The organism is Burkholderia sp. IDO3 (assembly GCF_003366075.1).
Taxonomy (GTDB): domain Bacteria; phylum Pseudomonadota; class Gammaproteobacteria; order Burkholderiales; family Burkholderiaceae; genus Burkholderia; species Burkholderia anthina.
The window spans coordinates 228,822-683,873 of record NZ_CP028963.1; the positions used below are offsets into that span (position 1 = coordinate 228,822).

A 455,052-nucleotide genomic window follows, 5' to 3' on the forward strand; every position below is an offset into this window, starting at 1 on the left:
AACCGCCCGCGCCGATCTCGAATTCGTCGAGCGTGCACCCGGGCAACCCGAAGGCGACGCCGCAATGAAGCTGATGCAGATCAAACACTGGATGGTGCAGGGCGCCGCGGCTGGGGCGCTCGCGGCCGGTGTGCTCGGCACCGCGCATGCCGATGTCGCCGATGGCCTGAGGGTCGCGCGCGGCAATGCCTGCATGGGCTGCCACGCAGTGGACCGCAAGCTCGTCGGCCCGTCGTTCAAGGACATCGCCGCACGCTACAAGTCCGATCCGCAGGCTGTCGCGAAGCTGTCGAAGAAAGTGAAGGACGGCGGCTCGGGGGTGTGGGGTGCGATTCCGATGCCGGCGCACCCGCGCATGAGCGATGCGGATCTGCGTTCCGTGGTCGAATGGGTGCTGGCGGGCGCGCCGTCGAAGTGACGCATTTGGGTAGCGAACCCCTATTGCCAAGCGCAGAAATGCATGTGTATGATGGTTGTCTGTTGGGGCGGTAGCTCAGCTGGGAGAGCGTCGCGTTCGCAATGCGAAGGTCGGGAGTTCGATCCTCCTCCGCTCCACCAAGAATTCCAGTAAAAACAACGCACTACGTCTTGCGATGTAGTGCGTTGTTTTGCATTTGGGAGCAGGATTTGCCATGCGCTGAAGACTGACAGCATGGCTGAAGCCCGGTCGTAACGGTTGGACACAAACTGACCGGCGCGTCCATTACACGTTCGTCGTGCCTCTTCCCGCGCAACGGCGCTGCAACTTCTTGCTCGATCCATACCGCACTCATATCTGACGGGCCTCGGCTGCAAGCGCGTTGCACCGGTACGGCAACCTGCACGACCTGTTTTATTCGTTGATAGAAATCGTACGCCGCACCTGGATTCCCGTGCCCGATGCTGCTCATACCGCCGTCCGTCACAAATTGACTGGACGCTATTCCGTGTTGCTCAATTAATCAGACAATAATTTGAGAGCATCGCGGCATGGCGTCGGTGATGATCGATATGGGGTTCGGGAAGCGCGCGACGCTGTCTGGCGGCCGCGGGTCGCGACAGTCGCTTGAACAGCGCGCCGCTGTCTCGGAACTGATGCTGCATTGGCCGAGGTATGCCGGGTTGATGACCGGGGCCATTGGCTATCTTCGAGAATTGGGGCTCGCTGGAACATCGGCGGGTGATCCGGTGGCCGCGCTCAGGTCTGCCATCGAGGACGGGAGGGTGTCCGTATCTATCGACCGCCCCGTGGCCCGTGGCGGCGTTGCTGGGCGCGCGCCCTCTACACCGCCTTTCCCAAGAGCAAGTAGGCTCGCCAGCGTGCCGGGAGTGGCCGCGCTGCCCGTAGACAAACCTCTCCCCGGTTGGGCAGTGCCCAACGACGTGTCGGCGGATGAACTGATTGGCTATTTGCAGAGCGTGGTTGCAGGGACTGCTGGAGCGGCCCCTCAATTGGCGAACTCGCTTGACCCAGGTACTCCAGGTACTCCGTTAGGCAGTGCGGACGTGTTTGACTATGCGGATGGCCCTTTGAGTGGTGACGTAGAACAGTTAGCAGCATCCACTACCAACCCGAACTATGCGGCCAAAATGCTAGGGTACGCTCGGGATATCTTTGGCGGGATGGTCCATTCGATGAAGGACGACCTTGGCCTTGGCGGTGCTGACAATGTCACTTGGCACGACAATGGCAACGTTGAATTTCAAGGCGAAGTCATCGGCAACATGCACGATTACAAATGAGGTTGAGATTGGGTTCACATCAACTCGCAAACGCGTCATTCACAATCTCAGGTGATAACGTCGCTCCGGAGTTCTGGACTGGCTATTTCGGCGTTACGCCTGATATAGCCGTCACCAAGGGGCAGCATTTTGTCACGCCGACCGGCCGAACCAGCAGCTGTCCGGGCCGAACGGGCGTATGGGGGATACGCAGCAGCGAGTCTGTCCAGGGCGATCAATTGGAACCGCATCTACGTTATCTCATCAGGCATCTGGGCCTGCCCCGCCAAGACCTACGCGAACTTATCGAGGGCGCGGGCGCGCGGGTCCGTTTCTTCTGCTACTGGGCGAACTACAGCGGCGACCGTGTACCGGATGTGCCGGACGACGTGCGATCCCTCATGGAGTCGCTTGGGGGCGTGGTAGATATCGATGAATACCGATAACGCGCGGTTGGCGCAGGGGGCACTCAGCACAAGCCCGCTTGACGGTCGCCGCGCTCACGCCGAAATGTTCCGCCGTCTGTGCGATGGTCGCCCTCCCAGCCGCCAGCCCTTAATCTCGGCGTAGTCGGCCGCGCGTTGGCGGCCGACGTATTTTCCCCTCTACCCTGGCGATGGCGACGCCTCGGCACTGCATTTCAGCGCGGCTTTCGTAATCGGCTTCACCCTGCGTTGCCTGAATGCCGGTACGGCATCGCGCGTAGTTTTCGCAATCGGGGCTGCGTGAAATGATGGCGTCTCTCGGCGGGACAGTAGAGATTGACGAGTACAGATAACCCCGAAGCGCTCCGCCACATCGCGGCCTAGCTCAGCAGGCCCTGAATCGTCTGGAATGTCGGCACCGACAACGCCGCGAACGCTGCCGCGACAATCGCGAGCAGCGCGAGCTTTTTCCGCAGCAGCACGCAGATGCCGATACCTGCCGCATAGAACGCGCAACTGAGCAGGATCGTCAGCCACATCCATCCATAACCGGCGCCGCCTTCGAAGTGCGACGTGTTCGCCGTCAGCCTCAGCGCGACATAGCCTGCGACGGTCGTGCTGGCCGGCAGGCACAGGATCGAGCAAGGCACGATGACGAGGAGCAGGCGCAGGGTCGGGTCGAGTGGCTTCATCGCGAGGCGGTTCCTTCTTGCTGGGCGGCCGCGTCGATCCGTTCGCGATGCCGGCGCGGCGACGGATCGGGCAGCCGGCAGGATGCAATCGTTTGCACGGTTTGGCAATCGTGGATCGCATTGCCTGCCGCCCCGCCATCACCCCCGCCCGAAACTCGGCCGCTTCGGATCGTACGTCCACCCCGGTGCCAGATAACGCATCGCGACCGCATCGTCGCGCGCGGTACCGCCCACTTCCCGGTACAACGCATGCGCGGCCTCGACCTGCGCCATGTCGAGCTCGATCCCGAGCCCCGGCCGCTCCGGCACGGCCACCTGGCCGCCGACGATCTCCAGCGGCTCGCGCGTGAGCCGCGCATCGCCTTCCTGCCAGATCCAGTGCGTATCGATCGCGGTGATCGTGCCGGGCGCCGCCGCGGCCGCATGCGTGAACATCGCGAGCGACACGTCGAAGTGGTTGTTCGAATGCGAGCCCCACGTGAGCCCCCAGTCGCGGCACAGTTGCGCGAGCCGCACCGAGCCCTGCATCGTCCAGAAGTGCGGATCGGCGAGCGGGATGTCCACCGCCTGCAGTCGTACCGCATGATCCATCTGCCGCCAGTCGGTCGCGATCATGTTGGTCGCGGTCGGGATGCCGGTTGCGCGGCGGAATTCGGCCATCACTTCGCGGCCGGAATAACCGCCTTCCGGCCCGCATGGATCTTCCGCATACGCGAGCAGGTGGCCTTGCCCGCGACACAGCGCGACCGCTTCGTCGAGCGACCACGCGCCGTTCGGATCGAGCGTCGCGCGCGCGTCGGGAAAGCGCGCCTTGATCGCGGCGATCGCTTCCATCTCGTCCGCGCCGGCCATCACGCCGCCCTTCAGCTTGAAATCGGCGAAGCCGTAGCGCTCGACCGCGGCCTCGGCCTGCTGCGCGATCGCGGCCGGCGTGAGCGCCGCTTCGTTGCGCAGCCGGAACCACGGGTCTGCCGCGCGCGTCTCGTCGCGATACGGCAGGTCGGTGCGGCGCCGCTCGCCGATATAGAACAGGTACGCGAGCATCGGCACCGCGTCGCGCTGCTGGCCTTCGCCGAGCAGTGCCGCGACCGGCACGTCGAGATGCTGGCCCAGCAGGTCGAGCAGCGCGGCCTCGATCGCGGTGATCACGTTGTCGAGCCGCAGGTTGATCTCGTGCGGCTGGCGCAGCACGGCCGCCTCGCCGGCCGACGTCACCTCGTGCTGGATGGTGCGGCCGGCGCCCGCACCGGCGCCGGACAGCGCCGCGCGCACCGCGTTGAGCGTCGCCTGGTAGCGTCCGATCGACTGGCCGACGACGAGATCGGTCATCCGTTCGAGCGCGTGGCGGATACCTTCGCCGCCCGGCACTTCGCCGACGCCCGTATGCCCGCTGCTGTCGTCGAGGATCACGAGGTTGCGTGTGAAATACGGTGCGTGCGCACCACACAGGTTCAGCAGCATGCTGTCGCGGCCGGCGACGGGGATCACCTGCATGCGCGTGACGCGCGGCGTGCCGGCACGGCGGGATTCGGACATCGGTTCGCTCCTGGTTCCGTAATGCGCGGGCCCGCCGGACGCACCGGCGCGGCCCGCGCCGTTCATGTCAGCTCGACGCGGTGGATCTCGCCGACGACGAACAGGTAGCAGATCACAGCGACGAGCGCGTGCGCGACGACGTAGACGAGCGCGCCGTTGAACGAGCCGCTGCGGTCGACGATATAGCCGATCGCGATCGGCGTCGTGATGCTGGAAAGGTTGCCGCACGTGTTGAGCAGCGCGCCGCTCAGGCCCGCGATCTGACGCGGCGCGGTATCGGCGTTGACGGCCCAGCCGAGCGCGCCGAGCCCCTTGCCGAAGAACGACAGCGCCATGAACAGCACGACGAGCACGTGCGAGTCGGTGTAGTTGCAGACGATCATCGACATCGACAGCAGCATGCCGATCACGATCGGCACCTTGCGGGCGACCGACAGCGACCGGCCCTGCTTGAGCAGCGCGTCGGACACGACGCCGCCGAGTATCCCGCCGAGGAACCCGCATACGGCCGGGATCGACGCGACGAGCCCCGCGTTGAGGATCGACATCCCGCGCGCCTGCACGAGATAGACGGGAAACCACGTGATGAAGAAATAGGTGAGTGCGTTGATGCAGTACTGCGCGACGTACACGCCGACCAGCATCCGGTTTCTCAGCAGCGCCTTCACGTGATGCAGCGACGGGCCGCCGTCGCGCGCGCCGGTCGCCTGGTCGATGTTGACGAGCGCGCCGCCTTCGGTGAGGTAGTCGAGCTCCGCGCGGTTGATGCGCGGATGCACCTTCGGGTCGTACATCGTGCGGTTCCACACGAGCACGAACGCGAAGCCGAGCACGCCCATCACCGCGAACACCGATTGCCAGCCGAACGCATGCACGAGCCAGCCCATCAGCGGCGCGAACACGACGGTCGCCGCGTACTGCGCGGCATTGAAGATCGCCGACGCGGTGCCGCGCTCGGGCGCCGGGAACCAGGTGGACACGATCCGGCTGTTGGCGGGGAACGACGGCGCCTCGGCCGCGCCGACCAGGAAGCGCAGCCCGAACAGCAGCGCGAACGCGGCGGCGCCGCCGAAGAAGCCGATCGTTCCCTGCAACAGCGTGAACAGCGACCAGAAGAAGATGCTGCAGGCATAGACGATGCGCGACCCGAAGCGGTCGAGCAGCCAGCCGCCCGGCAGTTGCGCGACCACGTACGACCAGCCGAACGCCGAGAAGATGAAGCCGATCTGCACATGGTTCAGGTGCAGCGAACGGGCGAGGGCGGGCCCCGCGATCGCGATCGCCGCGCGATCCGCGTAGTTGATGGTCGTGACTGCGAACAGCACGGCCAGCACGAGCCAGCGCACGCGGGTGCGCCGGGCCGTTGCCGACGCGGACGCCGGCAGCGCTTGAAGCGGATTCATGACTGTCTCCTCCGAAGGGCGGAAGGTGCCGTCGTGCGGCAGGCGCGTCGGGTGCGCGCGTTTTTCGCGGGGGCGCTGCCGGCCGGAATCCGGACGCCGGACTGGCGGGCAGCGCGTCCGGATCATTCTGTCATGGCGATATTTGCGTTTTCATGCCAATTAATGACTTGATCGATTCAACATTTGAATCGATTGGTCGTGACAGTGAACAAAAATTTTACCCGGGTGATATTGACATCCAATTTATACCCGGATAAAAATATCGTCATTCCGATTCCTGCCCACGGGCAACCATGATGACCACTTCCACGCTGCTTCCTTCCTGCACGGCTTTCGACGGCCATCGGCGCATTGCGTCCGGCCCGCCCGCGACGGTGGCGCTCGCGGTCCGGCAGGCGGCCGGCGAGGCGATGTCCGGCGCGATCGTGATTTTCGACGACGCGACCGGCCGCTCGATCGACCTCGACCTGCGCGGGTCGGACGACGAAGTACGGGCGCGCTACGCGCTGCCGCCGGCCGATGCGTCTGCCGGCGCCAATCCCTCTGCGTCGACCGGCGAGCCGGCCGGCGCGGGCGAACAGCGGGGTCGCGGCCGTCCGAAGCTGGGCGTCGTATCGCGCGAAGTCACGTTGCTGCCGCGTCACTGGGACTGGCTCGCCGCGCAGCCAGGCGGCGCGTCGGTCGCGCTGCGCAAGCTCGTCGAGGACGCGCGGCGCACGCATGCGGCGGCCGACCGGCGCCGCGACGCGCAGGCGCGCGCGTACCACTTCATGTCGGCGATCGCGGGCGACTTGCCCGGTTTCGAGGAAGCCGCGCGTGCGCTGTACGCGAACGACCTCGCGCGGATGGCCGAGCTGATCGCCGGCTGGCCGGACGACGTGCGCGACCATGCGCTCGCCCTGGCGCGCGGCGATCTGCCGCCGTCGACCGAAGGCTGCTGACGGAGGGCGCGACGCGATGACGACCTTCGATCTGAACCGCGGTGCGATCGCGCCGGTCGCCGACGAAGCCGACCTCGTCGACCTGCGGGTGAGCGGCACGATCCCGCCTGACCTCGACGGCACGCTGCTGCGCAACGGCCCGAACCCGCCGGGCGGCCGCTTCGAAGGCAACGACATGCTGTCGTGGTGGCCGGAGGCCGCGATGCTGCACGCGATCGCGTTCGAAAACGGCCGCGCGGCCGGCTACCGGAACCGCTGGGCGCGCACGCAACGCTGGGCCGCCGTGCATGCGCCCGCACAGGGGCCGCATCTGCCCGACACGAATCCGAACGTGAGCGTGCTGCGGCATGCGGGCGAATTGCTCGCGCTGTCGGAGGGCGGCGCGCCGTTCGCGATCACCGCCGCGCTCGATTCGCTCGGCGTGAGCGCGCGGCACGCGGGCTTCGGCGGCGGGATGACCGCGCATCCGAAGGTCGATCCGGTGACGGGCGAACTGATCGCGTTTCGCGCGGACTGGCGCGCGCCGTGGCTGCGCTACGGTGTCGCGGACGCGCAGGGCGTGCAGCGCGTCGACATCGAGGTCGACGTGAGCGCGCCGTCGATGATGCACGATCTCGCGATCACCGAAACCCGCAGCCTGCTGCTCGACCTGAACGTGGGCTACGACTTTTCGATGCTCGAGCGGGGCCACCGGATGCCGCTGCGCTGGCACGACGACCGCGCCGCGCGGATCGGCGTGATCCCGCGCCACGGTGGCGACGTGCAGTGGTTCGGCATCGAGCCGTGCTTCATCATGCACGTCGTGAACGCATACGACTGCGACGCGTCGTGCATCGTGCTCGATGCGGTGCGTTATCCGTGGTTCCTGCGGCTCGATGCGCGCACGGGCCGCTTTGCCGAGAATCCGCTCGGCGAGCTGTGGCGCTACGTGATCGATACCGCGAACGGGCTGGTCGACGAAGGGCCGCTCGCCGACGGCGGCATCGAGTTGCCGCGCATCAACGAAAGCCGGACGGGGCGCCGCTACCGCTACCTGTATGCGGTCGAGCAGCCGAACAACGCGGAAATGCGCGGCGTGATGCGCTTCGACCACGCGCGCGGCACGAGCACGCATTACACGGTACCGGCCGGCGACCAGAACGGCGAGCCGGTGTTCGTGCCGCGTCCGGGCGGCACCGACGAGGACGACGGCTGGCTGCTGGTGGTGGTCTACCGCGCGGCGACGGATACGAGCGACGTCGTGATCCTCGATGCGCGCGCGATCGAGGCAGGGCCGGTCGCGACCGTGCACCTGCCGCGCCGCGTGCCGGCCGGGTTCCACGGCGCATGGGTGCCGCGCGAGCGTTGAGCGTGAGCGGCTGCGTGCGTCACTGCGCGCGCAGCGCGTCGACGATGTTCAGCCGCGCGGCGCGCATCGCCGGCAGGAACCCGCCGACGAGCCCCATCACCAGCGAGAACAGCAGCGTCTTCACGATGATCGCCGGGGTCAGCACGAAACGGAACGACAGGTCCGAGAACGTCTGGAAGTTGGTCGTCGAGAACGATGCGAACCCCATCAGCGATGCGCACGCGAGCCCCATCACCCCACCGACGAAGCCGAGCAGCAGCGCTTCCAGCAGGAACGCCGCGAGCACGTTCATGCGCTTGAAGCCGAGCGCGCGCAGCGTGCCGATCTCGGCGGTGCGGTTCGCGACCGATGCGTACATCGTGATCATCGCGCCGATCATCGCGGCGATCGAGAAGATCGTCGACAGCGTGATGCCGAGGATGTTGATGAAGGTCGACAGCGCCTTCGACTGGTCGCCGTAGAAGGTTTGCTCGCGTTTCGCTTCGTCGGTCAGGCGCGGATCGACGTCGATGTCGGCCTTGAAGCGCGCGAAGCCGTCGGCGCTCGGGATGCGCAGCACCATCGACGAATAGCTGGTGCGCCGGAACGACTGCATCAACTGATCGACGTCGCCCCAGATCTCCGAATCGAAGCCGCTGCCGCCCGCGTCGAACACGCCGACGACCGTCCAGTCGCGCTGCGCGAAATGCAGGCTGTCGCCGAGCTGCGTGCCGCTGAAACCTTTCGCGATCGCGCTGCCGACGATGATCTCCGACGAGCCCGGCGCGAACGGGCGGCCGGCCACGAGCTTCACGCGCGAACGCAGCGCGAGGCCGGCCGGCGACACGCCGCGGATCACGACGTTCGACGGCTTGCCGGTCGACGTCTTCACGAGCGAGATCAGCACGACGGCTTCCTTCGACACGAGCGGCCGGCCGTCGGGGCCGAGCGCGACGGCCGGATGCATCTCGAGCGCGTTCGCCTGCTGATGGTCGATCGAGCTTTGAATCTCGGTTTCCGCGCCTTTGCGGATCACCACGACGTTGTCCGGTTCGCCGGTCGACACGAGCGTCTGCGTGAGCCCCGCATCGAGCATCTGCACCGTCGCGAACACGAAGATGACGAGCGCCATCCCGCCCGCGGTGAGCGCGGTGGTGAGCCGCCGGGTCCACAGGTTGCGCGCGATGTAGGTGAGGGGAATCGCCATTGCAGTCTGTCCCGGCCTACCCGATCGCCCGCAGGCCTTCGACCACGCGCACGCGCGCGGCCTGCCACGCCGGCACGAGCGCGGCCGCGATGCCGACCGCGACCGAGCACGCGGCCTGCAGCGCCATCGTTTCGGTCGACACCCTGAACACCGGGAAGATGCCGCCCGCCGCCTGCTTGAAGAGGCTCGCGGCCGGCGGCGTCGCGAGCATCCCGAGGCCGCCGCCGGCCACCGCGATCACGACCGATTCGCCGAACACGATCAGCGCGAGAAAGCCGGGACCGAAGCCGAGCGCCTTCAGCGTCGCGTACTCGGCGGTGCGCTCGCGCGCGCTCATCGCCATCGCGTTGGCCATCACGGCCATGATGATCAGGATCACGACATACGACACGACACGGATCGCCGCGATGATCTGGTTCGACATCGCGACGAAACCGAGCTGGAACGCCTGCTCGGTCTCGGTCAGCGTTTCGGCGAGCGAGTTCTTGAAGACGGCATCGACGTTGCGCGCGATGGTGGCGCCGTCGTCCGGGTTCGCGACGCCGACCACGAACACGCCGACCTGGTCGGCTTGTTTCGGCGTGCGCTTGCGCACCGTCTCGTTCAGGTAGTCCCAGTGGAACACCAGCTGGCGCGTGATCGTCGAATCGTCGCGGCCGTCGAGGATCCCGCGCACGACGAAGTCCCACGTGCCGGGGTAGATCGTCCCTTTCAGCGGAATCACGTCGCCGACCTTGAAGCCGAACTGCGTCGCGAGCTGGCGCCCGACGAGGCAGCCGCGGCGATCGCGGTCGTAGTCGGCGCGCTGCTGCGCGGGAAGAATGAATTCGGGGTAAAGGTCGAGGTAGTTGTCCGACACCGCGAAGCTCGCGAAGAAGTTCTTCGGATCGCGATACACGCCGCCGAACCAGTTCGAGCGAACCACCGTCGTCACGCCGTCCACGCCGCGAATCCGGTTCTCGTAGCTGACCGGCAGCGGGAACACGAGCGAGATCGCGTTGCGCGTGACGAGCCGTCCGCTCGACGCGGCGGCCGCGCCCGCGTACCACGCGTCGACGACGGTATGCAGCAGCCCGAACGCCAGCACCGCGATGGTCAGCCCGAGCACGGTCAGCAGCGTGCGCAGCCGGTGCCGCAGCGCATTGCGTGCGATCAGCTTCAGCACGTACATCGTGCGCGCTCCCGTCGGTCAGACGGCGTGCCCATCGATGAGCTCCCCTTTTTCCAGATGCACGAGCGATTGCGCGGCGCCGGCCGCATGCGCGTCGTGGGTCACCATGATGATGGTCTTGCCGAGCTCGGCGTTCATCCGCTGCAGCATCGCGAGCACGTCGGTGGCCGATGCGCGGTCGAGGTCGCCGGTCGGCTCGTCCGCGACGATCAGCACGGGATCGGTGATCAGCGCGCGCGCGATCGCGACGCGCTGCTGCTGGCCGCCCGACAGCTCGGACGGGTAATGGCTCGTCCGGTCGCCCAGGTTCACCATGTCGAGCACCAGCTCGACGCGCTCGCGCCGTTCGCGGCGCGACAGATGCGTGAGCATCAGCGGCAGCTCGACGTTCTCGAACGCGGTCAGCACCGGCATCAGGTTGTAGAACTGGAAGATGAAGCCGACGTTTGCCGCGCGCCATTCGGCCAGTTGCGCCTCCTCGAGCCGCGAGATGTCGAGGCCGCCCACGCGCAGCTCGCCGCTGTCGGGCCGGTCGATGCCGGCGACGAGATTGAGCAGCGTGCTCTTGCCGGAGCCGGACGGCCCCATCAGCGCGACGAAGTCGCCTTCGCCGATGTCGAGCGTGATGTCGGTCAGCACCGGCACGACCTGGTTGCCGCGCCGGTACGACTTCGCGACGTGGCTGATCTCGACGAGGGGCGGCGATGCGTCGTTCACGCGCGGCACGCTATTTCTTCGCGACGGTCACTTTCGCGCCGTCCTTCAGTTTTGCGCCCGGCGCGAGCACGACCGTGTCGCCGGGCTTCACGCCGCGGACCGCGACCAGCTCGCCGATCCGCGTGCCGGCCGTCACCGTCGCCGCGTGCACGGTGTCGCCCTTCACGACGAACACGACCGGCCGGCCGTCGCGCTCGACCACCGCGCTCGCCTGCACGGCCGTCACCGGCTGCCGGTCCTGCGGCGTCGCCGGCTTCGACAGGAACGCGATCTTCGCGCTCATGTCGGGCAGCACGCGCTCGTCGCGGTCGACGAAACGCACTTTCACGAGCACGGTCGCCTTCGAGCGATCGACGGTCGGAACGATGCGCGACACGCGGCCTGCGAAGCGCATGTCCGGCAGCGCGTCGAGCTGGATTTCGCACGGCTGCTCGGCACGGATGGTCGCGATGTTCGATTCGGCGACGTCGGCTTCGACCTCGAGCGTGTCCATGTCGGCGATCGTCACGACCGCGCCCTTGCTGTCCGAGGCGGACGAGAACGGCGTGATGTTGTCGCCGACGTTCGCGTGCTTCGCGAGCACGATCCCGTCGAACGGCGCGCGGATCACCGTCTGGTCGACCGCGACCTGCGCGGCCTGCGCGTTGGCTTCGGCGGACGCGATCGCGGCCTGGTCGCTGTTGACCGATGCGCGGGCCTTGTTCACGCGGGCCGTGTCGATGTCGAGCTGCGCGGCCGGCACCGCGCCCTTCGGCGCGAGCACCGCGGTGCGGCGCAGCGCGATCTCGGCATCCTTCAGTTCGGCCTGCTCGACGCCGAGGTTTGCGTGGGCGACCTTCACCTGTGCAAGCGCCTGCGCGAGCGATGCCTCGACGTCGCTGCTTTCGAGCCGCGCGATGATCTCGTCCTTCTTCACGCGCGTGCCTTCGAGCACGCCGAGCCATTCGACGCGCCCCTGGCCCTTCGACGCGACCGCGGCCTTGCGCTGCGGCACGACATAGCCGGTCGCATTGAGCTGCGTGTCGTTCTGGTAAGGGTAGGCGGACGTGACGGACGTCGTGTCGACCGTCGGCCGGCCGGTGAGGAGAAGTGCGGCGATGATCGCGGCGATCAGGATTGCGGCCGCGACCGCGTAGCGGACCCACCGGCGCCGGCGTGGCGCGGGCGCGATCGGACGCCGGTCGATTTTCAGTTTGTCCAGATTGTGATCGGGCAATTTGGGCGCCTCGCGACGGCGGCGGTCTCATGACCGGCCGCGATCCGTTGGAACGGAAGGAGGCCAGTATAGCGTTGCCGCAACGGGCGCGAGAGCCGGTTTGTCGGACGATTGGCAGACGCCCGGGCGGCATGTCGCGCGGGCCCGCGGCCTGCGCCTCCGGGGAAACCCGAAGATTGCAAGGAACGTGTCAACTGGCCGCGCGGGCGGTGCGTTATGGAGCCAGTGCGTCAGTATTTGTCGAGGCGAAAAGGCGAGAGCCGAGCCGCCCGGCGGCGACCGGAAACCCGGCGCGACTGACGTTCCGATGCGGATGCCTCGCATCTTTACCGGTACGTTTGACTTTTTCTCCGCTAAAGGAAGAACAATGAAGAAGACGCTCGCTTCGATCATGACCGCAGCATTCGCTCTCGCATCGGTTTCGGCATTCGCACAGGCGTCCGCGCCGGCAGCCGACACGTCGGCCGCAGCACCGGCACCGGCCAAGAAGGATCACAGCAAGCCGAAGCACGCGCTGAAGCACCACGGTTCGGCGAAGGGCAAGGCGAAGGCCGCCGCCGCTTCGGCAGCCGGCACGAACGACGCAGGCGCAGCAAACTAAGCGCGTCTCGCCGGGGCCGGCACTGCCGGCCGCCCGTCGCGAAACCCCGCACGCTTCCGGCATGCGGGGTTTTGTTTTTTTCAGGCGTCTGGAAGGTCCGGCGTGCCGGCCGGCGGCGCGCGCATCGCGTCGACCACCGCGCGCATGCGCCGCCAGTGCGAGCCTTCCCAGAACACGCGTCCGCACACGTCGCACGCGGCAAAGCGCCGGTGCCGCTGGCGCACGCCGGCCGGCACCCGCGGCGCGGCGGCTGCCGCATCGAGCGGGTGCAGCGGCGCGTTGCAGCGCAGGCACAGCCGGAACGGGCGCATGTACGGCGCGAGGTCGAGCCGCGCGAACAGCTCGCGCAACTGCTCGGCCGGCTGCTGCGCATGCAGGTAGCAGCCGCGCACGACCGCCCGGCGCTTGAGCAGCTCGCGGTCGCGGGTCAGCACGGCGCGGTCTTCGCGCACGGCGAGCGCGACGAGCGCGTCGTCGCGGTAGTGGTTGTCGTAGCAGGTGTCGAAGCCGGCGAGCCGCAGTAACTGCGCGAGGCCGCCGAGATGCGCGTCGGCGACGAAGCGCCAGCGCTCCGGTTGCGGCGCGGGCGCGCCGTTCCCGGCCGGTCGGGCGTGCTGCGGGTGGATGTCGACGCGCTCGCCGCCGCCGAGCGGCCGGTCGAGGTCGGCCGGCGCGCCGTTTACGCAAAGCTCGCCGATTTCCGTATGCGGGACGCCGAGCGCCTCGATCGCATGCTTGAGCGTCGCGTCGCGCGCAAACGCATGCGTGAACGCGCATTCGCGCCGTGCCCGCGCGAGAAACGCGTTCAGTTCGCCGTGGAAGCGGAAGGTCGCGGTCGCCATTCGCCCAGTATCGCACCGCGCACGGCCGGCGGCGGCCGCTGCAAGCCGCCGTCATCTGTGTTTAACTCGCGGCTTCATGGATCGAAGGAGCGGGCAATGGATCTCGGATTTATCGGGCTGGGCGAAATGGGGCAGGCGATCGCGGCGAACCTGCTGAAGGCGGGGCACACCGTGCGCGTCTGGAACCGGTCGCGCGAGCGCGCCGAGCCGCTCGCCGCACTCGGTGCGCAGATCGTTGCGTCGCCAGCCGATGCGTTTCGCGGCGACGCCGTGTTCTCGATGCTCGCCGACGATGCCGCCGCGCGCGCAGTGTTCGACGACGCGCTGCTCGCGCAGGCGCCGCGCGGCCTGATCCACGTGAACATGGCGACGGTCTCCGTCGCGCTGGCCGAATCGCTCGCGCACGCGCATGCGTCGCGCGGACTCGACTACGTCGCCGCGCCGGTGATGGGGCGCCCGGACGTCGCGGCCGCCGCGCGCCTGACGATCATGGCCGCCGGCCCGGCCGAGGCGATCGACCGCGTGCAGCCGCTGTTCGACGCGATCGGCCAGAAGACCTGGCGATTCGGTTCGCTGCCGCAGCACGCGAACGTCGCGAAGATCGCGGCGAACTTCACGCTCGCGTCGGCGATCGAGACGCTCGGCGAGGCGTCCGCGCTGCTCGGCGCGCACGGCGTCGCGATGCGCGATTTCCTCGACGTGATCACCAGCAGCGTGTTTCCCGGGCCGGTCTACCAGGGCTACGGCGGGATGATCGCCGAGCGCAGCTACGAACCCGCGCGCTTCAAGGCCCGGCTCGGCCTGAAGGACGTCCGGCTCGCGCTGGAAGCCGGCGACGCGGCATCGGTGCCGCTGCCGGTGGCGAGCGTCGTGCGCGACAGCCTGCTCGATGCGCTCGCGCACGGCGGCGGCGACCAGGACTTCGCGGTGCTCGGCGAAGTCGCGTTGCGCCGCGCGGGCCGCTGAGCCGGCGCGCGACAGAAGCGCGGCACACACGGCATAATCGACGTTTCGTTTTTCTTTCGGTTGAGGCGGTCATGAACCTGCATACGTGGTGGCTTTTCGTGGCGACGGTGTTCGTCGTGTCGGCGATTCCGGGCCCGAACATGCTGCTCGTGATGACGCACGGCGCGCGGCACGGGCTGCGCCGCTCGTCGTCGACGATGGCAGGCTGCCTGACCGCGCTGGTGCTGATGCTCGCGGTGTCCGCGGCGGGGCTCGGGGCGGTTCTCGAGGCATGGCCGGCGATGTTCAATGCGTTGCGCTTCGCGGGCGCCGCCTATCTGATCTATCTCGGCGTCAAGGCGTGGCGCGCGCGTGTCGACGACGCGCCGGCCGCCGACGTCGATGCGGTGTCGCCGGGCGCGTCGGCATCGCGTCTGGCGCTGTTCCGCAATGGCTTCCTGGTCGCGGGCAGCAACCCGAAGGCGATCCTGTTCGCAGCCGCGCTGCTGCCGCAGTTCATCAACGCGTCGGCGCCCACGCTGCCGCAGTTCGGCATCCTTGTCGTCACGTTCGCGGTGATCGAGGTGAGCTGGTATCTGGTCTACGCGTCGTTCGGCACGCGGATCGGCGCGACGTTGAAGAGCCAGAGCGTCGCGAAGATCTTCAACCGGCTGACGGGCGGCATCTTCGTCGGTTTCGGCGCGATGATGGCGCTGGTCCGTCACTGATTCCGGGCCCCGCGGCCCGCGCAACGCCCCGCGCCTCGTCAGAGGGCGGGGCGTTTGCATATCCGGGCCCGGCCTACGCGCGCGGCAACGCGGCTGCGCCGGTCCGGCGCGCGGCCGACAGGCCGAACCCGGCGGCCGCGCCGGCGAACGCGAAGCCGACGCCGCACACGGCGCTCCATCCGCCCCACGCCCACGCGCTACCCGCGAGCGCCGCGCCCAGTGCGCCGCCGACGAAAAACAGCCCGACGAACAAGCCGTTCAGGCGCCCGCGCGCGGCCGGGTTCAGCAGGTTGATGGCACGCCGGCCGATCGTCTGGTCGACGATCACGCCCGCGTCGAGCAGCGCCGCGCCGCCGGCCAGCAGCGCCAGCGCGACGCCGCGGTGCGCGTGCACGTCGAAGCCGAACCAGCCGGCGCCGGCGACGCCGAGCACGGCGAGCGCCGCGAGCATCGTCACGTGCGCGATGCGCTGCGCGGCCGGGCCGTGGCCGCGATCGCCGGCGCGGCCGGCGAGCGGCGTGACGATCGCACCGCTCGCGCCGGCGAACGCGAACAGTGCGATTCCGTGCAGGTCGAGGCCGAACGGCGGCTGCGCAAGCCGCAGCCCGATGGCCGTCCAGAACGCGCTGAACGCCGCCATCGCGAGTGCGGCCGACAGCGCATGCCGGCGCAGCACCGGTTCGTCGGCGAGCAGCCGTCCCATCGACGCGAGCAGCGTGCGATAGCCGGCCGTCACCGCCGGCTGGCGCGCCGGCAGCCGCAGCGCCAGCACGACGGCGATCGCCGCATTCGCGAGCGCGGCCAGCGCGTAGAACGCACGCCAGCCCGCCGTGCCCGCGATCAGGCTGGCGAGCGGCCGCGACAGCAGGATGCCGAGCATCAGTCCGCTCATCACGTTGCCGACCGCGCGGCCGCGCTGCGCTTCGGGCGCCATCGACGCGGCCATCGGCACCAGCATCTGGATCACGCTCGACGCGGCGCCGGCGATCAGCGTCGCGACCAGGAACACGGCGCCCGAGCGCGTGAACGCGGGCAGCGCGAGCGCCGCCGCGCACGCGACGAGCGTCGCGACGATCAGCCGGCGGTTTTCGCGCAGATCGACGAGCGGCACCAGCAGCACGAGGCCGGCCGCGTAGCCGAGCTGCGGCAGCATCGCGACGAGGCCGGTGAGGCCGGGCGGCAGGTGCAGGTCGGCACTGATCGGGCCCGTCAGCGGTTGTGCGGCGAACAGGCCCATCACGATCACGCCGACCGTCGCGGCGAAGAAGAGCGTCATGCCCGTGCTGAGCGCGGGCGGGGCGCCGCGCGCGGGGCGCATGGCGGCAGGGCGGGAATCGGCGGGGCAGTTCATCGGAAGCCTGGGAAGAGGAGCGAAGGAATCCCCATCGTAGGTGGCTGATGTTTATGCGACAATTGAAATATGTCTAACATGATTATGCGAGTTTGTTTTGAATACGCGTGATCTCCAGGCGTTCGTCGCGGTAGTCGACAGCGGGTCGATGGTCGCCGCCGCCGCGAAGCTCCATCTGACCCAGCCGGGTCTCACCCGCCGCGTGCAGAATCTCGAAACGCTGCTGGGCGTGCCGCTGCTCGAACGGCAGAGCAAGCCGCTGAAGCCGACTGCCGCCGGGCGCGACGTCTACGCGCTTGCACGCAACGTGCTGCGTGCGGTCGACGAGCTGATGGCCGCGGGGGCGCCGGACAGCGAGCCGTCGGGCGAGCTGCGCATCGGCGTGCCGCCATTCCTGTCCGAGCTCGCGCTCGAGCGGCCGATCGACCGGTTGCGCGATGCGTTTCCGCGGCTGACGTTGCGCGTGACGGCCGGCTGGTCGCCGGCGCTCGTGCAGGGCATCGAGCGCGGCACGCTCGATGTCGCGACGGTGATGGTGCCGGCCAGCGCGGCGCTGCCCGACACGCTGACGGCGACCCTGCTCGGCACGCAGCCGACGGTGCTCGTCGCCGCGCGCGATTTCCCGTTGCCGGACGGTCCGCTATCGCTCGACGTGCTGTCGGGTTTTCCGTGGGTGTTGAGCCAGGACGGCTGCGGGATGCGCTCGGCGCTGAGCCGCGCGCTCGGTTCCGCCGGGCTGCCGTTCGATGTCGCGGTCGAGGCGTTCGGCTCGGAGCTGCAGTTGTCGCTCGTCGCGCGTGGCGCGGGTATCGGCATCGCGCCGCCGAACGCGCTGGCGCGCAGCGCGCATCGCGATGCGCTGAGGGTGGTGGAAACGACGGGGCTGGAAACGCGGATCAACGTGTGGATCGTGCATGCCGCGCTGCCGGGCCGCCTGACGCGGCCCGTCGCGCTGCTGCGCGATGCGCTCGGAGACGTGCTCGAGCGGGAAAGCATGAAGGGGTCGGATACAGACTAGCGATCTAGAGTACGCATTCGAGGGAAAATCCTTATTTTCTCTACGGAAATGTTGCAATGCGGAAATCGATTCGCTATAGTTATACCTGTCTCCTCCATGTCTCCTCTGATATGGATTCAGCCCGCCTCTTAGGCGGGCTTTTTTTTGCCCGCGTTTTTGGCGCGGGTCATCCATCTTTCCTCGTTTCGTTCTCCGTCGCCGGCCTTAGAATTTGTACGTCATCCCGACGTAGCTGATGATCGGGTCCGCCTTCAGGTCCGATTTCGACTCGGCGAGTGTCGTGCCGTCGGCCGCCTTGATCGTCACCGTCGATGTCGTCTTCAGCGGGATGTACGTCACCGACGCCACCAGCCCGAAATGCTCGGTCATGTTGTATTGCAGGCCCGCGTTGAACACCGGCTGCCACGACGACGACGCCTTTGCCTCCACCGATGTCGTACCCGGCTTGCCCGCGCCCGCCGCGAGAATCGCGCCGAGGTTGTCCTGCGTCTGCTTGATGAAGTTCGTATTGAGCTGCAGGTCGCTGAACCAGTTGTACGACACGCCGAGGCCGAGGAACGGCCGGAACTTCGCGGTCGCCTGTCCGAAGTAGTACTGCAGGATCACCGCCGGGCTCCACTGCCGCACGCTCTTCACGATCGGGTTGACCGACGCGAGCCCGATGTTCTGCGTGCCCAGCGCGCCGGCAGGGCCGGGCGGCTTGATCGTGCCCTGGCCCGATACCTTGAACACCGGCGGCACGCCGGCCACCGACGTGACCGCGATGTGATCGGTCAGGAAGTGGCTGACCGTCAGGCCGACGGTATCGGCGCCGCTGGTGCGCAGCCCGGTGCCCGGCGACGTGAACGACGGCGGCAGCCGCAGCGGCGTGTTGATCGGCGTCGGCGCGACGTTGGTCGTCATCGGCGTGCTGCTCTGCTGCGGCATCACGTGGAACCAGCCCAGCGTGACGACGTTGCTGCCGGCGCTCTGCGCGTGCGCCGCGAGCGGCGCCAGGGCGGCGGCGCCGGCCGCCGCGCAGAGAAGGGTCTTCTTCATCACGGCTTGCCTCCTCTTACTGGACGAACGCGCCGATCGTGAAATACGGCGTCGAACCCGCGTTGTCGAGGAAACCGAACACGCCACCCGTGAAGATGAACTTGCCGGTCGGCGCCGTGCTGCTTGCACTCACGTGGGTCGTCGTGACCGTGCCCGGCACCGCCTGCGTGTAGTCGAGGTTCAGCGCGGTCGCAAGCGATGCCTGCGATGCCTGGAACGGATCGAGCAGCGTGGCCTGCGTGTCGGCCAGCGCGGTGGTGCGGTAGTCGAACTGGCTGTCGACGCCGATGTACTCGCCGTTCTGCGAGCCGAGCGCGATGGTCGTTTGCGGCGCGAGGATCGAGATGCTCGATTCGTCGTCGGCGGTCAGGCCCGGCACGCCGTTGCTGTCCGGCGTCGGGTTCGGGTTCGCGACACCCGTGCGCACGAGGATCGGCACGAGCTGGTTGCGCAGCTTGCCGACGATCATGAAGCCCTTGCCCTGCGGCGTCGCCGACAGCGTCGGCTTCAGCTGGCTCTGGTAGTTGTTGCTCTGGAACGCGCCGCTGCCGTCGGCCGACTGCGCGAAGTTCGTGCCCTGCTGCGTGCACGCGCCGCCGGCGAACTGGCCGGTCGTGTCGCATTTGGTCCACGAACCGTCGGCGTTGATCGTCACCTTCGCATCGATCGACGCCGGCGCGAAGTTCTGCGACGGCACTTCGCCGAAGCCGACGTGGCTGTACGTGCCCGCGACCTTCGTGATGTCCGTTTCGATCGACGAGAAGCCGATGAACGGGTAGTACGGGAATTTCGTATCGGGCACCGCGGCCTGGCCGAGCACGCCGTTGAACTGGATTTCCTTGCCCGGAATCGTGCCGCCCGCGACGCCTTCGCCGACGAAGATGCGCGCCGGGCGCGACGGATCGAGGCTCGCGCCGTTCAGGCGGAATGCGCACTGGTTCAGCTTGTTGGTCGGCAGCAGCGTTTCCTGCGTGAGCGTGCCGCTGTCGACCGTGCCCGCGCGGGTCGGCGTGACGGTGCCGGTCGTTGCCGGAACCGGCGATTCGACATAGGTGACCTGCCAGGTCATCTTGGTCGTGTCGAGCTGGACCTTCGCGAGTTCGCCGCTGCCCGCACCGCCCGTGAATACGGTGCTGTAGTCGAGCGATGCGGGGCAGAGCCGGTCTTCGACGAGCGGGGGCGGATTGTCGTCGCCACCGCCGCAGCCGGAAAGAAGGGGGGCGGCAAGGGCCGCCGCCAGAATGAGGTTGCGCTTCATGTTGCTCCTCCAGATTTGTCTTGTACGGCGGTCGGCTCCCTGTCGACCGCTTCTGTTTGCTTGTGCGCGTTGCGCCTGCGTCGTGCCGGACGCCGTCGTGTCGTGCCTTCCTCTTCCTGCCATACGCGGCGGCGCACCGGCCGCCGCCGCGTCCCCGATCGCTACTTGCTGATCTGCGCACCCACGCCGAAGTACGGTGTCGACGATGTCGTCGAATTCGCCGACGTCTGCGTGACGCCGCCGTTCACCGTGCCCTGGATCAGCGCCGCATACAGCCCGCCCGTCGCGATCACCACGCCCGATGCGGACGGGTAGCTCGCGCCGCTCGGCGGCGTAGTCGTTGCGTTCAGCAGGCCCGCCGTCGTCTGGCCGTAGTCGAGCGTGAAGCCGTCTTCTTCGGCCTGCGTGGTCGGATTGATGAACGACGCGTTGCTGCCGCGGATCAGTGCGGCCGTGTACTTGAAGTTCGAATCCGCGCCTGCGTAGCCGCCGTCGATCGCACCCGACTGGATCGCGCTCGCCGCGGCGAGTACCGCGATGCCCGATTCGTCGTCGACCTTTGCGTCGGTGTGCAGCGCCGCATCGGTGCCGAGATACACGTAGCCGGTGCGCACGACCACCGGCACCGTCGCGCCGTTGAGCTGGCCGATCACCATGTGCGCGGTGCCCGATTTGCCCGTCGTGCCGACCACCGGGAGCGACGTTTGCGGCAGGATCTGCGGGGCCTGCGTGCTGTCGAGGTAGCTGCCGTTCGCGTTCACCGTCCACGGATTGCCGGTCGTCTCGCAACTGCCGGAGGTCGACGTGCATGCGCCGTTCGCGTCGAACGTCTCGCTCGAGTTGATGCCCTTCGTCGCATAGTTGCCCGACGGCACGAGGTGGTAGAGCAGTGCGTTGTACGTGCCCGGCAGCTTCGTGAGATCGGTCGTCGTGTTCGAGAAGCCGAGGAACGGATAGAAATCGAAGTGGCGGTTCGGCACCTGGCCGACGTTCTTGTAGAGCGGGATACCGGCGAGGCTGATCGTCAGCCCGTCGTACTGGACCGTCGCCCCCGGGATGCCGCCGCCCGCGACACCCATGCCGACCAGCAGCATCGGCGGGTTCGCCTGGTTGAAGTCGGCGGCCGTCGAATAGGTCGAGCCGTTCGGCGCGGTACCGGTGCCCGGCGTGAGGACGAACGCGCAGCGCGTCTGCTCGGCCGTCGGCAGCGTGCCGGTCGGCGGGTGGATGACCTTGCCCGTGATGGTCGTGCCGGCGCGGCTCGGCGTGACCGTGCCGGTCGCGAGCGGAATCGGCGATTCGAGCCACTTGAGCGTGTAGGTCATCGCGACCGCGTCGATGTTGACGCTGACGATCTCGCCGCTACCGGCGCCGCCGAGATACGTGCTCTTCACGATGTCGGCATCGGCCGGGCACAGCGTGCCGTTGACGGGCTGCGACGGCGGCGGCCCTTGCGTGCCGCAACTCGATCCGGAACATTGGGGTGTGTTGATCGGCGCGGGCGAGCCGCCGTCTCCTCCACCACAGGCAATCAGAAAAGGGGTGATGGCAAAGGCCGTTGCCACCCCCTTCGATAAGGCGTGCGACATGCCGCTGTCTCCAATCGTTTAATTGTGCGAGCTAATGTCGCTGCCTGGGTTTTTGCTGTCAATTGATGAACTCGTCTAAAAAAGGCGATTGAAACGGCTTTGGCGTTTCAATTCCTTTCTGGATGGGGTTTTACGTAAGAATTAAAACGCGACGAGGCTGGCGAGGCGCTGCCGAAGTGGGGGATCTGCCACGCGCGGCCGGCTTTCCAATGGCCTTCCCGCGTATAACGGCAGCGTTTAAAGTGGCGGTATCCGGTTTATCCCTATTCGGGATTGACTGGATAAAAAGGAGGGGGAATTAATTCACTGGTAATCGCGCAACGGAAAGCTTGTAAATATTTGTAAATGCGCGAGCGTGGTTTTATATATTGCCTGGCACGAGTAAATAAAAAGCCGGCCAGCGGCCGGCTTTGCATCGCGTGCAAGGAGGATCAGCGCTTCAGGCCGCTATCCTCGGCGGCGCCGATGTTGAGGTTCATGCACTGGATCGCGGCGCCCGACGCACCCTTGCCGAGGTTGTCGAGTCGTGCGACCGTGACGAAGCGCTCTTCGTTGCCGAACACGAACAGATCGACGCGGTTCGTGTCGTTGTTCGCCTGTACGTCGAAGAAGCCGCTGTCGAGATTCGCGTCCGCGTTGAACGGCGCGACGCGCACGAACGGCTCGTCCGCGTAGTACTCGGCGAACACGCGCTGCACGTCCTGCGGCGTCGCGCGCTTCGCGAGCTGCTCGGGCGAGAAGTAGGTCGTCACGGCGAGACCCTTCAGGAACGGCCCGACGATCGGCGTGAAGATCGGCGCATGTGCGAGACCCGTGTGCGCGGCCATTTCCGGCAGGTGCTTGTGCGCAAGCGCCAGTGCGTACGGACGCGGGCTCGCGAGCTTGCCGCCCGGCGCCGCGCTTTCGTACTCGGCGATCATCGACTTGCCGCCGCCGCTGTAACCGGTGATCGAATAGCTGTGTGCGGCGAACGTCGGCGCGACGATGCCCGCGTCGACGAGCGGACGCATCGCGAGCACGAAGGCCGATGCATGGCAGCCCGGCACCGCGATGCGCTTCGACGTGCGGATCTTCTCGCGCTGCGCGCGGGTCAGTTCCGGCAGGCCGTACGCCCAGTCGGCGCTCGTGCGGAACGCGGTGCTCGCGTCGATCAGCGTCGTGTTCGGGTTCTCGACCAGCGATGCCGATTCGCGCGACGCGACGTCGGGCAGGCACAGGAACGTGATGTCCGACGCGTTGATCAGGCGGCGGCGCTCGTCGACGTCCTTGCGCTTCGCTTCATCGATGCGCAGGATCTCGATGTCGTTGCGTGCCGACAGGTATTCGAAGATCTTGAGGCCGGTCGTGCCTTCCTGGCCGTCGACAAAAACTTTGGTGCTCATTTCGCTCTCACTGAATGAAACGGGAGCCGCGGCGCCCTGAAACCAATATTTTAAGACGTCATCCGGCGGGCCTGCACCGCACGGGGCGAAAAAAAGACGGCCCGCGGGCCGTCTTGTGTCCCTTTGACGCGCGCCGGCATTGCTCCGCCGGCGGCGCGGGCGCGCTCAGCGGCCGCCGGCCACCCAGCGGGCCGTCGCTTCGGCGACGCGCCGGCCGAACGCCTTCGCGGTCTCGAGGTCGCCCGGCAGCGGGCCCTCGTCGGGCGTCGCATCCGCCGGGGACTGCGCGAGCAGGCCCGTGAAGCCGCCGACGTAGTTGATGTCGTTACGCGTGGCCGCCTTCGAGTTGGCCGGCATCATGCCCGTGCCGACCCACACCATCCCATGTTGCATCGCCAGCGTGACGAAATACTGAATCGTCGAGAACTTGTCGCCGTTCATCGTCGCCGAGTTCGTGAAGCCGGCGGCGATCTTGTCCTTCCACTTCTGCGTGAACCACGGTTTCGACGTTGCGTCGGCAAACTGCTTGAACTGCGCGGACGGCCCGCCCATGTAAGTCGGCGCGCCGAACACGATGGCATCCGCCGCGTCGAGCGCGGCCCAGCTCGCGTCGTCGAGCTCGCCGACGGCGATCAGGCGTGCGGTGGCGCCGGCGTCCTGCGCGCCCGCGTGAACGGCATCGGCCAGTTTCTGCGTGTGACCGTAGCCGCTGTGATAGACGATAACGATGTTCGACATGAAGCGTTCTCCGGAAAAGGACGACAACGGCAGGCGCCGCGGCCTGCCGCGTCACGCGTCGCGGTCAGGCGGCGCGGCGGATGCGCGGCGGGATGCCGCGACCGGTGCAGCCGAGTCTAGCAAGCCGGAATGACGGGAAAAACGCGCCCCGCGCACGCACAGAAATTCGTCGCTGCGGGGAATCGGCCTGGCGGCCGGCGCGGCGCGGTGCGGTGCGGCTCACGTGATGTGCATGGCTATTGCCCGTAAGTGACCGTGAGTCGCGCGGTGCCGATCGTCAGCGTGCCGATTTCGTGCTCGAACATCGGCGCGGGGCGACCTTGCGCGACGCGCAGGTCCGTGCCCTTCAGCGCGTAGACGGTGATCACGTAGCGGTGCGGTTTGCCCGGCGGCGGGCACGGGCCGCCGTAGCCGTCGGTGCCGAAGTCGTTGCGCGCTTCGCTCGCGCCGATGCGTTGCAGGAAGCCGGACGCGCTCGCATCGGCGGGCAGGCTCGTGACGGTCGCGGGAATGCCGGCGACGGCCCAGTGCCACCAGCCGTGGCCGGGTGCGTCGGGATCGAAGATCGTGACCGCGTAGCCGCGCGTGCCGGCGGGCGGGTTGCGCCACGTGAGCTGCGGCGAGCGGTTTTCGCCCTTGCAGTCGCCGCGATCGAACACGTTCGCGAGGCCGACGCGCCCGCCCGGTTTCAGGTCGTCGCTCGACACGGTGAACGGGCCTTCGGCGCGCGCGGGCCGAATGGCGAATGCGCCGCAGACGGCGATGCAGAGAAGGGCGGCGATGAACGCAGGCGGACGACCCGAAGGCACAGGCGAAGTGATCCGGCGATCCACACGCATATGGCGCTTCTCCCGTCACGTGGGCCGGCCCGACGAGCCCGGCGTTTGTTGGCGTTGTGCGTAGCTCGCGCAGCTGATGGCGGCGATGGATCAAGTCTAGCATTAGGGTTCGATGAGCGACGCACGTCGCGGCGCGCGACTTCGATCGTTCCTGATGCGGATCCGACGGACGAAAAAAAGCCGCTCGCGGTGAAGCGAGCGGCTTTTTCAGCCAGGATGCCGGCCTGCATGCCGGCGCGGCGTCATTCCTTCGGGGCCGTCGCGCCGCCGTGTGCAGCCGACCATTCGGCCGGCGCGTGCAGGAATTTCTCGACTTCGTCGAGCGTCTTCGTCTCGAAGTAGCCCGATGCCTTCGCGACGCGCAGCACGTCCCACCACGTCGCGAGCGCGTGCAGGTCGACGTCGATGTCCTTCAGGACCGACACGCTTTCCTTGAAGATGTTGTAGTGGAACAGCACGAAGCAGTGGTTCACCGTCGCGCCCGCGGTGCGCAGCGCGTTGACGAAGTTGATCTTGCTGCGGCTGTCGGTCGTCAGGTCTTCCACCAGCAGCACGCGCGAGCCTTCTTCCAGATGACCTTCGATCTGCGCGTTGCGGCCGAAACCCTTCGGCTTTTTGCGCACGTACTGCATCGGCACCATCATGCGGTCCGCGAGCCATGCCGCGAACGGGATGCCGGCCGTCTCGCCGCCCGCCACCGAGTCGATCTGCTCGAAGCCGACGTCGCGCATGATCGTCGTTTCCGCCATTTCCATCAGCGCACGGCGCACGCGCGGATATGAAATCAGCTTGCGGCAGTCGATATAGACGGGGCTTGCCCAGCCGGACGTGAAGATGAACGGTTTTTCGGCGTTGAAGTGCACCGCCTGCACTTCGAGCAGGATTTTGGCGGTCGTATCCGAGATCGACTGACGATCGTAGCCTGTCATGGGCATTCCTTGGGTGATGAGCGAAGAGCGGGCGCGGGCCCGGTGGCGCAGCAAGGGGAACCTGCCCGAGGGGCCGGGGCGCGATCGGAGGGCCAATCGCATCGCTGCGCGCGTAGCCCGCTATTTTACCCGATTCAGGCCGGTTTTCGGCGGAATTCGCGCAGGTTCGGCGCGCCGCTCACCACCGGCGAAACAAACGGGGCGCGACCGGCCGGATGCTGATACGGAGGATGCGGCGCTGCACCAACGTGCGTCATTTAGGGGGTGTACACTAGGCGACCCTTAGAAATCGTTCAGTACTTTGTACTTTCTTCTTGCCACTACCCGCCAAGGTTCGATGGCGTGCCGACCCGGCGCGTCGCGTGCCGTCTCGCAGTCGACCATCCCCTCGATTCAAGCAGACGCGGCTGAAGGTGCTGTGTACTGAACCGTCAAAATTTCGCATGTCTCTCGCAGGTCAATCATGGACGAACAACTGAAGCAGGCAGCTCTCGCGTATCACCTGAACCCGAAACCCGGCAAGATTTCGGTCACCCCGACCAAGCCGCTGTCGAACCAGCTCGATCTGTCGCTCGCGTATTCGCCGGGCGTCGCCGCTGCGTGCGACGCGATTTACGCCGATCCGCTCGACGCGCAGAAGTACACGTCGCGCGGCAACCTCGTCGGCGTCATCACCAACGGCACGGCCGTGCTCGGCCTGGGCAACATCGGCCCGCTCGCCGCGAAGCCGGTGATGGAAGGCAAGGGCTGCCTGTTCAAGAAGTTCGCGGGCATCGATGTGTTCGACATCGAGCTGGCGGAATCCGACCCCGACAAGCTCGTCGAGGCGATCGCGATGCTCGAGCCGACGCTCGGCGGCATCAACCTCGAGGACATCAAGGCGCCGGAGTGCTTCTACATCGAGCAGAAGCTGCGCGAGCGCATGAAGATCCCCGTCTTCCACGACGACCAGCACGGCACCGCGATCATCGCGTCGGCCGCGATCCTGAACGGCCTGAAGGTCGTCGGCAAGAAGCTGTCGGAAGTGAAGCTCGTGTGTTCGGGCGCGGGCGCGGCAGCGATCGCGTGTCTGGACCTGCTGGTGAACCTCGGCCTCACGAAGTCGAACATCCTCGTCGCCGATTCGAAGGGCGTGATCTACGAAGGGCGCGGCAACCTCGATCCGTCGAAGCAGCGCTATGCGGCGACCACCGACGCACGCACGCTCGCCGATGCGATCGTCGGCGCGGACGTGTTCCTCGGCTGCTCGAGCGCGGGCGTGCTGAAGCAGGACATGGTCAAGACGATGGGCGAGCGCCCGCTGATCCTGGCGCTCGCGAACCCGGAACCGGAAATCCGCCCGGAAGACGCGAAGGCCGTGCGTCCGGACGCGATCGTCGCGACCGGCCGTTCGGACTACCCGAACCAGGTCAACAACGTGCTGTGCTTCCCGTTCATCTTCCGCGGCGCGCTCGACGTCGGCGCGACGACGATCACGGAAGAAATGAAGCTCGCATGCGTGCGCGCGATCGCCGAGCTGGCCGAGGAAACCGACCAGAGCGAGGAAGTCGCGAAGGCGTATGAAGGCCACTCGCTCGAGTTCGGGCCGGACTACCTGATTCCGAAGCCGTTCGACCCGCGCCTGATCATCAAGATCGCGCCGGCCGTCGCGCAGGCCGCGATGGATTCGGGCGTCGCCACGCGCCCGATCGAGGACATGGACGCGTACCGCGAACAGCTCGGCGCGACCGTCTACCGCACGGGCATGGTGATGCGCCCGGTGTTCGCGACCGCGAAGAAGAAGCAGGCGCGCATCGTGTTCGCCGAAGGCGAAGACGAGCGCGTGCTGCGTGCCGCGCAGTTCGTGCTGCAGGAGAAGATCGCGAAGCCGATCATCGTCGGCCGTCCGTCGGTCGTCGAGATGCGTCTGCAGAAGATCGGCTCGAAGCTGAGGGCCGGCGTCGATTTCGAGATCGTGAATCCGGAAGACGACACGCGCTACCACCGCTACTGGCAGGCCTATCACGACATCGGCGCGCGCGACGGCGTGACGCCGGAAGTCGCGAAGGCCGCGCTGCGCAAGTTCAACACGCTGATTGGCGCGATGCTCGTGCACCTGGGCGATGCGGACGGGATGATCTGCGGGATGATCGACACGTACCACACGCACCTGAAGTTCATCGAGCAGGTGCTGGGCCGTGCGAAGGGCGCCGAGCACTACGCGGCGATGAACCTGCTGATGCTGCCGGGCCGCAACCTGTTCCTGTGCGACACGTACGTGAACGAGCTGCCGAGCGCGGAACAGCTCGCCGACATGACGATCCAGGCGGCGGCCGAGATCGAGCGCTTCGGCATCGCGCCGAAGGCCGCGCTGCTGTCGAACTCGAACTTCGGCAGCGCACCGTCGGCGTCGTCGCGCCGCATGGCGGAAGCCCGCAAGCTGATCAGCGAGCGTGCACCGAACCTCGAAGTCGACGGCGAAATGCACGGCGACGCGGCCCTGTCCGAAGCGGTCCGCAAGGCTGCCTTCCCGGGCACGACGCTGTCGGGCGAAGCGAACCTGCTGATCATGCCGAACGTCGAAGCGGCGAACATCGCGTACAACCTGCTGAAGATGGTCGGCGGCGAAGGCGTGACGGTCGGCCCGTTCCTGCTCGGCGCAGCGAAGCCGGTCCATATCCTGACACCGGCCGCGACCGTGCGCCGGATCATCAACATGACGGCGGTGGCCGCCGCGAACGCGAACACGAAGTAAGTTCGCGCCCGCGTGTGCCGCGCGTCGTGCGCGGCGCAATGAAAAACGCCACGGAACCCGCGTTCCGTGGCGTTTTTTTATGGGCTTTCCGGTGAGCCACGACAGTGCGGGCGGGCCTCCTGACCGCGAACGCCCGCCGTCCGCCGTTACGCGACCTGCTGGCGCGAATGGCCGCCCGTCGGCGAACGCCACTGCGTGAGCAGCGTGTTCCACTTCTGGCGTACCGCGCGCAGGTTGTTCTCCTTGACGTGGCCGTAGCCGCGAATGCCGTCCGGCAGCGCCGCGAGCTCGAGTGCGAGCGGGCGGTTGGCTGCGCTCAGCGTGGCCGTCACTTCGCCGATCAGCGCTTCGTACTCGCCGATCAGCGCGCGCTCGGTGCGGCGCTCCGCGGTGCGGCCGAACGGGTCGAGCCCGGTGCCGCGCAGAAACTTCGCTTTCGCGAGCAGCCGGAACGCCGACATCATCCACGGGCCGTACGCCTTCTTCACGAGATGGCCGTGTGCATCCGTCTTCGCGAACAGCGGCGGCGCGAGGTGGAATTTCAGCTTCCAGTCGCCTTCGAATTGCGACGACAGGCGTGCGAGGAACGCGGGATCGGACTGCAGCCGCGCGACCTCGTATTCGTCCTTGTACGCCATCAGCTTGAACAGGTTGCGCGCGACCGCTTCGGTCAGCGGCTCCTGCACGGCGTCGCCGTCGGCCAGCGCGCGTTCGGCCGCCCGCACCTTGTCGACGAAGGCCGCGTAGCGCGAGGCATACGCGGCGTTCTGGTACGCGGTGAGGAACGTCACACGCTTCGCGATCAGTGCGTCGACCGCCTTCTTCGTGTGCAGCGCGATCACCGTGGCGCCCTGCGCCGGACGTGCATCGCCGGCCGCGGCCTGCTTCACGCTCGCGAGGTCGTGCGCGGCGCGCCGGCCCCAGTCGAACGCCGCGCGGTTCTTTTCGACCGACACCGCGTTCAGCTCGATCGCGCGTTCGAGCGACGCGAGCGTGAGCGGCAGCCAGCCCTTCTGCCATGCGTAGCCGAGCACGAACGGGTTCGTGTAGATCGCGTCGCCGAGCAGCGCGAGTGCGAAGCGGTTCGCGTCGATGAAATCGACGGCCTCGCCGGCTGCCGCGCGGATGTCGTTCTCCGCGGACAGGCCCGGGAACGCCCAGTTCGGATTCTTGATGAACTCGGCGGTCGGCGTCTGCGCGCTGTTGACAACCACGCGGGTCGTGTCGTGGCGCATCCGCGACGTGCATTCGTCGCCGGCCGTGACGATCGCGTCGCAGCCGATCACGAGGTCCGCTTCGCCCATCGCGATCCGCGTTGCGTGGATGTCGGTCGGCGCGTGCGAGATCTGCACGTGGCTCATCACGGCGCCGCCCTTCTGCGCGAGGCCCGTGACGTCGAGCACGGTCACGCCCTTGTTCTCCAGGTGCGCGGCCATCCCGAGCAGCGCGCCGATCGTGACGACGCCCGTGCCGCCGACGCCCGTGACGAGCACGCCGTACGCACGCTCGATTGCCGGCAGCGTCGGTTCGGGAATCGGCGGCAGCGCACCGCCGTCGACCGCCACGGCCTTCGGCTTTTTCAACTGGCCGCCCTCGACCGTGACGAAGCTCGGGCAGAAGCCCTTCACGCACGAGAAGTCCTTGTTGCAGCTCGACTGGTTGATCTGGCGCTTCGTACCGAACTCGGTTTCGAGCGGCTCGACCGACAGGCAGTTCGACTGCACCGAGCAGTCGCCGCAGCCTTCGCACACCGCATCGTTGATCACGACGCGCTTGGCCGGATCCGGATACGTGCCGCGTTTGCGGCGGCGGCGCTTCTCGGTCGCGCAGGTCTGGTCGTAGATCAGGATCGTCGTGCCTTCGATCTCGCGCAGCTCGCGCTGCACGTCGTCGAGCTGGTCGCGGTGATGGATCGTCACGCCCGGCGCGAGCAGCGCTTTCTGGCTGTCGTACTTTTCCGGCTCGTCGGTGACGATCACGATCTTCTTCGCGCCTTCGGACGCGAGCTGGTGCGTGATCTGCGGCACCGTCAGCACGCCGTCGACCGGCTGGCCGCCCGTCATCGCGACAGCGTCGTTGTAGAGGATCTTGTAGGTGATGTTCGCCTTCGACGAGATCGCCGCGCGCACCGCCAGCAGGCCGGAGTGGAAATAGGTGCCGTCGCCGAGGTTCGCGAACACGTGTTTTTCGTCGGTGAACGGCGCCTGGCCGATCCACGGCACGCCTTCGCCGCCCATCTGGCTGAAGGTGCTCGTGTTGCGGTCCATCCACACGGTCATGTAGTGGCAGCCGATGCCGGCGATCGCGCGCGAGCCTTCCGGCACGTTGGTCGACGTGTTGTGCGGGCAGCCCGAGCAGAACCACGGCTTGCGCTCGGTCTGCACGTGCGGCTTCGCGAGCGCCATTTCCTTCGCGTTGATCACCGCGAGCCGCGCGGCGATGCGTGCGCGCACGTCGGACGGCAGTTCGAACTTGTCGAGACGCGTCGCGATCGCCTTCGCGATGATCGCGGGCGACAGTTCGTAGTGCGCGGGCAGCAGCCAGTTGCCCATCGGCACCGACCATTCGCCGCCGGCGCCGTCCTTCTCGTCGAACTTGCCGAACACGCGCGGCCGTTGCGCATCGGGCCAGTTGTACAGCTCTTCCTTGATCGCGTATTCGAGGATCTGGCGCTTTTCCTCGACGACGAGGATTTCGTCGAGGCCGCGCGCGAATGCCTGCGCACCCTGCGCTTCGAGCGGCCACACGCAGCCGACCTTGTAGAGCCGGATGCCGATCCGCGCGCAGGTTTCGTCGTCGAGGCCGAGGTCGGTCAGCGCCTGGCGCACGTCGAGATACGCCTTGCCGCCCGTCACGATGCCGAAGCGCGCCTGCGGCGAATCGATCTCGATCCGGTCGATCTTGTTCGCGCGCACATACGCGAGCGCCGCGTACCACTTGTAGTCGAGCAGCCGCGCTTCCTGCACGAGCGGCGGATCCGGCCAGCGGATGTTCAGGCCGCCGTCCGGCATGATGAAGTCGGTCGGCAGCACGATCTCGGTGCGATGCGGGTCGATGTCGACCGATGCCGACGATTCGACCACGTCGGTCACGCACTTGAGCGCGACCCACAGGCCCGAGTAGCGGCTCATCGCCCAGCCATGCAGGCCGAAGTCGAGATATTCCTGCACGTTCGACGGGAACAGTACCGGCAGCCCGCACGCCTTGAAGATGTGTTCGGACTGGTGCGCGAGCGTCGACGATTTCGCCGCGTGGTCGTCGCCGGCGAGCACGAGCACGCCGCCGTGCCGCGACGAGCCGGCCGAATTCGCATGCTTGAATACGTCGCCGGTGCGGTCGACGCCCGGACCCTTGCCGTACCACATGCCGAACACGCCGTCGTGCTTCGCGCCGGGATACAGGTTCACCTGCTGCGAGCCCCACACGGCGGTGGCGGCGAGGTCTTCGTTGAGACCGGGCTGGAATACGATCTGGTGGGCGGCGAGATGCTGCTTGGCCTTCCACAGCGACAGGTCGAGGCCGCCGAGCGGCGAGCCGCGATAGCCGGAGATGAAGCCGGCCGTATTGAGGCCGGCGGCGCGGTCGCGTTCCTGCTGGAGCATCGGCAGGCGCACCAGCGCCTGGATGCCGCTCATGTACGCGCGGCCGCGTTCGAGCGTGTATTTGTCGTCAAGCGTGACGGACTTCAGCGCGGCTTCGAGCGACGCGCGTTGGCCTGCGTCTAGCGGGGCATTCATTGAACTGTCTCCTCCACCCAGTTTGGGATCACCAAAACTTCAGTTGCTTCGACGTCTTGTGAACGTGTCGGCAGTGGCCGGCATATTGGCCGGTTTTAAGTGATGGTAGCACTGGGATAAACCCGCCGCCCACCGGCCGGCGTGCCGCGACGCGTCACTGAAATCGCGCGAGGCGCTGAGTTACATCATGTAAAAGCATGTAAAGCCGCCCCCTTCTTCGTACAAATGCCGTTAATCTTGTCGGCCTGCCGGAGGTGCCCGGCCGCGTCGGCCCGATTCGACGCAACCGGGGAGGCGCCGGTAGTTTTAAAGGAGGTGCAATGAACACACGTCATATCCAGAGTTTCCTGATCGTGTCCGCCGCGTTTTTCGCGATGACCGGCCCGGTGCACGCGCAAGGCGCGAGCGCGCTGGCGGCAGCCGGCGTACAGATGCGTCAGATCGTGCCGGCGCAGGACGCCGACGCGCAGCCGGCGGCCGAGCGCGCCGTCGCGCCGAAGGCGAGCGTGCGTTGATCCGTTTGCGCGGCCGTCGGGCCGCGCCGGAACGACAAAGGGCGGGAATCTTGCGATTCCCGCCCTTTTTCTTTGCGCCGCCGGTTCGCGCGGACGCCCAGGCTACCCCGGGCACCGCATCGCGCGATGGGTCAGGCCTTGTCCTGCACCACACCGCGGCGGATCTGGTCGAGCTCGATCGATTCGAACAGCGCCTTGAAGTTGCCTTCGCCGAAGCCCTGGTTGCCCTTGCGCTGGATGATCTCGAAGAAGATCGGCCCGATCTGGTTCTCGGTGAAGATCTGCAGCAGCAGGTCGTCGCGCGCGCCGTCGATCAGGATCTTGCGCTTCTTCAGTTCGTCCAGCGATTCGCCGTGGTTCGGCACGCGGCGGTCGACCAGCTCGTAATACGTGTCGATCGTGTCGAGCAGCTTCACTTCCTTGCCGCGCAGGCCGTCGACCGCGCCGTAGATGTCGTTCGTGCCGAGCGCGATGTGCTGGATGCCTTCGCCGTGGTACGCATCGAGGTATTCCTGGATCTGGCCGGCCGTGTCCGAGCCTTCCTCGTTGATCGGGATCCGGATCTTGCCGCACGGCGACGTCATCGCCTTCGACTTCACGCCCGTCACCTTGCCTTCGATGTCGAAGTAGCGCACTTCGCGGAAGTTGAACAGGCGCTCGTAGAATTCCGCCCATTCCTGCATGCGGCCACGATGCACGTTGTGCGTCAGGTGGTCGATGTAGGTGAGGCCGTGGCCGGCCGGATTCGGGTTCGCGCCGGCGATCGGCTCGAAATCGACGTCATAGATGCTGATGTCGCCGATCGCGCCCGGCTGCGCGCCGTTCTTGCCGCGCCAGCGGTCGACGAAGTAGATCAGCGAATCGCCGATGCCCTTGATCGCCGGAATGTTCAGCTCCATCGGGCCCGTCTTGTTGTCGAAGCCCCATGCGCCGAGTTCGAGCGCGCGCTTGTACGCCTTCGCGGCGTCCTGCACGCGGAACGCGATCGCGCAGATCGACGGGCCGTGCAGGCGCGCGAAGCGCTGCGCGAACGAATCGGGTTCGGCGTTGATGATGAAGTTGATGTCGCCCTGACGGTAGACCGTCACGTCCTTGTGGCGGTGGCGTGCGATCGCGGTGAAACCCATCCGTTCGAACAGTTGTCCGAGTGCTTTCGGATCCGGTGCGGTGTATTCGATGAATTCGAAGCCGTCGGTGCCGACGGGGTTTTCCCAGTTGGGGATCTGCATGCCGTGTCTCCAGTGTGCTTTGCGATTCGCCCGGGCGCGACGGGGCTCGGGCCGGTTTCGTGTCGAAGGTGGCGCGCGCCACGAATCGGTTCATGCGACAAAGTGTAGCGGGCGGGGCGGAGCGTAAACTTGCGAACTTGATCGTCCGTGCCTACGATGGCGCAATTTCCAGTCTCGAAATAATCGATGGAGGGTAGAAAATGGCGCAGGTCGAATTGGATGCGATCGACCGGCGGATTCTCGCGATTCTTCAGCAGAACGGCCGGCTGTCGAATCAGGAGATCGCCGAGCGTGTGAACCTGTCGCCGAGCCCGTGTCTGCGGCGAATCCGGCGGCTCGAGGAGATCGGCGTGATCACCGGCTACGTTGCGCTGCTGGATCCGCAGAAGCTCGGGCTCGATCTGCTCGCGTACGTGAGCGTGCGGCTCGAGAAGCGCGGCGGCCTGGCGCCGGTCCGGGCCGACGAGACGTCCGCGCGCGCGGGCGCGACCCACGCGGAACTGTTCCGCGCGGCCGTGCAGACCTGGCCGGAGGTGGTCGCGTGCCACGCGATGACGGGCGACATGGATTACCTGCTGCGCGTACAGGTCGAGGACATGGCGCATTTCTCCCGCTTCGTGCAGGAGCATCTGCTGCATCATCCGTCGGTGATCGACGTGAAGACGAGCTTTTCACTCGAATGCTTCAAGGAGACGACGGCGTTGCCGATCCGCTCGGTGCGCTAGCGTGCGGCGCCGCGAAGGAGGGAAAGGGAGAAGACCGGGCGCCGTGCGGCAGCCCGGTCGGCCGATGTCACGCCGTCAGCGCGGCGGGCATCAGCGATTCGATGAACTTCGACGTGCGGTGTGCCTGGCGCTTGAGTGCGTAGTCGAACACCGCGGCCTGCTCCTGCAGCATCTCGGCGATGATCGTCGAGTGGTCTGCCGGCGGCAGCGACAGATACGCGTCGGCTTCGCCGTACGCATACTCGATGCGCATCCCGGACTTCTTCGCGATGTGCATCATCGTTGCATTGCGCGACAGGCAGTGCATGTACAGCATCGTCACGCGCGTGTTGCGGCTGCGGATGGCCGCGCGCTCGAACAGCTTCGAGCCGACGCCGCGGCCGCGCGCGCTTTCGAGCACCGACACGCCGAATTCGGCCGTGCGCGTGTCGCCGTCGACCGGCAGGTAGGCCAGATGGCCGACGCCGATCAGCTCGAGCGCGTGGTCGAACACGCCGAATACGGTGTCGCGACCGAAGTCGATCGTACGGACATAGTTCTCGATCACGTGGTCGGGGACCATCTGGCCGAAGCGCAGCAGGCGGTCCTCTTCGTCGAGCGAGAGAAAGTGGGTGAGCATTCGCTCACGATCTTTGGAAGCCAGTTCCCTGACGAGAACCGGCGCACTACCGGCGTTGCCGACTGCATCGGCGCGACCGTTGACTTGCGTGTTCATCGTGGGTTCCTCAGTGCGTGGCAGCACAGTGATTTGTGCATTGCAACAGCATTTTACCCGAGCAGAGTTGGGGAAAACCCGTATTTGACGTTATTTATGAAGAGGGTGAATTCTAAATCCGCTTAGTTAATTTTGTATCTCTTTGATTTTTAACGGATTAAAAATTTATCACATGAAACGCGCGGCGAGCGGTCGCAGTGTGCCCGTCACGCAACGCATGCTGCTGCGCGGCAATCACGCGCCTGGGGCCAGCCCTCGCTCCATCAGGTCGATGACCTGTTCGGCGAAGTCGCGGTAGCCGAGCCGGCCGCCCGGCTTCAGCCACGTGAACGTCCAGTTGATCATCCCGAACACCATCATCGTGACCGACGTCTGGTTTTCCTTCGAGATCCGGTCCGGATAGGCGCGCGCGAGCTGACGCGAGAAAGCCGCGACGATGTCGCGCTGGCGGTCGAGCACGATTTCGCGCTGCGCGTCCTCCAGATACTTCACGTCGTTGAGCAGCGCGACATGGCGGCTGTGCGACGTCTCGTACTCGGAGAGGAAGGCGCGCACGAGTTCGGCGAACGCGTCGCGCTCGCTGAGCCCGCGCCGCTGGCTCGCGCCCTCGACCTCCGCGATGATCAGCATCAACCGCTTCGTGTAGCGATCGAGCAGGTCGAACAGGATCGCTTCCTTGCTCTCGTAATAGTGATAAAGACGCGCCTTCGACGTGCCGCTCGCGGTCGCGAGATCGGACATCGACGTGCTCGGGTAGCTCGTCTGCGCGAATTTCTCGGCGGCGAGATCGAGGATCTGCTCGCGCTGGGATTCGTGGTCGGGCGCTCGGGTACGGGCCATGGTCGAATGCTGAAGAGTAGCGTTAGCGATGCGCGGCTGCCGCGCGCACCTGCGTGGAAGAGAGGGCGGTCGGCGCATCGTCCTGCAGCTCGAGCCGTCCGGCCGCCGCGAGTTCGCGACAGCGCCACCAGGCGATCGCGTCGCTGACGAACAGCCCGCCGCGGTCGGCGTCGGCCATGATGCCGCCCACGAGCTGTCGCGCGGGCAGCCAGCCGGGTTGCGCATGCGTGACGATCAGCGCGTCGAGGTCGGCGTACTGGCCGCTCTTGATCGTGTTGCTGACCCAGTAGCGCAGTTCGGCATTCAGGTGTTTCGCTTCCTGCCATTCGAGCGCGAGGCGACCGATGCGCAGCACCGAGATCGGCGCGGCCACCGGCCGTTTGCGGGCCAGCGCCGCGGGCGAGAACATCCCGGTCGAGCATGCCTGGTCGCGGCGGCCCAGCGCCGCGCGTTCGGGCGCGTCGAGGTCGGCCGCGGACAGCCGGACTTCGTTCAGGCGCTGCGGCACGTTGCGCAGATGATAGGCGACGCGCCGCAGCAGCAGCTTGTCGCCGACGCTCGGCGCGTGCCAGACGACCACCTGGCCCGTGTCCATCGCGAGCTGGTCGAGGCGTGCGAATTCGTGTTCGACTTCCGCGTTCCAGTCGGGAACCCGGTCGCCGAGCACGCGCTGCCAGAAGGCGGCGCGCGTGTCGGGCGTCTCGTCGGCGCCCTTCAGCGGCCCGACGGCGAGATCGTCGAGCAATCCGACGACGAGCTCGTCGCGTCCAGCCTGTGCGAGGGCCTCGCGCAGCGACGCGGCAGCGGTGCCGCCCTGAATCACGTGAATGGTACTCATCGGCCTGTCATCAACAAAAGAAAACCGCCGGCCGGGCGGACGTTGCAACGTCCAGCCGGCCGGCGGCCCCTAGTGTAAGCGAGATGTGTGACGACGAGAAACCGGTGCGGCGCGCCGATGCGACGCCGCTCAACGCTCGTCGAAGCTCACGACGACCTTGTCGCTGATCGGGTGGCACTGGCACGTGAGCACGAAGCCGTCCTTCACTTCCTGTTCCTCGAGCGTGTAGTTCTTCTCCATCCGGACTTCGCCTTCGACCACCTTCGCGCGGCACGTGCAGCACACGCCGCCCTTGCACGCGTACGGCAGTGCGAGGCCCGCGCGCAGGCCGACGTCGAGCAGGCTCACGCCTTCGTACGGCAGGCGCAGCTTGCGCCTCTTGCCGTCGAGCACGATTTCGAGGTCCGCCGCGGGCGTCTGGTCGGTGATCTCGACGACGGGCGCGCCGGCCTGCGGCAGCGGCGTGCCGAAGCGCTCGACGTGCACCTTCGCCTGCGGCACGCCGGCCGTCTTCAGCGCGGCTTCGGCCGCGTCCATCATCGGCGCGGGGCCGCAGATGAACGCTTCGTCGATTGCGTCGGCCGGCGTCAGCGTGTCGAGGAATTCCGCGCATTTCGCCTGGTCGAGCACGCCGTTGAACAGCTCGACGTCCTGCTGATCGTCCGACAGCACGTGGTACAGGACGAAGCGGTTCATGTAGCGGTTCTTCAGGTCCTCGAGTTCCTCCGCGAACATGATCGCGTCGACGCTGCGGTTGCCGTAGATCAGCGTGAACGTGCTGCGCGGTTCGAGTTCGAGCGTCGTCTTCACGATCGCGAGCACCGGCGTGATGCCCGACCCGCCGGAAAACGCGACGTACTGCTTGCCGAGGTCGGCATTCAGGTGCGTGAAGAAGCGGCCGTCCGGTGTCATCACGTCGATCGTGTGGCCCGGCTTCAGCGTGTCGAACGCGAAGTTCGAGAAGCGGCCGCCGCGCACGCGCTTGATGCCGATGCGCAGTTCGCCGTCGCGGTCGTAGTCGGTCGTGCCGACGCAGATCGAATACGAGCGGCGCGTTTCCTCGCCGTCGATGTGGGTCTTCAGCGTGACGAACTGGCCTTGCGTGAAGCGGTAAGCGTCGCGCAGCTCGGGCGGCACGTCGAACGAGACGGTAACGGCGTCGGCGGTCTCGGGCCGCACGTCGCGGATACGCAGCGGATGAAATTGCGGGGTCGCCATGATCAATAGGGTTTGAAGTAGTCGAAGGGTTCGCGGCAGTCGACGCAGCGATACAGCGCCTTGCAGGCCGTGGACGCAAATTGCGCGAGACGCTCGGTGTTGGCGGAGCCGCAGCGCGGGCAAACGGGCGCCGCGACCGGCCGCGGCACGAAGCGCACGACGTTTTCCCGCGGCGCGGTGCTGCCGCACTGGCCGACGGGCGGCGCGATGCCGTACTCGCGCAGCTTGTCGCGCGCTTCCTGCGTGATCCAGTCGGTCGTCCACGCGGGCGCGAGCACCGTCTCGATCCGGTGCGGCGGCAGGTCGGCGGCGTGCAGCGCGGCGGCGATGTCCTCGGCGATCTGCGACATGGCCGGGCAGCCGGAGTAGGTCGGCGTGATCACGACTTCGAGCAGGCCGTCGTCCGCACGACGGACGTCGCGCAGGATGCCGAGCTCGCGGATCGACACGACCGGGATTTCGGGATCGGGCACCGCTTCGAGCACGTCCCACGCGCGCGCGAGCAACGGATCGTTGCGATGCGCGGCGGGTGCGGCGTTGGCGGGGGCGGCGGTCTGGACGGACATCGTCGGGCTCTCCGTTGGGTCGGTCGATTACCAGGTCGCGCCGGGATGCTGGCGTGCGAGGCTCTGCATTTCCGCGAGCAGGTAACCCATGTGTTCCGAGTGCTCGCCCTGCTTGCCGGTCGTTACGTGCTGCACGGGCGCCGGCAGGGTCAGCGTCGCTTCCGCGAGCGCATCGTCGACATCCGCGCGCCATGCCGCTTCGAGCGCGGCCGGTGCCGGGGCGATGCCCGGCGCGGCGACGGCGTCGTCGATTGCGTCGGCTGCGAAGAATTCGCGCGTGTACGGCATCAGATAGTCGAGCGCGGCCTGCGCGCGGCGATGCGATTCGTCGGTGCCGTCACCAAGGCGCACCAGCCATTCGCGCGCATGTTGCACGTGATAGCGGGTTTCCTTCACCGACTTCGCGGCGATCGCGGCGAGTTGCGCGTCCGTCGACGTTTCGAGCGCGGTCCACACGTGCAGCATCAGCGTCGCGTAGAGGAAGTTGCGCACGATCGTCACCGCGTAGTCCTTGTCGGCGTGCGCGGTGCCGGCGAGCGGGCCGTAGTGCGGCAGCTCGGCGAGCGTGAAGTTCGCGAACTCGCGCTCGGTGCGAAAGTATGCGTAATCGTCTTCCGTCTTTGCCGCGCCGTTGAGCTGGCGCTCGAGTTCGGCCGCGTGCGTATACAGCATGCGCGCCTGGCCGATGAGGTCGAGGCTCATGTTGGTGAGCGCGATGTCTTCCTCGAGGACGGGGCCGTGGCCGCACCATTCGGCGTTGCGCTGACCGAGGATCAGTGCGTTGTCCGCGAGGCGCAGCACGTAGGAGAGGTGTTCGGGCGTGATCGTCATGGCGCGGCGTTACATGTGGTTGACTTCGTCGGGCAGCGTATAGAACGTCGGGTGACGGTAGATCTTGTCGCCCGCCGGCTCGAACAGCTCGGCCTTCTCGGCCGGATCCGACGCGGTGATCGCCGACGACGGCACCACCCAGATGCTCACGCCTTCCTGGCGGCGCGTGTAGACGTCGCGCGCCATGCGCAGCGCCATCGACGCGTCGGCCGCGTGCAGGCTGCCGCAATGCTTGTGGTCGAGGCCCTGCTTGCTGCGCACGAACACTTCCCAGATCGGCCATTCCTTGTTCATCACTCTCTCCTGAATCCTGTATTCGATGGTTGCCGCTCAGGCGGCGTGCTGTTCGGCGCGGGCGCGGCGCTTCGCTTCGTGCGCGAGCGCGGCTTCTCGCACCCATGCGCCGTCGTCGTGCGCCTTCACGCGGGTCGCGAGGCGCTCCTTGTTGCACGGGCCGTCGCCGTTGACGACGCGCCAGAATTCATCCCAGTCGATCGTGCCGTAGTCGTGGCGGCCGCGCGCTTCGTTCCATTTCAGGTCCGGGTCGGGCAGCGTTACGCCGAGCACCTTCGCCTGGTCGACCGTCGCGTCGACGAACTTCTGCCGCAGATCGTCGTTCGAGATCCGCTTGATGCCCCATTTCGACGACTGGCTGCTGTGGACCGAATCGGCGTCGCTCGGGCCGAACATCATCAGCACCGGCCACCACCAGCGGTTCACCGCCTGCTGGACCATCGCGCGTTGCGCGTCGGTGCCCTTCATCATCGACAGCAGCGCGTCGAAACCCTGGCGCTGGTGGAACGACTCTTCCTTGCACACGCGGATCATCGCGCGTGCGTACGGCCCGTACGTGCAGCGGCACAGCGGGATCTGGTTCATGATCGCGGCGCCGTCGACGAGCCAGCCGATCACGCCGACGTCGGCCCAGGTCGGCGTCGGGTAGTTGAAGATGCTCGAATATTTCGCCTTGCCGGCGTGCAGCGCATCGATCAGCGAATCGCGCGATACGCCGAGCGTTTCGGCTGCGCTATAAAGATAGAGGCCGTGGCCGGCTTCGTCCTGGACTTTCGCGAGCAGGATCGCCTTGCGCTTCAGGCTCGGCGCGCGCGAGATCCAGTTGCCTTCCGGCAGCATGCCGACGACTTCCGAGTGCGCGTGCTGCGAGATCTGGCGCACCAGCGTCTTGCGATAGGCGTCGGGCATCCAGTCCTGCGGTTCGATCTTGCCGTCCGCGGCCATGATCGCGTCGAACCGCGCTTGCTCGGGCGACTCGGCTGCGGCGTCGAGTGGCGCGACGTTGCCGGGGATGTCGAGGGATTGCGTGTACATGGCGGAGGTTCTCGTCCGGTTGAATGTGTGCGAAGTATAAACCAACCGACCGGTCGGTTAATAAATTTCTTACGGATTTCCGGCGAGACTCGGGTAAACGTGGGGCGTCGGGGCGCGATCGTCGTGTGAGAAGGCAATCCGTCGCGTGAGGCGGGCGGCTTCTGCGGCACAATGCCCGCTTTCCGATGAGGATTTCGCCGATGTCATTTCGAAGCAGTTTCGTCGCGACCGTACTGGGCGCGTCCGTTTTCCTGTCGCCGCTCGCGGCCTCGGCCGCGCCCGCCGGGTGGGTCGCTGCGTGGGCGACTGCGTTGCAACCGATTCCCGACCTGGCTGCGCCGCCGCCGCTCTATCGCGCGCCCGATGTGGCCGGGCGGACCGTCCGGCAGATCGTCTACCCGACGGTATCGGGGCGTGCCGCGCGGATTCGCGTCAGCAATGCATACGGCCGCGCGCCGCTGGTGATCGAGGATGCCGGCCTTGCGCGTGCGGGCGACGGCGCCGCACTGGCGGAACGCTCGGTTGCGCCGGTGCGCTTCGGCGGCAAAGCGTCGGTGACGCTCGCACCGGGCCAGGAACTCGAAAGCGATCCGGTGGCGATCGACGTGACTGCCGGGCGACCGTATGCGATCAGTCTCCGGATGGGGGCGAACCAGCGGATGACCGTCTGGCACCGTGTGTCGAACCAGTTCAATTACGTGTCGGCGCCGGGCGATCATGCGGATGATCCGGGCGCCGGCGCCTTCCGTACCCGCTTTACTCAATATGCATGGGTGACGGAGCTGGCGGTCGAGGCAGGTTCCGCGCGGGCGAGTGTCGCGGCGATCGGCGACTCGATCACCGATGGACTGCGTTCGAGCTTGAACCGGAACCAGCGCTGGCCGGACGCGCTGACGCGTCGGCTGACTGCGTCGGGTGAGGATTCGCTTGGCGTGGTGAACCTCGGCATCAGCGGGAACCGGCTGCTGAGCGACTCGGCGTGCTACGGCACGTCGCTGGCGTCGCGGTTCGGGCGCGATGCGCTGTCGCGCTCGGGTGTGAAGGCCGTGATCGTGCTGATCGGTATCAACGACATCAACTTCGCGGCGATGCCGCCGCGCGCGGGGCTCGATTGCGACAGCCCGCATACGCAGGTCACGGCTGCGTCGTTGATCGATGGCTATCGCCGATTGATCGAGGCCGCGCACCGCCAGGGCGTGAAGGCGTTCGGTGCGACGCTCACGCCGGCGGCGTTGCCGGCCGGACGCGAAGCGATCCGGCTCGAGGTGAACCGGTGGATTCGGAATGGCGGCGGGTTCGACGGCGTGGTCGACTTCGACGCGATATTGCGTGATCCGGCTCGCCCGAGTGTGCTGCAGCGCCGGTATGACAGCGGCGATGGCATTCACCCGAGCGATGCCGGCTACGCGGCGATGGCCGAAGCGGTGCCGGTGGAGCAACTGCAGGCCGCGGCCGGCGGCAAGTGACGGCGTCTTATATATAGAGTGATGAGCGGTGGGTAAGGTCGGATTCGCAGCCCGCACGTTGCTCGTTGCTCCCAAAGCCTCCGTGCGCGGCAGCGCACGGAGGCTTTTTCAAAATATTTTCACAAAGGGGCTTGCGGAGATGGGGGCGGGTGCTTAGAATCACGCCTCTTTCGCGCTAACGGAAACGCAGCGCGGGAGAGGAAGGAAGGGAAGCGGTGCGGTCGAGGTTGCTGTCGAGCCTTGGCGCACACGGAGTGGAACCCCAGCCGTCGCGACGAAGCAGTTAAAAATGTTGTTGACGATCTGGAAAAAGCGGTTCATAATCTCGCTTCTCTGCTGCTGAAAACGCAGCGCTGCTGAGAAACACGAAGTTCCTCGCAGAAATGCTCTTTAAAAATTAACAGCCGATAAGTGTGGGCGCTTGATGGACGCGAACTGATCCTCGGATCAGATAGCGAAAGTATCAAGAGTCTCACACTAAAGTAAGTCAGGTTTATGAAGCAATTCATATTCCTGTCAGCTTTGAGTGAGCGACCGGTTCGAAAGAACCGAAAACAGTAACAGGTTTGAACTGAAGAGTTTGATCCTGGCTCAGATTGAACGCTGGCGGCATGCCTTACACATGCAAGTCGAACGGCAGCACGGGTGCTTGCACCTGGTGGCGAGTGGCGAACGGGTGAGTAATACATCGGAACATGTCCTGTAGTGGGGGATAGCCCGGCGAAAGCCGGATTAATACCGCATACGATCTCTGGATGAAAGCGGGGGACCTTCGGGCCTCGCGCTATAGGGTTGGCCGATGGCTGATTAGCTAGTTGGTGGGGTAAAGGCCTACCAAGGCGACGATCAGTAGCTGGTCTGAGAGGACGACCAGCCACACTGGGACTGAGACACGGCCCAGACTCCTACGGGAGGCAGCAGTGGGGAATTTTGGACAATGGGCGAAAGCCTGATCCAGCAATGCCGCGTGTGTGAAGAAGGCCTTCGGGTTGTAAAGCACTTTTGTCCGGAAAGAAATCCTTGACCCTAATATGGTCGGGGGATGACGGTACCGGAAGAATAAGCACCGGCTAACTACGTGCCAGCAGCCGCGGTAATACGTAGGGTGCAAGCGTTAATCGGAATTACTGGGCGTAAAGCGTGCGCAGGCGGTTTGCTAAGACCGATGTGAAATCCCCGGGCTCAACCTGGGAACTGCATTGGTGACTGGCAGGCTAGAGTATGGCAGAGGGGGGTAGAATTCCACGTGTAGCAGTGAAATGCGTAGAGATGTGGAGGAATACCGATGGCGAAGGCAGCCCCCTGGGCCAATACTGACGCTCATGCACGAAAGCGTGGGGAGCAAACAGGATTAGATACCCTGGTAGTCCACGCCCTAAACGATGTCAACTAGTTGTTGGGGATTCATTTCCTTAGTAACGTAGCTAACGCGTGAAGTTGACCGCCTGGGGAGTACGGTCGCAAGATTAAAACTCAAAGGAATTGACGGGGACCCGCACAAGCGGTGGATGATGTGGATTAATTCGATGCAACGCGAAAAACCTTACCTACCCTTGACATGGTCGGAATCCTGCTGAGAGGTGGGAGTGCTCGAAAGAGAACCGGCGCACAGGTGCTGCATGGCTGTCGTCAGCTCGTGTCGTGAGATGTTGGGTTAAGTCCCGCAACGAGCGCAACCCTTGTCCTTAGTTGCTACGCAAGAGCACTCTAAGGAGACTGCCGGTGACAAACCGGAGGAAGGTGGGGATGACGTCAAGTCCTCATGGCCCTTATGGGTAGGGCTTCACACGTCATACAATGGTCGGAACAGAGGGTTGCCAACCCGCGAGGGGGAGCTAATCCCAGAAAACCGATCGTAGTCCGGATTGCACTCTGCAACTCGAGTGCATGAAGCTGGAATCGCTAGTAATCGCGGATCAGCATGCCGCGGTGAATACGTTCCCGGGTCTTGTACACACCGCCCGTCACACCATGGGAGTGGGTTTTACCAGAAGTGGCTAGTCTAACCGCAAGGAGGACGGTCACCACGGTAGGATTCATGACTGGGGTGAAGTCGTAACAAGGTAGCCGTATCGGAAGGTGCGGCTGGATCACCTCCTTTCCAGAGCTTCTCGCCAAGTTGAGCGCTCACGCTTATCGGCTGTAAATTAAAGACAGACTCAGGGGTCTGTAGCTCAGTCGGTTAGAGCACCGTCTTGATAAGGCGGGGGTCGTTGGTTCGAATCCAACCAGACCCACCACCGTCTTAGCCGACGGTACACCCTGAGGCAATCTGTACATGGGGGCATAGCTCAGCTGGGAGAGCACCTGCTTTGCAAGCAGGGGGTCGTCGGTTCGATCCCGTCTGCCTCCACCAATCTTCAATGACAAGCGTTCGAACGAAGCGTTGTTCGAGTCTTTGTCATTGGCGATTGAGCCAGTCAGAGCGGTACGAAAGTATCGGCTGTCGTTCTTTAACAATCTGGAAGAAGCAAGTAATTTGGATAGCGGAAGCGTCTCGAGATGGACGTGGAAGTTATCCGGGTTGTGATTGTATCGATGTATCTCAAGATGATTCGAACTCTATGTTTGACTCAATTTGGAATACGGCACAACGCGAGAACTCAACCTGTAACGAGACAGACTCGTTATAGGGTCAAGCGAACAAGTGCATGTGGTGGATGCCTTGGCGATCACAGGCGATGAAGGACGCGGTAGCCTGCGAAAAGCTACGGGGAGCTGGCAAACGAGCTTTGATCCGTAGATGTCCGAATGGGGAAACCCACTCCTTTTGGAGTATCCATGGCTGAATACATAGGCCATGTGAAGCGAACGCGGTGAACTGAAACATCTAAGTAACCGCAGGAAAAGAAATCAACCGAGATTCCCAAAGTAGTGGCGAGCGAAATGGGATGAGCCTTGCACTCTTTATTTGTATTGTTAGCCGAACGCTCTGGAAAGTGCGGCCATAGCAGGTGATAGCCCTGTAGGCGAAAACAGTACGAAAGAACTAGGTGTGCGACAAGTAGGGCGGGACACGTGAAATCCTGTCTGAAGATGGGGGGACCATCCTCCAAGGCTAAATACTCGTGATCGACCGATAGTGAACCAGTACCGTGAGGGAAAGGCGAAAAGAACCCCGGGAGGGGAGTGAAATAGATCCTGAAACCGCATGCATACAAACAGTCGGAGCCTCGCAAGGGGTGACGGCGTACCTTTTGTATAATGGGTCAGCGACTTACGTTCAGTAGCAAGCTTAACCGTATAGGGCAGGCGTAGCGAAAGCGAGTCCGAATAGGGCGTTCAGTTGCTGGGCGTAGACCCGAAACCAAGTGATCTATCCATGGCCAGGATGAAGGTGCGGTAACACGTACTGGAGGTCCGAACCCACTAACGTTGAAAAGTTAGGGGATGAGCTGTGGATAGGGGTGAAAGGCTAAACAAACTTGGAAATAGCTGGTTCTCTCCGAAAACTATTTAGGTAGTGCCTCGTGTCTCACCTTCGGGGGTAGAGCACTGTCATGGTTGGGGGGTCTATTGCAGATTACCCCGCCATAGCAAACTCCGAATACCGAAGAGTGCAATCACGGGAGACAGACATCGGGTGCTAACGTCCGGTGTCAAGAGGGAAACAACCCAGACCGCCAGCTAAGGTCCCCAAATATAGCTAAGTGGGAAACGAAGTGGGAAGGCTAAAACAGTCAGGAGGTTGGCTTAGAAGCAGCCACCCTTTAAAGAAAGCGTAATAGCTCACTGATCGAGTCGTCCTGCGCGGAAGATGTAACGGGGCTAAGCTATATACCGAAGCTGCGGATGCGAGCTAGTCTCGCATGGTAGGAGAGCGTTCTGTAAGCCTGCGAAGGTGTCTCGGAAGGGATGCTGGAGGTATCAGAAGTGCGAATGCTGACATGAGTAGCGATAAAGGGGGTGAAAGGCCCCCTCGCCGTAAGCCCAAGGTTTCCTACGCAACGTTCATCGGCGTAGGGTGAGTCGGCCCCTAAGGCGAGGCAGAAATGCGTAGCTGATGGGAAGCAGGTCAATATTCCTGCACCATTGTTAGATGCGATGGGGGGACGGATCGCGGAAGGTTGTCCGGGTGTTGGAAGTCCCGGTCGCTGCATTGGAGAAGGCGCTTAGGCAAATCCGGGCGCAGGATTCAAGGGTGTGGCGCGAGCTCCTTAGGGAGCGAAGCAATTGGAAGTGGTTCCAAGAAAAGCCTCTAAGCTTCAGTCTAACGATGACCGTACCGCAAACCGACACAGGTGGGCGAGATGAGTATTCTAAGGCGCTTGAGAGAACTCGGGAGAAGGAACTCGGCAAATTGGTACCGTAACTTCGGGATAAGGTACGCCCTTGTAGCTTGATGCGCCTGCGCGCAGAGGGTGAAGGGGTTGCAATAAACTGGTGGCTGCGACTGTTTAATAAAAACACAGCACTCTGCAAACACGAAAGTGGACGTATAGGGTGTGACGCCTGCCCGGTGCCGGAAGATTAAATGATGGGGTGCAAGCTCTTGATTGAAGTCCCGGTAAACGGCGGCCGTAACTATAACGGTCCTAAGGTAGCGAAATTCCTTGTCGGGTAAGTTCCGACCTGCACGAATGGCGTAACGATGGCCACACTGTCTCCTCCCGAGACTCAGCGAAGTTGAAGTGTTTGTGATGATGCAATCTACCCGCGGCTAGACGGAAAGACCCCATGAACCTTTACTGTAGCTTTGCATTGGACTTTGAACCGATCTGTGTAGGATAGGTGGGAGGCTATGAAACCGGAACGCTAGTTTCGGTGGAGCCGTCCTTGAAATACCACCCTGGTTTGTTTGAGGTTCTAACCTTGGCCCGTGATCCGGGTCGGGGACAGTGCATGGTAGGCAGTTTGACTGGGGCGGTCTCCTCCCAAAGCGTAACGGAGGAGTACGAAGGTACGCTAGGTACGGTCGGAAATCGTGCTGATAGTGCAATGGCATAAGCGTGCTTAACTGCGAGACCGACAAGTCGAGCAGGTGCGAAAGCAGGTCATAGTGATCCGGTGGTTCTGTATGGAAGGGCCATCGCTCAACGGATAAAAGGTACTCTGGGGATAACAGGCTGATACCGCCCAAGAGTTCATATCGACGGCGGTGTTTGGCACCTCGATGTCGGCTCATCTCATCCTGGGGCTGTAGCCGGTCCCAAGGGTATGGCTGTTCGCCATTTAAAGAGGTACGTGAGCTGGGTTTAAAACGTCGTGAGACAGTTTGGTCCCTATCTGCCGTGGGCGTTGGATATTTGAAGGGGGCTGCTCCTAGTACGAGAGGACCGGAGTGGACGAACCTCTGGTGTACCGGTTGTCACGCCAGTGGCATCGCCGGGTAGCTATGTTCGGAAGAGATAACCGCTGAAAGCATCTAAGCGGGAAACTCGCCTTAAGATGAGATATCCCTGGGGACTAGATCCCCTTGAAGGGTCGTTCGAGACCAGGACGTTGATAGGTCAGGTGTGTAAGCGCAGTAATGCGTTCAGCTAACTGATACTAATTGCCCGTAAGGCTTGATCCTATAACAAGTCTGCCTTGTAGATCGGCGCGGTGCGAAGGCACTGAGCAGGATCCAGGCGACAGGTTGGATTCTCGTGTGTGATACACACAACCAAGATTACTGCTTCTTCCCGGATTGGTCGCGTTGCGAAGCAGCGTGACAACCCTCTTTGCCTGATGACCATAGCGAGTCGGTCCCACCCCTTCCCATCCCGAACAGGACCGTGAAACGACTCTACGCCGATGATAGTGCGGATACCCGTGTGAAAGTAGGTAATCGTCAGGCTCCCTAAGCCGAGAACCCCCGCCCGAAAGGCGGGGGTTTTTGCATTGGTGCGACCGGAAATGCATGCCGACGGTGCGGAGGCGATTCGGCCTTCAAATGCCGCCCAAGCGCGTGAATTGGCCAGACGCGACAGACGCTCCCTGGCGACACATCGATCTCCAGCATCACGATCGCGCGGGGCAAGCAACAACCCCGACTCCACTGGAACTGATGAGCCATGGCACGGCCATGACGATGCGCTTCGCGCTGCTCAAGCCATCAAGGCGAGCACCCGAATCAACAGTTCATCGGTTATCTTTGGGTATTCGTGCCCATATCGACTTAATCCCCTGTCAAACGTTGAGGTCGAATGCTGGTCCTCGCCAGTGCATGCCGCTACATCTCCCTGCTCATAGCTGAGGCCAGCCATGTCGTCCTGGGTGCATCCCGCTCGGCGCTGCCCGAGCCGCTGTTTGCAACTGCCAATGGATCTCGATCCGCCTCATCGGCGATAGCTCCAACCCTGCGCGGCAGACTCCGCGGCTACCATTAGCGCCATGCAATTTCCGTCCTCTCGGACGAGTCGCCCTGCGGATTTGCACGGTCGACAGACCGCGAAGCGTTTCGCCGTTCGCCTCACGTCTCTCCGTAGCCGATGCGCGCCCCCTGGATGAGCTCGTCCCTCACGCTTATCCCTTCGCGTGCGTTGCAAGTTGGAGCAAGGAAGTCGCTACATCGCCGATTCGCGATCTTTTCCTATTTACGTGAGTATTTTTATCATCTTCGCCTAACGCCGCCAATTTTGCTTAGTGCGTCGCGACTGAGAATGGCCCATGTCGAGATGGCCTGCGAACTCCCGCAGCGGCAGAGCGGACTTGCAAGTCCATGGGGCGGCTGCTCGAACGGTGCTTGGGGCATGTGAGGCGTGCTGCCGGCGTTGTGGCGGCAAGTCGCAGAACACGCTTGCGCCAGATTCCGTTAGAAGTCCTCGCTGTTGCTTTTGACCAGCACGGGTTGGCCCCGTCGGAGAAGGTAGATTTCTTCGATGAACGAATAGGCGGTGCCGCCGAAACAGTCTCGCCCTTCGCCCAGCAACGCGAAGCGCGTGCCGTCCGTGTCGACGCCGGTTGACCGAATCGCGCATGCGGTACTCGGATCGCTCAGCGCAGAGTGTTCAGCTGGCGGGAATCGGCGAATCGTACTTTTGCCCTGATCCCGGGTCAGCACGAGAATCGCCGGGCAGCGGGTTGCGGATGTCGACGAGCGGGCGTCGCATGTCAGCTTGCCAGCATCCTCGTCCGTATGGGCCGTGCCATATGCGCCTCCATCGAAGCCGACGCAGGTATCCGCGTTCAGTTGAACGAGGTGTGCATCGTACGCACATGCCGGGTGTCGTGCGTACCGCTCGGCCTCGCTGCGATAGGCAGACCAGACATTCATGTTCGTGGGCCTGCACGACGGCTCGACGCAATGTGAGCTGCACTGCTGAACGTTGGCGGCGACCGCGGCGCCCAGGCGGCTCGGCAGCCACGCATGCGGGCGCATATCGTCGCCGATCAGCGGGTGCAGGATATCGAGACAGGTCTCGCTGCCTGTATCGCTCAGGAGGTCGCTATCGCTGCTGCCTGCGGCTGTCAGGTAAACGGATGCATCGTTGAGCAGCCATGCGTATGCAATCGCATCCGAGGTCATCGCGTGCGTCGACGCCCCGCTGCTGGCTGAAGAAGGGAGGCAGTTGGCATCGATGGCCGGTTTCAGCGTGTCGTATGCTGCGCGCGCCGCCGCGCTTTTCGTGCGATCTGCCGTGCGACTCTCGGAAAGAGCCTGCTGTCGAACCATCGAGATCCTCTCCGTACGACACCAGGTATTTGTGGCGTCGTGTGCTTGCGCCCCGGCAGCGACGAAGGTCAATGCAAAGGCCGACAGGCGGAAGAGATTCTGCATGGATTGATAGCGAAGCATTGGAGGAGGCCACTCGAGCGAGCGAATCGAGATGGTATCGCGCCGTCTTTGGGTTCGTGGGCAATGGCGGGGCACTCGACTGGCTTTAGAGTCACTCCGGGGCGTTCGACGATGGGTGGGGCGGCGAAACGGACCGAGGGCTGCGCTCCCGTCGGATCCGGCTTCGGTATCGGGTGTGCTGGCGAAGTCGGCGGAACGATGTCCCCTGCCGGGCGCCGCTTCGATGCGACACCACCCCCGACTTCGGCCGAGTGCATACCGGATCCAGGCGCTACAAACGCTTCCGGCATGGAAATTGCAATTTTTTTGCTTCTACCCGCTTGGCATTCTGCTCTGGAGGCCGTATGATGGCGGTCTTTCGTTTTCAGCAAAGATGAAAATCAGTGCTGAAAACGTCAGTGCTGAAAACGGGATCTGACGAGGATGTGGACGCCAGTCGGCGATCCTCTCGTGCTTGCCTTAGCCGGGCGAGTGCGGGTGTCGGGTGAGTCGAGTCGGTGCGGTGGAAGAGAATGAAAATAATCTTCCGGATGTGCTTGACAGAAGTTCGATGCACCCCCATAATCGTCAGTTCTCTACGGAGGGGTGCCCGAGTGGCTAAAGGGGGCAGACTGTAAATCTGTTGGCTTACGCCTACGTTGGTTCGAATCCAACCTCCTCCACCAAGAACATCAGCGCAGAGAGCAGTAGGGAATCGTTAGTGGCCCGTGCGGGTGTAGCTCAATGGTAGAGCAGAAGCCTTCCAAGCTTACGACGAGGGTTCGATTCCCTTCACCCGCTCCAGTCCGTGTAGTTGAAGCGTAATACCGCCCATGTGGCTCAGTGGTAGAGCACTCCCTTGGTAAGGGAGAGGTCGGCAGTTCGATCCTGCCCATGGGCACCAGCAGTACAAAGTCAGTGTCTGTTTGCGCGCGGCGCAACCTGTGAATTCCTTTTGGGAGTCGAAAATGGCCAAGGGTAAATTTGAGCGGACCAAGCCGCACGTCAACGTTGGTACGATTGGTCACGTTGACCACGGCAAGACGACGCTGACGGCAGCGATCACGACGGTTCTGACGAAGAAGTTCGGCGGCGAAGCGAAGGCTTACGACCAGATCGACGCGGCACCGGAAGAAAAGGCGCGCGGTATCACGATCAACACGGCACACGTCGAGTACGAAACGGCTAACCGCCACTACGCACACGTCGACTGCCCGGGCCACGCTGACTATGTGAAGAACATGATCACGGGCGCAGCGCAGATGGACGGCGCGATCCTGGTTTGCTCGGCAGCAGACGGCCCGATGCCGCAAACGCGTGAGCACATCCTGCTGGCGCGTCAGGTTGGCGTTCCGTACATCATCGTGTTCCTGAACAAGTGCGACATGGTGGACGACGCTGAACTGCTCGAGCTGGTCGAGATGGAAGTTCGCGAACTCCTGTCGAAGTACGACTTCCCGGGCGACGACACGCCGATCGTGAAGGGTTCGGCCAAGCTGGCGCTGGAAGGCGACACGGGCGAGCTGGGCGAAGTGGCGATCATGAGCCTGGCAGACGCACTGGACACGTACATCCCGACGCCGGAGCGTGCGGTTGACGGCGCGTTCCTGATGCCGGTGGAAGACGTGTTCTCGATCTCGGGCCGTGGTACGGTTGTGACGGGTCGTGTCGAGCGCGGTATCGTGAAGGTCGGCGAAGAAATCGAAATCGTCGGTATCAAGCCGACGGTGAAGACGACCTGCACGGGCGTTGAAATGTTCCGCAAGCTGCTGGACCAAGGTCAAGCGGGCGACAACGTTGGTATCCTGCTGCGCGGCACGAAGCGTGAAGACGTGGAGCGTGGCCAGGTTCTGGCGAAGCCGGGTTCGATCACGCCGCACACGCACTTCACGGCTGAAGTGTACGTGCTGAGCAAGGACGAAGGCGGCCGCCACACGCCGTTCTTCAACAACTACCGTCCGCAGTTCTACTTCCGTACGACGGACGTGACGGGCTCGATCGAGCTGCCGAAGGACAAGGAAATGGTGATGCCGGGCGACAACGTGTCGATCACGGTGAAGCTGATCGCTCCGATCGCGATGGAAGAAGGTCTGCGCTTCGCAATCCGCGAAGGTGGCCGTACCGTCGGCGCCGGCGTCGTCGCCAAGATCATCGAGTAAGCCAGTTATTCGTTGATCGACAGTTTTGGGGCTGGCAACAGCCAGTCCCAACATGGTTTAGGGGTATAGCTCAACTGGCAGAGCGTCGGTCTCCAAAACCGAAGGTTGGGGGTTCGATTCCCTCTGCCCCTGCCAAAAATCGCCACGTGCTACACGTGGCATTTGTTTTAAGGTGTTATGGCGAATCCATCCGTCGAAACTGTAAATACCTCCGGCGATAAGCTGATGCTGGCCCTGGGCGTATTGCTGGTCTTGGCCGGATTCGTGGGCTTCTTCTGGCTGGCCAACCAGCAGTGGTATGTCCGCGGTGCCGCGTTGGCGGTAGGTATCATCGCTGGCGTGGCCGTCGGACTGATGTCCGCACCTGGCAAGAGCCTCATCGCGTTTGCCAAGGATTCGTACAAGGAAGTCCGCAAGGTCGTTTGGCCCACCCGCAAGGAAGCAACGCAAACCACACTCGTCGTGTTCGGTTTCGTGCTCGTGATGGCGATTTTCCTCTGGTTGAGTGACAAATCGATCGAATGGGTGATTTTCTCGGCGATTCTGGGTTGGAAATGATATGAGCGATACTCCGGCATCCCCGAGCGGAAAGCGTTGGTACGTCGTGCACGCCTACTCCGGTATGGAGAAGAGCGTGCAACGTGCGCTTCAGGAGCGCATCGAACGTGCTGGCATGCAGGACAAATTCGGCCAGATCCTGGTTCCGACCGAAGAAGTGGTCGAAGTAAAGGGCGGTCACAAGGCTGTGACCGAGCGTCGTTTCTTCCCCGGCTACGTGCTGGTGGAAATGGAAATGACGGACGAAACGTGGCACCTCGTGAAGAACACGGCAAAGGTCACCGGTTTCGTCGGCGGTGCGCGTAACCGCCCGACCCCGATTTCCCCGAAGGAAGTCGAAAAGATCATGTCGCAGATGCAGGAAGGCGTTGAGAAGCCGCGCCCGAAGACCCTGTTCGAAGTTGGCGAGATGGTGCGTGTCAAGGAAGGTCCTTTCACGGACTTCAATGGCACGGTCGAAGAAGTCAACTACGAAAAATCGCGCGTGCGTGTGTCGGTCACCATCTTTGGCCGCTCCACCCCGGTCGAACTCGAGTTCGGCCAGGTCGAAAAAGTTTGATCCCGATTCGGTGGGCAGCCTCGGCTGCCCACCTTCGCGCTTACGGTCCGCGTTATGGCCGTTGAGGAGCGTCAGTAGCCAGCGGCGAAAGCGCGTTATCACTCACCAGAACGCCGTCTGGCGTTCCAACGAGGTTTTCAAATGGCAAAGAAGATTGTCGGCTTTGTTAAGCTGCAGATCCCTGCAGGTAAAGCCAACCCGTCGCCGCCGGTCGGTCCGGCACTGGGCCAGCGCGGCCTGAACATCATGGAGTTCTGCAAGGCGTTCAACGCGCAGACTCAAGGCATGGAGCCGGGTCTGCCGGTGCCGGTGGTCATTACGGCATACGCTGACAAGAGCTTCACGTTCGTGATGAAGACGCCGCCGGCAACCGTCCTGATCAAGAAGGCGGCGAAGGTGGACAAGGGCTCGAGCAAGCCGCACACCGACAAGGTCGGTTCGATCACGCGCGCTCAAGCCGAAGAAATCGCGAAGACCAAGATGCCGGACCTTACGGCAGCTGATCTGGACGCAGCCGTTCGCACCATCGCTGGTAGCGCACGCTCGATGGGCATCACTGTGGAGGGCGTGTAAATGGCTAAGATCTCCAAGCGCCGTCAGGCATTTGCCGCCAAGGTCGACCGTCAGAAGCTGTACGCGATCGAAGACGCACTGGCACTCGTGAAGGAATGCGCGAGCGCGAAGTTCAACGAATCGATCGACGTCGCAGTTCAGCTCGGCATCGATGCAAAGAAGTCGGACCAGGTCGTTCGCGGTTCGGTCGTTCTGCCGGCAGGTACGGGCAAGTCGGTTCGCGTTGCTGTGTTCGCGCAAGGCGAGAAGGCCGAGCAGGCTCGTGCAGCAGGCGCGGAAATCGTCGGTATGGAAGACCTGGCTGAGCAGATCAAGGCTGGCCAGATGGACTTCGACATCGTGATCGCTTCGCCGGACACGATGCGTATCGTCGGTACGCTCGGTCAGATCCTCGGCCCGCGCGGCCTGATGCCGAACCCGAAGGTCGGTACGGTCACGCCGGACGTCGCGACTGCAGTCAAGAACGCGAAGGCTGGTCAGGTGCAATTCCGTGTCGACAAGGCCGGTATCATCCATGCGACCATCGGCCGTGCATCGTTCGAATCGACCGCACTGCGTTCGAACCTGTCGGCGCTGATCGAAGCGCTGCAGAAGGCGAAGCCGGCAACGAGCAAGGGCGTCTACCTGCGCAAGATCGCACTGTCGAGCACGATGGGCGTCGGCGTGCGTGTCGACCACGCTACGCTGGCAGCACAGTAAGCAAGTATTCGGGCCGCTTCGTTCGCGAAGCGGCCTACATGGGCTTTGGGCGGTTGTTCGTGCAGTAGGGCGGGCAACCGGTTATCAAAGACCGTTGGTGGGACGCAGCAGGCAGGCGATCCCTTAATTCAAGCCAACGCAGATGGCGAACCCGAAAAAGTTTTGCAGTGGTGAAGCCGCAGGTCGTGAAGCGATTCACGGCGTGAGGTGGAAATACTCCTAACGAGGTCGGACGCCGTTGTTGAACGAGGTACGTAAGGTTGTGCCATACCGGCAAGCCGAACGTATCGTTTCTGGAGGCTAACCGTGCCGCTTAATAGAGAAGACAAGCAAGCCGTCGTCGCTGAGGTTTCCGCGCAAGTCGCGAAGGCTCAGACCGTTGTGCTGGCTGAGTATCGTGGAATTGCGGTTGGCGATCTGACCAAGCTGCGCGCGAAAGCGCGTGAGCAACAGGTTTACCTGCGCGTGTTGAAGAACACGCTGGCGCGTCGCGCCGTTGAAGGTACGCCGTTTGCTCCGCTGGCAGAGCAGATGACTGGTCCGCTGATCTACGGCATCTCGGAAGATGCAATTGCTGCTGCTAAGGTCGTCAACGACTTCAGCAAGAGCAATGACAAGTTGGTCATCAAGGCTGGTTCGTTCGATGGCAAGGTGATGGACAAGGCTGGCGTGCAAGCGCTGGCAAGCATCCCGAGCCGCGAAGAACTGCTCTCGAAGCTGCTGTTCGTTATGCAATCGCCTGTTTCGGGCTTCGCGCGTGCTCTGGCCGCGCTCGCCGAGAAGAAGCAAGCGGAAGCTGCGTAAGCGAACGTGCATCAGCGTTACTGATCGCTGGCTGTATCCGAATTCAATTTAGGAGTATTTCAAATGGCAATCGCAAAAGAAGACATCCTGGCAGCAGTCGAAGGGATGACCGTTCTGGAACTGAACGAACTGGTCAAGGCGTTCGAAGAGAAGTTTGGCGTGTCGGCAGCTGCAGTTGCAGTCGCTGGCCCGGCAGGCGGCGGCGCAGCTGCAGCAGCAGAAGAGAAGACCGAATTCACGGTCGTCCTGGCTGAAGCAGGCAGCAACAAGGTTGCAGTCATCAAGGCAGTTCGCGAACTGACGGGCCTGGGCCTGAAGGAAGCGAAGGACGTCGTTGACGGCGCACCGAAGGCTGTCAAGGAAGGCGTCGACAAGGCTGCTGCTGAAGAAGCCAAGAAGAAGCTGGAAGAAGCAGGCGCGAAGGTCGAAGTCAAGTAAGTTTCGACGCGCTGTGCGAAGGCTGGCGGTATTTTCACCGCCAGCCTTTTTGTGCTTTGTGGGGACGTTATTCTGGCACTCTTTTGGGAGCCCGAATAATTGGCCCCAGAGGCCAAAGAAAACCGCCAAATCGTTGTCAATGATCTCGATTGGCGTTTCTCTTTGTCTTCTGAAGCGACTGCAGAAGGCAAGTTTGGTCGGGTAGCGGGCAACACAGGCATCCGCTGCCGTCAGCCAGCGGTTGGTAGCGGCCAACCACCAAGCTTCTCGGCTCGTTCAAGCCATCGGGCGGCCATCGGGTCTCAGTCGGTGAACACTCGGGTTTGAAACGTCCAGGTATCCCGCCTCGACAGCACCCGCCGTGATTCGGAGATCGTATGCAATATTCCTTCACCGAGAAGAAGCGCATTCGCAAGAGTTTCGCGAAGCGCCCCATCGTTCACCAAGTTCCGTTCTTGCTGGCTACCCAGCTTGAATCATTCAGCACGTTTCTGCAAGCTGATGTGCCGGCCACGCAACGCAAGCCTGAAGGTTTGCAGGCCGCATTCACATCGGTATTTCCCATTGTTTCGCACAACGGTTTCGCGCGCCTCGAGTTCGTGAGCTATGCGTTGTCCGCGCCGGCATTCAACATCAAGGAATGCCAGCAGCGCGGCCTGACGTACTGCTCCGCACTGCGCGCGAAGGTCCGCCTCGTCATTCTCGACAAGGAATCGCCGAACAAGCCGGTCGTCAAGGAAGTGAAAGAGCAGGAAGTGTACATGGGCGAAATGCCGCTCATGACGCCGACGGGCTCGTTCGTCATCAACGGCACCGAGCGTGTCATCGTCTCGCAGCTGCACCGTTCGCCGGGCGTGTTCTTCGAACACGACAAGGGCAAGACGCACAGCTCGGGCAAGCTGCTGTTCTCGGCACGGATCATTCCGTACCGCGGCTCGTGGCTCGACTTCGAATTCGATCCGAAGGACATCCTGTACTTCCGCGTCGACCGCCGCCGCAAGATGCCGGTCACGATCCTGCTGAAGGCCATCGGCCTCACGCCGGAACAGATCCTCGCGAACTTCTTCGTGTTCGACAACTTCACGCTGATGGACGAAGGCGCGCAACTCGAGTTCGTGCCCGAGCGCCTGCGTGGTGAAGTCGCGCGTTTCGACATCACGGATCGTGATGGCAAGGTCATTGTCCAGAAGGACAAGCGGATCAACGCGAAGCACATTCGCGACCTCGAAGCCGCGAAGACCAAGTTCATCTCGGTGCCGGAAGACTATCTGCTCGGCCGCGTGCTGGCGAAGAACGTCGTCGACGGCGATACCGGCGAAGTGATCGCGAGCGCGAACGACGAAGTCACGGAAAGCGTGCTCGAGAAGCTGCGCGAAGCGGGCATCAAGGATATCCAGACGCTCTACACGAACGATCTGGACCAGGGTCCGTACATCTCGTCGACGCTGCGTGTCGACGAAACGACCGACAAGACGGCCGCGCGCATCGCGATCTACCGCATGATGCGCCCGGGCGAGCCGCCGACCGAAGAAGCGGTCGAGGCGCTGTTCAACCGTCTGTTCTACAGCGAAGAAGCGTACGACCTGTCGAAGGTCGGCCGTATGAAGTTCAACCGTCGCGTCAGCCGTGACGAGATCATCGGCCCGATGACGCTGCAGGACGACGACATCCTCGCGACGATCAAGATCCTGGTCGAGCTGCGCAACGGCAAGGGCGAAGTGGACGATATCGACCACCTCGGCAACCGTCGTGTGCGTTGCGTCGGCGAACTGGCGGAAAACCAGTTCCGCGCGGGTCTCGTGCGTGTCGAGCGCGCGGTCAAGGAACGCCTCGGCCAGGCCGAAAGCGAAAACCTGATGCCGCACGACCTGATCAACTCGAAGCCGATTTCGTCGGCCATCCGCGAGTTCTTCGGTTCGTCGCAGCTGTCGCAGTTCATGGACCAGACCAACCCGCTGTCGGAAATCACGCACAAGCGTCGCGTTTCCGCACTGGGCCCGGGCGGTCTGACGCGCGAACGCGCAGGCTTCGAAGTTCGTGACGTGCACCCGACCCACTACGGCCGCGTGTGCCCGATCGAAACGCCGGAAGGTCCGAACATCGGCCTGATCAACTCGCTCGCACTGTACGCGCACCTGAACGAGTACGGCTTCCTCGAGACGCCGTACCGCAAGGTCGTGGACAGCAAGGTGACCGACCAGATCGACTACCTGTCGGCGATCGAAGAAGGCCGCTACATGATCGCGCAGGCGAACGCCGCGATCGACGAGAACGGCCAGCTGATCGACGAACTCGTGTCGTCGCGTGAAGCCGGCGAAACGATGATGGTCACGCCGGACCGTATCCAGTACATGGACGTCGCGCCGTCGCAGATCGTGTCGGTTGCAGCTTCGCTGATTCCGTTCCTCGAGCACGACGACGCGAACCGTGCACTGATGGGTTCGAACATGCAGCGTCAGGCCGTGCCGTGTCTGCGTCCGGAAAAGCCGGTCGTCGGTACGGGCATCGAGCGTACCTGCGCGGTCGACTCGGGCACGACGGTTCAGGCGTTCCGCGGCGGTGTCGTCGACTACGTCGATGCAGGCCGTATCGTGATTCGCGTGAACGACGACGAAGCAGTCGCAGGTGAAGTCGGTGTCGACATCTACAACCTGATCAAGTACACGCGTTCGAACCAGAACACGAACATCAACCAGCGTCCGATCGTGAAGATGGGCGACAAGGTCTCGCGCGGCGACGTGCTGGCCGACGGCGCCTCGACGGACCTGGGCGAGCTCGCGCTCGGCCAGAACATGCTGATCGCGTTCATGCCGTGGAACGGCTACAACTTCGAGGATTCGATCCTGATCTCGGAGAAGGTCGTGGCCGACGATCGTTACACGTCGATCCACATCGAAGAGCTGAACGTCGTTGCACGCGACACGAAGCTCGGGCCGGAAGAAATCACGCGCGACATCTCGAACCTGGCGGAAGTCCAGCTCGGCCGTCTCGACGAATCGGGCATCGTGTACATCGGTGCTGAAGTCGAAGCGGGCGATGTGCTGGTCGGCAAGGTCACGCCGAAGGGCGAAACCCAGCTGACGCCGGAAGAGAAGCTGCTGCGCGCGATCTTCGGCGAGAAGGCTTCGGACGTGAAGGACACGTCGCTGCGCGTGCCGTCGGGCATGAACGGCACCGTGATCGACGTCCAGGTGTTCACGCGTGAAGGCATCCAGCGCGACAAGCGTGCGCAACAGATCATCGACGACGAACTGAAGCGCTACCGTCTCGACCTGAACGACCAGTTGCGCATCGTGGAAGGCGACGCGTTCCAGCGTCTCGCACGCATGCTGGTGGGCAAGGTCGCGAACGGCGGTCCGAAGAAGCTCGCGAAGGGCACGAAGATCGACCAGGCTTACCTGGAAGACCTCGACCACTACCACTGGTTCGACATCCGCCTGGCGGAAGACGAAGCAGCGGCACAGCTCGAAGCGATCAAGAACTCGATCGAAGAGAAGCGTCACCAGTTCGACCTCGCGTTCGAAGAGAAGCGCAAGAAGCTCACGCAAGGCGACGAACTGCCGCCGGGCGTGCTGAAGATGGTCAAGGTGTACCTCGCGGTGAAGCGTCGTCTGCAGCCTGGCGACAAGATGGCAGGCCGTCACGGTAACAAGGGCGTCGTGTCGAAGATCGTTCCGATCGAAGACATGCCGTACATGGCCGATGGCCGTCCGGCAGACGTCGTGCTGAACCCGCTCGGCGTTCCGTCGCGGATGAACGTGGGTCAGGTTCTGGAAGTGCACCTCGGCTGGGCCGCGAAGGGCCTCGGCTGGCGTATCGGCGAAATGCTGCAGCGTCAGGCGAAGATCGAGGAACTGCGCGTGTTCCTGACGAAGATCTACAACGATTCGGGCCGCCAGGAAGATCTGGAAAGCTTCACCGACGACGAGATCCTCGAACTCGCGAAGAACCTGCGCGAAGGCGTGCCGTTCGCGACGCCGGTGTTCGACGGTGCGACCGAGGAAGAAATGGGCAAGATGCTCGACCTCGCGTTCCCGGACGAGATCGCCGAACAGCTCGGCATGAACCCGTCGAAGAACCAGGTCCGCCTGTACGACGGCCGCACGGGTGAAATGTTCGAACGTCGCGTGACGCTTGGCTACATGCACTACCTGAAGCTGCACCACTTGGTCGACGACAAGATGCACGCGCGTTCGACCGGCCCGTACTCGCTCGTCACGCAGCAGCCGCTGGGTGGTAAGGCGCAGTTCGGTGGCCAGCGTTTCGGTGAAATGGAAGTGTGGGCACTCGAAGCGTATGGCGCGTCCTACGTGCTGCAGGAAATGCTGACGGTGAAGTCGGACGACGTGAATGGCCGGACCAAGGTTTATGAAAACCTCGTCAAGGGCGATCACGTGATCGATGCAGGCATGCCGGAATCCTTCAACGTGCTCGTGAAGGAAATCCGCTCGCTCGGTATCGACATCGATCTCGACCGCAATTAATCGGACTACGGAGAGAAGGCAATGAAAGCTCTGCTCGATCTATTCAAGCAAGTCCAACAGGAAGAAGTTTTCGACGCGATCAAGATCGGTCTGGCCTCGCCGGACAAGATCCGTTCGTGGTCGTTCGGTGAAGTGAAGAAGCCGGAGACCATCAACTACCGTACGTTCAAACCGGAACGCGATGGTCTGTTCTGCGCGAAGATCTTCGGGCCGATCAAGGACTACGAGTGCCTGTGCGGCAAGTACAAGCGCCTGAAGCACCGCGGCGTGATCTGCGAGAAGTGCGGCGTCGAAGTGACGCTGGCGAAGGTGCGTCGCGAACGCATGGGCCACATCGAACTGGCCTCGCCGGTCGCGCACATCTGGTTCCTGAAGTCGCTGCCGTCGCGTCTGGGCATGGTGCTCGACATGACGCTGCGTGACATCGAACGCGTGCTGTACTTCGAAGCATACGTGGTGATCGAACCGGGCATGACGCCGCTGAAGGCGCGGCAGATCATGACCGAAGAGGATTACTACAACAAGGTCGAGGAATACGGCGACGAATTCCGTGCCGAGATGGGCGCGGAAGGCGTGCGTGAACTGCTGCGCGCGATCAACATCGACGAGCAGGTCGAGACGCTGCGCACCGAGCTGAAGAACACCGGCTCGGAAGCGAAGATCAAGAAGTACGCGAAGCGCCTGAAGGTCCTCGAGGCATTCCAGCGCTCGGGCATCAAGCCCGAGTGGATGATCCTCGAAGTGCTGCCGGTGCTGCCGCCGGAACTGCGTCCGCTCGTGCCGCTGGACGGCGGCCGTTTCGCGACGTCGGACCTGAACGACCTGTATCGCCGCGTGATCAACCGTAACAACCGGTTGAAGCGTCTGCTCGAGCTGAAGGCGCCTGAAATCATCGTCCGCAACGAAAAGCGGATGCTGCAGGAAGCCGTCGACTCGCTGCTCGACAACGGTCGTCGTGGCAAGGCGATGACGGGCGCGAACAAGCGTCCGCTGAAGTCGCTCGCCGACATGATCAAGGGCAAGGGCGGTCGTTTCCGTCAGAACCTGCTGGGCAAGCGCGTCGACTACTCGGGCCGTTCGGTCATCGTGGTCGGCCCGACGCTGAAGCTGCACCAGTGCGGTCTGCCGAAGCTGATGGCACTCGAACTGTTCAAGCCGTTCATCTTCAACAAGCTGGAAGTGATGGGCGTCGCGACGACCATCAAGGCTGCGAAGAAGGAAGTCGAGAACCAGACGCCGGTGGTGTGGGACATCCTCGAAGAGGTGATCCGCGAGCACCCGGTGATGCTGAACCGTGCGCCGACGCTGCACCGTCTCGGTATCCAGGCGTTCGAGCCGGTGCTGATCGAAGGCAAGGCGATTCAGCTGCACCCGCTCGTCTGCGCGGCGTTCAACGCCGACTTCGACGGTGACCAGATGGCCGTTCACGTGCCGCTGTCGCTCGAAGCGCAGATGGAAGCGCGCACGCTGATGCTCGCGTCGAACAACGTGCTGTTCCCGGCCAACGGCGATCCGTCGATCGTGCCGTCGCAGGATATCGTGCTGGGTCTGTACTACGCGACCCGCGAAGCGATCAACGGCAAGGGCGAAGGCCTGTCGTTCACCGGCGTGTCGGAAGCGATCCGCGCGTACGAGAACAAGGAAGTCGAGCTGGCATCGCGCGTCAACGTGCGGATCACCGAAATGGTCCGCAACGAAGACACGTCGGAAGGCGCGCCGGAATTCGTGCCGAAGATCTCGCTGTACGCGACGACCGTCGGTCGCGCGATCCTGTCGGAGATCCTGCCGCACGGCTTGCCGTTCTCGGTGCTGAACAAGCCGCTGAAGAAGAAGGAAATCTCGCGCCTGATCAACACCGCATTCCGCAAGTGCGGTCTGCGTGCGACGGTCGTGTTCGCCGACCAGCTGATGCAGTCGGGTTTCCGTCTCGCGACGCGTGCCGGTATTTCGATCTGCGTGGACGACATGCTCGTGCCGCCGCAGAAGGAAACGATCGTCGGCGACGCCGCGAAGAAGGTGAAGGAGTACGACCGCCAGTACATGTCGGGTCTCGTCACCGCGCAGGAACGCTACAACAACGTGGTCGACATCTGGTCGGCAACGTCGGAAGCGGTCGGCAAGGCGATGATGGAGCAGCTGTCGACGGAGCCGGTAACGGACCGCGACGGCAACGAGACGCGCCAGGAGTCGTTCAACTCGATCTACATGATGGCCGACTCGGGCGCCCGGGGTTCGGCGGTGCAGATTCGTCAGCTGGCCGGTATGCGAGGTCTGATGGCGAAGCCGGACGGCTCGATTATCGAGACGCCGATTACCGCGAACTTCCGCGAAGGCCTGAACGTGTTGCAGTACTTCATCTCGACCCACGGTGCACGTAAGGGTCTGGCTGATACGGCACTGAAGACCGCGAACTCGGGTTACCTGACGCGTCGTCTCGTCGACGTCACGCAAGATCTGGTGGTGGTCGAGGACGATTGCGGCACGTCGAACGGCGTCGCGATGAAGGCGCTGGTCGAAGGCGGTGAAGTCGTCGAAGCGCTGCGCGACCGTATCCTCGGCCGCGTTGCGGTCGCGGACGTCGTGAACCCGGAAACGCAGGAAACGCTGTACGAATCGGGCACGCTGCTCGACGAAACGGCGGTCGAGGAAATCGAACGCCTCGGCATCGACGAAGTGCGCGTGCGCACGCCGCTGACCTGCGAAACGCGTTACGGTCTGTGCGCGGCCTGCTACGGCCGTGACCTCGGCCGCGGCTCGCTCGTGAACGTCGGCGAAGCAGTCGGCGTGATCGCGGCACAGTCGATCGGTGAACCGGGCACGCAGCTGACGATGCGTACGTTCCACATCGGTGGTGCGGCATCGCGTGCGGCAGTGGCGTCGTCGGTCGAAGCGAAGAGCAACGGTATCGTGCGTTTCACGGCGACGATGCGTTACGTCACCAACGCGAAGGGCGAGCAGATCGTCATTTCGCGTTCGGGCGAGGCGCTGATCACCGACGATATCGGCCGCGAGCGCGAACGTCACAAAATCCCGTACGGCGCGACGCTGCTGCAGCTTGACGGCGCAACGATCAAGGCCGGTACGCAGCTGGCGACGTGGGATCCGATGACGCGTCCGATCATCACCGAGTACGGTGGTACGGTGAAGTTCGAGAACGTCGAGGAAGGCGTGACCGTCGCGAAGCAGATCGACGACGTGACCGGCCTGTCGACGCTGGTCGTGATCGACGTGAAGCGTCGTGGTTCGCAAGCTTCGAAGAGCGTGCGTCCGCAGGTGAAACTGCTCGACGCGAATGGCGACGAAGTGAAGATCCCGGGCACCGAGCACGCAGTGCAGATCGGCTTCCAGGTCGGCGCACTGATCACCGTGAAGGACGGCCAGCAGGTGCAGGTGGGTGAAGTGCTTGCACGTATCCCGACCGAAGCGCAGAAGACGCGTGACATTACCGGCGGTCTGCCGCGGGTGGCGGAGCTGTTCGAAGCGCGTTCGCCGAAGGATGCCGGCATTCTCGCGGAAGTCACCGGTACGACGTCGTTCGGCAAGGACACGAAGGGCAAGCAGCGTCTCGTCATCACGGACCTCGAAGGCAATCAGCACGAGTTCCTGATCGCGAAGGAAAAGCAGGTTCTGGTCCACGATGCCCAGGTCGTCAACAAGGGCGAAATGATCGTGGACGGTCCGGCCGATCCGCACGACATCCTGCGTCTGCAGGGTATCGAGGCGCTGTCGCGCTACATCGTCGACGAAGTGCAGGACGTGTACCGTCTGCAGGGCGTGAAGATCAACGACAAGCACATCGAGGTGATCGTTCGCCAGATGCTGCGTCGTGTGCAGATCACCGACAACGGTGATACGCGCTTCATCCCGGGCGAACAGGTCGAGCGTTCCGACATGCTGGACGAGAACGATCGCATGATCGCCGACGGCAAGCGCCCGGCTTCGTACGACAACGTGCTGCTCGGTATCACGAAGGCGTCGCTGTCGACCGACTCGTTCATCTCCGCGGCATCGTTCCAGGAAACGACCCGCGTGCTGACCGAAGCGGCGATCATGGGCAAGCGCGACGATCTGCGTGGCCTGAAGGAAAACGTGATCGTCGGCCGTCTGATTCCGGCCGGTACGGGTCTCGCGTTCCACAAGGCACGCAAGGCGAAGGAAATGTCCGACCGCGAGCGTTTCGACCAGATCGCAGCGGAAGAAGCATTCGACTTCGGTACGCCGAGCGCGCCGGCAGAAGAGCCGCAACACCCGGCAGCCGAGTAAGCACGGGCGGCGCGAGCCGCCTTGCTATCTCGCTGTCACCGAAACCGCCCGGTTCCGCCGGGCGGTTTTTTTTATCCGTCGTTCACGCGCATGACGGGCTTGTCGCACGGTTGCTGCAGGACCGTCATGCGCGCGCACGAACCCTGTCCGATCGGCCAACATCGCACGATTCGCCGCGCGCCGCGCGAGCGGGTTGTTAAAATTGCGGTCATCGTTCCGCCGTCCTCGTTCTCATTCATGTCCCGCGCCCTCGAAATTCTCGACGAAGTCTTTGGTTATTCCGCATTTCGCGGCCAGCAGGGGGAGATCGTCGAGCACGTCGCCGGCGGCGGCGATTGCCTCGTGCTGATGCCGACGGGCGGCGGCAAGTCGCTGTGCTATCAGATTCCGGCGCTGCTGCGCCGCGAGGCCGGGCAGGGCGCCGGCATCGTCGTGTCGCCGCTGATCGCGCTGATGCAGGACCAGGTCGCCGCGCTCAGCGAAGTCGGCGTGCGCGCGGCTTACCTGAATTCGACGCTGTCGGGCGCCGAGGCCGCGGCAACCGAGCGGGCGCTGCGCGAAGGCGAGATCGACCTGCTGTACGTCGCGCCCGAGCGACTGATGACCGGGCGCTTTCTCGAGCTGCTCGAGCGCGCGAAGATCGGCCTGTTCGCGATCGACGAGGCGCACTGCGTGTCGCAGTGGGGGCATGACTTCCGTCCCGAATACATCCAGCTGTCGGTGCTGCACGAGCGCTTCCCGTCGGTGCCGCGGATCGCGTTGACCGCCACCGCGGACGCGATCACGCGCGACGAGATCATCCATCGTCTCGCGCTCGACGACGCGCGCGTGTTCGTATCGAGTTTCGACCGGCCGAACATCCGTTACCGGATCGTCGAAAAGGACAACGCGCGGTCGCAACTGCTCGATTTCATCCGGGCGGAGCACACGAACGCGGACGGCACCACCGACGCGGGCGTCGTGTACTGCCTATCGCGCCGCAAGGTCGAGGAAACGGCCGAATGGCTGAAGGCGCAGGGCGTGCGCGCGCTGCCGTATCACGCGGGAATGGAGTTCGAGGTGCGGCAGAAGCACCAGGAAATGTTCCAGCGCGAGGAGGGCATCGTGATGTGCGCGACGATTGCGTTCGGCATGGGCATCGACAAGCCCGACGTGCGTTTCGTTGCACACCTCGATTTGCCGAAGAGCGTCGAGGGCTATTACCAGGAAACCGGACGTGCGGGCCGCGACGGGATGCCGGCGAACGCGTGGATGGCATATGGCCTCGGCGACGTCGTCCAGCAGCGCAAGATGATCGACGAGTCCGATGCGGACGACGCGCACAAGCGCGTGCAGACGTCGAAGCTCGATGCGCTGCTCGGGCTGTGCGAGACGATTTCGTGCCGGCGTGTGCGGCTGCTGAACTATTTCGGCGAGGCGAGCCAGCCGTGCGGCAACTGCGACACGTGCATCGAGCCGCCCGATTCCTGGGACGCGACGCGCGAGGCGCAGATGGCGCTGTCGTGCGTGTTCCGCGCGCAGCGCGCGAGCGGCTTCAATTTCGGCTCGAGCCATCTGATCGAGATCCTGCGCGGCGGCCGCACCGAGAAGGTGCTGCAGCGCGGCCACGACCAGCTCAGCACGTTCGGGATCGGCGCGTCGCTGTCCGAGCCCGAATGGCGCGCGATTTTCCGGCAGCTCGTCGCGTACGGCTATCTGGCGGTCGACCACGGCGGTTTCGGCGCGCTGATGCTGACCGAGGCCGCGAAGCCGGTGCTGAAGAACGAGGAAAAGGTGACGCTGCGCCGCTACGTGAAGCCGCAGCGCACGCGCCAGTCGTCGAGCCGCAGCGGCACGCGCGTCGACCCGACGGCCGGCATGGGCACGCGCGAGCGCGCCCGCTGGGACGCGCTGCGCGCGTGGCGTGCGGAAACCGCGAAGTCCGACGGCGTGCCGGCCTACGTGATCTTCCACGACGCGACGCTCGCCGAAATCGCGCGCAACGCGCCCGAGACCATCGACGACCTGCGGCATATCCCCGGCATGGGCGTCCGCAAGCTCGAACGCTTCGGCGACGAGATCATCGACGTCGTCGAATCGGCATGACACAGGTGTTCCGACCCTTCCGGTAAACCGCCCGTGCGGCCGGAGAATCACGCAAGCCGTTGACTTAGTTGGCATTTCCGGAATATGATGCTGGGTTCCGGTATTCGGCGGGCCGAGTCGCGTTCGAAGGTTCGTGTCCGTGTCGCCGGTTCGGAAGTCAACTGTGCGCCGATTCTCGCTTTGCCCGAAATCGATGTGCAGATTTTGTTCAATTTCAGGAATAAACAATGCCAACCATCAACCAACTGGTTCGCAAAGGCCGTCAGTCGGAAACGACGAAGAGCAAGAGCCCGGCCCTGCAGGACTGCCCCCAGCGTCGCGGCGTGTGCACCCGTGTGTACACGACGACGCCGAAGAAGCCTAACTCGGCACTCCGTAAGGTTGCCAAGGTTCGTCTGACGAACGGCTTCGAAGTGATTTCGTACATCGGCGGTGAAGGCCACAACCTGCAGGAACACTCGGTTGTGCTGATCCGCGGCGGCCGTGTGAAGGACTTGCCGGGTGTGCGTTACCACATGGTTCGCGGCTCGCTGGATACCCAGGGCGTCAAGGATCGTAAGCAAGCGCGCTCGAAGTACGGCGCGAAGCGTGCAAAGGCTGCCAAGTAAGCAGTTTTTGATCAGGGATCGCCGTAGGGCGGTCAAGGCGGGAGTGCCGGATTGCCGGTGCTGTCGAGTAAGTGGTCACCCGGCCAAGCTGGTTAGTCGTGAAGATGTGATCGGGTTTGTTGGTGGCCGCGGAGCTGGATTCAGCTCCAACTGAACAAGTAAAGGAAGAATCATGCCGCGTCGTCGCGAAGTCCCCAAGCGGGAAGTGTTGCCGGATCCGAAGTTCGGTAACGTTGATGTTGCCAAGTTCATGAACATGCTGATGCTGTCCGGCAAGAAGTCGGTCGCAGAGCGCATCGTTTATGGCGCATTCGAACAAATCCAGACCAAGGGTGGCAAGGACCCGCTGGAAGTGTTCACCGTTGCGCTCAACAACGTGAAGCCGGTGGTCGAAGTGAAGAGCCGCCGCGTTGGTGGTGCCAACTATCAAGTTCCGGTCGAAGTGCGCCCGTCGCGTCGTATGGCATTGGCGATGCGCTGGCTGCGTGAGGCTGCGAAGAAGCGCAGCGAGAAGTCGATGGCTCTGCGTCTGGCAGGCGAACTCTCCGAAGCGGCCGAAGGCCGTGGCGGCGCAATGAAGAAGCGCGACGAAGTTCACCGCATGGCAGAAGCCAACCGCGCGTTCTCGCATTTCCGTTTCTAAGCGCCTGGCTGGGCTGTTTGCGGAAATAAATTCCGGGCGGGTGCGCTTTTCAGGCGCCTCGCCCGTTTGTGTTGAAGCACGATGCAGCCGCGCTGCATCGTGCCATCCCAGTAGAGGATCAAAGTGGCTCGCAAGACTCCTATCGAGCGCTACCGCAATATCGGTATTAGCGCTCACATCGACGCCGGCAAAACGACGACGACCGAGCGTATTCTGTTTTACACCGGTGTGAACCACAAGATCGGTGAAGTCCACGACGGCGCAGCAACGATGGACTGGATGGAGCAGGAGCAGGAGCGTGGCATCACGATCACGTCCGCTGCTACCACGGCCTTCTGGAAGGGCATGGGCGGCAACTATCCGGAACACCGCATCAACATCATCGACACCCCGGGTCACGTCGACTTCACGATCGAAGTGGAGCGTTCGATGCGCGTGCTCGACGGCGCGTGCATGGTGTACTGCGCAGTGGGCGGCGTGCAGCCGCAGTCGGAAACGGTGTGGCGCCAGGCTAACAAGTACAAGGTGCCCCGTCTCGCGTTCGTCAACAAGATGGACCGTACCGGCGCGAACTTCTTCAAGGTCTACGATCAGCTCCGTCTGCGCCTGAAGGCGAACCCGGTTCCGGTCGTGGTGCCGATCGGCGCGGAAGAAAACTTCAAGGGCGTCGTCGACCTGATCAAGATGAAGGCGATCATTTGGGACGAAGCGTCGCAAGGCACGAAGTTCGACTACGTCGACATCCCGGCCGAGCTCGCGGAGACCTGCAAGGAATGGCGCGAAAAGATGGTCGAAGTGGCTGCTGAAGCCAGCGAAGACCTGATGAACAAGTACCTGGAAGAAGGCGATCTGCCGGAAGCCGACATCGTCAAGGCGCTGCGCGACCGTACGATCGCGTGCGAAATCCAGCCGATGCTGTGCGGTACCGCGTTCAAGAACAAGGGCGTGCAGCGTATGCTCGACGCCGTGATCGACTTCCTGCCGTCGCCGGTCGACATCCCGCCGGTCAAGGGCGAACTCGAAAACGGTGAAGCAGCGGAGCGCAAGGCATCGGACGAAGAGAAGTTCTCGTCGCTCGCGTTCAAGATCATGACCGACCCGTTCGTCGGCCAGCTGATCTTCTTCCGTGTGTACTCGGGCGTCGTCAACTCGGGCGACACGCTGCTGAACTCGACCAAGGGCAAGAAGGAACGCCTCGGCCGTATTCTGCAGATGCACGCGAACCAGCGTGAAGAAATCAAGGAAGTCCGTGCGGGCGACATCGCTGCTGCGGTCGGCCTGAAGGAAGCAACCACGGGCGACACGCTGTGCGACCCGGCGAACCCGATCGTTCTCGAACGCATGGTGTTCCCGGAGCCGGTGATTTCGCAGGCTGTCGAGCCGAAGACCAAGGCTGACCAGGAAAAGATGGGCCTCGCGCTGAACCGTCTGGCGCAAGAAGACCCGTCGTTCCGCGTGCAGACCGACGAAGAGTCGGGCCAGACCATCATTTCGGGCATGGGCGAGCTCCACCTCGAAATTCTGGTCGACCGGATGAAGCGTGAATTCGGCGTGGAAGCGACCGTCGGCAAGCCGCAGGTTGCATACCGCGAAACGATCCGTTCGACGGCGAAGGACGTCGACGGCAAGTTCGTCAAGCAGTCGGGTGGTCGCGGCCAGTACGGTCACGCGGTCATCACGCTCGAGCCGAACGAACAAGGCAAGGGCTACGAGTTCTTCGACGAGATCAAGGGTGGTGTGATTCCGCGTGAATACATCCCGGCGGTCGACAAGGGTATCCAGGACACGCTGAAGTCGGGCGTGCTGGCCGGCTTCCCGGTCGTCGACGTGAAGGTTCACCTGACGTTCGGTTCGTACCACGACGTTGACTCGAACGAAAACGCGTTCCGCATGGCCGGTTCGATGGCGTTCAAGGAAGCGATGCGCAAGGCGAACCCGGTCGTCCTCGAGCCGATGATGGCTGTCGAAGTCGAGACGCCGGAAGACTACATGGGCAACGTGATGGGCGACCTGTCGGGCCGTCGCGGCATCGTCCAGGGCATGGAAGACATGGTTGGCGGCGGCAAGATCGTTCGCGCCGAAGTGCCGCTGTCGGAAATGTTCGGTTATTCGACGTCGCTGCGTTCGCTGACGCAAGGTCGTGCAACGTACACGATGGAGTTCAAGCACTACGCTGAAGCTCCGCGCAACGTTGCAGAAGCGATCATCAGCGCGAAGTCGAAGTAAATCTGTAGCTACCAACCGATATTTTTTGAAAGAAGAGAATCATGGCAAAAGGTAAATTTGAGCGGACCAAGCCGCACGTCAACGTTGGTACGATTGGTCACGTTGACCACGGCAAGACGACGCTGACGGCAGCGATCACGACGGTTCTGACGAAGAAGTTCGGCGGCGAAGCGAAGGCTTACGACCAGATCGACGCGGCACCGGAAGAAAAGGCGCGCGGTATCACGATCAACACGGCACACGTCGAGTACGAAACGGCTAACCGCCACTACGCACACGTCGACTGCCCGGGCCACGCTGACTATGTGAAGAACATGATCACGGGCGCAGCGCAGATGGACGGCGCGATCCTGGTTTGCTCGGCAGCAGACGGCCCGATGCCGCAAACGCGTGAGCACATCCTGCTGGCGCGTCAGGTTGGCGTTCCGTACATCATCGTGTTCCTGAACAAGTGCGACATGGTGGACGACGCTGAACTGCTCGAGCTGGTCGAGATGGAAGTTCGCGAACTCCTGTCGAAGTACGACTTCCCGGGCGACGACACGCCGATCGTGAAGGGTTCGGCCAAGCTGGCGCTGGAAGGCGACACGGGCGAGCTGGGCGAAGTGGCGATCATGAGCCTGGCAGACGCACTGGACACGTACATCCCGACGCCGGAGCGTGCGGTTGACGGCGCGTTCCTGATGCCGGTGGAAGACGTGTTCTCGATCTCGGGCCGTGGTACGGTTGTGACGGGTCGTGTCGAGCGCGGTATCGTGAAGGTCGGCGAAGAAATCGAAATCGTCGGTATCAAGCCGACGGTGAAGACGACCTGCACGGGCGTTGAAATGTTCCGCAAGCTGCTGGACCAAGGTCAAGCGGGCGACAACGTTGGTATCCTGCTGCGCGGCACGAAGCGTGAAGACGTGGAGCGTGGCCAGGTTCTGGCGAAGCCGGGTTCGATCACGCCGCACACGCACTTCACGGCTGAAGTGTACGTGCTGAGCAAGGACGAAGGCGGCCGCCACACGCCGTTCTTCAACAACTACCGTCCGCAGTTCTACTTCCGTACGACGGACGTGACGGGCTCGATCGAGCTGCCGAAGGACAAGGAAATGGTGATGCCGGGCGACAACGTGTCGATCACGGTGAAGCTGATCGCTCCGATCGCGATGGAAGAAGGTCTGCGCTTCGCAATCCGCGAAGGTGGCCGTACCGTCGGCGCCGGCGTCGTCGCCAAGATCATCGAGTAAGATCGACGATCCGTGGTCCCTCCGGGGTCCGCGATTCCACGGTAGGCAGTTGTACCGTCGAAACCGGGTGTCCAGTTTGATCTGGCACCCGGTTTTGTCTTTGGGGCGTGCCGTGTTCACCTCGAGAAACCTGCACCACCAATCCGGATTTTCGTGTAGAATCGCGGGCTTAGCAGTGGAAGTGCCGTTCGGAACCTGATGCCTCGCTCCCCGCAGGCAACCTGTTTCGCGTTCTTTTAGTGTCCGGCGATGCAACATCGCCTCGCTCTTTTCAAGGAATCGTCATGCAGCAACAGAAAATCCGCATTCGCCTGAAGGCTTTCGACTATCGTCTGATTGATCAATCGGCTGCCGAGATCGTCGATACCGCGAAGCGGACTGGTGCAATCGTCCGTGGCCCGGTGCCGCTGCCGACGCGCATTCAGCGTTTTGACATCCTGCGTTCGCCGCACGTCAACAAGACGTCGCGCGATCAGCTCGAAATCCGTACCCACCAGCGCCTGATGGACATCGTCGATCCGACCGACAAGACGGTTGACGCGCTGATGAAGCTCGATCTGCCGGCTGGCGTCGACGTGGAAATCAAGCTGCAGTAAGGCTTTCGGCGCCAGCCGGCTTGCCGGGTGGTGCTAAGTCTTTGTATTGCTTGCGGAAATCGAGAAGTCGGGCTATACTGTTTGGCTTTTCGTGTATTCGCGAAAAAAAGTTGGGCCTTGCGTGCCCGGCATTTTGTAAATCAGCCCCGACCAATCGCAGTCGGGAATGGAGAAAATGATGAGCCTTGGACTCGTAGGTCGCAAGGTTGGCATGACCCGTATCTTCACGGCTGAAGGGGATTCGATTCCCGTCACCGTGCTGGACGTGTCGGACAACCGCGTGACGCAGATCAAGACTGTTGAAACCGACGGCTACACGGCCGTGCAGGTTGCATTCGGCTCCCGCCGCGCATCGCGCGTGACGAAGCCGCTGGCAGGTCATCTCGCCAAAGCCGGTGTCGAAGCCGGTGAAATCCTCAAGGAATTCCGCATTGACGCGGCCAAGGCAGCTGAGCTGTCGAATGGCGCCGTGGTCGGTGCTGATCTTTTCGAAGTGGGCCAGAAGGTCGACGTGCAAGGCGTGTCGATCGGTAAGGGCTACGCCGGTACGATCAAGCGTTACAACTTCTCCTCCGGCCGTGCTACCCACGGTAACTCGCGCTCGCACAACGTGCCGGGCTCGATCGGTATGGCGCAGGATCCGGGTCGCGTTTTCCCGGGTAAGCGCATGACGGGTCACCTCGGTGACGTTACGGTGACGGTGCAGAACCTCGAAATCGCTCGTATCGACGCAGAGCGCAAGCTGCTGCTCGTCAAGGGCGCGATTCCGGGCGCGAAGGGCGGCAAGGTTTTCGTGACGCCGGCCGTCAAGACCAAGGGGGCGAAATAATGGAACTCAAGCTCCTGAACGAAAATGGTCAGGAAGGTGCAGTGGTCAACGCGTCGGACGTCGTGTTCGGTCGTGACTACAACGAAGCGCTGATCCACCAGGTCGTCGTCGCGTACCAGGCGAATGCTCGCCAGGGTAACCGCGCACAGAAGGACCGTGAGCAAGTCAAGCACACCACCAAGAAGCCGTGGCGTCAGAAGGGTACGGGCCGCGCTCGTGCCGGTATGTCGTCGAGCCCGTTGTGGCGTGGCGGTGGTCGCATCTTCCCGAACTCGCCGGAAGAAAACTTCTCGCACAAGGTCAACAAGAAGATGCATCGCGCAGGTCTCTGCTCGATCTTCTCGCAGCTGGCCCGTGAAGGCCGTCTGTCGGTCGTCGAGGACATCATCCTCGAAGCGCCGAAGACCAAGCTGCTGGCCGACAAATTCAAGACCATGGGTCTCGACTCCGTTCTGATCATCACGGATACGGTCGACGAGAACCTGTACCTGGCTTCGCGCAACCTGCCGCACGTGGCGATTGTCGAGCCGCGCTACGCTGACCCGCTGTCGCTGATCTACTTCAAGAAAGTGCTGGTCACGAAGGCTGCGGTCGCCCAGATCGAGGAGTTGCTGTCATGAGCGAGATTCGCAAGAACGATCATCGTTTGATGCAGGTCCTGCTCGCGCCGGTGATCTCGGAAAAGGCGACGCTGGTTGCCGACAAGAACGAGCAAGTCGTGTTCGAAGTCGCACCGGACGCCACGAAGCAGGAAGTGAAGGCGGCTGTCGAGCTGCTGTTCAAGGTTGAAGTTGATTCGGTCAACGTGCTGGTTCAGAAGGGCAAGCAAAAGCGCTTCGGCCGTTCGATGGGCCGCCGTAAGGACGTGAAGAAGGCGTACGTTTGCCTGAAGCCCGGCCAGGAAATCAACTTTGAAGCGGAGGCCAAGTAATCATGGCAATCGTTAAAGTTAAGCCGACATCGCCGGGTCGCCGCGCGATGGTCAAGGTGGTCAACAAGAACCTGCACCAGGGCAAGCCGTTCGCGGCACTGCTCGACTCGCAGAGCTCGACCGCCGGCCGTAACAACAACGGCCGTATCACCACGCGTCACAAGGGTGGTGGTCACAAGCAGCACTATCGTATCGTCGATTTCCGTCGCACGAAGGATGGCATCCCGGCAAAGGTCGAACGTCTCGAGTACGACCCGAACCGTAGCGCGAACATCGCGCTGGTGCTCTACGCAGACGGCGAGCGTCGCTACATCATCGCCCCGAAGGGTCTGACGGTCGGCCAACAGCTGATGTCGGGTTCGGAAGCGCCGATCCGTGCAGGCAACACGCTGCCGATCCGCAACATTCCGGTCGGTACGACGATCCACTGCATCGAGATGCTGCCGGGCAAGGGCGCGCAAATGGCGCGTTCGGCTGGCACGTCGGCCATGCTGCTGGCACGTGAAGGCGTCTACGCGCAGGTTCGTCTGCGTTCGGGCGAAATCCGCCGCGTGCACATCGAGTGCCGTGCAACGATCGGTGAAGTTGGCAACGAAGAGCATAGCCTGCGCCAAATCGGCAAGGCTGGCGCGAACCGCTGGCGCGGTATCCGCCCGACGGTGCGTGGCGTTGCGATGAACCCGGTTGATCACCCGCACGGTGGTGGTGAGGGCAAGACGGCTGCAGGTCGCGACCCGGTGAGCCCGTGGGGTACGCCGGCTAAGGGTTACCGCACCCGCAGCAACAAGCGCACGACGACGATGATCGTCCAGCGCCGTCACAAGCGTTAAGGAGTAGGCAATGGCACGTTCTGTTAAAAAAGGTCCGTTCTGCGACGCCCATTTGCTGAAGAAAGTTGAGGCGGCTGCAGCTTCGCGCGACAAAAAGCCGATCAAGACCTGGTCGCGTCGCTCGACGATTCTGCCGGATTTCATCGGCCTGACGATCGCTGTTCACAACGGCCGTCAACACGTTCCGGTGTACATCTCGGAAAACATGGTCGGCCACAAGCTTGGCGAGTTCGCACTGACCCGTACGTTCAAGGGTCACGCAGCCGACAAGAAGGCCAAGAAATAAGGGGCAATCAAGATGGAAGTGAAAGCAATTCATCGCGGTGCCCGCATCTCGGCGCAAAAAACGCGCCTTGTGGCTGACCAGATCCGCGGTTTGCCGGTCGACAAGGCGCTGAACGTTCTGACGTTCTCGCCGAAGAAGGCGGCTGGCATCGTGAAGAAGGTTGTGCTGTCGGCAATCGCGAATGCGGAGCACAACGAAGGCGCTGATATCGACGAGCTCAAGATCAAGAGCATCTACGTCGACAAGGCGGCATCGCTCAAGCGTTTCACCGCGCGCGCCAAGGGCCGCGGTAACCGCATCGAGAAGCAATCCTGTCACATCACTGTGACGGTCGGGAATTAAGGAGCCATACGATGGGACAGAAAATTCATCCGACTGGCTTCCGCCTGGCTGTCAGCCGCAATTGGGCTTCGCGTTGGTACGCGAACAACAACAATTTCGCGGCGATGCTGCAGGAAGACATCGGTGTTCGTGAATACCTGAAGAAGAAGCTGAAGAACGCTTCGGTCGGTCGGGTCGTCATCGAGCGTCCGGCGAAGAACGCGCGCATCACGATTTACAGCTCGCGTCCGGGCGTGGTCATCGGCAAGAAGGGCGAGGATATCGAACAGCTGAAGACGGAACTGCAACGCCGCATGGGCGTGCCGGTTCACGTCAACATCGAAGAAATCCGCAAGCCGGAAACCGATGCTCAACTGATCGCCGACTCGATCACGCAACAGCTCGAGCGCCGGATCATGTTCCGTCGCGCGATGAAGCGTGCGATGCAGAACGCGATGCGTCTGGGTGCCCAGGGCATCAAGATCATGAGCGCAGGCCGTCTGAACGGTATCGAAATCGCTCGTACGGAGTGGTATCGCGAAGGTCGCGTGCCCCTTCATACGCTGCGTGCCGACATCGACTACGCAACTTCGGAAGCGAAGACGACCTACGGCATCATCGGCGTCAAGGTGTGGGTATACAAGGGCGACACGCTCGGCCGCAATGACGCGCCGGTGGTCGAAGAAGTAGCCGAAGACAAGCGTCCGCGTCGCAATGCGCGTCCGGGCGACCGTCGTCCGCGCCGTGATGGCGAAGGCGGCGCTCCGGGTGCTCGTCGTGGCGCACCGCGCCGCGGCGCCGGCAAGCCGGAAGACGGCAAGACTGGAGAATAACGATGCTGCAACCGAAACGCAGGAAGTATCGCAAAGAGCAGAAGGGTCGTAACACCGGCAAGGCGACGCGCGGCAACGCAGTGTCGTTCGGTGAATTCGGCCTGAAGGCGATCGGTCGCGGCCGTTTGACCGCGCGTCAAATTGAAGCAGCGCGTCGTGCAATGACGCGTCACATCAAGCGTGGCGGCCGCATCTGGATCCGGATCTTCCCGGACAAGCCGATTTCGCAAAAGCCGGCAGAAGTGCGTATGGGTAACGGTAAGGGTAACCCGGAGTACTACGTCGCTGAGATCCAGCCGGGCAAGATGCTCTATGAAATGGACGGCGTAACCGAAGAACTGGCACGCGAAGCGTTCCGTCTGGCTGCAGCCAAGCTGCCGCTGAAGACGGCATTCATCGTGCGCCAGCTCGGCGCCTAAGGAGAAAACATGAAGGCTTCCGAACTTCTCCAGAAAGACCAGGCCGCGCTCAACAAGGAGCTGGCGGACCTGCTGAAGGCGCAATTCGGCCTGCGCATGCAACTCGCGACCCAGCAACTCACGAACACGAGCCAGCTGAAGAAGGTTCGTCGCGACATCGCACGTGTGCGGACCGTCATGACTCAGAAGGCGAACCAGAAATGAACGATAGCGTGAAAACCTCGCTGAAGCGGACGCTGGTCGGTCGGGTCGTCAGCAACAAGATGGACAAGACCGTCACCGTGCTGATCGAGCACCGCGTCAAGCACCCGATCTACGGCAAGTATGTCGTGCGCTCGAAGAAGTACCACGCGCATGATGAAGCGAACACCTACAACGAGGGTGACCTCGTTGAAATCCAGGAAACTCGTCCTCTTTCGAAGACGAAGGCCTGGACGGTGTCGCGCCTCGTCGAAGCAGCTCGCGTCATCTAAGCGGGCAGCGCAGTAGGCAGTAACAGGCACTTCGCCATGAAGTGCTTGAAATCGCAAAGTTTTTGCTTGCGTGACCAGGGTTATTTGTTATAATCCTGGTCTTCCCTCTTTATGGGAGCCCCGTCGCGGGCGAAGTTGGTGGGGGAAGCGGACTGGCGCCAGCCTGTCTGAAAGATTCACCGAATTGCGATGGCGGGTTTCGTTTGCCGTCGCTGCTGTTCCAACCCAAGCAGCCGATTGGCTGACGGGACCAAGACTGACCGAATGCATCATGGTGGTGCATCCGGATTAAGTTGGGAAAGACAAACCATGATCCAGACCGAATCTCGGCTCGAAGTAGCCGACAACACGGGTGCACGTGAAGTCATGTGCATCAAGGTGCTCGGCGGCTCGAAGCGTCGTTATGCCGGCATTGGCGACATCATCAAGGTGACCGTCAAAGAAGCAACGCCGCGCGGGCGCGTGAAGAAAGGCGAAATTTACAACGCCGTGGTGGTCCGCACCGCCAAGGGCGTTCGCCGTCAAGACGGCTCGCTGATCAAGTTCGACGGCAACGCCGCTGTGCTTTTGAATAACAAGCTCGAGCCGATCGGCACCCGTATCTTCGGGCCGGTGACGCGTGAGCTGCGTAGCGAACGATTCATGAAGATCGTTTCGCTGGCGCCGGAAGTGCTGTAAGGAGTCGCGATGAACAAGATTCGCAAGGGTGACGAAGTCATCGTCGTCACTGGCAAAGACAAGGGCAAGCGCGGCGTCGTGCTGGCTGTCGGTGCAGAACATGTGACGGTTGAAGGTATCAACCTCGTCAAGAAGCATGTGAAGCCGAACCCGATGAAGGGTACGACGGGCGGCGTGGAAGCGAAGACGATGCCCCTGCATATTTCGAACGTCGCACTGGTCGACGCGAATGGCAAGGCGTCGCGTGTTGGCATCAAGGTCGAGGAAGGCAAGAAGGTTCGCTTTCTGAAGACGACCGGTGCCGTACTGAGCGCCTGACGCAGCGGAGTAAAAAATGGCTCGTTTTCAAGAGTTTTACAAAGAAAAGGTTGTGCCCGGCCTGATCGAGAAGTTCGGTTACAAGTCGGTCATGGAAGTGCCGCGCATCACCAAGATCACGCTGAACATGGGTCTTGGCGAAGCGATCGCTGACAAGAAGATCATCGAGAACGCCGTTGGCGACCTCACGAAGATCGCTGGTCAGAAGCCGGTCGTCACGAAGGCGCGCAAGGCAATCGCAGGCTTCAAGATCCGTCAGGGTTACCCCATCGGCGCGATGGTGACGCTGCGCGGTCAAGCGATGTACGAATTCCTCGACCGTTTCGTGACCGTTGCCCTGCCCCGCGTGCGTGACTTCCGCGGCGTGTCGGGTCGTGCCTTCGATGGCCGTGGCAACTACAACATCGGTGTGAAAGAGCAGATCATTTTCCCCGAAATCGACTACGACAAGATCGACGCACTGCGTGGGCTGAACATCAGCATCACGACGACTGCGAAGACCGACGACGAAGCAAAGGCTCTGCTCGCCAGCTTCAAGTTCCCGTTCAGAAACTGAGGTTACCGTGGCTAAACTGGCACTGATCGAACGTGAAAAGAAGCGCGCCCGCCTGGTCGCGAAGTTCGCAGCAAAGCGCGAAGCGCTGAAGGCGATCGTCGAAGACCAAAGCAAGTCGGAAGAAGAGCGCTACGAAGCACGCCTGGAGCTGCAGCAACTGCCCCGCAACGCAAACCCGACCCGCCAGCGTAACCGCTGCGCGATCACGGGCCGTCCGCGTGGCACGTTCCGTAAATTCGGCCTCGCGCGTAACAAGATTCGTGAAATCGCATTCCGTGGCGAGATTCCTGGCCTGACCAAGGCGAGCTGGTAATAGGAGAAACGTAAATGAGCATGAGTGATCCTATCGCCGATATGCTGACTCGCATCCGCAACGCGCAGATGGTCGAGAAGGTATCGGTTGCGATGCCCTCGTCGAAGGTCAAGGTTGCAATCGCGCAAGTCCTGAAGGACGAAGGTTATATCGACGATTTCGCCGTCAAGGCGGAAGGTGCGAAGTCCGAACTGAATATCGCGCTGAAGTACTACGCAGGCCGCCCGGTCATCGAACGCCTCGAGCGCGTGTCGAAGCCTGGTCTGCGCGTGTACCGCGGCCGTAACGACATTCCGCAGGTCATGAACGGCCTGGGTGTGGCAATCGTGTCGACGCCGAAGGGCGTGATGACCGACCGCAAGGCGCGCGCTACCGGCGTCGGCGGCGAAGTCATCTGCTACGTTGCTTAAAGCCGAGGAGAGAGAAACATGTCTCGAGTAGGTAAAAGCCCGATCGCGCTGCAAGGCGCGGAAGTCAAGCTGGCCGACGGTGCAATCACCGTCAAGGGGCCGCTGGGCACCATCACGCAAGCGATCAATCCGCTCGTGAACGTGGCGAACAACGACGGCACGCTGAATCTGTCGCCGGTCGACGAAAGCCGCGAAGCAAATGCACTGTCGGGCACGATGCGCGCGATCATCGCGAATGCCGTGCACGGCGTGACCAAGGGTTTCGAGCGCAAGCTGACGCTGGTTGGCGTCGGTTATCGTGCGCAAGCGCAAGGCGACAAGCTGAACCTGTCGCTGGGTTTCTCGCACCCGGTGGTGCACCAGATGCCGGAAGGCGTCAAGGCTGAAACCCCGACGCAAACCGAAATCGTGATCAAGGGGATCAACAAGCAACAAGTCGGTCAAGTAGCTGCGGAAGTTCGCGGTTACCGTCCGCCGGAGCCGTACAAGGGCAAGGGCGTGCGCTATTCCGACGAGGTTGTGATCCTCAAAGAAACGAAGAAGAAGTAAGGGTGCGCAATCATGGATAAGACTCAATCTCGCCTGCGCCGCGCTCGCCAGACGCGTATCAAGATCGCTGAGCTGCAGGTCGCGCGTCTCGCCGTGCATCGCACGAACACGCACATCTACGCTCAAGTGTTCTCGCCCTGCGGCACCAAGGTGCTCGCCAGCGCGTCGACGCTCGAAGCAGAAGTGCGCGCCGAACTGGCCGACAAGTCGGGCAAGGGCGGCAACGTTAATGCCGCGACGCTGATCGGCAAGCGTATTGCCGAGAAGGCAAAGGCTGCCGGCATCGAATCCGTCGCCTTCGACCGCTCGGGCTTCCGCTACCATGGCCGCGTCAAGGCGCTGGCTGAGGCAGCTCGCGAAGCTGGGCTCAAGTTCTAAGGAAGGAATTCGTCATGGCAAAGATGCAAGCGAAAGTTCAGGCTGACGAGCGCGACGACGGCCTTCGCGAAAAGATGATTTCGGTCAATCGCGTGACCAAGGTCGTGAAGGGTGGCCGTATTCTCGGCTTCGCCGCACTGACCGTGGTTGGCGATGGTGATGGCCGCATCGGTATGGGCAAGGGCAAGGCGAAGGAAGTGCCGGTCGCTGTCCAGAAGGCAATGGAACAAGCTCGCCGCAACATGTTCAAGGTGCCGCTCAAGAACGGCACGCTGCAGCACGAAGTGCACGGCAAGCATGGCGCATCCGCTGTCCTCCTCGCTCCGGCGAAGGCAGGTACGGGCGTGATCGCCGGCGGCCCGATGCGCGCAGTGTTCGACGTGATGGGCGTTCAGAACGTCGTGGCGAAGAGCCACGGTTCGACGAACCCGTACAACCTCGTTCGCGCCACGCTGGACGGTCTGCGCAAGCAGTCCACCCCGGCAGACATCGCGGCGAAGCGCGGCAAGTCCGTCGAAGATATTTTGGGCTAAGCCCGGGTGGTCACCATGTCTGAAAAAACTGTCAAGGTTCAGCTCGTGAAGAGCCTGATCGGGACCCGCGAATCGCACCGCGCTACCGTGCGTGGCCTGGGCCTGCGCCGACTCAATTCGGTTAGCGAGCTGCAGGACACGCCGGCGGTCCGCGGCATGATCAACAAGGTCTCGTACCTCGTTAAGGTCATCGCGTAAGCGGCCCTACGGATCAAGGAGTTGATATGGAATTGAATAACCTGAAGCCGGCCGCTGGTGCAAAGCACGCCAAGCGTCGCGTCGGCCGCGGCATCGGTTCGGGCCTCGGCAAGACGGCTGGCCGTGGTCACAAGGGTCAGAAATCGCGTTCGGGCGGCTTCCACAAAGTCGGTTTCGAAGGCGGTCAGATGCCGCTGCAACGTCGTCTGCCGAAGCGCGGCTTCACGTCGCTGACGAAGGAATTCGTCGGTGAAGTGCGCCTCTCCGACCTCGAGAAGCTGCCGGTCGACGAGATCGATCTGCTCGCACTGAAGCAAGCCGGCCTGGTCGGCGAGCTGACGAAGAGCGCAAAGATCATCGCGACGGGCGAACTGAAGCGCAAGATCGTCGTGAAGGGTCTCGGCGCCACCAAGGGTGCGCGCGCTGCGATCGAAGCGGCTGGCGGTTCGTTCGCCGAGTGACACGCGTAGCGCGTCGTTACTTGCATTCATCGGAGAAGGTACTTGGCTAACAGCCCGAGTCTTGCAAAACCCGGTCGAAGCACGGCGAAATTCGGCGATCTGCGCCGGCGAGCGATGTTCCTGCTCCTGGCGCTGATCGTCTATCGCATCGGCGCGCACATCCCCGTGCCGGGCATCGATCCGGATCAACTGGCGAAGCTGTTCCAGAGCCAGGCGGGCGGCATCCTGGGCATGTTCAACATGTTCTCGGGTGGCGCGCTTTCCCGCTTCACGATCTTTGCGCTGGGGATCATGCCGTACATCTCGGCGTCGATCATCATGCAGCTGTTGGCGATCGTCTCGCCGCAGCTCGAGGCGCTGAAGAAGGAAGGGCAGGCAGGGCAACGGAAGATCACGCAGTACACGCGGTATTTCACCGTGGTGCTCGCGACCTTCCAGGCGTTCGGTATCGCGGCTGCGCTGGAAAACCAGCCGGGCCTCGTCATCGACCCCGGCATGCTGTTCCGTCTGACGACGGTCGTGACGCTGGTGACCGGTACGATGTTCCTGATGTGGCTGGGTGAGCAGATCACCGAGCGCGGTCTGGGCAACGGTATCTCGATCATCATCTTCGGCGGGATCGCAGCAGGGTTCCCGAATGCCGTGGGTGGGTTGCTCGAACTGGTGAAAACGGGTTCGATGGGGCCGTTCTCGGCGATCATCATCGTCGTTCTGATTGCCGCGGTGACTTACCTGGTCGTGTTCATCGAACGCGGTCAGCGCAAGATCCTCGTGAACTACGCGAAGCGTCAGGTTGGCAACAAGATCTACGGTGGGCAGTCGTCGCACTTGCCGCTGAAGCTGAACATGTCGGGCGTGATTCCGCCGATCTTCGCGTCGTCGATCATCCTGTTTCCGGCCACGATTCTTGGCTGGTTCAGCACGGGTCAACCGACGGGAGGCTGGCTCTCCAACACGTTGCATGACGTCGCGGAGGCACTGAAGCCGGGTCAGCCGGTCTATGTGCTGCTGTACACGCTGGCAATCGTGTTTTTCTGCTTCTTCTACACCGCGCTGGTGTTCAACAGCAGGGAAACCGCAGACAACCTGAAGAAGAGCGGCGCGTTTGTTCCGGGCATCCGTCCGGGCGACCAGACCGCACGATATATCGACCGCATCCTCACGCGTCTGACGCTGGCCGGTGCGATCTACATCGTCTTCGTGTGTCTGCTGCCGGAATTCCTGGTGCTGCGCTGGAACGTGCCGTTTTATTTTGGTGGAACGTCGCTGCTGATCATTGTCGTCGTCACGATGGACTTCATGGCGCAGGTGCAGTCGTACGTTATGTCGCAACAGTATGAGTCGCTGCTCAAGAAGGCAAACTTCAAGGGTGGCAACATCCCAATGCGTTAATTCAGGACTATGGCCAAAGACGATGTAATCCAGATGCAGGGTGAGGTGATCGAAAACCTCCCGAATGCGACCTTCCGCGTGAAGCTGGAAAACGGCCATGTCGTGTTGGGGCATATCTCCGGGAAGATGCGGATGCACTACATCCGCATCCTGCCGGGCGACAAGGTGACGGTTGAATTGACGCCTTACGATCTGTCTCGTGCGCGGATCGTGTTCCGGGCGAAGTGATTTGAAAAAAGGGTATTATCATGAAAGTGATGGCATCGGTTAAGCGCATTTGCCGCAATTGCAAGATCATCAAGCGCAAAGGCGTCGTTCGCGTGATCTGCAGCTCGGATCCGCGCCACAAGCAGCGCCAAGGCTGACCGCGCGTTTGTTTGCGCTTTTTGTTTGAGGAAAAACAATGGCTCGTATCGCAGGGGTTAACATCCCGAATCACCAGCATACCGAGATCGGCCTGACGGCAATCTTCGGTATCGGCCGCACGCGCTCGCGCAGCATCTGCGTGGCGTCTGGCGTGGAATTCTCGAAGAAGGTCAAGGACCTGACCGACGCAGACCTCGAAAAGCTGCGTGAGGAAGTGGGCAAGTTCATCGTCGAAGGCGATCTGCGCCGTGAAGTGACGATGAACATCAAGCGCCTGATGGACCTCGGTTGCTACCGTGGCGTTCGTCATCGCAAGGGCCTGCCGATGCGCGGTCAGCGTACGCGTACGAACGCACGTACCCGCAAGGGTCCGCGTCGTGCAGCGCAAGCGCTGAAGAAGTAAGCGGAACTGACAGTTACAGGAAAACGTAATGGCTAAGGCTTCGAACACCGCGGCGCAACGCGTTCGCAAGAAGGTTAAGAAGAACGTCGCTGAAGGCGTGGTTCACGTTCACGCGTCGTTCAACAACACGATCATCACGATCACCGATCGCCAGGGCAATGCGCTGGCATGGGCGACGTCGGGCGGCCAGGGCTTCAAGGGCTCGCGCAAGTCGACGCCGTTCGCTGCTCAGGTTGCTGCTGAGTCGGCCGGTCGCGTCGCGATGGAATATGGCGTGAAGAATCTGGAAGTGCGGATCAAGGGCCCGGGCCCGGGTCGTGAGTCGGCGGTGCGTGCACTGCATGGCCTCGGCATCAAGATCACCGCGATTTCGGACGTCACCCCGATTCCGCACAACGGCTGCCGTCCGCCGAAGCGTCGTCGTATCTAAGAATGCTGCTGGCACGTTCGTGCTGGCACATTTGCCTGTCGCCGCGTAGCGTCGACGGGCGTTGCTTTTTTGATTGACTAAGCCCACCGTTCGCCCCAAAGGGCGCGAACTAGCGCGGATTTTGCTCCGCGTGACTGATTGATAAAGGAATGCAAAGTGGCACGTTATATCGGCCCCAAGGCCAAGCTGTCCCGCCGTGAAGGCACCGACCTGTTCCTGAAGAGCGCGCGCCGCTCGCTCGCCGACAAGTGCAAGCTCGACAGCAAGCCGGGCCAGCACGGCCGTACCTCGGGCGCACGTACGTCCGACTATGGTACGCAGCTGCGCGAAAAGCAGAAGGTCAAGCGTATTTACGGCGTCCTGGAACGTCAGTTCCGCCGTTACTTCGCTGAAGCCGACCGCCGCAAGGGCAACACGGGTGAAAACCTGCTGCAACTGCTCGAGTCGCGTCTCGACAACGTCGTGTATCGCATGGGCTTCGGCTCGACCCGCGCTGAAGCGCGTCAGCTCGTGAGCCACAAGTCGATCACCGTGAACGGCGTCGTCGCGAACGTGCCGTCGCAGCAAGTGAAGGCTGGTGACGTCGTCGCGATCCGCGAAAAGGCGAAGAAGCAGGCGCGTATCGTCGAAGCGCTGTCGCTGGCCGAGCAAGGCGGCATGCCGAGCTGGGTTGCAGTCGATGCGAAGAAGTTCGAAGGCACGTTCAAGCAAATGCCGGAACGCGCTGACATCGCAGGCGACATCAACGAAAGCCTGATCGTCGAATTGTATTCGCGTTAATCCGATTGACGGCCGAGGTACCCCGATTGCGTTGCGCAAGGAGGGGCCTCGGCTGTTTATTTTCTGGTTGTTACCGGTCAGCCTTATCGGTGTAACGAGCCGAGGGTATTGAAAAGGAAAGCCCATGCAAACCAGTTTGCTGAAACCCAAGATCATCGCCGTGGAATCGCTTGGCGAGAACCACGCGAGGGTGGTCATGGAACCGTTTGAACGCGGTTACGGCCACACCTTGGGCAACGCGCTTCGCCGCGTGCTGCTGTCGTCGATGGTTGGCTACGCGCCGACCGAAGTGACGATCGCAGGCGTGGTGCACGAGTACTCGACGCTTGATGGCGTGCAAGAGGACGTCGTCAACCTGCTGCTGAACCTGAAGGGTGTGGTATTCAAGCTGCACAACCGTGACGAAGTGACGGTGACCCTGCGCAAGGAAGGCGAAGGTGTCGTCACCGCCGGCGATATCGAGCTGGCTCACGATTGCGAAGTCATCAACCCGAATCACGTGATCGCACACCTGTCGAAGGGCGGCAAGCTCGACGTTCAGATCAAGATCGAAAAGGGTCGCGGCTATGTGCCCGGCAACGTCCGTCGCTACGGCGAAGACACGGCCAAGATCATCGGCCGCATCGTCCTCGACGCATCGTTCTCGCCGGTTCGCCGCGTGAGCTATGCCGTTGAAAGCGCGCGTGTCGAGCAGCGTACCGACCTCGACAAGCTCGTGATGAACATCGAGACGAGCGGCGTGATCACCCCGGAAGAGGCGATCCGTCAATCGGCGCGCATCCTGGTCGACCAGCTGTCCGTGTTCGCGGCGCTGGAAGGCACGGAAACGGCCGCCGAAGCACCGTCGCGCGCACCGCAGATCGATCCGATCCTGCTGCGTCCGGTGGACGATCTCGAGCTGACGGTTCGTTCGGCGAACTGCCTGAAGGCCGAGAACATCTACTACATCGGCGACCTGATCCAGCGCACGGAAAACGAGCTGCTGAAGACGCCGAACCTCGGTCGCAAGTCGCTGAACGAGATCAAGGAAGTGCTCGCTTCGCGCGGTCTCACGCTGGGCATGAAGCTCGAAAACTGGCCGCCGGCTGGTCTCGACAAGTAAGCCCGCTTGTAGCCTGGCTATCGCTGTAGTTGGCAAAGATGCGGATTTTCCTTTAAAATCCGCATCTTGCTTTTTTCGCTACCGGCCCGTGCACCCATCGAGGTGCGATAGAAGAGCTGGATCAAAACTTTGAATCAAGGAAACTGAAATGCGCCATCGTCATGGTCTGCGGAAACTGAACCGCACGAGCAGCCACCGTCTGGCTATGCTCCGTAACATGTCCAACTCGCTGATCGAGCACGAAGTCATCAAGACGACGCTGCCGAAGGCGAAGGAACTCCGTAAAGTCGTCGAGCCGCTGATCACGCTCGGCAAGAAGCCGTCGCTGGCAAACCGTCGTCTGGCATTCAACCGCCTGCGCGATCGTGACTCGGTGGCGAAGCTGTTCGACGTGCTCGGTCCGCGTTTCGCGAACCGTCCGGGCGGCTACCTGCGCGTGCTGAAGTTCGGCTTCCGCGTCGGCGACAACGCACCGATGGCACTGGTCGAGCTGCTCGATCGTCCGGAAGTCGACGAAACGGAAAACGTGCAAGAAGCTGAGTAAGCTTCCGGTACGCAGCAGTATCTGAAAGGGGCCGAGCGATTGCTTGGCCCTTTTTGTTTTTGACGCGCGCCTGCGATCGATTGTCGCAGGCCGGTGCCGGCAGCGTTGCGCGGGCTGCGCTACGATACGGGACTGCCGATGCGGGCCCTGGACGGAAGATCCGTCCCGCAGGCCGGTCAACTAGCCTGGAGGGCGCGTATGGTGGTGGTGTTGATGCTGACGACGGTGCCCGATGCGGCGACGGCTGCAGCGCTTGCCGACGGCGCACTCGGCGCGCGGCTGGCCGCGTGCGTGTCCGAGCTCGGCACGATCAAGTCACGCTATCACTGGCAGGGCAAGGTCGAAACGGCCGACGAGATCCAGTTGCTGTTCAAGACGAGCCCGGTGCGCTCGCTCGAACTGGAGCGGTTTATTCTCGCGCATCATCCATACGAGACGCCCGAAATCGTTTCGTGGCAGGCGACGGCTTCGGCCGGGTACGGCCAGTGGGTGACCAGCGAAACTCAACGTCTATTTCATGTTTAACGGTATGGCGCTTTCCGTGCGCGTGCGCGCGCTGCGGTTCCTTGCAGTCCTGTTGCCGCTCGTATTCGTGTTGGGCGGCCTGTCGGTCGCGCGCGCGGCCGACGATTTCCTCGATCCGTCGGTCGCGTTCAAGTTCAGTGCGAGCGAATCGCCGGGGCAGGTGGACGTCAGCTTCAAGGTCGCCAAAGGCTATTACCTGTACCGGGAGCGGTTCGCGTTCGCCGTGAAGAGCGGGCAGGCGACGCTCGGCGAGCCGCAATTCCCGGCCGGTCACGTGAAGTTCGACCAGACGTTCCAGAAGGAAGTCGAGACGTATCGCGACGAGGTCGTGATTCACGTGCCCGTCAAGCAGGCGACGGGGCCGTTCGAGCTCGCGGTGACGTCCCAGGGGTGCGCCGACGAGGGCATCTGCTACCCGCCCGCCGAGCACGTCGTGAAAGTCGATGGAGCCGCGCTGGGCGCGGCGGCGCCGGCCGACGGCGCAACGGCTTCGGGCAGCTGGTTCGACAAGGTGACGAGCGCCGATTTCGCGCAGTCGCTGCTCGAGGGGCACGGCTTCTTCACGATCGTCGCACTGTATTTCGTCGCGGGCGTCGTGCTGAGCCTGCTGCCGTGTTCGTACCCGATGATTCCGATCGTGTCCGCGATCATCATCGGGCAGGGCACGCGCGCGACGCACGCACGCGGTTTTGCGCTGTCGCTGACCTACGTGGTCGGCATGGCGCTCGTCTATACCGTGCTCGGCATTGCAGCGGCGCTGGTCGGCCAGAGCCTTGGCGCGTGGTTGCAGAACCCGTGGGTGCTCGGCACGTTCGGCCTCTTGCTCACCGCGTTTGCCGTGTCGCTGATTTCAGGCAAGGACATCGCGCTGCCCGCGCGTTGGCAGAATGGCGCGGCGGAGGCATCGAGCGCGCGCCGGGGTGGTCATTTTGCCGCGGTGGCTGCGATGGGCGCGTTGTCGGCGCTGGTTGTCGGCGCCTGCATGACGGCACCGCTGTTTGCGGTGCTCGCCTTCATCGCGCATACCGGCAACGCGCTGCTCGGCGGCGCCGCGCTTTTCGCGATGGGGCTGGGGCTCGGCGTGCCGCTGCTCATCGTCGGCATCGGCGCCGGGACGGTGCTGCCGCGCGCCGGTGCATGGATGGACGGCGTGAAGGTGTTCTTCGGCATCGTCCTGCTCGCAGCCGCGCTGTGGATCGTGTGGCCCGTGCTGGCAGGCGGCCTGAAGATGGTGCTCTCGGCATTGTGGCTGCTTGTCGCTGCCGCGGCGCTTGGCCTGTTCACGCCGAATCTGGGGGCGGCATCGATCTGGCGCCGTCTCGGCCGCGGGCTCGGCGCGGCGCTCGCGATCTGGGCGGCGACGCTGCTCGTCGGTCTTGCTGCCGGGTCGAACGATCCCGTGAAGCCGCTGGCCGTGCTGGCGTCGCGCACCGTCGCATCGGGCGACGCGTCGGCGGCCGGTGCGGCCTCCGGACAGGCTGGCCCGGCATTCGCATCGGTGCGCTCCAGCGCGGAGCTCGACGCGCTGCTGAAGACGTCGAACCGGCCCGTGATGCTCGATTTTTACGCCGATTGGTGCGTGAGCTGCAAGGAGATGGAGCATCTGACGTTCACCGATGCGCGTGTGCAGGCGCGACTCGGACAGCTGCACCTGGTGCGCGCCGACGTCACGGCGAACAATCCGGACGACCAGGCGCTGCTCAAGCGCTTCAACCTGTTCGGGCCGCCGGGGATCATCTTCTTCGATCGCAGCGGCAATGAAATCGGTCGCGTGGTCGGCTATCAGGCTGCCGAGACATTCCTGCGCAGCCTCGATCGGGCGGCGGTGCCGACGGCGTGACGCGCGCTCGCCGGCACGCACCGGCGGCCTGTGTTCCGTCGATTGATCGATACGAATAAAAAACGGCGGAACACCGAAGTGTTCCGCCGTTTTTCTTTGCGCTGGTACGACGTGCGGCTTAGCGCTGCGCTTTCAGCAGACGCGCGGCGTCGAGCGCGAAGTACGTGAGCACGCCATCGGCGCCCGCGCGCTTGAATGCGAGCAGCGATTCGAGCACGACCTTGTCGTGGTCGAGCCAGCCGTTCATCGCGGCGGCCTTCAGCATCGCGTATTCGCCGCTTACCTGGTACACGTACGTCGGGAAGCGGAACTCGTCCTTCACGCGACGCACGATGTCGAGATACGGCATGCCGGGCTTGACCATCACCATGTCGGCGCCTTCGTCGATGTCGAGGCGCACTTCGCGCAGCGCTTCGTCGCTGTTCGCCGGATCCATCTGGTAGGTCATCTTGTTGCCCTTGCCCAGATTGGATGCCGAGCCGACCGCATCGCGGAACGGACCGTAGAACGCCGACGCGAACTTGGCCGAATAGGCCATGATCCGCGTATGGATATGGCCGTCGCTTTCCAGCATTTCGCGCACCGCGCCGATCCGGCCGTCCATCATGTCCGACGGCGCGACGATGTCGACGCCGGCCTCGGCCTGCGCACGCGCCTGGTCGACCAGGATCTCGATCGTCTCGTCGTTGATCACGTAGCCGTTTTCGTCGAGCACGCCGTCCTGGCCGTGGCTCGTGTACGGGTCGAGCGCAACGTCGGTCAGCACGCCGAGCTCGGGGAAGCGCTTTTTCAGCTCGCGCACGGCGCGCGGGATCAGGCCTTCCGGATTGGCTGCCTCGCGGCCGTCAGGCGTCTTCAGCGACGCCTCGATGGCCGGGAACAACGACAGCACGGGCACGCCGAGTTCGACGCACTGCTCGGCGACGTGCATCAGCAGATCGACCGACACGCGCTCGACGCCGGGCATCGACGGCACGGGCTGCCGTTCGTTGGTGCCTTCGACGACGAACACCGGGTAGATCAGGTCGTCGGTGGTCAGGCGGTTTTCGCGCATCAGGCGCCGGGAGAAGTCGTCGCGGCGCATCCGGCGCGGACGATGAAGCGGATGGAAGCTCATGGCGATTTGGCAGAAATCAGGGCAAGAAGAACCTTACGGAACCCTTAGGTCATTTTTGAGACCGTTGGTATATGATAGCGATCGAGCGGCACGCGTCGCGCGCTGCTCCCCGCTTCTCCTCCCTGAGCGGGTGCCTGTCGTTATTCGATTAGGCTGTTTGACCCGCCGTTCAACGGCGGGTTTTTTTATGGGCCGACCGAATTCGCAGGCACCGTCAGGTGCGCACGGCCGAACCCGGCCGCGCGTTGTCCGATCATTGTGCTACAGGCTCGCTTTTTTCGTCGGCGACGGACGGCCGCACCCAGCTTTCGATCAGTTCGTGCGCCTCGTCGAGCCCGACGCGCTTCATCGCCGAGAACAGCTGGACGGTCAGCTTGCCCTTCACGCCCTGGTCGCGATACGCGTCGAGCCCCTTCTGCGTGGTTCGCAGCGCGTTGATGCTCTCCTGCCGCGTCAATTTGTCGCACTTCGTCAGCAGCGTGTGGATCGGCTTGCCGGTCGGCGTGAACCACTCGATCATCCGGCGATCGAGATCGGTCAGCGGACGGCGCGAATCCATCATCAGGATCAGGCCGCAGAGTTGCGAACGGGTCGCGAGATAAGACGACAGCAGCATTTCCCAGTGGGCCTTCGCGGCCCCCGGTACTTCCGCGTAGCCGTAGCCGGGCAGGTCGACGAGGTTTGCGACGGGTTCGTCGGCCGGGCCGACGGAGAAGTAGTTGATGTGCTGCGTACGGCCGGGCGTCTTCGACGCGAACGCGAGCCGCTTCTGGTTGCACAGCACGTTGATCGCCGTCGATTTGCCGGCATTCGAGCGGCCGGCGAATGCGATTTCCGGTTGCACCGTCGGCGGCAGATCGCGCAGATGGTTGACGGTCGTGTAGAAGCGGGCTTGATGGAGCAAAAAGGCCATGGGGAACCGGTGGGACGGGCGGCGCGAGCCGCTTGGTGGAGGCGGGGTAGCCCCGATAGGCGCGGGAGCTTTCAGCGCGATATTGTACAATACGCCGGTTTTGCCGAAGGGCTGCGGGCGCCTGCCTCGCGCTTTTATGCAGCTTCTGCGGTAGACTGGTCGACGTCGTTTTTTGCAGAACCTCTAATTCCCACAAGACGAAACAGGGTGTGCGAATGAATCGACTGTGCAAGTCTCTGATGGTGCTTCAGGTTGCAGCAGGGTTCGTAGGTTTCGTGGCGGAGGCAAAAGCGGCGGATGCGGCAAAGCCGGATCTGGACCGCGGCAAGGCGATTGCCGGGCAGGTCTGTGCGTCGTGTCACGGCGCCGACGGCAATAGCGCGTCGGGCAGTTTCCCGAAGCTCGCCGGCCAGCATCCCGAATATCTGGTCAAGCAGCTGAACGACTTCAAGACCCAGCCGGGCGCGAAGGGGCCGGCGCGGACCAACGCGGTGATGGTCGGGTTCGCGAGCGCATTGAGCGCGGCCGACATGCGCAACGTTGCCGCGTATTACGGGTCGCAGACGATGAAGGTCGGTGCCGCACGCGATGCGGCGACCGTGCCGATCGGCCAGAAGATTTACCGCGGCGGCATCGCGGAAAAGGGCGTGCCCGCCTGCGCGAGCTGCCACGGGCCGACGGGGCAGGGGATTCCGGTCCAGTACCCGCGTCTGTCGGGGCAATGGGCGGATTACACCGTTGCCCAGTTGACCGCGTTCCAGCAGGGTGCCGGCGCGCGCAACAACAACGAAGCGATGCACCAGATCACGTCGCGTCTGTCGGACACCGAGATCAAGGCCGTTGCGGATTACATCGCCGGCCTGCATTGAACGGACCGTCGCGAATGGAATGACCGGGTGCCCGTAGGGCGGCCGGAGTCAGAACAAGAAAAGGGTGGGGCGCCGCGGGCTTGCGGCTGCCTTGCCCTTTTTTGTTGTCGGCACTCGCCGGGCCGCCCCAAGAGTGCTGACCGCCCCCTCGGGGGCAGTGAACATAGTGAGCGTTGGGGGCTGTTTCCCCTTAGTCGGAGTTTGAATGAGCGTTACCACGTCGGGGTTGCAGTCGAAGTCGGGGCAGGGTGCGTCCAAGCGCGCGGTCGAGCTGGTGAGCTCGATGCGTTTCGCGATCGCGTTGCTGGTTGTGTTGTCGATTGCCAGCATCATCGGCACGGTCCTGACCCAGGACGACCCGTATCCGAACTACGTGAACCAGTTCGGACCATTCTGGGCGGACATCTTCCGCTCGCTGGGCCTGTACAACGTGTACAGCGCGTGGTGGTTCATGCTGATCCTGATCTTCCTCGTCACGTCGATCTCGCTGTGCGTGATCCGCAACGCGCCGAAGATGCTCGCCGACGCGAAGAGCTGGAAGGACAAGGTCCGTGAAGGCAGCCTGCGCGTGTTCCATCACAAGGCCGAATACACCACGTCCGGCACGCGTGCGACCGTGGCGGCCACGCTCGCCGCGTTCGTCACCAAGGCCGGCTACAAGCACGTCGTGCGCGAAACCGACGGCGCGACGCTGATCTCCGCGAAGCGCGGCGCGCTGACGAAATGGGGCTACATCTCCGCGCACCTGGCAATCATCGTGATCTGTATCGGTGGCCTGCTCGACAGCAACCTGCCGATCAAATTCCAGATGTGGATGTTCGGCAAGAGCCCCGTCAACACCAGCGCGACGATCAGCGATATCTCGGCCGACCATCGTCTGTCCACGTCGAACCCGACGTTCCGCGGTTACGCGTGGGTGCCCGAAGGGCAGTTCGTGTCGACCGCGATCCTGAACCAGCCGAACGGATCGCTGATCCAGGACCTGCCGTTCTCGATCCAGCTCAACAAGTTCATCGTCGACTACTACACGACCGGGATGCCGAAGCTCTTCGCGAGCGATATCGTCGTGATCGATCGCGAGACGGGCAAGAAGATCCCGGCGCGCGTGGAGGTCAACAAGCCGTTCACGTACAAGGGCGTGTCGATCTACCAGTCGAGCTTCCAGGACGGCGGCTCGCAGATGCAGATGACGGCCTACCCGATGACGGGCGACAACGCGAAGACGTTCGCGGTGAAGGGCACGATCGGTAGTTCGGCCCCGCTGCAGATGCCGGGCAACGACGGCGACACGATCGAGTTCTCCGACTTCCGCGCGATCAACGTCGAGAACATGGCCGACGCGAGCGGCAAGCCGGACGTGCGCGGCGTCGCGAAGACGGAGACGCTGAAGGAAGTGTTCGACGACCGGCTCGGCTCGGGCGCGAAGACGTCGAAACCGATGCAGCTCCACAACATCGGCCCGTCGGTGCAGTACAAGATTCGCGGCAAGGACGGCCAGGCGCGCGAGTTCAACAACTACATGCTGCCCGTCGACATGGGCGGCGCGCGCGTGTTCCTCGCCGGTGTGCGCGCGAGCCCGAACGATCCGTTCCGTTACATGCGCATTCCGGCCGACAGCGAGGATTCGATCGGCGAGTGGATGCGCCTGCGCGCCGCGCTCGAGGATCCGGCCGTGCGCGCCGAAGCCGCCGCGCGCTTCGCGCAGCGTTCGCTGCCGGGCACCGACGCATCGCTGCGCACCCGCCTGCAGGACAGCGCATCGAAGGTGCTGACCCTTTTTGCTGCAAGCGACGACAGCGTCGGCCGCGGCGCCGACGGCCAGCCGATCGGCGGCTTCCAGGCGGTCGCCACGTTCATCGACCGTTCGGTGCCGAAGGCCGAGCAGGAAAAGGCCGCGAGCCTGCTGTTGCGCATGCTCGAGGGCTCGATGTGGGAAGTCTGGCAGATCGCCCGCGAGCGTGCCGGCGAGCCGCCCGCGCAGCAGGGCAACGACACGGTGCGCTTCGTGCAGAACGCGATCAATGCGCTATCCGACAGCTTTTTGTATGGATCGCCGGTCTATTTGCAGCTTGACTCATTCAAGCAGGTGCAAGCTTCGGTATTTCAGTTGACGCGCGCACCGGGCAAGAATCTGGTGTATCTTGGCAGCCTGCTGTTGGTCGTCGGCATCTTCTCGATGTTCTACGTGCGCGAGCGGCGCCTCTGGTTCTGGCTCAAGGATGGCGGCTCCGGCGTCGATGTGGTGATGGCGATGTCGACGGCCCGCAAGACCTTCGATTTCGAGAAAGAATTCGTGCAGACGCGCGACGCGGCCGGTGTCGCCTTGCGCGCCGCACCCCGCGACGCCGCGCCCGCCGGTGCGGCCGCGACTGCCCGTCCGCCCGCCGGCGACGGTTCCGCTTCCGAGAATTCCACCCGGTAACATCATGGATCTCACTCAAGTCTCCGCTTCCCGTTCGGGGCCCGCCCAGGCCTCGATTTCGGCGCCGTTGTTCGACGACCGCCCGTTTCTCGCCCGCCTGTCGCTGGTCGACTGGCTGTTCGCTCTGGCACTCGTGGTGGGCGCGGGCTATGCGTTCGTGCACTACAACGAGCACATGAATTACTACGACAAGGCGGTGATGATCGGCACCGTGCCGGCGCTCGTCGTGCTCGGCTGGCGCTGGAAGCCCGCGCGGCTGCTGATGGCGTCGATCGCCGTGCTGTCGCTGCTGTCGATCCAGATCTACCAGGGCGACCTCACGCGCGCCGATTCGGCGTTCTTCCTCAAGTACTTCCTGTCGAGCCAGTCCGCGATCCTGTGGATGAGCGCGCTGTTCGTGCTCGCGACGATCTTCTACTGGATCGGCTTGCTCGCGCGCTCGGAGTCGGGTTCGGCGATCGGCCAGAAGCTCACGTGGGTCGCGGTGCTGATGGGCTTCACCGGGCTGATGGTGCGCTGGTACGAGTCCTACCTGATCGGCGCCGACGTCGGGCACATCCCGGTGTCGAACCTGTATGAAGTGTTCGTGCTGTTCAGCCTGATCACCGCGCTGCTGTATCTGTACTACGAAGGCCACTACGGCACGCGTGCGCTGGGTGCGTTCGTGCTGCTGGTCATCAGCGCCGCCGTCGGCTTCCTGATGTGGTACTCGGTCGCGCGCGACGCGCAGCAGATCCAGCCGCTCGTGCCGGCGCTGCAGAGCTGGTGGATGAAGATCCACGTGCCGGCGAACTTCATCGGCTACGGCAGCTTCGCGCTGTCGGCGATGGTGTCGGTCGCGTACCTGATGAAGGAGCGTGGCGTGCTCGCCGATCGTCTGCCGACGCTCGAGGTGCTCGACGACGTGATGTACAAGTCGATCGCAGTCGGTTTCGCGTTCTTCACGATCGCGACGATCCTCGGCGCGCTGTGGGCCGCCGAAGCATGGGGCGGCTACTGGAGCTGGGATCCGAAGGAAACCTGGGCGCTGATCGTGTGGCTCAATTACGCGGCATGGCTGCACATGCGCCTGATGAAGGGCCTGCGTGGCACGGTCGCCGCATGGTGGGCGCTCACGGGCCTGCTCGTGACGACGTTCGCGTTCCTCGGCGTCAACATGTTCCTGTCCGGGCTGCACAGCTACGGCAAGCTGTAAGATTTCCGACGCTGGTCCGACAAAAGACCGCCGGCGCACTGCGTGCCCGGCGGTTTTCTTTTGTAACGGGCGGGCGGCCCACGCGTCGAACGGCGCAGGATGGGTCGGGTCGAACGCTCATGAAGCATGCGTGCCGCGCATGCACGAGGAGCCGTACGATGTGGATCAAACACCCTTTGCGCACCCTGCTGACCGGCAGCGATATCGCGCAAAGCGACATTACGCCGCGCGCGATATTCGAGAACCGGCGGCGCGTCCTGCAGGCCGCCGGCGTGGCAGCCGCGGGCGGATTGCTCGGCGGCAGCGGTGCGGCGTTCGCCGCCTATGCGTCGCCCGATGCCCGGGCGACGAAGCTCGCGGCGAAAACCAACGCGAAGTTCGTCGCGGCGGACAAGGTGACACCGTTCAAGGACATCACGTCCTACAACAACTTCTATGAATTCGGCACCGACAAGGGCGACCCGGCGCAGAACGCGGGCACGCTCAGGCCGCGTCCGTGGCGCGTGAGCGTCGAGGGCGAGGTGCTGCACCCGAAGGTGTTCGATCTCGACGAACTGCTGAAGCTCGCGCCGCTCGAGGAGCGCGTGTACCGGCTGCGCTGTGTCGAGGGCTGGTCGATGGTGATTCCGTGGATCGGCGTGCCGCTGTCCGAGCTGATCAAGCGCGTGCAGCCGACCGGCAGCGCGAAATACGTACAGTTCGTCACGCTGGCCGACCCGTCGCAGATGCCGGGCCTGTCGACGCCGGTGCTCGACTGGCCGTACTCGGAAGGGCTGCGGATGGACGAGGCGATGAATCCGCTGACGCTGCTGACGATGGGCGTCTATGGCCAGGTGTTGCCGAACCAGAACGGTGCGCCGGTGCGGATCGTCGTGCCGTGGAAGTACGGCTTCAAGAGCGCGAAGTCGCTCGTGAAGATCCGCTTCGTCGACAAGCAGCCGAAGACGAGCTGGAACACGTATGCGTCGAACGAATACGGCTTTTATTCGAACGTGAATCCGAACGTCGATCACCCGCGCTGGAGCCAGGCGACCGAGCGGCGGATCGGCGAGGACGGCTTCTTCACGCCGAAGCGCAAGACGCTGATGTTCAATGGCTACGGCGACCTCGTCGCGTCGATGTATCAGGGCATGGACCTGAAGAAGAACTTCTGAGCGCAATGGCGAGAAACGACATGCCTCCTTCGACGCTGACGCCGGCGCGCGCAGCCGGTACGCGCGCGGCCGCCGCAGGCACTTCCCGGGCGGGCGCGGCGGGTCCGGCGCGCACGACCGGGCCGCGCTGGCTCGTGCCGGCCAAGGTGCTGGTATTCGCCGCCGGCCTCTATCCGCTCGCGCGTCTCGTGCTGTTCGGGCTGACCGACCGGCTCGGCGCGAACCCGATCGAATTCATCACGCGCTCGACGGGCCTGTGGACGCTGGTCATGCTGTGCATCACGCTCGCCGTCACACCGCTTCGCCGCGTGACGGGCGTTCCCGCGTTGCTGCGCTTTCGCCGGATGATCGGCCTGTTCGCGTTCTTCTACGCGGTACTGCATTTCACGACGTATCTGTGGTTCGACAAGTGGTTCGACGTCGTCGCGATCCTGAAGGACGTCGGCAAGCGCCCGTTCATCACGGTCGGCTTTGCCGCGTTCGTGCTGCTGATTCCGCTCGCGGCGACGTCGCCGCGAGCGATGGTGCGTCGGCTCGGCCGCCACTGGGCGACGCTGCATCGCGCGATCTATGCGATCGCGCTGTTCGGCGTGCTGCACTTCTGGTGGATGAGGGCCGGCAAGCACGATCTCGCGCAGCCGAAGCTCTACGCGACGATCGTCGCGGCACTGCTCGGCTGGCGGTTGCTCGCGTGGGGATGGCGGCGCATCCGCGTGTGACGATGCCGGCCTGAAAAAACGAAAGGCGATGACCGGGAAGTCATCGCCTTCGCGTCGCGAAGCCGCGTGAGCGGCGGCGCGGGATTATTGCGTGGCGGCCGGGCCGGATGCCGGCGCGGCGGCTTTCGATGCGCCGCTCGACAGCTCGGGCGACAGCGTGAGCGGCGTGCCCGAAGAATCGGGAATACTGTCGGACGACGCGTTTTCATCGGTCGGGGTGACATCCGACGGCGGCGTATCCTGCTGCTGGATGGGCTTTGCCGGCAACGGAGGCACGGTGGGCAGATAGAGCGCGCCGCTTTGACCGCAGCCGGCAAGAATCGCCAAAGCCGCTACAATCGCGCTCATCCGGAAAACGACTCGCATGATCGTCCCTGAACAATTGAACCGATAGAGTTTAGCATGTCCGATACTGATTACCTGACCCGTGCCGAGGCCGTGCTGGCGGCCGTCGAGCGTACCGTCGACGCCGCGAACGACGGCGACCACGACATCGATCTCGAGCGCAACGGCAGCGTCCTGACGCTGACGTTCGAGAACGGCTCGAAGATCATCATCAACCTGCAGCCGCCGATGAAGGAAGTGTGGATCGCCGCGAAGGCGGGCGGTTTCCATTACCGCTTCCTGGACGGCGAATGGCGCGATACGCGCACCAGCACCGAGTTCTTCTCGGCGCTCACCGAATACGCGACGCAGCAGGCCGGCCTGCCGATCACGTTCAGCGCGTAACGATCGACGGCCATCGGTGTCCGCAAGTCGGGCCCGAAACGTCGTACCAAAGAAAAAGCGCCCCTCGGGGCGCTTTTTTCATGCGCGGGCCGCTGCGTCAGTGGCCGCGGAACAGGTTCATGATGTCCTGCTTTTCCTGTTCGTCGACGTGCGGCACCGAATCGTCGGTGTTCTGCGCCGCCGGCGCTTGCGGCACGCCGACCGTCGATACGAAGCCGTGCCCCGGCGTGAACTCGGTGAAGTACAACTCGCCGCCGAGCGACTGGACGTCGTCCGGCATCGTCGGCTTGAACTCCGGCACGCCCTTGAGCGCGGCGCCCATGTAGTCGATCCAGACCGGCAGCGACAGGCCGCCGCCGGTTTCGCGATCGCCGAGGCTGCGCGGATTGTCGTAGCCGATCCACGCGATCGCGGCGAGCGTGTGCTGGTAGCCGGCGAACCACGCGTCGTGCGAGTCGTTCGTCGTGCCGGTCTTGCCCGCGAGGTCGCCGCGCTTCAGCACGTTGGTCCGCGCGCCCGTGCCGCGCTGCGCGACGCTCTGCAGCAGGCTGTTCATCACGTACGCGTTGCGCGCGTCGATCGCGCGCGGCGCGTTTTCCTCGGCGACGAGCGGCTGCGCGCGCACGACGATCGCGCCGTTCGGATCGGTGACTTCGGCGATCAGGTACGGATTGACGCGATAGCCGCCGTTCGCGAACACCGAGTACGCGCCGGCCATCTGCAGCGGCGTGACCTGGCCCGCGCCGAGCGCCATCGGCAGGTAGGCCGGATGGCGATCGGCATCGAAGCCGAAGCGCGTGATGTACTGCTGCGCGTACTTCGTGCCGATGTGGTTCAGGATCCGGATCGACACGAGGTTGCGCGAGCGCTGCAGCGCGGTGCGCATCGACATCGGGCCCTCGAAGCCGCCGCCGTAGTTCTTCGGTTCCCACGGCTGGCCGCCGGTTTCCGCGGCGCTGAAGTACAGCGGGCCGTCGTTGATGATCGTTGCCGGCCCGAGACCCTTGTCGAGCGACGCCGAGTAGATGAACGGCTTGAACGACGAACCCGGCTGCCGCCACGCCTGCGTGACGTGGTTGAACTTGTTCTTGTTGTAGTCGAAGCCGCCGACGAGCGAGCGGATCGCGCCGTCCTGCGGCACGATCGAGATGAATGCGCCTTCGACCTGCGGCAACTGCGTGATCGACCACTTGCCGGCATCGTTCTTCACGACACGGACGATCGCGCCCGGGCGGATGCGGCGGTTCGGCTGCGCATTGGCCGACAGCGCGCTCGATGCGAAGCGCAGGTTGTCGCCTTCGACCGTCGCGCTGCTGCCGTCGATGAAGGCGACCGTGATCTGGCGCGGGGTTGCCGCGGTCACGACCGCCGCGATCAGTTCGCCGTTGTCGGGGTGTTCGAGCAGCGCATCGTCGATCGCCTGCTCGCGGTCGTCCGCGTCGGCCGGCAGCTGGATGAAGCCTTCCGGCCCGCGATAGCCGTGGCGGCGCTCGTAATCCATGATGCCCTTGCGCAGCGCGGTGTACGCCACCTGCTGGTCGGCCGAATCGATCGTCGTGACGACGTTGAAGCCGCGCGTGTAGGTTTCCTCGCGGTACTGCGCGTACATCATCTGCCGGACCATTTCCGCGACGTACTCCGCGTGCACGCTGAATTCGCGGCCCGCGCCCTTGACGACCAGCGGCTGCGCGACGGCTTCGTCGTACTGCTCGCGCGTGATGAAGTTCAGCTCGAGCATGCGCTGCAGGATGTACTCCTGGCGCACCTTCGCACGCTTCGGATTGACGACCGGGTTATACGCGGACGGCGCCTTCGGCAGCCCGGCGAGCATTGCGGCTTCCGCGAGCGTGATGTCCTTCAGGTCCTTGCCGAAGTAGACCCGCGCGGCGCTCGCGAAGCCGTACGCGCGCTGGCCGAGATAGATCTGATTCATGTAGACCTCGAGAATCTGATCCTTCGTCAGCGCACGCTCGATCCGGTACGCGAGCAGCATCTCGTAGATCTTGCGCGTGTAGGTCTTTTCGCTCGACAGGAAGAAGTTGCGCGCGACCTGCATCGTGATCGTGCTCGCGCCCTGCGACGCGTGGCCGTTCGTCAGCGCGACGACACCGGCGCGGACGATCCCGGTGAGGTCGACGCCGCCGTGATCGTAGAAGCGCGCGTCCTCGATCGCGAGGATCGCCTTCTTGAGCGAGTCGGGCACGTCCTTGAAATGGACGATGTCGCGGCGTTCTTCGCCGAATTCGCCGATCAGCACGTGATCGGACGTATAGATGCGCAGCGGAACCTTCGGACGATAGTCGGTCAGCGCGTCGAGCGACGGCATGTTCGGCCATGCGACGACGAGCGCATAGCCGAGCACGAGGCCGCCGGCCACGACGAGCGCCACGCACATTGCGACGAGGCCGAGCAGAGCCTTCTGCCACCAGGGCCGTTTCTTCGGCTCCGGGGCGGGAGGCGGGGACGTAGGAGACGTGGATTGCATAGGCATACCGGAAAACAGTCCCGCGATTATAGCTGCCCGGTATGACCGGCCCTGACGCGGGGGGCTCCCGACGGAAAGCCGCGGGTCGCCGTGCGGACAGTATGGCGTCTGCGCGGCCGCTCCGAGCCGGGGCTGGCCATCCGGCCGACTGTCCGGGCAGCGCGCCGCTTTGCAGAATCAGGCCTCGGAAACGCGGCATGGGCCGCAACGATCGCGGGAGGCTGGGATGGCGGGACGATGGGTGGCGCGTTACGCGCCGGGCAGACACCGTTCGACGGGAATCGACGTCGGGGCGGACGAGGTGAGGGTGGCCGTGCTGAGCCGGCTCGGCCGGGTCGCGAATGTGCGTGTCGAAGGGCTCGAACGGGAGCCGGTGGGGTTGGCGGGTGGGCCGGACGATGCGCGCTGGGCCGCGGTGTCGCGCGCGTTGGCCGCGGCCGTGGCGCGACTGTCGGCGGCCGGTGTGCGCTGCGATACGCGCGGCGTGATGGCGCTGCGCGACGACGAGATGCGGACCGTGACGCTCGACCTGGCCGGGCGCGACGACGTCGCGGACGCCGCGCGGCAGGCGGCCGAACGCATCTCGGGGCTGGCACCGGACAGCTTCGCATTCGACTGGCGGCAGGACGGCGGCGCGCACGCCGGCGAGATCGCGGTCGCCGTCGCTCCGCAGGCGTTGCTGGAGCGGCGCATCGATGTGGCCGCGCAGGCCGGCGTCGACCTGACGGCCGTCGACGCAGAGTCGGCCGCGGCATTGCGCGGGTTGCGCTATGCCGCGCAGTTCGAGCTCGATGCGCACGGCCCTTATGCGGCGTTCTGGTTCTGCGACACGGGTGTGCATGGCTGGCGGGTCGACGGCGAGCTCGCCGCGCCGGTGCTCGCGGTGTCCGGCGAAGGGCGCAGGGCGTTCTTCGATGCATTGCGCCAATGCGCGCTCGAGCCGGTGCGCGGCGTGCTCGTGGCCGGCGACGAGCGGTGTATCGCCCGTTTTCAGACGTCCGTGGCGGACATCGGCGATGCGCTCGGCGCGGCCGCCGTGCCGTTCGATTGCACCGGCTGGGGCGGGCTGCCGGCCGAACCCGCCGGCGCGTCGGGCGGTCCGGCGTTTGCCGTTGCGGTGGGGCTGGCGCTGCGCGGGGTGTGGGAATGATCGCCGATCCGGTATTCGGGCGGCCCGTGGCCGGCCCTGCCGCGCTCGGCGGCTTCAATCTGCTGCCGTACCGTGAGCGGCTGGCGCAGGCGCTGCGCCGTCGCCGGGCCGCGCAGTGCGGGGCGGCGATCGTGCTCGGCATACTCGGGGCCGTGCTGTGGACGGGGGCGGCAGCAGCGTGGCGATCGCGCGTCGATGCCGAGCGCGCGAGCGTGGACGCGCGCGCGCGGCAATGGCAGCCGCAGGTGGATGCCGCAAAGCGCGCCGCCGGGGCGGCCGCCGAACTCGCGCAACGCGATGCGCAGGCGGCCGTGCTAGCGGCGCCTTACCGGCGTGTTGCCGGGCTGCTCGCGACGCTCGCGCAGGTTCGCGACGATACCGTCCGGCTCGACGCGGTGCGCACGACCTCGTCCGGCGCCGTGCTCGATGCGCGCGCCGTAAGTTACCGGGCGGCCGCGCGATGGCTCGCCCGGATCGCAACCGACGAGCGCAACGGGCGAATCGACATCGGCGAACTGACCTCGGCTTCGGCCGTGCCGGCCGCGGCTGCCGGCATGCCGTTCCGGTTCTCCGTGCAGGTGCGCTGGCAGGACGGCGAGCCTCGGCGGAAAGCAGCGGGAGGCGGCGCATGACGGCGATCGCGCATCGGTGCAGGCCGGGAGGCGCCGGCTGGTTCGGGCATACGCGGCGCGTGCGGCCGGGCACGGCGCACGCCGTGGGCTGCGTGCTTGCTTGCGCGGCTGTGATGGCGGGCGGCATTCGTCTTGCCGATACCGCCGACTGGAGCGGGCTCGCGCACAGTCGCGCGTTGCTGGCAGCCGCGCAGACGCGCGCCGCCGATGCGCAGCGCGTGCTCGCGGCCGCGGCGCAGCCGGGCGATGCCCGTCCGGCGGCCGGGCGGAACGCTCGCGTCACGCGCACGCCTGCGTGGCCCGTACTGATGCTGGAACTTGCCGATCTCGCCGGCGCGAGCGGGTTGCGGGTCGTGTCGATCGAGCCGCGGCGCACGGACGGCGCGGCGCCGGATGGGCGGCGCGCGGTGCGCATCGTCGCGGACGGCGGTTTCCCGGCGCTGCTGCGCATGGTCGGCGGGCTGGCGAGCTTCTCTGCGCTGGCAGTGCCGTCGGTGCTGCAGATCGAGCGAAAACCGCCGGGCCTGAGGATCGACATGTCCGTCGACGTGTTTCCGGCGCTGGCCGGGGGCGGTGCCGGGGACGAGGCGGCGCACGTTCTTGCCGCCGGTGGGCCGGGCGACGATCCGTTCGGCGGTGCCGGCCAGTCCACGGCGGTTGACGATCAAGAGCCGCGCCTGGCCGGCACGATTCGCGACATGCGGGCCGGTCTCGCGCTGTTCGACGCCGGCGACGGCGCGTTCGTGGCCGTCGCGCCGGGTGAAGCGCTCGGGGCGTCCCGTGTGATGCGTGTCGATGCCGGTGCCGTGACGCTTGCGACGGCCGATGGCGCGCGCCGGTTCGTCGTCGGCGACGGAGGCCGCCCATGACGAAATACCGATGGTGGTCGATCGTATTCTGGATCGGGGCGAGCGCGACGGCGGCGCGTGCGGCGTTGCCGCCTCTGCCGCCGCCCGGGTGGCCGCTTGCATCGATGCATGCGCAGGCCGAGGGCGCGCCGCTGCCGGCAGGCGGTGTGCCCGGCGGCGAGGCCGACGCCGCTTCCGTGCAGGCTGACCGGCCGCCGTTCAGCGACGCGGTGCGCGCGGCGGCTCAGGCAGAACCCGTCGTGCCGGCACCGCTGCTGGAGGGGCCGCCGATTCCATTGCCGCCGCCTGTGCGCATGAGCGATGCCGCGGCACGGCATCCCGGCGATGCCGACGATGCGCGCCGGATCTCGCTGAACCTGCAGGGTGCCGGGCTCGCGGCCGCATTCGATGCGCTCGCGCGGTTCACCGGACTGAACATCATCGTCGGCGAGCAGGTGCGCGGTAGCGTGACGTTACGTCTGAACAATGTCCGCTGGCGCGATGCATTCGATACGTTGCTCGACACGCACGGCCTCGCGATGTCCCGGCGCGGCAACGTGATCTGGGTCACGCCGGCGGCCGAGCTGGCCGCGCGGGAGCGCGAGCGCTTCGAAATGCACGCGCGGGCGGCCGAACTGGAGCCGCTCGCGAGCCGGACCTTCGCATTGCACTATCCGCGTGCGCAGGACGTACAGCGGCTGCTCGCCGGTGCGACCGGCCAGCGCCTGCTGTCGAAACGCGGCGCGGCGGCGGCCGATCCGCGCACGAACCTGCTGTTCGTCACCGATCTCGCGCCGCGCATCGCGCAGATCGCGGGCCTGATCGACGCGATCGACCGGCCGTCGCGGCAGGTCCGGATCGAGGCGCGTATCGTCGAGGGCGAGCAGGGCTTCTCGCGCAACCTCGGCGCACGCGTCGCATTGCGCGCGCAGGGGCGGTCGCCCGCGGCCGACGGTGCAGCGTTCGCGGCGGATGCGCGCAATGCATTCGATCTTGCCGCGCGGCCGCTGGGCGGCTTCGAGGCGGCGACGGCCGGTTTCACGCTGTTCGCCGCGCCGCTCAGCCGTGTACTCGACGTCGAGTTGAGCGCGCTCGAGGCGCAAGGGCGGGGCCAGATCGTCTCCAGGCCGCGCGTGGTCACGGCCGACCGCGTGAAGGCGATCGTCGAGCAGGGCTCGGAGCTGCCGTATCAGGCCAAGGTGGGCAACGGCGTGAGCGGCGTGCAGTTCCGCCGCGCGACGCTGAAGCTCGAGGTCGAGCCGCAGATCACGCCGGACGGGCGCGTCGTGCTCGATCTGGACGTGACGAAGGACAGCATCGGCGAGCCGACGGCGGCCGGGCCGGCCATTCATACCAAGCACGTGCAGACGCGCGTCGAGGTCGAGGACGGCGGGACGGTCGCGATCGGCGGGATTTACGAGCAGTTGAACCGGGACGATGTGACGAGCGTGCCGCTCTTGGGCAAAATACCGGTACTGGGCGCGCTTTTCCGGCATCGCGCACGGCGCGACCAGCGCAACGAACTGGTCGTCTTCATCACGCCGACGGTCGTGGGCGCGCGTTGCGAGACGGCCGGCGCAGGTGGCGCGGATGCGGAAAAATCGGGGCCGGAAGGCGGCGGAGCAGGCTCGACAAGGCAGCCGCTTTGCCAGTAAGCTGCGCCACACACCAGCAAGATTCAAGCAGAGGAAGCCGTTGCAAGCGCGGGACCCACATGCAAACGTATTTTTCGTCGGCCTTATGGGAGCGGGTAAGACCACCGTGGGCCGTGCGGTCGCGCGCCGGCTCGACAGGACGTTCTTCGACTCCGACCACGAAATCGAAGCCCGCACGGGTGCGCGCATTCCGGTGATCTTCGAGATGGAGGGCGAGGCCGGGTTTCGCGACCGCGAATCGCAGGTGATCGCCGATCTCACGCAGCGCGAGAACATCGTGCTTGCGACGGGCGGCGGCGCGGTGCTGCGGCCCGAAAATCGCGATTGCCTGAAAAGCAGCGGCATCGTCATCTATCTGCGCGCCAATCCGCACGATCTCTGGCTGCGCACGCGCAAGGACAAGAACCGCCCGCTGTTGCAGACCGAAGATCCGAAGGCGCGTCTCGAGGCACTCTACGAAGTGCGCGACCAGCTGTACCGCGAATGCGCGGACTTCGTCATCGAGACCGGCCGTCCGTCGGTCAACGGTCTCGTCAACATGGTGCTGATGCAACTCGAACTGGCAGGCGTCATCGCCAAGCCGCTACAAGCATGATTACCGTCAACGTCGATCTGGGCGAGCGCGCCTACCCGATTCACATTGGTGCCGGCCTGATCGGCCGCACCGAGCTGTTCGCCCCTCACATCACCGGTTCGTCGGTCACGATCGTCACGAACACGACTGTCGATCCGCTGTACGGCGACGCGCTGCGCGCGGCGCTCGCGCCGCTCGGCAAGCGTGTGTCGACGGTCGTGCTGCCGGACGGCGAGGCATACAAGAACTGGGAAACGCTGAACCTGATCTTCGACGGCCTGCTGACCGATCGCGCGGATCGCAAGACGACGCTCGTCGCGCTCGGCGGCGGCGTGATCGGCGACATGACGGGCTTTGCCGCCGCATGCTACATGCGCGGCGTGCCGTTCATCCAGGTGCCGACGACGCTGCTGTCGCAAGTCGATTCGTCGGTCGGCGGCAAGACGGGCATCAACCACCCGCTCGGCAAGAACATGATCGGCGCGTTCTACCAGCCGCAGGCCGTGATCGCCGATATCGGCGCGTTGACGACGCTGCCCGATCGCGAACTGGCGGCGGGCGTCGCCGAAGTCATCAAGACGGGCGCGATCGCCGATGCCGAATTCTTCGACTGGATCGAGGCGAACGTCGACGCGCTGAACCGACGCGAGCCGGCCGCGCTCGCGCATGCAGTGAAGCGCTCGTGCGAAATCAAGGCGAGCGTGGTCGCGGCCGACGAACGCGAAGGCGGCTTGCGCGCGATCCTGAACTTCGGCCATACGTTCGGCCATGCGATCGAGGCCGGGCTCGGCTACGGCGAATGGCTGCACGGCGAAGCGGTCGGCTGCGGGATGGTGATGGCAGGCGACCTGTCGGTGCGGCTCGGCCTCTTCGACGAAGCGTCGCGGCAGCGGCTCGATGCGGTGATTGCCGCCGCGCACCTGCCGACTCGCGGGCCGGCGCTCGGCGACGCGCGCTACATGGATCTCATGCGCGTCGACAAGAAAGCCGAAGCCGGCGCGATCAAGTTCATCCTGCTGAAGCGATTCGGCGATACGCTGATCACGCAGGCGCCCGACGAAGCCGTGTTCGCCACACTGGCGCAGACGACCCGGTAACGGCGGCCCGGATGCCCCGGCGCCCCTGACATGGAGGAGACGTGAGCGAGACATCCAGCAGCACACTGCCCGAGTCCGGCCGCGCATCCGTCGCGGTGCTGGCCGAGCCGCCGACGCTGGCGGCGCTGGAAGCCCATCTCGCTCCGTATGCCGCGCACGCGTCGCAGTCGCGCGGCCGCCGCCATCCGGAAACGCCGCCGGCCGCGCGCACCGAATTCCAGCGCGACCGCGACCGCATCGTTCATTCGACCGCGTTCCGCCGGCTCGAATACAAGACGCAGGTCTTCGTCAATCACGAAGGCGACCTGTTCCGCACCCGCCTCACGCACAGCCTCGAAGTCGCGCAGATCGCGCGTTCGATCGCACGCAACCTGCGGCTCAACGAGGATCTCGTCGAGGCGATTTCGCTCGCGCACGATCTCGGCCATACGCCGTTCGGCCATGCCGGGCAGGATGCGCTGAACGCATGCATGCGCGAGCACGGCGGCTTCGAGCACAACCTGCAGAGCCTGGCCGTCGTCGACGAGCTCGAGGAGCACTACGGCGCGTTCAACGGCCTGAACCTGTGCTTCGAGACGCGAGAAGGGATCCTCAAGCACTGCTCGCGCGAGAACGCGCGCAAGCTCGGCGCGCTCGGCGAGCGCTTCCTGCAGGGCCGCCAGCCGTCGCTCGAAGCGCAGCTCGCGAACATCGCGGACGAAATCGCGTACAACAACCATGACGTCGACGACGGGCTGCGCTCCGGCCTGATCACGATCGAGCAGCTCGCCGAAGTCGAGCTGTGGCAACGCCACTACGACGCGGCGCTCGCCGAGTTTCCGCATCTCGAAGGCCGCCGCCTCGTGCACGAGACGGTGCGCCGCATCATCAACACGCTGATCGTCGACCTGATCGACGAGACCACGCGCAATCTCGCGCGCGTCGCACCCGCGTCGCTCGACGACGTGCGCGCCGCGCCGCCGCTCGTGGCACACAGCGCGACGGTCGCCGCGCAGGCGGCCGCGCTCAAGCGCTTCCTGTTCAAGAACCTGTACCGCCACTACAAGGTGATGCGCATGGCGAACAAGGCGCAGCGCGTCGTCACGGGGCTGTTCGACGCGTTCATCGACGATCCGCGCCTCTTGCCGCCGCCATACCAGTCGGACGACGCAGCGCAGCAGCCGCGCCTCGTCGCGCACTACATCGCCGGCATGACCGACCGCTTCGCGCTGAAGGAATACCAGCGCCTGTTCGTCATCAACGACAACTGACTGTCACAAACGATCACTAGACTTCGCCGGTTCAATGGCGACGGGAATGTTGCACACGCTGTTGGTAACGTTTTCATAGGAGAAAGGTCGATGAAGAAGAAGCCTGCGGGGACCCTGGTTCGTTCGATCGCGCTCGGCGGCGCGCTGATGTTCGGTGTGCAGCACGCGGCGTTCGCCGTGACGGAGATCCAGTTCTGGCATGCGATGGAGTCGGCGCTTGGCGACCGCGTTAACGAGATCGCCGCGCAGTTCAACGCATCGCAGAGCGACTACAAGATCGTGCCGGTCTTCAAGGGCACTTACGACCAGGCGCTCGCGGCGGGCATCGCCGCGTATCGCAGCGGCAACGCGCCGGCGATCCTGCAGGTCTATGAAGTCGGCACCGCGACGATGATGCAGGCGAAGAAGGCCGTCGTGCCCGTCTACGACGTGTTCAAGCAGGCCGGCGTGCCGCTCGACGAAAAGGCGTTCGTGCCGACCATCGCGAGCTACTACAGCGATGCGAAGACGGGCCATCTGGTATCGATGCCGTTCAACAGCTCGACGCCGGTGCTGTACTACAACAAGGATGCCTTCAAGAAGGCCGGGCTCGACCCGAACCAGCCGCCGAAGACGTGGGCCGACGTGAAGGCCGACGCGGAGAAGCTGCGCAAGTCCGGGATGGCCTGCGGCTTCACGACCGGCTGGCAGGGCTGGATCCAGCTCGAGAACTACAGCGCGTGGCATGCGCTGCCGTTCGCGAGCCGCAACAACGGCTTCGACGGCACCGACGCGGTGCTCGAATTCAACAAGCCGCAGCAGATCGCGCACATCGCGTTCCTGCAGCAGATGGTGAAGGACGGCACGTTCACGTACGCGGGCCGCAAGGATGAGGCGTCGGCGAAGTTCTACAGCGGCGATTGCGGGATCCTGACGACGTCGTCGGGCGCACTCGCCAACGTGCAGAAGTTCGCGAAGTTCAGCTACGGCACCGGGATGATGCCGTACGACGCGAACGTGAAGGGCGCACCGCAGAACGCGATCATCGGCGGCGCGAGCCTGTGGGTGCTGGCGGGCAAGGATCCGGCTACCTACAAGGGTGTCGCGAAATTCCTCGCGTTCCTGGCCTCGCCGGCCGTGGCCGCGAAGTGGCACCAGGACACGGGCTACCTGCCGGTCACGACGGCCGCGTACGACCTCACGCGCCAGCAGGGCTTCTACGCGAAGAACCCGAGCGCGGAAACCGCGATCAAGCAGATGATGAACAAGCCGCCGCTGCCTTATACGAAGGGGCTGCGTCTGGGCAACATGCCGCAGATCCGCACGGTGGTCGACGAAGAGCTGGAGCAGGTCTGGGCGCAGAAGAAGTCGCCGAAGGACGCGCTCGATTCGGCCGCGTCGCGCGGCAACGAACTGCTGCGCCGCTTCGAGAAGTCGGGTAGCTGAGCGCACATCGCGTTCGTGCCGCCGGCCGCCGCGTCGCACATGCGGGCGGGCCGGCGGCGCGGTTCCCTTTCCGTTTCGCCTGACCGGATGCCCGCGATGCAATCCCGTTCCCGTTTCGGCGCGAGCCTGCTGCCGTACCTGCTGATCGCGCCGCAGCTCGCGATCACCGCCGTGTTCTTCCTGTGGCCGGCCGGCGTCGCGCTGTGGCAGTCGACGCAGATGCAGGACGCGTTCGGCACGTCGAGCGAATTCGTCGGCCTCGCGAACTTCACGCACCTGTTCGCCGATCCGCTGTATCTCGACTCGTTCCGCACGACGCTGGTGTTCAGTTCGCTCGTCACGGTGAGCGGGCTCGTCGTGTCGCTGCTGCTCGCCGCGTGCGCCGATCGCGTGATCCGCGGGGCGCGCGCGTATCGCACGCTGCTGATCTGGCCGTACGCGGTCGCGCCGACGATCGCGGCCGTGCTGTGGGCGTTCCTGTTCAATCCGAGCATTGGTCTGGTCACCTATGCGCTCGCGAAGAGCGGCATCGTGTGGAACCACGCGCTGAACGGCGGCCAGGCGATGTTCCTCGTCGTGCTCGCGTCGGTGTGGAAGCAGGTGAGCTACAACTTCCTGTTCTTCTACGCGGGCCTGCAGGCGATTCCGCGCTCGCTGATCGAAGCGGCGGCGATCGACGGTGCGGGCCCGGTGCGGCGCTTCTTCAACATCGTGCTGCCGCTGCTGTCGCCGACGAGCTTCTTCCTGCTGGTCGTGAACCTCGTGTACGCGTTCTTCGACACGTTCCCTGTGATCGACGCGGCCACCGCGGGCGGCCCCGCGCAAAGCACCAAGACGCTGATCTACAAGATCTTCACGGAAGGCTTCCAGGGGCTCGACATCGGCAGTTCGGGCGCACAGTCGGTCGTCCTGATGATCATCGTCGTCGGGCTCACGGTGATCCAGTTCCGCTTCGTCGAACGCAGGGTGCAATACGCATGATCGAAAATCGCAAGGGCTTCGACCTGTTCTGCCACGCGGTGCTGATCGCGGGCGTCGTGGTGATCGTGTTCCCGGTCTACGTCGCGTTCTGCGCGGCGACGATGAACGCGCAGGAAGTGTTCACGATCCCGCTGTCGCTGGTGCCGAGCACGCACCTGCTGGAGAACATCGCGTACATCTGGGGGCACGGCAGCGGCGGCACGACGGCGCCGTTCGGCCGGCTGCTCGTCAACAGCTTCGTGATGGCGCTCGGTATCGCGGTCGGCAAGATCGCGATGTCGATCCTGTCCGCGTACGCGATCGTCTACTTCCGCTTCCCGTTCCGCAACACGGCGTTCTGGCTGATCTTCATCACGCTGATGCTGCCGGTCGAGGTGCGGATCTTCCCGACGGTGCAGGTCGTGTCGACGCTGCACCTGACGAACACCTACGCAGGGCTCACGCTGCCGCTGATCGCGTCGGCGACCGCGACGTTCCTGTTCCGCCAGTTCTTCATGACGCTGCCCGACGAGCTGATGGATGCCGCGCGCATCGACGGCGCGGGGCCGCTGCGCTTCTTCTGGGACGTCGTGCTGCCGCTGTCGAAGACGAGCATCGCGGCGCTGTTCGTGATCACGTTCATCTACGGCTGGAACCAGTATCTGTGGCCGATCCTGATCACGACGGAAGCGTCGCTGTCGACGGCGGTGGTGGGCATCAAGACGATGATCGCGAGCGGCGACGCCGCGACCGAATGGCAATACGTGATGGCGGCGACGCTGCTGGCGATGATTCCGCCGCTCGTCGTCGTGCTGGCGATGCAGCGCTGGTTCGTGCGCGGCCTCGTCGATTCCGAGAAATAGGCAACGGACGGCAACCGGGAGAAGGGACCAAGTATGGCTGCGCTGAGCTTGAAGGGCGTCAGGAAATCCTACGACGGCAAGCAGCACGTGCTGCACGGCATCGACGTGGAGATCGCCGACGGTGAATTCATCGTGCTGGTCGGCCCGTCGGGCTGCGGCAAGTCGACGTTGCTGCGGATGATCGCGGGGCTGGAGACGGTGACGGACGGCGAGATCGCGATCGGCGATCGCGTGGTCAACGCGCTGGAGCCGAAGGATCGCGACATCGCGATGGTGTTCCAGAACTACGCGCTGTATCCGCACATGACGGTCGCGCAGAACATGGGCTACGGCCTGAAGATCCGGGGCCTCGAGCGCGCGACGATCGACGCGCGGGTGGCCGCGGCCGCGAAGATCCTCGAGCTGGAGCCGCTGCTCGCGCGGCGGCCGCGCGAGCTGTCGGGCGGTCAGCGGCAGCGCGTCGCGATGGGGCGCGCGATCGTGCGCGAGCCGTCGGTGTTCCTGTTCGACGAACCGTTGTCGAACCTCGACGCGAAGCTGCGCGTGCAGATGCGGCTCGAGATCCAGCGGCTGCATGCGCGGCTCGCGACGACGAGCGTGTACGTGACGCACGACCAGATCGAGGCGATGACGCTCGCGCAGCGCGTGATCGTGATGAACCGCGGCTATGCCGAGCAGATCGGCGCGCCGGTGGACGTGTACGAGAAGCCGGCGACGGTGTTCGTCGCGGGCTTCATCGGATCGCCGGCGATGAACCTGATGCACGGCCGGCTGTCCGAGGATGGCGCGACGTTCACGGTCGCGGGCGGCGGCCCGGCGCTGCCGGTCGCCGGCGCGCCCGGCATCGGCGCCGAGATCGCCACCGGGCGCGACTGGGTGCTCGGCGTGCGGCCCGAGCACATGACGCCGCAGCCGGGCGTTGCGCAGGCGGCGCTGCCGGTCGATTCCTGCGAACTGCTCGGCGCGGACAATCTCGCGCACGGCCGCTGGGGCAATCACGATATCGCGGTGCGGCTGCCGCATGCGGATCGTCCCGCGCGCGGCACGGCGCTGGCTGCCGCGCTGCCGGCGCACCGGCTGCATTTCTTCGATCCCGAGACCGGCCGGCGTGCCGGCTGACCCGACGAACCTGTTGCGAGGCTGACGATGACTTCCCGTACCGACTGGCCCTATCCGCGCGTCGTCGCCCATCGCGGCGGCGGCACGCTCGCGCCGGAGAACACGCTCGCCGCGTTCGACGAGGGCGCGCGGCGCGGTCACCGGATGGTCGAGTTCGACGCGAAACTGTCGGCCGACGGCGTGACGTTCCTGCTGCACGACGACACGGTCGACCGCACGTCGAACGGTAGCGGAGCCGCGGCGGGCATGCGTTATGCGGCGCTCGCCGCGCTCGATGCGGGCGCGTGGCGGGATGCGCGCTTTGCCGGCGAGCGGATGCCGACGCTCGAGGCGGCGGCGGCGCGCTGCCTCGCGCACGGGCTGGCCGCGAACGTCGAGATCAAGCCGTGCCCGGGACGCGAGCGCGAGACGGGGCAGCGGGTGGCCGCCGATGCGGCCGCGTACTGGCGCGACGCGGCGGTGCCGCCGCTGCTGTCGTCGTTCTCGTTCGATGCGCTGCAGCAGGCGCGCGCGAGCGCGCCGCAGCTGCCGCGCGGAATGTTGTACGAGGCGGTGCCGGACGATTGGCACGCGCAGGTCGTCGGCGCGCTCGGTTGCGTATCGTTGCATGCAGACCACAATCGGCTGAACGAACCGCTCGTGCACGCGATCAAGGCGGCCGGGCTGCGCATCCTCGTCTACACGGTCAACGACCTCGAACGGGCGCGCGAACTGGTGCGCTGGGGCGTGGATGCGGTCTGCACCGACCGGATCGACCTGATCGGCCCCACGGCGCTCGACGACATCGTGTAACGCCGCAGGCTCGCCAAAACCCGGCACGGGAACGTGCCTGACGCGAAAAAACGACGCCCCGGCGGGATTCCGACCGGGGCGTTTCGCATGGCGGGGCCGTTACGCAAGGAAAATTCCGCTACAAATTGCAGCAGGATTAACCATTCCCCAAATATTCGACTACGCTTAGAAGCGGTAACCGACGTTCAGGTACGTGACGATCGGGTTGAGCGAGATGTGCGCCTTCGACGTCTCGGTCAGCGTGCCGACCTGGGTGCGCTTGGCCGTCGTGAAGGTCGCGGTGACGCTGACCGGGATGTACGACAGCGACAGGCCGGCGAACCAGTGCTTGTCGAAGTTGTACGTGAAGCCGGCGTTGAAGACAGGCGCCCACTGGTTGCTGGTGGTCGCGCTGGTCGGTCCGCCGAGCACGCCGTTCTCGAACGCGCTGTTGGTGATCTTCGCGCCGGTAAACCAGACATACGTCGCGCCGACGCCCAGGTACGGACGGAATTTCGCGTTCGCGTCGTTGAAGTAATACTTGAGGAGCAGCGCAGGGCTCCACTGGTATGCACGACCGAGCGTGCCGAAACTTGAGAACTGGCCTTTGCCTGTGATGTCGAACTTCGGCGGAATGCCTGCGATGAACTCGGTGGCGATATGGTCGGTCACGAAGTAACCGGTCGCCAGTGCGAGCGTGTCGGCATCGCTGATGCCGGCGCCCGTGTTGGGAACCGACTGGTTGATGGGCGTGCCGCCGACGCCGTACAGAAACAACGGGTCGCTGCTGTCTTGCGGCGAAAGGTGCAGCCAGCCGGTGCTGACGTAAAAGCTACCTGCGGATTGTGCGTGTGCCGTACCGCCCGCGAATGCGAATGCGAGCGCTGCGGCCCCCGTAATGGCCAGTTTTCGTTTCATTGTGTCTCCTCCGATCAAAGGCGTGCTCATTATGACGACTGCGTTTAAAACCAAACAAGCTCGCAAGTTAGAGCTTTTTCACTAGGATTCGCACGACCGTACGCTTCCGCGCCCCGTAGGGACAGGCATTCTACGCAGGTGCGCACTTTCGGACCTCCGGGTATTTCCTAACGCGTTCAAACGGACATTCAGCATGGCACGGTTAGCACGACTCTACGTTCCCGACCAGCCGCAGCACGTGATACTGCGCGGCCTGGATCAGCAACCCGCGTTCGTCGACGACCAGGACTACGAACTCTTCATCGATTGTCTGAAGGCCGCGGCACGCGATCACCATCTTTCGGTGCATGCCTATGTGCTGCTCCCGCGTCAGGTGCAGCTCCTGGTGACGCCGAGCGACGAGGCGAGCCTGCCGAAGGCGATGCAGGCGGTCGGCCGCCGCTACGTCGCGCATTTCAACCGGCGTTATTCCCGGCGCGGCACCCTGTGGGAAGGCCGCTATCGCGCGACGGTGATCGAAGGCGAGCGCTATTTCCTGCTCGCGAGCCGGGTGGTCGAGATGAGCCCGGTGCGCTCGCAGCTCGTCGCGACGCCCGAGGCGTATCGCTGGTCGAGCTACCGGCATCACGTCGGGCTCACCGTCGACAGCCTGATCACCGACCATCCGCTCTACTGGGCGCTCGGCAACACGCCGTTCGACCGGCAGCGCGCGTACAAGGAGCTCTGCGAGCAGCCGCTCGACGAACGGCAGGCCGATCAGCTCCAGCAGGCGACGTTGAAGGGCTGGGTGCTCGGCGGCGAGCACTACCGCGAGTGGGCGGCGCGCACGGCGAACCGGCGCGTGTCGCCGCTGCCGCGCGGACGCCCCAGAAAGGTGCGTGAAAACACGCCGCCGATCCAGCAGTAGCACGGGAAAGGCGGGCCACGAGGCGGCGCTGCGGGCGCCGCTTCTTTTTGCACCAAAATGATACGACCCCAGTAAATCAGCACCACATCGGGGCGCGCCTTTAATTGGGGTTCGATCAAGCGGTTTTTGTTGCTATTCCTTTGATTCGTCGCGTATATTCCGAATTCCGGTGGCCCGGGCAGAGCTTGCCCAACCACTGTCGGCCGTGCCGTCTCCCGTCGGGAGCGGGAGCGACGGCAACAAAAAAATGGTTCAACGGCCCTCCAGGCCCCCTTTACGACGGTGTCCCCATGAACGACCACCAGCAGCCGCTCGCCGCGGTGCCCGCCGCACAAGGTCTGTACGACCCGCAAAACGAACACGACGCCTGTGGCGTCGGCTTCGTCGCTCACATCAAGGGCAAGAAGAGCCACGAGATCATCCAGCAGGGTCTGAAGATCCTCGAAAACCTCGATCACCGCGGCGCGGTCGGTGCCGATCCGCTGATGGGCGACGGCGCGGGCATCCTGATCCAGATTCCGGACGCGTTCTATCGCGAGGAAATGGCGAAGCAGGGCGTGAATCTGCCGCCCGCCGGCGAATACGGGGTCGGGATGATCTTCCTGCCGAAGGAAAACGCGTCGCGTCTCGCGTGCGAGCAGGAGCTCGAGCGCACGGTGAAGGCCGAGGGTCAGGTCGTGCTCGGCTGGCGCGACGTGCCGGTCGATCATGCAATGCCGATTTCGCCGACCGTGAAGGCGAGCGAGCCGCTGATCCGCCAGATCTTCATCGGCCGCGGCAAGGACATCATGGTGACGGACGCGCTCGAGCGGAAGCTGTACGTGATCCGCAAGACGGCGAGCCACCGCATCCAGGCGCTCAAGCTCAAGCACGGCAAGGAATACTTCGTGCCGTCGATGTCGGCGCGCACGGTCGTCTACAAGGGGCTGCTGCTGGCGGGCCAGGTTGGCGTGTACTACCGCGACCTGCAGGACTCGCGCGTCGTGTCGGCGCTCGCGCTCGTGCACCAGCGCTTCTCGACCAACACGTTCCCGGCCTGGGAACTGGCTCACCCGTACCGGATGATCGCGCACAACGGCGAGATCAACACCGTGAAGGGCAACGTGAACTGGCTGAACGCGCGTACCGGCGCGATCGCGTCGCACGTGCTCGCCGACGACCTGCCGAAGCTGTGGCCGCTGATCTACCCGGGCCAGTCCGACACCGCATCGTTCGACAACTGTCTCGAACTGCTGGTGATGGCCGGCTATCCGCTCGTGCACGCGGTGATGATGATGATCCCGGAAGCGTGGGAACAGCACACGCTGATGGACGAGAACCGCCGCGCGTTCTACGAATACCACGCTGCCATGATGGAGCCGTGGGACGGCCCGGCCGCGATCGCGTTCACCGACGGCCGCCAGATCGGCGCGACGCTCGACCGTAACGGCCTGCGTCCGGCGCGCTACCTCGTGACCGACGACGACCTCGTCATCATGGCGTCGGAGGCCGGCACGCTGCCGATCCCCGAATCGAAGATCGTCAAGAAGTGGCGCCTGCAGCCGGGCAAGATGTTCCTGATCGACATGGAACACGGCCGCATCATCGACGACAAGGAACTCAAGGACAACCTCGCGAACGCGAAGCCGTACAAGAGCTGGATCGACGCCGTGCGCATCAAGCTCGACGAGATCGAGCCGAAGGCCGAGCAAGTCGCGGCCGGCCGCACGGCGGGCGCCGCGCTGCTCGACCGCCAGCAGGCGTTCGGCTATACGCAGGAAGACCTGAAGTTCCTGATGGCGCCGATGGCGCAGCAGGGCGAAGAGGCCGTCGGTTCGATGGGCAACGACTCGCCGCTCGCGGTGATGTCGAACAAGAACAAGACGCTCTATCACTACTTCAAGCAGCTGTTCGCGCAGGTCACGAACCCGCCGATCGACCCGATCCGCGAGAACATGGTGATGTCGCTCGTGTCGTTCATCGGCCCGAAGCCGAACCTGCTCGACACGAACAACATCAACCCGCCGATGCGTCTCGAAGTGTCGCAGCCGGTGCTCGACTTCAAGGACATCGCGAAGATCCGCGCGATCGACCAGTACACGGGCGGCAAGTTCAGCGCATACGAGCTGAACATCTGCTATCCGGTCGCATGGGGCAAGGAAGGCATCGAGGCACGCCTCGCGTCGCTGTGCGCGGAAGCCGTCGACGCGGTGAAGTCCGGCTACAACATGCTGATCGTGTCGGACCGCAAGACGGACGCCGAGCACGTCGCGATTCCGGCGCTGCTCGCCACGTCGGCGATCCACACGCACCTCGTCCAGCAAGGGCTGCGCACGAGCACGGGCCTCGTCGTCGAGACGGGCTCCGCGCGTGAGACGCACCACTTCGCGCTGCTCGCGGGCTACGGCGCGGAAGCCGTGCACCCGTACCTCGCGATGGAAACGCTCGCGAAGATGGCCGAAGGCCTGTCGGGCGACCTGTCGCCGGAGAAGGCCGTCTACAACTTCACGAAGGCGGTCGGCAAGGGCCTGCAGAAGGTGATGTCGAAGATGGGCATCTCGACGTACATGTCGTACACGGGCGCGCAGATCTTCGAAGCGCTCGGCCTGTCGAGCGACCTCGTCGAGAAGTATTTCAAGGGCACGGCATCGAAGGTCGGCGGCATCGGCCTGTTCGAAGTCGCTGAAGAAGCGATCCGCCTGCACCGCGACGCATTCGGCGACAACCCGGTCCTGCGCGACATGCTCGACGCGGGCGGCGAGTACGCGTACCGCGTGCGTGGCGAAGACCACATGTGGACGCCGGATTCGATCGCGAAGCTCCAGCACGCGACGCGCAGCAACTCGTACCAGACGTACAAGGAATACGCGCACCTGATCAACGACCAGACCAAGCGTCACATGACGTTCCGCGGCCTGTTCGAGTTCAAGGTCGAGCCGACCAAGGCGATCCCGATCGACGACGTCGAATCGGCGAAGGACATCGTGAAGCGCTTTGCGACGGGCGCGATGTCGCTCGGCTCGATCAGCACCGAAGCGCACGCGACGCTCGCGGTCGCGATGAACCGGATCGGCGGCAAGTCGAACACCGGCGAAGGCGGCGAGGACCAGAAGCGTTATCGCAACGAGCTGCGCGGCATTCCGATCAAGGCGGGCGAGACGCTGAAGTCGGTGATCGGCGACGAGATCGTCACCGACATTCCGCTGAAGGACGGCGATTCGCTGCGCTCGAAGATCAAGCAGGTCGCGTCGGGCCGCTTCGGCGTCACCGCCGAGTACCTGGCATCGGCCGACCAGATCCAGATCAAGATGGCGCAGGGCGCGAAGCCGGGCGAAGGCGGCCAGCTGCCGGGCCACAAGGTGTCCGAATACATCGGCAAGCTGCGTTACTCGGTGCCGGGCGTCGGCCTGATCTCGCCGCCGCCGCACCACGACATCTACTCGATCGAGGATCTGGCGCAGCTGATCCACGACCTGAAGAACGTGAACCCGAGCTCGAGCATCTCGGTGAAGCTGGTGTCGGAAGTGGGCGTCGGCACGGTCGCGGCCGGTGTCGCGAAGGCGAAGGCCGATCACGTCGTGATCGCGGGCCACGATGGCGGCACGGGCGCTTCGCCGCTGTCGTCGGTCAAGCATGCGGGCACGCCGTGGGAGCTCGGCCTTGCCGAAACGCAGCAGACGCTGGTGCTGAACCGCCTGCGCGGCCGGATCCGCGTGCAGGCCGACGGCCAGATGAAGACGGGCCGCGACGTCGTGATCGGCGCGCTGCTCGGCGCGGACGAATTCGGCTTTGCGACGGCGCCGCTCGTCGTCGAGGGCTGCATCATGATGCGCAAGTGCCATCTGAACACGTGCCCGGTCGGCGTCGCGACGCAGGATCCGGTGCTGCGTGCGAAGTTCAAGGGCCAGCCCGAGCACGTCGTGAACTACTTCTTCTTCGTCGCCGAGGAAGTGCGTGAAATCATGGCGCAGCTCGGCATCGCGAAGTTCGACGACCTGATCGGCCGCGCCGACCTGCTCGACACGCGCAAGGGCGTCGAGCACTGGAAGGCGAAGGGCCTCGACTTCTCGCGCGTGTTCTACCAGCCGGAAGAGTGCGAGGACGTCGCGCCGCGTCACGTCGACGTGCAGGATCACGGCCTCGAGCGTGCGCTCGACCACGTGCTGATCGAGAAGGCGAAGGCCGCGATCGACAGCGGCGAGCATGTGTCGTTCATCCAGCCGGTGCGCAACGTGAACCGTACCGTCGGCGCGATGCTGTCGGGCGTGATCGCGAAGAAGCACGGTCACGACGGCCTGGCCGACGACGCGGTGCACATCCAGCTGAAGGGCACGGCCGGCCAGAGCTTCGGCGCGTTCCTCGCGAAGGGCGTGACGCTCGACCTCGTCGGCGACGGCAACGACTACGTCGGCAAGGGCCTGTCGGGCGGCCGGATCATCATCCGTCCGACCAACGACTTCCGCGGCAAGTCCGAGGAAAACATCATCTGCGGCAACACGGTGATGTACGGCGCGATCGAAGGCGAAGCCTTCTTCCGCGGCGTGGCGGGCGAGCGCTTCTGCGTGCGCAACTCGGGTGCGACGGCGGTCGTCGAAGGCACGGGCGACCACGGTTGCGAATACATGACGGGCGGCACGGTCGTCGTGCTCGGCGAAACCGGGCGCAACTTCGCGGCCGGCATGTCGGGCGGTCTCGCGTACATCTACGATCCGGAAGGCACGTTCGCGGCGAAGTGCAACAAGTCGATGGTCGCGCTGGATCCGGTGCTGCAGCAGGCCGAGCAGGAGCGCACGGTCGATCGCGCACTCTGGCACGCGGGCACGACGGACGAAGCGCTGCTCAAGGGGCTCGTCGAGCGTCATTTCCAGTTCACGGGTTCGCCGCGCGCGAAGTCGCTGCTGGAAAACTGGGACGCGGCGCGCCGCCAGTTCGTGAAGGTGTTCCCGAACGAATACAAGCGCGCGCTGGGCGAGATCGGTGCGAAGAAGGCGGCGAAGGAAGTGCTGGCCGCCTGAGCGACGAACGACATAGCGACTGCCGCGCGCGCATGATTGCCGCGCGCGGCTCCCCCACCCGATACACCGAACAGAAGAGCACCTTATGGGCAAGGCAACCGGTTTTCTGGAGTTCGAACGCCGCCACGAGGCGTACGAAGCACCGCTCACGCGCGTGAAGCATTACAAGGAATTCGTCGCGGCACTGGCCGACGCGGACGCGAAGGTCCAGGGCGCCCGCTGCATGGATTGCGGCATCCCGTTCTGCAACAACGGCTGCCCGGTCAACAACGTCATTCCGGACTTCAACGATCTCGTCTACCGCCAGGACTGGCAGCAGGCGATCGAAGTCCTGCATTCGACCAACAACTTCCCCGAGTTCACGGGCCGCATCTGCCCGGCGCCGTGCGAGGCGGCGTGCACGCTCGGGATCAACGACGATCCGGTCGGCATCAAGTCGATCGAGCACGCGATCATCGACAAGGCGTGGGCGGAGGGCTGGGTGAAGCCGCTGCCGGCCGAGCACAAGACCGGCAAGAAGGTCGCCGTGGTCGGTTCGGGCCCCGCGGGGCTCGCCGTCGCGCAGCAACTCGCGCGCGCCGGTCACGACGTGACGGTGTTCGAGAAGAACGATCGCGTCGGCGGCCTGCTGCGTTACGGGATCCCCGACTTCAAGCTCGAGAAGTGGCTGATCGATCGCCGCATGCGCCAGATGGAAGCGGAAGGCGTGACGTTCCGCACCAGCGTGTTCATCGGCAAGGATCCGCTGCCCGAGTCGATCGGCAACCTCGCGAAGGAAACCATTTCGCCGGAGAAGCTGAAGGAAGCGTTCGACGCGGTCGTGATCGCGGGCGGCTCGGAAACGCCGCGCGATCTGCCGGTGCCGGGCCGCGAGCTCGCCGGCGTGCATTTCGCGATGGACTTCCTGCCGCAGCAGAACCGCGTGAACGCGGGCGACAAGCTGGTCGACCAGCTCGTCGCGAAGGGCAAGCACGTGATCGTGATCGGCGGCGGCGATACGGGTTCGGACTGCGTCGGCACGTCCAATCGCCACGGCGCGAAGCACGTCACGCAGTTCGAGCTGCTGCCGCAGCCGCCGGAAGAGGAAAACAAGGCGCTCGTGTGGCCGTACTGGCCGATCAAGCTGCGCACGTCGTCGTCGCACGAAGAAGGCTGCGAGCGCGACTGGGCGGTCGCGACGAAGCGTCTCGAAGGCAAGAACGGCAAGGTCGAGAAGCTGATCGCCGTGCGCGTCGAGTGGAAGGACGGCAAGATGCAGGAAGTGCCGGGCTCCGAATTCGAGCTGAAGGCCGACCTCGTGCTGCTCGCGATGGGCTTCACGCAACCGGCCGCCACCGTGCTCGAGGCATTCGGCGTCGCGAAGGATGCGCGCGGCAATGCGCGTGCGGCGACCGAAGGCGATCGCTCGTACTACACGTCGGTGGACAAGGTGTTCGCCGCAGGCGACATGCGTCGCGGCCAGTCGCTCGTCGTCTGGGCGATCCGCGAAGGCCGCCAGTGCGCGCGTTCGGTCGATGCATACCTGATGGGGCATTCGGAACTGCCGCGCTAAGCTGCATCGCGCGAGCGGGTTTCGACGAAAGCCGGGCGTCCGAAAGGGCGCCCGGTTTTTTTATGCCAGGGGCTGCCGCCTGCTGCCGCAGACCCTCGTCATTTCCGCAGAGCGTCGCCTAACCTGATCACATCAGGTGTTGATTTTCCGTGATCCCGTTTCCTTTCGTTTTGTAATAATTCTTGGAAACTGTCATATCATGTCACCCCTCCGGCCGCGTTCGCGCGGCGGCTGCATATGACTGACCCCACTACAAGGACTCTGGATGGAAGCATTCGTGCATGGGCTGATCGACACCGTCAACGGCGTGCTGTGGAACTACGTGCTGATCGCGCTGCTGCTCGGCGCCGGCGCGTGGTTCACGTTGCGGTTCCGGATGATCCAGCTGAAGGCGCTGTTCCTCAGCATCAAACTGGTCGGCAGCAAGGGCGAGCCGGGCAGCATCTCGTCGTTCCAGGCGTTCGCGACGGGTCTCGCGAGCCGCGTCGGCACCGGCAACATCGCCGGCGTCGCGGTCGCGCTGACGGTCGGCGGCCCGGGCGCGATCTTCTGGATGTGGATGACGGCGCTCGTCGGAATGTCGTCCGCATTCGTCGAGGCGACGCTCGCGCAGATCTTCAAGGTGTCGCACCCGGACGGCAGCTATCGCGGCGGCCCCGCGTACTACATCCAGACGGGCCTGCGTTCGCGCGCGTTCGGCGTGCTGTTCTCGCTGTCGCTGATCCTCGCGTTCGGCTTCGTGTTCAACGCGGTGCAGGCCAATGCGATCGCCGACGCGTTCCACACGTCGTTCGGCTGGCGCCGCGAGATGGTCGGCCTCGGGCTCGTGCTGCTGAGCGCGCCGATCATCTTCGGCGGCATCCGCCGGATCGCGACGGTCGCGCAGGTGATCGTGCCGCTGATGGCGATCGGCTATCTCGCGCTTGCGGTCTATGCGGTCGCGACGCACATCGCACTGGTGCCGGACGTGATCGCGCTGATCGTGAAGAGCGCGTTCGGCGTCGAGCAGGCGGCCGGCGGCCTGACAGGCTATGCGGTCAGCCAGGCGATCGCGATCGGCGTGAAGCGCGGGCTGTTCTCGAACGAAGCGGGGATGGGCAGCGCGCCGAACGCGGCCGCGACCGCGAGCACGCGGCACCCGGTTACGCAGGGGCTGATCCAGATGCTCGGCGTGTTCGTCGACACGATCGTGATCTGCAGCGCGACCGCGTTCGTGATCCTGCTGTCGGGCCAGTACGAACTCGGCACCGGCATGGAAGGCGCGGCGCTCACGCAGCGCGCGATCTCGAGCCACGTCGGCGACTGGGGCGGCATCTACATGGCCGTCGCGATCTTCTTCCTCGCGTTTTCGTCGGTGATCGGCAACTACGCGTATGCGGAAGGCAACGTCGAGTTCATCACGAAGCGGCGCGGCGTGCTGCCGCTGTTCCGTATCGCGGTGCTCGGCATGGTGATGTTCGGCAGCGTCGGGCAACTGCCGCTCGTGTGGGCGATGGCCGATACGAGCATGGGGCTGATGGCGATCATCAACCTGATCGCGATCCTCGCGCTCGGCAAGTATGCGCATGCGGCGTGGCGCGACTATCGCCGTCAGCGCGCGCAAGGCATTGCCGATCCGGTATTCACGCGCAACACAATTCCCGAGCTTGCCCGCGTGCTGCCTGCCGACGTGTGGGGCGAGCACGGTCCGCTGCCGCGGCGTCCGGTGCCTGCCGAGGCCGTGCGCGCAACACCCGTGGCGGTGCGCGGGTCATGAACGGCGACCGGCTCCGTGCGTTCGTCGCGTTGATGCCGGACACGGCATCGCGCGACGCGCTGCACGCGTTGCCGGTCACCCGCGGCGCGCGGCGCACGCTGCCCGCCCAGTTGCACGTGACGCTCGCGTTCATCGGCGCGATCGAACGCGCACGGTGCGATGCGCTGGCCGGGCGGCTGCCGGCGCTCGCGGCCGGGCACGCGCTGCCGTTGCAGCCGGTCGAGCGGATCGCGTGGTGGCCGAGCCTGCCGCGCGCGAGGCTGATCGTCGCGGAGCTCGCGGCCGATCCGGCCTGTGCGGCGTTGAATGCCGATATGTGCGCGCTGCTGCGCGAACTGGGCGTGCCGGCCGACCGCCGGCCGTTCCGGCCGCACGTGACGCTCGCGCGGTTGCCGCGCGATGCGCACGGGCAGCCCGCGCACGGCGGCGCGACGGGCCGGCCCGTCGCGTTGCGTTTCGTCGCGCTGACGCTGTTCGAAAGCCGGTTGTCGCGCGAAGGCGTGTCACACCTGCCGATCGTATCGGTGCCGGTCGTGCCGGCGCCGGGTGACGTCGGCGCCTAGCGGCCGTAGCGCGCGAGCGTCAGGCCCGACAGGTCGATCTCCGGCGCGCGCCCCGTGACGAGATCGGCCAGCACCTTTCCCGAACCCATCGACATCGCCCATCCCGTCGAGCCGTGCCCGACGTTCAGCCACAAGCCGTCGATCCCGCTCGCGCCGAGGAGCGGCGGCCCGTCGGGCGTCATCGGCCGGCGGCCGACCCAGAAGCGCGCGGATGCGCGATCGGCCGCGTGCGGGAACCAGTCGTCGAGCACCTTCATCAGCGTATCGAGCGCCTGCTGGCGCAGCGCCGCATGCCGGTTGCCGAGCTCGGCGGTGCCCGCGACGCGCAGCGTCGGGCCGAAGCGCGTGATCGCCGTCTTCAGCGATTCGTCCATCAGCGCCGCGCGGGGCGCCTTTTCATCGTCGACGACGGCGAGCGTCGCCGAATAGCCCTTCACCGGATACAGCGGCACGCCGATGCCGTGCGGCTGAAGCAGGCCGGCACTGTCGACGCCGAGTGCGACGACGATCGCGTCGGCGGCGAGCGCCGTATTGCGTGCGGTGCCGTCGCTTCCGGCTCGCTCGTTCGTCGCGGCAATCCGCACGCCATGTACCTTGCCGCCCGCGATTTCGAGTGCGCGAACCTCGGTGCGAAAGCGGAACGTCACGCCGTTCGCTTCGCACAGTGCCCGCAATTCGCGCGTGAAGCGTGCGCAGTCGCCGGCTTCGTCGTCGGGCAGATAGATGCCGCCGACGGGCGCCTGCCGTGCCCAGCGCAGGCCCGGTTCGATCGCGGTGCAGCCGGCCGCGTCGAGTTCGCGGAACGCGATGCCGGCATCGCGCAGCACCTTCAGCGCGGGCTGCACCATCTCGACGTCGAACGCGCCGCGCAGCAACTGCAGATAGCCGCGGCTCGCGCCATAGTCGAACGGATGGCGCTCGCGAAACGCATGCAGGCACGCGCGGCTGTAGTACGCGATGCGCTGCATCCGCTGCTTGTTCACGCGGAACCGTTCGAACTCGCATTCGCGCAGCCAGCGCGCGATCCAGCGCCACTGCGCGGCATCGAGCGTCGGCCGGAAAATCAGCGGCGACGCGGGCTTGAACAGGTACTTGAGGATCTTGCCGGGCATCCCGGGCGCGGCCCACGGCGTCACGTAGCCGGGTGCGATCACGCCGGCGTTGCCGAGGCTCGTCGCCTGCGCGACATCGGCCTCGCGTTCGATCACGGTGACGTCGCAGCCTGCTTCGCGCAGGTGCCAGGCAGTGGCGACGCCGATCACGCCGGCGCCGAGAACGATCGCATGCATGCGGTGTCCGTGCGAGTGCGTTTACGACGCGACGGCCGGATCGTCGGCGAGCGACTTGCCGCGCGTTTCCGGCAGCACGAGCGCGGCGACGATCACAAGCAGATAGCCGGCGCCCGCGACGAGGCCGATCGCCTTCACGAGCGACATCGTCTGCGACAGCGAGCCGACGAGGATCGGGAAGAACGACCCGAGCCCGCGGCCGAGGTTGTAGCAGAAGCCCTGGCCCGAGCCGCGGATCGCGCCCGGATACAGCTCGGACAGGTACGCGCCGACGCCCGCGAAGATGCCTTGCACGACGATGCCGAGCGGGAAGCCGAGGATCAGCATCGCGGTGTCGGTGATCGGCAGCATCGTGTACGCCATGCCGAGCGCGAACGAGCCGACCGCGAACAGGACGAACGACGCGCGGCGGCCGAGCCGGTCGGACAGGATCGCACCGACCACGTAGCCGACGAACGAGCCGACGATCAGCACGACCAGATAGCCGCTCGTATTGAACACGGACAGGTGGCGGACGGTTTTCAGGTAGGTGGGCAGCCACGTCGTGATCGCGTAGTAGCCGCCGAGCATGCCGGTGCACAGCACGCTGCCGAACAGCGTCGCGCGCAGGTGGGGCGGCGAGAAGATCTCGAGGAAGTGGCCCGTTACGCGGCCTTCGTCGCGGGCGCGGCGCGTGGCCGTATAGATGTCGGGATCGCTCACGTTGCGGCGGATGTAGAGGATCCACAGCGCGGGCACGATGCCGATCCAGAAGCACGCGCGCCACGCGAGCTGCTCGGGCAGCAGCGCGAAGAACGCCCAGTAGAGGATGGCGGCCGCGGCCCAGCCGAACGACCAGCTGCTCTGCACGGTGCCGACCGCCTTCGCGCGGTGCTCGGGCGAGCGGATCGTCTCGGCCATCATGATCGTCACGACCGACCACTCGCCGCCGAAGCCGAAGCCCTGCAAGGTGCGCGTCGCGAGCAACTGCCAGAACGAATGCGTGAAGCCGGACAGGCACGTGAACAGCGCGAACGTCGCGATCGTCCACTGCAGCACGCGCACGCGGCCGTAGCGATCGGCGAGGATGCCGGCGACCCAGCCGCCGATCGCCGACGAGATCAGCGAGCTCGTCGCGATCATCCCGGCCTCGCTCTTCGTCATCCCCCACGACGCGATCAGCGTGGGGATCAGGAACGAGTAGATCATGAAGTCGAACGCATCGACCGCATAGCCGCCGAAGCCCGCATACAGCGTCCTGCGCTCGCGCGTCGACAGTTCGTGAAACCACTGGATTGCCTGCATCTCGTCGTTTCCGTGTCGATTCGTGGCGTGCTGCCTGTCGTGCCGCCCGTTGTGCGGCAGTGTGGCGGCTATTTTACGGGCGCGATACGGGATGCCAAAAAGGTCGACGCGGGCTCGGGCGGCGGAGGGCGGTGCTCGACGACGGCGGTGCGTCGCGATGTGGGCGGCGGTGCCGCCGCGGGAAGGGCGTGTTGCCGCGTCAGAGCGTCAGGCCGCCGTCGACATGCACGACCTGGCCGGTGATCTGCCGCGCCGCGTCCGACAGCAGGAACGCGATCAGCGCGGCGACGTCGTCGGGTTCGGCGATCCGGCCGAGCGGCGTCGCCTGTTCGGCCCGCGCCCACGCGGCGGCATTGCCCGCGCTCGGGCCGTGGTCCTTGCGCGTGAAGCCCGGCGCGACCGCGTTGACGGTGATGCCGTGCGCGGCGAATTCGGCCGCGGCGGTGCGCACGAGCGATTCGAGCGCGGCCTTCGCGGCGGCGGTTGCCGCGAACGGCGCATCGGCGCGGTAACGGTGCGCGACGAACGAGCTGACTGCGACGATGCGCGGCGCGGCCGACGCCTCGAGCAGCGGCCGCGCGCGACCCGCGAGCGCGGAGAACGCGCCGGGCATCGCCGCGAAGGCGGCCGCGAGCGCGTCCGGCGAGAGATCGGAAAATGCCTGCCGCGCGGCGAAACCGGCGTTCGCGACCAGCTGATCGAGCCCGCCGAAACGCGCGACGGTCGCATCGACGAGCGCCGTTGCGACGCCCGGCTCGGCGAGATCGCCGGTGAGCGTCGCGCATTCGGCGCCCGCCGCGGTGCAGCCTGCAGCGACTTCGGCAAGCCGTGCACGCGCTGCTTCGTCGGCGCCGCGCGCATGCAGCGCGAGCGCGATGCCCGGTGCCGCGAGCCGCCGCGCCAGTGCCGCGCCGATCCCCGAACCGGCGCCGGTGATCAGCGCGATCCGGGCGAGGTGCGCGGCGCGTGCGCTCATGCAGCGACCTTGTCGTCGTCGTTCAGGCGCTCGACGTTGATCGTGCCGGCGTGGAACGCGGCCAGCGACTCGCGGTGCGCGATGCTGACGATCGCGGCCTTCGGCAACTGCTCGGCGAACAGGTGATAGAGCCGCGCTTCGTTGTCGGCGTCGAGCGCGCTCGTGGCTTCGTCGAGGAACAGGAAGTCCGGCTTGTGCAGCAGCACGCGCGCGCCGGCCAGACGCTGCTGTTCGCCCGGCGACAGCACGCGCGTCCAGTGCCCGCTTTCGTCGAGGCGCTCGGCGTAGTCTTCCAGGCGGCACGCGCGCAGCGCGTCGCGGCATGCGTCGTCGGTGAACGCGTCGGGCGCGGACGGATACGTGAGCGCGGCCTTCAGCGTGCCGATCGGCAGGTAGCTGGTTTGCGGCACGAACATCATTCGCGCGCCGACCGGCGCGTCGATCGCGCCGTCGCCGAACGGCCACAGGCCCGCGATCGCGCGCATGAACGTGCTCTTGCCGGAACCCGACTTGCCGATCACGAGCCAGCGCGAGCCGGGCTCGATCGTCACGTTGCCGATGTTCGCGAGCGCGTTGCCGTTCGGCAGCGCGAGCTTCAGCGACGACGTCGACAGCTTCGCGGCATCGACGTAGTGCAGGTTGATGCCGCCGTGTTCGGTCGCGGGCGACAGGCTTTCCTTCAGGTGCGACGTGCCCATCACGCGCTTGAATTCACGCAGACGGTTGACGGTGGCACGCCATTCGACGAGGGTCGAGTAACTGTTGATGAACCACGAGAACGAATCGCTGACGGTGCCGAACGCGGACGAGATCTGCATCAGCACGCCGAACGAGAACGCGCCCGCGAAATAGCGCGGCGCGGCGACGACGAGCGGGAAGATGATCGCGATCTGCCCGTAGAAGCTCAGCACGAACGTGAGGCGCTTCGTGTACTTCATCACGCGCCACCAGTTGTCTCGGATGCGCATGAAGAGGCTTTGCGCATTGCTCGTCTCGGTTTTCTCGCCGTCGTAGAACGCGATCTGCTCGGCGTTTTCGCGCACGCGAATCAGCCCGAAGCGGAAGTCGGCTTCGACGCGCTGCTGCTGGTAGTTGATCGACACGAGCGGATGGCCGACCTTCTGGATGATCAGCGAACCGATCACCGCGTACAGCGCGGCCGCCCACACCATGTAGCCGGGAATCGTGATCGGCGTCGCGCCGAGCGAGAGCGTCAGCGCGCCGGCGAGCGACCACAGGATCGTGATGAACGACACCAGCGTGACGACAGTCGACAGCAGGTCGAGCGACAGCGCGAGCGTCGTCGTCGCGAACGACTGGAGGTCGTCGGTGATCCGCTGGTCGGGGTTGTCGGCGAGGCGGTCGCGTTCGATCCGGTAGAACGCGCGATCGCCGAGCCACTGGCCGAGGAAGCGATCGGTGAGCCACTGGCGCCAGCGGAAGCCCAGCATCTGCCGCAGGTAGCGGCCGTACACCGCGAGGATGATGAAGCCGAACGCGAGCGCCGAGAACTGCATCAGCAGGCTCGGGAAGTCGTGGACGTCCTTCGACTGCAGCGCGTTGTAGAACTGCGCGTTCCACTTGTTCAGCTTGACGTTGATCCAGACCACGCAGAGGTTGATCGCGATGATCGTGATCAGCAAGCCCCACGCGATTTTCCATTCGGATGACACCCAGTAGGGCTTGATGAGGCTCCACGCGGATATCGGGCGCTCGTCCTGCGGCGCGTCGGAGGCGGAGCGGACGGGATCGATCGATTGGGTCATGTGCTTCCTGATGAGTAGCCGGCGCGCGGGCCGGGCGAAGCCGGGCGCGCGCCGCGATACGGCATGCCGGACGAGATGCCGACTGACGGCGGGCGCCCGGATGTTCGCCCGCGCGTCTTAAACGGCACTTAAGGCCGGCGGTGACGCGGCAACCGGCCGCTTGCGCGGCCGGCCTGCAGGCATTGTGCCAGAGCGGCCCGGCACGACGGCGAATTTGCCGCAAGGGGGACAGTTTGCGGCGCTTTCCGCTTTTATGGTCTAATGACCGACGACGAAACAGGGGTGCTTCGAGCGCGGCCGACGGGTAGTTCCGGGCAACGCGGCGAGGCTGAGAAAGACCCTTCGCACCCGATCCGGGTAATACCGGCGAGGGAAGTTTCTGATCCCGCCGGGCCGCGCTGGCCGCCATCCCACATGGTCAGCGCCCGAGTCCCGCCCGGCCGGCCTTTGCTGCCGGTTTCGTCCTTTTGGGTACGCGCATCGCGCGTTACGGAAGGAATGATGACCGCTCAATCTTCAGTCTTTTGCGCTGTTCCTGATTCACCGTCGTGTGCGTTGGCACGGGACGGTGCGTGTGCATTGGCGCTCGTTTCGCGCACCCGCGCGGAGGGCGCACGATGAACACCGGCGCTTCGAACGTTCACGATCGCCGGCCGGATTTCGCCGTGCTCGGCGGCGGCCTGGTCGGCCGCCTGATCGCATGGCGGCTCGCGGGCGACGGGCATCGCGTCGCGCTGTACGAGCGCGGCGGCCCGGACGGCGAGCAGTCGGCCGCGTGGATCGCGGCCGCGATGCTTGCGCCACTCGCCGAGGCGGCGAGCGCCGAACTGCTGATCACCGAGCTCGGCGCCGCGTCGCTCGCCCGCTGGCCGCGGTGGCTCGCGGAACTGCCCGAACCCGTGTTCTTCCAGCATCACGGCACGCTCGTCGTCTGGCACCACGCGGATCGCGCGGAGGCGCCGCTGTTCGAACGGCGCGTGCGCGCGAATGCGCCGGCCGAACTGTTCGACGGCGGCTTCGTCGCGCTGGCGGGGGCGCAGGTGGACGCGGCCGAACCCGCGCTGGCGGGCCGCTTCGCGCGCGGGCTGATGCTGCCGCGCGAAGGGCAGCTCGACAACCGGCAGGCGCTGCGCGCGCTGGCGGGGGGCCTCGCGCAGCGCGGCGTCGAGCTGCACTGGCACGCCGCGATTGACGACGCGAACCGGCCCGACGCGCATTTCACGATCGATTGCCGCGGGCTCGGCGCGAAGCCGGTGCTGCCCGCGCTGCGCGGCATCCGCGGCGAAGTCGCGCGCGTGCGTGCGCCCGGCATCGGGCTCACGCGGCCGGTGCGGCTGCTGCATCCGCGCTATCCGCTGTACATCGCGCCGAAGCAGGACGACCTGTACGTGATCGGCGCGACCGAAGTGGAGGGCGAGGACATGTCGCCCGTCAGCGTGCGCTCCGCGCTCGAACTGCTGAGCGCGGCATTCTCCGTGCACCCGGCGTTCGGCGAGGCGCGCATCCTCGAACTGAATGCGCAATGCCGTCCGACGCTGCCCGATCACCGCCCGGCGGTGATCTGGGACGGCGCGACGACGCTCGCCGTCAACGGCCTGTACCGGCACGGCTTCATGATCGCGCCGGAAGTCGCGCACGCGGCCGCCGGGTTCGCGCAAGCCGCGCTGGGCGGCGCGTTCGGCGGTGCCGACGCGTTTGCCGCGTGGCGCGACGCCGCGCGCTGGCCGACGCTCCTTCATCACCGCGACGACGTGCGCCAGCCGGCCTGACGCGCATCGTTCACCGAATTCGACCCGAGTCTCATGGATATCCAGATCAACCAACAGACGCTGACGCTGCCCGACGGCGCGACGGTGGCCGACGCGCTCGCCGCATTCGGCGCACGTCCGCCGTACGCGGTCGCGCTGAACGGCAATTTCGTCGCGCGCACGCAGCATGCGGCGCGTGCGCTCGCGGCGGGCGACAAGCTCGACGTGGTGCATCCCGTCGCGGGCGGCTGAGCGCCGCCGGTCCGTCCCCGCTCTTCCAGGAAAACGACATGACGTCCCACACTTCCGCCGACGCGCTGACGCTGTACGGCGAAACCTTCGCAAGCCGCGTGCTGCTCGGCACGTCGCGCTATCCGTCGCTGCAGTCGCTGTCCGATTCGATCGCCGCGTCGCGGCCCGGGATGGTGACGGTCGCGCTGCGCCGCCAGATGACGGGCGGTACGGCCGAGGCCGGCTTCTTCGACCTGCTCAAGCGCCACGCGGTGCCGCTGCTGCCGAACACGGCCGGCTGCCAGACCGTTGCCGAGGCGGTGACGACCGCGCACATGGCGCGCGAGGTGTTCGACACCGACTGGATCAAGCTCGAGCTGATCGGCGACGACTACACGCTGCAGCCCGACCCGGTCGGGCTGATCGAGGCGGCCGCGCAACTGGTCAAGGACGGTTTCAAGGTGCTGCCGTACTGTACCGAGGATCTCGTGATCGGCCGGCGCCTGCTCGACGTCGGCTGCGAGGCGCTGATGCCGTGGGGCGCGCCGATCGGCACGGGCAAGGGCGTCGTGAACCCGTACGGGCTGCGCGTGCTGCGCGAGCGGCTGCCTGACGTGCCGCTGATCGTCGACGCCGGGCTCGGCGTGCCGTCGCACGCGTGCCAGGTGATGGAGTGGGGCTTCGACGGCGTGCTGCTGAACACGGCCGTGTCGCAGGCCACGCACCCGGAAATCATGGCGCGCGCGTTCGCGCAGGGCGTCGAGGCCGGCCGTGCCGCTTACCTGGCCGGCCCGATGGATGCGCGCGAGACCGCGCACGCGAGCACGCCGGTCGTCGGGATGCCGTTCTGGCACCAGGACGGAGGCGGCGCATGAGCGCGCGATTCGCCGATGCGTTCTGGCCGCCGGCCGACGAGCTGGCCGAAGCGGCCGAACGGATTCGCGCCCGGCTCGGCGAGTGGCCGGGCGCCGCGGCGCCGTGGCGGCTTTGCATGGCGATGCCCGACGTGCCGGCCGATGGCGACGTGCTGATCGTGTCGGCCGGCGATCGTACCGCGCAGTCGCGCGCGTCGGCCGCGTCGCGCCCGGCGTCGCCGGACGCGGTTGCGATCGAATTCGACGAACGCGGCGCGGCGCTGCATGCCGCGGGTGTGCGCCACGCGCTCGACGCCGCGCATCCGCTCGCGGACGACTGGATCGCGGCGCTCGCCGCCTTCCTCGATTGCGGTTTCGCGCCGATCGACGCGCTGGTGCTCGCGCTGGCGTGGCGCGACGGCGACGAGGCGCGCGGCGCGGACGCGTGGCCGGTCGACACCGCGCGGTTCCCGCGCGTCGCCGGTCTGGCCGCCGCGCCGGCGCCGGCGTTCCCGCCATGCCCGCCGCAACTCGGCCTCTATCCGGTCGTACCGGATGCAGAATGGGTCGAGCGCGTGCTCGATTGCGGCGCGCGGACCGTGCAACTGCGCGTGAAAGACGCGAACCCCGATGCGTTGCGCCGGGAGATCGCGCGGGCGGTCGCCGCGGGGCGCCATTACCCCGATGCGCGCGTGTTCATCAACGATCACTGGCAGATCGCGGTAGAAGAGGGGGCGTACGGCGTACATCTGGGTCAGGAAGACCTCGAGACGGCCGATCTCGCCGCGATCGCGCGCGCCGGCCTGCGGCTCGGGCTGTCGAGTCACGGGTACTACGAAATGTTGCGGGCATTGCACGAGCGCCCGAGCTATCTCGCGCTCGGCCCGGTGTACGCGACCGCGACCAAGGCGGTCGCCGCACCGCCGCAGGGCCTGGCGCGGATTGCCCGCTACGCGCGCTTCGCGGGCGCGCGGGCGCCGCTCGTCGCGATCGGCGGCGTGGGGCTCGACACGTTGCCGGACGTACTCGCGACGGGCGTCGGCAGCGTGGCGGTGGTCAGTGCGGTGACGGGCGCGATCGATTATCGGGCAGCGATTGTTGCGTTGCAGCAATGTTTTGCCCGACAATTTGACAATCATTGACCGCGGGGCTTGGAGCGGCTTCACGACATCATTCCGAGGCAGGCCCTATAATTCGGCGTTCTGCGTAAAAGGACTGTCAGCTCCGTGAGCCCCACTCCTACCGAGACACTGCTGGAACTTCGCGACGTCGACTTTGGCTACGGCGACCGCCTCGTCCTGTCGAACCTGAACATGCGCTTCGGGCGCGGCCGGGTCGTCGCTGTCATGGGCGGGTCGGGTTGCGGCAAGACGACCGTGCTGCGCCTGATCGGCGGCCTGGTGCGCGCGCGCCGCGGCCAGGTGCTGTTCGGCGGCGCCGACGTCGGCGCGCAGACCCGCGAGGGTCTGTATGCGCTGCGCCGCAAGATGGGCATGCTGTTCCAGTTCGGTGCACTGTTTACCGACATGTCGGTGTTCGAGAACGTCGCGTTCGCGCTGCGCGAACACACCGATCTTCCCGAAGACCTGATCCGCGACCTCGTGCTGATGAAGCTGAACGCGGTCGGCCTGCGCGGCGCGCGCGACCTGATGCCGTCCGAGGTATCGGGCGGGATGGCGCGCCGCATCGCGCTCGCCCGCGCGATCGCGCTGGACCCGCAGCTCATCATGTACGACGAGCCGTTCGCCGGCCTCGACCCGATTTCGCTCGGCATCACCGCGAACCTGATCCGCACGCTGAACCAGGCGCTCGGCGCGACGTCGATCCTCGTCACGCACGACGTGCCGGAGTCGTTCGCGATCGCCGATTACGTGTACTTTCTCGCCAACGGCGGTGTGCTCGCGCAGGGCACGCCTGACGAGCTGCGCGCATCGACCGATCCGAGCGTGCGCCAGTTCATCGACGGCGCGCCGGACGGCCCGTACAAATTTCACTACACGAGCCCGCCGCTGGCAGCGGATTTCGGGCTCGGCGGAGGGCGCGCATGATCAGCGCGATCGGACGTTACGTCATCGGCGGCCTCGAGCGCGCGGGCTACGGCACGCGCCTGTTCGTGCGCCTCGTGCTGGAATTCTTCCCGCTGCTGCGCCGGCCGCGGCTCGTCACGAAGCAGATCCACTTTCTCGGCAACTATTCGTTCGTGATCATCGCCGTGTCGGGCCTGTTCGTCGGCTTCGTGCTCGGCCTGCAGGGCTACTACACGCTGAACCGCTACGGATCCGAGCAGGCGCTCGGGCTGCTGGTCGCGCTGTCGCTCGTGCGCGAGCTCGGCCCGGTCGTCACGGCGCTGCTGTTCGCGGGGCGCGCGGGCACGTCGCTCACCGCCGAGATCGGCCTGATGAAGGCCGGCGAGCAACTCACCGCGCTCGAGATGATGGCGGTGGACCCGATCAAGACGGTGATCGCGCCGCGCATGTGGGCCGGGATCATCGCGATGCCGCTGCTCGCGGCGATCTTCAACGCGGTCGGCGTGCTCGGCGGCTATTTCGTCGGGGTCGTGCTGATCGGCGTCGATCCGGGCGCGTTCTGGTCGCAGATGCAGGGCGGGGTCCAGGTCTGGGCCGACGTCGGCAACGGCGTGCTCAAGAGCATCGTGTTCGGGTTCGCCGTGACCTTCGTTGCGCTGTATCAAGGGTATGAAGCGAAGCCCACGCCCGAAGGCGTGTCGCGCGCGACGACCAAGACGGTCGTGTTCGCGTCGCTCGCCGTACTCGGCCTCGATTTCCTGCTGACCGCGCTGATGTTCAGCTAAGCCTCAGCCAAGCCAAATTTTGGGATGACGATGAAAAAGACTGCTCTCGACTTCTGGGTCGGCCTGTTCGTGGTGGTGGGCTTCCTTGCGGTGCTGTTCCTGGCGCTGAAGGTCGGCAACATGAGCTCGCTGTCGTTTCAGCCGACCTATTCGGTGAAGATGAAATTCGACAATATCGGCGGGCTGAAGCCGCGCGCGGCCGTGAAGAGCGCGGGCGTCGTGGTCGGCCGCGTGAAGACGATCGGCTTCGACACCAATACCTATCAGGCGCTGGTGACGATCGATATCGACGGCCAGTATCCGTTCCCGAAGGATTCGTCGGCGAAGATCCTGACGTCGGGCCTGCTCGGCGAGCAGTACATCGGCCTCGAGCCGGGCGGCGACACCGAAATGCTGAAGGCGGGCGATACGATCACGATGACGCAGTCGGCGATCGTGCTCGAGAACCTGATCGGCCAGTTCCTGTACAGCAAGGCAGCCGACGCGGGCGGCGCGAAGCCGGCGGCCGGCGCATCGGCCGCTCCGGCCGAGCCCGCACCGGTGGCGGTGCCGGCGTCCGCGGTGTCCGCTTCGGGCGCTCAATAACCACACGAGAGAAAGACAAGAGGGTAATGACCATGCAGACGATCCGCATCAGGCACGCCGCGCTTGCGGTTGCGGCAGTCGCCGCGTTGAGCGGCTGCGCGACCGTGCAGACGCCGACCAAGGGCGATCCGCTCGAAGGCTTCAACCGGACGATGTACAAGTTCAACGATACGGTCGACACGTACGCGTTGAAGCCGGTCGCGAAGGGCTATCAATACGTGGTGCCGCAGCCGGTGCGCGAGAGCGTGACGAACTTCTTCTCGAACATCGGCGACGTCTACATCGCGGCGAACAACATCGTGCAGCTGCGGATCGCGGACGGCGTCGGCGACATCATGCGCGTCGTGATCAATACGGTGTTCGGCGTCGGCGGCCTGTTCGACGTCGCGACGATCGCGAAGCTGCCGAAGCACACGGCCGACTTCGGGATCACGATGGGCCGCTACGGCATGCCGTCGGGTCCGTATCTCGTGCTGCCGCTGCTCGGCCCGAGCACGCTGCGCGACACGGCGGGCCTCGGCGTCGACTACGTCGGCAACCCGCTGACCTACGTGAAGCCGGACGGCCTGAGCTGGGGCCTGTTCGGCGTGAACCTCGTCAACGCGCGCGCGAACCTGCTCGGTGCGGGCGATGTGCTGGATGCCGCGGCGCTCGACAAGTATTCGTTCGTGCGCAACGCGTACCTGCAGCGCCGCCAGATGCTGATCGACAACGCGCGCGGCGAGGCCGCCACGACGTCGGGCAACGATGCGCTGCCGAAGTACGACCTGCCGGACGACGGCGCGGCACCGGCGGCCGGTACCGCGGGCGCGGCGGCAGTGAGCGGCGCGACCGCGCCGGCCGGCGCATCGGGCGCGGCGGTTGCGGCACCGGCTTCGGGTCCGGCCGTAGCGCCGAACCCGGCCAGCGCGACGACCGTGCCGCCGATGCAGGTGGCGCCGCCGTCGCCGGGCGGCCTGCATCTGCCGAACATCCGGTTCTGAGCGGATACATTCGTTACAGCCGGAAACGATTCAGTCGGTGGCGCGCGCGAACTTGCGCGTAAGCTACCGGCTCCAACCTCCGCATCGACTCATTCATGCAGGTCACTATGATGAAAAAACTGTTCCTGATCCCCGTTTTCGCGGCGCTGTTCTCGTTCGGCAGCGCAGCTCACGCGCAAGTCGACCAGTCGAACCCGCAGGCGCTGATCAAGACGGCGACGCAGCAAGTGCTCGACGAAGTCAAGCAGCAGACGATCAAGCAGGGCGATACGAACCGCATCATCACGATCGTCAACAAGGACATCCTGCCGTACACCGATTTCCGCCGCACCACGCAGCTCGCGATGGGCCGCAACTGGCGCACGGCGTCGGCCGAACAGCAGCAGCAGATTCAGGAGCAGTTCAAGCTGCTGCTGATCCGCACGTATTCGGGCGCGCTCGCGCAGCTGAAGCCGGACCAGCAGATCCAGTACCCGCCGTTCCGTGCCGATCCGGCCGATACCGACGTCGTGGTGAAGACGGTCGCGATGAACAACGGTCAGCCGGTGCAGATCGACTACCGCCTGTACAAGTCGGCCAACGGCTGGAAGGTCTATGACCTGAACGTGCTCGGCGCGTGGCTGATCCAGACGTACCAGCAGCAGTTCAACGAGAAGATCCAGCAAAGCGGCGTGGACGGCCTGATCAAGTTCCTGACGCAGCGCAACCAGGAACTTGCCGCCGGCAAGCAGGCGTCGTGAGCGGCTTCGCAGCCGGCTCCTCGCTGACCGTCGCGAGCGCGAAGTCCGCGCTCGCGGACGGTCTCGCGCGCATCGGCGCGGGCGCAACCGCCGTCGATTGCGCGGCGCTGACGCAGTTCGATTCGTCCGCGCTCGCCGTGCTGCTCGCATGGCAACGCGCCGCCAAAGCGCGCGGCGCGACCCTCGACATCCTCAATCTCCCCCCGACGCTCGCCAGCCTCGCGCGCGCCTACGGCGTCGACGCGCTCATCGAAGGCACCGGGCGACATTGACCCTGTCCGACCGAAGCCTGCCGCGCCGCCCGGCGCGCAAGCTTCAGGCCGCGTGCCGCCGGCACCGGCTCCGCTAGCCGGTTTGCCCTATAATCAAGCGTTTTGCGGGGCAGCCAATCGGCGTCCGGCCCCCATTTTCTTTCGCAGCAAGCACCAGAATAGGCGTCGCGGCCATTGCGCCGCGCACAGTCATGTCAGCCATAGAAATCCGTCACGTCAAGAAGCGCTACAAATCGCTTCAGGCGCTCAAGGGCGTCAGTCTGTCGGTCGAGGAAGGCGAGTTTTTCGGCCTGCTCGGCCCGAACGGCGCAGGCAAGACCACGCTCATCAGTATCCTCGCCGGGCTCGCCCGGGCCGATGAAGGCAGCATCTCGGTGCGCGGCCACGATGTCGTCAAGGACTTCCGCGGCGCGCGCCGCGCGCTCGGCGTCGTGCCGCAGGAACTCGTTTTCGATCCGTTCTTCACCGTCCGCGAGACGCTGCGGCTCCAGTCCGGCTATTTCGGGCTGCACCGCAACGACGACTGGATCGACGAAGTAATGGCCAATCTCGATCTCACCGAGAAGGCCGACGCGAACATGCGCGCGCTGTCGGGCGGGATGAAGCGCCGCGTGCTGGTCGCGCAGGCGCTCGTGCACCGGCCGCCCGTGATCGTGCTCGACGAGCCGACCGCCGGCGTCGACGTCGAACTGCGCCAGACGCTGTGGAAATTCATCTCGCGACTGAACCGCGAGGGCCACACGATCGTCCTGACCACCCATTACCTCGAGGAAGCCGAGGCGCTGTGCGACCGCATCGCGATGCTGCGTCGCGGTGAAGTCGTCGCGCTCGACCGCACCGACGCGCTGCTGCGTCGTTTCGCGGGGCTGCAGCTGTATCTGCGCCTGGCGACGGGCGCGCTGCCCGCCGAGTTGCGCGGGCTGGAGACCGATCCGGCCGCACGCGCGCCGGGCGAGCACCTGCTGCGTCTCACGAGCTACGACGATGTCGAACGCATCCTCGCGCAGTGTCGCGCGGCGGGCTGCACGTTCGACGAGATCGAGGTCCGCAAGGCGGACCTCGAAGATGTGTTCGTCCAGGTGATGAACGGGGCCGAGGTGATCGAGGGACTGGCATGAGCGGTTTTCGTACGCTGTTCTACAAGGAACTTCTGCGTTTCTGGAAGGTATCGTTCCAGACGGTGTGCGCGCCGATCGTGACGGCGCTGCTGTATCTGACGATCTTCGGCCACGCGCTGTCGGGCCGCGTCGAGGTGTATCCAGGCGTCGAGTACGTGAGCTTTCTCGTTCCCGGCCTCGTGATGATGAGCGTGCTGCAGAACGCGTTCGCGAACAGCTCGTCGTCGCTGATCCAGTCGAAGATCACCGGCAACCTCGTGTTCGTGCTGCTGCCGCCGCTGTCCTACAAGGACATCTTCGGCGCGTACGTGCTCGCGTCCGTGGTGCGCGGGCTCGCGGTCGGCACGGGCGTGTTCGTCGTGACGATCTGGTTTATCCCGATGCATTTCGCGGCGCCGTTGTTCATCATCGCGTTCGCGCTGCTCGGCTCGGCGATCCTCGGCACGCTCGGGCTGATCGCCGGGATCTGGGCCGAGAAGTTCGACCAGCTCGCCGCGTTCCAGAACTTCCTGATCATGCCGCTGACGTTCCTGTCCGGCGTGTTCTATTCGACGCACTCGCTGCCGCCCGTGTGGCGCGAGATTTCGCGTCTCAACCCGTTTTTCTACATGATCGACGGTTTCCGCTACGGGTTCTTCGGCGCGTCCGACATCAACCCGCTCGCGAGCCTCGCCATCGTCACCGGTTTCTTCGTGCTGCTCGCGATATTCGCGATGCGGCTGCTTGCGACCGGCTACAAACTGCGTCATTGATATCGACGGCGGCGGCCGCCACAGGCGGCGCGCGCCGACAGGAGCCCCTCATGTTGCCGACGCCCGAACAGGTCAAGCAATACATCGCCGGCGGTCTCGCCTGCACTCATCTGGAAGTCGAAGGCGACGGCCAGCATTTCTTCGCGACGATCGTGTCGGCGGCCTTCGAAGGCAAGCGGCCGATCCAGCGGCACCAGCTCGTCTATGCGGCGCTCGGCGATCGCATGAAGCAGGAAATCCACGCGCTCAGCATGAAGACGCTGACGCCCGCCGAATGGCAGAACGCATAACCGGAACCACTGAGTGCAAGTCACCGTCAACGAGCGCGACGCCGTCCAGAGCGTCGCCACGGCACACCCGGCCGCCAACGGGGAATCGCAGGGACAGGGGATGGACAAGCTCGTGATCGAAGGCGGTCGCCGGCTGTCCGGCGAGATCGTCGTGTCCGGCGCGAAGAACGCCGCGCTGCCGATCCTGTGCGCGGGGCTGCTGAGCGCCGATCCGGTCGAGCTCGACAACGTGCCGAACCTGAAGGACGTGCGTACCACGCTGAAGGTGCTGAACCAGATGGGCGTGAAGAGCGAAACGGACGGCTGCCGCGTGCAGCTCGACGCGTCGAACGTCGACAACCTCGTCGCGCCGTACGAGCTCGTGAAGACGATGCGCGCATCGATCCTCGTGCTCGGGCCGCTGCTCGCGCGCTTCGGCGAAGCGAAGGTGTCGCTGCCGGGCGGCTGCGCGATCGGCGCGCGTCCGGTGGATCAGCACATCAAGGGCCTGCAGGCGATGGGCGCCGAGATCAGCATCGAGCACGGCTTCATCGAAGCCCGCGCGAAGCGCCTGAAGGGCGCGCGCATCGTGACCGACATGATCACGGTGACGGGCACCGAAAACCTGCTGATGGCCGCGACGCTGGCCGACGGCGAGACGGTGATCGAAAACGCGGCGCGCGAGCCGGAAGTGAGCGATCTCGCACACTTGCTGGTCGCGATGGGCGCGAAAATCGACGGCATCGGCACCGACCGCCTCGTGATCCAGGGCGTCGAGCGCCTGCATGGCGCGCGCCATTCGGTGATTCCCGACCGTATCGAGGCCGGCACGTTCCTGTGCGCGGTCGCGGCGGCCGGCGGCGACGTGATGCTGACGGGCATGCGCCCGCAGATCCTCGACGCGGTGGTCGACAAGCTGCGCGAAGCCGGCGTGTCGATCGAGGAAGGCGACAACTGGCTGCGCGTGAAGATGGACCGCCGCCCGTCGGCGGTGACGATCCGCACGTCGGAATACCCGGCGTTCCCGACCGACATGCAGGCGCAGTTCATGGCCCTGAATTCGATCGCGACGGGCACCGCGCAGATCGTCGAGACCATTTTCGAGAATCGCTTCATGCACGTGCAGGAACTGAACCGGCTCGGCGCGAACATCACGGTCGACGGCAATACGGCGCTCGTGACCGGCGTCGACAAGCTGTCCGGCGCAACCGTGATGGCGACCGACCTGCGCGCGTCGGCGAGCCTCGTGATCGCCGGGCTGCGTGCCGAAGGCGAAACGCTCGTCGACCGCATCTACCATCTGGACCGCGGCTACGACCGCATGGAAGCCAAACTGACCGCTGTCGGCGCGAACGTGCGCCGTCTTTCCGGGAGCCAAGCATGACCGCGCCGCTGACCCTCGCCCTGTCGAAGGGCCGGATTTTCGAGGAAACCCTGCCGCTGCTGGCGGCTGCCGGCGTGCAGGTGGCCGAGGATCCGGAAACGTCGCGCAAGCTGATCCTGCCGACGACCGATCCGAACCTGCGCGTGATCATCGTGCGCGCGAGCGACGTGCCGACCTATGTCGAATACGGCGCGGCCGATTTCGGCGTGGCCGGCAAGGACGTGCTGGTCGAGCACGGCGGCTCGGGCCTGTACCAGCCGATCGATCTGAACATTGCACGCTGCCGGATGTCGGTGGCCGTGCCGGCCGGTTTCGACTACGCGAACGCGGTGCGCCAGGGCGCGCGCCTGCGGGTCGCGACCAAGTACGTCGAAACGGCGCGCGAACACTTTGCCGCGAAGGGCGTGCACGTCGACCTGATCAAGCTGTACGGTTCGATGGAACTGGCGCCGCTGGTCGGGCTGGCCGACGCGATCGTCGACCTCGTCAGCTCGGGCGGCACGCTGAAGGCGAACAATCTGGTCGAGGTCGAGGAGATCATGGCGATCTCGTCGCGCCTCGTCGTGAACCAGGCTGCGCTGAAGTTGAAGCGCGCGGCGCTCAAGCCGATTCTCGACGCGTTCGAACGCGCGTCGCAGAATGGCAATTGAGCGCATCACCGTAACGGAACTCCCATGGCCATCACCATCCGCAAACTCGATTCGACGAGCGAAGGCTTCGATGCCGCGCTGCGTGCGGTGCTCGCATTCGAGGCGAGCGAGGACGAGGCGATCGAGCAATCGGTCGCGCAGATTCTCGCCGACGTGAAGTCGCGCGGCGACGCCGCGGTGCTCGAGTACACGAACCGCTTCGACCGGCTGAACGCGAACAGCGTCGCCGCGCTCGAACTGCCGCAGGATGCGTTGCAGACGGCGCTCGACGGCCTCGCGCCGAAGGCGCGCGCGGCACTGGAAGCCGCGGCTGCGCGCGTGCGCGCGTACCACGAGAAGCAGAAGATCGAGTGCGGCACGCATAGCTGGCAGTACACGGAAAGCGACGGCACGGTGCTCGGCCAGAAGGTCACGCCGCTCGACCGCGTCGGCCTGTACGTGCCGGGCGGCAAGGCGGCCTATCCGTCGTCGGTGCTGATGAACGCGATTCCCGCGCGGGTCGCGGGCGTCGGCGAGATCGTGATGGTCGTGCCGACCCCGGACGGCGTGAAGAACGACCTCGTGCTCGCCGCGGCGCTGCTCGGCGGCGTCGATCGCGTGTTCACGATCGGCGGCGCGCAGGCGGTCGGCGCGCTGGCATACGGCACGGCCACGGTGCCGGCGGTCGACAAGATCTGCGGGCCGGGCAACGCGTACGTCGCGTCCGCAAAGCGCCGCGTGTTCGGCACGGTCGGCATCGACATGATCGCCGGCCCGTCGGAAATCCTCGTGCTGTGCGACGGCACGACCGATCCGAGCTGGGTCGCGATGGACCTGTTCTCGCAGGCCGAACACGACGAGCTCGCGCAGTCGATCCTGCTGTGCCCGGACGCCGCGTTCCTCGAGCGCGTCGGGAAGGCGATCGACGAGCTGCTGCCGACGATGCCGCGCCAGGACGTGATTCGCGCATCGCTCGAAGGCCGCGGCGCGCTGATCAAGGTGCGCGACATGGCCGAAGCGTGCCGGATCGCGAACGAGATCGCGCCCGAGCACCTCGAGATTTCCGCGCTGGAGCCGCAGCAATGGGGCCAGCAGATCCGCCACGCGGGCGCGATCTTCCTCGGCCGCTACACGAGCGAAAGCCTCGGCGACTACTGCGCCGGCCCGAACCACGTGCTGCCGACGTCGCGCACCGCGCGCTTCTCGTCGCCGCTCGGCGTGTACGACTTCATCAAGCGCTCGAGCCTGATCGAAGTCAGCGCCGAAGGTGCGCAGACGCTGGGTGAAATCGCATCCGAGCTCGCGTACGGCGAGGGCCTGCAGGCGCACGCGCGCAGCGCCGAACTCCGGATGAAGGGGTGACACGCGCGCCGGAGCCGATGCCGAAGCATCGGTTCCGGTCGGCCAGGAGACCCGTGCAAGGCGGCAGCCGCCGCCTTGCCGACCATTTGACGCCGGCGCGACGCACGCCGGCTTGAGACCATGACGACGCCACAAGACATCATCCGCCGCGACGTGCTCGCGATGACGAGCTACCCGGTGCCGGACGCGAGCGGGTTCGTGAAGCTCGACGCGATGGAGAACCCGTATTCGCTGCCCGCACCGCTCGCCGCGGCGCTCGGCGAGCGCCTCGCGCAGGTCGCGCTGAACCGCTACCCGGCGCCGCGCCCGGGCGCGCTGCTCGACAAGCTGCGCCACGCGATGGGCGTGCCGGCCGCATGCGACGTGCTGCTCGGCAACGGGTCGGACGAAATCATCAGCATGATGTCGGTGGCGTGCGCGAAGCCGGGCGCGAAGGTGCTCGCGCCGGTGCCGGGCTTCGTGATGTACGAACTGTCCGCGAAGTTCGCGCAGCTCGAATTCGTCGGCGTGCCGCTGAAGGCCGACCTGACGCTCGACGCCGACGCGATGATCGCGGCAATCGACGCGCACCGGCCCGCGCTCGTCTATCTCGCGTATCCGAACAACCCGACCGGCACGCTGTACGACGAAGCCGACGTCGAGCGCATCATCGCGGCCGCGCGCCACAGCCTGATCGTGATCGACGAGGCGTACCAGCCGTTCGCGGAGCGTTCGTGGCTGCCGCGCGCCGCCGAATTCGACAACGTCGTCGTGATGCGCACGGTGTCGAAGCTCGGCCTCGCGGGCATCCGCCTCGGCTATCTCGCCGGGCTGCCGGCCTGGCTGACCGAGTTCGACAAGGTGCGTCCGCCGTACAACATCAACGTGCTGACCCAGGCGACCGCCGATTTCCTGCTCGATCACCTCGACGTGCTCGATGCGCAGGCGGCCGAACTGCGCGCGGAACGCGCGCGCCTCGCGCAGGCCGTGGCCGCGCTGCCGGGCACGACGGTGTATCCGAGCGCCGGCAACTTCCTGCTGGTGCGCGTGCCGGACGCGGCGACCGTGTTCGATGCGCTGCTCACCGAGCGGGTGTTGATCAAAAACGTGAGTAAAATGCATCCGTTGCTGGCCGAATGCGTGCGGCTGACCGTCGGTTCTCCCGACGAAAATGCACGCTTGCTGGCGGCTTTGAAACTCGCGCTGCCCGGTTGAGCCCAGGGCGCGGCGGCGCGCGATGATCAATCCCCATTTACATCAGACTCATTCAAGGAATTGCCATGCGTGTGGCGGAAGTCGTTCGCAATACCAGCGAAACGCAGATCCGTGTGAAGCTCGATCTCGACGGCACGGGCCAGCAGAAGCTGGCTACCGGCGTGCCGTTTCTCGACCATATGCTCGACCAGATCGCGCGACACGGTCTGGTCGATCTCGAGGTTGAAGCGCATGGCGACACGCACATCGACGATCACCATACGGTCGAGGACGTCGGCATCACGCTCGGTCAGGCCGTCGCGAAGGCGATCGGCGACCGGAAGGGCATCCGCCGTTACGGCCATTCGTACGTGCCGCTCGACGAGGCGCTGTCGCGCGTCGTGATCGATTTCTCGGGTCGCCCGGGTCTCGAATTCCACGTGCCGTTCACGCGCGCGCGGATCGGCACGTTCGACGTCGACCTGTCGATCGAGTTCTTCCGCGGGTTCGTGAACCACGCGGGCGTCACGCTGCACATCGACAACCTGCGCGGGATCAACGCGCACCATCAGCTCGAAACGGTGTTCAAGGCCTTCGGCCGGGCGCTGCGCGCGGCGGTGGAGCTCGACGAGCGTGCGGCGGGGCAGATTCCGTCGACGAAGGGCAGCCTCTGATTTCGTGACGGGCCGCGCCCGGGACAACCTCACGGCTTCGGCGCGCTGCGCCGGCTTGCGATGGATCTGCTCAAATCGTTCATTTCGCTGCTTGCGCTGATCAACCCGGTCGGTGCGGTGCCGTTCTTCCTGAGCCTGACGGCGCAGCAGACGGACGACGAGCGGCGCCGCACGATCCGGATCGCATCGGTGTCGGTGTTCTGCGTGATGACGGTGACGGCGCTGCTCGGGCAGCAGATCATCAACTTCTTCGGCATTTCTGTCGGCTCGCTCGAAGTGGGCGGCGGGATCATCATGTTGCTGATGGCGATCAACATGCTGAACGCGCAGATCGGCAACACGCGATCGACGCCGGAGGAGCGCCACGAAGCCGAGATGAAGGACAACATCGCGGTCGTGCCGCTGGCGATTCCGCTGCTCACGGGCCCCGGCTCGATCAGCACGGTGATCATCTACGCGGCGAACTCGCATCACTGGTATGAGCGAGCCGGGCTTGTCGCGATTGGCGCGATCCTGGCTTTGCTGTGTTTCATCGCGATGCGGCTCGCCGAGCCGATCGCGAACTGGATCGGCCGCACCGGCATCAACATCGCCACGCGGCTGATGGGTCTGATGCTGTCGGCGCTGGCGGTGGAATTCATCGTCAATGGACTGAGGGCGCTACTGCCTGCACTGAGATGAAAACTTCGATTGCGATTGTGGATTATGGGATGGGCAACCTGCGCTCGGTCGCGCAGGCGCTCAAGAAGGCCGAACCGGCCGCCGACGTGGCGATCGTCGACACGCCGGCCGCGATTCGCGCGGCCGACCGCGTCGTGCTGCCCGGCCAGGGCGCGATGCCGGACTGCATGCGCTGCCTCGGCGAATCGGGGCTGCAGGAAGCGGTGATCGAGGCGTCGCGCACGAAGCCGCTGCTCGGCGTGTGCGTCGGCGAGCAGATGCTGTTCGACTGGAGTGCCGAAGGCGACACGAAGGGCCTCGGCCTGTTGCCCGGCAAGGTCGTGCGGTTCGAACTCGACGGCCGGCTGCAGGACGACGGCTCGCGCTTCAAGGTGCCGCAGATGGGCTGGAACCGCGTGCATCAATCGCAGCCGCACCCGCTGTGGGACGGCGTGCCCGACGACGCCTATTTCTACTTCGTACACAGCTACTACGTGAGCCCGGAGAACCCGGCGCACACGGTCGGCGAAACGGCGTACGGTGCGCCGTTTACGTCCGCGGTCGCGCGGGACAACCTCTTCGCGACCCAATTCCACCCCGAGAAAAGCGCGGAGGTCGGGTTGCGTCTGTATCGCAACTTCGTACACTGGAAACCGTAAGCGTCGCATGCGTGCCACAATTCGCGGGCCTGGAAGGCCCGTGTTGCGGCCGTCACGCGCATGATTTGTTAGCTTGGGGGGCGTGTCTTTCCCGCCGTGTTACGGCGTCGATCGTTGCTGGCCAGGTTCGGCCAAACGGCGCTCCTCGCGCCTGGCAGGGGGACCGGAAAGGCACGTTCGCGAGCCCGTTATTGGCGGGAACAGGCCCTAAGCGCTGAAAGAGTTGTACTAAACTAGCGAGACGGCGCGGCACCGGGTTGGCCGGTGCGCGCCGGATTCTTTTCTTTTTCCACGACGACACCCGATTGCTATGTTGCTGATTCCGGCCATCGATCTCAAAGACGGTCAGTGTGTGCGCCTCAAACAGGGCGATATGGACCAGGCCACGATTTTCTCCGAGGACCCGGCGGCGATGGCCCGCAAGTGGGTCGATCTCGGCGCCCGGCGGCTGCATCTGGTCGACCTGAACGGCGCTTTTGCCGGCAAGCCGAAGAATCTCGAAGCGATCGAAGCGATCCTCGACGAAGTCGGCGACGAAATCCCCGTGCAGCTCGGCGGCGGCATTCGCAGCCTCGAGACGATCGAGAAGTATCTCGACGCAGGCCTTTCCTACGTGATCATCGGCACCGCGGCCGTGAAGGATCCGGGCTTCCTGCAGGACGCATGCACCGCGTTCGCGGGCAGCATCATCGTCGGTCTCGACGCGAAGGACGGCAAGGTCGCGACCGACGGCTGGAGCAAGCTGACCGGCCACGAAGTGATCGATCTCGCGCGCAAGTTCGAGGACTACGGCGTCGAATCGATCGTCTACACGGACATCGGCCGCGACGGGATGCTGCAGGGTATCAACATCGAGGCGACGGTGAAGCTCGCACAGGCGGTCGGCATTCCGGTCATCGCAAGCGGCGGCCTGTCGAACCTCACCGACATCGAGAACCTCTGCGAAGTGGAAGAACACGGCGTCGAAGGCGTGATCTGCGGCCGTGCGATCTACTCCGGCGACCTCGATTTCTCGGCCGCGCAAAAGCGCGCGGACGAACTGAACGGCGAACTCGACGACGCGTAAGCGCGGTCGTTCCGTTCGCCGGGGGCTGCCTGCCGCAGCCCCGACCGGGCGCCTCGCGCGAGGCGTCCGAAACCGGCCGCCCGCAACCGGCCATCCCATCGCGGCATTTGGCGCAACATCATGGCTCTAGCTAAACGCATCATCCCCTGCCTGGACGTGACTGCCGGGCGTGTCGTCAAGGGCGTCAACTTCGTCGAACTGCGCGATGCCGGCGACCCCGTCGAAATCGCTCGCCGCTATGACGATCAGGGTGCCGACGAACTCACGTTCCTCGACATCACCGCGACCTCCGACCAGCGCGACCTGATCCTGCCGATCATCGAGGCCGTCGCATCGCAGGTCTTCATTCCGCTGACCGTCGGCGGCGGCGTGCGCGCCGTCGAAGACGTGCGGCGCCTCCTGAACGCGGGCGCGGACAAGGTCAGCATGAACTCGTCGGCGGTCGCGAACCCGCAACTCGTGCGCGACGCGGCCGACAAGTACGGCTCGCAGTGCATCGTCGTCGCGATCGACGCGAAGCGCGTGTCGGCCGACGGCGAGACGCCGCGCTGGGAAGTGTTCACGCACGGCGGCCGCAAGGGCACGGGCCTCGACGCGATCGAATGGGCGCGCAAGATGGCCGAGCTCGGCGCGGGCGAGATCCTGCTCACGAGCATGGACCGCGACGGCACGAAGTCGGGCTTCGACCTCGCGCTCACGCGCGGCGTGTCGGACGCGGTGCCGGTGCCGGTGATCGCATCGGGCGGCGTCGGTTCGCTGCAGCATCTGGCGGACGGCATCAAGGACGGCCGCGCCGACGCGGTGCTGGCCGCAAGCATCTTCCACTATGGCGAGCACACGGTCGGCGAGGCGAAACGCTTCATGTCCGACCAGGGCATCCCGGTGAGGCTGTGATGAATACGGAAACGAAATCCCTGCCCGCGTGGCTCGACAAGGTCCGCTGGGACGACAACGGCCTCGTGCCGGTGATCGCGCAGGAAGCGTCGACGAACGACGTGCTGATGTTCGCGTGGATGAACCGCGAGGCGTTGGCGAAGACGATCGAGACGCAGCGCGCGGTCTACTATTCGCGCTCGCGCAAGCGCCTGTGGTTCAAGGGCGAGGAGTCGGGCCACGTGCAGCACGTGCACGAGGTGCGGCTCGACTGCGACGAGGACGTCGTGCTGCTGAAGGTCGAGCAGGTGTCGGGCATCGCATGCCACACCGGCCGGCATTCGTGCTTCTTCCAGAAATTCGAAGGCAACGTGGACAGCGGCGACTGGGTCGCGGTCGATCCGGTGCTGAAAGATCCCGAACACATCTACAAATGACGCAATCGACCGAAGACACGCTGCTGCGCCTCGCCGCCGTGATCGATAGCCGCAAGGGCGGCGACCCCGAGCAATCGTACGTATCGCGCCTGTTCCACAAGGGCGACGACGCGGTGCTGAAGAAGATCGGCGAAGAGGCGACCGAAGTCGTGCTGGCCGCGAAGGACGTGCGCCAAGGCGGCGCGCCGACGGCGCTGGTCGGCGAAGTGGCCGATCTGTGGTTCCACTGCCTCGTGATGCTGTCGCATTTCGACCTGAGCCCGGCCGACGTGATCGCCGAGCTCGAGCGCCGCGAAGGGCTGTCGGGCATCGAGGAAAAGGCGCTGCGCAAGCGCCGCGAGCGCGAGGAAAACGGCGGGTGACAGCCGACGGCCTGCCGCACCGGCAACAGTGCGGTAAGCTGTAAGAATTGTCATCTTACGAGGGTAGCATCATGACCGATACGCCGAGCCAGTTTCCGACGCCGTCGGTGCAGGGCGCCGCGGAGGCCGAGCGGCTGAACGGATTGCGCACGCTGACGCACGTGTTGTACGGCCTCTACGCGATTCATTGGCTGACGGGCGGCGTCACCGGCATCATCGCGATCATCATCAACTACGTGAAGCGCGGCGATGTGGCCGGCACGCCGTACGCCGACCATTTCGAGTGGCAGATCCGCACGTTCTGGCGCGCGCTGATCGCGTACGTGATCGGCTTCGCGCTGATGTTCGTGGTGGTCGGGTTCGTCATCATGTTTGTCACATGGATCTGGACGCTGTACCGTATCATCAAAGGTTGGCTGTACCTGAACGACAACAAGACGCTCGATCCGCAGGCCTGGTTCTGACCGGCGAGCGGGCGTTTCGCAGGAGCAACATGAGTCACGATCCGAATTGCCTGTTCTGCAAGATCGCGGCGGGCGAGATCCCGAGCACGAAGGTGCACGAGGACGACGAATTCGTCGCGTTCCGCGACATCCGCCCGGCGGCCGAGACACACGTGCTCGTGATTCCGCGCCGGCACCTGCCGACGCTGTCGGCGGCGACCGACGCCGATGCGCCGATGCTCGGCCGGCTGATGCTGCTCGTCGCGCGTCTGGCCGACCAGCTCGGCGTCGCGTATACGGGCGGCGAAACCGGGTTTCGCACGGTGATCAACACGGGCCCCGGCGGCGGGCAGGAGGTCTACCACCTGCACGCGCACATCCTGGCCGGCCCGCGCCCGTGGCAGCGGATGGGTTGACGCAGCGGGGCGTTTTCCCCGCATCGATAGTCGAAGCCGGCGTGCCGCCGGCGATTTACGCCGCGACGCGGCGTGGTTGAGGAGAGGTTTCATCATGGGTGGATTGAGCATTTGGCACTGGCTGATCGTGCTGCTGATCGTCGCGCTGGTTTTCGGTACGAAGAAGCTGCGCAATATCGGCAACGATCTCGGCAGCGCCGTGAAGGGTTTCAAGGACGGCATGAAGGAAGGCGAAACGCCGGCGGACGCGCAGCAACTGCCGCGCTCGGGCTCGGTCGACGTCAACGCGAAGGAAACGACGCGTTCCGACTCGAACAAGGCTTGACGCCGGCACGCTGACAGGCATTCGCGATGCTGGATCTCGGTCTTTCGAAGATGGCGCTGATCGGCGTCGTCGCGCTCGTGGTGCTCGGCCCCGAGCGCCTGCCGCGCGTCGCGCGTACGGCGGGCGCATTGTTCGGCCGCGCGCAGCGGTACATCAACGACGTGAAGGCCGAGGTCTCGCGCGAAATCGAGCTCGACGCGTTGCGCACGATGAAGACCGATTTCGAGGCGGCCGCGCGCAATGTCGAGACGACGATTCACGACAACCTGCGCGAGCACGAAAAGGAACTGAACGACACGTGGCATTCCGCGGTCGGCGGTCTCAATGATGGCTCGGTCGATGCCGACTCGTACGGCTCCGACACGCCCGCAGCGCCGTCGTCGTGGCGCGGCAGCGCGGCAGCGATCGCGTCGAAGCGTCGCAACTGGCGCGTGAAACAGGCGGCGACGCCTGTCTGGTACAAGCGCGCGACCACCCGCCGCACGCACGTGCAGTCGGGCGCCGCGCGTGTCGCGCGCCACCAGCCGGCCAGCCTGCGCCGGCCGACGCGCTTCTTCTGAGCCGAGCGCATGCTCGCTCGTCAATCCTACCGAGGGCCGGTGTGAGCGACCCCCAGCAGAATCCGGGCGATGCCCCGGAAGAAACCTTTATTTCCCATCTCGTCGAGCTTCGCGATCGCATCATTCGCGCGGGGCTGGCCGTGATCGTCGTGTTTCTCGGGCTCGTCTACTGGGCGCCCGACATCTTCCGGCTGCTCGCGCGGCCGCTGATGGAGAACCTGCCGAAGGGCGGCAGGATGATCGTGACCGACGTCACCGGCTCGTTCTTCGTGCCGATGAAGGTCACGATGCTCGTCGCGCTCGTGATCGCGCTGCCGGTCGTGCTGTACCAGATCTGGGCGTTCGTCGCGCCGGGGCTGTACCAGCACGAGAAGAAGCTCGTCGTGCCGCTCGTCGGCAGCAGCTACTTCCTGTTCCTGTGCGGGATGGCGTTCGCGTACTTCCTCGTCTTCCCGACGATCTTCCGCGTGATGGCGCACTACAACGCGCCGCTCGGTGCGGAGATGTCGACCGACATCGACAACTACCTGAGCTTCGTGCTCGGGATGTTCATCGCATTCGGGGTCACGTTCGAGGTGCCGATCATCGTCGTGCTGCTCGTGCGCATGGGCGTGCTGACGGTGAAGAAGCTGAAGGAGATCCGGCCGTACGTGATCGTCGGCGCGTTCATCGTCGCGGCGGTCGTCACGCCGCCGGACGTGTTCTCGCAACTGATGCTCGCGCTGCCGCTCATCGTGCTGTTCGAGATCGGGCTGCTGGCCGCACGGTTCTTCGTGCCGAAGCCGACGGAAGAGACCGAAGCGGAGAATGGCGCCGCGGGTTGACGAAGGCGCCGTGTGTGACGGCCCCCGGCGATGCTTCAACGCCGGGGGCCGCGCGGACGGCGCGCACGGCGAGCGGGCGGAGAGGTTCACCGCCGCCGGGAAAGACATGCGATGCAAAGCAACAGGGCAGCCGGATCGGCTGCCCTTTTTTCATGTCCGGCTCCATCCCGCGGCGGCGCGGCCGCGCCGCCCGGCGGGCGTCATTCGGAGTCGCTGTCCTGATCGTCGAGCGTCTGTTTCGGCGGCGGCGGGCGCTTGCCGATCACGACGTTCACGTCGAACTCCTTGCCCTTGCGCACGACGTGCACCTTGGTCGGCGTGCCCGGCTTGATCTGCGCGACGGTGTTCAGCAGCTTCGTCGTGTCGGTGATTTCGTCGCCGTTCACGCTGACGAGGATGTCGCCCGGCTTGATGCCGGCCTTGTCGGCCGGGCCGCCCTGCAGCACGCCCGCGACGATCGCGCCCGATTTCTGCGACAGCCCGAACGACTCGGCGATCTCCGGCGTGACGTCCTGCGGCTCGACGCCGATCCAGCCGCGCGTGACCGAGCCGTTCGTGATGATGCTTTCGAGCACGGTGCGTGCGGTCGACACGGGGATCGCGAAGCCGATGCCAAGCGAGCCGCCCGAGCGCGAGTAGATCGCGGTGTTGATGCCGAGCAGGTTGCCGTTCACGTCGACCAGCGCGCCGCCCGAGTTGCCGGGGTTGATCGGCGCGTCGGTCTGGATGAAGTTCTCGAACGTGTTGATGCCGAGGTGATTGCGGCCGAGCGCGCTGATGATCCCCATCGTGACCGTCTGGCCGACGCCGAACGGGTTGCCGATCGCGAGCACGACGTCGCCCACGCGAGCCTGGTCGGAGCGGCCGAGCGTGATCGTCGGCAGATTCGTCACGTTGATCTTCAGCACCGCCAGATCGGTTTCCGGGTCGCTGCCGATCACCTTCGCGGTGGCCGTGCGGCCGTCGGCGAGCGCGACTTCGATCTGGTCGGCGCCGTCCACGACGTGCTGGTTCGTTAGAATGTAACCTTCCGGGCTCACGATAACGCCCGAGCCGAGGTTGGCGGCCGGTTCGTCCTGCTGCTTGCGGGCGTTGCGGTCGCCGAAGAAGTAGCGGAACAGCGGGTCTTTCGCGCGCGGATCGGGCGGCAAAGAGCCGTCCTTGCTGGAGAATACGTTGACGACGGCCGGCATCGCCTTTTGCGCCGCCTCGGCGTACGACGTGGTCGCCGGTGCGCCGCCGATGCCCGGCGCGACCTCCCGCAGTGCAACGATCGGCGTGGCGAGCTGCTTGCCGAGCTGTCCTTGCCGTTGCAGCCATTGCGGCTTGAGCGTCACGACGATGAACATCAGCGCGAGCAGTACGGTTACCGCCTGCGCGAAGAACAGCCAGAAGCGTCTAAGCATCTGAATGGATTAGAGGTTTATATGGATCGGATCGAACTTGAATTGTACTTGAACAATACCCTTGAAATCGCGCGCTTCAAGGACTATTGCCCGAACGGCCTCCAGGTCGAGGGGCGCCGCAAGATCGAGAAGATCGCCACCGGCGTCACGGCATCGGTCGCCTTCCTCGAGGCGGCGCTCGAATGGGGGGCGGATGCGGTGCTCGTCCATCACGGCTATTTCTGGCGCAACGAGGCGCCGCAGATCACCGGTCGCAAGTACCAGCGCCTGAAGCTGCTCCTCGCGAACGACCTGAACCTGTTCGCGTACCACCTGCCGCTCGACGCGCACCCGGAATTCGGCAACAACGCGCAGCTCGGCGAGAAGCTCGGGCTGATCGGCGAGCAGCGTTTCGGCGACGGCGATCTCGGCTGGATGGCGACGCTGCCGATGCCCGTCTCGCTCGAGCACTTCGTCGCGAAGATCGAGCGCACGCTCGGTCGCACGCCGCTCGTGCTCGGCGACCTCGACATGCAACTGCGCCGCATCGCGTGGTGCACGGGCGCCGCGCAGAGCTATTTCGACGCGGCGATCGATGCCGGCGCCGATGTGTTCCTCACCGGCGAGGTATCCGAATCCGTCACGCATGCGGCGGCCGAAAGCGGCGTCGCATTCGTTGCGGCGGGGCACCATGCGACCGAACGCTACGGAATCCAGGCGCTCGGCGCGCACTTGTCCGAAGAATTCGATATCGAACACCTTTTTATCGATATTCATAATCCGGTCTGAAGGCCGGATTTGCGGCGGCGCATCGAAATTTCGCTATGTAGCGGATGCTTAAAAGCGAAATGATTTAATCGCTTCTATAGTGGGGGAAAACCCTTAACTATCAACCACTTCGAACGGATTTTCATCTCCGGGCCTTGTAAATGGCGACTCCATTCGAGCAAACTAGCGACGGAATGGAAAGTCGTGACGGAAAATCCAACTCAGAAGTGGGGCGTGTGATGCGAGACAAGGAAGAGAAACGCGTCGACAGCGGCCGCCGTACCTGGCTGATTGCGACATCCGTAGCAGGTGGCGTAGGAGGCGTAGCCACCGTCATACCTTTCGCGGCGTCGCTGGCGCCGTCCGCAAAAGCAAAAGCGGCCGGCGCGCCGGTCGAGGTCGACATCAGCAGCCTGAAACCCGGCGAGATGGTTACCGTGCCGTGGCGCGGCAAGCCGGTCTGGATCCTGAACCGCACCGACGACATGCTGGCCGACGTGGTCAAGGCCGACAAGGAAGTGGCCGATCCGACCACGAAATCCCCGTATTCGATGCCGTTGCCCGCGTATTGCGCGAACGAGTACCGTTCGCGCACCGATCGCAAGAACATTCTCGTCGTGATGGCCGTGTGTACACACCTCGGCTGCACGCCAAGCCAACGCTTCACGCCGGGTCCGCAGCCGAACCTGCCGGACGACTGGCCGGGCGGTTTCCTGTGCCCGTGTCACGGTTCGACCTACGACCTCGCCGGCCGTGTGTTCAAGAACAAGCCGGCGCCTCAGAATCTCGACATCCCGCCCTACATGTTCACGTCGGCGACGACCCTCGTGATCGGCAAGGACGAGAAAGGAGAAGCGTGATGGCCGACAACAAGGAAGTCTCCACGACAGGTCTCACCGGCTGGATCGATCAGCGCTTCCCGCTCACGTCCACCTGGAAAAAGCACGTTTCCGAGTACTACGCGCCGAAGAACTTCAACTTCTGGTACTTCTTCGGCTCCCTCGCGCTGCTCGTGCTCGTCAACCAGATCGTCACGGGCATTTTCCTGACGATGAACTACAAGCCCGACTCGACGCTGGCGTTCTCGTCGGTCGAGTACATCATGCGCGAGGTGCCATGGGGCTGGCTGATCCGCTACATGCACTCGACCGGCGCATCGATGTTCTTCGTCGTCGTGTATCTGCACATGTTCCGCGGGCTGATGTACGGGTCGTACCGCAAGCCGCGCGAACTCGTGTGGATCTTCGGCTGCGCGATCTTCCTGTGCCTGATGGCCGAGGCGTTCTTCGGCTATCTGCTGCCGTGGGGCCAGATGTCGTTCTGGGGCGCGCAGGTGATCGTGAACCTGTTCTCGGCGATCCCGTTCGTCGGCCCGGACCTGTCGCTGTGGATTCGCGGCGACTACGTCGTGTCCGACGTCACGCTGAACCGGTTCTTCGCGTTCCACGTGATCGCGATTCCGCTCGTGCTGGTCGGCCTCGTGATCGCGCACCTGGTCGCACTTCACGAAGTGGGGTCAAATAACCCGGACGGCATCGAGATCAAGGCGAAGAAGGACGAGAACGGCATTCCGCTCGACGGCATCCCGTTCCATCCGTACTACTCGGTGCACGATTTCTTCGGCGTCTGCGTGTTCCTGATGGTGTTCGCGCTGATCGTGTTCTTCGCGCCGGAGATGGGCGGCTACTTCCTGGAGTCGAACAACTTCGTGCCGGCGAACCCGCTGCAGACGCCGCCCGAGATCGCGCCGGTCTGGTATTTCACCGCGTTCTACGCGATGCTGCGCGCGACCACCGACCCGTTCAAGATCGTGCTGATGATCGTGATCGCGCTGCTCGGCGTGCTGGCGCTGATCCGTGCGCGCGGCAAGTGGAAGGCCGGGCTGCCGGTGCTGGCCGCGGCGATCGTCGTGTTCATGTTCCTGACGGAGTCGAAGTTCTGGGGTGTCGTCGTGATGGGCTCGGCGGTGATCACGCTGTTCTTCCTGCCGTGGCTCGACCGCAGCCCGGTGAAGTCGATCCGCTACCGGCCGCTGTTCCACAAGGTGTTCCTCGGGATCTTCGTCGCGGCGTTCCTGACCCTCGCGTTCCTCGGCACACGGCCGCCATCGCCGGCCGCGACGCTGATTGCGCAGGGCTGCGCGCTGATCTACTTCGCGTTCTTCCTCGGCATGCCCGTCTGGACGCCGCTTGGCACGTTCAAGCAGCCGCCGGAGCGGGTGCGCTTCAAGCCCCATTAACGTGAGCGAGGAGAGAACGACATGAAGAAACTGCTTTCGACGCTCGCGCTGATCGGGGTGACGGCCGTTGCGCTGCTCGTGGCGCCCGCCGCACGTGCGGAAGGTAATTTTCCGCTCGACCGGGCGCCCGATAACACGGAAAATCTCGTTTCGCTTCAACACGGCGCGCAATTGTTTGTAAACTATTGCCTGAACTGCCACAGCGCGAACCTGATGCGCTACAACCGTCTGACGGATCTGGGCATATCCCAGAAGGAGATCGAAACGAATCTCCTGTTCACGACCGACAAGGTCGGGAACACGATGTCCGTTGCGATGCGGCCCGAAGACGCGAAGACCTGGCTCGGCACCACGCCGCCCGACCTGTCGGTCGAGGAGCGGGCGCGCGGCCGCGACTGGCTGTATACGTATCTGCGCGGTTTCTACCGCGACGATACGCGGCCGACCGGCTGGAACAACGCGGTGTTCGAGAACGTCGGCATGCCCAACGTATTGTGGCAACTGCAGGGGCAGCGCACGGCCAAATTCGAAGACAAGACGGACGAGGAGACGGGCGAGAAGGTCCACACGCTCGTCGGCTTCCAGCAGGTCACGCCGGGGACGTTGTCGTCGGCGGATTATGATGCTGCGGTAGCCGACCTGGTGGCCTATATGACATGGATGGCCGAGCCGGCCCAGCAGACCCGCAAACGCCTCGGCGTGTGGGTGCTGATCTTTCTCGGTGTCCTGACTTTCCTAGCCTGGCGGCTCAATGCCGCGTACTGGAAAGATATCAAGTAAACACGCCTGACCGGCGTGGGGCCGGCGCAAGGCGGAACCCGTGAAAGGGGTTGCGCCGCGTGCCGGCCCTCGGCTTTTTTGAGGAAACGCAAATATGATGGTTCTGTATTCCGGCACAACTTGCCCGTTCTCCCAGCGTTGCCGGCTGGTGTTGTTCGAGAAGGGCATGGACTTCGAAATCCGTGACGTCGACCTGTTCAACAAGCCGGAAGACATTTCGGTGATGAACCCGTACGGTCAGGTGCCGATTCTGGTCGAGCGCGACCTGATCCTGTACGAATCGAACATCATCAACGAATACATCGACGAGCGCTTCCCGCATCCGCAGCTGATGCCGGCGGATCCGGTGCAGCGCGCGCGCGCGCGCCTGTTCCTGCTCAACTTCGAGAAGGAGCTGTTCGTTCACGTCAGCACGCTCGAGAACGAGAAGGGCAAGGCTGCGGAGAAGAACCACGAGAAGGCACGCCTCGCGATCCGCGATCGCCTGACGCAGCTCGCGCCGATCTTCGTGAAGAACAAGTACATGCTCGGCGAAGAGTTCTCGATGCTCGACGTTGCGATCGCGCCGCTGCTGTGGCGTCTGGATCACTACGGTATCGAGCTGTCGAAGAATGCCGCGCCGCTGATGAAGTACGCGGAACGGATCTTCAGCCGTCCGGCCTATATCGAAGCACTGACGCCGTCCGAAAAGGTCATGCGTCGTTGATGATGCAATGAGTGCATGACGGAGCGGGCGGCGCGGCGTGCCGCGTGCTCGCTCCGGGTTCGAGGATTGTGATGCAAGAGATTTCAACGAAGCCTTATCTGCTGCGCGCGCTGTACGAGTGGTGCACCGATAACGGTTACACGCCGCATATCGCGGTGAGGGTCGACAACTCGACGCGCGTGCCGCGTCAGTTCGTGCGTGACGGCGAGATCGTGCTCAACATCAGCTTCGAGGCGACGAGCCAGCTGCAGATGGGTAACGAGTGGATCGAGTTCACTGCCCGGTTCTCCGGGAAGGCGCACAAGATCGAGATTCCGGTGGCCAACGTGCTCGCGATCTACGCGCGGGAGAACGGTCAGGGGATGGCATTCCAGGTCGATGCGGTGGCCGGCGAGGCCGAGGATTCGGGTGCATTCGAAGACGATGCCGCGCAGGCCGACGACGGTGCGTCGCGCGACGCGTCTTCGTCCACGCTGACGCCCGTCGCCGACAGCGGCGCGAACGAGGAACCCTCCGAAGGCGCCGACGAACCGCCGAAATCCGATGGAGACGGGTCGAAAGGCAGCAGCAGACCTCGCCTCAAGATCGTGAAATGAGGTAGAATCTCGCGCTTACGCCGGCTTAGCTCATCTGGTAGAGCAGTTGATTTGTAATCATCAGGTGGCGGGTTCGAGTCCTGCAGCCGGCACCAGTAAAATCAAGGGGTTACAGCGTTCGCGTTGTAACCCCTTCGTCTTTTTCGGTTCCGTGTAACCACGGTGTAACCGAATTCCGCCAATCGCGAGGCAAGCTACGATGCCGCTCTTTCACATCTCCAACCATCAATTCACGGTTGGTGACGTCGTGGAGCGCGGTCGCTGGGGTAATGCCCTTCGGACTTATCAATTCGACGCGGGCTCACCTGACGGCGCATGCAAGGGTTGGCGGCTCGCCAGTGAACTTCTCCTTGAGCAAGTACGGCGGGACATCGCCCCGCATCTGCCAAGCCGCTGGGACTGCACCTTTGCGATTACAGACCGCGCACAAGCCATCGCACAGATGCAGCTGTGGAATCCTAGCCCGAGGTTGTACCAAGTCGAACTGGTCATCCCGGGAGCTGTGACGCACATGACGGACTGGCATCTTCTCTCTGGTCCGATTCGCTTCAATCCGGGCGCGCCGTTCGTAGCTTTAAACGAACAGCTTGCGAACGACTACTGGGCGCCGGTAGCCGCACTCCGGATGCCGGAGATATTGTGTGCGTCCGATTTGCGGGTGACGGCTATTCTCTAGCAGTGCCTCGGTAATGTCGGATAGCTTGGGCTGGCTGCATGACTCTTCTCTAACGTCGGAGAGGGCGTGGGGGCTAATGCTCTAGCGCCTCGCGCGCGCACGCGCGCGTAGTGGATGCGGTCGTCGCTCATGTTAGAGTCGGAGGGCGGCGCAAGCAGAAAATCTATCACCCGCCTCTGGTTCGACAAGCCCAGTGAAGACCAAAACACATTACGACGTCTTGAGCGTTGCCCGCGATGCTCCGCCAGAGGTGGTTCGTGCCGCCTACAAGGCACTTTCGCAAAAGTGGCACCCAGACAAAAACCCGAGCGCCGAAGCCGCTGAAGTCATGCGAGCTATCAACGTCGCCTACGCGGTTTTGTCCGATGCCACGGCGCGAACTCAGTACGACCGCACGCTCGAAGCGGCCAATGCCGCATGGGCTACGAACTCGCCGTACGGGCAATCAGCACGCTCATATTCGACCGGAGCTGAGTCGGCATCCCACACCTCCCAGCGTCAATCTGAACCGAAGCCGAGACGGACATTTGAGGTCGATTGGGATGCTATCGAGCGTGCACAGGCGCAACAGAAACGCGAATACCGCGTGCTCAGCAAAGATAGCCTGCTTGCTATCGGTAAGACCGTGGGCCTTCTGGTCGCTGTCCTGTATGTCGCGCATATCATCGCCACTTCGCACGGGTAATCCACGTCACGTTCGGAACCGCGGAATCGCCATGCAGAGGTCACGGAACCGTCCCAGCGATTCGGTGTAGCCGACAAGCGGCTGCCAGGTCGCGAGCGGCCCGCTCCGGCGGCTCGCGAGGGTCCGCGAGCCCGCATCGGGCACCCAATAGCCTGCACGGAATCCGCGGCGCGCCGGCCGCTCCTTGACCTCCCCAAGCATGATGGCGCCGAGCATCATCTGGTGTACCGCATCCACCGACACTCCGAACTTAAGGGAAATCGCCTCTGCTGAATACACGCGCCCTGGCTTCAGGTCGAGCAGTACGTTCTCGAAGATGAACGGTGGCGGGTTCTTGCGAGCCCTCAATCCCCATTCCCCTCGCCGTCGACCGGCTCGAGCTGACCGAGCGCGATTTTCATCAGGCGTGCCTGCCGTTCCTGCTCTGACTGGATTCGACGTAGGCGACGCTCATACTCGACGGCTGCGTCAGGATGAAAGTCGCGCAGGTAGCGAAGCTTGCCGCCGTTTTCATCTAGATAGGCTGTGCAGTGCAGGCAGTCGAGGGACGCCATGCCGTACTCGTACTGTCGAGGAAGCGCGACTCCCTGGGCCCGCAGATACTTCAGCACGTCGTTCTTTGTCCAATGCTGGATTGGAAGTAGGTAGACGCGACCGTCGCCATCCACGGCACCGGATGCGAACGGCGCGCGCTTTGCCTCGTCGCCGCGTTGGCCCCGTATCACCAAGTCGAAGTTGCCGGCCGCGGTTGCCTCTGCCATTGGTTTCCAGAAGTTCGCTAGGCAGCAGTCGTAGCGATTCACAAGCCCGAACCCGTCATCGGTCGGTTCAACCATTCGACCGAACCACGTGGCGCGCGCCGGGACGCAATCCGCCGGCCACGTGTTGGCGGCGGCGGCGCGCCACTGCTCGTCCCCACCGACCTCGATTACGTCGTGCACCATGCTGCGGACCGCCTCGAACAGCTCACGCGCCTCCGGATAGGCATCGCCGCGGCTCGACCACATGACCGTCAGGCGGTCCCAGTACGGGCGCAGCAGGTACAGGCAGGCGAGAGAGTCCTTGCCGCCGGAGAACTGCAAGCACGGTCGCTGGTGCGCCGCCATTGCTCGCTCAATATCCTTTCGGGCTACGTCGACCAGAAACTCCATTCGGCTTACCGCGCCCACAGAGCCTGACTCAAGGAGCTTCCGTCGCATTACCTCGATGTCTGCATCCCAGTAGGGTGAATGTTCCCCGTACCGAAACAGCGAGTCCATCTCCACCGGGCTGATGACAGGGATGGTCTTGTCGTCAGCGTCGGCCGCCGACAGTGACGATTCAATTTCGCGCTCGTTCATATGTCTTCTCCTAGGTTGTTTCTTGACGTCTCACCCTCGCGCACGCACGCGCGCGCGCGTAGTGGTCGCGTGCGGCTTTTTCTGGGCGGAAGAAACTCGGTTGATGCCGTCTCTCCCCTGGCAGCAGCGGTCGCGTTGCCCGCACCATCTACAGGTCGTCGTTCATATCGTCGAAGCCGCCGTGCGACGATTGCCCATGTTCGAAGTCGTTGGAGCCTTCAGGCTGGCGCTGCGCACCCTGTACCGCACTGCGTCGGCGCTTTACGTGGTAGGTCGTTAGCACTGCGTGTGCGACCATATCGAGCGCCGGTTTCGCATCTCCTGAGCGGTCTACCCAGGCCTTGGGCGTTAGCGTCCCTGTCAGCGCCACGGAATCGCCGTCGGCGAGCGCAAGCAATGCTTCGCCCGCGGTAGTGCTGAACGCAATCACGTTCACGAACAACGGCTCGCCGCCACCCACGGCGGCGCGCACTTTGGCGGTCACAAACTGTCTGCCGCTCTGACCTGTCCGGCTCGTCGCCGTCCCGTACAGCTTTCCGCTCACCAGTCCGTCAATCACGTTTCGCCTCCCATCGGCAGCAATCGCCGCCCCAGCTTTCGATGTCCTTCCGCGCCAATGCGGAATCTGCATGCCTCGGATTCCCGAAATTTCCCGTTTTTCCCGAAATTCGCCGTTTCCGGCCCGGTCCACCTTTCCCGAAATTTCCCGCCGCCCCTTTATAAGGGGCGGGGGTTTTCGGGAAGGACTTCGGGAACGCTCCCGGGTTGGTTAGTAGCGCCACAACCATCCCTCCTTGGCTCCGTATAGGCCGCGCGTCACGAGTCCCGTAATTGCGTCTCTGGCGCGCTCCGTCCGTCGCTTGGGCTCGCAGGTAAGGCGCTCCGCTACCAGCTGAACGGCAGCCTCGATTTCGATGCAGGGGTGATGGGGCGGGGCGTCGCCTTTCCCGAAGTCACGGGACTGGCGCAGCGGTTCGGCGAGGGCGTCAAGCGCGATGCGCTGGTTGCCACCCTGCGGGAGCTTCACGCGGGTCACTTCCTTGGCACTGTCGTCTGGCTCGACGACGCACGACGTAACTGGTTCGCCGTTCTCGTCGTCGCTGAGCTCGACCACGCGCAGTGCGAATGCCTGGCGCCCGCCGTCCGCATCGTCTTTGCTCTTGGCGACGCTCCACTCGCGGCGGGCATCATTGCGCGAAACCTCGATGGCAGCGTCGAGTGCGGCGTACAGGCTGCTGTGACCACGCAGGCCCTTGGTGCCGTCCTTGCCGGTGTGATGGACGAGCAGCACCATGCCGCCAAGCCGACGTTGTGCCTCCTTGCAGGCCTCGATGAGTTGGCCCATATCTGCACTGGAGTTTTCGTCGGTGCCAGGCGCCGCGCGGTTCAGTGTGTCGATGACGAGCAGCCCGTCGCGGCCACCTGCAGCCAGCACCGCCGCGCACAGGTCGGCAACGTCGGCGGCCTCACGCAGGTCGAGCGGCTGGGTGACGAAACGCAGACGTTCCGGCAGATTGCGTCGCTGGCGGACGCTCCAGGCCTTGGCACGTTTGCCGAGACCCGCTTCGCCCTCGAGGCACACGTACGTCACAGGAGCAGCAGTCGTGCGTCGCCCGAACCACTCGGCGCCGTCAGCGATTGCGGCGCATAGGTCCAGCACCAGGAACGACTTGCCCGAGCCTGACGGGCCGTAGACAGCGCCGAAACCGGAGACTGGCAACACGCCTTGAACCACCCAGCGAAGCGGCGGCGCGCGAAGCAGGTCGTCCGCTGTCTGGAGCCGGTAGCGCATGGGCGGTGTCTTGGCGGCGCGCAGCATGTCTGCCAGCGCGTCGATGCCGTGCTCGGCGTCATAGTCGTTCGCGTCGTAGTTGGCGACCTTGTCAGCAGGTAGCTCGACCCATGCTCCCGCAATCTCGCGGGCGATGTCTTCGGCGTCCGTTTCCTTGCCGCGGTCGGGCACGATGACGATGCGCGCCGCCGGATACCGCCTGCGCAGCAGCTTCGCGATGGAGCGAGTGCGGCCAGAACCGAACGTGACCACGGCCGCTGCGAGGTAATCGGCCTTGGCGCACGCCCACGCTTGTCCGATGCCCTCGCACACGTACAGCGCGCTGTCCGGTGCGATGTCGCCGACAACGAACAGACCGTCGTTGAACGACGCGCCCGGCGCGTTGAGCTTCGTCCCGCTGCCCGGCGGAGGGACGAACTGGACCGTGCAGAGGACGCCGTCGAACGAGCGTACGGGTACCGCCAGCCAGCCGGCGACGCGTTGGCCGCCGATGGTCAGCGCGTCGCCGTGCGGCACCACGCGCAGGCCGTCCGGATTACCGCGCTTCGCGACGATGTAGGGATGGTCGGCGCTCGCGGCTGGATAGCCGTCGAACGTCGCTGCCAGGTCGGTACGCGCCTTCTGGGGTAGGTCCGGCTTCGCCTGCTTCGCGGACGGCATACGCGCCGCCGGCGTGACGTCGGACGCGCGCGTGCCGCGCCAGCCAGCATCCGTCGCCATCTTGAACAGCGTTCCCGCACGGACGCCGCCATCGGGCTTGATGCTCTTCCAGACGGAGCGGGCGTCCCGCTCACCGCCGTAGTTGGCGCCGGTCGCCGACCACTTGAGGAAGTCGTCCTCCGACAGCCCGGCTGCCTTCGCGGCCATGCCAGCGCGTACCCATTCTTCGCGCGGACAGCCAGCATCGAGCGAAAACAGGGCTTCGCGCGCGTGGGCGGCGTCGAAACCGTTCATCATCAGTCGGCCTCCCTCAATGACCGGGCCGCCAGGATGGTTTGGGTGTCGAGCCAATACTGCGCGATGGGACGTGCACGGCCGGGGTAGTGAACCGGTGCGGACTTCACCGGCCAGCCGAGGTACTTCAGTTCCATCACATATGCTGCCAAGCGCCAGCGACTCGTGCCGAACGCGGGTTGCGTCAGCCGCTCTCCCTTCAATAGGCGCGACAGCGCTTCAGCCGGCAGCGTATTGCTGGCGGGCCAGACAGGAGCGAATGCCGGAGGTGGAAGCAATTCGAATGGCCCTGGCTGTCGACGCTTCTTGCTATCATCGCGGTGCTTGTTGGCGCTCGATTGGCTTTTGTCGGTCGGGCGTTTTTTGTTTTTCATTCACGCCACTCCGCGCATCAACTGCTCGACCGCGTCCACGGGCCATGCGAGGAATCGATTCGGCAACTTCACAGGGCGGACCCCGTGATAGCTGCCGGTCTCCATGTAGCGCTTGCGGATGCTCTGCGGACGCATGGACAGCGCCGAGGCGAATTCCTCGGTGGTGAGGAATTGGCGGCCTGCGGGTGCCGCCGTGACTTGCTGCGTGGTCATGTGTATCACCTTCCCGCCGACTGGCGTTGAATTGAGGTGATACGGATTTTTTGCCTTACCGTTGCGTTGACCGATAGGTCCGGCGGCTAGCGGCGGTTAACGTCCGTTAGCGTCCGCTGGCGGTTTATCCGCGGCGGTTCAACCGTTTCGCCAGGGCATCGCGAGTGAGCTGCTTCACCCGGCCATTGGCGTCGGTGTATTCCAGGGCTCCATTGGAAGCAACGCCCTTAAACGGTCCTGCTTCGTTCAGCGCCCGTTCCCGCAGATACGGATAAACCTGATTCACGTCCATGCCTTTCTCCCTGATGGCGTCGTCTATCTCAGGGTCGAGGATGTTGGTGCGCTGGGTAATTGTCGAGTGCTGGAGCGTCTTGGTCTCAGCCAATACTGGCGTCGCCGGAGTGGCCGCTGCTGGGGCCGTCACTGAAAAACGGTACTTCACCCGATATTCGGGATGCGCGTCGAGCCACAGATTTACGTCCATGAGCTCGATTCGGTCATAGAAGGTGCGCAGGTTGGGCTGCACCTTGAACGGCAATGTGTCAGCCAGGTTGCGCGGATTCTTCAGCGGCAGCGCAGACGAGCAGACTGCGTCCACCAGAGTGGACTCCCATCGGGCGACGTCGATGCTGGTCTCCTTGGCAAGCAGTGCCGCAACTTCGCAAATGGGAAGTCGCCCAGCGTTCGCCATTTCTTCCTGCTCATGGTTCGTTTGTGCGCTCAAACCTAAGCGATACGGTTTACGCGCACGCGCGAGCCATTCGTCCACGTCGTATTCGTTGAGCCAGATTTCTCCATGGCGCCGCTCGTTTACAGGGAGTTCGCCGCTCCCGATTGCCTTCTCCAACTCGGCCCGGAGCGACTTTTCGAGAGCGTACTCCGCAAGGTAGTCCGTGCCATGCACGCGCTTGGCGATAGTTTCGACTGCAGCAGTGAGGGTGTATCGCTGAACTTGTGGCCATAGAGCTGCGACAACTTGCTGGGCGTCGTCGTTTGTCAGCCACCATGCTTGCGGGCAAGCAGATATGGCTTCGACACTGGGGTTCGCCGTCGCGCCATCTATCCCGCGCACGGTGATTGCCCCAGCGGTTGCCATCTCTGCCAGCTGTTCTATTACGCCGACGGTTCGGTTTGGATTCCGTTCGTGAATTCGCATGGCGATTCGGAGCGTGCGTCGCAAGCCGTCGTCATCCCGGGCCTCTTCAGCGTTTGCAGCATCGTCTGCTCGGTATGAAGCAATACGCCATACAAGGTCCGCGACGGTTGTCCGCTCCTGCTCTTCGGCACCGGCTTCGTCTATCGATGCGCCCCACGGAATGCCGAATTTGCCCAGATATGCCTTTGCATCGTCGGGCCGCAGATACCCGATACTGACGTCGTGTGTCGCCAGACCGTCGGCCGTAACGAGCAAAATTGCACCATCCCGCACCATCGCAGACAATTGGTCCAGGTGTTGCGCGACTACCGACTCGTACCGGGCTCGAGCATTCTTCGCTTCCTCGGTCCAGCCATAAGGTATCTCTACGAACGCTGCAGCAATGCGGTATGCCAAGGAATGCGCCGGCGTCAGTCCCGGCGATAGCTCAACGATTTTTGTCGCTTGATTGCCTAGCGGTACCGTACCTTCAACATTGCTTCGTCGGTCAGCTGCTTTCGGCCAGCAGTTTGCGGAAAGTCCGGCCGCGCGAACGTCGGTGACCGCAAGATACTGGTATTCGCGGACGTCGGTGCCGTTTGTGTGGACCCCGCGCGGCAGGCTGGCCGGAAGACCGTTGCTGGTCCTGAATTGCAGGCCGAGCGACTCAAGCCATTGCGTTACACCGTGAATCTGCCTGTACCGCTCCTCACCTTGGGCAGGCGCGCTTGGAGCGAGGATAACCATTGCCCACGCGATGTGCTCGAGCTGAGCAAATGGTCTTGCCAGGAGCGCCTGAGCTTCATATCGGTCATGCTCTGTGACCGCACCGAAGGGCATTTGCATTAGATTTGCCAGTTCGATACGCTCGAATCCAATGCGATGCTCCCGCAAGAAGCGCTCGCTCCACTTCCATTGCCCCTTGTCCGGGTCTCTCGACATTGGCTCGGTCTTAGGGTCAAGCCCGGCCCGGATACACCCGAGGATATGGTCGTTGCGCTCAGCCATCTGTCGGTCATACCATCCCGCAGCATGGACGATGATAGCCATGCCTTCATCTGCGACGGAATCATTGAGCAAAGGCTTGCCGGTCGTGGCATGGACCTCGTACCACCGTGGGCGAGAGTCGACAGTATTGGTTAGGCGTTCGTGAAGCACTTTCGCAGCTTCCGACGACCGCCACATGGGCACGTCATCAATATCGGCATTACCCCTTGCCGTATCGATGGCGCCGGCGATGAAGCTCAGCGCCTCATCCAGAGAGACAAAGTCGATGCCGCCTAGAGCGGGGTTCTGAAATCCAGCGGTGCGCCCAAGCTCATCGGCACCCGCATCCATGTGCCGTTGGTCGGATTCCCATGGGGCGCGCTCATAGCGTTGCCAATCGTCGCGCCGCACCGTTACCTGGTCGAGCTTCCGCCATTCGGTATCGACGCGCGCGCGGGCAACCGCGGGCATGAAGCCCCTCACGAAATCGAAGCCGACATCAGGGTGAAATTCCACCCAGAGTCTCCCGTCGAATACCGCCTGTGCGAGGTCAGCCAGCTTGTGACGTGTCTGGTTTGTAGGCTTGTCGTCGGTCGCGTTCTGCCCGGTGTGCAGGCAGGCGATGTCCCAAAGCGATAGCTTCGGCAGATTGGGGAAGCTGAACGTCATTTGCGCCCTTCACGCGCAAGCCTTCGATTAGGTGCTCCTGCCAGGCCGGTGAAGGTTTCCGGCTTTTCGCCCCGTCGAGCTAGGCAGGAGCAGAACGATTCGAATTGTCCGGGTTGTTTTGCTACGCGGCTCCACGCTCTGCCATTCGGCGCACGCCGGACCATTCGCCGCCTAGTGAATCGCACATGCTCTCTGCGGCATGGAGCGCCGCGCGATGGCTCAGGAGCGGCTCCCCAGTATAGGTTTGCTCGTCGCCATTTCGCCTAACGTGGACAACCGGCACCCATCGTAATGCGCCGTGCGCCACGTAATCCTCCCACACCGCCATATCACTGGCACTCAGGTAGCCGTGCTCGGCCGAGAAGCGCAATGCCGATTCCATGCGTTCCCGTCCGTATGAATCGAGCCGGTCAAATACATCAAGTGCGTCTGCCAGCGAGACATGCCACACGCCGCCCGGCATCACCGGGTCGCGCAAGGTCACGATTACGTCGCTGTCGACCGCTAAACCAATATCGTCGCCTTGCCATACGAGCGAATGACCGGAGACTGAAGCGTCAACTACTAGCGGCGAGGTTACGGCGGAATGGGGCGCTTGGCGATTCACTGCTTTGCTCATGATACTTCTCCTTGGGAATGACCCGATTCAGTATCGGTCGTCGTTTGCAGCATCACGGAATTCGAAGCGTCGCATTTGCCAGCCGCGTATCCGCACCAGTGCGCGAGCCCATTGGGCGGGGGAGAGCACGCGCCAGCCGGATTCCGGCTGTGGCCACATGCGCTTTACGCGAAAACTCTCGATGTCCGACCAGTTCGGATTGGATGGGTTGGCTGCCGGCGCCGGCGTGTACAGCGCAATATATGCCGGCACATCGGCGAGTCGCGCGAGCTGCTGCATGACGCCTGCCGGCTTCTCTTGCCCGATGTCGCGTGCCACTTCGACGAGGGCGAGAGGTATCTTTCCGGTGTTGTCGTATTCCGTGAAGAGCACGGAATCGAGGTCGACCATCGACAACGACTCAGCCAAATCGGCACGCAAGTACCGGCGAATCGAAGGTGCGCGATGCCAAGCGCCATAAGCGCGGTCGCGGATTTCGTAGCGCTCAGTTCGCATGAGCAGCTCCAAGAGAAGAGCGCGACGGCGGCGCGGCGCGCGGTGGTTTCAGGTCGTGTTATAGGGGAGAAGTCTGGTTCCATCAGTTGCGCGAACGCTCATCATTGAGCTTTTCGTTGACGGGCTTGAGCGCCTGAAGCGCCCCATGAAGGCAGAACGCCGCCTGCCGGATTGCCGCCCCCTCGCAATTAAGCTCTTCGTTGCAGGTGAGAGGCCTGAAAGCCTGCAGCGCAATTAGAATGCCGCGGACTGTCTCATCGAGAGCCGCCTTGCACTCGGCAAGTTGCTCTTCAGGAGCAGGCTTGAGCGCCTTCTGCTTGGCATACGCTCTTTCGAACCGCTCGCGACGGAGCATAGGAATGCCGCGCGGAGTCGGCCCGTGTCGCCTGGCATTCAGTACGGGCGCCCGGTCGAATGCCGGGTGCGTCAGGACCTGTGCGTTATTCATCGCCTGCCTCCTGAGCGTGGCGCGCATGGTGCACGAGGCCTTGTAGGCTGGTAGCGAGCTCGTCCATGTCTTGCCGCAGTTCGACCAGCGCGCAGCGTGTGGGTAGCCCGTTCGGCTCATCTTCGGGCAACGCCTCAACCATGAAAGCGAGCATGTTGTGCAGCTTCCACGCGGCACACGACTTCTCGATGAGCAGCTTATCGAGGCGCTTCAGGATGACGTCGTCCAACGTCGCGATAGAATTGGCGGTAGCCATGATACGGACCTCCATTACAGGCCGTGTTGTGGTCAGGCGGTCTCGGTGCGCCAACACCTTGGCCGCCGCTTTACCTGATACCGTCAGGCTGCGGTAATCACCTTCAGTCCGGTTGCCTGTTCTGGCTCAAACCGAATTCCAGCTTGTTCGAGCATCCACGCCTCAATGCGGGCGTGCCACATACGCAAAAGGTCGAGCGGCCGGCGACGGTAGTGCTTCTCGGCCAGCGCACTGGGCTTGTGTCCCTGAATTTGTGCCACGATGCCGGTCGGCACTTCCAGCCACTCGGCCAGCGTACCGAACGAACGTCGCAGCCCTTGGAGCGTCAAATGCGGCAAGCCGGCCTCCTGAATGGCTGCCTGGTGGGCGTAGCGTGGTTCCTCGATATGCCCGCTCTCCGACGCATCGCTTGGAAAGACCCACGATGACGGTTTCCAGGGTGTGCCCGCCGCCTCCATCGCCTTTAGTTGCGTGACATTCGGTGGCGTGTCGTTGATGCGCTTCAATTCAAGCAGCAGCGAGCGGAAATACGGCGTCAGCGGAATGACTCGGGTACCCTCAACCTTGTCGCCCAGCTTCATCTTGTTCCACCGCAAATCGACCTCGTCCCAACGCAGTTCGGCCAGTTCTTCGCGGCGGGGGCCGTTGAGCAGCAGACCTTGGAGGTATGCGGACAGGACGGGATTGGGTAGCGCGCGTACGGCCTGAAACCACGCCGCCAGCTGTTCCCGCTCGAGGCTATCGCCTTCTCGCGTCTTCGTGCTCGGCAGCAGGGCCGTGACCTTCGGCGATGAGTAGCAGTCGCCAGGAACAATCCCGGTGTACCGGTCCTGGCCGTCACACCACCGTGCGAAAGCCTTGAGCACCCGGTAAGCATAGGCTGCGCTGGTCGGCCGTTCGGCGACTTCATCTTCCAACAATGCCGCAATTCGGACGCTGGTCAGCTCCGGCAGCTTCAACGGCATGAGCGGATAGAGCGGGCCTTGCGATGTCGAGCCTTGGCCGCGCTTCTTCGGCGCGCCGCCCGGTGCGGCCAGCTTTCGATGGTCCTCGATGTACTGAGCGCTCCGCGGCCGCTTGGTTTTCGGAGACACCTTTGTCCGAAGCTCGGTGAGATAAGCGTCCCATGCGTCCGCGAAGGTCACGTCCTGGCGCTCGACCTCGGCTTTCCGCGCAGCCATGGCGGCGCGCTTCTCCGCTGCATGTTCCCGTGGGTCGACGCCGTCATCAACTAGGCGCTGCAGGCGGCGCGCTTCTTCCTGTGCCTGGTCTATGTCCCAGCTGCGCGGGTCGCCTATCGTGATGCGGATGGTGTCACCGTGAAGCTTCGCCTGAAAGATGTATGCCTTGGCTCCGTTCTTCGTAACACGCAGCCCGAGCCCGGGGGCTTTGCTATCCCAGATAAATGCCTGCGACTTACCTTCCGGACACTTGTGCCCGTCTACGCGCGCCGCCGTGAAATTGACCTTGGCCACCGTTGCCACCCTCGGGAAGCGTTACATGACCAGCCATGTAACCGCCGTGTAACCCGATTGTGTAACCTTCGAGCAATTCCTGTCAACGCCGATAAACGAGAAATTTCCTTGGATGCCTTTAAAAATGGAGGTTTAAGCCAATTCCGGAAACTTCGGTCAACGCCGAGAAATTCCGACTTTCGATGATTTGTAATCATCAGGTGGCGGGTTCGAGTCCTGCAGCCGGCACCAAATCCGAAAAGGGGTTACGCGATGTTTGCGTAACCCCTTTTTTTCGTTTCGGCTCTCGCTTTGCGAGACGTTGAATTCGCGACGGGCTGGAGGCAAAGCTGCTTGGTGTGCGGTAAGCGCTCAAGCAGCGCGCGGCGAGAGCCGGAATCGACGCACAGCTCGTCGGGATAAACATCCGTCACATCTGCCTGAACAACCCCGCATACGCGCGACTGACCGGCAATACTCCCGCTGCCCGCGCACGCGAATCCGCAGCCTTCCCGGCAAGTCGCGTTCGACGCGGTCGATCGCTGCATATGCAACGATCACCCGCGATGCACCTGCGCGAATCGTTCCGAATCGAGCCGCGGCATCAGTTCCTTCAACGGCGTGCGAATCACAAGCCGCTGGTCGGCCGTCACCACTTCGGTGTCTTTGTCCGCCGCCTGAAAATACAGCACGTCGTCGACTGCAACGAATCGCGTTGCATCCTTCACGCCCACCGTCGTGGGCCGCGACGCCCGGCTTCGTGATGCTGGCGTTCGCGGTACGAGGCGTGTTCGTCGGGATGCCGCTCGGGCGTGCGGTCAGCATGGTCGTGCGCAGCATGCGCGAGGCCGGTGTAATGCATCGAAACGGCATTGCTCATCCGGTCGATTCTCGATGAGTCGATGAGGCCGAAAATGGTCGCCGAGGGCCGCAACGACGACGGCGCTGACGAACCCGAAACCCGGGCAGAATCGAACGAAAACGGGCATGCGGCGCGCGCCGTTGCGCCCCTGTTTTCCTGTCACGCCCGCGTCACGGTGCGCCCCTAAGGTTGCACGTTCCCGTCGCGGCGGCAGCGCCGCGAACGGGCATGCGCAACCCGCCCACGACGCCGTGCCCGCGTCGCCCAAGCGGCCAACCGGGATCTCGCTCCCGGCGGCGCATCGACCCTATACCGCACCATTCCATTCGAAAACACGATCGACGTCGGTTCGAATTGAATCGCACACCCGATCAGGAGACAGGGACCATGTTGAGTCCGCATGAATTTTCGATGCTGCTGCGCATTGCGCGCTCGCCGGACGGCGTCGACCCGACGAACCCGGCCTTCGCCGTGCTCGTCGAAAAGCGGCTGGTCGACGATACGCAGGTGCGTGTGAATGCCGTCGCCGTGCGTCCGGCGCTGACGCCGATCGGACAACGGTTGCTTGCCCGCTTCGACGAAGCGGCTTGAGGGAAGGAAACGGAACCGCGGACGAGCGTCACGCCTTCCCCGCAGCGAAGGACGTGACGCCTTGAAAGCGCGGAAACCCGCTTACTGCGCGACCGGCACGGTCACGTCGCTGCCGAACCAGTGCATCGAGATCTTCTTCAACGTGCCGTCCTTGCGCAGCGAATCCAGTGCATCGTTGATCGCCTTCTCGAACTTCGGATTGCCCTTGCGGAACGGAATCGCCATCTCCTGCTTGCCGCCGTTCAGCACCGCGCCCGCGCGCAGCGGCAGGTTCGACGTCTTGATCATGTACGGCAGCATCAGGCGGTCGTCGAGCGTCGCTTCGATCCGGCCGGCGGCGAGGTCGCGCAGCTTTTCCGGCGCGCCCGGATACGTCTGCACCTCGATGCCCGGCACGCTGCGCGCCATCTGGTCGTAGTTGGTACCGAGCGTCACGCCGAGCTTCTTGCCCTTGAAATCGTCGAGCGACTTGAAGCTGCGCGTGTCGTCCTTGCGCTGGATCAACTGCGCGGCCGAGTACGTGTACGGCTCGCTGAAGTCGAGCGCTTCCTTGCGCTGCGGCGTGATCGTGACCTGATTCACGATCACGTCGAACTTGCCGGCCTGCAGCCCGGCGATGATGCCGCTCCATTCGGTCGGGACGAACTGCGTCTTCACGCCGAGCTTGCCGGCGACCGCATTCGCGACGTCGACGTCGAAGCCCTCGAGTTGCCCCGACGTGCCGCGCGAGTTGAACGGCGGATACGTGCCTTCGAGGCCGACCCGCAGCACGCCGGCTTTCTTCACCGAGTCGAGCAGGTCTTCCGCGTGTGCGGCGATGGCCGTGAAACCGAGAGCCGACGCGAGCAGCAGGCCCGACAACAGGAACTTCGAACGTTTCATCGCAGATCTCCAGGGTTCAGTGTGGTAATCGAGCGCCGGGCATCGATCGCGCCCGGGCTGGGCCGGAATACGGGCACGTAGACACTACTCGCAACCGGCGCGCACCGGAAGTCGAAGTGGCCCTGATTGCAATCGATTTCAGCAGGCGGTGGGGTGGGTGGCGCAGCGTGACGACGCGGCCGGCGTGGTCCGGATTTTTGTTCCGGCAGGCCGACTGCCTTGTTGTGAACAGGCTTGGGAATACTCCTTTAAATCAGGTCATTTTCCAATTGATTCAGTAATTTGTCTGTAAAATCGCGCAAACGAAATCGAATATCGCGCCGTCCGAGGGTGCGTCAGAAGAAGAAAAGGTCGTTGCCATGAACATGCAGAACACTGTTGCCGCATTGCGCGGCGGGTTGCTTCAGCAGGACCGGCTGCTGAAGCTCGATACCCCGTTGGGCGCCAATGTCCTGACCGTGCAGCGAGCGGTCGGGCGATCGCGCATCGGGCGCGCGTACGAATTCACGCTCGACGTGCTGTCGGCCGATAGCGACCTGGAACTTAAAAAACTGATCGCGCAACCCGTCACGTTGTGGATTCAGCAAGGCGATCGCAGCTACCGTCCGATCAACGGATATGTGCACACCGCGCGCCGCCTCGGCGCCGACGGCGGGCTCACGACGTATCAGCTCACGTTCGCCGATTTCACCCATTTCCTGAAGTTTCGTCGCGACCAGCGGCTCTGGAACGACACCACCGTCGACCAGATCATCAGCGACGTGCTGAACCGGCATCCGCAGGCGCAGGGGCACTTTCGTTTCGCGCTGTCGCAGCCGCTGCCGAGCCGTTCGTACACGCGCCAGCACGACACCGACTGGCATTTCGTGCACCGGCTGATGGAGAGCGAAGGGCTCTACTGCACGTGGCAGCAGGCCGACGACGGCAAGTCGCATACGCTTGTGATCACCGACAACCTGCAGGCGTTCGCGCCGCTGTCGCTGGAAACCGTGCGCTTCTACCGTGGCGGCGCGGCGAGCGAAGCCGACGCGTTCACGCAATGGTCGGGATCGCGTACGTTGCAAAGCGTGACGCGAACGACGCGCACGTTCGACTACAAGAATCCGGCGCAGCCGTCGAACCCGAAGGGCACGACGCTACCGACGATGGGCGGTCAGGGCGAATTGCCGGATCAGCTCGAAGTCTACGAGTACACCGGCGCGTACACGTATCTGGACCAGACGCGCGGCGACCATCTCACGAAAATCCGGATGGAGGAGTGGGAGTCGCAGGCGAAGCGCTTCCACGGCGCGGGCGGCGTGCGCGCGATCGATGCCGGCCGGCGCTTCACGCTCGCGGATCATCCCGAGCACGATCGCGATCCGGCCGACCAGCGCGAATTCGCCGCGATCGATGTCGCATGGTGGATCGAGAACAACCTGCCCGTTGCGAGCAGCAGCGCGGATTTTCCGTACAGCCTGCGCGAAGCGTTGACGCAGACGCAGGAAGGCTACGGCGCCGACCCAGCGTTTCGCGTGCCGCATGACGACGGTTCGGTCGGCTTCTACCTCGTCGAGGTCGAGGCGCAGCGCGTGAACGTGCCGTATCGCAGCCCGTTCGAGCATCACAAGCCGAAGATGCATCTCGAGACGGCGATCGTCGTCGGGCCGCAAGGCGAGGAAGTCTATACCGACGAGTTGAACCGGATCCGTGTGCAGTTCGTATGGGATCGGCTGAACCCGGGCAACGAGAACGCATCGTGCTGGGTGCGGGTCGTGCAGTCGGATACCGGGGGCGGCTACGGCGGCGTGCACGTGCCGCGCATCGGCGAGGAAGTGCTGATCGATTACGTCGGCGGCGATTGCGACCGGCCGCTGGCGGTCGGGCGCGTGTACAACGGCGCGAACCAGCCGCAGTGGCATAGCGACGGGATTCTCTCCGGGTATCGGTCGAAAGAGTATTCGGGCAGCGGCTACAACCATCTCGTGATGGACGACGCGACCGGGCAGAACCGCGTGCAGCTGATGAGCAGCAGTGCGAACAGCCTGCTGCATCTCGGCTACATCATCGATCAGAACGGCAATTCGCGCGGGTCGTATCTGGGCAGCGGGTTCGATCTGCGCTCGGATGCGTATGGCGCGGTGCGGGCGAGCCAGGGCTTGTACGTGACGACGCATCCCAAGGCGGCGAACAGCCAGCCGCTCGACGTGAAGGAGGCGCAGCAGCAGCTCGTGACCGGCGAGAGCCTGGTCGAAGCGATGTCGGGCGTGAGCGAACAGCATCAGGCGGAAAGTCTCAAGGAAGCACACGACACGATGCGCGCGTTCACCGACGCGACGCAGGACAGTGCGTCGGGCAACGCGTCCGGCGGCGGACGCACGGCAGGCGGCGGCACGGGCAGTGCGAACGCGTTCAAGGAACCGGTGATGCTGTTCGGCAGCCCGTCCGGGGTCGGGATGTCGACGCAGCAGTCGCTGCACATGGTCGCGAACGATCACGTGAACGTCGCGAGCGGGCAGAGCGTGCATGTCGCGACGGGTAAATCGCTGATCGGCAGCATCGGGCAGAAGCTGAGCCTGTTCGTGCAGAACGCGGGGATGAAGTTGTTCGCGGGCAAGGGCAAGGTCGAGATCCAGGCGCAGTCGGACAACGTCGAGGTGACCGCGCAGAAGGCGGTGAAGGTCGTGTCGGCCACCGACCGGATCGAGATCGCGGCCGATCAGGGGATTCTGCTGACGAGCGGCGGCGGGTATATCCGCATCCAGGGCGGGAACATCGAGATTCATACGCCGGGTGCGGTGGATGTGAAGGGTGCGTCGCATACGTTCGCCGGGCCGGCGAGCATGGGATATCCGTTGCCGAGCCCGCGGCCGGATCAGCCGGGGCAACTGGAGTTGTTTCACAAGTACGTGAATGGCGAGGCGGTGAAGGGCGGGCTGTTCACGGTGAGAGACGTGAACGGCGCCGTGCTGAAGAAAGGTGCGCTCGATAACAGCGGGTATACGGCGGTGAGTGGTTTGCCGCCGGGCGCGGTGCGTGTCGAGTTCGGGAAGGATCCGCGCGAGTCGGATCAGCCGGCGAATTACTTTAAGCAGGCCCAGTGGCCGGTCGAGCCTGTTGAGCCGTCGCCGCAGGCAGCGCAGGCCGCGGCGACGGAGCAGCTCGCGAGCCAGTTGAAGGGGATGGCGCCGGCGGCGACGACGGCTGCGATGGGGCTCGTGAGCGGAGGTGGGGCCGGTGCCGCGTTGGGCGGACTGGCGAGCTCCGCGTTGCCGGCCGCGGCAAGTGTGCTGGGTGGGGCAGGCGCAGCGTCTGCGCTGCAGACGGCCTCGAGCCTGAGCAGTGCCGCGAAGCAGGTGGCCGGGATGGTGCAGGCAGCGCGGCAAGGCGGGCTCGCGGCGCTGGCCGCGCCGGTTGCGAATGCGGCATCCGGCGCGCTGCAGGGTGCATTGCCGGGCGTTGCCGGGATAGCCGGCAAGGGGGCTGCGACGGTGGCGTCGGCTGCCGGTGCGACGGGCATGAAGCTGCCGACGAGCGGGTTCGGCGGACCGCTGAAATCCTGAGAGGGCGGCATATCAGCCGTCTAGAACAACAACAGATCGAGATTTGAACGAAGAACGACATGGCACAACAACTTCCACCGGGCGCCGAGAACGAACAGGCCGTTTCCTGGCTCAGCGATATTTCGCCGAAGGATGTGGCGGCGGGAGGCGACCGTTTCAATAAGTGGTTGCTCAAGATCAGCGGCAATCACATTTCGTTCGAGGATCTCAAAACCTTCGCAAGCGCGGTGCCGATCATCGGCAACCTGATGGCGTTTTACGATGCGGTGTGCGACATCGTGATGATCGTCGAGAAGCGCCACGCCAATCTGCTCGATTACCTCGGGCTCGCGATCAACCTGATCGGGGTCATTCCGGTTCCGCCGCCGCTGGCATCGTTCCGGCTGTCGGCACGCCCGCTGCTGGCGCTCGTGCGCAATCAGTTGCTGGTGTCTCGCGGCAATCTCGGCGCGGCGGTCATTGCGGTGCTTGTCACGCATGTCAACGCCGCGGCCGCGACCGAAATCGAAAACTTCCTGAAGACCCTGCAGGATGTTCTCGCCGAACTGCTGAACGACTGCGCGCATAAGGCGCAGGAATTGATGGTCGGTATTGCTACCGGACTCGAACTCGCACTCAAAGGGCAAATTTTCGACAGCAGCGCCAACGTTCGACGTACTGCGCAGATCGCTCAGAAGATGGACAAGCGGTCCTGGTACAACCCGATGCTGGTGGTCGATGCGTTCGAGTACGGCTACGAAGGTTCGATTGCGTTGGGGAAGGAAGCCGGAAACGCGACGATCGGGACTGCGGCGAAGCTCGCTCCGGATTCGTGGCTGCAACCGTTCCGGGATATCGTCGCGTTCCTGAAGACCGAGGCGCCGAAAGTCGCGAACGCGATTCGTGATCTGAACGGCAGCGAAGAAGGCAAGATGCTGTGGCTGATCGCGCAAGTGATCGAGGCCGTGGCGAGGGTGCGTGCGCGCGGGAAGCTTCATGAAAAGACCGCCGAGGTGCCGCCTGGCGGGAAGGGGCGGGCGCAGCATGAGCGTCCTCAGGAGCCGGCGGGTGCGACCGGGGAGCAGGCGCATGCGGGAGGTGCCGGCCAGAGTCCGTGCAAGGGTTGCCAGATCGGTGCGTCGACTGGGTCGATCGATTTTGCTTTCGGTGACGAGACCTTCACGCATACGGACTTCGAACTGCCCGGCGCGTTACCGCTTGTCTGGGCGCGTACGTATCGGTCACGGCTGTCTGCATACGACCACGGCGAACTCGGCGCGCGATGGCTCACGCCGTACACGACGCGCATCGACGTCGAAGGCGACACCTGGTTCTACCGTGACGCCAGCGGGCGCAGCATCGAATATCGCGCCGTCGCGGTTGGAGGCGTGCATGATGATCTTTCTGAAAACCTGACGCTGTCGCGGCTCGACGATACGTGGGCCACGATTGCATACGGCCATGACGAGCTGCACGTGTACGAGCGGCGCGGCCATGCGTTCCGGTTGGCGATGCAGAAGGATCGCGCAGGTAACACCATCACGCTCGACTATGATGCGCTCGACCGCGTGGCACGCTTGATCGACGCAAACGGCAACGTGCTGTCGTTCGAGCACGACAAGGCAGGGCGGATCGTGCTGATCGAGCAGGTGCTCGAGGACGGCAAGCGCAGGACGCTGGCGAGTTACGCCTATGACGAAGCGGGCGATCTCGTCCGGGCGGCCGATCGGCACGGCAACACGTGGAACTATCAGTACGACCGCCATCTCGTGACGCGCTATACCGATCGTACTGGCCGCGGGATGACGCTTGAGTGGGACGGCGCGGATGCTGACGACAACGCGAACGCGAAATGCGTGCGCGAGTATGCGGACGACGGCAGCCTCGATATCCGCCTGGCGTGGCATCCGAACATTCGACTGACCTACGTGACCGATGCACTCGGTCAGATGACGCGCTATTACTTCAACATCAAGGGGTACGTTTATCGAATCGCTTATCCGGACGGAAACGAGGAGTGGTTCCGGCGCGACGAACACAACAATCTGACGCTGCACATTCTGCAGGACGGCAGCATCGAGCAGATGCGTTATGACGCACGCGGCAACCGGACATGGCATGAGCGCGCGGACGGCAGCATCGTCGAGATGGCATACGACCACAAGGATCAGATGATCCGGCTCGTCGATCCGAACGGGCATGTGTGGCAGCGCAAGTACGACGACGCGGGCAACCTCGTGGAGGAAATCGATCCGCTCGAGCACGCGACGAAGTACGAGTACAACGACAAGGGATTGCCGACGCAGATCACCGATGCGAAGGGCGGTTCGAAGGCGCTTGAATACAACGGTGCCGGGCAATTGACGAGCTACACGGACTGTTCCGGCAAGAAGACGGAGTGGCGGTACGACGATATCGGTCGCGTAATCGAGGCGAAGGATGCGTCCGGTGGCGTGGCTGCTTATGGTTATGCCCCGAACGGTCGATTGACGGAGATGCGTTCACCGGCCGGTGTCGAGCAGGTGCAATACGACGCGGAAGGTCGCTTGCTGCGGCATACCGATCAACTCAACCGGTCGACGCGATACGGCTATGACGCGGTCGGCCGCATTGCGAGCCGCGCGGATGCACTCGGACAGACACTTGCGTATCGCTATGACCGTCTCGGTCGCTTGAGTGCGCTGACCGATGCCAACTTTGCGACGTATCAGTTTCACTACGATCCGGCTGGACGGCTGATCGAGGAAATTGGCTTTGACGGCAAGTCGACGCGCTATCAGTACGACAAGGAGAGCGGTAGCCTCGTTTCGGTCGATGAAGCGGGTTGCGTGACGTCGATCGACGTCGATGCGAACGGCCGGCTGATGAAGCGTGTCGCGGGGGAAAGCGAGGAACGGTTTGCCTATGACCCGAGCGGCAGGTTGATCGACGCGGTGAATCGGTACAGCCGCGTGCAGTTCTTCTTCGATCCGGTCGGCAATCTGGTGCGTGAACATCACGCGTACGATCTGTTCGGCGAGCAGCGCAGCTACGTGTGGCATCACGAGTACGACGAGCTCGGCAACCGGCGACGGACCGTGCGCCCGGACGGGCATGCGGTCGACTGGTTGATGTACGGCTCGGGGCATGTGCACGGGATGCTGCTCGATGGCGAGGAGCGCGTGCAGTTCGAGCGTGACGACTTGCATCGCGAGACGGTACGTGTGCTGTCGAGCAAGGTCGGGCAGCGCACGCACTACGATCCGGCCGGGCGTGTGCTGCAGCAGACGATCCAGCGGTCGACGTCACCTGCGCCGCTTGCCGAACGGCGGTATCGCTATGACGCGGCGGGGCAACTCGCGCGGATCGAAGACAGCCGCAAGGACGGGATCGACTATCGATACGATCCGGTCGGGCGGTTGATCGAGGCGGTGAGTCCGGTCGCGAAGGAACGATTTGCGTTTGATCCGGCGAGCAACATCATCGACCCGGTGCGAACGACGGAGACGCCTGCGTCGCGTCCGAGCCCGGTGCGGCCGGAAAGCACGTTGCCGGTCGAGGTGCCGAAGGTACTGGGTAACCTGCTGAAGGCGTATGCGGGGATGCACTTCGAGTACGACGCGCGCGGGAATCTGGTGCGCAAGCGTACGCCGGCGGGTGAGCAGGAATACGAGTGGGACGAGTTCAATCGCTTGATGTCTGCGCGGGTTGCGGAGACGTCGCGGCAGAGTCGGTCACGGTATTTCTATGATGCGTTCGGTCGTCGTATTGCGAAGGAGGTGAACGGCGAGCGGACGGTGTTCGGGTGGGATGGTGATACGCTGGCGTATGAGAGCGATGGAGAGCGCGGCACGCACTATATCTACGAACCGGGAACGTTCGTGCCGCTGGCGCAGTATGTGGCGGGGCCGGTAACGGGTATCGAGACGCCGGAGTGGAAGAGTACGGATCGCTATGTGCCGGAGGAGGATCCACTGCAGAAGGTGCCGGAGCGACGAGGCGATGCGGCGCTGTTCTATTACCACTGTGACCAGATCGGTACGCCGCAACTGCTGACGGATGACGACGGTGACGTCGTGTGGGAAGCGTCGTACAAGGCCTGGGGCGAAGCGCGGGAGGTGATTGCGCGAGTTTCGAAGGCGGCGGGGATCGTGGCGAACAATTCGTTGCGGTTTCAGGGGCAGCAGGTCGATGAGGAGACGGGGTTCGCGTACAACCGGTATCGGTACTACGATCCGAACGTAGGCCGATTTATTAGTAGAGATCCAATTGCGTTGGCTGGTGGGGTGAATGTCTACGCTTATGCACCGTCCCCCATTCAGTGGGTTGATCCGCTGGGTTTGGTCAAGACAACATGCGATTTATATGCGTTTGGTAACGCCAGTGGTCCGCGCGAGCCTCGCATTCGGGGTGTTAATACCAAGCCGGGGCAGAATGCGGATTTAATACCGGACGCAGATGGAATGGTCGGCCCAACCGTTGAGGCAGGTGCCTCGACATTCGGTGACGTTAATAAGGCCCCTATTGGTGGTGCTTATCATAAACTTCCTGCTGGAACTGAGCTGCCGGAAGGGATGGATGTTGTCGCTGATGGCAAGGACGTTGGCGGAACGCACGCGGAAACGCACCATACAGTTTGTCCGAGCAAGCGTATGTCGGGACAGACGTTTATCGAGAAATTCAAAAATTTGCCTTGGATTAAGGCCGGGAAGAAATAATCATGGAAGAGCAAGATGTCGAATCTTGGCGTGAGCTTAAAGTGGCATTTTCGGCTTATATCGGGTTGAGGCGGGAGTTTTTAAAGAAAACGTCGGCGACTAACTTTATCCGAAACGCGTTTTCTGTTCCGGAAGAAAGGGCGATGGCCGTCAGTTTGGTGGAGAGCTATCCAGCGACAGAGAGGGTTATATTCTTTAAGCAATTGATATCATTGGCTGGCTATGTTAATGGGTTTACGGAGGAGTGCAGGCGGCTGATACTGGAGTTGCCGCGTGATTGGGTGATGAGTCGAATTGAGTCTGAAGTGAATCAAATGTTGGTTGATGCGGATTATGAGGAGTATCGCTGTTTGTTGGAACTGTGTTGTGAGTTGAGCAGGAATTTGATGGTTGAATTCGCAGGGCGGGCTCAGGAGAGTGAGGATGAAGATATCAGAGAGGTTGGTGCGGATTTTTTGTCTCGGTAGTTTGGTTTGATTTAAATTTCTATTATGAGAGTGGTTGAATGGTGCTTCGAGATGTAAATGGCGATTAATCTCCTGGAAACGGCATTATGATTGGTGTGCGATCGAGATGATGTGTTTTGGAAAATGCAATTGCATCACTTTCGTTAACAATACATCGGTTCCTTGTTTAAAATAGCACCAGCGCATATAGAGTCACCAGAGTCACCCGTGGCGCCGACATTAAACCCGTATGGAGATCAAAGATCCTGATTTCATCGTTGGTTGCGATATCTTTGATATTGATCGAAAACAATCCAGGCAGGATCGGGCGGTAGAGGCGAACGCCATCAAAAAATGGAAGATGCAATCTGTGATTTCATCAACAGTCGATCAGTATCTAGCTAGGTCTACTGGTGACATCGCCAGCTGTGATCCGAAAACAGCCATGAGGGCACTTCAGGATCTGGGTGTTGCTTGGGATACCGATTTTGGATAGTTCTACCTCAAGTATCAGGGGGAATTTATAAGTCCGCGATCTGTTACTGAGTTGCTTGATATCGAAGACCTGTCTATTCCCGCAATTTCGGGCCAAACGGAGTATGTTAGGGATCGATGCGGTATTTCGGAGCAGTATTTGAATTTAATGTCGGATGAAAGTGAGGGGATGTGCCTGTACGGCAAAAGCGATAGTGCCGTCTGCGATCTCGATATCTAATTTTTAAATGATTTCTAACCGGAAAGATTCTGGTTCACTAGGCTACATTTAATGATTTCTTTGCTTGGTATTTTGAATCGCCGGTATAGAAAAGGGGTGATTATCTCGGCGCTATTTGTGGTTGGGGCTGAAATTATTGCCGCCGGGCCAGTTTTGTCGAGCAAGATAAGGGGGGCGGCAGTCTCGTTTCGCTTGATGAAGCCGGGTGCTTGACATCGATCGATGCGGATGTCCATGTGGTGTTGAGTCACACGGTAATCAACCGATCCCCCGGCCATCTGGATATCAGAGTCACCATATCATTTAGGATCGTTGGGCTAAAGCGAACGAAATTGAAGGGTATCCAAAGACCCGATTGGGCTGCAAGGTGGCTTGAACGTCTGGCAGTACGCGCCCAACCCGGTTGGTTGGATTGATCCGTTGGGGTTGTCGAAGCGGTGTGTGAAGTGCTTGCCAAGCTTCAATGACTATACGTTCCGTGGGTCGAAAAATGAGGAGGAGATGGCTCGTGAGCTTTCCGGGCAGATCAACCAGAATTCAGTGACATTCTCTGCACCGACGACACAGGGTCACATCGATTTGCAAGGGGCATCACATTTCGACAAAGTTACTGGTGTTGATATTCCGATCCACATGTCCAGACTCGGAAAATAAATGTTGGGCCAAACAGTCAGGTGACTGCGTCGAAAAAGACAGGGGTTGCAAGGGCGACGACCAAGCAAGATGTTCGAGTGGCTAGGGAACTGGCAAGGCGAAAAGGGCTGTGCAAATGAGCGATTTAATAGCTGCGCTGCAGCGCTGGTATGCATCTCAATGCAATGACGTTTGGGAGCGCTCTTATGGTGTGGAGATTGTCAATATCGACAACCCAGGCTAGAGGGTCAAGGTAAATGGTGCTTCAGTCAGGAGACCGGCCGATATTAACATTGAGCGTGACGACGAGGATTGGATCAGAATAAGCGCCACCGAAACGGAATTCATCGGATACGGCGGTCCTGGTAATTTGCGGGAAATTCTGAAGCTTGTTATGGATTGGCTTCAGTAACTACAAGGGCCGCAGTTGCGGCCCTTGTAGTTGTCGAGGTGGCGGTGATCCGGGGCGATGGTGATCTGCTTGGTCTTTTTTGCTGCGGATGCGATCGGTGCGGCGGTAATGGTGAGCTTGGCTACAGGATGCCCATTATGAGTAGCTTCAATGTGAATACGTTTTACAAGATCGAGGATGTGATCGACCTTGTAAAAAACAAGAAAGATCGAGACTCGATCTACATGATTTATGTACCGGAAAACACCGACGATTTGCTACCTGGTATGAACGTGTATGTCGGTGATGTACCCGAATTCGATGACGACGATAACGAGGTGCTGCCTCAATCTGTAATCGCGTTGGGGCTTGAGATGGGCTATATGCGCGAGCACTTCCAGGACGTTGTCGATTTAGCATACAAGCAGAAGCCAACCGCTTCATCCGAGGAGATTATTCGATGCCTGAACCACTACGCTGAGTACGATGACTTCTTGGACTTGCATTGACGACTCGAAGGAAAACTATGCTGGGGCCGCGTAAGCGGCCTTTGTTATTTGTGGGTACTTGAAAAGGTTGAGTACGCACGCACTACGATCCGGCAGGACGCGTGCTGCAGCAGACGATCCAGCGGCCGACGTTGCCGACGCCGCTTGCCGAGCGGCGGTATCGCCGCGGGGCAGTTGTCGCGGATCGAGGATAGCCGCAGGTCGGCCGACTATCGATACGATCCGGTCGGGCGGTTGATCGAAGTGGGCTCCCGACTCTTCGCGAACGTCGTGACCTGCACGTTTGAGGAGGGCATACATGTCGTCGATCCCGCGGGCCACAGCCCTCCCTTCAGCTACGCGATCCTGCGTCGCTGCATCGGAGATGGTGAGCAGGACGAGACGTTTGTCCTCGACACCTACTACATGGAGGCGGGTGAAGGGGGCAAATTGCGCGGCGATTGGTGCGTGTCCACAGCCACCACCGAGCCAACCCCGCGCCCCCCGCGCACGAAATTGGCATAATCACGGCTCGCTGACACGAGCGCTGCGACACCGGCACTTTCATGCACCTGCCATATCGCCGCTCCTGCGCATTGATTCCAGTCCAGTTACAGCCGCAATACCCATGTCGATCACCCCTGCGACCACCGCGTCGCTGCAACACATTCTCGAGCACCCCGGCGACTTTTCCGGTTGGCTCTGCCTGCCGCCGATGCCATGGACGCTCGATACAGAGGGCGCATTCATCGAAGACGCCGACGACACCGAAGCCGACACACCGCCCACCACCGCCCCCCAACCCGGCTGGTGCGTCACGCTGAAAAGCGCGACGATCGAAGACATCGTGATCAATGCACATGACCAGGTCGACGAACCGACCGTCGCGCAATTGCTCGACGCATTCGTCTTCTACGTCGACAACGACGAATTCATTCTGCTCTGACGACGCGCGCCACGCGCCACAGTAAAGAAGGACCGCCAGGCGGTCCTTCTTTCACGAAGCATCAGCGCCGGAGCGCAGCCCCGCCCCTCATCAAGGCAACGAAATTGTCAAATTCGCCGACTCCGGCCCGACCTTGATGATCTGCGAGTAAGGCGCCAACGCCTGCAGCGTCTTGTCCTTCAGATACGTGTTGAGCCCGAGATATCCGAGCAGCGCGACGAGCGCGAACACCGCGCCAATCGCCCAAACCGGCACTTCACGCTTCAACCGGTGCGCAATCTGATCCGGCAGCGGCCAATGCGGCGCAAACGGCGCGCGCTTGCCCTTCATATGCGCGATTTCGTCGCCCAGCCGCGCGGTGAGATAAGCCAGCTTCTCCGGCCCTTCGAGCAGATACTTGCCCTGGAACCCCAGCAGCAGGCACATATGAAACACCTCGAGCGACTGCAACCGCGCCGCGCCCTGTGCGCGACATTCCTCGAGATACTGAAAGAACTTCTCCCCGGCGAGCTGCTCGCCGAACAACACGAGCTGCAGCGGCCGGCGTTCCCAGTCGGTGCGGATCTTGAACTGCGACGACAGCACCATTTCATCGACGGCCGCGCAGTACGCGAACTTCGCGCCGTACACGTCCTCGGCGGGAATGTTGAGCTTCTTCGCCCCACGCTCGAAATCCGACAGGAATTCCTGGATCTTCGTGCTGAACTCGCTCGCGCTGTCCGGCTCCCGCCCGTTCTTGAGCAGGAACAGCATGAAGAACCCGTCGTACAACAGATCGAGCAGCGAGCGAGCCTGGAACGCGGCGTCGGTCGATGCCGGGGTGTGCATGGGGGCCGGCGCGTTGTCGCCGAACAGGGAAGGCGCGTAGCTCATGATGTGACCGCGATCAGTTCGAATTTCAGGTCATTGATGCCAGTCGGCGCGTAGATCATCGCGGACTGGGCCTGCAGCATGCGCTCGTATAGCGCGCCGCGCGAATCGAGCGAGAAATAGCACGCGCCCGGCCGTACAGGGATCGCGGGCGGCACCTGCGGCGTGTACGACAGCCGCACGCCCGGCATGGCCGACAGCACGAGCTTGTCGACGTCGTCCGGTGCGCCGACCTTGAAGCGGGCCGGCACGGCATCGACGAGCTCGACGTTCGGCATGTCCGCGGACACCGCCAGATAGAACTCGGTCTTGTCGTCGATCTTGCCCGAATCGAGGCGGCCGAGATGGAACGACGGCCGTACTTCGTCGAGCGTGATCGCGAAGTAGCGCGTCGAGATCACGGTGTCGAGCAGCTCGCGCAGCATCAGGTCGAGACGCGCGAAGCTCGGGCCCGGATCGTCGTGCCGGTAGACGGGCAGATCCGCGAGCGTGTAGCCCTTCGAGAAGGTCATCAACTGGCCCGCGAGGCGCAGCAGTTCCTGGAACAGCCGCTCGGGATGCAGCGCGGCGTGCTGATGCAGGTGCGCGAGCGTCGCGAACGCGGCGTTCGCGGTGTGCAGCAACCAGAACGACGCGATGTCGCCAGAGCGGAACTCGATGATGTTCTTCGACGGCTCGCGATGAAAACCGTACAACGCATTGACCTTCGCCTGCAGCGCATCGACCAGCTGGCGCAGCCGCTGGTGCAGGATCGGCGATGCCTCGATCGCGAGGCACGGCGGCACGAAGCTGTCGTCGATCTCGAAGCCGGACGTCGCGGTGCGGCGCACGCGCACGAGCGGCACCGACAACAGCTGGTCGCGCGGCTCGCTATGCGCGATCAGCTTGACCTGCGTCTTCAGGAACGTGATGTCGGCTTCGGCGGCGTCGGTGAAGTTGTCGGCGACGCTCGTCTGCTCGCTGACGAAGCGTGTCATGAAGCCGGCGGCCGGATCGTCGCTGTAGTTGGTGCCGTTCTCGCGCAGCGGATGCAGCGCGAGATAGAACACGAAGTCGTTGATGCCGTCGGGCAGCGTGTCCAGCGCGATCGGCGGCGGCAGGTCGTCGGCCTGCGGCGCGGCATACAGCGCGCCGTCCGGGAACACGAGCGCGAGTTCGGCCACGCGCAGCACGTTGCTGCCGAGCGCATCGCGATCGATGCGCACCGAGCGCACGCCCCAGTTGTACGGCTGGATCGCCTGGATGGATTCGAACAGGCGCGCTTCATGGTAGGCGTCCTGTCGCTGAAAGTGTTGAGGCCGGAGGAACAGCCCTTCCCCCCAAAGCACCTTGGCCGAATAACTCATGTCAAATCCGGTTAATGTGGCGTTGCGATGTAATCGATTTGTTCGTGCCCGAATTAATCGCCAATTTGTTAACTCTTGTTAATTGACATTCGTGCGTCATGTTTAACCGCAGGTGACCGACGAAAGCAAATTCAGCGGTTGCGACGGCGCACCTTGTTGCGGTGCGATGACCGAGCCGTCGGTGACCGTCATCGCGCAATTATGCAGGCCGATGATTATGCCGGATTTCTCCGACTTCACCGGGTCGAACGTCAGTTTCCATCGCTGGAGTGCGGGATCGCGGAACAATGCAACGATGCCGAATGCCTGCGCTTCGCGCGACACCTTTTCGGTTGCCGTATAGTGCTGGCCCGGAATCAGCGTGATTTCGCGCACGTTCAGCAGATCGGCGCCCAATGCGGCCTTTTCCTTGGTCGGGTCGGTGAATGCGTCGAACGGCGCCTGCTGGAACGAGGTCGGGTCCTTCAGCGCGTAGAGTCGCACCACCAATGCGAGCGGCTTGTGGTCGTTCGCGGCGTTGAGGTTGGGCGCGGCCGCAAGCGTGAGACCGATGTTGCGCGGGGGTTTCTGTGCGTCGGGCACGTCGGGCTTGCCGATGCCGGCCGCCTGCATGACGGCGCTCGCGGCCGAGCCGAGCAACGGAGCGGCCGCACATCCGGCCAGGAGTGCGCAGGCAATCAGCGGCAGCGCATAGCGAATCATGGACGATCTCATCGTATTTCCGGCGTGCCGCCTTTTGCTCCCTGTCAAAACTGCCGGGTATTTCCGCGTTGTTGCGAATGTCCCGCTTATCTGTCGTTCAACTATTAAGCGCGCATGCGCTACGGCGTGCTTCCGGCAAATTTTTCCGCAACCTGCGTGCGATGCCGTCGAATCAGTAAAACTTGCGCATTCCGGTCGAAACGAAAGCCCGCGAGAGGCCGCTGCTACAAGCGTTTCGAGGGGGTAGCGCTCGGATTTAAAAGGAATTACTCTGCACGCAGCGATTGAATTATGAAAAATTGATCGGTACTATACCCGCGCGCTTCTTGCAAAGCAAAAGAACCAGATTCTCAACGATTTTAATACTCACGCGCCGGTGGATATAACGATGAAAGACCGTCTCTTCGCAAAATTGTCTGGGGTAGTGCTGGCCTGCGGCGTGATCGCCGGTTGTGCGAGCCAGCCGCCGGCGCCGCCGACTGCCGAGGTATTCAACAAGTCGCTGGCCGATGCGGACGCCGTTGCGAAGTCGGGGGACCAGGACAAGGCGCTCGGCCTGTACCAGCAGCTCGCGAAATCGGATCCGACGCGCGAGGAGCCGTGGTCGCGCATCGCGCAGATCCAGTTTGCCCAGAACCACTATGGCCAGGCGATCGTCGCCGCACAGGAAGCGCTGCAGCGCGATGCGACCGACCGTCAGGCGAAGAGCGTGCTCGCCGTCGCGGGCCTGCGGATCGCGACGCAGTCGCTTGGCGAACTGCGTCAGGATTCGTCGCTGGCAGGCGACGCGAAGTCGGATGCGCAGGCGCTCGCCAAGCAGTTGCGCGACACGCTGGGCGAATCGGCACTGTTTCCGCCGGAGCAACGGGTCGCGAAGACGCGCCCGCCGCGTCGCGTGATTCATCGTCCGAAGGCCGGTGCCGCAGCGGCAACCGAGGCAGCCGCCGCTGCAACCACCGCACCGACGCCGCCCGTCGCACCGCAGAAGGGTGGCGCCGACCCGTTCAGCGCGCTTCGCTGATCGATTGACGCGACAAAACCACAACTAACCTGGGAGCCGTCGAGATGGCCAAGAAAGAAAGCATTCAGAAAAGCTTGCAGAAAATACGGCCGCCGCGCGTCCAGCTGACCTACGAGGTCGAGAAGGGCGACGCGATCGAGGTGAAGGAACTGCCGTTCGTCGTCGGGGTCGTCGGCGATCTGGCGGGCCAGTCGGAAGTCGAGCAGCCGAAGCTGCGCGATCGCAAGTTCGTCAACATCGACCGTGACAACTTCGACGACGTGATGAAGGCGATCGAGCCGCGCGCGGCGTTTCAGGTGGAAAACCGCCTGAGCCCGGAAGGCGGCAAGTTCGCGGTCGACCTGAAGTTCCGTTCGCTGTCGGATTTCAGCCCGGACGAAGTCGTCGAACAGGTCGAGCCGCTGCGCCGCCTACTCGAGGCGCGCTCGAAGCTGGCCGACCTGCGCAACAAGCTCGCCGGCAACGACAAGCTCGAGGATCTGCTGTCGGAGGTGCTGAAGAACACGCAGCAGCTGCAGGAGCTCGCGAAGGGCACGGGCGGCGACAAAGACGGCGAATGACGACGGAGTGTTGAGATGAACCAGCAAACGGCTGCGGCCCAAGCGAGCGGTGCGGAATACGCCGCCGGGACTTCGCTGCTCGACGACATCGTCGAGAAGAGCAAGGTCGCGAAATCCGATTCCGAGCATGCACGCGCGAAAGACCTGATCGGCGAACTCGTGCATCAGGTGCTCGACGGCACGGTGATCGTGTCGGACAACCTGTCGGCGACGATCGACGCGCGCGTCGCGGAGCTCGACCGCCTGATCTCCACGCAGCTGTCCGCGGTGATGCACGCGCCGGAATTCCAGCGCCTCGAAAGCACGTGGCGCGGGATGGACTACCTGGTCAAGGAAAGCAACACCGGCCAGACGATCAAGATCAAGGCGCTGCACGCACCGAAGCGCGACCTCGTGCGCGACTTCAAGGGCGCGAGCGAGTTCGACCAGAGCGCGCTGTTCAAGAAGGTCTACGAAGAGGAATTCGGCACGTTCGGCGGCTCGCCGTTCGGTGCGCTGATCGGCGATTACGAGATCTCGCGCCAGCCGGAAGACATGTACTTCATCGAGCAGATGTCGCACGTCGCGGCGGCCGCGCACGCGCCGTTCATCGCGTCGGCATCGCCGGAATTGCTCGGCCTCGAGTCGTTCTCCGACCTCGGCAAGCCGCGCGACCTCGGCAAGGTGTTCGACACGGTCGAATACGCGAAGTGGAAGTCGTTCCGCGATTCGGAAGATTCGCGCTACGTCGGCCTCACGCTGCCGCGTTTCCTCGGTCGCCTGCCGTTCAATCCGAAGGACGGCCAGACCGCTGAGAACTTCAACTTCGTCGAGGACGTCGACGGCACCGAGCACGACAAGTACCTGTGGTGCAACGCGGCGTGGGCATTCGCGGCGCGCCTGACGGCGGCGTTCGACGACTTCGGCTGGTGCGCGGCGATCCGCGGCGTCGAAGGCGGCGGCCTCGTCGAGGACCTGCCGACCCACACGTTCAAGACGGACGACGGTGAAGTCGCGCTGAAGTGCCCGACCGAAATCGCGATCACCGATCGCCGCGAGAAGGAGCTGAGCGACCTCGGCTTCATCCCGCTCGTTCATTGCAAGAACTCGGATTACGCTGCGTTTTTCGCCGCGCAATCGGTGCAGAAGCCGAAGAAATACAGCACCGACAGCGCGAATGCGAACGCCGTCCTGTCCGCCCAGCTTCAGTACATCTTCTCGGTATCGCGCGTTGCGCACTACCTGAAGGCGATGATGCGGGACAAGATCGGCAGCTTCGCATCGGCGCAAAACGTGGAGACTTTCCTCAACCGGTGGATTTCGCAGTACGTCCTGCTCGACGACAACGCATCGCAGGAACAGAAAGCGCAATTCCCGCTGCGCGAGGCATCCATACAAGTGTCGGAGATTCCGGGCAAGCCGGGCTCGTATCGTTCGGTCGCGTTCCTGCGCCCGCACTTTCAGCTCGACGAACTCTCGATTTCTCTGCGACTTGTCGCTGATCTGCCCAAACCGGCAAATTCATAAGCGAGTAAATCGCCCGGGCGGGCCGCCTGGGTAGGACGTTAAAACCACCTCTTTGGGGAGTCGAAGGGCCATGTTACATATGCACTTGCAGTTTGGTAGTCCGGCGGTGAAGGGCGAGTCCGCGGACAAAGACCATCAGGGCTGGATCGAACTGAAATCGTGGGATCACTCGATCGTTCAGCCGCGTTCGGCAACGGCATCGACCGCAGGCGGTCACACGATGACCCGTTGCGAGCACGGCGACATGATTTTCACGAAGGAAATCGATTCGTCGAGCCCGCTGCTGTATCAGCACGCATCGGGCGGCACCACGTTCGATGAAGTCACGGTCCATTTCTCGCGCGCAGACGGCGAAGGCAAGCGCGTGCAGTATCTGGAAGTGAAGCTCAAGTACGTGATCATCTCGAGCATCGCACCGAGCGTTCGCGAAGAAGGTCTGCCGCTCGAGACGTTCTCGCTGAAGTACGCGGCCGTGCAGTGGAAGCAGACCCAGCAGAAGATCGGCGGCAACCAGGGCGGCAACACGCAAGGCGCCTGGAGCCTGACGAAGAACGACAAGACCTACGCGGTCTAAGGTCGGTTGCGGCAACGGGGCGCTCGGCGTCCCGTTGCCGTTTTCGCTGTGCGCACCGGCTGATGAAACGATTCGAACCCAGTTTTCTCGACAAGCTGTTCGACGACGAACCGCACCTGCCGGCCTCGGCGGCGATGCGGCAATTGTCGCTGGACGAGCTCAAGAACACGGTCGCCCGCGACGTCGAGGCGATCCTCAACACCCGTATCGCCCACACCGAAATCGAGCTGGCCGCGCTGCCGGAATGCCAGAAGTCGGTGCTGACCTACGGGCTGAACGATTTCGCGGGGCTGAGCCTGGCGAGTCACTACGATCGCGCGTTCATCTGCAAGTCGATCCAGCAGGCCATTGCGCGCCACGAGCCGCGGCTGCAGCAGGTGCAGGTGACGTTCGAACTGAACGAGCAGTCGACCAACGCGCTTTACTTCGCGATTCAGGCACTGCTCGTCGTGCACCCGGCCGAAGAGCCGGTGAATTTCGACGCGATGCTGCAGCCGTCGACGCTGCAGTACTCGGTCACGCGCGCACGCGCGGCAAGAATGCTGTAAATCAAGCCGCCGAGCGGGCCGGACCGCCCGGTGGTCGATCAGGTCCGGCAGGAAATATTGAGGTTCGGGGTCGTCGATGGAAGAATTGCTGCCGTATTACGAGCGCGAATTATCGTTTTTGCGGCGCTATTCGCGAGATTTCGCCGAACGTTACCCGAAGATCGCGGCGCGGCTCGCGTTGTCCGGCGAGCATTGCGAGGATCCGCACGTCGAGCGGATGATCGAGTCGTTCGCGCTGCTTGGCGCGCGGATCAACAAGAAGCTCGACGACGATTACCCGGAATTCACCGAAGCGCTGCTGGAAGTGCTGTATCCGCACTACCTGCGGCCGTTCCCGTCGTGTTCGATCGCGCAGTTCACGCCGGCGTCGCCGGGCCAGCAGACCGAACCGGTCGTGATCGCACGCGGCACCGAGCTGAAGAGCCGCCCGATCCGCGGCGTGCAGTGCCGGTTTCGCACCGCGTACGACGTGACGCTCGCGCCGGTCCGTATCTCGGAGGCGCGCTACACGCCGGTCGCGCTCGCGCCGAGCGCCACGGTGCTGCCGTCCAACGCGACGGGCGTGATCTCGATCACGTTCGAATCGCTCGCCGCGCAACTCGATCTCGGCGCGCTGAAGCTGCCGACGCTGCGTGCGCACCTGCACGGCGAACAGTCGTTCGTCGCCGCGCTGACCGACTGCCTGTTCGTCAACGTGCTCGGCGCGTACGTCGAGCCGGAGCGCAACGGCCGCTGGACGGCACTGCGCAAGCTGCCGATCGCGCACGCCGGCTTCGACGAGGACGACGCGCTGATCGACTACCCGGCGAAGTCGCACCCGGCGTATCGGCTGCTCACCGAATACTTCGCGTTTCCCGACAAGTTCGATTTCGTCGATTTCGACCTGGCGGCGATCGCACGCGCGTCGGGCCGCTGCCAGCGCGCGACGCTGCATCTCGTGCTGCAGGACGTGCGCAGCGACTCGCATGTCGCGCGGCTGCTCGACCTGCTGACGGCCAGCCATTTCCGGCTGTTCTGCACGCCGATCGTGAACCTGTTCCGCCAGCACGGCGAGCCGATCCGCATCACGCACCGCGCGGTGTCCTATCCGGTGATCGCCGAGGCGCGGCGCGCGTTCGCGTACGAGGTGTATTCGATCGATTCGGTGAAACTCGTCCGGCAGCAGGCGCACGATGAATCGGTGATCGAGTTCCGGCCGTTCTATTCGCTGCATCACGGCGAAGCGGCGCGGATCGGCCATTACTGGTTCGCGCGCCGCAACGACTGGGTTGCGCAGAAGAGCCCCGGCTACGAGACGGAGATCTCGATCGTCGACATCGACTTCGAGCCGACGTCGCCGCAGACCGACACGCTGAGCCTCGACCTCACCTGCACGAACCGCGATCTGCCTGCGATGCTCGCGTTCGGTCTCGAAGGCGGCGACCTGTTCCAGGAGGGCGGCGCGCAGACGAGCGGCATCTCGCTGCTGCGGCGGCCGACGCAGAGCGTGCGCTTCGAGCGCGGCCGCGCCGCGCACTGGCGGCTCGTATCGCACCTCGCGCTGAACCACGTGTCGCTGGTCGCGCACGGGCTCGCGCCGCTCAAGGAAATGCTGACGCTGTACGACCTGCGGCGCACCGCCGTGTCGATGCGCCAGATCGACGGGCTGGCGGGGATCGAGCAGCGCGGCGCCGTGCAATGGCTGCCGGGCAAGCCGTTCGCGACCTTCGTGCGCGGCATCGAAGTGCGCCTGACGATCGACGAGGAGCACTTCGTCGGCGCGAGCCTTGCATCGTTCGTGCGCGTGCTCGACAGCTTCTTTGGGCTGTACGTGCACATCAACAGTTTCGTTCAATTAGTCGTCGTGTCGAAGCGCACCGGCGAGGAGATCATCCGATGCAAGCCCCGGACCGGCGAATCGATCCTGGCGTAGCCGACGCGCTGCTCGACGAGCCGCACCGCTTCGAGTTCTTCCAGGCGGTGCGCGTGCTCGAAGGGCTGTTCGCGCGGCAGGCGTCCGATGCGCCCGGCGCGTGGCGGCACGGTGACGTCGTCGCGCAGCGCATCGAATTCCGCAACACGCTGTCGCTCGGCTTTCCGCCGAGCGAGATCGAAGGCGCGCGCTCGTTCGACGACGACGGCACGCTGCTCGATTCGGGCGACGCACGCGGCGCGGCGCTCGCGGCCGGCGAGCTCGGCCACGTCGAGCTGACGCCCGCGTTCTTCGGGCTGCTTGGCGGGCAGGGCGCGCTGCCGCTGCATTACACCGAGCAGATCGTCGCGCGCGAGCACCTGAAGCGCGACCATGCGGCGCGCGCATTCTTCGACGTGTTCTCGAACCGCGCGACCGCGCTGTTCTACGCGGCGTGGAAGAAATACCGGCTGCCGTTCCACTACGAACTCGATCGCGACGAGCGCTACCTGCCGTTGCTGCTCGCAATCGCGGGCGTGCCGAGCGACGAGGTGCGCGACAGCCTCGCGGCCGGTGTGGGCGGCGTGCTCGACGAGGCCGTCGCCGGCTACGCGCTTGCCGCACGGCACCGGCCGATGTCGGCCGCGTACCTGCAGCGCACGCTGTCCGACTATTTCCGCGTGCCGGTGAAGATCGACCAGTTCGTCGGCAAGTGGTACGACGTGCCGGCCGACCAGTTGAGCGTGCTGGGCGAGGTCAACGCGGTGCTCGGCGCGACGGCGCTCGTCGGCGAGCGCGTGTGGCAGCGCGACATGCGCGCGCGCATCGTCGTCGGCCCGCTGTCCAAGCGCGACTACGAGGCGTTCCTGCCCGGCGGCGCGCAGGCCGTCGCGCTCGAACGGATGCTGACGCTGCTGGCCGGCATCACGCTCGAATATGAGGTCAAGCTCGTGCTCAAGCGCACCGAGGTCGGTGCGAGCGTGCTCGGCGAGGGCTCGCGACTCGGCTGGGACGCGTTTCTCTGCACGCGCGACGCGGCCGAGGACCGCTCGGATGCCCGCTACGAACTGCACGTGATTCACTGATTCCGAACGAAAACACACAATCGAACCTGAGATCGACGCCATGAGCACGCCTCTGAAGACCCTCATCACGAAACTGAACCCGCTGTGCCGGCATGCGACCGAGCGCGCGGCGAGCGCGTGCCTGGCGCGCGGCCATTACGAGGTCGATCTCGAGCACCTGTTCCTCGCGCTGCTCGACGAAGCGACCGGCGACCTGCCGCTCGCGCTGCGCGCGAGCCGTGTCGACCCGCATGCGCTGCACGCCGATCTCGAGCGCGAACTCACGCGCCTGAAGACGGGCAACACGCGCACGCCGGTGTTCTCCGTGCACCTGATCGCCTTGTTCGAGCAGGCGTGGCTGATCGCGTCGCTCGATTCGCAGCTCGGCCGCATCCGTTCCGGCCACCTGCTGCTCGCGCTGCTGACCGCGCCCGATCTCGCGCAGTTCGCGCAGCGGATGTCGTCGCAGTTCGCCGAAATGAACGTGACGGACCTGAAGCACAAGTTCGACGAGATCATGACCGGCTCGAGCGAAGCCGAGCCGCGTCAGCCGGACGAGGAAGGCAGCGACGTCGCGGCGGCGGCCGACGGCGCCGCGCCCGCGGCCGGCCCGTCGAAGACGCCCGCGCTCGACACGTACACGACCAACCTCACGCAGCGCGCGCGCGACGGCAAGATCGACCCGGTGATCGGCCGCGAAGCCGAGATTCGCCAGGCGATCGACATCCTGATGCGCCGCCGCCAGAACAACCCGATCATGACCGGCGAGGCCGGTGTCGGCAAAACGGCCGTCGTCGAAGGCCTCGCGCTGCGGATCGCGGCCGACGACGTGCCGCCGCCGCTGCGCGGGGTTGCGCTGCACGTGCTCGACATGGGGCTGCTGCAGGCCGGCGCGAGTGTGAAGGGCGAGTTCGAGAACCGTCTGAAGAGCGTGATCGACGAGGTGAAGAAGAGTGCGCACCCGATCATCCTGTTCATCGACGAGGCGCACACGATCATCGGCGCGGGCGGCCAGGCCGGCCAGAACGACGCGGCGAACCTGCTGAAGCCGGCGCTCGCGCGCGGCGAGCTGCGCACGATCGCCGCGACGACGTGGAGCGAATACAAGAAGTACTTCGAGAAGGATGCGGCGCTTGCGCGGCGTTTCCAGGTCGTGAAGGTCGAGGAACCGAGCGAGCCGCTTGCGGCTGCGATGCTGCGCGGGATGTCCGGGCTGATGGAGAAGCACTTCAACGTGCGCATCCTCGACGATGCGATCACCGAGGCCGTGCGCCTGTCGCACCGCTACATCAGTGGCCGCCAGTTGCCGGACAAGGCGATCAGCGTGCTCGACACCGCGTGCGCGAAGGTTGCGCTCGCCCATAGCGCGACGCCGGCGGCGATCGACGACACGAAGAAGCGCATCGAACGGATCGACGCGGAAATTGCGTCGCTGGAGCGCGAAGCGACCGGCGGCGCGTCGCACGACGAGCGGCTTGGCGAATTGCGCGGCGCGCGCGACACGGCGCTCGAACAGCTTGCGAAGGACGAAGCGCGCTACGAAGCCGAGCGCGCGATCGTTGCCGAAATCACCGAACTGCGCGACACGCTCGACAAGGCGCGCGGCCCGTCGGAAGACGGCGAGCCGGTGGACGTGCCGGCCACCCGCGAGAAGCTCGCCGAGCGCGTCGCGGCGTTGCACGCGCTGCAGGGCGGCGAGCCGATGGTGCCGCTGCAGGTCGACGGCCATGTCGTCGCCGAGATCGTTGCCGCGTGGACGGGCATTCCGCTCGGCCGGATGGTGAAGGACGAGATCGACACCGTGCTGAACCTGCAGCCGCTGCTGACCGCCCGCGTGATCGGGCAGGACCATGCGCTCGAAGCGATCGCGCAACGCGTGCGCACCGCGACCGCGAACCTCGAGGATCCGAACAAGCCGCGCGGCGTGTTCATGTTCGTCGGGCCGTCGGGCGTCGGCAAGACCGAGACGGCGCTCGCGCTGGCCGACATCCTGTACGGCGGCGAGCGCAAGATGGTCACGATCAACATGAGCGAGTACCAGGAAGCGCACAGCGTGTCGGGCCTGAAGGGCTCGCCGCCGGGCTACGTCGGCTACGGCGAGGGCGGCGTGCTGACCGAGGCCGTGCGTCGCAACCCGTACTCCGTCGTGCTGCTCGACGAAGTCGAGAAAGCGCACCCGGACGTGCTCGAGATGTTCTTCCAGGTGTTCGACAAGGGCACGATGGACGATGCCGAAGGGCGCGAGATCGACTTCCGCAACACGCTGATCATCCTGACGTCGAACGTCGGCTCGGCCGCGGTGATGCAGGCATGCCTGAACAAGCCGGTCGAGGAGCTGCCCGATCCGGACGCGCTCGCCGAAGCGCTGCGCCCTCAGCTGTACAAGACGTTCAAGCCGGCGTTCCTCGGCCGGATGAAGGTTGTTCCGTACTACCCGATTTCCGACGACGTGCTGGCCGAGATCATCGAGCTCAAGCTCGACCGGATCCGCCGCCGCATCGAAGCGAACCACAAGGCCGCGTTCGAGTGGGACGACTCGCTCGTCGATGCGGTGCTCGCGCGCTGCACCGAGGTCGATTCGGGCGCCCGCAACGTCGACCATATCCTGAACGGCACGCTGCTGCCGGAGATCGCGGGCCACGTGCTCGGCCGGATCGCCGACGGCGAGGCCATCGCGCGCATCGCGGTGCGCGCGGACGAGGCCGGCGAATTCGCGTACACCGTCGAATGAGCGCGGCCGCGCAACACGCATTGATGAACTGACCGAACCATGCCGATCAATCTTCCCGAGCTGCTGACGCCGATCAGCGATGCGTCGCCCAGCGGCGACGACCTGCTGTTCTCGAACGAATTCGACGCGATCCAGGATGCGCGGCGCTACGACGATCCGACGCTCGACCAGGGCGAGTGGGTGACCGAGATCAAGGAGGCCGACTGGGGCTTCGTCGTCGACCATGCGGGCGAGCTGCTGCGCACGCGCACGAAGGACCTGCGGCTCGCCGTGTGGCTGACCGAGGCGCTTGCGCTGGAGGACGGCATCACCGGCCTCACCGAAGGCTATGCGCTGCTGGAAGGGCTGTGCCGCGACTACTGGGACACCGTGCATCCGCTGCCCGAAGGCGACGACGTCGAATACCGGCTCGGCAACGTCGCGTGGCTGTCCGGCCGCACGGCCGAGCTGTTGCGCGGCATTCCGGTCACGGACGGCGCGTCGAACGCATTCACCACGCTCGACTGGGAAGTCGCGCAGCACGTTGCGCAGGCCGTGAAGCGCGACCCCGAGCATGCGGACGACATCGCGCGCGGCAAGCCGTCGGTCGATCAGGTCGACGCGTCGCGGCGCGTCACGCCGATCGCGTTCTACACCACGCTGCTCGCGAACCTGAAGGCGTTCGAATTCGCGCTCGATGCATTCGAGGACCGGCTCGTCGAACGCGCGGGCGATTCGGCGCCGAGCTTCCGGCAGACGCGCGACGCGTTCGAGACCGTCTACCGGCTCGCCGAGCGCTTTGCGCGCGAGCAGGGCTATACGGGCAGCGCACCGCATGCGCCGCCGGCGCCGCACGCGCAGCCCGAGCGCATCGAGCCGAGCTTCGGCGACCCCATTCATACCGAGGAGACCCATGTGCAGCCGCAGACCGCTCCCCGTCCTCCGGTGACGCAGATGATCGCCGGCATCCAGAACCGTGCGCAGGCCGTCGACCAGCTGCGGGCGGTCGCGCGTTACTTCCGCCAGACCGAACCGCACAGCCCGGTCGCGTATCTCGCGGACAAGGCCGCCGAATGGGCCGACATGCCGCTGCACAAGTGGCTCGAGAGCGTCGTGAAGGACGACGGCTCGCTGTCGCATATTCGCGAGCTGCTCGGGGTGAGGCCCGACGAGCAGTCGTGAGGACGGCATTCAGACCTGAGAGAGCGGGCCCGGCAGGCTCGCGATAACACAAGCAGGGACACGCATGAACGTGACCGAACTGGCCCAGGCGATCCGCGGCGGCCTGATTCAGCAGGACCGCCTGCTGAAGACGGACATCCCGGCGCTGCCGAACAACGCACTCGTGCCGCGCCGCGCCGTGACCCGTTCCGGGCTCGGCCGTGATTTCAGCGTCGCACTCGATCTGGTGTCGACCGCGAGCGACGTCGAACTCAAGACGCTGATCGCGCAACCGATGACGCTGTGGATCCAGCAGGCGGACAAGTCGTATCGGCCGATCAACGGCTATATCCACACCGCTCGACGGCTCGGCGCCGACGGCAGCCTGTCGAGCTATCAGCTGAGCTTCGCGTCGTGGATGCACTTCCTCCGGTTCCGCAGCGACATGCGGTACTGGCAGGACGCGTCCGTCGACGCGATCCTCTCCGATGTGTTCGACATGCATCCGCAGGCCAGGGGCCAATACCAGTTCGCGCTGTCGAAACCGTTGCCGTCCCGCTCGTATTGCCGGCAGAGCGAAACCGACTGGAATTTCGTGCACCGGCTGATGGAGGACGAAGGGCTGTTCGGCTTCTGGCGCCACAGCGACGACGGGAAGGCGCACACGCTCGTCATCACCGACGACCTGCATGCGGTGGACGCACTGTCGCCGGAGACCGTCAGGTTCGACCGCTCGGGCGCCGGCACCGAAACCGCCGGTTTCACGCAATGGGCCGCGTCGCGGACGTTGCAAAGCACGCTGCACACGACGCGCACGTTCGACTACAAAGCGCCGTCGTCGGCGGGCAGTCCGAACGGCACGACGTTGCCGACGAAGGCCGGCCAGGGCGACTTGCCGGGCCAGGCGGAAATCTACGAATACACCGGCGCGTACACGTATGCGGGCCAGGATCGCGGCGAACACCTGTCGACGATTCGGCTCGAGGAGTGGGAGTCGCGCGCGAAGCGCTTCTTCGGCGTGGGCGGCGTGCGCGCGATCGATGCCGGCCGGCGCTTCACGCTGGTCGACCATCCCGAGCACGATCGCGATTCGGCGAGCGATCGCGAGTTCGCGGCCATCGGCGTGACGCGCTACATCGAGAACAATCTGCCGGTCTCGGATCACGAAGCGAACTTCCCGCATAGCCTGCAAGACCTGCTCGCGCAGGCGAAAGCCGGCCACGGGCAAGCGGCTGCGTTCGAGGTCGGGCATGACGACGGTTCGGCAGGGTTCTATCTCGTCGAGGTCGAGGCGCAGCGCGCGAGCGTGCCGTATCGCAGCCCGTTCGAGCACCGCAAGCCGGTGATGCAGCTCGAGACGGCCGTGGTCGTCGGCCCGAAGGGCGAGGAGGTGTATACGGACGAGCTGAACCGGATCAAGGTGATGTTCGTCTGGGACCGGCAGAGCGAAGGCCGCGAGACGGCGTCGTGCTGGATGCGCGTCGTGCAGTCCGATACCGGCGGCGGCTACGGCGGCGTGCATATTCCGCGCGTCGGCGAGGAAGTGCTGATCGGCTACCTCGGCGGCGACTGCGACCGGCCGATCGTCATGCATCGCGTGTACAACGGCGCGGTCAAGCCGCAGTGGCATAGCGACGGAATCCTGTCGGGTTTCCGGTCGAAGGAGTACGCGGGCTCGGGACACAACGAGATGGTGCTCGACGATGCGACCGGGCAGAACCGCGCGCGCCTGTTCAGCAGTAGCGCGAATTCGCTGCTTCACCTGGGTTATCTGATCGAGCAGAACGGCAATACGCGCGGTGCGTATCTGGGCTCGGGGTTCGATTTGCGCACGGACGCGTACGGCGCGATGCGCGCCGGGCAGGGCCTGTATGTGACGACGCATCCGAAGCAGGCGAACAGCCAGCCGCTCGACGTGAGCGAAGCGAAGCAGCAGCTCGTCAATGCGGAAGGGTTGGTCGAGTCGATGTCGCAGGTCAGCGAAATGCACCAGGCCGAGAGTCTCGGCACCGGTCACGATGCGCTGAAGCAATTCACCGATGCGACGCAGAACAGCGTGGCGGGGGCGACGGCAGGCGGCGGCAGGACCGCCGGCGGCGGAACGGGGAATGCAAATGCGTTCAAGGCCCCCGTGATGCTGTTCGCGAGCCCGGCGGGGATCGGGGTGGCGTCGCAGCAGTCGGTGCATCTGGCCAGCGAGCAGCAGACCAATATCGTCAGCGGCCAGAGCACGTTCATCACCAGCGGGAAGTCGCTGATCGCCGGCGTCCGCGATCGCATCAGCCTGTTCGCGCAGAACGCGGGGATGAAGCTGCTCGCCGCGAAGGGCAGCGTCGAGGTTCAGGCGCATGCCGACAGCATCGAACTCACAGCGCAGAAGGTCGTGAAGATGGTGGCGGCGACCGAGGCCGTCGACGTGGCCGCCAAGCAGGAGATCCTGCTCACGTCGGGCGGCGCCTATATCCGGATCAAGGGCGGCAACATCGAGATTCACGCACCGGGGAAGATCGATTTCAAGGGCGCCCAGCACCCGTTCAGCGGGCCGACGAGCATGCCGTATCCGCTGCCCGCGATGCCGGGCGGCACGTGCAAGCAATGCGTGCTGAACGCGCATAGCGGGCGCGAATCGATGGTCGAGGCGGATTGATGGACGAAGTCAACGATACGGACGACGTCATCGAGATGGGCGTGGATGCACCCAACCCGCGCGAACCTGAATGGCCGGCATTCCTGGCGACGCTGAAGGCATCGCTGGCGCGCAAGACCGACGACGGGAGCGCAATGCAGCTTTACGTGCTCGTCGACACGCGCGGCTATCAGGAGCTGGACATGCAGCTCGCAGCGGTGCGCGGCCTGCGCCATGCATCGCTCTGGACCGATACCGGGCTGGATGCCTATACCGACATCGCACCGTACCTGATTGCGTTCGACCGTCAGGCGCTCGACGACGCAGATGCCGAACAGCATCGTGTGCTGCGTCAGTTGTGGCTGGACGCGGTCGATCTGCATGCGGTGACGTGGTTGTGGTCGACGTGGTCGTTCGACGCGCTCGATGCGCATCTGCGCCGGTACGTGAAGTACGCGCTGCCGAACGGTCGCGCGTACTACCTGTTTTTCTTCGACAACCATGTATTGGGGCGACTTCGACTGGCGTGGAGCGATACGCAGGCGCAGCAGTTTGTCGCCCCGTTCGACGAGATCCGGTATCGCGACCGGCGGCTCGATGAAGTCGTGTGGCGCAACGGCGCGCCAGCGATCGAAGGCTCGGTATCGGCAAGTCATGCACCCGACCTGAGCGAGCGGCAGCATGCGCGCTTGATCGAGCTCGGGTATCCGGACAAGCTCGTGCTGAAGTTTCGCGAGACGATGGCGGCGGTGGTCGACCATCTGTCCGATGCGGAACTGCATGACCTGGTGGTCGAGCAACTCGATCGCGCTGCCGCGCATGGGATTGCCGATGAAGCGGAATTGACGTGCTACGTGACGACGGGCGTGCTGGTCGCACCGCGGTTCGACCAGCATCCTGCGGTGCAGGCGTGCCTTGGGGCCGTGGCGCAGGGCGAGGCGACGCTCAATGACGCGCTGGCGACGATCGACGACGCGACGTGGGATGCGATTCGCGATGCGCACGAGCGGGAATCGCTGGAGATGCTTCGTGGCATGGCGTAGGTCCGCGCTGGGCATGTGCCTGCTTGCGACGGCGTTGAGCGCGTGCGGGAAACAGGAGCCGGTGTATAGCGGGATTTCGGTGATGGGCCGGAATTATCTGCCGTACAACCTGAGCGGTTTCACCGTGACGGACGCGTTCGGAAACAAGGCAAGCGGAGGCGGGGACGATCCGCCGGGTGCGGGCGGGGGGAGCGTGACGTGCTGCTACCAGCTCAAGGGCTCCGAGTTCACGGTCGAATGGAAGTACTACGACGCGGATCGGTGGACGATGGACGACGCGCACGAGCAGCGAGTCGAGACAAAAGTCGTGATGCCGTCGTCGGCTCTTCCCGAGAGGGTCGGCAGCCGTATTCTCGAAGTTCATTTCTATCCGGATCGACACATCGAGCTTCAGTTTCCCGGCGAACTTCTCGACGATTCCCGTATTCCGATCGTCGGCGTCTCCCGATGGATGGCGGCGCGCTATCAGGCACAACTGGACAGGAAATTTGCAGATACGGATGGGCAGTCGCATCGACGCATCGCACGTGCAGTGGCCGCTGCGTGGCTGAAATACCGGCTGACCGACCGGCGCGATCTCGAGCAATACGCGTACTTCGCCCTGCTTGTGAGCAGCCGGTTCGATTCGCATCCGACGGTTCAGCGCATCTTGCAGACTGCCGCCGGTCAACCCGGTACGTTCGCGCAGTCGATGCAGGCCCTGCCGAAAAGCGTGCTGTCCGCGCTGGCGAGCGGCAGCTTCGAACCGGTGGCTGTTCCGGCGGTTCCAGACGGCTTGCTGCCGTCGACGCGTGTGGACGGCGCGTGACATGGTTGATTGCGCGGTGAGCGGTTCGGGCAATGAGAGAAGGGCGCCTGGCGCGGCAGGCGGAACGATATCGAGGCACGGGATATGCCGGCAACGCAGGTTGGACAATATTCAGGAAGGGAAGCACCAGTGAATAGTGCAACGAGATTTTCGAGGCTGGCGAGTCGTATCCTGGCAGGGTGTCTGCTCGTGTCGGCTATGGCGGCGTGCGGGAAGTCGGAGCCGACATATAGCGGTATTTCTGTCATAGGCCGAAATTACCTGCCGTACAACATGAGCGGTTTCACGATTACCGACGCATTTGGAAACGTGGCGAGTGGCGGCGGTGACGATCCGCCAGGGGCCGGTGGCGGAAGCGTGAAGTGTTGCTACAAGCTGAAGGGCACGGAATTCGCCGTCAAATGGAATTACTACGATGTCGACCAGTGGCATAAGGGCGACAAGCAGATGTTGCATGGTGAGGCGAAGGTATCCATGCCTCAGTCCCGGATGCCCGATGACGCGGGGGCCCGGATTCTCGAAGTGCATTTCTTCCCGGATCGGCATGTCGAATTTCAGTTTCCCGGCCAGTTGCTCGATGATGCACGCCTGCCGATCGTCGATGTCGTGAAGTGGATGAAGCAATATCAGACGCAACTCGATGGACGATACGACGAGCGCGAAGATCAGCAGTTTCGCCGTATCGCTCGTGTCGTCGCATCGGCATGGTTGAAATACCGTATGACCGATCGTGACGATTTGGAGCAGTACACATACTTCAATCTGCTCGTGAACAGTCGATTCGATGCATATCCCGACGCGCAGCGCGTATTGCGAGCCGCGGCCGGCCAGCCTGGCACATTCGCGAAGTGGGCGCTGTCGCTCCCCGGTCATGTGCGCTCGGAGTTGGCGAACGGGAAATTCGTGGCGGTGGCTACGCCCGCGATTGCCGACGGTTTGCTGCCGCAACCGCGTGTAGAGGAGAAGCCGCATGGCTGAGAAAATCAAGCTCGATCCGGACGATGCAACACCCACGTCGGTGTATTCACAACTGGTTTCCAGGAATGCGAATCTCTATCCGAAGGGCGATTGCATGCCATGCGGCGCGACGATTCGCATGGGTTTCTTCTTCGACGCATTTGGCCGTAACGCGGATCTCGACGACAAGGCGAGCTCCCGATACTCGAATATCTGCCGTCTATGGGACGCTCATCGCGATAACGACGACTCGCGTCGCCCGGCCAATCAGTTCTGGTACCGCTTCTACTATTCGGGGTTGGGCACTCCGCTCAACGAGTCCGCCAAGGCCAATGAGTGGATCAATGCGGGTGTGGCCGCGAGCAAGATGGCGGGAAAGAAGGCGTTGAGCGGGGCGAAGGCGGTCGCCCAGTCGTTCACGCGCGTCAATACGCCAATCAAGCAGGCCGATGTGAAAAAACGCGTCGGTGACGTAAAGAAGCAGTTGATCGACGACTTTCTCGACGGAGACTTTTCGCTTCGACCGATCGATAAGGCATTCCAGGATATTCGGAAGGACATCGAGCATATTCCAGCTCAGGCGCGGCGTGTCATGAACGTGTTGAATGCATCGTCTGAGCAATACTGGCGGCGCACCAAGGCTACGGGAACGCTGCTGTGGCGCAATGCGAAGAACGACTTCAAGAATAACGTCAAAGGAGCCCCCATGAAGGCGGGCTGGGCGGTCGCGCGCAGTCTTTTCGTTGGCATAGCGATGGAGAACGTGCCGATCGTGCGTGACAATGCCGTCATGGCGAAGGCGTTCGGAACGGGGGTCGATACTCGGTTGACGGCAGCCAAGGATCAATTCGAGGCTGCGTACATGGCCGTCAAGAAGCAGATGCCGAAAGTTCGGGTCATCGAAGTTTCGGTGTTCGGCGCAGACCGCGGGTGCGTGCTCGCGCGCGCGTTCATCAACGATCTGGCCGAGAAATACAAGCGAAGGGACGACATGGATCTCGCCATTGACGGTGTATCGATCGAGATCAAGTTCGTTGGTTTGCTCGATGCGGTTTCGTCCACCATGTCGGAAGAGGCCGGCGAACTGATCGGCATGGTTCCGTACCTGGGGATGATCAAGACCAGCTATAAGGATCGCTCACTCGGAATCCCGGCGAGCGTGCAGCGTTGCGTTCATTTCGCCGCGGCGCACGAGATGCGCTTCTATCAGCGTCTCGATAGTCTGGAGAACACCCGCGGGGAACAGTTCCTCTATCCCGGTACGAGCTGCGATGTCGTGGGCGGTGCGCCGAATGGTTCACTCGGCCTGAACGCCGAATTGATGCGGGTGCCTTTGCGCGACATGCTGATGGAAGCGCTGAAGGCGGGCGCAGTGATGGATACGATGGAGGATCTCTATCTCTACAAGAACGATACGTTCGACAGATTCACGATCGCCCAGCCCATCAACTGCAATGGCAAGCAATACCGCATCAAGCAACTCATCGATGCGTACCGCAAGCTCGTCCCCCGCAAGCCCGGCGCCGACTTCATGGAGGATTCGAAAGTCTTCATGCGCTGGATCGCGGCCCGCTACATGGATCCCGATTTTCGCCGCACGATTTCCGACCCCGTCGCCGACTGGAAGCGCAACATGAGTGATGCCGACCTGCAGCGCAAGACGGCGAAGTCGCAGCTCGACTGGGAGTTGCAGCGGCAAGGCATCAACATGAGCATGTTGGCCAGCCGCGGCCAGGAGGATCAGGCGAAACTGCGGGGCATGAAGGCGGCGAGCGACGCGGCGCAAAAGCGCTATGAGAAGCTGGTCGCGGAAGCGCCGAAGGACTATTCGACGGTCTGGGAGCGCCTCGAAAAGGAAGCGGCAAAGAAGCTGCGCCGCGCGTCGTATCAGGAGGGCCTGAAGCAATCCGCCGAGCGCATCCGCAACATGCCGGATTCGTGGGATTCCAATAACAAGGCCAGCGCGGATGCGGTCGAGGCGGCCATGTTGCCCGAAGCCGAGATGGAGCTCGTGTCGGCCTGGAAGGAAGGGGTCGAGGGCAAGCATCCGCTGCCGCCGGACGTCATGGCGCTGTTCGACATGCTCGTCCACGATACGTTGCTGACGAGCTGGCAGGACCATGTGCTGGCGCCGTCACTGTACTTCCGGACACGCGACAAGGACACGTTCGGGGCGAGCGATTTGGCAAAGGAGGCGGCGCGGCGCAAGAAAGACGATCTCGCCGCGGCACGGATCGACCAGGCCGCCAAGCAGAGCCAGGAATGGGCGAGGGGCTACAAGGGCGGGGCAACGCCTGCGCATTGACCGGCGTTGCGGGCTGGACCGGTGCGTCGAAAAGCGTCGGCGCACGGTTGCTCGGCATCGTGCCGGGGCGATCTGCAAGCAACTCGTCGGCGTATCGGAGGGCGATTCGGGCCGCGGCCTGATTCCAGGTACGCAGTCCGTTTCGACCCGGCGCGCGTGGTTTGTTTATCGACCGCCGTGCGGAAACGAGCACGATACGACGTGAGACCCGAAGCTGGCCTGCCAGCGCGGATCACGAACCGCCGACACGGTTCTGCGTGTGCCGAGCCTTTTGCCCGGTCGACTGTTTCTTCCGGTCCTCGATCCACGGCAACATCGAAATGCTCCCGGCGCTCAACATCAGGCCGCTGAGCAGCGCAAACGTGCCGAATCCCAGCTCGCTGGTCCACGCGCCGCGCACGACCGCATCATTGCGGCGTGCAATGCCAGGGAACAGCGGCGAAACACGTAGCCCGTCGCTGGCCGCAGCTGCGCAGTAGGTGTGGGTCAGCGTGGCGATCTGCTCGCGGCTGATTTCCGGGTCCGGTCCGCGTGAATACACCGGCGAGCCGGCCGGTTGCCAGGTCGTGTCGTATTCCATCGACCGGCCAGTGCCATAGCGGAATATCGCGTGGGCTTCCCATGTCACGTCGCGCTTGCCGTACCGCAGAGCGAGCTCGCATTGCTCGACCGCGACAGGGACACGGGGCCACGCCCGTGCGCGCAGGAGGATGGCCGAGTTGACGATGGAGATGGCGCCCACCAGCAGGAAGAGGGCGCCGAAGAACAGGATGAAGGCCGATCGCAGGCAGCGCATCGCGAGAGCCATGCGAGATTCCGGGATTCATCGGCGGGTATGTTCGAGCAATCCGGCTGCTGGCGGCACATGCGCAGTCCGTGTGCCGGCGCCGCGCCGCCGCAGCCTGGTACCACCGGGCGCGCTGCGTCGCTCGGCATTGAATCCCCGCCTACTGCCCCACCCGGAACTCGATCCGCCGATTCCGCGCCCGCCCATCCGCCGTGTCATTCGGCGCGATCGGCTGATCCGGCCCGACGCCCGTCGTCGTCATCTGCTGCGGCTGGATGTTCTTCGTGATCAGATAACCCTTCACCGCATCCGCACGCGCCTGGCTCAGCGCGATGTTCGACGTGCGGTTCCCCGAGTTGTCGGTGTGGCCGATGATGTCGACCGTGCGGTTCGGCATCTTCGCGAGCGCGGCCCCCATCTGGTCGAGGATCTGCTTGCCCTGCGGCGTGAGCGTCGCGCTACCCGTCTCGAACTCGATCGTGCGGTTCGCGAGCGTCTGGTCGAGCACGCCCTGTTCGGACGCCGACACGCGCAGCCCGTTCTTGATCGTGTACGTCGGATTCAGCGTGTTCGCCATGTCGCTCGCGAGTTGCTGGCGCTGCGCCTCGTTGTGCACCTCGCCCTTCATCTCGATCTGCGTGCCGTTGATCTTCAGCTGGCCCTTGCTGATCTGCTTGAGCTGCGCGCCGAGCAGCTTCTGCACGTTCGCGCTCCAGTTCGGCGGCGTCGCGACGTCGCCGACCTCGATCTGGTCGACCACGTTCGCCGCGCCGTAGGTGTCGCGCAGCTTCTGCAGCACGGCGGCCTTGGTCGCCTCGTCGGGCACCTTGCCGCCGACGACCACCTGGCCGGGCGTCGCGTTCGCGGGCGGCGGCACGATGGTGCCGGCGGTGCCGCGGATCACCGTGCCGGACGCCGTGGCCGGCGCGGCGCTGGCGTTCGTGTTCGCGGGCAGCGCGGCGGTCGCGACCGTGCCGTTGCCGACCGGCGTGACGGTCGCGCCGCCCGTGTTCTGCGCGTAGGCCGCGCCGCTGCCGACGACGCCGGCGGCGAGGAGGGCGGCAACGAAAGGCGAAAAGCGCGACAAGCGCGCGCGCCGGACGTGATTCGTGCGTTGCATCCCGTCAGCCTCCGATGAACGCTTCGCGGAACGCGTCGATGGCGACGCGCAGCGAGAGTTGCGGTTGGTCGAGGTAGCTGACGAGCTTGCTGATCTGCTGATCGTTTTGCGCATGGGCGTCGATCCACTCGGGATCGTCGATGTCGATGTTGTGGGCGGCGTAGGTTTGCGGATCGACGACGCTCAGCAGTGTCTTCGACGACGCGCCGTTGAAGCCGATGATCAGCCGTTCGCGCTCGGCGATCGTGCCGATGAAGATGGCGAGTTCGAAGTCGGCCTGCGCGACGAACGGCGCGATCAGCTCGAGCCAGAACGCGGCGACGAGGCTGCGATAGAACGGGTCGACCGGCAGCGGCAGCGTGAGGCCGCGCTCGATGTGCGACGAGCCGCTCTGCATCACGGGCCGCAGCAGCGAGCCGAGCGCGAGCATCGCGCCGCGCAGCCGCACGGGGTGACCGCTTTCGAGCAGCATCTGTTGCAGGCCGTACAGCGACTGGTGTTCGACGAAGTCGTTGAAGGTGCCGTCATGCGACGTGCCGGGGCCGCCGACGTCGATCGGCACTTGCGTGTCGCCGAGCGCCTGCAGCGCGCCGGGCGGCTCGTCCTTCGCGAGCAGCGGCGGGATCTGCGCGGCGACGCGCGACCACAGCCGCGCGAACGCGAGCGGGCTGCGCGCGAGGAACGCGAGCGGGCGGTCGACTTCGAGCGCGGTTGCGCCGAGGAACGGGAAGCGGCGCATCGACACGTCGTGGCTCGCGACCATGTGGCCCGCGATCGCGAGCTTGCTGCGCGAGCCGAGGAACGCGAAATGCATCGGCTTCGCATCCTCGTAGACGATCTTCCAGCGCGGATCTTCCGCGAGCAGTTCGAGCGCCTGCGCGATCCAGCGGTCGAGCGTCTGCAGCAGTTGCGGATTGTGCGCGCTCTTCACGAAGTCGCCGCGCGACGGAATCTTGCCGAAGTAGGCGATTTGCGCCTGGACGGTTTGCGTCATTGCGCCCCCTGTGCATTGTTTGCGGTGGCGGCCGTGACGGCCGGTGCTGCAGCCGGCGTGCCCGTGCCGGCCTGCGTCGCGTTCTGCGCGGCGCCCGCGCTCGCATCGGCGACCGACGACGGCAGTTGCAGGCCGCGCAGGCTCTGCTGCTGCGGCTGGTCGCCGCCGCCGCTCGTCGGTTGCGACGTGCTGATGATGCGCATCGTCACCGACACGTTCACGCTGCCCTGGACCCACGTGAGGTCGAAGGTGCCGTCCGGACGCCGCTTGCGCTGCGCCGAGTTGATCAGCTTCTCGAGACCGTAGCGGCCCGGCTCGTTGACGAGCTGCACCGTGCGGCCGTCGAAGGTCGTCGCGGACAGCGTCGCGCCCGGCGAGCCCTGCGGATTCGGCCACACGAAGTTGGTCCACTGCGGCGGCGTGTTGCGGTAACGCAGCTGCTGGCCGTCGATCGCGATCGTGTATTCCGTCGTGCCGGTGCTCGGCTGCGGCAGGATCTGGAACACGGTCTGCGGCTCGGATGCCGCGGCCGCGCCGCCTGCCGCGCCACCGGCGAGCGGGGCGACCCAGCGCGCGAAGCCGTTCGTGAAGTCCGGCGTGAGGCCGATGCCCATGTCGCCCCACGTGCGGGCGGCGAGCGTGTCGCCGCGGCGCACCGCGAGCGGGCCCAGCGTCGTGCCGACGAACTTCGCGATCGCGCCGTCCGGACCGAACACCTGCGCGATTTCACCGGCGCCGGCCTCGACCTTCGCGCTCGGCGCGAACGGGTACTTCGTCGCGAGCGAGCTCTGGAACGGCTGGTAGACCTGCGCGTTCCACACCTTGTTGACTTCGGCGCTGGCCGGCTGGATCACCACCGAGAACGCCTGCATCAGCGGCCGCACCAGCAGCGGACGCAGCGACTTGCGTTGCGAATCGGTGAGGCCCGTCAGCATCTGCTCGTCGACGAACTTCAGCGAATCGGCGAGTTCCGACCCGTTGCCGTCGAGCGTCTGCTGCATCAGCTGGCGCGCGCCGGGGCCGGGGTCGCCCTGGTTCTTGATCACGTTGAAGCGCGTGCGGACCTTCGACAGCGAGTCCATGTAGCCCTTGAGCATCGACGTGCCGTCATGCGTCGCGACGATCCGCGCGAGCCCGATGAACTCCTGGCCGATCGGACCCATCGGCACTTCGGCCGGATTGCCGTTGATGTCGATGTTCGCGGCTGCGATCTGGCCGGCCTGCGAGCGCGAGAACAACTGCTTGACCCAGTTCACGACACCCGTTTGCGCCTTCTTGATCGCCACGTTGGCGAGCGACGGGTTGTCCCACGACGTCTGGTCGTACGCGGTCTCGAGGATCTTGCGGATCGGCGAATCCTGCGGGTCGCCGAGGCGGTTCATCCCGTCGACGGCCTGGCCGAAGCTGCTGAAGCCCTGTACCGCAATGCCCTGCATGAACTTCTGCCAGTGCTGCGCGTACTCGGTCTTGTACATGCCGACGAGCGTCTTCTGGATCTGTTCGGGGCTGCCTTCCAGCGTCAGGTCGTCCTGCGTCGACGTGTTCAGCACCCAGTCCTTCGCCTGCAGTTCCTTGGTCGCCGCGTCGCGGATCGCCGGCTGCACGTAGTCGAACCACGCTTCGCGCGTGAACGTGCCCGGGATCGCATAGCTGCCGGCGATCAGGCCCTGGTTGCCGTCGCCGACGATGCGCGCGACGGTCATCGGCGCGAAGCGGGTCGATGCGCGTGCCTTGATTTCCTCATAGACGCGCTGGCGGGCCGGCATCCCGCGCACGACGTGGCGCAGGTTCTCGCGGGTCTGGTCGACGAGCGCGAGGTTCGCGTCGATCATCGGCCAGTCGTCGTCGTTCACGCGCGACAGATAGAACGAGATCATGCGCTCGGCGCTCTTGATCATCTCGTCGCGCGGCATGTTGCCGCGATTCGTTTCGAGCCAGCCGCGCCAGAAGCGCGCGAGCTGGTCGGTCAGGTGCGCCTGTTCGACGTGACGCTTGTCGGACAGCATCAGGTAGGTCTTCAGCGCGTTGTACGCGTCCTGCACGTTGGTCGGCGACGCGTCGCTGTACAGCCCGCCCTGCGGTGCAGCCGGCGGCTGCTGTGCGGTGTCCGTCGCGGCGGCCGCGGCGGACGCGCCTTGCGCGGCGCCGGCCAGCGGCGCGGCTCCCGGCGGGTTCGTCGAAACAGGCTGCGCGCCGCCCTGCACGGCGCCCGATTCGGGCGGGCGCGTCATCGGCACGAGCTGTTCGGGGTGTGCGTTCACGTCCTTCATGAACGACGCGAGATTCTGCGAGACCGGCGCCAGCAGGATCTGGCGCACGCCGTTGTAGTACTCGGTCAGCAGATGCTGTTCGAGACGGTCGCCCTGGTACAGGCCGAGCGACACCGACAGCGGCTTGTCGCGGCGGAACTGCTCGAGCTGTTCGATCCGGTCCTCGAGGATGTCCATCGCCTGCAGGCGCGACTGCAGGTCGTTGCGGCCCTGCTGCAGGCGCGTGACGTTGTCGAGGTCGGCCTGCACGTTCGTGACGAGCTGCTGGTTGCCGATCGTCGACCAGGTCCAGCCGCCGAGCGCGAGCGCGAGTGCGGCGACGAAGCCGAAGAAGGTCGCGTAGCGCAGCCGCGTCTTGGTCGGGCTCGCGAACTGGCGCACGGTCTGGCGATCCGCGAAGATCACCTTCGAGAACAGGTCGCGCAGGAAGAAGCCGTTCTTCGAGAATGCGCTATGCGGTTTCGGCAGCGCGTTCGCGTCGAGGCCGAAGCGGCTCGCGATGCGCTGCGCGGCGGCGCTGTTGGTTTCGCCTTCCTGCAGTGCGCTCGTGAAATAGAAGCCGCGGAAGATCGGCTTGTACTGGAACGGGTTGTTTTCGAACAGCGTCGCGAGGAACGCGCGCAGCGACGGCTTGATCGTCGAGAATTCGAGCGGAAAGCTCAACTGGCCCGGCGACAACTGGTTGCCGCGCGACAGCGACAGCTGCGCGACGCTGATTTCCTTCAGCCCTTCGTACAGTTCCTCGAAGTGCGTGTCGAACTGCGCGACGACGTCGCGCTTGTCGTCCGGCTCGTAGGGCAGGGTGGCGCCCCACACGCGGTCGTACTCGTGCTTGTCGCTGCTGCTGAAGAATTCGGTGAAGCCGGTGATCAGGTCGGCCTTCGTGAACATCACGTAGACCGGTGCGAACACTTCGAGCTTTTCCGTCAGTTCCTGAACGCGCTGGCGGAGGTTTTTCGCGAGGTTGATCGCAAATTCAGGGCGGTTGCCGGTGAGTTCGGCGATGCTGGCGGTGACGATGATGCCGTTGATCGGCGCCTTCGGACGGTAGCGCTTCAGCAGGCCGAGAAAGCCGAGCCATTCGCTGCGGTCTTCCTCGTGTACCGAATAGCGGCCGGCCGTGTCGAGCAGGATCCCTTCGGTCGTGAAGAACCAGTCGCAGTTACGCGTGCCGCCGATGCCGTGGATCACGGCGCTGTTCTTGTCCGCGAACGGAAACTGCAGGCCCGAGTTCAGCACGGCGCTGCTCTTGCCCGCGGCCGGATTGCCGATCACGATGTACCACGGCAGTTCGTACAGCGCGGAGCCGCCCGACACCTGGCCGATCTTCGACGTCTTGATCGTCTTCACAGCGTCGGACAGGCGCGTGCGCAGCACGTCGAGGTCTGCCGTCTTCGCATCGGGTGCGATCGCGGCGGCGGCCGGTGCCGCGATCTTGCCGGTTTCCGCCTGCTCTTCCAGCACCTGGCCGAGCTGCTGGTTCGCGCGCTTCACGCGCCAGCGGCGCCACAACGCGACGCCGAGCCACAGCACGAGGATCGCCGCGAAGGCGATCGCCGCCCACAGGAGCGGCAACTGCAGCATGTCGACGGCGATGAAGAGAATCGCCGCTAGCGCGACGATCCCGACGATCGAGAGCGTACGCGGATGAGTCAGCACGTTGAGGATGCGTTGCATAGGACGTTCAGGTTCCGGTGCGATTCGGTGAGGCGACGCAGGCGCGTCGAGCGGCAAGGGTGGCGCCGCGGTGTGTCGCCATGCTGTCAGACGGGATGAAGGGGGCTGGCATCAATGCGCTCGCGGCATCGGAGAAGGCGCGCGCATTAATGAAAGGACGCTGTGAGAATTAAAACGGAAGCGGCGGCCTGAAAAAATCGTGCAACGGAATGCCCGATCGATTGCGCCGCCCAAATAGTTTCCTGCCGGGTGATTAAAAAGCCCCATGCCGCCCTCATTATTTCTTGTACGACAGCCCTGACTAGCTGCCGCGTCCCAGTTTAAAACCGGGTTTATGGTATTCCACGTGCCCGAGATCCATCATCTTCCAGCGGCCCCCCCAGGTCAGGCCGACCTGCTCGGCAACTTGTCCGTACAACTGGTAGCCGCGCATCGCCCAGGGATCTTTCTCGGAAATGACCAGCTTGCCGTCGCGCAGGAATGCGTTGTCGGCCGCCAGCCCGAATTGGTGATAACTCTGGAAGGCCGCCGCGTTGGTCACGTTGGTGCCCATCTGCGCGAGCCGGTTCTGGCGTTCCGGGCTCCGATAACCTTCCAGCAGCGCCATTTCATAACCATATTGTTCGTGCATGATCTTGTAGACCAGCAGCAAACGCGTGCGGAAGTCGGGATCCAGCAGGTTCCAGTCGCGGCTCGCATCCTTCAGCGCCGGCCGTACCTGTTCGACTTCCTTCGTGGCAAAGACTTCAGGCGGCAGCGGCGGAGGCGGGACGAGCTGCTCGCCCTGCAGCAACGCGGCGATCTTCTCGTCGGGCACGCGCGCCGTGTCGTCGTACTGAAACAATTGCCGACCGCGTAACGCAATGGCCACCAATGGCGGCGTCGCAAGAATACCTGCCGATACCATAATCATCAAGCGCCGTCGAATCAGTAAATTTTGCGCATCACTTAATGCGTCGCGGGTAATGCTTGCCGATTTAACAATTCGACTTCGCGTACGCGCGGCGCGATCGTTCGCACGGCGCGTTAGACGGCCGTGAAACTGGGCGACGGATTCGAAAACGGTCGCGCGGATACCCGGTAAAAGCAACAGTGCCGCGACCGCGACGGCAAGGGCGAAATAGGCGACGAGTGCGACGGCAATCAACGAAATCCCCGGAAATTGGAATTGATTGTGTTTTGCAATGCTTGCTCTTAGAATCAGGCTGCTTTGAGAGGCCGGGCTATATTATCGCGGTGAATTAAACCAGGATTCAATGAGACGCTGAATGAGTGCGCCGGAAAATTCAAATTCGAAAACCCCGCCTAGCCTGCTGTCCGACAGCAAGCCGGCAGGCGAGGGTGGACCGCAGCAATCGCGCATTCTCGCGAATCTGGAAGGACGTGTCACGCCGCCGGCCGAATCGTCGCGCCGCTCGCTGAAGGGGCCGATCGCGGCCGTGGTCGCGCTCGTGGTCGCCGTCGGCGGCTGGGGCGCATGGCGCTGGCAGCAGCAATCCGGCGAGCCGGCCGTCGTGGCCGCCGCGCCCGCGCAGGCAGCCGCGAAGGCCGAACCGGCCAGCGGTGCCGCGCAGGTCGCGCAGAATGCCGCGTCGGCGGCGTCCGCCGTTCAACCGGCGACGATCGTCAACGAGGATGCCGCATCCGCGACCGTTGCGTCCGCATCGTCCGCGTCCGGCACGGACGACAGCCGTCTGTCGCGTGCGCTCGCGAACGGGGCCGACGATACGCCGGGCGCCGCTACCGCAGGCGCCGCCGCGGCAACGGCAGCCGCGGTTGCAACGACGAAAACCGCGAAAGCCGACGCAGCGAAGAACGACAAGGTCGCGGCACGCAGCAAGGCGGAGGCCCGCAAGCATCGCAAGGAACAGGCAGAGCTCGCGCAGGCGAAGAAGCGTCGCGAAACGGCGGCCCGTACCGGCGGCGCGCGATCGTCAGGGAAGGACGATCCGGATGCCGATCTGCTGGCGGCGCTCGTCGCGCGCACGAAACCGGCCGACAAGAAGGCCGCCGCGCAGAAGGCGCAGGCCGGGCCGACGAAGACGGCGGCCGCGACGGGCGGCTCGCTCGCCTCGCGCGTGAAGGACTGCTCGGAGCGTGGTTTCTTCGAGGATCAGCTGTGCCGCTGGCGCGTTTGCGAGGGCCACTGGGGCAAGGATCCGGCATGCCCGGCCGCCGCGCAGTCCGAGACGCGGCAGTAAGCTGCATTACACTACCGGTTCATCGCACACGCGCCGCCCTTGAGCGGCGCGTTGCTTTTGGGGCCGCGGGCGGCGCGCGCATCGTCGTGTGTGACAGTGTCACGCGAGCGTCACACGCGTCGTGCATACGTTTCCTTTCTTTTCCCGGCGTGGCGCCGCGATGCGCGATGCGCGGCGCGGTGCGCGCAGCATGACCTTCGACACGATGGATCTGATCGTACAGACTTACGGCGCCGATACGTCCGGCATGGTGTGCGGATTCCGCTTCGTCCCGGGCGGGTCGGGCGCAATGCTCGATGCCGACGCGGCCGCCGCGTGGCTGCATACGTGCCGCGGGCACGAGGCGGTGGCATCGGACGATTTCGTCTGGCTGCATTTCAATCTCGCGCACGGCGCGAGCGAGCGCTGGATGCGCACGCATCTCGGGCTGCCCGACAGCTTCTTCGAATTCCTGCACGAAGGATCGCGTTCGACGCGCATCGAGCAGGAGGACGGCGCGCTGCGCGCGATCGTCAACGACGTGATGTTCAATCTCGAGCTGACGCCGTCGGAAATCGCGACGCTGTTCGTCCATGTCGAGCGGCGCATCATGGTCACCGCGCGGCTCAAGCCGCTGCGCTCGGTCGATACGCTGCGCGCATGCGTGCGCGACGGCGAGCAGTTCCGGTCGCCGGCCGAACTGCTCGTGCACCTGCTGCACGACCAGGCCGACCTCCTGATCCAGATCATGCGACGCACGAGCGTCGACGTCGATCGCATCGAGGATCGCTTCCTGTCGCAGCGGCTCACGTCGAATCGCGTCGAGCTGGGTGCGATGCGCCGCACGCTGACGCGCCTGCAACGCATGCTGGCGCCCGAGCCCGGGTCGATCTTCCGGCTGCTGGCGAAGCCGCCCGCGTGGCTGCATGCCGAAGACGTGCAGGAGTTGCGCGAGTCGACCGAGGAGTTCTCGCTCGTGCTCGCCGATCTGTCGGGGCTCAACGAGCGGATCAAGCTGCTGCAGGAAGAGATCGGCTCGCGGCTCGACGAGCAGAACAACCGGACGCTCTTCACGCTGACGCTCGTGACCGTGATCGCACTGCCGATCAATATCGTCGCGGGCTTCTTCGGGATGAACGTCGGCGGTGTGCCGTTCTCGGAGAACAAGCACGGGTTCTGGCTGATGGTGCTGCTGGTGGCGGGCTTTACCGCGCTCGCCGCATGGTGGGCGTTTCGCCGGCGCGACGATCGCTAGCGGCGGCCGCATCACGCCGGCAACGCGTCAGCGCAGCAGCGTGATCGCGTGCTCGCCGATCACCATCCCGAGCAGGCCGACGAGCGCGACGAGCGGCGGGGCCGGCGAGCGCACGTGCAGCAGTGCGTACAGCACGCCGACGCCGAGGCCCACCGCAAGCGAAAGCAGGTAATTCATCATGGCGGTCTCCGTGCCGGGCGGCGTCACGGTTTGAGGATCACGCGCTCGCGCGCGCCGGCCAGCACTGCGCGATATGCATCGTGCGCGCGCTCGAGCGGGTACGTGTACGCCTCCTCGATCGGGAACGCGCGCAGCGTGCCGTTGCCGAAGCCGGGCGCGAGCGTATCGAGGATGTTCGCGACCGCGGTGCCGCCGAGCTGCAGCGAATCGACGCCGACGTACGTGTGCTGGCCGCGATAGAACGAGAAGATGTCGAACGGCACGCTGCGGTCGATCGTCGAGATGAAGATCTGGCGCCCACCGATCGCCATCGATGCGTTCGCCGCTTCGAAATACGGGCTGCCCACCGTGTTGTAGACGATGTCCGCGCCGTGCCCGCCGGTCGCCGCGCGCACCGCGTCGGCCACCGCTTCGCGCGAAGCGTCGATCACGCGCACGTCGCCCGATGCGTGGCCGCGATAGGCGCCGGGGCCGCGCTCGACGCCGATCACCGTTGCGCCGCGCGCGGTCGCAAGCTGGATCGCGGCCTGGCCGACCTTGCCGTTTGCGCCGAACACGAGCACGACGTCGCCGGCCTCGGGCATGCCGGCGCGCCGCAGCCCTTCGTACGCGGTGACGAACGGCACGCCGATGCCGGCCGCTTCGTCGAGCGTCAGCACGGCCGGCTTGCGGCGTACTTGCGCAGCATCGAGCACCAGCCATTGCGCATGCGAGCCGTCGCGCCCGACGCCGAGGTCGCCGCCCGAGCCCCATACCGGCGCACCGATCCAGCCGTCGGGGCCGCCGCGCACGATGCCGGCCCAGTCGCGGCCGGGCGTGCGCGGCCACACCGCATGCGGCATGCGCCCGAGCGCGGCTTTCACGTCGCTCGGATTGACGCCGGCCGCGCGCACCTCGATCAGCATCTGGCCGTCGCCCGGCACGGGCGGGTCGACTTCCCTGACGCGTGCGTCGAGCGACTCGATGTCGGGAGCGGGGGCGTCGAAGCGGATGCTGCGCATGATGATCTCCGTGAAGAGGGGCTGGCGCGCTGCCCGGCTGGCGGGCGCATGCAGCGGTGGAACAGGATGACTGGAGTCTAGTCGGCCGGATTTGACATGGAAATGTGCAAAGGCGAATGATTGCTTTGCATTTATTGCATAGCAATCCCGGGAGCCGGCATGGACGACTTTCTTTCTCCGCATCTGGCGCTGTTCGTCGACGTGGTCGACCAGCAGAGCTTTTCGGCGGCCGCGCGCCGGCTGGGCGTCGCCGCATCGTCGGTCACGCGGCGCATCGACCGGCTCGAGGCGCAGCTCGGCATCCGCCTTCTGCATCGCACCACGCACGCGCTTCGGCCGACCGAGGCCGGTCTGCTGCTGTACGGTCGCGCGACGCGGATGCTCGCCGAACTGCGCGGGCTGCAGGAGGACCTGCACAGCCAGCACGACGAGCCGAGCGGGCTGCTGCGCGTCGACTGTCCGGCACCGTTCGGCCGCAGGCACCTGATGGCCGCGCTGGCCGCGTTCATGCAGCGTCATCCGGCGCTGCAGGTCGACCTGTTGCTGACGGACAGCATGGTCGATCCGCAAGGCACGCGGCTCGGCTCCGACGTCGATCTCGCGGTGCGCATCGGCCCGCTGGAAGACACGCGCTTCGTCGCGACCGTGCTTGCGCCGCAACGCCGCGTGCTGTGCGCGAGCCCCGACTACGTCGCGCGGCGCGGCGAACCCGAATCGCCCGACGCGCTGTCCGGGCACGATTGCCTCGCGTGGCACGGCGCGCCGCCGCCGGGCGCATGGCGTTTCGACGGCCGCCGTCACGTGCCGTCGCAGCCGCGGTTTCGCAGCAACCATTCCGAGGCGCTGCTCGAAGCGGCGATCGACGGGCTCGGCGTCGCGCACCTGCCGACCTGGCTCGCGGGGGACGCGCTGCGCGACGGTCGGCTGCGTGCCTTGCTGCCGCGTTATGCGGCCGCGCCCGAGCCGGCGACGATCCACGTGCTGCGCCAGCAGGCGCGCGGCAGCGCACGCGCGTCGCGGCTGGTCGCGTTCCTCGCCACGTGGTTCGCGCAGCCCGCGTGGGATGCCGCGTGGGCGTGACGACATGATCGACGGCGTGCAATGAAAAACGGGCCCCGCGTGCGGGGCCCGTCGAACAGCGGGAAGCGCCGGCCGGCACCGCGGCGTGCGCGGCGCGGCCGGTCGAACGACAACGTTACTGAGCCACCGTCTTGCGCGGCTTGAACATGCCCTGGTAGCGCAGCGTCGGGCGCTCCTTCTCCACCGGCGCGATACCGCCGAAGCTCGGCGTCTGGCGCAGCTTCATCGCGGCCGGCGAAGCGACCGAGCCGATCGACGTCGAACGCGAAGCCGGCGCGAGGTTGTTCGCGACGAGCAGCGCGGCCTCGCTCTTCAGGTTCGCGAGCAGCACCGGATCGGTCGACGTGTTGATCTGCGTGAGCAGGCCGCTCCATGCCGCGTCGCTGTAGTTCACGACGTAGTAGTCGAGACCGCTCGGATCCGCGACCACGCCCGTGCAGCCTTCGATCCGCGTCTGCGTCTGCGTGTCCTTCAGCGCGAGCGTCGTGTGTTTCGCGAGACCTTGGCCGTACGCGAGCGTGAGCGGCACCGTCCATTGCAGGCCCGGATACGCGTTCTTGTTCGGGAACGGCTGCTGTCTCAGCGTGACGACCGTCTGGTTCTTCGTCAGGTCGCACTGCGTGTCGAGCGAGATCAGCGGCACGCCCGTCTGGCGCACGTAGCTGTCGCCGATCGGGCCGACCGACTGGCCGCTCGCCTTCGACAGCGCATCCCACAGACGCTTCGGCGTGCCGTTGCCGAACGAGTAGTCGACCAGGTACTGCTGCAGGCCGTGGCGCAGTGTCTGCTCGCCGAGATAGTTCTCGAGCGTCTTCAGCACGTGGCCGCCCTTGTCGTACGTGAACGCGCTCGCGCTCAGCACGAAGTCGTTCGACGCCCAGTCGTTGAAGTTCGGTGCGACCGGGAACGCGTTCGGGCCGATGTCGCGGTTGATCACGCGGTACTTGTTCTTCACCTGGTCGAGCCAGCTGAACTGGTCGGGGAAGAACTGGATCGTCGTCTTCGTCTCGAAGAACGTCGCGAACGACTCGTTGAGCCACACGTCGTCCCACCAGTCGGTCGTGACCAGATCGCCGAACCACTGGTGCGCGACTTCGTGCGTCAGCACTTCATTGCCGTATTGCGACATCGGCTGGCCCGGCTGCGGCAGGATGTCGTCGGCGAATTCGAGGATCGAACCCCAGTTCTCCATCCCGCCGAAGTTCAGATCCTTCTGTTCCTTGAACGCGTCGTTCGCGGCGACTGTGTCGAACTTCGTCAGCGGCAGCGGGATACCCGTGTAGCGGTAGTAGAAATCGAGGGCCTGCTTGGTGCGGTCCATTGCCGGCTTCGCCCAGTCGCTCATGCCCGGCGGCGTGAACACGCGCAGATGCAGGCCGCCCTTGCCGCCCGGCAGCGGGCTCGTGAAATTGTCCTCGTAGGTGTCGAACATGCCGCCGCCGAAGAACAGCAGGTACGACGGCATCGGCGGCGTCTTCTCGAACTGCACGAGCTTGTAGCCGTCGCCGACGTTGGTCGACGGCTTCTCGGCCGCGTTCGACACGACGCGCCAGCTTTGCGGCACTTCGGCCGTCACTTCATAGGTCGGACGGAACGCGGGTTCGTCCCAGCCCGGGAACCACTGGCGCGCCAGGTTGGTTTCGCCCTGCGTGAGAATCGCGCCGCTCGTCTTGCCGTCGGTGCCCTTCAGGTCGACGCGGAAGACGCCTTCCGCCGCCGAGCAGCCCGGATACGGATCGTCGCCGCAGCTGCCGCCGGTCTTCGCGACCGGATCGTCATACGACTTGAAGTTGATGATGCCCGACCACTCCATGTGCAGCGAATAGTTGCCCGCCGCGATCGTGCCGCTGACCGGGCGCAACTGGTAGTAGTCGCCCTTGTCCTGCGGCGTCGCGATCAGCTGGATGTTGCCCGGCTGCAGCGTGATGCGGCCGTTCGTGAACTTGATCCGGTGGCCGGCGATCACGATGTTGTTGACCGGCTTCAACACCTTGATCTCGACGTCGGCGCGCCCGTCGAACGCGTTCAGCGCGTCGTTCGGGCGGAACCATAGCCGGTAGTTGACCGGGACGACGGTGTCCGGGAGCTCGACAGGCGGCACGTTCTTGTCGACGTTGGCGGTAGCCGGCGGAGGTGCGCTCGGCGGCGTGGTGACGGCGGGCGTCGAGCCCGGCTGCGGTGCGCCGGCGGAGCTGAGCGCGGAAGCCGAGCCCGTGCCGCCGTCGTCGCCGCCGCATCCGGCGAGTGCCAGTGCGGCGACGAGCGGCAGATAACGCATCTTGCGAATGTTGATCGACATGACTGAAACCTCGATTGTTGAAAGAATCGTTCAGTGCTGCGAAAACGCCGGCAAAAGCAATCCCCCGCCGTTAATCAACGGCGACGCGAAATGCCAGTGGCGGATATTCGAAAAAGACGGTCGACCGACTACGTGAAGGTAATCATGGTTTACTGCCCCCTCTGTGTTTTCCGGATATCGGTTAACTTGCCGGTTAAAAATGGCCGGGCGCGTGTTGTACTGAATTGATTTCGCGCGCACGACACGGGGCCGCCCGCCCGCTGCGGGCGCGCATTCCCTTTGCACCGACGACCCACGGGGCTGGCCGCACCAGGCCGCGCGACGGAAGGACGGCGTGTCGCCGTTCCGTAAAATCGCCGTCATGCGGTTTCAAGGTTTGTCGGCCTGCTCGAAGGATGCGTAAATATACTTGATGGTTTTGGGTAAAGGAAACGAAAAAATTAGAAGGCGCGTCTATTGGGTTTTTTGCGCGCGATTGAATGGTGAAAGGCATTAATCTGCTTTCTGTCTGGCTGTTGTTTTCGTAGTTTTAATCTATTAACGATCTTGCCGATAAGCGAAAACTACGAATCATGGCGTGGCCCGGCGCGCTCGGTACAATGTATCGATGATTCATCGATCGATTACGTCGAGGAGGCCTCCCGTGCCACGCGCCCTGTTCCGTATCGCGCCGCTGCGCGCCACGCTGCTGTTGTTCGCCGCCGTCCTCATGCTCGGCGGTTGCGCGGGGCTCACGCGCGAGCCCGTGAACGTGACCGTCGTCGGGCTCGACCCGCTCGTCGGGCAGGGTCTCGAGATGCGGTTCAGCCTGAAGCTGCGCGTGCAGAACCCGAACGACGCGCCGATCGAATACGACGGCATCGCGGTCGCGCTCGATCTGAACGGCACGCCGTTCGCGAGCGGGGTCAGCGACCGGACGGGCAGCGTGCCGCGCTTCGGCGAAGCCGTGATCGACGTGCCCGTCTCGGTATCGGCTTTCGCCGCCGCGCGGCAGGCGTGGAATCTCCCCGGCGCGGCCGCGAACGGCGAGTTGCCGTATGCGCTGCGCGGCCGGCTCGCCGGCGGCGTGCTCGGCACCGTGCACTTCAACGACGCCGGTACGTTGCGCATGCCGGCGACGCCGGGATGGGGCCGGTAGACGGCCCGCGCGCCGCGGCGCGATACCGGTGCGCTACCGGACGCGGGGCCGGACGAAGCGGCGCAATCGCGGCGCCGTTTGATCATTCCTGACGATCGAATTTCGTGAGCCTGACGTTTTGCGCTGCAATCGCGTTTAGACTGCCTTGGTCCGGAGGGCCGGACGACTTTTCCGAGAGGAGCACCATGGCAGCGAAATTCGTTATCAAGAAAGCGAGCGACGGGCAGTTCCTGTTCCACCTGAAGGCCGCCAACGGCGAGATCATTTTGCGCAGCGAGCTGTACAAGACCAAGGCGTCGGCGGAAAACGGCGTCGCGTCGGTGCGCAAGAACGCGCCGGACGACGCGCGCTACGAGCGCAAGACCGCGAGCAACGGTCAGTTCATGTTCAACCTGAAGGCCGGCAATCACGAGATCATCGGCACGAGCGAGCTGTACAAGGCCGAAGCGGGCCGCGAGAACGGCATCGCGTCGGTGAAGCAGAACGCGCCGGACGCGGCGCTCGACGACCAGAGCTGACATGCCGCGAGCCTCGGCGGGGGCGGTTGCCCCCGCTTTGCCGCGCGGGCAAAGCGCGGTATGGTGTGGTCCGCGCGGCGCCATCCCGCCGCCTGTCTGAAGCCAACCGTAGCCGAGCTCGCGTGACCGATTTTCCTGTTTTTCACTGGACCGACGCCGACGGCGCCGAACATGCCGTGCGCTGGCGCTCCGAAGCCGGCGTGCAGCCGCCCAGGCGCGCAGTGCCCGCCGACGACCGCGTGACCGCCGATGCGGCGTACCGCCTCGCATGCGAGGGCACCGCGCTTGTCTGGCAGGGCGACTTCCAGAATGCGCGCCAGCTCGTGCAGGCGATGGCGCGTCGCGTCGAACGCAAGCCGAAGAAGGCGAAGGCCGCGGCCGGCGTCGACGCCTTCAATCTGCACCGTCTCGCGCAATCGCAGCGCGCTCGCACGCTCGGGATGCTGCTGATCCCGCTCGACGCCGATTACACGATTGCGTTGCGCCGCGCGCCCGACGTACGCGCCGCGTGCGAGGAAGCATACGGGCCGGGCGGTGCGCCGTCGGTCGTGTCGCTGCGCGAGCTGCTCGGCCTCGTCGGTGCGCACGAGTGGCGCAAGAAGGGCGTGCCGATTCCGGCGCTCGGCGGCGCGCCGATCCATCCGCATTACGGCGTGTTCTCGCCGGTGCGCGGCGAATACGTCGAACTGGTCGCGCGCACGCAGCTGCCGGCGACGTCGCTCGCGTTCGACATCGGTACGGGCACCGGCGTGCTCGCGGCCGTGCTTGCATCGCGCGGCGTCGAGCGCATCGTCGCGACCGACCAGGATCCGCGCGCGCTCGCATGCGCGAGAGAAAATGTCGCGCGGCTCGGCCATGCCGATCGCGTCGAGGTGATCGAAGCCGACCTGTTTCCGGCCGGCCGCGCGCCGCTCGTCGTCTGTAACCCGCCGTGGGTGCCGGCCCGTCCGAGCGCACCGATCGAATACGCGGTCTACGACCCCGACAGCCGGATGCTGCGCGGTTTCCTCGCGGGGCTTGCCGGCCACCTCGACCCGGGCGGCGAAGGCTGGCTGATCCTGTCCGATTTTGCCGAGCATCTCGGCCTGCGGCCGCGCGACACGCTGCTGCAATGGATCGACGAAGCCGGCCTCGTCGTGCTCGGCCGCGAAGACATCCGCCCCGCGCACCCGAAGGCGGCCGACGCGGACGATCCGCTGCACGCGGCGCGGCGCGCCGAGGTCACGTCGCTCTGGCGGCTCGGCGCGCGGGCCTGATCGCGCATTTTCGGTAAACTATCGCCATTCCTCACGAATTCCCGCCGCCGGGCCGTGGTCGACCGACCGCCGCCCGGCGCCGCCTCACGATGTCGAACAAGACCTACGAAATCCGTCCGGAGCAGTCCGTCGAGCTGCTGAAGGAACTGCACATCCTGACCCGCGACGGCAAGCTGAACCAGGACAGCCGCCGCAAGCTGAAGCAGGTCTATCACCTGTTCCAGTTCATCGAGCCGCTGCTCGCGAGCGTGCAGGCCGACAAGGGCAGCGTGACGCTCGTCGATCACGGCGCCGGCAAGTCGTATCTCGGCTTCATCCTGTACGACCTGTTCTTCAAGCAGCAGCCGGGGCACGGCACGCCGGCGTTCGCGTCGCACGTGTACGGGATCGAGACGCGCGAAGCGCTCGTCACGCGTTCCGCCGAACTCGCCGCCCGGCTCGGGTTCGGCGGCATGTCGTTCCTGAACCTGTCGGTCGCCGATTCGATCACGTCGCCGAAGCTGCCCGAAACGGTCGATGTCGTCACCGCGCTGCATGCGTGCGACACCGCGACCGACGACGCGATCCGCTTCGCGCTCGCGAAACGCGCGCAGCACATCGTGCTGGTGCCGTGCTGCCAGGCGGAAGTCGCCGGCGTACTGCGCAAGAACAAGGGCAAGTCGCTCGCGAACGCGCTGACGGAAGTGTGGCGGCATCCGCTGCACACGCGCGAATTCGGCAGCCAGATCACCAACGTGCTGCGCTGCCTGCAGCTCGAGGCGCACGGCTATCAGGTCGGCGTGACCGAGCTGGTCGGCTGGGAGCATTCGATGAAGAACGAGCTGATCATCGCGCAGTACAAGAACCTGCCGCGCCGCAAGCCTGGCGAGCGGCTGAACGAGATCCTCGGGATGTTCGGGCTGGCCGAACTGAACGAGCGCTTCTTCGCGTCGGCACCTGCCGCAGAGGCCGGCGCGGCCGTCGAGCCGGCCGCGGACTGACTCGAGCCGGCGCGCGGCACGTCCGCCGCGCACGCGCCGGCCTTCGCGCGATGCGTCAGACGTCGTCGCCCGGCCGGCGCATCCATTCCCGCCAGCCGTCGTGACCGAGGCGGCGCAGCGTTTCCTGGTTTTTCTCGTAGATCGCGGACGCGTCCGGAAACGCGTCGACCGCGCGCGCGATGCTGTCCTCGCGCAGCAGATGCAGGATCGGGTACGGCGCGCGGTTCGTGTAGTTCTCGATGTCGTCCGGTTCGCTGCCTTCGAACCGGTACTCGGGGTGGAAGCTCGCGATCTGCAGCACGCCGTCGAGCCGCAGTTGCCGCACCAGCCGGTCGGCGAAGAACAGCACATCGTTGTAGTCGACGAAATCCGCGAACGCGCGCGGATAGATCACGAGCGCCGTGTCGACCTGCTGCGGATCCGCTGCTTCGAGCGCGCGCAGTTCGGTTTCGAGGTCGGCCAGGGCGTCCTCGAGCGTCGTCGCTTCGCTGATCGCATAGCGCACCTGCTCCTTCACGTAGACGCTTTTCGCGAATGGACACAGATTGAGCCCGATCACCGCGCGTGCGAGCCAGTGCCGCGTGGCGGCGAGGATGTCGTCGTGCGAGTCGGGGCGGGTATCGGTCATGGCGAAGGCAGCGGGGCAGAGAAGCGGCGAGGACCGCATTGTAGCGGGCACGCCGGGCTCGGGCGTGCGCCGTCCGTCACGCGCACGCGGCTTCGATCAGCTGCGTGACCAGCGCGGGCGCGATGCCGATCGGCGTTTCGCCGCGCCGGTAGGTCTGGCTGGCGGCGTAGATGCCTTCGATCACGAGCGCGAGCGCGTCGGCCAGCGCCTTCGGCTGCCGCGCGCCGGCGTCTTCGCAGAGCGCGACGAGCCGCCTCATCAACTGTTCCTTGTTCTGCGCGACGCGCTCGCGCGCCGGATGCGACGTGTCCGGAAATTCGGTCGCGACGTTGACGAACGGGCAGCCGCGATAGTCCTTCTGCGTCGCGCGCTCGGCGAGGTCGACGAAATACTGGATCAACTGCGCCTTCGGCTGGCCCGGATGCTTCGCGACGCTCGAATCGAGACGCTCGAAGAAGCACGCGTCCATCCGCTCCAGATACGCGAGGATCAGCTCGTCCTTCGACGAGAACTGCCGGTACAGGCTCATCTTGTTGACGCCCGCGCGCTCCACGACCGCCTCGACGCCGACCGCGCGCACGCCTTCCTTGTAAAACAGCTCCTCGGCGGCGCGCAGCAGGTGTTCCTGCGCGGCGGCGGCGGCGATGGGCCGGCGCGTGCGGCGTGCCGGCGGCTTGTTGGCGGCCTCGATGCCCGACATGATGACCCTCGACTGCGTGGTGAATTGCTTGACATGTTACCGACTGGTCACTACGATCGCAACACACTTGTGACTGATCGGTAACAATGCCGGTCGGATCGACAGACAAATGCCAGGTGTCGGCCCCAGGTCAGCCGATGCAGCGTGCGGCGGAGGTGGCCTGGTGGTGGGGTGGGCCGGTGCATGCGCACCGGGCGCGCCAACTGGAGAAAGAGAGCATGAACTGGGCAGTGACACGAATCAGAGGGCGTTTCCACTATGGATGGCTCGCGGCGGCAGTGGTTTTCCTGATCCTGCTGGCGGCGGCCGGCACACGCGCGACGCCGAGCGTGCTGATGGTGCCGCTCGAGCGCGAGCTCGGCTGGAGCCGTGCGACGATCTCGCTGGCGATTTCCGTGAACATCGCGCTGTACGGCCTGACGGGCCCGTTCGCGGCCGCGGCGATGCAGCGCTTCGGGCTGCGTCCGACGATCCTGACCGCGCTGGTGACGATGAGCGCGGGCGTCGCGCTGTCGTCGCTGATGACGCAGAGCTGGCAGATGGTGCTGATCTGGGGCCTGATGGTCGGCTGCTCGACGGGTGTGGTCGCGCTGACGCTGTCCGCGACCTTCGTCACGCGCTGGTTCCATGCGCGGCGCGGCCTCGTGATGGGGGTTCTGACCGCGAGCACGGCCACCGGCCAGCTCGTGTTCCTGCCGATGCTCGCGGCGATCGCGCAGCACCACGGCTGGCGGCCGGTCGTGCTGGTTGTCGCCGTGGCGGCCGCGATCGTGATTCCGCTGGTCGCGTTCCTGCTGCCCGAGCGGCCGGCCGACGTGCAGCTGCGCCCGTACGGCGAGCCGGCCGATGCACCGCCCGCGCCCGATGCGACGAAGGAAAACCCGCTGGCGGTCGCGTTCCGCACGCTGCTGACGGCAAGCCGCTCGCGCGATTTCTGGCTGCTGTTCTTCAGCTTCTTCATCTGCGGCGCGAGCACCAACGGCTATGTCGGCACGCACCTGATCGCGATGTGCAGCGACTACGGGATGACCGAAGTGCAGGGCGCATCGCTGCTGGCCGCAATGGGCGTGTTCGACTTGTTCGGCACGACGCTGTCGGGCTGGCTGTCCGACCGCTACGACAACCGCGTGCTGCTGTTCTGGTACTACGGGCTGCGCGGGTTGTCGCTGATCTACCTGCCGCACGCGTTCGGCATCGATTTCTTCGGGCTGCCGCTGTTCGCGATGTTCTACGGGCTCGACTGGATCGCGACCGTGCCGCCGACCGTGCGGCTCGCCACCGACGTGTTCGGCAAGGCTGCCGCGCCGGTCGTGTTCGGCTGGATCGTCGCCGGCCACCAGCTCGGCGCGGCGTTCGCGGCGCTCGGCGCGGGGCTGCTGCGCGCGAGCCTCGGCACCTATACGGTCGCGTCGATGATCTCGGGCGGGCTGTGCATCGTCGGCGCGCTGATCGTGCTGCGAATCAATCGCGGTCCGTCCCGCGCGGCTGCGCAGGCCGCCTGAACGTGACGATACGGCCGGCCGCGTGCGGGTGCGGCCGGTCAATGCAGGATCGGTGATTTGCATTGCGGGGGATCGGTGGGCGCGTGGCGGCTCAAGCGGTTATGCTTGCGGTTCGCCGGGCGTTCGCGCCCCTTCATCGATGTCAGCGAGGTACCGCATGTCCGTCAAACCTGCACCCACCACCGTTTCGATCCACGACCTGATCGCGGGCCGCTGGAGTCCGCGCGCATATTCGGACGAGCCGGTCGGCGCCGCCGATCTGCACGCGGTGCTCGAAGCCGCGCGCTGGGCGCCGTCCGCCTACAACGCGCAGCCGTGGCGCTTCATCGTATTCGATCGCACCCAGGACGAAGCCGCATTCAAGCGCGCCTTCGCGACGCTGGTGCCGTTCAACCAGGGCTGGAATGCACCGGCGCCGGTGTTGATCGCGGTGACCGCGCATACGCTCACGCCGAAGGGCGAACCGGCGCCGACCGCGCTGTACGATGCGGGCGCGGCTGCGATGTCGCTGGTGCTGCAGGCGCACGCGCTGGGCCTCGCCGCGCACCAGATGAGCGGCTTCGACCCGAAGGCGTTCCGCGATGCGTTCGAGATTCCGGCCGATGTCGCGATTCCGGCGCTCATCTCGCTCGGCCATTACGGCAACGTCGACAAGCTCGATCCGGTGCTGCGCGACCGCGAAAAGGCGCCGCGCACGCGTCATGCGCTCGGCGAAGTCGTCTACGCGGGTGCATGGAAGAAGGGCTTCGACGCCGCAGCCTGATTCCGCGCGCGGGCGGGCCTGCATCGTGCACTCCGTCCGCGCCTGCCACGGCCGCGGGTTACCCGCGCGCGATCGCCGCGTCCGCGAGCCGGTCGCGCGGCACCGGCGGTCGTCCCCGGTTGTGATCCGGCGGGCTTCATGATAAAAAGCCCGTCCTTTCCGTTTTCGCGCCGGCCATGCTGCGGCACCTTCCCATGACTTACTGCGCGATCGATTTCGGCACGTCCAATTCCGCCGTGGCGCTGCCCGACGGCGACGGCATGCGCCTCGCGCCCGTCGAGGGCGACCACCTGACGCTGCCCACCGCAATCTTCTTCAACAACGACGAGCAGACGGTCGAATACGGCCGTGCGGCGCTGGCGTCCTATATCGACGGCTTCGACGGCCGCCTGATGCGTTCGATGAAGAGCATCCTCGGGTCGCCGCTCGCGGAGACGACGACCGATCTCGGCGACGGCAGCGCAATGGCGTACACGGAGATCATCGCGCGTTTCCTGACGCACCTGAAGCGCAAGGCCGAGGCACGCGCGGGCGCGCCAATCGGCTGTGCGGTGCTCGGCCGGCCGGTGTTCTTCGTCGATGATGATCCGCGCGCCGACAGCCTCGCGCAGAATCAGCTCGAAGCGGCCGCGCAGTCGGTCGGCTTCAAGGACGTGCATTTCCAGTACGAGCCGATCGCGGCCGCGTTCGACTACGAGTCGCGCCAGCAGGCCGAGCGGCTCGTGCTGGTGGCCGACATCGGCGGCGGTACGTCGGACTTCTCGCTGGTGCGGGTCGGCCCGGAGCGGATGGCGCGCCTCGAGCGCAAGGACGACGTGCTCGCGCACCATGGCGTGCACGTCGCGGGCACCGATTACGACCGGCGCGTCGAGCTCGCGGCGATCCTGCCCGCGTTCGGCTACCGGTCGCTCGATCCCGAAGGGCGCGAGCTGCCGAACCGGATCTACTTCGATCTGGCGACCTGGCACCTGATCAATACGGTCTACACGCCGAAGCGGCTGGGCGAACTGAAGCTGATGAAGCACCTGTACCGTGAGGTACGGCAGTACGACCGGCTCACGCGCGTGGTCGAGCAGCGGCTCGGGCACGCGCTGATGGCGCGCGCGGAAGAAGCGAAGATCGGCGTTGCGGCGGGCGGGGAGACGATGATCGACCTGAACGACGTGGAAGAGGATCTGCAGATCGCGTTCGATGCGGATCGCCTCGTCGAGGCGAGCGTCGACGACACCGCGCGCATCGTCGATGCCGCGCGCGAGACGGTGCGGCTCGCGGGCGTCGCGCCGCGCGACGTCGGCGCGCTGTATTTCACCGGCGGCTCGACCGGCCTCGCGTTCCTGTCGGGCGCGCTGGCGGGCGCGTTCCCGGACGCGCAGCCGGTGTTCGGCGACCGTCTCGCGAGTGTCGCGACGGGGCTCGGCATCCACGCGCAACGGCTGTTCGGCTGAGCGAGTGCAAAAATCCAACACGGCCGACGGCCGTTCGGATGATCGGCGGCACCATGATTGGCGCCACCGGAAAACAAAAAGCCCCGCCGAAGCGGGGCTTTTTTACACGAAATATCGCGCCGAACTTAGACCGGACGGATGTTCGCAGCTTGCAGACCCTTCGGGCCCGTCTTCACTTCGAATTCAACCTTCTGGTTTTCTTGCAGCGTCTTGAAGCCTTCGACGCGGATTTCCGAGAAGTGCGCGAACAGATCGTCGCCGCCGCCTTCCGGGGTGATGAAGCCGAAGCCCTTTGCGTCATTGAACCACTTGACGGTACCGGTTGCCATGTTACTTGTTCCTAAAAAAATAAAACGGGGCCGAGGCCCATGGGTGCGGAAAATCAAGGAAGGGGGTAATAGGACCAACCGGAGTACCGTTGATGGGCGAACTACGAAAGAACCAATTCACTCGCCGCTTGAAATCCTGCAAAGTCATTTATACGGCTTATTGGATCGGCGGTCAACCGTATTTCCATACTGTCAGGGTTATTGCGGAGCTCAGGTTTACAAAGCTTGCACGCGATGCGAATTTTTTGTAGGGGCCGAACGATTTTGCCGCCAACTTGCAGGTGCAACCGTTAAACTACGCGCCGCGTGGACCCGGTTGCCCCGATCGGATGACGGGTCCCCCCAAGAATGCGTGCGCGGTGCTGTCCGAGCCGATCCCGGACCGCGGGCCGACCATGCTTTTTGAGACACAGGAGAGGATGTGAAGAGTTCTATTCAACGGAACATCGGCCCGTTTGCATTGATGCTGACGGGGCTGGGTTCGATTATCGGCTCGGGCTGGCTGTTCGGTGCCTGGAAGGCCGCGAAGATTGCCGGTCCGGCGGCGATCTGCGCATGGATCATCGGCGCGGTCGTGATTCTCGCGATTGCACTGACGTACGCCGAACTGGGCGCGATGTTCCCCGAGTCGGGCGGCATGGTGCGCTACGCGCGCTATTCGCACGGCTCGCTGGTGGGGTTCATCAGCGCGTGGGCAAACTGGATTGCGATCGTATCCGTGATCCCGATCGAGGCCGAGGCGTCGATCCAGTACATGAGCACGTGGCCGTATCCATGGGCGCATGCGCTGTTCGTGAACGGCGAATTGACGACACCGGGGCTGCTGCTGTCGGCCGTGCTCGTGGTCATCTACTTCCTGCTCAACTACTGGGGCGTGAAGGCCTTCGCGCGTGCGAACACGACGATCACGATCTTCAAGTTCCTGATCCCCGGCCTCACGATCCTCGGCCTGATGCTGACGAGCTTCCATTCGGAGAACCTCGGCACCGCATCGAATGCGACCTTTGCGCCGTACGGCTGGTCGGCCGTGCTGACCGCGGTCGCGACGAGCGGCATCGTGTTCGCGTTCAACGGCTTCCAGAGCCCGGTGAACCTGGCCGGTGAAGCGCGCAATCCGTCGCGCAGCGTGCCGTTCGCGGTGATCTCGTCGATCCTGATCGCACTCGTGATCTACGTGCTGCTGCAGATGGCGTACATCGGCTCGGTGAATCCTCTCGACGTCGCACAGGGCTGGTCGCACTTCAACTTCAAGTCGCCGTTCGCCGAGCTGGCGATCGCGCTGAACCTGAACTGGCTCGCGATCCTGCTGTACGTCGACGCGTTCGTCAGCCCGAGCGGCACCGGCACGACCTACATGGCGACAACCACCCGGATGATCTACGCAATGGAGCGCAACAACACGATGCCGAAGATGTTCGGCAACGTGCACCCGCTCTACGGCGTGCCGCGTCAGGCGATGTGGTTCAACCTGCTCGTGTCGTTCGTCTTCTTGTTCTTCTTCCGCGGCTGGAGCTCGCTCGCGGCGGTGATCTCGGTTGCAACGGTCATCTCGTACCTGACCGGCCCGATCAGCCTGATGGCGCTGCGCCGTTCGGCAACCGACATCGAGCGTCCGCTGTCGATCCCGCTGATGACGCTGATCGCGCCGTTCGCATTCGTCTGCGCGTCGCTGATCCTGTACTGGGCGAAGTGGCCGCTGACGGGCGAAATCATCCTGCTGATGGTCGTCGCGCTGCCGGTGTATTTCTTCTTCCAGGCGCGGTCGGGCTGGACCGGCTGGGGTGCCGACCTGAAGGCCGCATGGTGGCTGGTCGCCTACCTGCCGACGATGGCCGTGCTGTCGGTGATCGGCAGCAAGGAATTCGGCGGCCTCGGCTATCTGCCGTACGGCTGGGACATGCTGGTCGTCGCGGCGATCGCGCTGGTGTTCTACTTCTGGGGCGTGAACACGGGCTACCGGACCAAGTATCTCGACGAGCGCGAGTCGCACGACGAGATCCTCGAAGGGGTCGGTGCCTGACGACGCCTGACCTGCCGCTGGAATCGGCGGCGGCAGGAAGCGCAAAAAAGCCCGCCCGAGCATTGCTCGGGCGGGCTTTTTGTTTGGGCGCGCCGGCGGTGCGGCGGGGTTCAGGCGGCCGCGCTGGCGAACACGTAGTTCGTCATCGCGAGCACGCGCTGGTACGTGCCGAGCGACTGGATTCCGAGCTGGTAATCGTCATCGGCCGCGCCGAGTGCGGTGAACACCGGCAGCAGATGCTCGTCGGTCGGGTGCATCAGTGCCGCGTGCGGCGCCTGCCGGCGATAGTCGAGCAGCGCGTCGACATCGCGCGCGGCAAGCTTCGCCTCGAACCAGTCGGTGAATTCGGCGACACGCGGATCCGCATCTTCCGGCGCCGCGCCGAAATCGGCCGCGCGCAGGTTGTGCGTGATCTGGCCGGAGCCGATCACCATCACGCCTTCGTCGCGCAGCGGCCGCAGCGCACGGCCGAGCGCGAAGTGATGGGCCGCGTTCGCACGCGGCTGGATCGACAACTGCGCGACGGGCACGTCGGCTTCCGGGAACATCAGCAGCATCGGCACCCATGCGCCGTGGTCGAGGCCATGCTCGGTCGTCGCCGTCGTGATGCCCGCCGTGTTCAGCAGTGCGGCTGCCCGCTCGGCCACATCGGGTGCGCCCGGCGCCGGATAGCGGATCTCATACAGCGCCCGCGGAAAGCCGTAGAAGTCGTGGATCGTTTCCGGGTGCGCGGTGACGCTCGCGACCGGCTGCTGCGTGCCCCAGTGCGCGGACAGCATCAGCACCGCGCGCGGGCGCGGCAGCTCGGCGCCGAGGTGCGTGAATGCGCCGGACGGCAGCGTCGGGTCGATCGGCAGCGTGGGGGCGCCGTGGGACAGGTAGAGCGAGGGCAAGCGGTTCATGATGGAAGCCTGCAAAAAGGAGTTGCCAGTGACTATAGGCGCGCACCGGACATTGATAAACGAGTCCGGAAGAATTTGATTGGATCGTATTTGTCGGTAATCGGGGTGATTCCGGGCGTGCGGCACGCCTGCATCGTCTCGCGGTCGCGGGTTCGCGCCGGTAGGCGGTCGAATCGACGAAGATGCGTGCGCGATGGCGCCTGTACGTTGCGTGCGGCGGCTTACTGCGCGGGGCGGATGCCAGCCCACGGCGTCGTCATCGGCGCGTTGAGCGCGAACAGGTCGAGCACGCGCGTGGCGGTCTGGTCGACGAGTTCCTCGATCGTCTTCGGCATTGCGTAGAACGCCGGCAGCGGCGGAAACACGATGCCGCCCATTTCGGTCACGGCCGTCATGTTGCGCAGATGCGCGAGGTTGAACGGCGTTTCGCGCACCATCAGGACGAGACGGCGACGTTCCTTCAGCGTGACGTCGGCCGCGCGCGTGATCAGGTTGTCCGACAGCCCGTGCGCGACGCTCGCGAGCGTCTTCATCGAGCAGGGCGCGATCACCATTCCGTCGGTTGCGAACGAACCGGACGCAATCGTCGCGCCGACATCGCGCACGGAATGCACGACATCCGCACGGCTTTCGACGTCGGACTTCGACAACTTCAGTTCATGCTGGATGTTGAGCCAGCCGGCGTTCGAAACCAGCAGATGCGTTTCGACGCCGCCGGCGGCGCGCAGCAGTTCGAGCAGCCGCACGCCGTAGACCGCGCCGGTGGCGCCGGTGATCGCGACGATCAGCCGACGTGGCGGCGCGCTGGGAGATGCCATCGGAAAGATGGGTGTTACGCGGCGGCGAACAGTTGCTGCAGTTCGCCCGACTGGTACATCTCCATCATGATGTCCGAGCCGCCGACGAATTCACCCTTCACGTACAGCTGCGGGATGGTCGGCCAGTTCGAGAATGCCTTGATGCCCTGGCGGATTTCGTCGTCCTCGAGCACGTTGACCGTCTTGAACTGGTCGACGCCGCAGGCTTTCAGCACCTGCACGGCGCGGCCCGAAAAGCCGCACATCGGGAATTGCGCGTTGCCCTTCATGAAGAGCACGACCTGGTTTTCGTCGACGATTTGCTTGATACGTTGTTGGGTGTCCATGACTGACCTTGCGTTTGCGGGGCGTTAGATCGAAATGATAGCGGATTTCAACCGCTCGGGCCGGCCATCAGCCGGGCAGGCGGCCGCCTGTCGTGCGTTCGATCGCGGCCAGGTCGGCGAGCGATTCGACCGCGACGAAGCCGCGCGACTCGAGCAGCGCGCGGACGGCTTCGGCCTGGTCGTAGCCGTGCTCGATCCAGAGCGTGCCGCCCGGTTTCAGGTAGGCGCCGGCGCCTGCGACGATCGTGCGGATCGCGCTGAGGCCGTCGGCGTCGTCGGTGAGCGCGCCGCGCGGCTCGAAACGCAGGTCGCCCTGCGCGAGATGCGGGTCGTGCCGTGCAATGTAAGGCGGGTTGCTGACGATCGTGTCGAACGCGAGCACCGGGTCGAGCGCTGCGTACCAGTCGCTCTGCAGCCAGTGCAGCGGGCCGCCGGGGCGGTGCGCGTCGAGCAGCTTGTCCGCATTGCGCTGTGCGACGTCGAGCGCGGCCGGCGAACGATCGAGCGCCCACACGCGCGCGTCGGGGCGTTCGGCTGCGATCGACACGGCGATCGCGCCGCTGCCGGTGCCGAGATCGAGTACGGCCGGATGCGGCCGCCCGTCGATCGCATCGAGCGCGGCTTCGACGAGCAGTTCGGTTTCGGGGCGCGGGATCAGCACGTCGGGCGTCACGTCGAACGGCCGGCCGAAGAATTCGCGCATGCCGACGAGTTGTGCGACCGGCTCACCGGCCATGCGGCGTGCTTCGAGCGTGCGATAGCGTTCGATCGCGGCGGGCTCGAGCGGGGCGTCGCCGCGCGTGATCAGCTGCGTGCGCGTCCAGCCGAGCGCGTACGCGAGCAGCACGCGCGCATCGACCGCGTCGAGCGGCGAAGCGCGCAGCAGTTGGTCGGCGGTGAGGTCGGGCATCGCGGCCTCAGTCGGCGTCGCCGAGCGATGCGAGCAGTTCGGCCTGGTGTTCGGTGACGAGCGCGCCGATCAGTTCGTCGAGATCGCCATCCATGAGCGCCTCGAGGCGATACAGCGTCAGGTTGATCCGGTGATCGGTCATCCGGCCCTGCGGGAAGTTGTACGTGCGGATCCGTTCCGAGCGGTCGCCGGAGCCGATCAAGCTCTTGCGCGTCGCGGCTTCCTTCGCGTGCTGCTCGTGATACTGCTTGTCCTTGATCCGCGCGGCGAGCACCTTCAGCGCGCGATCCTTGTTCTTGTGCTGCGAGCGGTCGTCCTGGCACTCGACGACGATGCCGGTCGGGATGTGCGTGACGCGCACCGCCGAATCGGTCTTGTTGATGTGCTGGCCGCCCGCGCCCGACGCGCGGAACGTATCGATGCGCAAGTCGGCCGGATTGATTTCGATCTCGCCGATCTCGTCGGCTTCCGGCATCACCGCGACCGTACACGCGGACGTGTGGATGCGCCCCTGCGTCTCGGTCGCCGGCACACGCTGCACGCGATGGCCGCCCGATTCGAACTTCAGGCGCGAATACGCGCCCTGGCCGGCGATCCGCACGATCACTTCCTTGTAGCCGCCCAGGTCCGATGCGCTTTCCGACATCATCTCGACCTGCCAGCGCTGGCGTTCCGCGAAACGCAGGTACATGCGCAACAGGTCGCCCGCGAACAGCGCCGATTCGTCGCCGCCGGTGCCCGCGCGGATTTCCAGGAAGATGTTGCGGTCGTCGTTCGGGTCCTTCGGCAGCAGCATCTTCTGCAACTCGCCTTCGAGGTGGACCATGCGCTCGCGCGCGCCGCGAATCTCGTCTTCGGCGAAATCGCGCATCGACGCATCGGTGAGCAGCTCCTGCGCGGCCGCCTCGTCGCTGCGCGACTGGCGCCACAGCGCGTACTGCTCGACGACCGGGCCGAGTTCCGCGTGTTCGCGCGTCAGCTTGCGATACTGGTCGAGGTCGGCCGTGACGTTTTCGCGGCTCAGCAGGTCGTTCAGTTCGGCCAGCCGGGTGGACAGCTGGTCGAGCTTGCGTTGCATGCTCGTCTTCATGGTGTGGAGCGGCGCTCCCGGGCAAAAGGGTATTCGGAAAGGATAGGCCGAAGGCAGGCAACAACTGGCCGGCGGCAGGGCAACCGGGCGGCGCTAGTGGCCGGACTGGTCGTTCGAGCGCGGCGCGTGCTGGTAGAAGCCGCGCATCAGGTCGATCAGCGAATCGCGATCGGCGCCGTTCACGCGATTGAGCGCGCTCGTCGGGCCGTGGATCAGCTTGTTGGTCAGCGCCTGCGACAGCGCTTCGAGGACGGCGGCCGGATCGTCGCCGCGCGCGAGCAGCTTCTGCGCCTTCTCGACTTCCGCGCGGCGCAGCGCGTCGGCCTGCGTATGCATGTGACGGATCACCGGCACGACGCTGCGCGTGTCGAGCCATTGCATGAAATTCTGGACGCGCGTTTCGATGATCGTCTCGGCCTGCGCGACCGCGGCCTGGCGCGATGCGTTGCCTTCACGCACGATCGCGCCGAGATCGTCGACGGTATAGAGGAATACGTCCTTCAACTCGCCGACTTCCGGCTCGATGTCGCGCGGCACCGCGAGGTCGACCATGAAGATCGGCCGGTGGCGGCGCGCCTTCACCGCGCGCTCGACCGCGCCCAGGCCGATGATCGGCAGCGTCGACGCGGTACACGACACGATGATGTCGAATTCGTGCATGCGGGTCGGCAAGTCCGATAGCGGCATCGCACGGCCGTTGAAGCGTTCGGCAAGCCGCTGCCCGCGTTCGGCGGTGCGGTTCGCGACCACGAGTTCGCGCGGGCTTTGCGCGGCGAAGTGCGTGGCGCACAGCTCGATCATCTCGCCGGCGCCGATGAACAGCACGCGCTGATCCGACACCTTTTCGAAAATGCGCTGCGCGAGACGGACCGCGGCGGCGGCCATCGACACCGACTGTGCGCCGATCTCGGTCGTGCCGCGCACTTCCTTCGCGACCGCGAACGTGCGCTGGAACAGCTGGTTCAGATAGGTGCCGAGCGCGCCGGCTTCCGTCGCGGTGCGCACCGCGTCCTTCATCTGGCCCAGAATCTGTGTTTCGCCGAGCACCATCGAATCGAGGCCCGATGCGACGCGGAACGCGTGCCGGACTGCTTCCGACTGCGGCAGCGCATACACGTGCGGCGCGAGCTCGTCGACGGAAATCTGGTGATACTCGGACAACCAGCGAATCGCGCCTTCGCGCGCGGCCCGGTCGTCGGTCGCGCAATAGAGCTCGGTGCGGTTGCAGGTCGACAGGATCGCTGCTTCAGGCGCGTTGGGCGCCTGGGGGCCGAGGAACACGTTCTTGAACGTGACGAGAGCCGGCTTGATTTGCTCGAGCGGAAACGCCACGCGTTCGCGCAGGGCGACAGGCGCAGTGTGGTGATTGATTCCGATCGTGAGGAGTTGCATATCGAGGGCTATCGTTTAGCCCCATATTATAGCGTTTCAGCGATTTCCTCACTCGCGGCATACCGGGCATCAGCGTGGTGTGGCCTCGAATTTGGGGGCTCGATCGGTACGCGGTCGAGCTGATAGCCATAGCCGTAGAGCGGCAGGAGCCGGTAGCCGTGCTCGGGAAGCAGCTGTAGTTTGCTGCGCAACCGGGACGCATGGGTGTCGAGCGTACGCGACTTCATGTCGCGGCGGCGGCCCCAGACCGTCTCGAGGATATGGGCGCGCGACACGGGCCGCGACAGGTTCGCGAACAACAACTGCGCGAAGCGGAATTCCTTCGGCGTGAGCGCGACGGCCGCGTCGCCGAAGCGCACGATGCCGTGGGTCGCATCGAATGCGTATTCTCCATACATTTCGCGCGAACGGTTCGGCGGCCGCCGGACGCCGGCGCGGCGGCTCAGCGCATTGACCCGCGCGAGCAGCTCGGGCCCGCTCACCGGGCGCACCAGGCAATCGTCGGCACCCGCGTGCAGGCACGACACGATTTCGCTTTCGCGCGGCAGTTGCATCACGGCGATGGCCGGCAGCCCGGGCAGGACCGTCTGCGCCCGCGGAATGACTTCCTCGGCCGGCTGATCGCCGGCCCAACTGCCGGTGATCAGCATGTCGCAGGTATCGTTAGCGAGCCACGCGAAAAACGCCGCGCTGGACGAAAACGCATGACACACGTGACCGCCGGCGAAGAGCAGGCGGTTCAGGAGCGCAGCATGACGTGCCTCGGGATCGATCAGGGCGATTCGCATGTGGATTTCTTCAGTACGGCTGCCGGTGCGTGCTTGCCATAACGTCGGCTCGGCCCCTACACTCGAATGTTCGCGGCGCCCGGCTGGTCCAGGGTTCGATGGATGAATCGATGCTAGCCGCTGGCAACGTTCACGCCTATGGGACGAATCTGAATTTATAGAAGGCGTCGAATGAACTGGTTTGGAATCCTTGTCCTGGGGGCGGCCGTCGGGCTGTTCGGCCGGTGGCTGCATCCGATGCGGCGCACGGGGCGGCCGGCATGGTGGATCGCGGTGCTGGTCGGCATCGCGGGCGCGGTCATCGCGCGCATCGCCGGCAATCTCTCGGGGCTGTTTTACGATGGCGAGACGCTCGAATGGCCGGTCTGCACCGGCGTCGCGTTCCTTGCCGTAGCCGTGACGGTCGCACTGTCGGCCCGTCGCTGAATGCTTTCAGGTGAAATCATGAATGCCCGTCTCCCCGAAGTCTCGTCGGTGCCGGCCCGCATCGCGCTGCTGCGCGGCGCGATGGTCCGCGAGGACCTGGCCGCCTATCTCGTGCCGTCCGCCGATCCTCACCTGTCCGAGTACCTGCCCGAGCGCTGGCAGGCGCGCCGCTGGCTGTCCGGTTTCACGGGCTCGGTCGGCACGCTGGTCGTGACCGCGGATTTCGCGGGCCTGTGGGTCGACAGCCGTTACTGGGTGCAGGCCGACGCGCAACTTGCGGGCACCGGCGTCCAGCTGATGAAGATGATGGGCGGCCAGCAGAGCGCGCCGCACGTCGACTGGCTCGCGCAGAACGTGCCGGCCGGTACGACGGTCGGTGTCGACGGCGCCGTGCTCGGCGTCGCCGCGGCCCGCGCGCTGACGACCGCGCTGAGCGCGCGCGGCATCGCGTTGCGTACCGATTGCGACCTCCTCGACGCGATCTGGCCCGAGCGGCCGGGGCTGCCCGGCGACGCCGTGTTCGAGCACGTGGCGCCGCAGGCCGATGCGACGCGCGCGAGCAAGCTCGCCGAAGTGCGCCGCGCGATGCACGCGCAGGGGGCGCAATGGCATTTCGTGTCGACGCTCGACGATCTCGCATGGCTGTTCAACCTGCGCGGCGCCGACGTCAACTTCAACCCGGTGTTCGTCGCGCACGCGATGATCGGCCCCGATCGCGCGACGCTGTTCGTCGCCGACGGCAAGGTGTCGCCGGCGCTCGCCGCGTCGCTCGCGCAGGACGGCGTCGAGGTTCGTGCCTACGACGCGGCTCGCGCGTCGCTCGCGGCGCTGCCCGACGGTGCAACGCTGCTGATCGATCCGCGCCGCGTGACGTTCGGCACGCTCGAGGCGGTGCCGGCCGGCGTGAAGCTGGTCGAGGCCGTGAATCCGTCGACGTTCGCGAAGTCGCGCAAGACATCCGCCGAGATCGAGCACGTGCGCGTGACGATGGAGCACGACGGCGCTGCGCTCGCCGAATTCTTCGCGTGGTTCGAGCAGGCCGTGAACCGCGAGACGATCACCGAGCTGACGATCGACGAGCAACTCACGGCCGCGCGCGCCCGCCGCCCCGGCTACGTGTCGCCGAGCTTTGCGACGATCGCCGGCTTCAATGCGAACGGCGCGATGCCGCACTACCGCGCAACGGCCGAATCGCACGCGACGATCGCCGGCGACGGCCTGCTGCTCGTCGATTCCGGCGGCCAGTACACGAGCGGCACGACCGACATCACGCGCGTGGTGCCGGTCGGCACGGTCAGCGACCTGCAGCGCCGCGATTTCACGATCGTGCTGAAATCGATGATGGCGCTGTCGCGTGCACGGTTCCCGCGCGGCATCCGCTCGCCGATGCTCGACGCGATCGCGCGCGCGCCGATGTGGGCGGCCGGGCTCGACTACGGTCACGGCACCGGGCACGGCGTCGGCTATTTCCTGAACGTGCACGAAGGTCCGCAGGTCATCTCGCATTACGCGCCGGCCGAACCGTACACGGCCATGGAAGAGGGGATGATCACGTCGATCGAGCCGGGCGTATACCGGCCCGGCAAGTGGGGCATCCGGATCGAGAATCTGGTCGTGAACCGCGCGGGCGGGCAGACCGAGTTCGGCGACTTCCTCGCGTTCGAGACGCTGACGCTGTGCCCGATCGACACGCGCTGCGTGCTGGTCGAGATGCTGCACGAAGAAGAGCGCGCGTGGCTGAACGCGTATCACGCGACGGTGCGCGAGCGTGTCGGCCGGCATGTGAGCGGCGACGCGAAGGCGTGGCTCGACGCACGCACGCAACCGGTCTGACGCGACGCGCAACGCCGGCCGGACGACGGCCGGCATGGCAGAGAGGGCAACCGATGGCGGACACCGCGGTGATCGTGGTCGACATGCAGCGCGGGCTGGTGCAGCGGGCGCGGCCCGCGTACCGGCTCGACGACGTCGTGTCGGGTATCAACCGGCTGACGGCGGCGGCGCGTGCGGCGAACGCACCCGTGTGCTTCGTTCAGCACGACGGCGACGCGGACGACGACATCGTGCCCGGCACGCGCGGCTGGGACCTGCACGACGGGCTGATCGTCGACAACGACGACAGGCGCATCCGCAAGCGGGCGAGCGATGCGTTCCACGACACGCCGCTTGCCGCGCAACTCGACGGCCACGGCATCCGATCGGTACTGATCTGCGGCTATGCGACCGAATTCTGCGTCGACTCGGCCGCACGCCGCGCGGCACTGCTCGGCTACCGGACGATCGTCGTGTCCGATCTGCATACGACGAACGAGCGTGCGCATCTGTCGGCCGCGCAGATCGTCGCGCATCATCACTTCATCTGGGAAAACAACTCGCTGTCGGGCAACGCGGTGACGCCGCGTCCGCTCGCCGACGTGCTCGCCACGGAGTTCGCATGACAATCAAGGCGGTCGTGTTCGATTTCGGCGGCGTGCTGATCGACTGGAGCCCCGAGTACCTGTATCGGCAACTGATTCCGGACGAAGCCGAGCGGCGCTGGTTTCTGACGCACGTTTGCGCGATGGACTGGGTGGTCCGTCAGGACGGCGGCCAGACGATCGACGAAGGGACGAGCGAACTCGTCGCGAAGTTTCCCGAGCACGAGGCACTGATTCGCGCGTTCTACGCGCGCTGGCACGAGATGATCGGCGGGGTGCTCGACGACGGCGTCGCGCTCGTCGAGCGGCTCGACGGGCAGGGGATGCCGCTCTTCGGGCTGACGAACTGGTCCGCGCAGACCTTCCCGTATGCGTGGGATCACTTCCCGATCCTGCGGCGCTTCAAGGACATCGTCGTGTCGGGGCGCGTGAAGCTCGTGAAGCCCGATCCGGCGATCTATCACGCGATGCATGCACGGATCGCTCCGCATCTGCCGGGCATCGCGCCGCACGAACTCGTGTTCATCGACGACAACGCGAAGAACGCCGCGGCCGCGACGGCGCTCGGCTGGCACGGCATTCATCACACGAGCGCGGCGACGACCGAGGCGCGCTTGCGCGAACTGGGCGCGCTCGCATAGGCGGCGGCTGAAGGATTTTGCCGGATGAAAAAAGCGGGCCAGAAGCCCGCTTGTTGTTGCACCGATCCGGAAGCGGCCGCTTTCGGCATCCGGCTTCGCGTTACCGCGGCGCCGGATGCGCGGGCCGCGCCGTTCAGCGGCTGATCGGCTTGTAGCGCAGACGCTTCGGCTTCGCGGCTTCCTCGCCGAGGCGCGCACGCTTGTCGGCTTCGTATTCCTGGTAGTTGCCGTCGAAGAACGTGACCTGCGAATCGCCTTCGAACGCGAGGATGTGCGTCGCGATCCGGTCGAGGAACCAGCGATCGTGCGAGATCACCATCACCGAGCCCGCGAATTCGAGCAGCGCATCTTCCAGCGCACGCAGCGTTTCGACGTCGAGATCGTTCGACGGTTCGTCGAGCAGCAGCACGTTGCCGCCGGAGATCAGCGTCTTCGCCAGATGCAGACGGCCGCGTTCGCCGCCGGACAGGTTCCCGACGATCTTCTGCTGGTCGCCGCCCTTGAAGTTGAAGCGGCCGATGTACGCACGCGACGGCGTTTCGTACTTGCCGACCGTCAGCACGTCGGCGCCGCCCGAGATTTCTTCGAACACCGTCTTCGAGCCGTCGAGGGCGTCGCGGCTCTGGTCGACGTACGCGAGCTTCACGGTCGGGCCCATCACGACTTCGCCCGAATCCGGCTGTTCCTTACCGGTCAGCATCCGGAACAGCGTCGACTTGCCGGCGCCGTTCGGGCCGATGATGCCGACGATCGCGCCGGCCGGAATCTTCAGGTTCAGGTTGTCGATCAGCAGACGGTCGCCGAACGCCTTGCTGACGTTCTTGAACTCGATCACTTCATTGCCGAGGCGGTCGCCGACCGGAATGAAGATTTCCTGCGTTTCGTTGCGCTTCTGGTATTCCTGGCTGCTCAGCTCCTCGAAGCGGGCGATACGCGCCTTCGACTTCGCCTGGCGGCCCTTCGGGTTCTGGCGCACCCACTCCAGCTCCTTCTTGATCGCCTTCTGGCGTGCCGATTCCGACGCTTCTTCCTGCTTCAGGCGCTCTTCCTTCTGGTCGAGCCAGCTGCTGTAGTTGCCCTTCCACGGAATGCCGTGGCCGCGGTCGAGTTCGAGAATCCACTCGGCTGCGTTGTCGAGGAAGTAGCGATCGTGGGTGACGGCGACGACGGTGCCCGGGAAGCGCACCAGGAACTGCTCGAGCCAGTCGACGGATTCGGCGTCGAGGTGGTTGGTCGGCTCGTCGAGCAGCAGCATGTCAGGCTTCTCGAGCAGCAGCTTGCACAGCGCGACGCGGCGCTTTTCGCCGCCCGACAGATGCTCGATCTTCGCGTCCCACGCCGGCAGGCGCAGTGCGTCGGCCGCCACTTCGAGCTGCTGCTCGGGGCTGCCGCCGTCGCTCGACGCGAGGATCGCTTCGTATTTCGCCTGCTCGGCCGCGAGCGCGTCGAAATCGGCGTCCGGTTCCGCATACGCGGCGTAGATCTCTTCGAGCTTCTTGTTGGCCTGGAACAGGTCGCCGAGGCCTTCCTCGACGGCTTCGCGCACCGTCTTCGTCGGATCGAGCTGCGGCTCCTGCGGCAGGTAGCCGATGTTCAGGTTCGGCATCGGCGTTGCTTCGCCTTCGATGTCCTTGTCGACGCCCGCCATGATGCGGATCAGCGTCGACTTGCCCGAGCCGTTCAGGCCGAGCACGCCGATCTTCGCGCCGGGAAAGAACGACAGCGAGATGTCCTTCAGGATCTGGCGCTTGGGCGGCACGATCTTGCCGACCCGGTTCATCGTGAAAACGTATTGGGCCATTTGGATGTGAAAGTCAGAAATGGTTGAGACTGCCGCGCAGCGCGCGCGGGCGTGGCGGTATCGGGTGATTCGGTACGGAGCGTGCCGCGCAGGGCGCGGCGGTGTCGCCGCGTGCGGCGACGCGAGCGCGTATTGTACTTCGCCGCCGGCTGCCGCTGACACCGCACTGGCCATTCGGCCGACCCGCGTTCACAGCCACGCGGCGACGCCGCCGTGCCCCGAGCAGGTGCCGCGCCGATGGCGGCTGAAGCTGTACGCGCCGTCGCGGCAGCGCGCGCTTGCACCGTCGGGCACGCGCCCCGACTTCGAATGGGCCGGCGCATGCACGGTGTCACCGTCGCGATTGCGGTACGTGTCGTGCCGGTCGAGGTCGGCTTCGTTGCCGTAGCCGGGCGATGCGCGATACGCGTGTGCCGGAGTCGGCAGCGCGGCGCATGCGACGAACAGCGCGGCCGACAGGGTCGCGATGTGCGTCGCGCGGCGCAGCAGGGCAGGCAGGGTCTCTCTCCGCATGTTCTTGTCGATTGCGGGCCGGCGGCCCGCGCCGCATGTTAGCCGATCGGCAGCCTGTCGTTGCCGCCGCCGTGCGGTGCAGCGCCGCTACGCCGCGCCCGTCATCGATGCGGCGCCGTCGGCCCGCGCGGCGTCGAGAATCCACCGGCGGAACGCGGCGACCTTCGTGCGTTCCGCGTGGTGCGGCGGATAGACGAGGTAGTAAGCGAAATCGTCGAGCCATGCGATATCGGCAAGCTGCACGAGCCGGCCGCTCGCGAGCGCGTTGCGCACCATCGCCGCCGGCAGCAGCCCGGCGCCCTGGCCGGCGAGGATCGCCTGCAGCAACAGGCCCGAATCGTCGAACGCGGGGCCGCGCGGCGGACCGAAATCGTCGATCCGCTGCGCGTCGAACCAGATGTGCCAGCCCTTGCGCTCGGCGTCGTGCAGGTGCGGCCAGCCGGCCAGGTCGGCGGGCGTCGCCGGCATGCCCAGCCGCGCGACGAGTTCGGGCGCCGCGAGCGCGACGATCTCCACCGTCAGCAGACGTTCGCTGCACAGCCCGAGGTAGCGGCCGAGGCCGTGGCGAATCGCGACGTCCACGCCGTCGCGCGAGAAATCCGCGAGTGCATGGCTCGTGACGATCTGCAGATCGACATCCGGGCATGCGTCGCGGAACTGCGCGAGGCGCGGCACGAGCCACGCGGACGCGAAAAACGGCGTGACGCTCACCGTCAGCACGCCGCTGTCGGCGGCGCCCGATACGCGCTGCGAGGCGTCGGCGATCTGCCGGAACGCGTTGCGCACGGGCGGCAGGTAGTCGCGGCCCGCGGCCGTCAGCAGGATGCCGCGGTTCACGCGCTCGAACAGCTCCACGCCGAGATGCGTCTCGAGCGTGCGGATCAACTGGCTCACCGCGCCGGGCGTGACCGACAACTCCTCGGCCGCGGATTTCACCGACAGATGGCGGGCGGCCGCTTCGAATGCACGCAGCGCATTCAGCGGCGGCAAGCGGGAACGTTTCATTAAGTTTTTCTAAACCGAAAGACCGACGAAATATCGTTTGAGACGACGAGTGGGCGCGAGTACCGTTGCTACTGAAGATCGTATTGCCATGGCAAGGTTTCGCACAGCCGATGCGATCAACATAGTTCAACTATATCCACGACGCAAATGGACGCCGCCCGGCGGCTGGTGCGTCACAGACAGGAGCAACGTCATGAACCGCCCGCGCGCATCGCGCGTCTTCTACGGCTGGTATGTGGTGGCGGCCGCGTTCGCCGTCACGTTCGTCGGATTTGGCTGCGCGTACTCGTTCAGTGCGTTCGTCGAGTCGCTGCAGCGGGATTTCGCCGCGTCGCGCGGGCAGATCTCGCTCGTGTTTTCGCTGGCGGGCTTCCTGTATTTCGGTTTCGGCATCGTCAGCGGCCCGCTCGCCGATCGCTTCGGCTCGCGGCGGCTCGCCGTCGTCGGGATGTTGCTGACGGCTGCAGGCCTTGCGGCCGCCGGTGCCGCGCATACGCTGCTGCAGGTCTATGTCGCGTACGGGCTGGGTGTCGGCCTCGGCGTCGGCTGCGCGTACGTGCCGGCCGTCGGCGCGGTGCAACGCTGGTTCGTGCGCCGGCGTGGCTTCGCGTCGGGGCTCGCGGTCGCAGGGATCGGCGTCGGTACGCTCGTGATGCCTCCGCTCGCGTCCGCGCTGATTGCGCACGTCGGCTGGCGTGGCGCGTACGTCGCGCTGGCCGTGATCGCCGTCGTGGTGGGCGCGGGCATGTCGCTGTTGATCGAGAACGATCCGCGCGGGCGCGGTTTGTCGCCCGATGGCGATGCGGCGCATGCGCCGGCGGGCGAAGATCGGCGCGATGCCGCCGCAGCGGTGCTCGCCGGCGCGACGGTGCGCGAGGCCATCACGTCGCGGCCGTTCGCGAGCCTCTACGCGGCATGCCTCGTCTGCTCGTTCGGCGTTTTCGTGCCGTTCGTGCACCTCGTGCCGTACGCGCTCGATCACGGCGTCGCGCCGTCCACGGCGGTACTGCTGCTGGGTGCGATCGGCGTCGGCAGCACTGCAGGGCGCTTTTTCCTCGGCGGCCTCGCCGATCGCTTCGGTCGCCGCGCGTCGCTGCTCGCGATGTTCGCCGGCATGGCCGTCGCGCTCGTCGCATGGGCGGGCGCCGGCACCGTCGCGACGCTTGCCGCGTTCGCCCTCGTGTTCGGCGTGTTCTACGGCGGCTGGGTTGCCGTGCTGCCCGCCGTCGTGATGGACTACTTCGGCGGGCGCAACGTCAGCGCGATCATCGGCATCCTCTATACGAGCGTCGCGTTCGGCACGCTGATCGGGCCGGCCGCGGCCGGTTTCATCTACGACGCAGGCGGCGGCTACCTCGTGCCGATTCTTGCGAGCGCCGCCGCGAATGCGATTGCGTTCGCGATCGTTGCCACCACCGGGCGCGCATCGATGGCCGCGCGCGCGGCCGGTCGCTAGACGAATCAGGCGCGGCCGTCGGCTAGGCGCTGCCGACGATTTCCGCTACGGTGGCCGGGGCGTCGACCATCGACGCACGGAGGCGCATCGTGACATTCGACGAAGTCCGGCGGATCGCGCTGGCGTGGCGGGGTGTCGAGGAAGGCACGTCGTACGGCACGCCCGCACTCAGGGTGAAGGGCAAGATGCTTGCACGCCTGCGCGAGGACGGCGACACGCTCGTCGTGAAGGGTGTCGGCTCCGATGAGCGTGCGTGGCTGATCGAATCGGAGCCCGACGTGTATTACGTGACTGATCACTACGCGGGTTGGCCGATCGTGCTGGTGCGTCTGTCGGCGGCGCATCCCGACGCCGTGAAAAACCTGCTCCTGCGAGAATGGCGTGCAATCGTGCCGGCCAAATGGCAGGACGAAGGGGCGGGCGGCGCGAACTGAGTACGTGGTGCAGCGCGCTGCGGGACACGCGAACGTCACGGGTGCTGCGCGATCGCGACGATGCCGGCCGACGGTAATCGGTCGCTCCAGCGGCCCGCAATCAGGGGCCCGGCTGGACCAAGCGTTGCATCGTTTCGCATCGATGCAACAAGTGGTTCCATCGAAATTCTTCAATTGGTTCTTAGTGAAGAACCGTTTGATGCTTACACTCCTTCGCTTCGAAGGCGGCTGACCGACACAGCCGACGGAAAGGGCGCACGCGATGCGCCGGCGCCCCGTGCGCCGCATCGTACTTGCAGCTTCGCAGACTGCGTCGCGCACCCACCGGAACAGGCTTGATCCGGCTCCATGCCCGTATGCCGCGCACGCGCGGCGGGCAGCCGGATTCGACAACGATAACTCCCCACGCCGCCTTCAGCGACTACCGGTCGTACCGGAACCGTTTTTTGGAGAGAGACACATGAGTGGAAGCAAGACAGGCCTCGGCACCGGTCTGAAGCAGCGTCACGTGACGATGATGTCGATTGCCGGCGTCATCGGCGCGGGCTTGTTCGTCGGCTCCGGCCACGCGATCGCGGAAGCCGGCCCGGCTTCGATCCTCGCGTATGCGATCGCGGGCGTACTGGTCGTGCTGGTGATGCGCATGCTCGGCGAGATGGCCGTCGCGCATCCGGACAGCGGTTCGTTCTCCACCTATGCCGATCGCGCGATCGGCCACTGGGCCGGCTTTTCGATCGGCTGGCTGTACTGGTGGTTCTGGGTGCTCGTGATCCCGATCGAGGCGACGGCCGCCGCCACCATTCTCAACGCGTGGTTCCCGAGCATCGCGACCTGGCTCTTCGCGCTCGGCATCACGCTGCTGCTGACGATCACCAACCTCTTCTCGGTGAAGAACTACGGCGAATTCGAATTCTGGTTCGCGCTGATCAAGGTCGTCGCGATCGTCGTGTTCCTGTGCATCGGCGGGGCGGCGATCGTCGGCATCGTGCCGGCACCGGCCGTGTCGGGCGTGTCGAACCTCTTTGCGCACCACGGCTTCATGCCGAACGGCGCGAGCGCCGTGCTCGCGGCGATGCTGACGACGATGTTCTCGTTCCTCGGCACCGAGATCGTGACGATCGCGGCCGCCGAATCGGACAACCCGCAACGTCAGATCGTGCGCGCGACGAATTCGGTCATCTGGCGTATCACGCTGTTCTATCTCGGCTCGATTCTCGTCGTCGCGGCCATCGTGCCGTGGAACGATCCGCTGCTGCCGCAGCACGGCTCGTACCAGCGCGCGATGGAGCTGATCGGCATTCCGAACGCGAAGGCGATCATCGACGTGATCGTGCTCGTGTCGGTCGCGAGCTGCCTGAATTCGGCGCTGTACACCGCGTCGCGGATGCTGTTCTCGCTGTCCAAGCGCAAGGACGCGCCCGCCTTCCTGCATCGCACCGATGCGACCGGCACGCCGCGTGCGGCCGTGCTGGCATCGACCGCGTTCGGTTTCCTGACCGTGATCGCGAACTACCTGATGCCGGAGCAGGTGTTCGGCTTCCTGCTGGCGACGTCGGGTGCGATCGCGCTGCTCGTGTATCTCGTGATCGCGATCTCGCAGCTGCGGATGCGCAAGACGCTCGAATCGAGCGGCGCCGACCTGACGCTGCGGATGTGGCTGTTCCCGTGGCTCACGTGGGCGGTAATCCTGTTCATCTGCGGCACGCTGACCGTGATGTTCGTCAGCGAGGAGCACCGAATGGAAGTGGGGGCGACGGCCGTGCTCGCGCTGCTCGTGCTGTTTGCTTCGTGGCTGAACAAGCGTGGTCGTGATGCGCAAGCGGGCGCGGGGCGGCGAGTGTCGGCGATGTGATGGGGACGTGATGGAGTGGCGGCTGTGCTGAGCGTTTGCTGCCGGCTGGCGGGGGGATTCCCGTCTTGAAAATGGCCCGATCGGTATGTGCCGATCGGGCCATTTGTCTTTTACGAGTAAGCAGATGCGCTTGCCCTTGGCGATGCAGGCCGTTTCGCAACATGGCGCGTCATCGACATCTGGACTCACAAAATTCGAACTCGTCTGATTTCATAGGCAACGGCAACTTCATACATTGTTCGCTTCGACAACCGAAGTGAATGATGAAGTCGACTCGCGATTAGCGGTCGTGCCGGGAGGGTGACAGATGGCGAATGAGAGCATGCGATTGAGTGAAGCGGGCTGGGCCGAGCTGCGTCGGCGGGAAAGCGCGGTGATGGCCTACTACAACGATCAGGCAAACAACTGCACTTATGGTGTCGGGACGCTTGCTCATACCGGGCCGTGCACCCCGGAAGAATTGCGCAGGCCGGTTACGACGACGCAGGTGAATGCGCAACTCGCAGCCCGTGTCAGACGGGCGGAGGCCGCCGTGCGACGACATGTCTCAACTCGGCAATTGACGCAGGTGCAATTCGATGAACTCGTCAGCTATACATACAATGCCGGTAATACAGGCGCGCTGGCCGCGCTGCATTCGGCGAATCAGAGCGATGATGCTGGCGTGGTGTCACACATGATTCAGCTCGTCTGGATTCATCCGCGAGACGAGAACGGGCGTCGCCTGGCACCGGTCCGTTCGAACGGTCTTGTCAATCGGCGTCGGCTCGAATCGGCGCCGTTTCAGCCACAACAGAGGGCACAGTGAGACGGGCCATGATCGGTTTGTTCGTGCTGGTGTCGATGAATGCATGTGCCGGTCCGACGCCAGCCGACGAGATAGCAGCACGCAGTGGTTTGCCGGCAAGCGAGGTCAATGCGTTGCTCAGCGACTGCTATTCGAATCAGACGAGCATGAATTTCTGCGCTTGGCGCGATCAACTTGTCGCCGAGCGGGAATTGCAGCGCGTCGTCGATAAACAGGCGGGCGAGCAGCCGCGGCGCAAGAAGGCGCTCGACGCGCAGATCGCGAAGTGGAAGAGGGCGCGCGACGCATCATGCGAAAAATCGACGCGTAACGCATGGGGTGACGGGTCGATGCGTCCTGCGGCACGGGCGATCTGTGCAACGGAGGCGACGAAGGAAATGACGAAAAGATTGTCCGCGGGCGCGTCCCGCGAACCTTCATGAACCAATCCGGAATGGAAAAACTACTCGGATTTCAGCGTGCCGAAGAAGCTCTCCATGGCGGTGTTATCCGGGCAATTCCCCGTGCGCGACATGTTTTGCGTGAGCACGCGTTGCTGCAGTAGTGTTCGTACTTCTTCTTCAGACCCGCCGGACCGTGTACCCGATAGGCCACCACGACTTGCGGATCGTCGCCTCGTCGACGCCATGGCGCTTCGCCATGTCAGGGACCCGGTTTGACCGGACTCGTACTCCTCTGGCTACCTTGAACTGCTCCGTGTACTTGCTCATGGAAAACACCCCAAAGGTTGGATCGATATCCAACCTTTGGGGTGCGGTTCAGTTATGTCGGTCAGGCTTTTTTAGCGGATGCGATTGCCGGGAGATGTGCAAACGTCAACGCGAGAGACACGGACCGGGCGCAATTGGCGCGCAATATTCGAACTCGTCTGATTTCATAGGCAACGATTTGCTCCTACATTGATTACTCCGGCTACCGAGGTGAGTCGATGGATAAATCGATTTGGATTCCTTTGTTGATGCTCTGCATTAACAGGAAGTGCCTTTCGTTAGATTGGGCGATCGATACTCCGATGCGTTCATCGACTGTGTTGAAGTCAAAATGATGAGTCAGTGCTCGACAATTCGCGTCTGCATCGACTTCTTTGCCCACGACGGATACCAATTGAGCGGAACGTATTTCCCGGCAGTTGACGGTAATCGTTCCCCCGTACTCATCTGTCCCGCCACCGGGATTCGACAATCTTTTTATTTCCCGTTCGCGGATTGGCTACGTCACGACGGCTATTCGACGTTCGTATTCGACTATCGAGGAATCGGTGAGTCGCTCGATACGCGTCATGTTCGACAGTCATGCGCGCGGAAACAGGACTGGGGGGAGCGCGATATGCCTGCGGCGCTTGATTGGCTCCTCGGAAAAACCGGCGCGAGCGACGCACATTTGATCGGGCATAGCGCAGGTGCGCAACTAGTTGGCTTAATGCCGAATCATGCATCGGTTCGTTCTTTGTGCGCTGTCTCCGCATCGTCCGGATATATCGGCAACATCCGTTGGCCACAGCGTTTCGCGGCATTGGTGCTTGCGAATGCGTATGTGCCGATTTCCGCGCGATTGCTCGGCTACGTTCCGGCCCGGGTGCTTGGCTGGGGCGATGACTTGCCGCCATACGTGGGACTTCAATGGGCCCGGTGGTGTCGTCGACCAGGATATGTGGCAAACGAATTCGGAGCAGGAGTGATGCGTCACTACTACGACGAGTTTGCCGCGCCCGTCACCGTTGTGGTCGCAGCTGACGACCCGCTCGCCACGCCGGCCAATGTCGAAGACTGGCTGCGCCTGTTGCCGAAAACAGAGCGTCGCGTCCACGTGATCCATCCAGAAAACTCCGATGGTCGAGCAGTCGGACACGTCGGCATGTTCCGCCGCGAGCATTCGTCGTTGTGGCCGGAACTCACCAGAGGATTGCTGCGCTGACAGTACGTGTGGCTCGCATCCTTGCATCAGGAGACCACGATGGATGATTCAATCGACATGAAGGCACGTTTCAAGGCGGTCAGAAACGAGGCGAAGGAGACGCGCGCTTCGCTTTACCACCTCACGAATCAATGCAACCTGCGCTGCAAGGGCTGCTGGTTCTTCGAGAACGAGTTCGATACGGCGTCGCGTGAACTGAACGATGCACTTCGTCTCGAGCAGCGTGTGAGGGAAGAGGCGGAGCGTGGGATCAACGCGCCGTTATTGATTGGTGGCGAGCCTGCATTGCATCTCGATCGGATACGGATGTTTCGGAAATACATGCCGAAAGTGTCCGTATCGACGAATGGCCTTCGAAAAATCCCGTATGAAGGCTTCGAAGACATCACCATCGCTATTTCTGTATTTGGTGGTGGGCCGCTCGACGACGAGTTACGCGCGATCGGTCCGAACGGCAAGCGGTTCACGGGCTTATTTGACAAGGCGCTGGCAAACTACCGGGACGACGAGCGGGCGGGTTTCGTCTACGCAGTGACGATGGACGGTCTTGCGTATATCGAGGAAACGGTACGCAAGATTCGGGATAACGGAAATCGGCTGCTGTTCAATTACTACAGCCCATACGACGTCGACGGCCCGCTTCGCCAACATGGCGAGGAGCGGCTGTTGAACGTATTGCTCGATTTGAAGCAGAGATACCCTGAAACCATCGCAAGCCATCCCTATTATCTGGCCGCTCTGATGCGCGGGACGACCTCTTGGGGAGTATTCGATGGCGCGAGTTGCCCGAGCGTAAGTGAGGATCATCCGCGGAACGCGGATCGGCTCGCTTCTGGTTGGCCAGTACTGCCCAAGTTCAACGCGTATCGCGCCGACTTTGTTTCGCTGGCGCGCTGTTGTACATCAGGGGAGTGTGCGAAATGCCGTGACAGCCAGGCGGTGATTTCTTGGTTGCTGGTCAACGCCAGGCATGTGCTGCAGGAGGACGACGGGCTCCGGACATGGACGGAGGTTGCGGAGACCTATTTCAGTCAGTTTGTCTGGTCGAAATACCATCCGCGCAATCGTACCGAGGGCGTATCGATTTACGCAATGGAATGAATTTGGTATCGAACAGATGGCAGTCCACAAGCGCAACTTGATCGCATTCGAGCTTGCGGAATCTGCTGTAGCGAGACGGACACGCTAAAGCCCCGGAGGCGAATGCCGTTCAGTCAAGGTTTTTCCAAAGATATCGAACGGCATAATGAACTGGACAGGATTTGCCGGGCCGATCGCATTGGCGCTTGGACCGTTTGACGTCGATGAGCAGTTTGAGATGCTCAAGAAGCCGGTTGAGAGCGGCGGGAATCATTGGCTGCGTAGCGAGCAGCCACGGCGCAAGAAGGCGCTCGATGCGCAGCTCGCGAATTGGAAAAAAGCGCGTGATGCATCATACGAAAAATCGACGCGTAACGCATGGGATGACGGGTCAATGCGTCCTGCAGCACAGGCGATCTGTGCAACGGAGGCGACGAAGGAAATGACGAAAAGATTGTCCGCGGGCACCTCCCGCAAACCTTCATGAACCAGTGCGGAATGAAAAAAGGCCCGCTACTTCAGCGGGCCTTTCCGGATTGCCGCGACACTGCGAGAAGCAGTGTCTGTCGATGCATCAGACGTTGAACAGGAAGTTCATCACATCCCCGTCGTGCACGATGTATTCCTTCCCTTCGGCGCGCATCTTGCCGGCTTCCTTTGCACCCTGTTCGCCCTTGTACGTGACGAAGTCGTCGAACGCGATCGTCTGCGCGCGAATGAAGCCGCGCTCGAAGTCGGTGTGGATCACGCCTGCGGCTTGCGGTGCGGTGTCGCCGATGTGGATCGTCCATGCGCGCACTTCCTTCACGCCGGCGGTGAAGTAGGTCTGCAGGCCGAGCAGCTTGAAGCCCGCACGGATCACGCGGTCGAGGCCCGGCTCTTCCATGCCCATGTCGGCGAGGAATGCCTCCTTGTCCGCATCGTCGAGATCGGCGATTTCCGCCTCGATGGCCGCGCATACCGCGACGACCGGCGCATTCTCGCTTTCCGCGTACTTGCGCACCACGTCGAGGTGGGGGTTGTTCTCGAAGCCGTCATCCTTCACGTTCGCGACGTACATCGCCGGCTTCGCGGTGATCAGGCAGAACGGCTTGAGCAGCGCCTGCTCGTCGTCCGACAGATCGAGGCCGCGAACGGCCTTACCCTGGTCGAGGTGCGCGCGCACCCTCTCGAGCACCGCGGCGAGCTTCACCGCTTCCTTGTCGTTGCCCGACTTCGCAGCCTTCGAGTAGCGCGTGAGCGCCTTCTCGACGGTGCCGAGGTCGGCGAGCGCGAGTTCGGTGTTGATCACTTCGATGTCGTCGATCGGGCTGACCTTGCCGGCGACGTGGATGACGTTGTCGTCCTCGAAGCAGCGCACGACGTGCGTGATCGCATCGGTTTCACGGATGTTCGCGAGGAACTGGTTGCCAAGGCCCTCACCCTTGCTCGCGCCCGCGACGAGGCCCGCGATGTCGACGAATTCGACGACGGCCGGCAGGACACGCTCGGGCTTCACGATTTCGGACAGCGCCTTCAGGCGCGTGTCGGGCACCTCGACGATGCCGACGTTCGGCTCGATCGTGCAGAACGGGTAGTTCTCGGCAGCGATGCCGGCCTTGGTCAGCGCATTGAACAGGGTGGACTTGCCGACGTTGGGCAAGCCGACGATGCCGCATTTGAGGCTCATGGAATCCTTCGAACGGATGAGGCGGCGCGGCCGGACAAGGCACGGCGGCGCGGGAAAATAGGGACGGCCGGCGCTTGGGGCGCGGCGGGCCGACGTTCAGAAGCGCTATTGTACCGTGCCGGCGCACCGGTTTCCGGGCTCGATCCGAACGGCCGATGCGACGGGCCGCCGCGTGGCCGGCCGCGCCCGCGATTCTGCTGATTTCCCGCAAAGTCCGGCCGCGTAAGGGATTGGCCCCGCAGCTATAATGCCCGCCATGACTGCCCACCCTATCTTCGACGTCGCCGTGGTCGGCGGCGGGCTCGTCGGCAAGACGGCCGCGCTCGCGTTGACCCAGTCCGGCTACAAGACCGCGTTGCTGGCACAGCCGGCCGCGCCGCGCCCCGCCGATCTCGCGTTCGACACGCGCATCTACGCCCTGTCATCCAGCTCGCAGGCATTGCTGGAACGGCTGCGGGTCTGGCAGGCGCTGGACCACGGCCGGTTCGCGCCGGTGTACGACATGCGCGTGTACGGCGATGCGCATGCGGAACTGCATTTCTCCGCGTATCAGGCGTCCGTGCCGCAACTCGCGTGGATCGCCGAATCATCGCTGATCGAGACGTCGCTCGACGCCGCGCTGCGGTTCCAGCCGAACCTCACGTGGTTCGATGCGCGTGCGCAGGGCTTCGACGTGCGCGACGACTCGGCCATGCTCACGCTGTCGTCGGGGCACGTGCTCGAAGCGGACCTCGTGGTCGGCGCGGACGGTGCGCATTCGTGGGTGCGTTCCCAAATGGGGGCCAGGATCGAGCGGCGCGATTATCGGCAGACGGGCATCGTCGCGAACTTCAAGGCATCGCTGCCGCACCGCGAGACGGCCTACCAGTGGTTTCATGAAGGCGAGATCATCGCGTTGCTGCCGCTGCCGGACGGCCATGTATCGCTCGTGTGGTCCGCGCACACCGCACACGCGGATGAACTGCTCGCGCTCGATCCCGCGCAACTCGCCGCCGAAGTCGAGCGCGTGTCGCACGGCCAGGTCGGCACGCTCGAATGCGTGACGCCGGCCGCCGGCTTCCCGCTCGCGCTGCAGACCGTCGACAAGCTGATCGCCCCGCGCGTCGCGCTCGTCGGCGATGCCGCGCACCTGATCCACCCGCTCGCCGGGCAAGGGATGAACCTGGGGCTGCGCGACGTCGCGGCGCTCGCCGACGCGATCGCGAACAAGGAAAGCTTTCGCAACCTCGGCGATACCGTGCTGCTGCGCCGTTACGAGCGTTCGCGCCGCGAGGACATCCGCGCGCTGATGGTCGCGACCGACGGGCTGCAGCGGCTGTTCGCGGTGCCGGGTTCGTTCGCGAAGGCGGTGCGCAACGCCGGCATGGCGTTCGTCGGCGCGCAACCGCTCGTGAAGCGCTGGCTCGTGTCGGCCGCGCTCGGTTGAGCGAACCTTCGCGCACGTTGCCGGTCGGACAGGGTTCCGTTACGGCGTACACTGTGCCGTGCACTCCGATTGAGCTGAAGGAACAACTGGATGAAAAAAACGATCCGCATCGCGTCGCTGGCGCTGGCCGTCACGATGGCGACGCTTGGCTGCACCGCGCAGGCCGACCAAACCACCGACAAGCTGAAAGCGACGCTGCAAGCGCGTCTGGGCAGCGACGCGCCGATCAAGAGCGTGTCGAAATCGCCGGTCGCGGGGCTGTATGAAGTGAACCTCGGCTCGCAAATCATCTATAGCGACGCAGCCGGCGACTACGTGCTGCTCGGCGATCTCGTCGACACCAAGACGCACAAGAACCTGACCGATGCGCGCCTGTCCGATCTCAACAAGATCGACTTCACGAGCCTGCCGTTCGCGAACGCGATCAAGGTCGTCAAGGGCAACGGCGCGCGCAAGATCGCGGTGTTCTCCGATCCGAACTGCCCGTACTGCAAGCGGCTCGAGACGACGCTGCAGTCGATCGACAACGTGACCGTCTACACGTTCCTGTATCCGGTGCTGTCGCCGGATTCGACCGTGAAGTCGAAGGCGATCTGGTGTGCGACCGATCGCGCGAAAACCTGGCAGAGCTGGATGCTCGACCATCGCACGCCGTCCGGTGCCGGCACCTGCGATACCAGCGCGCTCGACAAGAACCTCGCGCTCGGCCGCGGGATGAACGTCACGGGCACACCGACGATTTTCCTGCCCGACGGCCGGCGCCTGCCGGGCGCGGTGTCGGCCGAGCAACTCAACCAGGCGCTCGCGTCGAGCAAGTAACCGACCGACAAGCCGGGCTGCATGACCCGGCCAGCGAGGGGCGCCCGCGGTACCTGCCGGCGCCTCTTTTCGTTTCCGCCGCCGTATTCCGTTCGATTTTCGACGATTGCCACGATGACCCAGCCGATCCGCTATTCGATTGTCCCGAAAGATCTTGCCGCGCACCTGTTCGAAGTGTCGGTGACGGTCGCCGATCCCGATCCCGAGGGCCAGCGCTTCTCGCTGCCGGTGTGGATTCCGGGCAGCTATCTCGTGCGCGAGTTCGCGCGCAACATCGTGACGCTCGCCGCGTTCAACGACGCGGGCCGCAAGGTGCGCATCGCGAAGACCGACAAGAACACGTGGCAGGCCGCGCCGGTGAACGGCGCGCTGACGCTGCGCTACGACGTGTACGCGTGGGATCTGTCGGTGCGCTCCGCCTATCTCGACGAATCGGGCGGCTTCTTCAACGCGACGGCCGTGTTCCTGAGTGTCGCCGGCCGCGAGGATGCGCCGTGCGAAGTCGACATCGCGAAGCCGGCCGGCCCGGCGTTCCGCACGTGGCGCGTCGGCACCTCGTTGCCCGAGGCGCGCGGCACCAAACGCTACGGTTTCGGCGCGTATCGCGCATCGAACTACGACGAACTCACCGACCATCCGGTGACGATCGGCGAATTCGCGCTGGCGACGTTCGATGCGCACGGCGTGCCGCACGACATCGTGATCGCCGGGCGCGTGACGCAACTCGACATGGAGCGGCTGCGCACCGACCTGAAGCGCGTGTGCGAAGCGCAGATCGCACTGTTCGAGCCGAAATCGAAGAAAGCGCCGATGGAGCGCTACGTGTTCATGACGCTCGCGGTCAGCGACGGTTACGGCGGCCTCGAGCATCGCGCATCGACCGCGCTGATCTGCAACCGCACCGATCTGCCGGTGAAGGGGCGGCCCGACACGACGGAAGGCTACCGCACGTATCTCGGCCTCTGCAGCCACGAGTACTTCCATACGTGGAACGTGAAGCGCATCAAGCCGGCCGCGTTCGTGCCGTATGACCTCGCACGGGAAAACTACACGTCGCTGCTGTGGCTGTTCGAGGGCTTCACGTCGTATTACGACGACCTGATGCTCGTGCGCAGCGGGCTGATGTCGCAGGACGAATATTTCGCGGCGCTCGGCCGCACGGTCGGCGGCGTGCTGCGCGGCACCGGGCGTCTGAAGCAGAGCGTCGCGGACAGCTCGTTCGACGCGTGGATCAAGTACTACCGCCAGGACGAAAACGCGACCAATGCGATCGTCAGCTACTACACGAAGGGTTCGCTGGTCGCGCTCGCGTTCGATCTCGCGATTCGCGCGCAGACCCGCAACCGCAAGTCGCTCGACGACGTGATGCGTCTGCTGTGGCAACGCTACGGCCGCGATTTCTATCGCGGCAGGCAGGCGGGCGTCGAGGAAAACGAAGTCGAGACGCTGATCGAGGAAGCGACGGGCGTCACGCTCGGCCGCCTGTTCGCCGACGCCGTGCACGGCACGCGCGACCTGCCGCTCGGCGAACTGCTCGCGCCGTTCGGCGTGACGCTCACGCCCGAACTCGCGCACGGTGCAGCCGCGAAGCCGACCATCGGCGCGCGCCTGCGCGGCGGCGCGGACTGCGCGCTGGCGGCCGTCTACGAAGGCGGTGCCGCGCATCGCGCCGGACTGTCGGCGGGCGATACGCTGATCGCGCTCGACGGGCTGCGGGTCACCGGCTCGAACCTCGACATGCTGCTTGCGCGCTACCGGCCAGGCGACAAGGTCGAGGTCCACGCATTCCGCCGCGACGAGCTGCGGACCGCGAAACTGAAACTGGACGGGCCGGAAGTCACGCGCTACCGGCTGACGGCGGCCGCGAAGCCGGCCGCCGCGCACAAGGCCCGGGAAGCCTGGCTGAAGGGCTGAACACGCAAGAGCGGGTTTGGGGCGCGATCATGGATTGTTCTGCTGCTGCAACAATCCGTCGCCCGTAACCCGCTTTTTCGCGACCATGCGGCCACGCACAATGGCGTCACTCGCGCTACCGAAGCGCAACCTAACTGGAGCCTGACATGACGACCATTCTGCAAATCAATTCCGCCGCACGCTCGCAAGGTGCGCAGTCCACGCTGCTGTCCAACGAACTGACGGCAAAGCTGCAACAATCGAACCCCGGTTCGAAGGTCGTGGTTCGCGACCTGCTGACTGACGCGCTGCCGCACCTCGACGAATCGGTGCTCGGCGCGTTCTTCACGCCAGCCGACCAGCGTAGCGCGGAACAGAATGCGATCGTCGCGAAGAGCGATGCGCTGATCGCCGAACTGCAAGCTGCCGACATCATCGTGATCGGCGCACCGATGTACAACTTCGGCGTGTCGTCGCAGCTGAAGACGTATTTCGACTGGATCGCACGTGCCGGCGTCACGTTCCGCTACACCGAGAACGGTCCGGAAGGCCTGATCAAGGGCAAGAAGGTTCATGTGGTGACGGCTCGCGGCGGCAAGTACCTGGGTACGCCGAACGACAGCCAGACGCCGTACCTGCGCTCGTTCCTCGGCTTCATCGGCCTGACCGACGTGAACTTCATCCACGCAGAAGGCCTGAACCTCGGGCCGGATGCGCAGAGCGCCGCGCTTGCCAGCGCACGCGAAGCCATCGCTGCAGCGTAAGGTCGATGCGGGTGCGTCGCACCCGTTGAGTCGCCCGGTTGAAAAAAAACGCCGCGCTCCGAAAGGGGCGCGGCGTTTTTGCGTGGTGCGGCGAAAGCCGGGGAAACCGTTACGCGAGCGTTTCGGCCACTTCCGGCAGGCGCCAGTCGATCGGCGGGCGGCCGGCTTTGACGAGATAGTCGTTCGCAAGCGCGAAGTGGCGGCATCCGAGGAAACCGCGGTGCGCGGACAGCGGTGACGGATGCGGCGCCTCGAGCACGCAATGCGCGCTCGCATCGAACAGCGCGCGTTTCGCCTGCGCATGCGCACCCCACAGCATGAACACGAGCCCGCGATGACGGCCGGCGAGTTCGCGGATCAGCGTGTCGGTGCATTGCTCCCAGCCGCGCTTCGCGTGGCTCGCGGCCGCGCCGCGCTCGACCGTCAGCACGGTGTTGAGCAGCAGCACACCTTGGCGCGCCCAGGTGTCGAGACAGCCGTGACGCGGCGTGTCGTGACCGAAATTCGCGGCGATTTCCTTGAAGATGTTGCGCAGTGACGGCGGCGTGCGAACCGCCGGCGGCACCGAGAACGCAAGGCCATGCGCTTGCGGCGTGCCGCGGTCGTCGCCGTGGTACGGGTCCTGGCCGAGGATCACGATCTTTACGTCGTCCGGGCTCGTCAGGCGCAGCGCGCGGAACACGTCGGTCGGGTAGACCGTCTTGCCGGCCGCGCGCTCGTCGTCGACGAAGCGGCACAGCGGCGCGTATGCGTCGCTGTCGGTGAAGGGTTTCAGCACGTCGCGCCAGACGGCCGGCAGCGCGTCGAATTGGGCGGCGAGGTGCGGGACGTCCGCGGCGGCCGGATGCGCAGCGGGAGCCGGGGCGGCTGCCGCGGATTTTTTCGCCGGCTTGCGCGCGGTTGACGGCGGTTCGGACGCCGGAGCGGGAACATCGTCGCGCGCCGTTTCCGGCACGGGATCGTCGAACAGCGACGCCTGCTGCGGCGTGCGGAGAGTCTTGCGGGTTGCCATGCGTGATGCGTGTTTATTGCGCGCGCAGCCGGTAGCCGCGCTGCGCCTTGCTGATGTTTTCGGGGGCGAGGCCCGGCAGCGCTTGCTGCAGTTCGGCGGCGAGCGTCGCGAGCGCCGCTTCCGGGCCGTCGATCAGTTCGAGTTCGATTTCACTGATCGGTTCGCGGCGCGTGTCGTTGCCCGCCTGGACGACGATCTCGCCGACGTCCACCGCGGCTTCGACGGTTGCGCCGGCGATTGCGATACGCCACAGCGTACGCGAAAAATCCGTCCGGAACAGCGCGTGCAGCGCGGTCGCCGCGTCGCGCAGCGCGATGGCGGCCTCCGGCACGTCGCACGCGGCGACGAGCGCGTCGATTTCGAGCGCGTCGCCGGCGACCGGCAGCTCCCATTCATGGCGACGATGCAGACCGGCTTGCGCGCTGCCGACGGTCTTGAACGTCTGCAGCCACCCGTGCGGCGTGCGGCGCACGCGCACCGCGCTCTTCGAACGGGCGAGCGCGAGATCGGGCGTGTCGTAGTAGACGTTCGCGAGTGCGATGACGTCGCCCGGTTCGCCGGTCAGCGTCTCGAAAAAGCGTCGTGCCGCGTCGGCCTGGCCGGCCGGCAGCGCGAGCTTGATTTCCCTTTCGATCGCCATCAGAAGAACATCCGTGCGAGCTCTTCGCCCGGCTGCTCGGCGCGCATGAACGCTTCGCCGACGAGGAACGCATTGACGTTCGCCGCGCGCATCGTGTCGACGTCGATGCGCGACAGGATGCCCGACTCGGTCACGACCATCCGGTCTGCCGGAATCATGTCGAGCATGTCGAGCGTGGTCTGGATCGTCGTCTCGAACGTGCGCAGGTTGCGGTTGTTGATGCCCAGCAGCGGCGTCTTCAGTGTCAGCGCCTGTTCCATTTCGTTGCGATCGTGTACTTCCACGAGCACCGCGAGGCCGAGCGAGTGCGCATACGCCTCGAGTTCCTGCATCAGCGGCGTGTCGAGCGCGGCCGCGATCAGCAGGATCGCGTCGGCGCCCATCGCGCGCGCTTCGAGGATCTGGTATGCATCGACGATGAAGTCCTTGCGCAGCACCGGCAGCGTGCAGGCCGCACGTGCTTCCTGCAGATAGCGGACGCTGCCCTGGAAGAACTGTTCGTCGGTCAGCACCGACAGGCACGCGGCGCCGTGGGCCGCATACGAGCGTGCGATGTCGGCCGGCACGAAATGCTCGCGCAGCACGCCTTTCGACGGGCTCGCCTTCTTGACTTCCGCGATCACCGCCGCGTTGCCGGCCGCGTTCTTCGCGCGCAGGGCGCCGACGAAGTCGCGCAGGTCGCGCGCGGAGGCTTCCAGTTTCAGTGCCTCGAGCGGCGTGCTGCGCATGGCCGCCGCGACTTCTTCGCGCTTGACGGCGATGATTCGGTCGAGAATGTCGCTCATGTGGATTCCTGCTTGATTCGTAAGGGGAGTCAGCGCTTGAACTGCTGTGTGAAGCGCACGAGTTCGTCGACCTTCGCGCGTGCCTTGCCGCTCGCGATCGCTTCGCGGGCGAGCTGGATGCCGTCCGCGATCGATTCCGCGATATTGGCCGCATAGAGCGCGGTGCCCGCGTTCAGCGTGACGATCTCGCGTGCGACGCCCGGCTGGTTGTCCAGCGCGCCGAGCAGCATCGTGCGCGATTCCTCGGCATTTTCGACCTTCAGCGTACGGTTCGACACCATCTGCAGGCCGAAATCCTCCGGATGGATCTCGTATTCGTGCACCTTGCCGTCGCGCAATTCGCCGACGAGCGTCGCGGCGCCGAGCGACACTTCATCCATCCCGTCCTTGCCGTACACGACGAGCACGTGCTGCGCGCCCAGACGCTGCATCACGCGCACCTGGATGCCGACGAGGTCGGCGTGGAACACGCCCATCAGCTGGTTCGGGGCGCCTGCCGGATTGGTCAGCGGGCCGAGGATGTTGAAGATCGTCCGCACGCCGAGCTCGCGGCGCACGGCCGCGATGTTCTTCATCGCCGGATGATGGTTCGGCGCGAACATGAAGCCCATGCCGGTTTCGGCGATCGACGCGGCCACCTGGTCGGGCTGCAGGTCGATGTTCACGCCGAGCGCTTCGAGCACGTCGGCGCTGCCGGACTTGCTCGACACGCCGCGGTTGCCGTGCTTCGCGACCTTCGCGCCGGCCGCCGCCGCGATGAACATCGACGCGGTCGAGATGTTGAACGTGTGCGCGCCGTCGCCGCCCGTGCCGACGATGTCGACGAAGTTCGAGTTGTCCTGCACTTCGACGTGATTCGCGAATTCGCGCATCACGGTCGCGGCGGCGGCGATCTCGCCGATCGTCTCCTTCTTCACGCGCAGCCCGGTGATGATCGCGGCCGCCATCACGGGCGACATGTCGCCGCGCATGATGAGCCGCATCAGGTGCAGCATCTCGTCGTGGAAGATTTCGCGGTGTTCGATCGTGCGTTGCAGCGCTTCCTGCGGGGTAATCGTCATCGTGCGTCTCCCGTCAGGCGGCCGGCGCGGCAGCACGGGCCGCTGCGCGATGCTGTTTCAGGAAATTCTCGAGCAGCGCATGGCCGTGCTCGGAGAGAATCGATTCCGGGTGGAACTGCACGCCTTCGATCGGCAGCGTCTTGTGACGTACGCCCATGATTTCGCCGTCGTCGGTCCACGCGGATACCTCGAGGCAATCGGGCAGCGATTCGCGTTCGATCGCGAGCGAGTGATAGCGCGTGACGTCGAAATGCTTCGGCAGATCCGCGAACACGCCACGGCAATCCGTTTCGATCCGGCTGACCTTGCCGTGCATGATGGTCTTCGCGCGCACGACGCGGCCGCCGAATGCTTCACCGATCGCCTGATGGCCGAGGCAGACGCCGAGGATCGGCTTCTTGCCCGCGAATTCGCGCAGCACGTCGAGCGTGATGCCCGCGTGCTGCGGGTTGCTCGGGCCAGGCGACAGGCAGAGGGTGTCGGGATTCAGGCGCGCGATGTCGTCGAGCGTGATTTCGTCGTTGCGGTACGTATGCACGTCCTCGCCCAGTTCGCCGAAGTACTGGACCAGGTTGTAGGTGAACGAGTCGTAGTTGTCGATCATGAGCAGCATGGTCAGTCTCCGTCAGAAGTCGCTATCGAGGCCGTCCTGGACCTGTTCGGCCGCACGCAGCACCGCGCGCGCCTTGTTCTCGGTCTCTTGCCATTCGGATTCGGGCACCGAGTCGGCGACGACGCCGGCTGCCGCTTGCACGTACAGGTTGCCGTTGTGGATCAGGCCCGTGCGGATCGCGATCGCGAGATCCATCTCGCCGGAGAACGACAGATAGCCGACGGCGCCGCCGTACAGCCCGCGCTTGATCGGTTCGAGCTCGTCGATCAGCTCCATCGCGCGCACCTTCGGCGCGCCGGACAGCGTGCCGGCCGGGAACGTCGCGCGCAGCACGTCGTAGTTCGTCATGCCGGGCTTCAGCTTGCCTTCCACCGAGCTGACGATGTGCTGCACGTGCGAGTATTTCTCGATCACCATCTTGTCGGTCACCTGCACCGAACCGATTTCGGCGATGCGGCCGACGTCGTTGCGCGCGAGGTCGATCAGCATCACGTGTTCGGCGATTTCCTTCGGATCGTTGAGCAGCTCGGTCGCGAGTTCCGCATCGCGCTCGGGCGTGTTGCCGCGCGGACGCGTGCCGGCGAGCGGACGGATCGTGACGATCTGGTCGTCGCCGCGTTTTTCCTGGCGCACCAGGATTTCCGGCGATGCGCCGACCACGTGGAAGTCGCCGAAGTTGTAGTAGTACATGTACGGCGACGGGTTCAGCGAACGCAGCGCGCGATACAGCGACAGCGGATTGTCGCGATACGGTTTCGTCAGTCGCTGGCCGACCTGGATCTGCATCAGCTCGCCGGCCGCGACGTATTCCTTCGCCTGGCGCACGGCGGCCAGATAATCTTCCTTCTTGAACTCGCGGAACGTCTCGGTGCGCACGCTCGCCGACGTCACGGGCGGCTGCACGGTCGTGCGCAGGCGCTGCTTGAGCTCGCGCAGGCGCTGCTTCGCCTTCGTATAGGCTTCAGGCTGGGCCGGGTCTGCGTAGATGATCAGATAAAGCTTGCCGGCGAGGTTGTCGATCACCGCGACTTCCTCGGTCAGCAGCAACTGGATGTCGGGCAGGCCGAGATCGTCGCGCGGCGCGGTGTTCGCGAGCTTCTTCTCGATGTAGCGCACCGCGTCGTAGCCGAAATAGCCGGCGAGGCCGCCGCAGAAGCGCGGCAGGCCAGGGCGCTGCGCGACCTTGAAGCGCGCCTGGAACGACTCGATGAATTCGAACGGATCGCCGTCGCGGGTTTCCACGACCTGACCGTCGCGCACCACCTCGGACACGCCGTTGCGGGTGCGCAGGAGCGTGCGTGCGGGCAGGCCGATGAACGAATAGCGGCCGAAGCGTTCGCCGCCGACCACCGATTCGAGCAGGAACGAGTTGGCGCCCGCGCGTTCGGGCTGGGCCAGCTTCAGGTAGAGGGACAGCGGCGTTTCGAGGTCGGCGAGCGCTTCCGCGATCAGCGGGATGCGGTTGTAGCCTTCGTTCGCAAGCGATTGGAATTCGAGTTCGGTCATGTTCCGGTCCTGTTCGGGACGAGCGGCGGAGTGCGCCAGGGATCACTTGACGCTGCGCGGGCTGCCGTCGGCGAAAGGGCGGTCGATCGAGAAGTGCCTGTTGCCGGCCGGCACTCCGGGCGTGAACGTCGCGAGCCTGCGGCCGATCCTGAACGCAAGCGTTCGGACGCGGTAGAACTCGAGGTGGTGCGACGGTCGGCGCGCGGATGCGCAGCGAGATAAAAAACGGCGCTGAAGACGTGCTTCAGCGTACCTCATCGAAGAGGTTAGCGCGACCAGCGACGCCAGGGCCAGGCTCCCCGGTCGATGCTGCTCAGACTCCGTTTTTTATTCAGAAACATGCGGATGGAAGAAATAATCAGATGGTTGGCCGGCCGGCGTTGTGCGCGGCGATCGCGCGGGCTGCGACCAGCAACGAATCGACTATACCATCCGAATTTATCGTTTGTATAGCTTTGCCGTGGTTGTAGCCGTACGGCACCGTCAGTGTCGCCATGCCGGCCGCGCGGCCCGCCTGCGCATCGTTTTCCGAGTCGCCGATCGCGACCGCCGCGTCGGGCGCGACGCCGAGTGCATCGCATGCCGTCAGCATCGGCAGCGGATCGGGCTTCTTGCGCGCGACGCTGTCGCCGCCGAGCACGATGCCGAAACGGTCGATCAGCCCGTATTGCTCGAGCAGCTCGACTGCGAAGCGGTGCGGCTTGTTCGTCACGCACGCGAGCCGGATGCCTGCCGCGCGCAACGCGTCGAGGCCGGCTGCAACCTCGGGGTAGAGGCGCGTGTGGCGGCCGTTGATTTTCGCGTATTCGGTCTGGTAGACCGCGAACGCGTCGTCGAAGCGCGCGTGCGCTTCGTCGGGCGTGAAGCGCGGCTTCAGCACGCTCTGGATCAGGTGCTCGGAGCCCTTGCCGATGTAGCCGATCACCTCGTCGCGCGACGTGGCCGGCGCGCCGAGCCGCGCGAGCATCCCGTTCAGCCCGGCCGTGAAATCGTCGACCGTGTCGACCATCGTGCCGTCGAGGTCGATCAGCGCCGCGTCGATGCGCGGCGTCGCGAAACGGATCGGGCCGTCGGCTTCGGCCGGTGCGTGACCGGCCAGCGAGGAATCGGTCACGGCGTCAGCTCCGCTCGACGGTGGCGAGCGCGGCGCGCATCTCGTCGATCACCTTGCGGTAGTCGGGCTTGCCGAAGATCGCCGAACCGGCGACGAACGTGTCCGCGCCGGCCGCTGCGATTTCCGCGATGTTGTCGGTCTTCACGCCACCGTCCACTTCGAGCAGGATCTCGCGGCCGGTGCGCTCGGTGTACGCGTCGATGCGGGCGCGTGCTTCGCGCAGCTTGTTCAGCGTTTCCGGAATGAACGACTGGCCGCCGAAGCCTGGGTTCACCGACATCAGCAGCACGAAGTCGAGGCGGTCCATCACGTGGTCGAGGTAGTTCAGCGGCGTGGCCGGATTGAACACGAGGCCGGCCTTGCAACCGTGATCGCGAATCAGCGACAGCGTACGGTCGATGTGATCGGAGCCTTCCGGGTGGAAGCTGATCAGGTTCGCGCCGGCTTTCGCGAAATCGGGCACGATCCGGTCGACCGGGCGCACCATCAGGTGCACGTCGATCGGCACCTGCACGTGCGGGCGGATCGCCTCGCAGACGAGCGGGCCGATCGTGAGGTTCGGCACATAATGGTTGTCCATCACGTCGAAGTGAATCCAGTCGGCGCCGGCGGCGACCACGTTGCGGACTTCTTCGCCGAGCCGTGCAAAGTCGGCCGACAGGATGCTGGGAGCGATGCGGAATTGAGTCATGACAGGGGAGCGGGGACGCTGCGGCGCAAAACCGCCATTCTACCGTCCGGCGACCCGGTGCGCGGCGACAGGCCGTGCGGTTGCGGCCCGATTCCGCATAGAATGCCGAACCAGTGCGGCGCGCCCGCGGCTCCGCCGCTCGAGTCGGCGCGGGCGGTTACCTACAGCGGAAACACCATGAGTCAGTATCAATTCACCGTTTCGGTGAAAACCAGCTACTTGCCGGAACAATCCGACCCCGATCGACGTCAATACGCATTCGCGTACACGCTGACGATCCGAAACACCGGACAGGTCGCGGCGCAGCTGATCGCGCGTCACTGGATCATCACGGACAGCGACAACCACGTGCAGGAAGTGAAAGGGCTCGGCGTCGTCGGGCACCAGCCGCTGCTGCAGCCGGGCGAACAGTTCGAATACACGAGTTGGGCCGTAATCGCGACGCCGGTCGGCACGATGCGTGGCGCGTACTTCTGCGTGGCGGAGGACGGCGAGCGGTTCGACGCGCCGGTCGACGAGTTCGCGCTGCACATGCCGCGCACGCTGCACTGAGCGTGCGGGAGCGGGTCAGCGCGGCTGGCGGTCGTTGTTGCGGGCGTGCTTCTTCCTGCCCGACGATGTCCACACGACGATGAAGATCAGCAGGGCAAGCGCTACGAAAGCTTCGAGCGCGAAGATGAGCATCGGATATTGGTCGAGAAAATCTGACATGGCGGTTTCCATCAAGAACGGACATTGTATGTGGTTTGGGCCCCGGGTGGCCGGCTGGATGGCGGCAGCCGCAGCGGCGGTACTGCTTGCCGCATGTGGCGGCGCGCCGACGCGGACGTCGGCGCTGAAGCCGCCGACCGGCGCGGCGATCGTGCCGGGGCAGATCGCTGCGAAGCGGCTCACGCCGGTTGCCTGGCAGCAGGTGCCGGGCTGGCAGGACGATTCGCTGATCGGCGCTACGGCCGCGTTGCGGCAGAACTGCGCGCGGCTCGCGCGTCAGCCGGCGTGGCAGCGCGCCTGTGCGGCCGTCGATCGCCTCGACGAGCTCGACGTCGGCAGTGCGCGCGCTTTCTTCGAAACGTATTTCACGCCGTTTCAACTGGCGAATACCGACGGCACGCTCGACGGGCTCGTGACCGGTTATTACGAACCGTTGCTGCACGGTTCCCGCGTGCGTCGCGGTCCGTATCAGTACGCGCTCTATCGCTGGCCTGCCGGTTATCGCGCCGGCGCCGCGCTGCCGCCTCGCGCGCAGCTCGAGCGCGCCGGCATCCTGAACGGCAACGAACTCGTGTGGGTCGACGATCCGATCGAAGCGTTCTTCCTGCAGGTGCAGGGTTCCGGGCGCGTGCTGCTCGACGACGGCTCGGTGATGCGGGTCGGCTTTGGCGGCACCAACAACCAGCCATACCGTTCGATCGGCAGGTGGCTGCTCGATCGCGGCGAGCTGACGCCCGCGCAGGCGACGATGCAGGGCATCAAGGCCTGGGCGAAGGCGAACCCGACCCGCGTCGACGCGTTGCTCGACACCAATCCGCGATTCGTGTTCTTCCGCGACATGCCGACCAAGGAAGATGCGCCGCACGGCGGCGCGGACGGCCCGATCGGCGCGCTCGGCGTGCCGCTCACGCCCGAGCGCTCGATCGCGGTCGATCCGTCGTCGATTCCGCTCGGTACGCCCGTGTTCCTGCAGACCACGCGTCCGCTCACGAATACGCCGATGAACCGGCTCGTGTTCGCGCAGGATACGGGGTCGGCGATCAAGGGCGGCGTACGGGCCGACTATTTCTGGGGGCTCGGCGACGACGCAGGCGATCTGGCCGGGCGGATGAAGCAGATCGGCCGGATGTGGCTGCTGTTCCCGAACTCGTGATGCGCGGTGGTGCCGGCCGATGCGACGTATGCCCGGCACGTCAAAATGAAACAGCCCGATCGGCTAGGCCGATCGGGCTGTTTTTCTTGGGGCCCAGGATGTTGCGCCGTGCGATCGGCGTGCTGCGGCGTGCGTCAGACCTTGCGCTTGTCGACGACGCGACGCGCCTTGCCGACCGAGCGCTCGATCCCGTTGACGGGCAGCACGTTGATCACGGCCGTCACGCCGATCAGCGACTTGATGTCGTGCGCGAGTGCCCGCCTGGCCGCGTCGATCGCCCCCGTGTCCGGGGCCGTTTCGGGGCACGGCTCGACGTTGAGCGTCAGCACGTCGAGCGGGCCTTCCTTCGTCAGTACGATCTGATAGTGCGGGGCGAGTGCGCGCTGCTTCAGCAGTTGCTCTTCGATCTGCGTCGGGAAGACGTTGACCCCCCGCACGATCATCATGTCGTCCGAGCGGCCGGTGATCTTTTCCATCCGGCGCATCGTGCGCGCGGTGCCGGGCAGCAGCCGCGTCAGGTCGCGGGTGCGGTAGCGGATGATCGGCAGCGCTTCCTTGGTCAGCGACGTGAAGACCAGTTCGCCGAGTTCGCCGTCCGGAAGTACTTCGCCGGTTTCGGGGTCGATGATTTCCGGGTAGAAGTAGTCTTCCCAGATGGTCGGGCCATCCTTGGTCTCGACGCATTCCGACGCGACGCCGGGGCCCATCACTTCGGACAGCCCATAGATGTCGACCGCGTCGATTCCCATCCGCTGCTCGATCGCGACGCGCATGTCGTTCGTCCACGGCTCCGCACCGAAAATGCCGATGCGCAGCGAGCTTTGCGCGGGATCGAGGCCCTGCCGCTCGATCTCGTCGGCGATCGACAGCATGTAGCTCGGCGTCACCATGATGATGTCGGGACGGAAATCCTGGATCAGTTGCACCTGCTTCTCGGTCTGGCCGCCGCCGAACGGAATGACGGTCAACCCCGCGCGTTCGGCGCCGTAGTGGGCGCCGAGCCCGCCGGTGAACAGCCCATAACCGTAGCTGACGTGGACCTTGTCGCCGCGGCGCGCGCCGGCCGCGCGGATCGAGCGCGCGACGAGATTCGCCCACGTGTCGATGTCGCGCGCCGTATAGCCGACGACGGTCGGCTTGCCGGTCGTGCCCGACGACGCGTGAATGCGCGAGATCTGGTCTTGCGGCACCGCGAACATCCCGAACGGATAGCTGTCGCGCAGGTCGCTCTTGGTCGTGAACGGGAAGCGCGACAGGTCGGAGAGCGTCTTCAGGTCGTCGGGGTGCACGCCCGCTTCGTCGAATTTGCGGCGATAGACGGGGGAATGCTCATACGCATGCCGGAGCGACCACTTCAGGCGCTCGAGCTGCAGCGCGGTCAGCTCGTCGCGTGAGGCGGTCTCGATCGGCTCGAGCGGTAGCGGGGTTGTCATGCGTGTCTCCAGTGTTTGTTATGAGCGAGCCGTGGATGTCAGCGATCTTCCGGAAGGACCGTGCCCTTGATCTGGGCCGATTTGCCGCGAAACATCGCGACGGTTTCGCCGGCCTGGTTCGTGACGCGGATGTCGTAGATCCCGTGCCGGCCGCTGCGCGTTTGCTCGATCGCCTCGGCCGTCAGCAAGTCGTTGCCGTGTACGGGGCGCAGGTATTCGATCGAACAGCCGGCCGCAACCGTATTCAGGTTGTACGAATTGCATGCGAACGCGAACGTCGAATCGGCGAGCGTGAAGATGATGCCGCCGTGGCAGGTCTGATGTCCGTTCAGGAACTCCGGTCGCACTCGCATCTGCAGGCGTGCGTACCCGGCGCGCACTTCGGCGATTTCCATCCCGAAAGCGCGGCTGCAGGCGTCCGCGTTGTACATGGCCTGCGCCGTGGCGCGGGCGAGCGAATCAGGGTCGAGCGTGTCGGTGGTGGTTGTCATGTCAACGCCCCTCGAAGCGCGGTGCACGCTTCTCGATGAACGCCTGGACGCCTTCCGCGTAGTCGTGCGACTGGCCGAGCTTGCGCTGCAGGTCGCGTTCCAGGTCGAGCTGCTGGTCGAGCGTGTTCGTGACGCTGTCGCGCATCGACTGCTTGATCGATGCAATCGCGAGCGTCGGCTGCTGCGCGAGCTGAGTCGCGACCTGACGGGCCGACGCGACGAGCGCGTCGTCGTCGACCGCGCGCCAGATCAAGCCCCATTGCTCGGCCTGTTCGGCGCCGAGCTTGTCGCCGGTGAGGGCAAGCCCGAGTGCGCGCGCCATGCCGACGCGTTGCGGCAGGAACCACGTGCCGCCCGAATCGGGCACGAGCCCGATCTTGACGAAGGCCTGGATGAAGCTGCTCGAGCGCGCGGCGAACACGAGATCGCATGCGAGCGCGAGATTCGCGCCGGCGCCGGCCGCCGTGCCGTTGACCGCGGCGATCACCGGAATTGGCATGCGCTGCAGGCGGCGGATCAGCGGATTGAAGTGCTCTTCGATCAACGTACCGAGGTCGGTGGCGGCTCCCGGCGTGAAGTCGAGGTCGGCCAGATCCTGGCCCGCGCAGAAGCCGCGCCCCGCACCTGTCAGGATCAGCGCGCGCGCGCCGGTTGCTTCGACGTCATCGAGTGCCGACTGCAGTTCGCGGTGCATCGCCCGCGTGAAGCTGTTCAGCTTGTCCGGACGGTTGAGCGTGATCGTGGCCACGCGGGCAGCCTGATCGATATCCAGCTGGATCGCCTGATATGACATGCAGTGTCTCCTTCATGACTTCGTTATAGGCGTGCGGCGCGACGGTTACACGCGTTCGATCGCGATCGCGATGCCCTGGCCGACGCCGATACACATCGTACAGAGCGCAAAACGGCCGCCCGTACGCTCGAGCTGGTGAAGCGCCGTGGTCACGAGCCGGGCGCCCGATGCGCCGAGCGGATGGCCCAGCGCGATCGCACCGCCGTTCGGGTTCACGCGCGGATCGTCGTCGGCGACGCCGAGCATGCGCAGTACTGCGAGACCTTGCGACGCGAATGCTTCGTTCAGCTCGATCACGTCGAACTGGTCGATCGTCATGCCGAGCTGGCGCAGCAGTTTCTGCGTGGCCGGCGCGGGGCCGATGCCCATCACGCGCGGCTCGACACCGGCGGTCGCCATGCCGACGACGCGTGCGCGGCGGCGCAGCCCGTACTGGTCGGCGGCTTCCGCGTTGGCGAGGAGCAGCGCGCACGCACCGTCGTTGACACCCGACGCATTGCCGGCCGTCACCGAGCCGTCCGGGCGCACGACGCCTTTCAGCTTCGCGAGCGCTTCGAGTGACGTTTCGCGCGGATGCTCGTCGACGGACACGACGAGCGCGTCACCTTTCTTCTGCGCAATCGTGACCGGCACGATTTCTGCGGCGAGCGTGCCGTCCTGTTGAGCGCGGGCGGCCTTCTGCTGACTGCGCAGCGCGAACAGATCCTGGTCGGCGCGGCTGATGTTGTAGTCGACCGCGACGTTTTCGGCCGTTTCGGGCATCGAGTCGACGCCGTATTGCTGTTTCATCAGCGGATTGATGAAGCGCCAGCCGATTGTCGTGTCGAAAATGGCGGCCTGGCGCGCGAACGCGCTTGCGGCCTTGCCCATCACGAACGGCGCGCGCGTCATGCTTTCGACACCGCCCGCGATCATCAGGCGTGCCTCGCCCGCCTTGATCGCGCGCGCGGCCGTGCCGACCGCGTCCATGCCCGAGCCGCACAGGCGGTTCAGCGTCGTGCCGGGCACGGCAGTCGGCAGGCCCGCGAGCAGTGTGGACATGCGCGCGACGTTGCGGTTGTCCTCGCCGGCCTGGTTCGCGCAGCCGTAGATCACGTCGTCGATCGCCGACCAGTCGACGTTGCTGTTGCGTTCGATCAGCGCCTTGAGTGGCACCGCGCCGAGGTCGTCGGCTCGAACGTCTTTCAGGGCGCCGCCGTAGCGGCCGATGGGGGTGCGAATCGCGTCGCAGATGTAGGCGTCAGTCATGGGGGTATCGATGGGCAACGAACCCGCCGGTTGGCGGATTCGTTCATGGTAGAGAACGTGGCGGCGTTTGCACGTCGGCCATTCGGGTTATGCCTTTTGGCCGGCTTCCGCGGGTGCTGCCTTCGGCGCAACATGGACGCGGCTTTGAACCACGCGGAACCGGTTGGCGACGAAGGCCGGATCGGCCAGCGCCGCGTTGGCGGCCGGGTTCGCGCCGGTGCCGTGGAAGTCGGAGAACGCGGCCGACTGGTTCACGAACACACCGCCCGTCAGGTTGATCGATAGCGCGACGCCGCCGCTCACCGCCGCATCGTGCGCAGCGTCGAGGATCCTGTCGTCGGTGCTGTAGACGGAGAGCGTCAGCGCGCCGTGCTCGGCGGCGATCTCGCCGGCGAGATCGAGCGACTGTGCGGTCGAGTCGGTCGCGATCACGAACGAAATCGGGCCGAACCACTCCTGCGTGAATTTTGTGCGGTCGGCCACGTCGAGCTGCAGCACCAGCGGCGTGTGCACGCGGGCGTCAGGGAAGGCGGGGTGCTGAAGCGCCAGGCTGTCGGCGAGCACACGGCCGAGCTTGCGGGCGTCGTCGATGCGCGCGGTCACGCCGTCGTTCTGGATCGCGCCGATCAGTTCGACCGAGCGCGCCGGGTCGCCAGTGAGCTTTTGCACGGAGACGGCGATTGCCTGGGCGACTTCGTCGAAGCTTGCATGACCATCCGCGGTGCGGATGCCGTCGCGCGGTACGTAGATGTTCTGCGGCGCCGTGCACATCTGACCGGAGTACAGCGCGAGCGAGAACGCGATGTTCTTGGCCGCGGCCTTCAGGTCGTCGGTCGAGTCGATCACGATCTGGTTGACGCCTGCCTTCTCCGTATAGACCTGCGCCTGGTGGGCATTGCGTTCGAGCCACGTGCCGTTTTGCGTGCTGCCCGTGAAGTCGATCAGTTTGATTTCCGGGCGCAGTGCGAGGTCCTGCACGAGTGCGCCGTCGTTCGGCTCGGTTGCGAGGAGCGTGACGACGTTCGGATCGAAACCGGCTTCGCGCAGTACGTCGCGCGCGATGCGGACCGTGATCGCGAGCGGCAGGATCGCGCCCGGATGCGGTTTGACGATCACAGTGTTGCCGGTCGCCAGGTCGGCGAACAGGCCGGGGTAGCCGTTCCACGTCGGGAACGTGCAGCAGCCGAGCACGAGACCGGTGCCGCGCGGCACGATCGTATAGCGCTTGTGCATCGCGAGCGGCGGGTTCTTGCCTTGCGGCTTTTCCCAGTGTGCGTCGGCCGGGATGCGGCGCAGTTCGTCCCATGCATAGGCCACCGCTTCGAGCGCACGGTCCTGTGCATGCGGGCCGCCGGCCTGGAACGCCATCATGAACGCCTGGCCGGTGGTGTGCATCACGCTATAGGCAATCTCGAAGCTCGCGCGATTCAGGCGTGCGAGGATTTCGAGGCTGACGCCGATCCAGGCCGTAGGGCCGGCTTCGCGCCACGCGCGTTGAGCGGCCGCCGCCGCGGCAATGAGTTCGTCGGGCGTCGATTTCGGATAGCGGATGCCCAGCGCGATCCCGTACGGCGACTGCTCCGCGCCGACCGTCTCGCCGGACGCCGGCTGGTCGAGCGCGAACGTGTTGTCGAGATGCGCTTTGAATGCGGCCTCACCATCGGCGTTGGCGCTTTCCCCGTACACTTTGGGACTCGGCATTTCGGCGAACGGGCTCCAGTACCCGCGGCTCTCGATGGCGGCGAGGGCGTGTTTCAGCGTGTCTTCGTGCTTCGTGAACAGTGCATGGGTCATGACGGCGGCCTGATGGACGTTGAGAGGAATTGGTTCGATTAATTAACCGACCGGTTGGTCGGAGAATGGTAGCATCAAACTATTCGCATGTGCGAGGCGTTTCTCATTTCATTGATCGAGGAGGAATAGATGTCTTACGAGAACATCCTGGTGGAGACCCGGGGGCGAGTCGGGCTGGTCACGCTGAATCGTCCGAAGGCGTTGAATGCGCTGAACGATGCGCTGATGGATGAGTTGGGCGCCGCGCTGAAGGCGTTCGATGCGGACGAGGGTATCGGTGCGATCGTCGTGACGGGGAGTGAGAAGGCATTCGCAGCCGGCGCCGACATCGGCATGATGGCGACCTATTCCTATATGGATGTCTACCGCGGCGACTACATTACCCGCAACTGGGAGACTGTCCGCGAGATCCGCAAACCGATCATTGCTGCCGTGTCGGGCTTCGCGCTCGGCGGTGGCTGCGAGCTCGCGATGATGTGCGACATCATCTTTGCGGCGGATACCGCCAAGTTCGGTCAGCCCGAGATCAAGCTGGGCGTGATGCCGGGTGCGGGCGGTACGCAGCGCCTGCCGCGTGCGGTGTCGAAGGCGAAGGCAATGGACATGTGTCTGACCGCGCGCTTCATGGACGCAGCCGAGGCAGAGCGCGCGGGGCTCGTATCGCGTGTGCTGCCGGCCGACAAGCTGCTCGACGAGGCGATTGCTGCTGCGACGACGATCGCCGAGTTTTCGCTGCCGGCGGTCATGATGGTCAAGGAGTCGGTGAACCGCGCGTACGAAACGACGCTGGCCGAAGGCGTCCATTTCGAGCGGCGGTTGTTCCATTCGCTGTTTGCGACGGAAGATCAGAAGGAAGGGATGGCGGCATTCGTCGAGAAGCGCAAGCCGGCATTCAAGAACCGCTGATCCTGCAGCCGCGGGACGGTGCCCGGTGAGCGGCAGGTAGCCGTCGCCGGTGCAATCCCTCGATGCCGAGATCCCAAAGCCTCCGTGCGCGGCAGCGCACGGAGGCTTTTTCAAAATATTTTCACAAAGGGGCTTGCGGAGATGGGGGCGGGTGCTTAGAATCACGCCTCTTTCGCGCTAACGGAAACACGGCGCGGGAGAAGAAGGAAGGGAAGCGGTGCGGTGAGGTTGCTGTCGAGCCTTGGCGCACACGGAGTGGAACCCCAGCCGTCGCGACGAAGCAGTTAAAAATGTTGTTGACGATCTGGAAAAAGCGGTTCATAATCTCGCTTCTCTGCTGCTGAAAACGCAGCGCTGCTGAGAAACACGAAGTTCCTCGCAGAAATGCTCTTTAAAAATTAACAGCCGATAAGTGTGGGCGCTTGATGGACGCGAACTGATCCTCGGATCAGATAGCGAAAGTATCAAGAGTCTCACACTAAAGTAAGTCAGGTTTATGAAGCAATTCATATTCCTGTCAGCTTTGAGTGAGCGACCGGTTCGAAAGAACCGAAAACAGTAACAGGTTTGAACTGAAGAGTTTGATCCTGGCTCAGATTGAACGCTGGCGGCATGCCTTACACATGCAAGTCGAACGGCAGCACGGGTGCTTGCACCTGGTGGCGAGTGGCGAACGGGTGAGTAATACATCGGAACATGTCCTGTAGTGGGGGATAGCCCGGCGAAAGCCGGATTAATACCGCATACGATCTCTGGATGAAAGCGGGGGACCTTCGGGCCTCGCGCTATAGGGTTGGCCGATGGCTGATTAGCTAGTTGGTGGGGTAAAGGCCTACCAAGGCGACGATCAGTAGCTGGTCTGAGAGGACGACCAGCCACACTGGGACTGAGACACGGCCCAGACTCCTACGGGAGGCAGCAGTGGGGAATTTTGGACAATGGGCGAAAGCCTGATCCAGCAATGCCGCGTGTGTGAAGAAGGCCTTCGGGTTGTAAAGCACTTTTGTCCGGAAAGAAATCCTTGACCCTAATATGGTCGGGGGATGACGGTACCGGAAGAATAAGCACCGGCTAACTACGTGCCAGCAGCCGCGGTAATACGTAGGGTGCAAGCGTTAATCGGAATTACTGGGCGTAAAGCGTGCGCAGGCGGTTTGCTAAGACCGATGTGAAATCCCCGGGCTCAACCTGGGAACTGCATTGGTGACTGGCAGGCTAGAGTATGGCAGAGGGGGGTAGAATTCCACGTGTAGCAGTGAAATGCGTAGAGATGTGGAGGAATACCGATGGCGAAGGCAGCCCCCTGGGCCAATACTGACGCTCATGCACGAAAGCGTGGGGAGCAAACAGGATTAGATACCCTGGTAGTCCACGCCCTAAACGATGTCAACTAGTTGTTGGGGATTCATTTCCTTAGTAACGTAGCTAACGCGTGAAGTTGACCGCCTGGGGAGTACGGTCGCAAGATTAAAACTCAAAGGAATTGACGGGGACCCGCACAAGCGGTGGATGATGTGGATTAATTCGATGCAACGCGAAAAACCTTACCTACCCTTGACATGGTCGGAATCCTGCTGAGAGGTGGGAGTGCTCGAAAGAGAACCGGCGCACAGGTGCTGCATGGCTGTCGTCAGCTCGTGTCGTGAGATGTTGGGTTAAGTCCCGCAACGAGCGCAACCCTTGTCCTTAGTTGCTACGCAAGAGCACTCTAAGGAGACTGCCGGTGACAAACCGGAGGAAGGTGGGGATGACGTCAAGTCCTCATGGCCCTTATGGGTAGGGCTTCACACGTCATACAATGGTCGGAACAGAGGGTTGCCAACCCGCGAGGGGGAGCTAATCCCAGAAAACCGATCGTAGTCCGGATTGCACTCTGCAACTCGAGTGCATGAAGCTGGAATCGCTAGTAATCGCGGATCAGCATGCCGCGGTGAATACGTTCCCGGGTCTTGTACACACCGCCCGTCACACCATGGGAGTGGGTTTTACCAGAAGTGGCTAGTCTAACCGCAAGGAGGACGGTCACCACGGTAGGATTCATGACTGGGGTGAAGTCGTAACAAGGTAGCCGTATCGGAAGGTGCGGCTGGATCACCTCCTTTCCAGAGCTTCTCGCCAAGTTGAGCGCTCACGCTTATCGGCTGTAAATTAAAGACAGACTCAGGGGTCTGTAGCTCAGTCGGTTAGAGCACCGTCTTGATAAGGCGGGGGTCGTTGGTTCGAATCCAACCAGACCCACCACCGTCTTAGCCGACGGTACACCCTGAGGCATATCTGTACATGGGGGCATAGCTCAGCTGGGAGAGCACCTGCTTTGCAAGCAGGGGGTCGTCGGTTCGATCCCGTCTGCCTCCACCAATCTTCAATGACAAGCGTTCGAACGAAGCGTCGTTCGAGTCTTTGTCATTGGCGATTGAGCCAGTCAGAGCGGTATGAGTAACACCATATCGGCTGTCGTTCTTTAACAATCTGGAAGAAGTAAGTAATTTGGATAGCGGAAGCGTCTTGAGATGGACGTGGAAGCTATCCGGGTTGTGATTGTATCGATGTATCTCAAGATGATTCGAACTCTATGTTTGACTCAATTTGGAATACGGCACAACGCGAGAACTCAACCTGTAACGAGACAGACTCGTTATAGGGTCAAGCGAACAAGTGCATGTGGTGGATGCCTTGGCGATCACAGGCGATGAAGGACGCGGTAGCCTGCGAAAAGCTACGGGGAGCTGGCAAACGAGCTTTGATCCGTAGATGTCCGAATGGGGAAACCCACTCCTTTTGGAGTATCCATGGCTGAATACATAGGCTATGCGAAGCGAACGCGGTGAACTGAAACATCTAAGTAACCGCAGGAAAAGAAATCAACCGAGATTCCCAAAGTAGTGGCGAGCGAAATGGGATGAGCCTTGCACTCTTTATTTGTATTGTTAGCCGAACGCTCTGGAAAGTGCGGCCATAGCAGGTGATAGCCCTGTAGGCGAAAGCAGTATGAAAGAACTAGGTGTGCGACAAGTAGGGCGGGACACGTGAAATCCTGTCTGAAGATGGGGGGACCATCCTCCAAGGCTAAATACTCGTGATCGACCGATAGTGAACCAGTACCGTGAGGGAAAGGCGAAAAGAACCCCGGGAGGGGAGTGAAATAGATCCTGAAACCGCATGCATACAAACAGTCGGAGCCTCGCAAGGGGTGACGGCGTACCTTTTGTATAATGGGTCAGCGACTTACGTTCAGTAGCAAGCTTAACCGTATAGGGCAGGCGTAGCGAAAGCGAGTCCGAATAGGGCGTTCAGTTGCTGGGCGTAGACCCGAAACCAAGTGATCTATCCATGGCCAGGATGAAGGTGCGGTAACACGTACTGGAGGTCCGAACCCACTAACGTTGAAAAGTTAGGGGATGAGCTGTGGATAGGGGTGAAAGGCTAAACAAACTTGGAAATAGCTGGTTCTCTCCGAAAACTATTTAGGTAGTGCCTCGTGTCTCACCTTCGGGGGTAGAGCACTGTCATGGTTGGGGGGTCTATTGCAGATTACCCCGCCATAGCAAACTCCGAATACCGAAGAGTGCAATCACGGGAGACAGACATCGGGTGCTAACGTCCGGTGTCAAGAGGGAAACAACCCAGACCGCCAGCTAAGGTCCCCAAATATAGCTAAGTGGGAAACGAAGTGGGAAGGCTAAAACAGTCAGGAGGTTGGCTTAGAAGCAGCCACCCTTTAAAGAAAGCGTAATAGCTCACTGATCGAGTCGTCCTGCGCGGAAGATGTAACGGGGCTAAGCTATATACCGAAGCTGCGGATGCACATTTATGTGCATGGTAGGAGAGCGTTCTGTAAGCCTGCGAAGGTGTCTCGGAAGGGATGCTGGAGGTATCAGAAGTGCGAATGCTGACATGAGTAGCGATAAAGGGGGTGAAAGGCCCCCTCGCCGTAAGCCCAAGGTTTCCTACGCAACGTTCATCGGCGTAGGGTGAGTCGGCCCCTAAGGCGAGGCAGAAATGCGTAGCTGATGGGAAGCAGGTCAATATTCCTGCACCATTGTTAGATGCGATGGGGGGACGGATCGCGGAAGGTTGTCCGGGTGTTGGAAGTCCCGGTCGCTGCATTGGAGAAGGCGCTTAGGCAAATCCGGGCGCAGGATTCAAGGGTGTGGCGCGAGCTCCCTAGGGAGCGAAGCAATTGGAAGTGGTTCCAAGAAAAGCCTCTAAGCTTCAGTCTAACGATGACCGTACCGCAAACCGACACAGGTGGGCGAGATGAGTATTCTAAGGCGCTTGAGAGAACTCGGGAGAAGGAACTCGGCAAATTGGTACCGTAACTTCGGGATAAGGTACGCCCTTGTAGCTTGATGCGCCTGCGCGCAGAGGGTGAAGGGGTTGCAATAAACTGGTGGCTGCGACTGTTTAATAAAAACACAGCACTCTGCAAACACGAAAGTGGACGTATAGGGTGTGACGCCTGCCCGGTGCCGGAAGATTAAATGATGGGGTGCAAGCTCTTGATTGAAGTCCCGGTAAACGGCGGCCGTAACTATAACGGTCCTAAGGTAGCGAAATTCCTTGTCGGGTAAGTTCCGACCTGCACGAATGGCGTAACGATGGCCACACTGTCTCCTCCCGAGACTCAGCGAAGTTGAAGTGTTTGTGATGATGCAATCTACCCGCGGCTAGACGGAAAGACCCCATGAACCTTTACTGTAGCTTTGCATTGGACTTTGAACCGATCTGTGTAGGATAGGTGGGAGGCTATGAAACCGGAACGCTAGTTTCGGTGGAGCCGTCCTTGAAATACCACCCTGGTTTGTTTGAGGTTCTAACCTTGGCCCGTGATCCGGGTCGGGGACAGTGCATGGTAGGCAGTTTGACTGGGGCGGTCTCCTCCCAAAGCGTAACGGAGGAGTACGAAGGTACGCTAGGTACGGTCGGAAATCGTGCTGATAGTGCAATGGCATAAGCGTGCTTAACTGCGAGACCGACAAGTCGAGCAGGTGCGAAAGCAGGTCATAGTGATCCGGTGGTTCTGTATGGAAGGGCCATCGCTCAACGGATAAAAGGTACTCTGGGGATAACAGGCTGATACCGCCCAAGAGTTCATATCGACGGCGGTGTTTGGCACCTCGATGTCGGCTCATCTCATCCTGGGGCTGTAGCCGGTCCCAAGGGTATGGCTGTTCGCCATTTAAAGAGGTACGTGAGCTGGGTTTAAAACGTCGTGAGACAGTTTGGTCCCTATCTGCCGTGGGCGTTGGATATTTGAAGGGGGCTGCTCCTAGTACGAGAGGACCGGAGTGGACGAACCTCTGGTGTACCGGTTGTCACGCCAGTGGCATCGCCGGGTAGCTATGTTCGGAAGAGATAACCGCTGAAAGCATCTAAGCGGGAAACTCGCCTTAAGATGAGATATCCCTGGGGACTAGATCCCCTTGAAGGGTCGTTCGAGACCAGGACGTTGATAGGTCAGGTGTGTAAGCGCAGTAATGCGTTCAGCTAACTGATACTAATTGCCCGTAAGGCTTGATCCTATAACAAGTCTGCCTTGTAGATCGGCGCGGTGCGAAGGCACTGAGCAGGATCCAGGCGACAGGTTGGATGCTCGTGTGTGATACACACAACCAAGATTACTGCTTCTTCCAGGATTGGTCGCGTTGCGAAGCAGCGCGGCAACCCTCTTTGCCTGATGACCATAGCGAGTCGGTCCCACCCCTTCCCATCCCGAACAGGACCGTGAAACGACTCTACGCCGATGATAGTGCGGATACCCGTGTGAAAGTAGGTAATCGTCAGGCTCCCTAAGCCGAGAACCCCCGCCCGAAAGGCGGGGGTTTTTGCATTTACGCGACGGAAATGCATGCGACGGTGTGGAAGCGATTCGGCCTTCAAATGCCGCCCAAGCAGGGGTGCCCGCCAAGCCACACCTCATACATACCGTTCGCGGCGTTGCCCATGCGCGCAGCTACATCTCGCGAAGCCAACAGCACCATCACGGGTGCATCCAGCGCGTCCTGAGCTGTTTCTACGCATATCTCCGTACATTTGCGCCCAAAAAACGCCCAAAAAGGCAATGCACCGGGCTCGCCGAGGCAACTCGCCGGCACCCTTCGTCATGTATTCGTCCGTCGATATTGCCGCACCAGTCTATCGAAGCCGCGTCGAGATCAACCATTCCCCCATTTCGCTTTTTCGCAAAACAGACCGGAAATCCGTGCGAAATGAAGCCTTATTCGGTACGGCCACGTAAAATTCGCGAATCTCCATCCCCGCACCCATAACGATGAACGCCGCCACCCAGATAGCCCGGGCCGTTTGCCCTCACGATTGCCCGGATACATGCGCAATGCGCGTGACCGTCGAGAACGGCAAGGCGATCAAGGTCACGGGCGATCCGGATCATCCGCCCACGCAAGGCGTGTTGTGCACGAAAGTCAGTCGATACGCTGACCGCGTCCATCATCCGGATCGCCTCACCGTTCCGCTCAAGCGTGTCGGTGCGAAGGGGGAAGGGCGCTTCGTGCCGATCAGCTGGAGCGAAGCATTCGATGAAATCGGTCGCCGCCTCGGAGAAATCGCCGCGCGCGCGCCGGAGGCGATCGTGCCGTACAGCTACGCGGGAACGATGGGGCTCGTGCAGGGCGAAGGCATCGCGCAGCGATTCTTCCACAAACTCGGTGCCTCCCGGCTCGAGCGTACGATCTGCGCGGCGGCCGGTGCGGCGGGCCTGCGCTACACGTACGGTGGCAGCGTCGGGATGCATCTCGAGCATTTCGAGGAAAGCGAACTGATCCTGATCTGGGGCGCCAATCCGATCGCATCGAGCCTGCATTTCTGGACTCGGGCGCAGGAAGCCAAGCGTCGCGGCGCACGCCTGGTCGCGATCGACCCCTATCGCTCGCTGACGGCCGAAAAGTGCCATCAGCACATTGCGTTGAAACCGGGCACCGACGGAGCCTTCGCGCTCGGCATGATGCACGTGCTGATCACCGAGGATCTGCTCGATCACGACTACATCGCGCAGCATACGCTCGGCTTCGATGCACTCAAGGCGCGAGCCTTGTCCTATCCGCCGGAGCGCGTCGCGCAGATCTGCGGTATCGACGCGTCGGAGCTCGTCGAACTCGCGCGTCGTTACGGCGCGACCCGCAAGGCATCGATTCGCCTCAATTACGGCATGCAGCGCGTGCGCGGCGGCGGCAACGCCGTGCGCGCGATCGCGAGCCTGCCCGCGCTGACGGGCGCATGGCGAGATCGGGCAGGCGGGTTGCTGCTGTCGTCGTCGGAATCCGCGCCGGTCAATCAGGCGGCGCTGCTGCGCCCCGACCTGATGCCCGGATGGCCGCACAAACTGCCGCGCATCATCAACATGAACGCGATCGGCGACGCGCTACTGCATCCGGGCGACACAGCATTCGGCCCGAAGGTCGAAGCGGTGATGGTCTACAACTCGAATCCGGTGGCTGTCGCGCCGGACTCGTCGAAGGTCGCGGCGGGTTTCGCGCGAGAAGATCTGTTCACCGTCGTTCTCGAGCATTTCAGGACAGATACGGTCGATTTCGCCGACATTGTGTTGCCGGCTACGACGCAGCTCGAACATCTCGACGTCCACAAATCGTACGGTCACACCTACGTGATGGCGAATCTGCCCGCGATTGCGCCGGTGGGCGACGCGCGGCCGAACACCGAGATCTTTCGCGGGATCGCGCGCAGCATGGGGCTCGACGAGCCCGCGCTTTATCACAGTGACGAAGACGTCGCGCGCGCGGCACTTCGTTGGGATGACCCCGCGCTCGACAGCGACTGGGACACACTGAAGCGCGCCGGGTGGCTCAAGCTCAACGTGGCGGACGCGCCGTTCGCGAACGGCGGCTTCCGCACGCCGTCCGGCAAGTGCGAGTTCTACAGCGCACGGCTCGAGCAGATGGGCATGGATCCGGTGCCGGACTACCTGCCGCCCTTCGAATCGAAGGAAGCAGCGCCGGAACTCGCCGCCCGCTATCCGCTCGCGATGATTTCGCCGCCGGCCCGGCACTTCCTGAACAGCACGTTCGTGAACGTGGACAGCCTGCGCAACACGGAAGGCCAGCCGCGTCTCGATATCCATCCGACCGACGCCGACGCGCGCGATATCGGCGACGGCGACCTCGTCCGCGTCTTCAACGACCGCGGATCGATGCAGGCGCTCGCGCGGGTGACCGATCGCGCGCGTGCCGGACTCGTCGTCGGGTTGTCGATCTGGTGGAAGAAGCTCTCGCCGGACGGCCGGAACGCAAATGAAGTGACCAGTCAGGCCTTGACTGATCTCGGCAATTCGGCGACGTTTTACGATTGCCTTGTGGAAGTAGAGCGGACTTGACCGGATTTATGCGTATGATCAGACGAATTCGTCTGAAAGTTCGAAGTGGGCATCTAACCCTGTTGTTTCTGGACGGGCGAGCCGCTACGATGCGTTTTAGCACGACCATTCGAAAATCTGTGAGGAGACGCGCGGCATGGACAAAATTTGGCTGAAATCGTACCCACCCGGCGTTCCAGCCGAAATTGACGCGTCTCCGTATCCATCCATTCCGGATCTCCTCGACGAAAGCTTCCGGCAGTACCGCGACCGCAAGGCGTTCGTCTGCATGGGCAAGAGCATCACGTATGGCGAACTCGACGCGTTGTCGCGCCAGTTCGGCGCGTGGCTGCAGTCGCGCGGTCTGAAACGCGGCGCGCGCGTCGCGCTCATGATGCCGAACGTGCTGCAGTATCCGGTGGCGATCGTCGCGGTGCTTCGCGCGGGCTACACCGTCGTCAACGTGAACCCGCTCTATACGCCGCGTGAACTCGAACACCAACTGAAGGACAGCGGGGCGGAAGCGATCGTCATCCTCGAGAACTTCGCGTCGACGCTTCAGGCCGTCATCGCGAATACCGCGGTCAAGCATGTCGTGGTCGCGTCGATGGGCGATCTGCTGGGCATCAAGGGCTGGCTCGTCAACTACGTCGTGCGCAACGTGAAGAAGATGGTGCCGGCCTGGCAGCTTCCGTCGTTTACGCGCTTCAAGGCCGCACTGTCGGAAGGCGCGCGGCAGACGTTCAAGCCGCAGAAGCTCGGCCCCGACGACGTCGCGTTCCTGCAGTACACGGGCGGTACGACGGGTGTCGCGAAGGGCGCGACGCTGCTGCACCGGAACATCGTGTCGAACGTGCTGCAGGCCGGCGCGTGGCACCATCCCGCCCACGAGAAGTACCCCGACGTAAAGCAGTTCGTGACGGTTGTCGCGCTGCCGCTTTATCACGTGTTCGCATTGACCGTCTGCGGCTTCCTGACGATGCGCACGGGCGGCATGGGGATCCTGATCCCGAATCCGCGCGACATCGGCGGCATGATCAAGGAGTTGAAGGGGTACCAGATTTCGACGATTCCGGCCGTCAACACGCTGTACAACGCGCTGCTGAATCATCCCGAATTCAACCAGCTCGACCTGTCGAAGCTCGTGATCGCCAACGGTGGCGGCATGGCGATCCAGGAAGGCGTCGCGAAGCGCTGGTACGAGAAGACCCATACCGCGATCGTCGAAGGGTACGGCTTGTCGGAAACGTCGCCGGTGGCGACCTGCAACCCCGTGACGGCGACCGAGTATAGCGGGACGATCGGCCTGCCGCTGCCGTCGACCGAGGTTGCGATTCGCGACGACGCGGGTAACGACGTCGCGCTCGGCGAACCCGGCGAGATTTGCATCCGCGGGCCGCAGGTCATGGCCGGCTACTGGAATCGGCCGGACGAAACCGCGAAGGTCATGTTCCCGGACGGTTTCTTCAAGACGGGCGATGTCGGCGTGATGGACACGCGCGGTTACGTGAAGATCGTCGACCGGAAGAAGGACATGATCCTCGTATCCGGCTTCAACGTGTATCCGAACGAGGTCGAGGATGTGGTGGCGTCGCACCCGGGCGTATTCGAGGTGGCGGCCGTCGGCGTGCCGGACGAGCACTCGGGCGAAGCCGTGAAGCTGTTCGTCGTGAAGAAGGACCCGGCACTCACCGACAAGGACATCCTCGCGTACTGCAAGGAGCGGCTCACCGGCTACAAGCGTCCGAAACTCGTCGAGTTCCGCACCGAGCTGCCGAAGACGAACGTCGGCAAGATCCTGCGGCGCGAACTGCGCGACGGCCGCGCGTAACACCGACGTCGAATGAACGAGCCCGGCATGTGCCGGGCTTTTTCTTTTGTGGCGGGCGAGCGGCAGATACCGTTGCCGCCGTCACCTGACGTGGCCTGAACGCCATGTGTTGGACGTGCGCCGACGGTGCTGACGGAACGCATCCCGCCGGACCGTCGGTGGCCGCTTCACCATCGAGCGCGGCAGTCGCTGCCGTACTTCAACGCGTGCGCGGTGCAGCGCCCGCGAGCCAATCGATCGGCGACGCATTGCCGCGAGACGCACCCCGAGCGCCGCCCCAGACTTTCGGACCGCAAAAGAAAAAGGCGCCCGAAGGCGCCTTCAATATGCTGCGGCTTGTCAGGCAAGCTGATTAGAACTTGTGACGGATGCCGACGCGCGCTGCGACCTGGTTGCTCGTGGTCGACGGGTCGAGGCCGTTGATCGAAGCCGTCGCCTTGATGACGTTGCCGTTCGCGTCGAGCGCGTTGCCCGATGCATGCTGATACACGCCGATCACGTAGACGTCCGTGCGCTTCGACAGGAAGTAGTCGATGCCCGCCGAGCCTTGATGGTATTTGGCAGCCGACGCGCCGTCGATCTTGCTGCCTTGCGTGTAGTCGTACGCTGCACCGAGGATCAACGCCGGGGTCAACTGATACTTGAAGTTGATTTCGCCGTTGTTGAACGTCGCGGTCTGGTTCACGAACTGGCCGGCCGAGAAGCCCTTGAACTTGATGTTCGAGTACGTCGCACCGATCGTCGCTGCACCGAACGTGTACGCGCCGCCTGCACCGATGACCTGGTACGTGTTCGCGTTGTTCGCATATGCGCCGTAGACCGGCGACGACACGGCCGTCGTTGCAGCCGACGAACCGTTGTTGAACATGCCGCCGAAGTTGCCCGGCGTGCGTGCGTTCAAGTAGCCGACGCCCAAGACCAGCGGGCCGTTGTTGTAGCCGGCGCCGAGCGACCAGACCTGGTTCTTCGAGAACTGGCCGGCTTGACCGCCGAAGCTGTACAGGCCGCCGAACGAGAAGCCGCCGTAGTTCTGGCTCGTGAACTTGACCGCGTTGTTTACGCGATAAGCGTTGTTGAAGTTGTCGAGGTCGCCCGGGTGTGCAGCGATATAGCCGCCCCACTGGTCGCCTGCCTCGAGCGGGCCGACGAAGTCGACGACGGAGTCGTACTGACGACCCAGCGTGACCGTACCGTATTGGCTCGACAGGCCGACGTAAGCTTGACGGCCGAACATCAGGCCGCCCTGGCCGAGCTTGCCGGAGTTGACGTCGAAACCGTTTTCGAGCACGAAGATCGCCTTCAGGCCGCTGCCCAGATCTTCGGTTCCGCGCAGGCCGAAGCGGCTGCCTTGCAGCACGCCGCTCGACAGGCCGTAGAGGTGGCCGCCCTTGGCGTTGTTGTTGAAGATGAAACCTTCATCGATGATGCCGTAAAGCGTCACGCTGCTTTGCGCATGGGCTGCGCCAGCAAACGCGCCCAGCGCGACGAGCGCAAGAAGCGACTTTTTCATTAACGGATCTCCAAGAATCACTGAATTATTTTTTGGCGGGGCGGATAGTTATGTTGTGTTGACGGGCCCCATCAACTTCACAAGAAGTCGCACGTAATGTAGCAAAACCGTTTTTTGCCACAAAGCGAAATGCCGCACCTCAAGGTCGCCATGTTTCCTTTATGCAACAATGGTTAAAATCACGGGTTAACCGCAATTTCCGCTGAATAATCAAGTCGGTTACGCAGCGGAACACGTGTCCTTGCCGCCCGCGGCAGCGCACGCAGCCAGGAGAAACAGGATGGTGTTGGATGAACTGATCAGCGAATTCGATCGCGGCCTGCGATCGTTGACCGGCGTGAGCCGGATGAGCCGCGCCGTGCCCGTGCCGGCGGAGGCGCCGGCCGGCGAACTCACGCCCGCGGAGCGCACGCATGCTGCCGGACTCATGCGCGTGAATCATGTCGGCGAGGTGTGCGCACAGGCGCTCTACCAGGCGCAGAAGCTGACCGCGCGCTCGTCGTCGTCGAAGGCGATGTTCGAGGAAGCCGCGCGCGAGGAGGAGGACCATCTCGCATGGACCGCGCATCGGCTGAAGGAACTCGATTCGCGCCCGAGCATGCTCAACCCGCTGTGGTACGTCGGCGCGCTCGCGATCGGCGTGGCAGCCGGTACGCTGGGTGACAAGGTCAGCCTCGGCTTCATGGCGGAAACCGAGCGGCAGGTCGAGAGCCACCTCGACTCTCATCTGTCCGAACTGCCAGTGACCGACACGGCGTCGCGCGCGATCGTCGAGCAGATGCGTGCCGACGAGGAGAAACACGGCAAGGCCGCGACCGACGCCGGCGGAATCGAACTGCCGCTGCCCGCGCGCATGCTGATGCGCGCCGCGTCGAAAGTCATGACGAGCACTGCGTACTATCTCTGAGATTTGGGCCGGGCGGCGCACGACGCCGCCCCGGTCCGCCGTCCCCGATACCGCCCGTTTTTTCCGCGTTTTCCCGCCCCCGAAAGCCCCGTCCGAACGCCAGTCTGGCCCGCCTTTCTCACGTATCACCTTCACAAGTTGCACTAGCTCATTCATTTATAACGGTTTTTGGAATGAGGGGCCGCATGAGCATGTTCGCGTAAGTCCTTGTTCTAACTAACAAAATTCGTCAAAAAACCGGGCCGCTCCCTTGACCGTGCCAAACCCTTCCTCTAAAGTGGGAGACAGTGTGAGAAAGTGTATTTTTGTGTGATTTGGCGGGCTATTCCGGCTAAATTCTGAGCATTGAGCGGGTGCTTCGGTGCCCTGAACGGGAGAGCGGAAAAGTGTTCCAAGGGGCGTCGGCGCTGACGCTCGATGCGAAAGGGCGGATGTCGGTGCCGGCTCGCTATCGCGAAGCGCTGCAAGGACAGGCAGAAGGACGGGTGACTGTGACCAAGCACCCGGACGGCTGCCTGTTGCTGTTTCCACGCCCTGAATGGGAAGTATTCCGCGCCAAGATCGCCGCGCTGCCGATGGACGCACATTGGTGGCGGCGGATTTTTCTCGGGAATGCGATGGATGTCGATCTCGACAGCGCGGGCCGGATTCTTGTGTCGCCCGAGCTGCGAATGGCAGCCGGACTGGAAAAGGAAGTCATGTTGTTGGGAATGGGTAGTCACTTCGAGCTGTGGGATTCGCAGACCTACATCGCGAAGGAGCAGGCAGCGATGGCGCAGGGCATGCCCGACGCGCTGAAGAATTTCACGTTCTGATTGCGGTGACGGAGACGCCCGCGATGGGAAACGAATTGCAGCATCGGACCGTGTTGCTGGACGAGGCGGTCGAGTCGCTCGTGACGCGATCGGACGGCATTTATGTCGACGGCACGTTCGGGCGGGGCGGGCATAGCCGCGCGGTACTCGCGCGGCTCGCGCCCACCGGACGACTGATCGCGTTCGACAAGGATCCGAGGGCGATCGAGACGGCGCAGCGCATCGAGGATGCGCGCTTCTCGATCGTGCATGACAGCTTTGCATCGATGCGCGACGCGCTTGCGGCGCGCGGCGTCGAGAAAGTATCGGGTGTGTTGCTGGACCTGGGCGTGTCCTCGCCGCAGGTGGACGATCCGGCGCGCGGCTTCAGCTTTCGCGCGGATGGTCCGCTGGACATGCGAATGGATCCGACGCGCGGCGAGTCGGCCGCTGAATGGCTCGCACGGGCATCGGTGCAGGAACTGACGGAGGTGATACGAGATTATGGGGAAGAACGGTTTGCTTTTCAGATTGCAAAGGCGCTTGTTGCTCGCCGGGCAGAGTCCGACCGTCTTGGGCCTCTCGACACCACGGGCGAGCTTGCCCAAATCGTGGGTCACGTCGTCAAAACCCGTGAGAAGGGCAAGGATCCGGCAACCCGCACCTTTCAGGCTATACGGATTCACGTCAATCAAGAGCTTGCGGACCTGCAAGTCGTACTAGACGCGGCATTGTCGTTGCTGGAGCAAGGGGGGCGGCTGGTGGTCATCAGCTTTCATTCACTCGAGGACCGGATCGTCAAGCGATTCATGCAGGCGCACGCGAGTGCGCCTGCGGTCGATCGTCGCCTGCCGATCCGTGCCGTCGATCTCCCGAGCCCGCCGCTCAAGATAATCAGCCGTCAGTTTCCGAGCGAAGCGGAAGTCGTCGCGAATCCGCGTGCCCGGTCGGCCGTGATGCGCATCGCGGAGCGCGTCACGCCATGAGCCGCTTCAATATCTTTCTGTTGATCATCGTGATGGGGTGCGCGCTGTCGGTCGTCAACTCGACGAATCAGCAGCGCCAGTTCTTCATCCAGTTGCAGCGCGCGCAGTCGCAGGAGCGTCAGCTCCAGCAGGACTACGCGCAGCTTCAGTATCAGCAGAGCGCGCTGTCGAAGACCTCGCGCATCGAGCAACTCGCGAACGATTCGCTGAAGATGCAGCCGATCACGACGGGCCGTACCCAATACCTGACGCTGCCGCCGGGTGCCGTGAAGGCGATCGACGCACCGATTCCCGCTTCGGCCGATGCGGCCACCAAGGGCAAGGGAGGCGCGCGATGAAACCGTCGCAAAAGCGCCAGAACGTGAAATTCTCGTCGAGCCCGGTGCTCGGCGTGCACCTGCCGATGTGGCGCTCGAAGCTTGTCGTGTTCCTGCTGTTCATGGCGTTCGTCGCGCTGGCCGCGCGGGCGTTCTGGATCCAGGGGCCGGGCAACGCGTTCTATCAGAAGCAGGGCGAAAGCCGCTACCAGCGGACGCTCGAGCTGCCGGCCACGCGCGGCAAGATTCTCGACCGTAACGGGCTCGTGCTCGCGACGAGCCTGCCCGTGCGCGCGATCTGGGCGATTCCCGACGCGGTGCCCGACGATCTCGACGCGGGCAAGATCAACCAGCTCGGCAAGCTCCTCGGCATGACGCCGAAGGAACTGCGCGTGAAGCTGTCGGAAGACAAGGGTTTCGTCTACGTCAAGCGCCAGGTGCCGATCGACGTCGCGGACAAGGTCGCGGCACTCGATATCCCGGGCATCTACCAGCGCAACGAATACAAGCGCTTTTATCCGGAAGGCGAGATCACCGCCCACCTGATCGGCTTCACGAACGTCGAGGACGAAGGGCAGGAAGGCGTCGAACTGGGCGACCAGAAGATGCTGTCCGGCACGTCGGGCGTGCGCCGCGTGATCAAGGACCGGATGGGGCACATCGTCGAGGACGTTGCCGAACAGATCCCGCCGCACAACGGGACGGACGTCGACCTGTCGATCGACAGCAAGATCCAGTACATCGCGTACGCGAACCTGAAGGCCGCCGTCGAGAAGTTCAAGGCGAAGGCCGGCGCGGCGATGGTCGTCGACGTGCGTACCGGCGAGGTGCTCGCGCTGGTCAACTATCCGACCTACAACCCGAACGACCGCTCGCACCTGACGGGCGAGCAGTTGCGCAACCGGATCCTCACCGACGTGTTCGAGCCGGGCTCGATCATGAAGCCGTTCACGGTATCGCTCGCGCTCGACCTGCATCGCGTGACGCCGAACACGCTCGTCGAAACGGGCAACGGGCACTTCGTGCTCGACGGCGCACCGATCAGCGACGATGCGGGCTTCGGCACGCTGACGGTCGGTGGCGTGATCCAGAAGTCGAGCAACATCGGCGCGACCAAGATCGCGATGACGATGCGGCCCGAGGAAATGTGGGATATGTATACCAGCATTGGTCTCGGCCAGGCGCCGAAGGTCGGTTTCCCGGGCGCCGCGGCCGGCCGCCTGCGCCCGTGGAAGAGCTGGCGCCGCATCGAGCAGGCGACGATGTCGTACGGCTACGGCCTGTCGGTGTCGCTGTTCCAGCTGGCGCGCGCGTACACCGCGATCGCGCACGACGGTGAAGAGATGCCGGTGACCATTTTCAAGACCGACCCCAACCAGAAGATCACGGGTACGCAGGTGTTCTCGGCGAACACCGCGCGCGAAGTGCGCACGATGCTCGAGACCGTGGTCGCGCCGGGCGGCACGTCGCCGGACGCCGCCGTGCCCGGCTATCGCGTCGGCGGCAAGAGCGGTACCGCGTACAAGCACGAAGGCCACGGCTACACGCGCAAGTACCGCGCGTCGTTCGTCGGGATGGCGCCGATGCCGAATCCGCGCATCGTGGTCGCGGTGTCGGTCGACGAACCGACCGCCGGCAGCCACTTCGGCGGCCAGGTGTCGGGCCCCGTATTCTCGGCGATCGCGGGCGATACGCTGCGCGCGCTGAACGTGCCGCCGAACATGCCGATCAAGCAGCTCGTCGTGTCCGACGATACGCCGGGCGCGCCTGCGGACAAGCCGGGCCCGCAGAAGCTGGCGGCAGGCGGCACCGCGAAGCATATGATCGTGTCCAGCACGACGCGTAATTCACCAGGAGTCGTTCGATGAGCGCCGCCCGCAGTTCCCATCCGGCGCATCAGCAGATCGCAGCCGCGCTCGCGTGGCTGCGTCAGCATGTGGCCCCCGCGGCGCAGTTGCATGCCGACACGCGCAGCCTGCAGGCCGGCGACGTGTTCGTCGGCTATGCGGTCGACGGGGCAGACAATCGCGCTTTCATTGCCGACGCGGTGGCTCGTGGCGCGGCCGCCGTGCTGTATCAGCCGGACGGTCTCGCAGCGGCACCGGCCGCGCCCGTTGCGCTCGCGGTGCCGGCGCTCGACCAGCTGGCCGGCGAGATCGCCAGCGGCTGGTATGGCGATCCGAGCGACAGCCTGCTCGCGGTCGGCGTGACCGGGACGAACGGCAAGACGTCGTGCACGCAATGGATTGCCGCCGCGCTGACGGCGCTGCACCAGCCGTGCGCGCTGATCGGCACGCTCGGCACCGGCATGCCGGGCCATCTGGTACCGACGGGCTTCACGACGCCGGACGCGCCGCAACTACAGCGCAGCCTCGCGCAACTGCGCGACGCGGGCGCGAAGGCCATCGCGATGGAGGTGTCGTCGCACGCGCTGCATCAGGGGCGGGTGAACGGTACGGCCTTCGACATCGCCGTATTCACGAACCTCACGCAGGATCACCTCGATTATCACGGCACGTTCGACGCGTACGAAGCCGCGAAGGCGAAACTGTTCGCGTGGCGCGGGCTGCGCGCTGTGGTCGTCAACCGCGACGACGCTGCCGGCCGCCGCCTGCTCGAGAAGCTGGCCGGCCGCGTGCGCACGATCGCATACGGGATCGGCGACGCGCAGGCACCTGACGCCGATCGCGAACTGATCGCGCTCGACGTGCGCGCGACCGCCACGGGCACCGCATTTCACCTGCGCTCGTCGTGGGGCGACACGGACGTCGAAGTCGGCACGCTCGGCACGTTCAACGTCAGCAACCTGCTCGCGGTGCTCGGCTCGCTGCTCGCGGCCGACGTGCCGTTCGACGCGGCGGTGGCCGAGATTGCACGGCTCGAGCCCGTCAACGGCCGGATGCAGCGTCTTGGCGGCCGCCTGCAGAACGACGAACCGCTGGTCGTGATCGACTATGCGCATACGCCCGACGCGCTCGAGAAGACGCTCGACGCGCTGCGCCCGATCGCCGCGGCGCGCGGCGGCAAGCTCGTCTGCATGTTCGGCTGCGGCGGCGATCGCGATGCGACGAAGCGCCCGCTGATGGGCGCGATCGCCGAGCGGCTCGCCGATGAAATCGTCGTCACGAGCGACAACCCGCGCAGCGAGGATCCGCAGCGCATCATCGACCAGGTCATCGCGGGCATGACCGCGCCCGATCACGCACGCCGCATCGAGGATCGCGCGAGCGCGATCCTGCAGGCCGTGCGCGGAGCCGCCCGCGAGGATGTCGTCGTGCTGGCCGGCAAGGGCCACGAGGCGACGCAGGAAATCATGGGCAAGAAACGCACGTTCTCCGATCAGGATCACGCGCGGCTCGCACTCGCGGCCCGCGCGACGCACGGCAAGGGAGGCGGCGAATGACGATGCTCAGTCTCGGCGAAGCCGCCCGCCTGATCCCGGGCGCCGCCGTTCACGGCGATCCGGCCACCACGTTCGAGCGCGTCTCGACGGACAGCCGCACGGTCGGCCCCGGCGACCTGTTCGTCGCGCTGAAAGGCGAGCGCTTCGATGCGCACGACTTCCTCGGCGACGTGGCCGCGCGTGGCGCGGCTGCGGCGCTCGTCGCGCATGCGCCGGAGGGCCTCGCGATGCCGGTCATCGAAGGTGGCGAAACGCGTGCCGCGCTCGGCGCGCTCGCGCACGGCTGGCGCAAGCAATTCGCCGTGCCGCTCGTCGCGGTGACGGGCAGCAACGGCAAGACGACCGTGAAGGAAATGATCGCGTCGATCTTCGCTGCGGCAGTCGGCGCCGATGCAAGACTCGCCACGGCCGGCAACCTGAACAACGACATCGGCGTGCCGCTGACGCTGCTGCGTCTGTCGGCCGCGCATCGCATCGCGGTGATCGAGCTCGGGATGAACCACCCGGGCGAGACCGAGATCCTCGCGCGCATCGCGGCGCCGACCGTTGCGCTCGTCAACAACGCGCAGCGCGAGCACCAGGAATTCATGGCGACGGTCGAAGCCGTCGCACTCGAACACGCGGCGGTGATCCACGCGCTGACGCCGGACGGCGTCGCGGTGTTTCCGGCGGACGACGCGTACGCCGGCATCTGGCGTGTCGCGGCGACCGGCAACCGGATTCTCGATTTCGCGCTGCACGACGCCGATCGGCAGGTCGATGCGCAGGTCACGGGCCGTCTGCACGGCGGCGAGCTTGCGATCGACACGCCGGCAGGCGCGGTGACGTTGCGGCTGCGCGCGCTCGGCGAGCACAACGCCCGCAACGCGCTGGCGGCTACGGCCGCGGCGCTCGCCGCTGGGGTCGAGCTGGCGGCGATCAAGCAGGGCCTCGAATCGTTCGAGCCGGTGAAGGGCCGCCTGCAGGTCCGGAAGGCGAGCGCCGGCAGTCTCGCAGGTGCGACGATCGTCGACGACACCTACAACGCGAACCCCGACTCGATGCGCGCGGCGATCGACGTGCTGGCCGCGCAACCGGCGCCGCGGGTGCTGGTGATCGGCGACATGGGTGAAGTCGGCGACGAAGGACCGGCATTTCACCGCGAGATCGGCGCATATGCGCGTGAGCGCGGAATCGATGCGCTGTTCGCGCTCGGCGACGCGTCGCGCGATGCCTGTACCGCATACGGCGGCACGGCCCGCCATTTCGGCGACGTCGGCACGCTGGTCGATACGCTGCTCGCAGCGGGCTACGGCGCGCGGGCGACGGTGCTCGTGAAGGGCTCGCGGTATATGAAGATGGAGCGCGTGGTCGACGCGCTGACGAACCAACCCGCGGCGGGCACGGTGCCCGCCGCACACTGAGTAGAAGGAAGGAAGCATGCTGCTGGCGCTGGCGCAATGGCTGCAAGGAGACGCAAGCTTTTTGCGCTTGTTCACGTACCTGACGTTCCGTGCGGTGATGGCCACCATCACGGCGCTCGGGATCGGGCTCGTGTGCGGACCGTGGGTGATCCGCAAGCTGACGCAAATGAAGGTCGGGCAGGCCGTGCGCAAGGACGGCCCGCAGAGTCACCTCGTCAAGTCCGGCACGCCGACGATGGGCGGCGTGCTGATCCTGATCGGCATCGCGGTCGCGACGCTGCTGTGGGGCGACCTGACGAACCGCTTCATATGGATCGTGATGCTCGTCACGTTCGGCTTCGGCGTGATCGGCTGGGTCGACGACTACCGCAAGGTCGTCCACAAGGACCCGCGCGGGATGTCGTCGCGCGAAAAGTATTTCTGGCAGTCGGTGATCGGCCTGTTCGCGGCGGTCTATCTTGCCTTCAGCGTGTCCGAGGCGAACAACGTGCGCGTGTTCGACCTGTTCATGGCGTGGGTGAGGAGCGGCCTGTCGATGGGGCTGCCCGCGCGTGCCGACCTGATGTTGCCGTTCCTGAAATCGATCAGCTATCCGCTCGGTGTCTGGGGCTTCATCGTGCTGACCTATTTCGTGATCGTCGGCGCGAGCAACGCGGTAAACCTGACCGACGGCCTCGACGGTCTCGTGATCATGCCGGTCGTACTGGTCGGCGCATCGCTCGGCGTGTTCGCGTACGTGATGGGTAGCTCGGTCTATTCGAAATACCTGCTGTTTCCGCACATTCCGGGCGCGGGCGAACTGCTGATCTTCTGTTCCGCGATGGGCGGGGCAGGGCTCGCGTTCCTCTGGTACAACACGCACCCCGCCCAGGTGTTCATGGGCGACGTCGGTGCGTTGGCGCTCGGCGGCGCGCTCGGCACGGTCGCGGTGATCGTGCGCCAGGAAATCGTGCTGTTCATCATGGGCGGCATCTTCGTCGCGGAAACGTTGTCGGTGATGCTGCAGGTGTCGTGGTTCAAGTACACGAAGAAGCGTTACGGCGAAGGGCGCCGCCTGCTGAAGATGGCGCCGCTGCATCACCATTTCGAATTGTCCGGCTGGAAGGAAACGCAGGTGGTGGTGCGTTTCTGGATCATCACGTTGATGCTGTGCCTGTTCGGTCTGTCCACCCTCAAGTTGCGGTAAAGGAAAGGTAACAAGGATGTCTGGCGAGATGTTTGGAGATCGGCAACGGCCGATGGTGCTCGTGCTGGGGCTCGGAGAGTCGGGTCTCGCGATCGCGCGGTGGTGCGCGAGGCACGGGTGCCGGCTGCGTATTGCCGATACCCGCGAGGCGCCGCCGAACCTTGCCGCGTTGCAGGCTGAAGGGATCGATGCCGAGTTCGTCGGTGGGCCGTTTGCGCCCGCGCTGCTCGACGGCGGCATCGAGATCGTCGGGCTGAGCCCCGGCCTGTCGCCGCTCGAACCGGAGCTCGCGGCGCTGATCGCGGCCGCGAACGAGCGCGGGATCGCGGTGTGGGGCGAACTGGAATTCTTCGCGCAGGCGCTGCGCGCGCTCGGCACGAGCGGCTACCAGCCGAAGGTGCTCGCGATCACCGGCACCAACGGCAAGACCACGACGACGAGCCTCACGGGCCTGCTGTGCCAGCGCTCCGGCAAGAAGGTTGCCGTTGCCGGCAACATCAGTCCGGCGATGCTCGACCGGCTCGCGGGTGCGATCGACGACACCGCGCTGCCCGACGTGTGGGTGCTCGAACTGTCGAGCTTCCAGCTCGAGACCGCGCGCACGTTCGCGCCCGATGCAGCGGCGATCCTGAACATCACGCAGGATCACCTCGACTGGCATGGCAGCTTCGACGCGTATGCCGCAGCGAAGGGCCGGATCTTCGGCGCGACGACGACGCGCGTGCTGAACCGCGACGACGCGGCCGTGATGAAGTTCGCACCGGCGGCGGGCGCCGCCGATGCGGCACGCACGGTCACGTTCGGCCTGAACGAACCGGCGCAGGACGGCGACTACGGGCTGTCGCGCGACAACGGCATCGCGTGGCTGGTGGAAGCGGTCGATCGCGATGCGCCGGACGAGACGACCACGAGCCGCCGGCGCAAGCGCGACGGCGCGCATACGCCCGACATCGCGCAGAAGCGCCTGATGCCGGCCGACGCGCTGCGCATCCGCGGGCTGCACAACGCGGCGAACGCGCTGGCCGCGTTCGCGCTCGCCCGTGCGATCGACCTGCCGGCCGCGCCGCTGCTGCACGCGCTGCGCGAATACCGCGGCGAAGCGCATCGCGTCGAAGTGATCGCGACGATCGACGACGTCGACTACGTCGACGACAGCAAGGGAACGAACGTCGGCGCGACGGTTGCCGCGCTCGACGGGCTTGCGCAGAAGACCGTGCTGATCGCGGGCGGCGACGGCAAGGGGCAGGATTTCGCGCCACTGGTCGCGCCGGTCGCGCGCTGGTGCCGTGCGGTGATGCTGATCGGCCGCGATGCGCCGGCGATCCGCGACACGCTCGCCGAAACCGGCGTGCCGCTCGTCGACCACGCGACGCTCGAAGACGCGGTGCGTGCCGCCGCCGATCTCGCCGAACCGGGCGACGCGGTGCTGCTGTCGCCCGCCTGCGCGAGTCTCGACATGTTCAAGAACTACGCCCATCGCGCGGACGTGTTCCGCGCGGCGGTGGATGAAATCGCCATCGACAAAGGAGCGACGTCATGAGCTGGTCCGATCGCCTCGTCTCCCGTTTCAACGATCGACGCGACACCGGCGGCAATGCCGCGGGCGGCCGCGTCGCATCGGCCACGCGCGCCGCGACGGGCGGCCTCGCGAGCGTCGTCAACGGCGTGCGGCCGAGCCGTTCGCGGATGCTCGACTTCGATTACTCGCTGCTGTGGGTCGCGATCGCGCTGCTCGGGCTCGGCGTCGTGATGGTGTATTCGGCGTCGATCGCGATGCCCGATTCGCCGAAATACGCGTCGTACCACGATTACGCGTTCCTGATGCGCCACGTCATCTCGCTCGTCGTCGCGTTCATCGCGGCGGTGATCGCGTTCCGCGTGCCGATCTCGACGTGGGACAAATACGCACCGCATCTCTTCCTGATTGCGCTCGTCGGCCTCGTGATCGTGCTGATTCCGCACATCGGCAAGGGCGTGAACGGCGCGCGCCGCTGGATTCCGCTCGGCATCACGAACATGCAGCCGTCGGAAATCATGAAGCTCGCGGTGACGATCTACGCGGCGAACTACACGGTGCGCAAGCAGGAGTACATGCAGAGCTTCGCGAAGGGCTTCCTGCCGATGGCGTTCGCGGTCGGTCTCGTCGGCGCGCTGCTGCTGCTCGAACCTGACATGGGCGCGTTCATGGTGGTCGCCGCGATCGCGATGGGCGTGCTGTTCCTCGGCGGCGTGAACGGCAAGCTGTTCGGCGGCCTCGTCGCGACGGCGGTCGGCACTTTCACGATGCTGGTGTGGCTGTCGCCGTGGCGTCGCGAGCGGATCTTCGCGTATCTCGATCCGTGGGACGAACGCTACGCGCAGGGCAAGGCATACCAGCTCACGCACTCGCTGATCGCGTTCGGCCGCGGCGAGTGGTTCGGCGTCGGCCTCGGCGGCAGCGTCGAGAAGCTGAACTACCTGCCGGAAGCGCATACCGACTTCATCCTCGCGGTGATCGGCGAGGAACTCGGTTTCGTCGGCGTGCTGGTCGTGATCCTGCTGTTCTACTGGATCGTGCGCCGCTCGTTCGAGATCGGCCGCCAGGCGCTCGCGCTGGATCGCACGTTCGCGGGCCTGATGGCGAAGGGCATCGGTATCTGGTTCGGTGCGCAGACCTTCATCAACATGGGCGTGAACCTCGGCCTGCTGCCGACCAAGGGCCTGACGCTGCCGCTCGTGAGCTACGGCGGTTCGGGCATCCTGCTGAACTGCGTCGCGCTCGCGGTGTTGCTGCGTGTGGACTATGAAAATCGCGTACTGATGCGGGGAGGGAAGGTATGACCGCGTCGCGACGCACGCTGATGGTGATGGCAGGCGGCACCGGGGGCCACGTGTTCCCGGGGCTCGCTGTCGCGCACCGGATGGAAGCGGCGGGCTGGCGCGTGGTATGGCTCGGCAATCCGGCCGGGATGGAAGCGACGCTGGTGCCGAAGCATGGCATTCCGATGGAGTACGTGCGTTTCGGCGGGCTGCGCGGCAAGGGCCTGAAGACCAAGCTGACGCTGCCGCTCAACCTGCTGCGCGCGTGCTGGCAGAGCCTCGGCGCGCTGCGCCGCGTGCGGCCGGACGTCGTGCTCGGGATGGGCGGCTACATCACGTTCCCGGCGGGCGTGATGACCGCGCTGTCGGGCCGTCCGCTCGTGCTGCACGAACAGAATTCGATCGCGGGCCTCGCGAACAAGGTGCTCGCGAAATTCGCGAAGCGCGTGCTGGTCGCGTTCCCCGGTGCGCTGCCGCACGCGGAATGGACCGGTAATCCGATCCGCGCGGAACTTGCGCGCACGGAAACGCCCAAAGCACGCTATGCATCGCGCAGCGGTCCGCTGAACGTGCTGGTCGTCGGCGGCAGTCTCGGCGCCGCGGCGCTGAACGAAGTCGTGCCGCGCGCGCTGGCGCTGCTGACGCCGGGCGAGCGCCCGCGCATCGTGCATCAGGCCGGCGCGAAACACATCGACGCGCTGAAAGCGAACTACGAAGCGGCCGGGTTCGCCGGCGACGACGACGTCCGGCTCGTGCCGTTCATCGACGACATGGCGAGCGCATACGCGGCGGCGGATCTCGTGATCTGCCGCTCCGGCGCGATGACGGTGTCGGAGATCGCGGCGGTGGGCGTGGCGGCGCTGTTCGTGCCGTTCCCGTACGCGGTCGACGATCACCAGACGACCAATGCCGCGTTCCTCGCCGATGCGGGGGCAGCGGTGCTGGTGCAACAACGCGACCTGTCGGCGGAACTGCTTGCCGACTGGCTGCGCGGCCAGTCGCGGGCGTCGCTCGCGGACATGGCGGAGCGTTCGCGCTCGCTGGCAAAGCCCGAGGCCACCGATGAAGTCGCGCGCGTCTGCGCGAAGGTGGCCGGCGCGAACCTGGAACAACTTAAATGAAACAACCCTCACGCTCACTTCGTTCGCTGCCCCCCGAGGGGGCGGTCAGCCTCCTTGGGGCGGCCCGGCGGAGGCTGACATGAAACACATCGTCAAACATATTCATTTCGTCGGGATCGGCGGCGCGGGCATGAGCGGTATCGCCGAAGTGCTCGTCAACCTCGGCTACGAGGTCAGCGGCTCGGACCTGTCGCGCAACGCGGTGACCGATCGTCTCGAGGCGCTCGGCGCGCGGATCGCGATCGGCCACGATGCGGCGAACATCGCGGGCGCGAACGCGGTCGTCGTATCGACGGCCGTGCGCTCGGACAACCCGGAAGTGCTGGCCGCGCGTCACCAGCGCGTGCCGATCGTGCAGCGCGCGGTGATGCTCGCGGAACTGATGCGCCTGAAGCAGGGGATCGCGATCGCCGGCACGCACGGCAAGACCACGACGACGAGCCTCGTCGCGAGCGTGCTCGCGGCGGGCGGGCTGGACCCGACCTTCGTGATCGGCGGCCGGCTGATCAGCGCCGGCGCGAACGCGCGGCTCGGCACGGGCGACTTCATCGTCGCCGAGGCCGACGAGTCGGACGCATCGTTCCTGAACCTGTATCCGGTGATCGAAGTCATCACGAACATCGACGCTGACCACATGGACACCTACGGCCACGATTTCGCGCGGCTCAAGCAGGCGTTCATCGAATTCACGCAGCGCCTGCCGTTCTACGGCAGCGCGGTCGTGTGCGTCGACGATCCGAACGTGCGCCAGATCATCCCGTTCATCTCGAAGCCGGTCGTGCGCTACGGGCTGTCGGCGGACGCGCAGGTGCGCGCCGAAGACATCGACGCGCGCGACGGCCGGATGCATTTCACGGTGATCCGCGACGGCCGCTCGCCGCTCGCGGTGGTGCTGAACCTGCCGGGCCTGCACAACGTGCAGAACGCGCTCGCGGCGATCGCGATCGCGACCGATCTCGGCGTGTCGGACGACGCGATCCAGCTGGCGCTGGCGGAATTCAACGGCGTCGGCCGGCGCTTCCAGCGCTATGGCGAGGTGCCGAGCGCGGACGGCGGCCAGTACACGCTGATCGACGATTACGGTCATCACCCGGTCGAGATGGCCGCGACGGTCGCGGCCGCGCGCGGTGCGTTCCCGGGCCGTCGCCTCGTGCTGGCGTTCCAGCCGCACCGCTATACGCGCACGCGCGACTGTTTCGACGACTTCGTCAACGTGCTGTCGACGGTCGACGCACTGGTGCTGACGGAAGTCTATGCGGCCGGCGAGGCGGCGATCGCGACGGCCAACGGCGACGCGCTGTCGCGCGCGCTGCGCGCCGCGGGCAAGGTTGAACCGGTGTTCGTCGCGTCGGTCGACGACGTGCCGGATGCATTGGCGAAGGTCGCGCAGAACGGCGACGTAGTGATCACGATGGGCGCGGGTTCGATCGGCGGCGTGCCGGCGAAGATCGTGCAGAACACGCAACAGAAGGGATGACATGAGCGGGATCGATCCGAAACGTTTCGGCAAGGTGGCGGTGTTGTTCGGCGGCGAATCCGCCGAGCGCGAGGTGTCGCTCACCTCGGGCCGCCTCGTGCTGCAGGGCCTGCGCGATGCGGGCATCGATGCGCATCCGTTCGACCCGGCCGAGCGGCCGTTGTCGGCGCTGAAGGACGAAGGCTTCGTGCGCGCGTTCAACGCGCTGCATGGCGGCTATGGCGAGAACGGCCAGATCCAGGGGGCACTCGATTTCTACGGGATCCGCTACACGGGCAGCGGCGTGCTCGGCTCGGCGCTCGGCCTCGACAAGTTCCGCACGAAGCTCGTGTGGCAGCAGACGGGCGTGCCGACGCCGCCGTTCGAAACGGTGATGCGCGGCGACGATTACGCGGCGCGTGCAACGGAGATCGTCGCGAAGCTCGGCCTGCCGCTGTTCGTGAAGCCGGCGAGCGAGGGGTCGAGCGTCGCGGTGCTGAAGGTGAAGGCGGCCGACGCGTTGCCCGCCGCACTGTCGGAAGCGGCGACGCATGACAAGATCGTGATCGTCGAGAAGAGCATCGAAGGCGGCGGCGAATACACCGCGTGCATCGCCGGCGATCTCGACCTGCCGCTGATCAAGATCGTGCCGGCCGGCGAGTTCTACGACTACCACGCGAAGTACGTCGCCGACGATACGCAGTACCTGATCCCGTGCGGGCTGCCGGCCGAACAGGAAACCGAACTGAAGCGCATCGCGCGCCGCGCCTTCGACGTGCTGGGCTGCACCGACTGGGGCCGCGCGGACTTCATGCTCGACGCCGCCGGCAACGCGTATTTCCTGGAAGTGAACACGGCCCCCGGGATGACCGACCATTCGCTGCCGCCGAAGGCCGCGCGCTCGATCGGCATCAGCTATTCGGAGCTGGTCGTGAAGGTGCTGTCGCTCACGCTCAACGACTGACGCAGGAACGGAACGACGTATGTGGAACAACGTTCGCCAACTCAACCTTGCCGCCAGCGCGCTGTACGCGCTGTTGCTGCTCGTGTTGGCGGCGGCCGGCTGCTACTGGCTGATCCAGCGTCCGACGTTCGCGCTGCGCGAAATCCGGATCGACGGCGACACCGAGCACATCAACACGCCGACGGTGCGCGCCGGCGTGGTCGGCAGGCTGAAGGGCAATTTCTTCACGGTCGATCTCGACACGGCGCGTGCCGCGTTCGAGCAGATGCCGTGGGTGCGGCATGCGAGCGTGCGGCGGGTGTGGCCGAATGCGCTGGCTGTCACGCTCGAGGAGTACAAACCGCTCGGGACCTGGGGCAGCGCGCAGCTCGTGAGCACCGATGGCGAGCTGTTCACCGCGAACCAGGGCGAGCTGGATCACGAACTGCCCGCGTTCGACGGCCCGGAGGGCAGTGCGAAGGAAGTCGTCACGCGGTATCGCGACTTCACGAACTGGTTTGCGCCGTTGAAGGCGGCGCCTGAAGAAGTGACGCTGTCGGCGCGTTACGCGTGGACGGTGAAGCTGTCGAACGGCATGCAGGTCGAACTGGGCAAGGAACGCACCAGCGAAACCCTGCACGACCGGAGCCAGCGCCTCGTCGCCGCATGGCCGGCTGTCACGGAGCGCTGGGGCAACGACATCGAGTACGCGGACCTGCGTTATCCGAACGGATTCGCGATTCGTGCGGCAGGCATGCGGTTCCTGACCGATACCGACAAGCGCAAGAAGTAACGAGAGATCACACGCAAGAGCACTTTATGAGCAAAGACTACAAGGATCTGCTGGTTTCCCTCGACATCGGCACGTCGAAGGTGGTGGCCATCGTCGCCGAGCTGAAGGGCGAAGGCCATTACGAGGTCATCGGCCTCGGCCAGAGCGAATCGAAAGGTCTGAAGAAGGGCGTGGTGGTCAACATCGAGGCCACCGTGCAGTCGATCCAGCGCGCGCTCGAGGAAGCCGAGCTGATGGCCGACTGCAAGATCACCAACGTGTTTACGGGGATCGCGGGCAGCCACATCCGCAGCTTCAACTCGAGCGGGATGGTCGCGATCAAGGACAAGGAAGTCACGCAGACCGACGTCGCGCGCGTGATCGAGACCGCCAAGGCGATCAACATCCCGACCGACCAGCAGGTGCTGCACATCCTCACGCAGGAATTCATCATCGACGGCCAGGAAGACGTACGCGAGCCGATCGGGATGAGCGGCATCCGCCTCGAGGTGAAGGTGCACATCGTGACGGGCGCGGTCAGCGCCGCGCAGAACATCGTCAAGTGCGTGCGCCGCTGCGGGCTGGAAGTAAACGACCTGATCCTGCAGCCGCTGGCGTCGTCGCTGGCCGTGCTGACGGAAGACGAGAAGGATCTCGGCGTGGTGCTGGTCGACATCGGCGGCGGCACGACCGACATCGCGATCTTCGCCGAAGGCGCGATCCGTCACACCGCGGTGATTCCGATCGCCGGCGACCAGATCACGAGCGACATCGCGATGGCGCTGCGCACGCCGACGCCGGATGCGGAAGACATCAAGGTCGGCTACGGCATCGCGAAGCAGGCGCTCGCCGATCCGGACGAAATGGTCGAAGTGCCGGGCCTCGGCGAACGCGGTCCGCGCACGCTGTCGCGCCAGGCGCTCGCCGCGGTGATCGAGCCGCGCGTCGAGGAGCTGTTCTCGCTCGTGCAGCAGGTCGTGCGCGAGTCGGGTTACGAAGAACTGCTGAGCTCCGGCGTGGTCATTACCGGCGGGGCTTCGATGATGCCGGGCATGGTCGAGCTCGGCGAAGACATTTTCCTGAAGCCGGTGCGCATCGGTGCGCCGGAATATGCGGGCGGCCTTGCCGACGTGGTGCGCAATCCGCGCTACTCGACGGCGATGGGCCTGCTCGTCGAAGGCAGTGCCCAGCGCATGCGCGGCCGCAAGGTCGCCGTGCAGTCCGGCAACGCGGGGCAGATCTTCTCGCGGATGAAGGAATGGTTCCTGAGCAATTTTTGAAAACCCTCACGGCTCGGCACGCCGAGCCTGCCCCCCGAAGGGGCCAGGAAAACATCGGGCGACCCGGCGTTTTCCTGGGGACGAAAGAAACGAATCGAAATTCGCGCTGGTGCCGGCGGCTGGCGCGCGACAGGGGGTTGCCCGATCTCCTGCCGAATAACGGCCGAGCAGGTTTATTTTCTTGACGGAGGCAACAATGGAATTCGAAATGCTGGAAACCGAAACCAACGGCACCATCATCAAGGTGGTCGGCGTTGGCGGCGCTGGCGGCAATGCCGTCCAGCACATGATCAACCGCGGCGTGCAGGGCGTCGACTTCATCGTGATGAACACGGACGCCCAGGCGCTGTCGCGTTCGCGCGCATCGTCGGTGATCCAGCTGGGCAACACGGGCCTTGGCGCCGGTGCGAAGCCGGAAATGGGTCGTGCGGCAGCGGAAGAAGCACGTGAGCGCATCGCGGACGCACTGCGTGGCGCGCACATGGTGTTCATCACGGCCGGCATGGGCGGTGGCACGGGCACGGGCGCAGCGCCGGTGGTCGCGCAGATCGCGAAAGAGATGGGCATCCTGACGGTTGGCGTCGTCAGCAAGCCGTTCGAGTTCGAAGGCGGCAAGCGCATGCGCGTCGCGGAAGCAGGCTCGCAGCAACTGGAGGATCACGTCGACTCGCTGATCGTCGTCCTGAACGACAAGCTGTTCGACGTGATGGGCGATGACGCCGAGATGGACAAGTGCTTCCAGTGCGCGGACGACGTGTTGAACAACGCAGTCGCGGGCATCGCCGAAATCATCAATGTCGATGGCCTCGTGAACGTCGACTTCGAAGACGTGAAGACGGTGATGGGCGAGCAGGGCAAGGCGATGATGGGCACGGCGACGGTCGCCGGCGTCGATCGCGCACGCCTCGCGGCGGAACAGGCCGTGGCGAGCCCGCTGCTCGAAGGCGTCGATCTGTCGGGCGCGCGCGGCGTGCTGGTCAACATCACGTCGAGCCGTTCGCTGCGTCTGTCGGAAACGCGCGAAGTGATGAACACGATCAAGAGCTACGCGGCGGAAGATGCGACGGTGATCTTCGGTGCGGTGTACGACGACGCGATGGGCGATGCATTGCGCGTGACGGTCGTGGCGACGGGTCTGGGCCGTGCGGCGAAGAAGCAGCAATCGGCTCCGATGACGCTGCTGCGCACGGGTACCGACAACCAGCCGGTCAGCGCGGTCTCGCACGGCTATGCACAGCCGCAACACGTCAGCACGGCCGACTACGGCGCGCTCGATACGCCGGCGGTGTGGCGCAACTCGCGCGAAACCGCGGCATCGCACGTGCAGGCGCTGCAGGAGAAGGGTGTCGACACGTACGACATTCCGGCTTTCCTGCGCAAGCAGGCTGACTGACGACGCACACACAGGCGAAGCCGCGACGGGGTCGCCGCGGTAACGCCGGCGTGACGGATGCCACGGACCACGACAGGCCGCGTCGGATGCGACGCCGGGCCGGGAGACGTGCCCTCTTCGCATGAGCGGAGCGGGATGGGACGTGCTGTCCGCAACACGCTGAAAACCGTATCGCTATGAGGGACCAGCCATGATTCAAGTGGGCGACGCGCTGCCCGACGCGCAACTGTTCGAGTTCATCGACGACGCGCGCGAAGGGTGCACGCTTGGGCCGAATGCCTACAGCGTGCGCGACCAGGTTGCGGGAAAGCGGGTGGTGATCTTCGGATTGCCGGGCGCTTTCACGCCGACCTGCTCGGCGCAGCATGTGCCGGGCTATGTCGAGCACGCCGAGCAACTGCGCTCGGCGGGCATCGACGAGCTCTGGTGCGTGTCCGTCAACGACGCATTCGTGATGGGCGCATGGGGACGTGATCTGCACACCGCGGGCAAGGTGCGCATGATGGCGGACGGCAGCGCTGCTTTCACTCATGCGCTGGGGCTGACGCAGGATTTGTCCGCGCGTGGCATGGGAATCCGTTCCCTGCGCTACGCGATGGTGATCGACGACGGTGTGGTCAAGACGCTGGCCGTCGAAGCGCCGGGCAAGTTCGAAGTGAGCGATGCGGCGAGTGTGCTCGCGACGTTGACGTCCTGATCGTGCGGTGCGCCGTTGCCTGACGGCAACGCTGCTCACCGGGCCTCAGGGCAGTTGTAACACGGGCCGATGACCGGAAACGCCTCCGTTCCGGGCATCGGCTCGTCCCGTATCGACGCGGGTAAACAGTCGAAACAGATTGATACGCAGTTTCAAACAGCGTTGAATAGGGAATTACGCTATAATCCCGCCTATCGAATATAACTCCTGATTGATATCTTCAATCAAGGCGAAGAACACCATGTTGAAGCAGCGCACCATCAAATCCATCGTGAAGACCGTTGGGATCGGTGTCCACTCGGGCCGCAAGATCGAGCTGACGCTCCGTCCCGCCGCGCCGGGCACGGGCATCGTCTTTTCGCGCGTCGATCTGCCCACGCCTGTCGACATTCCCGCCACGGCGACGTCGATCGGCGACACGCGGCTCGCGTCGGTGCTGCAGAAGGATGGCGTGCGCGTGTCGACGGTCGAGCACCTGATGTCCGCGTGCGCGGGGCTCGGCATCGACAACCTGTATGTCGACGTGACGGCCGAGGAAATCCCGATCATGGACGGCAGCGCGGCGACCTTCGTGTTCCTGATCCAGTCCGCCGGCATCGAGGAGCAGAACGCGCCGAAGCGCTTCATCAAGGTGAAGAAGACGGTCGAGATCCGCGATGGCGACAAGTTCGCGCGCCTCGATCCGTATTTCGGTTTCAAGCTGAAGTTCTCGATCGATTTCCGTCACCCGGCCGTCGACAAGACGGGGCAGGAGCTCGAGGTCGATTTCGCGAACACGTCGTATGTGCGCGAGATCGCGCGTGCGCGCACGTTCGGCTTCGCGCACGAAGCCGAGATGCTGCGCGAGATGGGACTGGCACGCGGCGGCAGCATGGACAACGCGATCGTCCTTGACGAGTACCGCATCCTGAACAACGACGGGCTGCGCTACGACGACGAATTCGTGAAGCACAAGATGCTCGATGCGATCGGCGACCTGTACGTGATTGGCCATCCGCTGCTCGCGTCGTACACGGCGTACAAGTCGGGTCACGGGCTGAACAACCGGCTGCTGCGCGAACTGCTCGCGCACGAAGATGCGTACGAGATCGTCACGTTCGACGATCCGCAGACCGCACCGAGCGGCTTCGCGTTCGACACGCAGACGGCCTTCGCCTGATCGGCATCCGGTACGAACGATAAAAAAAGCGACCTTCGGGTCGCTTTTTTGTTGCTGGGCCGCTGCCGGAGCGGCGCGCTCAGCGCGACGACTTCGCGCCGTGCCGCGCGGCCATTCGTGCCAGCGCGGCCTGCAGCGGCGACGGCTCGAGGTGATCGGCGAGGTCGCGCAACGCGGCGGCGCCGGCCGTCGTCATGCGCGCCTGCTTCACGTGCGGCGGTTCCGGCGCGTCCTTCGGCCGCACGCGCACGCGCAGCGCCGAAGCCGGCCAGCCGCGCTTTTGCAGATCGGCGAGCAGCCGCGGCTCGACCTGCCGCAGCCGGGCAGCGAGCGCATTGTGCGCGGCAAAGAGGGTCAGGGTGCCGTCCTTGATGGACCCCGGTTCGACATGATTCGCAAGATAGTCGGGCAGGAGCGCGGCGAGGTCGCGCTGCAGCGACGCGACCTGTTCGACGCCGGCGCGCAGCGCCGCGAACGCGTCGGTGCGGTTGAGCACTTCGGACACGGGTTGCGGGCGATGCGCGGCGAGCGGGCCGAAACGCTTGTTAAATCGGTTCATCGAGGCATTCTTCGGGCGCGCATGCGCGCGGACGTTGACGCCGATTGTACCCGCGCAGGCCTGCGTACGCGCGGCTTTCGGGCTGCCGGCCGTGTAGCGGCCCCGCTTGCCGGTGCGCACCGGGCGTCCTGCCGGGACACGGGCGCATGCGTTCCCGCGTGCTAAAATTCCTCGTTTGAGTCCACTAATTCGCTAAGCCGCCGAGGCTCGGGCGTCGGGGCGCGCATCACGCGCCGGGCGCCGGTGCTGCGACGCAGGGTCCGATCCGATGACAACCGGTTTTCTCCAGAAAATTTTTGGCAGCCGCAACCAGCGGCTCGTCAAGCAATACCAAAAGACCGTCACGACGATCAATGCGCTCGAAACGCAGATCGAGAAGCTGACGGACGACCAGTTGCGCGGCAAGACGGATGAGTTCCGCCAGCGTGTCGCCGGTGGCGAGTCGCTCGACAAGCTGCTGCCGGAAGCGTTCGCGGTCTGCCGGGAGGCGAGCCGCCGCGTGCTGAAGATGCGTCACTTCGACGTGCAGATGATCGGCGGCATGGTGCTGCACTACGGCAAGATCGCCGAAATGCGCACCGGCGAGGGCAAGACGCTCGTCGCGACGCTGCCCGTCTATCTGAATGCGCTCGCGGGCCGCGGCGTGCACGTCGTGACGGTCAACGACTACCTCGCGCAGCGTGACGCCGAATGGATGGCGCGCCTCTACAACTTCCTCGGTCTGTCGGTCGGCATCAACCTGTCGGGCATGGAGCACGAGCAGAAGCAGCAGGCCTACGCGTCGGACATCACGTACGGTACGAACAACGAGTTCGGCTTCGACTACCTGCGCGACAACATGGTCTACGAGACCGACGCGCGCGTGCAGCGGGCACTGAATTTCGCGGTTGTTGACGAAGTTGACTCGATCCTGATCGACGAAGCGCGTACCCCGCTGATCATCTCGGGCCAGGCCGAAGACCACACCGAACTGTACGTGCGGATGAACGCGCTGCCGCCGCTGCTCGAGCGCCAGATCGGCGAGGAGAAGGCCGACGGCACGGGCGTCGAGAAGCCGGGCGACTACACGCTCGACGAGAAGTCGCGCCAGGTGTTCCTGACGGAGTCGGGCCACGAGAAGGCCGAGCGACTGCTCGCCGAGTGGGGCCTGATCGGCGAGGGCGAAAGCCTGTACGCGCCGCAGAACATCACGCTGATGCACCACGTGTACGCGGCATTGCGCGCGCACACGCTGTTCCACAAGGATCAGCACTACGTCGTGCAGAACGGCGAAGTGGTCATCGTCGACGAATTCACGGGCCGCCTGATGGCGGGCCGCCGCTGGTCCGACGGCCTGCACCAGGCGGTCGAGGCGAAGGAGCACGTGAAGATCCAGAGCGAGAACCAGACGCTCGCATCGATCACGTTCCAGAACTACTTCCGCATGTACGCGAAGCTCGCCGGCATGACGGGTACCGCGGACACCGAAGCGTACGAATTCAACGAGATCTACGGTCTCGAAACGGTCGTGATCCCGACCAACCGTCCGCCGAAGCGGATCGACAAGCAGGACCAGATCTACAAGACGGCCAAGGAGCGCTACGACGCGGTGATCCGCGACATTCGCGAGTGCTACGAACGCGGCCAGCCGGTGCTGGTCGGCACGACGTCGATCGAGAACTCCGAGCTGCTGTCGCACCTGCTGAAGCAGGCGGGGTTGCCGCACGAAGTGCTGAACGCGAAGCAGCACGAGCGTGAAGCCGCGATCGTCGCGGAAGCCGGCCGTCCGAAGCGCATCACGATCGCGACCAACATGGCCGGTCGCGGTACCGACATCGTGCTCGGCGGCAACGCCGAGAAGCAGGCGACGTTCATCGACGCCGACGACACGATCCCGGCCGACGAAAAGGCGCGCCGCATCAAGCAGCTGCACGACGAGTGGGAAACGCTGCACGAGCAGGTGAAGGCCGCGGGCGGCCTGCACATCATCGGCACCGAACGTCACGAATCGCGCCGGATCGACAACCAGCTGCGCGGCCGCGCGGGCCGTCAGGGCGATCCGGGCTCGTCGCGCTTTTACCTGTCGCTCGACGATCCGCTGCTGCGCATCTTCGCGGGCGACCGCGTGCGTTCGATCATGGATCGCCTGAAGATGCCGGAAGGCGAGGCGATCGAGGCCGGCATCGTCACGCGCTCGATCGAATCCGCGCAGCGCAAGGTCGAAGCGCGCAACTTCGATATCCGCAAGCAGCTGCTCGAATACGACGACGTGTCGAACGATCAGCGCAAGGTGATCTACCAGCAGCGTAATGAACTGCTCGAAGCACACGACATCACCGAGACGATCTCGGCGATGCGCCACGGCGTGATCACCGAAGTCGTCCGCCAGTTCGTGCCGGCAGGCAGCATCGAGGAGCAGTGGGACGTGCCCGAGCTCGAGGAAGCGCTGCGCAACGACTGGCAGCTCGATCTCGCGATCCAGGAAATGGTGAACGAGTCGTCGTCAATCACGGCCGAGGAGATTCTCGAAGCCGTGACGACCGCCGCCGACGAGCAGTACGAGGCGAAGGTCGCGATGGTCGGCCGAGAATCGTTCAGTGCGTTCGAGCGTTCGGTGATGCTGCAGACGGTCGACCGCCTGTGGCGCGAGCACCTCGCGGCGCTCGACCACCTGCGCCAGGGCATCCACCTGCGCGGCTATGCGCAGAAGAATCCGAAGCAGGAGTACAAGCGCGAAGCGTTCGAACTGTTCGCCGCGATGCTCGAGGCGATCAAGCAGGAAGTCACGCGCATCGTGATGAACGTGCAGATCCAGTCGCCGGAGCAGCTCGAGGAAGCCGCGGAGCAGATCGAGGAGCGCAGCGGCCATCTCGAGAATGTCGAGTACCAGCACGCCGACTACGCGGAAGCCGGGCCGGTTGCGAACGTCGCGGCCGCCACGGCGGCTACCGCGACGGCCGACATGGTCGGCAGCGCGATGACCCACGGCAGCCCCGGCGGCGACATGCCGAAGGTCGGCCGCAACGACCCGTGCCCGTGCGGCAGCGGCAAGAAGTACAAGCAATGTCACGGGAAGCTGTCATGATCGGCGGCGGCGCGCTTCGCGCGTGCCGCTTCTTCGTTCGCAGCTTCGAGTCAGTGATGTGAGTTGCGGCGGCCCGCTCGTGCGGCCGCCGGTTCTTCCAATCGATGCCGGCGCATGCCGGCATTTTCCATCCGGCAGGTGTGCCCCATGGCTGTCAATTTTCCGTCGATCGATCCCGCCCAACTGCATCCCGTCGCCGGCGTTACGCTAGGCTGGGCGGAAGCGAACATCCGCAAGCCGAATCGCAAGGACGTGCTGGTCATTTCCGTCGACGAAGGGGCGGCGGTCGCCGGCGTATTCACCGAGAACCGCTTCTGCGCCGCACCCGTAACGGTGTGCCGCGAGCATCTGGCAAAGGTGCGTGCGGGCGGTGCGGGCATCCGCGCGCTCGTCGTCAATACGGGCAATGCGAATGCCGGCACCGGCGAACCGGGCCTCGTGAACACGCGCGAAACCTGCTCGGAACTCGCGCGCCTGGCAGGCATCGACGCCGCGCAGGTGCTGCCGTTCTCGACCGGCGTGATTCTCGAGCCGCTGCCGATCGATCGCCTGAAGGCAGGGCTGCCGGCCGCGCTCGCGAACCGCAAGGCCGCGAACTGGTATGACGCCGCGCAGGCGATCATGACGACCGACACGCTGCCGAAGGCGACGTCGCGCCAGGTGACGATCGACGGTCACACGGTCACGCTGACGGGCATCAGCAAGGGCGCGGGCATGATCAAGCCGAACATGGCGACGATGCTCGGCTTCCTCGCGTTCGACGCGAACGTTGCGCAGCCGGTGCTCGACACGCTGGTGAAGGAAGTGGCCGACCGCTCGTTCAACTGCATCACGATCGACGGCGACACGTCGACGAACGACTCGTTCATCCTGATCGCGTCGGGCAAGAGCACGCTGCCCGCGATCACGTCGACCGATTCGCCGGCCTATGCGGCGCTGCGCGACGCGGTCACGCAGGTCGCACAGGTGCTGTCGCAACTGATCGTGCGCGACGGCGAAGGCGCGACGAAATTCATGACGGTGCAGGTCGAAGGCGGCAAAAGTGTCGCGGAATGCCGCCAGATCGCGTACGCGATCGGTCATTCGCCGCTCGTGAAGACGGCGTTCTACGCATCCGACCCCAACCTCGGCCGCATTCTCGCGGCGATCGGCTATGCGGGTGTCACGGATCTCGACGTCGGCAAGATCGATCTCTATCTCGACGACGTGCTCGTCGCGAAGGCCGGTGGCCGCAATCCGGCTTATCAGGAAGAGGATGGCCAGCGCGTGATGAAGCAGAGCGAAATCACGATCCGCGTGGTGCTCGGCCGCGGCGACGCGCAGGCAACCGTCTGGACGTGCGACCTGTCGCACGATTATGTGAGCATCAACGCGGATTACCGCTCCTGATCGGGGGCGCTCGAACGACATGGACAAGCTCGAACAGTTTCTGACGCGCGCGGAAGCGCTGCTGGGCCGCCTCGAGGGAATGCTGCCGCCGGCGCCGGCAGCGGTCGACTGGAATGCCGCCACCGCGTTCCGCTGGCGCAAGCGCCAGGGGCGCGGCTATCTGCAGCCGGTGTCGGCCACGTCGTCGATCACGCTCGACGATCTGCACAACATCGATCGGCAGAAGGGGTTGATCGACCAGAACACGCGACAGTTCGTGCAGAGCAAGCCGGCGAACAACGTGCTGCTGACCGGCGCCCGCGGCACCGGCAAGTCGTCGCTGATCAAGGCGTGCCTGAACGCGTATGCGAAGGACGGGCTGCGTCTGATCGAAGTCGACAAGGACGACCTGCACGATCTGGGCGACATCGTCGATCTGATCTCGCAGCGCCCGGAGCGGTTCATCGTGTTCTGCGACGACCTGTCGTTCGAGGACGGCGAATCGGGCTACAAGGCGCTGAAGGTCGCGCTCGACGGTTCGATCGCCGCGCAGTCGGACAACGTGCTGATCTACGCGACGTCGAACCGCCGCCATCTGTTGCCGGAGTACATGAGCGACAACGAGTCGTACAAGCATCTGCCGGACGGCGAGATCCACCCCGGCGAAGTCGTCGAGGAAAAGATCTCGCTGTCGGAGCGCTTCGGCCTGTGGGTCAGCTTTTATCCGTTCAAGCAGGACGACTATCTCGACATCGTCGGGCACTGGCTGCGCCATTTCGGCTGCCCGGACACGGAGATCGAAACGGCACGCGGCGACGCGCTCGTCTGGGCGCTCGAGCGCGGTTCCCGCTCGGGGCGCGTCGCGTGGCAGTTCGCACGTGACTGGTCGGGCCGCAAGGAGCAGGCATGAGCACGGATTCCGCAGCGGGCGCCGTGCGCGCGCCTGACGGCCGCAAGGTGACGGAGGTCGCGGTCGGCGTGATGGTGCAGCCGGATGGTCGGTATCTGCTCGCGCAGCGGTTGCTCGGCAAGCCGTACGAAGGTTACTGGGAGTTCCCGGGCGGCAAGCTGGAAGCCGGCGAGAGCGTCGAGGATGCGCTCGCGCGCGAACTGCACGAGGAACTCGGCATCGTCGTCACGGCCAGCCATCGCTGGCATACGCTCGAGCACGATTATCCGCACGCATACGTGCGGCTCTATTTCTGCAAGGTGACGGGCTGGACGGGCGAGCCGCACAGCAAGGAAGGGCAGGCGTTCGTGTGGCAGCAACTGCCGGTCGAGGTTGCGCCGCTGTTGCCGGCGGCGCTGCCGGTGCTCGAACTGCTGGAGAAGGAAGCGGCGTCGCAATGACGCCGTGGCGGCCCGCCTGAAAGGCGGGCCATATCGCTGGCGGGCGGGATCGCGCGCTGCTCAGCTGTCGCGACGGTCGTCGGTGCCGTCTTCCTCGGACGACGGACCTTCGTCGGACGAGCCGCCGATCCGGTACTTTTCCGCGGCCCATGCGCCGAGGTCGAGCTGCTTGCAGCGGGCCGAACAGAAGGGACGGAACCGATTTTCAGGCGTCCAGCGCACTTCTACGCCGCACGAAGGGCATTTCACAACGGTAGTCATACGAAACGTCGAACCGGCACGCGGCCGTTACAGATTGCACAGGGTCAGATGGAATGGCACGTCGATGTCCACCGCGCGCGGACGCACGTCGCCGTCCTGCATGGTGAACCGTACCCACAGCATGTATTTGTTTGCGCTCGCTTCGGGGATCACGCGCAGTTCCGGCGGCACACGTACCTGCATCAGCTGGTAGGTGCGGCCCGACAGCATCTGCTGATAGCTGCCCTGCATCGCCATCACCTTCGACGCCTGCCCCGATTCGCGTGCGAGCCGCAACACGATCGCCGCTGCGTCGCGCAGCGGCAGCAGCGGCATGATCCACTTCGCGATGTCCTGGCGCCGCTGTTCGGCGGGCCATTGCTGCCACGCATAGTAGGACGGCAGATCGAACTTGCACGTGCCGCCGGGAATCACCGCGCGGCTGCGAATGCTGGCAAGCCACTCGTTGTCGACCAGATGTTGCCCGGTCTTGCCCTGCATCTGCGCGAGATTGGCGAGCGTTTGCTCGATTTCGCCGAGCACGGCTTCGAGCGCGTTCTGTTCGATACCCGGATTGCCGCGAAAGGGGGCGAGCGTCTGGCGTTGACGTTCGAGCTCCTTCATCAGATCCGATTTCAGATCCGCGCGGCCTGTCACCTCGGCGATTTCGAACAGCGTCGTCAGCGCGATGTGGTGCTCACGCGGGTCCTCCTGAGCCAAAAAGAACGCGAAGCGCTCGAACAGGTCTTCGAGGCGCAACAGCGTGCGAATTCGCTCGTTGAACGGATACTCGTAAAGAATCAAGCGCGCTCGCCTCTCGGGGTAGGGATTGAAACAATGCAGGACATTCTAATGCTCACTCTCTACCCTAGCAACGCACCAATTTCGTACACCATCACGATCGCGCGCGCCGATCAGTGCGCGGCAGCCGCGAATCCGAGATAGCGTTGGTGCAATGCGTCGACTTCGGCGGCGAGCGCATCGGGCGTCGTCGCGTCGTTGACGATCACGTCGTCGGCCGCCGCGAGACGCGCTTCGCGTGTCGCTTGCCTTGCGATGATCGCCTCGACCTGTTCGCGCGTGAAACCATTGCGCCGCATCACGCGCGCAATCTGCGTTTCGACGGAACAGTCGACGACGAGCACGCGATTGCTGCGCGTCTTCCAATTACCTGACTCCACGAGTAGCGGCACGACGAAGATCACGTACGGGCCCTGCGCGTCGCCAGCTTCGCGATCGGTCTCGGCGCGGATCAGCGGATGCGTGATCGCTTCGAGACGCCGGCGTGCATCATCGTCGCTGAAAATCAGTGCGCGCATCCTGGCGCGATCGAGCGAGCCGTCGGCCGCGACGAAATCCGGCCCGAATGCCTGCTCGATCGCCGGCATCGCGAGACCTGCCGGAGCAGTGATGCGGTGCGCGATCAGATCGGTATCGACGAGCGATGCGCCGCGCGCGGCGAACAGATCGGCGACGGTCGTCTTGCCGCTGCCGATGCCGCCGGTGAGTCCTATTGCAAACATGTGAGCCTCCGCCGGGCCGCCGCCACGATGCGAATCGCGTCGCCACGACGCAGCGAACGATGCGAATGCGGGCGGCGTGTCATGTCAGCCGCCGAGCGCCGAATAAAAAGGGGTGCCGAAAAACAGCGTCGCGACGCCGCCTGCTGCCAGGAACGGGCCGAACGGAATCGGCTCCTCGAAGCGCATGCGGCCGCGCCACGTCGCGATGAGCCCGACGATCGCGCCCGTCACCGCGGCGAACAGCACGACCTGCGGCAGTGCGGCCCAGCCCATCCATGCGCCGAGTGCGGCGAGCAGCTTCAGGTCGCCGAAACCGATGCCTTCGATCCCGCGCAGCCATTTGAACAGCCAGTAGATCGACCACAGGAACAGGTAGCCGACCATCGCGCCGACCACGGCCGAACGCAGCGACGTGAACGTGCCGCCGAGGTTCAGTGCGAGTCCGGCCCAGAGCAGCGGCAGCGTCATCGAATCGGGCAGGTAGCCGGTCTGGATGTCGATCGCGCTCATCGCGAGCAATGCGGCGCATAAACCGAACGCGGCGAGTGCGGCGCCGGTGGGGCCGAATGCGGCGAGCGAACCGGCGGCGAGCAGCGCGCCGGCGAGCTCGACGAGCGGATAGCGCACGCCGATCGCGTGGCCACACTGCCGGCAGCGCCCGCGCAATATCAGATAGCTCACGAGCGGGATGTTCTCCCATGCACGCAGCACGTGGCCGCAATGCGGGCATGCGCTGCGCGGGCGCCACAGATCGTAGTGAGCCGGATAGCCGTCGTCGGGGGCGGCAGGCGTGTTGCCGGTCGCTTCGGCGATTTCCGCTTCCCACGCTCGCTGCATCATCACCGGAATCCGGTGCACGACCACGTTGACGAAACTGCCGACGCACAGACCGAGGACGACGGCGAACGCGTACTGCGCCGCAGGTGGCAGCAACGCCAGCGCGAGCAGCGTGCTGTCGGGCGAGTCGAAAACGGTGTACAGGGGCGCGGGCGTCATGGGCTCGGGTTGGAACTTTAAAGGCGACAGAGTCGGTTGCGATGCTACACCACGTTGCCCAACTGAAGGATGGGCAGATACATTGCGATCACGAGGCCGCCGACGAGTGCGCCCAGCACGATCACGATCAGCGGCTCGCCGAGCGCGGCGATCGCATCGAGGCGAGCGTCGAGCTGGCGTTCGCATAGCGCGGCGATGTCGGCGAGCATCGTGTCGAGCGCGCCGGTTTCCTCGGCGACGGCGATCGGCTGCACCACGTCGTCGGGGAAGCAACCTGCCTCCTGCATCGCGTCGGCAAGACGCGCGCCGCGCAGCACGCGTGCCGCGATGCGCGCGGTGGCCTGTTCGAACACCGGGTGGCCGGCCGTGCGTTCGAGCGTTGCGAAGGCATCGGCGAGCGGTACGCCGGCGCCGAGCAGTGTCGCCAGCGAACGGCACCAGCGCGCGGCCGCGAACCGCCTGAGTGCGCTGCCGAAGAACGGCGCGTTCAGCAGGCGTTGTGCGAGCGCGTAGCGCAGCGCCACCGAGCGTCGCAGCGCGTGATGCGTCGCAAGCCCCGCCGCTGCCGCGGCGGCGGCGAACGTGCCGCCCCAGGCCGATGTCGCGGATGACAGCGCGAGCAGAGCGCGGGTCGGCGCCGGCAGTGCTGCGCCGAAGCCGTCGAAGATCTGCCGGAACGTCGGTACGACCCAGACCATCAATGCAGCCGAGATCGCGAGCGCGAACAGGATGACGGCAGCCGGGTAGGCCAGTGCGGCACGCAGCTTGCGCCACTGGGCATCCGCACGTTCGCGATGCTCGGCGACGCGCGTCAGGACGGTGGCGAGCGCACCCGATGCTTCGCCGACTTCGATCAGTTGCCGATACAGCGTGCCGAACTGGAACGGATAGCGCGCGAGCGCGGCGGCGAAGCGCTGACCGCCGACGATTTCGCGCGCGAGGCCCGCCGCGATGCGCGGCAGCCCGTCACGCGTGCGCGTGCGGGCGAGCATGTCGAGCGACGGCGCGAGCGGCAGTCCGGCTTGCAGCAGGCTTGCAAGCTGACGCGTGAAGCGCGTGACGTCTCGTGCGCCGGCCGCTGGCGGCCGTGCCGTGCCACGTACGTCGAGTGCCAGCACCGCGATGCCGTCGCGCGCGAGTGCCGTGCGCGCCGCGGCCGCATCGAACGCGATGACGGTTCCGCTGCATCGCGTACCGTCGCGTCGACGGCCGCGCCACGTGAAGCGGGTTTCGTGTGGCGGCGTGCGCATGGCGATTAGGCGTCCGGGGTTGCGGCGAGTGCTTCCGCCATGCTCGTCGTGCCGTTGTGAACGTGCGCGAGCGCTGCATCGCGCAGGCCGAGCACACCCTCGGCCGCCGCGCATTGCGCGAGCGCGCCGACACTCGCGCGCGCCACGATGCGCTCCGCCATCTCCGCTGAAACCGGCATCGTCTGATGCAGGCCGATCCGGCCGCGATAACCGATGCCATGACAGGCGGCACAACCGCGCGCGACGAACGGGCGCCAACCGGATTCGAGGGCCGCCGAATCGCAGCCGGCTTCGCGCAGCACGCACGCGGGCGCGTCGGAGCGCACGCGGCAGGCGATGCACAGACGCCGAACGAGGCGCTGCGCGGTGACGAGGCGCAACGCGGCCGCGAGGTTGTACGGCGCGACACCGATGTCGAGCAGCCGCGCGACGGCCGCCGGCGCGTCGTTCGTATGCAGTGTCGACAGCACGAGGTGGCCCGTCTGCGCGGCCTTGATCGCGACGTCGGCCGTCTCCGCATCGCGAATCTCGCCGACCATGATGACGTCCGGATCCTGCCGCAGCAGCGCGCGCAACGCGGTCGCGAAGGTGAGGCCGGCCTTCTCGGCGACGCCGACCTGGTTGATGCCGTCGAGCTGGATCTCGGCCGGATCCTCGACCGTGCATACGTTGTGTGCGTCGCGGTCGAGCATCTGCAGCGCGCAGTAGAGCGACAGTGTCTTGCCGCTGCCGGTCGGCCCGGTGACGAGCACGAGGCCATGCGGTGCGCGTATCGCAGCCTCCATTGCAGCCGCCTGCCGTGCATCGAAGCCGAGGCGTGCGAGCGTGAGGTCGGGCGGCAGGGTTTCCAGGCGGCGCAGCACGAGTTTCTCGCCGAACAGCGTGGGCAGCGAGCTGACCCGATAGTCGCCCCGCATCCCGGCGTCGACCGCAATGCGCAGCCGACCGTCCTGGGGGAGCCGGCGTTCGGCGATGTCCATGCGCGCGAGCACCTTGATCCGCGTGACGAGCGCGTCGCGCAGGTGAGCGGGCGGTCGCGCATGTTCGTGGAGTACGCCGTCGATGCGCAGACGGATGCGCCAGCCCGATTCGAACGGTTCGACGTGGATGTCGGACGCATCGCGCACGCGTGCTGCGTGAAGCGTGTCGGTCAGCAACCGGACGGCGGGCGAATCGTCGAGCTGCGCCGCATCGAGCGGGCGGGCGCGCGATGCGGGCAATGTGTCGGGGGGAGCAGGCGAGCGCTCGGCATGCAGCGCCGCCGCGGGAGAGTTGAAATGCATGTGAGCCGGCGTGTCGGCCGCTTGTTGATCGTGACCGGTAAATGATCGCGGATCGTCGGCGGCGCCGGCAGTCGGCCGTTCGGCTAGCGCGCGGCGGCGCGTGCGCGCGTGCCGCGCGGCTTGAATAGCTTGACGGTGCGCACGGCCTGATCGTCGCTGCGCATCACCTCGAGCATCACGTCGCGGATTTTCACGCACACGTCGCCTTCCGGAATTTCCTCGAGGATTTCGAGGATCAGGCCGTTCAGCGTCTTCGGCCCGTCGGTCGGCAGTTGCAGGTGCAGCCAGCGGTTCAGTTCGCGCAGCGGCATGCTGGCGGCGACGATGCATTCGCCGTTCTCGTCCCAGCCGCCCGCGCGTTCGCTGCGCGGCATCGACGTCGTGAATTCGCCGATCAGCTCCTCGATGATGTCCTCGGGCGTGACGAGCCCTTCGAGTTCACCGTACTCGTTGACGACGAGCGCGGTACGCTGCCGGCTTTCCTGGAAATACTGGAGCTGCTGAACGACCGGCGTGCCCGACGGCACGTAGTACGGTTCGGCGAGCAGCGTGCGCAGCGTTTCGCGGTCGAAATCCTGGTTGTGCAGCGCGGTGAGCGTCTTGCGCACGTGCAGCACGCCAAGCACCTTGTCGATGTCGCCTTCGTACACGATCAGCCGGTTGTGATAGCAGGTCTCGAGCTGGTGCAGGACGTCGTCGAGCGGCGCGTAGAAGTTGAGCGACTCGATCTGGCGGCGCGGCACCATCACGTCGTCGACGGTGATGTTCTCGAGGTCGAACAGGTTGAGCAGGATGCTGCGGTGCTTGGTCGGCATGAAGCTGCTCGATTCGAGCACAATCGCGCGCAGCTCGTCGGCCGACATCCGCTGGTCGCGGCCTTTCTTCGTGTTGATGCGCAGCACCCAGAGCACGCCGTTCGCGAGTGCGTTGACGAACCAGACGACCGGCTTGAACACGCGCATCAGCGGCGCGATCACGAGGCTCGCAGGCAGCGCGATGCGCTCGGGATAGGTCGCGCCGACGATCTTCGGCGCGATTTCCGCGAACACGATGATCAGGAACGCGACGACACCGGTCGCGATCGACAGCGCGAGGTTGTTACGGCCGAACGTATGCAGCGCGAGCGACGTCGTCAGAACCGGGATGATCGTGTTGAACAGGTTGTTGCCGATCAGGATCACGCTGAGCAGCAGGTCGGTGCGGGTGAGCAGGCCCTGCGTGGTCTTCGCGCCGAGCGCGCCCTGGCCGGCGAGATGCTTCAACCGGTGACGGTTGAGCGCCATCATCGCGGTCTCGGAAATGGAAAAGAAGCTGGAGCAGAGGAGAAGCAGGAAGACGGCGCCGATTTGCGCCCATAAGGGAATTTGGTCCACGCGTCGGAAAGGGCAGTGAAGGACAGGAATGGAGGGAATATAGCAGAGGCCGATGGCCGGGATGTGTCGCGCATGGCGCAACGGCCCGTGCGAACGGGCAAAAAACGGGTAAAAAAAAACCGTGCACATGGTGCACGGTTTTTTCAAAATCTGGTCGGGGTGAGAGGATTCGAACCTCCGGCCTCTACGTCCCGAACGTAGCGCTCTACCAGGCTAAGCTACACCCCGATTTTTTGCCCTTCCAACTTCGCAGTTTTCGTTCAGATCGCTGCGTCGTCTCAAGCAAGAACGTAACTATAACGATGTTTTTTCTAAAAGGGAATACCTTGATGAAGAAATTTTTCGAGACAAGGTATCGCCTTCAATTCGCGGCGCGTTTACGACTGCCGCGACGTCGAATACGAGCACAGCGCGAGCAGGCTTTCCTTGTATATCGAATCCGGGAACGCGGCGATCGCGGCCGCCGCAGCCTGGGCTTCCTGGCGTGCGCATTCGAGCGTATGGTCGAGCGCACCCGAACGCGTGATCGCGTCGAAAATCGTGTTGAAGCGATCGGTGCCGCCCTGTTCGATCGCCTCGCGGGCGAGCGCGGACTGCTCGGGCGTGCCGCGTTCGATCAGATAGATGAGCGGCAGCGTCGGCTTGCCTTCGCGCAGATCGTCGCCGGCGTTCTTGCCCATCGCCTCGGCCGTGCCTGCGTAGTCGAGCCAGTCGTCCATGATCTGGAATGCGGTGCCGATGCGGCGGCCATACTCGGCCGCGGCCGCTTCGGTCGGCGCATCGGCGCCCGAGAGCACCGCGCCCAGTCGTGCCGACGCTTCGAACAGCTTCGCGGTCTTGTAGCGGATCACCTGCATGTAGCGGGTCTCGTCGACGTCCGCATCGTGCATGTTGAGAAGCTGCAGCACCTCGCCTTCGGAAATGATCGTCGTCGCTTCCGACAGGATCTCCATCACGCGCATCTTGCCGACGCCGACCATCATCTCGAACGAGCGCGAATAGAGATAGTCGCCTACCAGCACGCTCGCCGCGTTGCCGAACAGCGCGTTGGCCGTCTGCCGACCGCGCCGCAATTCGGACTCGTCGACGACATCGTCATGCAGCAGCGTGGCGGTGTGGATGAACTCGACGACGGCAGCCAGCACGTGCCGCTGGTGCGACGTCTCGCCGAGCGCGCCGGCAACGAGCAGCAACAGGGCAGGACGCAGCCGCTTGCCGCCCGCACCGATGATGTACTCGGCGATCTGGTTGATCAGCAGTACGTCGGACGCGAGGCTTTGCCGGATAACGCGATTCACCTGCTCCATGTCGCTTGCGATCGGAGCGAGCAGGTGGGCGGCGCTGAGGGTAGGGGAGGCGGTGGACGACGACATGATGATCGAAATGGGTGATGCGGCGGATTATAAGTCGAATCCGAGATATCCCGGTCTGCCGGACGCGCCGCAGCCGTGATTTTGGCCGTCTGGCCAGGGCTTGCGCGCGGCAATCGCGGATCGGTTTTGACTTCGGTGCTAACCCCATGTATAATCACGTGTTTTCCGCGCGTGGTGTGCGGAAAAATTGGATCCAGAGTGAGGTTCTCAATGTACGCGGTCATAAAAACCGGCGGCAAGCAGTACAAGGTTGCCGTTGGCGAAAAACTCAAAGTAGAACAGATACCGGCTGACATTGACGCTGAAATCACGCTCGACCAGGTTCTCGCAGTGGGCGAAGGCGAATCGATTAAGTTCGGTGCGCCGCTGGTCAGTGGGGCTTCCGTCAAGGCCACCGTTGTGTCGCACGGTCGTCATGCCAAGGTCACCATCTTCAAGATGCGTCGCCGGAAGCACTACCAAAAGCACGGCGGCCACCGCCAGAACTACACTGAGCTGCGCATCGACGCGATCAACGCGTAAGCGCCTCGGTAAAGGAGCAATCAGATGGCACACAAAAAGGCAGGCGGCTCTTCCCGGAACGGCCGCGACTCCGAGTCGAAACGTCTCGGCGTGAAAGTGTACGGCGGCCAGGCAATCAACGCCGGCGGCATCATCGTGCGTCAGCGCGGTACGCGCATGCACGCTGGCGAGAACGTCGGCATGGGCAAGGATCACACCTTGTTCGCGCTGGTCGACGGTCACGTCAAGTTCGCGACCAAGGGCGCGGACAAGAAGCATCTGGTCATCGTTGTCCCGGCGGCTGCCTAAGTTCAGGCACCCAAGGGCTTCGTAGCCGAAAGGCCCCGCAGTCTTCGCGGGGCCTTTTTTTATTTGGCCGCCGGGCGCATGTGCGCGCCGGCGGTTGTCGCCGAACCGGCGGGCAATTGGCTGAACGGCAGATTGTTCAAGCGCGCCGGCGCGCGGCACAATAGCGGAAATACTGGTCGGAGTAACGAATGAAGTTCATTGACGAAGCACGAATCGAAGTCATCGCCGGCGACGGAGGCGATGGCAGCGCGTCGATGCGCCGCGAGAAATTCGTTCCGTTCGGCGGGCCGGACGGCGGCGACGGCGGCCGGGGCGGGAACGTCTACGCGATCGCCGACCGCAACATCAACACGCTGATCGACTACCGTTACGCGAAGAAGCATCTCGCGCGCAACGGCGAAAACGGTCGCGGTTCCGATTGCTACGGCAAGGGCGGCGACGACATCACGCTGCGCATGCCGGTCGGCACGGTCGTCACCGACATGGATACAGGCGAGCTGATCGCCGACCTGACCGAGCACGACCAGCAGGTGATGCTCGCGAAGGGCGGTTCCGGCGGCCTCGGCAACCTGCATTTCAAGTCGAGCACGAACCGCGCGCCGCGCCAGAAGACGGACGGCAAGCCCGGCGAGCGACGCATGCTGCGGCTGGAGCTGAAAGTGCTCGCCGATGTCGGGCTGCTCGGCATGCCGAACGCCGGCAAGTCGACGTTCATCTCGTCGGTATCGAATGCGAAGCCGAAGATCGCCGATTACCCGTTCACGACGCTCGCGCCGAATCTCGGCGTCGTGCGGGTCGGCCCGAGCAAGAGCTTCGTGATCGCGGATATCCCGGGGCTGATCGAGGGCGCCGCCGAAGGCGCGGGCCTCGGCCACCAGTTCCTGCGCCATCTGCAGCGCACCGGCGTGCTGCTGCACCTCGTCGATCTGGCCCCGTTCGATGAGAACGTCGATCCGGTCGCGGAAGCGAAGGCGATCGTCGGCGAGTTGCGCAAGTACGACGAGGCGCTCTACGAGAAGCCGCGGTGGCTCGTGCTGAACAAGCTCGACATGGTGCCGGAAGACGAGCGCAAGGCGCGCGTCGCCGATTTCCTCGAGCGTTTCGGCTGGGACGGCCCGGTATTCGAAATCTCGGCGCTCACGGGCCAGGGCTGCGAAGCGCTCTGCTACGCGATCTACGACTACCTCGCCGAGCATTCGGAAGCGCATCGCGTGGCGGAAGAGGAAGATCTGGCCGCGGACGTCCGGTTCCGCGATGCGCCGCCCGCCGATGGCGGCACGACGCCCGGCGGCGACGCCTGAGCGGCTCCGACATGCACCGGGCGCGGCCCGGTGCCGGAATTTAATCGCGCCCGGCCGGGCAGGCATCAGATACAGGAGACAGCGCACGATGCGTTCGATCATCGCGGATTCGAAGCGACTGGTGGTGAAGGTAGGCTCGAGCCTCGTGACCAACGACGGCAAGGGGCTCGATCATGCTGCAATCGGCCGCTGGGCTGCCCAGATCGCCGCGCTGCGCGCTCAGGGCAAGGAAGTGGTGCTCGTCAGTTCGGGGGCGATTGCCGAAGGGATGCAGCGGCTCGGGTGGAGCAAGCGCCCGCGCGAGATCGACGAGCTGCAGGCGGCCGCTGCTGTCGGCCAGATGGGGCTCGCGCAAGTCTATGAGAGCCGCTTTACCGAACACGATATCCGCACCGCGCAGATCCTGCTCACGCACGCCGACCTGGCCGATCGCGAGCGCTACCTGAATGCACGTTCGACGCTGCTTACGCTGCTGCGGCTCGGCGTCGTGCCGATCATCAACGAGAACGACACGGTCGTCACCGATGAAATCAAGTTCGGCGACAACGACACGCTCGGTGCGCTGGTCGCGAACCTGATCGAAGGCGATGCGCTGATCATCCTGACCGACCAGTCGGGGCTGTTCACCGCCGATCCGCGCAAGGATCCGAACGCGACGCTGGTCGCGGAAGCCAGCGCCGGCGCGCCGGAACTCGAAGCGATGGCGGGCGGCGCAGGCTCGAGCCTCGGCCGCGGCGGGATGCTCACGAAGATCCTGGCGGCAAAGCGCGCGGCGCACAGCGGCGCGAATACCGTGATCGCGAGCGGGAGGGAGCCCGACGTGCTCGTGCGGCTCTCCGCGGGCGAGGCGATCGGCACGCAGCTGATCGCGCGCACCGCGCGGATGGCGGCGCGCAAGCAGTGGATGGCCGATCATCTGCAGGTGCGCGGGCATGTCGTGATCGATGCGGGCGCGGTCGAGAAACTGACCGGCGGCGGCAAGAGCCTGCTGCCGATCGGCGTGACTGGCGTGCAGGGCGCGTTCGCGCGAGGCGAGGTGATCGCGTGCGTCGGCCCGGACGGGCGCGAAGTGGCGCGTGGCCTCACGAACTACAGCAGCGCGGAAACGAAGCTGATTCACCGCAAGCCGAGCGGCGAGATCGAGACGGTCCTCGGCTACATGCTGGAGCCCGAACTGATTCACCGCGACAACCTCGTGCTGGTGTAACCGTTCGGCCTGGCATCGGCAAACGACAAAAAAGCCCGCATTACGCGGGCTTTTTCATTGCGGCGGGCAGCGGCCAGACGGCCCGTGTCGCTCGGTCAGCGCAGCTGGCTCATCGCGGTACGGTGGAACCGGACGTTCTCCAGAATCTGCTGGGTCGAGCCCTGCGGCATCTTGTTCGAGCAGAAGTAGTCCTGGTAGAGCGCGGCGTGATATGCATTCAACTCGCCGTTCTCGATGCGGCGCCAGTCGTTCTCGACCGTGCGATCCCAGCCGTCGTGATCCGAATTCAGGCCCGCATACTGGCGCCATTCGTAGGTGTCGCAGCGGATGCCTTCGTAGTTCACGTTGCGTGCGCCGGCCGGGCTCGTGATGACGACCGCATATCGCACGACGCCGTCGGTGCCGACCGCGAGCGACTTCGCATCGATGGCGAACTTGAGCGGCGTGTTCTGCGACACGTTGAACGGCAGCAGGTCGCCTGCCTGCGGCAGCGCAGGCAGCGTATCGACCGGGTTTTCCTTCCAGTTGCCCTGGCGGTCCAGCAGATACACGAACGCGCTGTCATCCTTGTTGGTCGGCGCCTTCGAATTCGCGCAGCCGGCCAGTGCGGCCGCTGCGGCGATCGATGCGAGCGCGAGAGCAATCGCTTTCAATATGCATTCCTCGTAAAAAAAGGGCGCGACACCAAGGTCGCGCCCGGTCATGCAGTCCGACTCGTCACTTGCCGATGATCACCTGGGGCGGCAGCTCGTCGAGCGTGCTCGCGTCCATTTCGATCTCCGAACAAACCACCGATGTGTCGACAATCGTCAGCGTCTGCTGGACCTGCGTGCCGATTACGCGCGGATAGCGCGACGGACGCGGCCCACGCGGCTTGTCGGCTCGCTGCGCCGGGCGGCGCAGGAAGCGCGACAGTTCCGTCAGCGCCAACTGATAGACATCCCGCTTGAACTCGATCACCGCATCGAGCGGCACCCAGTACTCGTTCCAGCGCCACGCATCGAACTCCGGGTGATCGGTCGCGCGCAAGCAAATGTCGCAATCGCGTCCGACCATCCGCAGCAGGAACCAGATCTGCTTCTGGCCGCGGTAATGTCCGCGTACTTCGCGTTTGATGAACTTGTCAGGCACCTCGTAACGCAACCAGTCGCGAGTGCGGCCGATTATCTTGACGTGTTCCGGATGCAAGCCCGTTTCCTCGTGCAGTTCCCGGTACATCGCCTGCATGGGGGTCTCGCCATACTTGATCCCACCTTGAGGAAACTGCCAGGAATGCTCGCGGAGCCGCTTGCCCCAAAACACCTCGTTGCGCGCGTTCAAGAGGATGATGCCGACGTTCGGGCGAAAGCCTTCACGATCCAGCATACAACCACCTTCGAATCCTTTAAAATTGCTTTGATTATAAACAGATAACGGGCGCTGCGCACCGTGACGGAGCGAATCCGCCCGGGGTGCATCGGCTGAATTGTCCCTGATTTGTCTGCTACGTCATCTGCGCCATCGCCGTTCGTCGCGCGCAGCTTTTTCACCTTGAAACTTTTTCGGGCGCCCCGCCTGGGGCGCCGTATTTGGAACCGTCCGCATGAAAGCTTCCCGTTTCTTTATCGGCACCCTCAAAGAAGCACCGGCCGACGCAGAGATCGTCAGCCACAAGCTGATGGTGCGCGCCGGCATGATCCGTCGTGTCGCCGGCGGCATCTATAACTACCTGCCGGTCGGCCTGCGCTCGATTCGCAAGGTCGAGGCGATCGTGCGCGAGGAAATGAACCGGGCAGGCGCCATCGAGCTGCTGATGCCGGCCGTGCAACCGGCCGAGCTGTGGCAGGAATCGGGCCGCTGGGAGCAGTACGGCCCCGAGCTGCTGCGCTTCAAGGACCGCAAGGACAACGACTTCGTGATCGGGCCGACGCACGAGGAAGTCGTCACCGATATCGCGCGCAACCAGATCAAGAGCTACCGGCAGATGCCGGTGAACTTCTATCAGATCCAGACGAAGTTCCGCGACGAGATCCGTCCGCGCTTCGGCGTGATGCGCGGCCGCGAATTCATCATGAAGGACGCGTATTCGTTCGACAAGGACGCGGCCGGCCTGAACGAGTCGTATCGCAAGATGTACGACGCGTACGTGCGCATCTTCACGCGCCTGGGTCTCGAGTTCCGCGCGGTCGCGGCCGACAGCGGCTCGATCGGCGGCAACTTCTCGCACGAGTTCCACGTGATCGCCGATACCGGCGAGGATGCGATCGCCTACTGCCCGACGTCCGAGTTCGCGGCGAACATCGAAGCGGCCGATGCGCTGCCGCTGGTTGCCGAGCGCGCGGCGCCGGCCGAAGCGATGGAGAAGGTCGCGACGTCCGGCAAGGCGAAGTGCGAAGCCGTCGCCGAGCTGCTGGCGATCCCGCTCGAGCGCACGATCAAGTCGATCGTGCTGGCCACCGACAACGAAGGCGCCGAGCCGACCATCTGGCTCGTGATGCTGCGCGGCGACCATGACCTGAACGAGATCAAGGTGTCGAAGCTGCCGGGTCTGAAGAACCACCGCTTCGCGACCGAGCAGGAAATCGTCGAGTGGTTCGGCACGCCGCCGGGCTATCTCGGCCCGGTCGGCACGAAGAAGCCGGTGAAGGTGATCGCCGATCGCACGGTCGCGAACATGAGCGACTTCGTCGTCGGCGCGAACGAGGTCGACTATCACATCGCGGGCGTGAACTGGGGCCGCGACCTGCCGGAGCCGGACGTCGCCGACGTGCGCAACGTGAAGAAGGGCGATCCGTCGCCGGACGGCAAGGGTACGATCGACATCTGCCGCGGCATCGAAGTCGGCCACGTATTCCAGCTCGGCACCAAGTACTCGGAAGCGCTGGGCGCGACGTTCCTCGACGAGTCGGGCAAGCCGCAGCCGATGCTGATGGGCTGCTATGGCGTCGGCGTCACGCGCATTCTGGGCGCGGCGATCGAACAGAACTTCGACGACAAGGGCATCATCTGGCCCGAGTCGATCGCACCGTTCGAAATCGTGCTGTGCCCGATGGGCTACGACCGCAGCGACATGGTTCGCGAGGCGGCCGACAAGCTGTACGCGGAACTGACGGCGGCCGGCATCGACGTGATCCTCGACGATCGCGGCGAGCGCCCGGGCGTGATGTTCGCCGACTGGGAGCTGATCGGCGTGCCGCATCGCCTGGTGATCGGCGAGCGCGGCCTGAAGGAAGGCAAGATCGAGTATCAGGGCCGCCGCGATGCCGAAGCGACGCTGCTGCCGGCCGACACGGCCGCGGCGACGGTGACGGAGAAGATCCGCGCCGCGCTCGCGCGCTGATCGCGGCAATCGGGGGACACGGTGGAATACACCTTCCTGTCGGCTACCGTGCTCCTCGTGCTGATCACGGATCCGCTCGGTAACATCCCGCTGTTCATTACGGCGATGCGGGACGTGCCGCGCGAGCGGCGCGTGAAGCTGATCCTGCGTGAAGTGGGGATCGCGTTCGTGATCCTGCTGTTCTTCATGGTGGTCGGCGACCGCTTCCTGCGGATGATGAGCCTCACCGACCTGTCGCTGCGGCTCGGCGGCGGGATCGTGCTGTTCCTGATTGCGCTGCGGATGATCTTCCCGCATCCGGACGGCGCGCTCGGCAGCGATCCGCGCGCGGGCGGCGAACCGTTCATCGTGCCGCTCGCGATTCCGGCGCTGGCCGGCCCGTCGGCGCTCGCGACGGTAATGCTGCTGACGTCGCAGGCGCCGGGCAAGATGCTCGAGTGGGTCGGCGCGCTGACGGTCACGATGATCGTCTGTGCGATCACGCTGGTGTTGGCCGAACGGATCCAGCAATGGCTCGGCGAGCGGACCGTCGCGGCGTTCGAGCGGCTGATGGGCCTCGTGCTCGTCGCGATCTCGGTCGAGATGCTGCTGGCCGGCATCCGGGCGTTCGTGCACCAGTTGTAACGTCGGCCCGCAGGCCGAAAAAAAGCGGCGCGCCGGGAAACCGGGGCGCCGCTTTTCTATCGTCGGGGCAGGGCGATCAGACGTTCGTGGTCAGCGCACGGATCGTCGGCAGATTGCGCCAGTAGCCCTTCGCGTCCATCCCGCAGCCGAACACGTAGCGGTCCGGCACCGAGAAGCCGCAGAAATCGGGGTGCAGCGGCTTTGCCTTCGCGAGCGTCTTCTCGCACAGCACGGCGGACATGAAGCGCTTCGCGCCCATGTCGAGGATGCGGTCGCGGATCGCGGCCATCGTTTCGCCTTCGTCGAGGATGTCGTCGAGCACGAGCACGATCCGGTCCTTCACCGATTCGCGCGGCGCGACGCGCCAGTGCATCTCCGGGCTGCCCTGCGTCGTGTTGCGGTAGCGGGTCAGGTGGATGTAGTCGAATTCCAGCGGGAAATCGAGATGCGGCAGCAGCATCCCGGTAAACACCGCGGCGCCGCCCATCACCGAGAGAACGAGCGGGAACGCGTCGCCGATCTCGGCGCGGATCGCGTCGGCCATCTTGGAGATCGAGGCGTTGACGGCATCGGCCGAGACGATCTCTTCGGAGTGGTCGAAAATGTGGAGGGCTTCTTCGCGGTTCATGTGTTCTGGCGGGCAGTCGGTATACAAATAAGAATGAAGCAGAACGGACGGCGCGCGCTACGGCAAAAACCCGCGCGCCGGCCGACGGACGGAATCAGCGCATGCCGGGCATCATGCCCTTCAGGCCGCGCATCATCTTCTGCATGTTGCCGCCCTTCAGCTTCTTCATCATCGTACGCATCTGGTCGTACTGGTTCAGCATCCGGTTGACTTCCTGCACCGGCACGCCCGCGCCGGCTGCAATGCGGCGCTTGCGCGTCGCCTTGATGATTTCGGGTTTCGCACGCTCGGCGGGCGTCATCGAGCTGATGATCCCTTCCATCCGGCGGATCGACTTCTCGGCCTGGCCCATGTCGGCGCCTGCCGCCGCCTGCTGGAACTGCGCGGGCAGCTTGTCCATCAGCGACGACAGGCCGCCCATGTTCTTCATCTGCGAGATCTGCGCGCGGAAATCGTTCAGGTCGAAGTCGCCGCCTTTCTTCACCTTGTCGGCGAGCTTTTGCGCAGCCTGTACGTCGACGCCGCGCTGCGCTTCCTCGACGAGCGCGAGGATGTCGCCCATGCCGAGGATCCGGTTCGCCATCCGGTCGGGGTGGAACACCTCGAGGCCGTCGAGCTTTTCGGCGACGCCGACGAACTTGATCGGCTTGCCCGTGACGTGACGTACCGACAGCGCCGCACCGCCGCGCGAATCGCCGTCGAGCTTGGTCAGCACGACGCCGGTGAGCGGCAGCGTGTCGCTGAACGCCTTCGCGGTGTTGACCGCGTCCTGGCCGAGCATCGCGTCGACGACGAACAGCGTTTCTGCCGGCTTCAGCGTGCCGTGCAGCGCGGCGATTTCCTGCATCATCGCCTCGTCGATACCGAGACGGCCGGCCGTGTCGACGAGCAGCACGTCATGGTAGTGGCGCTTCGCCCAGTCGACGGCGGCAACCGCGATGTCGACGGGCTTCTGGTCCGGTGTCGACGGGAAGAAATCGGCGCCGACCTGCTCGGTCACCGTTTTCAACTGCATGATCGCGGCCGGGCGATACACGTCGCACGACACCGTCAGCACCTTCTTCTTGTACTTCTCGCGCAGCAGCTTCGCGAGCTTGCCGACGGTCGTGGTCTTGCCGGCACCCTGCAGGCCGGCCATCAGGATCACGGCGGGCGGCGTGACCGCGAGGTTCAGCTCGGCGGCCTTGCCTTCGTAGTCGCCGCCGATCACCGCGGTCAGCTCCTTCTGGACCACGCCGACGAGCGCCTGGCCCGGCGACAGGCTGCTGATCACCTCCTCGCCGAGCGCCTTTTCCTTGACCTTGGCGATGAATTCGCGGACGACGGGCAGTGCGACGTCGGCCTCCAGCAGCGCGAGACGCACCTCGCGGAGCATCTCCTGGGTGTTCGCCTCGGTAAGGCGGGCCTCGCCGCGCAGCGTCTTGACGACGCGCGCCATCCGTTGAGTGAGATTGTCGAGCATGGGGAGCGATGGACAGTGGGGCCCGAAGGCGCGATGGAACCTGACAAAGGGAGCCGTCGCGGGAAGGGGGCCTAGTGTAAACTTCGAACATGGATATTGTACTGTATGCCCTCACCGCATTCCTGTACGGCGGCCTCGCCGTCGCAGGCTGGCGCACGCACCGCCAGGGCGCGACGCCGCTCGTCGCGAGCGTGCCGGCCGTGCCGGTCCCCGCGTCCGCCGCGTCGGGGATGAGCGGGGCCGGCCGCGCGCTGCTGTTTGCCGCGCTCGTCGCGCACGGCGTACTGCTGCACATGACGATCTTCCCGAACGACGCGATGATCTTCGGTTTCGCGTTCGCGCTGTCCGCGATGTTCTGGCTCGGCGCCGGCATCTACTGGATCGAGAGCTTTTTCTTCCCGCTCGACAGCCTGCGCCTGCTCGTGCTGCCGCTCGCGTGCGTCGCGTCGCTGCTGCCGCTCGTGTTCGGCGGCGTGCGGGTGCTGCCTTATGCCGCAGCGCCGCTGTTCAAGATGCACTTCCTGATCGCGAACATCGCATACGGCCTTTTCGCGATCGCCGCACTGCACGCGATCCTGATGCTGATGGTCGAGCGGCGTCTGCAGTCGCTGCGAAGCGGCGGACGCGGCGGCTCGACCGGCTGGATCGCGAGCTGGCTCGAAACGCTGCCGCCGCTCCTCACGCTCGAGAAGCTGCTGTTCCGGCTGATCGGCGCGGGCTTCGTGCTGCTCACGCTGACGCTTGCATCGGGGATCCTGTTCAGCGAACAGGTCGATGCGCGCGCGCTGCGGCTCGACCACAAGACCGTGTTCGCGGTGTTGTCGTGGCTGATGTTCGGCGGCCTGCTGGTTGCGCGCAAGACGTCGGGCTGGCGCGGGCGCGGCGCCGCGCGCTGGGTGCTCGTGTCGTTTGCCGCGCTGCTGCTCGCGTATGTCGGCAGCCGGTTCGTTTTCGAGGTGCTGCTGCACCGCTCCGTGGTTTGAACGCAGGTTTCCGATGCGACAGATTCTTCTCCTGATTCTTCTCTTCTTCGCGGGTTCGTGGATCGCGCGCAAGCTGCGCCAGGCCCAGGAGCACGCGCAGGCGCGCACCGGCCGCGGCGCCGGCTACGACGGCGCGCCCGGTCACGACGGCGCCGGTGCGGCACGCCCGAACGGCGATGCGCGCTCGCTGCCCGAACCGATGGTGCGCTGCGCCGAATGCGGCGTGCATGCGCCGAAGGGCGAAGCCGTCGTGTCGGACGGCGAGTATTTCTGCAGCACCGAGCACGCGCAGCGCCATCGCACGCACGCGAGCGGCCCCGACGCCCGATGAGCGACGCACCGCTGCTGTCGGTCGACGCGAACGGCTGGGTGCGCGAAGCGCGCCATGCGCCGTCGCCGAATTTCGAGGCGCGGCCCGCGGGCGCGGTGCCGACGCTCATCGTCGTGCACAACATCAGCCTGCCGCCCGGCGAGTTCGGCGGCGACGCGATCGAGGCGCTGTTCCTGAATCGCCTCGATTGCGATGCGCACCCCTATTACCAGCGTCACCTGCGCGGCGTGCGCGTGTCCGCGCACTTCCTGATCCGCCGCGACGGCGAACTCGTGCAGTTCGTGTCGTGCGACGAGCGCGCGTGGCATGCGGGCGCGTCGGCGTTCTTCGGCCGGCCGCGCTGTAACGATTTCTCGATCGGCATCGAGCTCGAAGGCGCGGACGACGTGCCGTTCGACGCGGCGCAGTACGCGACACTCGGCGTGCTCGCACGCACGCTTGCGGCGCGCTACCCGGTCGACGCGGTGGCCGGGCATTCCGACATCGCGCCGGGCCGCAAGACCGACCCGGGTCCGCACTTCGATTGGCAACGCTTCGCGGACGATGCCGGCTTTTCCGCCGAATACTTTCCTTTCCGTCAGCACTGAGCGCAGGGTTTTTGAGCCGGCAAAAAAAAATTTTCCGACCAATGCCTTGTCACGTCTGCCCGTCCGGGGGGCAGGGGTGATGTCAATACCTTTCGCGCAAATTCTCTGTTTTGACCTCTTCCGAATGTCCACTATACTTGGTGCCGGTTGAGTAGTTCTGTACTAGATATAGTGTGTGTCGCCGGGGAAATCCGAGCGGCACCGGCCGGCGGGCAACGCCGGCGGGCAGGGTTCTCAGGCGGCGCATCAGGCCGGGCGGTCCGGGCGTCGCGATCAAGCGCAGCGAACTTCGACGGGGCAGGGTATACATGACGAAGCACACGACCGGATCGGTTGTCGCGCATCGGCCGCACCGGTTTCCCCGACGTATCGCTCGCCTCTTACCGCTTGCGCACCGCATAGCGCAGCGTTCGTTTTAATCCGCGGTTCTCTCCGCACCATCCAACACCAGGAGCTTTGCATATGCAAACCACCGACAACGCGACGTCCCAGTACGAGAGCGCCTCGAGCCGTCCGCTCGGCGGGACCGAACAGGGCGCGCAGGGCCTCGCGCCGCAAGCCACGTTCGCCGACTACAAGGTGATCCGCCGCAACGGCAGCGTGGTGTCGTTCGAGCCTTCGAAGATCGCGATCGCGGTGACCAAGGCTTTCCTGGCCGTCAATGGCGGGCAGGGCGCGGCGTCGGCGCGCGTGCGCGAACTCGTCGAGCAGCTGACGCACAACGTCGTGCGCGCGCTCGTGCGCAGCCGTCCGAACGGCGGTACGTTCCATATCGAAGACATCCAGGATCAGGTCGAACTCGCGCTGATGCGCGGCGGCGAGCACAACGTCGCGCGTGCGTACGTGCTGTATCGCGAGAAGCGTCACCTCGAGCGCCAGCATGCGGGCGAGGAAGCAGCGGCAGTCGGCGGCGAGTCGAGCACCGGCATCAACGTCGTCGACAACGGCGTCACGCGCCCGCTCGACCTGAACGCACTGCGCGCGCTGATCGTGTCGGCATGCGACGGTCTCGGCGCTGCGGTTAACCCTGACCCGATCGTCGCGGAGACGGTGAAGAACCTGTACGACGGCGTGCCGATGAGCCAGGTCTACGACTCGGCGATCCTCGCTGCGCGCACGATGATCGAAAAGGATCCGGCGTACAGCCAGGTCACGGCCCGCATCCTGCTGCACACGATCCGTCGCGAGATCCTCGGCGAGGAAGTCGTGCAGGCCGAGATGTCGGCCCGCTACGCGGAATACTTCCCGCAGTTCCTGAAGCGCGGCGTCGACGCCGGCCTGCTCGACGACAAGCTGCTGCAGTTCGACCTGAAGCGTCTGGGCGAAGCGCTCGACGCGAACCGCGACCTGCAGTTCGGCTACCTCGGCCTGCAAACGCTGTACGACCGCTACTTCCTGCACGTCGACGGCACCCGCATCGAAATGCCGCAGGCATTCTTCATGCGCGTCGCGATGGGCCTGTCGCTGAACGAGATCGACCGCGAAACGCGCGCGATCGAGTTCTACAACGTGCTGTCGAGCTTCGACTTCATGAGCTCGACGCCGACGCTGTTCAACTCGGGCACGCACCGCTCGCAGCTGTCGTCGTGCTACCTGACGACGGTCGCGGACGATCTCGACGGCATCTATGAAGCGCTGAAGGAAAACGCGCTGCTGTCGAAGTTCGCCGGCGGTCTCGGCAACGACTGGACGCGCGTGCGCGCACTCGGCTCGCATATCAAGGGCACGAACGGCAAGTCGCAAGGCGTGGTGCCGTTCCTGAAAGTCGTCAACGACACGGCCGTCGCGGTCAACCAGGGCGGCAAGCGCAAGGGCGCGGTGTGCGCGTACCTCGAATCGTGGCACCTGGACATCGAGGAGTTCCTCGAGCTGCGCAAGAACACCGGCGACGATCGCCGCCGCACGCACGACATGAACACGGCGAACTGGATTCCCGACCTGTTCATGAAGCGCGTGATGGAAGGCACGGACTGGACGCTGTTCTCGCCGTCGACCTGCCCGGATCTGCACGACAAGTTCGGCACGGCGTTCGAGGCGGCTTACACGGCTTACGAAGACAAGGTCGCGCGCGGCGAGATCAAGCTGTTCAAGAAGATCCCGGCGCAGCAGCTCTGGCGCAAGATGCTCGGCATGCTGTTCGAAACGGGCCACCCGTGGATCACGTTCAAGGATCCGTGCAACATCCGCTCGCCGCAGCAGCACGTCGGCGTCGTCCACTCGTCGAACCTGTGCACGGAAATCACGCTGAACACGAGCGACACCGAAATCGCGGTGTGCAACCTCGGTTCCGTGAACCTCGTCGCCCACCTGGTGAAGCAGGCCGACGGCAGCTACGCGCTCGACCACGACAAGCTGAAGCGCACGATCAGCGTCGCGATGCGCATGCTCGACAACGTGATCGACATCAACTACTACGCGGTGCCGAAGGCGCGTAACTCGAACCTGAAGCACCGCCCGGTCGGCATGGGCATCATGGGCTTCCAGGACTGCCTGCACCTGCTGCGCACGCCGTACGCGTCGGACGCGGCGGTCGAGTTCGCCGACCGTTCGATGGAAGCGGTCTGCTACTACGCGTACTACGCGTCGACCGAGCTGGCCGAGGAGCGCGGCCGCTACTCGAGCTACCGCGGCTCGCTGTGGGATCGCGGCATCCTCCCGCAGGACACGCTGAAGCTGCTGACGGAAGCGCGCGGCGGCTACGTCGAGGTCGACACGTCCGAGTCGCTCGACTGGACGACGCTGCGTTCGCGGATCGCCTCGTACGGCATGCGCAACTCGAACTGCGTCGCGATCGCGCCGACGGCGACGATCTCGAACATCATCGGCGTGTCGGCATGCATCGAGCCGACCTTCCAGAACCTGTACGTGAAGTCGAACCTGTCGGGCGAGTTCACGGTGGTGAACGAGTACCTCGTTCGCGACCTGAAGGAACGCGGCCTGTGGGACGAAGTGATGGTCGCCGACCTGAAGTACTTCGACGGCATGCTGTCGCGCATCGACCGCATTCCGGCCGACCTGCGTGCGATCTACGCGACCGCGTTCGAAGTCGATCCGACGTGGCTGGTCGAAGCGGCATCGCGTCGCCAGAAGTGGATCGACCAGGCGCAGTCGCTGAACATCTACATGGGCGGCGCGTCGGGCAAGAAGCTCGACGAGACCTACAAGCTCGCATGGCTGCGCGGTCTGAAGACGACCTACTACCTCCGCACGATGGCGGCGACGCACGTCGAGAAGTCGACGGTCGCACACGGCGCGCTGAACGCGGTGCCGACGGGCGGTGCGGGCAGCGGCGGTTCGAGCAGCGGCGGCGCGCAAGGCGCAGCAGGCGGCTTCGGTGCGGCAGGCGGCGATGCATCGTCGGGTGCGGTCAATGCGGCACCGGCGCTCGCGCCGGTCGAAGCGGACGGTCCGGTGTGCACGATGCGTCCGGGCGATCCGGGCTTCGACGAGTGCGAAGCTTGCCAGTAACGCGGCGCGCGTTGACCTGAAGTAGGTTCGAGCGGCGCGCACGACAACCGATCGAGGTTGAAGTGTGCGCCGCTCTCAACTAAAAAAATGATAAGGAATCTGTAACGCGACACCTGCGTTGCAGTTACAGGCAAGCGATCGAAACATCCCCGACAGCGTCGCGTTTCGATCAGCGTTCGATGTGTCGAGCGCACCTCGCGAACCATGCGCGACACACGTCGCGCGCTGCATGAACGACGATGCGTTGCTCAAAGTGTTGTATCGAGGTCGCAACGCGAATCGAAAAAAGGATTTTTCGTGAGCGAACCCTTTTATCGCTCAGGAAAAGATGGTACAAACCGTTCTAAATTGATGGTGAGAATTTATGCTCAACTGGGATGACGAGAAGACTGCCGTAACCCCCGCGAGCGGAGCGCAGCAAAACGCGTTGCGCACCTCCGCCGGGATGGCTGTCGGAATGCAGGCTGCAACGCCTGCCGCCCATCAGGTCCGTGACATTTTCGAAGGCGATCTTGCGGTGCCGCCGCAAGCATCGGCCGTTCCCGCTGGCGGTTCCGAAGCGCGGGTCAATGTCGCCGACAAGCGCATCATCAACGGCCAGACTGACGTCAATCAGCTGGTGCCGTTCAAGTACAAATGGGCGTGGGAAAAGTATCTGGCGGGTTGCGCGAACCACTGGATGCCGCAGGAAATCAACATGTCCCGCGACATCGCACTGTGGAAAGACCCGAACGGTCTGACCGAGGACGAGCGCCGCATCGTCAAGCGTAACCTCGGCTTCTTCGTGACGGCCGATTCGCTCGCGGCGAACAACATCGTGCTCGGCACGTACCGCCACATCACGGCGCCCGAGTGCCGGCAGTTTCTGCTGCGCCAGGCGTTCGAAGAGGCGATCCACACGCACGCGTACCAATACATTGTCGAATCGCTCGGTCTCGACGAAGGCGAGATCTTCAACGCGTACCACGAGGTCACGTCGATCCGCGCGAAGGACGAATTCCTGATCCCGTTCATTCATACGCTGACGGACCCGGCCTTCAAGACCGGCACGCTCGAAGCGGATCAGAAGCTGCTGAAGTCGTTGATCGTGTTCGCCTGCATCATGGAAGGCCTGTTCTTCTATGTCGGCTTCACGCAGATCCTCGCGCTCGGCCGCCAGAACAAGATGACGGGTGCTGCAGAGCAATATCAGTACATCCTGCGCGACGAGTCGATGCACTGCAATTTCGGCATCGACCTGATCAACCAGATCAAGCTCGAGAACCCGCATCTCTGGACCGCGGAATTCCGCGCGGAGATTCGCGAGCTGTTCAAGCAGGCTGTCGAACTCGAATACCGCTACGCCGAGGACACGATGCCGCGCGGCGTGCTGGGTCTGAACGCGTCGATGTTCAAGAGCTATCTGCGCTTCATCAGCAACCGCCGTTGCCAGCAGATCGGCCTCGATCCGCTGTACCCGAACGAGGAAAACCCGTTCCCGTGGATGAGCGAAATGATCGACCTGAAGAAGGAACGCAACTTCTTCGAGACGCGAGTGATCGAGTATCAGACGGGCGGCGCGCTGTCCTGGGAATAACCCGCAGCAGCGAACCCGTCACATGATGGAGCAGCCGGCGGCCTCTCGGCCCCGGCCCAAGGTTTAGGAGCAAGAACGCCTGATGCAAAGCATGCCCGGTGCCTTAACGGCCCAACGACATGATCGGCACTTTGCGAACCCTTCAGTGGGATGGGCAAACTTCCCTCCGGAAAAAGCGGACGGCCGTGTGGCGGTCCGCTTGATCAAGCGATTAGGGGTGGCGGCGCGAGGTGCGCCGGCTACCGACTTGATTTGGCGCGCGAGGCCATGGGGTCACGCGCGCCATACCGTATTCATTAGCGTAAGCGCGCGGTATCCGCGTACGCCGATGAATAGCCCGCTTCGAAGCGCACGTCCTGAACAGCGTCCGCGGGAAGCGGGTTTTGACGAAGGGTGTAGTTTGAACTGACTCTCATCTGAACCTGAAGGAGAACAACATGGCTACTGCCAAGAAGAAACCGGCTGCTAAGAAGGTTGCTGCCAAGAAGACCGTTGCGAAGAAGGCTGCAGCTCCGGCGAAGAAGGCCGCTGCAGTGAAGAAGGTTGCGGCGAAGAAGGTCGCGGTGAAGAAGGTTGCAGCCAAGAAGGCAGCACCGGCGAAGAAGGCCGCAGTGAAGAAGGTTGCTGCGAAGAAGGTTGCAGCCAAGAAGGTCGCAGCTAAGAAAGTCGCGGTGAAGAAGGTTGCAGCCAAGAAGGCAGCACCGGCGAAGAAGGCCGCAGTGAAGAAGGTTGCAGCCAAGAAGGTCGCACCGGCGAAGAAGGCCGCTGCGAAGAAGGCCGCACCGGCGAAGAAGGCTGCAGCCAAGAAGGCCGCACCGGCGAAGAAGGCCGCTGCCAAGAAGGCCGCGCCTGCGAAGAAGGCTGCTGCGAAGAAGGCCGCGCCCGCCAAGAAGGCTGCCCCTGCGAAGAAGGCTGCTGCTGCACCGAAGGCTGCCGCGCCCAAGGCTGCCGCACCGGCGAAGAAGGCTGCTGCTCCGAAGAAGGCCGTCGTGAAGAAGGCTGCACCGGCAACCACCGCGTCGACCGCATCGGTCGCGCCGGCATCGGGCGCGAAGACCGCGCTCAACCCGGCAGCGGCATGGCCGTTCCCGACCGGCAGCCGCCCGTAATCGCGACTGACCAGTACCACCCGGACACTCACGTGGTGTCCGCGGGTTGAGTAGCGCTACTCAATCGGTCCCGCCATCTCGTTTGGATGGCGGGATTTTTTTCGTCCGTATTCTGCGTTCATGTGCCGGCCGGCACGGCCGAGCGCGGACGAAAAAAAACGCATGTGCAGCTTCGCACATGCGTTCGACCGCGGCTTGCGCCGCGTGCTGAGGATGCTCGTTAGTGCGTGACGCGCGTGACGCCGCCGCTCGACAGCAGCCGCACACGGTCGCCCGCGCGGAACATTTCGCCGCTCGTCGCCTGCGTGATCGAGCGCAGGTCGCCATTGTCGAGACGCACGGTGATTTCGACACCGTTCGCCGTGCTGAGGTTTTCGCCGACCGCGTTGCCTGCGACCGCGCCGACGAGACCGCCCGCGATCGCCGTCAGGATCGACCCCTTGCCGCCGCCGATCGCGCTGCCCGCGACTGCGCCGAGCGCACCGCCGCCGAGCGTGCCGATCGCGCTGCCGCCGCCGTCGGACTGGATGCGCACCGCACGGACGCTTTCGACCGTGCCCATGCGGACCGTCTGTTCGCGCTGTGCCTGGCCGACGCTATAGACGTCCGCCGAACCCGGCGGCGTGAAGCAGCCGGCCAGCGTCAGCGTGGCCGTCAGCATGGCCGCGAGCGTGAGGGTTTTTTTCGTCAACATCTGTGCTCTCCCACAATATTCATTTGAGACTGTAACCGAAGGCAGCCTCGAAGCGCGCATCGATTTCGGCGCGCGTCAGTGCGTAAGTCTGGGGCCCTTGGTGGGCGATCTTGATCGAGCCCATGAGGCTCGCGAGGCGGCCCGTGGTTGCCCAGTCGAGGCCATTCTCGATGCCGTACAGCAGGCCGCCCCGGAAGGCGTCGCCGCAGCCGGTCGGATCGACGACGCGCCCGGCTTGCACGACCGGAATCTGTTCTTCGCCGTTTTTGTGAAGAATGGTCGAGCCGTGTTCGCCGCGCGTGATGATCAGCGCCTGAACCCGGCTGGCGATTTCCTGTTCGGACCAGCCCGTCTTGTCGCTGACGAGCTTGCCTTCGTAGTCGTTGACCGCGACGAAGGTCGCGAGTTCAATGATGCGGCGCAGCGTCGCACCGTCGAACAGCGGCAGGCCCTGGCCCGGATCGAAGATGAACGGGACGCCGGCCTTCGCGAATTGTTCGGCGTGCTGGACCATCCCGTCGAAGCCGTCCGGGGCGACGATGCCGAGCTTCACGCCCGACACTTCGTCCGCGCGGTTCAGATGCGACTGCATCATCGCGCCCGGGTGGAATGCGGTGATCTGGTTGTTGTCGAGGTCGGTCGTGATCATCGCCTGCGCGGTGTGCGTTTCGGGCACCACGCGCACGCTCGCCTTCGACAGCCCGAGGGCATCGAGACGCTCGAGATAGCGGTCCGCGTCGTTCGCGCCGACCGTTGCCATGATGCGCGCATCGCCGCCGAGCATGTGCAGTGCGTAAGCGATGTTCCCCGCGCAACCGCCGAATTCGCGACGCATCGTCGGCACGAGGAAGCTCACGTTGAGAAGGTGAACCTGGTCGGGCAGGATGTGCTCGCGAAACCGGCCTTCGAAGGTCATGATGTTGTCGTAGGCGAGCGAGCCGCAAATCAGCGTAGTCAAGGCGTGCGTTCCTGTAGAGAGCAAAGGGAGGCGGCCGCCCGGCCGGTGCGAAGGGCCCGTCGGGCCTCGCGCGGCAGGGCCGGGCGGCAGCGGATTACTTCAGTGCGGCGAGTGCTGCGTCGTAGTTCGGCTCGTCCTTGATCTCGCTGACGAGTTGCGCGTGGATCACCTTGTCCTGCGCGTCGAGCACGACGACCGCGCGTGCGGTCAGGCCGTTCAGCGGGCCGCTCGTCACGTCGACGCCGTAGGCGTTCGCGAATGCGCGGCCGGCGCGGAACGTCGAAGCCGTCACGACGTTCGACAGGCCTTCGGTCGTGCAGAAGCGCGTGGCGGCGAACGGCAGGTCGCCCGACACGACGATCACGACCGTGTTGTCGAGCGACGATGCGGCTTCGTTGAACTTGCGGGTCGACGTCGCGCAGGTCGGCGTGTCGAGGCTCGGCACGATGTTCAGCACCTTGCGCTTGCCGGCGAAGCTGGCGAGCGACACGTCGGCGAGGTCCTTGCCGACCAGCTTGAAGTCGGGGGCTTGCGAGCCGACGGCCGGGAACGTGCCGGCGAGATCGATCGGGTTGCCACCCAGCGTAACTTTGCTCATGTTCGTGCTCCGAATTAGCGCGCCCCTCGGGCGCGCGGGTTGAGACGGCGCGCATGCGCGCGCCGCGGTGCGTCACGGATAGAAGATCTGGACGCGGAAATTCGATGCGGGCGTGCCGTTCGTTTCGAGACGCACGACCATCGTCTGCGTCGTGCCGGCCGGCAACCCGGCGTCGATCGGCGTGCCCGGGCGCACGTAGTCGCGCGGCGCGAGCACGCGGCGCACGGTCACGTGATTGGTATCGTCGAGCAGCGTGAGCTCGAGCGACGGGTACGCGAGCGCGACGCGGTAGCGGTTCGTCAGCGGCACCTTCAGTTCCAGCACGCGCGGGCCGTCGAGCTGGCGCAGGTCGGTCGCGTCGAGCCGCAGGCCGTTGATCGCGCGCGGCGGCGCGACCGTGCAGCCGAGCGGCGCGCACGCCTGCCGGAACCAGTCCTGCGTGACGGGCCAATGGATCATCAGCGCCTCACGCTGCCACCATGCGAGCTGTGCGACGAGCAGCACCGCGAGCGCGGCGGCGACCAGGCCGCCGAAGAAGCCGCCGATCACCCCGCGTTGCCGCGGTGCGGGTGTCTCGCGCGTGACGGCGAAGTGCGGGCGGTCGTCGTCGGTCAGCGTGGCGGGGAACGGTACGGCGGGTTCGTCGGCGGTCGCGGCCGGCGCGGCGGCGGGTTCGTCCGAGTGGATGCCCGGTTCCGGCGCCGCTCGCACCGGCGTGAATGCGAAGCGCGGTTCGCGCGGCGCGCGTTCGTCGTCGGGCGCGGCGAAGTGTGCGTTGCCGACGGGTTCGGCCGCATCGGCGGCAACCTGTGCATCGGCATCCGACGGAGTGTGGGCGACGAAGCGCGGTTCGCGCGGGTCGTGCCCGGCCGACGGTACGGACGACTCACCGGTTTCGTACGGAGTCGGCTCCGGTTCGGCCGGTTGAGCGGTGGACGTGAAAGCGTGCGGTTCGGCAGGGGCGGGCGAGATCGGCGCGGGCGTGCCGGTCAGGTGAACGACGCCGGCCTCCGTGGCCGGCAGCGCCAGCGGCACCAGCGGTTCGGTGCGCACGGTCTGCACGTTGTGCTGCAAAGACGGGGCGACGCCGGCGTCGAGCCACGGCGCCCACATGTCCCAGCCTTCCGGCTTGTAGTCGGCATCGGCGGGCGCCGGTTTGGCGGGCGCAGCGGCGGTGAAGAGGCGCGCCGGCGCGGTGTCGTGTTGCGTGCCGGCGGCAGCCGGCTCGGCCGGTGCCGCTTCGGTCAGCGCCGGCTCGGGCTGCTGCGCCAGTTCGGGAACGAGCGATTGCGACGCGTTGAAGACCTGCTGGCAGTGCCCGCAGCGCACGAGCCCGTCATGCAGCGAGAGCTGTTCCTGCTGCAGCCGGAAGACGGTTTCGCAATGAGGGCAGCGCGTCGCAAGAAGCATGTCGAGCCGGGCGGCCTGCTGGCCAGAGTGAGGGACAGCGCTATTCTAATGGCTTTCCCGCCGGGTTCCGGCGAGGCATACCCAACCTTCGTGTTCGCGCCAGACCGAGATGTCGACGTAGCGCGCATAGACGGCCGCGACTTCGTCCGCCTGGCGGGCAAGCACGCCCGACAGCGCGATGCGGCCGCCCGGTTTCACCTTCGACGCGAGCATCGACGCCATCAGCTTCAGCGGGTTCGACAGGATGTTCGCGACGACGATGTCGAACTCGCCGGCCGGGCATGCGTCGGGCAGCCCGTACGTGACTTCCGCACGGTTGCGTTCGCTGTTCTGCCGGGCCGATTCGACGGCCTGCGGATCGATGTCGATGCCGACGACGGGGTTCGCCCCGCATTTCTGCGCGAGGATCGCGAGAATGCCCGAGCCGCAGCCGTAGTCGAGCACCGACTGGCCGGGCTTCACCGATTGCTCGAGCCATTCCATGCACAGGCGCGTGGTCGGGTGGCTACCGGTGCCGAAGGCGAGACCGGGGTCGAGTTCTAGGATCAGCGCGTCGGGATCGGGCGCGTCGTGCCAGGACGGTACGACCCAGATCCGCTCGCCGATCGGGATCGGCTCGAATTGCGACTGCGTGAGCCGTACCCAGTCCTGCTCCTCGACTTCACGAACGTCGAACTTCGGCGTCTCGGCGACGCCGATTTCGTTCGCGGCCGCCGCGAGCAGCACGGCCGGCTCTTGATCGGGCGACAGCAGCGCGATCACGCGCGAGTGCTGCCACGCGGTACGATCCGGCACGAGGCCCGGCTCGCCGAAGAGCGGCTGTTCGTCGGGCGTGTCGGCGTCGGCGTCCTCGACGGAAACCGACAGCGCGCCCAGTTCGAGCAGCGCGTCGGACAGCGCCTCCGCATGCTCACGGGCCAGTTCGACGACGAGTTCGCGATAGCTCATGCTTTACGCTTCTTCCGGTGCGGCCTGCTGCTTCTGGGCGAGCCGGTGTTCGAGGTAGTGGATGCTGGTGCCGCCTTCGACGAACTTCGAGTCGATCATCAGCTCGCGGTGCAGCGGGATGTTGGTCTGGATGCCTTCGACGACCATTTCCGACAGCGCGATGCGCATCCGGCGGATCGCCTGGTCGCGCGTTGCGCCGTAGGTGATCAGCTTGCCGATCATCGAATCATAGTTCGGCGGCACGAAATAGCCATTGTAGGCATGCGAGTCGACGCGCACGCCGGGGCCGCCCGGCGTATGCCACGACGTGATCCGGCCCGGCGACGGCGTGAACTTGAACGGATCTTCGGCGTTGATCCGGCATTCGATCGCATGGCCGCGGAACTGGATGTCGCGCTGGCGCAGCGCGAGCTTCTCGCCGGCCGCGATGCGGATCTGTTCCTGCACGATGTCGACGCCCGTGATCATCTCCGACACCGGGTGCTCGACCTGCACGCGCGTGTTCATCTCGATGAAGTAGAACTCGTTGTTCTCGTACAGGAATTCGAACGTGCCCGCGCCGAGATAGCCCATCTTCTTGCATGCGTCCGCGCAGCGGTCGCCGATGCGGTCGATCAGGCGGCGCGGAATGCCGGGTGCCGGCGCTTCCTCGATCACCTTCTGGTGGCGGCGCTGCATCGAGCAGTCGCGCTCGCCGAGCCAGATCGCGTTCTTGTGCGCGTCGGACAGCACCTGGATTTCGATGTGGCGCGGGTTCTCGAGAAACTTCTCCATGTACACCTGCGGGTTGCCGAACGCACGGCCGGCTTCCTCGCGGGTCATGTTGACCGCGTTCACGAGCGCAGCCTCGGTGTGCACGACACGCATCCCGCGGCCGCCGCCGCCGCCGGCTGCCTTGATGATCACCGGATAGCCGATCGTGCGCGCAATCTTCACGATCTCCTTCGGATCGTCCGGCAACGCGCCTTCCGAGCCCGGCACGCACGGCACGCCGGTCTTGATCATGGTCTGCTTCGCGGTGACCTTGTCGCCCATCATGCGGATCGTTTCCGGGCGCGGGCCGATGAACGTGAAGCCCGACTGCTCGACGCGTTCCGCGAAGTCGGCGTTCTCCGACAGGAAGCCGTAGCCGGGGTGGATCGCCTCGGCATCGGTGACTTCCGCGGCGCTGATCAGCGCCGGCATGTTCAGGTAGCTCAGGTTCGACGGAGCCGGGCCGATACAGACGGCTTCGTCCGCGAGGCGCACGTACTTGGCTTCCTTGTCGGCTTCCGAGTAGACGACCACCGTCTTGACGCCGAGCTCGCGGCACGCGCGCTGGATGCGCAGCGCGATTTCACCGCGGTTGGCAATGAGGATTTTTTCAAACATAGCGAGTATTCGTCTCTTCGAGGGGCGCGCGAACGGCGCCTGGCGAGCATCGGCGGCGCGCGGCCGGCAGGCCGCGCGGCGGGCTTAGCCGATCACGAAAAGCGGCTGGCCGTATTCGACGGCCTGGCCGTTCTCGACGAGGATTTCCTTGATCACGCCGGCCTTGTCCGACTCGATCTCGTTGAGCAGCTTCATCGCTTCGATGATGCAGATGGTCTGGCCTTCCTTGACCGTGTCACCGACCTGGGTGAACGGATCCGCGCCCGGCGACGGTGCGCGGTAGAACGTGCCGACCATCGGCGACGTCACGATGTGGCCTTGCGGCACGGCGGGCGCGGCAGCGCCTGCCGGCGCAGCAGCCGCGCCTTCGGTCGGCAGTGCGGCCGAAGGGGCCGGTGCGCTGACCTGCGGGGCAAATCCGGCCGTCTGCTGGACATAGACCGGCGGCGCATTCTTGACGATACGCACCTTGCCTTCGCCCTCCGTCACTTCCAGTTCCGAGATGCCGGATTCGGAAACGAGGTCGATCAGAGTTTTCAGCTTACGAAGATCCATCGGGAATTCCCCTTTCAATACGTGAAAGCGCCGGGCGGGACCGGCGCTGAATCTAGATCGCGAAATCAGCCGCGCGACGCGCCTTGCAGCTTGTCCAGCGCGTACTCGAGCGCGTACAGATAACCTTTCCAGCCCAGCCCGCAGATCACGCCTTCGGCCTGGTCGGAAAAGTAGGAGTGATGCCTGAACGCTTCGCGGCGGTGCACGTTCGACAGGTGAATCTCGACGAACGGGATGCCAACGCCGGCGATCGCGTCCCGGATCGCGACGCTCGTGTGCGTATACGCGGCCGGATTGATCAGGATGAAGTCGGTTTGTTCCTGCCGTGCGGCCTGGATGCGGTCGACGAGCGCGCCTTCATGGTTGCTCTGGAACGACGACAGCTCGGCACCCGCTTCCTGGGCGCGCGCGGCAAGCGCCTGATCGATCTGCGCCAGCGTGACGTGGCCGTACACCTCCGGTTCCCGGGTGCCGAGAAGGTTCAGGTTGGGGCCGTGCAGCACCAGCAATCGTGTCATGGTCGCTTCTATTTCTGCGGAATTGCGCGAACTTTAGCGCTATTTAGAGAATTTTGTCTAGTTTTGCCGAACGGCCGGGCGTGCCGGGCCTGCAAGAATTACCGGTGCGGATGCAAAGTATCGGCGAATTGACGTGAAATTGCGGCGATCGACGCACAAATCGCCGCCAACGTCCGGACGGCCGTTCCGGTCGATCACAACGCGTCGAGGGTCTTTTTCAGCTCGGCCGGCTGGATTTGTCCCAATTTTGTCTCGCGAATCTTGCCGGTTTCGTCGATGACGACCGTAAACGGCAGCGCGCCGGCGGTATTTCCGAAATTGCGGGCCAGATCGGCGCCCGCGTAACCGCTGACGAAAACCGGGTAGTCGACCTTCACTTTCTGCAGGAAGTTCTTCACGTTCTGGTCGGAATCGACGCCGATCCCGATGAAGCGGATGCCTTTCTGCTTGTATTGATGCGACAGCGCGACAAGCTCCGGCATCTCCTCGACGCACGGGCCGCACCACGATGCCCAGAAGTTGACGACCACTTTCTGGCCCTTGAACGACGCGAGCGACGCGGGCTTGCCGTCGACGCCCGTGAGCGACGCGGCCCAGAGCTGATCGACCGGGCTGCCCTGCGCGGGCGCGGCGACGGCGACGGCGTCGTCGGCGCTGTCGCCGTGGAACCAATGGCCGGCGGCGATCCCGCCGGCGACGGCGGCGGCCGCGACGACCGCGAGCGCCAACATGCGTTTCATCATCATCGTTGAATCATTCCGGTTCGGAAGGGGCGTTGCCTGCCTCGACGAGCGCGCGCAATGCGGCAGCGTCCGCGCGGGCGACCCGGCCACGCGCGTCGGCCTTGACCGCGCCGCGCAGGTCGTCGCTCGCGTAGAGCGCGACGTGGATGCCGATCGCGTCCACGTCGCGCCGCGGGCGCCACAGGAAGCTGAGCGTCTCGACGTCGGCGCGACCGGCGAAATGCCGCGTCTCGGACACGTCGTACTGAACGTTCTGGTTCAGCAGGTAGATCGCGACGTCCTTCGGGTTGTCGGTGAATATCTGCAAATGGATGTCCGAATGCGCGTTCGCGGTGCCGTTCAGCACCGCGCCCGTTACATAAGGATTGAACTCCGCGAGCCGGCGCATCCAGTCCAGCGCGATTTCGCGCAGCCGGCGCAGCTCGTCCGGTTGCGTGTCGCTCTGGAACAGGGCGAGGTACTCGCGCAGTTCTTCCTCGATCAGATCGTTATCCGGCAGCCATTCGCCGGCAACGCGCGTGTCGCCGAATAGCTGGCGCGCGGCCTTGCGTTTTGCGCTGGCGTAATCGAGGCCGTCTTCCGCGATCAGGCGGGCGGCGGACTGGGCGATTTCCTCGCGGGCGCGCCGCGGGTCGACAAGGGGTTTGCGAGACATGATCCGGCAATCATACTCGATCGCTGCCATGCCCGAACGCGCTGCGGCCGCGCGCCGCCCGCCGCGCCGGCCGGCACCCGCATCCATCGTTCGGGCCGCCGGGCACGGCAGGCCGTCAGTTACAATGACGGTCTTTGTGTCGCGGCGAAAGTCGTTGACCGGACGTCGGCCGCACGGCCTGTCCGGTGCGCCGCTGACCTTCCTTTCCGAATCGACGGCGCCCGGCGGCGCGAAAGCATTCATCTATGCACATCCACATTCTTGGCATCTGCGGCACCTTCATGGGCGGTCTTGCCGTGCTCGCGCGCGAGGCGGGCCACACGGTGACGGGTTGCGACGCGGGCGTCTATCCGCCGATGAGCACGCAGCTCGAGGCGCAGGGCATCAAGCTGATCGAGGGCTACGGCGCCGAGCAGATCGACCTGAAGCCCGACCTGTTCGTGATCGGCAACGTCGTCACGCGCGGCAATCCGCTGATGGAGGCGATCCTCGATCGCGGCCTGCCGTACGTATCCGGCCCGCAATGGCTTGGCGAGCACGTGCTGGCGGGCAAGTGGGTGCTGGCGGTCGCGGGCACGCACGGCAAGACGACCACGTCGTCGATGCTCGCATGGCTGCTGGAGGATGCGGGCCTGAACCCGGGTTTCCTGATCGGCGGCGTGCCGCTGAATTTCGGCGTGTCGGCGCGGCTGACCGATTCGAGCTTCTTCGTGATCGAGGCCGACGAATACGACACGGCGTTCTTCGACAAGCGCTCGAAGTTCGTCCATTACCGGCCGCGCACCGCGGTGCTCAACAATCTCGAATTCGATCACGCCGACATCTTCCCGGATCTCGCCGCGATCGAAACGCAATTCCATCATCTCGTGCGCACCGTGCCGGGCGTCGGCCGCATCGTCACGAACGGCCGCTCGGATGCGCTCGAGCGCGTGCTCGCGCGCGGCTGCTGGAGCGAAGTCGAGCGCTTCGGCGTCGACGGCGGCTGGCAGGCGTTGCCGGCCGAGGACGGCGTGCCGGTCGACGAGCGCTTCGCGGTGTATCGCCACGCCGAGCGCGTCGGCGAAGTCGCGTGGCAGGTGCAAGGCGATCACAACCGGATGAACGCGCTCGCGGCGCTCGCGGCCGCGCGCCACGTCGGCGTGCCGCCCGCGCAGGCGGCCGAATCCCTCGCGTCGTTCCGCAACGTGAAGCGGCGCATGGAAGTGCGCGGCAGCGTCGACGGCGTGACCGTCTACGACGACTTCGCGCACCATCCGACCGCGATCGAAACCACGATCGCCGGCCTTCGCGCACGAATCGGCCGCCAGAATTCCCGCATCCTCGCCGTGCTCGAGCCGCGCTCGAACACGATGAAGCTCGGCGTGATGAAGGCGCAACTGCCGGCGAGCCTCGCCGACGCCGATCTGGTGTTCGGCTACGGCGCGCCGACCGGGCGCGATGCGCTCGGCTGGAACCTCGGCGATGCGCTCGCGCCGCTCGGCGACAAGGCGCGCGCGTTCGACGATCTGCATCTGCTGGTGAAGTCGGTCGTCGAGGCCGCGCGTCCGGGCGACCACGTGCTCGTGATGAGCAACGGCGGTTTCGGCGGCGTGCACCAGAAGCTGCTCGACGCGCTCGGGAGCCGTGCGTGATCCTGTATCTGCACGGGTTCCGCTCGTCACCGGAGTCGCAGAAGTCGCGGCTGCTCGCCGCGCACATGGCCGAACTCGGCCGCACGAGCGAGTGGCGCTGCCCGTCGCTGTCGGTGTCGCCGCTCGACGCGATCGCCGTCGCGGAGGCCGAGGTGGCCGGTGCGCGCGACGTGACGGTGATCGGCAGCTCGCTCGGCGGCTACTACGCGACCTGGCTGGCGGAAAAGCACGGCTGGAAGGCGGTGCTGCTGAATCCGGCGATCGTGCCGCAGCGCGATCTCGAACACTATCTGGGCGAACAGCCGCTGTGGCACGGCGGCGGGTCGATCGTCGTCGAGCGCCGGCACCTGGACGAGCTCGATGCGCTGCGCGTGCCGGCGATTTCGCGGCCCGAACGCTACTATCTGTTCGCGGCGACCGGCGACGAAGTGCTCGACTACCGCGAGATGCTCGCCCATTACCCGGGCGCGAAGACGCGCGTGATCGAAGGCAGCGATCACGGAATCAGCGAATTTGCCGACTATGTCGACGACGTTCTCGCTTTTTGCGACGACAGAACGTCATGAACCCGGCGTCATGCCGATCGAATTCCCATCATCATGCGGCGCCGCCGATGCGGCGCCCGGCAGTCTGAACGAGAGTACTGAGTGAACGTTTTCTTCGAGGAATCGGGCAGTTTCAAGGCGGGCAGCGTGCTGTCGCGCCAGGGCGACGCATTTCAGGTCGAGTTGCCCGGCGGGCGGCGGGCGAAGGTACGCGCAAAGGACGTGCTGATCGAATTCGAGAAGCCGGCCGCGGGCGAACTGATGCAGGAAGCCGATACGGCCGCGCAGCAGATCGATCTGGATTTCCTGTGGGAATGCGCGCCGGCCGAGGAGTTCGCCTATACGGCGCTGGCCGCGGAGTACTTCGGTGCGGCCTACGGCCCGGTCGAGCGCGCGGCGCTCGTGTTGCGCCTGCACGGCTCGCCCGTCTATTTCCGCCGCAAGGGGCGCGGGCAGTACCAGCGCGCGCCGGAAGAGCAGCTCAAGATGGCGCTCGCATCGCTCGAGCGCAAGCGCCAGCAGGCGCTCGTCCAGGCGCAGTATGAAGAGGAACTGAAGGCCGGCAAGCTGCCGGAAGCGTTCGCGGGCAAGGTGCTCGGGCTGCTGACGCGGCCGGACAAGAACGCGATCGAATACAAGGCGCTCGAGGCCGCGGCCGGTGCGCGCGGCGTATCGCCGGCGCGTCTGATGCTCGACTGCGGCGGCATCGAGTCGCCGCGCGCGCTGCATGAAGCGCGTTTCCTCGCGGAATTTTTCCCGCACGGCACGGGCTTCCCGGCCGTCACGGTCGGGGCGCTGCCGGACGACCTGCCGCGAGCGGACGTCCAGGCATTCTCGATCGACGACATCACGACGACCGAAATCGACGATGCGTTCTCGGTCGAGCACCTGTCCGACGGTCGCGTGCGGATCGGCGTGCACATCGCGGCGCCGGCGCTCGGCATCGTGCGCGGCGACGCGGTCGATGCGATCGCGCGTGCGCGCCTGTCGACCGTCTACATGCCGGGCGACAAGATCACGATGCTGCCGGACGACGTCGTCGACGTGTTCACGCTGAAAGAGGGCGACTACCGCCCGGCGCTGTCGCTGTACATCATCGTCAATCGCGACACGCAGGACATCGTCGCGAACGAGACGCGTGCCGAACTCGTGTACGTGAAGAACAACCTGCGTCACAACACGCTCGACGAACTCGTCAACGAAGAGACGCTCGCGGCCGGCACCGGCGACTACCCGCACAAGGACGACATCGCCGTGCTGTGGCCGCTCGCGCAGGCGCTGTTCGAGAAGCGCCAGGTTGCGCGCGCGGGCTACGGCCTGAAGCGCGAAGTGCAGCGCAACACCGACTACAACTTCTACGTCGAAGGCGAGCACGTGTCGATCACGCCGCGTCGCCGCGGCTCGCCGCTCGACCTGATCGTGTCGGAGCTCGCGATCCTCGCGAACTCGACGTGGGGCGCGTTCCTGCACGATCACACGGTGCCGGGCATCTACCGCTCGCAGCGCGGCTTCGGCGCGCCGGGCCCGAAGCGCACGCGGATGCAGACGACGGCCGCGCCGCACGAAGGCCTCGGCGTCGCGCAGTACGCGTGGAGCACGTCGCCGCTGCGCCGCTATGTCGACCTCGTGAACCAGTGGCAACTGCTCGCGTGCGTGCAGCACGGCGTCACGGCGAAGCTCGCCGCGCCGTTCAAGCCGAAGGACGCCGACCTGTACGCGGTCGTGCAGGGCTTCGACGACACCTATACCGCGTATGCCGATTACCAGCGCCGGATGGAGTACTTCTGGTGCCTGCGCTGGCTCGCGCAGGAGCAGAAGAAGCAGGTCGTCGCGAGCGTCGTGAAGGGCGATCTCGTGCGTCTCGAGGAAATCCCGCTGCTGCTGCACGTGCCGGGGCTCGGCGTACATGCGCGCGGCACCCGCGTGCTGCTCGACGTGATGTCGCTCGACGAGCTGACGATCGAGGCATCGGTGCGACTGCTGAACGTGCTCGACGCGCCGACCGTGACGAGCGGTGACGCGGCCGACGACGACGAAGAGGCCGAAGGCGGCGATGACACGCTGGTCGACGCGGCGGACGCGTCGGCCGAAACCGAAGCCGAAGCGCTGGCCGAGGCGGACGGCGCGACGGCCGAAGGCGGCGATGCCGCGAGCGGCAACGGTAACGGCAGCGAAGAGGGGCGAGCATCATGAGCGCGGCCGTATCGACGGGGGGCGCCGACCGTTATGTCGTGTTCGGCAATCCGGTGGCGCACAGCAAGTCGCCGTTCATCCACACGCAGTTCGCCGCGCAGACCGGCGAGGCGATCGTCTACGAACACCGGCTCGCGCCGGTCGACGGCTTCGAGCCCGCCGTGCGCGCGTTCATCGCCGAAGGCGGTCGCGGCGCGAACGTGACGGTGCCGTTCAAGCTCGACGCGCATGCGCTCGCCGACACGCTGTCGCCGCGCGCGGCGGCAGCGGGCGCGGTGAACACGCTGCGCATCGACGCCGACGGCAGCATCCACGGCGACAACACCGATGGCGTCGGCCTCGTGCGCGACATCGAACTGAATCTCGGCGTATCGCTGGCGGGCGCACGCATCCTGCTGCTCGGCGCGGGCGGTGCCGCGCGCGGCGTAGTGCTGCCGATGCTCGACCGCGCGCCGCTGTCGATCACGATCGTGAACCGCACGGCGAGCAAGGCCGAGACGCTCGTCGGCCAGTTCACGCAGGCCGCGCACGATGCGGGCTGCGTGCTGTCGGGCGGCGGCCCGGAGGCGGTGCGTTCGGAGCGGTACGACGTGATCGTCAACGCGACGGCCGGCAGCCTCGATGCGGCGCTGCCGGAGTGCGACCCGGCCGCGTACGGCGCGGGCACGCTCGCGTACGACATGATGTACGGCGCGCAGCCGACCGTATTCATGCAGCATGCGGCGTCGCTCGGCGCACGCACGGCCGACGGCCTCGGGATGCTGGTCGAGCAGGCCGCCGAATCGTTCTTCATCTGGCGCGGCGTGCGGCCGGACGGCGCGCCGGTGCTCGCGGCGCTGCGCCAGGCGCTCGCCGCGAACTGAGCGGAGCGCGGCACGTGGTGGCGGTGAGCGACGCGCAGCGCACGCGGACGGTGAGCCCGGCCCGCTGGATCGTCTATGCGGGTTCGGTGTTCGCGGGCGCCTGGCTCGCGACGCAACTGTTCTATCTCGCGCAGATCGCGTTGTGGTCGTTCATCGATCCCGGTTCGACCGCATTCATGCGCACCGACGCATGGTGGCTGTCGCGCGAGAATCCGCCCGCGCAGATTCGGCACCAGTGGGTGCCGTACGACCAGATCTCGCGCAACCTGAAGCGCGCGCTGATCGCCTCCGAGGATTCGACGTTCGCGACCAACAACGGCTACGACGTCGACGCGATCCTGCAGGCATGGGAGAAGAACAAGGCGCGCGGCCGGATCGTCGCGGGCGGTTCGACGATCACGCAGCAGCTCGCGCGCAACCTGTTCCTGTCGCGCGAGAAGAGCTACATCCGCAAGGGGCAGGAGCTCATCATCACGTGGATGCTCGAGACGGTGCTCGACAAGGAGCGGATCTTCGAGATTTATCTGAACTCGGTCGAGTGGGGGCGCGGCGTGTACGGCGCCGAGGCCGCCGCACGCTATTACTACAAGATTCCCGCAAGCCGGCTCGGCGCATGGCAGTCGGCCCGCCTCGCGGTGATGCTGCCGAAGCCGCGCTGGTTCGACACGCATCGCGGCTCGGCCTACCAGGCGCAACGCGCGGCCGTCATTGCCCGCCGGATGGGCGCGGCCGAACTCCCGCAATCGCAGTGATGCAGTGAGCGGCGCGCTCGCGCCGCCGCATCGTCCGTTTCGCTGCCGGCGCAGCATTGGTGCGCTGCAGCGCATTCATGTCGCCCGCATTTCGGGCCATATCCATTAGACGAATCCGTCTATTTCGCTTGACTGAACGATGCCGGCAGCCGCGTGATTTTGTTTGCCGATATGGCACGAAATCCGTGAGTTTTTAGTGCTTCCAGATAAACGCGGCATGCGTTGAAAGGCGGATGAAATTAAATGGTTCGCCAATCGAAGCATTGTTGAAAGGTGTGCGCTGCACTGGCTTCGGGCCAAATATTTCCAAATTTTTCAAAGCCCACCTGCTCGCGTATATTGGCCGGCGCCTCGGCTTATCGGCCGCAATCGAGGCGGGGGGCGGCTTACCCGGCTGCTCGACACAAAAAACATTCGAGAGAAGGAAAGCAACGATGCCAGCGAGCAAAGCGAAGCTGTTGTTGGGGGTTGTGTTCTCTTCGCTGATTCTGACGGCCTGCAACGACGACGTGACGTCGTCCGCTGCGACAGGCGCCGACAGTTCAGCCGATCCCGCCGCCCAGGCGGACAAGCCGTACAACGATCCGAACAGTTATTCGTCGAGTGCGACCGCGTCGCTCGACGCGTCCGCCGCGGTCGAAAAGGCCGCCGTCACCCATCACACGATCACGCTGAACGGCCAGACGATCCGCTACACGGCCACGGCCGGCCACCTCGTCGCGCGCAATCCGCAGACGGGCGCGCCCGAAGCATCGTTCTTCTACGTCGCGTACACGGCCGACAACCAGCCCGCGGCGAAGCGGCCCGTCACGTTCCTGTACAACGGCGGCCCCGGCTCGGCATCGGTGTGGCTGCATCTCGGCTCGTTCGGCCCGAAACGGATCCAGACAGGCGACCCGAACGCGAACACGTCGACGTTCCCGTTCGTCGACAACGCGGAAAGCCTGCTCGACACGACCGACCTCGTGTTCGTCGACGCGATCGGCACCGGGTACTCCGAAGCCGTCGCGCCGAACACGAACCAGACGTTCTGGGGTGTCGACCAGGACGGCGGCGCGTTCCGCGACTTCGTCACGCGTTATCTCGCGGTGAACCAGCGCAACGATTCGCCGAAGTACCTGTTCGGCGAGTCGTACGGCACGCCGCGCACCGACGTGCTCGCGAACCTGCTCGAGACGGCCGGCGTGAACCTGGCCGGGATCGTGCTGCAATCGTCGATCCTGAACTACAACGCCAACTGCGACATGGCGAGCGACTATGTCGGCAACTCGAACAACGGGTCGAGTCCGGTCAGCTGCGCGGGCTTCGTGCCGTCCTACGGCACCGTCGGCGCGTACTACCAGCTCGACAATCCGAACCCGTCGAACCTGCCGCAGTACGCGGACCAGATGCGCCTGCTGACGGCCGGCAGCTACGCGCCGGCGGTGAACGCGTATCTCGCGAGCCACACGCCGCCGTCGCCGACGCTCGTCACGACGATGGTGAATTCGACCGGCGTGAAGCAGGCGCTGTGGAACGCCGACTTCAACGTGATCCCGACCTTCTTCGACAACAGCTTCCAGGTGTCGCTGATCCCGGGCACGCTGATCGGCCGCTACGACGCGCGCGTGAACGTGCCGTCGTCGAGCCCGCTCGCGTCGGAAGGCGACCCGTCGAGCACGTACATCACGAAGCCGTTCACGGACACGATCGGCGCCTATCTGCCGAACGTGCTGAAGTACAGCGCGCAGTCCGCGTATGCGCTGAGCAGCAATGCGATCAACACGTGGGACTGGACGCACGACGGCCTCGCGATGCCCGACACGATCCCCGATCTCGCCGCGGCGCTCACGCTCAATCCGTCGCTGAAGGTGCTGTCGCTGAACGGCTATCACGACATCGCGACGCCGTTCTACCAGACCGAGCTCGACCTCGCGCGGCTCGGAACGCAACCGAACCTGACGATCAAGGACTATCAGGGTGGACACATGGTCTATCTCGACGATACGTCGCGCCCGCAGGAGAAAGCCGACCTCGTGACCTTCTACAACGCGGCCGCGCACTGATGCGATGTGCGGGCCTGGCGACGCGCGCCCGGGGCGGCGCCGTTCGCCGGCCGTCGACGACCTCATTCCAGACTGGAGCCTGACATGAAGAAACGTTTCATCGTCGTTGCCGCGGCGCTTGCATGCGGCGGCGTTGCATCCGTATCCCTGTCCGCGTTCGCGCAGGCGAGCGACGCCGTTGCGCCGGCGCGTGCGCGCCAGGCGCAGCTCGGCGATCCGTACGTGCCGCCGGCCGCGCGCAAGCCGACCGCCGGCACGCAGACGACCGGCGCCGCACTGCACGCGCAGGTGGTGCGCAAGCTCGCGCGGCAGTTCGGCGCGGCCGACACGCAGAACACCGGTTCGATCACGCAGGCGCAGGCGCGCGCGGCCGGCCTCGGCTATGTCGCGAACCACTTCCGGCAGATCGACGCGAGCGGCAGCGGCCGCGTGTCGTTCTCCGACGTGCAGCGCTACGTGCAGGCGCGCAGCGCGAACCAGCAGTAAGCGCGCCGCGCATGAACAAACGGGGGCGGAACCTGCGACGCGGCGGGTTCCGCCCCCGCGCGCATGACATGGCCGTTTCGCGACGGTCGGCATGCTTTTCGCCGTTTATCTCATTATCTGGACAACGCATTCAAATATTGGAGGCGAATGCGTGCGCTCCTACAATCCGAAGCACATCGACAGCTTCGGACCCACGCATCGCGCGGCGCCCGACGTATACGGAGACACCTTCCATGAAGTTCGCCGGGCGCTTTCCTCGGTGCATCGACCGCCGCCTTGCCGCGTCGCCGGACGTCGTTCCGGCATTGCGACAACGGCTTCACCGATTCCGTTGAAGAAGCCTGTTCCATGACCAAGATGCCCGACTCCCTCGCTCTCGACGCCCGGCGCGCGACGCCGGACGATGCGCCGCTCACGGACAGCATCGGCGCGACCAGCACGCCGCTCGACCTCGCCGCGCAGCAGGCCGGCACGCAGACGCTGCTGCGCGGTCTCGCGATCCTCGAGGCGATCGCCAACGGCGCGCGCGACATGCGCGCGATCGGCGCCGCGCTCGGCACGACGCGCAGCACGACGCACCGGCTCGTCAGCAGCCTCGTGCAGGCGCGCTACCTGCGCCAGGTGCAGGGCGGCTACCTGCTCGGCCCGAAGCTGATCGAGCTCGGCACGATCGCGCTCGAACAGATGCCGCTCACGGCGGTGGCGCGCCCGCACCTCGAGGCGCTCGCGGAAGCGACGCTCGACACGATTCACCTCGGCGTGCGCGACGGCGACGACGTGCTGTACATCGACAAGATTCCCGGCACGCGCGGCCTCGAGATGCGCTCGCGCGTCGGCCACCGGATGCCGCTCGCATCGACCGGCATCGGCAAGGCGATGATGCTCGACCTCGATCCGGATCTGTGGCGCTCGCTGTTCGAGGCCGCACGGCGCGCGCTGGCCGGCGTCAATTTCAAGCCGGACAACCGGCCCGAAACGAGCGGGTTCCTGCAGCGCATGGCGCACTACGCGGCCGGCGGCTATACGTTCGACCTCGAGGAAAACGAGGCGTCGATCCGCTGCGTGGCCGCGCCGATTCGCGACGCATCGGGCGCGATCGTCGCGGCCGTGTCGGTCGCGAGCACGATTCCGTACATGCCGCACGACCGGATGGACGAACTGATTCCGCTCGTGCAGCGCGAAGCGCGAGCGATTTCCGCGGAACTGGGCTGGAGCCCGCCGCAGGGTACCCGCAGGATCAAACGATGACCCATTCGACCCGGACCGTTCCGGACGCCCGTTCCGCCGCACCGTCGCTGATCGCGCTCGACTGGGGCACGACGTCGCTGCGCGCGTATCTATTCGACGCGCACGGCGCGCTCATCGACACGCGCAGCCGCGCGGCGGGCGTGATGCACGTGCCGGCCGGCGGCGCGCGTGCGTTCGACGTCGTGTTCGAGGAGGCGTGCGGCGACTGGCTCGACCGTGCGCCGGGCGTGCCGGTGCTGGCCGCCGGGATGGTCGGCAGCGCGCAGGGCTGGCGCGAGGCGCCGTACGTCGAGGTGCCGGCCGGCGCCGACGCGCTCGTCGCGGGCCTCGTCACGGTGACGACGTCGCGCGGCACCACGGTGTCGATCGTGCCGGGCGTGATCGCGACGGGCGATCTGCCCGACGTGATGCGCGGCGAAGAAACGCAGATATTCGGCGCACTCGCGAACGATCCCATGCTTGATGCCGATCGTTCAGGGGTACTGATCGGCTTGCCGGGCACGCACGCGAAATGGGCCTGGGTGAAGGGCGGACTCATCGAGCGCTTCCAGACCTTCATGACGGGCGAACTGTTCGCCGCGTTGCGCGACCACACGATCCTCGGCCGCACGATGCGCGCGAGCGCATCAGGCGATCGCGCGGCGTTCGCGCGCGGCGTGACGGTGGCGCGCGGCGCGCAGCGCACCGGGCTGCTCGCGACGATCTTCAGTACGCGCACGCTCGGCCTGACCGACCGGCTCGCTCCCGATGCGCAGGGCGACTATCTGTCCGGCCTGCTGATCGGCCATGAACTGAACGCGCTCGACGCGATGCTCGCGGAGCGCGGTGTCGCGCTCGCGAACCAGCCGCTGCTGCTGATCGGCGACGACGGCTTATGTGCGCGCTACGTGGATGCGCTGCGCGTGTTCGGCTGCATGCATGCGCGCGTCGTCGCGCAGGCGACCGAGCGCGGACTGTGGCGCATTGCATCGCGCGCCGGGCTCGTGCGTGCGGACGGCGAGCCCGTCTGCGCGGACCAATGAACTGACTGAAGAGGAATTGCCGATGTCGTCCGACCTTACACTGCCCGCGCCGTACACGCCGCACGCCGCACTGATGCGCGCGTTCGACGCGTGCCCGCTGATTGCGATCATGCGCGGCATCACGCCCGCGGATGCGGCCGACCACGGCCATGCGCTGTACGAAGCCGGCTTCCGGATCGTCGAAGTGCCGCTCAATTCGCCCGATCCGTTCGACAGCATCGCGGCGCTGCGCCGCGCGTTGCCGGACGACATGATCGTCGGCGCGGGCACCGTGCTGCGCGCCGAATTTGTCGACCGTGTGCAGGATGCCGGCGGCACGCTGATCGTGATGCCGCACAGCGACGCGGCCGTGATTCGCCGCGCGCGCGAGCGCGGGCTCGCGAGCGCACCGGGCGTCGCGACGCCGACCGAAGCGTTTGCCGCGCTCGCGAACGGCGCCGACGTGCTGAAGATGTTCCCGGCCGAGCAGCTCGGCGTGCCCGTCGTGAAGGCGTGGCGCGCGGTGATCGACCGTGCGGTGCCGCTGATTCCGGTCGGCGGCATTTCGCCGGACAACATGCAGCCGTTTCTCGCGGCCGGCGCCAACGGTTTCGGGCTCGGCTCGGCGCTGTACCGGCCCGGTCAGCCGGCGGACGCGACCGCGGCGAACGCGCGCGCGTTCCAGGCCGGCCTGCGCGTCGCGCGCGGCGGAGCCGCATGATGGAACGCCTCGCGGGCAAGGTCGCGATGGTGACGGGCGCGGGCCGCGGGATCGGCGCCGCGATCGCGCACGCGTTCGCTCGCGAAGGCGCGGCCGTCGCGCTCGTCGATCTCGATTTCGCGCAGGCGCAGCACACGGCCGCCGCGATCGCACGCGACATCGACGGCGCGCGCGTGCTCGCGCTGCGTGCCGACGTCGCGCAGCAGGCGTCGGTGCGCGACGCGCTCGCGCAGACCGAAGCCGCGTTCGGCCCGCTCGACGTGCTCGTGAACAACGCCGGCATCAACGTGTTCGCCGATCCGCTGACGATGACGGACGACGACTGGCGCCGCTGCTTCGCGGTCGATCTCGACGGCGTGTGGCACGGCTGCCGCGCGGCGCTGCCGGGCATGGTCGAACGCGGCCGCGGCAGCATCGTGAACATCGCGTCGACGCATGCGTTCCGGATCATCCCGGGCTGCTTTCCGTATCCGGTCGCGAAACACGGCGTGCTGGGCCTCACGCGCGCGCTCGGCATCGAATACGCGGCGCGCAACGTGCGCGTGAACGCGATCGCGCCGGGCTACATCGAGACGCAGCTCACGCGCGACTGGTGGGATGCGCAGGCCGACCCGGCCGCCGCGCGCGCCGAGACGCTCGCGCTGCAGCCGATGAAGCGGATCGGCAAGCCGGAGGAGGTCGCGATGACGGCCGTGTTCCTCGCATCCGACGAGGCGCCGTTCATCAATGCCGCGTGCATTACCGTCGACGGCGGGCGCGCGGCGCTGTACCACGACTGACGCAACGATTCGAAAGACCGCACGTGCGACGGCCGCGCGCACGCTGCGTCGAAACCAACAAGCGGCTGCATCCTGTTCGATGAAGACAAGGAGACACTGGAGATGAAACGCAGAACGTTCGTAACGCTGGCCGCTGCGGCCGCGGTGGTGATGGGCAGCCCGGTTGCGCACGCGTCCGACCCGGTCAAGATCGGCTTCCTGGTCAAGCAGCCGGAGGAGCCGTGGTTCCAGGACGAATGGAAGTTCGCCGAGATCGCCGCGAAGGACAAGGGCTTCACGCTCGTGAAGATCGGCGCGCCGTCGGGCGAGAAGGTCATGAGCGCGATCGACAACCTCGCCGCGCAGAAGGCGCAGGGCTTCATCATCTGCACGCCTGACGTGAAGCTCGGGCCGGGCATCGTCGCGAAGGCGAAGTCGCACAACCTGAAGATGATGACGGTCGACGACCGCCTCGTCGACGGCGCGGGCAAGCCGATCGAATCGGTCCCGCACATGGGCATTTCCGCCTACAACATCGGCAAGCAGGTCGGCGACGGCATCGCGGCCGAGATCAAGAAGCGCGGCTGGGACATGAAGGACGTCGGCGCGATCGACATCACGTACGAGCAGCTGCCGACCGCGCACGACCGCACGAGCGGCGCGACCGACGCGCTGGTGGCCGCGGGCTTCCCGAAGGCGAACGTGATCGCGGCGCCGCAGGCGAAGACCGACACCGAGAACGCGTTCAACGCGGCGAACATCGCGCTCACGAAGAACCCGCAGTTCAAGCACTGGGTCGCCTACGGCCTGAACGACGAGGCCGTGCTCGGCGCGGTGCGCGCGGCCGAAGGGCGCGGCTTCAAGGCCGACAACATGATCGGGATCGGCATCGGCGGGTCCGACTCGGCGCTGAACGAATTCAAGAAGCCGCAGCCGACGGGCTTCTACGGCACCGTGATCATCAGCCCGAAGCGCCACGGCGAGGAAACCTCCGAGCTGATGTACACGTGGATCACGCAGGGCAAGGCGCCGCCGCCGCTGACGCTGACGACCGGCATGCTCGCGACGCGCGACAACGTGTCGAAGGTGCGCGAGGAGATGGGGCTCGCGTCGAAGTAAGCGGCCCGCCGGCTGCCGCGGCGATGCGGCGGCCGGCGGTCGATCGATCCGGAAGTGGGGAGACGACGTGTCAGCGGCACTGCGTTTTGACAATATCGGCAAGGTCTTTCCCGGCGTGCGCGCACTCGACGGCATCTCGTTCGACGTGCATGCGGGCGAGGTGCATGGCCTGATGGGCGAGAACGGCGCGGGCAAGTCGACGCTGCTGAAGATTCTCGGCGGCGAATATCAGCCCGATGCGGGCAGCGTGCTGGTCGACGGCCAGCCCGTGCATTTCTCGAGCGCGGCTGCGTCGATCGCGGCCGGCATTGCGGTGATTCACCAGGAGCTGCAATACGTGCCCGACCTGACGGTCGCGGAGAACCTGCTGCTCGGCCGCCTGCCGAACGCGCTCGGCTGGGTGAAAAAGGGCGAGGCGAAGCGTCACGTGCGCGAGCGGCTCGCGGCGATGGGCGTCGATCTCGATCCCGATGCGAAGCTCGGGCGGCTGTCGATCGCGCAGCGGCAGATGGTCGAGATCTGCAAGGCGCTGATGCGCAACGCGCGCGTGATCGCGCTCGACGAACCGACGAGTTCGCTGTCGCATCGCGAGACCGAAGTGCTGTTCAAGCTCGTCGACGACCTGCGCGCGCAAGGCCGTGCGCTGATCTACATTTCGCACCGGATGGACGAGATCTACCGGTTGTGCGATGCGTGCACGATCTTTCGCGACGGGCGCAAGATCGCGTCGCATGCGTCGCTCGACGACGTACCGCGCGAGCGGCTCGTCGCCGAGATGGTCGGGCGCGAGATTTCGGATATCTACCATTACGCGCCGCGCGCGCTCGGCGACGTGCGGTTTTCCGCCGAAGGCGTCGACGGCCCGGCGCTGCGCGAACCCGCGAGCTTCTCGGTGCGCGCGGGCGAGATCGTCGGCTTCTTCGGGCTGGTCGGCGCGGGGCGCAGCGAACTGATGCGGCTCGTGTACGGCGCGGACCGCCGGCGCGCGGGCGTGCTGACGCTCGACGGCGCGCGCATCGACGTGAAGCACACCGGCGACGCGATTCGCCACGGCATCGTGCTGTGCCCGGAGGACCGCAAGGAAGAAGGGATCATCGCGATCGCGTCGGTCGCGGAGAACATCAACATCAGTTGCCGCCGCCATTCGCTGCGCGCGGGGCTCTTCATCAACCGCAAGGCGGAAAGCGAAACGGCCGACCGCTTCATCCAGCGGCTGAAGATCAAGACGCCGAACCGGCGGCAGAAGATCCGCTTCCTGTCGGGCGGCAACCAGCAGAAGGCGATCCTGTCGCGCTGGCTCGCGGAGCCCGACCTGAAGGTCGTGATCCTCGACGAGCCCACGCGCGGCATCGACGTCGGCGCGAAGCACGAAATCTACGACGTGATCTACCGGCTCGCGGAACGCGGCTGCGCGATCGTGATGGTGTCGTCGGAACTGCCGGAAGTGCTCGGCGTGTCCGACCGCATCGTCGTGATGCGCGAAGGCCGTATCGCGGGCGAGCTGCCGCGCGAACAGGCGAACGAGCACTCGGTGCTGAGCCTCGCGCTGCCGCAGACGAGCGCCGTCGAGGCGGCCTGAGGCCGCGCGGGGTGGCCTGGGCCGGCCCCGCGCGGCGTACGACATTCGAATCGATCACGCGCGGCGCGGGCCGCGCGAAGCAGGAGCAGGAGACACCATCATGCAAGTCAGGGAAAACCTCGCCAGCGCGGCCGTGAAGCCGTCGGCCGACACGCTGGCGCCCCAGCAGAGCGACCGCCAGAAGTGGTGGCAGCACCTCACCGAATACAGCCTGATCGCGATCTTCGCGGTGATGTTCTTGACGATGTCGCTGACGGTCGATCACTTCTTCTCGATCGACAACATGCTCGGTCTCGCGCTGTCGATCTCGCAGATCGGGATGGTCGCGTGCACGATGATGTTCTGTCTGGCCTCGCGCGACTTCGACCTGTCGATCGGCTCGACCGTCGCGTTCTCCGGCGTGCTGTGCGCGATGGTGCTGAACGCGACCGACAACACGTTCGTCGCGATCGTCGCGGCGGTCGCGGCCGGCGCGGCGATCGGCTTCGTGAACGGTGCGGTGATCGCGTATCTGCGCATCAACGCGCTGATCACGACGCTCGCGACGATGGAGATCGTGCGCGGGCTCGGCTTCATCGTGTCGAAGGGGCAGGCGGTCGGCGTGTCGTCGGATACGTTCATCGCGCTCGGCGGGCTCACACTGTTCGGTGTATCGCTGCCGATCTGGGTCACGCTGCTGTGCTTCATCGCGTTCGGCGTGCTGCTGAACCAGACCGTCTATGGGCGCAACACGCTCGCGATCGGCGGCAACCCCGAGGCGTCGCGGCTCGCGGGGATCAACGTCGAACGCACGCGCGTGTACATTTTCCTGATCCAGGGCGCGGTGACGGCGCTCGCCGGCGTGATTCTCGCGTCGCGCATCACGTCGGGCCAGCCGAACGCCGCGCAGGGCTTCGAGCTGAACGTGATCTCCGCGTGCGTGCTCGGCGGCGTGTCGCTGATGGGCGGCCGCGCGACGATCTCGGGCGTCGTGATCGGCGTGCTGATCATGGGCACCGTCGAGAACGTGATGAACCTGCTGAACATCGACGCGTTCTACCAGTACCTGGTGCGCGGTGCGATCCTGCTCGCGGCGGTGCTGCTCGACCAGTTGAAGAACCGCGGCGTACGCGACTGACCGATTCCACGGAGACGATCCGCATGACCATCGAAACTTCCGCGCACGATCCGCACGCCGCGAACCGCGCACGCTACGCGCGCTATCCGAGCCTCGAGGATCGGGCGGTGCTGATCACGGGCGGCGCGACCGGCATCGGCGCGGCATTCGTCGAGCACTTCGCGCGGCAGGGCGCGCGCGTCGCGTTCGTCGATCTCGACGCGCAGGCGGGCCGGGCGCTCGCGGAAAGCCTCGCGCAAGAGCCGGACGTCCGCCACGCGCCGCTGTTCCTGCCGTGCGACCTGACCGACATCGACGCGCTGCGCGATGCGATCGACGCGATCCGCGCACGCATCGGCGCGATCGCGGTGCTCGTGAACAACGCGGCGAACGACGTGCGTCACGCGATCGGCGACGTGACGCCCGCCTCGTTCGACGCGGGCATCGCGGTGAACCTGCGTCACCAGTTCTTCGCGGCGCAGGCCGTGATCGACGACATGAAGCGGCACGGCGGCGGCGCGATCATCAATCTCGGCTCGATCAGCTGGATGCTGAAGAACGGCGGCTACCCCGTCTACGTGATGGCGAAGGCGGCCGTGCAGGGGCTCACGCGCGGGCTTGCCCGCGATCTCGGCCCGTTCGGCATCCGCGTGAATTCGCTGGTGCCGGGCTGGGTGATGACCGACAAGCAGCGCCGGCTGTGGCTCGACGACGCGGGCCGCGCGGCGATCAAGGCCGGCCAGTGCATCGACGCCGAGCTGCTGCCGGACGATCTCGCGCGGATGGCGCTGTTCCTCGCGGCCGACGACAGCCGGATGATCACCGCGCAGGACGTGGTGGTCGACGGCGGCTGGGCCTGAGCGTTCGCGCGGGATCGCGCAACGAACCGTATCGTTTCTTCGACGAAGGAAAGGAGTTCATCATGACCGCCACGTCCTCGCGCGCATCGTCGTCCACGAGCCAGTCGCGCCGCGCGCGCCTGGCTGCCGCCTCGCAGCCGGTCAGCGCCGGCCCGCAGACCGCCGCGTTCGCGCAGGGCGTCGGCGCCGCGCACGCGGCGGCCGTCACGCTGTCGAACGCATCGCTGCGGCTCGACGTGCTGCCGCATCTGGGCGGCGGCATCGCGCGCTTCGACTGGCGCGGCGACAACGGCGCGCTGGTGCCGGTGTTCCGCCGCTGCGAGCACCCGGAAGCCGCGACGGACCCGAACGAGCTCGCGTGCTATCCGCTGCTGCCGTACTCGAACCGAATCGGCAACGGTCATTTCGAATGCGACGGGCGCAGCGTGGCGGTGCCGCGCAACCGCCGCGACGAGTCGCTGCCGATTCACGGCGACGGCTGGCTCGCACCGTGGCAGGTGGACGACGCGACCGACACGACGCTGCAGCTGTCGCTCGATCGCGCGAGCGGCGCGCCGTATGCGTTTCGCGCGATCCAGTCGTTCGCGCTCGACGATACGACGCTGTCGATCGCGCTGACGATCGAGAACGCGGGGCGCGCACGGCTGCCGTTCGGGCTCGGCGTGCATCCGTTCCTGGTGCGCGACGATGCGACCGAGCTGGCCGCGGCGGCCGGCGGGCTGTGGCTGTCGGATGCCGATTTCCTGCCGGTGCGGCACGTGAGCGTGCCGCCGGCCTGGCAGTTCGGCGTTGCATATCCGCTGCCGGCGGCGCTCGTCAATCATGCGTTCACCGGCTGGGGCGGGCACGCGACGGTGGGCTGGCCACGCCGCGGGCTGTCGATGACGGTGGCCGCCGACGCCGATGCGTACGTGCTCTTCACGCCGCCGGGCAAGGATTTCTTCTGCTTCGAGCCGGTCGATCACCCGATCAATGCGGTGAACCTGCCGGGCGGCGGGGCCGCGCACGGGATGACGCTGCTCGCGCCGGGCGAGCGGCTCACGCGGCGTTTTTCGTTCACCGTCGAGCGGGCCGATGCGCGCGTCGATGCGGCCGCGCGCGAGGGACGCCGGCGACGCGGGTAAAATACGCGGTCTACCAACGGTTTGCCGCGAGTATCCGCCATGTCTTCCCCGCTTACTTTCATCGAATCGCTGCGCGCCGCGTGGCAGCGCACGAATTCGCTGCTGTGCGTCGGCCTCGATCCCGAGCCGTCGCGCTTTCCCGTGCAATTCGACGGCCAGCCCGATGCGATCTTCGAATTCTGCCGGCAGATCGTCGACGCGACCGCGCAGTATGCGAGCGCGTTCAAGCCGCAGATCGCGTACTTCGCCGCGCACCGCGCGGAAGATCAGCTCGAGCGCCTGATTGCGCACATCCACCTCCAGCACCCGGGCCTGCCCGTGATCCTCGACGCGAAGCGCGGCGACATCGGCAGCACGGCCGAGCAGTACGCGCGCGAAGCGTTCGAGCGCTATCGCGCGGACGCGGTCACCGTGAACCCGTACATGGGCTACGATTCGGTCGAGCCGTACTTCGAGCACGATGGCAAGGGCGTGATCGTGCTGTGCCGCACGTCGAACCCGGGCGGCTCGGACCTGCAGTTCCTCGAAACGAACGCGGCCGGCCATCCGGGCCGGCCGCTGTACCAGGTCGTGGCCGATCTCGCGGCGAACAAGTGGAACGCGAAGAACGGCCAGCTCGGCCTCGTGGTCGGCGCGACGTTCCCGAAGGAAATCGAGATCGTGCGCGGGATCGTCGGCGACATGCCGCTGCTGATCCCCGGCATCGGCGCGCAGGGCGGCGACGTGCAGGCGACCGTCAACGCGGGCCGCACCGCCGACGGCACCGGGATGATGATCAACTCGTCGCGCGCGATCCTGTACGCGAGCAACGGCGAGGACTTCGCCGAAGCGGCGGCGCTCGCCGCACAGAAGACCCGCGACACGATCAACGCGCATCGCTGATTGCGGACGCCAAGGGTCGCCCGCACGGGCGACCCGCTCCGGCAGGCCCGCGCCCGCGGGCCTGTGCCGCGTTCTCCGCCGTTCCCCTCCGCTTTCGTCTCCCGCCCGTCGCTTGTTCCCTCCCGCCGCATTGGCGCACGCGAACAACTTCCCGTCGCTTCCGTACCGCATGTCGGCAATTTAGTCGCGCGATGCTGCCGTTTGTCATCGATCCGTAACCAAAATGTCAACAAAGGGAGCGACGCCATGCCCAAGCTGTCCCGCCATCTCCTGAGCGCGCTTGCCGCGTCGTTGTGCATGACGTTCGCCCACGCGGCGGACCTGTCGCACTGGCCGGCGGACAGCGCGAAGGCGCTGAACGCGATGCTCGCCGAGCACGCGAACCGCGGCGACTACGCGGTGTTCGACGCCGACAACACGACCTACCGCTACGACCTCGAGGAATCGCTGCTGCCGTATCTCGAGAACCGCGGCGTGCTCACGCGCGACTCGCTCGACCCGTCGCTGAAACTGATCCCGTTCAAGGATTCCGCCGACTACAAGGAGTCGCTGACGAGTTACTACTACCGGCTCTGCGAGATCGACGACCTGGTCTGCTACCCGTGGATCGCGCAGGCGTTCGCGGGGCTGTCGCTCGCCGACCTGAAGCGCCACATCGACGCGATGCTCGCCGACGGCAAGCCGGTGCCGATCCGCTACTGGCAGGGCGACAAGGTGGTCGACGGCGCGGCGAACCCGCCGCGCTTCTTCCGCGGGATGCAGGAGCTGTACAACGCGCTGCGCGAGAACGGGATCGAGGTGTACGTGATGACGGCCGCGCACGAGGAGCTCGCGCGGCTGGTGCTGTCCGATCCGAAGTACGGCTACAACGTGAAGCCGCAGAACGTGATCGGCGTGACGACGCTGCTGCGCAACCCGGCGACGGGCGCGCTGACGACGTCGCGGCTGCAGATCAAGGCCGGCAAGTACGACGAGGCCGCGAACCGCAATCTCGTGATCACGCCGTTCCTGATGAACCCGATGACGTGGTACGAGGGCAAGCTCGGCTCGATCGTCGGCTGGATCGACCAGTGGAAGAAGCCGGTGCTGGTCGCGGGCGACACGCCGACGTCCGACGGCTACATGCTGCTGAATGCGACGGACATTGCGCGCGGCGGCGTGCGCGTGTGGGTGAACAAGAAGGACAAGCAGATGGCGCAGATCCGCGCGTGGTCGGACGAATCGGCCGCGCGGCAGAAGGCGCTCGGCCTGCCGGTCACGGCGGACAAGAACTGGATCGTCGTGAAGCCCGACGCGATCCAGTAAGCGGGCAGGGGGCGCTTGCCGCCCCGCCGTGTTCCGGACGGATCAGCTTTCGCGTTCGTCCAGCAGCTTCAGCAGCCCGCGCAGCGCATGCGCGGCCGCCTGCGTGCGGATCTGCTCGCGGTCGCCCTTGAACACGAGCGTCTCGACGTCGGTATGCAGCCGGTTGCTCCACCCGAACGACACGGTGCCGACCGGCTTCTTCTCGCTGCCGCCCGCCGGGCCGGCGATGCCGGTGACGGACAGCGCGACCTGCGCGCGGCTGTTGCGCAGCGCGCCTTCGGCCATCGCGCGGGCGACGGGCTCGCTGACGGCGCCGTGTTTTTCGATCAGGTCGGGCGGCACGCCGATCATCTCGCTCTTGGCCTGGTTCGAGTACGTGACGAAGCCGCGCTCGAACCACTGGCTGCTGCCGGAGATGTCGGTGATCGCGGCGGCGATCATGCCGCCCGTGCAGGATTCGGCGGTGGCGAGCGACAGGTGCTCGTCACGCAGCTTGTTGCCTGCGCGGATCGCAAGCTGGTGGACGACGGAATCGGTTGGCATGCGCGTCGGGAAACGAAAGTCGGGAAATCGGTCAGTCGATGACGGAGCGCCACACGGCAATCACGAGCAGCGTCATGAAGGCGGCGATCAGGTCGTCGATCATGATGCCGAAGCCGCCGGTCATGCGGCGGTCGAAATAGCGGACCGGCGGCGGCTTGAGCATGTCGAACAGGCGGAACGCGACGAAGGCCCACAGCTGGCCGACGAAGGTCGCGGGCGTGACGAACAGCATCACGAGCCAGACCGCGACGATTTCGTCCCAGACGACGGGGCCCGGATCGGTCGCGCCCAGCCTGCGTGCGGTGAAGCCGGTGATCCACGTGCCGCCGACGAACCCGAGCGCGATCAGCGCCCACCATTCGGGCACCGTCAGATAGCGGTTCAGCACGACGAACGTCAGCCAGCCGAACAGCGAGCCGAACGTGCCGGGCATGAACGGCGCAAGGCCGCTGCCGAAGCCGAGCGACACGATGTGCGCCGGGTGCGACAGCATGAAGCGCGCGGTGGCGCGCTGCGGCACGTTCCGCGCGGCGCCGGGCGTGGCCGCGGTGTGCGCGGTCGTCGGGTCAGTCTGCATGGAAGTGATCGAAACCGTGCAACGTGAGCGTCAGGGGCGTGCCGGCGGCGTCGCGCCACGCGATCGCGGGCTGCTCCGACGGCGACGACAACGCGCGTATTGTACCGACTCGCGTGACCCGAACCCCGGCGCCGGCGCCGGCTGCGTCGACCGCCGCACGGGCCGCGACGGGCGCGGTGAAGCACAGTTCGTAGTCGTCTCCGCCCGCCAGCGTGCATTGGCGCTGCACGGCGGGCGGCAGGGTCGCGAGCGCGGCCGAGCGCGGCACCGCGTCGGCGTCGATGTCGGCGCGCACGTTCGAGCGGGTCAGGATGTGCCGCAGGTCGCCGGCGAGGCCGTCCGAGATGTCGAGCGCCGCGTGCGCGACGCCCGCCAGCGCGAGACCGAGCGCGATGCGCGGCTCGGGGCGCTCGAGCGCCTGCCGGAACGCCGCGGCTTCGGCCGCGCCGGCGGTCCATTCGCCGCGCGCGAGCCCGAGCCCGGCGCGCGCGTCGCCGAGCGTGCCGGACACCCAGATGTCGTCGCCGTCGCGTGCGGCATCGCGACGCAGCGCGGCATCCGGCGCGACTTCGCCGAACACGGTCACGCACAGGTTCAGCGGCCCGCTCGTCGTGTCGCCGCCGATCAGCTCGCAGCCGAACCGCTCGGCGAGCGCGAACAGGCCGTCGCTGAATGCCTCGAGCCACGCCGCGTCGGCGCGCGGCAGCGCGCACGCGAGCGTGAACGCGCGCGGTTCGGCGCCCATTGCCGCGAGATCCGACAGGTTCACCGCAAGCGTCTTGTGGCCGAGCGCGTCGGGCGCGACGGTGGGGAAGAAGTGGCGGCCTTCGACCAGCATGTCCGTCGAAATCGCCAGCAATTTTCCGGATCGCGGTGCGATCAGCGCGCAATCGTCGCCGATGCCGAGCGTCGACGCGCGCGGCCCCCGGGCTGCACGGCGTGCGAAGAAGCGGTCGATCAGCGAAAACTCGGAAAGGGCGGCTGGCACGGCGGGGAATCCGAAGTAATTGGGGGAACGGCATTGTACGAGGCGAACGGCGGCGTTCCTGCACCGTTCAGCCCATTTTTGTCGCGGCTGTTGCACCCGAATCGCCGGTCTGACGGGCTTCGATTGGCGCTACAATGCCGTCGAGCAGTCATTCTAATCCGCCCGTCCCAAGACACATGTCGACCCAAGCCTCCTCCAAAGCCAAGCTCCGCGAAGCCGCTCTCGACTATCACGAATTCCCGACCCCGGGGAAGATCGCGATCGCTCCCACCAAGCAGATGATCAACCAGCGCGATCTCGCGCTCGCGTATTCGCCGGGCGTCGCGTATGCGTGTGAGGAAATCGTCGAGAACCCGCTGAACGCCGCGCGTTTCACGGCGCGCAGCAACCTGGTCGGCGTCGTCACGAACGGCACGGCGGTGCTCGGCCTCGGCAACATCGGCCCGCTCGCGTCGAAGCCGGTGATGGAAGGCAAGGCGGTCCTGTTCAAGAAGTTCGCCGGCATCGACGTGTTCGACATCGAGCTGAACGAGTCGGACCCGCACAAGCTGGTGGACGTGATCGCCGCGCTGGAGCCGACCTTCGGCGGGATCAACCTGGAAGACATCAAGGCGCCGGACTGCTTCATCGTCGAGCGCGAAGCGCGCAAGCGGATGAAGATTCCGGTCTTCCACGACGACCAGCACGGCACCGCGATCGTCGTGGCCGCGGCGGTCACGAACGGCCTGAAGGTCGTCGGCAAGGACATCAAGAAGGTCAAGCTGGTCGCGTCGGGCGCGGGGGCTGCCGCGCTCGCGTGTCTGGACCTGCTGGTCGACATCGGCCTGCCGCTCGAGAACATCACGGTGACCGACCTGGCCGGCGTGGTCTACAAGGGCCGCACCGAGCTGATGGACCCGGACAAGGAGCGTTTCGCCCGCGAAACCGACGCGCGCACGCTGGCGGAAGTGATCGACGGCGCGGACATCTTCCTCGGCCTGTCGGCTGCCGGCGTGCTGAAGCAGGAGATGGTGAAGGGCATGGCCGAGCGCCCGCTGATCCTCGCGCTCGCGAACCCGACCCCGGAAATCCTGCCGGAACTCGCACTCGAAGTGCGCCCGGACGCGGTGCTCGCGACCGGCCGTACCGACTATCCGAACCAGGTCAACAACGTCCTGTGCTTCCCGTTCATCTTCCGCGGCGCACTCGACGTCGGCGCGACGACGATTACGCGTGAAATGGAGATCGCGGCCGTCAATGCGATCGCCGAACTCGCGCAGCACGAGCAGAGCGACGTCGTCGCGACCGCGTACGGCATCCAGGATCTGTCGTTCGGGCCCGATTACCTGATTCCGAAGCCGTTCGATCCGCGCCTGATCGTGACGATCGCGCCGGCCGTCGCGCAGGCCGCGATGGACGGCGGCGTCGCGACGCGCCCGATCGAGGACATGGACGCGTACAGGCAGCACCTGCAGCAATTCGTGTATCACAGCGGCACGACGATGAAGCCGATCTTCCAGATCGCGCGCGCCGCGTCGGAAGAGAAGAAGCGTGTCGTGTTCGCGGAAGGCGAAGAAGAGCGCGTGTTGCGCGCCGTTCAGATCATCGTCGACGAGAAACTCGCGAAACCGATCCTGATCGGCCGCCCGGCGGTGATCGAGCACCGTATCCAGCGCTACGGCCTGCGTCTGACGCCCGGCACCGACTTCACGGTGGTCAACACCGAGCACGACGAACGCTACCGCGACTTCTGGCAGACGTACTACAAGCTGATGTCGCGCAAGGGCATCAGCGAGCAGCTCGCACGCGTCGAGATGCGCCGCCGCACGACGCTGATCGGCTCGATGCTCGTGAAGAAGGGCGAAGCGGACGGGATGATCTGCGGCACGATCAGCACCACGCACCGCCACCTGCACTTCATCGACCAGGTGATCGGCAAGCGCGCGGGCTGCAGCGTGTACGCGGCGATGAACGGCCTGGTGCTGCCGGGCCGCCAGATCTTCCTCGTCGACACGCACGTGAACGTCGATCCGACCCCGGAGCAGCTTGCCGAGATCACGATCATGGCGGCGGAAGAAGTGCGCCGTTTCGGCATCGAGCCGAAGGTCGCGCTGCTGTCGCACTCGAATTTCGGCACGAGCAACGCACCGTCGGCGCAGAAGATGCGCGATACGCTCGCGATCCTGCAGGAACGCGCGCCGGAGCTGAAGGTCGACGGCGAAATGCACGGCGACGTCGCGCTCGACGCGGCGCTGCGCAAGGAAATCCTGCCGGAATCGACGCTGGAAGGCGAAGCGAACCTGTTGATCCTGCCGAACATCGACGCGGCGAACATCGCGTACAACCTGCTGAAGACGGCTGCCGGCAACAACATCGCGATCGGGCCGATCCTGCTGGGCGCCGCCCAGCCGGTTCACGTGCTGACCGAATCGGCGACCGTTCGCCGCATCGTCAACATGGCGGCGCTGCTGGTCGCCGACGTGAACGCCTCGCGCTGACCCCGAACGCATGCGCCGTGCCGGTCGAACCGGTGCGGCGCGTCGGGAAAAATTGTAAACAAAAGCAAAAAGAGGCGTGCCCGCAATGGGCACGCCGTCGGGCACGGTGCGAACACGCTTCCCGCAAGCAACAGCAGCATCTCTCCACTCTGGGTAACGAGCGTGGCAAGGAGGCAGGGTCTCGCCATGCGAGAGATGCCGTTCGCATTTTATCCTATGCAAGATAAATGTAGTCTTGTTTAGGTAAAAAATGTCCGATTCGGTGCGGCCTGCGGCTTTCGATACCCAAACGAACATTGATTCGTGCGGACAATAGCGCTACGCTAACGCCTTTGTTGGTCGTCAACTACTTGATTTAACAGCGGGAACCCTGGTTCATGGCACGCAAGTGGCTCCGCAACGGCGCGCTCGCGTCCGTCTTCGCGATGTTCGCGATGGGTATCGTCGGCACCCCGACGGGCAGTCTGGTTTCCGCCGCTTATGCGCGGCAGGCCGTTTCGGCCGACATGGCCGTCGGCGGGCTCGATACGGTCCCGACCGCCCGTCTGCCGCGCGAGGCCGTGACCACGCTTGGCCTGATCGGCGCCGGCGGCCCCTATCCGTACGAGAAAGACGGCGTCGTATTCGGCAACCGCGAGCGGATCCTGCCGAAAGCGAAGCGCGGCTTCTATCACGAGTACACGGTGCCGACGCCGCGCGCGCGCAATCGCGGTGCGCGCCGGATCGTCTGTGGCGGGCCGTTGCGCCGGGTCGACAACTGTTACTACACGGACGACCACTACAACAGTTTTAAACGTATTGTTGAATGACTTCGGGATGAACGGAATGAGCGACTCCATCTACGCGCACGATACGGCGGCGGCGGAACTGTTCGCGGCCGGCGACGGCAATCTGTTTCAGCGCGTGATGCAATTGCACGCGGCGGCACAGGCTGGCGGCGCGCCGGCGCAACAGGAAGCCGAGCCCGGGCTTTCATCGAACGAGGAGCCTATGAGCCTTTTCACGACCGTGCGACCCAATCTCGTGCAGTCGATCCGCGCGTTCCGCGTGCAGGATCTCGCCGACGAAGCCGGTCGGCTCGGCCAGCATTTCCTGTATGCGTATTGCGGCGCCGCGCAGTCCAAGCAGGAGGTGATGGAGACGATCGCGACGTCGTTCCTGTTTCCGAAGCATTTCGGAAAGAACTACGACGCGCTGTACGATTGCCTGACCGACCTCGTCGCGAAGGCGGGCGCCCAGCCCGGTTTCGTGATCGTCCTCGAAGGGCTGCCGATCGCGCAGAAATTCGACAAGGAAGGGCGCGAGACGCTGCTCGACGTGTTCCGCGAAGCCGCCGAATTCTGGGCCGAGCGCAAGGTCGCGTTTCGCGTGTTCTATTCGTTCGCGTAAGCGCGAAACCACTGGCCGCTCGCCCGCGGCCGATGCGATAAAAAGCCCGCGTCGCGCGGGCTTTTTATCGCATCGGCCCGCCGGGATCAGGCCGCGCGCGCCGCGTGAACGGCGCCGGGACGCATCACCATCCGCCCCACCGCGCGGCCAGCGCCGCGAGCACGGCCGCGCCGGCGGTCTCGGTGCGCAGCACGCGCGGGCCGAGCGACAGCGCGGTGAAGCCGCGCGCACGGGCCGCCTGCTCCTCGTCGGGCGACAACCCGCCTTCCGGCCCGATCAGCAGCGTGACGGTCGCGGCAGGCGGCGCGTCGGGCAGCGATGCGAACGGGATGCTCGCACGCGGCGACAACAGCAGCCGCAGTTCGCCGTCCGCCGGTGCGGCCGGCAGCGTATCGAGCCACGCGCCGAAGCCGCGCACGTCGGCGACGTCGGGCACGCGGTTGCGCCCGCATTGTTCGCACGATGCGCGCACGACGCCGCGCCAGTGCGCGACGCGCTTGTCCGCGCGCTCGCCCGACAATTTCACGACGCCGCGTGCGGTCGACAGCGGTACGACCGCCGCGACGCCGAGCTCGACGGCTTTCTCGATCACCCAGTCCATCTTGTCGCCGCCGGCGATGCCTTGCGCGAGCGTCACGCGATAGGGCGGCTCGGCTTCGGCCGAATCGAATGTCTCGATCTGCGCGAGCGCGCTGCGCTTGTCGATCTCGACGAGCCGCGCGCGGTACTGGCCGCCGCTGCCGTCGAACAGCGCGAGCGCGTCGCCCGGCTGCAGGCGCAGCACCTGCGCGTGACGCGCGACGTCGGCCGGCAGCGCAAGCGTCGCATCGGCGCGCAGCGCGGTCTCGACGAAAAAGCGCGGCACGGCCGCGGTGGTGGTGGCTTCACTCATGCGTGGTGCGGCTCCGCTCATGTGCGCAGGCGGCGCGCGAGCGCCCAGCGGTAGCCGTCGAGATCCTCGATCTGGGCGAAGCGATCGCCCCAGAACTGGTCCTGCGGCGCGGTCAGGGACTTGGCGCCCGCATCGAGCGCGCGCTGCCAGGTGGCGTCGACGTCGTCGACATACAGATAGAACGACTGCGGCGCGGTTGCGCCCGCATGCTTCGGCGTGAGCGCGGTCGAGCCGAATGCGCCTTCGGGCGCGAACATCACGATCAGCTGGTCACGGTAGGTCATCTCGACGTGCATGATCGCGCCATCCTCGTCGAGCACGTCGCGCAGCGCGAAGCCGAATGCGGCCTTGAAGAACTCGATGGCCGCCTGCGCATTGCGGACAGCCAGGTAAGGCGTCAACCAAGGCACGTCGGCCGGACGTGGATCGGTCATGAAAATCTCCTGTCGAACGAACAGCGGGGGCGTGCGGGTGCTTCGGCGGGCGTCCGGCAGCGTTCCGGGGCTGCCTGCTTGCGCTCCGGCGGCGCCCCGGTCACAGGCCGGGCGCGGACGCACGCGCAATGGAACAGCGGAACGATGCGGCCGCCCGGAAGCTCAGCGGCGAACGCCCAGTGTATCGCGCAGCGCGCGTGGCAGGGCAAAGAGGGACGCATGCAGGCGCGCATCGTAGTAGCGCAAGCCGTGCACGCGGCGCGCGGCGAGACGTTCGTCGACGTCGTGCGCGAACAGCGCGGCCGCGTCGAGCGTGTCGCTCGCGATCGCCATCAGCCATTGCGAGCCGTACAGCGGCACGTGCGCCGACAGCGGATCGACCACCGCGAAGCACGCGCGCAGGTCGTCGAGCAGCGCGGCGATCCGCGACGCGTGGAACACGGGCGAGCCGAGGTGCATCGAGATCGCGCCGCACGGCGTCAGGATCCGCTTGAGCCGCGCATAGAACGCGCGCGTATAGAGGCCGGCGGCCGGCGAATCGGGCGGCGTGAGATCGAACACGACGAGGTCGAAATGCTCGACGGTCGACGCGACGAAATGCGCGGCGTCGCCGATCACGACCTCCACGCGCGGGTCGTCCAGCGCGCCCTGGTGTACATCGTCGAGATAGCGGCGGGCCATGCCGACCACTTCGTCGTCGAGCTCGGCGACGACGATCCGCTCGATGCACGCATGCTTGAGCAACTGGCGCGCCGCGCCGCCGTCGCCGCCGCCGAGCACGAGCGCCTTCCTCGGGCACGGATGCGCGAGCGCGGCCGGGTGCGTCATGCACTCGTGATAGACGTATTCGTCGCCGACCGACGTCATCGGCCGGCCGTCCAGCGTGAACAGGCGGCCGAGCTGCGGCGTTTCCCACACCTCGATGTGCTGGTGCGGCGACGCGACGTGCGCGAGCCGCCGGGCGTTCGGGAAGCCGTAGGTGGCGTCGGGCGTCGGGTGAAAAAGGAGGGTCGTGCTCACGGGCGGGGCCGCTCAGGGCAGGCAGTTCCGACGTCTGAATTATAGGAGGCGCGCGGTTCGACGGAAAAGCGTGCCGGAACACCGCGCGCCGACAAGGGAAATGTCGGTCCATCTGTTAAAATGACGCGCTTTGCAGCCCCGTCCGTAGGCTCCGTCCGCTTCGCGTCCGTCAGGCGCCGCATCGCGCGCCCGGAACGATCGACGCTCGAGCTTCCGGATGCCGCCGTGCCCCCGTTTCCTCGACTCGTTCTCCGGACTCGACATGACGACTTCGTCTCCCGCCTCCACCACCCTGATGGCCAACGCGATCCGTGCGCTCGCGATGGACGCCGTCCAGCAAGCGAACTCCGGCCACCCCGGCATGCCGATGGGCATGGCCGAAATCGGCGTTGCGCTCTGGTCGCGCCACCTGAAGCACAACCCGACGAACCCGCACTGGGCAGATCGCGACCGCTTCGTACTGTCGAACGGCCATGGCTCGATGCTGCTGTACTCGCTGCTGCACCTGACCGGCTACGACCTGCCGATGGAAGAGCTGAAGAACTTCCGCCAGCTGCACTCGAAGACGCCGGGCCACCCGGAATACGGCATCACGCCGGGCGTCGAGACGACCACCGGCCCGCTCGGCCAGGGTCTCGCGAACGCGGTCGGCATGGCGCTCGGCGAAGCGCTGATGGCGGACGAATTCAACCGTGACGGCGCGAAGATCGTCGATCACCACACGTACGTGTTCCTCGGCGACGGCTGCCTGATGGAAGGCATCTCGCACGAAGCCTGCTCGTTCGCGGGCACGCTGAAGCTGAACAAGCTGATCGCGCTGTACGACGACAACGGCATCTCGATCGACGGCGACGTCGTGAACTGGTTCCACGACGACACGCCGAAGCGCTTCGAGGCATACGGCTGGAACGTGATCCCGAACGTGAACGGCCACGACGTCGACGCGGTCGACGCGGCGATCGCGAAGGCGAAGCTGTCGGACAAGCCGACGCTGATCTGCTGCAAGACGGTGATCGGCAAGGGCGCGGCGACCAAGGCCGGCGGCCACGACGTGCACGGCGCGGCGCTCGGCGCGGAAGAAATCGCGAAGACGCGCGCGGCACTCGGCTGGACCTGGGAGCCGTTCGTGATTCCGCAGGAAGTCTATGCGGCATGGGATGCGAAGGAAGCCGGCAAGCGCGCCGAAACCGAATGGGACGCGACGTTCGCCGCCTATCGCGCGAAATTCCCGGCGGAAGCCGCCGAATTCGAGCGCCGGATGGCCAACAAGCTGCCGGCCGACTGGGCCGAGAAGGCAGCGGCGATCATCGCCGGCGCGAACGAGCGCGGCGAGACGGTGGCGACCCGCAAGGCGTCGCAGCAGGCGATCGAAGGGCTTGCCGCGGCGCTGCCCGAACTGCTCGGCGGCTCGGCCGACCTGACCGGTTCGAACCTGACGAACTGGAAGGCATCGAAGGCGGTGCGCGCGAATCCGGAAGGCGCGGGCGTGCTGCTCGGCAACCACATCAACTACGGCGTGCGCGAATTCGGCATGAGCGCCGCGATTAACGGCCTCGCGCTGCACGGCGGCCACAAGCCGTTCGGCGGCACGTTCCTGACGTTCTCCGACTACAGCCGCAACGCACTGCGCGTCGCCGCGCTGATGAAGGTTCCGTCGATCTTCGTGTTCACGCACGATTCGATCGGCCTCGGCGAAGACGGCCCGACGCACCAGTCGATCGAGCACGTGTCGAGCCTGCGCCTGATCCCGAACCACGACGTGTGGCGTCCGGCCGACACGGTCGAGACGGCCGTCGCCTGGACCCACGCGATCGCCGCCGACCGTCCGTCGAGCCTGATCTTCAGCCGCCAGAACCTCGCGTTCAACCCGCGTACCGATTCGCAGATCGCGAACATCGAGAAGGGCGGCTACGTGCTGAAGGACTGGGACGAAGAGATCGTCGCACGCAAGATCATCCTGATCGCGACGGGCTCGGAAGTCGAACTCGCGATGAAGGCGATCGAGCCGCTCGCGCAACAGGGCATCGCGGCCCGCGTCGTGTCGATGCCGTCGACCAACGTGTTCGACCGCCAGGACGCCGAATACCGCGAACGCGTGCTGCCGCACGGCGTGCGCCGCGTCGCGATCGAAGCGGGCGTGACCGCGTTCTGGCACAAGTACGTCGGCCTCGAAGGCGGCGTCGTCGGGATCGACACGTTCGGCGAATCGGCGCCGGCCGGCGTGCTGTTCAAGTACTTCGGTTTCACCGTCGAGCACGTCGTCGAGACCGCGAAGGCCGTGCTGGCCTGAAAGCATTCGCGACGCGCGCTCCCCTCGCGCGCGTCGCACCGTGAAGCTGCACGCAACGAATTTTTTTCAGCCATCAGGAGATAGACCATGACGATCCGCGTCGCAATCAACGGCTACGGCCGCATCGGCCGCAACACGCTGCGCGCGTTCTATGAAAACGGCAAGAAGCACGATCTCGAGATCGTCGCCATCAACGATCTGGGCGATGCGAAGACCAACGCGCACCTGACCCAGTACGACACCGCGCACGGCAAGTTCCCGGGTGAAGTGTCGGTCGACGGCGACTACCTCGTCGTGAACGGCGACAAGATCCGCGTGCTGGCGAACCGCAACCCGGCAGAACTGCCGTGGGGCGAGCTGGGCGTCGACGTCGTGATGGAATGCACGGGCTTCTTCACGACGAAGGAAAAGGCCAGCGCGCACCTGAAGGGCGGCGCGAAGAAGGTGATCATCTCGGCGCCGGGCGGCAAGGACGTCGACGCGACGATCGTCTACGGCGTGAACCACAACGTGCTGAAGGCCGAGCACACGGTCATCTCGAACGCATCGTGCACGACGAACTGCCTCGCGCCGCTCGTCAAGCCGCTGAACGACCAGATCGGCCTCGAAACCGGCCTGATGACGACGATCCATGCGTACACGAACGACCAGGTGCTGACCGACGTCTATCACGAAGACCTGCGCCGCGCGCGTTCGGCGACCCACAGCCAGATCCCGACGAAGACGGGCGCTGCGTCGGCCGTCGGCCTCGTGCTGCCGGAACTGAACGGCAAGCTCGACGGCTACGCGATCCGCGTCCCGACGATCAACGTGTCGGTCGTCGACCTGTCGTTCATCGCGAAGCGCGACACGACGGTCGAAGAAGTCAACGCGATCATGAAGGAAGCATCGGAAGGCGCGCTGAAGGGCATCCTCGGCTACAACGACGCACCGCTGGTGTCGATCGACTTCAACCACAACCCGGCTTCGTCGACGTTCGACGCCACGCTGACCAAGGTGTCGGGCCGCCTCGTCAAGGTGTCGAGCTGGTACGACAACGAGTGGGGCTTCTCGAACCGCATGCTGGATACGGCAGTCGCATTCGCGAACGCGAAGTAATCCCGCACGTTGCGCGGCCGCCGCAAGGCGGCATGGGCAGCGAACGAGCCCGGCCGGGTTTTCCGGCCGGGCTTTTTTTCGCCCCGCGTCATGGCCCGGCGTTGGCCGTCACGTGCTCGAGCGCGTCGACGAACGCGCGTTTGATCGCGCTGTCGAGGTCGGTCCACGCGAGACCGATGCCGGTGCGGTGGCCCGCGAGGTCGAGCGGCCGCGCGAGCACGTTCGGCGGCAGCGCGCTCGCCGCTTCCGCCGGAATCAGCCCGATCCCCATCCCGGCTGCGACGAGCGCGAGCATCGTCGTGAATTCGCCGAACTCCTGCGCGATCTCGAGCGTCGTGCCCGCGCGGCTCAGCGCGAGCAGCATGTCGTCGTAAAAGCCTGGCGCGTAACGGCGCGCGAGCACGAATGCAGGCTGGCCGCGCAAGGCGTCCGGCGCGATCGCTTCGTGCGCGGCGAGCGGATGGTCGAGCGGCAGCGCGACGACGAAGCCTTCCTCCAGCACCACGCGCGTGTCGATACCCGCATACGCGGCCGGCAGCCGGATCATTCCGAAATCGATGCGGCGGTCGCGCAGCGCCGCGATCTGGTCGGGCGTCGGCATGTCCTTCAGTTCGAGCGTGATCAGCGGGTAGCGCTCGCGCATCGTGCGCAGCACGGCCGGCAGCAGCGCGGGCAGCACCGACGACACGAACGCGATGCGCAGCGTGCCGATCTCGCCGCGGCTCGACAGCCGCGCCATCTGCTCCGCGCGCGCGGCCTGCTGCAGCGTCGCCCGCGCTTCGGGCAGGAAGACGCGCCCGGTGTCGCTGAGTTCGACCTTGTGGCGGTCGCGCTCGAACAGGCGCGCGCCCAGTTCGTCCTCGAGCGCCTTGATCTGCATGCTCAGCGCGGACTGCACGATGAACAGGCGCTGCGCGGCGCGCCCGAAATGCAGCTCTTCCGCGAGCGTGACGAAGGCGCGCAATTGCTTGAGTTCCATGGTCGGCGGCCGGCAAGGGACGGTAATCGGATTTCATGATAACCGGATCAAAAAAGACCATTGGCGCGATGCCCGGCCGAGCGCCGAAGATAGCCTCAACGCGAGACCGGCCGCGACGGGCGGTCGGCTCGCCTGGTTTGAGGAGACATGCATGACCCACGCGCTTGACCGGTTCCGCCTCGACGGCCGCCGCGCACTGATCACCGGTTCCGGACGCGGGATCGGGCTGACGCTCGCCCGCGGGCTCGCCGAAGCCGGCGCGGCGATCGTGATCAACGATCGCAATGAGCAAAAGGCCGCGACGCTCGTGCGCCACTTCCGCGAGGAAGGGTTCGCCGCCGATTACGCGGTGTTCGACGTCGCCGAGCACGCGCAGGTGCGCGCGGCGATCGACGATTTCGAGGCGCGCGTCGGCGCGATCGACATCCTCGTGAACAACGCGGGCATCCAGCGCCGCGCGCCGCTCGACGCATTCGAGCCGGACGACTGGCACGCGCTGATGCGCGTGAATCTCGACGGCGTGTTCAACACCGCGCAGGCGGTGGCGCGCCACATGATCGCGCGCGGCCGCGGCAAGATCATCAACATCTGTTCGGTGCAGAGCGAGCTCGCGCGGCCGACGATCGCGCCGTATGCGGCGACGAAGGGCGCGGTGCGGATGCTGACGAAAGGGATGTGCGCCGACTGGGCGCGCCACGGCATCCAGGCGAACGGCCTCGCGCCCGGCTATTTCGAAACCGAACTGAATCGTGCGCTGGTCGACGACGCGGCGTTCTCGGACTGGCTGTGCAAGCGCACGCCGGCCGGCCGATGGGGACAGGTCGACGAGCTATGCGGCGCGGCGATTTTCCTCGCGTCGGCGGCGTCCGATTTCGTGAACGGCCAGACGCTGTTCGTCGACGGCGGGCTGACCAGCGCCGTCTGAGCGGTGGTGCTTGGCGCCGCGTGCGCAGCACCGTCGAGCCGGTTCGGGCCGGCATCCGAATTCCCAGAAGAGCCCGCCGCACGAGCGGGCCGATGTCCGGCGCATCCGGCGCCGGGTTCCGGAATGGAAGGCAGGAGACAGGAGACAACGATGGATCGCAATACCCCGCGGCGCGATGCAATGCCCGCCACGTCGGCCGACACCGCCGAGCGGCACGGCGTCGACCAGAAGCAGCTCAACCGCGCGGCATGGACCTGCTCGCTCGGCAGCGCGCTCGAATACTACGATTTCGCGCTGTACACGCTCGCGTCGGCGCTGGTCTTCGGACCGCTGTTCTTTCCGTCGCAAACCGTCGAGACGCGGCTGATCGCGAGCTTCGGCACGTATTTCGTCGGCTTTGCGGTGCGCCCGCTCGGCGGCGTCATCTTCGGCGTGCTCGGCGACCGGATCGGCCGCAAGTTCGTGCTGACCGCGACGGTGCTGCTGATGGGCATCGCCAGCACGCTGATCGGCGTCCTGCCGACCTATGCGAGCGCCGGCTACTGGGCGCCCGCGCTTCTTGTGCTGCTGCGCATCCTGCAGGGCCTCGGCGCCGGCGCGGAGCAGGCCGGCGCGGCCGTGCTGATGACCGAATACGCACCGCCGGGCAAGCGCGGCTTCTACGCGTCGCTGCCGTTTCTCGGGATCCAGCTCGGCACGGTGCTCGCGGCGGCCGTCTATTTCCTGCTGCTCGCGAACCTCGACCACGTCACGGACGGCTGGGGCTGGCGCGTGCCGTTCCTGTTCAGCGCGGTGATCGTCGCGGTCGGGGTCTACATGCGGGCGCGGCTGCACGAGTCGCCGACCTTCGTGCGGCTCGAGAAGCGCGCGCAGGTATTGGCGAATCCGCTGAAGAGCGCCGTGCAGCACTCCAAGCGCACGTTGCTGATCGGCATCGGGCTGCGGATGGCGGAGAACGGCGGCTCGTCGATCTACCAGGCGCTCGCAATCAGCTATCTCGCCGGGGTGATCGGGATGAAGGGGCCGATCGGCGCGCTCGCGCTGGTGTGCGCGGCCACCGTCGGCGCGTGCACGGTGCCGCTCGCGGGGCGACTGAGCGACCGCTTCGGCCGGGTGCGCGTGTACCGCACGTTCGCGTGGCTGCAGCTCGCGCTCGCGTTCCCGGTGTGGTGGATCTTCAGCCAGGGGAACGTGGTGGCCAGCGTGATCGCGATCTCGGTCGCGCAAGGCTTCGCGAACTGGGGGATGCTCGGCGCGCAGGCCGCGCTGCTGCCGGAACTGTTCGGCGCGCGGCATCGCTACATGGGCGTGTCGTTCGCGCGTGAAGTGTCGGCCGTGCTCGCCGGCGGAATCGCGCCGCTGATCGGCGCGATGCTGATCGCGACCGTGATCGCGCTGCACGGCGGCGATCACGCGGCCGGCGTGCATGCCTGGGTGCCGATCGCCGCATACCTGGTGCTGCTTACGCTGATCACGCTGTTCACCACCGCGCGGATGCCGGAGACGCTGAACCGCGATCTCGACGATCCGCTCGACGCGGCGCAGGCGCAGCCGGCCCCGGATGCCGAACCGCTCGCGCGGCACGCATGAGCGCGCTGCCGGGCGGCTGACGCGGCCCGGCACGCACGCCGATTTCAACTTATTTCGACAGGAGCAAGCGCAGATGGCGCACGATTCGACCCGGCGGCCCGAGCTGCTGATGACGGGCCCCTACCAGCCGTGGGACGACGCATGGCTGTCGACCGGCTATCACGTTCACCGGCTGTGGGAGGCCGCCGACCGCACGGCGTTTCTCGCCGAACACGGCGCCGGCGTGCGCGCGATCGCGACGCGCGGCGACCTCGGCGCCGATGCCGCGCTGATCGCCGCACTGCCGCGGCTCGAGATCATCTCGTGCTACGGCGTCGGCACCGACGCGATCGATCTCGCCGCGGCCCGCGAGCGCGGCATCCGCGTGACCAATACGCCCGACGTGCTGACCGGCGACGTCGCCGATCTCGGCGTCGGGCTCACGCTCGCGCTGCTGCGCCGGATCGGTGCCGGCGACGCGTACGTGCGCTCCGGCGCATGGCGCGACGGCGACATGCCGCTCGTCACGCGCCTGTATGGCAAGCGCGTCGGCATTGTCGGCTTCGGCCGGATCGGCACGACGCTCGCGCGCCGGTTGTCCGGCTTCGACGTCGAGCTCGGCTATTTCGACGTCGCGCCGCGCGCGGACAGCCCGCATCTTTTCTTCGGCCAACTGACCGAGCTGGCCGGCTGGTGCGACGTGCTGATCGTCACGCTCGCGGGCGGCGCGTCGACGCGCCATCTCGTCGACGCGACCGTGCTCGATGCGCTCGGCCCGCACGGCTATCTGGTGAACGTGTCGCGCGGCACGACCGTCGACGAACCCGCGCTGCTCGACGCGCTCGAGCGCGGCGCGATCGCCGGCGCGGCGCTCGACGTGTTCTGGAACGAACCGAACATCGACCCGCGTTTCCTCGCGTTGCAGAACGTGCTGCTGCAGCCGCATCATGCGAGCGGCACCGTCGAGACGCGTCAGGCGATGGGCTGGCTCGTGCGCGACAACCTCGCCGCGCACTTCGCCGGCGCGCCGCTGCTCACGCCGGTCGTCTGAGGAGGGTGGTCATGCGTATGCGTTGCATGTGTGTCGTGATCCACGGGCCGAACGACCTGCGGCTCGAAGAGCAGGACGCCGGCGAGATCGGCCCGGGCCAGGTGCGCGTCGATGTCGCGATGGGCGGCATCTGCGGCTCCGACCTGCATTACTTCCGGCACGGCGGCTTCGGCGCGATCCGGCTGCAGCAGCCGATGGTGCTCGGCCATGAAGTGGCCGGCACGGTGGCGGCGGTCGCGCCGGACGTGACGGCGGTGAAGGTCGGCGATCGCGTCGCGGTCAATCCGAGCCGCCCGTGCGGCGCGTGCCGCTACTGTCTCGAAGGGCTGCCGAACCAGTGTCTCGACATGCGCTTCTACGGCAGCGCGATGCGCATGCCGCACGTGCAGGGCGCGTTTCGCAACGCGCTCGTGTGCGACGCCGCGCAGTGCGTGAAAGTGGCCGATCACGTGCCGCTGTCGCTCGCGGCGCTTGCCGAGCCGTTCGCGGTCGGGCTGCACGCGGTGTCGCGGGCGGGGCCGCTGATCGGCCGGCGCGTGCTGGTGTCGGGGTGCGGGCCGATCGGCGTGCTGGCCGTCGCGGCGGCGCGCGTGCACGGCGCGGCGGAGATCGTCGCGACCGACGTAGTCGATGCGCCGCTCGACGTGGCGCGCGCTCGGCGCCGACCGGACGATCAATGCGGCGACCGACAGCGGCTGGGTCGCCCGCTACGGTGCCGACAAGGGGACGTTCGACGTGATGATCGAGTGTTCCGGCAATGCGCGCGCGCTGCGCGACGGCCTCGACGTGATGCGGCCGCGCGGCGTCGTCGTGCAGCTCGGGCTCGGCGGCGACGTCAGCCTGCCGCAGAACGTGGTGGTCGCGAAGGAGCTGTCGATCTGCGGCTCGTTTCGCTTCCATGCGGAGTTCGCACTCGCGGTGCAGTTGATCAATGCGGGGCGCGTCGATCTCGCGCCGGCCGTGACGCGCGTGTTTCCGGTGCGCGAAGCGAACGATGCGTTCGAGCTGGCCGGCGACCGGCAGCGCGCGATGAAGGTGCTGATCGATTTCGCTGACGCGACGGCGTGACCGCCCGCCGAGGGCGCGACGGCGCGCATGCAGAAAAGGCACGCCCGCGATGCGCGGAGCGTGCCTTTTTGTTGGGCGGCGCGAAAGCCGGTTACTGCGTGACTTGCCGCACGCCGACGCGCTGCGATGCGAGCCACAACGCGATCAGCACGCCGGACAGTGCCGCCCCGGCGATGCATACGCCGCGCCAGCCGTCGGCACCGTACGCGACGCTCGCCGCGAACGATCCGAACGCGCCGCCGATGAAGTAGCTCGTCAGATAGATCGTCGTCACGCGGCTGCGCGCGTTGCCGGCAAGCGCATAGATCACGCTCTGGTTCGAGATGTGCATGCCCTGCACGCCGACGTCGAGCAGCAGGATGCCCGCGATCAATGCGACGAGCGAGTGCGCGCCGGTCGCGATCAGCGCGAACGAGGCGAGCACGGCCGCCGCGAACAACCCGGTCGCCGCGTTGCCGTGGCCGCGATCGACGAGCCGGCCGGCCGACGTCGCCGCGAGCGCGCCCACCGCACCGACGATGCCGAACAGCCCGATCTGCCCTTCGGAGTAGCCGTACGGCGGCTGGCTCAGCAGGAACGTGAGGCCTGTCCACAGCAGGCTGAAGCACGCGAACACGAGCGCGCCGTAGGTGGAGCGCAGCGCGATCAGCGGCTGCGCGCGCACCAGCGCGACGAGCGACTTCATCAGTGCCGCGTAGTCGAGCCGCGCGTGGCGGCGATCCTTCGGCAGCTTCACCGCGAGCACGGCGGTCAGCGCGAGGATCATCACCGCGGCGATCGCGTACACCGCGCGCCAGCCGAACCCGTCGGCGATCGCGCCGGCCGCGACGCGCGCGAGCAGGATCCCGAGCAGCAGCCCGCTCATCACGGTGCCGACCGCGCGGCCGCGCGTGCGCGCGTCGGCGAGCGACGCGGCGAACGGCACGAGCAGCTGCGTCGAACAGGTGACGAAGCCGAGCGCGATGTTCGCGACGACGAACATCGTGAAGTTCGTGCTGAACGCGACGGCTACCAGCGCGATCACGTTGAGCACGAGCAGCCGCACGATCAGCGTGTGGCGGTTGACCGCGTCGCCGAGCGGCACGATCAGCAGCAGGCTTGCCGCGTAGCCGAGCTGCGTCAGCGTGACGAGGTAGCCGAGCTCGGCGGGCGGGCGGCCGAAGCTGCGCGCGATCGCGGCGAGCAGCGGCTGCGCGTAATAGATGTTGCCGATGACGATGCCGCACGCGCACGCGAACAGCAGCGTCATGGCGCGGGTCAGTGGGGGATGGTTGTCGTGATGCGGTTCCATGGTTGCGAAAAAACGGCGGCGGCCGGCGGCGCGGGGGCGGCCGGCTGCGCGGGGATTGCGGAAATCGGGGCCGGCGCAACGGATCGGCGATGGGCCGATGCGCGCCGGGCGGAGCGTGGCCGGCGCCCGGGTGGGGCGCCGGCGGATCGTCGTGCGGCGCGGGGCAGGGCGGGCCCGGGCGTGCCGCTCCGGTGCGGCGGCGGGCGCCATGCGCGGGAGCGGAAGTGCGTATGATGCGGGAATCGAAGCATAGCGTCCAAGACTGGATCATTATGCTATTCATTGGTGCAGCCAATACCTGAACCGCGCATGCTACTTCGCCACATCCGCTATTTCCTGGCCGTCGCCGAGCAGCGCAGCTTCACGCGCGCGGCCGACGCGCTGCATGTGTCGCAGCCGACGCTGTCGCAGCAGGTGCGCCAGCTCGAGGACATGCTCGGCGTGCAGCTGTTCGACCGCTCGGGCCGCACGGTGCGGCTCACCGAGTTCGGCGAAGTCTATGCGCGCCACGCGCGCGCGGCGCTGCACGAACTCGATACCGGCCAGCGCGCGCTGCACGACGTCGCCGATCTCGGCAGCGGTTCGCTGCGGCTCGCGATGATGCCGACCTTCGCGGCCTACCTGAGCGGCTCGCTGATCGACGCGTTCCATGCGGATTTTCCGAACGTCGCGCTGACGATCGACGCGATGCCGCAGGAGCGCATCGAGGCGCTGCTGGCCGACGACCGGCTCGACGCGGGCTTCGCGTTCATGCCGCCGCGCGCGCCGGACATCGACGCGCTGCCGTTGTGGGACGAGCCGCTCGCGCTCGTGACGGGCCGCACGCATCGCCTAGCCCGCCGTCGCCGCGCGCTGAGCCCGGCCGAACTCGTCGGCGAACCGCTGGTGCTGCTGAGCCGCGCGTTCGCGACGCGCGAAAGCATCGACCGGTATTTCATCGAGCAGGGGGCGCAGCCGAAGATCGCGATCGAGACGAACACGGTCAGCGCGGTGCTGGAACTCGTGCGCTGCGGGCGGCTCGCGACGGTGCTGCCCGATGCGGTCGCGCGCGAGAGCGGCGATCTGTGCGCGCTGGAGATCGATCCGCCGCTGCCGGCGCGCACGGCCGCACTGCTCACGCGCAAGGGCGCGTACCGCAGCGTCGCGGCGCGCGCATTCATCGAGCGCGCGCTCGCGTATCGCGATCCGTCGGGAGGATGACCGGGATGGCCGGCGACCGGTTGCGGCGCCGGCCGCGCGGGCGGTGCTCAGGCGCTCAGGCGTTCAAGCGCTCAGGCGCGCGGCGTCGGGAAGAAGATGCCCGCGCGCTGCGCGGCGTTGGCGATGTGCGTCTCGATCGCGGTGCCCGCGGCGGCCGCATCGCGGGCAATCAGCGCATCGACGATCGCGCGGTGTTCGTGCCACGTCGACAGCAGCAGCTCGCGCCGGTAGAACGGCATGCGCTGGCTTTCCTTCATGATGTCCGCGCTGCTGCGCAGTACCGATTCGATCGCCGCGTTGCCCGCGAGATGGATGATCCGCATGTGGAAGTCGAAGTCGAGTCGCGACGCCTCGTCGAGCGCGCTCTCGGTCAGCGCGACGTGCAGGTCGGCGAGATTGTTTTCGAACCATGCGATGTCGTCGTCGGTGACGACGTGTGCCGCCATGCGCGCGGCAAACCCTTCGAGCGCGTAGCGCATCTGGTACGTGTCGGGCGGCGACGACTGCTCGGCGAACCGCCACGCGTGGGCGGCCGTTGCCTGCGCGCTTTCGACATAGACGCCCTTGCCCGCGCGGATGCGCAGCATCCCGAGCGCCTCGAGCGTCGACAGCGCCTCGCGCAGCGACGCGCGGCTGATCTCCAGCTCCTCGGAGAGCTGCCGCTGGGCCGGCAGCAGGCTGCCGACCGGATACACGCCTGCCTCGATCCGGTCGCGGATCGTCGAGATGGCGGCGTCGGTCACGGTGTGTGGAACGTTCTTCATGATGTGAGCGATGGCCGGTCTGACCAGCATTGTAATCCGCACGCAGGCGGTGCATGAGCGACCTACGGGAAAGCCACGATCCGCCCCGATCCGGTGCATGCCGGCCCCATGCCGAGGGGCGGGAAATCCCTATTTGATCCGTCCTTGACGCGACTATATCGGCTTCCTACTATCCACCATAACATCACTGGTCTTACCAGTATGAACAGACGAAACTGCAACCGTTGGATCGGGAGAGCGCCGTGTCGAAATTCCTCAATTCGCTGTTTGGCCGGGTAGTCGTCGCACTGATACTGGGGGTCGCGCTTGGCGCGTTCTTCCCGCATTTCGCCGAGTCGTTGCGACCGCTCGGCGACGGCTTCCTGAAACTCATCAAGATGGTCATCGGCCCGATCGTGTTCTGCGTCGTGGTCAGCGGGATGGCCAATGCGGGCGACCTGAAGAAGGTCGGCCGGGTCGGCCTGAAGGCGGTCGTCTACTTCGAGGTGATGACGACGATCGCGCTCGGCATCGGGCTTGCGCTCGCGTGGCTCACGCGCCCGGGCGTCGGGATGAACATCGACCTGCGCTCGCTCGATGCGGCGTCGCTCGCGTCGTATGCGAAGAACGCCGAAAGCCTGAAGGACACGGCCGGCTACCTGATGAAGATCATCCCCGAGACCGCGATCGACGCGTTCGCGAAGGGCGACATCCTGCAGATCCTCGTGTTCGCGGTGCTGTTCGGCTCCGCGCTGTCGCTGCTCGGCGACAAGGCGCAACGCGTGAACAGCCTGATCGAGGAACTGTCGCACGTGTTCTTCCGCATCATCGGCTTCATCATCAAGCTCGCGCCGCTCGGCGTGCTCGGCGCGATCGCGTTCACGACCGGCAAGTACGGCGTGGCATCGCTCAAGCAGCTCGGCTATCTCGTCGCGGTGTTCTACCTGAGCTGCTTCGTGTTCGTCACGGTCGTGCTCGGCATCGTGATGCGCCTCGCGGGCTTCTCGGTGTTCAAGCTGATCCGCTACCTGCGCGAGGAACTGTCGATCGTGCTCGGCACCGCATCGTCCGACGCGGTGCTGCCGCAGGTGATGAGCAAGCTCGAATACATGGGCATCAAGGATTCGACGGTCGGCCTCGTGATTCCGACCGGCTACTCGTTCAACCTCGACGGCTTCTCGATCTACCTGACGCTCGCCGTGCTGTTCATCGCGCAGGCCACCAACACGCCGCTGTCGACGCATGACCTGATCGTCGTGCTGCTCGTGTCGCTCGTCACGTCCAAGGGCGCGCACGGGATTCCGGGTTCGGCGATCGTGATCCTCGCGGCGACGCTGTCGGCGATCCCCGCGATCCCGGTGCTCGGCCTCGTGCTGATCCTGCCGGTCGACTGGTTCGTCGGCATCGCCCGCGCGCTGACCAACCTGATCGGCAACTGCGTCGCGACGGTCGTCGTCGCGGTGTGGGAGCACGACATCGACCGGGCCCGTGCGAAGCGCGTGCTGAACCGCGAACTGCGCTACGTGCCGGCCGACGAACAGGGCCGCGCCGCAACGGTCGCGGGCGACCAGGCCCACGCGCTCTGAGCGCGAGTGCGCGCGGCGCGGCTTCCCCGGCCGTCCCGCGCGATGTGAATGACATGCGACCGGCGCGACCATGCGCCGGCGCTTTCCAAAATCTCTGGAGACGACATGGCAGCCCCCATCCTCGATCCGAACGCGCCGGCCTTCACGCGGCGCTACATGAACCTCGCCGATCCGCGCTTGGGCGCGCAGGCGCTCTTCGCCAGCGACGAATTCTTCGCGCCGAAGGAGCGCATGCTCGATCCCGAGCCGGCCGTTTTCATTCCCGGCAAGTACGACGACCACGGCAAGTGGATGGACGGCTGGGAGACGCGCCGCAAGCGCACCACCGGCCACGACTTCTGCGTGGTGCGGCTCGCGCGGCCCGGCGTGATCTACGGCGTCGATCTCGACACGAGCCACTTCACCGGCAACTTCCCGCCGGCCGCGTCGATCGAGGCCTGCGCGGTGGACGGCGACACGCCGCCTGACGACGCCGCATGGCGCACGATCGTCCCCGCGACGACGCTGCAGGGCAATTCGCACCACTACGTGAGCGTCGACGACGCGCAGCCGGTCACGCATCTGCGCGTGAACCTGTATCCGGACGGCGGGCTCGCGCGGCTGCGCGTGTACGGCCAGCCGCAGCGCGACTGGCGCCATGTGCCGGCCGGCGAGCTCGTCGATCTCGCGGCGATCGAGAACGGCGGCTACCTGGTGGCGGCGAACAACCAGCACTTCGGGCCGGCTTCGCAGATGCTGATGCCGGGGCGGGGCGCGAACATGGGCGACGGCTGGGAAACGCGGCGCCGCCGCGAGCCCGGCAACGACTGGGCGATCGTCGCGCTGGCGCGCCCGGGCATCATCCGGCGCGTCGAGGTCGATACGGCGTTCTTCAAGGGCAACTTCCCCGACCGCTGTTCGCTGCAGGCCGCGCACGTCACGGGCGGCACCGACGATTCGCTCGTCACGCAGGCGATGTTCTGGGCCGAACTGCTCGGCGAGCAGAAGCTGCAGATGGATCACGTGCACACGTTCGACCTGCTCGCGGCGCTCGGCCCCGTCACGCACGTGCGCTTCAACATCTTCCCGGACGGCGGCGTGTCGCGCCTGCGTCTGTGGGGCGAGCCGGCTTGACGGAGGGCGAAGGCATGAGCGGACCCCATATCCTGCGCGTCGAGCGCCTGACCCGCGAGGCGTTCGCGCCGTTCGGCGACGTGATCGCGCTCGAAGGCGCGCGGCATTTTCCGATCAATGGCGGTACGACCGAGCGGTTCCACGATCTTGCGGCGATCGACGTCTGCGCGGACGGCGGCCGGCCGCTCGTCAGCATGTTTCGTGCGCAGCCGCGCGCGCTGCCGGTCGCGATCACGCTGATGGAGCGTCATCCGCACGGCAGCCAGGCGTTCATCCCGCTGGCGGCCGTGTCGCGCTACGCGATCGTCGTCGCGCCGGCCGGCGAATTCCGGCCCGACGCGATGCGTGCGTTCCTCGCCGAAGGCTGGCAGGGCGTGAATTACGCGAAGGGCGTGTGGCACCACCCGCTGCTCGCGCTCGACGCGGTCAGCGATTTCGTGATCGTCGATCGCGGCGGGCCGCAGCCGAACTGCGACGAGATCCCGCTCGACGACGCGTGGGCGCTGGAGTTCGAACCGGCCTGCGCGAGCGCGGCCTGACGCGCGGCGCGGCCGGCATCGGGCGCCACGCCGTGGCCGGTGCGCGGCCGCATGCTCGAGAACGTTTCCATCCGGGTCCGTTTGTCACGCGGGCCGCGTCACATCGATCCTGTCCCGAAAACGACACGGCCCGGGCGGCGAGATGCCGGCCGGGCCGTCGCGCATGCGTGAATGGTGCGGATCAGTGCTTGCGGTGCGGGCAGTTCTCGGTCGTGCAGGAACCGTACATCGCGAGCGAGTGTTCCTGGAGCCGGAAGCCGCGTTCCTTCGCGATCGCTTGCTGGCGGCTTTCGATTTCGGCGTCGAAGAACTCTTCGACGCGGCCGCAATCGAGACACACGAGGTGATCGTGGTGCGAACCTTCGTTCAGTTCGAACACGGCCTTGCCGGATTCGAAGTTGCTGCGCGTGAGCAGGCCCGCCTGCTCGAACTGCGTCAGCACGCGGTAAACCGTGGCGAGCCCGATGTCGAGCTGTTCGTTGAGCAGGTTCCGGTAGACGTCTTCGGCCGTCAGGTGACGCACGGGGCTCTGCTGGAAGATCTCGAGAATCTTGAGGCGCGGTAGGGTGGCCTTTAGCCCGATATTCTTGAGATCCGTCGGATTGGTCATGGCTAGGCATCCCTAGAGTACAATGCAGGGCTTCAATGTTACCGGCTTTTCGCCGTTCCAGAAACACGCGCGGCTCGCGACGCGGGCCAGCACGGTGACGGAAATGATCCCAGAATCTCTTTCGCACTTTCAGAGGAGTCGCATGCGGAGTGCCATCATCGCTGCCGCCGCCGTTGCCGCGCTGGCTGGTTGTTCGTCGTACGACAGCGTGACGCAGCGCATCGCGCAGAGCATCACGCCCTATCGGATCACTGTCGTGCAGGGCAACTTCGTGTCGCAGGAAAAGGCCGCGCAGCTGCAGGCCGGGATGTCGCGCGAGCAGGTCCGCGCGCTGCTCGGCACGCCGCTGCTGACGGACATGTTCCATGCCGACCGCTGGGATTACCTCTTTTACTTCAAGCGCGGCTCGACGGCAGTCGTCCAGCAGCGCGACCTCGTGCTGACGTTCTCGGGCGACCGGCTCGCGAGCTGGTCGGGTGCCGAGAACCTGCCTTCCGAACTCGACCTGCTGGCCGATATCGACGGCGATCGCGGCGGCAAGAAGGCGAAGGCGGCAGCCGCGGCGAAGCGGGCGTCCGAAGCCGCTGCCGCGAGCGCCGCGCAGGCCACCGCTGCTGCTGCCGCGAGCCCGGTTGCCGAGCCGGCATCCGGCGCGGCGGTCGACCAGGACGCGAACGCGCAGGCCGCACGCGCGGCGAACCGCGCGACCAACCAGGTATCGGGGCAGGGGGCGGCCGCACGCCGCTTCACGCCGTCCGCGCAGGTCTCGAGCGGCGCACCGGTGCCGGGCGGCCAGCCGCCGGGCGTGGCGCCGGCGATCCAGCCGCAGTTCCAGTTCCATCGTCCGCCGCAGCCGAACGTGTCGAACGACACGGCGCAGCCCGTCGGCCCGCAGGGCTCGGACACGCTGCAGAACCAGCCGCTCACCGCGCCGGCGCAGTAAGCGGCCGGCGTGCGGAAACGGGGCGGCGTGCGCCGCCCGCCTTTAGACCTGTCGTGTAGAAAGCCATGAAGATTGCGATTGCCGGTGCATCGGGCCGTATGGGCCGGATGCTGATCGAAGCCGTTCTCAACGATTCCGACGCGCAGCTCGTCGGCGCGCTCGACCGCGCCGATTCGCCGTTCCTCGGCCAGGACGCGGGCGCGTTCCTCGGCAAGGAAACCGGGATCAAGCTGACCGACGACCTCGACGCCGTGTTCGCGCAGGCCGACTACCTGATCGACTTCACGCGTCCGGAAGGCACGATCGCGCACGTCGAAGCCGCGCTGCGCCACGACGTGAAGCTCGTGATCGGCACGACCGGCTTCACCGCCGAGCAGAAGGCGGAGCTGCAGGCCGCGGCAGGCAGGATCGGCATCGTGTTCGCGGCGAACATGAGCGTCGGCGTGAACGTCACGTTGAAGCTGCTCGAATTCGCGGCGAAGCATTTCTCGCACGGCTACGACATCGAGATCATCGAGGCGCATCACCGTCACAAGGTCGATGCGCCGTCGGGCACCGCGCTGATGATGGGCGAGGCCGTCGCCGGCGCGCTCGGGCGCTCGCTCGACGAATGTGCGGTGTACGGCCGCCAGGGCGTGACGGGCGAACGCGATCCGTCGACGATCGGCTTTGCGGCGGTGCGCGGCGGCGACATCGTCGGCGACCACACCGTGCTGTTCGCCGGGATCGGCGAACGGATCGAGATCACGCACAAGTCGTCGAGCCGCGTGTCGTACGCGCAGGGCGCGCTGCGTGCGGTCCGCTTCCTGTCGGCGCGTGGCGCCGGCCTGTTCGACATGCAGGACGTGCTCGGCCTGCGCTGACCCTCACGGGGAAACTCCGATGGCCATTCCCACCGGCGTTGTCCACTACCTCGAAAGCGGCGATGCGATCACGCACGCCGTCGCCTACGTGCTGCTGGCGATGTCCATCGCCAGCTGGTGCTTCCTCCTCATGAAAGCCTGGCTCCTGGTCCGCGCGAAGCGGCAGGGGCCGCGCGCGCTCGCCGCGTTCTGGCGCGCGCCGTCGCTCGACGCGGGCATCGCCGCGCTCGTCGGCGCCGATCGCGAACGCGTGTTCGTGCCGCTTGCCGAAGCCGCGCGCGACGCGGCCGACGAACACGATCCGGCCGCGCTGGCCGCGCGCGTGGAGCGCAGCGAACGCGTGCTGCGCGCGCTGCGTCACGCGATGCTGCGCTCGCAGCGCCGGCTCGAGTTCGGCCAGGTGCTGCTCGCGTCGATCGGCAGCACCGCGCCGTTCGTCGGGCTGCTCGGCACCGTGTGGGGCATCTATCACGCGCTCGGCAGCATCGCCGCGAGCGGGCAGGCGCAGATCGAGAACGTCGCGGGGCCGGTCGGCGAAGCGCTGATCATGACCGCGTTCGGGCTCGTGGTCGCGATTCCCGCGGTGCTCGCGTACAACATCCTCGGGCGGCTCGTGCGGCAGCTCGCCGAGGAGCTCGACGGCTTCGCGCGCGACCTGCACGTGTTCGTCTGCGCGCAGGGCGCCTGACGCGCGGCCCGGAGGAACGACCATGGCATTCGGCGGACTGGAGCACCACAAGACGTCCGCGCCGATGGCGGAGATCAACATGACGCCGCTGATCGACGTGATGCTCGTGCTGCTCGTCATCTTCATCATCACCGCGCCGCTGATGACGCACGCGATCCGGCTCGATCTGCCGAAGGTCGCGGCCAGCGTCGCGCGCGACACGCCGCAATCGGTCACGCTGTCGATCGACGACGCCGGCAAGCTGTTCTGGGACGACACGCCCGTCGCGCTCGACGCGCTGCCCGCGCGCTTTCGGGCCGCCGCCGCGGGCGCCGCGCCGCCGGAGCTGCGGCTGCGCGCGTCGCGCGCGACCCGCTACGACGTGATCGCGCAGGTGATGGGCGCCGCGCAGGCCGCGGGGCTCACGCGCATCGGCTTCGTCACCGACATGCCGCCGGCGGGCGCCGCCGCGCCGGCCGCAGCGGGCGCGAAACGCTGACCGGCCGGCCGCCTGCGCGTCCGGCGCAGGCCGGAATGCGTGCCGGCCCGCGAGACCGTCCGTGCCGCCCGCCACGGACGGTATAATCGTCGTTTCCGCCCGGTCGGCAGGGTTTCGCCGGGTAACCTGGAGCCCCTCCGCTGGAGACCTTCCGGGTTACCCGGCGAATATCCGGACCATGAGGCAGGCCCGGGAACCGGGAGCCTGCCCGCGCCGCCGGGCTGCCCGATTTTCGTCCACTTCCGCGTGCCCGCCCCGTGGCGCGCCGCTTAAAGCCTAGTCCGAACCACACCATGCACGAGAGATACGTACCCGCCGACGTCGAAGCCGCCGCCCAGGGCGACTGGCGCGCAGCCGATGCCTACAAGACGAAGGAAGACTCGCAGAAGCCGAAGTTCTACTGCGTGTCGATGCTGCCGTACCCGTCCGGCAAGCTGCACATGGGTCACGTGCGCAACTACACGATCAACGACGTGATGTACCGCTATCTGCGGATGAACGGCTACAACACGCTGATGCCGATGGGCTGGGACGCGTTCGGGATGCCGGCCGAGAACGCCGCGATGGCGAACGGCGTGCCGCCCGCGAAGTGGACCTACGACAACATCGACTATATGAAGGGCCAGATGCAGTCGATGGGTCTCGCGATCGACTGGTCGCGCGAAATCGCGACGTGCAAGCCCGACTACTACAAGTGGAACCAGTGGCTGTTCCTGAAGATGCTCGAGAAGGGCATCGCGTACAAGAAGACGGGCACCGTGAACTGGGACCCGGTCGACCAGACCGTGCTCGCGAACGAGCAGGTGATCGACGGCCGCGGCTGGCGCTCGGGCGCGCTCGTCGAGAAGCGCGAGATCCCGATGTACTACCTGCGCATCACGCAGTATGCGGATGAGCTGCTGAACGACCTCGAAGGCCTCGGCTGGCCCGAGCGCGTGAAGATCATGCAGCAGAACTGGATCGGCAAGAGCTTCGGCGTGAACTTCGGCTTCCCGTACGAACTCGACGGCGAGAAGGCGCTCTTGCGCGTGTTCACGACGCGTGCCGACACGATCATGGGCGTCACGTTCTGCGCGATCGCGGCCGAGCATCCGCTCGCCACGCGCCTCGCGCAGGGCAAGCCGGAACTGCAGGCGTTCATCGACGAATGCAAGCGCGGCGGTGTCGCCGAGGCCGACGTCGCGACGATGGAGAAGAAGGGCGTCGCGACGGGCTTCACGGTGTCGCATCCGCTGACGGGCGAGCCGGTCGAGGTCTGGATCGGCAACTACGTGCTGATGAGCTACGGCGAAGGCGCGGTGATGGGCGTGCCGGGCCACGACGAGCGCGATTTCGCGTTCGCGAAGAAATACGACCTGCCGATCAAGCAGGTGATTTCGAGCGAAGGCCAGGCTTACTCGCTCGACGCATGGCAGGAGTGGTACGGCGACAAGGAAACTGCGGTCTGCGTGAACAGCGGCAAGTACGACGGCCTGCGCTATGCGGATGCGGTCGACGCGGTCGCGGCCGACCTGAAGGCCGGCGGCTTCGGCGACAAGCAGGTCACGTGGCGCCTGCGCGACTGGGGCGTGTCGCGCCAGCGCTACTGGGGCACGCCGATCCCGATCATTCACTGCCCATCGTGCGGCGACGTGCCGGTGCCGGAGCAGGACCTGCCGGTCGTGCTGCCGGAAGACCTCGTGCCGGACGGCTCGGGCAATCCGCTCGCGAAGTCCGAAGCGTTCCTGAACTGCGCGTGCCCGAAGTGCGGCGCGGCCGCGAAGCGCGAAACCGACACGATGGACACCTTCGTCGATTCGTCGTGGTACTTCTCGCGCTACACGGCGCCGGACGCCGACACGATGGTCGACGCGCGCACCGACTACTGGATGCCGATGGATCAGTACATCGGCGGCATCGAGCACGCGATCCTGCACCTGCTGTATTCGCGCTTCTGGACCAAGGTGATGCGCGACCTCGGCCTCGTGAAGTTCGGCGAGCCGGCGAAGAACCTGCTCACGCAGGGGATGGTGCTCAACGAAACGTACTACCGCGAAGACGCGGCGGGCAAGAAGACCTGGTACAACCCGGCCGACGTGACGGTCACGCACGACGACAAGGGCCGCCCGGTCGGCGCGACGCTGAACGCGGACGGCCAGCCGGTCGTGCTCGGCGGCATCGAGAAGATGTCGAAGTCGAAGAACAACGGCGTCGATCCGCAGGTGCTGATCGACCAGTACGGCGCCGATACCGCGCGCCTGTTCACGATGTTCGCCGCGCCGCCCGAGCAGCAGCTCGAGTGGTCGGGAGCGGGCGTCGAAGGCGCGAGCCGCTTCCTGCGCCGCGTGTGGAGCTTCGGCGCGGGCAACCGTGACGCGCTCGCCGTGCGCGCCGGTTTCGACGCGGCGGCGCTCGGCGACGCCGACAAGGCGCTGCGCCGCGAGATCTACAGCGTGCTGAAGCAGGCCGATTTCGACTACCAGCGTCTGCAGTACAACACGGTCGTGTCGGCCGCGATGAAGATGCTGAACGCGATCGACGGCGCGAAGGGCGCGACGCCCGCCGTGCTGCGCGAGACGTACGGCGTGCTGCTGCGCGTGCTGTACCCTGTCGTGCCCCACGTCACGTTCGAGCTGTGGAAGGCGCTCGGTTACGCGGACGAATTCGGCCCGCTGCTCGACGCACCGTGGCCGAAGGTCGACGAAGCCGCGCTCGAGCAGGCCGAGATCGAACTCGTGCTGCAGGTGAACGGCAAGGTGCGCGGCGCGCTGAAGGTCGCGAAGGACGCAAGCCGCGAGGCGATCGAAGCCGCGGCGGTGGCCGACGAAGCGTTCGCGAAGTTCAGCGACGGCAAGCCGGCGAAGAAGATCGTCGTCGTGCCGGGCCGTCTCGTGAACATCGTCGTCTGACGGCCGCTGGCCGTCGGGCGCACACAGAAGGAGCGAAGGTGATCCGCAGATCGTTTTTGGTGCTCGTCGGCAGCGCGGTCGCGCTGTCGGCATGCGGCTTCCAGCTGCGCGGCCAGCAGGACTACGCGTTCAAGCGGCTGCTGGTCGCCGGTGCGCCGGCGGCCGTCGGCGCGCGGCTCACGCGTCTCGTCGAGGCCGGCAGCGACACGAAGATCGTCAAGTCGGCGGACGACGCCGACGCCGTGCTGCGCATGTGGGAGTCGCGCGGGCAGAACACGCTGACGCTCAACAAGTACGGTTCCGCGCAGGAATATGCGCTGTACTACACGCTGAACTACACGCTGACGAGCAAGGACGGCACCGTGCTGATCCCGGCGAGCGCGATCGCGCTGAACCGCGCGATGACGTACAGCGACCAGTACACGAACGCGAAGGCGCAGGAAGCCGACATCCTGTACGCGGACATGCAGAACGATGCCGTCGACCAGCTGATGCGGCGTCTCGCGATCGTCCATTCGCTGACGCCGGCGCCGCAGGACGTGGTGCCGGGCGTGGCGCCGGGGGCGCCGCTGCCGCCGCCGCCGCTCTGATCGCCGGCGCACGTACCGATGCAATTGCGACTTGATGCGCTGGAGCCGCACCTCGCGAAGGGGATGGCCGGGCTCTATACCGTGTATGGCGACGAGCCGCTGCTCGTGCAGGAAGCGTGCGACCGCATTCGTGCGGCCGCGCGCGCGGCCGGCTTCACCGAGCGTTCGGTGCATACGGTCGAGCGCGGCTTCGATTGGAGCGTGCTGCTCGGCGCGACCCAGGCGATGTCGCTGTTCGGCGAGCGTCAGCTGATCGAGCTGCGCATTCCGTCGGGCAAGCCGGGCAAGGAAGGCGCCGATGCGCTGAAGACGCTCGCGGCGACGCCCAACCCCGACGCGCTGATGCTCGTCACGTTGCCGCGGCTCGACGCGGCAACGCAGAAATCCGCCTGGTTCACCGCGCTGCAGAACGGCGGCGTCGCGCTGAAGATCGATCCGGTCGACCGCGCGCAACTGCCGAACTGGATCGGCCAGCGCCTGTCGATGCAGGGGCAGCGCGTCGCTCCCGGCGACGACGGCCGGCGCGCGCTGCAGTTCATCGCGGAGCGCGTCGAGGGCAACCTGCTCGCCGCGCACCAGGAAATCCAGAAGCTCGGGCTGCTGTATCCGCAGGGCGTGCTGGCGTTCGAACAGGTGCACGACGCGGTGCTGAACGTCGCGCGCTACGACGTCTTCAAACTGAACGAAGCGATGCTCGCCGGCGACGCCGCGCGGCTCGCGCGGATGATCGACGGGCTGAAAGGCGAGGGCGAGGCGATCGTGCTCGTGATGTGGGCCGTCGTCGAGGAGTTGCGCACGCTGCTGCGGATCAAGCGCGGCGCGACGGCCGGCAAGCCGCTGGCCACGCTGCTGCGCGAGAACCGCGTGTGGGGCCCGCGCGAGCGGCTGATCGCCCCCGCGTTGAACCGGGTGTCGGAAGGCGTGCTCGAGAAGGCGCTCGCGTTTGCCGCGAAGCTCGACCGGCAGGTCAAGGGGCTGTCGGCCATTGCGCCGGGCCGCCGCACGCAGGACGATCCGCCGCCTGACCCGTGGGACGGCTTGTTCCAGCTCGCGATGACGGTGGCAGGCGAGCGCGGCGAGCGACCGCCGACCGCGGGTCGCGTGCGGCGCTAGGGTCTAGACCCTTGGCCTCGGCGGGCCGTCAGCGCCCGCAGCGCAACCCGCTTACAATATTTCGATAGCCGGCGCGGCCTTTCCTGCTGCCGCGCTGCACGCTTTTCCCGAATTTATGCCGCGCCAAGCGGCTCGCTTCTCGAGTCACACGATGGATATCGACCAGTACATGACGGATCTGGGCCGCCGTGCCCGGCACGCTTCCCGCGCGATGGCGCGCGCCAGCACGGCCGCGAAGAACGCGGCGCTCGACGCCGTGGCCCGCGCGATCGAGCGCGATGCGCAGGCGCTGAAGGATGCGAATGCACGCGACGTCGCTCGCGCGCGTGAAAAGGGGCTCGATGCGGCGTTCATCGATCGCCTCACGCTGTCGGACAAGGCGCTGAACACGATGGTCGAAGGCCTGCGCCAGGTCGCGTCGCTGGCCGATCCGATCGGCGAGATCGGCAACCTCAAGTACCGCCCGAGCGGGATCCAGGTCGGCCAGATGCGCGTGCCGCTCGGCGTGATCGGCATCATCTACGAGTCGCGCCCGAACGTGACGATCGATGCGGCCGCGCTGTGCCTGAAGTCGGGCAACGCGACGATCCTGCGCGGCGGCTCCGAGGCGCTCGAGTCGAACGCGGCGCTCGCGAAGCTGATCGGCGAAGGGCTCGAAGCGGCGGGCCTGCCGCAGGACGCGGTGCAAGTGGTCGCGACCGCCGATCGCGCGGCGGTCGGCAAGCTGATCACGATGACCGAATACGTCGACGTGATCGTGCCGCGCGGCGGCAAGAGCCTGATCGAGCGCCTGATCAACGAGGCGCGCGTGCCGATGATCAAGCACCTCGACGGCATCTGCCACGTGTATGTCGACGATCGCGCCGATCTCGCGAAGGCGCTGACGGTGTGCGACAACGCGAAGACGCATCGCTACGGCACCTGCAACACGATGGAGACGCTGCTCGTTTCGAGCGGCATCGCGGCAACGCTGCTGCCGCCGCTCGGCAAGCTGTATCGCGACAAGCAGGTCGAATTGCGCGTCGATGCGGCCGCGCGCGCGGTGCTCGCCGATGCCGGCGTCGGCCCGCTCGTCGATGCGACCGAAGAAGACTGGCACACCGAATATCTCGCGCCGGTGCTCGCGATCAAGGTCGTCGACGGCCTCGACGCGGCGATCGAGCACATCAACCATTACGGCTCGCACCACACGGATGCGATCGTCACCGAGGATCACGACCGCGCGATGCGCTTCCTGCGCGAAGTCGATTCGGCGAGCGTGATGGTCAACGCGTCGACGCGCTTCGCGGACGGCTTCGAATTCGGCCTCGGCGCGGAAATCGGCATTTCGAACGACAAGCTGCACGCACGCGGCCCCGTCGGCCTGGAAGGGTTGACGTCGCTGAAGTACGTCGTGCTCGGGCACGGCGAAGGCCGCCAGTAACCGTAAAGCGAGGCGCACAACCGATGGCAATGCTCTGGGTCAAGACGTTCCATATCGTTCTGATCGCCGCGTGGTTCGCGGGGCTGTTCTACCTGCCGCGCATCTACGTGAATCTCGCGATGGAAACCGATCCGGCCGCGGTGCGGCGTTTGCTGCTGATGGCGCGCAAGCTGTTCCGCTTCATGACGTTCATCGCGGTGCCGGCGCTGGCGTGCGGGCTGTGGCTCTGGCTCGCGATCGGCATCGGCCAGGGGCAGGGCTGGATTCACGCGAAGGTGACGGTGGTGCTGTTGCTGGTGATTTACCACGCGTATTGCGGGCACTTGCTGCGGGTGTTCGAGCGCGGCGAGAACACCCGCACCGACAAGTGGTATCGCGTGTTCAACGAACTGCCGGTGCTCGGCATGCTCGCGGCGGTCGCGCTGGTCGTGATCAAGCCGTTCTGATTTCGCTGCACGGTGTCGCCGCCCCTCCGGCCGGCGCGCGATACGCAAAAATGGCGCTCCTCGGGGCGCCATTTTTCGTTTGCGCGTCGTGCGCGTTCATTCCTTGGCCGGGTCGTCGATCCGGCGGCGCGTGATCGCTTCCTTCGCGCGGCCGACCCGCTCCATCAGCGCGGGCCCGCGCGACAGCGCGACGCCGACCGCGAGGATGTCGCCGATCGCGAGATGCGACATCCGCGACGTCATCGGCGAGAACACGTCGGTTTCCTCGGCGACGTTCGACGCGAGGCTCACCGTCGCGAGCTTCGCGAGCGGCGAATGGCTTTGCGTGATCGCGACGACCTTCGCGCCGCATGCGAGCGCGGAGCGCGCGGCATCGACGATGTCGCGCGTGCGGCCGGTGTTCGAGATCGCGACGACGACGTCGTGCGGCCCGAGCAGCGCCGACGACATCGAGAACGTGTGCGGGTCCGAATACGCGACGCTCGGCACGCCGAGCCGGAAGAACTTGTGCTGGATGTCCTGCGCGGCGATGCCCGAGCCGCCGGCACCGTAGAACTCGATGCGCGACGCGTTCGACAGCAGCGAGATCGCGTCGGCGACGCTGCCGGCCGACAGGCTGTTGCGCACCTCGATCAGCGCGCCGATCGTGCGGTCGAACACCTTGCCGATGATGCCGGGCGCCGGTTCGTCGGGCTCGACGTCGCGATACACCGACGACACGCCGGGCGCGACGCTCTGCGCGAGCCGGATCTTGAATTCGCGAAAGCCGCTGCAGCCGAGCGCCTGGCAAAAGCGCGCGATGGTCGGCTGGCTGACGCCCGCGCGGGTCGACAGCTCGGTCATCGCGAGGTCGAGCACCTCGCGCGGGGCGGCGAGGATGTAGTCGGCGAGCTTGCGCTCGGACGGGCGCAACTCGGCGCGGATCGCTTCAATGCGAGGCAGCATGGGACGGCAGATGAAAATCGGGTTCGGATGAGCGAGTGTATCGCAATCGAATTGTAGAAAATCTACAAGAAAAGACCAGCTCTTTTGTCGGTCTTTCTTCCGGTGCGTGATGAGGGGAATTAGGGTTTTCACTAGGTAAAGCCTTGCTGGTAGCGGGAATAAGGGTTGCGCGCGTGTCGATCCGCATTGCGTGCTTGTAGTTTTTCTACTAGACTGGCTTCGTTCGTTCGACGTACTCGATCGTCCCCACGATTCCAACCGCCGGTGTCGTCCGGCATACAGGAGCGCCCAGCATGACGTCGCTGCACCCCACTCTGGCGAAAGTCACCGAACGCGTGATCGCCCGCAGCCAATCGACCCGTTCCGCCTATCTGCAGCGCATCGACGGCGCGCAAGGCAAGTTTCCGGCGCGCGGCGCGCTGTCGTGCGCGAACCTCGCGCACGGCTTCGCGGGTCTCGAGGGCAGCGACAAGTTCCAGATCAAGGCGATTCGCGAGCCGAACATCGGCATCGTGTCCTCGTACAACGAGATGCTGTCCGCGCACGCGCCGTACAAGGATTTCCCCGACATCATCAAGGCCGCCGCGCGCGAGCACGGCGGCGTTGCGCAGTTCGCCGGCGGCGTGCCGGCGATGTGCGACGGCGTCACGCAGGGCAACCCCGGGATGGAGCTGTCGCTGTTCTCGCGCGAGGCGATCGCGATGGGCACGGCGATCGCGCTCACGCACAACATGTTCGACGCGGCGCTCTGCCTCGGCATCTGCGACAAGATCGTGCCGGGCCTGCTGATCGGCGCGCTGCAGTTCGGCCACCTGCCGACGATCTTCGTGCCGGCCGGCCCGATGACGAGCGGCCTGTCGAACGACGACAAGGCGAAGATCCGCCAGCAGTTCGCGACCGGCCAGGTGGGCCGCGACGCGCTGCTCGAAGCCGAATCGGCCGCGTATCACGGCCACGGCACCTGCACGTTCTACGGCACCGCGAACAGCAACCAGATGCTGATGGAGCTGATGGGCCTGCATCTGCCGGGCTCGGCATTCGTTCATCCGCACACGCCGCTGCGTACCGCGCTCACCGCCGAGGCCGCGCGCCGCGTGCTCGACCTGACGGTGGAGCGCGGCCAGTACACGCCGATCGGCCACGTGGTCGACGAGAAGGCGATCGTCAACGGGATCGTCGCGCTGCTCGCGACGGGCGGGTCGACCAACCACACGCTGCACCTCGTCGCGATCGCGCGCGCGGCCGGCGTGCTGATCGACTGGAACGATTTCGATGAACTGTCGGTCGCCGTGCCGCTGCTCGCGAAGATCTACCCGAACGGCAAGGCCGACGTGAACCACTTCCATGCGGCGGGCGGCGTCGCGTTCCTGGTGCGCAACCTGCTCGAAGGCGGGCTGCTGCACGAAGACGTGACGACGGTCGCGGGCAAGGGGCTGTCGCACTACACGAAGGAGCCGAAGCTGATCGACGGCAAGCTGACGTGGGTCGACGGCACGGCCGAAAGCCACGACACGAAGGTGCTGCGCGGCATTCGCGAGCCGTTCCAGCCGGACGGCGGCCTGCGCCTGATGCAGGGCCGGCTCGGCCGCGGCGTGATCAAAATTTCGGCGGTCGCGCCCGAGCACCGCAAGGTGACGGCGAGCGCGATCGTGTTCGATTCGCAGGAAGCCGTGCAGGCGGCATTCGATCGCGGCGAGCTGAAGCGCGACTTCGTCGCGGTGGTGCGCTTCCAGGGCGCGCGCGCGAACGGGATGCCCGAGCTGCACCGTTTGACGCCGCTGCTCGGCGTGCTGCAGGATCAGGGCTTCCACGTCGCGCTCGTCACCGACGGTCGCATGTCGGGGGCATCGGGCAAGGTGCCGGCGGTGATCCACGTATCGCCGGAAGCGCTGCTGGCCGGCCCGCTCGGCAAGGTGAAGACGGGCGACACGCTCGTGATCGACGCGGACGCCGGCGTGCTCGACATCGAGATCGACGCGGCCGAATGGCAGGCGCGCCCGGTCGCGCAGCCGCTGCACCAGGCCGACAACGAAACGGGTTTCGGGCGCGAGCTGTTCGGCGTGTTCCGCGCGGCCGCCGCGCCGGCCGAGCAGGGCGCATCGGTTTTCGGGACGCTGGTCGGCGAAACGGCCGTCCACGTCGCCGCATGAATTTCAAGGAGCCAGATCAATGAAGACGATTGCTGAAATCGTGAAGCTGGGCCCGGTCATTCCGGTGCTCGCATTCGACTCGGTCGAGCAGGGCGAACACGTGTCGCGCGCGTTGCATGCGGGCGGCGTCAAGGTGCTCGAGATCACGCTGCGCACGCCGGCGGGTCTGGAGGCGATCCAGCGCGCGAGCCAGCTCGCGGACGACATCGTCGTCGGCGTCGGCACGATCACGAAGCCCGAGCACTGCGCGCAGGCGAAGCGCGCGGGCGCGAAGTTCGGCGTGTCGCCGGGCCTGACGAAGGACCTGCACCTCGCGTCGCTCGACGCGGACCTGCCGCTGCTGCCGGGCGTGATGACGCCGAGCGACATCATCCAGGCGCTCGAATTCGGCTACGAGACCGTCAAGTTCTTCCCCGCGCAGCAAGCCGGCGGCGTGCCGATGCTGCAGGCGTTCCACGGTCCGTTCCCGGCGCTGAAATTCTGCCCGACGGGCGGCATCACGGTCGAGAGCGCGCCGAATTTCCTGAAGCTGCCGAACGTCGTGTGCGTCGGCGGCTCGTGGCTCACGCCGAAGGCCGCGCTCGCCGCGCAGGACTGGGCCGAAGTCACGCGTCTCGCGCAAGCCGCGAGCCAGCTTCCCCGGTAAGACTTGTACGAAATGGTGATTTAACCCTCGGTAAGCAGGCGCTTAGTGCTTGTTTTACCGAGGGTTTTTGCTGATGGAACCGGTTCTATCCGCGGGCCGTAAAGATAAGTAAAATTCAGCGTCCTCACGGGGTGGGTACCCCCCGTGTTTCGGAGACCTGCATAGCCGGGCATACTCGCTACAACTCGCCCGGTTCGAACAATCCAAGGAGGAGTGCCACATGGGGGCTGTCCAAGGCAGCATGCTGCTCGTATTCACGCTGATCGCGATCGCCGCGCTGATCCTGATGATCGCGCGCTTCAAGATCTACCCGTTCCTGGTGCTGATCATCGTTTCGCTTGGCCTGGGTCTCGCCGTCGGCATGCCGATGGACAAGATCGTCAAGTCGTTCGAAGCGGGCACCGGCGGCACGCTCGGCCACATTGCGATCGTCGTCGGCCTCGGCACGATGCTCGGCAAGATGATGGCCGAATCGGGCGGCGCCGAACGGATCGCGACCACGCTGATCGACTGGTTCGGTGAAAAGAACATCCACTGGGCGATGATGTTCGTCGCGATCATCGTCGGCCTGCCGGTGTTCTTCGAAGTCGGCTTCGTGCTGCTGATCCCGATCGCGTTCAACGTCGCGAAGCGCACCGGCAAATCGCTGCTCGTCGTCGGCCTGCCGATGGTGGCCGGCCTGTCGGTCGTGCACGGGCTGATCCCGCCGCACCCGGCCGCGCTGCTGGCCGTCCAGCAATACGGCGCCGATATCGGCAAGACGATCGCGTTCGGCCTGATCGTCGGCGTGCCGACCGCGATCATCGCCGGCCCGCTGTTCGCGCTGACGATCTCGAAGTTCGTGAAGCTGCCGGAAAACAACCCGCTCGCGTCGCAGTTCGTCGATACGCACTCGAACGGCCGCACGCGCGAGCTGCCGGGCTTCGGCATCACGCTGTTCACGATCCTGTTGCCCGTCGTGCTGATGCTCGTCGGCAGTTGGGCCGACCTGGTGTTCGCGCCGAAGTCGCTGCCGAACAACCTGCTGCGCTTTGCCGGCAATTCCGACGTCGCGCTGCTGATCGCCGTGCTGGTGAGCTTCTTCACGTTCGGCAAGCTGCAAGGCTTCAACCGCGACCAGATCCAGAAGTTCTGCGGCGAGTGTCTGGCGCCGATCGCCGGCATCACGCTGATCGTCGGCGCGGGCGGCGGCTTCGGCGGCGTTCTGCGCGACAGCGGGATCTCGCAGCAGATCGTCGAGACCGCGAAGCACGCGCACCTGTCGCCGCTGCTGCTGGGCTGGTTCGTCGCGGCGCTGATGCGTCTCGCAACGGGCTCGGCCACGGTCGCGATGACGACGGCCTGCGGCATCGTCGCGCCGATCGCCGCCGCGGCCGGCACGACGGTCAGCCCGGAACTGCTGGTGCTCGCCACCGGCTCGGGCTCGCTGATCTTCTCGCACGTGAACGACGGCGGCTTCTGGCTGATCAAGGAATACTTCGGGATGACGGTCGGTCAGACGTTCAAGACCTGGTCGTTGCTCGAAACCATCATCTCCCTGCTGGGTCTGGGTTTCACGCTGCTGCTGAGCATCGTTCTGTAACAAGGGGTAGTCAATGATTCTGATCGCAATGGGCGTGTCGGGTGCGGGCAAGTCGCGAATCGGCGAAATGCTGGCGGAACGCCTGGCGTGCAGCTATACCGACGGCGACGCGTTTCACAGCGCGGCGAACAAGGAAAAGATGCACCACGGCATTCCGCTGACCGACGACGACCGCTGGCCGTGGCTGCGCACGATCCGCGCGGCCATCGAGGAAAAGCAGCATGCCGGCGAGACGGCCGTGTTCACGTGCTCGTCGCTGAAGCGTTCGTACCGCGACGTGCTGCGCGGCACCGACACCGACGTGCGGTTCGTGTATCTGAAGGGTTCGTTCGAGGTGTTGCACGAGCGCCTGAAGACCCGCACCGGCCATTTCTTCGATCCGTCGCTGCTGAAAAGCCAGCTCGACACGCTCGAGGAGCCGGGCGAGGACGAAGCGATCGTGGTCAGCATCGAATTGACGCCCGAACAGATCGTCGACGAAGTGATGGTGAAGATCGGCCTCGCGCAGCAGCACTGAGCGCGGTGCGCGGCACGCGTCATAACTGGAAAAGGCGCCCCCGGGCGCCTTTTTCGTTGGCGGCGAGCGCGCCGCTCAGGCTGCGCGGGCGTGTTGCGCGATGCCGTCGAGCAGCACGTCGAGCATCGTGTCGTGCACGGCGGCCGGATCGAGCTGCGCATACAGCGGCGCGGCCGACTTGACGAGCGGGTGCTCGGCGTCGGACAGCGCATGCATCTCCGCGAGCTCGACGTCGTTCGCGGGCCGCGTGAGGCCGCCGGCCTCGGCGGCGGCGAGCCCGATCACGCTCGCATACCAGCCGACGCATACCGACGGCAGCGCCGTGCGCGCAATGCCGGCGTCGACGAGTGCGCGATGCACCGCCTCGATGTGCGCGAGATCGGCCGGGCCGGTGCTCATGTGCCGCTGCAGCAGCGCGAACGCGGCCGGGTGGCGCAGCGCGAGCGCGCGGTACTGGCGCGCGAGATCGCGCAGCCGCTCGCGCCACGGCAACGTATCGTCGACCGGCACCAGCGAGCGCGACAGCGCATTCGCGATCGCGCGGCTCAGGCCGTCCTTTGACTTGAAGTGATACAGCACGCTCATCGGGTCGCAGCCGACCGACTGCGCGAGCTTGCGCACGCTGAATGCGGCTTCGCCGACTTCTTCGAGCAGCGCGAGCGCGGCCGCGACGATCGCGTCCTTGTCGAGGCCGCGCGGGCCTTGAGCGGGTTTGTCTTTCATGGGGAAGGCGAGGCGGGCGGCTGTCATCTTGACGAAAGCGTATTCTACGCTGTAGAATTATTTCTGCGGTGTAGAAATTGGGTGTCCCGGCACCTTTCAATGCGTGCTTTGCACGGTCCGGGATCCAGGCAGACACGAGCGTGCCTGCCGTCAACACGGGCCATCGCGCCCTTTATCTCGTTGACACCCAAGTGGAACCGGCTGCCCCACCCGCGAAGCCCAGAAGCAACGAGGCTCTTCGACAGGCGGCCCAAGACCATGCAAGTGCAATCATGACTTCCAGCAACACACCCCTAATCCAGGGCGAATCGCGTTTCGACCAGACGCAACTGAACATCGAGAAGGACAACTGGAACTGGTGCGATCCGTCGCGCTACGACGGCGGTCGGCCGGCCAACTGGTACGAGGCGTCGCTGTCGCACCATGAAAACAGCGCGCCGCTCGCGCACGACGCCGTGTGCGACGTGCTCGTGATCGGCGCCGGGCTGCTCGGCGCATCGGCCGCGCTGCATCTCGCGGAAGCGGGCGTCGACACGATCCTGGTCGACAAGCACCACGTCGGATCGGCCGCGTCGGGCCGCAACGGCGGCCAGCTCACGCCGGGCCTCGCGCGCTGGGAAGCGGCCGACATGATCGACCACCTGTCGCACGACGACGCCAAGCGGCTGTGGCGCTTCGCATCGGCCGAGTCGATGGACCTGATCGATGCGATCGGCGCGCGTTACGCGCTCGATCTCGATCGCCGCCGCGGCCACGTGACGGCGGCAGTCCACCCGGGCCACATGAGCGCGCTGCTCGACGGCGCGGACGCGCGCCGCCATCTCGGCGACGCCGGCGTGACGCTCGTCGGCCGCCATCAACTGCACGACGAATACGTGCGCTCCGGGCTGTACCACGGCGCGGCGATCGACGCGATCGGCGGGCAGCTCCATCCGCTCGCGCTGGTGCGCGGCCTCGTGCACGGCTTCCGGCTGAACGGCGGCGCGCTGTACGAAGGCACCGAGGTGCTCGAACTCGACGAAACGCCCGCGGGCGTGGTCGCGACGACGCCGGGCGGCACGATCACCGCCCGCAAGGGTGTCGTGCTCGCGCTGCACAACACGACGTTCCGGCTGCTCGACGGCGCTGCCGCGACCACCGTGCCGTTCTTCACGTACGTGAGCGTGACGGCGCCGCTCGACGTCGACGTCGCGACGCTGATGCCGGCCGGCATGCCGGTGTACGACACGCAGTTCCAGATCGACTACTACCGGCCGGTGCGCGGCAACCGCCTGCTGTTCGGCGGGCAGGGCACCGGCACCTGCTGGGCGCAGCCCGACGTCAACGCGTACCTGCTGACGCGGCTGAACACGGTGTTTCCGCAGCACGACGGCCGCTTCGCGCTCGACTACTGCTGGAGCGGCGTCAGCGACTTCACGCTGAACGGCGCGACCGACAGCCGCAAGACCGACGGCCGCGTGCCGATGTACATGGTGCAGGGCTGGAGCGGGCACGGCGTCGCGCAGACGGTGCGGATCGGCAAAGCGATCTGCGACGATTTCGTCGGACGCAACGACGACTTCTCGATGCTGACGGGCATCGACCATCGCGAGATTCCGCTCGGCCGGCAACTGTCGCCGATCGCGATTCCGGCCGCGAAGGCGGCGATGAGCGTGATGAGTGCGCTGAATCCGGGGCGGATGATCTCGTTCTGAGCCGACTGCGGCAGACAACAAAAAGCCCGATGCGATCGCTCGCATCGGGCTTTTTTCCGTCCGGCGACGGCGGCGCTTACGCGATTCGCTTCGCGAGTTCGACGGCCTTGCCGATGTACGACGCGGGCGTCATCGCGAGCAGGCGGTCTTTCGCATCCTGCGGGATCGCCAGCGTGCCGACGAATTCCTGCAGCGCTTCGCGCGTGATGCCCTTGCCGCGCGTCAGTTCCTTCAGCTGCTCGTACGGGTTCTCGATGCCGTAGCGGCGCATCACCGTCTGCACCGGCTCCGCGAGCACTTCCCAGCAGTTGTCGAGATCGTCGTTCAGGCGCTGCGGGTTCACTTCGAGCTTGTCGAGGCCGCGGATCAGCGAATCGTACGCGAGCAGCGAGTAGCCGAGCGCGACGCCCATGTTGCGCAGCACCGTCGAGTCGGTCAGGTCGCGCTGCCAGCGCGACACCGGCAGCTTGTCGGCGAGGTGGCGCAGCGTCGCGTTCGCGAGGCCGAGGTTGCCTTCCGAGTTCTCGAAGTCGATCGGGTTGACCTTGTGCGGCATCGTCGACGAGCCGATTTCGCCGGCCTTCGTCTTCTGCTTGAAGTAGCCGACCGAGATGTAGCCCCACACGTCGCGGTCGAGGTCGAGCAGGATCGTGTTCGCGCGGGCGACCGCGTCGAACAGCTCGGCCATGTAGTCGTGCGGCTCGATCTGGATCGTGTACGGGTTGAACGTGAGCTTCAGGCGGTTTTCGATCACGTCGCGCGAGAACGCTTCCCAGTCGAATTCCGGATAGGCGGACAGGTGCGCGTTGAAGTTGCCGACCGCGCCGTTCATCTTGCCGAGGATCTCGACCTTCTCGATGCGCGCGATCGCGCGTGCGAGGCGCGCGGCGACGTTCGCGAGTTCCTTGCCGAGCGTCGTCGGGCTGGCCGGCTGGCCGTGCGTGCGCGACAGCATCGGCTGTTCGGCCAGCGCGTGCGACAGCGCGACGAGGCGCTGGTACACCGTGCGCAGCGCCGGCACGATCACGTGCTCGCGCGCGCCGGCGAGCATCATCCCGTGCGACGTGTTGTTGATGTCTTCGGACGTGCACGCGAAGTGGATGAATTCGCTGGCCTTCTCGAGCTCGGCCTGACCCTTCACCGATTCCTTCAGCCAGTATTCGACGGCCTTCACGTCGTGGTTCGTCACGCGCTCGATTTCCTTGATGCGCGCGGCGTCGTGCGCGGTGAAGCGCTCGGCGAGCTGCAGCAGGAATTGTTCGGACGCGTCGGAAAAGCGCGGGACTTCCGCGAAGCCGGCGCGCGACAGCGCGATCAGCCAGTGCACCTCGACGGTGACGCGGTGGCGCATGAAAGCGGCTTCGGAGAGCCAGTCGCGCAGCGCTTCGGTCTTGCTGGCGTAGCGGCCATCGATGGGCGAGAGCGCGGTGAGGGCGAAAAGCGTATCGGGACGAGTGTCGGACATGATCGGGCGGGCCTTGGAGCCGGGGCGAACGAAGGGGGAGGAGAATCCGGCATTTTACCATTGGCGCGGGTCGAGCCCGGCCGACCGGAGCCGGCCGCCGCCGCGACGGGCGATCGGCGCGCGCACGGCGCCCCGGCGGGCGGGTGCAGCGCGTCGCCGGGCGATGCGGCAGCGGGCGGCGGAGCATGGATGATGCCGTCGGCCGGGCCCGCCCGCCGGTAGAATGCAGGCTTCTTCCCGATCGCTGCCGCGCCCGCCTGCATGGAACTGAAATGGCTCGAAGACTTCGTCTCGCTCGCGGAAACGCGCAGCTTTAGCCGGTCCGCCGAACTGCGGCACGTGTCGCAGCCCGCGTTCTCGCGGCGCATCCAGGCGCTCGAGGCGTGGCTCGCGACCGAACTGATCGATCGTTCGGTCTATCCGACGCGGCTCACGCAGGCCGGCCAGATCTTCTACGAGCAGGCGTTGACGATGCTGTCGCAGGCGCACGAGGCGCGCACGCTGCTGCGCGGCCACGTCGGCGCGCCGGTGCCGACCATCGAGTTCGCGGTGCCGCACACGTTGTCGCTCACGTATTTCCCGCGCTGGCTGCAACGGATCGAGGCGAAGATGGGGCAGGTCCACACGCGGCTGCGCGCGCTGAACGTGCACGACGCGGTGCTGTCGCTCGTCGAGGGCGGCTGCGATCTGGTGATGGGCTATCACCACCCGAGCCACCCGGTCGCGCTCGATCCGGCTCGCTACGACATGCTGGTGCTCGGCGCGGAGCCGATCAGCGCGTTCTCGGCGCCGGGCCGTGCGGGCCGGCCGCGCTACACGCTGCCGGGCACGGCCGATGCGCGCGTGCCGTACCTGTCGTATACGCCGAACGCGTATCTCGGCCGGATGACCGAAGTCATCGTTGCGAACGCACCGACGTCGCTGTTCCTCGACCGCGTGTACGAAACCGACATGGCCGAAGGACTGAAGGCGATGGCGCTCGCGGGGCACGGCGTTGCGTTCCTGCCGCACAGCGCGGTCGAGGACGCGGTGGCCGGCGGCCGCCTGATCCGGCTCGACCGCGCCGCGCGCGGCGGCACGCATCCGTTTACGCTGACGATGGAGATCCGCCTGTACTGCGACAAGCTCGCGCTGCAGGGCGACGATCCGCGGCAGAAGCTCGTGCGCGCGCTGTGGGAAGTCGTGCGCGACGAGCTGCGCGAAACGGCGGATTGACCGCAACCGGCCGCACATTCGCTGACGACCGCCTTGCGGCGCCTGTCGGACGGCTGTCCGGCGGGCGTTCCGCATATTCCCGGAACGATTTTTTGCGCACGCGATGCACGACCGATCGCGTGCGTTCTTGCGCAAATCGACCGCAGATTTGCGAAAAATCGCGATCATGCAAGAAACGCATAATCGAATAAGCAAACGGCATTGGATAAAAAAAACGGGTTTTTCGACAATGTGCGCAATCCGTTGAACGTTGGAGCGTCCATGTCTTCGCAACTGCAGTCCATCCCGTCCTACCTTCACGCCGACGATCTCGGCCCGTGGGGCAACTACCTTCAGCAGGTCGATCGCGTCGCACCGTATCTCGGTTCGCTGTCGCGCTGGCTCGAAACGCTGAAGCGTCCGAAGCGCATCCTGATCGTCGACTGCCCCATCGAGCTCGACAACGGCACCGTCGCGCACTTCGAAGGGTATCGCGTGCAGCACAACGTGTCGCGCGGTCCGGGCAAGGGCGGCGTGCGTTACCACCAGGACGTGACGCTGTCGGAAGTGATGGCGCTGTCCGCCTGGATGTCGGTGAAGAACGCGGCCGTGAACGTGCCGTACGGCGGTGCGAAGGGCGGCATCCGCGTCGACCCGCGCAAGCTGTCGCGCGGTGAACTCGAGCGCGTGACGCGTCGCTACACCAGCGAAATCGGCATCATCATCGGCCCGAACACCGACATTCCGGCACCGGACGTCAACACCAACGAACAGGTGATGGCGTGGATGATGGACACGTACTCGATGAACCAGGGCCAGACGTCGACCGGCGTCGTGACCGGCAAGCCGATCTCGCTCGGCGGTTCGCTCGGCCGCAAGGAAGCGACGGGCCGCGGCGTGTTCGTCGTCGGCTGCGAAGCGGCGAAGAAGAAGGGCCTCGAAATCGAAGGCGCGCGCATTGCGGTGCAGGGCTTCGGCAACGTCGGCGGCATCGCGGCGAAGCTGTTCCAGGAAGCGGGTTCGAAGGTGATCGCGGTGCAGGATCACACGGGCACGATCTACCAGCCGGCCGGCCTTGATTCGAACAAGCTGCTCGACCACGTGGCACGCACGGGCGGCGTCGCGGGCTTCGAAGGCGCCGAGCCGATGGCCAACGACGAGTTCTGGACGATCGAAACCGACATCCTGATCCCGGCGGCACTGGAAAACCAGATCACCGAGAAGAACGCGGCGAAGATCCGCACGAAGATCATCGTCGAAGGCGCGAACGGCCCGACGACGACGGCGGCCGACGACATCCTCGGCGCGAACGGCGTGCTGGTGATCCCCGACGTGATCGCGAACGCGGGCGGCGTGACCGTGTCGTACTTCGAATGGGTGCAGGATTTCTCGAGCTTCTTCTGGACGGAAGACGAGATCAACCACCGTCTCGAGCGCGTGATGCGCGAAGCGTTCGCCGGCGTGTGGGCGGTCGCGGAAGAGCACAAGGTGTCGGTGCGTACGGCGGCGTTCATCGTCGCGTGCAAGCGCATCCTGATGGCGCGCGAAATGCGCGGCCTGTACCCCTGATCCGTCATTGCCGATCGTCGATCGGTTGACTACGATCAAAGCATGACGCAATCCACCCGGTTGCGTGCATGAGCCCTCGCGGGCGGTGCCGAATCCGGCACCGCCCGCGTGCGCATTCGGGGTGCCCGAAGCCGGGAGGACGGCTTCGCACAGGGCGATTCGTAGTGCGGTAAACAACCAGTTCTTTCAAAAATATTACTTTGATACACTGGCGCGGGTTTTAGCCAAGGAGATGACCAAAATGAAATACCACAAGGCAGTCCTGATGGTCGCGGCGCTGTGCGCGTTCGCGAGCGGCGCGCATGCACAGGAGACCGGCACGCTGAAGAAGATCAAGGACACGGGCGTGATTTCGCTGGGGCATCGCGAATCGTCGATTCCGTTCTCTTACTATGACCAGAACCAGCAGGTCGTCGGCTATTCGCGCGAATTCCAGATGAAGGTCGTGGACGCGGTGAAGAAGAAGCTGAACCTGCCGAACCTGCAGGTCAAGAATATCCCGGTCACGTCGCAGAACCGCATCCCGCTCGTGCAGAACGGCACGGTCGACATCGAGTGCGGCTCGACGACCAACAACGCCGAGCGTCAGCAGCAGGCCGCGTTCTCCGACACGATCTTCGTGATCGGCACGCGCCTGATGACGAAGAAGGATTCGGGCGTCAAGGACTTCGCGGACCTGAAGGGCAAGACGGTCGTGACCACCGCCGGCACGACGTCCGAGCGGCTGCTGCGCAAGATGAACAACGAAAAGCAGATGGGCATGAACATCATCAGCGCGAAGGATCACGGCGATTCGTTCAACACGCTGGAATCGGGCCGCGCGGTCGCGTTCATGATGGACGACGCGCTGCTCGCGGGCGAGCGCGCGAAGGCGAAGCAGCCGGGCGAGTGGGTGATCGTCGGCACGCCGCAATCGGAAGAGGCGTACGGCTGCATGATGCGCAAGGGCGATGCGGACTTCAAGAAGGTCGTCGACGACGCGATCTCGCAAGTCGAGAAGTCGGGCGAAGCCGCGAAGATCTACGCGAAGTGGTTCGAAAGCCCGATCCCGCCGAAGGGGCTGAACCTGAACTTCCCGCTGTCCGATTCGATGAAGAAGCTGTACGCGAACCCGAACGACAAGGCGCTCGACTGACCACGCGGCCGTTGATGCAGAAATGACGCTACTGAAACGGAAGAGGCCACGCTTCTTCCGTTTCTTTTTGCTGGAGTCTTGCCCATGTCTTACCACTGGAACTGGGGCATCTTCCTGAGCCCCGTCTCGACCGGCGAGCCGACGACTTATTTCGGATGGCTGATGTCCGGCTTCTGGGTGACGATCGAGGTGTCGCTCGCCGCCTGGGTCATCGCGCTGATCGTCGGTTCGCTGTTCGGCGTGCTGCGCACGGTGCCGAACAAATGGCTCGCCGCGATCGGCACCGTGTACGTGTCGATCTTCCGGAACATTCCGCTGATCGTGCAGTTCTTCGTCTGGTATCTCGTGATACCCGAGTTGCTGCCTGCGTCGATCGGCACCTGGATCAAGCAGTTGCCGCCGACCACGCAGTTCTTCACCGCATCGATCATCTGTCTCGGCCTGTTCACGGGCGCGCGGGTGTGCGAACAGGTGCGCTCGGGCATCAACGCGCTGCCGAAGGGCCAGCGCGCGGCCGGCCTCGCGATGGGCTTCACGCAATGGCAGACGTATCGCTACGTGCTGCTGCCGGTTGCGTACCGGATCATCGTGCCGCCGCTCACGTCGGAGTTCCTGAACATCTTCAAGAACTCGGCGGTCGCGTCGACGATCGGCCTGCTCGACCTGTCCGCGCAGGCGCGCCAGCTCGTCGACTACACCGCGCAGACCTACGAGTCGTTCATCGCGGTCACGCTCGCGTACGTGCTCATCAACCTCGTGGTGATGGCGTTCATGCGCTGGATCGAAGGCCGCACGCGGCTGCCCGGCTACATCGGAGGCAAGTGATGCATCAGTTCGACTGGAGTAGTATTCCCGGCGCGATACCGACGCTGTGGTCGGGTGCGATCGTCACGTTCAAGATCACGCTGATCGCGATCGTCATCGGCATCGTGTGGGGCACGCTGCTGGCGCTGATGCGGCTGTCCGGCGTGAAGCCGCTCGCGTGGTTCGCGAAAGCGTACGTGACGGTGTTCCGCTCGATCCCGCTCGTGATGGTGCTGCTGTGGTTCTTCCTGATCGTGCCGCAACTGCTGCAGGGCGTGCTCGGGTTGTCGCCGACGATCGATATCCGCCTTGCCTCGGCGATGGTCGCGTTCTCGCTGTTCGAAGCCGCGTATTATTCCGAGATCATCCGTGCCGGCATCCAGGCGGTGCCGCGCGGACAGGTGAACGCCGCGTTCGCGCTCGGCATGAACTACGCGCAGGCGATGCGCCTCGTGATCCTGCCGCAGGCGTTCCGCGCGATGGTGCCGCTGCTGCTCACGCAGGCGATCGTCCTGTTCCAGGATACGTCGCTCGTGTACGTGATCAGTCTCGCGGACTTCTTCCGCACGGCCGCCAACATCGGCGATCGCGACGGCACGACCGTCGAGATGGTCCTGTTCGCGGGCGCATGCTATTTCGTGATTTGCTCGTTGGCGTCTGCTCTCGTCAAGGGTCTCCAGAAAAAGGTCACAAGATGATTTCCATCAAGAACGTTTCGAAGTGGTACGGCCAGTTTCAGGTCCTCACCGACTGCACGACCGAGGTGAAGAAAGGCGAGGTGGTCGTCGTGTGCGGTCCGTCGGGTTCGGGCAAGTCGACGCTGATCAAGACCGTGAACGGCCTCGAGCCGTTCCAGCAGGGCGAGATCCTCGTGAACGGCCAGTCGGTCGGCGACAAGAAGACGAACCTGTCGAAGCTGCGCTCGAAGGTCGGGATGGTGTTCCAGCATTTCGAGCTGTTCCCGCACCTGTCGATCACCGAGAACCTGACGCTCGCGCAGATCAAGGTGCTCGGCCGCGGCAAGGACGAGGCGAACGAGAAGGGCATGAAGCTGCTCGACCGCGTCGGCCTGAAGGCGCATGCGCACAAGTTCCCGGGCCAGCTGTCGGGCGGCCAGCAGCAGCGGGTCGCGATCGCGCGCGCGCTGTCGATGGACCCGATCGCGATGCTGTTCGACGAACCGACGTCCGCGCTCGATCCCGAGATGATCAACGAAGTGCTCGACGTGATGGTCGAGCTCGCGCAGGAAGGGATGACGATGATGGTCGTCACGCACGAAATGGGCTTCGCGAAGAAGGTCGCCCATCGCGTGATCTTCATGGACAAGGGCGCCATCGTCGAGGACGACCGCAAGGACGATTTCTTCTCGAATCCGAAGTCGGAGCGCGCGAAGGACTTCCTCGCGAAGATCCTGCACTGAGCGTTCGCAACGCGTGCGCGCCTGGTGCGCGCCCATGAAAAAACCGCCTGGCCAGCCACCAGGCGGTTTTTTTTCGCCCGCCGCCCGCCGCCCGTGGACTGCGGCGGACGGGCTCGCGCGTCACGCGTTACCAGCTGTAGCGATAACCGACCTGGCCGGTGATCCCGCGCCGGTAGTCGCCGCCGATGTTGCGCGCGTATTTCGCGTTCGCGTACAACTCGCCCGACTTGCCGAAGCTTGCGGTCACGCCGATGCCGAGTTCGTACCACGTGCGGCCCAGGTGCGTCGCGAACGGCGTGCCGCCGACGACGGTCTGGCCCGGCGACAGGAAGTCGTGCAGCACGTCGGCCGTGAAGTACGGCGTCGCGGCGCCGCCGCCCGCGTTCGCGTCGAGGTTCGGCCGGAAGATGCGTACGCCGACGCGCCCGCGCAGCGCGTTGGTCGTCGTGCCCGACACGGCCGACACGTTGTCGTTGAACCCGTTGAGCTTCAGGTACTGGTACATCAACTGCGCCTGCGGCTCGACGGCGATCGGCGTGCCGCCGATCCCGAACGGCTTGCCGACTTCCTGCGACAGCGCGACGCCGAAGCCGTTCTGCGACGCCTCGTTGCCGTAGCTGTCGCGGTAGCGGTTGCCGTAGTGCGTGACCTGGCCGACGCTGTCGAAGTATGTGCCGTCGGACAGATAGCGCGTCCAGTAGCCGCCGATACTCTGCGCGTGCATTTCGACCGAGCCCGTCGATGTCGACAGGTCCTGCGTATCGGCGCGCGCCAGGTCGCTGAAGCTCGCGTTCGCGATGCCGATGCTCGCCGTCACGCCCGCGTGCGTGCTGCCGCCGGCGCTTGCCTGGTCGAGCGTCCAGTCCTTGCCGAACTGCGCGAAGAACGTGCGTTCGTCCGCCGCGAAGCGGCCCGCGTTCGCATCGAGGCTTTGTCCGCCGATGCGGCCCCATACGCCGTCGCGGTTGCCCGGCGCCTGCTTCTCGAGGTTGTAGATGTCGCCGACGCGTTCGTGCAGTCTGCCGAGCGTCGAGAAGCCGTAGTCGACGTTCAGCAGCGGCGTCATCGCATAGCCCGCGACACCCGGACGATAGGCGAGATTGCCGTCGTTACCGTTGCCGTTGCCGGTGCCGGTCGGATCGACCGGGTCGCCGGGATCGGTCGGGTCGGTCGGATCGAGTTGCGAGCGCAGGTACCAGCCGTTGGCGTCGCTTTGTCCGCCGCGATAGAGACGGTATTCGTACGCGCCGGCCTGCACCGGGCCCGCGAGATGGAACGCCGATGCAGTCGTCGTGCCGCCGTTGGCCGTGACGACCACCGGAATCCCGTCGCCCTGCGTCTGCGCGCCGCTGCCGGCCGTGTTCGCGATCTTCAGGCCCGTCGTGCCGCTCGCGGCGCCGCCTTTCACGATCAGCTGGTCGGTCGGCGAGTTGTCGGCGCCGAGGTAGGTGTTCAGCGCGATCGTGCCGCCGTTGCCGACGTAGCTGCCGGTCGTCAGCGTCCGGTAGCTGCCGGCCACCGTCGGCGCGCCCGACGGCGCGGCGAATGCGACCAGGCCCGCGTTGTTCAGGCTGCTCAGCACCGAGCTGTCGGTCATGTGCCACGTGCTGGTGGTGTCGACGCTCAGCGCCACCGGATCGATCTTGCCGGTGAGCGTCGTGCCGTTCGTCAGGAACACGTTGCCGGTGCTCGACGCGTCGGACACGATGTCGCCGGTCAGGTTCACGGCCGACGCGTTGAAGGTCGCGTTGCTGCCGTTCGCGAGATCGAGCAGCGTGCCGTTGCCTGCCGTCACGACCGTGCCGTTGCGCACCGCGATGTCGACCGTGCCGCCGCGTGCGGCGAACGCTGGCCCGGCGACCGAGGCCACGCTGCCGCCGTCGACGAGCACCGAGCTCGTCGCGCCGGTGGCGGACGTATCGGTGCTCAGCACGCCGGCCGTCGCGCCCTTGAGCGTCGTGCCGGTCAGCGCGAGCACGCCGCCGCCGTCGACGGTCGCGCCGTTGCCGGCCGTGCTCGCGATCGACGAACCCGTATCGCCGATGCGGCCGCCGTTCTGCGCGACGAGGCCGTCGGCTGCCGCGCCCGTCGTGGAGAGCTTCGTGCCCGACAGCAGCGCGGTCGCGCCGCTGTCGGCGACGATCGCGTTCGCGCCGGCGCCCGTCGTCGCGACGGTCGTGCCGTTGGCCACGAGCGTTGAATCCGCACCCGACACGAAGACGCCGCGCGCGGCGTCGCCGGCGGTGCGGATGACGGTCGCCGCATCGGTCGCGATGCGCGCGCCCGCGCCGGTCGACGACAGCCCGTCGGCGCCGTTGCCGGTCGTGCCGATCTGCGTGCCCGACAACGCGATCGTCGTATGGGTGCCGAGGTTGTCGATGCCCTTGCCGGAGCCGCCCACCGCGATCGACGTCGCGCCGGCCGCGATCCCGCCGTCCGACACGCTCGCGTCGATCAGCACGCCGTCGGCGCTGCCGTTCGCGACGACGGTGCCCGCGCCCGACAGCGCGACCGATGCGCCCGCGCCGGTCAGGTGCACGCCCGCGACGCCGTCGTCCGCTTCGATCGTGCCCGCGTTGGTCAGCGTTGCCGACGCACCCTGCACGAGCGCGCCGGTGCCGTTCGATACGCGAATCGACGATCCGTTGTTCACCGTGCCGAGCGTGCCGACCACGACGCCCGTCGAGCCGGCGCCGGTCAACAGCACCGTGTTGTGGTTCTCGAGCGTGCCGAGATTCTGCGCGACGAAGCCCGTCACGCCGGCCGTCGACGACGTGACCGCCGCGTCGTTGGTCAGCGTCGTCGCCACCGGCGCATCGACGCTTGCGCCGGTGAGGTCGTGCGCCTGGCCGTCGACGACGCCCGCGATCGCGCCGCCCGCATTCAGGTTGATCGTCGCGCCTGCGTCGATCGTGCCCTGCGCGCCGCCTTCGAGCGTCACCGCGATGCCGTTCGCGCCGTTGACGTTGTAGACGGCGTCGCCGGTTGCGAGCGTGGTGCCGGCGCCCGTCGCCAGTACGCCGCGTGCGCGCTGGCCGTTCACGTCCGTCGTCAGCGTGCCGGCTGCCGACGAGCCCGTATAGGCGGCGCCGCCCGCGATCCGGAACAGCGTCGAGTCGTCGGTATCGACGCTCAGGCGTTGCGCGGCGACGTTGATGTTCGAGCCCGCGCCATACGCGTAGAAGCCGATCTGGTTCGTGCCCGACATGAAATGGGGTACGGCGTTCGCGCCGACGTCGATCGTCGCGCCCGAGCGTGCGTGGACGCCGATCGCGCCGTTCCCCGTCAGGTTGAGCGTGCCGTCGAGCGTGGCCTTGGCGAGCGGCCCTTCGGCCCACACGCCGTAGTTGCGCATGTCCGATGCCGGATCGAGCGCGCCGGCGACGTCGATCGTGCCGGTCGACGTCGCCGCCGTCGCGACCGAGCCGGTGCCGACCACCATGATGCCGATGCCGTTGACGCCGTTCAGCGTGATCGTGCCGGTGTTCGTCACGGTCGCCGCGGTGTTCGCCGCGAGCATGCCGACGTTCGCGAGCGGCGTGCCGGTCGCCGCGCCGTTCACGGCGATCGAGCCCGCGTTGAGCAGCGTGCCCGACGACGAGCCGATGCTCGCCATCCCCGCGCCGTTTTGCGTCTGCGAGCCGATGACGATCGTGCCGAGGTTGCTCGCGGTGCCCGATGCGCCGAGCAGGACGCCGTATCCGTGCGCGGACAGCGCGACGTCGCTCGCGGCGGCGGCGGGATCGTACTGGGCCGCGCGACCGAGGTAGATCGTGCCGCCGGCCTCGTTCGTGAAGTTGCCGCCGGCCGCGAAGCCGCCGATCACCTGGCTGTCGAGCGTCGTCGCGTTGACGCCGACGTTGATCGTGCCCGCGTTCGATGCGCTCGCGCCGCTCGTCACGGCCACCGCGTAGTTCTGCAGGTCCGGCTGGTCGCCGTCGAGCGTCCACGCGCCGACGTTCATCACGCCGTTGTTCACGAACGTGGTGCCCGCGCCGCTCGCGTACACGCCGCTGCCTTCCGTGTACGCGTGGAAGTCGAAGTTGCTGGGCGGCGTGCTGCTGCCGGTGTCGACGTTGTCGCCCGATGCGTATCCGGACGAAATCACGCCGTTGTTGACGCCGCTCGCGCCGCTCAGCAGGCGCACCAGCGTGAAGTCGCCCGACAGGCGGCCGTCGTTGATGAAGTGCGCGCCGTTTTCCGCGAGGACGGCCGAGCTGGATGCGATCGTGTTGGTGCCGCGGAAGTCGATCTGGCCGTCCTTGTCGATGTGCAGCGTCGCGTTCGCGCCGGTGCCGTGCATCACCGACAGGTGATCGATCGGCAGCGCGTTCTTGTCGCCGGCCGATACGTCGTTCGCGTACTGGAAGGTTTCCTGCGAGTACGCGACGGCCTGGCCGAACGCGGTGTCGTAGGCGGTCTGCGAACCGAGCGCGCCGCTCTGGACCGAGCGTACGAGGAAGTCGTTGTACGCGGCGAGCGAGGCGGCGTCGGTGACGGTCCACGTGCTGCCGTCGAACGCGGTGAAGGTGCCCGCATAGGCCGGCACGTCGAGCTGCAGGTTGCCGACGGGGCCGCCGCTCGCGAGATAGTCGCCGGTGCCCATCCAGATCTGGTTGCGCGAGTTCCAGTTCACGACGCTGGGCGCCGAGCCGGTGCCGTCCGCGAAGGTCAGATCCGTCTGCTTCGGCGCAATCGAGATCGCGTTGCCGGGTGCGTCGGGCGCGTTCGCCGGATTGCCGATCGATACGTTCAGCGTGCCGCCGGAGCTTTCGACGGTGCCGATGCGCGTGTTCACGTACTGGTTGCCGTTCACGTCGTGGTAGACGGGCACGTTGGTGGAGCCGGCCGTCGACGCGGAGAACGCGGACGAATCGTAGGTCGCGACCGACGTATGGGTGCCCGTGATCGAGTCGGGCGTACTGACGCTCTGCGTCTTGCCGCCGAGCGACAGCAGCGCCTGGTTTGGGTTGCCCGACACGATCGACGTGCTGCCGATCGGCGCGAGCGTATAGCCCGGGTCGCCGCCGGCGCCTGTCCAGGCGCCGCTCACGCCGACGGTATCGCCGCCCGACACGGTCGTGGCGCCGGCCAGGTTGCTGTTCGCGGTCGGGCTGAAGCTGCCGAGTGCGCAACTGCCGCCGCTTGCGACCGCCGAATTGTCGCCGCAGGTCGACGCGTACGCGGAGCCGGCCGACAGCGCGGCCAGCGCGGCCCCGAGCGCGGCCAGGCGCAGCGGCGAGCGGCGGAGCGCCGCGCGGCCGGCGTCGCGACCTGCGCCGGATGTGCTGCCCGAACGCTTGCCGCGCGCCCGTGCGGTTTCCCCGACCGCGATCCAGCAGCCGGCGGTTTCGCTCCATATCGATCGAAATGAGTGATTCACGACATACCCCACTTTCTTTTTTTGAAGTGATATTCACCGCGCTGCGGTGAAAGCGCATTCCGCGGTCGAAAAATGGCCTGGACGGGCTGCGGCGGCCATTGCCGATTTCGCGCCAGTCGTGATCCGTTACACCGAGGATGGACGGAGTCTACTAACCGGAATGGCGGGTGATTGTCAAAAAAACAAGGAGTGTGGTGATAATGCCGATTTCACCGTGTATTTTTGAATTATGTGGTTAATCGAACTGAAAGCCTTGGTGGACAAGGGTTTGAGGTATTTTTTAAAGATTGTTTGCCGATGTCTGGATCGGTGATCTGACGCACCGATCGCGAAAGATTTCTGGGTTAGAGTCGGGCTTCCGGATTATATTTCTGAAATCCGGGTGTTCAATTTGTTTCGCATATGGATTATTTTCGCTTGAAAATTAATTAAATCAAGCGAATGTTGTGCAAAGCCGATTCGGCGGGCCGGATTGTGGTTCGGATGACACGAAAGCCGAAAAGGACGGGGCCGGGCGGCGCGATTTTCCATGGCGGCGCGTGTTGTCCGATGCGATGCGCGGAAAGCCGCATACGCGACTATCGCGCTGCGCGGCGGCGGGAAAGGAGGCGGGGAAGGGCGCGAGCGCGCCCGCTCAGAAGTCGATCGAGTCGTCGGTGTCGTCCGCGGCACCGGCCGCGAGCGCTTCGCGACGTGCCGTGCACGGCGCGGACGCCGACGCGTCGAGCGCCGGATTGCGAAGCTTCTCGAGCACGCGCTGGGGCACCGGAATCTGCATCCGCGCGGCGACGTCGCCGCACTGGAACATGATCAGCTCGCCCGGCTCGAACGACGTCCAGACCTCGTTGTCGGTCAGCGGCTGCGTGGCGATCACCGCGACGCGATCCTCGGGCGTCGTGTATTTCGCGAAGTCGATCGACAGGTCTTCGTCGACCAGGTGCGCGGTCGAGAACGGCCAGCGGCGCACGAGGTAGTGCAGCCGCGTCGAGCAGTGCGCGAAGAGCGCCTGGCCATTCGACATCAGGAAGTTGAACACGCCGTGATCGGTGATGCCGCGCGTCAGTTCGCCCACGCGCTCGAACAGCTCCGGCAACGGCGGCTGCGCGCCCGGGAATGCTTCGCGCAGCCCCTGCATCAGCACGCAGAACGCCTTTTCGCTGTCGGTCGTGCCGACCGGGTGGTAGACGCTGCCGTCGAGGTCGGGTTCGTAGTCCTGCAGATCGCCGTTATGCGCGAAGATCCAGTGCCGCCCCCACAGCTCGCGCATGAACGGGTGGCTGTTCTCGAGCAGGATGTGGCCCTGCGTGGCCTTGCGGATGTGCGCGATCGTGTTCTTGGACTTGATCGGGTAGCGCTTCACCATTTCGGCGATCGGCGACGTGGCCGAGGCCTGCTGGTCGATGAACAGGCGGCAGGCCTTGTCCTCGAAGAACGCGATCCCCCAGCCGTCGGCATGGTGGTCGGTGAGCCCGCCCCGGGCTGCGAAACCTGTGAAGGAGAATGTGACGTCCGTCGGTGCGGCGCAGTTCATTCCTAGCAGTTGGCACATTTTACTTGGGGGCGGGAGGCTGAAGCGGGGTAACGAACCGGGTGAACCCCGGTACAATGCGTGTTCTAGCATATCACCGAGCCTCGAGCGGTAAAAAGCGGATTCCGCCGGCCGAAGGCCTCGTGTTGCGGTTTGCCGTCAGTCGGTCCGCGCACGCGCGTTCCGGCCCCGCAGATGGCCAGCCCGTTCCTCACGACGCCTCTCCTATGACTGCCTCGAACGCTTCCTCCCCGGCGACGCTCACGCTCGCCCGTCCCGACGACCTGCACCTGCACCTGCGCGACGGCGACATGCTGGCCGCGGTGCTGCCGCACACCGCCCGCCAGTTCGCCCGTGCGATCGTCATGCCGAACCTGAAGCCGCCCGTCACGACCACCGGGCACGCGCATGCGTATCGCGAGCGGATCCTGGCCGCGCTGCCGGCGGGCATGGCGTTCGAGCCGCTGATGACGCTGTACCTGACCGACAACACGGCGCCGGACGAAATCCGCCGCGCGCGCGACAGCGGCTTCGTGCACGGCGTGAAGCTGTATCCGGCCGGCGCGACGACGAACTCGGACCACGGCGTCAGCGATCTCGCCAAGTGCGCGAAGACGCTCGAAGTCATGCAGGAAACCGGCATGCCGCTGCTCGTGCACGGCGAGGTGACCGATCCGGCGATCGACATGTTCGATCGCGAGAAGGTGTTCATCGACCGCGTGATGACGCCGCTGCGCCGCGATTTCCCCGGCCTGAAGGTGGTGTTCGAACACATCACGACGAAGGACGCCGCCGACTACGTGCGCGACGCCGATGCGGCGCCGGGCCTGCTCGGCGCGACGATCACGCCGCAGCACATGCTGTACAGCCGCAATGCGCTGTTCGTCGGCGGGATTCGTCCGCATTACTACTGCCTGCCGGTGCTCAAGCGCGAGACGCATCGCGTCGCGCTCGTCGAAGCCGCGACGTCGGGCAACCCGCGCTTCTTCCTCGGCACCGACAGCGCGCCGCATGCGCGCGACGCGAAGGAAACCGCGTGCGGCTGCGCAGGCTGCTACACGGCGCTGCACGCCCTTGAGCTGTATGCGGAAGCGTTCGACCAGGCCGGCGCGCTCGACAAGCTGGAAAATTTCGCGAGCCGCTTCGGCGCCGATTTCTACGGGCTGCCGCACAGCACCGAGACGATCACGCTGCGCCGCGAGAGCTGGGAACTGCCGCGCGAGGTGTTCGCGGGCGACACGCCGGTCGTGCCGCTGCGCGCCGGCGAAACGATCGGCTGGAAGTTTGCGTGAGCGGCGCGCCGCCGCGCGGGGCCGGCCTGACGGCCGGCGTCGCGGCGGCGGATTTTGCGCGGATCGACTGGTCCGCGCCGTGGCTCGCGCATTACGCGGAGCCCGGCCGCACGCTCCAGGCGGCCGCGCTCGAGGGCGAGGCCGCGCTGCTCGATGCGCTGAACGGCGCGCTGCGCGACGGTGATCAAGCGAGCGGCCGCGGCAGGCCGCTGCGCTTCGTGCCGCAAGGCGAACTGCCGTCCGGCATCGCATACGAAACCCATATCGCCGACACCGGCGGTGTGCCCACCCGTCACAATCTTCACGACTTCTTCAATGCGCTCGTCTGGTTCGCCTATCCGCGCACCAAGGCCGCGCTGAACGCGCGTCAGGCCGCGGCGATCGACGCCGCGGGCGGTGTCGGCCCCGTGCGCGGCACGCTGCGCGATGCACTCACGCTGTTCGACGAGAACGCCGCCGTGTTCGTGACGGCCGACCCGGCGCTCGCCGACGCGTTGCGCAGGTTCGACTGGCAGCGCTTGCTGATATTGCGGCGCGCGATGCGTGGGGCACGCGCTGCGAGACGCGGCTCGTCGGCCATGCGCTGCTCGAACAACTCGTCGCGCCTTACAAATCCTGTACCGCGCACACGTGGATCATCGAAGTGAGCGCGGACTATTTTTCGTGGTCCGACGCCGCGCGCGCCGCGCATGTCGATGGGCGGCTCGCCGGCGAACTGGCGACCCGCAACCTGACGAGCCGCGATTTTTCACCGCTTCCGGTGCTCGGCGTGCCGGGCTGGTGCGACGCGAATGCCGCGCCCGCGTTCTACGACGATCCGGACGTTTTTCGCAGCGGCCGCCGTTCGCGCGCCGCCGGCAGCGGCGCGCAGTGCTAGAATGCGCACCGCAAAGCAGGCCAGGCAGTCGCGGCCTCGCCGCCTTCGGGCAGGCGGGGGCGAGGAAAGTCCGGACTCCACAGGGCAGGGTGATGGCTAACGGCCATCCGTGGCGACACGCGGAACAGGGCAACAGAAAGCAAACCGCCGATGGCCCGGCGCAAGCCGGGATCAGGTAAGGGTGAAACGGTGCGGTAAGAGCGCACCGCGGCGACGGCGACGTTCGCCGGCACGGTAACCTCCACCCGGAGCAATTCCAAGTAGGCAGGCGCGCATTTTCGGATGCAGGACGGGGCCCCCGTCTCGTCTGCGGGTAGGAAGCTTGAGCGCGTCAGCAATGGCGCGCCTAGAGGAATGGCTGCCACGCGTTGCGCGCTTCGGTGCGCAGCGCGCACAGAATCCGGCTTATCGGCCTGCTTTGCCGCTCGAATACGAAAGGGCCGGCGCTCCACGGGGAGCGCCGGCCCTTTTTTTCAGGTTCGCGCGCCGGGCGTTCAGCCCGCGACGATGTCGAACGAATGCGTGAGTTCGGCCGTCTTCGCGATCATGATCGACGCGGAGCAGTATTTGTCGTGCGACAGGTTGATCGCGCGCTCGACCGTGGCCGGGTTCAGGTTGCGGCCCGTGACGGTGAAGTGGAAGTGCACCTTCGTGAACACCTTCGGATCTTCGCTCGCGCGCTCGGCCTTCAGCGTGACCGAGCAGCCGGTCACTTCCTGACGGCTTTTCTTCAGGATCAGCACGACGTCGTACGCGGTGCAGCCGCCGGTGCCGACCAGCACCATTTCCATCGGGCGCGGCGCGAGGTTATGGCCGCCGCCTTCCGGCGCACCGTCCATCGCGACGAGGTGGCCGCTTCCGGTCTGGGCCGCGAACGCCATGCCATCCTGACCCATCCAGCTTACTTTGCATTCCATGCTTGCACTCCAGCGTTGCCTGATTCGGATTCGATCCGGCATTGTAGCCCGCTGCGCAACGGTCGGCTGATGCGCTGCACGACGCGAAACGCCGCGCCGGTGGATGCGGCGCGCGGCGGGGTGCCGAACGGCGATTTCCCCGCAATCTTTAGGGGTTTTGCTCTAGATGGGACCGATTCCCGATCAGGCGTGGGTTGCTCAGATAATTGATTTCAAAGAAGAAAATGATTCGGTTCGACGTTTTTCCGAGATTCCGCATTATGGTGCTCGATTTCGTAATGCAAATTTTCTTGTGAAGTCGGCCGCGCGTTCGTATAATGAGCCTCATTGGTTGTCGCGCTGCGGCAACTTCCGCATGTCTCCTCCACCCTCCTCCAAAGGTGGATTAAGCCCGAACCAGCCGTTCGGGCTTTTTTTCGTCCCATGCAAACACTGGTGCCCAGTTTGCGCGCACCGAAACCACGCTCCGAACCGATTACGCGGGTTGCGCGGGTTGTCGTGCGGCGGGCTGCGACGCTGCGTCGGGCGATGCGGATCCGGGACGGGCGGCCGGCGCGGGAACGTGTGCGGCGGACGCATGGCCGTGGCCGCGCGCGCAGAAATGGCGCACGCGTTCGCGGACTGCGCGCAGGCGGGCGATGCGATCTTCGGCATGGGCGCCGCGGGCATCGGCGATGCGCGCATCGAGTGCGTCGAGCTTGGCCTCGCAACCGGTGCGGGCGGCGACGGCGGGCGCCGCGGCGGCCAGCAACGCGGCTGCGAGAAAGGGCGTAAGTCGTTGTTTCGTCATGTTTGTTTGTTGTTTTCCTGAGTCGACTGGTCTCGCGCGGCGAGGTTCGGCGCCACGCGTCGATGGGTGCCGCCGCCGGGCGCTCGGTTCGCCTGGCTTGTCGGGGCACGATCGAATTCTGGCCCATTTCGCGCACGGCCGGCACGGGGCGTGGATTCTCTTTGACCGCGCTGCGGTATTTCCTTTATAATTCAGGGCTTTTCCGCATTCATGCCCACGGAAAAAGAACAGGGAGAGCCTGCACCGCGCCTCGAAGCGCACACAGACAAGCAGGAAGAACACATCGGGCAAAGCATTTTTTTTGGATCGATCATGAAGACGTTTTCCGCAAAAGCCCATGAGGTGACGCGCGAATGGTACGTGATTGACGCGACGGATAAGGTTCTCGGCCGTGTTGCCAGCGAAGTGGCACGCCGTCTGCGCGGCAAGCACAAGCCTGAGTTCACCCCGCACGTCGACACTGGTGATTTCATCATCATCATCAACGCAAGCAAGTTGAAGGTCACGGGCAACAAGACTCTGGACAAGAAGTACTACCGTCACTCGGGCTACCCGGGCGGTATCTATGAAACGACGTTCGGCAAGATGCAAGAACGCTTCCCGGGCCGCGCGCTCGAGAAAGCGGTCAAGGGCATGCTGCCGAAGGGCCCGCTCGGCTACGCGATGATCAAGAAGCTGAAGGTCTACGCAGAAGCGACGCATCCGCACTCGGCTCAACAGCCGAAGGCGCTCGAGATCTAAGGGGAGCCCACATGATCGGTAACTGGAACTACGGTACGGGCCGCCGCAAGAGCGCAGTCGCACGTGTCTTCATCAAGGCTGGCAAGGGCGACATCATCGTCAACGGCAAGCCCATCGCTGACTACTTCTCGCGCGAAACGTCGCTGATGATCGTGCGTCAACCGCTGGAACTCACGAACCACGGCCAGACGTTCGACATCAAGGTCAACGTCAACGGCGGCGGCGAAACGGGTCAGGCAGGCGCAGTGCGTCACGGCATCACCCGCGCGCTGATCGACTACGATGCAACGCTGAAGCCGTCGCTGTCGAACGCAGGCTTCGTCACGCGCGATGCACGTGAAGTCGAGCGTAAGAAGGTTGGTCTGCGCAAGGCACGTCGCGCAAAGCAGTTCTCGAAGCGTTAATTTCGCTTCCTGGCCGCGCCGCTTTCGGGCGGCGTTCGCCGAAAAAACCGCCAGCTTTCGCGCTGGCGGTTTTTTTATGTCCGCGCGGCGGCGCGCCACGGGCGGCACCGCGCATTGAAATCAACAAGAACCTATTGATTTCATGGACATCAGCACGATCTTCTGATCGGCCCTACAATAGCGGCTAAAGCTTTTTGGAGAGTTCGCATGAACGCTGTTACCGAATCCGCAGCAACGACCACCGATATGCCGCTGCCGTTCGTCTTCACCGACGCCGCGGCCGACAAGGTCAAGCAACTGATCGACGAAGAGGGCAACCCCGACCTGAAGCTGCGCGTGTTCGTGCAGGGCGGCGGCTGCTCGGGCTTCCAGTATGGCTTCACGTTCGACGAGGAAGTCAACGAGGACGACACCGTGATGAACAAGAACGGCGTCCAGCTCCTGATCGACTCGATGAGCTACCAGTACCTGGTCGGCGCCGAGATCGACTACAAGGACGACATCAACGGCGCGCAGTTCGTGATCAAGAACCCGAACGCCACGACCACCTGCGGGTGCGGCTCGTCGTTCTCGGTCTGAGCGCACGACGGATCCTGTCCGGTTCAGCGGAATGAAAAACGGGGCTTGATGCCCCGTTTTTTTCGCCCATGCGCGGCGTGACCGCGCAGGGTGCGTCAGCGCGGATACAGTGCGCCGAGCACACGCTCGCCGGCGGCACCGGTCACGCTTGCGAGATTGCCGGGCTGGCGCGCGGTGAAGCGGTAGCCGAGCCACGCGAACGCGAGCGCCTCGACCTGTTGCGGCGGCACGCCGAGCGCGGCCGTCGTGTCGACGGTCGCCGGTACGCCGGCTTTCTGCAGTGCATCCCTGAGCGCCGCGAGCAGCACCGGATTGCGGGCGCCGCCGCCGCACACGAACACGGCCTTGCAACCCGCTGCGTGCTGTGCGATTTCGCGAGCGACCGAGACGGCGGTGAGCGCCGTCAGCGTCGCCTGCACATCCTCCGGCGCAACCTGCGCAAAACCGGCGAGCTTCGCGTCCAGCCACGCGGGATTGAACAGGTCGCGGCCGGTGCTCTTCGGCGGCGGTGCGCTGAAATACGGTTCGTCGAGCAGCGCGTCGAGCAGCGGCGCGTGCACGGTGCCGCGCGCGGCGAACTTGCCGCCGTCGTCGTACGCCTTGCCGAGGTGACGGGTTGCCCACGCATCGATCAGCGCATTGGCGGGCCCGCAGTCGAAGCCGCGCACGTCGCCGCCTTCGCCGGGCAGGATCGTGATGTTGCTGATGCCGCCCAGGTTGCAGACGACCCGCGTCTCGCCCGGCGCGCCGAACACCGTCGCGTGGAACGCGGGCGCGAGCGGGGCGCCATGGCCGCCGGCGGCCACGTCGCGGCTGCGGAAATCGGCGATCACGTCGATATGGGTGAGTTCGGCGAGCAGTGCCGGATTGTTGAGCTGGCGCGTGTAGCCGCGCTCCGGCCGGTGCCGCACCGTCTGGCCGTGCACGCCGATCGCGCGGACCCCGTCGCGCGACAGCCCGGCCGTGCGCTGCAGTTCGTGGCAGCACACCGCGTAGCGTGCGACGAGCGCGTTCGCCGCGACCGATTCGCGGTCGATCTCGTTGTCGCCGGGCTGCTGCAGCGCGAACAGCGCGTCGCGCAGCGATTGCGCGAAGCCGACGAACGCTTCCGCGAGCACGACCGGCGCGCGGCCGGCCTCGAAACGCACGGCGACGCCGTCGACGCCATCCATGCTGGTTCCCGACATCAGCCCGAAGTAGATGCCGTCGGCAGGATGGGCGGGTTGCGGATGTCGTTGCGGCACGTTGGGTTCTCCTGGATCGTGCGGTGCGGGCCGATGCCGCGCGCCTTGCGCCCGATTATCCGCGCAACCTGACGCGTCGTTAAGCGATGCACGCGCAAGTTATGGGAAAATCCCTGTTTTTGCGACATTCTTCCTGGCACCGATGAGCACCGAACCCAGTTCCAAGCCTGTTTTCCCGATCACCGACGAAGTCCGGCATGCGCTCGCCGTCACGAAGCGCGGCGTCGACGAGCTGCTGATCGAGGAAGAGTTCGCGCAGAAGCTCGCGCGCAGCGCGGCCACCGGCACGCCGCTTCGTATCAAGCTCGGCCTCGATCCGACCGCGCCCGACATCCACATCGGCCATACGGTCGTGCTGAACAAGATGCGTCAGCTGCAGGACCTCGGCCACACGGTGATCTTCCTGATCGGCGATTTCACGTCGCTGATCGGCGATCCGTCCGGCCGCAACGCGACGCGCCCGCCGCTCACGCGCGAACAGATCGAATCGAACGCGAAGACCTACTTCGAACAGGCCGCGCTCGTGCTCGACCGCGACAAGACCGAGATCCGCTACAACAGCGAATGGTCGATGCCGCTCGGCGCGGACGGAATGATCAAGCTCGCGTCGCGCTACACCGTTGCGCGGATCCTCGAGCGCGAGGACTTCACGAAGCGCTTCCAGGGCGGCGTGCCGATCTCGATCCACGAATTCCTGTACCCGCTGATGCAGGGCTACGACTCGGTCGCGCTGAACGCCGATCTCGAACTCGGCGGCACCGACCAGAAGTTCAACCTGCTCGTCGGCCGCGAACTGCAGAAGCAGTACGGCCAGGAACAGCAGTGCATCCTGACGATGCCGCTGCTCGAAGGCCTCGACGGCGTCGAGAAGATGTCGAAGTCGAAGGGCAACTACGTCGGCATCAGCGAGAAGCCGACCGACATGTTCGGCAAGCTGATGAGCATCTCGGACACGCTGATGTGGCGTTACTTCGAGCTGCTGTCGTTCCGCAGCCTGGACGAGATCGCCGGCTTCAAGCGCGACATCGAGGGCGGCCGCAACCCGCGCGACTTCAAGGTGCTGCTCGCGCAGGAAATCGTCGCGCGTTTCCATTCGCAGGCCGACGCCGAGCGTGCGCTGGAGGACTTCAACCACCGCGCGAAGGGCGGCGTGCCGGACGATATCCCGTCGGTCACGCTCGCGGGCGCGCCGCTCGCGATCGGCCAGTTGCTGAAGCAGGCGGGCCTCGTGCCGTCGACCAGCGAAGCGCTGCGCAACATCGAGCAGGGCGGTGTGAAGATCGACGGTGCCACCGTGTCCGACAAGGGCCTGAAGGTCGAGGCCGGCGAGTTCGTCGTCCAGGTCGGCAAGCGCCGCTTCGCACGCGTCACGCTGACCGCATGATCGCGCTGATCCAGCGCGTGAAACGCGCCGACGTGCGCGTCGGCGACCGCACGACGGGCGAGATCGGCGCGGGGCTGCTCGCGCTCGTGTGCGCGGAGCGCGGCGACACCGAGGCCGCGGCCGACAAGCTGCTCGCGAAGCTGCTGGGCTACCGCGTGTTCAGCGACGCGGCCGGCAAGATGAACCTGCCGGTATCGAACATCGACGGCGCGGGCCATGCGGGCGGGCTGCTGCTCGTGTCGCAGTTCACGCTTGCGGCCGATACCAACAGCGGGCTGCGGCCGAGCTTCACGCCGGCCGCGCCGCCGGACGAAGGCGCGCGCCTGTTCGACTATTTCGTCGCGGCCGCGCGGGCGCGTCATCCGGTCGTCGAGACGGGCGAGTTCGGCGCCGACATGCAGGTGTCGCTGGTCAACGACGGCCCCGTGACGTTCTGGCTGCAAGTGCGGCCCTGATTCTTTCCCGGAGACGTGCCGCGATGGCCACCACGCAGATTCTGTTCATTCGCCACGGCGAGACGGCCTGGAACCGCATCAAGCGCATCCAGGGCCATATCGACATTCCGCTGGCCGACTCGGGGCTCGCCCAGGCGCAGCGGCTTGCCGCCCGGCTCGCGCGGGAAGCGCGCGAAGGCCAGCGGCTCGACGCGGTTTATTCGAGCGACCTGATGCGTGCGCAGCAGACCGCGCAACCTTTCGCCGATGCGCTCGGGTTGCCGCTGCTGTTGCGCGAAGGGCTGCGCGAACGCGCGTATGGCGTGTTCCAGGGGCATGACAGCACCGAGATCGAGACACGCTTTCCGGACGCCTATGCCGCATGGCAGACCCGCGACCCGGGCTTCGCACCCGACGGTGGCGAGTCGCAGCGCGAGTTCTATCACCGCGTGTTGCATGCGCTCGAACCGATCGTCGCCGCGCATCCGGGCGGCCGGATCGCGTGCGTCGCGCACGGCGGCGTGCTCGATTGCGTGTACCGCTTTGCGAACGGTCTCGACCTGTCGGCGCCGCGCAGCTATCCACTGCTGAACACGAGCATCAACGTCGTCGATTACGTCGATGGCCGCGCGCAGGTCGTACAGTGGGCCGACGTGTCGCATCTCGATGCCGAGAGCGACGACGACGGGTATCGCAAGGTACTCTGATCGCGCCGGCCCCGTCCGGCGCGGCCGGCCGGGGCCGCTTCCTCGCAGTGCTTACTGCGGCAGCGCGTGGCGCGCCTTGTAGTCGAACGCGTACGCGATCTTGCCGGGCTTGTCGGCCGTGATCGGCTGGCGCAGCTTGTCGAACTCCCCCTTGCTGTATTTCTTCCCGCCGTTGATCGCATCGGCGCGCCCGAGGTCGGCGCCCGTCTTGCCGTCGATCAGCGGGTCCGTTGCCGCGACCATGAGCGTCGACGCATTCCAGACCGCGTTCAGGTAGCCGGTGTCGGCCTTGGCCGGATCGGGATCGGTCGTGCCTGCGCGTGTCACGTCGTAGCTTGCGAGCGAGAACGTGCCCGGCTGCGCGCGCAGCCAGTCGGCCCAGTAGAACTCGAGATAGTCGGTGGATTGCGCGGGCTTGCTGTAGCCGATGTCGCGCGTGAAATAGACGAGCGAACGGTAGCGGTCGTTCGTCATCCCGAGCTTCAGGCCGAGGCCGCTCGGCAGTTGCGCGGTCGTGATCGGTTTGCCTTCGCCGTCTTTCAGGCGCACGTAGCCGCGGCTTTGCATCTGCTGCCAGAACGCATCGCCCGAGTAGTCGCTCAGGTTGTCCTTCACGACGACGTGCACATGCAGCGCCGCACCGCCATCGGGCGTCTCGTAGTAGGTCGACAGGCCGTGATGGCCGTCGGTCAGGTACAGCGTATCGCCGTTCGGGCCGATCACGACCGGGTTCAGCACCGAGCGGTCGCGCGCGTTCGCGTCGGTCGTCGTGCACGTGTAGCTCGCCGTGTCGCGCAGCGTCGACTGTGCCGTGTAGCCGCTCGATGCGACGCCGCCGAGGCCTTCGTCCGCGCAGAAGTCGTCGAATTTCTTGTCCGGCTGCAGTTCGTAGCGGCCGAGCTTGTAGTAGATCTGGTCGTAGCCGATCGCGCCTTGCGTCGGGCGCAGATCGCCGAGCGTCACGTCGACCAGGTCGCCGGCACGGGCGGTTTTCCATTTGCCCGGTTGCGGCGTGACGGTGGCGGGCGGCGTGGGTGTCGTGGGCGTCGTGGCAGTGCCGTCGGACGGGGTTTGGGTGTCCGTGTGCGCGACGGCGGCGACGTCGTCGCCTCCGCATGCGGCGAGCGCGAGAAGGGTGGACAGGCTGGCGGCCAGGGCAAAACGGATCGGCAGACGTGACATCGCGGGCATCGGGAATCGGTCGGGTTGACGAAACGCCGCGCGGACGATTGACGTACTGGACGTGCGACCGTGCGCGGGTGCGAGCCCGTCAGCTTGTCACAAGTATTTGACAGCAAATTGAAATGATCGGAGGGATCGTCAGCCGGGCGGGTTGCTGTCGGGCGGTGTGGCGCTCGCGCGGCGCCGCGCCCGTTTCGAGACGCCGTTGACGAGCGCCCAGCGCAGCACCGGCGCGACGGCCCGTACGCCGGGCCGCACCAGCACGCGCCGCAGCGGCGCGAGCGCCGACAGGCCGAGCATCTGTTGCGCCCACGGCGGTAACAGGTCGATGCCGGCGTGCATCACCAGCGTTGCGGCGGGCCGCAGCGCCGGCTTCGCGACGGGGGCGTTCAGCAGGATGCGCATGACTTCGAAGGTGCGCGGGCCGGCTTCGAGTTCGGGCTGCATGCGCTCGAGGTAGGCGGCGACTTCCGCGCGCGAGCGCGGCACGGCCAGCGCGCCGAGCCGCTCGGCGATCTGCGCGGTTTCCGCGTAGTAGCGATCCTGAAGTTCGCCCGGCAGCGCCGGATTCACATAGCGCAGGTGCGCGGACAGGAAGCTCGACACCTCGGCGACATGAACCCACGTGAGCAGCGCCGGATCGTCGGCCCGGTACACGCGGCCGTCGGGCGCAGTGCCGGACACGCGCAGGTGAATCGCCTTCACGCGCTCGATCAGCGCGAGCGCGTCCGCGCGGCTGCCGAACGTGGTGCCGGATATGAACGTCGCGGTGCGACGCAGCCTGCCGAGGATGTCGGTGCGAAACGACGAGTGATCCCAGACGCCCGCGAGCGCGAGCGGGTGGAGCGCCTGCAGCAGTAGCGCGGAGACGCCGCCCGTCATCATCGATGCGAAATCCGCATGCACGCGCCAGCAGACGGCATCGGGGCCGAACAGCCCCGGGTCGCCCGGCGGCGACGAATAATCGAGCGACGGGCCGCTGCCGGTGGTCAAGTGCGTGATGCCGGCCGCGACCCGCTTGCGGATCGGTTCGACCCAGCGCGGGCCCGGAGCGGGCGCGGCGGGGTGAGGGCTGGGCGGCGTGGTCATGGCTGAGCGGTCGGCCGGCCGGCTACTTGCCGGCGGGCGTGTCCCACGCCCCGCGTTCGGGGTTGCCGGCATCGGGTGCGGAAAGCCCGAAGTGGCGGTAGGTGAGCAGCGTCGCGACGCGCCCGCGCGGCGTGCGCTGCAGGAACCCCTGCTGGATCAGGTACGGTTCGAGCACGTCTTCGATCGTGTCGCGCTCTTCGCCGATTGCCGCGGCGAGGTTGTCGATGCCGACCGGGCCGCCGTCGAACTTGTGCAGGATCGCTTCGAGCAGCTTGCGGTCCATCAGGTCGAAGCCGACCGGATCGACGTCGAGCATCGCGAGCGCGGCGTCGGCGACGGCGGCCGTGATCTGGCCGTCGGCCTTCACTTCCGCATAGTCGCGCACCCGCCGCAGCAGCCGGTTCGCGATCCGCGGCGTGCCGCGCGAGCGCTTGGCAATCTCCAGCGCGCCGTTCGGATCGATCTGCGCGTTCAGCAGCGACGCCGAGCGCCGCACGATGCGCGACAGTTGCTCGGCATCGTAGAACTCGAGGCGCGCGACGATCCCGAAACGGTCGCGCAGCGGGTTGGTCAGCATCCCCGCGCGCGTGGTCGCGCCGACGAGCGTGAACGGTTGCAGGTCGAGCTTCACGCTGCGCGCGGCCGGCCCTTCGCCGATCATGATGTCGATCTGGTAATCCTCGAGCGCCGGATACAGGATTTCCTCGACGACCGGCGACAGCCGGTGGATTTCGTCGATGAACAGCACGTCGTTCGCTTCGAGGTTGGTCAGCAGCGCGGCGAGGTCGCCCGCGCGCTCGAGCACGGGGCCCGACGTCTGGCGCAGGTTCACGCCCATCTCGCGCGCGATGATGTGCGCGAGCGTGGTCTTGCCGAGACCCGGCGGCCCGAACAGCAGCACGTGATCGAGCGGCTCGGAACGGCGCTTCGCGGCTTCGATGAAGATCTCGAGCTGGCCGCGCACCTTTTCCTGGCCGACGTAGTCGTCGAGCTGGCGCGGCCGCAGCGCGCGTTCGAACACCTCCTCGTGCGACGAGGCGGGCGTGGCGGCGATGATCCGCTCGGTGGCGAGTTTGTCGGTTTCAATCATGCGGCCATTGTACCGCGCACCGTCACCCGGCCGAACTGGCCGAACGGCCGACTGGCGCGCGCCGCACGGCGGCGCGACACTGGCTCCGACAGCCCGTTCGGGCGCCTGCCCGGGCCGCCGTTATACCTTCGACAGTGCCTTGAGCGCGAGCTTGATGCCTTCGGACACGCCGGTGCCGGCCGGCACGTTCTTGATCGCGGCGAGGCCTTCCTTTTCGGAGTAGCCGAGCGCGAGCAGCGCATTGAGGATGTCGGTCGCATGATCGGACGGCGACGCGGCGCCGGCGAGCGCACCGAGGTCGGCGCCGAGCTTGCCCTTCAGCTCGAGCAGCAGGCGTTCGGCGGTCTTCTTGCCGATGCCGGGCAGGCGTGTGAGGCGCGCGGCGTCCTGCATCGTCACGGCCTGCGCGAGCTCCTGCACGCTCATGCCGGACAGCACGGCAAGCGCCATGCGCGCGCCGATGCCGGTGATCTTCAGCAGTTCGCGGAAGGTCGTGCGCTCCTGCGGCGTCAGGAAGCCGTACAGCAGGTGGGCGTCCTCGCGCACGATCTGCTGCGTGAGCAGCACGACGCGTTCGCCCGTTTGCGGCAGGTTGTAGAAGGTGCTCATCGGCACGTCGATTTCGTAGCCGACGCCGTTGCAGTCGACGAGCAGGTGAGGCGGATTCTTTTCGAGCAGGATGCCGGCGATGCGACCGATCATGGATGGCGGGAAGCGAGGAAGAAAGCGCGAGTGTAGCGCAGGTGCGGCGCGATGCCGATGGATTGGCCGTCAGGCCGCCGTGCCGGGTGACGGATGTGCGGGATGCAAGCCGACAGCGGGCAGGGCGAGCCGCACGGGGTGCCGGTGTGACGCGAAGCGCCGTATGTCGCACCGGGCGATTGCCGCGTGTTACGGCGTCAGCCGACGAGGCGCCCGCGCCGCACGCGCAGCCCTTTCTTCGCGAGCGCCGGCGCGAGGCCGCTGATCGTGCCGAGCGTGTTGCCGCTGTGCGCGTGGCAGATCGCCATGCCGAGCGCGTCGGCTGCGTCGCTGCCGGGCTGGCCGGACAGGTTGAGCAGCCGCGTGACCATTTCCTGCATCTGCGACTTGGTCGCGCGGCCGTAGCCGACGACGGCCTGCTTCAACTGCAGCGCCGTGTATTCGGCAACTGGCAGGCCGCCGGCGACGAGCCCGCAGATCGCGGCGCCGCGCGCCTGGCCGAGCAGCAGCGTCGACTGCGGGTTCACGTTGACGAACACTTGTTCGATCGCGGCCTGGTCGGGCGCGTGTTCGCGCACGAGCGTCGAGACGCCCTGGAAGATCGTGCCGAGCCGGGTGGCCAGGTCGGCCGTGGGTGTGCGGATCACGCCGCTGGCGACATAGGCGAGCCGGTGGCCGCTGACGTCGATGACGCCGAAGCCGGTGACGCGCAGGCCGGGGTCGATGCCGAGAATTCGCATGAGTGAGGACAAAAACCTGATGCAGCGATACTACAACGAATGGTGCGACGCACCGGCCGCATGGCCGTGTGCGCAGGCGCCGCGCAATAAAAAACCCGGCGGGCGCGATGCCGCCGGGTTGTCGTGCCGAGGCCGCGCGGGCCGCGTGCGATCAGTGACGGAAGTGGCGCACGCCCGTCAGGACCATCGCGATGCCGTGTTCGTCGGCCGCGGCGATCACTTCGTCGTCGCGCATCGAGCCGCCCGGGTGGATCACGCAGGTCGCGCCTGCCGCCACGACGACGTCGAGACCGTCGCGGAACGGGAAGAACGCATCCGATGCGACGGCCGAGCCCGCCAGCGTGAGGCCCGCGTTCTGCGCCTTGATGCTCGCGATGCGTGCGGAATCGACGCGGCTCATCTGGCCTGCGCCGACGCCGAGCGTCATGCCGTTGCCGCAGAACACGATCGCGTTCGACTTCACGTACTTCGCGACGCGCCATGCGAACAGCAGGTCGTCCATTTCCTTCGTGCTCGGCTGGCGCTTCGTGACGACGCGCAGCTCGCTCGGCTGCACGTTGCGCGAATCGAGCGATTGCACGAGCAGGCCGCCGCCGACGCGCTTCAGGTCGAATGCGTTATGGCCGTCGCCGAGCGCGATTTCGAGCAGGCGCACGTTCTGCTTCGCGGCGAACACCTGCTTCGCTGCGTCCGAGAACGACGGGGCGATCAGCACTTCGACGAACTGCTTCGCGACGGCTTGCGCAGCCGCTTCGTCGACTTCGCGGTTGAACGCGATGATGCCGCCGAACGCCGACGTCGGGTCGGTCTGGAATGCCTTCGCGTACGCATCGGTCGAGTCGTTGCCGACCGCGACGCCGCACGGGTTCGCGTGCTTGATGATCACGCAGGCGGGCGCGTCGAACGTCTTCACGCATTCCCACGCCGCGTCCGAATCGGCGATGTTGTTGTACGACAGTTCCTTGCCCTGCAGCTGGCGGTAGTTCGCCAGCGCGCCGGCCGGCGCCGCGAGGTCGCGGTAGAACGCGGCGCTCTGGTGCGGGTTCTCGCCGTAGCGCAGGTCCTGCACCTTGTCGAACGCCATGTTCAGCGTGGCCGGGTAGGCGCTGCGCGATGCGTGTTGCAGTTCGTCGGTCAGGCTCGTCAGGTAGTTCGTGATCGCGCCGTCGTATTGTGCGGTGTGCGCGAACACCTTCGTCGCGAGACGGAAGTTGGTCGCGTAGCCGATCGCATTGCCGTTCGCCTTCATTTCGTCGAGCACGACTGCGTAGTCGGCCGGGTCGACGACGACCGTCACGTCGCGGTGGTTCTTCGCCGCCGAGCGCAGCATCGTCGGGCCACCGATGTCGATGTTCTCGATGGCGTCGGCGAGCGTGCAGTCATCCTTCGCGATCGTCGCGACGAACGGATACAGGTTCACGACGAGCAGGTCGATCGTCGGGATGCCGTGCTGTTCCAGCGCCTGCATGTGCTCGGGCAGGTCGCGGCGGGCGAGGATGCCGCCGTGCACCTTCGGGTGCAGCGTCTTCACGCGCCCATCGAGCATTTCCGGGAAGCCCGTGTAGTCAGCCACTTCGGTCACGGGCAGACCGGCGTCGGCGAGGAGTTTCGCGGTGCCGCCCGTCGACAGCAGCTTGACGCCGAGGTCGGACAGCGACTTCGCGAAGTCGACGATGCCGGTCTTGTCGGAAACGGAAATGAGCGCTTGCTTGATCATGATGGAACCACCAATAGCCAGGGAAACGGGGACGGGACGGCCGCCTACAGCAGGCCGTGCTGCTGCAGCTTCTTGCGCAGCGTATTGCGATTGATGCCGAGGTACTCCGCGGCGAGCGACTGGTTGCCGCCGGCCTGTACGAGCACGACTTCGAGCATCGGCTTTTCGACGCAGGACATCACCATTTCATAGACGTCGTGCGGATTGGAGCCGTCTAGATCCCGGAAATACACGTCCAGGCTCTCGCGGACACATTGTTCGATGTTGTGCTTGCTCATGCTGCTAACTGGTTATGGTCGTCCGACTCGCCCTGGCCGTTTTCCTCTTCGTCATCGACGTAGACGAGGTGGTCCGACAGCGCCTTTTGCGCCTCGAAGAATGCATTGACGGCGGCGAGCTGCTCGCGGGTGGAATCGAGCGTGTTCATTCGGTGCCGGAAGCCATTGGCACCGGAAAGGCCGCGAGTGTACCAGCCGATGTGCTTGCGCGCAGTACGGACGCCCGTGAATTCGCCGTAGAACGCGTAGTGGTCTTCCAGGTGTTCGTTCATCACGTGCTGGATCTCGTCGATCCGCGGCGGGGGCAGCAGCTCGCCGCTTTGCAGGAAATGATCGATTTCGCGGAACAGCCACGGCCGGCCTTGCGCGGCGCGACCGATCATCAGCGCATCGGCGCCGGTTGCATCGAGCACGGCCTTCGCTTTTGCCGGCGACGTGATGTCGCCGTTCGCGACGACGGGAATGCGCACGGCCGCCTTCACGGCCGCGATCGTGTCGTACTCGGCGTCGCCGCGGTAGAGGTCGGCGCGCGTGCGGCCATGCACGGTCAGCATCGAGATGCCGGCGGCTTCGGCCAGGCGCGCGACGGTGATCGCGTTCTTGTGGTCGCGATCCCAGCCGGTGCGGATCTTCAGCGTGACGGGCACCGCGTCGGGCCCGGTGCCGACCGCCGCGACGACGGCCTCGACGATCCGCTGCACGAGCGGCTCGTTCTGCAGCAGCGCGGAGCCGGCCGCGACGTTGCAGACCTTCTTCGCCGGGCAGCCCATGTTGATGTCGATGATCTGCGCGCCGTTGTCGACGTTGTAGCGGGCCGCTTCGGCCATCATCGCCGGATCGGCGCCCGCGATCTGCACCGCGATCGGCTCGACTTCGCCTTCGTGGTTTGCCCGCCGCATCGTCTTCGCGCTCTTCCACAGCTGCGCGTTGGACGCGACCATCTCGGACACGGCGTACCCGGCCCCCAGCCGCTTGCACAGCTGGCGGAACGGACGATCCGTCACGCCGGCCATCGGGGCGACGAACAGGTTGTTACGCAAAACGTGAGAGCCGATAACGGGCATCGCAATGGCACCGCCCGCGAGCGCGGGGCGTCGCGGGCCAAAAAGGGCGGAGGGAAAACGCGCATTTTACCGTATTCCCATGCCCCGCCGATTTGACCCGGTTTGAGTAGCGTGGCCGCGCGCAATGCGCGGCGCGTCGCGCGTCAGTTGCGCTGGCCGAACATCATCTGGCGCGCGATGGCCTTCTTGAGCGGCGGCACGAATTCGAGCGCGGTGAGTGCCGCGCCGCGCAGCAGCGGAAGCGGGCCGGCATCGACCGTGAACAGGCGCGCGAGCGTGTCGGTCGCGCCGATCGTGAAGCGGCGGTCGAGCGCACGCCGCGCGTTGAAGGTGGCGAGCGCGGTCGCTTCGAAGCCTTGCGCGGACAGCGCATCGACGAGCGTGTGCGCATCGCGCAACCCGAGGTTGAGCCCCTGGCCCGCGACCGGATGCAGCGTTTGCGCGGCGTTGCCGACGATCGCGACGCGTCCGCTGACGAGCGTTTGCGCGGCATTCAACCCGAGCGGGAACGACGCGCGCCCCGCGATCGCGACGAACCGGCCCATGCGCTCGCCGAATGCCGTGCCGAGTTCGCGCAGGAACGCGTCGTCGGGCAGGGCGGCGCGCCGCGCCGCTTCGTCGGGCGTGCAGCACCACACGAGCGAGTATTCGGCCTGGCGCGGGCCACCAAGCGGCAGCAGCGCGAGCGGGCCTTCGTGCGTGAAGCGCTCCCATGCGACGTGCGGGCGCGGTGCCGAGACCGTGACCGTGCCGACGATCGCGGTCTGTCCGTAGTCGCGCTGGTGTTTGCCGGTATCGGCCTGCTGTTCGTGGAACAGCCCGCCTTCGGCGTTGACGACGAGGCGCGCGCGCAGCGTGCGCTCGCCTTGCGGGCCGTCGAGCGTCAGCGTGACGCCGTCGGCGTCCTGCTGCGGTGCGCGCGCGGTGGTCGACGTGAGCCAGTCGATGCGCGTGCCGTGCACCGCGCTCGCGAGCGCCTGCACGATCGAGCCGTAGCGCACGACGTAACCGAGCGCGGCGAGGTCGTGCTCGTCGCGGTCGATCAGCGTGCGGCCGAAATGGCCGCGCTGCGAAACGTGGATGTGTTCGATCGGCGTCGCGTCGCCAGGCCATGCGAGCGTGTCGAGCAGCACGCGGCTGCCGTGCGACACGGCGATCGCGCGCGGATCGTTCGCGCTCGCGGCCGGTTCGCGTGCGTCGATCAGCGCGATCGACGCATGCTGCGTCGCGCTGCGTCGCGCGAGCCAGCCGGCGAGTGCGAGCCCGACGGGGCCCGCGCCGACGATGGCGAGGTCGTAGTCCGGCGTGGCCGGGGAGGAAGCGGTCGTCATCAATGTTCGTGAAACGGGGTAACGGTCAACGGCAGCCGACGGCGGCCCGCTGCCGGTCGACGAAGGCGCGGCGGCCGGCTCATGCGCCGTGCGTCGCGCCCGCGCGCATCAGTGCCTCGATCTCGGCCGCCGCAACGGGGACGTCGCGCGTCATCAGCTCGCAGCCGTGCTCGCGCACGATCGCATCGTCCTCGATGCGGATGCCGATGTTCCAGTATTCGGACGGCACGTCGTCGGCGGCGCGCACATACAGGCCCGGCTCGACGGTGAGCGTCATGCCGGGCTTCAGCGTGCGCCACGGCAGCATGCCGTTCGCGTCGCGCGCGGCGAGCCGCTCGCGGTAGTCGCCGCAATCGTGCACGTCCATGCCGAGCCAGTGGCCGGTGCGATGCATGTAGAAGCGCGCGTACGCGCGCTCCGCGATCACGTCGTCGACGTTCGCAAAGCGCGTTTTCGGAATGATGCCGGTATCGAGCAGCCCCTGGGCCAGCACGCGCACGGCCGCGTCGTGCGGCGCCTCGAACGGCACGCCCGCGCGCGTCGCGTCGATCGCGGCCTGCTGCGCGGCGAGCACGATGTCGTACAGCGCGCGCTGCGCGGGCGAGAAGCGCCCGTTGGCCGGGAACGTGCGCGTGATGTCCGACGCGTAGCCGTCGAGTTCGCACGCGGCGTCGATCAGGATCAGGTCGCCGTCCTGCGCGGCCGCGTTGCCGGCCGGGTAGTGCAGCACGCACGCGTTCGCGCCGGCCGCGACGATCGAGCCGTACGCGGGCGCCTGCGCGCCATGCTTGCGGAACGTATACAGCAGCTCGGCCTCGAGTTCGTATTCGCGGACCCCCGGGCGGCACGCCTGCATCGCGCGGCGATGCGCGAGCGCGGAGATGTGCGCGGCACGCATCATGGTCGCGAGCTCGTGCTCGTCCTTCACGAGCCGCATGTCGTCGAGCAGCGGCGTGAGGTCGAGCAGCGCGTCAGGCGCCGCGACGCCCGTACGGGCTTGCGCGCGTACCACGTCGACCCAGCCGGCGAGCTGGCGCTCGAAGTCGGCCGACGCGCCGAACCGGTAGTGCACGGTGCCCGCGTCGGCGAGCAGGCGCGGTATCTCGGTGTCGATCACGTCGACCGCGTAGGCCGCGTCGAACCCGAACGCGTCGCGCGCGGCTTCGGGGCCGTAATGGAACCCTTCCCAGATCTCGCGATCGGCATTCTTCGCACGGCAGAACAGGATCGATTCCGGCGCGCCATGCGACGCGGCCGCGTTCAGCACGAGCACGGCATCGGGCTCGGTGAATCCTGTCAGGTAATGGAAGTAGCTGTCGAACCGGTACGGGAACGCCGTATCGCGGTTGCGCAGCATTTCCGGCGCGGTGGGGACGATGGCGACGCCGCCGCCCGCGGCACGCAGTGCGGCAAGCACGCGTTCGCGGCGCTGGCGGTAGACGTCGATGGCGAGGGCGGTATCGAGGGGCGCATTCATCGTGCGATTGTAGCGCCGCCGGACGCGACGCGTGAGAGCGGCGGCCGCGAGCCGCGCCGGAAGGGGCCGGGCGGCGGCTGTTGCAAACCATCCACAGGCCGGACGGGCGATTTTCTACCCGGCCACGCCGGCCGGTTATGATCGGCGACAACGTATACTCTCGGCAGTTCCCTTAAAAAGGCAGATGATGAAATTAATCGGTTCGCTCAGCAGCCCGTACGTCCGAAAGGCGCGGATCGTGCTCGCCGAAAAGAAGATCGACTACAAGCTGGAGCTCGAGAACGTGTGGGCGCCGGAGACGGATATTCATGCATCGAACCCGCTCGGCAAGGTCCCGTGTCTCGTGATGGAGGATGGTGCCGCGGTGTTCGATTCCCGCGTGATTTGCGAATACGTCGATACGCTGTCGCCGGTCGGCAAGCTGATTCCGCCGTCGGGGCGCGAGCGCGTCGAAGTGCGTTGCTGGGAAGCGCTGGGCGACGGCGTGCTCGACGCCTCGGTCGCGATCCGTCTCGAATACACGCTGCGCGACGAGGCGCAGCGCAGCGCGAGCTGGATCGCGCGTCAGCAGCGCAAGATCGACGACGGTCTCGTCGCGATGTCGCAGGGCCTCGGCGGCAAGACGTGGTGCGTCGGTAATCATTACACGCTCGCTGACATCGCACTTGGCTGCGCGCTCGGCTATCTCGACTTCCGGATGCCGGAGCTCAACTGGCGCGACCACCACCCGAACCTCGACAAGCATTTCGCGAAGCTGTCGCAGCGCCAGACGTTCGCCGACACGCTGCCGCAAGGCTGAGCACCGCCGGCTGCGTATTGGGCAGACAAAAACAAAAGCGCCCCGCGGGGCGCTTTTGTTTTGGCGGTTTTGGCGGACCGCCCGGGCGACGGGCGATCCTGCGCATCCGACGTTACTCGATCGATGCGTAGACGGTCTCGCCGAGCACGAACGAATCGCTGCGCGAGATCGGCCACCACTTGTCGTACAGCGTATAGCCGCAGGTCTGGCCGCCGAGCAGCGCGCCCGGCTTCAGGTACTTCAGCAACTGCGACATCAGCCGAACTTCGTGCGGCGCGACGCGCTGCACGATGTGATGCGCGCGCAGCTCGGACGGATGGCCGAGGCCGGCCGCCTGCACGAGTTCCTGCAGCGCGTGCAGCGTGTTGCGGTGGAAGTTGTACACGCGCTCGGCCTTGTCCGGCACGACGAGCGCGCGCTGGCGCACCGGGTCCTGCGTGGCGACGCCGGTCGGGCAGCGGTCGGTGTGGCAGTGCTGCGCCTGGATGCAGCCGACCGCGAACATGAAGCCGCGCGCCGAGTTCACCCAGTCCGCGCCGATCGCGAGCGTGCGCGCGATGTCGAACGCGGTGATGATCTTGCCGCTCGCGCCGATTTTCACGCGGTCGCGCACGCCGATCCCGACGAGCGTGTTGTGCACCAGCAGCAGCCCTTCCTGCAGCGGCACGCCGACGTGGTCGGTGAATTCGAGCGGCGCCGCGCCGGTGCCGCCTTCCGCGCCGTCGACGACGATGAAGTCCGGCACGATGCCGGTTTCGACCATCGCCTTCGCGATCCCGAAGAATTCCCACGGATGGCCGATGCACAGCTTGAAGCCGGTCGGCTTGCCGCCCGACAGCGTGCGCAGCCGCTCGACGAATTCGAGCAGCCCGCGCGGCGTCGAGAATTCCGAGTGCGTGGCGGGCGAGATGCAGTCCTTGCCCATCGGCACGCCGCGCGTCTCGGCGATCTCGGGCGTGATCTTCGCGGCCGGCAGCACGCCGCCGTGACCCGGCTTCGCGCCCTGCGACAGCTTGATCTCGATCATCTTGACCTGCGGCTCGGCGGCCTGCTTCGCGAACTTGTCCGGGTTGAACGTGCCGTCGTCGTTGCGGCAGCCGAAGTAGCCCGACGCGATTTCCCAGATGATGTCGCCGCCGTTTTCGCGGTGGTACTTCGACAGCGAGCCTTCGCCGGTGTCGTGTGCGAAACCGCCTTTCTTCGCGCCCAGGTTCAGCGAGCGGATCGCGTTCGCGGACAGCGAGCCGAAGCTCATCGCCGAGATGTTGAAGATCGAGATGTCGTACGGCTGCGCGCGATTCGCGCCGACGCGGATGCGGAAATCGTGGTTCGGCAGCTTCGTCGGCGCGAGCGAATGGCTGATCCATTCGTGCGCGACGGCCTTCACGTTCAGCTCGGTGCCGTACGGACGGTTGTCGGCGACGTTCTTCGCGCGCTGGTAGACGAGGCTGCGCTGCGCGCGCGAGAACGGTTTTTCGTCGGTGTCGTCCTCGACGAAGTACTGGCGGATTTCAGGCCGGATGAATTCGAACAGGAAGCGGAAGTGGCCCCAGAGCGGGTAATTGCGCAGGATCGCGTGACGGTCCTGGTTCAGGTCGTACACGCCGAGCGCGACGAGGGCGACGGGGATGATGATCCACAGCCAGGAAAGCATGTGGGCCGACGCGAGGGCGGCCGCCGCGACGAGCAGCAGGATGGCACACCACATCGCGAGGTAGCGTCGAGAAAGCATGGGGGGGACTCCGTAAGAATCTTGAAATGCCGCCATGCGTACGCTGCGAAGGCGGCGCGCCGGCCGCGACGAAATCGTGTTCCGCCGGGCGCGGCGTGCCGCAAGTCTAAACCGAATGGATGTCAGCGTGCGTCGGCGAACGCCGGCGCGTGGCCTTCGGGGGCGACCCGACCGGGCTGGCCGGTGGCCGCGGACTCGATGATGCCGCCGCCGAGGCAGATTTCACCGTCGTACAGCACGGCCGACTGGCCGGGCGTGACCGCCCATTGCGCATCGTCGAACGCGAGCGAGAAGCGTGCTTCGCCTGCCGGGCCGGGTGCCGCGACGCCGAATGCGCACGCCGCATCGGCTTGCCGGTAGCGCGTCTTCGCGCCGCACGAGAAGCCTTCGGCCGGCGGCTCGCCCGCGACCCAGCTCACGTTGCCGGCGACGAGCTGCCGCGACAGCAGCCACGGATGGTCGTGGCCCTGCACGACGTACAGCGTGTTCGACGCGATGTCCTTCGCGGCGACGAACCACGGTTCGCCGCTGCCGTCCTTGCTGCCGCCGAGGCCGATGCCCTTGCGCTGGCCGAACGTATAGAACGCGAGGCCGATGTGCTCGCCGATGACCTTGCCGTCCGGCGTCTTCATCGGGCCGGGTTTCGTCGGAAGATAGCGGTTCAGGAAGTCGCGGAACGGCCGTTCGCCGATGAAGCAGATGCCGGTCGAATCCTTCTTCTTCGCATTCGGCAGCCCGATCTGCGCGGCGATCTCGCGCACCTTCGTCTTCGGGATCTCGCCGAGCGGGAACATCGTCTTCGACAGTTGCGCCTGGTTTAGCCGATGCAGGAAGTACGACTGGTCTTTCGTATGATCGAACGCCTTCAGCAGTTCGAAGCGACCGTCGCGTTCGCGCACGCGCGCATAGTGGCCCGTCGCGATCATTTCCGCGTCGAGCGACATCGCGTGATCGAGGAACGCCTTGAACTTGATCTCGGCGTTGCACAGCACGTCCGGATTCGGCGTGCGGCCGGCCGAGTATTCGCGCAGGAATTCGGCGAACACGCGGTCCTTGTATTCGGCCGCGAAATTCACGGCTTCCACGTCGATGCCGATCAGGTCGGCCACCGACACGACGTCGATCCAGTCCTGGCGCGTCGAGCAGTATTCGCCGTCGTCGTCGTCTTCCCAGTTCTTCATGAACAGGCCGACCACGTCGTACCCCTGTTCCTTCAACAGCCACGCGGTCACCGACGAATCGACGCCGCCCGACATGCCCACTACTACACGGCGCTTGCTCATTTGTTCACCGCCTGACGGTCGAATGCGTCCGGACGCGGCGCGACCGAATGCGTGTGCACGAAATCGAGCGGAATACGCCGCCCGGCGAGATAGTCGTCGACGCAGCGCATCACCGCGGGCGAGCGGTGCCGCTCGCTGCAGGCGCGCAGTTCGTCGGCGCTCATCCACAGCGTGCGGACGATGCCGTCGTCGAGCGTGTGGCCCGGCAACGGCTCGCCGACCGTGCCGCAGAACGTGAAGCGCAGATAGGTCGCGCCGGCGGTGCCGGGACGCTCGTAGTGCGCGAGATAGACGCCGACGAGCGCGTCGGGAACGAACGGATGTGCGGTTTCCTCGAGCGTCTCGCGGATCACGGCGTCGGCGAGCGTCTCGCCGGCTTCGAGATGGCCGGCCGGCTGATTGATGCGCAGGCCCGTCGAGGTTTCTTCCTCGATCACGAGAAAGCGGCCGGCGCGCTCGATCAGCGCTGCGACGGTCACGTGCGGGGTCCAGATTTCGGGTTTCATGGTTCGGCATTTTACCGGTTGCGCCCGGACGCTGCCGGCCATGTGCTCAGACGAATCCGACCCCGATCGTTCGTCCGGCGCAGGCGGCTCGCCTGCATTGCCGCGCCGCGAATGGGCGGCCCGGCCTGCCGGTGGCAGCGGCGAGCCGGGGGCAGGGGCCCCGCAATCGCCAGCCGAATCGTGCCCCGTTTTTCACGGTGCGACGATCCGGGCGACGCACGCGGCGATCGTATCCCGCACGCGCACGATTGCCGGGTCGCGCTGCGTGCTGGTGCGCCAGCCGATCTCGACCGGGTAGCGCGGCAGCTCGACCGGGCACGCGAGCGCGCGCAGCGACGTCGATCGGGCGATCGCGCGGGCGGCGTGCGCCGGAATCGTCGCCACCGCATCGGAGCCGGCGAGCAGATACGGCAGCGCGGCGAAATGCGTGGTCGACGCCGCGACGCGGCGCTTGTGACCGAGCGCGGCCAGCGCCTCGTCGACGATTCCGATCACGCCGCCCGACGACACGAGCAGGTGGTCGCGCTGCAGGAAATCGTCGAGCGCCAGCGTGCGCGGCGCGCGAGCGCGGCCGGCCGGATCGATCAGGCACGCGTAGCCGCCGGTGGCGGCCGCACGCCGGCTGAGCCCGTTCGCCGAAAACCCGCCCGACGCGATCGCGAGATCGACGCCGTGCCGCAGCAGCGCGTCGCCGGCGATGCCGCTGTGCGTCTGCCGGAAGATCAGCCGGATCCCCACGGCTTCCTGCGCGACCGCGTCGATCAGCGCACGGCCGAGCGCGATCTCGAAGTCGTCCGACAGACCGATCGAGATCGTGCGGCCGATGCGCTCGCCGCCGTCGGCCGCGATCGCCAGGCTTTCGCGGCAGCGGTCGAGCGCATCGGACAGGATGGGCTTCAGTTCGTCGGCGCGCGGCGTTGGTGCGAGGCCGCGACCGGTGCGCACGAACAGCGGATCGGCATAGATCACGCGCAGCCGCGCGAGCGCCGCGCTGACGGCGGACTGCGTGAGGCCGAGCCGCAGCGCCGCGCGGCTCGCGCCGCCTTCCTCGTACAGCGCCTCGAACACTTTCAGCAGGTTCAGGTCGAGACCGGCGATATCATCTGCGTTCATGTCAGTTATCGTTGTATCGATTTGATCGATGACATCATATCGATAAAGATGGCGTCACCCCATTCATCCGGAGACGCCCTCATGCCCACCTCAGTCATCGCCGCGCTGCAGATCGGCGCATCGCCCGCCGGCACGCGCGCCACGCTCGACACGATCCTCGGCTACGAAAGCGCGATCCGCGACAGCGGCGCATCGCTCGTCGTGCTGCCCGAGGCCGTGCTCGGCGGCTATCCGAAAGGCGAGATCTTCGGCACGCGGCTCGGCTACCGGTTGCCCGAGGGGCGCGATGCGTATGCGTGCTACGCCGCGCAGGCGATCGACGTGCCGGGGCCGGAAACCGACGAGCTGGCCGCGCTGTCGCAGCGCACGGGCGCGAGCCTCGTGGTCGGCGTGATCGAGCGCGGCGGCAGCACGCTGTACTGCACGGCGCTCTTTTTCGATCCGCGTGACGGGCTCGTCGCGAAGCACCGCAAGCTGATGCCGACCGGCACCGAGCGGCTGATCTGGGGGCAGGGCGACGGCTCGACGCTGCCGGTGGTCGACACCGCGGCCGGCCGCGCGGGCGCCGCGATCTGCTGGGAGAACCACATGCCGCTGCTGCGCTGCGCGATGTACGCGAAAGGCGTGCAGATCTGGTGCGCGCCGACCGTCGACGAGCGCGATCTGTGGCAAAGCTCGATGCGGCACATCGCGCACGAAGGGCGCTGCTTCGTCGTGAGCGCATGCCAGGTGCAGCCGTCGCCGCGCGCGCTCGGCATCGACGTGCCGGGCTGGGATCCCGAACGGCCGCTGATCCGCGGCGGCAGCGTGATCGTCGGGCCGCTCGGCGACCTGCTGACGGAGCCGCTGATCGGCGAGCCCGGGCTCGTGACCGCGCGCATCGATACCGACGAACTGGTGCGCGCGCGTTACGACTTCGACGTGGTGGGGCACTATGCGCGCGCCGACGTGTTTTCGCTGCACGTCGACGAGCGGCCGAAGCGTCCGGTGGTGTTCGGGGAATGACGGGCGTTGCCGGGGCGTGCATGCCCCGGCGAACGAACGGCGGCAGCGGCCGCCGCGCGTGTCAGCGCATCGGCGCTTCCGCGATCCGCATGTAGTCGGCGATGCGCCGTCCTTCCATGTCGGGAAACTGCTCGTGCACGGTGATATCGCCCATCCGCGCGATGTCGAAGGTGCGGAAGTCGTCGCGCAGCTCGCACCACGCGCCGATCGTCCAGCGTCCGCCCCAGTAGACGAGCCCGAGCGGCCACACGCGGCGTTGCGTATGGGCGCCGAGCCGGTCGCGGTAGCCGAAGCTGACGACGTGGCGCGTGTCGACCGCCTGGTGGATCGCGTCGACCTTCCCGCAAAACGTCTCGTCGATGTGGAACGACGGGGCGAACACCGGCAGGCGATCGAGCGCCGTGCGCTTGTCGGCCGGCATCGCGGACGCGATCTTCGCGAGCGCCGAGCGGGCGCCGCCGGCAAAGCGCGCGCCGCCCCAGGTTTCGAGCATGCGCGCGCCCACAGCGAGCGCCGCGAGCTCCTCGGCCGTGAACGTGAGCGGCGGCAGGCTCGCGTTGCGGTTCAGCCGGTAGCCGATGCCGGCTTCGCCTTCGATCGGCACCCCCGACAGTTGCAGGTCGCGCACGTCGCGATAGACCGTGCGCGGCGACACCGACAGCCAGTCGGCGAGCTGCTGCGCGGTCGTCAGACGCCGTCCGCGCAACAGCTCGGCGATCTGGAACAGACGGTCGGCACGGCGCGTCATGACTGCACCTCGACTCCAACGGCTACGGGGACTTCGCGATGATAGCGCCGCGCCGGCCCGGTCGCCGGTGCGCTCAGTGGCATTTCGGCGCGTGCAGGCCGACGCGGTTGCCTTCGGTATCGATCAGATAGCCGATGTAACCGTAGTTGTTCGGCAGCTCGACGACGGTGCCCTGCACGACGCCGCCCGCGCGCTTCACGCGTTCGAGCGCCGCGACGACCGACTCGCCGGCGTTCAGGTACACGAGCACGCCGTTCGCGCTCGGCTTCATCTGCTGCGGATCGAACACGATGCTGCCGCCCGTGCTCGACGCTTCGTGATCGAACATGGCCATCGGCACGCCGCCGATGACTTCGCGCTGCAGCGTGGTTTGCAGCACGGTTTCGTAAAAACGGATCGCGCGATCGAAATCCAGGGACGGAATGTCGAACCACGCGATCGCGCGTTCCAGGGTTGCGGTTGCAGTTGCGGACGTCACGACGAGCTCCTTGTTGTTCGGGTTCTGAATGGAAACCAGCCTTGCATTGCGCCGGGATTGCAGTGTGATCGCGTGCTGCTGACAGCGTGCTGTCAGTAGTCATCGCGGTGCCGACACGCGGCGGTTTCGGCGGGCAGCTTCGGCGGGGGGCGGCCGGGCGGGCCGTGCTGGCGGGGGATCGAAAAGGGGGCGGGTGCGGCACCGCGAGCATCGGCGCCGCGCAAAGCAAAACGCCCGGCGGGTGCCGGGCGTCGTCGGGATGTCAGCAGGCGGCCGCAGTGGCCGTCTTGCGTGTCTCGTGCGTCACGCGTCGCCTTCCGGCGCGGCCGGACGTGCCTTCACGCTGCCGGCGATCAGGTCGAAGCGGAACAGCCGGCATTCGAGCGCGCCGTTGAACAGCGGCGTCTTCGCCGATTCGCGCAGCCGCAACTGGCCCGGCAGCGAACGGTCCGACGTCAGCAGGAACGCCTGCCAGCCGGTGAAGCGCTGCTTGAGCGCATCGCCGAGCGCGTTGAAGAACTCGCTGTCCGGCGCGTCGGTGTGCGTGCGGCGGAATGCGTCGTCGTTGCCGCGGTTGCGGCCCGTTTCACGCACCTCGCCGCGCGCGCTGCGGCCGCGCACTTCGATCCGCTCGCCGTACGGCGGATTCGCGAGGATGATGCCCGGGCCGTCGCACGGCGGCGTCATCCCGCGCGCGTCGACCTGCTTCAGCCATACCGACGGCACGCCCGCGCGTTCGAGGTTCGCGCGGGCCTTCTCGAGCATGTCGCCGGAGATGTCGCTGCCGTACACGCCGAGCGCATCGCGCTTGCCGCGCGCCGCGCGCTTCGCGTCGAGCGCCGGGACTTTCAGGCCCTGCCAGGCGGTGATGTCGTACTGCTTGAGCTTTTCGAAGCCGAAGCGGCGCTCGACGCCCGGCGCCACGCCGAGCGCGATCTGCGCGGCTTCCGCGAGGAACGTGCCGCTGCCGCACATCGGATCGTACAGCGCCGTGCCGGGCGTCCAGCCCGTCAGGCGCAGGATGCCGGCCGCGAGGTTCTCGCGCAGCGGCGCCGCGCCCTTGTCGAGACGCCAGCCGCGCTTGAACAGCGGCTCGCCCGATGTATCGAGGTACAGCGTGCATTCGGTGGCCGTCAGGAACGCGAACACGCGCACGTCCGGCGCACCGGTGTCGATGCTCGGCCGCGAGCCGGTCTTCTCGCGCATCCGGTCGCAGATCGCATCCTTCACGCGCAGCGTCGCGAATTCGAGGCTTTTCAGCGGCGACTTGATCGCGGTGATGTCGACGCGCAGCGTCTGCGTCGACGCGAACCAGCGTTCCCACGGCTGCTCGAGCGCGAGCGCGTAGACGTCCTGTTCGTTGCGGTACGGGCGGTGCGCGATCTTCAGCAGGATCCGGCTCGCGATCCGCGAATGGAGGTTCGCGGCCATGCCGGCGGCCCAGCCGCCGCCGAAATGAACGCCGCCCGGCACCTGCGCGCCCGCGGTGAACGGCGCGCCGTTCAGATGACGGCCGGCGATCTCGGCCAGCTCGGCGGCAAGCGCCGCTTCGAGGCCGCGCGGGCAGGGAGCGAAGAATTCGTACAGGGTGGGCGAGGACATAAGGCGGGTGAGGACGTGCAAAAGTCCACTATTGTACGCGGCGCGGGCGGCCGGAGCCGGCGTGGCGTCCGATTCGGGACGCGGGCGCCGACATGCGGGCCGCCTGCGCGCGCCGGGTGGCCCGCGCGGCGATGCCCGGCGGGGGCACCGCGCGGGCGTCGGGCTGTCAGTGCGAGCCGGGCTGGCCGGCCTGCGCTGCCGGGCCGCCGGCCGGCCAGAACAGCGCGGACGGCTTCGACAGCACCGTGCGGACGATCGCGGCGACCAGCGCGCGCACCTTGGTGCGGCGCAGGCTGCGCGAGCGCACGGCCATCGTGAACGCGAGCGCGAAGCTCACGAGCACGTTGAGGATCGCCATGCTCAGCACGCCGGCGCACGCCCACCACAGCTCGGGCGTGCTCAATGCGTTCTTGCCGAGCACGCCGAGCGCGACGCCGATCGAGCCGGCCGACAGCGTCACGTGCCGCACTTCGAACGGGAACAGGAACACCGTGACGATCGCCGGGATCAGGCCGAGCATCAGGCCGAGGCCGACGTTCGCGACCACGCCCGCGACGTTCGAGCGGCAGAAGTGCGCGAGCTTCGCGGCGCCGGCCGCGCCGAGCGTGAGCCGCAGCCGGCGGTTGTACGCGAGCGCGTCGCCGACCCGGTGCAGCACGAACCAGTTGTCGGCCCAGCCCGCGAGCAGGCTCGACGCCCACAGCAGCACGCCCGTGAGCGCCGCATAGAACGGCGTCGGGCCGACCAGCGAGAACGAGTGCAGCGTCGCGTGCGCCTTCTCCGGCGAGATCAGGTTCGCGTGCAGCACGTTGCCCGCGAACAGCTGCACGAGCAGGCACACGGGCAGCACGACGAGCACGTTGCCGGAGATCGCCGCGGCCTGCGTGCGGATCAGTGCGATCACCGACGCGACGAATGCCTTCACGCCTTCTTCATGGCCGGTGTCGTCGAGCTCGCGCGCGAGCGTCGGCGCGGTCATCGCGGGCTGCTTGGTCGCGAGCGTGAAGTGCAGGAAGTGCATCAGCATGAAGCTCGCCGCATAGTTGACGCCGGCGAGCAGCCCTTCGAGCATCGACTGCAGGTGCGCGCCCGTGATCGCGAACTTCACGCAGACCGTCGCGACGGTGACGAGGCCGCCGCCTGCGGCCATGCGCAGCATCTTCAGATACTCGGCGCGGCCGCGCGAGATGTAGTGCTCGCCGGTGTCGGCGTTGGTCTCGACGAGCTTGCGCGCGAACAGCGAGAAGTTGCTGCGCACGAGGTGCGACACGCTCTGGCTGTTCTGGTTCGCATCGACGAGCTCGGCGGTCAGGCGCGCCATGCCGCGCAGATCGTCGCGGGCCATCCACGCGTTGAGCAGCATCTCGGCGCGCAGGATCCGCATGCGCATGCGCTCGACCTGGAACACGATGTCGACCGACACGCCGTTGCGGTACAGATGCGCGAACACGTCGTCGACCGCGATCCGGCATTCGTCGAGCAGCACGCGCAGGTAGTTCACCTCGTGCAGCAGCTTGTTCGGATCGCCGCCGTCCTCGACGGCCGCGTGCGCGGTCTCGACCGCGAGCATTGCACGCGTGAGGCGGTAGAACGGCTGTGTTTCGAGCGGCTTGCGCGCGTCGCCGTCGGACAGGCGGCTGCGCACCGTCTGCGACAGGCCGGTCGAGCTGATCTGGCAGGTCAGGTTGTGCAGCGCGGCCAGCAGGTCGCGCGAGAACGAGCCGGGCTCGTGGCGTTCTTCTTCGGTGACGTCGAACGAGATCAGCGCCGCGAGGCGTGCGAGCAGGTCGTCGGGCAGCGCGTCGATCCATTGCGCGTCTTCCGGCGTCGGGAACATCAGCGTGAACAGCGCCGTCAGCTCGCGGCGGTTCGGCGCGGGCGGGATCAGCGACGAGTCGATCCGCTCGAACAGCGCGCCGAAGAAACCGGAGTGCACCGGCATGCCGGCGTCGCACAGCAGCGAGATGCCGTCGCACT

Annotated in this window: 418 protein-coding genes, 12 tRNA genes, 6 rRNA genes, 1 other RNA gene, 5 pseudogenes and 1 riboswitch (2 of these 443 running past the window's edge); of the genes and pseudogenes, 289 read left to right on the plus strand and 153 right to left on the minus strand. The window is 65.5% G+C overall.

The window, feature by feature from the left end; translation table 11 throughout:
* The 5 genes from DCN14_RS15460 to DCN14_RS15480 form a co-directional block, all read left to right on the plus strand.
* On the plus strand, nt 1-68 hold the 3' end of the coding sequence (locus tag DCN14_RS15460; protein WP_096508192.1) for a BON domain-containing protein. 730 nt of this gene lie to the left of the window's left edge; only the last 68 of its 798 coding nucleotides appear in the window; the start codon falls outside the window, past its left edge; it ends in the stop codon at nt 66-68.
* Nucleotides 65-418: a c-type cytochrome gene (locus DCN14_RS15465; RefSeq protein ID WP_096508193.1), complete on the plus strand. Its 354-nt coding sequence runs from the start codon at nt 65-67 to the stop codon at nt 416-418. The genes DCN14_RS15460 and DCN14_RS15465 overlap by 4 nt, the downstream gene beginning before the upstream one ends.
* A 64-nt stretch (nt 419-482) precedes the next feature.
* Nucleotides 483-558: transfer RNA gene (locus DCN14_RS15470), tRNA-Ala, on the plus strand.
* Between the two features lie 411 nt (nt 559-969).
* Nucleotides 970-1,722: a hypothetical protein gene (locus tag DCN14_RS15475; RefSeq protein WP_096508194.1), complete on the plus strand. Its 753-nt coding sequence runs from the start codon at nt 970-972 to the stop codon at nt 1,720-1,722.
* On the plus strand, nt 1,719-2,147 hold the full coding sequence (locus tag DCN14_RS15480; protein WP_096508195.1) for a DUF4279 domain-containing protein: 429 nt from the start codon (nt 1,719-1,721) through the stop codon (nt 2,145-2,147). The genes DCN14_RS15475 and DCN14_RS15480 overlap by 4 nt, the downstream gene beginning before the upstream one ends.
* Here the strand turns inward: DCN14_RS15480 and DCN14_RS38705 are convergent.
* The 4 genes and pseudogenes from DCN14_RS38705 to DCN14_RS15500 form a co-directional block, all read right to left on the minus strand.
* Nucleotides 2,101-2,420, minus strand: a pseudogene (locus DCN14_RS38705) (hypothetical protein); the annotation flags it as partial. The gene DCN14_RS15480 and the pseudogene DCN14_RS38705 sit on opposite strands and share 47 nt — an antisense overlap.
* Nucleotides 2,421-2,506: 86 nt before the next feature.
* Nucleotides 2,507-2,818, minus strand: coding sequence for a hypothetical protein (locus tag DCN14_RS15490; RefSeq protein WP_096508196.1), 312 nt, complete (start codon nt 2,816-2,818; stop codon nt 2,507-2,509).
* A gap of 138 nt (nt 2,819-2,956) precedes the next feature.
* Nucleotides 2,957-4,354 (minus strand): enolase C-terminal domain-like protein, encoded by a 1,398-nt coding sequence (locus DCN14_RS15495; protein WP_096508229.1) that lies wholly within the window; start codon nt 4,352-4,354, stop codon nt 2,957-2,959.
* 62 nt (nt 4,355-4,416) lie between these two features.
* Nucleotides 4,417-5,757, minus strand: coding sequence for an MFS transporter (locus DCN14_RS15500; protein WP_096508197.1), 1,341 nt, complete (start codon nt 5,755-5,757; stop codon nt 4,417-4,419).
* Nucleotides 5,758-6,053: 296 nt separating this feature from the next.
* Between DCN14_RS15500 and DCN14_RS15505 the strand changes: the two genes are divergently transcribed.
* A complete protein-coding gene (locus tag DCN14_RS15505) occupies nt 6,054-6,698 on the plus strand; it encodes a DUF2239 family protein (protein WP_096508230.1) in 645 nt (214 codons plus the stop codon).
* 16 nt (nt 6,699-6,714) lie between these two features.
* A complete protein-coding gene (locus DCN14_RS15510; protein WP_096508198.1) occupies nt 6,715-8,046 on the plus strand; it encodes a carotenoid oxygenase family protein in 1,332 nt (443 codons plus the stop codon).
* Between the two features lie 19 nt (nt 8,047-8,065).
* Here DCN14_RS15510 and DCN14_RS15515 read toward each other — a convergent pair whose 3' ends face one another.
* The 4 genes from DCN14_RS15515 to DCN14_RS15530 are packed head-to-tail and all read right to left on the minus strand — an operon-like array spanning nt 8,066 to nt 12,336.
* Nucleotides 8,066-9,232, minus strand: a complete 1,167-nt coding sequence (locus DCN14_RS15515; RefSeq protein ID WP_096508199.1) for an ABC transporter permease — start codon at nt 9,230-9,232, stop codon at nt 8,066-8,068.
* A gap of 16 nt (nt 9,233-9,248) precedes the next feature.
* Nucleotides 9,249-10,403, minus strand: coding sequence for an ABC transporter permease (locus DCN14_RS15520; RefSeq protein WP_096508200.1), 1,155 nt, complete (start codon nt 10,401-10,403; stop codon nt 9,249-9,251).
* 18 nt (nt 10,404-10,421) lie between these two features.
* The gene (locus DCN14_RS15525; protein ID WP_096508231.1) at nt 10,422-11,120 is read right to left on the minus strand and encodes an ABC transporter ATP-binding protein; all 699 of its coding nucleotides are present in this window, start codon (nt 11,118-11,120) and stop codon (nt 10,422-10,424) included.
* A gap of 10 nt (nt 11,121-11,130) precedes the next feature.
* Nucleotides 11,131-12,336: an efflux RND transporter periplasmic adaptor subunit gene (locus DCN14_RS15530; protein ID WP_096508201.1), complete on the minus strand. Its 1,206-nt coding sequence runs from the start codon at nt 12,334-12,336 to the stop codon at nt 11,131-11,133.
* 367 nt (nt 12,337-12,703) lie between these two features.
* On the opposite strand from DCN14_RS15530, the gene DCN14_RS15535 reads away from it, so the two are divergent.
* On the plus strand, nt 12,704-12,937 hold the full coding sequence (locus DCN14_RS15535) for a hypothetical protein (RefSeq protein WP_096508202.1): 234 nt from the start codon (nt 12,704-12,706) through the stop codon (nt 12,935-12,937).
* An 80-nt stretch (nt 12,938-13,017) separates the two neighbouring features.
* Here the strand turns inward: DCN14_RS15535 and DCN14_RS15540 are convergent, their stop codons facing one another.
* Complete coding sequence (locus DCN14_RS15540) at nt 13,018-13,779, minus strand: Mut7-C RNAse domain-containing protein (protein ID WP_096508203.1); 762 nt, start codon at nt 13,777-13,779, stop codon at nt 13,018-13,020.
* Between the two features lie 96 nt (nt 13,780-13,875).
* Between DCN14_RS15540 and DCN14_RS15545 the strand changes: the two genes are divergently transcribed.
* Both DCN14_RS15545 and DCN14_RS15550 read left to right on the plus strand, forming a co-directional pair.
* Nucleotides 13,876-14,745, plus strand: a complete 870-nt coding sequence (locus tag DCN14_RS15545; RefSeq protein ID WP_096508204.1) for an NAD(P)-dependent oxidoreductase — start codon at nt 13,876-13,878, stop codon at nt 14,743-14,745.
* A gap of 71 nt (nt 14,746-14,816) precedes the next feature.
* Nucleotides 14,817-15,452: a LysE family translocator gene (locus DCN14_RS15550; protein ID WP_096508205.1), complete on the plus strand. Its 636-nt coding sequence runs from the start codon at nt 14,817-14,819 to the stop codon at nt 15,450-15,452.
* Nucleotides 15,453-15,525: 73 nt separating this feature from the next.
* Here DCN14_RS15550 and DCN14_RS15555 read toward each other — a convergent pair whose 3' ends face one another.
* Nucleotides 15,526-16,803: an MFS transporter gene (locus DCN14_RS15555; RefSeq protein ID WP_096508206.1), complete on the minus strand. Its 1,278-nt coding sequence runs from the start codon at nt 16,801-16,803 to the stop codon at nt 15,526-15,528.
* A 97-nt stretch (nt 16,804-16,900) separates the two neighbouring features.
* Between DCN14_RS15555 and DCN14_RS15560 the strand changes: the two genes are divergently transcribed.
* Nucleotides 16,901-17,821, plus strand: a complete 921-nt coding sequence (locus DCN14_RS15560; protein WP_096508207.1) for a LysR family transcriptional regulator — start codon at nt 16,901-16,903, stop codon at nt 17,819-17,821.
* Nucleotides 17,822-18,025: 204 nt separating this feature from the next.
* Here the strand turns inward: DCN14_RS15560 and DCN14_RS15565 are convergent, their stop codons facing one another.
* From DCN14_RS15565 to DCN14_RS15595, 7 genes are all read right to left on the minus strand, one after another.
* Nucleotides 18,026-18,859: an OmpW family outer membrane protein gene (locus tag DCN14_RS15565; RefSeq protein WP_096508208.1), complete on the minus strand. Its 834-nt coding sequence runs from the start codon at nt 18,857-18,859 to the stop codon at nt 18,026-18,028.
* 16 nt (nt 18,860-18,875) lie between these two features.
* Nucleotides 18,876-20,117, minus strand: a complete 1,242-nt coding sequence (locus tag DCN14_RS15570; RefSeq protein ID WP_096508209.1) for a DUF2957 domain-containing protein — start codon at nt 20,115-20,117, stop codon at nt 18,876-18,878.
* Between the two features lie 161 nt (nt 20,118-20,278).
* A complete protein-coding gene (locus tag DCN14_RS15575; protein WP_096508210.1) occupies nt 20,279-21,706 on the minus strand; it encodes a DUF2957 domain-containing protein in 1,428 nt (475 codons plus the stop codon).
* 431 nt (nt 21,707-22,137) lie between these two features.
* Nucleotides 22,138-23,088 carry an N-acetyl-gamma-glutamyl-phosphate reductase gene (gene argC, locus DCN14_RS15580; RefSeq protein WP_096508211.1) on the minus strand — a complete coding sequence of 317 codons (951 nt, stop codon included), beginning with the start codon at nt 23,086-23,088 and terminating at the stop codon, nt 22,138-22,140.
* 165 nt (nt 23,089-23,253) lie between these two features.
* Nucleotides 23,254-23,826: a flavodoxin family protein gene (locus DCN14_RS15585; RefSeq protein ID WP_096508212.1), complete on the minus strand. Its 573-nt coding sequence runs from the start codon at nt 23,824-23,826 to the stop codon at nt 23,254-23,256.
* A 236-nt stretch (nt 23,827-24,062) separates the two neighbouring features.
* Nucleotides 24,063-24,665: a YbhB/YbcL family Raf kinase inhibitor-like protein gene (locus DCN14_RS15590; protein ID WP_096508213.1), complete on the minus strand. Its 603-nt coding sequence runs from the start codon at nt 24,663-24,665 to the stop codon at nt 24,063-24,065.
* 242 nt (nt 24,666-24,907) lie between these two features.
* A complete protein-coding gene (locus tag DCN14_RS15595) occupies nt 24,908-25,594 on the minus strand; it encodes an orotate phosphoribosyltransferase (RefSeq protein WP_006752465.1) in 687 nt (228 codons plus the stop codon).
* A gap of 463 nt (nt 25,595-26,057) precedes the next feature.
* Between DCN14_RS15595 and DCN14_RS15600 the strand changes: the two genes are divergently transcribed.
* Nucleotides 26,058-28,328, plus strand: a complete 2,271-nt coding sequence (locus DCN14_RS15600) for an NADP-dependent malic enzyme (RefSeq protein ID WP_096508214.1) — start codon at nt 26,058-26,060, stop codon at nt 28,326-28,328.
* A gap of 146 nt (nt 28,329-28,474) precedes the next feature.
* On the opposite strand, the gene DCN14_RS15605 is transcribed toward DCN14_RS15600, so the two are convergent.
* Nucleotides 28,475-32,065: an indolepyruvate ferredoxin oxidoreductase family protein gene (locus DCN14_RS15605; protein ID WP_096508215.1), complete on the minus strand. Its 3,591-nt coding sequence runs from the start codon at nt 32,063-32,065 to the stop codon at nt 28,475-28,477.
* A 320-nt stretch (nt 32,066-32,385) separates the two neighbouring features.
* Between DCN14_RS15605 and DCN14_RS15610 the strand changes: the two genes are divergently transcribed.
* Nucleotides 32,386-32,580, plus strand: coding sequence for a hypothetical protein (locus tag DCN14_RS15610; RefSeq protein ID WP_096508216.1), 195 nt, complete (start codon nt 32,386-32,388; stop codon nt 32,578-32,580).
* 131 nt (nt 32,581-32,711) lie between these two features.
* Here the strand turns inward: DCN14_RS15610 and hppD are convergent, their stop codons facing one another.
* A complete protein-coding gene (hppD, locus tag DCN14_RS15615; protein ID WP_096508217.1) occupies nt 32,712-33,809 on the minus strand; it encodes a 4-hydroxyphenylpyruvate dioxygenase in 1,098 nt (365 codons plus the stop codon).
* 200 nt (nt 33,810-34,009) lie between these two features.
* On the opposite strand from hppD, the gene DCN14_RS15620 reads away from it, so the two are divergent.
* Nucleotides 34,010-34,534 carry an Lrp/AsnC family transcriptional regulator gene (locus DCN14_RS15620; protein WP_096508218.1) on the plus strand — a complete coding sequence of 175 codons (525 nt, stop codon included), beginning with the start codon at nt 34,010-34,012 and terminating at the stop codon, nt 34,532-34,534.
* Nucleotides 34,535-34,601: 67 nt separating this feature from the next.
* On the opposite strand, the gene DCN14_RS15625 is transcribed toward DCN14_RS15620, so the two are convergent.
* The 8 genes from DCN14_RS15625 to paaA form a co-directional block, all read right to left on the minus strand.
* Nucleotides 34,602-35,249: a GNAT family N-acetyltransferase gene (locus DCN14_RS15625; protein WP_096508219.1), complete on the minus strand. Its 648-nt coding sequence runs from the start codon at nt 35,247-35,249 to the stop codon at nt 34,602-34,604.
* A 234-nt stretch (nt 35,250-35,483) separates the two neighbouring features.
* Entirely contained in the window at nt 35,484-36,089 is a 606-nt protein-coding gene (locus DCN14_RS15630; protein WP_096508220.1) for a TetR/AcrR family transcriptional regulator, read from the minus strand.
* 22 nt (nt 36,090-36,111) lie between these two features.
* Nucleotides 36,112-36,927 (minus strand): DUF1835 domain-containing protein, encoded by an 816-nt coding sequence (locus DCN14_RS15635; protein WP_096508221.1) that lies wholly within the window; start codon nt 36,925-36,927, stop codon nt 36,112-36,114.
* 129 nt (nt 36,928-37,056) lie between these two features.
* A complete protein-coding gene (gene paaE, locus DCN14_RS15640) occupies nt 37,057-38,145 on the minus strand; it encodes a 1,2-phenylacetyl-CoA epoxidase subunit PaaE (RefSeq protein ID WP_096508222.1) in 1,089 nt (362 codons plus the stop codon).
* Nucleotides 38,146-38,147: 2 nt separating this feature from the next.
* Complete coding sequence (gene paaD / locus DCN14_RS15645) at nt 38,148-38,711, minus strand: 1,2-phenylacetyl-CoA epoxidase subunit PaaD (RefSeq protein ID WP_096508223.1); 564 nt, start codon at nt 38,709-38,711, stop codon at nt 38,148-38,150.
* A gap of 27 nt (nt 38,712-38,738) precedes the next feature.
* Nucleotides 38,739-39,542: a 1,2-phenylacetyl-CoA epoxidase subunit PaaC gene (gene paaC, locus DCN14_RS15650; protein ID WP_096508224.1), complete on the minus strand. Its 804-nt coding sequence runs from the start codon at nt 39,540-39,542 to the stop codon at nt 38,739-38,741.
* A gap of 9 nt (nt 39,543-39,551) precedes the next feature.
* Nucleotides 39,552-39,836 carry a 1,2-phenylacetyl-CoA epoxidase subunit PaaB gene (gene paaB, locus DCN14_RS15655; protein WP_006752453.1) on the minus strand — a complete coding sequence of 95 codons (285 nt, stop codon included), beginning with the start codon at nt 39,834-39,836 and terminating at the stop codon, nt 39,552-39,554.
* 36 nt (nt 39,837-39,872) lie between these two features.
* On the minus strand, nt 39,873-40,871 hold the full coding sequence (gene paaA / locus DCN14_RS15660) for a 1,2-phenylacetyl-CoA epoxidase subunit PaaA (RefSeq protein WP_096508225.1): 999 nt from the start codon (nt 40,869-40,871) through the stop codon (nt 39,873-39,875).
* A gap of 200 nt (nt 40,872-41,071) precedes the next feature.
* On the opposite strand from paaA, the gene DCN14_RS15665 reads away from it, so the two are divergent.
* The 6 genes from DCN14_RS15665 to rrf (DCN14_RS15695) all read left to right on the plus strand — a co-directional run bounded on the left by DCN14_RS15665 (nt 41,072) and on the right by rrf (DCN14_RS15695) (nt 48,116).
* The gene (locus DCN14_RS15665; protein WP_096508226.1) at nt 41,072-42,337 is read left to right on the plus strand and encodes an SGNH/GDSL hydrolase family protein; all 1,266 of its coding nucleotides are present in this window, start codon (nt 41,072-41,074) and stop codon (nt 42,335-42,337) included.
* A 568-nt stretch (nt 42,338-42,905) separates the two neighbouring features.
* Nucleotides 42,906-44,438, plus strand: a 16S ribosomal RNA gene (locus tag DCN14_RS15670).
* A 62-nt stretch (nt 44,439-44,500) separates the two neighbouring features.
* Nucleotides 44,501-44,577, plus strand: a tRNA-Ile gene (locus DCN14_RS15675).
* A gap of 40 nt (nt 44,578-44,617) precedes the next feature.
* Nucleotides 44,618-44,693 (plus strand) — tRNA-Ala (locus tag DCN14_RS15680).
* Nucleotides 44,694-44,970: 277 nt separating this feature from the next.
* Nucleotides 44,971-47,852, plus strand: a 23S ribosomal RNA gene (locus DCN14_RS15690).
* 151 nt (nt 47,853-48,003) lie between these two features.
* A 5S ribosomal RNA gene (gene rrf, locus DCN14_RS15695) occupies nt 48,004-48,116 on the plus strand.
* Together the 16S, 23S and 5S rRNA genes with 2 tRNA genes alongside form the textbook arrangement of a ribosomal RNA operon.
* Before the next feature lie 957 nt (nt 48,117-49,073).
* Here rrf (DCN14_RS15695) and DCN14_RS15700 read toward each other — a convergent pair.
* Nucleotides 49,074-50,057 carry a hypothetical protein gene (locus DCN14_RS15700; RefSeq protein WP_143331757.1) on the minus strand — a complete coding sequence of 328 codons (984 nt, stop codon included), beginning with the start codon at nt 50,055-50,057 and terminating at the stop codon, nt 49,074-49,076.
* A gap of 579 nt (nt 50,058-50,636) precedes the next feature.
* On the opposite strand from DCN14_RS15700, the gene DCN14_RS15705 reads away from it, so the two are divergent.
* From DCN14_RS15705 to dsbD, 49 genes are all read left to right on the plus strand, one after another.
* Nucleotides 50,637-50,722 (plus strand) — tRNA-Tyr (locus DCN14_RS15705).
* Between the two features lie 44 nt (nt 50,723-50,766).
* Nucleotides 50,767-50,840 (plus strand) — tRNA-Gly (locus tag DCN14_RS15710).
* 25 nt (nt 50,841-50,865) lie between these two features.
* A tRNA-Thr gene (locus DCN14_RS15715) sits at nt 50,866-50,940 on the plus strand.
* Between the two features lie 64 nt (nt 50,941-51,004).
* The gene (gene tuf / locus DCN14_RS15720) at nt 51,005-52,195 is read left to right on the plus strand and encodes an elongation factor Tu (protein WP_011350666.1); all 1,191 of its coding nucleotides are present in this window, start codon (nt 51,005-51,007) and stop codon (nt 52,193-52,195) included.
* A 59-nt stretch (nt 52,196-52,254) separates the two neighbouring features.
* Nucleotides 52,255-52,330, plus strand: a tRNA-Trp gene (locus DCN14_RS15725).
* Nucleotides 52,331-52,372: 42 nt separating this feature from the next.
* The gene (secE, locus tag DCN14_RS15730; RefSeq protein WP_006482892.1) at nt 52,373-52,753 is read left to right on the plus strand and encodes a preprotein translocase subunit SecE; all 381 of its coding nucleotides are present in this window, start codon (nt 52,373-52,375) and stop codon (nt 52,751-52,753) included.
* A gap of 1 nt (nt 52,754) precedes the next feature.
* The gene (gene nusG / locus DCN14_RS15735) at nt 52,755-53,312 is read left to right on the plus strand and encodes a transcription termination/antitermination protein NusG (RefSeq protein ID WP_006400672.1); all 558 of its coding nucleotides are present in this window, start codon (nt 52,755-52,757) and stop codon (nt 53,310-53,312) included.
* 141 nt (nt 53,313-53,453) lie between these two features.
* On the plus strand, nt 53,454-53,885 hold the full coding sequence (gene rplK, locus DCN14_RS15740; protein WP_096508991.1) for a 50S ribosomal protein L11: 432 nt from the start codon (nt 53,454-53,456) through the stop codon (nt 53,883-53,885).
* Nucleotides 53,886-54,584: a 50S ribosomal protein L1 gene (rplA, locus tag DCN14_RS15745; RefSeq protein WP_096508990.1), complete on the plus strand. Its 699-nt coding sequence runs from the start codon at nt 53,886-53,888 to the stop codon at nt 54,582-54,584.
* 306 nt (nt 54,585-54,890) lie between these two features.
* The gene (rplJ, locus tag DCN14_RS15750) at nt 54,891-55,388 is read left to right on the plus strand and encodes a 50S ribosomal protein L10 (RefSeq protein WP_021161756.1); all 498 of its coding nucleotides are present in this window, start codon (nt 54,891-54,893) and stop codon (nt 55,386-55,388) included.
* Nucleotides 55,389-55,451: 63 nt separating this feature from the next.
* Nucleotides 55,452-55,826 carry a 50S ribosomal protein L7/L12 gene (gene rplL / locus DCN14_RS15755; RefSeq protein WP_021161757.1) on the plus strand — a complete coding sequence of 125 codons (375 nt, stop codon included), beginning with the start codon at nt 55,452-55,454 and terminating at the stop codon, nt 55,824-55,826.
* A gap of 377 nt (nt 55,827-56,203) precedes the next feature.
* Nucleotides 56,204-60,310: a DNA-directed RNA polymerase subunit beta gene (rpoB, locus tag DCN14_RS15760; RefSeq protein ID WP_096508989.1), complete on the plus strand. Its 4,107-nt coding sequence runs from the start codon at nt 56,204-56,206 to the stop codon at nt 60,308-60,310.
* Between the two features lie 21 nt (nt 60,311-60,331).
* Nucleotides 60,332-64,573 carry a DNA-directed RNA polymerase subunit beta' gene (gene rpoC / locus DCN14_RS15765; protein ID WP_096508988.1) on the plus strand — a complete coding sequence of 1,414 codons (4,242 nt, stop codon included), beginning with the start codon at nt 60,332-60,334 and terminating at the stop codon, nt 64,571-64,573.
* 237 nt (nt 64,574-64,810) lie between these two features.
* Nucleotides 64,811-66,658 (plus strand): DNA helicase RecQ, encoded by a 1,848-nt coding sequence (recQ, locus tag DCN14_RS15770; RefSeq protein WP_096508992.1) that lies wholly within the window; start codon nt 64,811-64,813, stop codon nt 66,656-66,658.
* A gap of 227 nt (nt 66,659-66,885) precedes the next feature.
* A complete protein-coding gene (gene rpsL, locus DCN14_RS15780; RefSeq protein WP_006400662.1) occupies nt 66,886-67,266 on the plus strand; it encodes a 30S ribosomal protein S12 in 381 nt (126 codons plus the stop codon).
* Nucleotides 67,267-67,438: 172 nt separating this feature from the next.
* Nucleotides 67,439-67,909 (plus strand): 30S ribosomal protein S7, encoded by a 471-nt coding sequence (gene rpsG, locus DCN14_RS15785; protein WP_006477195.1) that lies wholly within the window; start codon nt 67,439-67,441, stop codon nt 67,907-67,909.
* A gap of 123 nt (nt 67,910-68,032) precedes the next feature.
* Nucleotides 68,033-70,135: an elongation factor G gene (gene fusA, locus DCN14_RS15790; RefSeq protein ID WP_096508986.1), complete on the plus strand. Its 2,103-nt coding sequence runs from the start codon at nt 68,033-68,035 to the stop codon at nt 70,133-70,135.
* A 41-nt stretch (nt 70,136-70,176) separates the two neighbouring features.
* Entirely contained in the window at nt 70,177-71,367 is a 1,191-nt protein-coding gene (gene tuf, locus DCN14_RS15795) for an elongation factor Tu (RefSeq protein WP_011350666.1), read from the plus strand.
* A gap of 284 nt (nt 71,368-71,651) precedes the next feature.
* The gene (gene rpsJ / locus DCN14_RS15800; RefSeq protein ID WP_004199280.1) at nt 71,652-71,963 is read left to right on the plus strand and encodes a 30S ribosomal protein S10; all 312 of its coding nucleotides are present in this window, start codon (nt 71,652-71,654) and stop codon (nt 71,961-71,963) included.
* Nucleotides 71,964-72,141: 178 nt separating this feature from the next.
* Nucleotides 72,142-72,792, plus strand: a complete 651-nt coding sequence (gene rplC, locus DCN14_RS15805) for a 50S ribosomal protein L3 (protein ID WP_006752926.1) — start codon at nt 72,142-72,144, stop codon at nt 72,790-72,792.
* On the plus strand, nt 72,792-73,412 hold the full coding sequence (gene rplD, locus DCN14_RS15810; RefSeq protein ID WP_006477192.1) for a 50S ribosomal protein L4: 621 nt from the start codon (nt 72,792-72,794) through the stop codon (nt 73,410-73,412). The genes rplC and rplD overlap by 1 nt, the downstream gene beginning before the upstream one ends.
* A complete protein-coding gene (rplW, locus tag DCN14_RS15815) occupies nt 73,409-73,723 on the plus strand; it encodes a 50S ribosomal protein L23 (protein WP_004199275.1) in 315 nt (104 codons plus the stop codon). The genes rplD and rplW overlap by 4 nt, the downstream gene beginning before the upstream one ends.
* A 2-nt stretch (nt 73,724-73,725) precedes the next feature.
* Entirely contained in the window at nt 73,726-74,553 is an 828-nt protein-coding gene (gene rplB / locus DCN14_RS15820; RefSeq protein WP_006482900.1) for a 50S ribosomal protein L2, read from the plus strand.
* A 10-nt stretch (nt 74,554-74,563) separates the two neighbouring features.
* Entirely contained in the window at nt 74,564-74,839 is a 276-nt protein-coding gene (rpsS, locus tag DCN14_RS15825; RefSeq protein WP_004199273.1) for a 30S ribosomal protein S19, read from the plus strand.
* A 12-nt stretch (nt 74,840-74,851) separates the two neighbouring features.
* On the plus strand, nt 74,852-75,181 hold the full coding sequence (gene rplV / locus DCN14_RS15830) for a 50S ribosomal protein L22 (protein ID WP_004199272.1): 330 nt from the start codon (nt 74,852-74,854) through the stop codon (nt 75,179-75,181).
* 11 nt (nt 75,182-75,192) lie between these two features.
* On the plus strand, nt 75,193-75,993 hold the full coding sequence (gene rpsC, locus DCN14_RS15835) for a 30S ribosomal protein S3 (RefSeq protein ID WP_006482899.1): 801 nt from the start codon (nt 75,193-75,195) through the stop codon (nt 75,991-75,993).
* 2 nt (nt 75,994-75,995) lie between these two features.
* Nucleotides 75,996-76,412, plus strand: coding sequence for a 50S ribosomal protein L16 (rplP, locus tag DCN14_RS15840; RefSeq protein ID WP_006482873.1), 417 nt, complete (start codon nt 75,996-75,998; stop codon nt 76,410-76,412).
* A 9-nt stretch (nt 76,413-76,421) separates the two neighbouring features.
* Complete coding sequence (gene rpmC / locus DCN14_RS15845) at nt 76,422-76,616, plus strand: 50S ribosomal protein L29 (protein ID WP_006400652.1); 195 nt, start codon at nt 76,422-76,424, stop codon at nt 76,614-76,616.
* Complete coding sequence (rpsQ, locus tag DCN14_RS15850; protein WP_043191859.1) at nt 76,613-76,885, plus strand: 30S ribosomal protein S17; 273 nt, start codon at nt 76,613-76,615, stop codon at nt 76,883-76,885. Before rpmC ends, rpsQ begins: the two co-directional genes overlap by 4 nt.
* Before the next feature lie 309 nt (nt 76,886-77,194).
* A complete protein-coding gene (rplN, locus tag DCN14_RS15855; protein WP_006752929.1) occupies nt 77,195-77,563 on the plus strand; it encodes a 50S ribosomal protein L14 in 369 nt (122 codons plus the stop codon).
* 9 nt (nt 77,564-77,572) lie between these two features.
* Nucleotides 77,573-77,881, plus strand: coding sequence for a 50S ribosomal protein L24 (rplX, locus tag DCN14_RS15860; protein ID WP_006477187.1), 309 nt, complete (start codon nt 77,573-77,575; stop codon nt 77,879-77,881).
* 16 nt (nt 77,882-77,897) lie between these two features.
* Nucleotides 77,898-78,437 (plus strand): 50S ribosomal protein L5, encoded by a 540-nt coding sequence (gene rplE / locus DCN14_RS15865; RefSeq protein WP_006477186.1) that lies wholly within the window; start codon nt 77,898-77,900, stop codon nt 78,435-78,437.
* Between the two features lie 7 nt (nt 78,438-78,444).
* Nucleotides 78,445-78,750 (plus strand): 30S ribosomal protein S14, encoded by a 306-nt coding sequence (rpsN, locus tag DCN14_RS15870; RefSeq protein ID WP_006482884.1) that lies wholly within the window; start codon nt 78,445-78,447, stop codon nt 78,748-78,750.
* 14 nt (nt 78,751-78,764) lie between these two features.
* Nucleotides 78,765-79,160, plus strand: coding sequence for a 30S ribosomal protein S8 (rpsH, locus tag DCN14_RS15875; protein WP_006477185.1), 396 nt, complete (start codon nt 78,765-78,767; stop codon nt 79,158-79,160).
* Between the two features lie 18 nt (nt 79,161-79,178).
* A complete protein-coding gene (gene rplF, locus DCN14_RS15880) occupies nt 79,179-79,709 on the plus strand; it encodes a 50S ribosomal protein L6 (protein WP_006758786.1) in 531 nt (176 codons plus the stop codon).
* A gap of 12 nt (nt 79,710-79,721) precedes the next feature.
* Nucleotides 79,722-80,087, plus strand: coding sequence for a 50S ribosomal protein L18 (gene rplR / locus DCN14_RS15885; RefSeq protein ID WP_006477183.1), 366 nt, complete (start codon nt 79,722-79,724; stop codon nt 80,085-80,087).
* A 14-nt stretch (nt 80,088-80,101) separates the two neighbouring features.
* Nucleotides 80,102-80,620 (plus strand): 30S ribosomal protein S5, encoded by a 519-nt coding sequence (gene rpsE, locus DCN14_RS15890; RefSeq protein WP_006752931.1) that lies wholly within the window; start codon nt 80,102-80,104, stop codon nt 80,618-80,620.
* A gap of 15 nt (nt 80,621-80,635) precedes the next feature.
* Nucleotides 80,636-80,818, plus strand: a complete 183-nt coding sequence (rpmD, locus tag DCN14_RS15895) for a 50S ribosomal protein L30 (RefSeq protein WP_006400644.1) — start codon at nt 80,636-80,638, stop codon at nt 80,816-80,818.
* Between the two features lie 26 nt (nt 80,819-80,844).
* Nucleotides 80,845-81,279 (plus strand): 50S ribosomal protein L15, encoded by a 435-nt coding sequence (gene rplO, locus DCN14_RS15900; RefSeq protein WP_006477180.1) that lies wholly within the window; start codon nt 80,845-80,847, stop codon nt 81,277-81,279.
* 42 nt (nt 81,280-81,321) lie between these two features.
* Nucleotides 81,322-82,671 (plus strand): preprotein translocase subunit SecY, encoded by a 1,350-nt coding sequence (gene secY / locus DCN14_RS15905; RefSeq protein WP_096504156.1) that lies wholly within the window; start codon nt 81,322-81,324, stop codon nt 82,669-82,671.
* Between the two features lie 9 nt (nt 82,672-82,680).
* Nucleotides 82,681-82,899, plus strand: a complete 219-nt coding sequence (infA, locus tag DCN14_RS15910) for a translation initiation factor IF-1 (RefSeq protein ID WP_004521905.1) — start codon at nt 82,681-82,683, stop codon at nt 82,897-82,899.
* A gap of 20 nt (nt 82,900-82,919) precedes the next feature.
* Entirely contained in the window at nt 82,920-83,036 is a 117-nt protein-coding gene (gene rpmJ, locus DCN14_RS15915) for a 50S ribosomal protein L36 (RefSeq protein WP_004199844.1), read from the plus strand.
* 38 nt (nt 83,037-83,074) lie between these two features.
* Complete coding sequence (rpsM, locus tag DCN14_RS15920; RefSeq protein ID WP_014898353.1) at nt 83,075-83,440, plus strand: 30S ribosomal protein S13; 366 nt, start codon at nt 83,075-83,077, stop codon at nt 83,438-83,440.
* Between the two features lie 28 nt (nt 83,441-83,468).
* On the plus strand, nt 83,469-83,870 hold the full coding sequence (gene rpsK, locus DCN14_RS15925; RefSeq protein WP_004197937.1) for a 30S ribosomal protein S11: 402 nt from the start codon (nt 83,469-83,471) through the stop codon (nt 83,868-83,870).
* A gap of 156 nt (nt 83,871-84,026) precedes the next feature.
* Complete coding sequence (rpsD, locus tag DCN14_RS15930; RefSeq protein WP_012362893.1) at nt 84,027-84,650, plus strand: 30S ribosomal protein S4; 624 nt, start codon at nt 84,027-84,029, stop codon at nt 84,648-84,650.
* A gap of 124 nt (nt 84,651-84,774) precedes the next feature.
* Nucleotides 84,775-85,752, plus strand: a complete 978-nt coding sequence (gene rpoA / locus DCN14_RS15935) for a DNA-directed RNA polymerase subunit alpha (RefSeq protein ID WP_006477176.1) — start codon at nt 84,775-84,777, stop codon at nt 85,750-85,752.
* 148 nt (nt 85,753-85,900) lie between these two features.
* Nucleotides 85,901-86,296, plus strand: a complete 396-nt coding sequence (rplQ, locus tag DCN14_RS15940) for a 50S ribosomal protein L17 (RefSeq protein ID WP_006477175.1) — start codon at nt 85,901-85,903, stop codon at nt 86,294-86,296.
* A gap of 198 nt (nt 86,297-86,494) precedes the next feature.
* The gene (cutA, locus tag DCN14_RS15945; protein WP_096504158.1) at nt 86,495-86,821 is read left to right on the plus strand and encodes a divalent-cation tolerance protein CutA; all 327 of its coding nucleotides are present in this window, start codon (nt 86,495-86,497) and stop codon (nt 86,819-86,821) included.
* Complete coding sequence (gene dsbD / locus DCN14_RS15950; RefSeq protein ID WP_096504160.1) at nt 86,814-88,661, plus strand: protein-disulfide reductase DsbD; 1,848 nt, start codon at nt 86,814-86,816, stop codon at nt 88,659-88,661. The genes cutA and dsbD overlap by 8 nt, the downstream gene beginning before the upstream one ends.
* Before the next feature lie 118 nt (nt 88,662-88,779).
* On the opposite strand, the gene hemB is transcribed toward dsbD, so the two are convergent.
* Complete coding sequence (gene hemB, locus DCN14_RS15955) at nt 88,780-89,778, minus strand: porphobilinogen synthase (protein WP_096504162.1); 999 nt, start codon at nt 89,776-89,778, stop codon at nt 88,780-88,782.
* Between the two features lie 253 nt (nt 89,779-90,031).
* Nucleotides 90,032-90,691, minus strand: a complete 660-nt coding sequence (yihA, locus tag DCN14_RS15960; protein WP_096504164.1) for a ribosome biogenesis GTP-binding protein YihA/YsxC — start codon at nt 90,689-90,691, stop codon at nt 90,032-90,034.
* 215 nt (nt 90,692-90,906) lie between these two features.
* Between yihA and DCN14_RS15965 the strand changes: the two genes are divergently transcribed.
* From DCN14_RS15965 to msrQ, 5 genes are all read left to right on the plus strand, one after another.
* Nucleotides 90,907-91,560 carry a c-type cytochrome gene (locus DCN14_RS15965; protein ID WP_096504166.1) on the plus strand — a complete coding sequence of 218 codons (654 nt, stop codon included), beginning with the start codon at nt 90,907-90,909 and terminating at the stop codon, nt 91,558-91,560.
* 205 nt (nt 91,561-91,765) lie between these two features.
* On the plus strand, nt 91,766-93,982 hold the full coding sequence (locus DCN14_RS15975) for a cytochrome c biogenesis protein ResB (RefSeq protein ID WP_096504168.1): 2,217 nt from the start codon (nt 91,766-91,768) through the stop codon (nt 93,980-93,982).
* Nucleotides 93,983-93,986: 4 nt separating this feature from the next.
* The gene (ccsB, locus tag DCN14_RS15980) at nt 93,987-95,177 is read left to right on the plus strand and encodes a c-type cytochrome biogenesis protein CcsB (RefSeq protein ID WP_096504170.1); all 1,191 of its coding nucleotides are present in this window, start codon (nt 93,987-93,989) and stop codon (nt 95,175-95,177) included.
* A gap of 158 nt (nt 95,178-95,335) precedes the next feature.
* Nucleotides 95,336-96,331 (plus strand): protein-methionine-sulfoxide reductase catalytic subunit MsrP, encoded by a 996-nt coding sequence (msrP, locus tag DCN14_RS15985; RefSeq protein WP_096504172.1) that lies wholly within the window; start codon nt 95,336-95,338, stop codon nt 96,329-96,331.
* Nucleotides 96,332-96,351: 20 nt separating this feature from the next.
* Nucleotides 96,352-97,050 carry a protein-methionine-sulfoxide reductase heme-binding subunit MsrQ gene (gene msrQ / locus DCN14_RS15990; protein WP_096504174.1) on the plus strand — a complete coding sequence of 233 codons (699 nt, stop codon included), beginning with the start codon at nt 96,352-96,354 and terminating at the stop codon, nt 97,048-97,050.
* Nucleotides 97,051-97,134: 84 nt separating this feature from the next.
* On the opposite strand, the gene DCN14_RS15995 is transcribed toward msrQ, so the two are convergent.
* Nucleotides 97,135-97,416 (minus strand): lipoprotein, encoded by a 282-nt coding sequence (locus DCN14_RS15995; protein WP_096504176.1) that lies wholly within the window; start codon nt 97,414-97,416, stop codon nt 97,135-97,137.
* Between the two features lie 36 nt (nt 97,417-97,452).
* Here DCN14_RS15995 and cyaY point away from each other — a divergent pair, with 36 nt between their 5' ends.
* On the plus strand, nt 97,453-97,779 hold the full coding sequence (gene cyaY / locus DCN14_RS16000; protein ID WP_096504178.1) for an iron donor protein CyaY: 327 nt from the start codon (nt 97,453-97,455) through the stop codon (nt 97,777-97,779).
* A gap of 97 nt (nt 97,780-97,876) precedes the next feature.
* On the opposite strand, the gene DCN14_RS16005 is transcribed toward cyaY, so the two are convergent.
* Complete coding sequence (locus DCN14_RS16005; RefSeq protein WP_162826217.1) at nt 97,877-100,270, minus strand: penicillin-binding protein 1A; 2,394 nt, start codon at nt 100,268-100,270, stop codon at nt 97,877-97,879.
* A 220-nt stretch (nt 100,271-100,490) separates the two neighbouring features.
* Between DCN14_RS16005 and DCN14_RS16010 the strand changes: the two genes are divergently transcribed.
* The 12 genes from DCN14_RS16010 (at nt 100,491) to ugpQ (ending at nt 112,629) form a co-directional block, all read left to right on the plus strand.
* Entirely contained in the window at nt 100,491-101,414 is a 924-nt protein-coding gene (locus DCN14_RS16010; RefSeq protein WP_096504182.1) for a competence protein ComA, read from the plus strand.
* Nucleotides 101,411-102,046, plus strand: coding sequence for a fimbrial protein (locus DCN14_RS16015; RefSeq protein WP_096504184.1), 636 nt, complete (start codon nt 101,411-101,413; stop codon nt 102,044-102,046). Before DCN14_RS16010 ends, DCN14_RS16015 begins: the two co-directional genes overlap by 4 nt.
* Complete coding sequence (locus DCN14_RS16020) at nt 102,043-102,915, plus strand: pilus assembly protein (RefSeq protein WP_096504186.1); 873 nt, start codon at nt 102,043-102,045, stop codon at nt 102,913-102,915. Before DCN14_RS16015 ends, DCN14_RS16020 begins: the two co-directional genes overlap by 4 nt.
* Nucleotides 102,912-104,549 (plus strand): type IV pilus secretin PilQ, encoded by a 1,638-nt coding sequence (gene pilQ / locus DCN14_RS16025; RefSeq protein ID WP_096504188.1) that lies wholly within the window; start codon nt 102,912-102,914, stop codon nt 104,547-104,549. Before DCN14_RS16020 ends, pilQ begins: the two co-directional genes overlap by 4 nt.
* Nucleotides 104,550-104,589: 40 nt before the next feature.
* A complete protein-coding gene (locus DCN14_RS16030; protein ID WP_096504190.1) occupies nt 104,590-105,144 on the plus strand; it encodes a shikimate kinase in 555 nt (184 codons plus the stop codon).
* On the plus strand, nt 105,141-106,220 hold the full coding sequence (aroB, locus tag DCN14_RS16035; RefSeq protein ID WP_096504192.1) for a 3-dehydroquinate synthase: 1,080 nt from the start codon (nt 105,141-105,143) through the stop codon (nt 106,218-106,220). The genes DCN14_RS16030 and aroB overlap by 4 nt, the downstream gene beginning before the upstream one ends.
* A 65-nt stretch (nt 106,221-106,285) precedes the next feature.
* Nucleotides 106,286-107,470 carry a deoxyguanosinetriphosphate triphosphohydrolase gene (locus DCN14_RS16040; RefSeq protein WP_240327430.1) on the plus strand — a complete coding sequence of 395 codons (1,185 nt, stop codon included), beginning with the start codon at nt 106,286-106,288 and terminating at the stop codon, nt 107,468-107,470.
* A gap of 90 nt (nt 107,471-107,560) precedes the next feature.
* Nucleotides 107,561-108,895 (plus strand): sn-glycerol-3-phosphate ABC transporter substrate-binding protein UgpB, encoded by a 1,335-nt coding sequence (gene ugpB, locus DCN14_RS16045; protein ID WP_096504196.1) that lies wholly within the window; start codon nt 107,561-107,563, stop codon nt 108,893-108,895.
* A gap of 96 nt (nt 108,896-108,991) precedes the next feature.
* Entirely contained in the window at nt 108,992-109,876 is an 885-nt protein-coding gene (gene ugpA / locus DCN14_RS16050) for a sn-glycerol-3-phosphate ABC transporter permease UgpA (protein WP_096504198.1), read from the plus strand.
* Nucleotides 109,873-110,718, plus strand: a complete 846-nt coding sequence (gene ugpE, locus DCN14_RS16055; protein ID WP_096504200.1) for a sn-glycerol-3-phosphate ABC transporter permease UgpE — start codon at nt 109,873-109,875, stop codon at nt 110,716-110,718. Before ugpA ends, ugpE begins: the two co-directional genes overlap by 4 nt.
* A gap of 33 nt (nt 110,719-110,751) precedes the next feature.
* A complete protein-coding gene (locus DCN14_RS16060) occupies nt 110,752-111,837 on the plus strand; it encodes a sn-glycerol-3-phosphate import ATP-binding protein UgpC (protein ID WP_096504203.1) in 1,086 nt (361 codons plus the stop codon).
* A gap of 27 nt (nt 111,838-111,864) precedes the next feature.
* Entirely contained in the window at nt 111,865-112,629 is a 765-nt protein-coding gene (ugpQ, locus tag DCN14_RS16065; RefSeq protein ID WP_096504205.1) for a glycerophosphodiester phosphodiesterase, read from the plus strand.
* Nucleotides 112,630-112,794: 165 nt separating this feature from the next.
* Here ugpQ and DCN14_RS16070 read toward each other — a convergent pair whose 3' ends face one another.
* On the minus strand, nt 112,795-113,526 hold the full coding sequence (locus DCN14_RS16070; protein ID WP_096504207.1) for an OmpW family outer membrane protein: 732 nt from the start codon (nt 113,524-113,526) through the stop codon (nt 112,795-112,797).
* A gap of 193 nt (nt 113,527-113,719) precedes the next feature.
* Between DCN14_RS16070 and DCN14_RS16075 the strand changes: the two genes are divergently transcribed.
* The 5 genes from DCN14_RS16075 (at nt 113,720) to thpR (ending at nt 123,298) form a co-directional block, all read left to right on the plus strand.
* On the plus strand, nt 113,720-114,433 hold the full coding sequence (locus tag DCN14_RS16075; protein WP_034189835.1) for a transposase: 714 nt from the start codon (nt 113,720-113,722) through the stop codon (nt 114,431-114,433).
* 290 nt (nt 114,434-114,723) lie between these two features.
* Nucleotides 114,724-119,427, plus strand: a complete 4,704-nt coding sequence (locus DCN14_RS16085; RefSeq protein WP_096504211.1) for a glutamate synthase-related protein — start codon at nt 114,724-114,726, stop codon at nt 119,425-119,427.
* 85 nt (nt 119,428-119,512) lie between these two features.
* A complete protein-coding gene (locus DCN14_RS16090) occupies nt 119,513-120,979 on the plus strand; it encodes a glutamate synthase subunit beta (RefSeq protein ID WP_096504213.1) in 1,467 nt (488 codons plus the stop codon).
* 265 nt (nt 120,980-121,244) lie between these two features.
* Nucleotides 121,245-122,735 (plus strand): alanine/glycine:cation symporter family protein, encoded by a 1,491-nt coding sequence (locus DCN14_RS16095; protein WP_096504215.1) that lies wholly within the window; start codon nt 121,245-121,247, stop codon nt 122,733-122,735.
* The gene (thpR, locus tag DCN14_RS16100) at nt 122,732-123,298 is read left to right on the plus strand and encodes an RNA 2',3'-cyclic phosphodiesterase (RefSeq protein WP_096504217.1); all 567 of its coding nucleotides are present in this window, start codon (nt 122,732-122,734) and stop codon (nt 123,296-123,298) included. The genes DCN14_RS16095 and thpR overlap by 4 nt, the downstream gene beginning before the upstream one ends.
* Here the strand turns inward: thpR and DCN14_RS16105 are convergent.
* From DCN14_RS16105 to DCN14_RS16120, 4 genes are all read right to left on the minus strand, one after another.
* Nucleotides 123,295-124,587: a D-amino acid dehydrogenase gene (locus DCN14_RS16105; RefSeq protein ID WP_096504219.1), complete on the minus strand. Its 1,293-nt coding sequence runs from the start codon at nt 124,585-124,587 to the stop codon at nt 123,295-123,297. The two genes, thpR and DCN14_RS16105, sit on opposite strands and share 4 nt — an antisense overlap.
* A 21-nt stretch (nt 124,588-124,608) precedes the next feature.
* On the minus strand, nt 124,609-125,871 hold the full coding sequence (locus DCN14_RS16110; RefSeq protein ID WP_096504221.1) for an MFS transporter: 1,263 nt from the start codon (nt 125,869-125,871) through the stop codon (nt 124,609-124,611).
* Nucleotides 125,872-126,070: 199 nt separating this feature from the next.
* A complete protein-coding gene (locus DCN14_RS16115; RefSeq protein WP_096504223.1) occupies nt 126,071-126,847 on the minus strand; it encodes an SDR family oxidoreductase in 777 nt (258 codons plus the stop codon).
* On the minus strand, nt 126,844-128,613 hold the full coding sequence (locus tag DCN14_RS16120) for an ABC transporter ATP-binding protein/permease (RefSeq protein ID WP_096504225.1): 1,770 nt from the start codon (nt 128,611-128,613) through the stop codon (nt 126,844-126,846). The genes DCN14_RS16115 and DCN14_RS16120 overlap by 4 nt, the downstream gene beginning before the upstream one ends.
* 268 nt (nt 128,614-128,881) lie before the next feature.
* A riboswitch (TPP riboswitch) is annotated at nt 128,882-129,005 on the plus strand.
* 225 nt (nt 129,006-129,230) lie between these two features.
* On the opposite strand from DCN14_RS16120, the gene DCN14_RS16125 reads away from it, so the two are divergent.
* From DCN14_RS16125 to tatC, 29 genes are all read left to right on the plus strand, one after another.
* The gene (locus DCN14_RS16125) at nt 129,231-130,382 is read left to right on the plus strand and encodes an FAD-dependent oxidoreductase (RefSeq protein WP_096504227.1); all 1,152 of its coding nucleotides are present in this window, start codon (nt 129,231-129,233) and stop codon (nt 130,380-130,382) included.
* Between the two features lie 33 nt (nt 130,383-130,415).
* Entirely contained in the window at nt 130,416-130,613 is a 198-nt protein-coding gene (gene thiS, locus DCN14_RS16130; RefSeq protein WP_096504229.1) for a sulfur carrier protein ThiS, read from the plus strand.
* 38 nt (nt 130,614-130,651) lie between these two features.
* Nucleotides 130,652-131,467: a thiazole synthase gene (locus tag DCN14_RS16135; RefSeq protein ID WP_096504231.1), complete on the plus strand. Its 816-nt coding sequence runs from the start codon at nt 130,652-130,654 to the stop codon at nt 131,465-131,467.
* Nucleotides 131,464-132,588 (plus strand): thiamine phosphate synthase, encoded by a 1,125-nt coding sequence (gene thiE, locus DCN14_RS16140; protein ID WP_096504233.1) that lies wholly within the window; start codon nt 131,464-131,466, stop codon nt 132,586-132,588. The genes DCN14_RS16135 and thiE overlap by 4 nt, the downstream gene beginning before the upstream one ends.
* An 84-nt stretch (nt 132,589-132,672) precedes the next feature.
* A complete protein-coding gene (locus tag DCN14_RS16145; protein ID WP_096504235.1) occupies nt 132,673-133,494 on the plus strand; it encodes an ABC transporter ATP-binding protein in 822 nt (273 codons plus the stop codon).
* Nucleotides 133,491-134,258: a lipid asymmetry maintenance ABC transporter permease subunit MlaE gene (gene mlaE / locus DCN14_RS16150; protein WP_096504237.1), complete on the plus strand. Its 768-nt coding sequence runs from the start codon at nt 133,491-133,493 to the stop codon at nt 134,256-134,258. Before DCN14_RS16145 ends, mlaE begins: the two co-directional genes overlap by 4 nt.
* Nucleotides 134,259-134,282: 24 nt before the next feature.
* Nucleotides 134,283-134,843, plus strand: a complete 561-nt coding sequence (mlaD, locus tag DCN14_RS16155; protein WP_096504239.1) for an outer membrane lipid asymmetry maintenance protein MlaD — start codon at nt 134,283-134,285, stop codon at nt 134,841-134,843.
* 32 nt (nt 134,844-134,875) lie between these two features.
* Nucleotides 134,876-135,826, plus strand: a complete 951-nt coding sequence (locus tag DCN14_RS16160) for a VacJ family lipoprotein (RefSeq protein ID WP_096504445.1) — start codon at nt 134,876-134,878, stop codon at nt 135,824-135,826.
* Between the two features lie 110 nt (nt 135,827-135,936).
* Complete coding sequence (locus DCN14_RS16165) at nt 135,937-136,566, plus strand: ABC transporter substrate-binding protein (RefSeq protein ID WP_096504447.1); 630 nt, start codon at nt 135,937-135,939, stop codon at nt 136,564-136,566.
* Nucleotides 136,563-136,838, plus strand: a complete 276-nt coding sequence (locus DCN14_RS16170) for an STAS domain-containing protein (protein ID WP_096504241.1) — start codon at nt 136,563-136,565, stop codon at nt 136,836-136,838. The genes DCN14_RS16165 and DCN14_RS16170 overlap by 4 nt, the downstream gene beginning before the upstream one ends.
* Before the next feature lie 191 nt (nt 136,839-137,029).
* On the plus strand, nt 137,030-137,956 hold the full coding sequence (locus DCN14_RS16175) for an ABC transporter ATP-binding protein (protein ID WP_096504243.1): 927 nt from the start codon (nt 137,030-137,032) through the stop codon (nt 137,954-137,956).
* Nucleotides 137,953-138,708, plus strand: coding sequence for an ABC transporter permease (locus DCN14_RS16180; protein WP_096504245.1), 756 nt, complete (start codon nt 137,953-137,955; stop codon nt 138,706-138,708). Before DCN14_RS16175 ends, DCN14_RS16180 begins: the two co-directional genes overlap by 4 nt.
* Before the next feature lie 50 nt (nt 138,709-138,758).
* Nucleotides 138,759-138,998: a BolA family protein gene (locus DCN14_RS16185; protein WP_006477131.1), complete on the plus strand. Its 240-nt coding sequence runs from the start codon at nt 138,759-138,761 to the stop codon at nt 138,996-138,998.
* 13 nt (nt 138,999-139,011) lie between these two features.
* Nucleotides 139,012-140,361 (plus strand): UDP-N-acetylglucosamine 1-carboxyvinyltransferase, encoded by a 1,350-nt coding sequence (gene murA / locus DCN14_RS16190; protein ID WP_096504247.1) that lies wholly within the window; start codon nt 139,012-139,014, stop codon nt 140,359-140,361.
* The gene (gene hisG / locus DCN14_RS16195) at nt 140,358-141,011 is read left to right on the plus strand and encodes an ATP phosphoribosyltransferase (RefSeq protein WP_006751807.1); all 654 of its coding nucleotides are present in this window, start codon (nt 140,358-140,360) and stop codon (nt 141,009-141,011) included. The genes murA and hisG overlap by 4 nt, the downstream gene beginning before the upstream one ends.
* 24 nt (nt 141,012-141,035) lie before the next feature.
* On the plus strand, nt 141,036-142,352 hold the full coding sequence (gene hisD, locus DCN14_RS16200; protein WP_096504249.1) for a histidinol dehydrogenase: 1,317 nt from the start codon (nt 141,036-141,038) through the stop codon (nt 142,350-142,352).
* 120 nt (nt 142,353-142,472) lie between these two features.
* On the plus strand, nt 142,473-143,546 hold the full coding sequence (gene hisC / locus DCN14_RS16205) for a histidinol-phosphate transaminase (RefSeq protein WP_096504251.1): 1,074 nt from the start codon (nt 142,473-142,475) through the stop codon (nt 143,544-143,546).
* Between the two features lie 65 nt (nt 143,547-143,611).
* Entirely contained in the window at nt 143,612-144,199 is a 588-nt protein-coding gene (gene hisB, locus DCN14_RS16210; protein WP_006477126.1) for an imidazoleglycerol-phosphate dehydratase HisB, read from the plus strand.
* 60 nt (nt 144,200-144,259) lie between these two features.
* Nucleotides 144,260-144,880, plus strand: a complete 621-nt coding sequence (locus DCN14_RS16215) for a YchE family NAAT transporter (RefSeq protein WP_096504253.1) — start codon at nt 144,260-144,262, stop codon at nt 144,878-144,880.
* Nucleotides 144,877-145,518 carry an imidazole glycerol phosphate synthase subunit HisH gene (hisH, locus tag DCN14_RS16220; RefSeq protein WP_096504255.1) on the plus strand — a complete coding sequence of 214 codons (642 nt, stop codon included), beginning with the start codon at nt 144,877-144,879 and terminating at the stop codon, nt 145,516-145,518. The genes DCN14_RS16215 and hisH overlap by 4 nt, the downstream gene beginning before the upstream one ends.
* A gap of 310 nt (nt 145,519-145,828) precedes the next feature.
* Nucleotides 145,829-146,584 (plus strand): 1-(5-phosphoribosyl)-5-[(5-phosphoribosylamino)methylideneamino]imidazole-4-carboxamide isomerase, encoded by a 756-nt coding sequence (gene hisA, locus DCN14_RS16225; RefSeq protein WP_096504257.1) that lies wholly within the window; start codon nt 145,829-145,831, stop codon nt 146,582-146,584.
* Between the two features lie 120 nt (nt 146,585-146,704).
* Entirely contained in the window at nt 146,705-147,478 is a 774-nt protein-coding gene (hisF, locus tag DCN14_RS16230; protein ID WP_096504259.1) for an imidazole glycerol phosphate synthase subunit HisF, read from the plus strand.
* Nucleotides 147,478-147,894, plus strand: coding sequence for a phosphoribosyl-AMP cyclohydrolase (gene hisI / locus DCN14_RS16235; RefSeq protein ID WP_048251404.1), 417 nt, complete (start codon nt 147,478-147,480; stop codon nt 147,892-147,894). Before hisF ends, hisI begins: the two co-directional genes overlap by 1 nt.
* On the plus strand, nt 147,891-148,256 hold the full coding sequence (locus tag DCN14_RS16240; protein ID WP_044845953.1) for a phosphoribosyl-ATP diphosphatase: 366 nt from the start codon (nt 147,891-147,893) through the stop codon (nt 148,254-148,256). The genes hisI and DCN14_RS16240 overlap by 4 nt, the downstream gene beginning before the upstream one ends.
* A 71-nt stretch (nt 148,257-148,327) precedes the next feature.
* On the plus strand, nt 148,328-148,720 hold the full coding sequence (locus DCN14_RS16245) for a hypothetical protein (RefSeq protein WP_096504261.1): 393 nt from the start codon (nt 148,328-148,330) through the stop codon (nt 148,718-148,720).
* A gap of 29 nt (nt 148,721-148,749) precedes the next feature.
* On the plus strand, nt 148,750-149,115 hold the full coding sequence (locus tag DCN14_RS16250) for a histidine triad nucleotide-binding protein (RefSeq protein WP_096504263.1): 366 nt from the start codon (nt 148,750-148,752) through the stop codon (nt 149,113-149,115).
* A 94-nt stretch (nt 149,116-149,209) separates the two neighbouring features.
* Entirely contained in the window at nt 149,210-149,440 is a 231-nt protein-coding gene (gene tatA, locus DCN14_RS16255) for a Sec-independent protein translocase subunit TatA (protein WP_034183658.1), read from the plus strand.
* A 26-nt stretch (nt 149,441-149,466) separates the two neighbouring features.
* Nucleotides 149,467-150,000 carry a Sec-independent protein translocase protein TatB gene (tatB, locus tag DCN14_RS16260; protein ID WP_096504265.1) on the plus strand — a complete coding sequence of 178 codons (534 nt, stop codon included), beginning with the start codon at nt 149,467-149,469 and terminating at the stop codon, nt 149,998-150,000.
* Between the two features lie 41 nt (nt 150,001-150,041).
* Nucleotides 150,042-150,824, plus strand: coding sequence for a twin-arginine translocase subunit TatC (tatC, locus tag DCN14_RS16265; protein ID WP_096504267.1), 783 nt, complete (start codon nt 150,042-150,044; stop codon nt 150,822-150,824).
* Between the two features lie 200 nt (nt 150,825-151,024).
* Here the strand turns inward: tatC and DCN14_RS16270 are convergent, their stop codons facing one another.
* Nucleotides 151,025-152,230, minus strand: coding sequence for a Do family serine endopeptidase (locus DCN14_RS16270; RefSeq protein ID WP_096504269.1), 1,206 nt, complete (start codon nt 152,228-152,230; stop codon nt 151,025-151,027).
* Between the two features lie 21 nt (nt 152,231-152,251).
* On the opposite strand from DCN14_RS16270, the gene DCN14_RS16275 reads away from it, so the two are divergent.
* The 9 genes from DCN14_RS16275 (at nt 152,252) to DCN14_RS16315 (ending at nt 158,659) form a co-directional block, all read left to right on the plus strand.
* Nucleotides 152,252-152,998, plus strand: a complete 747-nt coding sequence (locus DCN14_RS16275) for a Nif3-like dinuclear metal center hexameric protein (RefSeq protein WP_096504271.1) — start codon at nt 152,252-152,254, stop codon at nt 152,996-152,998.
* A gap of 218 nt (nt 152,999-153,216) precedes the next feature.
* Entirely contained in the window at nt 153,217-153,837 is a 621-nt protein-coding gene (gene petA, locus DCN14_RS16280; RefSeq protein WP_096504273.1) for a ubiquinol-cytochrome c reductase iron-sulfur subunit, read from the plus strand.
* Nucleotides 153,834-155,216 carry a cytochrome bc complex cytochrome b subunit gene (locus tag DCN14_RS16285; RefSeq protein WP_096504275.1) on the plus strand — a complete coding sequence of 461 codons (1,383 nt, stop codon included), beginning with the start codon at nt 153,834-153,836 and terminating at the stop codon, nt 155,214-155,216. The genes petA and DCN14_RS16285 overlap by 4 nt, the downstream gene beginning before the upstream one ends.
* Before the next feature lie 21 nt (nt 155,217-155,237).
* Nucleotides 155,238-155,996 (plus strand): cytochrome c1, encoded by a 759-nt coding sequence (locus tag DCN14_RS16290; RefSeq protein ID WP_096504277.1) that lies wholly within the window; start codon nt 155,238-155,240, stop codon nt 155,994-155,996.
* A 94-nt stretch (nt 155,997-156,090) separates the two neighbouring features.
* Nucleotides 156,091-156,702 (plus strand): glutathione S-transferase N-terminal domain-containing protein, encoded by a 612-nt coding sequence (locus DCN14_RS16295; protein WP_006400565.1) that lies wholly within the window; start codon nt 156,091-156,093, stop codon nt 156,700-156,702.
* A gap of 71 nt (nt 156,703-156,773) precedes the next feature.
* Entirely contained in the window at nt 156,774-157,298 is a 525-nt protein-coding gene (locus DCN14_RS16300; protein WP_096504279.1) for a ClpXP protease specificity-enhancing factor, read from the plus strand.
* A gap of 19 nt (nt 157,299-157,317) precedes the next feature.
* Nucleotides 157,318-157,393, plus strand: a tRNA-Thr gene (locus tag DCN14_RS16305).
* Nucleotides 157,394-157,497: 104 nt separating this feature from the next.
* Nucleotides 157,498-157,974 (plus strand): hypothetical protein, encoded by a 477-nt coding sequence (locus DCN14_RS16310; RefSeq protein ID WP_096504281.1) that lies wholly within the window; start codon nt 157,498-157,500, stop codon nt 157,972-157,974.
* A 193-nt stretch (nt 157,975-158,167) separates the two neighbouring features.
* Nucleotides 158,168-158,659 carry a J domain-containing protein gene (locus DCN14_RS16315; RefSeq protein WP_096504283.1) on the plus strand — a complete coding sequence of 164 codons (492 nt, stop codon included), beginning with the start codon at nt 158,168-158,170 and terminating at the stop codon, nt 158,657-158,659.
* A gap of 6 nt (nt 158,660-158,665) precedes the next feature.
* Here the strand turns inward: DCN14_RS16315 and DCN14_RS16320 are convergent, their stop codons facing one another.
* From DCN14_RS16320 to DCN14_RS16370, 12 genes are all read right to left on the minus strand, one after another.
* Nucleotides 158,666-159,007, minus strand: a complete 342-nt coding sequence (locus DCN14_RS16320; protein ID WP_096504285.1) for a hypothetical protein — start codon at nt 159,005-159,007, stop codon at nt 158,666-158,668.
* Nucleotides 159,004-159,999: a phosphoadenosine phosphosulfate reductase family protein gene (locus DCN14_RS16325; RefSeq protein ID WP_096504287.1), complete on the minus strand. Its 996-nt coding sequence runs from the start codon at nt 159,997-159,999 to the stop codon at nt 159,004-159,006. The genes DCN14_RS16320 and DCN14_RS16325 overlap by 4 nt, the downstream gene beginning before the upstream one ends.
* A 148-nt stretch (nt 160,000-160,147) precedes the next feature.
* Nucleotides 160,148-160,558 carry a hypothetical protein gene (locus DCN14_RS16330; RefSeq protein ID WP_096504289.1) on the minus strand — a complete coding sequence of 137 codons (411 nt, stop codon included), beginning with the start codon at nt 160,556-160,558 and terminating at the stop codon, nt 160,148-160,150.
* Between the two features lie 210 nt (nt 160,559-160,768).
* Nucleotides 160,769-162,748: an AAA family ATPase gene (locus DCN14_RS16335; RefSeq protein ID WP_096504291.1), complete on the minus strand. Its 1,980-nt coding sequence runs from the start codon at nt 162,746-162,748 to the stop codon at nt 160,769-160,771.
* The gene (locus DCN14_RS37995; RefSeq protein WP_143331669.1) at nt 162,748-163,119 is read right to left on the minus strand and encodes a hypothetical protein; all 372 of its coding nucleotides are present in this window, start codon (nt 163,117-163,119) and stop codon (nt 162,748-162,750) included. The genes DCN14_RS16335 and DCN14_RS37995 overlap by 1 nt, the downstream gene beginning before the upstream one ends.
* On the minus strand, nt 163,120-163,332 hold the full coding sequence (locus DCN14_RS16340) for a hypothetical protein (RefSeq protein WP_004546972.1): 213 nt from the start codon (nt 163,330-163,332) through the stop codon (nt 163,120-163,122).
* Between the two features lie 124 nt (nt 163,333-163,456).
* On the minus strand, nt 163,457-166,123 hold the full coding sequence (locus tag DCN14_RS16345) for a hypothetical protein (RefSeq protein ID WP_096504293.1): 2,667 nt from the start codon (nt 166,121-166,123) through the stop codon (nt 163,457-163,459).
* A gap of 121 nt (nt 166,124-166,244) precedes the next feature.
* Nucleotides 166,245-166,742 (minus strand): hypothetical protein, encoded by a 498-nt coding sequence (locus DCN14_RS38000; protein ID WP_096504295.1) that lies wholly within the window; start codon nt 166,740-166,742, stop codon nt 166,245-166,247.
* Nucleotides 166,743-166,769: 27 nt separating this feature from the next.
* Nucleotides 166,770-167,237 carry a hypothetical protein gene (locus DCN14_RS16355; RefSeq protein WP_096504297.1) on the minus strand — a complete coding sequence of 156 codons (468 nt, stop codon included), beginning with the start codon at nt 167,235-167,237 and terminating at the stop codon, nt 166,770-166,772.
* Between the two features lie 82 nt (nt 167,238-167,319).
* Nucleotides 167,320-167,685, minus strand: coding sequence for a hypothetical protein (locus DCN14_RS16360; protein ID WP_143331670.1), 366 nt, complete (start codon nt 167,683-167,685; stop codon nt 167,320-167,322).
* The gene (locus DCN14_RS16365) at nt 167,678-167,941 is read right to left on the minus strand and encodes a hypothetical protein (RefSeq protein ID WP_143331671.1); all 264 of its coding nucleotides are present in this window, start codon (nt 167,939-167,941) and stop codon (nt 167,678-167,680) included. The genes DCN14_RS16360 and DCN14_RS16365 overlap by 8 nt, the downstream gene beginning before the upstream one ends.
* 83 nt (nt 167,942-168,024) lie before the next feature.
* On the minus strand, nt 168,025-169,416 hold the full coding sequence (locus DCN14_RS16370) for an integrase family protein (protein ID WP_096504449.1): 1,392 nt from the start codon (nt 169,414-169,416) through the stop codon (nt 168,025-168,027).
* A gap of 126 nt (nt 169,417-169,542) precedes the next feature.
* Between DCN14_RS16370 and DCN14_RS38005 the strand changes: the two genes are divergently transcribed.
* Nucleotides 169,543-169,647 (plus strand) — tRNA-Ser (locus DCN14_RS38005).
* Nucleotides 169,648-169,825: 178 nt separating this feature from the next.
* On the opposite strand, the pseudogene DCN14_RS39155 reads toward DCN14_RS38005, so the two are convergent.
* A pseudogene (locus tag DCN14_RS39155) lies at nt 169,826-170,132 on the minus strand (LytTR family DNA-binding domain-containing protein); the annotation flags it as partial.
* Nucleotides 170,133-170,644: 512 nt separating this feature from the next.
* On the opposite strand from DCN14_RS39155, the gene DCN14_RS16380 reads away from it, so the two are divergent.
* Nucleotides 170,645-170,848: a hypothetical protein gene (locus DCN14_RS16380; RefSeq protein ID WP_096504303.1), complete on the plus strand. Its 204-nt coding sequence runs from the start codon at nt 170,645-170,647 to the stop codon at nt 170,846-170,848.
* Nucleotides 170,849-170,929: 81 nt separating this feature from the next.
* On the opposite strand, the gene DCN14_RS16385 is transcribed toward DCN14_RS16380, so the two are convergent.
* Complete coding sequence (locus DCN14_RS16385) at nt 170,930-171,730, minus strand: transporter substrate-binding domain-containing protein (RefSeq protein ID WP_096504305.1); 801 nt, start codon at nt 171,728-171,730, stop codon at nt 170,930-170,932.
* A 359-nt stretch (nt 171,731-172,089) separates the two neighbouring features.
* Here DCN14_RS16385 and DCN14_RS16390 point away from each other — a divergent pair, with 359 nt between their 5' ends.
* From DCN14_RS16390 to DCN14_RS16430, 9 genes are all read left to right on the plus strand, one after another.
* Nucleotides 172,090-175,272 carry a type VI secretion system Vgr family protein gene (locus tag DCN14_RS16390; protein ID WP_096504307.1) on the plus strand — a complete coding sequence of 1,061 codons (3,183 nt, stop codon included), beginning with the start codon at nt 172,090-172,092 and terminating at the stop codon, nt 175,270-175,272.
* Nucleotides 175,273-175,331: 59 nt separating this feature from the next.
* Nucleotides 175,332-179,948 (plus strand): RHS repeat-associated core domain-containing protein, encoded by a 4,617-nt coding sequence (locus DCN14_RS16395; RefSeq protein ID WP_240327374.1) that lies wholly within the window; start codon nt 175,332-175,334, stop codon nt 179,946-179,948.
* Between the two features lie 2 nt (nt 179,949-179,950).
* Nucleotides 179,951-180,415, plus strand: coding sequence for a hypothetical protein (locus DCN14_RS16400; RefSeq protein WP_096504309.1), 465 nt, complete (start codon nt 179,951-179,953; stop codon nt 180,413-180,415).
* A gap of 229 nt (nt 180,416-180,644) precedes the next feature.
* Entirely contained in the window at nt 180,645-180,890 is a 246-nt protein-coding gene (locus DCN14_RS38010) for a hypothetical protein (RefSeq protein WP_143331672.1), read from the plus strand.
* Between the two features lie 270 nt (nt 180,891-181,160).
* Nucleotides 181,161-181,322 (plus strand): hypothetical protein, encoded by a 162-nt coding sequence (locus DCN14_RS38015; RefSeq protein ID WP_162826219.1) that lies wholly within the window; start codon nt 181,161-181,163, stop codon nt 181,320-181,322.
* Between the two features lie 159 nt (nt 181,323-181,481).
* Nucleotides 181,482-181,763, plus strand: a complete 282-nt coding sequence (locus tag DCN14_RS38420) for a hypothetical protein (RefSeq protein WP_205212607.1) — start codon at nt 181,482-181,484, stop codon at nt 181,761-181,763.
* 378 nt (nt 181,764-182,141) lie between these two features.
* The gene (locus DCN14_RS16420) at nt 182,142-182,642 is read left to right on the plus strand and encodes a hypothetical protein (protein ID WP_240327377.1); all 501 of its coding nucleotides are present in this window, start codon (nt 182,142-182,144) and stop codon (nt 182,640-182,642) included.
* Between the two features lie 144 nt (nt 182,643-182,786).
* Entirely contained in the window at nt 182,787-183,146 is a 360-nt protein-coding gene (locus DCN14_RS38715) for a hypothetical protein (RefSeq protein ID WP_240327379.1), read from the plus strand.
* Nucleotides 183,147-183,249: 103 nt separating this feature from the next.
* Entirely contained in the window at nt 183,250-183,567 is a 318-nt protein-coding gene (locus tag DCN14_RS16430; protein WP_096504315.1) for a hypothetical protein, read from the plus strand.
* 90 nt (nt 183,568-183,657) lie between these two features.
* Here DCN14_RS16430 and icmH read toward each other — a convergent pair whose 3' ends face one another.
* The 3 genes from icmH to tssJ form a co-directional block, all read right to left on the minus strand.
* On the minus strand, nt 183,658-184,440 hold the full coding sequence (gene icmH, locus DCN14_RS16435) for a type IVB secretion system protein IcmH/DotU (protein WP_096504317.1): 783 nt from the start codon (nt 184,438-184,440) through the stop codon (nt 183,658-183,660).
* A complete protein-coding gene (tssK, locus tag DCN14_RS16440; RefSeq protein WP_096504319.1) occupies nt 184,437-185,783 on the minus strand; it encodes a type VI secretion system baseplate subunit TssK in 1,347 nt (448 codons plus the stop codon). Before tssK ends, icmH begins: the two co-directional genes overlap by 4 nt.
* Before the next feature lie 102 nt (nt 185,784-185,885).
* A complete protein-coding gene (gene tssJ, locus DCN14_RS16445) occupies nt 185,886-186,497 on the minus strand; it encodes a type VI secretion system lipoprotein TssJ (protein ID WP_096504321.1) in 612 nt (203 codons plus the stop codon).
* 376 nt (nt 186,498-186,873) lie between these two features.
* Here tssJ and DCN14_RS16450 point away from each other — a divergent pair, with 376 nt between their 5' ends.
* The 14 genes from DCN14_RS16450 (at nt 186,874) to DCN14_RS16515 (ending at nt 205,259) form a co-directional block, all read left to right on the plus strand.
* Entirely contained in the window at nt 186,874-187,506 is a 633-nt protein-coding gene (locus tag DCN14_RS16450; RefSeq protein WP_096504323.1) for a tetratricopeptide repeat protein, read from the plus strand.
* 44 nt (nt 187,507-187,550) lie between these two features.
* Nucleotides 187,551-188,066, plus strand: coding sequence for a type VI secretion system contractile sheath small subunit (gene tssB, locus DCN14_RS16455; protein WP_044845930.1), 516 nt, complete (start codon nt 187,551-187,553; stop codon nt 188,064-188,066).
* Between the two features lie 15 nt (nt 188,067-188,081).
* Entirely contained in the window at nt 188,082-189,572 is a 1,491-nt protein-coding gene (gene tssC / locus DCN14_RS16460) for a type VI secretion system contractile sheath large subunit (RefSeq protein ID WP_006751237.1), read from the plus strand.
* A 70-nt stretch (nt 189,573-189,642) separates the two neighbouring features.
* Nucleotides 189,643-190,146: a type VI secretion system tube protein Hcp gene (locus DCN14_RS16465; protein ID WP_006477093.1), complete on the plus strand. Its 504-nt coding sequence runs from the start codon at nt 189,643-189,645 to the stop codon at nt 190,144-190,146.
* Between the two features lie 62 nt (nt 190,147-190,208).
* On the plus strand, nt 190,209-190,694 hold the full coding sequence (gene tssE, locus DCN14_RS16470) for a type VI secretion system baseplate subunit TssE (protein WP_096504325.1): 486 nt from the start codon (nt 190,209-190,211) through the stop codon (nt 190,692-190,694).
* Between the two features lie 76 nt (nt 190,695-190,770).
* Nucleotides 190,771-192,606: a type VI secretion system baseplate subunit TssF gene (gene tssF / locus DCN14_RS16475; protein WP_096504327.1), complete on the plus strand. Its 1,836-nt coding sequence runs from the start codon at nt 190,771-190,773 to the stop codon at nt 192,604-192,606.
* Nucleotides 192,570-193,670: a type VI secretion system baseplate subunit TssG gene (gene tssG, locus DCN14_RS16480; protein WP_096504329.1), complete on the plus strand. Its 1,101-nt coding sequence runs from the start codon at nt 192,570-192,572 to the stop codon at nt 193,668-193,670. The genes tssF and tssG overlap by 37 nt, the downstream gene beginning before the upstream one ends.
* A gap of 40 nt (nt 193,671-193,710) precedes the next feature.
* Nucleotides 193,711-196,380, plus strand: a complete 2,670-nt coding sequence (gene tssH, locus DCN14_RS16485; RefSeq protein ID WP_096504331.1) for a type VI secretion system ATPase TssH — start codon at nt 193,711-193,713, stop codon at nt 196,378-196,380.
* A 39-nt stretch (nt 196,381-196,419) separates the two neighbouring features.
* On the plus strand, nt 196,420-197,541 hold the full coding sequence (gene tssA, locus DCN14_RS16490) for a type VI secretion system protein TssA (RefSeq protein ID WP_096504332.1): 1,122 nt from the start codon (nt 196,420-196,422) through the stop codon (nt 197,539-197,541).
* Between the two features lie 64 nt (nt 197,542-197,605).
* Complete coding sequence (locus DCN14_RS16495; RefSeq protein WP_096504334.1) at nt 197,606-200,167, plus strand: type VI secretion system Vgr family protein; 2,562 nt, start codon at nt 197,606-197,608, stop codon at nt 200,165-200,167.
* Nucleotides 200,167-201,189 carry a DUF4123 domain-containing protein gene (locus DCN14_RS16500; RefSeq protein WP_096504336.1) on the plus strand — a complete coding sequence of 341 codons (1,023 nt, stop codon included), beginning with the start codon at nt 200,167-200,169 and terminating at the stop codon, nt 201,187-201,189. Before DCN14_RS16495 ends, DCN14_RS16500 begins: the two co-directional genes overlap by 1 nt.
* A gap of 13 nt (nt 201,190-201,202) precedes the next feature.
* Nucleotides 201,203-201,997 (plus strand): DUF3304 domain-containing protein, encoded by a 795-nt coding sequence (locus DCN14_RS16505; RefSeq protein WP_096504338.1) that lies wholly within the window; start codon nt 201,203-201,205, stop codon nt 201,995-201,997.
* 198 nt (nt 201,998-202,195) lie between these two features.
* On the plus strand, nt 202,196-202,975 hold the full coding sequence (locus tag DCN14_RS16510) for a DUF3304 domain-containing protein (protein WP_096504340.1): 780 nt from the start codon (nt 202,196-202,198) through the stop codon (nt 202,973-202,975).
* Nucleotides 202,968-205,259, plus strand: coding sequence for a DUF2235 domain-containing protein (locus DCN14_RS16515; protein ID WP_096504342.1), 2,292 nt, complete (start codon nt 202,968-202,970; stop codon nt 205,257-205,259). Before DCN14_RS16510 ends, DCN14_RS16515 begins: the two co-directional genes overlap by 8 nt.
* 232 nt (nt 205,260-205,491) lie before the next feature.
* On the opposite strand, the gene DCN14_RS16520 is transcribed toward DCN14_RS16515, so the two are convergent.
* The 5 genes from DCN14_RS16520 to DCN14_RS16540 all read right to left on the minus strand — a co-directional run bounded on the left by DCN14_RS16520 (nt 205,492) and on the right by DCN14_RS16540 (nt 213,254).
* A complete protein-coding gene (locus DCN14_RS16520) occupies nt 205,492-206,067 on the minus strand; it encodes a DUF3592 domain-containing protein (protein ID WP_096504344.1) in 576 nt (191 codons plus the stop codon).
* Nucleotides 206,068-206,206: 139 nt separating this feature from the next.
* Entirely contained in the window at nt 206,207-207,166 is a 960-nt protein-coding gene (locus DCN14_RS16525) for an OmpA family protein (RefSeq protein WP_096504346.1), read from the minus strand.
* 4 nt (nt 207,167-207,170) lie between these two features.
* Nucleotides 207,171-208,160, minus strand: coding sequence for a type VI secretion system-associated protein TagF (gene tagF / locus DCN14_RS16530; protein WP_096504348.1), 990 nt, complete (start codon nt 208,158-208,160; stop codon nt 207,171-207,173).
* A complete protein-coding gene (tssM, locus tag DCN14_RS16535) occupies nt 208,157-212,107 on the minus strand; it encodes a type VI secretion system membrane subunit TssM (protein WP_096504350.1) in 3,951 nt (1,316 codons plus the stop codon). The genes tagF and tssM overlap by 4 nt, the downstream gene beginning before the upstream one ends.
* Before the next feature lie 301 nt (nt 212,108-212,408).
* Complete coding sequence (locus DCN14_RS16540; protein WP_096504352.1) at nt 212,409-213,254, minus strand: M15 family metallopeptidase; 846 nt, start codon at nt 213,252-213,254, stop codon at nt 212,409-212,411.
* A gap of 121 nt (nt 213,255-213,375) precedes the next feature.
* Between DCN14_RS16540 and DCN14_RS16545 the strand changes: the two genes are divergently transcribed.
* Both DCN14_RS16545 and DCN14_RS16550 read left to right on the plus strand, forming a co-directional pair.
* Nucleotides 213,376-214,308: a phage tail protein gene (locus tag DCN14_RS16545; protein ID WP_096504354.1), complete on the plus strand. Its 933-nt coding sequence runs from the start codon at nt 213,376-213,378 to the stop codon at nt 214,306-214,308.
* A gap of 205 nt (nt 214,309-214,513) precedes the next feature.
* The gene (locus tag DCN14_RS16550; RefSeq protein WP_096504453.1) at nt 214,514-215,542 is read left to right on the plus strand and encodes a transporter; all 1,029 of its coding nucleotides are present in this window, start codon (nt 214,514-214,516) and stop codon (nt 215,540-215,542) included.
* A 27-nt stretch (nt 215,543-215,569) separates the two neighbouring features.
* On the opposite strand, the gene DCN14_RS16555 is transcribed toward DCN14_RS16550, so the two are convergent.
* On the minus strand, nt 215,570-215,722 hold the full coding sequence (locus DCN14_RS16555) for a DUF1427 family protein (RefSeq protein ID WP_096504356.1): 153 nt from the start codon (nt 215,720-215,722) through the stop codon (nt 215,570-215,572).
* A gap of 23 nt (nt 215,723-215,745) precedes the next feature.
* Nucleotides 215,746-216,723: a zinc-binding alcohol dehydrogenase family protein gene (locus DCN14_RS16560; protein WP_096504358.1), complete on the minus strand. Its 978-nt coding sequence runs from the start codon at nt 216,721-216,723 to the stop codon at nt 215,746-215,748.
* A gap of 159 nt (nt 216,724-216,882) precedes the next feature.
* Between DCN14_RS16560 and DCN14_RS16565 the strand changes: the two genes are divergently transcribed.
* A complete protein-coding gene (locus DCN14_RS16565) occupies nt 216,883-217,803 on the plus strand; it encodes a LysR family transcriptional regulator (protein ID WP_096504360.1) in 921 nt (306 codons plus the stop codon).
* 115 nt (nt 217,804-217,918) lie between these two features.
* Here DCN14_RS16565 and DCN14_RS16570 read toward each other — a convergent pair whose 3' ends face one another.
* Nucleotides 217,919-220,102: a M1 family metallopeptidase gene (locus tag DCN14_RS16570; RefSeq protein ID WP_096504362.1), complete on the minus strand. Its 2,184-nt coding sequence runs from the start codon at nt 220,100-220,102 to the stop codon at nt 217,919-217,921.
* A 643-nt stretch (nt 220,103-220,745) separates the two neighbouring features.
* Here DCN14_RS16570 and DCN14_RS16580 point away from each other — a divergent pair.
* The 4 genes from DCN14_RS16580 to DCN14_RS16595 all read left to right on the plus strand — a co-directional run bounded on the left by DCN14_RS16580 (nt 220,746) and on the right by DCN14_RS16595 (nt 223,994).
* Nucleotides 220,746-221,240, plus strand: a complete 495-nt coding sequence (locus DCN14_RS16580; RefSeq protein WP_096504364.1) for an LEA type 2 family protein — start codon at nt 220,746-220,748, stop codon at nt 221,238-221,240.
* Nucleotides 221,241-221,425: 185 nt separating this feature from the next.
* Nucleotides 221,426-221,758 carry a YegP family protein gene (locus DCN14_RS16585; protein ID WP_059522325.1) on the plus strand — a complete coding sequence of 111 codons (333 nt, stop codon included), beginning with the start codon at nt 221,426-221,428 and terminating at the stop codon, nt 221,756-221,758.
* A gap of 122 nt (nt 221,759-221,880) precedes the next feature.
* Nucleotides 221,881-223,014, plus strand: a complete 1,134-nt coding sequence (locus DCN14_RS16590; RefSeq protein ID WP_096504365.1) for a class I SAM-dependent methyltransferase — start codon at nt 221,881-221,883, stop codon at nt 223,012-223,014.
* Nucleotides 223,015-223,103: 89 nt separating this feature from the next.
* A complete protein-coding gene (locus tag DCN14_RS16595; RefSeq protein WP_096504367.1) occupies nt 223,104-223,994 on the plus strand; it encodes an SAM-dependent methyltransferase in 891 nt (296 codons plus the stop codon).
* Nucleotides 223,995-224,049: 55 nt separating this feature from the next.
* Here the strand turns inward: DCN14_RS16595 and DCN14_RS16600 are convergent, their stop codons facing one another.
* Nucleotides 224,050-224,622, minus strand: a complete 573-nt coding sequence (locus DCN14_RS16600) for a DUF1415 domain-containing protein (RefSeq protein WP_096504369.1) — start codon at nt 224,620-224,622, stop codon at nt 224,050-224,052.
* Between the two features lie 76 nt (nt 224,623-224,698).
* Complete coding sequence (locus DCN14_RS16605; protein WP_096504371.1) at nt 224,699-225,322, minus strand: TetR/AcrR family transcriptional regulator; 624 nt, start codon at nt 225,320-225,322, stop codon at nt 224,699-224,701.
* Nucleotides 225,323-225,540: 218 nt separating this feature from the next.
* Between DCN14_RS16605 and DCN14_RS16610 the strand changes: the two genes are divergently transcribed.
* The 3 genes from DCN14_RS16610 (at nt 225,541) to DCN14_RS16620 (ending at nt 229,032) form a co-directional block, all read left to right on the plus strand.
* Entirely contained in the window at nt 225,541-226,824 is a 1,284-nt protein-coding gene (locus tag DCN14_RS16610; protein ID WP_096504373.1) for an MFS transporter, read from the plus strand.
* 157 nt (nt 226,825-226,981) lie between these two features.
* Nucleotides 226,982-227,587 (plus strand): nitroreductase family protein, encoded by a 606-nt coding sequence (locus DCN14_RS16615; protein ID WP_096504375.1) that lies wholly within the window; start codon nt 226,982-226,984, stop codon nt 227,585-227,587.
* 194 nt (nt 227,588-227,781) lie between these two features.
* A complete protein-coding gene (locus DCN14_RS16620; protein ID WP_096504455.1) occupies nt 227,782-229,032 on the plus strand; it encodes an Hsp70 family protein in 1,251 nt (416 codons plus the stop codon).
* 125 nt (nt 229,033-229,157) lie between these two features.
* Here the strand turns inward: DCN14_RS16620 and DCN14_RS16625 are convergent, their stop codons facing one another.
* A complete protein-coding gene (locus DCN14_RS16625; RefSeq protein WP_006477070.1) occupies nt 229,158-229,361 on the minus strand; it encodes a cold-shock protein in 204 nt (67 codons plus the stop codon).
* 421 nt (nt 229,362-229,782) lie between these two features.
* Between DCN14_RS16625 and DCN14_RS16630 the strand changes: the two genes are divergently transcribed.
* Nucleotides 229,783-231,381: an APC family permease gene (locus tag DCN14_RS16630; protein ID WP_096504377.1), complete on the plus strand. Its 1,599-nt coding sequence runs from the start codon at nt 229,783-229,785 to the stop codon at nt 231,379-231,381.
* A 110-nt stretch (nt 231,382-231,491) separates the two neighbouring features.
* Here the strand turns inward: DCN14_RS16630 and DCN14_RS16635 are convergent, their stop codons facing one another.
* The 7 genes from DCN14_RS16635 to DCN14_RS16665 all read right to left on the minus strand — a co-directional run bounded on the left by DCN14_RS16635 (nt 231,492) and on the right by DCN14_RS16665 (nt 237,607).
* On the minus strand, nt 231,492-232,283 hold the full coding sequence (locus DCN14_RS16635) for a class III extradiol ring-cleavage dioxygenase (RefSeq protein ID WP_096504379.1): 792 nt from the start codon (nt 232,281-232,283) through the stop codon (nt 231,492-231,494).
* A 221-nt stretch (nt 232,284-232,504) separates the two neighbouring features.
* Nucleotides 232,505-233,101, minus strand: a complete 597-nt coding sequence (locus tag DCN14_RS16640; protein ID WP_096504381.1) for a UbiX family flavin prenyltransferase — start codon at nt 233,099-233,101, stop codon at nt 232,505-232,507.
* 14 nt (nt 233,102-233,115) lie between these two features.
* Nucleotides 233,116-233,427: a Grx4 family monothiol glutaredoxin gene (grxD, locus tag DCN14_RS16645; RefSeq protein ID WP_027783412.1), complete on the minus strand. Its 312-nt coding sequence runs from the start codon at nt 233,425-233,427 to the stop codon at nt 233,116-233,118.
* A 67-nt stretch (nt 233,428-233,494) separates the two neighbouring features.
* Entirely contained in the window at nt 233,495-234,337 is an 843-nt protein-coding gene (gene prmC, locus DCN14_RS16650) for a peptide chain release factor N(5)-glutamine methyltransferase (protein WP_096504383.1), read from the minus strand.
* Nucleotides 234,338-234,344: 7 nt separating this feature from the next.
* A complete protein-coding gene (gene prfA / locus DCN14_RS16655; RefSeq protein ID WP_096504385.1) occupies nt 234,345-235,427 on the minus strand; it encodes a peptide chain release factor 1 in 1,083 nt (360 codons plus the stop codon).
* Nucleotides 235,428-235,520: 93 nt separating this feature from the next.
* Nucleotides 235,521-236,819 (minus strand): glutamyl-tRNA reductase, encoded by a 1,299-nt coding sequence (gene hemA, locus DCN14_RS16660; protein ID WP_096504387.1) that lies wholly within the window; start codon nt 236,817-236,819, stop codon nt 235,521-235,523.
* A gap of 26 nt (nt 236,820-236,845) precedes the next feature.
* Nucleotides 236,846-237,607, minus strand: a complete 762-nt coding sequence (locus tag DCN14_RS16665; RefSeq protein ID WP_096504389.1) for a response regulator transcription factor — start codon at nt 237,605-237,607, stop codon at nt 236,846-236,848.
* Between the two features lie 171 nt (nt 237,608-237,778).
* Between DCN14_RS16665 and DCN14_RS16670 the strand changes: the two genes are divergently transcribed.
* The 4 genes from DCN14_RS16670 to DCN14_RS16685 are packed head-to-tail and all read left to right on the plus strand — an operon-like array spanning nt 237,779 to nt 241,091.
* Nucleotides 237,779-238,033 carry a hypothetical protein gene (locus DCN14_RS16670; RefSeq protein WP_096504391.1) on the plus strand — a complete coding sequence of 85 codons (255 nt, stop codon included), beginning with the start codon at nt 237,779-237,781 and terminating at the stop codon, nt 238,031-238,033.
* An 18-nt stretch (nt 238,034-238,051) separates the two neighbouring features.
* Nucleotides 238,052-239,866 (plus strand): aminopeptidase P family protein, encoded by a 1,815-nt coding sequence (locus DCN14_RS16675; RefSeq protein ID WP_096504393.1) that lies wholly within the window; start codon nt 238,052-238,054, stop codon nt 239,864-239,866.
* Between the two features lie 53 nt (nt 239,867-239,919).
* Nucleotides 239,920-240,471, plus strand: coding sequence for an isochorismatase family protein (locus DCN14_RS16680; protein ID WP_096504395.1), 552 nt, complete (start codon nt 239,920-239,922; stop codon nt 240,469-240,471).
* Nucleotides 240,468-241,091, plus strand: a complete 624-nt coding sequence (locus DCN14_RS16685) for an HAD-IA family hydrolase (RefSeq protein ID WP_096504397.1) — start codon at nt 240,468-240,470, stop codon at nt 241,089-241,091. The genes DCN14_RS16680 and DCN14_RS16685 overlap by 4 nt, the downstream gene beginning before the upstream one ends.
* A 133-nt stretch (nt 241,092-241,224) precedes the next feature.
* Here DCN14_RS16685 and ettA read toward each other — a convergent pair whose 3' ends face one another.
* The 3 genes from ettA to gcvA form a co-directional block, all read right to left on the minus strand.
* Nucleotides 241,225-242,892, minus strand: a complete 1,668-nt coding sequence (gene ettA / locus DCN14_RS16690) for an energy-dependent translational throttle protein EttA (protein ID WP_059236395.1) — start codon at nt 242,890-242,892, stop codon at nt 241,225-241,227.
* A 189-nt stretch (nt 242,893-243,081) separates the two neighbouring features.
* Nucleotides 243,082-243,390 carry a DUF3761 domain-containing protein gene (locus DCN14_RS16695; protein WP_096504457.1) on the minus strand — a complete coding sequence of 103 codons (309 nt, stop codon included), beginning with the start codon at nt 243,388-243,390 and terminating at the stop codon, nt 243,082-243,084.
* Between the two features lie 102 nt (nt 243,391-243,492).
* Nucleotides 243,493-244,410 (minus strand): transcriptional regulator GcvA, encoded by a 918-nt coding sequence (gene gcvA, locus DCN14_RS16700; RefSeq protein ID WP_096504399.1) that lies wholly within the window; start codon nt 244,408-244,410, stop codon nt 243,493-243,495.
* Nucleotides 244,411-244,603: 193 nt separating this feature from the next.
* Between gcvA and DCN14_RS16705 the strand changes: the two genes are divergently transcribed.
* The 5 genes from DCN14_RS16705 to DCN14_RS16725 all read left to right on the plus strand — a co-directional run bounded on the left by DCN14_RS16705 (nt 244,604) and on the right by DCN14_RS16725 (nt 249,382).
* On the plus strand, nt 244,604-245,866 hold the full coding sequence (locus DCN14_RS16705; RefSeq protein WP_096504401.1) for an MFS transporter: 1,263 nt from the start codon (nt 244,604-244,606) through the stop codon (nt 245,864-245,866).
* 89 nt (nt 245,867-245,955) lie between these two features.
* Nucleotides 245,956-246,300, plus strand: coding sequence for an MmcQ/YjbR family DNA-binding protein (locus DCN14_RS16710; RefSeq protein WP_096504459.1), 345 nt, complete (start codon nt 245,956-245,958; stop codon nt 246,298-246,300).
* Nucleotides 246,301-246,760: 460 nt separating this feature from the next.
* Entirely contained in the window at nt 246,761-248,152 is a 1,392-nt protein-coding gene (gene gabP / locus DCN14_RS16715) for a GABA permease (RefSeq protein WP_096504403.1), read from the plus strand.
* A 307-nt stretch (nt 248,153-248,459) separates the two neighbouring features.
* Nucleotides 248,460-248,960, plus strand: a complete 501-nt coding sequence (locus tag DCN14_RS16720) for a glycoside hydrolase family protein (protein ID WP_057924694.1) — start codon at nt 248,460-248,462, stop codon at nt 248,958-248,960.
* Nucleotides 248,957-249,382 carry a lysozyme inhibitor LprI family protein gene (locus DCN14_RS16725; RefSeq protein WP_338138580.1) on the plus strand — a complete coding sequence of 142 codons (426 nt, stop codon included), beginning with the start codon at nt 248,957-248,959 and terminating at the stop codon, nt 249,380-249,382. The genes DCN14_RS16720 and DCN14_RS16725 overlap by 4 nt, the downstream gene beginning before the upstream one ends.
* 112 nt (nt 249,383-249,494) lie before the next feature.
* Here the strand turns inward: DCN14_RS16725 and DCN14_RS38720 are convergent.
* Nucleotides 249,495-249,670: pseudogene (locus tag DCN14_RS38720) on the minus strand (IS3 family transposase); the annotation flags it as partial.
* 331 nt (nt 249,671-250,001) lie between these two features.
* Between DCN14_RS38720 and DCN14_RS16735 the strand changes: the two are divergent.
* The 3 genes from DCN14_RS16735 to DCN14_RS16745 all read left to right on the plus strand — a co-directional run bounded on the left by DCN14_RS16735 (nt 250,002) and on the right by DCN14_RS16745 (nt 252,441).
* The gene (locus DCN14_RS16735; RefSeq protein ID WP_240327381.1) at nt 250,002-250,874 is read left to right on the plus strand and encodes an alpha/beta fold hydrolase; all 873 of its coding nucleotides are present in this window, start codon (nt 250,002-250,004) and stop codon (nt 250,872-250,874) included.
* Nucleotides 250,875-250,913: 39 nt separating this feature from the next.
* On the plus strand, nt 250,914-251,975 hold the full coding sequence (locus DCN14_RS16740; RefSeq protein ID WP_096504409.1) for a radical SAM protein: 1,062 nt from the start codon (nt 250,914-250,916) through the stop codon (nt 251,973-251,975).
* Nucleotides 251,976-252,120: 145 nt separating this feature from the next.
* Nucleotides 252,121-252,441, plus strand: coding sequence for a lysozyme inhibitor LprI family protein (locus tag DCN14_RS16745; protein WP_239007830.1), 321 nt, complete (start codon nt 252,121-252,123; stop codon nt 252,439-252,441).
* Between the two features lie 87 nt (nt 252,442-252,528).
* Here DCN14_RS16745 and ychF read toward each other — a convergent pair whose 3' ends face one another.
* Nucleotides 252,529-253,623 (minus strand): redox-regulated ATPase YchF, encoded by a 1,095-nt coding sequence (gene ychF, locus DCN14_RS16750; protein ID WP_096504411.1) that lies wholly within the window; start codon nt 253,621-253,623, stop codon nt 252,529-252,531.
* 247 nt (nt 253,624-253,870) lie between these two features.
* Between ychF and DCN14_RS16755 the strand changes: the two genes are divergently transcribed.
* The 4 genes from DCN14_RS16755 to DCN14_RS16770 all read left to right on the plus strand — a co-directional run bounded on the left by DCN14_RS16755 (nt 253,871) and on the right by DCN14_RS16770 (nt 258,525).
* Complete coding sequence (locus DCN14_RS16755; RefSeq protein ID WP_096504413.1) at nt 253,871-255,049, plus strand: UbiH/UbiF family hydroxylase; 1,179 nt, start codon at nt 253,871-253,873, stop codon at nt 255,047-255,049.
* Nucleotides 255,050-255,139: 90 nt separating this feature from the next.
* Complete coding sequence (locus tag DCN14_RS16760) at nt 255,140-255,868, plus strand: DsbC family protein (RefSeq protein WP_096504415.1); 729 nt, start codon at nt 255,140-255,142, stop codon at nt 255,866-255,868.
* 114 nt (nt 255,869-255,982) lie between these two features.
* Nucleotides 255,983-257,782 (plus strand): PDZ domain-containing protein, encoded by a 1,800-nt coding sequence (locus tag DCN14_RS16765; protein ID WP_096504417.1) that lies wholly within the window; start codon nt 255,983-255,985, stop codon nt 257,780-257,782.
* A 146-nt stretch (nt 257,783-257,928) separates the two neighbouring features.
* Nucleotides 257,929-258,525, plus strand: coding sequence for an NAD(P)H-dependent oxidoreductase (locus DCN14_RS16770; RefSeq protein ID WP_096504419.1), 597 nt, complete (start codon nt 257,929-257,931; stop codon nt 258,523-258,525).
* Nucleotides 258,526-258,634: 109 nt separating this feature from the next.
* Here the strand turns inward: DCN14_RS16770 and DCN14_RS16775 are convergent, their stop codons facing one another.
* From DCN14_RS16775 to rpe, 8 genes are all read right to left on the minus strand, one after another.
* On the minus strand, nt 258,635-259,537 hold the full coding sequence (locus tag DCN14_RS16775; protein ID WP_096504421.1) for a uracil-DNA glycosylase: 903 nt from the start codon (nt 259,535-259,537) through the stop codon (nt 258,635-258,637).
* Between the two features lie 13 nt (nt 259,538-259,550).
* Nucleotides 259,551-260,177: a CYTH domain-containing protein gene (locus DCN14_RS16780; protein WP_096504423.1), complete on the minus strand. Its 627-nt coding sequence runs from the start codon at nt 260,175-260,177 to the stop codon at nt 259,551-259,553.
* Nucleotides 260,177-260,962, minus strand: coding sequence for an indole-3-glycerol phosphate synthase TrpC (gene trpC, locus DCN14_RS16785; RefSeq protein WP_096504425.1), 786 nt, complete (start codon nt 260,960-260,962; stop codon nt 260,177-260,179). The genes DCN14_RS16780 and trpC overlap by 1 nt, the downstream gene beginning before the upstream one ends.
* 29 nt (nt 260,963-260,991) lie before the next feature.
* Nucleotides 260,992-262,023: an anthranilate phosphoribosyltransferase gene (gene trpD, locus DCN14_RS16790; RefSeq protein ID WP_096504463.1), complete on the minus strand. Its 1,032-nt coding sequence runs from the start codon at nt 262,021-262,023 to the stop codon at nt 260,992-260,994.
* A 13-nt stretch (nt 262,024-262,036) separates the two neighbouring features.
* Entirely contained in the window at nt 262,037-262,636 is a 600-nt protein-coding gene (locus DCN14_RS16795) for an aminodeoxychorismate/anthranilate synthase component II (protein WP_096504427.1), read from the minus strand.
* Between the two features lie 12 nt (nt 262,637-262,648).
* Entirely contained in the window at nt 262,649-264,142 is a 1,494-nt protein-coding gene (trpE, locus tag DCN14_RS16800; RefSeq protein ID WP_096504429.1) for an anthranilate synthase component I, read from the minus strand.
* Nucleotides 264,143-264,500: 358 nt separating this feature from the next.
* Nucleotides 264,501-265,256 carry a phosphoglycolate phosphatase gene (locus tag DCN14_RS16805; RefSeq protein ID WP_096504431.1) on the minus strand — a complete coding sequence of 252 codons (756 nt, stop codon included), beginning with the start codon at nt 265,254-265,256 and terminating at the stop codon, nt 264,501-264,503.
* Between the two features lie 4 nt (nt 265,257-265,260).
* On the minus strand, nt 265,261-265,947 hold the full coding sequence (gene rpe / locus DCN14_RS16810) for a ribulose-phosphate 3-epimerase (protein WP_011883156.1): 687 nt from the start codon (nt 265,945-265,947) through the stop codon (nt 265,261-265,263).
* Nucleotides 265,948-266,124: 177 nt separating this feature from the next.
* On the opposite strand from rpe, the gene apaG reads away from it, so the two are divergent.
* Nucleotides 266,125-266,499, plus strand: coding sequence for a Co2+/Mg2+ efflux protein ApaG (gene apaG / locus DCN14_RS16815; RefSeq protein ID WP_014898204.1), 375 nt, complete (start codon nt 266,125-266,127; stop codon nt 266,497-266,499).
* A gap of 15 nt (nt 266,500-266,514) precedes the next feature.
* On the opposite strand, the gene DCN14_RS38725 is transcribed toward apaG, so the two are convergent.
* The gene (locus DCN14_RS38725) at nt 266,515-266,658 is read right to left on the minus strand and encodes a hypothetical protein (protein WP_014898203.1); all 144 of its coding nucleotides are present in this window, start codon (nt 266,656-266,658) and stop codon (nt 266,515-266,517) included.
* A gap of 28 nt (nt 266,659-266,686) precedes the next feature.
* Here DCN14_RS38725 and DCN14_RS16820 point away from each other — a divergent pair, with 28 nt between their 5' ends.
* Nucleotides 266,687-267,811: an MltA domain-containing protein gene (locus tag DCN14_RS16820; protein ID WP_239007828.1), complete on the plus strand. Its 1,125-nt coding sequence runs from the start codon at nt 266,687-266,689 to the stop codon at nt 267,809-267,811.
* A 134-nt stretch (nt 267,812-267,945) separates the two neighbouring features.
* Here the strand turns inward: DCN14_RS16820 and paaK are convergent, their stop codons facing one another.
* The 5 genes from paaK to paaN all read right to left on the minus strand — a co-directional run bounded on the left by paaK (nt 267,946) and on the right by paaN (nt 273,570).
* Nucleotides 267,946-269,244 carry a phenylacetate--CoA ligase PaaK gene (paaK, locus tag DCN14_RS16825; protein ID WP_096504433.1) on the minus strand — a complete coding sequence of 433 codons (1,299 nt, stop codon included), beginning with the start codon at nt 269,242-269,244 and terminating at the stop codon, nt 267,946-267,948.
* Between the two features lie 38 nt (nt 269,245-269,282).
* Entirely contained in the window at nt 269,283-269,735 is a 453-nt protein-coding gene (gene paaI / locus DCN14_RS16830; protein ID WP_096504435.1) for a hydroxyphenylacetyl-CoA thioesterase PaaI, read from the minus strand.
* Nucleotide 269,736: 1 nt separating this feature from the next.
* Nucleotides 269,737-270,528 carry a 2-(1,2-epoxy-1,2-dihydrophenyl)acetyl-CoA isomerase PaaG gene (gene paaG / locus DCN14_RS16835; RefSeq protein WP_096504437.1) on the minus strand — a complete coding sequence of 264 codons (792 nt, stop codon included), beginning with the start codon at nt 270,526-270,528 and terminating at the stop codon, nt 269,737-269,739.
* 45 nt (nt 270,529-270,573) lie between these two features.
* Nucleotides 270,574-271,776 (minus strand): 3-oxoadipyl-CoA thiolase, encoded by a 1,203-nt coding sequence (gene pcaF, locus DCN14_RS16840; RefSeq protein ID WP_096504439.1) that lies wholly within the window; start codon nt 271,774-271,776, stop codon nt 270,574-270,576.
* A gap of 87 nt (nt 271,777-271,863) precedes the next feature.
* Complete coding sequence (paaN, locus tag DCN14_RS16845) at nt 271,864-273,570, minus strand: phenylacetic acid degradation protein PaaN (protein ID WP_096504441.1); 1,707 nt, start codon at nt 273,568-273,570, stop codon at nt 271,864-271,866.
* A gap of 129 nt (nt 273,571-273,699) precedes the next feature.
* On the opposite strand from paaN, the gene DCN14_RS16850 reads away from it, so the two are divergent.
* The 8 genes from DCN14_RS16850 (at nt 273,700) to DCN14_RS16890 (ending at nt 284,633) form a co-directional block, all read left to right on the plus strand.
* Entirely contained in the window at nt 273,700-274,476 is a 777-nt protein-coding gene (locus DCN14_RS16850; protein ID WP_096504443.1) for an enoyl-CoA hydratase, read from the plus strand.
* 569 nt (nt 274,477-275,045) lie between these two features.
* Nucleotides 275,046-276,578, plus strand: a 16S ribosomal RNA gene (locus tag DCN14_RS16855).
* Between the two features lie 62 nt (nt 276,579-276,640).
* Nucleotides 276,641-276,717, plus strand: a tRNA-Ile gene (locus DCN14_RS16860).
* Nucleotides 276,718-276,758: 41 nt separating this feature from the next.
* Nucleotides 276,759-276,834 (plus strand) — tRNA-Ala (locus DCN14_RS16865).
* A gap of 283 nt (nt 276,835-277,117) precedes the next feature.
* Nucleotides 277,118-279,998: ribosomal RNA gene (locus DCN14_RS16875) — 23S ribosomal RNA — on the plus strand.
* A gap of 151 nt (nt 279,999-280,149) precedes the next feature.
* A 5S ribosomal RNA gene (gene rrf / locus DCN14_RS16880) occupies nt 280,150-280,262 on the plus strand.
* A gap of 485 nt (nt 280,263-280,747) precedes the next feature.
* The gene (locus DCN14_RS16885) at nt 280,748-282,823 is read left to right on the plus strand and encodes a molybdopterin oxidoreductase family protein (RefSeq protein ID WP_096506130.1); all 2,076 of its coding nucleotides are present in this window, start codon (nt 280,748-280,750) and stop codon (nt 282,821-282,823) included.
* Between the two features lie 136 nt (nt 282,824-282,959).
* Complete coding sequence (locus DCN14_RS16890; protein ID WP_096506132.1) at nt 282,960-284,633, plus strand: long-chain fatty acid--CoA ligase; 1,674 nt, start codon at nt 282,960-282,962, stop codon at nt 284,631-284,633.
* Nucleotides 284,634-284,985: 352 nt separating this feature from the next.
* Here the strand turns inward: DCN14_RS16890 and DCN14_RS16895 are convergent, their stop codons facing one another.
* A complete protein-coding gene (locus DCN14_RS16895) occupies nt 284,986-286,143 on the minus strand; it encodes a porin (RefSeq protein ID WP_096506134.1) in 1,158 nt (385 codons plus the stop codon).
* 280 nt (nt 286,144-286,423) lie between these two features.
* On the opposite strand from DCN14_RS16895, the gene coq7 reads away from it, so the two are divergent.
* The 18 genes from coq7 to lpxC all read left to right on the plus strand — a co-directional run bounded on the left by coq7 (nt 286,424) and on the right by lpxC (nt 306,759).
* Nucleotides 286,424-287,050 carry a 2-polyprenyl-3-methyl-6-methoxy-1,4-benzoquinone monooxygenase gene (gene coq7 / locus DCN14_RS16900; RefSeq protein ID WP_096506136.1) on the plus strand — a complete coding sequence of 209 codons (627 nt, stop codon included), beginning with the start codon at nt 286,424-286,426 and terminating at the stop codon, nt 287,048-287,050.
* A 386-nt stretch (nt 287,051-287,436) separates the two neighbouring features.
* The gene (mraZ, locus tag DCN14_RS16905; RefSeq protein WP_006400450.1) at nt 287,437-287,865 is read left to right on the plus strand and encodes a division/cell wall cluster transcriptional repressor MraZ; all 429 of its coding nucleotides are present in this window, start codon (nt 287,437-287,439) and stop codon (nt 287,863-287,865) included.
* Between the two features lie 23 nt (nt 287,866-287,888).
* The gene (gene rsmH, locus DCN14_RS16910; protein WP_096506138.1) at nt 287,889-288,830 is read left to right on the plus strand and encodes a 16S rRNA (cytosine(1402)-N(4))-methyltransferase RsmH; all 942 of its coding nucleotides are present in this window, start codon (nt 287,889-287,891) and stop codon (nt 288,828-288,830) included.
* Entirely contained in the window at nt 288,827-289,168 is a 342-nt protein-coding gene (gene ftsL, locus DCN14_RS16915; protein WP_096506140.1) for a cell division protein FtsL, read from the plus strand. Before rsmH ends, ftsL begins: the two co-directional genes overlap by 4 nt.
* A complete protein-coding gene (locus DCN14_RS16920) occupies nt 289,165-291,015 on the plus strand; it encodes a penicillin-binding protein 2 (RefSeq protein WP_096506142.1) in 1,851 nt (616 codons plus the stop codon). The genes ftsL and DCN14_RS16920 overlap by 4 nt, the downstream gene beginning before the upstream one ends.
* Complete coding sequence (locus DCN14_RS16925; RefSeq protein ID WP_096506144.1) at nt 291,012-292,550, plus strand: UDP-N-acetylmuramoyl-L-alanyl-D-glutamate--2,6-diaminopimelate ligase; 1,539 nt, start codon at nt 291,012-291,014, stop codon at nt 292,548-292,550. Before DCN14_RS16920 ends, DCN14_RS16925 begins: the two co-directional genes overlap by 4 nt.
* Complete coding sequence (gene murF, locus DCN14_RS16930) at nt 292,547-293,953, plus strand: UDP-N-acetylmuramoyl-tripeptide--D-alanyl-D-alanine ligase (RefSeq protein WP_096506146.1); 1,407 nt, start codon at nt 292,547-292,549, stop codon at nt 293,951-293,953. The genes DCN14_RS16925 and murF overlap by 4 nt, the downstream gene beginning before the upstream one ends.
* A gap of 16 nt (nt 293,954-293,969) precedes the next feature.
* Nucleotides 293,970-295,139: a phospho-N-acetylmuramoyl-pentapeptide-transferase gene (gene mraY, locus DCN14_RS16935; protein ID WP_096506148.1), complete on the plus strand. Its 1,170-nt coding sequence runs from the start codon at nt 293,970-293,972 to the stop codon at nt 295,137-295,139.
* Nucleotides 295,140-295,167: 28 nt separating this feature from the next.
* The gene (murD, locus tag DCN14_RS16940) at nt 295,168-296,679 is read left to right on the plus strand and encodes a UDP-N-acetylmuramoyl-L-alanine--D-glutamate ligase (protein ID WP_096506150.1); all 1,512 of its coding nucleotides are present in this window, start codon (nt 295,168-295,170) and stop codon (nt 296,677-296,679) included.
* Nucleotides 296,676-297,959 (plus strand): putative lipid II flippase FtsW, encoded by a 1,284-nt coding sequence (gene ftsW / locus DCN14_RS16945; RefSeq protein WP_096506152.1) that lies wholly within the window; start codon nt 296,676-296,678, stop codon nt 297,957-297,959. Before murD ends, ftsW begins: the two co-directional genes overlap by 4 nt.
* Entirely contained in the window at nt 297,956-299,059 is a 1,104-nt protein-coding gene (gene murG, locus DCN14_RS16950) for an undecaprenyldiphospho-muramoylpentapeptide beta-N-acetylglucosaminyltransferase (protein WP_096506154.1), read from the plus strand. The genes ftsW and murG overlap by 4 nt, the downstream gene beginning before the upstream one ends.
* A 79-nt stretch (nt 299,060-299,138) precedes the next feature.
* Nucleotides 299,139-300,536, plus strand: a complete 1,398-nt coding sequence (murC, locus tag DCN14_RS16955; protein ID WP_096506156.1) for a UDP-N-acetylmuramate--L-alanine ligase — start codon at nt 299,139-299,141, stop codon at nt 300,534-300,536.
* A gap of 1 nt (nt 300,537) precedes the next feature.
* A complete protein-coding gene (locus DCN14_RS16960) occupies nt 300,538-301,479 on the plus strand; it encodes a D-alanine--D-alanine ligase (RefSeq protein ID WP_096506158.1) in 942 nt (313 codons plus the stop codon).
* Between the two features lie 19 nt (nt 301,480-301,498).
* Nucleotides 301,499-302,251, plus strand: coding sequence for a cell division protein FtsQ/DivIB (locus tag DCN14_RS16965; RefSeq protein WP_096506160.1), 753 nt, complete (start codon nt 301,499-301,501; stop codon nt 302,249-302,251).
* Nucleotides 302,252-302,277: 26 nt separating this feature from the next.
* Nucleotides 302,278-303,510 (plus strand): cell division protein FtsA, encoded by a 1,233-nt coding sequence (gene ftsA / locus DCN14_RS16970; protein ID WP_006752447.1) that lies wholly within the window; start codon nt 302,278-302,280, stop codon nt 303,508-303,510.
* Nucleotides 303,511-303,706: 196 nt separating this feature from the next.
* A complete protein-coding gene (ftsZ, locus tag DCN14_RS16980) occupies nt 303,707-304,903 on the plus strand; it encodes a cell division protein FtsZ (RefSeq protein ID WP_006752448.1) in 1,197 nt (398 codons plus the stop codon).
* A gap of 190 nt (nt 304,904-305,093) precedes the next feature.
* The gene (locus DCN14_RS16985; protein WP_096506162.1) at nt 305,094-305,600 is read left to right on the plus strand and encodes a peroxiredoxin; all 507 of its coding nucleotides are present in this window, start codon (nt 305,094-305,096) and stop codon (nt 305,598-305,600) included.
* 241 nt (nt 305,601-305,841) lie between these two features.
* Entirely contained in the window at nt 305,842-306,759 is a 918-nt protein-coding gene (lpxC, locus tag DCN14_RS16990; RefSeq protein ID WP_096506164.1) for a UDP-3-O-acyl-N-acetylglucosamine deacetylase, read from the plus strand.
* Between the two features lie 79 nt (nt 306,760-306,838).
* On the opposite strand, the gene DCN14_RS16995 is transcribed toward lpxC, so the two are convergent.
* Nucleotides 306,839-307,318 carry a DUF721 domain-containing protein gene (locus tag DCN14_RS16995; RefSeq protein WP_096506393.1) on the minus strand — a complete coding sequence of 160 codons (480 nt, stop codon included), beginning with the start codon at nt 307,316-307,318 and terminating at the stop codon, nt 306,839-306,841.
* A 268-nt stretch (nt 307,319-307,586) separates the two neighbouring features.
* Here DCN14_RS16995 and secA point away from each other — a divergent pair, with 268 nt between their 5' ends.
* From secA to DCN14_RS17015, 4 genes are all read left to right on the plus strand, one after another.
* Nucleotides 307,587-310,382 carry a preprotein translocase subunit SecA gene (gene secA, locus DCN14_RS17000; RefSeq protein ID WP_096506166.1) on the plus strand — a complete coding sequence of 932 codons (2,796 nt, stop codon included), beginning with the start codon at nt 307,587-307,589 and terminating at the stop codon, nt 310,380-310,382.
* Between the two features lie 147 nt (nt 310,383-310,529).
* A complete protein-coding gene (gene argJ, locus DCN14_RS17005; protein WP_096506168.1) occupies nt 310,530-311,771 on the plus strand; it encodes a bifunctional glutamate N-acetyltransferase/amino-acid acetyltransferase ArgJ in 1,242 nt (413 codons plus the stop codon).
* Nucleotides 311,772-311,790: 19 nt separating this feature from the next.
* Nucleotides 311,791-312,660 carry an ATP-binding protein gene (locus tag DCN14_RS17010; RefSeq protein ID WP_096506170.1) on the plus strand — a complete coding sequence of 290 codons (870 nt, stop codon included), beginning with the start codon at nt 311,791-311,793 and terminating at the stop codon, nt 312,658-312,660.
* On the plus strand, nt 312,657-313,100 hold the full coding sequence (locus DCN14_RS17015; protein ID WP_096506172.1) for an NUDIX domain-containing protein: 444 nt from the start codon (nt 312,657-312,659) through the stop codon (nt 313,098-313,100). Before DCN14_RS17010 ends, DCN14_RS17015 begins: the two co-directional genes overlap by 4 nt.
* Nucleotides 313,101-313,160: 60 nt before the next feature.
* Here the strand turns inward: DCN14_RS17015 and DCN14_RS17020 are convergent, their stop codons facing one another.
* The 9 genes from DCN14_RS17020 to DCN14_RS17060 all read right to left on the minus strand — a co-directional run bounded on the left by DCN14_RS17020 (nt 313,161) and on the right by DCN14_RS17060 (nt 321,138).
* On the minus strand, nt 313,161-313,361 hold the full coding sequence (locus DCN14_RS17020) for a DNA gyrase inhibitor YacG (RefSeq protein ID WP_096506174.1): 201 nt from the start codon (nt 313,359-313,361) through the stop codon (nt 313,161-313,163).
* A gap of 27 nt (nt 313,362-313,388) precedes the next feature.
* Complete coding sequence (gene zapD, locus DCN14_RS17025; RefSeq protein WP_096506176.1) at nt 313,389-314,144, minus strand: cell division protein ZapD; 756 nt, start codon at nt 314,142-314,144, stop codon at nt 313,389-313,391.
* Nucleotides 314,145-314,254: 110 nt separating this feature from the next.
* Nucleotides 314,255-314,863, minus strand: a complete 609-nt coding sequence (coaE, locus tag DCN14_RS17030) for a dephospho-CoA kinase (RefSeq protein WP_096506178.1) — start codon at nt 314,861-314,863, stop codon at nt 314,255-314,257.
* A gap of 84 nt (nt 314,864-314,947) precedes the next feature.
* Nucleotides 314,948-315,859, minus strand: coding sequence for an A24 family peptidase (locus tag DCN14_RS17035; protein ID WP_096506180.1), 912 nt, complete (start codon nt 315,857-315,859; stop codon nt 314,948-314,950).
* A gap of 44 nt (nt 315,860-315,903) precedes the next feature.
* Nucleotides 315,904-317,109: a type II secretion system F family protein gene (locus DCN14_RS17040; RefSeq protein ID WP_096506182.1), complete on the minus strand. Its 1,206-nt coding sequence runs from the start codon at nt 317,107-317,109 to the stop codon at nt 315,904-315,906.
* Between the two features lie 5 nt (nt 317,110-317,114).
* The gene (locus DCN14_RS17045; RefSeq protein WP_096506184.1) at nt 317,115-318,392 is read right to left on the minus strand and encodes an ATPase, T2SS/T4P/T4SS family; all 1,278 of its coding nucleotides are present in this window, start codon (nt 318,390-318,392) and stop codon (nt 317,115-317,117) included.
* Between the two features lie 83 nt (nt 318,393-318,475).
* On the minus strand, nt 318,476-319,765 hold the full coding sequence (locus tag DCN14_RS17050) for an HlyC/CorC family transporter (RefSeq protein WP_096506186.1): 1,290 nt from the start codon (nt 319,763-319,765) through the stop codon (nt 318,476-318,478).
* Nucleotides 319,766-319,916: 151 nt separating this feature from the next.
* Nucleotides 319,917-319,993 (minus strand) — tRNA-Pro (locus tag DCN14_RS17055).
* A gap of 149 nt (nt 319,994-320,142) precedes the next feature.
* Nucleotides 320,143-321,138 (minus strand): polyprenyl synthetase family protein, encoded by a 996-nt coding sequence (locus DCN14_RS17060; RefSeq protein WP_096506188.1) that lies wholly within the window; start codon nt 321,136-321,138, stop codon nt 320,143-320,145.
* Between the two features lie 210 nt (nt 321,139-321,348).
* Between DCN14_RS17060 and rplU the strand changes: the two genes are divergently transcribed.
* From rplU to proB, 4 genes are all read left to right on the plus strand, one after another.
* Entirely contained in the window at nt 321,349-321,660 is a 312-nt protein-coding gene (rplU, locus tag DCN14_RS17065; RefSeq protein WP_027783472.1) for a 50S ribosomal protein L21, read from the plus strand.
* Nucleotides 321,661-321,684: 24 nt separating this feature from the next.
* Nucleotides 321,685-321,948, plus strand: a complete 264-nt coding sequence (gene rpmA / locus DCN14_RS17070; protein WP_006476999.1) for a 50S ribosomal protein L27 — start codon at nt 321,685-321,687, stop codon at nt 321,946-321,948.
* Between the two features lie 188 nt (nt 321,949-322,136).
* Nucleotides 322,137-323,249, plus strand: a complete 1,113-nt coding sequence (obgE, locus tag DCN14_RS17075; RefSeq protein ID WP_096506190.1) for a GTPase ObgE — start codon at nt 322,137-322,139, stop codon at nt 323,247-323,249.
* 88 nt (nt 323,250-323,337) lie between these two features.
* Nucleotides 323,338-324,456, plus strand: a complete 1,119-nt coding sequence (proB, locus tag DCN14_RS17080) for a glutamate 5-kinase (RefSeq protein ID WP_096506192.1) — start codon at nt 323,338-323,340, stop codon at nt 324,454-324,456.
* A gap of 95 nt (nt 324,457-324,551) precedes the next feature.
* Here proB and DCN14_RS17085 read toward each other — a convergent pair whose 3' ends face one another.
* Both DCN14_RS17085 and DCN14_RS17090 read right to left on the minus strand, forming a co-directional pair.
* Nucleotides 324,552-325,160: a CNP1-like family protein gene (locus DCN14_RS17085; RefSeq protein WP_096506194.1), complete on the minus strand. Its 609-nt coding sequence runs from the start codon at nt 325,158-325,160 to the stop codon at nt 324,552-324,554.
* 13 nt (nt 325,161-325,173) lie between these two features.
* Nucleotides 325,174-325,821, minus strand: a complete 648-nt coding sequence (locus DCN14_RS17090; RefSeq protein WP_096506196.1) for an RNA pyrophosphohydrolase — start codon at nt 325,819-325,821, stop codon at nt 325,174-325,176.
* A 217-nt stretch (nt 325,822-326,038) separates the two neighbouring features.
* On the opposite strand from DCN14_RS17090, the gene DCN14_RS17100 reads away from it, so the two are divergent.
* Both DCN14_RS17100 and DCN14_RS17105 read left to right on the plus strand, forming a co-directional pair.
* A complete protein-coding gene (locus DCN14_RS17100; protein WP_096506200.1) occupies nt 326,039-327,775 on the plus strand; it encodes a proline--tRNA ligase in 1,737 nt (578 codons plus the stop codon).
* A 21-nt stretch (nt 327,776-327,796) separates the two neighbouring features.
* Nucleotides 327,797-328,399, plus strand: coding sequence for a MarC family protein (locus tag DCN14_RS17105; RefSeq protein WP_096506202.1), 603 nt, complete (start codon nt 327,797-327,799; stop codon nt 328,397-328,399).
* A 76-nt stretch (nt 328,400-328,475) separates the two neighbouring features.
* On the opposite strand, the gene DCN14_RS17110 is transcribed toward DCN14_RS17105, so the two are convergent.
* The gene (locus DCN14_RS17110; RefSeq protein ID WP_096506204.1) at nt 328,476-329,027 is read right to left on the minus strand and encodes a hypoxanthine-guanine phosphoribosyltransferase; all 552 of its coding nucleotides are present in this window, start codon (nt 329,025-329,027) and stop codon (nt 328,476-328,478) included.
* A 94-nt stretch (nt 329,028-329,121) separates the two neighbouring features.
* A complete protein-coding gene (gene ffh, locus DCN14_RS17115) occupies nt 329,122-330,489 on the minus strand; it encodes a signal recognition particle protein (protein ID WP_096506206.1) in 1,368 nt (455 codons plus the stop codon).
* 89 nt (nt 330,490-330,578) lie between these two features.
* Here ffh and ccsA point away from each other — a divergent pair, with 89 nt between their 5' ends.
* From ccsA to DCN14_RS17160, 7 genes are all read left to right on the plus strand, one after another.
* Nucleotides 330,579-331,472 carry a cytochrome c biogenesis protein CcsA gene (ccsA, locus tag DCN14_RS17120; RefSeq protein WP_096506208.1) on the plus strand — a complete coding sequence of 298 codons (894 nt, stop codon included), beginning with the start codon at nt 330,579-330,581 and terminating at the stop codon, nt 331,470-331,472.
* 13 nt (nt 331,473-331,485) lie between these two features.
* Nucleotides 331,486-331,803: a PP0621 family protein gene (locus tag DCN14_RS17125; RefSeq protein ID WP_096506210.1), complete on the plus strand. Its 318-nt coding sequence runs from the start codon at nt 331,486-331,488 to the stop codon at nt 331,801-331,803.
* On the plus strand, nt 331,800-332,390 hold the full coding sequence (ampD, locus tag DCN14_RS17130) for a 1,6-anhydro-N-acetylmuramyl-L-alanine amidase AmpD (protein ID WP_096506212.1): 591 nt from the start codon (nt 331,800-331,802) through the stop codon (nt 332,388-332,390). The genes DCN14_RS17125 and ampD overlap by 4 nt, the downstream gene beginning before the upstream one ends.
* 462 nt (nt 332,391-332,852) lie before the next feature.
* Nucleotides 332,853-335,858 carry a ribonucleoside-diphosphate reductase subunit alpha gene (locus tag DCN14_RS17140; protein WP_096506216.1) on the plus strand — a complete coding sequence of 1,002 codons (3,006 nt, stop codon included), beginning with the start codon at nt 332,853-332,855 and terminating at the stop codon, nt 335,856-335,858.
* A gap of 364 nt (nt 335,859-336,222) precedes the next feature.
* On the plus strand, nt 336,223-337,434 hold the full coding sequence (locus DCN14_RS17150; protein WP_096506220.1) for a ribonucleotide-diphosphate reductase subunit beta: 1,212 nt from the start codon (nt 336,223-336,225) through the stop codon (nt 337,432-337,434).
* Between the two features lie 82 nt (nt 337,435-337,516).
* Nucleotides 337,517-337,843 (plus strand): hypothetical protein, encoded by a 327-nt coding sequence (locus DCN14_RS17155; RefSeq protein ID WP_081472821.1) that lies wholly within the window; start codon nt 337,517-337,519, stop codon nt 337,841-337,843.
* A 28-nt stretch (nt 337,844-337,871) separates the two neighbouring features.
* Nucleotides 337,872-338,543 carry a histone H1-like DNA-binding protein gene (locus tag DCN14_RS17160; protein WP_096506222.1) on the plus strand — a complete coding sequence of 224 codons (672 nt, stop codon included), beginning with the start codon at nt 337,872-337,874 and terminating at the stop codon, nt 338,541-338,543.
* Between the two features lie 220 nt (nt 338,544-338,763).
* Here the strand turns inward: DCN14_RS17160 and DCN14_RS17165 are convergent, their stop codons facing one another.
* The 10 genes from DCN14_RS17165 to DCN14_RS17210 all read right to left on the minus strand — a co-directional run bounded on the left by DCN14_RS17165 (nt 338,764) and on the right by DCN14_RS17210 (nt 346,993).
* A complete protein-coding gene (locus DCN14_RS17165; protein ID WP_096506224.1) occupies nt 338,764-339,237 on the minus strand; it encodes a glycine zipper 2TM domain-containing protein in 474 nt (157 codons plus the stop codon).
* 19 nt (nt 339,238-339,256) lie between these two features.
* Nucleotides 339,257-340,195 carry a carbohydrate kinase family protein gene (locus DCN14_RS17170; protein ID WP_096506226.1) on the minus strand — a complete coding sequence of 313 codons (939 nt, stop codon included), beginning with the start codon at nt 340,193-340,195 and terminating at the stop codon, nt 339,257-339,259.
* 94 nt (nt 340,196-340,289) lie between these two features.
* On the minus strand, nt 340,290-340,793 hold the full coding sequence (tpx, locus tag DCN14_RS17175; RefSeq protein WP_096506228.1) for a thiol peroxidase: 504 nt from the start codon (nt 340,791-340,793) through the stop codon (nt 340,290-340,292).
* Between the two features lie 72 nt (nt 340,794-340,865).
* On the minus strand, nt 340,866-342,203 hold the full coding sequence (locus DCN14_RS17180; protein ID WP_096506230.1) for a DUF3426 domain-containing protein: 1,338 nt from the start codon (nt 342,201-342,203) through the stop codon (nt 340,866-340,868).
* A 45-nt stretch (nt 342,204-342,248) separates the two neighbouring features.
* Nucleotides 342,249-343,151, minus strand: a complete 903-nt coding sequence (gene prmA, locus DCN14_RS17185) for a 50S ribosomal protein L11 methyltransferase (protein WP_096506232.1) — start codon at nt 343,149-343,151, stop codon at nt 342,249-342,251.
* 3 nt (nt 343,152-343,154) lie between these two features.
* Nucleotides 343,155-344,522 (minus strand): acetyl-CoA carboxylase biotin carboxylase subunit, encoded by a 1,368-nt coding sequence (accC, locus tag DCN14_RS17190; protein ID WP_096506234.1) that lies wholly within the window; start codon nt 344,520-344,522, stop codon nt 343,155-343,157.
* Between the two features lie 84 nt (nt 344,523-344,606).
* Entirely contained in the window at nt 344,607-345,077 is a 471-nt protein-coding gene (gene accB / locus DCN14_RS17195; protein WP_096506236.1) for an acetyl-CoA carboxylase biotin carboxyl carrier protein, read from the minus strand.
* 65 nt (nt 345,078-345,142) lie between these two features.
* On the minus strand, nt 345,143-345,595 hold the full coding sequence (aroQ, locus tag DCN14_RS17200) for a type II 3-dehydroquinate dehydratase (RefSeq protein ID WP_096506238.1): 453 nt from the start codon (nt 345,593-345,595) through the stop codon (nt 345,143-345,145).
* Nucleotides 345,596-345,789: 194 nt separating this feature from the next.
* On the minus strand, nt 345,790-346,341 hold the full coding sequence (locus DCN14_RS17205) for a TlpA disulfide reductase family protein (protein ID WP_096506240.1): 552 nt from the start codon (nt 346,339-346,341) through the stop codon (nt 345,790-345,792).
* 7 nt (nt 346,342-346,348) lie between these two features.
* Complete coding sequence (locus DCN14_RS17210; protein ID WP_096506395.1) at nt 346,349-346,993, minus strand: UDP-N-acetylmuramate--alanine ligase; 645 nt, start codon at nt 346,991-346,993, stop codon at nt 346,349-346,351.
* A gap of 245 nt (nt 346,994-347,238) precedes the next feature.
* Here DCN14_RS17210 and mpl point away from each other — a divergent pair, with 245 nt between their 5' ends.
* The 18 genes from mpl to DCN14_RS17305 all read left to right on the plus strand — a co-directional run bounded on the left by mpl (nt 347,239) and on the right by DCN14_RS17305 (nt 367,201).
* A complete protein-coding gene (gene mpl, locus DCN14_RS17215) occupies nt 347,239-348,624 on the plus strand; it encodes a UDP-N-acetylmuramate:L-alanyl-gamma-D-glutamyl-meso-diaminopimelate ligase (protein WP_096506242.1) in 1,386 nt (461 codons plus the stop codon).
* Nucleotides 348,621-349,190 (plus strand): YqiA/YcfP family alpha/beta fold hydrolase, encoded by a 570-nt coding sequence (locus DCN14_RS17220; RefSeq protein WP_096506244.1) that lies wholly within the window; start codon nt 348,621-348,623, stop codon nt 349,188-349,190. The genes mpl and DCN14_RS17220 overlap by 4 nt, the downstream gene beginning before the upstream one ends.
* 81 nt (nt 349,191-349,271) lie before the next feature.
* Complete coding sequence (locus DCN14_RS17225) at nt 349,272-351,362, plus strand: RNB domain-containing ribonuclease (RefSeq protein WP_096506246.1); 2,091 nt, start codon at nt 349,272-349,274, stop codon at nt 351,360-351,362.
* Nucleotides 351,359-352,225, plus strand: a complete 867-nt coding sequence (aroE, locus tag DCN14_RS17230; RefSeq protein WP_096506248.1) for a shikimate dehydrogenase — start codon at nt 351,359-351,361, stop codon at nt 352,223-352,225. The genes DCN14_RS17225 and aroE overlap by 4 nt, the downstream gene beginning before the upstream one ends.
* A gap of 14 nt (nt 352,226-352,239) precedes the next feature.
* Complete coding sequence (gene mtgA / locus DCN14_RS17235) at nt 352,240-352,977, plus strand: monofunctional biosynthetic peptidoglycan transglycosylase (RefSeq protein ID WP_096506250.1); 738 nt, start codon at nt 352,240-352,242, stop codon at nt 352,975-352,977.
* A gap of 434 nt (nt 352,978-353,411) precedes the next feature.
* Entirely contained in the window at nt 353,412-355,022 is a 1,611-nt protein-coding gene (locus tag DCN14_RS17240) for a peptidase S10 (protein ID WP_096506252.1), read from the plus strand.
* A gap of 84 nt (nt 355,023-355,106) precedes the next feature.
* On the plus strand, nt 355,107-355,508 hold the full coding sequence (locus DCN14_RS17245; RefSeq protein ID WP_096506254.1) for a hypothetical protein: 402 nt from the start codon (nt 355,107-355,109) through the stop codon (nt 355,506-355,508).
* A gap of 348 nt (nt 355,509-355,856) precedes the next feature.
* On the plus strand, nt 355,857-356,756 hold the full coding sequence (locus DCN14_RS17255) for an IclR family transcriptional regulator (RefSeq protein WP_096506256.1): 900 nt from the start codon (nt 355,857-355,859) through the stop codon (nt 356,754-356,756).
* Entirely contained in the window at nt 356,753-357,778 is a 1,026-nt protein-coding gene (locus DCN14_RS17260) for a 2-dehydro-3-deoxygalactonokinase (protein ID WP_096506258.1), read from the plus strand. Before DCN14_RS17255 ends, DCN14_RS17260 begins: the two co-directional genes overlap by 4 nt.
* 22 nt (nt 357,779-357,800) lie before the next feature.
* Nucleotides 357,801-358,478 (plus strand): 2-dehydro-3-deoxy-6-phosphogalactonate aldolase, encoded by a 678-nt coding sequence (locus DCN14_RS17265; RefSeq protein ID WP_096506260.1) that lies wholly within the window; start codon nt 357,801-357,803, stop codon nt 358,476-358,478.
* Nucleotides 358,478-359,257 carry an SDR family oxidoreductase gene (locus DCN14_RS17270; RefSeq protein ID WP_096506262.1) on the plus strand — a complete coding sequence of 260 codons (780 nt, stop codon included), beginning with the start codon at nt 358,478-358,480 and terminating at the stop codon, nt 359,255-359,257. The genes DCN14_RS17265 and DCN14_RS17270 overlap by 1 nt, the downstream gene beginning before the upstream one ends.
* Nucleotides 359,258-359,359: 102 nt before the next feature.
* Nucleotides 359,360-360,355: an arabinose ABC transporter substrate-binding protein gene (locus DCN14_RS17275; RefSeq protein WP_096506264.1), complete on the plus strand. Its 996-nt coding sequence runs from the start codon at nt 359,360-359,362 to the stop codon at nt 360,353-360,355.
* Between the two features lie 67 nt (nt 360,356-360,422).
* Nucleotides 360,423-361,934, plus strand: coding sequence for an L-arabinose ABC transporter ATP-binding protein AraG (gene araG, locus DCN14_RS17280; protein ID WP_096506266.1), 1,512 nt, complete (start codon nt 360,423-360,425; stop codon nt 361,932-361,934).
* 100 nt (nt 361,935-362,034) lie between these two features.
* On the plus strand, nt 362,035-363,051 hold the full coding sequence (gene araH, locus DCN14_RS17285) for an L-arabinose ABC transporter permease AraH (protein ID WP_096506268.1): 1,017 nt from the start codon (nt 362,035-362,037) through the stop codon (nt 363,049-363,051).
* A 23-nt stretch (nt 363,052-363,074) separates the two neighbouring features.
* Nucleotides 363,075-363,890 (plus strand): SDR family oxidoreductase, encoded by an 816-nt coding sequence (locus tag DCN14_RS17290; protein ID WP_096506270.1) that lies wholly within the window; start codon nt 363,075-363,077, stop codon nt 363,888-363,890.
* Between the two features lie 62 nt (nt 363,891-363,952).
* Nucleotides 363,953-365,014 carry an aldose 1-epimerase gene (locus tag DCN14_RS17295; RefSeq protein ID WP_096506272.1) on the plus strand — a complete coding sequence of 354 codons (1,062 nt, stop codon included), beginning with the start codon at nt 363,953-363,955 and terminating at the stop codon, nt 365,012-365,014.
* 39 nt (nt 365,015-365,053) lie between these two features.
* Nucleotides 365,054-365,896: an orotidine-5'-phosphate decarboxylase gene (pyrF, locus tag DCN14_RS17300; protein ID WP_096506274.1), complete on the plus strand. Its 843-nt coding sequence runs from the start codon at nt 365,054-365,056 to the stop codon at nt 365,894-365,896.
* A 246-nt stretch (nt 365,897-366,142) separates the two neighbouring features.
* Nucleotides 366,143-367,201: a phosphorylcholine phosphatase gene (locus tag DCN14_RS17305; protein ID WP_096506276.1), complete on the plus strand. Its 1,059-nt coding sequence runs from the start codon at nt 366,143-366,145 to the stop codon at nt 367,199-367,201.
* Between the two features lie 42 nt (nt 367,202-367,243).
* Here the strand turns inward: DCN14_RS17305 and DCN14_RS17310 are convergent, their stop codons facing one another.
* Genes DCN14_RS17310 through thiL form a run of 3 tightly spaced genes read right to left on the minus strand, consistent with a single transcriptional unit; the run spans nt 367,244 to nt 369,309 of the window.
* Nucleotides 367,244-367,744: a CinA family protein gene (locus tag DCN14_RS17310; RefSeq protein ID WP_096506278.1), complete on the minus strand. Its 501-nt coding sequence runs from the start codon at nt 367,742-367,744 to the stop codon at nt 367,244-367,246.
* 31 nt (nt 367,745-367,775) lie between these two features.
* Nucleotides 367,776-368,321: a phosphatidylglycerophosphatase A gene (locus DCN14_RS17315; RefSeq protein ID WP_096506280.1), complete on the minus strand. Its 546-nt coding sequence runs from the start codon at nt 368,319-368,321 to the stop codon at nt 367,776-367,778.
* Nucleotides 368,311-369,309, minus strand: coding sequence for a thiamine-phosphate kinase (thiL, locus tag DCN14_RS17320; RefSeq protein WP_096506282.1), 999 nt, complete (start codon nt 369,307-369,309; stop codon nt 368,311-368,313). The genes DCN14_RS17315 and thiL overlap by 11 nt, the downstream gene beginning before the upstream one ends.
* A 134-nt stretch (nt 369,310-369,443) precedes the next feature.
* Here thiL and DCN14_RS17330 point away from each other — a divergent pair, with 134 nt between their 5' ends.
* The 3 genes from DCN14_RS17330 to DCN14_RS17340 all read left to right on the plus strand — a co-directional run bounded on the left by DCN14_RS17330 (nt 369,444) and on the right by DCN14_RS17340 (nt 373,175).
* A complete protein-coding gene (locus tag DCN14_RS17330) occupies nt 369,444-371,786 on the plus strand; it encodes an NADP-dependent malic enzyme (RefSeq protein ID WP_275896826.1) in 2,343 nt (780 codons plus the stop codon).
* 377 nt (nt 371,787-372,163) lie between these two features.
* On the plus strand, nt 372,164-372,595 hold the full coding sequence (locus tag DCN14_RS17335) for a ribonuclease (RefSeq protein WP_096506288.1): 432 nt from the start codon (nt 372,164-372,166) through the stop codon (nt 372,593-372,595).
* 16 nt (nt 372,596-372,611) lie between these two features.
* Complete coding sequence (locus DCN14_RS17340; RefSeq protein ID WP_096506396.1) at nt 372,612-373,175, plus strand: barstar family protein; 564 nt, start codon at nt 372,612-372,614, stop codon at nt 373,173-373,175.
* A gap of 124 nt (nt 373,176-373,299) precedes the next feature.
* On the opposite strand, the gene DCN14_RS17345 is transcribed toward DCN14_RS17340, so the two are convergent.
* The 3 genes from DCN14_RS17345 to speE all read right to left on the minus strand — a co-directional run bounded on the left by DCN14_RS17345 (nt 373,300) and on the right by speE (nt 375,521).
* On the minus strand, nt 373,300-374,067 hold the full coding sequence (locus DCN14_RS17345) for a 16S rRNA (uracil(1498)-N(3))-methyltransferase (protein ID WP_096506290.1): 768 nt from the start codon (nt 374,065-374,067) through the stop codon (nt 373,300-373,302).
* 17 nt (nt 374,068-374,084) lie between these two features.
* Complete coding sequence (locus tag DCN14_RS17350) at nt 374,085-374,501, minus strand: VOC family protein (protein ID WP_096506292.1); 417 nt, start codon at nt 374,499-374,501, stop codon at nt 374,085-374,087.
* Nucleotides 374,502-374,663: 162 nt separating this feature from the next.
* Nucleotides 374,664-375,521, minus strand: a complete 858-nt coding sequence (gene speE, locus DCN14_RS17355) for a polyamine aminopropyltransferase (RefSeq protein ID WP_096506294.1) — start codon at nt 375,519-375,521, stop codon at nt 374,664-374,666.
* 217 nt (nt 375,522-375,738) lie between these two features.
* On the opposite strand from speE, the gene tkt reads away from it, so the two are divergent.
* A complete protein-coding gene (gene tkt, locus DCN14_RS17360; RefSeq protein WP_096506296.1) occupies nt 375,739-377,811 on the plus strand; it encodes a transketolase in 2,073 nt (690 codons plus the stop codon).
* A gap of 87 nt (nt 377,812-377,898) precedes the next feature.
* Complete coding sequence (gene gap, locus DCN14_RS17365; RefSeq protein ID WP_096506298.1) at nt 377,899-378,909, plus strand: type I glyceraldehyde-3-phosphate dehydrogenase; 1,011 nt, start codon at nt 377,899-377,901, stop codon at nt 378,907-378,909.
* 88 nt (nt 378,910-378,997) lie between these two features.
* On the opposite strand, the gene DCN14_RS17370 is transcribed toward gap, so the two are convergent.
* Nucleotides 378,998-379,888: a LysR family transcriptional regulator gene (locus DCN14_RS17370; RefSeq protein WP_096506300.1), complete on the minus strand. Its 891-nt coding sequence runs from the start codon at nt 379,886-379,888 to the stop codon at nt 378,998-379,000.
* 151 nt (nt 379,889-380,039) lie between these two features.
* Between DCN14_RS17370 and DCN14_RS17375 the strand changes: the two genes are divergently transcribed.
* From DCN14_RS17375 to DCN14_RS17390, 4 genes and pseudogenes are all read left to right on the plus strand, one after another.
* Nucleotides 380,040-380,813, plus strand: coding sequence for an SDR family NAD(P)-dependent oxidoreductase (locus tag DCN14_RS17375; RefSeq protein ID WP_096506302.1), 774 nt, complete (start codon nt 380,040-380,042; stop codon nt 380,811-380,813).
* Nucleotides 380,814-380,963: 150 nt separating this feature from the next.
* Nucleotides 380,964-382,403 (plus strand): MFS transporter, encoded by a 1,440-nt coding sequence (locus tag DCN14_RS17380; protein ID WP_096506304.1) that lies wholly within the window; start codon nt 380,964-380,966, stop codon nt 382,401-382,403.
* Nucleotides 382,404-382,476: 73 nt separating this feature from the next.
* Nucleotides 382,477-383,433 (plus strand): 2-hydroxyacid dehydrogenase, encoded by a 957-nt coding sequence (locus DCN14_RS17385; RefSeq protein ID WP_096506397.1) that lies wholly within the window; start codon nt 382,477-382,479, stop codon nt 383,431-383,433.
* Nucleotides 383,434-383,444: 11 nt separating this feature from the next.
* Nucleotides 383,445-384,501, plus strand: a pseudogene (locus DCN14_RS17390) (L-idonate 5-dehydrogenase).
* A gap of 91 nt (nt 384,502-384,592) precedes the next feature.
* Here DCN14_RS17390 and DCN14_RS17395 read toward each other — a convergent pair.
* Nucleotides 384,593-385,792: an MFS transporter gene (locus DCN14_RS17395; protein ID WP_096506306.1), complete on the minus strand. Its 1,200-nt coding sequence runs from the start codon at nt 385,790-385,792 to the stop codon at nt 384,593-384,595.
* 309 nt (nt 385,793-386,101) lie between these two features.
* On the opposite strand from DCN14_RS17395, the gene cynR reads away from it, so the two are divergent.
* Nucleotides 386,102-386,992, plus strand: a complete 891-nt coding sequence (gene cynR, locus DCN14_RS17400) for a transcriptional regulator CynR (protein WP_096506308.1) — start codon at nt 386,102-386,104, stop codon at nt 386,990-386,992.
* Nucleotides 386,993-387,063: 71 nt separating this feature from the next.
* On the opposite strand, the gene DCN14_RS17405 is transcribed toward cynR, so the two are convergent.
* A complete protein-coding gene (locus DCN14_RS17405; protein WP_096506312.1) occupies nt 387,064-387,786 on the minus strand; it encodes an FCD domain-containing protein in 723 nt (240 codons plus the stop codon).
* A 212-nt stretch (nt 387,787-387,998) separates the two neighbouring features.
* On the opposite strand from DCN14_RS17405, the gene DCN14_RS17410 reads away from it, so the two are divergent.
* From DCN14_RS17410 to DCN14_RS17420, 3 genes are all read left to right on the plus strand, one after another.
* Nucleotides 387,999-389,321 (plus strand): C4-dicarboxylate transporter DctA, encoded by a 1,323-nt coding sequence (locus DCN14_RS17410; protein WP_096506398.1) that lies wholly within the window; start codon nt 387,999-388,001, stop codon nt 389,319-389,321.
* A gap of 105 nt (nt 389,322-389,426) precedes the next feature.
* Nucleotides 389,427-390,434 (plus strand): allantoicase, encoded by a 1,008-nt coding sequence (gene alc / locus DCN14_RS17415; RefSeq protein WP_096506314.1) that lies wholly within the window; start codon nt 389,427-389,429, stop codon nt 390,432-390,434.
* Nucleotides 390,435-390,448: 14 nt separating this feature from the next.
* Nucleotides 390,449-390,973 (plus strand): ureidoglycolate lyase, encoded by a 525-nt coding sequence (locus DCN14_RS17420; protein WP_096506316.1) that lies wholly within the window; start codon nt 390,449-390,451, stop codon nt 390,971-390,973.
* Nucleotides 390,974-391,154: 181 nt separating this feature from the next.
* On the opposite strand, the gene fur is transcribed toward DCN14_RS17420, so the two are convergent.
* The gene (gene fur / locus DCN14_RS17425; RefSeq protein ID WP_006753314.1) at nt 391,155-391,583 is read right to left on the minus strand and encodes a ferric iron uptake transcriptional regulator; all 429 of its coding nucleotides are present in this window, start codon (nt 391,581-391,583) and stop codon (nt 391,155-391,157) included.
* 142 nt (nt 391,584-391,725) lie between these two features.
* Between fur and DCN14_RS17430 the strand changes: the two genes are divergently transcribed.
* From DCN14_RS17430 to DCN14_RS17470, 9 genes are all read left to right on the plus strand, one after another.
* Nucleotides 391,726-392,526, plus strand: coding sequence for an outer membrane protein assembly factor BamE (locus DCN14_RS17430; RefSeq protein WP_096506318.1), 801 nt, complete (start codon nt 391,726-391,728; stop codon nt 392,524-392,526).
* Nucleotides 392,527-392,591: 65 nt separating this feature from the next.
* Nucleotides 392,592-393,389 (plus strand): 4-hydroxy-tetrahydrodipicolinate reductase, encoded by a 798-nt coding sequence (dapB, locus tag DCN14_RS17435; RefSeq protein WP_096506320.1) that lies wholly within the window; start codon nt 392,592-392,594, stop codon nt 393,387-393,389.
* Between the two features lie 19 nt (nt 393,390-393,408).
* A complete protein-coding gene (locus tag DCN14_RS17440; protein ID WP_096506322.1) occupies nt 393,409-394,077 on the plus strand; it encodes a MotA/TolQ/ExbB proton channel family protein in 669 nt (222 codons plus the stop codon).
* A 22-nt stretch (nt 394,078-394,099) separates the two neighbouring features.
* A complete protein-coding gene (locus DCN14_RS17445) occupies nt 394,100-394,555 on the plus strand; it encodes a biopolymer transporter ExbD (RefSeq protein WP_096506324.1) in 456 nt (151 codons plus the stop codon).
* 293 nt (nt 394,556-394,848) lie between these two features.
* Nucleotides 394,849-397,443 (plus strand): leucine--tRNA ligase, encoded by a 2,595-nt coding sequence (gene leuS / locus DCN14_RS17450; RefSeq protein WP_096506326.1) that lies wholly within the window; start codon nt 394,849-394,851, stop codon nt 397,441-397,443.
* A 38-nt stretch (nt 397,444-397,481) separates the two neighbouring features.
* Nucleotides 397,482-398,033 (plus strand): LPS assembly lipoprotein LptE, encoded by a 552-nt coding sequence (lptE, locus tag DCN14_RS17455; RefSeq protein WP_096506328.1) that lies wholly within the window; start codon nt 397,482-397,484, stop codon nt 398,031-398,033.
* 18 nt (nt 398,034-398,051) lie between these two features.
* Nucleotides 398,052-399,146 (plus strand): DNA polymerase III subunit delta, encoded by a 1,095-nt coding sequence (gene holA / locus DCN14_RS17460; protein ID WP_096506330.1) that lies wholly within the window; start codon nt 398,052-398,054, stop codon nt 399,144-399,146.
* 151 nt (nt 399,147-399,297) lie between these two features.
* Nucleotides 399,298-400,569 carry a glutamate-5-semialdehyde dehydrogenase gene (locus DCN14_RS17465; protein WP_096506332.1) on the plus strand — a complete coding sequence of 424 codons (1,272 nt, stop codon included), beginning with the start codon at nt 399,298-399,300 and terminating at the stop codon, nt 400,567-400,569.
* A 23-nt stretch (nt 400,570-400,592) separates the two neighbouring features.
* Nucleotides 400,593-401,015: a CopD family protein gene (locus DCN14_RS17470; protein ID WP_096506334.1), complete on the plus strand. Its 423-nt coding sequence runs from the start codon at nt 400,593-400,595 to the stop codon at nt 401,013-401,015.
* Nucleotides 401,016-401,111: 96 nt separating this feature from the next.
* Here the strand turns inward: DCN14_RS17470 and DCN14_RS17475 are convergent, their stop codons facing one another.
* Nucleotides 401,112-401,960 carry a MurR/RpiR family transcriptional regulator gene (locus DCN14_RS17475; protein ID WP_096506336.1) on the minus strand — a complete coding sequence of 283 codons (849 nt, stop codon included), beginning with the start codon at nt 401,958-401,960 and terminating at the stop codon, nt 401,112-401,114.
* Nucleotides 401,961-402,253: 293 nt separating this feature from the next.
* Here DCN14_RS17475 and edd point away from each other — a divergent pair, with 293 nt between their 5' ends.
* From edd to DCN14_RS17500, 4 genes are all read left to right on the plus strand, one after another.
* Nucleotides 402,254-404,110, plus strand: coding sequence for a phosphogluconate dehydratase (edd, locus tag DCN14_RS17480; protein ID WP_096506338.1), 1,857 nt, complete (start codon nt 402,254-402,256; stop codon nt 404,108-404,110).
* Between the two features lie 19 nt (nt 404,111-404,129).
* A complete protein-coding gene (gene eda, locus DCN14_RS17485; protein ID WP_096506340.1) occupies nt 404,130-404,756 on the plus strand; it encodes a bifunctional 4-hydroxy-2-oxoglutarate aldolase/2-dehydro-3-deoxy-phosphogluconate aldolase in 627 nt (208 codons plus the stop codon).
* 220 nt (nt 404,757-404,976) lie between these two features.
* Nucleotides 404,977-406,338: a gluconate:H+ symporter gene (locus DCN14_RS17495; RefSeq protein ID WP_096506399.1), complete on the plus strand. Its 1,362-nt coding sequence runs from the start codon at nt 404,977-404,979 to the stop codon at nt 406,336-406,338.
* A 13-nt stretch (nt 406,339-406,351) separates the two neighbouring features.
* Nucleotides 406,352-406,855, plus strand: coding sequence for a gluconokinase (locus DCN14_RS17500; RefSeq protein WP_096506342.1), 504 nt, complete (start codon nt 406,352-406,354; stop codon nt 406,853-406,855).
* 75 nt (nt 406,856-406,930) lie between these two features.
* Here DCN14_RS17500 and DCN14_RS17505 read toward each other — a convergent pair whose 3' ends face one another.
* A complete protein-coding gene (locus tag DCN14_RS17505) occupies nt 406,931-407,578 on the minus strand; it encodes a TetR/AcrR family transcriptional regulator C-terminal domain-containing protein (protein WP_096506344.1) in 648 nt (215 codons plus the stop codon).
* A 272-nt stretch (nt 407,579-407,850) separates the two neighbouring features.
* On the opposite strand from DCN14_RS17505, the gene DCN14_RS17510 reads away from it, so the two are divergent.
* On the plus strand, nt 407,851-409,272 hold the full coding sequence (locus DCN14_RS17510) for an FAD-dependent oxidoreductase (RefSeq protein WP_096506346.1): 1,422 nt from the start codon (nt 407,851-407,853) through the stop codon (nt 409,270-409,272).
* 76 nt (nt 409,273-409,348) lie between these two features.
* Here DCN14_RS17510 and purB read toward each other — a convergent pair whose 3' ends face one another.
* Nucleotides 409,349-410,737 (minus strand): adenylosuccinate lyase, encoded by a 1,389-nt coding sequence (gene purB / locus DCN14_RS17515; protein WP_096506348.1) that lies wholly within the window; start codon nt 410,735-410,737, stop codon nt 409,349-409,351.
* 261 nt (nt 410,738-410,998) lie between these two features.
* On the opposite strand from purB, the gene DCN14_RS17520 reads away from it, so the two are divergent.
* The 6 genes from DCN14_RS17520 (at nt 410,999) to DCN14_RS17545 (ending at nt 416,859) form a co-directional block, all read left to right on the plus strand.
* On the plus strand, nt 410,999-411,952 hold the full coding sequence (locus DCN14_RS17520; RefSeq protein ID WP_096506350.1) for a LysR substrate-binding domain-containing protein: 954 nt from the start codon (nt 410,999-411,001) through the stop codon (nt 411,950-411,952).
* A gap of 261 nt (nt 411,953-412,213) precedes the next feature.
* The gene (locus DCN14_RS17525) at nt 412,214-413,500 is read left to right on the plus strand and encodes a Glu/Leu/Phe/Val dehydrogenase (protein ID WP_096506352.1); all 1,287 of its coding nucleotides are present in this window, start codon (nt 412,214-412,216) and stop codon (nt 413,498-413,500) included.
* Between the two features lie 241 nt (nt 413,501-413,741).
* The gene (locus tag DCN14_RS17530; protein ID WP_162826220.1) at nt 413,742-414,635 is read left to right on the plus strand and encodes a glutamate/aspartate ABC transporter substrate-binding protein; all 894 of its coding nucleotides are present in this window, start codon (nt 413,742-413,744) and stop codon (nt 414,633-414,635) included.
* 84 nt (nt 414,636-414,719) lie between these two features.
* Nucleotides 414,720-415,460, plus strand: coding sequence for an amino acid ABC transporter permease (locus tag DCN14_RS17535; RefSeq protein ID WP_096506356.1), 741 nt, complete (start codon nt 414,720-414,722; stop codon nt 415,458-415,460).
* Nucleotides 415,460-416,137 (plus strand): glutamate/aspartate ABC transporter permease GltK, encoded by a 678-nt coding sequence (gltK, locus tag DCN14_RS17540; protein ID WP_096506358.1) that lies wholly within the window; start codon nt 415,460-415,462, stop codon nt 416,135-416,137. The genes DCN14_RS17535 and gltK overlap by 1 nt, the downstream gene beginning before the upstream one ends.
* Nucleotides 416,134-416,859 carry an amino acid ABC transporter ATP-binding protein gene (locus DCN14_RS17545; RefSeq protein ID WP_046544940.1) on the plus strand — a complete coding sequence of 242 codons (726 nt, stop codon included), beginning with the start codon at nt 416,134-416,136 and terminating at the stop codon, nt 416,857-416,859. The genes gltK and DCN14_RS17545 overlap by 4 nt, the downstream gene beginning before the upstream one ends.
* A 127-nt stretch (nt 416,860-416,986) precedes the next feature.
* Here DCN14_RS17545 and DCN14_RS17550 read toward each other — a convergent pair whose 3' ends face one another.
* Nucleotides 416,987-422,242, minus strand: a complete 5,256-nt coding sequence (locus DCN14_RS17550) for an autotransporter outer membrane beta-barrel domain-containing protein (RefSeq protein WP_096506400.1) — start codon at nt 422,240-422,242, stop codon at nt 416,987-416,989.
* Between the two features lie 634 nt (nt 422,243-422,876).
* Complete coding sequence (locus DCN14_RS17555; RefSeq protein WP_172441913.1) at nt 422,877-423,791, minus strand: class II glutamine amidotransferase; 915 nt, start codon at nt 423,789-423,791, stop codon at nt 422,877-422,879.
* Nucleotides 423,792-423,997: 206 nt separating this feature from the next.
* On the opposite strand from DCN14_RS17555, the gene pyrC reads away from it, so the two are divergent.
* The 3 genes and pseudogenes from pyrC to rnpB all read left to right on the plus strand — a co-directional run bounded on the left by pyrC (nt 423,998) and on the right by rnpB (nt 426,363).
* Nucleotides 423,998-425,062, plus strand: a complete 1,065-nt coding sequence (gene pyrC, locus DCN14_RS17560; RefSeq protein WP_096506362.1) for a dihydroorotase — start codon at nt 423,998-424,000, stop codon at nt 425,060-425,062.
* Nucleotides 425,059-425,939: pseudogene (locus DCN14_RS17565) on the plus strand (DUF3025 domain-containing protein). Before pyrC ends, DCN14_RS17565 begins: the two are co-directional and overlap by 4 nt.
* A 12-nt stretch (nt 425,940-425,951) precedes the next feature.
* An RNA gene (rnpB, locus tag DCN14_RS17570) (RNase P RNA component class A) lies at nt 425,952-426,363 on the plus strand.
* 70 nt (nt 426,364-426,433) lie between these two features.
* Here the strand turns inward: rnpB and DCN14_RS17575 are convergent.
* Together DCN14_RS17575 and DCN14_RS38730 are read right to left on the minus strand one after the other, a co-directional pair.
* Nucleotides 426,434-426,898 carry an OsmC family protein gene (locus DCN14_RS17575; RefSeq protein ID WP_096506364.1) on the minus strand — a complete coding sequence of 155 codons (465 nt, stop codon included), beginning with the start codon at nt 426,896-426,898 and terminating at the stop codon, nt 426,434-426,436.
* 433 nt (nt 426,899-427,331) lie between these two features.
* Entirely contained in the window at nt 427,332-427,646 is a 315-nt protein-coding gene (locus tag DCN14_RS38730; RefSeq protein ID WP_096506366.1) for a DUF1090 family protein, read from the minus strand.
* Between the two features lie 312 nt (nt 427,647-427,958).
* On the opposite strand from DCN14_RS38730, the gene rplM reads away from it, so the two are divergent.
* The 3 genes from rplM to erpA all read left to right on the plus strand — a co-directional run bounded on the left by rplM (nt 427,959) and on the right by erpA (nt 429,370).
* A complete protein-coding gene (gene rplM, locus DCN14_RS17585) occupies nt 427,959-428,387 on the plus strand; it encodes a 50S ribosomal protein L13 (RefSeq protein ID WP_009687896.1) in 429 nt (142 codons plus the stop codon).
* A gap of 11 nt (nt 428,388-428,398) precedes the next feature.
* Nucleotides 428,399-428,791, plus strand: a complete 393-nt coding sequence (gene rpsI, locus DCN14_RS17590; RefSeq protein ID WP_011883283.1) for a 30S ribosomal protein S9 — start codon at nt 428,399-428,401, stop codon at nt 428,789-428,791.
* 207 nt (nt 428,792-428,998) lie between these two features.
* On the plus strand, nt 428,999-429,370 hold the full coding sequence (gene erpA, locus DCN14_RS17595) for an iron-sulfur cluster insertion protein ErpA (protein WP_096506368.1): 372 nt from the start codon (nt 428,999-429,001) through the stop codon (nt 429,368-429,370).
* Nucleotides 429,371-429,465: 95 nt separating this feature from the next.
* Here erpA and DCN14_RS17600 read toward each other — a convergent pair whose 3' ends face one another.
* Nucleotides 429,466-430,614, minus strand: a complete 1,149-nt coding sequence (locus DCN14_RS17600; RefSeq protein WP_096506370.1) for an anhydro-N-acetylmuramic acid kinase — start codon at nt 430,612-430,614, stop codon at nt 429,466-429,468.
* A gap of 142 nt (nt 430,615-430,756) precedes the next feature.
* Here DCN14_RS17600 and tyrS point away from each other — a divergent pair, with 142 nt between their 5' ends.
* Genes tyrS through DCN14_RS17615 form a run of 3 tightly spaced genes read left to right on the plus strand, consistent with a single transcriptional unit; the run spans nt 430,757 to nt 433,139 of the window.
* Nucleotides 430,757-431,998: a tyrosine--tRNA ligase gene (gene tyrS / locus DCN14_RS17605; protein ID WP_096506372.1), complete on the plus strand. Its 1,242-nt coding sequence runs from the start codon at nt 430,757-430,759 to the stop codon at nt 431,996-431,998.
* Entirely contained in the window at nt 431,995-432,453 is a 459-nt protein-coding gene (gene dtd / locus DCN14_RS17610) for a D-aminoacyl-tRNA deacylase (RefSeq protein ID WP_096506374.1), read from the plus strand. The genes tyrS and dtd overlap by 4 nt, the downstream gene beginning before the upstream one ends.
* A 23-nt stretch (nt 432,454-432,476) precedes the next feature.
* Nucleotides 432,477-433,139, plus strand: coding sequence for a histidine phosphatase family protein (locus tag DCN14_RS17615; protein ID WP_096506376.1), 663 nt, complete (start codon nt 432,477-432,479; stop codon nt 433,137-433,139).
* A gap of 51 nt (nt 433,140-433,190) precedes the next feature.
* On the opposite strand, the gene DCN14_RS17620 is transcribed toward DCN14_RS17615, so the two are convergent.
* The 10 genes from DCN14_RS17620 to DCN14_RS17665 form a co-directional block, all read right to left on the minus strand.
* On the minus strand, nt 433,191-434,321 hold the full coding sequence (locus DCN14_RS17620) for a ParB/Srx family N-terminal domain-containing protein (RefSeq protein WP_096506401.1): 1,131 nt from the start codon (nt 434,319-434,321) through the stop codon (nt 433,191-433,193).
* Between the two features lie 138 nt (nt 434,322-434,459).
* Complete coding sequence (locus tag DCN14_RS17625) at nt 434,460-435,410, minus strand: oxygenase MpaB family protein (RefSeq protein ID WP_096506377.1); 951 nt, start codon at nt 435,408-435,410, stop codon at nt 434,460-434,462.
* 22 nt (nt 435,411-435,432) lie between these two features.
* Nucleotides 435,433-436,500 carry a Holliday junction branch migration DNA helicase RuvB gene (gene ruvB, locus DCN14_RS17630; protein WP_096506378.1) on the minus strand — a complete coding sequence of 356 codons (1,068 nt, stop codon included), beginning with the start codon at nt 436,498-436,500 and terminating at the stop codon, nt 435,433-435,435.
* Nucleotides 436,501-436,620: 120 nt separating this feature from the next.
* Nucleotides 436,621-437,202, minus strand: a complete 582-nt coding sequence (ruvA, locus tag DCN14_RS17635) for a Holliday junction branch migration protein RuvA (protein WP_014898064.1) — start codon at nt 437,200-437,202, stop codon at nt 436,621-436,623.
* Nucleotides 437,203-437,399: 197 nt separating this feature from the next.
* Nucleotides 437,400-437,942: a crossover junction endodeoxyribonuclease RuvC gene (ruvC, locus tag DCN14_RS17640; RefSeq protein ID WP_096506379.1), complete on the minus strand. Its 543-nt coding sequence runs from the start codon at nt 437,940-437,942 to the stop codon at nt 437,400-437,402.
* A 151-nt stretch (nt 437,943-438,093) separates the two neighbouring features.
* The gene (gene purH / locus DCN14_RS17645; protein ID WP_096506380.1) at nt 438,094-439,659 is read right to left on the minus strand and encodes a bifunctional phosphoribosylaminoimidazolecarboxamide formyltransferase/IMP cyclohydrolase; all 1,566 of its coding nucleotides are present in this window, start codon (nt 439,657-439,659) and stop codon (nt 438,094-438,096) included.
* Between the two features lie 44 nt (nt 439,660-439,703).
* Nucleotides 439,704-439,937, minus strand: a complete 234-nt coding sequence (locus DCN14_RS17650; protein ID WP_006476892.1) for a Fis family transcriptional regulator — start codon at nt 439,935-439,937, stop codon at nt 439,704-439,706.
* Complete coding sequence (gene dusB / locus DCN14_RS17655) at nt 439,934-441,001, minus strand: tRNA dihydrouridine synthase DusB (protein ID WP_096506381.1); 1,068 nt, start codon at nt 440,999-441,001, stop codon at nt 439,934-439,936. The genes DCN14_RS17650 and dusB overlap by 4 nt, the downstream gene beginning before the upstream one ends.
* 143 nt (nt 441,002-441,144) lie before the next feature.
* The gene (locus tag DCN14_RS17660; protein WP_096506382.1) at nt 441,145-442,332 is read right to left on the minus strand and encodes a UbiH/UbiF/VisC/COQ6 family ubiquinone biosynthesis hydroxylase; all 1,188 of its coding nucleotides are present in this window, start codon (nt 442,330-442,332) and stop codon (nt 441,145-441,147) included.
* A 79-nt stretch (nt 442,333-442,411) separates the two neighbouring features.
* On the minus strand, nt 442,412-443,809 hold the full coding sequence (locus DCN14_RS17665) for an aminopeptidase P N-terminal domain-containing protein (protein WP_096506383.1): 1,398 nt from the start codon (nt 443,807-443,809) through the stop codon (nt 442,412-442,414).
* Between the two features lie 184 nt (nt 443,810-443,993).
* Here DCN14_RS17665 and DCN14_RS17670 point away from each other — a divergent pair, with 184 nt between their 5' ends.
* The gene (locus DCN14_RS17670; RefSeq protein ID WP_096506384.1) at nt 443,994-444,608 is read left to right on the plus strand and encodes a glutathione S-transferase N-terminal domain-containing protein; all 615 of its coding nucleotides are present in this window, start codon (nt 443,994-443,996) and stop codon (nt 444,606-444,608) included.
* A 112-nt stretch (nt 444,609-444,720) separates the two neighbouring features.
* Here the strand turns inward: DCN14_RS17670 and DCN14_RS17675 are convergent, their stop codons facing one another.
* The 4 genes from DCN14_RS17675 to DCN14_RS17690 form a co-directional block, all read right to left on the minus strand.
* The gene (locus DCN14_RS17675) at nt 444,721-446,340 is read right to left on the minus strand and encodes an FMN-binding glutamate synthase family protein (protein WP_096506385.1); all 1,620 of its coding nucleotides are present in this window, start codon (nt 446,338-446,340) and stop codon (nt 444,721-444,723) included.
* Nucleotides 446,341-446,462: 122 nt separating this feature from the next.
* Nucleotides 446,463-447,623, minus strand: a complete 1,161-nt coding sequence (gene mnmA / locus DCN14_RS17680) for a tRNA 2-thiouridine(34) synthase MnmA (RefSeq protein WP_096506386.1) — start codon at nt 447,621-447,623, stop codon at nt 446,463-446,465.
* Complete coding sequence (locus DCN14_RS17685) at nt 447,620-448,129, minus strand: NUDIX hydrolase (RefSeq protein ID WP_096506387.1); 510 nt, start codon at nt 448,127-448,129, stop codon at nt 447,620-447,622. The genes mnmA and DCN14_RS17685 overlap by 4 nt, the downstream gene beginning before the upstream one ends.
* Before the next feature lie 192 nt (nt 448,130-448,321).
* A complete protein-coding gene (locus DCN14_RS17690) occupies nt 448,322-449,242 on the minus strand; it encodes a LysR family transcriptional regulator (RefSeq protein WP_096506388.1) in 921 nt (306 codons plus the stop codon).
* Nucleotides 449,243-449,323: 81 nt separating this feature from the next.
* On the opposite strand from DCN14_RS17690, the gene DCN14_RS17695 reads away from it, so the two are divergent.
* A complete protein-coding gene (locus DCN14_RS17695; protein WP_096506389.1) occupies nt 449,324-450,247 on the plus strand; it encodes a carbon-nitrogen hydrolase family protein in 924 nt (307 codons plus the stop codon).
* A 61-nt stretch (nt 450,248-450,308) separates the two neighbouring features.
* On the opposite strand, the gene DCN14_RS17700 is transcribed toward DCN14_RS17695, so the two are convergent.
* The 4 genes from DCN14_RS17700 to DCN14_RS17715 all read right to left on the minus strand — a co-directional run.
* Nucleotides 450,309-450,995: a YafY family protein gene (locus DCN14_RS17700; protein ID WP_096506390.1), complete on the minus strand. Its 687-nt coding sequence runs from the start codon at nt 450,993-450,995 to the stop codon at nt 450,309-450,311.
* 73 nt (nt 450,996-451,068) lie between these two features.
* The gene (locus DCN14_RS17705; RefSeq protein ID WP_096506391.1) at nt 451,069-451,473 is read right to left on the minus strand and encodes a VOC family protein; all 405 of its coding nucleotides are present in this window, start codon (nt 451,471-451,473) and stop codon (nt 451,069-451,071) included.
* Nucleotides 451,474-451,776: 303 nt separating this feature from the next.
* Nucleotides 451,777-453,075, minus strand: a complete 1,299-nt coding sequence (locus DCN14_RS17710; protein WP_096506392.1) for a class I SAM-dependent RNA methyltransferase — start codon at nt 453,073-453,075, stop codon at nt 451,777-451,779.
* A gap of 166 nt (nt 453,076-453,241) precedes the next feature.
* Nucleotides 453,242-455,052: the 3' portion of a site-specific recombinase gene (locus tag DCN14_RS17715; protein ID WP_096505107.1), read on the minus strand. 313 nt of this gene lie beyond the right edge of the window; the window shows 1,811 of its 2,124 coding nt (coding positions 314-2,124); the start codon falls outside the window, past its right edge; its stop codon occupies nt 453,242-453,244.

Excerpts from the sequence above, each read along its gene's own strand:
- DCN14_RS17650 (WP_006476892.1), bottom strand. The coding sequence starts at position 439,937 with ATGAGCAAGCACAACATCGAACAATGTGTCCGCGAGAGCCTGGACGTG.
- DCN14_RS15510 (WP_096508198.1), top strand. The coding sequence starts at position 6,715 with ATGACGACCTTCGATCTGAACCGCGGTGCGATCGCGCCGGTCGCCGAC.
- ettA (WP_059236395.1), bottom strand. The coding sequence starts at position 242,892 with ATGGCCCAATACGTTTTCACGATGAACCGGGTCGGCAAGATCGTGCCG.
- DCN14_RS16380 (WP_096504303.1), top strand. The coding sequence starts at position 170,645 with ATGTTGAGTCCGCATGAATTTTCGATGCTGCTGCGCATTGCGCGCTCG.
- DCN14_RS15595 (WP_006752465.1), bottom strand. The coding sequence starts at position 25,594 with ATGACAGGCTACGATCGTCAGTCGATCTCGGATACGACCGCCAAAATC.
- rpmC (WP_006400652.1), top strand. The coding sequence starts at position 76,422 with ATGAAGGCTTCCGAACTTCTCCAGAAAGACCAGGCCGCGCTCAACAAG.
- ftsL (WP_096506140.1), top strand. The coding sequence starts at position 288,827 with ATGAGCCGCTTCAATATCTTTCTGTTGATCATCGTGATGGGGTGCGCG.
- DCN14_RS16675 (WP_096504393.1), top strand. The coding sequence starts at position 238,052 with ATGAATGCCCGTCTCCCCGAAGTCTCGTCGGTGCCGGCCCGCATCGCG.
- paaA (WP_096508225.1), bottom strand. The coding sequence starts at position 40,871 with ATGTACACGCAATCCCTCGACATCCCCGGCAACGTCGCGCCACTCGAC.
- DCN14_RS17505 (WP_096506344.1), bottom strand. The coding sequence starts at position 407,578 with ATGAAAGACAAACCCGCTCAAGGCCCGCGCGGCCTCGACAAGGACGCG.
- DCN14_RS17700 (WP_096506390.1), bottom strand. The coding sequence starts at position 450,995 with ATGACGCGCCGTGCCGACCGTCTGTTCCAGATCGCCGAGCTGTTGCGC.
- hisI (WP_048251404.1), top strand. The coding sequence starts at position 147,478 with ATGAATACGGAAACGAAATCCCTGCCCGCGTGGCTCGACAAGGTCCGC.
- DCN14_RS16850 (WP_096504443.1), top strand. The coding sequence starts at position 273,700 with ATGTCTTACGAGAACATCCTGGTGGAGACCCGGGGGCGAGTCGGGCTG.
- DCN14_RS16620 (WP_096504455.1), top strand. The coding sequence starts at position 227,782 with ATGACTTACTGCGCGATCGATTTCGGCACGTCCAATTCCGCCGTGGCG.
- rpe (WP_011883156.1), bottom strand. The coding sequence starts at position 265,947 with ATGACTCAATTCCGCATCGCTCCCAGCATCCTGTCGGCCGACTTTGCA.
- DCN14_RS17340 (WP_096506396.1), top strand. The coding sequence starts at position 372,612 with ATGAGCGACTCCATCTACGCGCACGATACGGCGGCGGCGGAACTGTTC.
- DCN14_RS38730 (WP_096506366.1), bottom strand. The coding sequence starts at position 427,646 with ATGACGAAACAACGACTTACGCCCTTTCTCGCAGCCGCGTTGCTGGCC.
- DCN14_RS15620 (WP_096508218.1), top strand. The coding sequence starts at position 34,010 with ATGGCGCAGGTCGAATTGGATGCGATCGACCGGCGGATTCTCGCGATT.
- DCN14_RS17090 (WP_096506196.1), bottom strand. The coding sequence starts at position 325,821 with ATGCTGGATCGTGAAGGCTTTCGCCCGAACGTCGGCATCATCCTCTTG.
- DCN14_RS16430 (WP_096504315.1), top strand. The coding sequence starts at position 183,250 with ATGTCGATCACCCCTGCGACCACCGCGTCGCTGCAACACATTCTCGAG.
- rpoB (WP_096508989.1), top strand. The coding sequence starts at position 56,204 with ATGCAATATTCCTTCACCGAGAAGAAGCGCATTCGCAAGAGTTTCGCG.
- mlaD (WP_096504239.1), top strand. The coding sequence starts at position 134,283 with ATGACGATGAAAAAGACTGCTCTCGACTTCTGGGTCGGCCTGTTCGTG.
- rplP (WP_006482873.1), top strand. The coding sequence starts at position 75,996 with ATGCTGCAACCGAAACGCAGGAAGTATCGCAAAGAGCAGAAGGGTCGT.
- rpsC (WP_006482899.1), top strand. The coding sequence starts at position 75,193 with ATGGGACAGAAAATTCATCCGACTGGCTTCCGCCTGGCTGTCAGCCGC.
- DCN14_RS16960 (WP_096506158.1), top strand. The coding sequence starts at position 300,538 with ATGAGCGGGATCGATCCGAAACGTTTCGGCAAGGTGGCGGTGTTGTTC.
- rpsJ (WP_004199280.1), top strand. The coding sequence starts at position 71,652 with ATGCAGCAACAGAAAATCCGCATTCGCCTGAAGGCTTTCGACTATCGT.
- hppD (WP_096508217.1), bottom strand. The coding sequence starts at position 33,809 with ATGCAGATCCCCAACTGGGAAAACCCCGTCGGCACCGACGGCTTCGAA.
- hisA (WP_096504257.1), top strand. The coding sequence starts at position 145,829 with ATGTTGCTGATTCCGGCCATCGATCTCAAAGACGGTCAGTGTGTGCGC.
- DCN14_RS16165 (WP_096504447.1), top strand. The coding sequence starts at position 135,937 with ATGAAAAAACTGTTCCTGATCCCCGTTTTCGCGGCGCTGTTCTCGTTC.
- DCN14_RS17375 (WP_096506302.1), top strand. The coding sequence starts at position 380,040 with ATGACCCACGCGCTTGACCGGTTCCGCCTCGACGGCCGCCGCGCACTG.
- hemB (WP_096504162.1), bottom strand. The coding sequence starts at position 89,778 with ATGAGCTTCCATCCGCTTCATCGTCCGCGCCGGATGCGCCGCGACGAC.
- DCN14_RS17575 (WP_096506364.1), bottom strand. The coding sequence starts at position 426,898 with ATGCCGGATCGAATCCGAATCAGGCAACGCTGGAGTGCAAGCATGGAA.
- DCN14_RS16245 (WP_096504261.1), top strand. The coding sequence starts at position 148,328 with ATGACCGATACGCCGAGCCAGTTTCCGACGCCGTCGGTGCAGGGCGCC.
- DCN14_RS16525 (WP_096504346.1), bottom strand. The coding sequence starts at position 207,166 with ATGCAACGCACGAATCACGTCCGGCGCGCGCGCTTGTCGCGCTTTTCG.
- DCN14_RS16505 (WP_096504338.1), top strand. The coding sequence starts at position 201,203 with ATGTGCCTGCTTGCGACGGCGTTGAGCGCGTGCGGGAAACAGGAGCCG.
- ugpB (WP_096504196.1), top strand. The coding sequence starts at position 107,561 with ATGAAGAAGAAGCCTGCGGGGACCCTGGTTCGTTCGATCGCGCTCGGC.
- rplD (WP_006477192.1), top strand. The coding sequence starts at position 72,792 with ATGGAACTCAAGCTCCTGAACGAAAATGGTCAGGAAGGTGCAGTGGTC.
- DCN14_RS17085 (WP_096506194.1), bottom strand. The coding sequence starts at position 325,160 with ATGACCGGGCGCGACCTTGGTGTCGCGCCCTTTTTTTACGAGGAATGC.
- DCN14_RS17660 (WP_096506382.1), bottom strand. The coding sequence starts at position 442,332 with ATGACGACCGCTTCCTCCCCGGCCACGCCGGACTACGACCTCGCCATC.
- DCN14_RS17270 (WP_096506262.1), top strand. The coding sequence starts at position 358,478 with ATGGAACGCCTCGCGGGCAAGGTCGCGATGGTGACGGGCGCGGGCCGC.
- paaN (WP_096504441.1), bottom strand. The coding sequence starts at position 273,570 with ATGACCCATGCACTGTTCACGAAGCACGAAGACACGCTGAAACACGCC.
- DCN14_RS16555 (WP_096504356.1), bottom strand. The coding sequence starts at position 215,722 with ATGATGAATTACCTGCTTTCGCTTGCGGTGGGCCTCGGCGTCGGCGTG.
- DCN14_RS17385 (WP_096506397.1), top strand. The coding sequence starts at position 382,477 with ATGGCGCACGATTCGACCCGGCGGCCCGAGCTGCTGATGACGGGCCCC.
- DCN14_RS16275 (WP_096504271.1), top strand. The coding sequence starts at position 152,252 with ATGGATCGGATCGAACTTGAATTGTACTTGAACAATACCCTTGAAATC.
- DCN14_RS16925 (WP_096506144.1), top strand. The coding sequence starts at position 291,012 with ATGAGCGCCGCCCGCAGTTCCCATCCGGCGCATCAGCAGATCGCAGCC.
- DCN14_RS16500 (WP_096504336.1), top strand. The coding sequence starts at position 200,167 with ATGGACGAAGTCAACGATACGGACGACGTCATCGAGATGGGCGTGGAT.
- hisB (WP_006477126.1), top strand. The coding sequence starts at position 143,612 with ATGCGTGTGGCGGAAGTCGTTCGCAATACCAGCGAAACGCAGATCCGT.
- DCN14_RS17395 (WP_096506306.1), bottom strand. The coding sequence starts at position 385,792 with ATGGAACCGCATCACGACAACCATCCCCCACTGACCCGCGCCATGACG.
- DCN14_RS16595 (WP_096504367.1), top strand. The coding sequence starts at position 223,104 with ATGTCGAACAAGACCTACGAAATCCGTCCGGAGCAGTCCGTCGAGCTG.
- rpmA (WP_006476999.1), top strand. The coding sequence starts at position 321,685 with ATGGCACACAAAAAGGCAGGCGGCTCTTCCCGGAACGGCCGCGACTCC.
- DCN14_RS17245 (WP_096506254.1), top strand. The coding sequence starts at position 355,107 with ATGAAGAAACGTTTCATCGTCGTTGCCGCGGCGCTTGCATGCGGCGGC.
- DCN14_RS17125 (WP_096506210.1), top strand. The coding sequence starts at position 331,486 with ATGCGACAGATTCTTCTCCTGATTCTTCTCTTCTTCGCGGGTTCGTGG.
- DCN14_RS16585 (WP_059522325.1), top strand. The coding sequence starts at position 221,426 with ATGGCAGCGAAATTCGTTATCAAGAAAGCGAGCGACGGGCAGTTCCTG.
- DCN14_RS38000 (WP_096504295.1), bottom strand. The coding sequence starts at position 166,742 with ATGAGCAAAGCAGTGAATCGCCAAGCGCCCCATTCCGCCGTAACCTCG.
- DCN14_RS15995 (WP_096504176.1), bottom strand. The coding sequence starts at position 97,416 with ATGCGAGTCGTTTTCCGGATGAGCGCGATTGTAGCGGCTTTGGCGATT.
- yihA (WP_096504164.1), bottom strand. The coding sequence starts at position 90,691 with ATGGCCTTTTTGCTCCATCAAGCCCGCTTCTACACGACCGTCAACCAT.
- DCN14_RS15610 (WP_096508216.1), top strand. The coding sequence starts at position 32,386 with ATGAACACACGTCATATCCAGAGTTTCCTGATCGTGTCCGCCGCGTTT.
- DCN14_RS16735 (WP_240327381.1), top strand. The coding sequence starts at position 250,002 with ATGATGAGTCAGTGCTCGACAATTCGCGTCTGCATCGACTTCTTTGCC.
- ftsW (WP_096506152.1), top strand. The coding sequence starts at position 296,676 with ATGAGCTGGTCCGATCGCCTCGTCTCCCGTTTCAACGATCGACGCGAC.
- DCN14_RS16820 (WP_239007828.1), top strand. The coding sequence starts at position 266,687 with ATGTGGTTTGGGCCCCGGGTGGCCGGCTGGATGGCGGCAGCCGCAGCG.
- DCN14_RS16010 (WP_096504182.1), top strand. The coding sequence starts at position 100,491 with ATGGCGGGACGATGGGTGGCGCGTTACGCGCCGGGCAGACACCGTTCG.
- leuS (WP_096506326.1), top strand. The coding sequence starts at position 394,849 with ATGCACGAGAGATACGTACCCGCCGACGTCGAAGCCGCCGCCCAGGGC.
- DCN14_RS17620 (WP_096506401.1), bottom strand. The coding sequence starts at position 434,321 with ATGTCACGTCTGCCGATCCGTTTTGCCCTGGCCGCCAGCCTGTCCACC.
- petA (WP_096504273.1), top strand. The coding sequence starts at position 153,217 with ATGCGAGACAAGGAAGAGAAACGCGTCGACAGCGGCCGCCGTACCTGG.
- rplN (WP_006752929.1), top strand. The coding sequence starts at position 77,195 with ATGATCCAGACCGAATCTCGGCTCGAAGTAGCCGACAACACGGGTGCA.
- secE (WP_006482892.1), top strand. The coding sequence starts at position 52,373 with ATGGCGAATCCATCCGTCGAAACTGTAAATACCTCCGGCGATAAGCTG.
- DCN14_RS16780 (WP_096504423.1), bottom strand. The coding sequence starts at position 260,177 with ATGGCGATCGAAAGGGAAATCAAGCTCGCGCTGCCGGCCGGCCAGGCC.
- DCN14_RS16005 (WP_162826217.1), bottom strand. The coding sequence starts at position 100,270 with ATGCCTATGCAATCCACGTCTCCTACGTCCCCGCCTCCCGCCCCGGAG.
- DCN14_RS16395 (WP_240327374.1), top strand. The coding sequence starts at position 175,332 with ATGGCACAACAACTTCCACCGGGCGCCGAGAACGAACAGGCCGTTTCC.
- DCN14_RS16385 (WP_096504305.1), bottom strand. The coding sequence starts at position 171,730 with ATGAAACGTTCGAAGTTCCTGTTGTCGGGCCTGCTGCTCGCGTCGGCT.
- DCN14_RS17040 (WP_096506182.1), bottom strand. The coding sequence starts at position 317,109 with ATGCGCACGCCGCCACACGAAACCCGCTTCACGTGGCGCGGCCGTCGA.
- rpsQ (WP_043191859.1), top strand. The coding sequence starts at position 76,613 with ATGAACGATAGCGTGAAAACCTCGCTGAAGCGGACGCTGGTCGGTCGG.
- DCN14_RS16060 (WP_096504203.1), top strand. The coding sequence starts at position 110,752 with ATGGCTGCGCTGAGCTTGAAGGGCGTCAGGAAATCCTACGACGGCAAG.
- tkt (WP_096506296.1), top strand. The coding sequence starts at position 375,739 with ATGCCGCCGTGCCCCCGTTTCCTCGACTCGTTCTCCGGACTCGACATG.
- DCN14_RS17165 (WP_096506224.1), bottom strand. The coding sequence starts at position 339,237 with ATGTTGACGAAAAAAACCCTCACGCTCGCGGCCATGCTGACGGCCACG.
- ftsA (WP_006752447.1), top strand. The coding sequence starts at position 302,278 with ATGAGCAAAGACTACAAGGATCTGCTGGTTTCCCTCGACATCGGCACG.
- DCN14_RS37995 (WP_143331669.1), bottom strand. The coding sequence starts at position 163,119 with ATGAAAAACAAAAAACGCCCGACCGACAAAAGCCAATCGAGCGCCAAC.
- DCN14_RS17060 (WP_096506188.1), bottom strand. The coding sequence starts at position 321,138 with ATGTCGTCGTCCACCGCCTCCCCTACCCTCAGCGCCGCCCACCTGCTC.
- DCN14_RS15570 (WP_096508209.1), bottom strand. The coding sequence starts at position 20,117 with ATGAAGCGCAACCTCATTCTGGCGGCGGCCCTTGCCGCCCCCCTTCTT.
- tssB (WP_044845930.1), top strand. The coding sequence starts at position 187,551 with ATGGCCAAGAAAGAAAGCATTCAGAAAAGCTTGCAGAAAATACGGCCG.
- DCN14_RS15605 (WP_096508215.1), bottom strand. The coding sequence starts at position 32,065 with ATGAATGCCCCGCTAGACGCAGGCCAACGCGCGTCGCTCGAAGCCGCG.
- DCN14_RS17495 (WP_096506399.1), top strand. The coding sequence starts at position 404,977 with ATGGGGGCTGTCCAAGGCAGCATGCTGCTCGTATTCACGCTGATCGCG.
- DCN14_RS16680 (WP_096504395.1), top strand. The coding sequence starts at position 239,920 with ATGGCGGACACCGCGGTGATCGTGGTCGACATGCAGCGCGGGCTGGTG.
- DCN14_RS17100 (WP_096506200.1), top strand. The coding sequence starts at position 326,039 with ATGAAAGCTTCCCGTTTCTTTATCGGCACCCTCAAAGAAGCACCGGCC.
- rpsE (WP_006752931.1), top strand. The coding sequence starts at position 80,102 with ATGGCAAAGATGCAAGCGAAAGTTCAGGCTGACGAGCGCGACGACGGC.
- DCN14_RS16765 (WP_096504417.1), top strand. The coding sequence starts at position 255,983 with ATGACCCAGCCGATCCGCTATTCGATTGTCCCGAAAGATCTTGCCGCG.
- DCN14_RS17045 (WP_096506184.1), bottom strand. The coding sequence starts at position 318,392 with ATGCATTTCAACTCTCCCGCGGCGGCGCTGCATGCCGAGCGCTCGCCT.
- DCN14_RS16105 (WP_096504219.1), bottom strand. The coding sequence starts at position 124,587 with ATGCATGCGATCGTTCTCGGCGCCGGCGTGATCGGCGTCGCCACTGCC.
- gcvA (WP_096504399.1), bottom strand. The coding sequence starts at position 244,410 with ATGAAACGTTCCCGCTTGCCGCCGCTGAATGCGCTGCGTGCATTCGAA.
- rplQ (WP_006477175.1), top strand. The coding sequence starts at position 85,901 with ATGCGCCATCGTCATGGTCTGCGGAAACTGAACCGCACGAGCAGCCAC.
- DCN14_RS16920 (WP_096506142.1), top strand. The coding sequence starts at position 289,165 with ATGAAACCGTCGCAAAAGCGCCAGAACGTGAAATTCTCGTCGAGCCCG.
- DCN14_RS17670 (WP_096506384.1), top strand. The coding sequence starts at position 443,994 with ATGATGAAATTAATCGGTTCGCTCAGCAGCCCGTACGTCCGAAAGGCG.
- rpoA (WP_006477176.1), top strand. The coding sequence starts at position 84,775 with ATGCAAACCAGTTTGCTGAAACCCAAGATCATCGCCGTGGAATCGCTT.
- DCN14_RS17510 (WP_096506346.1), top strand. The coding sequence starts at position 407,851 with ATGACTTCCAGCAACACACCCCTAATCCAGGGCGAATCGCGTTTCGAC.
- DCN14_RS16520 (WP_096504344.1), bottom strand. The coding sequence starts at position 206,067 with ATGGCTCTCGCGATGCGCTGCCTGCGATCGGCCTTCATCCTGTTCTTC.
- DCN14_RS17665 (WP_096506383.1), bottom strand. The coding sequence starts at position 443,809 with ATGAATGCGCCCCTCGATACCGCCCTCGCCATCGACGTCTACCGCCAG.
- DCN14_RS16450 (WP_096504323.1), top strand. The coding sequence starts at position 186,874 with ATGAAAGACCGTCTCTTCGCAAAATTGTCTGGGGTAGTGCTGGCCTGC.
- aroQ (WP_096506238.1), bottom strand. The coding sequence starts at position 345,595 with ATGACACGATTGCTGGTGCTGCACGGCCCCAACCTGAACCTTCTCGGC.
- DCN14_RS16110 (WP_096504221.1), bottom strand. The coding sequence starts at position 125,871 with ATGCAGGCAATCCAGTGGTTTCACGAACTGTCGACGCGCGAGCGCAGG.
- rplV (WP_004199272.1), top strand. The coding sequence starts at position 74,852 with ATGGAAGTGAAAGCAATTCATCGCGGTGCCCGCATCTCGGCGCAAAAA.
- DCN14_RS16085 (WP_096504211.1), top strand. The coding sequence starts at position 114,724 with ATGAACGACCACCAGCAGCCGCTCGCCGCGGTGCCCGCCGCACAAGGT.
- rplO (WP_006477180.1), top strand. The coding sequence starts at position 80,845 with ATGGAATTGAATAACCTGAAGCCGGCCGCTGGTGCAAAGCACGCCAAG.
- DCN14_RS16600 (WP_096504369.1), bottom strand. The coding sequence starts at position 224,622 with ATGACCGATACCCGCCCCGACTCGCACGACGACATCCTCGCCGCCACG.
- DCN14_RS16250 (WP_096504263.1), top strand. The coding sequence starts at position 148,750 with ATGAGTCACGATCCGAATTGCCTGTTCTGCAAGATCGCGGCGGGCGAG.
- DCN14_RS16125 (WP_096504227.1), top strand. The coding sequence starts at position 129,231 with ATGAACACCGGCGCTTCGAACGTTCACGATCGCCGGCCGGATTTCGCC.
- thiE (WP_096504233.1), top strand. The coding sequence starts at position 131,464 with ATGAGCGCGCGATTCGCCGATGCGTTCTGGCCGCCGGCCGACGAGCTG.
- DCN14_RS17305 (WP_096506276.1), top strand. The coding sequence starts at position 366,143 with ATGCCCAAGCTGTCCCGCCATCTCCTGAGCGCGCTTGCCGCGTCGTTG.
- DCN14_RS16640 (WP_096504381.1), bottom strand. The coding sequence starts at position 233,101 with ATGGCATCTCCCAGCGCGCCGCCACGTCGGCTGATCGTCGCGATCACC.
- coq7 (WP_096506136.1), top strand. The coding sequence starts at position 286,424 with ATGGTGTTGGATGAACTGATCAGCGAATTCGATCGCGGCCTGCGATCG.
- rplA (WP_096508990.1), top strand. The coding sequence starts at position 53,886 with ATGGCTAAGATCTCCAAGCGCCGTCAGGCATTTGCCGCCAAGGTCGAC.
- aroE (WP_096506248.1), top strand. The coding sequence starts at position 351,359 with ATGAGCGCGGCCGTATCGACGGGGGGCGCCGACCGTTATGTCGTGTTC.
- DCN14_RS16015 (WP_096504184.1), top strand. The coding sequence starts at position 101,411 with ATGATCGCCGATCCGGTATTCGGGCGGCCCGTGGCCGGCCCTGCCGCG.
- DCN14_RS17275 (WP_096506264.1), top strand. The coding sequence starts at position 359,360 with ATGAAACGCAGAACGTTCGTAACGCTGGCCGCTGCGGCCGCGGTGGTG.
- thpR (WP_096504217.1), top strand. The coding sequence starts at position 122,732 with ATGAACGGCGACCGGCTCCGTGCGTTCGTCGCGTTGATGCCGGACACG.
- DCN14_RS16890 (WP_096506132.1), top strand. The coding sequence starts at position 282,960 with ATGGACAAAATTTGGCTGAAATCGTACCCACCCGGCGTTCCAGCCGAA.
- rplM (WP_009687896.1), top strand. The coding sequence starts at position 427,959 with ATGAAGACGTTTTCCGCAAAAGCCCATGAGGTGACGCGCGAATGGTAC.
- DCN14_RS16895 (WP_096506134.1), bottom strand. The coding sequence starts at position 286,143 with ATGAAAAAGTCGCTTCTTGCGCTCGTCGCGCTGGGCGCGTTTGCTGGC.
- pcaF (WP_096504439.1), bottom strand. The coding sequence starts at position 271,776 with ATGACTGACGCCTACATCTGCGACGCGATTCGCACCCCCATCGGCCGC.
- DCN14_RS16885 (WP_096506130.1), top strand. The coding sequence starts at position 280,748 with ATGAACGCCGCCACCCAGATAGCCCGGGCCGTTTGCCCTCACGATTGC.
- tssG (WP_096504329.1), top strand. The coding sequence starts at position 192,570 with ATGCAAGCCCCGGACCGGCGAATCGATCCTGGCGTAGCCGACGCGCTG.
- obgE (WP_096506190.1), top strand. The coding sequence starts at position 322,137 with ATGAAGTTCATTGACGAAGCACGAATCGAAGTCATCGCCGGCGACGGA.
- DCN14_RS16515 (WP_096504342.1), top strand. The coding sequence starts at position 202,968 with ATGGCTGAGAAAATCAAGCTCGATCCGGACGATGCAACACCCACGTCG.
- DCN14_RS15480 (WP_096508195.1), top strand. The coding sequence starts at position 1,719 with ATGAGGTTGAGATTGGGTTCACATCAACTCGCAAACGCGTCATTCACA.
- DCN14_RS17695 (WP_096506389.1), top strand. The coding sequence starts at position 449,324 with ATGCCCACCTCAGTCATCGCCGCGCTGCAGATCGGCGCATCGCCCGCC.
- apaG (WP_014898204.1), top strand. The coding sequence starts at position 266,125 with ATGAGTCAGTATCAATTCACCGTTTCGGTGAAAACCAGCTACTTGCCG.
- rplU (WP_027783472.1), top strand. The coding sequence starts at position 321,349 with ATGTACGCGGTCATAAAAACCGGCGGCAAGCAGTACAAGGTTGCCGTT.
- DCN14_RS17625 (WP_096506377.1), bottom strand. The coding sequence starts at position 435,410 with ATGACCACGCCGCCCAGCCCTCACCCCGCCGCGCCCGCTCCGGGCCCG.
- DCN14_RS15565 (WP_096508208.1), bottom strand. The coding sequence starts at position 18,859 with ATGAAGAAGACCCTTCTCTGCGCGGCGGCCGGCGCCGCCGCCCTGGCG.
- DCN14_RS16135 (WP_096504231.1), top strand. The coding sequence starts at position 130,652 with ATGACGTCCCACACTTCCGCCGACGCGCTGACGCTGTACGGCGAAACC.
- DCN14_RS17335 (WP_096506288.1), top strand. The coding sequence starts at position 372,164 with ATGGCACGCAAGTGGCTCCGCAACGGCGCGCTCGCGTCCGTCTTCGCG.
- DCN14_RS15495 (WP_096508229.1), bottom strand. The coding sequence starts at position 4,354 with ATGTCCGAATCCCGCCGTGCCGGCACGCCGCGCGTCACGCGCATGCAG.
- DCN14_RS38010 (WP_143331672.1), top strand. The coding sequence starts at position 180,645 with ATGGAGATCAAAGATCCTGATTTCATCGTTGGTTGCGATATCTTTGAT.
- pilQ (WP_096504188.1), top strand. The coding sequence starts at position 102,912 with ATGACGAAATACCGATGGTGGTCGATCGTATTCTGGATCGGGGCGAGC.
- paaD (WP_096508223.1), bottom strand. The coding sequence starts at position 38,711 with ATGTCCGTCCAGACCGCCGCCCCCGCCAACGCCGCACCCGCCGCGCAT.
- murG (WP_096506154.1), top strand. The coding sequence starts at position 297,956 with ATGACCGCGTCGCGACGCACGCTGATGGTGATGGCAGGCGGCACCGGG.
- ffh (WP_096506206.1), bottom strand. The coding sequence starts at position 330,489 with ATGCTCGACAATCTCACTCAACGGATGGCGCGCGTCGTCAAGACGCTG.
- DCN14_RS16310 (WP_096504281.1), top strand. The coding sequence starts at position 157,498 with ATGCCGCTCTTTCACATCTCCAACCATCAATTCACGGTTGGTGACGTC.
- tssC (WP_006751237.1), top strand. The coding sequence starts at position 188,082 with ATGAACCAGCAAACGGCTGCGGCCCAAGCGAGCGGTGCGGAATACGCC.
- DCN14_RS16685 (WP_096504397.1), top strand. The coding sequence starts at position 240,468 with ATGACAATCAAGGCGGTCGTGTTCGATTTCGGCGGCGTGCTGATCGAC.
- hisD (WP_096504249.1), top strand. The coding sequence starts at position 141,036 with ATGGCCATCACCATCCGCAAACTCGATTCGACGAGCGAAGGCTTCGAT.
- DCN14_RS17475 (WP_096506336.1), bottom strand. The coding sequence starts at position 401,960 with ATGCTGCCTCGCATTGAAGCGATCCGCGCCGAGTTGCGCCCGTCCGAG.
- dtd (WP_096506374.1), top strand. The coding sequence starts at position 431,995 with ATGATCGCGCTGATCCAGCGCGTGAAACGCGCCGACGTGCGCGTCGGC.
- DCN14_RS15700 (WP_143331757.1), bottom strand. The coding sequence starts at position 50,057 with ATGCTTCGCTATCAATCCATGCAGAATCTCTTCCGCCTGTCGGCCTTT.
- DCN14_RS17255 (WP_096506256.1), top strand. The coding sequence starts at position 355,857 with ATGACCAAGATGCCCGACTCCCTCGCTCTCGACGCCCGGCGCGCGACG.
- DCN14_RS16270 (WP_096504269.1), bottom strand. The coding sequence starts at position 152,230 with ATGCTTAGACGCTTCTGGCTGTTCTTCGCGCAGGCGGTAACCGTACTG.
- tuf (WP_011350666.1), top strand. The coding sequence starts at position 51,005 with ATGGCCAAGGGTAAATTTGAGCGGACCAAGCCGCACGTCAACGTTGGT.
- DCN14_RS16355 (WP_096504297.1), bottom strand. The coding sequence starts at position 167,237 with ATGCGAACTGAGCGCTACGAAATCCGCGACCGCGCTTATGGCGCTTGG.
- DCN14_RS16720 (WP_057924694.1), top strand. The coding sequence starts at position 248,460 with ATGGCGAATGAGAGCATGCGATTGAGTGAAGCGGGCTGGGCCGAGCTG.
- DCN14_RS17525 (WP_096506352.1), top strand. The coding sequence starts at position 412,214 with ATGTCTTCGCAACTGCAGTCCATCCCGTCCTACCTTCACGCCGACGAT.
- DCN14_RS17205 (WP_096506240.1), bottom strand. The coding sequence starts at position 346,341 with ATGATGATGAAACGCATGTTGGCGCTCGCGGTCGTCGCGGCCGCCGCC.
- DCN14_RS17520 (WP_096506350.1), top strand. The coding sequence starts at position 410,999 with ATGGAACTGAAATGGCTCGAAGACTTCGTCTCGCTCGCGGAAACGCGC.
- DCN14_RS17405 (WP_096506312.1), bottom strand. The coding sequence starts at position 387,786 with ATGCTGGTCAGACCGGCCATCGCTCACATCATGAAGAACGTTCCACAC.
- msrQ (WP_096504174.1), top strand. The coding sequence starts at position 96,352 with ATGCCTCCTTCGACGCTGACGCCGGCGCGCGCAGCCGGTACGCGCGCG.
- DCN14_RS17330 (WP_275896826.1), top strand. The coding sequence starts at position 369,444 with ATGCCGTCGAGCAGTCATTCTAATCCGCCCGTCCCAAGACACATGTCG.
- rplC (WP_006752926.1), top strand. The coding sequence starts at position 72,142 with ATGAGCCTTGGACTCGTAGGTCGCAAGGTTGGCATGACCCGTATCTTC.
- DCN14_RS16605 (WP_096504371.1), bottom strand. The coding sequence starts at position 225,322 with ATGTCGGGCATCGAGGCCGCCAACAAGCCGCCGGCACGCCGCACGCGC.
- DCN14_RS15630 (WP_096508220.1), bottom strand. The coding sequence starts at position 36,089 with ATGGCCCGTACCCGAGCGCCCGACCACGAATCCCAGCGCGAGCAGATC.
- DCN14_RS15965 (WP_096504166.1), top strand. The coding sequence starts at position 90,907 with ATGAATCGACTGTGCAAGTCTCTGATGGTGCTTCAGGTTGCAGCAGGG.
- edd (WP_096506338.1), top strand. The coding sequence starts at position 402,254 with ATGACGTCGCTGCACCCCACTCTGGCGAAAGTCACCGAACGCGTGATC.
- DCN14_RS16325 (WP_096504287.1), bottom strand. The coding sequence starts at position 159,999 with ATGAACGAGCGCGAAATTGAATCGTCACTGTCGGCGGCCGACGCTGAC.
- dsbD (WP_096504160.1), top strand. The coding sequence starts at position 86,814 with ATGTTTAACGGTATGGCGCTTTCCGTGCGCGTGCGCGCGCTGCGGTTC.
- ugpE (WP_096504200.1), top strand. The coding sequence starts at position 109,873 with ATGATCGAAAATCGCAAGGGCTTCGACCTGTTCTGCCACGCGGTGCTG.
- cynR (WP_096506308.1), top strand. The coding sequence starts at position 386,102 with ATGCTACTTCGCCACATCCGCTATTTCCTGGCCGTCGCCGAGCAGCGC.
- DCN14_RS15540 (WP_096508203.1), bottom strand. The coding sequence starts at position 13,779 with ATGGCGACCGCGACCTTCCGCTTCCACGGCGAACTGAACGCGTTTCTC.
- DCN14_RS16995 (WP_096506393.1), bottom strand. The coding sequence starts at position 307,318 with ATGAACCGATTTAACAAGCGTTTCGGCCCGCTCGCCGCGCATCGCCCG.
- DCN14_RS15520 (WP_096508200.1), bottom strand. The coding sequence starts at position 10,403 with ATGTACGTGCTGAAGCTGATCGCACGCAATGCGCTGCGGCACCGGCTG.
- grxD (WP_027783412.1), bottom strand. The coding sequence starts at position 233,427 with ATGGACACCCAACAACGTATCAAGCAAATCGTCGACGAAAACCAGGTC.
- lpxC (WP_096506164.1), top strand. The coding sequence starts at position 305,842 with ATGTTGAAGCAGCGCACCATCAAATCCATCGTGAAGACCGTTGGGATC.
- DCN14_RS16020 (WP_096504186.1), top strand. The coding sequence starts at position 102,043 with ATGACGGCGATCGCGCATCGGTGCAGGCCGGGAGGCGCCGGCTGGTTC.
- DCN14_RS17500 (WP_096506342.1), top strand. The coding sequence starts at position 406,352 with ATGATTCTGATCGCAATGGGCGTGTCGGGTGCGGGCAAGTCGCGAATC.
- DCN14_RS16510 (WP_096504340.1), top strand. The coding sequence starts at position 202,196 with ATGGCGGCGTGCGGGAAGTCGGAGCCGACATATAGCGGTATTTCTGTC.
- gabP (WP_096504403.1), top strand. The coding sequence starts at position 246,761 with ATGAGTGGAAGCAAGACAGGCCTCGGCACCGGTCTGAAGCAGCGTCAC.
- DCN14_RS17035 (WP_096506180.1), bottom strand. The coding sequence starts at position 315,859 with ATGACGCCCGCGCCCCTGTACACCGTTTTCGACTCGCCCGACAGCACG.
- DCN14_RS17380 (WP_096506304.1), top strand. The coding sequence starts at position 380,964 with ATGGATCGCAATACCCCGCGGCGCGATGCAATGCCCGCCACGTCGGCC.
- icmH (WP_096504317.1), bottom strand. The coding sequence starts at position 184,440 with ATGAGCTACGCGCCTTCCCTGTTCGGCGACAACGCGCCGGCCCCCATG.
- ccsA (WP_096506208.1), top strand. The coding sequence starts at position 330,579 with ATGGATATTGTACTGTATGCCCTCACCGCATTCCTGTACGGCGGCCTC.
- DCN14_RS15545 (WP_096508204.1), top strand. The coding sequence starts at position 13,876 with ATGGATCTCGGATTTATCGGGCTGGGCGAAATGGGGCAGGCGATCGCG.
- DCN14_RS16185 (WP_006477131.1), top strand. The coding sequence starts at position 138,759 with ATGTTGCCGACGCCCGAACAGGTCAAGCAATACATCGCCGGCGGTCTC.
- DCN14_RS17710 (WP_096506392.1), bottom strand. The coding sequence starts at position 453,075 with ATGTCCTCGCCCACCCTGTACGAATTCTTCGCTCCCTGCCCGCGCGGC.
- DCN14_RS16400 (WP_096504309.1), top strand. The coding sequence starts at position 179,951 with ATGGAAGAGCAAGATGTCGAATCTTGGCGTGAGCTTAAAGTGGCATTT.
- fur (WP_006753314.1), bottom strand. The coding sequence starts at position 391,583 with ATGACCAATCCGACGGATCTCAAGAATATCGGGCTAAAGGCCACCCTA.
- DCN14_RS15665 (WP_096508226.1), top strand. The coding sequence starts at position 41,072 with ATGTCATTTCGAAGCAGTTTCGTCGCGACCGTACTGGGCGCGTCCGTT.
- tssJ (WP_096504321.1), bottom strand. The coding sequence starts at position 186,497 with ATGAGATCGTCCATGATTCGCTATGCGCTGCCGCTGATTGCCTGCGCA.
- DCN14_RS16335 (WP_096504291.1), bottom strand. The coding sequence starts at position 162,748 with ATGATGAACGGTTTCGACGCCGCCCACGCGCGCGAAGCCCTGTTTTCG.
- DCN14_RS16095 (WP_096504215.1), top strand. The coding sequence starts at position 121,245 with ATGGAAGCATTCGTGCATGGGCTGATCGACACCGTCAACGGCGTGCTG.
- purB (WP_096506348.1), bottom strand. The coding sequence starts at position 410,737 with ATGTCCGACACTCGTCCCGATACGCTTTTCGCCCTCACCGCGCTCTCG.
- gap (WP_096506298.1), top strand. The coding sequence starts at position 377,899 with ATGACGATCCGCGTCGCAATCAACGGCTACGGCCGCATCGGCCGCAAC.
- mpl (WP_096506242.1), top strand. The coding sequence starts at position 347,239 with ATGCACATCCACATTCTTGGCATCTGCGGCACCTTCATGGGCGGTCTT.
- rpsS (WP_004199273.1), top strand. The coding sequence starts at position 74,564 with ATGGCACGTTCTGTTAAAAAAGGTCCGTTCTGCGACGCCCATTTGCTG.
- DCN14_RS16175 (WP_096504243.1), top strand. The coding sequence starts at position 137,030 with ATGTCAGCCATAGAAATCCGTCACGTCAAGAAGCGCTACAAATCGCTT.
- DCN14_RS16740 (WP_096504409.1), top strand. The coding sequence starts at position 250,914 with ATGGATGATTCAATCGACATGAAGGCACGTTTCAAGGCGGTCAGAAAC.
- paaB (WP_006752453.1), bottom strand. The coding sequence starts at position 39,836 with ATGAACAAGGAATGGCCGATCTGGGAAGTGTTCGTGCGCAGCAAGCAG.
- DCN14_RS38725 (WP_014898203.1), bottom strand. The coding sequence starts at position 266,658 with ATGTCAGATTTTCTCGACCAATATCCGATGCTCATCTTCGCGCTCGAA.
- ampD (WP_096506212.1), top strand. The coding sequence starts at position 331,800 with ATGAGCGACGCACCGCTGCTGTCGGTCGACGCGAACGGCTGGGTGCGC.
- DCN14_RS17260 (WP_096506258.1), top strand. The coding sequence starts at position 356,753 with ATGACCCATTCGACCCGGACCGTTCCGGACGCCCGTTCCGCCGCACCG.
- recQ (WP_096508992.1), top strand. The coding sequence starts at position 64,811 with ATGTCCCGCGCCCTCGAAATTCTCGACGAAGTCTTTGGTTATTCCGCA.
- rpmD (WP_006400644.1), top strand. The coding sequence starts at position 80,636 with ATGTCTGAAAAAACTGTCAAGGTTCAGCTCGTGAAGAGCCTGATCGGG.
- ccsB (WP_096504170.1), top strand. The coding sequence starts at position 93,987 with ATGGATCTCACTCAAGTCTCCGCTTCCCGTTCGGGGCCCGCCCAGGCC.
- DCN14_RS16360 (WP_143331670.1), bottom strand. The coding sequence starts at position 167,685 with ATGAATAACGCACAGGTCCTGACGCACCCGGCATTCGACCGGGCGCCC.
- tpx (WP_096506228.1), bottom strand. The coding sequence starts at position 340,793 with ATGAGCAAAGTTACGCTGGGTGGCAACCCGATCGATCTCGCCGGCACG.
- DCN14_RS17545 (WP_046544940.1), top strand. The coding sequence starts at position 416,134 with ATGATTTCCATCAAGAACGTTTCGAAGTGGTACGGCCAGTTTCAGGTC.
- hisH (WP_096504255.1), top strand. The coding sequence starts at position 144,877 with ATGAAAACTTCGATTGCGATTGTGGATTATGGGATGGGCAACCTGCGC.
- DCN14_RS15625 (WP_096508219.1), bottom strand. The coding sequence starts at position 35,249 with ATGAACACGCAAGTCAACGGTCGCGCCGATGCAGTCGGCAACGCCGGT.
- DCN14_RS15635 (WP_096508221.1), bottom strand. The coding sequence starts at position 36,927 with ATGAGTACCATTCACGTGATTCAGGGCGGCACCGCTGCCGCGTCGCTG.
- DCN14_RS16340 (WP_004546972.1), bottom strand. The coding sequence starts at position 163,332 with ATGACCACGCAGCAAGTCACGGCGGCACCCGCAGGCCGCCAATTCCTC.
- DCN14_RS16160 (WP_096504445.1), top strand. The coding sequence starts at position 134,876 with ATGCAGACGATCCGCATCAGGCACGCCGCGCTTGCGGTTGCGGCAGTC.
- DCN14_RS16745 (WP_239007830.1), top strand. The coding sequence starts at position 252,121 with ATGAACTGGACAGGATTTGCCGGGCCGATCGCATTGGCGCTTGGACCG.
- paaC (WP_096508224.1), bottom strand. The coding sequence starts at position 39,542 with ATGACGATCACGCCCGAACACCTCTCCTACGTGCTGCGCCTCGCGGAC.
- DCN14_RS17465 (WP_096506332.1), top strand. The coding sequence starts at position 399,298 with ATGGATATCGACCAGTACATGACGGATCTGGGCCGCCGTGCCCGGCAC.
- rplB (WP_006482900.1), top strand. The coding sequence starts at position 73,726 with ATGGCAATCGTTAAAGTTAAGCCGACATCGCCGGGTCGCCGCGCGATG.
- trpC (WP_096504425.1), bottom strand. The coding sequence starts at position 260,962 with ATGAGCGACATTCTCGACCGAATCATCGCCGTCAAGCGCGAAGAAGTC.
- cyaY (WP_096504178.1), top strand. The coding sequence starts at position 97,453 with ATGTCCGATACTGATTACCTGACCCGTGCCGAGGCCGTGCTGGCGGCC.
- argC (WP_096508211.1), bottom strand. The coding sequence starts at position 23,088 with ATGAGCACCAAAGTTTTTGTCGACGGCCAGGAAGGCACGACCGGCCTC.
- DCN14_RS16705 (WP_096504401.1), top strand. The coding sequence starts at position 244,604 with ATGAACCGCCCGCGCGCATCGCGCGTCTTCTACGGCTGGTATGTGGTG.
- rpoC (WP_096508988.1), top strand. The coding sequence starts at position 60,332 with ATGAAAGCTCTGCTCGATCTATTCAAGCAAGTCCAACAGGAAGAAGTT.
- DCN14_RS16120 (WP_096504225.1), bottom strand. The coding sequence starts at position 128,613 with ATGACCCAATCGATCGATCCCGTCCGCTCCGCCTCCGACGCGCCGCAG.
- DCN14_RS15505 (WP_096508230.1), top strand. The coding sequence starts at position 6,054 with ATGACCACTTCCACGCTGCTTCCTTCCTGCACGGCTTTCGACGGCCAT.
- murC (WP_096506156.1), top strand. The coding sequence starts at position 299,139 with ATGAAACACATCGTCAAACATATTCATTTCGTCGGGATCGGCGGCGCG.
- prmA (WP_096506232.1), bottom strand. The coding sequence starts at position 343,151 with ATGAGCTATCGCGAACTCGTCGTCGAACTGGCCCGTGAGCATGCGGAG.
- alc (WP_096506314.1), top strand. The coding sequence starts at position 389,427 with ATGGCAGCCCCCATCCTCGATCCGAACGCGCCGGCCTTCACGCGGCGC.
- DCN14_RS17555 (WP_172441913.1), bottom strand. The coding sequence starts at position 423,791 with ATGTGCCAACTGCTAGGAATGAACTGCGCCGCACCGACGGACGTCACA.
- rpsG (WP_006477195.1), top strand. The coding sequence starts at position 67,439 with ATGCCGCGTCGTCGCGAAGTCCCCAAGCGGGAAGTGTTGCCGGATCCG.
- mnmA (WP_096506386.1), bottom strand. The coding sequence starts at position 447,623 with ATGAGCAAGCGCCGTGTAGTAGTGGGCATGTCGGGCGGCGTCGATTCG.
- DCN14_RS17310 (WP_096506278.1), bottom strand. The coding sequence starts at position 367,744 with ATGCCAACCGATTCCGTCGTCCACCAGCTTGCGATCCGCGCAGGCAAC.
- DCN14_RS17240 (WP_096506252.1), top strand. The coding sequence starts at position 353,412 with ATGCCAGCGAGCAAAGCGAAGCTGTTGTTGGGGGTTGTGTTCTCTTCG.
- prfA (WP_096504385.1), bottom strand. The coding sequence starts at position 235,427 with ATGAAGACGAGCATGCAACGCAAGCTCGACCAGCTGTCCACCCGGCTG.
- DCN14_RS17685 (WP_096506387.1), bottom strand. The coding sequence starts at position 448,129 with ATGAAACCCGAAATCTGGACCCCGCACGTGACCGTCGCAGCGCTGATC.
- ftsZ (WP_006752448.1), top strand. The coding sequence starts at position 303,707 with ATGGAATTCGAAATGCTGGAAACCGAAACCAACGGCACCATCATCAAG.
- DCN14_RS17535 (WP_096506356.1), top strand. The coding sequence starts at position 414,720 with ATGTCTTACCACTGGAACTGGGGCATCTTCCTGAGCCCCGTCTCGACC.
- ruvA (WP_014898064.1), bottom strand. The coding sequence starts at position 437,202 with ATGATCGGTCGCATCGCCGGCATCCTGCTCGAAAAGAATCCGCCTCAC.
- DCN14_RS16560 (WP_096504358.1), bottom strand. The coding sequence starts at position 216,723 with ATGCGCAGCATCCGCTTCGACGCCCCCGCTCCCGACATCGAGTCGCTC.
- hisC (WP_096504251.1), top strand. The coding sequence starts at position 142,473 with ATGACGACGCCACAAGACATCATCCGCCGCGACGTGCTCGCGATGACG.
- DCN14_RS16290 (WP_096504277.1), top strand. The coding sequence starts at position 155,238 with ATGAAGAAACTGCTTTCGACGCTCGCGCTGATCGGGGTGACGGCCGTT.
- DCN14_RS17615 (WP_096506376.1), top strand. The coding sequence starts at position 432,477 with ATGGCCACCACGCAGATTCTGTTCATTCGCCACGGCGAGACGGCCTGG.
- DCN14_RS17295 (WP_096506272.1), top strand. The coding sequence starts at position 363,953 with ATGACCGCCACGTCCTCGCGCGCATCGTCGTCCACGAGCCAGTCGCGC.
- DCN14_RS16495 (WP_096504334.1), top strand. The coding sequence starts at position 197,606 with ATGAACGTGACCGAACTGGCCCAGGCGATCCGCGGCGGCCTGATTCAG.
- trpD (WP_096504463.1), bottom strand. The coding sequence starts at position 262,023 with ATGACGATTACCCCGCAGGAAGCGCTGCAACGCACGATCGAACACCGC.
- tssE (WP_096504325.1), top strand. The coding sequence starts at position 190,209 with ATGAAACGATTCGAACCCAGTTTTCTCGACAAGCTGTTCGACGACGAA.
- DCN14_RS16760 (WP_096504415.1), top strand. The coding sequence starts at position 255,140 with ATGAAAAAAACGATCCGCATCGCGTCGCTGGCGCTGGCCGTCACGATG.
- DCN14_RS15550 (WP_096508205.1), top strand. The coding sequence starts at position 14,817 with ATGAACCTGCATACGTGGTGGCTTTTCGTGGCGACGGTGTTCGTCGTG.
- ychF (WP_096504411.1), bottom strand. The coding sequence starts at position 253,623 with ATGAGCCTCAAATGCGGCATCGTCGGCTTGCCCAACGTCGGCAAGTCC.
- rpsL (WP_006400662.1), top strand. The coding sequence starts at position 66,886 with ATGCCAACCATCAACCAACTGGTTCGCAAAGGCCGTCAGTCGGAAACG.
- DCN14_RS16615 (WP_096504375.1), top strand. The coding sequence starts at position 226,982 with ATGTCCGTCAAACCTGCACCCACCACCGTTTCGATCCACGACCTGATC.
- tuf (WP_011350666.1), top strand. The coding sequence starts at position 70,177 with ATGGCAAAAGGTAAATTTGAGCGGACCAAGCCGCACGTCAACGTTGGT.
- DCN14_RS17160 (WP_096506222.1), top strand. The coding sequence starts at position 337,872 with ATGGCTACTGCCAAGAAGAAACCGGCTGCTAAGAAGGTTGCTGCCAAG.
- holA (WP_096506330.1), top strand. The coding sequence starts at position 398,052 with ATGCAATTGCGACTTGATGCGCTGGAGCCGCACCTCGCGAAGGGGATG.
- DCN14_RS17690 (WP_096506388.1), bottom strand. The coding sequence starts at position 449,242 with ATGAACGCAGATGATATCGCCGGTCTCGACCTGAACCTGCTGAAAGTG.
- cutA (WP_096504158.1), top strand. The coding sequence starts at position 86,495 with ATGGTGGTGGTGTTGATGCTGACGACGGTGCCCGATGCGGCGACGGCT.
- DCN14_RS17430 (WP_096506318.1), top strand. The coding sequence starts at position 391,726 with ATGCGGAGTGCCATCATCGCTGCCGCCGCCGTTGCCGCGCTGGCTGGT.
- DCN14_RS17470 (WP_096506334.1), top strand. The coding sequence starts at position 400,593 with ATGGCAATGCTCTGGGTCAAGACGTTCCATATCGTTCTGATCGCCGCG.
- DCN14_RS16755 (WP_096504413.1), top strand. The coding sequence starts at position 253,871 with ATGCCCGCCATGACTGCCCACCCTATCTTCGACGTCGCCGTGGTCGGC.
- tatA (WP_034183658.1), top strand. The coding sequence starts at position 149,210 with ATGGGTGGATTGAGCATTTGGCACTGGCTGATCGTGCTGCTGATCGTC.
- DCN14_RS16550 (WP_096504453.1), top strand. The coding sequence starts at position 214,514 with ATGGATCTGATCGTACAGACTTACGGCGCCGATACGTCCGGCATGGTG.
- DCN14_RS16985 (WP_096506162.1), top strand. The coding sequence starts at position 305,094 with ATGATTCAAGTGGGCGACGCGCTGCCCGACGCGCAACTGTTCGAGTTC.
- DCN14_RS16240 (WP_044845953.1), top strand. The coding sequence starts at position 147,891 with ATGACGCAATCGACCGAAGACACGCTGCTGCGCCTCGCCGCCGTGATC.
- DCN14_RS17315 (WP_096506280.1), bottom strand. The coding sequence starts at position 368,321 with ATGCAGACTGACCCGACGACCGCGCACACCGCGGCCACGCCCGGCGCC.
- tssM (WP_096504350.1), bottom strand. The coding sequence starts at position 212,107 with ATGCAACGCATCCTCAACGTGCTGACTCATCCGCGTACGCTCTCGATC.
- coaE (WP_096506178.1), bottom strand. The coding sequence starts at position 314,863 with ATGTTTGCAATAGGACTCACCGGCGGCATCGGCAGCGGCAAGACGACC.
- rplF (WP_006758786.1), top strand. The coding sequence starts at position 79,179 with ATGTCTCGAGTAGGTAAAAGCCCGATCGCGCTGCAAGGCGCGGAAGTC.
- DCN14_RS16090 (WP_096504213.1), top strand. The coding sequence starts at position 119,513 with ATGGGCAAGGCAACCGGTTTTCTGGAGTTCGAACGCCGCCACGAGGCG.
- DCN14_RS17345 (WP_096506290.1), bottom strand. The coding sequence starts at position 374,067 with ATGAGTGAAGCCACCACCACCGCGGCCGTGCCGCGCTTTTTCGTCGAG.
- DCN14_RS17440 (WP_096506322.1), top strand. The coding sequence starts at position 393,409 with ATGGCCATTCCCACCGGCGTTGTCCACTACCTCGAAAGCGGCGATGCG.
- DCN14_RS17155 (WP_081472821.1), top strand. The coding sequence starts at position 337,517 with ATGCAAAGCATGCCCGGTGCCTTAACGGCCCAACGACATGATCGGCAC.
- ruvC (WP_096506379.1), bottom strand. The coding sequence starts at position 437,942 with ATGCGAATTCTCGGCATCGACCCCGGCCTGCGCGTCACCGGCTTCGGC.
- DCN14_RS15600 (WP_096508214.1), top strand. The coding sequence starts at position 26,058 with ATGGACGAACAACTGAAGCAGGCAGCTCTCGCGTATCACCTGAACCCG.
- infA (WP_004521905.1), top strand. The coding sequence starts at position 82,681 with ATGGCCAAAGACGATGTAATCCAGATGCAGGGTGAGGTGATCGAAAAC.
- DCN14_RS17265 (WP_096506260.1), top strand. The coding sequence starts at position 357,801 with ATGTCGTCCGACCTTACACTGCCCGCGCCGTACACGCCGCACGCCGCA.
- DCN14_RS16345 (WP_096504293.1), bottom strand. The coding sequence starts at position 166,123 with ATGACGTTCAGCTTCCCCAATCTGCCGAAGCTATCGCTTTGGGACATC.
- DCN14_RS15975 (WP_096504168.1), top strand. The coding sequence starts at position 91,766 with ATGAGCGTTACCACGTCGGGGTTGCAGTCGAAGTCGGGGCAGGGTGCG.
- rplW (WP_004199275.1), top strand. The coding sequence starts at position 73,409 with ATGAGCGAGATTCGCAAGAACGATCATCGTTTGATGCAGGTCCTGCTC.
- rplX (WP_006477187.1), top strand. The coding sequence starts at position 77,573 with ATGAACAAGATTCGCAAGGGTGACGAAGTCATCGTCGTCACTGGCAAA.
- DCN14_RS38015 (WP_162826219.1), top strand. The coding sequence starts at position 181,161 with ATGATTTCTTTGCTTGGTATTTTGAATCGCCGGTATAGAAAAGGGGTG.
- DCN14_RS16365 (WP_143331671.1), bottom strand. The coding sequence starts at position 167,941 with ATGGCTACCGCCAATTCTATCGCGACGTTGGACGACGTCATCCTGAAG.
- DCN14_RS16635 (WP_096504379.1), bottom strand. The coding sequence starts at position 232,283 with ATGAACCGCTTGCCCTCGCTCTACCTGTCCCACGGCGCCCCCACGCTG.
- DCN14_RS17210 (WP_096506395.1), bottom strand. The coding sequence starts at position 346,993 with ATGTCTCGCAAACCCCTTGTCGACCCGCGGCGCGCCCGCGAGGAAATC.
- DCN14_RS15575 (WP_096508210.1), bottom strand. The coding sequence starts at position 21,706 with ATGTCGCACGCCTTATCGAAGGGGGTGGCAACGGCCTTTGCCATCACC.
- DCN14_RS16795 (WP_096504427.1), bottom strand. The coding sequence starts at position 262,636 with ATGCTGCTCATGATCGACAACTACGACTCGTTCACCTACAACCTGGTC.
- rplE (WP_006477186.1), top strand. The coding sequence starts at position 77,898 with ATGGCTCGTTTTCAAGAGTTTTACAAAGAAAAGGTTGTGCCCGGCCTG.
- murD (WP_096506150.1), top strand. The coding sequence starts at position 295,168 with ATGTTTGGAGATCGGCAACGGCCGATGGTGCTCGTGCTGGGGCTCGGA.
- hisF (WP_096504259.1), top strand. The coding sequence starts at position 146,705 with ATGGCTCTAGCTAAACGCATCATCCCCTGCCTGGACGTGACTGCCGGG.
- DCN14_RS17350 (WP_096506292.1), bottom strand. The coding sequence starts at position 374,501 with ATGACCGATCCACGTCCGGCCGACGTGCCTTGGTTGACGCCTTACCTG.
- rpmJ (WP_004199844.1), top strand. The coding sequence starts at position 82,920 with ATGAAAGTGATGGCATCGGTTAAGCGCATTTGCCGCAATTGCAAGATC.
- paaK (WP_096504433.1), bottom strand. The coding sequence starts at position 269,244 with ATGACAACCCCGCTACCGCTCGAGCCGATCGAGACCGCCTCACGCGAC.
- DCN14_RS16670 (WP_096504391.1), top strand. The coding sequence starts at position 237,779 with ATGAACTGGTTTGGAATCCTTGTCCTGGGGGCGGCCGTCGGGCTGTTC.
- DCN14_RS17150 (WP_096506220.1), top strand. The coding sequence starts at position 336,223 with ATGCTCAACTGGGATGACGAGAAGACTGCCGTAACCCCCGCGAGCGGA.
- DCN14_RS16545 (WP_096504354.1), top strand. The coding sequence starts at position 213,376 with ATGAGTGCGCCGGAAAATTCAAATTCGAAAACCCCGCCTAGCCTGCTG.
- DCN14_RS16300 (WP_096504279.1), top strand. The coding sequence starts at position 156,774 with ATGCAAGAGATTTCAACGAAGCCTTATCTGCTGCGCGCGCTGTACGAG.
- trpE (WP_096504429.1), bottom strand. The coding sequence starts at position 264,142 with ATGACCGAACTCGAATTCCAATCGCTTGCGAACGAAGGCTACAACCGC.
- rsmH (WP_096506138.1), top strand. The coding sequence starts at position 287,889 with ATGGGAAACGAATTGCAGCATCGGACCGTGTTGCTGGACGAGGCGGTC.
- pyrF (WP_096506274.1), top strand. The coding sequence starts at position 365,054 with ATGTCTTCCCCGCTTACTTTCATCGAATCGCTGCGCGCCGCGTGGCAG.
- eda (WP_096506340.1), top strand. The coding sequence starts at position 404,130 with ATGAAGACGATTGCTGAAATCGTGAAGCTGGGCCCGGTCATTCCGGTG.
- DCN14_RS16390 (WP_096504307.1), top strand. The coding sequence starts at position 172,090 with ATGAACATGCAGAACACTGTTGCCGCATTGCGCGGCGGGTTGCTTCAG.
- paaI (WP_096504435.1), bottom strand. The coding sequence starts at position 269,735 with ATGACAACCACCACCGACACGCTCGACCCTGATTCGCTCGCCCGCGCC.
- purH (WP_096506380.1), bottom strand. The coding sequence starts at position 439,659 with ATGATCAAGCAAGCGCTCATTTCCGTTTCCGACAAGACCGGCATCGTC.
- aroB (WP_096504192.1), top strand. The coding sequence starts at position 105,141 with ATGATTACCGTCAACGTCGATCTGGGCGAGCGCGCCTACCCGATTCAC.
- gltK (WP_096506358.1), top strand. The coding sequence starts at position 415,460 with ATGCATCAGTTCGACTGGAGTAGTATTCCCGGCGCGATACCGACGCTG.
- murF (WP_096506146.1), top strand. The coding sequence starts at position 292,547 with ATGACGATGCTCAGTCTCGGCGAAGCCGCCCGCCTGATCCCGGGCGCC.
- tatB (WP_096504265.1), top strand. The coding sequence starts at position 149,467 with ATGCTGGATCTCGGTCTTTCGAAGATGGCGCTGATCGGCGTCGTCGCG.
- hemA (WP_096504387.1), bottom strand. The coding sequence starts at position 236,819 with ATGCAACTCCTCACGATCGGAATCAATCACCACACTGCGCCTGTCGCC.
- rplL (WP_021161757.1), top strand. The coding sequence starts at position 55,452 with ATGGCAATCGCAAAAGAAGACATCCTGGCAGCAGTCGAAGGGATGACC.
- paaG (WP_096504437.1), bottom strand. The coding sequence starts at position 270,528 with ATGTCATATCAGGCGATCCAGCTGGATATCGATCAGGCTGCCCGCGTG.
- DCN14_RS16180 (WP_096504245.1), top strand. The coding sequence starts at position 137,953 with ATGAGCGGTTTTCGTACGCTGTTCTACAAGGAACTTCTGCGTTTCTGG.
- tssH (WP_096504331.1), top strand. The coding sequence starts at position 193,711 with ATGAGCACGCCTCTGAAGACCCTCATCACGAAACTGAACCCGCTGTGC.
- thiS (WP_096504229.1), top strand. The coding sequence starts at position 130,416 with ATGGATATCCAGATCAACCAACAGACGCTGACGCTGCCCGACGGCGCG.
- rpsH (WP_006477185.1), top strand. The coding sequence starts at position 78,765 with ATGAGCATGAGTGATCCTATCGCCGATATGCTGACTCGCATCCGCAAC.
- proB (WP_096506192.1), top strand. The coding sequence starts at position 323,338 with ATGCGTTCGATCATCGCGGATTCGAAGCGACTGGTGGTGAAGGTAGGC.
- DCN14_RS16665 (WP_096504389.1), bottom strand. The coding sequence starts at position 237,607 with ATGCGAATCGCCCTGATCGATCCCGAGGCACGTCATGCTGCGCTCCTG.
- DCN14_RS16465 (WP_006477093.1), top strand. The coding sequence starts at position 189,643 with ATGTTACATATGCACTTGCAGTTTGGTAGTCCGGCGGTGAAGGGCGAG.
- nusG (WP_006400672.1), top strand. The coding sequence starts at position 52,755 with ATGAGCGATACTCCGGCATCCCCGAGCGGAAAGCGTTGGTACGTCGTG.
- tssF (WP_096504327.1), top strand. The coding sequence starts at position 190,771 with ATGGAAGAATTGCTGCCGTATTACGAGCGCGAATTATCGTTTTTGCGG.
- ruvB (WP_096506378.1), bottom strand. The coding sequence starts at position 436,500 with ATGATTGAAACCGACAAACTCGCCACCGAGCGGATCATCGCCGCCACG.
- tagF (WP_096504348.1), bottom strand. The coding sequence starts at position 208,160 with ATGACGCAAACCGTCCAGGCGCAAATCGCCTACTTCGGCAAGATTCCG.
- DCN14_RS16610 (WP_096504373.1), top strand. The coding sequence starts at position 225,541 with ATGAACTGGGCAGTGACACGAATCAGAGGGCGTTTCCACTATGGATGG.
- DCN14_RS16965 (WP_096506160.1), top strand. The coding sequence starts at position 301,499 with ATGTGGAACAACGTTCGCCAACTCAACCTTGCCGCCAGCGCGCTGTAC.
- DCN14_RS17180 (WP_096506230.1), bottom strand. The coding sequence starts at position 342,203 with ATGCTTCTTGCGACGCGCTGCCCTCATTGCGAAACCGTCTTCCGGCTG.
- argJ (WP_096506168.1), top strand. The coding sequence starts at position 310,530 with ATGGCTGTCAATTTTCCGTCGATCGATCCCGCCCAACTGCATCCCGTC.
- erpA (WP_096506368.1), top strand. The coding sequence starts at position 428,999 with ATGAACGCTGTTACCGAATCCGCAGCAACGACCACCGATATGCCGCTG.
- DCN14_RS15555 (WP_096508206.1), bottom strand. The coding sequence starts at position 16,803 with ATGAACTGCCCCGCCGATTCCCGCCCTGCCGCCATGCGCCCCGCGCGC.
- DCN14_RS17530 (WP_162826220.1), top strand. The coding sequence starts at position 413,742 with ATGAAATACCACAAGGCAGTCCTGATGGTCGCGGCGCTGTGCGCGTTC.
- DCN14_RS16115 (WP_096504223.1), bottom strand. The coding sequence starts at position 126,847 with ATGAGCGCACGCGCCGCGCACCTCGCCCGGATCGCGCTGATCACCGGC.
- paaE (WP_096508222.1), bottom strand. The coding sequence starts at position 38,145 with ATGGCGACCCCGCAATTTCATCCGCTGCGTATCCGCGACGTGCGGCCC.
- DCN14_RS16775 (WP_096504421.1), bottom strand. The coding sequence starts at position 259,537 with ATGGCAACCCGCAAGACTCTCCGCACGCCGCAGCAGGCGTCGCTGTTC.
- DCN14_RS16070 (WP_096504207.1), bottom strand. The coding sequence starts at position 113,526 with ATGAAACGAAAACTGGCCATTACGGGGGCCGCAGCGCTCGCATTCGCA.
- DCN14_RS16075 (WP_034189835.1), top strand. The coding sequence starts at position 113,720 with ATGGCACGGTTAGCACGACTCTACGTTCCCGACCAGCCGCAGCACGTG.
- prmC (WP_096504383.1), bottom strand. The coding sequence starts at position 234,337 with ATGCCCGACCTCACCGCCGACCAACTGCTGCGCGCTTCGCCGCTCGAC.
- accC (WP_096506234.1), bottom strand. The coding sequence starts at position 344,522 with ATGTTTGAAAAAATCCTCATTGCCAACCGCGGTGAAATCGCGCTGCGC.
- DCN14_RS15590 (WP_096508213.1), bottom strand. The coding sequence starts at position 24,665 with ATGCGTGTGGATCGCCGGATCACTTCGCCTGTGCCTTCGGGTCGTCCG.
- DCN14_RS16565 (WP_096504360.1), top strand. The coding sequence starts at position 216,883 with ATGGACGACTTTCTTTCTCCGCATCTGGCGCTGTTCGTCGACGTGGTC.
- araH (WP_096506268.1), top strand. The coding sequence starts at position 362,035 with ATGCAAGTCAGGGAAAACCTCGCCAGCGCGGCCGTGAAGCCGTCGGCC.
- DCN14_RS15475 (WP_096508194.1), top strand. The coding sequence starts at position 970 with ATGGCGTCGGTGATGATCGATATGGGGTTCGGGAAGCGCGCGACGCTG.
- ugpQ (WP_096504205.1), top strand. The coding sequence starts at position 111,865 with ATGACTTCCCGTACCGACTGGCCCTATCCGCGCGTCGTCGCCCATCGC.
- DCN14_RS17370 (WP_096506300.1), bottom strand. The coding sequence starts at position 379,888 with ATGGAACTCAAGCAATTGCGCGCCTTCGTCACGCTCGCGGAAGAGCTG.
- DCN14_RS16770 (WP_096504419.1), top strand. The coding sequence starts at position 257,929 with ATGACGACCATTCTGCAAATCAATTCCGCCGCACGCTCGCAAGGTGCG.
- DCN14_RS16625 (WP_006477070.1), bottom strand. The coding sequence starts at position 229,361 with ATGGCAACCGGTACCGTCAAGTGGTTCAATGACGCAAAGGGCTTCGGC.
- rpsI (WP_011883283.1), top strand. The coding sequence starts at position 428,399 with ATGATCGGTAACTGGAACTACGGTACGGGCCGCCGCAAGAGCGCAGTC.
- hisG (WP_006751807.1), top strand. The coding sequence starts at position 140,358 with ATGACCGCGCCGCTGACCCTCGCCCTGTCGAAGGGCCGGATTTTCGAG.
- DCN14_RS17445 (WP_096506324.1), top strand. The coding sequence starts at position 394,100 with ATGGCATTCGGCGGACTGGAGCACCACAAGACGTCCGCGCCGATGGCG.
- tyrS (WP_096506372.1), top strand. The coding sequence starts at position 430,757 with ATGAGCACCGAACCCAGTTCCAAGCCTGTTTTCCCGATCACCGACGAA.
- DCN14_RS15500 (WP_096508197.1), bottom strand. The coding sequence starts at position 5,757 with ATGAATCCGCTTCAAGCGCTGCCGGCGTCCGCGTCGGCAACGGCCCGG.
- DCN14_RS17675 (WP_096506385.1), bottom strand. The coding sequence starts at position 446,340 with ATGCTTTCTCGACGCTACCTCGCGATGTGGTGTGCCATCCTGCTGCTC.
- dapB (WP_096506320.1), top strand. The coding sequence starts at position 392,592 with ATGAAGATTGCGATTGCCGGTGCATCGGGCCGTATGGGCCGGATGCTG.
- tssK (WP_096504319.1), bottom strand. The coding sequence starts at position 185,783 with ATGAGTTATTCGGCCAAGGTGCTTTGGGGGGAAGGGCTGTTCCTCCGG.
- dusB (WP_096506381.1), bottom strand. The coding sequence starts at position 441,001 with ATGCCCGTTATCGGCTCTCACGTTTTGCGTAACAACCTGTTCGTCGCC.
- pyrC (WP_096506362.1), top strand. The coding sequence starts at position 423,998 with ATGACTGCCTCGAACGCTTCCTCCCCGGCGACGCTCACGCTCGCCCGT.
- accB (WP_096506236.1), bottom strand. The coding sequence starts at position 345,077 with ATGGATCTTCGTAAGCTGAAAACTCTGATCGACCTCGTTTCCGAATCC.
- DCN14_RS17020 (WP_096506174.1), bottom strand. The coding sequence starts at position 313,361 with ATGACTACCGTTGTGAAATGCCCTTCGTGCGGCGTAGAAGTGCGCTGG.
- rpsM (WP_014898353.1), top strand. The coding sequence starts at position 83,075 with ATGGCTCGTATCGCAGGGGTTAACATCCCGAATCACCAGCATACCGAG.
- mraY (WP_096506148.1), top strand. The coding sequence starts at position 293,970 with ATGCTGCTGGCGCTGGCGCAATGGCTGCAAGGAGACGCAAGCTTTTTG.
- mlaE (WP_096504237.1), top strand. The coding sequence starts at position 133,491 with ATGATCAGCGCGATCGGACGTTACGTCATCGGCGGCCTCGAGCGCGCG.
- DCN14_RS15535 (WP_096508202.1), top strand. The coding sequence starts at position 12,704 with ATGAAGAAGACGCTCGCTTCGATCATGACCGCAGCATTCGCTCTCGCA.
- DCN14_RS15490 (WP_096508196.1), bottom strand. The coding sequence starts at position 2,818 with ATGAAGCCACTCGACCCGACCCTGCGCCTGCTCCTCGTCATCGTGCCT.
- DCN14_RS17015 (WP_096506172.1), top strand. The coding sequence starts at position 312,657 with ATGAGCACGGATTCCGCAGCGGGCGCCGTGCGCGCGCCTGACGGCCGC.
- rpsK (WP_004197937.1), top strand. The coding sequence starts at position 83,469 with ATGGCTAAGGCTTCGAACACCGCGGCGCAACGCGTTCGCAAGAAGGTT.
- DCN14_RS16215 (WP_096504253.1), top strand. The coding sequence starts at position 144,260 with ATGGATCTGCTCAAATCGTTCATTTCGCTGCTTGCGCTGATCAACCCG.
- DCN14_RS17420 (WP_096506316.1), top strand. The coding sequence starts at position 390,449 with ATGAGCGGACCCCATATCCTGCGCGTCGAGCGCCTGACCCGCGAGGCG.
- DCN14_RS15515 (WP_096508199.1), bottom strand. The coding sequence starts at position 9,232 with ATGGCGATTCCCCTCACCTACATCGCGCGCAACCTGTGGACCCGGCGG.
- rplK (WP_096508991.1), top strand. The coding sequence starts at position 53,454 with ATGGCAAAGAAGATTGTCGGCTTTGTTAAGCTGCAGATCCCTGCAGGT.
- DCN14_RS16295 (WP_006400565.1), top strand. The coding sequence starts at position 156,091 with ATGATGGTTCTGTATTCCGGCACAACTTGCCCGTTCTCCCAGCGTTGC.
- DCN14_RS17290 (WP_096506270.1), top strand. The coding sequence starts at position 363,075 with ATGACCATCGAAACTTCCGCGCACGATCCGCACGCCGCGAACCGCGCA.
- DCN14_RS16570 (WP_096504362.1), bottom strand. The coding sequence starts at position 220,102 with ATGTCGATCAACATTCGCAAGATGCGTTATCTGCCGCTCGTCGCCGCA.
- msrP (WP_096504172.1), top strand. The coding sequence starts at position 95,336 with ATGTGGATCAAACACCCTTTGCGCACCCTGCTGACCGGCAGCGATATC.
- DCN14_RS17110 (WP_096506204.1), bottom strand. The coding sequence starts at position 329,027 with ATGAACCGCGAAGAAGCCCTCCACATTTTCGACCACTCCGAAGAGATC.
- ugpA (WP_096504198.1), top strand. The coding sequence starts at position 108,992 with ATGCAATCCCGTTCCCGTTTCGGCGCGAGCCTGCTGCCGTACCTGCTG.
- secA (WP_096506166.1), top strand. The coding sequence starts at position 307,587 with ATGACAACCGGTTTTCTCCAGAAAATTTTTGGCAGCCGCAACCAGCGG.
- rplR (WP_006477183.1), top strand. The coding sequence starts at position 79,722 with ATGGATAAGACTCAATCTCGCCTGCGCCGCGCTCGCCAGACGCGTATC.
- DCN14_RS17010 (WP_096506170.1), top strand. The coding sequence starts at position 311,791 with ATGGACAAGCTCGAACAGTTTCTGACGCGCGCGGAAGCGCTGCTGGGC.
- DCN14_RS15585 (WP_096508212.1), bottom strand. The coding sequence starts at position 23,826 with ATGTCGAACATCGTTATCGTCTATCACAGCGGCTACGGTCACACGCAG.
- DCN14_RS17140 (WP_096506216.1), top strand. The coding sequence starts at position 332,853 with ATGCAAACCACCGACAACGCGACGTCCCAGTACGAGAGCGCCTCGAGC.
- tssA (WP_096504332.1), top strand. The coding sequence starts at position 196,420 with ATGCCGATCAATCTTCCCGAGCTGCTGACGCCGATCAGCGATGCGTCG.
- DCN14_RS15465 (WP_096508193.1), top strand. The coding sequence starts at position 65 with ATGAAGCTGATGCAGATCAAACACTGGATGGTGCAGGGCGCCGCGGCT.